This is a genomic window from Paenibacillus donghaensis (assembly GCF_002192415.1).
In the GTDB taxonomy this organism is placed as follows: Bacteria; Bacillota; Bacilli; order Paenibacillales; family Paenibacillaceae; genus Paenibacillus_AQ; species Paenibacillus_AQ donghaensis.
In genome coordinates this window covers 4,610,574-5,071,946 of the sequence record NZ_CP021780.1, presented here as the reverse complement: position 1 = coordinate 5,071,946, position 461,373 = coordinate 4,610,574, and the positions used below count along the sequence as shown (strand labels likewise).

Annotated in this window: 406 protein-coding genes, 2 tRNA genes and 8 pseudogenes (2 of these 416 running past the window's edge); 281 read left to right on the top strand and 135 right to left on the bottom strand. The window is 46.7% G+C overall.

Going from position 1 to position 461,373, the window contains the following annotated elements; genetic code table 11:
• The 5 genes from B9T62_RS23255 to B9T62_RS23235 form a co-directional block, all read left to right on the top strand.
• A protein-coding gene (locus tag B9T62_RS23255; protein ID WP_087917470.1) for a cache domain-containing sensor histidine kinase crosses the window boundary here: on the top strand, positions 1 to 367 show its 3' portion. It extends 1,379 nt beyond the left edge of the window; only the last 367 of its 1,746 coding nucleotides appear in the window; its start codon lies beyond the left edge, outside the window; it ends in the stop codon at positions 365 to 367.
• Positions 368 to 502: 135 nt separating this feature from the next.
• On the top strand, positions 503 to 1,501 hold the full coding sequence (locus tag B9T62_RS23250; protein ID WP_245864010.1) for an ABC transporter permease: 999 nt from the start codon (positions 503 to 505) through the stop codon (positions 1,499 to 1,501).
• Between the two features lie 26 nt (positions 1,502 to 1,527).
• Positions 1,528 to 2,436 (top strand): carbohydrate ABC transporter permease, encoded by a 909-nt coding sequence (locus B9T62_RS23245; protein ID WP_245864652.1) that lies wholly within the window; start codon positions 1,528 to 1,530, stop codon positions 2,434 to 2,436.
• A 78-nt stretch (positions 2,437 to 2,514) separates the two neighbouring features.
• Positions 2,515 to 4,092 (top strand): extracellular solute-binding protein, encoded by a 1,578-nt coding sequence (locus B9T62_RS23240; RefSeq protein ID WP_245864008.1) that lies wholly within the window; start codon positions 2,515 to 2,517, stop codon positions 4,090 to 4,092.
• 164 nt (positions 4,093 to 4,256) lie between these two features.
• Positions 4,257 to 6,695: a glycoside hydrolase family 2 protein gene (locus B9T62_RS23235; protein WP_087917469.1), complete on the top strand. Its 2,439-nt coding sequence runs from the start codon at positions 4,257 to 4,259 to the stop codon at positions 6,693 to 6,695.
• Between the two features lie 115 nt (positions 6,696 to 6,810).
• Here the strand turns inward: B9T62_RS23235 and B9T62_RS23230 are convergent, their stop codons facing one another.
• Positions 6,811 to 7,647: a helix-turn-helix transcriptional regulator gene (locus B9T62_RS23230; protein ID WP_087917468.1), complete on the bottom strand. Its 837-nt coding sequence runs from the start codon at positions 7,645 to 7,647 to the stop codon at positions 6,811 to 6,813.
• A 382-nt stretch (positions 7,648 to 8,029) separates the two neighbouring features.
• On the opposite strand from B9T62_RS23230, the gene B9T62_RS23225 reads away from it, so the two are divergent.
• The 8 genes and pseudogenes from B9T62_RS23225 to B9T62_RS41860 all read left to right on the top strand — a co-directional run.
• A complete protein-coding gene (locus B9T62_RS23225; protein ID WP_087917467.1) occupies positions 8,030 to 10,405 on the top strand; it encodes a glycoside hydrolase family 95 protein in 2,376 nt (791 codons plus the stop codon).
• Positions 10,406 to 10,738: 333 nt separating this feature from the next.
• Entirely contained in the window at positions 10,739 to 12,451 is a 1,713-nt protein-coding gene (locus B9T62_RS23220) for a fibronectin type III domain-containing protein (RefSeq protein WP_087917466.1), read from the top strand.
• A 488-nt stretch (positions 12,452 to 12,939) separates the two neighbouring features.
• Positions 12,940 to 13,290 (top strand): hypothetical protein, encoded by a 351-nt coding sequence (locus tag B9T62_RS23215; protein WP_087917465.1) that lies wholly within the window; start codon positions 12,940 to 12,942, stop codon positions 13,288 to 13,290.
• Positions 13,291 to 13,343: 53 nt separating this feature from the next.
• The gene (locus B9T62_RS23210; protein WP_087917464.1) at positions 13,344 to 13,787 is read left to right on the top strand and encodes a hypothetical protein; all 444 of its coding nucleotides are present in this window, start codon (positions 13,344 to 13,346) and stop codon (positions 13,785 to 13,787) included.
• Positions 13,788 to 14,171: 384 nt separating this feature from the next.
• Positions 14,172 to 14,867, top strand: coding sequence for a hypothetical protein (locus B9T62_RS23205; RefSeq protein ID WP_087917463.1), 696 nt, complete (start codon positions 14,172 to 14,174; stop codon positions 14,865 to 14,867).
• Positions 14,868 to 15,186: 319 nt separating this feature from the next.
• Positions 15,187 to 16,578, top strand: a complete 1,392-nt coding sequence (locus tag B9T62_RS23200) for a radical SAM/SPASM domain-containing protein (RefSeq protein ID WP_211296348.1) — start codon at positions 15,187 to 15,189, stop codon at positions 16,576 to 16,578.
• Between the two features lie 214 nt (positions 16,579 to 16,792).
• The gene (locus B9T62_RS23195) at positions 16,793 to 18,253 is read left to right on the top strand and encodes a methyl-accepting chemotaxis protein (RefSeq protein WP_087917462.1); all 1,461 of its coding nucleotides are present in this window, start codon (positions 16,793 to 16,795) and stop codon (positions 18,251 to 18,253) included.
• A gap of 442 nt (positions 18,254 to 18,695) precedes the next feature.
• Positions 18,696 to 18,926: pseudogene (locus B9T62_RS41860) on the top strand (IS1634 family transposase); the annotation flags it as partial.
• A 128-nt stretch (positions 18,927 to 19,054) separates the two neighbouring features.
• Here the strand turns inward: B9T62_RS41860 and B9T62_RS40845 are convergent.
• Positions 19,055 to 19,234, bottom strand: a pseudogene (locus B9T62_RS40845) (transcriptional regulator); the annotation flags it as partial.
• 357 nt (positions 19,235 to 19,591) lie between these two features.
• On the opposite strand from B9T62_RS40845, the gene B9T62_RS23180 reads away from it, so the two are divergent.
• Complete coding sequence (locus B9T62_RS23180; RefSeq protein WP_157793980.1) at positions 19,592 to 19,912, top strand: carbohydrate-binding protein; 321 nt, start codon at positions 19,592 to 19,594, stop codon at positions 19,910 to 19,912.
• 330 nt (positions 19,913 to 20,242) lie between these two features.
• Here the strand turns inward: B9T62_RS23180 and B9T62_RS23175 are convergent, their stop codons facing one another.
• Positions 20,243 to 21,436 (bottom strand): transposase, encoded by a 1,194-nt coding sequence (locus B9T62_RS23175; RefSeq protein WP_076114670.1) that lies wholly within the window; start codon positions 21,434 to 21,436, stop codon positions 20,243 to 20,245.
• Between the two features lie 333 nt (positions 21,437 to 21,769).
• Between B9T62_RS23175 and B9T62_RS23170 the strand changes: the two genes are divergently transcribed.
• The 3 genes from B9T62_RS23170 to B9T62_RS23160 all read left to right on the top strand — a co-directional run bounded on the left by B9T62_RS23170 (position 21,770) and on the right by B9T62_RS23160 (position 23,530).
• The gene (locus B9T62_RS23170; protein ID WP_087917460.1) at positions 21,770 to 22,306 is read left to right on the top strand and encodes a transcriptional regulator NfxB; all 537 of its coding nucleotides are present in this window, start codon (positions 21,770 to 21,772) and stop codon (positions 22,304 to 22,306) included.
• Between the two features lie 111 nt (positions 22,307 to 22,417).
• Positions 22,418 to 23,299 carry an NAD(P)-dependent oxidoreductase gene (locus tag B9T62_RS23165; protein WP_342746199.1) on the top strand — a complete coding sequence of 294 codons (882 nt, stop codon included), beginning with the start codon at positions 22,418 to 22,420 and terminating at the stop codon, positions 23,297 to 23,299.
• A 24-nt stretch (positions 23,300 to 23,323) separates the two neighbouring features.
• Positions 23,324 to 23,530 carry a hypothetical protein gene (locus tag B9T62_RS23160; RefSeq protein ID WP_087917458.1) on the top strand — a complete coding sequence of 69 codons (207 nt, stop codon included), beginning with the start codon at positions 23,324 to 23,326 and terminating at the stop codon, positions 23,528 to 23,530.
• Positions 23,531 to 24,033: 503 nt separating this feature from the next.
• Here the strand turns inward: B9T62_RS23160 and B9T62_RS40840 are convergent.
• The 7 genes and pseudogenes from B9T62_RS40840 to B9T62_RS39395 all read right to left on the bottom strand — a co-directional run.
• Positions 24,034 to 24,406: pseudogene (locus B9T62_RS40840) on the bottom strand (transposase); the annotation flags it as partial.
• A gap of 1,077 nt (positions 24,407 to 25,483) precedes the next feature.
• Positions 25,484 to 26,011, bottom strand: a complete 528-nt coding sequence (locus B9T62_RS23150) for a hypothetical protein (protein ID WP_245864006.1) — start codon at positions 26,009 to 26,011, stop codon at positions 25,484 to 25,486.
• Between the two features lie 52 nt (positions 26,012 to 26,063).
• Positions 26,064 to 26,696: a hypothetical protein gene (locus B9T62_RS23145; RefSeq protein ID WP_087917456.1), complete on the bottom strand. Its 633-nt coding sequence runs from the start codon at positions 26,694 to 26,696 to the stop codon at positions 26,064 to 26,066.
• A gap of 73 nt (positions 26,697 to 26,769) precedes the next feature.
• Positions 26,770 to 27,534 carry a hypothetical protein gene (locus tag B9T62_RS23140; RefSeq protein WP_087917455.1) on the bottom strand — a complete coding sequence of 255 codons (765 nt, stop codon included), beginning with the start codon at positions 27,532 to 27,534 and terminating at the stop codon, positions 26,770 to 26,772.
• Positions 27,527 to 28,438, bottom strand: coding sequence for an ATP-binding cassette domain-containing protein (locus B9T62_RS23135; protein WP_087917454.1), 912 nt, complete (start codon positions 28,436 to 28,438; stop codon positions 27,527 to 27,529). Before B9T62_RS23135 ends, B9T62_RS23140 begins: the two co-directional genes overlap by 8 nt.
• A 229-nt stretch (positions 28,439 to 28,667) precedes the next feature.
• The gene (locus B9T62_RS23130; RefSeq protein WP_087917453.1) at positions 28,668 to 28,919 is read right to left on the bottom strand and encodes a hypothetical protein; all 252 of its coding nucleotides are present in this window, start codon (positions 28,917 to 28,919) and stop codon (positions 28,668 to 28,670) included.
• A 197-nt stretch (positions 28,920 to 29,116) separates the two neighbouring features.
• The gene (locus tag B9T62_RS39395) at positions 29,117 to 29,269 is read right to left on the bottom strand and encodes a hypothetical protein (protein WP_157793979.1); all 153 of its coding nucleotides are present in this window, start codon (positions 29,267 to 29,269) and stop codon (positions 29,117 to 29,119) included.
• Positions 29,270 to 29,682: 413 nt separating this feature from the next.
• Between B9T62_RS39395 and B9T62_RS23125 the strand changes: the two genes are divergently transcribed.
• The 5 genes from B9T62_RS23125 to B9T62_RS23105 all read left to right on the top strand — a co-directional run bounded on the left by B9T62_RS23125 (position 29,683) and on the right by B9T62_RS23105 (position 37,108).
• Positions 29,683 to 30,666, top strand: a complete 984-nt coding sequence (locus B9T62_RS23125; protein WP_087917452.1) for an ABC transporter permease — start codon at positions 29,683 to 29,685, stop codon at positions 30,664 to 30,666.
• A gap of 9 nt (positions 30,667 to 30,675) precedes the next feature.
• A complete protein-coding gene (locus tag B9T62_RS23120) occupies positions 30,676 to 31,569 on the top strand; it encodes a carbohydrate ABC transporter permease (RefSeq protein ID WP_087917451.1) in 894 nt (297 codons plus the stop codon).
• A 77-nt stretch (positions 31,570 to 31,646) separates the two neighbouring features.
• Positions 31,647 to 33,155, top strand: a complete 1,509-nt coding sequence (locus B9T62_RS23115; protein ID WP_087917450.1) for a DUF3502 domain-containing protein — start codon at positions 31,647 to 31,649, stop codon at positions 33,153 to 33,155.
• Between the two features lie 124 nt (positions 33,156 to 33,279).
• Positions 33,280 to 35,598, top strand: a complete 2,319-nt coding sequence (locus B9T62_RS23110; RefSeq protein ID WP_087917449.1) for an AraC family transcriptional regulator — start codon at positions 33,280 to 33,282, stop codon at positions 35,596 to 35,598.
• A 16-nt stretch (positions 35,599 to 35,614) separates the two neighbouring features.
• Positions 35,615 to 37,108: a glycoside hydrolase family 43 protein gene (locus B9T62_RS23105; RefSeq protein ID WP_087917448.1), complete on the top strand. Its 1,494-nt coding sequence runs from the start codon at positions 35,615 to 35,617 to the stop codon at positions 37,106 to 37,108.
• A gap of 1,488 nt (positions 37,109 to 38,596) precedes the next feature.
• On the opposite strand, the gene B9T62_RS23095 is transcribed toward B9T62_RS23105, so the two are convergent.
• The 4 genes from B9T62_RS23095 to B9T62_RS23080 all read right to left on the bottom strand — a co-directional run bounded on the left by B9T62_RS23095 (position 38,597) and on the right by B9T62_RS23080 (position 44,087).
• Complete coding sequence (locus tag B9T62_RS23095) at positions 38,597 to 39,367, bottom strand: SDR family NAD(P)-dependent oxidoreductase (protein WP_087917447.1); 771 nt, start codon at positions 39,365 to 39,367, stop codon at positions 38,597 to 38,599.
• A 27-nt stretch (positions 39,368 to 39,394) separates the two neighbouring features.
• On the bottom strand, positions 39,395 to 40,843 hold the full coding sequence (locus tag B9T62_RS23090; RefSeq protein ID WP_087917446.1) for a DHA2 family efflux MFS transporter permease subunit: 1,449 nt from the start codon (positions 40,841 to 40,843) through the stop codon (positions 39,395 to 39,397).
• Between the two features lie 1,261 nt (positions 40,844 to 42,104).
• Positions 42,105 to 43,400 (bottom strand): IS110 family RNA-guided transposase, encoded by a 1,296-nt coding sequence (locus B9T62_RS23085; RefSeq protein WP_087917418.1) that lies wholly within the window; start codon positions 43,398 to 43,400, stop codon positions 42,105 to 42,107.
• 153 nt (positions 43,401 to 43,553) lie between these two features.
• Entirely contained in the window at positions 43,554 to 44,087 is a 534-nt protein-coding gene (locus B9T62_RS23080) for a hypothetical protein (RefSeq protein ID WP_087917445.1), read from the bottom strand.
• A gap of 574 nt (positions 44,088 to 44,661) precedes the next feature.
• Here B9T62_RS23080 and B9T62_RS23075 point away from each other — a divergent pair.
• From B9T62_RS23075 to B9T62_RS23030, 10 genes are all read left to right on the top strand, one after another.
• Positions 44,662 to 45,012 (top strand): hypothetical protein, encoded by a 351-nt coding sequence (locus B9T62_RS23075; protein ID WP_087917444.1) that lies wholly within the window; start codon positions 44,662 to 44,664, stop codon positions 45,010 to 45,012.
• Between the two features lie 853 nt (positions 45,013 to 45,865).
• Positions 45,866 to 46,537: a response regulator transcription factor gene (locus B9T62_RS23070; protein WP_087917443.1), complete on the top strand. Its 672-nt coding sequence runs from the start codon at positions 45,866 to 45,868 to the stop codon at positions 46,535 to 46,537.
• A complete protein-coding gene (locus B9T62_RS23065; RefSeq protein ID WP_245864004.1) occupies positions 46,534 to 47,610 on the top strand; it encodes a HAMP domain-containing sensor histidine kinase in 1,077 nt (358 codons plus the stop codon). Before B9T62_RS23070 ends, B9T62_RS23065 begins: the two co-directional genes overlap by 4 nt.
• A 74-nt stretch (positions 47,611 to 47,684) precedes the next feature.
• Positions 47,685 to 48,239, top strand: coding sequence for a hypothetical protein (locus B9T62_RS23060; RefSeq protein WP_087917442.1), 555 nt, complete (start codon positions 47,685 to 47,687; stop codon positions 48,237 to 48,239).
• A gap of 509 nt (positions 48,240 to 48,748) precedes the next feature.
• Positions 48,749 to 49,117 (top strand): reverse transcriptase family protein, encoded by a 369-nt coding sequence (locus B9T62_RS23055; RefSeq protein WP_087917441.1) that lies wholly within the window; start codon positions 48,749 to 48,751, stop codon positions 49,115 to 49,117.
• A gap of 600 nt (positions 49,118 to 49,717) precedes the next feature.
• Complete coding sequence (locus B9T62_RS23050; protein ID WP_169834428.1) at positions 49,718 to 51,481, top strand: sensor histidine kinase; 1,764 nt, start codon at positions 49,718 to 49,720, stop codon at positions 51,479 to 51,481.
• Entirely contained in the window at positions 51,474 to 52,892 is a 1,419-nt protein-coding gene (locus B9T62_RS23045; RefSeq protein WP_087917439.1) for a response regulator transcription factor, read from the top strand. The genes B9T62_RS23050 and B9T62_RS23045 overlap by 8 nt, the downstream gene beginning before the upstream one ends.
• Before the next feature lie 221 nt (positions 52,893 to 53,113).
• Positions 53,114 to 54,079 carry an ABC transporter permease gene (locus B9T62_RS23040; RefSeq protein ID WP_245864002.1) on the top strand — a complete coding sequence of 322 codons (966 nt, stop codon included), beginning with the start codon at positions 53,114 to 53,116 and terminating at the stop codon, positions 54,077 to 54,079.
• Positions 54,076 to 54,948 carry a carbohydrate ABC transporter permease gene (locus B9T62_RS23035; RefSeq protein WP_087917438.1) on the top strand — a complete coding sequence of 291 codons (873 nt, stop codon included), beginning with the start codon at positions 54,076 to 54,078 and terminating at the stop codon, positions 54,946 to 54,948. Before B9T62_RS23040 ends, B9T62_RS23035 begins: the two co-directional genes overlap by 4 nt.
• Before the next feature lie 53 nt (positions 54,949 to 55,001).
• A complete protein-coding gene (locus tag B9T62_RS23030; protein ID WP_157793978.1) occupies positions 55,002 to 56,606 on the top strand; it encodes a type 2 periplasmic-binding domain-containing protein in 1,605 nt (534 codons plus the stop codon).
• A gap of 707 nt (positions 56,607 to 57,313) precedes the next feature.
• Here B9T62_RS23030 and B9T62_RS23025 read toward each other — a convergent pair.
• Positions 57,314 to 58,180: an AraC family transcriptional regulator gene (locus B9T62_RS23025; RefSeq protein ID WP_087917436.1), complete on the bottom strand. Its 867-nt coding sequence runs from the start codon at positions 58,178 to 58,180 to the stop codon at positions 57,314 to 57,316.
• Between the two features lie 162 nt (positions 58,181 to 58,342).
• Here B9T62_RS23025 and B9T62_RS23020 point away from each other — a divergent pair, with 162 nt between their 5' ends.
• Both B9T62_RS23020 and B9T62_RS23015 read left to right on the top strand, forming a co-directional pair.
• Complete coding sequence (locus B9T62_RS23020; RefSeq protein WP_087917435.1) at positions 58,343 to 60,388, top strand: beta-galactosidase; 2,046 nt, start codon at positions 58,343 to 58,345, stop codon at positions 60,386 to 60,388.
• Positions 60,389 to 60,467: 79 nt separating this feature from the next.
• Complete coding sequence (locus tag B9T62_RS23015) at positions 60,468 to 61,403, top strand: glycoside hydrolase family 43 protein (RefSeq protein WP_245864001.1); 936 nt, start codon at positions 60,468 to 60,470, stop codon at positions 61,401 to 61,403.
• Between the two features lie 833 nt (positions 61,404 to 62,236).
• Here the strand turns inward: B9T62_RS23015 and B9T62_RS23010 are convergent.
• Complete coding sequence (locus B9T62_RS23010) at positions 62,237 to 63,085, bottom strand: SDR family oxidoreductase (RefSeq protein WP_087917434.1); 849 nt, start codon at positions 63,083 to 63,085, stop codon at positions 62,237 to 62,239.
• Between the two features lie 25 nt (positions 63,086 to 63,110).
• Entirely contained in the window at positions 63,111 to 63,794 is a 684-nt protein-coding gene (locus tag B9T62_RS23005) for an SDR family NAD(P)-dependent oxidoreductase (protein WP_087917433.1), read from the bottom strand.
• Positions 63,795 to 63,968: 174 nt separating this feature from the next.
• Between B9T62_RS23005 and B9T62_RS23000 the strand changes: the two genes are divergently transcribed.
• Positions 63,969 to 64,541 carry a TetR/AcrR family transcriptional regulator gene (locus B9T62_RS23000; protein ID WP_087917432.1) on the top strand — a complete coding sequence of 191 codons (573 nt, stop codon included), beginning with the start codon at positions 63,969 to 63,971 and terminating at the stop codon, positions 64,539 to 64,541.
• Between the two features lie 820 nt (positions 64,542 to 65,361).
• Here B9T62_RS23000 and B9T62_RS22995 read toward each other — a convergent pair.
• Entirely contained in the window at positions 65,362 to 66,378 is a 1,017-nt protein-coding gene (locus B9T62_RS22995; protein ID WP_087917431.1) for a zinc-dependent alcohol dehydrogenase, read from the bottom strand.
• A 536-nt stretch (positions 66,379 to 66,914) separates the two neighbouring features.
• Positions 66,915 to 67,451: a TetR/AcrR family transcriptional regulator gene (locus B9T62_RS22990; protein ID WP_087917430.1), complete on the bottom strand. Its 537-nt coding sequence runs from the start codon at positions 67,449 to 67,451 to the stop codon at positions 66,915 to 66,917.
• Positions 67,452 to 67,626: 175 nt separating this feature from the next.
• On the opposite strand from B9T62_RS22990, the gene B9T62_RS22985 reads away from it, so the two are divergent.
• Positions 67,627 to 68,547: an alpha/beta hydrolase gene (locus B9T62_RS22985; RefSeq protein WP_087917429.1), complete on the top strand. Its 921-nt coding sequence runs from the start codon at positions 67,627 to 67,629 to the stop codon at positions 68,545 to 68,547.
• Positions 68,548 to 68,833: 286 nt separating this feature from the next.
• The gene (locus B9T62_RS22980) at positions 68,834 to 69,121 is read left to right on the top strand and encodes an Asp23/Gls24 family envelope stress response protein (RefSeq protein WP_087917428.1); all 288 of its coding nucleotides are present in this window, start codon (positions 68,834 to 68,836) and stop codon (positions 69,119 to 69,121) included.
• Positions 69,122 to 69,561: 440 nt separating this feature from the next.
• Here B9T62_RS22980 and B9T62_RS22975 read toward each other — a convergent pair whose 3' ends face one another.
• Both B9T62_RS22975 and B9T62_RS22970 read right to left on the bottom strand, forming a co-directional pair.
• Positions 69,562 to 69,849 (bottom strand): hypothetical protein, encoded by a 288-nt coding sequence (locus B9T62_RS22975; protein ID WP_087917427.1) that lies wholly within the window; start codon positions 69,847 to 69,849, stop codon positions 69,562 to 69,564.
• 195 nt (positions 69,850 to 70,044) lie between these two features.
• The gene (locus B9T62_RS22970; RefSeq protein WP_087917426.1) at positions 70,045 to 70,566 is read right to left on the bottom strand and encodes a hypothetical protein; all 522 of its coding nucleotides are present in this window, start codon (positions 70,564 to 70,566) and stop codon (positions 70,045 to 70,047) included.
• 1,137 nt (positions 70,567 to 71,703) lie between these two features.
• Here B9T62_RS22970 and B9T62_RS22965 point away from each other — a divergent pair.
• Entirely contained in the window at positions 71,704 to 71,985 is a 282-nt protein-coding gene (locus B9T62_RS22965) for a YolD-like family protein (RefSeq protein WP_157793976.1), read from the top strand.
• 214 nt (positions 71,986 to 72,199) lie between these two features.
• On the opposite strand, the gene B9T62_RS22960 is transcribed toward B9T62_RS22965, so the two are convergent.
• The 7 genes from B9T62_RS22960 to B9T62_RS22930 form a co-directional block, all read right to left on the bottom strand.
• Entirely contained in the window at positions 72,200 to 73,033 is an 834-nt protein-coding gene (locus B9T62_RS22960) for a hypothetical protein (RefSeq protein ID WP_087917424.1), read from the bottom strand.
• A 79-nt stretch (positions 73,034 to 73,112) separates the two neighbouring features.
• Positions 73,113 to 73,622: an HAD family hydrolase gene (locus B9T62_RS22955; protein WP_169834427.1), complete on the bottom strand. Its 510-nt coding sequence runs from the start codon at positions 73,620 to 73,622 to the stop codon at positions 73,113 to 73,115.
• Positions 73,623 to 73,634: 12 nt separating this feature from the next.
• A complete protein-coding gene (locus tag B9T62_RS22950; RefSeq protein WP_087917422.1) occupies positions 73,635 to 74,624 on the bottom strand; it encodes a DNA-processing protein DprA in 990 nt (329 codons plus the stop codon).
• Between the two features lie 3 nt (positions 74,625 to 74,627).
• Entirely contained in the window at positions 74,628 to 75,179 is a 552-nt protein-coding gene (locus B9T62_RS22945) for a phosphoribosyltransferase (protein WP_157793974.1), read from the bottom strand.
• A gap of 537 nt (positions 75,180 to 75,716) precedes the next feature.
• On the bottom strand, positions 75,717 to 76,499 hold the full coding sequence (locus B9T62_RS22940) for a hypothetical protein (RefSeq protein WP_087917420.1): 783 nt from the start codon (positions 76,497 to 76,499) through the stop codon (positions 75,717 to 75,719).
• Between the two features lie 97 nt (positions 76,500 to 76,596).
• The gene (locus B9T62_RS22935) at positions 76,597 to 77,253 is read right to left on the bottom strand and encodes a sigma-70 family RNA polymerase sigma factor (protein WP_087917419.1); all 657 of its coding nucleotides are present in this window, start codon (positions 77,251 to 77,253) and stop codon (positions 76,597 to 76,599) included.
• Between the two features lie 439 nt (positions 77,254 to 77,692).
• Positions 77,693 to 78,988, bottom strand: coding sequence for an IS110 family RNA-guided transposase (locus tag B9T62_RS22930; protein WP_087917418.1), 1,296 nt, complete (start codon positions 78,986 to 78,988; stop codon positions 77,693 to 77,695).
• Positions 78,989 to 79,507: 519 nt separating this feature from the next.
• On the opposite strand from B9T62_RS22930, the gene B9T62_RS22925 reads away from it, so the two are divergent.
• The 7 genes from B9T62_RS22925 to B9T62_RS22895 all read left to right on the top strand — a co-directional run bounded on the left by B9T62_RS22925 (position 79,508) and on the right by B9T62_RS22895 (position 86,838).
• Positions 79,508 to 80,593 (top strand): ABC-three component system protein, encoded by a 1,086-nt coding sequence (locus B9T62_RS22925; protein WP_342746198.1) that lies wholly within the window; start codon positions 79,508 to 79,510, stop codon positions 80,591 to 80,593.
• Positions 80,590 to 81,093 (top strand): ABC-three component system middle component 2, encoded by a 504-nt coding sequence (locus tag B9T62_RS39390; protein WP_169834426.1) that lies wholly within the window; start codon positions 80,590 to 80,592, stop codon positions 81,091 to 81,093. The genes B9T62_RS22925 and B9T62_RS39390 overlap by 4 nt, the downstream gene beginning before the upstream one ends.
• Entirely contained in the window at positions 81,093 to 82,988 is a 1,896-nt protein-coding gene (locus B9T62_RS22915; RefSeq protein WP_087917415.1) for an SMC family protein, read from the top strand. The genes B9T62_RS39390 and B9T62_RS22915 overlap by 1 nt, the downstream gene beginning before the upstream one ends.
• Positions 82,989 to 83,078: 90 nt before the next feature.
• The gene (locus B9T62_RS22910) at positions 83,079 to 83,597 is read left to right on the top strand and encodes an exodeoxyribonuclease X C-terminal domain-containing protein (RefSeq protein ID WP_087917414.1); all 519 of its coding nucleotides are present in this window, start codon (positions 83,079 to 83,081) and stop codon (positions 83,595 to 83,597) included.
• Between the two features lie 413 nt (positions 83,598 to 84,010).
• The gene (locus tag B9T62_RS22905) at positions 84,011 to 84,226 is read left to right on the top strand and encodes a hypothetical protein (protein ID WP_087917413.1); all 216 of its coding nucleotides are present in this window, start codon (positions 84,011 to 84,013) and stop codon (positions 84,224 to 84,226) included.
• Positions 84,227 to 84,334: 108 nt separating this feature from the next.
• Entirely contained in the window at positions 84,335 to 85,225 is an 891-nt protein-coding gene (locus tag B9T62_RS22900; protein ID WP_087917412.1) for a UPF0489 family protein, read from the top strand.
• Between the two features lie 386 nt (positions 85,226 to 85,611).
• Positions 85,612 to 86,838, top strand: coding sequence for a putative phage abortive infection protein (locus tag B9T62_RS22895; RefSeq protein ID WP_087917411.1), 1,227 nt, complete (start codon positions 85,612 to 85,614; stop codon positions 86,836 to 86,838).
• A gap of 122 nt (positions 86,839 to 86,960) precedes the next feature.
• Here B9T62_RS22895 and B9T62_RS22890 read toward each other — a convergent pair whose 3' ends face one another.
• The 30 genes from B9T62_RS22890 to B9T62_RS22745 form a co-directional block, all read right to left on the bottom strand.
• Entirely contained in the window at positions 86,961 to 87,977 is a 1,017-nt protein-coding gene (locus B9T62_RS22890) for a hypothetical protein (RefSeq protein WP_087917410.1), read from the bottom strand.
• A gap of 96 nt (positions 87,978 to 88,073) precedes the next feature.
• Positions 88,074 to 89,888 (bottom strand): VirB4 family type IV secretion system protein, encoded by a 1,815-nt coding sequence (locus tag B9T62_RS22885; RefSeq protein WP_245863999.1) that lies wholly within the window; start codon positions 89,886 to 89,888, stop codon positions 88,074 to 88,076.
• A gap of 16 nt (positions 89,889 to 89,904) precedes the next feature.
• Positions 89,905 to 90,726 (bottom strand): C39 family peptidase, encoded by an 822-nt coding sequence (locus B9T62_RS22880; protein ID WP_245863996.1) that lies wholly within the window; start codon positions 90,724 to 90,726, stop codon positions 89,905 to 89,907.
• Positions 90,727 to 90,729: 3 nt separating this feature from the next.
• Positions 90,730 to 91,410: a hypothetical protein gene (locus B9T62_RS22875; RefSeq protein WP_087917408.1), complete on the bottom strand. Its 681-nt coding sequence runs from the start codon at positions 91,408 to 91,410 to the stop codon at positions 90,730 to 90,732.
• 18 nt (positions 91,411 to 91,428) lie between these two features.
• Entirely contained in the window at positions 91,429 to 93,171 is a 1,743-nt protein-coding gene (locus B9T62_RS22870; RefSeq protein WP_087917407.1) for a DUF8193 domain-containing protein, read from the bottom strand.
• A gap of 66 nt (positions 93,172 to 93,237) precedes the next feature.
• Positions 93,238 to 93,606 (bottom strand): DUF6550 family protein, encoded by a 369-nt coding sequence (locus B9T62_RS41520; protein WP_342746197.1) that lies wholly within the window; start codon positions 93,604 to 93,606, stop codon positions 93,238 to 93,240.
• Positions 93,607 to 93,623: 17 nt separating this feature from the next.
• Positions 93,624 to 93,812, bottom strand: a complete 189-nt coding sequence (locus tag B9T62_RS22860; RefSeq protein WP_087917405.1) for a hypothetical protein — start codon at positions 93,810 to 93,812, stop codon at positions 93,624 to 93,626.
• A gap of 117 nt (positions 93,813 to 93,929) precedes the next feature.
• Positions 93,930 to 94,469 carry a hypothetical protein gene (locus B9T62_RS22855; RefSeq protein WP_087917404.1) on the bottom strand — a complete coding sequence of 180 codons (540 nt, stop codon included), beginning with the start codon at positions 94,467 to 94,469 and terminating at the stop codon, positions 93,930 to 93,932.
• Positions 94,466 to 94,858 carry a DUF4320 family protein gene (locus B9T62_RS22850; protein WP_245863994.1) on the bottom strand — a complete coding sequence of 131 codons (393 nt, stop codon included), beginning with the start codon at positions 94,856 to 94,858 and terminating at the stop codon, positions 94,466 to 94,468. Before B9T62_RS22850 ends, B9T62_RS22855 begins: the two co-directional genes overlap by 4 nt.
• Before the next feature lie 34 nt (positions 94,859 to 94,892).
• On the bottom strand, positions 94,893 to 95,768 hold the full coding sequence (locus tag B9T62_RS22845) for a secretion protein F (protein ID WP_245863992.1): 876 nt from the start codon (positions 95,766 to 95,768) through the stop codon (positions 94,893 to 94,895).
• A gap of 15 nt (positions 95,769 to 95,783) precedes the next feature.
• Positions 95,784 to 96,533 (bottom strand): JAB domain-containing protein, encoded by a 750-nt coding sequence (locus B9T62_RS22840; protein WP_087917402.1) that lies wholly within the window; start codon positions 96,531 to 96,533, stop codon positions 95,784 to 95,786.
• Complete coding sequence (locus B9T62_RS22835; RefSeq protein WP_087917401.1) at positions 96,514 to 96,750, bottom strand: hypothetical protein; 237 nt, start codon at positions 96,748 to 96,750, stop codon at positions 96,514 to 96,516. The genes B9T62_RS22840 and B9T62_RS22835 overlap by 20 nt, the downstream gene beginning before the upstream one ends.
• A gap of 15 nt (positions 96,751 to 96,765) precedes the next feature.
• Positions 96,766 to 97,704 (bottom strand): type II secretion system F family protein, encoded by a 939-nt coding sequence (locus tag B9T62_RS22830; protein ID WP_087917400.1) that lies wholly within the window; start codon positions 97,702 to 97,704, stop codon positions 96,766 to 96,768.
• Positions 97,701 to 99,050, bottom strand: a complete 1,350-nt coding sequence (locus tag B9T62_RS22825; protein ID WP_087917399.1) for a CpaF/VirB11 family protein — start codon at positions 99,048 to 99,050, stop codon at positions 97,701 to 97,703. Before B9T62_RS22825 ends, B9T62_RS22830 begins: the two co-directional genes overlap by 4 nt.
• Positions 99,047 to 99,913, bottom strand: a complete 867-nt coding sequence (locus B9T62_RS22820; protein ID WP_087917398.1) for a hypothetical protein — start codon at positions 99,911 to 99,913, stop codon at positions 99,047 to 99,049. The genes B9T62_RS22825 and B9T62_RS22820 overlap by 4 nt, the downstream gene beginning before the upstream one ends.
• Positions 99,906 to 100,655 (bottom strand): Flp pilus assembly protein CpaB, encoded by a 750-nt coding sequence (cpaB, locus tag B9T62_RS22815; protein WP_087917397.1) that lies wholly within the window; start codon positions 100,653 to 100,655, stop codon positions 99,906 to 99,908. Before cpaB ends, B9T62_RS22820 begins: the two co-directional genes overlap by 8 nt.
• A gap of 27 nt (positions 100,656 to 100,682) precedes the next feature.
• Positions 100,683 to 101,123 carry a prepilin peptidase gene (locus B9T62_RS22810; RefSeq protein WP_211296346.1) on the bottom strand — a complete coding sequence of 147 codons (441 nt, stop codon included), beginning with the start codon at positions 101,121 to 101,123 and terminating at the stop codon, positions 100,683 to 100,685.
• Positions 101,120 to 101,458 carry a hypothetical protein gene (locus tag B9T62_RS22805; protein ID WP_039835702.1) on the bottom strand — a complete coding sequence of 113 codons (339 nt, stop codon included), beginning with the start codon at positions 101,456 to 101,458 and terminating at the stop codon, positions 101,120 to 101,122. The genes B9T62_RS22810 and B9T62_RS22805 overlap by 4 nt, the downstream gene beginning before the upstream one ends.
• A gap of 10 nt (positions 101,459 to 101,468) precedes the next feature.
• On the bottom strand, positions 101,469 to 101,678 hold the full coding sequence (locus B9T62_RS22800) for a hypothetical protein (protein WP_039835701.1): 210 nt from the start codon (positions 101,676 to 101,678) through the stop codon (positions 101,469 to 101,471).
• A gap of 4 nt (positions 101,679 to 101,682) precedes the next feature.
• The gene (locus tag B9T62_RS22795; RefSeq protein ID WP_087917395.1) at positions 101,683 to 102,519 is read right to left on the bottom strand and encodes a conjugal transfer protein TrbL family protein; all 837 of its coding nucleotides are present in this window, start codon (positions 102,517 to 102,519) and stop codon (positions 101,683 to 101,685) included.
• Positions 102,520 to 102,573: 54 nt separating this feature from the next.
• Positions 102,574 to 102,804 carry a DUF6133 family protein gene (locus tag B9T62_RS22790; RefSeq protein WP_211296345.1) on the bottom strand — a complete coding sequence of 77 codons (231 nt, stop codon included), beginning with the start codon at positions 102,802 to 102,804 and terminating at the stop codon, positions 102,574 to 102,576.
• A 65-nt stretch (positions 102,805 to 102,869) separates the two neighbouring features.
• On the bottom strand, positions 102,870 to 103,094 hold the full coding sequence (locus B9T62_RS22785; RefSeq protein ID WP_209439955.1) for an Mbov_0395 family pilin-like conjugal transfer protein: 225 nt from the start codon (positions 103,092 to 103,094) through the stop codon (positions 102,870 to 102,872).
• 119 nt (positions 103,095 to 103,213) lie between these two features.
• A complete protein-coding gene (locus B9T62_RS22780) occupies positions 103,214 to 104,812 on the bottom strand; it encodes a VirD4-like conjugal transfer protein, CD1115 family (protein WP_087917394.1) in 1,599 nt (532 codons plus the stop codon).
• Positions 104,769 to 105,284 carry a hypothetical protein gene (locus B9T62_RS22775; protein WP_211296343.1) on the bottom strand — a complete coding sequence of 172 codons (516 nt, stop codon included), beginning with the start codon at positions 105,282 to 105,284 and terminating at the stop codon, positions 104,769 to 104,771. Before B9T62_RS22775 ends, B9T62_RS22780 begins: the two co-directional genes overlap by 44 nt.
• Positions 105,281 to 106,120, bottom strand: a complete 840-nt coding sequence (locus B9T62_RS22770) for a hypothetical protein (RefSeq protein WP_087917393.1) — start codon at positions 106,118 to 106,120, stop codon at positions 105,281 to 105,283. Before B9T62_RS22770 ends, B9T62_RS22775 begins: the two co-directional genes overlap by 4 nt.
• Before the next feature lie 34 nt (positions 106,121 to 106,154).
• Entirely contained in the window at positions 106,155 to 106,871 is a 717-nt protein-coding gene (locus B9T62_RS22765; RefSeq protein WP_245864650.1) for a hypothetical protein, read from the bottom strand.
• A gap of 15 nt (positions 106,872 to 106,886) precedes the next feature.
• Entirely contained in the window at positions 106,887 to 107,537 is a 651-nt protein-coding gene (locus B9T62_RS22760; protein WP_087917392.1) for a hypothetical protein, read from the bottom strand.
• Between the two features lie 256 nt (positions 107,538 to 107,793).
• Positions 107,794 to 109,032 (bottom strand): MobP3 family relaxase, encoded by a 1,239-nt coding sequence (mobP3, locus tag B9T62_RS22755; protein WP_087917391.1) that lies wholly within the window; start codon positions 109,030 to 109,032, stop codon positions 107,794 to 107,796.
• A complete protein-coding gene (locus B9T62_RS22750) occupies positions 109,013 to 109,705 on the bottom strand; it encodes a hypothetical protein (protein WP_157793972.1) in 693 nt (230 codons plus the stop codon). Before B9T62_RS22750 ends, mobP3 begins: the two co-directional genes overlap by 20 nt.
• A complete protein-coding gene (locus B9T62_RS22745; RefSeq protein WP_087917389.1) occupies positions 109,695 to 110,684 on the bottom strand; it encodes a DUF3991 and TOPRIM domain-containing protein in 990 nt (329 codons plus the stop codon). The genes B9T62_RS22750 and B9T62_RS22745 overlap by 11 nt, the downstream gene beginning before the upstream one ends.
• Positions 110,685 to 110,875: 191 nt before the next feature.
• On the opposite strand from B9T62_RS22745, the gene B9T62_RS22740 reads away from it, so the two are divergent.
• The 3 genes from B9T62_RS22740 to B9T62_RS22730 are packed head-to-tail and all read left to right on the top strand — an operon-like array spanning position 110,876 to position 115,628.
• Positions 110,876 to 112,900, top strand: a complete 2,025-nt coding sequence (locus B9T62_RS22740) for an ATP-dependent nuclease (RefSeq protein WP_087917388.1) — start codon at positions 110,876 to 110,878, stop codon at positions 112,898 to 112,900.
• 4 nt (positions 112,901 to 112,904) lie between these two features.
• Positions 112,905 to 114,836, top strand: coding sequence for a UvrD-helicase domain-containing protein (locus B9T62_RS22735; RefSeq protein ID WP_087920376.1), 1,932 nt, complete (start codon positions 112,905 to 112,907; stop codon positions 114,834 to 114,836).
• Positions 114,837 to 114,872: 36 nt separating this feature from the next.
• Positions 114,873 to 115,628: a hypothetical protein gene (locus B9T62_RS22730; RefSeq protein ID WP_087917387.1), complete on the top strand. Its 756-nt coding sequence runs from the start codon at positions 114,873 to 114,875 to the stop codon at positions 115,626 to 115,628.
• A gap of 247 nt (positions 115,629 to 115,875) precedes the next feature.
• Here B9T62_RS22730 and B9T62_RS22725 read toward each other — a convergent pair whose 3' ends face one another.
• A complete protein-coding gene (locus B9T62_RS22725) occupies positions 115,876 to 117,372 on the bottom strand; it encodes a hypothetical protein (protein ID WP_087917386.1) in 1,497 nt (498 codons plus the stop codon).
• A gap of 5 nt (positions 117,373 to 117,377) precedes the next feature.
• Entirely contained in the window at positions 117,378 to 118,445 is a 1,068-nt protein-coding gene (locus B9T62_RS22720; RefSeq protein WP_087917385.1) for a nucleoid-associated protein, read from the bottom strand.
• A gap of 97 nt (positions 118,446 to 118,542) precedes the next feature.
• Between B9T62_RS22720 and B9T62_RS22715 the strand changes: the two genes are divergently transcribed.
• Positions 118,543 to 118,731 (top strand): hypothetical protein, encoded by a 189-nt coding sequence (locus B9T62_RS22715; protein ID WP_157793971.1) that lies wholly within the window; start codon positions 118,543 to 118,545, stop codon positions 118,729 to 118,731.
• A gap of 131 nt (positions 118,732 to 118,862) precedes the next feature.
• Here B9T62_RS22715 and B9T62_RS41515 read toward each other — a convergent pair whose 3' ends face one another.
• The 8 genes from B9T62_RS41515 to B9T62_RS22665 all read right to left on the bottom strand — a co-directional run bounded on the left by B9T62_RS41515 (position 118,863) and on the right by B9T62_RS22665 (position 129,879).
• Positions 118,863 to 121,337: an SNF2-related protein gene (locus tag B9T62_RS41515; RefSeq protein WP_342746196.1), complete on the bottom strand. Its 2,475-nt coding sequence runs from the start codon at positions 121,335 to 121,337 to the stop codon at positions 118,863 to 118,865.
• Positions 121,338 to 124,369: 3,032 nt separating this feature from the next.
• Positions 124,370 to 124,744, bottom strand: coding sequence for a TnpV protein (locus B9T62_RS22705; protein ID WP_087917382.1), 375 nt, complete (start codon positions 124,742 to 124,744; stop codon positions 124,370 to 124,372).
• Positions 124,745 to 125,507: 763 nt separating this feature from the next.
• Entirely contained in the window at positions 125,508 to 125,936 is a 429-nt protein-coding gene (locus B9T62_RS22690; RefSeq protein ID WP_087917379.1) for a DUF6075 family protein, read from the bottom strand.
• Complete coding sequence (locus B9T62_RS22685) at positions 125,936 to 126,976, bottom strand: ParB N-terminal domain-containing protein (RefSeq protein ID WP_087917378.1); 1,041 nt, start codon at positions 126,974 to 126,976, stop codon at positions 125,936 to 125,938. The genes B9T62_RS22690 and B9T62_RS22685 overlap by 1 nt, the downstream gene beginning before the upstream one ends.
• Positions 126,966 to 127,757: a ParA family protein gene (locus B9T62_RS22680; RefSeq protein WP_087917377.1), complete on the bottom strand. Its 792-nt coding sequence runs from the start codon at positions 127,755 to 127,757 to the stop codon at positions 126,966 to 126,968. Before B9T62_RS22680 ends, B9T62_RS22685 begins: the two co-directional genes overlap by 11 nt.
• Before the next feature lie 480 nt (positions 127,758 to 128,237).
• Entirely contained in the window at positions 128,238 to 128,432 is a 195-nt protein-coding gene (locus B9T62_RS22675) for a hypothetical protein (RefSeq protein ID WP_087917376.1), read from the bottom strand.
• Positions 128,429 to 129,598 carry a tyrosine-type recombinase/integrase gene (locus B9T62_RS22670; RefSeq protein WP_087917375.1) on the bottom strand — a complete coding sequence of 390 codons (1,170 nt, stop codon included), beginning with the start codon at positions 129,596 to 129,598 and terminating at the stop codon, positions 128,429 to 128,431. The genes B9T62_RS22675 and B9T62_RS22670 overlap by 4 nt, the downstream gene beginning before the upstream one ends.
• 80 nt (positions 129,599 to 129,678) lie before the next feature.
• Positions 129,679 to 129,879: a helix-turn-helix domain-containing protein gene (locus B9T62_RS22665; protein ID WP_087917374.1), complete on the bottom strand. Its 201-nt coding sequence runs from the start codon at positions 129,877 to 129,879 to the stop codon at positions 129,679 to 129,681.
• 351 nt (positions 129,880 to 130,230) lie between these two features.
• Here B9T62_RS22665 and B9T62_RS22660 point away from each other — a divergent pair, with 351 nt between their 5' ends.
• Positions 130,231 to 131,295 carry a hypothetical protein gene (locus tag B9T62_RS22660; protein WP_087917373.1) on the top strand — a complete coding sequence of 355 codons (1,065 nt, stop codon included), beginning with the start codon at positions 130,231 to 130,233 and terminating at the stop codon, positions 131,293 to 131,295.
• 146 nt (positions 131,296 to 131,441) lie between these two features.
• Complete coding sequence (locus B9T62_RS22655; RefSeq protein WP_087917372.1) at positions 131,442 to 132,470, top strand: hypothetical protein; 1,029 nt, start codon at positions 131,442 to 131,444, stop codon at positions 132,468 to 132,470.
• 51 nt (positions 132,471 to 132,521) lie between these two features.
• Here the strand turns inward: B9T62_RS22655 and B9T62_RS41320 are convergent, their stop codons facing one another.
• The 5 genes from B9T62_RS41320 to radC form a co-directional block, all read right to left on the bottom strand.
• Entirely contained in the window at positions 132,522 to 132,647 is a 126-nt protein-coding gene (locus tag B9T62_RS41320) for a hypothetical protein (RefSeq protein ID WP_281257643.1), read from the bottom strand.
• A gap of 29 nt (positions 132,648 to 132,676) precedes the next feature.
• A complete protein-coding gene (locus B9T62_RS22650; RefSeq protein ID WP_087917371.1) occupies positions 132,677 to 132,856 on the bottom strand; it encodes a hypothetical protein in 180 nt (59 codons plus the stop codon).
• Positions 132,857 to 133,184: 328 nt separating this feature from the next.
• Positions 133,185 to 133,754, bottom strand: a complete 570-nt coding sequence (locus B9T62_RS22640) for a hypothetical protein (protein ID WP_087917369.1) — start codon at positions 133,752 to 133,754, stop codon at positions 133,185 to 133,187.
• 59 nt (positions 133,755 to 133,813) lie between these two features.
• The gene (locus B9T62_RS22635) at positions 133,814 to 134,155 is read right to left on the bottom strand and encodes a helix-turn-helix domain-containing protein (protein ID WP_087917368.1); all 342 of its coding nucleotides are present in this window, start codon (positions 134,153 to 134,155) and stop codon (positions 133,814 to 133,816) included.
• Between the two features lie 184 nt (positions 134,156 to 134,339).
• On the bottom strand, positions 134,340 to 134,951 hold the full coding sequence (gene radC, locus B9T62_RS22630) for a RadC family protein (RefSeq protein WP_087917367.1): 612 nt from the start codon (positions 134,949 to 134,951) through the stop codon (positions 134,340 to 134,342).
• Positions 134,952 to 135,229: 278 nt separating this feature from the next.
• Here radC and B9T62_RS22625 point away from each other — a divergent pair, with 278 nt between their 5' ends.
• The 7 genes from B9T62_RS22625 (at position 135,230) to B9T62_RS22595 (ending at position 143,359) form a co-directional block, all read left to right on the top strand.
• Complete coding sequence (locus B9T62_RS22625) at positions 135,230 to 137,047, top strand: KAP family P-loop NTPase fold protein (RefSeq protein ID WP_087917366.1); 1,818 nt, start codon at positions 135,230 to 135,232, stop codon at positions 137,045 to 137,047.
• Between the two features lie 11 nt (positions 137,048 to 137,058).
• A complete protein-coding gene (locus B9T62_RS22620) occupies positions 137,059 to 137,877 on the top strand; it encodes a hypothetical protein (protein ID WP_087917365.1) in 819 nt (272 codons plus the stop codon).
• On the top strand, positions 137,874 to 139,175 hold the full coding sequence (gene qatC / locus B9T62_RS22615; RefSeq protein WP_087917364.1) for a Qat anti-phage system QueC-like protein QatC: 1,302 nt from the start codon (positions 137,874 to 137,876) through the stop codon (positions 139,173 to 139,175). Before B9T62_RS22620 ends, qatC begins: the two co-directional genes overlap by 4 nt.
• Positions 139,172 to 139,909, top strand: coding sequence for a Qat anti-phage system TatD family nuclease QatD (gene qatD, locus B9T62_RS22610; protein ID WP_245863990.1), 738 nt, complete (start codon positions 139,172 to 139,174; stop codon positions 139,907 to 139,909). The genes qatC and qatD overlap by 4 nt, the downstream gene beginning before the upstream one ends.
• A 139-nt stretch (positions 139,910 to 140,048) precedes the next feature.
• Entirely contained in the window at positions 140,049 to 140,999 is a 951-nt protein-coding gene (locus tag B9T62_RS22605; protein WP_087917363.1) for a hypothetical protein, read from the top strand.
• 506 nt (positions 141,000 to 141,505) lie between these two features.
• Positions 141,506 to 142,507, top strand: coding sequence for a DUF4365 domain-containing protein (locus tag B9T62_RS22600; RefSeq protein ID WP_087917362.1), 1,002 nt, complete (start codon positions 141,506 to 141,508; stop codon positions 142,505 to 142,507).
• Between the two features lie 282 nt (positions 142,508 to 142,789).
• The gene (locus B9T62_RS22595) at positions 142,790 to 143,359 is read left to right on the top strand and encodes a sce7726 family protein (protein ID WP_087917361.1); all 570 of its coding nucleotides are present in this window, start codon (positions 142,790 to 142,792) and stop codon (positions 143,357 to 143,359) included.
• Here the strand turns inward: B9T62_RS22595 and B9T62_RS22590 are convergent.
• Together B9T62_RS22590 and B9T62_RS40830 are read right to left on the bottom strand one after the other, a co-directional pair.
• The gene (locus B9T62_RS22590; RefSeq protein ID WP_157793970.1) at positions 143,354 to 144,385 is read right to left on the bottom strand and encodes a beta family protein; all 1,032 of its coding nucleotides are present in this window, start codon (positions 144,383 to 144,385) and stop codon (positions 143,354 to 143,356) included. The genes B9T62_RS22595 and B9T62_RS22590 overlap by 6 nt on opposite strands.
• 790 nt (positions 144,386 to 145,175) lie before the next feature.
• On the bottom strand, positions 145,176 to 145,346 hold the full coding sequence (locus tag B9T62_RS40830; protein ID WP_245864645.1) for a tyrosine-type recombinase/integrase: 171 nt from the start codon (positions 145,344 to 145,346) through the stop codon (positions 145,176 to 145,178).
• Positions 145,347 to 145,573: 227 nt separating this feature from the next.
• On the opposite strand from B9T62_RS40830, the gene B9T62_RS22575 reads away from it, so the two are divergent.
• The 13 genes and pseudogenes from B9T62_RS22575 to B9T62_RS39375 all read left to right on the top strand — a co-directional run bounded on the left by B9T62_RS22575 (position 145,574) and on the right by B9T62_RS39375 (position 158,972).
• Positions 145,574 to 145,646: transfer RNA gene (locus B9T62_RS22575), tRNA-Lys, on the top strand.
• Between the two features lie 123 nt (positions 145,647 to 145,769).
• Positions 145,770 to 145,931, top strand: coding sequence for a hypothetical protein (locus tag B9T62_RS39385; protein ID WP_157793969.1), 162 nt, complete (start codon positions 145,770 to 145,772; stop codon positions 145,929 to 145,931).
• A gap of 272 nt (positions 145,932 to 146,203) precedes the next feature.
• Positions 146,204 to 148,171 (top strand): AraC family transcriptional regulator, encoded by a 1,968-nt coding sequence (locus tag B9T62_RS22570; protein ID WP_169834424.1) that lies wholly within the window; start codon positions 146,204 to 146,206, stop codon positions 148,169 to 148,171.
• An 80-nt stretch (positions 148,172 to 148,251) separates the two neighbouring features.
• Positions 148,252 to 149,277 carry a FecCD family ABC transporter permease gene (locus B9T62_RS22565; RefSeq protein ID WP_087917356.1) on the top strand — a complete coding sequence of 342 codons (1,026 nt, stop codon included), beginning with the start codon at positions 148,252 to 148,254 and terminating at the stop codon, positions 149,275 to 149,277.
• Positions 149,274 to 150,287: a FecCD family ABC transporter permease gene (locus B9T62_RS22560; protein WP_087917355.1), complete on the top strand. Its 1,014-nt coding sequence runs from the start codon at positions 149,274 to 149,276 to the stop codon at positions 150,285 to 150,287. The genes B9T62_RS22565 and B9T62_RS22560 overlap by 4 nt, the downstream gene beginning before the upstream one ends.
• A 9-nt stretch (positions 150,288 to 150,296) precedes the next feature.
• Positions 150,297 to 151,154: an ABC transporter ATP-binding protein gene (locus B9T62_RS22555; protein WP_087917354.1), complete on the top strand. Its 858-nt coding sequence runs from the start codon at positions 150,297 to 150,299 to the stop codon at positions 151,152 to 151,154.
• A complete protein-coding gene (locus B9T62_RS22550; RefSeq protein WP_087917353.1) occupies positions 151,151 to 152,308 on the top strand; it encodes an ABC transporter transmembrane domain-containing protein in 1,158 nt (385 codons plus the stop codon). The genes B9T62_RS22555 and B9T62_RS22550 overlap by 4 nt, the downstream gene beginning before the upstream one ends.
• Before the next feature lie 105 nt (positions 152,309 to 152,413).
• Positions 152,414 to 152,617, top strand: a pseudogene (locus tag B9T62_RS22545) (NAD(P)-binding protein); the annotation flags it as partial.
• A 672-nt stretch (positions 152,618 to 153,289) separates the two neighbouring features.
• Positions 153,290 to 155,275 carry an AraC family transcriptional regulator gene (locus B9T62_RS22540; RefSeq protein WP_087917352.1) on the top strand — a complete coding sequence of 662 codons (1,986 nt, stop codon included), beginning with the start codon at positions 153,290 to 153,292 and terminating at the stop codon, positions 155,273 to 155,275.
• On the top strand, positions 155,262 to 156,311 hold the full coding sequence (locus B9T62_RS22535) for a FecCD family ABC transporter permease (protein WP_087917351.1): 1,050 nt from the start codon (positions 155,262 to 155,264) through the stop codon (positions 156,309 to 156,311). The genes B9T62_RS22540 and B9T62_RS22535 overlap by 14 nt, the downstream gene beginning before the upstream one ends.
• Positions 156,308 to 157,315, top strand: coding sequence for a FecCD family ABC transporter permease (locus B9T62_RS22530; RefSeq protein ID WP_087917350.1), 1,008 nt, complete (start codon positions 156,308 to 156,310; stop codon positions 157,313 to 157,315). The genes B9T62_RS22535 and B9T62_RS22530 overlap by 4 nt, the downstream gene beginning before the upstream one ends.
• 900 nt (positions 157,316 to 158,215) lie before the next feature.
• Entirely contained in the window at positions 158,216 to 158,524 is a 309-nt protein-coding gene (locus B9T62_RS22525) for a hypothetical protein (protein WP_157793967.1), read from the top strand.
• A gap of 362 nt (positions 158,525 to 158,886) precedes the next feature.
• Positions 158,887 to 158,972: transfer RNA gene (locus tag B9T62_RS39375), tRNA-Leu, on the top strand.
• Positions 158,973 to 159,326: 354 nt separating this feature from the next.
• Here B9T62_RS39375 and B9T62_RS22520 read toward each other — a convergent pair.
• Together B9T62_RS22520 and B9T62_RS22515 are read right to left on the bottom strand one after the other, a co-directional pair.
• Positions 159,327 to 160,205 (bottom strand): tyrosine-type recombinase/integrase, encoded by an 879-nt coding sequence (locus B9T62_RS22520; RefSeq protein WP_087917348.1) that lies wholly within the window; start codon positions 160,203 to 160,205, stop codon positions 159,327 to 159,329.
• Positions 160,206 to 161,144: 939 nt separating this feature from the next.
• Complete coding sequence (locus B9T62_RS22515) at positions 161,145 to 162,260, bottom strand: glycoside hydrolase family 88 protein (protein ID WP_087917347.1); 1,116 nt, start codon at positions 162,258 to 162,260, stop codon at positions 161,145 to 161,147.
• Between the two features lie 141 nt (positions 162,261 to 162,401).
• On the opposite strand from B9T62_RS22515, the gene B9T62_RS22510 reads away from it, so the two are divergent.
• Positions 162,402 to 163,265, top strand: a complete 864-nt coding sequence (locus B9T62_RS22510) for a helix-turn-helix domain-containing protein (protein WP_087917346.1) — start codon at positions 162,402 to 162,404, stop codon at positions 163,263 to 163,265.
• Between the two features lie 39 nt (positions 163,266 to 163,304).
• Here the strand turns inward: B9T62_RS22510 and B9T62_RS22505 are convergent, their stop codons facing one another.
• Complete coding sequence (locus B9T62_RS22505; RefSeq protein WP_087917345.1) at positions 163,305 to 164,147, bottom strand: AraC family transcriptional regulator; 843 nt, start codon at positions 164,145 to 164,147, stop codon at positions 163,305 to 163,307.
• A 140-nt stretch (positions 164,148 to 164,287) separates the two neighbouring features.
• Here B9T62_RS22505 and B9T62_RS22500 point away from each other — a divergent pair, with 140 nt between their 5' ends.
• Complete coding sequence (locus B9T62_RS22500) at positions 164,288 to 165,073, top strand: sugar phosphate isomerase/epimerase family protein (protein WP_046230495.1); 786 nt, start codon at positions 164,288 to 164,290, stop codon at positions 165,071 to 165,073.
• Between the two features lie 120 nt (positions 165,074 to 165,193).
• Here the strand turns inward: B9T62_RS22500 and B9T62_RS22495 are convergent, their stop codons facing one another.
• A complete protein-coding gene (locus tag B9T62_RS22495; protein ID WP_087917344.1) occupies positions 165,194 to 166,222 on the bottom strand; it encodes a LacI family DNA-binding transcriptional regulator in 1,029 nt (342 codons plus the stop codon).
• Between the two features lie 155 nt (positions 166,223 to 166,377).
• Here B9T62_RS22495 and B9T62_RS22490 point away from each other — a divergent pair, with 155 nt between their 5' ends.
• From B9T62_RS22490 to B9T62_RS22460, 7 genes are all read left to right on the top strand, one after another.
• On the top strand, positions 166,378 to 167,733 hold the full coding sequence (locus B9T62_RS22490; RefSeq protein WP_087917343.1) for an FAD-dependent oxidoreductase: 1,356 nt from the start codon (positions 166,378 to 166,380) through the stop codon (positions 167,731 to 167,733).
• Between the two features lie 188 nt (positions 167,734 to 167,921).
• Positions 167,922 to 169,700: a cache domain-containing sensor histidine kinase gene (locus tag B9T62_RS22485; RefSeq protein WP_169834423.1), complete on the top strand. Its 1,779-nt coding sequence runs from the start codon at positions 167,922 to 167,924 to the stop codon at positions 169,698 to 169,700.
• On the top strand, positions 169,688 to 170,425 hold the full coding sequence (locus B9T62_RS22480; protein WP_046230499.1) for a response regulator transcription factor: 738 nt from the start codon (positions 169,688 to 169,690) through the stop codon (positions 170,423 to 170,425). The genes B9T62_RS22485 and B9T62_RS22480 overlap by 13 nt, the downstream gene beginning before the upstream one ends.
• A 272-nt stretch (positions 170,426 to 170,697) precedes the next feature.
• Positions 170,698 to 175,014 (top strand): galactose-binding domain-containing protein, encoded by a 4,317-nt coding sequence (locus tag B9T62_RS22475; protein WP_087917341.1) that lies wholly within the window; start codon positions 170,698 to 170,700, stop codon positions 175,012 to 175,014.
• 180 nt (positions 175,015 to 175,194) lie between these two features.
• Entirely contained in the window at positions 175,195 to 176,529 is a 1,335-nt protein-coding gene (locus B9T62_RS22470) for an ABC transporter substrate-binding protein (RefSeq protein WP_087917340.1), read from the top strand.
• A 105-nt stretch (positions 176,530 to 176,634) separates the two neighbouring features.
• Entirely contained in the window at positions 176,635 to 177,543 is a 909-nt protein-coding gene (locus tag B9T62_RS22465) for a carbohydrate ABC transporter permease (protein WP_211296342.1), read from the top strand.
• Positions 177,533 to 178,366, top strand: coding sequence for a carbohydrate ABC transporter permease (locus B9T62_RS22460; protein ID WP_087917339.1), 834 nt, complete (start codon positions 177,533 to 177,535; stop codon positions 178,364 to 178,366). Before B9T62_RS22465 ends, B9T62_RS22460 begins: the two co-directional genes overlap by 11 nt.
• Before the next feature lie 297 nt (positions 178,367 to 178,663).
• Here the strand turns inward: B9T62_RS22460 and B9T62_RS22455 are convergent, their stop codons facing one another.
• On the bottom strand, positions 178,664 to 179,737 hold the full coding sequence (locus B9T62_RS22455) for a M4 family metallopeptidase (protein ID WP_087917338.1): 1,074 nt from the start codon (positions 179,735 to 179,737) through the stop codon (positions 178,664 to 178,666).
• Entirely contained in the window at positions 179,734 to 180,315 is a 582-nt protein-coding gene (locus B9T62_RS22450; protein WP_087917337.1) for a histidine phosphatase family protein, read from the bottom strand. Before B9T62_RS22450 ends, B9T62_RS22455 begins: the two co-directional genes overlap by 4 nt.
• Before the next feature lie 164 nt (positions 180,316 to 180,479).
• Here B9T62_RS22450 and B9T62_RS22445 point away from each other — a divergent pair, with 164 nt between their 5' ends.
• Both B9T62_RS22445 and B9T62_RS22440 read left to right on the top strand, forming a co-directional pair.
• On the top strand, positions 180,480 to 181,322 hold the full coding sequence (locus B9T62_RS22445; RefSeq protein WP_087917336.1) for a zinc metalloprotease: 843 nt from the start codon (positions 180,480 to 180,482) through the stop codon (positions 181,320 to 181,322).
• A complete protein-coding gene (locus B9T62_RS22440) occupies positions 181,306 to 182,184 on the top strand; it encodes a trypsin-like serine peptidase (RefSeq protein ID WP_087917335.1) in 879 nt (292 codons plus the stop codon). The genes B9T62_RS22445 and B9T62_RS22440 overlap by 17 nt, the downstream gene beginning before the upstream one ends.
• Positions 182,185 to 182,468: 284 nt before the next feature.
• Here B9T62_RS22440 and B9T62_RS41510 read toward each other — a convergent pair whose 3' ends face one another.
• Together B9T62_RS41510 and B9T62_RS22430 are read right to left on the bottom strand one after the other, a co-directional pair.
• Entirely contained in the window at positions 182,469 to 182,678 is a 210-nt protein-coding gene (locus B9T62_RS41510; protein WP_342746195.1) for a hypothetical protein, read from the bottom strand.
• A gap of 118 nt (positions 182,679 to 182,796) precedes the next feature.
• Positions 182,797 to 183,714, bottom strand: coding sequence for an ROK family protein (locus B9T62_RS22430; RefSeq protein ID WP_087917333.1), 918 nt, complete (start codon positions 183,712 to 183,714; stop codon positions 182,797 to 182,799).
• A gap of 106 nt (positions 183,715 to 183,820) precedes the next feature.
• Here B9T62_RS22430 and B9T62_RS22425 point away from each other — a divergent pair, with 106 nt between their 5' ends.
• The 9 genes from B9T62_RS22425 to B9T62_RS22385 all read left to right on the top strand — a co-directional run bounded on the left by B9T62_RS22425 (position 183,821) and on the right by B9T62_RS22385 (position 196,525).
• Positions 183,821 to 184,858 carry a LacI family DNA-binding transcriptional regulator gene (locus tag B9T62_RS22425; protein ID WP_087917332.1) on the top strand — a complete coding sequence of 346 codons (1,038 nt, stop codon included), beginning with the start codon at positions 183,821 to 183,823 and terminating at the stop codon, positions 184,856 to 184,858.
• A gap of 143 nt (positions 184,859 to 185,001) precedes the next feature.
• Positions 185,002 to 186,150, top strand: a complete 1,149-nt coding sequence (locus tag B9T62_RS22420) for a GntR family transcriptional regulator (protein ID WP_245863986.1) — start codon at positions 185,002 to 185,004, stop codon at positions 186,148 to 186,150.
• Between the two features lie 268 nt (positions 186,151 to 186,418).
• A complete protein-coding gene (locus B9T62_RS22415) occupies positions 186,419 to 187,672 on the top strand; it encodes a glycoside hydrolase family 125 protein (protein ID WP_087920372.1) in 1,254 nt (417 codons plus the stop codon).
• A 100-nt stretch (positions 187,673 to 187,772) separates the two neighbouring features.
• Positions 187,773 to 189,152 (top strand): extracellular solute-binding protein, encoded by a 1,380-nt coding sequence (locus B9T62_RS22410; RefSeq protein ID WP_087917331.1) that lies wholly within the window; start codon positions 187,773 to 187,775, stop codon positions 189,150 to 189,152.
• A gap of 64 nt (positions 189,153 to 189,216) precedes the next feature.
• A complete protein-coding gene (locus B9T62_RS22405) occupies positions 189,217 to 190,083 on the top strand; it encodes a carbohydrate ABC transporter permease (RefSeq protein ID WP_087917330.1) in 867 nt (288 codons plus the stop codon).
• Between the two features lie 21 nt (positions 190,084 to 190,104).
• Entirely contained in the window at positions 190,105 to 190,926 is an 822-nt protein-coding gene (locus tag B9T62_RS22400) for a carbohydrate ABC transporter permease (protein WP_087917329.1), read from the top strand.
• Positions 190,927 to 190,942: 16 nt separating this feature from the next.
• Positions 190,943 to 193,720, top strand: coding sequence for an alpha-mannosidase (locus B9T62_RS22395; protein ID WP_087917328.1), 2,778 nt, complete (start codon positions 190,943 to 190,945; stop codon positions 193,718 to 193,720).
• Positions 193,721 to 194,067: 347 nt separating this feature from the next.
• Positions 194,068 to 195,369, top strand: coding sequence for a GntP family permease (locus B9T62_RS22390; RefSeq protein WP_087917327.1), 1,302 nt, complete (start codon positions 194,068 to 194,070; stop codon positions 195,367 to 195,369).
• 19 nt (positions 195,370 to 195,388) lie between these two features.
• The gene (locus B9T62_RS22385; protein WP_087917326.1) at positions 195,389 to 196,525 is read left to right on the top strand and encodes a glycerate kinase family protein; all 1,137 of its coding nucleotides are present in this window, start codon (positions 195,389 to 195,391) and stop codon (positions 196,523 to 196,525) included.
• A gap of 39 nt (positions 196,526 to 196,564) precedes the next feature.
• Here B9T62_RS22385 and B9T62_RS22380 read toward each other — a convergent pair whose 3' ends face one another.
• Together B9T62_RS22380 and B9T62_RS22375 are read right to left on the bottom strand one after the other, a co-directional pair.
• Positions 196,565 to 197,593 carry a CdaR family transcriptional regulator gene (locus tag B9T62_RS22380; RefSeq protein ID WP_087917325.1) on the bottom strand — a complete coding sequence of 343 codons (1,029 nt, stop codon included), beginning with the start codon at positions 197,591 to 197,593 and terminating at the stop codon, positions 196,565 to 196,567.
• A gap of 84 nt (positions 197,594 to 197,677) precedes the next feature.
• Entirely contained in the window at positions 197,678 to 198,577 is a 900-nt protein-coding gene (locus B9T62_RS22375; protein WP_245863985.1) for a LysR family transcriptional regulator, read from the bottom strand.
• A gap of 112 nt (positions 198,578 to 198,689) precedes the next feature.
• On the opposite strand from B9T62_RS22375, the gene B9T62_RS22370 reads away from it, so the two are divergent.
• Positions 198,690 to 199,004 carry a MazG nucleotide pyrophosphohydrolase domain-containing protein gene (locus B9T62_RS22370; RefSeq protein WP_087917323.1) on the top strand — a complete coding sequence of 105 codons (315 nt, stop codon included), beginning with the start codon at positions 198,690 to 198,692 and terminating at the stop codon, positions 199,002 to 199,004.
• 172 nt (positions 199,005 to 199,176) lie between these two features.
• On the opposite strand, the gene B9T62_RS22365 is transcribed toward B9T62_RS22370, so the two are convergent.
• The 3 genes from B9T62_RS22365 to B9T62_RS22355 form a co-directional block, all read right to left on the bottom strand.
• On the bottom strand, positions 199,177 to 199,494 hold the full coding sequence (locus tag B9T62_RS22365) for a DUF6809 family protein (RefSeq protein ID WP_087917322.1): 318 nt from the start codon (positions 199,492 to 199,494) through the stop codon (positions 199,177 to 199,179).
• A gap of 233 nt (positions 199,495 to 199,727) precedes the next feature.
• Complete coding sequence (locus B9T62_RS22360) at positions 199,728 to 199,934, bottom strand: DUF5316 family protein (protein ID WP_087917321.1); 207 nt, start codon at positions 199,932 to 199,934, stop codon at positions 199,728 to 199,730.
• A gap of 428 nt (positions 199,935 to 200,362) precedes the next feature.
• Positions 200,363 to 201,250, bottom strand: a complete 888-nt coding sequence (locus tag B9T62_RS22355; RefSeq protein ID WP_087917320.1) for an AraC family transcriptional regulator — start codon at positions 201,248 to 201,250, stop codon at positions 200,363 to 200,365.
• Positions 201,251 to 201,403: 153 nt separating this feature from the next.
• On the opposite strand from B9T62_RS22355, the gene B9T62_RS22350 reads away from it, so the two are divergent.
• The 21 genes and pseudogenes from B9T62_RS22350 (at position 201,404) to B9T62_RS22260 (ending at position 224,054) form a co-directional block, all read left to right on the top strand.
• A complete protein-coding gene (locus tag B9T62_RS22350; RefSeq protein ID WP_087917319.1) occupies positions 201,404 to 204,055 on the top strand; it encodes an alpha-L-rhamnosidase in 2,652 nt (883 codons plus the stop codon).
• Between the two features lie 165 nt (positions 204,056 to 204,220).
• Positions 204,221 to 206,191: a serine hydrolase domain-containing protein gene (locus B9T62_RS22345; protein ID WP_087917318.1), complete on the top strand. Its 1,971-nt coding sequence runs from the start codon at positions 204,221 to 204,223 to the stop codon at positions 206,189 to 206,191.
• Between the two features lie 56 nt (positions 206,192 to 206,247).
• Positions 206,248 to 206,922, top strand: a complete 675-nt coding sequence (locus tag B9T62_RS22340; protein ID WP_087917317.1) for a response regulator transcription factor — start codon at positions 206,248 to 206,250, stop codon at positions 206,920 to 206,922.
• Positions 206,919 to 208,271 (top strand): HAMP domain-containing sensor histidine kinase, encoded by a 1,353-nt coding sequence (locus B9T62_RS22335; protein WP_087917316.1) that lies wholly within the window; start codon positions 206,919 to 206,921, stop codon positions 208,269 to 208,271. The genes B9T62_RS22340 and B9T62_RS22335 overlap by 4 nt, the downstream gene beginning before the upstream one ends.
• A gap of 186 nt (positions 208,272 to 208,457) precedes the next feature.
• Positions 208,458 to 208,631, top strand: coding sequence for a hypothetical protein (locus B9T62_RS39370; protein ID WP_157793966.1), 174 nt, complete (start codon positions 208,458 to 208,460; stop codon positions 208,629 to 208,631).
• A gap of 216 nt (positions 208,632 to 208,847) precedes the next feature.
• On the top strand, positions 208,848 to 209,708 hold the full coding sequence (locus B9T62_RS22330; RefSeq protein ID WP_087917315.1) for a MerR family transcriptional regulator: 861 nt from the start codon (positions 208,848 to 208,850) through the stop codon (positions 209,706 to 209,708).
• Positions 209,681 to 210,697 (top strand): serine hydrolase domain-containing protein, encoded by a 1,017-nt coding sequence (locus B9T62_RS22325; protein ID WP_087917314.1) that lies wholly within the window; start codon positions 209,681 to 209,683, stop codon positions 210,695 to 210,697. Before B9T62_RS22330 ends, B9T62_RS22325 begins: the two co-directional genes overlap by 28 nt.
• A gap of 102 nt (positions 210,698 to 210,799) precedes the next feature.
• The gene (locus B9T62_RS22320) at positions 210,800 to 211,216 is read left to right on the top strand and encodes an RrF2 family transcriptional regulator (protein WP_087917313.1); all 417 of its coding nucleotides are present in this window, start codon (positions 210,800 to 210,802) and stop codon (positions 211,214 to 211,216) included.
• An 89-nt stretch (positions 211,217 to 211,305) separates the two neighbouring features.
• A complete protein-coding gene (locus B9T62_RS22315) occupies positions 211,306 to 211,497 on the top strand; it encodes a hypothetical protein (RefSeq protein WP_087917312.1) in 192 nt (63 codons plus the stop codon).
• Positions 211,498 to 211,594: 97 nt separating this feature from the next.
• The gene (locus B9T62_RS22310) at positions 211,595 to 212,563 is read left to right on the top strand and encodes an SIS domain-containing protein (RefSeq protein ID WP_087917311.1); all 969 of its coding nucleotides are present in this window, start codon (positions 211,595 to 211,597) and stop codon (positions 212,561 to 212,563) included.
• A 15-nt stretch (positions 212,564 to 212,578) separates the two neighbouring features.
• On the top strand, positions 212,579 to 213,391 hold the full coding sequence (locus B9T62_RS22305) for a fructoselysine 6-kinase (protein ID WP_087917310.1): 813 nt from the start codon (positions 212,579 to 212,581) through the stop codon (positions 213,389 to 213,391).
• 92 nt (positions 213,392 to 213,483) lie between these two features.
• Complete coding sequence (locus tag B9T62_RS22300) at positions 213,484 to 214,197, top strand: GntR family transcriptional regulator (protein WP_087917309.1); 714 nt, start codon at positions 213,484 to 213,486, stop codon at positions 214,195 to 214,197.
• Positions 214,198 to 214,321: 124 nt separating this feature from the next.
• Positions 214,322 to 215,905 carry an amidohydrolase gene (locus B9T62_RS22295; protein WP_087917308.1) on the top strand — a complete coding sequence of 528 codons (1,584 nt, stop codon included), beginning with the start codon at positions 214,322 to 214,324 and terminating at the stop codon, positions 215,903 to 215,905.
• 1 nt (position 215,906) lies between these two features.
• Complete coding sequence (locus tag B9T62_RS22290) at positions 215,907 to 217,337, top strand: YfcC family protein (protein WP_087917307.1); 1,431 nt, start codon at positions 215,907 to 215,909, stop codon at positions 217,335 to 217,337.
• Positions 217,338 to 217,613: 276 nt separating this feature from the next.
• Positions 217,614 to 218,027: a hypothetical protein gene (locus B9T62_RS22285; protein ID WP_087917306.1), complete on the top strand. Its 414-nt coding sequence runs from the start codon at positions 217,614 to 217,616 to the stop codon at positions 218,025 to 218,027.
• 575 nt (positions 218,028 to 218,602) lie between these two features.
• Positions 218,603 to 218,788: pseudogene (locus tag B9T62_RS41855) on the top strand (helix-turn-helix domain-containing protein); the annotation flags it as partial.
• 15 nt (positions 218,789 to 218,803) lie between these two features.
• Positions 218,804 to 220,543 carry a BglG family transcription antiterminator gene (locus B9T62_RS22280; RefSeq protein WP_245863983.1) on the top strand — a complete coding sequence of 580 codons (1,740 nt, stop codon included), beginning with the start codon at positions 218,804 to 218,806 and terminating at the stop codon, positions 220,541 to 220,543.
• 54 nt (positions 220,544 to 220,597) lie between these two features.
• Complete coding sequence (locus B9T62_RS22275; RefSeq protein ID WP_245863980.1) at positions 220,598 to 220,936, top strand: PTS lactose/cellobiose transporter subunit IIA; 339 nt, start codon at positions 220,598 to 220,600, stop codon at positions 220,934 to 220,936.
• Between the two features lie 23 nt (positions 220,937 to 220,959).
• Complete coding sequence (locus B9T62_RS22270) at positions 220,960 to 221,256, top strand: PTS sugar transporter subunit IIB (protein WP_211296341.1); 297 nt, start codon at positions 220,960 to 220,962, stop codon at positions 221,254 to 221,256.
• A gap of 14 nt (positions 221,257 to 221,270) precedes the next feature.
• A complete protein-coding gene (locus B9T62_RS22265) occupies positions 221,271 to 222,620 on the top strand; it encodes a PTS sugar transporter subunit IIC (RefSeq protein ID WP_087917303.1) in 1,350 nt (449 codons plus the stop codon).
• Positions 222,621 to 222,644: 24 nt separating this feature from the next.
• On the top strand, positions 222,645 to 224,054 hold the full coding sequence (locus tag B9T62_RS22260) for a 6-phospho-beta-glucosidase (RefSeq protein WP_087917302.1): 1,410 nt from the start codon (positions 222,645 to 222,647) through the stop codon (positions 224,052 to 224,054).
• Positions 224,055 to 224,090: 36 nt separating this feature from the next.
• Here B9T62_RS22260 and B9T62_RS22255 read toward each other — a convergent pair whose 3' ends face one another.
• On the bottom strand, positions 224,091 to 224,960 hold the full coding sequence (locus B9T62_RS22255) for a helix-turn-helix transcriptional regulator (RefSeq protein WP_087917301.1): 870 nt from the start codon (positions 224,958 to 224,960) through the stop codon (positions 224,091 to 224,093).
• A gap of 263 nt (positions 224,961 to 225,223) precedes the next feature.
• Between B9T62_RS22255 and B9T62_RS22250 the strand changes: the two genes are divergently transcribed.
• The 6 genes from B9T62_RS22250 (at position 225,224) to B9T62_RS22220 (ending at position 230,459) form a co-directional block, all read left to right on the top strand.
• Positions 225,224 to 225,646, top strand: coding sequence for a GNAT family N-acetyltransferase (locus tag B9T62_RS22250; protein ID WP_087917300.1), 423 nt, complete (start codon positions 225,224 to 225,226; stop codon positions 225,644 to 225,646).
• A 19-nt stretch (positions 225,647 to 225,665) separates the two neighbouring features.
• Entirely contained in the window at positions 225,666 to 227,666 is a 2,001-nt protein-coding gene (locus B9T62_RS41505; RefSeq protein WP_342746088.1) for a glutathione S-transferase C-terminal domain-containing protein, read from the top strand.
• Positions 227,667 to 227,678: 12 nt separating this feature from the next.
• Positions 227,679 to 228,536 carry a transporter substrate-binding domain-containing protein gene (locus B9T62_RS22235; RefSeq protein ID WP_211296340.1) on the top strand — a complete coding sequence of 286 codons (858 nt, stop codon included), beginning with the start codon at positions 227,679 to 227,681 and terminating at the stop codon, positions 228,534 to 228,536.
• 12 nt (positions 228,537 to 228,548) lie between these two features.
• Positions 228,549 to 229,289 (top strand): amino acid ABC transporter permease, encoded by a 741-nt coding sequence (locus B9T62_RS22230; RefSeq protein ID WP_087917298.1) that lies wholly within the window; start codon positions 228,549 to 228,551, stop codon positions 229,287 to 229,289.
• Entirely contained in the window at positions 229,282 to 230,040 is a 759-nt protein-coding gene (locus tag B9T62_RS22225) for an amino acid ABC transporter ATP-binding protein (RefSeq protein WP_087917297.1), read from the top strand. Before B9T62_RS22230 ends, B9T62_RS22225 begins: the two co-directional genes overlap by 8 nt.
• A 104-nt stretch (positions 230,041 to 230,144) precedes the next feature.
• Positions 230,145 to 230,459: a hypothetical protein gene (locus tag B9T62_RS22220; protein ID WP_087917296.1), complete on the top strand. Its 315-nt coding sequence runs from the start codon at positions 230,145 to 230,147 to the stop codon at positions 230,457 to 230,459.
• A gap of 77 nt (positions 230,460 to 230,536) precedes the next feature.
• Here B9T62_RS22220 and B9T62_RS22215 read toward each other — a convergent pair whose 3' ends face one another.
• Positions 230,537 to 230,755, bottom strand: a complete 219-nt coding sequence (locus tag B9T62_RS22215; RefSeq protein WP_087917295.1) for a hypothetical protein — start codon at positions 230,753 to 230,755, stop codon at positions 230,537 to 230,539.
• Between the two features lie 207 nt (positions 230,756 to 230,962).
• Between B9T62_RS22215 and B9T62_RS22210 the strand changes: the two are divergent.
• Positions 230,963 to 231,196, top strand: a pseudogene (locus B9T62_RS22210) (family 1 glycosylhydrolase); the annotation flags it as partial.
• 377 nt (positions 231,197 to 231,573) lie between these two features.
• Positions 231,574 to 232,557 carry a glycoside hydrolase family 43 protein gene (locus tag B9T62_RS22205; protein ID WP_087917294.1) on the top strand — a complete coding sequence of 328 codons (984 nt, stop codon included), beginning with the start codon at positions 231,574 to 231,576 and terminating at the stop codon, positions 232,555 to 232,557.
• A 480-nt stretch (positions 232,558 to 233,037) separates the two neighbouring features.
• On the opposite strand, the gene B9T62_RS22200 is transcribed toward B9T62_RS22205, so the two are convergent.
• From B9T62_RS22200 to B9T62_RS22190, 3 genes are all read right to left on the bottom strand, one after another.
• On the bottom strand, positions 233,038 to 233,562 hold the full coding sequence (locus tag B9T62_RS22200) for a DUF4241 domain-containing protein (protein ID WP_087917293.1): 525 nt from the start codon (positions 233,560 to 233,562) through the stop codon (positions 233,038 to 233,040).
• A 278-nt stretch (positions 233,563 to 233,840) separates the two neighbouring features.
• A complete protein-coding gene (gene bglX / locus B9T62_RS22195) occupies positions 233,841 to 236,009 on the bottom strand; it encodes a beta-glucosidase BglX (RefSeq protein WP_087917292.1) in 2,169 nt (722 codons plus the stop codon).
• 32 nt (positions 236,010 to 236,041) lie between these two features.
• Positions 236,042 to 239,392, bottom strand: a complete 3,351-nt coding sequence (locus tag B9T62_RS22190) for a GH36-type glycosyl hydrolase domain-containing protein (protein WP_157793965.1) — start codon at positions 239,390 to 239,392, stop codon at positions 236,042 to 236,044.
• Positions 239,393 to 239,703: 311 nt separating this feature from the next.
• On the opposite strand from B9T62_RS22190, the gene B9T62_RS22185 reads away from it, so the two are divergent.
• The 6 genes from B9T62_RS22185 to B9T62_RS22160 all read left to right on the top strand — a co-directional run bounded on the left by B9T62_RS22185 (position 239,704) and on the right by B9T62_RS22160 (position 246,094).
• Positions 239,704 to 240,648 carry an ABC transporter permease gene (locus B9T62_RS22185; RefSeq protein WP_425436596.1) on the top strand — a complete coding sequence of 315 codons (945 nt, stop codon included), beginning with the start codon at positions 239,704 to 239,706 and terminating at the stop codon, positions 240,646 to 240,648.
• 74 nt (positions 240,649 to 240,722) lie between these two features.
• Positions 240,723 to 241,616 (top strand): carbohydrate ABC transporter permease, encoded by an 894-nt coding sequence (locus B9T62_RS22180; protein ID WP_087917290.1) that lies wholly within the window; start codon positions 240,723 to 240,725, stop codon positions 241,614 to 241,616.
• Positions 241,617 to 241,691: 75 nt separating this feature from the next.
• A complete protein-coding gene (locus tag B9T62_RS22175; RefSeq protein ID WP_087917289.1) occupies positions 241,692 to 243,266 on the top strand; it encodes a DUF3502 domain-containing protein in 1,575 nt (524 codons plus the stop codon).
• 74 nt (positions 243,267 to 243,340) lie between these two features.
• Positions 243,341 to 244,357 carry a LacI family DNA-binding transcriptional regulator gene (locus B9T62_RS22170; RefSeq protein ID WP_087920368.1) on the top strand — a complete coding sequence of 339 codons (1,017 nt, stop codon included), beginning with the start codon at positions 243,341 to 243,343 and terminating at the stop codon, positions 244,355 to 244,357.
• Positions 244,358 to 244,394: 37 nt separating this feature from the next.
• A complete protein-coding gene (locus B9T62_RS22165) occupies positions 244,395 to 245,297 on the top strand; it encodes a sugar phosphate isomerase/epimerase family protein (RefSeq protein ID WP_087917288.1) in 903 nt (300 codons plus the stop codon).
• 191 nt (positions 245,298 to 245,488) lie between these two features.
• Entirely contained in the window at positions 245,489 to 246,094 is a 606-nt protein-coding gene (locus tag B9T62_RS22160) for a DUF1349 domain-containing protein (RefSeq protein ID WP_087917287.1), read from the top strand.
• 432 nt (positions 246,095 to 246,526) lie between these two features.
• On the opposite strand, the gene B9T62_RS22155 is transcribed toward B9T62_RS22160, so the two are convergent.
• Genes B9T62_RS22155 through B9T62_RS22145 form a run of 3 tightly spaced genes read right to left on the bottom strand, consistent with a single transcriptional unit; the run spans position 246,527 to position 249,368 of the window.
• Complete coding sequence (locus tag B9T62_RS22155; RefSeq protein ID WP_087917286.1) at positions 246,527 to 247,198, bottom strand: LutC/YkgG family protein; 672 nt, start codon at positions 247,196 to 247,198, stop codon at positions 246,527 to 246,529.
• A complete protein-coding gene (locus B9T62_RS22150) occupies positions 247,195 to 248,622 on the bottom strand; it encodes a LutB/LldF family L-lactate oxidation iron-sulfur protein (protein WP_087917285.1) in 1,428 nt (475 codons plus the stop codon). The genes B9T62_RS22155 and B9T62_RS22150 overlap by 4 nt, the downstream gene beginning before the upstream one ends.
• 2 nt (positions 248,623 to 248,624) lie before the next feature.
• On the bottom strand, positions 248,625 to 249,368 hold the full coding sequence (locus B9T62_RS22145) for a (Fe-S)-binding protein (RefSeq protein WP_087917284.1): 744 nt from the start codon (positions 249,366 to 249,368) through the stop codon (positions 248,625 to 248,627).
• A gap of 167 nt (positions 249,369 to 249,535) precedes the next feature.
• On the opposite strand from B9T62_RS22145, the gene aldA reads away from it, so the two are divergent.
• Complete coding sequence (gene aldA / locus B9T62_RS22140) at positions 249,536 to 250,981, top strand: aldehyde dehydrogenase (protein ID WP_281257642.1); 1,446 nt, start codon at positions 249,536 to 249,538, stop codon at positions 250,979 to 250,981.
• 622 nt (positions 250,982 to 251,603) lie between these two features.
• Complete coding sequence (locus B9T62_RS22135) at positions 251,604 to 252,026, top strand: HIT family protein (protein WP_087920366.1); 423 nt, start codon at positions 251,604 to 251,606, stop codon at positions 252,024 to 252,026.
• Between the two features lie 277 nt (positions 252,027 to 252,303).
• Here the strand turns inward: B9T62_RS22135 and B9T62_RS40820 are convergent, their stop codons facing one another.
• A complete protein-coding gene (locus B9T62_RS40820; RefSeq protein ID WP_087917283.1) occupies positions 252,304 to 252,579 on the bottom strand; it encodes a DUF6809 family protein in 276 nt (91 codons plus the stop codon).
• Here B9T62_RS40820 and B9T62_RS22125 point away from each other — a divergent pair.
• From B9T62_RS22125 to B9T62_RS22105, 5 genes are all read left to right on the top strand, one after another.
• On the top strand, positions 252,579 to 252,791 hold the full coding sequence (locus tag B9T62_RS22125) for a helix-turn-helix domain-containing protein (RefSeq protein ID WP_087920365.1): 213 nt from the start codon (positions 252,579 to 252,581) through the stop codon (positions 252,789 to 252,791). The two genes, B9T62_RS40820 and B9T62_RS22125, sit on opposite strands and share 1 nt — an antisense overlap.
• 315 nt (positions 252,792 to 253,106) lie before the next feature.
• Positions 253,107 to 255,323 carry a helix-turn-helix domain-containing protein gene (locus B9T62_RS22120; protein WP_157793964.1) on the top strand — a complete coding sequence of 739 codons (2,217 nt, stop codon included), beginning with the start codon at positions 253,107 to 253,109 and terminating at the stop codon, positions 255,321 to 255,323.
• A gap of 232 nt (positions 255,324 to 255,555) precedes the next feature.
• Positions 255,556 to 256,530 (top strand): ABC transporter permease, encoded by a 975-nt coding sequence (locus B9T62_RS22115; protein ID WP_087917281.1) that lies wholly within the window; start codon positions 255,556 to 255,558, stop codon positions 256,528 to 256,530.
• Between the two features lie 29 nt (positions 256,531 to 256,559).
• On the top strand, positions 256,560 to 257,432 hold the full coding sequence (locus B9T62_RS22110; protein WP_087917280.1) for a carbohydrate ABC transporter permease: 873 nt from the start codon (positions 256,560 to 256,562) through the stop codon (positions 257,430 to 257,432).
• Between the two features lie 80 nt (positions 257,433 to 257,512).
• Entirely contained in the window at positions 257,513 to 259,090 is a 1,578-nt protein-coding gene (locus tag B9T62_RS22105; protein WP_087917279.1) for an extracellular solute-binding protein, read from the top strand.
• A 104-nt stretch (positions 259,091 to 259,194) separates the two neighbouring features.
• Here B9T62_RS22105 and B9T62_RS22100 read toward each other — a convergent pair whose 3' ends face one another.
• Positions 259,195 to 259,776, bottom strand: a complete 582-nt coding sequence (locus tag B9T62_RS22100) for a TetR/AcrR family transcriptional regulator (protein ID WP_087917278.1) — start codon at positions 259,774 to 259,776, stop codon at positions 259,195 to 259,197.
• 292 nt (positions 259,777 to 260,068) lie between these two features.
• Between B9T62_RS22100 and B9T62_RS22095 the strand changes: the two genes are divergently transcribed.
• Positions 260,069 to 261,496: a DHA2 family efflux MFS transporter permease subunit gene (locus B9T62_RS22095; RefSeq protein ID WP_087920364.1), complete on the top strand. Its 1,428-nt coding sequence runs from the start codon at positions 260,069 to 260,071 to the stop codon at positions 261,494 to 261,496.
• A 52-nt stretch (positions 261,497 to 261,548) separates the two neighbouring features.
• Here B9T62_RS22095 and B9T62_RS22090 read toward each other — a convergent pair whose 3' ends face one another.
• The 5 genes from B9T62_RS22090 to B9T62_RS22070 form a co-directional block, all read right to left on the bottom strand.
• Entirely contained in the window at positions 261,549 to 264,704 is a 3,156-nt protein-coding gene (locus B9T62_RS22090) for a hybrid sensor histidine kinase/response regulator (protein WP_087917277.1), read from the bottom strand.
• Positions 264,705 to 264,850: 146 nt separating this feature from the next.
• Positions 264,851 to 266,353, bottom strand: a complete 1,503-nt coding sequence (locus B9T62_RS22085) for a DUF3502 domain-containing protein (protein ID WP_087917276.1) — start codon at positions 266,351 to 266,353, stop codon at positions 264,851 to 264,853.
• A 138-nt stretch (positions 266,354 to 266,491) separates the two neighbouring features.
• Positions 266,492 to 267,376, bottom strand: coding sequence for a carbohydrate ABC transporter permease (locus B9T62_RS22080; RefSeq protein ID WP_087917275.1), 885 nt, complete (start codon positions 267,374 to 267,376; stop codon positions 266,492 to 266,494).
• Between the two features lie 12 nt (positions 267,377 to 267,388).
• Entirely contained in the window at positions 267,389 to 268,369 is a 981-nt protein-coding gene (locus tag B9T62_RS22075) for an ABC transporter permease (protein ID WP_087917274.1), read from the bottom strand.
• A gap of 257 nt (positions 268,370 to 268,626) precedes the next feature.
• The gene (locus B9T62_RS22070; RefSeq protein ID WP_157793963.1) at positions 268,627 to 270,852 is read right to left on the bottom strand and encodes a helix-turn-helix domain-containing protein; all 2,226 of its coding nucleotides are present in this window, start codon (positions 270,850 to 270,852) and stop codon (positions 268,627 to 268,629) included.
• 200 nt (positions 270,853 to 271,052) lie between these two features.
• On the opposite strand from B9T62_RS22070, the gene B9T62_RS22065 reads away from it, so the two are divergent.
• Positions 271,053 to 272,618 carry a glycoside hydrolase family 43 protein gene (locus B9T62_RS22065; RefSeq protein WP_087917272.1) on the top strand — a complete coding sequence of 522 codons (1,566 nt, stop codon included), beginning with the start codon at positions 271,053 to 271,055 and terminating at the stop codon, positions 272,616 to 272,618.
• 25 nt (positions 272,619 to 272,643) lie between these two features.
• Here the strand turns inward: B9T62_RS22065 and B9T62_RS22060 are convergent, their stop codons facing one another.
• Entirely contained in the window at positions 272,644 to 273,510 is an 867-nt protein-coding gene (locus B9T62_RS22060) for an AraC family transcriptional regulator (protein WP_087917271.1), read from the bottom strand.
• A 73-nt stretch (positions 273,511 to 273,583) separates the two neighbouring features.
• Here B9T62_RS22060 and B9T62_RS22055 point away from each other — a divergent pair, with 73 nt between their 5' ends.
• The 5 genes from B9T62_RS22055 to B9T62_RS22035 all read left to right on the top strand — a co-directional run bounded on the left by B9T62_RS22055 (position 273,584) and on the right by B9T62_RS22035 (position 280,144).
• Complete coding sequence (locus tag B9T62_RS22055) at positions 273,584 to 274,474, top strand: pectinesterase family protein (protein ID WP_087917270.1); 891 nt, start codon at positions 273,584 to 273,586, stop codon at positions 274,472 to 274,474.
• A 39-nt stretch (positions 274,475 to 274,513) separates the two neighbouring features.
• Positions 274,514 to 275,542 carry an alpha/beta hydrolase family protein gene (locus B9T62_RS22050; RefSeq protein WP_087917269.1) on the top strand — a complete coding sequence of 343 codons (1,029 nt, stop codon included), beginning with the start codon at positions 274,514 to 274,516 and terminating at the stop codon, positions 275,540 to 275,542.
• 47 nt (positions 275,543 to 275,589) lie between these two features.
• On the top strand, positions 275,590 to 276,738 hold the full coding sequence (locus tag B9T62_RS22045; RefSeq protein WP_087917268.1) for a glycoside hydrolase family 88/105 protein: 1,149 nt from the start codon (positions 275,590 to 275,592) through the stop codon (positions 276,736 to 276,738).
• 311 nt (positions 276,739 to 277,049) lie between these two features.
• On the top strand, positions 277,050 to 278,078 hold the full coding sequence (locus B9T62_RS22040; protein WP_087917267.1) for an ABC transporter substrate-binding protein: 1,029 nt from the start codon (positions 277,050 to 277,052) through the stop codon (positions 278,076 to 278,078).
• The gene (locus B9T62_RS22035; protein WP_245863978.1) at positions 278,075 to 280,144 is read left to right on the top strand and encodes an iron ABC transporter permease; all 2,070 of its coding nucleotides are present in this window, start codon (positions 278,075 to 278,077) and stop codon (positions 280,142 to 280,144) included. The genes B9T62_RS22040 and B9T62_RS22035 overlap by 4 nt, the downstream gene beginning before the upstream one ends.
• A 159-nt stretch (positions 280,145 to 280,303) precedes the next feature.
• Here B9T62_RS22035 and B9T62_RS22030 read toward each other — a convergent pair whose 3' ends face one another.
• Positions 280,304 to 280,846 (bottom strand): NADPH-dependent FMN reductase, encoded by a 543-nt coding sequence (locus B9T62_RS22030; protein ID WP_087917266.1) that lies wholly within the window; start codon positions 280,844 to 280,846, stop codon positions 280,304 to 280,306.
• Between the two features lie 230 nt (positions 280,847 to 281,076).
• Between B9T62_RS22030 and B9T62_RS22025 the strand changes: the two genes are divergently transcribed.
• The 7 genes from B9T62_RS22025 to B9T62_RS21995 all read left to right on the top strand — a co-directional run bounded on the left by B9T62_RS22025 (position 281,077) and on the right by B9T62_RS21995 (position 289,312).
• A complete protein-coding gene (locus B9T62_RS22025; RefSeq protein WP_087917265.1) occupies positions 281,077 to 282,168 on the top strand; it encodes an NAD(P)-dependent alcohol dehydrogenase in 1,092 nt (363 codons plus the stop codon).
• Between the two features lie 18 nt (positions 282,169 to 282,186).
• Positions 282,187 to 282,981 carry a Nif3-like dinuclear metal center hexameric protein gene (locus B9T62_RS22020; protein WP_087917264.1) on the top strand — a complete coding sequence of 265 codons (795 nt, stop codon included), beginning with the start codon at positions 282,187 to 282,189 and terminating at the stop codon, positions 282,979 to 282,981.
• A gap of 117 nt (positions 282,982 to 283,098) precedes the next feature.
• Entirely contained in the window at positions 283,099 to 285,387 is a 2,289-nt protein-coding gene (locus B9T62_RS22015; RefSeq protein WP_087917263.1) for an AraC family transcriptional regulator, read from the top strand.
• Positions 285,388 to 285,561: 174 nt separating this feature from the next.
• Complete coding sequence (locus tag B9T62_RS22010) at positions 285,562 to 287,157, top strand: extracellular solute-binding protein (protein WP_087917262.1); 1,596 nt, start codon at positions 285,562 to 285,564, stop codon at positions 287,155 to 287,157.
• Between the two features lie 78 nt (positions 287,158 to 287,235).
• Positions 287,236 to 288,144 (top strand): ABC transporter permease, encoded by a 909-nt coding sequence (locus tag B9T62_RS22005; protein ID WP_087917261.1) that lies wholly within the window; start codon positions 287,236 to 287,238, stop codon positions 288,142 to 288,144.
• Positions 288,145 to 288,158: 14 nt separating this feature from the next.
• Entirely contained in the window at positions 288,159 to 289,037 is an 879-nt protein-coding gene (locus B9T62_RS22000; RefSeq protein WP_087917260.1) for a carbohydrate ABC transporter permease, read from the top strand.
• Positions 289,038 to 289,087: 50 nt separating this feature from the next.
• Positions 289,088 to 289,312, top strand: coding sequence for a hypothetical protein (locus B9T62_RS21995; RefSeq protein ID WP_087917259.1), 225 nt, complete (start codon positions 289,088 to 289,090; stop codon positions 289,310 to 289,312).
• Positions 289,313 to 289,864: 552 nt separating this feature from the next.
• Here B9T62_RS21995 and B9T62_RS21990 read toward each other — a convergent pair.
• The 6 genes from B9T62_RS21990 to B9T62_RS21965 all read right to left on the bottom strand — a co-directional run bounded on the left by B9T62_RS21990 (position 289,865) and on the right by B9T62_RS21965 (position 294,823).
• A complete protein-coding gene (locus B9T62_RS21990) occupies positions 289,865 to 290,563 on the bottom strand; it encodes a pectate lyase (RefSeq protein WP_211296339.1) in 699 nt (232 codons plus the stop codon).
• A gap of 268 nt (positions 290,564 to 290,831) precedes the next feature.
• Positions 290,832 to 291,596 (bottom strand): ABC transporter permease, encoded by a 765-nt coding sequence (locus tag B9T62_RS21985; RefSeq protein ID WP_087917258.1) that lies wholly within the window; start codon positions 291,594 to 291,596, stop codon positions 290,832 to 290,834.
• Positions 291,589 to 292,518 (bottom strand): ABC transporter ATP-binding protein, encoded by a 930-nt coding sequence (locus B9T62_RS21980; protein ID WP_087917257.1) that lies wholly within the window; start codon positions 292,516 to 292,518, stop codon positions 291,589 to 291,591. The genes B9T62_RS21985 and B9T62_RS21980 overlap by 8 nt, the downstream gene beginning before the upstream one ends.
• 81 nt (positions 292,519 to 292,599) lie before the next feature.
• The gene (locus B9T62_RS21975) at positions 292,600 to 293,295 is read right to left on the bottom strand and encodes a response regulator transcription factor (RefSeq protein WP_087917256.1); all 696 of its coding nucleotides are present in this window, start codon (positions 293,293 to 293,295) and stop codon (positions 292,600 to 292,602) included.
• Complete coding sequence (locus B9T62_RS21970; RefSeq protein WP_087917255.1) at positions 293,288 to 294,205, bottom strand: sensor histidine kinase; 918 nt, start codon at positions 294,203 to 294,205, stop codon at positions 293,288 to 293,290. Before B9T62_RS21970 ends, B9T62_RS21975 begins: the two co-directional genes overlap by 8 nt.
• A 33-nt stretch (positions 294,206 to 294,238) precedes the next feature.
• Positions 294,239 to 294,823 (bottom strand): GNAT family N-acetyltransferase, encoded by a 585-nt coding sequence (locus B9T62_RS21965; protein WP_087917254.1) that lies wholly within the window; start codon positions 294,821 to 294,823, stop codon positions 294,239 to 294,241.
• A 331-nt stretch (positions 294,824 to 295,154) separates the two neighbouring features.
• On the opposite strand from B9T62_RS21965, the gene B9T62_RS21960 reads away from it, so the two are divergent.
• The 13 genes from B9T62_RS21960 (at position 295,155) to B9T62_RS21900 (ending at position 306,942) form a co-directional block, all read left to right on the top strand.
• On the top strand, positions 295,155 to 296,036 hold the full coding sequence (locus tag B9T62_RS21960; protein ID WP_087917253.1) for a LysR family transcriptional regulator: 882 nt from the start codon (positions 295,155 to 295,157) through the stop codon (positions 296,034 to 296,036).
• A 167-nt stretch (positions 296,037 to 296,203) separates the two neighbouring features.
• On the top strand, positions 296,204 to 297,061 hold the full coding sequence (locus tag B9T62_RS21955; protein ID WP_087917252.1) for a transporter substrate-binding domain-containing protein: 858 nt from the start codon (positions 296,204 to 296,206) through the stop codon (positions 297,059 to 297,061).
• Positions 297,062 to 297,094: 33 nt separating this feature from the next.
• Entirely contained in the window at positions 297,095 to 297,880 is a 786-nt protein-coding gene (locus B9T62_RS21950) for an amino acid ABC transporter permease (protein ID WP_087917251.1), read from the top strand.
• Positions 297,877 to 298,587 carry an amino acid ABC transporter permease gene (locus tag B9T62_RS21945; RefSeq protein ID WP_087917250.1) on the top strand — a complete coding sequence of 237 codons (711 nt, stop codon included), beginning with the start codon at positions 297,877 to 297,879 and terminating at the stop codon, positions 298,585 to 298,587. The genes B9T62_RS21950 and B9T62_RS21945 overlap by 4 nt, the downstream gene beginning before the upstream one ends.
• Positions 298,584 to 299,336, top strand: coding sequence for an amino acid ABC transporter ATP-binding protein (locus B9T62_RS21940; protein ID WP_087917249.1), 753 nt, complete (start codon positions 298,584 to 298,586; stop codon positions 299,334 to 299,336). The genes B9T62_RS21945 and B9T62_RS21940 overlap by 4 nt, the downstream gene beginning before the upstream one ends.
• Before the next feature lie 11 nt (positions 299,337 to 299,347).
• Complete coding sequence (locus tag B9T62_RS21935; RefSeq protein ID WP_087917248.1) at positions 299,348 to 300,430, top strand: LLM class flavin-dependent oxidoreductase; 1,083 nt, start codon at positions 299,348 to 299,350, stop codon at positions 300,428 to 300,430.
• Positions 300,431 to 300,450: 20 nt separating this feature from the next.
• Entirely contained in the window at positions 300,451 to 300,630 is a 180-nt protein-coding gene (locus B9T62_RS21930) for a hypothetical protein (RefSeq protein WP_087917247.1), read from the top strand.
• Entirely contained in the window at positions 300,608 to 301,078 is a 471-nt protein-coding gene (locus tag B9T62_RS21925) for a DinB family protein (protein ID WP_087917246.1), read from the top strand. The genes B9T62_RS21930 and B9T62_RS21925 overlap by 23 nt, the downstream gene beginning before the upstream one ends.
• Positions 301,079 to 301,113: 35 nt before the next feature.
• A complete protein-coding gene (locus B9T62_RS21920; RefSeq protein ID WP_087917245.1) occupies positions 301,114 to 302,451 on the top strand; it encodes an LLM class flavin-dependent oxidoreductase in 1,338 nt (445 codons plus the stop codon).
• 392 nt (positions 302,452 to 302,843) lie between these two features.
• Positions 302,844 to 303,683 carry a DegV family protein gene (locus B9T62_RS21915; RefSeq protein ID WP_157793962.1) on the top strand — a complete coding sequence of 280 codons (840 nt, stop codon included), beginning with the start codon at positions 302,844 to 302,846 and terminating at the stop codon, positions 303,681 to 303,683.
• Between the two features lie 18 nt (positions 303,684 to 303,701).
• Positions 303,702 to 304,403: a response regulator transcription factor gene (locus B9T62_RS21910; protein WP_087917243.1), complete on the top strand. Its 702-nt coding sequence runs from the start codon at positions 303,702 to 303,704 to the stop codon at positions 304,401 to 304,403.
• The gene (locus tag B9T62_RS21905) at positions 304,381 to 305,799 is read left to right on the top strand and encodes a sensor histidine kinase (RefSeq protein ID WP_087917242.1); all 1,419 of its coding nucleotides are present in this window, start codon (positions 304,381 to 304,383) and stop codon (positions 305,797 to 305,799) included. The genes B9T62_RS21910 and B9T62_RS21905 overlap by 23 nt, the downstream gene beginning before the upstream one ends.
• Positions 305,800 to 305,838: 39 nt before the next feature.
• A complete protein-coding gene (locus B9T62_RS21900) occupies positions 305,839 to 306,942 on the top strand; it encodes an AI-2E family transporter (protein ID WP_087917241.1) in 1,104 nt (367 codons plus the stop codon).
• 714 nt (positions 306,943 to 307,656) lie between these two features.
• On the opposite strand, the gene B9T62_RS21895 is transcribed toward B9T62_RS21900, so the two are convergent.
• Entirely contained in the window at positions 307,657 to 307,896 is a 240-nt protein-coding gene (locus B9T62_RS21895) for a hypothetical protein (protein ID WP_087917240.1), read from the bottom strand.
• A 105-nt stretch (positions 307,897 to 308,001) separates the two neighbouring features.
• Between B9T62_RS21895 and B9T62_RS21890 the strand changes: the two genes are divergently transcribed.
• The gene (locus B9T62_RS21890; protein WP_087917239.1) at positions 308,002 to 309,036 is read left to right on the top strand and encodes a LacI family DNA-binding transcriptional regulator; all 1,035 of its coding nucleotides are present in this window, start codon (positions 308,002 to 308,004) and stop codon (positions 309,034 to 309,036) included.
• Between the two features lie 734 nt (positions 309,037 to 309,770).
• A complete protein-coding gene (locus B9T62_RS21885; protein WP_087917238.1) occupies positions 309,771 to 313,124 on the top strand; it encodes an alpha-mannosidase in 3,354 nt (1,117 codons plus the stop codon).
• 65 nt (positions 313,125 to 313,189) lie between these two features.
• Here the strand turns inward: B9T62_RS21885 and B9T62_RS21880 are convergent, their stop codons facing one another.
• Positions 313,190 to 314,476 (bottom strand): S8 family peptidase, encoded by a 1,287-nt coding sequence (locus tag B9T62_RS21880; RefSeq protein ID WP_245863976.1) that lies wholly within the window; start codon positions 314,474 to 314,476, stop codon positions 313,190 to 313,192.
• Positions 314,477 to 314,650: 174 nt separating this feature from the next.
• On the opposite strand from B9T62_RS21880, the gene B9T62_RS21875 reads away from it, so the two are divergent.
• Entirely contained in the window at positions 314,651 to 315,016 is a 366-nt protein-coding gene (locus B9T62_RS21875; protein WP_087917236.1) for a hypothetical protein, read from the top strand.
• A gap of 180 nt (positions 315,017 to 315,196) precedes the next feature.
• Here the strand turns inward: B9T62_RS21875 and B9T62_RS21870 are convergent, their stop codons facing one another.
• Positions 315,197 to 319,084: an S-layer homology domain-containing protein gene (locus B9T62_RS21870; protein ID WP_087917235.1), complete on the bottom strand. Its 3,888-nt coding sequence runs from the start codon at positions 319,082 to 319,084 to the stop codon at positions 315,197 to 315,199.
• A 223-nt stretch (positions 319,085 to 319,307) separates the two neighbouring features.
• Between B9T62_RS21870 and B9T62_RS21865 the strand changes: the two genes are divergently transcribed.
• From B9T62_RS21865 to B9T62_RS39365, 7 genes are all read left to right on the top strand, one after another.
• Positions 319,308 to 320,324, top strand: a complete 1,017-nt coding sequence (locus B9T62_RS21865) for a LacI family DNA-binding transcriptional regulator (RefSeq protein ID WP_087917234.1) — start codon at positions 319,308 to 319,310, stop codon at positions 320,322 to 320,324.
• A gap of 191 nt (positions 320,325 to 320,515) precedes the next feature.
• Positions 320,516 to 321,463, top strand: coding sequence for an ABC transporter permease (locus B9T62_RS21860; protein ID WP_087920361.1), 948 nt, complete (start codon positions 320,516 to 320,518; stop codon positions 321,461 to 321,463).
• Positions 321,464 to 321,478: 15 nt separating this feature from the next.
• Positions 321,479 to 322,366, top strand: a complete 888-nt coding sequence (locus B9T62_RS21855) for a carbohydrate ABC transporter permease (RefSeq protein WP_087917233.1) — start codon at positions 321,479 to 321,481, stop codon at positions 322,364 to 322,366.
• Positions 322,367 to 322,448: 82 nt separating this feature from the next.
• Positions 322,449 to 324,098, top strand: coding sequence for a type 2 periplasmic-binding domain-containing protein (locus B9T62_RS21850; RefSeq protein WP_087917232.1), 1,650 nt, complete (start codon positions 322,449 to 322,451; stop codon positions 324,096 to 324,098).
• Positions 324,099 to 324,143: 45 nt separating this feature from the next.
• On the top strand, positions 324,144 to 325,496 hold the full coding sequence (locus B9T62_RS21845; protein ID WP_087917231.1) for a glycoside hydrolase family 30 protein: 1,353 nt from the start codon (positions 324,144 to 324,146) through the stop codon (positions 325,494 to 325,496).
• Positions 325,497 to 325,741: 245 nt separating this feature from the next.
• On the top strand, positions 325,742 to 326,983 hold the full coding sequence (locus tag B9T62_RS21840) for a glycoside hydrolase family 30 protein (protein WP_342746087.1): 1,242 nt from the start codon (positions 325,742 to 325,744) through the stop codon (positions 326,981 to 326,983).
• A 42-nt stretch (positions 326,984 to 327,025) separates the two neighbouring features.
• Positions 327,026 to 327,355, top strand: coding sequence for a hypothetical protein (locus B9T62_RS39365; RefSeq protein WP_157793961.1), 330 nt, complete (start codon positions 327,026 to 327,028; stop codon positions 327,353 to 327,355).
• A 434-nt stretch (positions 327,356 to 327,789) separates the two neighbouring features.
• On the opposite strand, the gene B9T62_RS21830 is transcribed toward B9T62_RS39365, so the two are convergent.
• Positions 327,790 to 328,005, bottom strand: a complete 216-nt coding sequence (locus B9T62_RS21830; RefSeq protein WP_157793960.1) for a hypothetical protein — start codon at positions 328,003 to 328,005, stop codon at positions 327,790 to 327,792.
• Between the two features lie 777 nt (positions 328,006 to 328,782).
• On the opposite strand from B9T62_RS21830, the gene B9T62_RS21820 reads away from it, so the two are divergent.
• The 7 genes from B9T62_RS21820 (at position 328,783) to B9T62_RS21790 (ending at position 337,281) form a co-directional block, all read left to right on the top strand.
• Positions 328,783 to 329,424 carry a YdhK family protein gene (locus B9T62_RS21820; protein WP_087917227.1) on the top strand — a complete coding sequence of 214 codons (642 nt, stop codon included), beginning with the start codon at positions 328,783 to 328,785 and terminating at the stop codon, positions 329,422 to 329,424.
• A gap of 515 nt (positions 329,425 to 329,939) precedes the next feature.
• Positions 329,940 to 331,331 carry an ABC transporter permease gene (locus B9T62_RS21815; RefSeq protein WP_087917226.1) on the top strand — a complete coding sequence of 464 codons (1,392 nt, stop codon included), beginning with the start codon at positions 329,940 to 329,942 and terminating at the stop codon, positions 331,329 to 331,331.
• Positions 331,332 to 331,363: 32 nt separating this feature from the next.
• Positions 331,364 to 332,767 carry an ABC transporter permease gene (locus tag B9T62_RS21810; protein WP_087917225.1) on the top strand — a complete coding sequence of 468 codons (1,404 nt, stop codon included), beginning with the start codon at positions 331,364 to 331,366 and terminating at the stop codon, positions 332,765 to 332,767.
• Positions 332,768 to 332,781: 14 nt separating this feature from the next.
• Positions 332,782 to 333,468 (top strand): ABC transporter ATP-binding protein, encoded by a 687-nt coding sequence (locus B9T62_RS21805; protein ID WP_087917224.1) that lies wholly within the window; start codon positions 332,782 to 332,784, stop codon positions 333,466 to 333,468.
• A gap of 181 nt (positions 333,469 to 333,649) precedes the next feature.
• Positions 333,650 to 335,779 (top strand): S-layer homology domain-containing protein, encoded by a 2,130-nt coding sequence (locus tag B9T62_RS21800; RefSeq protein WP_087917223.1) that lies wholly within the window; start codon positions 333,650 to 333,652, stop codon positions 335,777 to 335,779.
• A gap of 106 nt (positions 335,780 to 335,885) precedes the next feature.
• Positions 335,886 to 336,458 (top strand): hypothetical protein, encoded by a 573-nt coding sequence (locus B9T62_RS21795; RefSeq protein ID WP_087917222.1) that lies wholly within the window; start codon positions 335,886 to 335,888, stop codon positions 336,456 to 336,458.
• A 40-nt stretch (positions 336,459 to 336,498) separates the two neighbouring features.
• A complete protein-coding gene (locus tag B9T62_RS21790) occupies positions 336,499 to 337,281 on the top strand; it encodes an SDR family NAD(P)-dependent oxidoreductase (protein WP_087917221.1) in 783 nt (260 codons plus the stop codon).
• Positions 337,282 to 337,483: 202 nt separating this feature from the next.
• Here the strand turns inward: B9T62_RS21790 and B9T62_RS21785 are convergent, their stop codons facing one another.
• From B9T62_RS21785 to B9T62_RS21775, 3 genes are all read right to left on the bottom strand, one after another.
• Positions 337,484 to 339,346: a hypothetical protein gene (locus B9T62_RS21785; protein WP_087917220.1), complete on the bottom strand. Its 1,863-nt coding sequence runs from the start codon at positions 339,344 to 339,346 to the stop codon at positions 337,484 to 337,486.
• A gap of 206 nt (positions 339,347 to 339,552) precedes the next feature.
• Positions 339,553 to 339,795, bottom strand: coding sequence for an IS3 family transposase (locus B9T62_RS21780; protein WP_087917219.1), 243 nt, complete (start codon positions 339,793 to 339,795; stop codon positions 339,553 to 339,555).
• A gap of 47 nt (positions 339,796 to 339,842) precedes the next feature.
• Positions 339,843 to 340,139: a transposase gene (locus tag B9T62_RS21775; RefSeq protein ID WP_087917218.1), complete on the bottom strand. Its 297-nt coding sequence runs from the start codon at positions 340,137 to 340,139 to the stop codon at positions 339,843 to 339,845.
• 81 nt (positions 340,140 to 340,220) lie between these two features.
• Here B9T62_RS21775 and B9T62_RS21770 point away from each other — a divergent pair, with 81 nt between their 5' ends.
• Complete coding sequence (locus tag B9T62_RS21770; protein WP_087917217.1) at positions 340,221 to 340,496, top strand: hypothetical protein; 276 nt, start codon at positions 340,221 to 340,223, stop codon at positions 340,494 to 340,496.
• On the opposite strand, the gene B9T62_RS39360 is transcribed toward B9T62_RS21770, so the two are convergent.
• From B9T62_RS39360 to B9T62_RS21760, 3 genes are all read right to left on the bottom strand, one after another.
• Positions 340,462 to 340,674 carry a hypothetical protein gene (locus B9T62_RS39360; protein WP_169834422.1) on the bottom strand — a complete coding sequence of 71 codons (213 nt, stop codon included), beginning with the start codon at positions 340,672 to 340,674 and terminating at the stop codon, positions 340,462 to 340,464. The two genes, B9T62_RS21770 and B9T62_RS39360, sit on opposite strands and share 35 nt — an antisense overlap.
• Before the next feature lie 455 nt (positions 340,675 to 341,129).
• Positions 341,130 to 343,082: an NAD(+) synthase gene (locus tag B9T62_RS21765; RefSeq protein WP_245863974.1), complete on the bottom strand. Its 1,953-nt coding sequence runs from the start codon at positions 343,080 to 343,082 to the stop codon at positions 341,130 to 341,132.
• A 183-nt stretch (positions 343,083 to 343,265) separates the two neighbouring features.
• Positions 343,266 to 343,490: a hypothetical protein gene (locus tag B9T62_RS21760; RefSeq protein ID WP_087917216.1), complete on the bottom strand. Its 225-nt coding sequence runs from the start codon at positions 343,488 to 343,490 to the stop codon at positions 343,266 to 343,268.
• A gap of 239 nt (positions 343,491 to 343,729) precedes the next feature.
• On the opposite strand from B9T62_RS21760, the gene B9T62_RS21755 reads away from it, so the two are divergent.
• Together B9T62_RS21755 and B9T62_RS21750 are read left to right on the top strand one after the other, a co-directional pair.
• Positions 343,730 to 344,269 carry a hypothetical protein gene (locus B9T62_RS21755; RefSeq protein WP_087917215.1) on the top strand — a complete coding sequence of 180 codons (540 nt, stop codon included), beginning with the start codon at positions 343,730 to 343,732 and terminating at the stop codon, positions 344,267 to 344,269.
• An 84-nt stretch (positions 344,270 to 344,353) separates the two neighbouring features.
• Positions 344,354 to 345,484 carry a DNA alkylation repair protein gene (locus tag B9T62_RS21750; RefSeq protein ID WP_087917214.1) on the top strand — a complete coding sequence of 377 codons (1,131 nt, stop codon included), beginning with the start codon at positions 344,354 to 344,356 and terminating at the stop codon, positions 345,482 to 345,484.
• An 844-nt stretch (positions 345,485 to 346,328) separates the two neighbouring features.
• Here the strand turns inward: B9T62_RS21750 and B9T62_RS21745 are convergent.
• Both B9T62_RS21745 and B9T62_RS21740 read right to left on the bottom strand, forming a co-directional pair.
• Positions 346,329 to 347,696, bottom strand: a complete 1,368-nt coding sequence (locus B9T62_RS21745; RefSeq protein ID WP_157793956.1) for a metallophosphoesterase — start codon at positions 347,694 to 347,696, stop codon at positions 346,329 to 346,331.
• Positions 347,697 to 348,033: 337 nt separating this feature from the next.
• On the bottom strand, positions 348,034 to 348,579 hold the full coding sequence (locus tag B9T62_RS21740) for a hypothetical protein (RefSeq protein ID WP_087917212.1): 546 nt from the start codon (positions 348,577 to 348,579) through the stop codon (positions 348,034 to 348,036).
• 173 nt (positions 348,580 to 348,752) lie between these two features.
• On the opposite strand from B9T62_RS21740, the gene B9T62_RS21735 reads away from it, so the two are divergent.
• The 4 genes from B9T62_RS21735 (at position 348,753) to B9T62_RS21720 (ending at position 351,380) form a co-directional block, all read left to right on the top strand.
• Entirely contained in the window at positions 348,753 to 349,331 is a 579-nt protein-coding gene (locus tag B9T62_RS21735; RefSeq protein WP_087917211.1) for a TetR/AcrR family transcriptional regulator, read from the top strand.
• Positions 349,332 to 349,496: 165 nt separating this feature from the next.
• Positions 349,497 to 350,153: a ribonuclease H gene (gene rnhA, locus B9T62_RS21730; RefSeq protein ID WP_087917210.1), complete on the top strand. Its 657-nt coding sequence runs from the start codon at positions 349,497 to 349,499 to the stop codon at positions 350,151 to 350,153.
• 117 nt (positions 350,154 to 350,270) lie between these two features.
• Positions 350,271 to 350,939: a uracil-DNA glycosylase gene (gene ung, locus B9T62_RS21725; protein ID WP_087917209.1), complete on the top strand. Its 669-nt coding sequence runs from the start codon at positions 350,271 to 350,273 to the stop codon at positions 350,937 to 350,939.
• Positions 350,940 to 350,975: 36 nt separating this feature from the next.
• Complete coding sequence (locus B9T62_RS21720; RefSeq protein ID WP_087917208.1) at positions 350,976 to 351,380, top strand: hypothetical protein; 405 nt, start codon at positions 350,976 to 350,978, stop codon at positions 351,378 to 351,380.
• Positions 351,381 to 351,427: 47 nt separating this feature from the next.
• Here the strand turns inward: B9T62_RS21720 and B9T62_RS21715 are convergent, their stop codons facing one another.
• The gene (locus tag B9T62_RS21715; protein ID WP_245863972.1) at positions 351,428 to 352,600 is read right to left on the bottom strand and encodes an AI-2E family transporter; all 1,173 of its coding nucleotides are present in this window, start codon (positions 352,598 to 352,600) and stop codon (positions 351,428 to 351,430) included.
• A 207-nt stretch (positions 352,601 to 352,807) separates the two neighbouring features.
• Between B9T62_RS21715 and B9T62_RS21710 the strand changes: the two genes are divergently transcribed.
• Positions 352,808 to 353,287, top strand: a complete 480-nt coding sequence (locus B9T62_RS21710; protein WP_157793955.1) for a general stress protein — start codon at positions 352,808 to 352,810, stop codon at positions 353,285 to 353,287.
• 12 nt (positions 353,288 to 353,299) lie between these two features.
• On the opposite strand, the gene B9T62_RS21705 is transcribed toward B9T62_RS21710, so the two are convergent.
• The gene (locus tag B9T62_RS21705) at positions 353,300 to 353,527 is read right to left on the bottom strand and encodes a hypothetical protein (protein WP_087917206.1); all 228 of its coding nucleotides are present in this window, start codon (positions 353,525 to 353,527) and stop codon (positions 353,300 to 353,302) included.
• Between the two features lie 311 nt (positions 353,528 to 353,838).
• Between B9T62_RS21705 and B9T62_RS21700 the strand changes: the two genes are divergently transcribed.
• The 16 genes from B9T62_RS21700 to metE all read left to right on the top strand — a co-directional run bounded on the left by B9T62_RS21700 (position 353,839) and on the right by metE (position 370,546).
• Positions 353,839 to 354,609: a DeoR/GlpR family DNA-binding transcription regulator gene (locus B9T62_RS21700; RefSeq protein ID WP_087917205.1), complete on the top strand. Its 771-nt coding sequence runs from the start codon at positions 353,839 to 353,841 to the stop codon at positions 354,607 to 354,609.
• A 42-nt stretch (positions 354,610 to 354,651) separates the two neighbouring features.
• On the top strand, positions 354,652 to 355,563 hold the full coding sequence (gene pfkB / locus B9T62_RS21695) for a 1-phosphofructokinase (RefSeq protein WP_087917204.1): 912 nt from the start codon (positions 354,652 to 354,654) through the stop codon (positions 355,561 to 355,563).
• 32 nt (positions 355,564 to 355,595) lie between these two features.
• On the top strand, positions 355,596 to 357,527 hold the full coding sequence (locus tag B9T62_RS21690; RefSeq protein WP_087917203.1) for a PTS fructose transporter subunit IIABC: 1,932 nt from the start codon (positions 355,596 to 355,598) through the stop codon (positions 357,525 to 357,527).
• A gap of 108 nt (positions 357,528 to 357,635) precedes the next feature.
• Positions 357,636 to 358,136 (top strand): Crp/Fnr family transcriptional regulator, encoded by a 501-nt coding sequence (locus B9T62_RS21685; protein ID WP_087917202.1) that lies wholly within the window; start codon positions 357,636 to 357,638, stop codon positions 358,134 to 358,136.
• 320 nt (positions 358,137 to 358,456) lie between these two features.
• Entirely contained in the window at positions 358,457 to 359,122 is a 666-nt protein-coding gene (locus tag B9T62_RS21680) for a YitT family protein (protein ID WP_087917201.1), read from the top strand.
• Between the two features lie 196 nt (positions 359,123 to 359,318).
• On the top strand, positions 359,319 to 360,113 hold the full coding sequence (locus B9T62_RS21675; protein WP_087917200.1) for a TIGR00266 family protein: 795 nt from the start codon (positions 359,319 to 359,321) through the stop codon (positions 360,111 to 360,113).
• Positions 360,114 to 360,442: 329 nt separating this feature from the next.
• Positions 360,443 to 360,661 (top strand): hypothetical protein, encoded by a 219-nt coding sequence (locus tag B9T62_RS21670; RefSeq protein WP_087917199.1) that lies wholly within the window; start codon positions 360,443 to 360,445, stop codon positions 360,659 to 360,661.
• 469 nt (positions 360,662 to 361,130) lie between these two features.
• Positions 361,131 to 361,295, top strand: coding sequence for a hypothetical protein (locus B9T62_RS21665; protein ID WP_169834421.1), 165 nt, complete (start codon positions 361,131 to 361,133; stop codon positions 361,293 to 361,295).
• Complete coding sequence (locus B9T62_RS21660; RefSeq protein WP_087917197.1) at positions 361,283 to 361,546, top strand: hypothetical protein; 264 nt, start codon at positions 361,283 to 361,285, stop codon at positions 361,544 to 361,546. The genes B9T62_RS21665 and B9T62_RS21660 overlap by 13 nt, the downstream gene beginning before the upstream one ends.
• A 441-nt stretch (positions 361,547 to 361,987) precedes the next feature.
• Positions 361,988 to 362,689, top strand: a complete 702-nt coding sequence (locus B9T62_RS21655; protein WP_087917196.1) for a response regulator transcription factor — start codon at positions 361,988 to 361,990, stop codon at positions 362,687 to 362,689.
• The gene (locus tag B9T62_RS21650; RefSeq protein WP_087917195.1) at positions 362,686 to 363,687 is read left to right on the top strand and encodes a sensor histidine kinase; all 1,002 of its coding nucleotides are present in this window, start codon (positions 362,686 to 362,688) and stop codon (positions 363,685 to 363,687) included. Before B9T62_RS21655 ends, B9T62_RS21650 begins: the two co-directional genes overlap by 4 nt.
• A gap of 82 nt (positions 363,688 to 363,769) precedes the next feature.
• On the top strand, positions 363,770 to 364,540 hold the full coding sequence (locus B9T62_RS21645) for an ABC transporter ATP-binding protein (protein ID WP_087917194.1): 771 nt from the start codon (positions 363,770 to 363,772) through the stop codon (positions 364,538 to 364,540).
• Entirely contained in the window at positions 364,515 to 366,464 is a 1,950-nt protein-coding gene (locus B9T62_RS21640; protein WP_087917193.1) for an ABC transporter permease, read from the top strand. The genes B9T62_RS21645 and B9T62_RS21640 overlap by 26 nt, the downstream gene beginning before the upstream one ends.
• A gap of 17 nt (positions 366,465 to 366,481) precedes the next feature.
• Complete coding sequence (locus B9T62_RS21635; RefSeq protein ID WP_087917192.1) at positions 366,482 to 367,105, top strand: DedA family protein; 624 nt, start codon at positions 366,482 to 366,484, stop codon at positions 367,103 to 367,105.
• Positions 367,106 to 367,171: 66 nt separating this feature from the next.
• Positions 367,172 to 368,032 carry an undecaprenyl-diphosphate phosphatase gene (locus B9T62_RS21630; RefSeq protein ID WP_087917191.1) on the top strand — a complete coding sequence of 287 codons (861 nt, stop codon included), beginning with the start codon at positions 367,172 to 367,174 and terminating at the stop codon, positions 368,030 to 368,032.
• Between the two features lie 222 nt (positions 368,033 to 368,254).
• A complete protein-coding gene (gene metE / locus B9T62_RS21625) occupies positions 368,255 to 370,546 on the top strand; it encodes a 5-methyltetrahydropteroyltriglutamate--homocysteine S-methyltransferase (protein WP_087917190.1) in 2,292 nt (763 codons plus the stop codon).
• A 213-nt stretch (positions 370,547 to 370,759) separates the two neighbouring features.
• On the opposite strand, the gene B9T62_RS21620 is transcribed toward metE, so the two are convergent.
• Positions 370,760 to 370,912: a DUF1540 domain-containing protein gene (locus tag B9T62_RS21620; protein ID WP_087917189.1), complete on the bottom strand. Its 153-nt coding sequence runs from the start codon at positions 370,910 to 370,912 to the stop codon at positions 370,760 to 370,762.
• Positions 370,913 to 371,261: 349 nt separating this feature from the next.
• On the opposite strand from B9T62_RS21620, the gene B9T62_RS21615 reads away from it, so the two are divergent.
• The 4 genes from B9T62_RS21615 to B9T62_RS21600 all read left to right on the top strand — a co-directional run bounded on the left by B9T62_RS21615 (position 371,262) and on the right by B9T62_RS21600 (position 374,848).
• Positions 371,262 to 372,380 (top strand): DUF4349 domain-containing protein, encoded by a 1,119-nt coding sequence (locus B9T62_RS21615; protein ID WP_157793954.1) that lies wholly within the window; start codon positions 371,262 to 371,264, stop codon positions 372,378 to 372,380.
• 355 nt (positions 372,381 to 372,735) lie between these two features.
• Positions 372,736 to 372,975 (top strand): hypothetical protein, encoded by a 240-nt coding sequence (locus B9T62_RS21610; RefSeq protein WP_087917187.1) that lies wholly within the window; start codon positions 372,736 to 372,738, stop codon positions 372,973 to 372,975.
• A gap of 366 nt (positions 372,976 to 373,341) precedes the next feature.
• Positions 373,342 to 373,722, top strand: a complete 381-nt coding sequence (locus B9T62_RS21605; RefSeq protein ID WP_245863970.1) for a BlaI/MecI/CopY family transcriptional regulator — start codon at positions 373,342 to 373,344, stop codon at positions 373,720 to 373,722.
• Between the two features lies 1 nt (position 373,723).
• Positions 373,724 to 374,848, top strand: coding sequence for a M56 family metallopeptidase (locus tag B9T62_RS21600; protein WP_087917186.1), 1,125 nt, complete (start codon positions 373,724 to 373,726; stop codon positions 374,846 to 374,848).
• 269 nt (positions 374,849 to 375,117) lie between these two features.
• Here the strand turns inward: B9T62_RS21600 and msrB are convergent, their stop codons facing one another.
• Both msrB and B9T62_RS21590 read right to left on the bottom strand, forming a co-directional pair.
• Positions 375,118 to 376,104 (bottom strand): peptide-methionine (R)-S-oxide reductase MsrB, encoded by a 987-nt coding sequence (gene msrB, locus B9T62_RS21595; protein ID WP_087917185.1) that lies wholly within the window; start codon positions 376,102 to 376,104, stop codon positions 375,118 to 375,120.
• A 90-nt stretch (positions 376,105 to 376,194) separates the two neighbouring features.
• On the bottom strand, positions 376,195 to 376,812 hold the full coding sequence (locus B9T62_RS21590) for a TVP38/TMEM64 family protein (protein ID WP_087917184.1): 618 nt from the start codon (positions 376,810 to 376,812) through the stop codon (positions 376,195 to 376,197).
• Between the two features lie 153 nt (positions 376,813 to 376,965).
• Between B9T62_RS21590 and B9T62_RS21585 the strand changes: the two genes are divergently transcribed.
• The 11 genes from B9T62_RS21585 (at position 376,966) to B9T62_RS40810 (ending at position 385,849) form a co-directional block, all read left to right on the top strand.
• Positions 376,966 to 377,898 carry a Gfo/Idh/MocA family protein gene (locus B9T62_RS21585; RefSeq protein WP_087917183.1) on the top strand — a complete coding sequence of 311 codons (933 nt, stop codon included), beginning with the start codon at positions 376,966 to 376,968 and terminating at the stop codon, positions 377,896 to 377,898.
• Positions 377,899 to 377,918: 20 nt separating this feature from the next.
• The gene (locus B9T62_RS21580; RefSeq protein ID WP_087917182.1) at positions 377,919 to 378,245 is read left to right on the top strand and encodes a hypothetical protein; all 327 of its coding nucleotides are present in this window, start codon (positions 377,919 to 377,921) and stop codon (positions 378,243 to 378,245) included.
• 124 nt (positions 378,246 to 378,369) lie between these two features.
• Entirely contained in the window at positions 378,370 to 378,687 is a 318-nt protein-coding gene (locus tag B9T62_RS21575; RefSeq protein ID WP_087917181.1) for a winged helix-turn-helix transcriptional regulator, read from the top strand.
• Between the two features lie 254 nt (positions 378,688 to 378,941).
• On the top strand, positions 378,942 to 379,670 hold the full coding sequence (locus tag B9T62_RS21570; protein WP_087917180.1) for a hypothetical protein: 729 nt from the start codon (positions 378,942 to 378,944) through the stop codon (positions 379,668 to 379,670).
• 102 nt (positions 379,671 to 379,772) lie between these two features.
• Positions 379,773 to 380,513 carry an iron-sulfur cluster repair di-iron protein gene (gene ric, locus B9T62_RS21565; protein ID WP_245863968.1) on the top strand — a complete coding sequence of 247 codons (741 nt, stop codon included), beginning with the start codon at positions 379,773 to 379,775 and terminating at the stop codon, positions 380,511 to 380,513.
• Between the two features lie 126 nt (positions 380,514 to 380,639).
• Positions 380,640 to 381,353, top strand: a complete 714-nt coding sequence (locus B9T62_RS21560; protein ID WP_169834420.1) for a hypothetical protein — start codon at positions 380,640 to 380,642, stop codon at positions 381,351 to 381,353.
• A 201-nt stretch (positions 381,354 to 381,554) separates the two neighbouring features.
• Positions 381,555 to 383,981 carry a nitrite reductase large subunit NirB gene (gene nirB, locus B9T62_RS21555; RefSeq protein WP_087917178.1) on the top strand — a complete coding sequence of 809 codons (2,427 nt, stop codon included), beginning with the start codon at positions 381,555 to 381,557 and terminating at the stop codon, positions 383,979 to 383,981.
• Positions 383,982 to 384,006: 25 nt separating this feature from the next.
• The gene (gene nirD / locus B9T62_RS21550; protein ID WP_087917177.1) at positions 384,007 to 384,357 is read left to right on the top strand and encodes a nitrite reductase small subunit NirD; all 351 of its coding nucleotides are present in this window, start codon (positions 384,007 to 384,009) and stop codon (positions 384,355 to 384,357) included.
• A gap of 17 nt (positions 384,358 to 384,374) precedes the next feature.
• The gene (locus tag B9T62_RS21545; protein WP_087917176.1) at positions 384,375 to 385,166 is read left to right on the top strand and encodes a formate/nitrite transporter family protein; all 792 of its coding nucleotides are present in this window, start codon (positions 384,375 to 384,377) and stop codon (positions 385,164 to 385,166) included.
• Positions 385,167 to 385,403: 237 nt separating this feature from the next.
• The gene (locus tag B9T62_RS40815; protein WP_245863966.1) at positions 385,404 to 385,580 is read left to right on the top strand and encodes a hypothetical protein; all 177 of its coding nucleotides are present in this window, start codon (positions 385,404 to 385,406) and stop codon (positions 385,578 to 385,580) included.
• An 11-nt stretch (positions 385,581 to 385,591) separates the two neighbouring features.
• A complete protein-coding gene (locus B9T62_RS40810; protein ID WP_245863965.1) occupies positions 385,592 to 385,849 on the top strand; it encodes a GNAT family N-acetyltransferase in 258 nt (85 codons plus the stop codon).
• A 578-nt stretch (positions 385,850 to 386,427) separates the two neighbouring features.
• On the opposite strand, the gene B9T62_RS21535 is transcribed toward B9T62_RS40810, so the two are convergent.
• Positions 386,428 to 387,147 (bottom strand): Crp/Fnr family transcriptional regulator, encoded by a 720-nt coding sequence (locus tag B9T62_RS21535; protein WP_087917175.1) that lies wholly within the window; start codon positions 387,145 to 387,147, stop codon positions 386,428 to 386,430.
• Between the two features lie 499 nt (positions 387,148 to 387,646).
• On the opposite strand from B9T62_RS21535, the gene B9T62_RS21530 reads away from it, so the two are divergent.
• The 32 genes from B9T62_RS21530 (at position 387,647) to B9T62_RS21380 (ending at position 426,369) form a co-directional block, all read left to right on the top strand.
• Positions 387,647 to 388,462 carry an alpha/beta hydrolase gene (locus B9T62_RS21530; RefSeq protein WP_087917174.1) on the top strand — a complete coding sequence of 272 codons (816 nt, stop codon included), beginning with the start codon at positions 387,647 to 387,649 and terminating at the stop codon, positions 388,460 to 388,462.
• A 168-nt stretch (positions 388,463 to 388,630) separates the two neighbouring features.
• Positions 388,631 to 389,257: a hypothetical protein gene (locus tag B9T62_RS21525; protein WP_087917173.1), complete on the top strand. Its 627-nt coding sequence runs from the start codon at positions 388,631 to 388,633 to the stop codon at positions 389,255 to 389,257.
• Positions 389,250 to 389,774: an accessory gene regulator ArgB-like protein gene (locus tag B9T62_RS21520; protein ID WP_087917172.1), complete on the top strand. Its 525-nt coding sequence runs from the start codon at positions 389,250 to 389,252 to the stop codon at positions 389,772 to 389,774. Before B9T62_RS21525 ends, B9T62_RS21520 begins: the two co-directional genes overlap by 8 nt.
• Positions 389,771 to 389,881, top strand: coding sequence for a cyclic lactone autoinducer peptide (locus B9T62_RS41850; RefSeq protein ID WP_087917171.1), 111 nt, complete (start codon positions 389,771 to 389,773; stop codon positions 389,879 to 389,881). The genes B9T62_RS21520 and B9T62_RS41850 overlap by 4 nt, the downstream gene beginning before the upstream one ends.
• Before the next feature lie 18 nt (positions 389,882 to 389,899).
• Positions 389,900 to 390,283, top strand: coding sequence for a LytTR family transcriptional regulator DNA-binding domain-containing protein (locus B9T62_RS21510; protein WP_087917170.1), 384 nt, complete (start codon positions 389,900 to 389,902; stop codon positions 390,281 to 390,283).
• A 332-nt stretch (positions 390,284 to 390,615) separates the two neighbouring features.
• A complete protein-coding gene (locus B9T62_RS21500; RefSeq protein ID WP_087917168.1) occupies positions 390,616 to 392,922 on the top strand; it encodes a glycoside hydrolase family 65 protein in 2,307 nt (768 codons plus the stop codon).
• On the top strand, positions 392,919 to 394,961 hold the full coding sequence (locus B9T62_RS21495; RefSeq protein WP_245863962.1) for a glycoside hydrolase family 65 protein: 2,043 nt from the start codon (positions 392,919 to 392,921) through the stop codon (positions 394,959 to 394,961). The genes B9T62_RS21500 and B9T62_RS21495 overlap by 4 nt, the downstream gene beginning before the upstream one ends.
• Complete coding sequence (locus B9T62_RS40805; protein ID WP_245863961.1) at positions 394,931 to 395,200, top strand: glycosyl hydrolase family 65 domain-containing protein; 270 nt, start codon at positions 394,931 to 394,933, stop codon at positions 395,198 to 395,200. Before B9T62_RS21495 ends, B9T62_RS40805 begins: the two co-directional genes overlap by 31 nt.
• A 35-nt stretch (positions 395,201 to 395,235) precedes the next feature.
• Positions 395,236 to 395,865 carry a beta-phosphoglucomutase gene (pgmB, locus tag B9T62_RS21490; protein ID WP_087917167.1) on the top strand — a complete coding sequence of 210 codons (630 nt, stop codon included), beginning with the start codon at positions 395,236 to 395,238 and terminating at the stop codon, positions 395,863 to 395,865.
• A 160-nt stretch (positions 395,866 to 396,025) separates the two neighbouring features.
• Positions 396,026 to 397,819 carry a cache domain-containing sensor histidine kinase gene (locus B9T62_RS21485; RefSeq protein WP_087917166.1) on the top strand — a complete coding sequence of 598 codons (1,794 nt, stop codon included), beginning with the start codon at positions 396,026 to 396,028 and terminating at the stop codon, positions 397,817 to 397,819.
• 17 nt (positions 397,820 to 397,836) lie between these two features.
• Positions 397,837 to 398,145: a response regulator gene (locus B9T62_RS41500; RefSeq protein WP_342746086.1), complete on the top strand. Its 309-nt coding sequence runs from the start codon at positions 397,837 to 397,839 to the stop codon at positions 398,143 to 398,145.
• On the top strand, positions 398,061 to 399,164 hold the full coding sequence (locus tag B9T62_RS21480) for a helix-turn-helix domain-containing protein (protein WP_342746085.1): 1,104 nt from the start codon (positions 398,061 to 398,063) through the stop codon (positions 399,162 to 399,164). The genes B9T62_RS41500 and B9T62_RS21480 overlap by 85 nt, the downstream gene beginning before the upstream one ends.
• A 213-nt stretch (positions 399,165 to 399,377) precedes the next feature.
• A complete protein-coding gene (locus B9T62_RS21475) occupies positions 399,378 to 400,205 on the top strand; it encodes a carbohydrate ABC transporter permease (RefSeq protein WP_425436700.1) in 828 nt (275 codons plus the stop codon).
• Between the two features lies 1 nt (position 400,206).
• Positions 400,207 to 401,079 (top strand): carbohydrate ABC transporter permease, encoded by an 873-nt coding sequence (locus B9T62_RS21470; RefSeq protein WP_087917164.1) that lies wholly within the window; start codon positions 400,207 to 400,209, stop codon positions 401,077 to 401,079.
• A 131-nt stretch (positions 401,080 to 401,210) separates the two neighbouring features.
• Complete coding sequence (locus B9T62_RS21465; protein WP_087917163.1) at positions 401,211 to 402,674, top strand: ABC transporter substrate-binding protein; 1,464 nt, start codon at positions 401,211 to 401,213, stop codon at positions 402,672 to 402,674.
• A 292-nt stretch (positions 402,675 to 402,966) separates the two neighbouring features.
• Positions 402,967 to 405,588 carry a bifunctional acetaldehyde-CoA/alcohol dehydrogenase gene (gene adhE / locus B9T62_RS21460; RefSeq protein WP_087917162.1) on the top strand — a complete coding sequence of 874 codons (2,622 nt, stop codon included), beginning with the start codon at positions 402,967 to 402,969 and terminating at the stop codon, positions 405,586 to 405,588.
• A 258-nt stretch (positions 405,589 to 405,846) separates the two neighbouring features.
• Positions 405,847 to 408,108: a formate C-acetyltransferase gene (gene pflB, locus B9T62_RS21455; RefSeq protein WP_087917161.1), complete on the top strand. Its 2,262-nt coding sequence runs from the start codon at positions 405,847 to 405,849 to the stop codon at positions 408,106 to 408,108.
• 207 nt (positions 408,109 to 408,315) lie between these two features.
• Positions 408,316 to 409,053, top strand: a complete 738-nt coding sequence (gene pflA, locus B9T62_RS21450; RefSeq protein WP_087917160.1) for a pyruvate formate-lyase-activating protein — start codon at positions 408,316 to 408,318, stop codon at positions 409,051 to 409,053.
• Between the two features lie 329 nt (positions 409,054 to 409,382).
• On the top strand, positions 409,383 to 410,789 hold the full coding sequence (locus B9T62_RS21445) for an extracellular solute-binding protein (RefSeq protein ID WP_087917159.1): 1,407 nt from the start codon (positions 409,383 to 409,385) through the stop codon (positions 410,787 to 410,789).
• Positions 410,790 to 410,886: 97 nt separating this feature from the next.
• Positions 410,887 to 411,771, top strand: a complete 885-nt coding sequence (locus B9T62_RS21440) for a carbohydrate ABC transporter permease (RefSeq protein WP_087917158.1) — start codon at positions 410,887 to 410,889, stop codon at positions 411,769 to 411,771.
• Positions 411,771 to 412,601 (top strand): carbohydrate ABC transporter permease, encoded by an 831-nt coding sequence (locus tag B9T62_RS21435; RefSeq protein WP_087917157.1) that lies wholly within the window; start codon positions 411,771 to 411,773, stop codon positions 412,599 to 412,601. The genes B9T62_RS21440 and B9T62_RS21435 overlap by 1 nt, the downstream gene beginning before the upstream one ends.
• A gap of 28 nt (positions 412,602 to 412,629) precedes the next feature.
• Positions 412,630 to 414,489, top strand: a complete 1,860-nt coding sequence (locus B9T62_RS21430; protein WP_087917156.1) for a cache domain-containing sensor histidine kinase — start codon at positions 412,630 to 412,632, stop codon at positions 414,487 to 414,489.
• The gene (locus tag B9T62_RS21425; RefSeq protein ID WP_087917155.1) at positions 414,461 to 415,252 is read left to right on the top strand and encodes a response regulator transcription factor; all 792 of its coding nucleotides are present in this window, start codon (positions 414,461 to 414,463) and stop codon (positions 415,250 to 415,252) included. The genes B9T62_RS21430 and B9T62_RS21425 overlap by 29 nt, the downstream gene beginning before the upstream one ends.
• Before the next feature lie 428 nt (positions 415,253 to 415,680).
• Positions 415,681 to 417,900 carry a copper amine oxidase N-terminal domain-containing protein gene (locus B9T62_RS21420; protein WP_087917154.1) on the top strand — a complete coding sequence of 740 codons (2,220 nt, stop codon included), beginning with the start codon at positions 415,681 to 415,683 and terminating at the stop codon, positions 417,898 to 417,900.
• 156 nt (positions 417,901 to 418,056) lie between these two features.
• Complete coding sequence (locus tag B9T62_RS21415; protein ID WP_087917153.1) at positions 418,057 to 418,521, top strand: Fur family transcriptional regulator; 465 nt, start codon at positions 418,057 to 418,059, stop codon at positions 418,519 to 418,521.
• Between the two features lie 2 nt (positions 418,522 to 418,523).
• Complete coding sequence (yidD, locus tag B9T62_RS21410) at positions 418,524 to 418,787, top strand: membrane protein insertion efficiency factor YidD (protein ID WP_087917152.1); 264 nt, start codon at positions 418,524 to 418,526, stop codon at positions 418,785 to 418,787.
• 346 nt (positions 418,788 to 419,133) lie between these two features.
• On the top strand, positions 419,134 to 421,155 hold the full coding sequence (metG, locus tag B9T62_RS21405) for a methionine--tRNA ligase (RefSeq protein ID WP_087917151.1): 2,022 nt from the start codon (positions 419,134 to 419,136) through the stop codon (positions 421,153 to 421,155).
• A gap of 864 nt (positions 421,156 to 422,019) precedes the next feature.
• Positions 422,020 to 423,135 carry a metal ABC transporter solute-binding protein, Zn/Mn family gene (locus B9T62_RS21400; RefSeq protein ID WP_087917150.1) on the top strand — a complete coding sequence of 372 codons (1,116 nt, stop codon included), beginning with the start codon at positions 422,020 to 422,022 and terminating at the stop codon, positions 423,133 to 423,135.
• Positions 423,136 to 423,169: 34 nt separating this feature from the next.
• The gene (locus B9T62_RS21395; RefSeq protein ID WP_087917149.1) at positions 423,170 to 423,919 is read left to right on the top strand and encodes a metal ABC transporter ATP-binding protein; all 750 of its coding nucleotides are present in this window, start codon (positions 423,170 to 423,172) and stop codon (positions 423,917 to 423,919) included.
• A 579-nt stretch (positions 423,920 to 424,498) separates the two neighbouring features.
• Positions 424,499 to 424,834: a hypothetical protein gene (locus tag B9T62_RS21390; RefSeq protein WP_157793952.1), complete on the top strand. Its 336-nt coding sequence runs from the start codon at positions 424,499 to 424,501 to the stop codon at positions 424,832 to 424,834.
• Positions 424,780 to 425,583 carry a metal ABC transporter permease gene (locus tag B9T62_RS21385; protein WP_087917147.1) on the top strand — a complete coding sequence of 268 codons (804 nt, stop codon included), beginning with the start codon at positions 424,780 to 424,782 and terminating at the stop codon, positions 425,581 to 425,583. The genes B9T62_RS21390 and B9T62_RS21385 overlap by 55 nt, the downstream gene beginning before the upstream one ends.
• Positions 425,584 to 425,655: 72 nt before the next feature.
• The gene (locus tag B9T62_RS21380) at positions 425,656 to 426,369 is read left to right on the top strand and encodes a cytochrome c biogenesis CcdA family protein (protein ID WP_087917146.1); all 714 of its coding nucleotides are present in this window, start codon (positions 425,656 to 425,658) and stop codon (positions 426,367 to 426,369) included.
• Positions 426,370 to 426,457: 88 nt separating this feature from the next.
• Here B9T62_RS21380 and B9T62_RS41495 read toward each other — a convergent pair.
• Positions 426,458 to 426,550: pseudogene (locus tag B9T62_RS41495) on the bottom strand (spore photoproduct lyase family protein); the annotation flags it as partial.
• Positions 426,551 to 426,826: 276 nt separating this feature from the next.
• Here B9T62_RS41495 and mntR point away from each other — a divergent pair.
• The 3 genes from mntR to B9T62_RS21365 all read left to right on the top strand — a co-directional run bounded on the left by mntR (position 426,827) and on the right by B9T62_RS21365 (position 430,173).
• A complete protein-coding gene (mntR, locus tag B9T62_RS21375; RefSeq protein WP_087917145.1) occupies positions 426,827 to 427,252 on the top strand; it encodes a transcriptional regulator MntR in 426 nt (141 codons plus the stop codon).
• A gap of 269 nt (positions 427,253 to 427,521) precedes the next feature.
• Positions 427,522 to 429,180 carry a family 10 glycosylhydrolase gene (locus B9T62_RS21370; protein WP_087917144.1) on the top strand — a complete coding sequence of 553 codons (1,659 nt, stop codon included), beginning with the start codon at positions 427,522 to 427,524 and terminating at the stop codon, positions 429,178 to 429,180.
• 57 nt (positions 429,181 to 429,237) lie between these two features.
• The gene (locus B9T62_RS21365) at positions 429,238 to 430,173 is read left to right on the top strand and encodes a patatin-like phospholipase family protein (RefSeq protein WP_087917143.1); all 936 of its coding nucleotides are present in this window, start codon (positions 429,238 to 429,240) and stop codon (positions 430,171 to 430,173) included.
• A 177-nt stretch (positions 430,174 to 430,350) separates the two neighbouring features.
• On the opposite strand, the gene B9T62_RS21360 is transcribed toward B9T62_RS21365, so the two are convergent.
• On the bottom strand, positions 430,351 to 430,698 hold the full coding sequence (locus tag B9T62_RS21360; protein WP_087917142.1) for a hypothetical protein: 348 nt from the start codon (positions 430,696 to 430,698) through the stop codon (positions 430,351 to 430,353).
• 7 nt (positions 430,699 to 430,705) lie between these two features.
• Positions 430,706 to 431,653 carry a DUF1385 domain-containing protein gene (locus tag B9T62_RS21355; RefSeq protein WP_425436699.1) on the bottom strand — a complete coding sequence of 316 codons (948 nt, stop codon included), beginning with the start codon at positions 431,651 to 431,653 and terminating at the stop codon, positions 430,706 to 430,708.
• Between the two features lie 211 nt (positions 431,654 to 431,864).
• On the opposite strand from B9T62_RS21355, the gene B9T62_RS21350 reads away from it, so the two are divergent.
• The 4 genes from B9T62_RS21350 (at position 431,865) to B9T62_RS21335 (ending at position 435,651) form a co-directional block, all read left to right on the top strand.
• Positions 431,865 to 432,356: a YqhR family membrane protein gene (locus B9T62_RS21350; RefSeq protein WP_087917140.1), complete on the top strand. Its 492-nt coding sequence runs from the start codon at positions 431,865 to 431,867 to the stop codon at positions 432,354 to 432,356.
• Between the two features lie 75 nt (positions 432,357 to 432,431).
• The gene (locus B9T62_RS21345; RefSeq protein ID WP_087917139.1) at positions 432,432 to 433,502 is read left to right on the top strand and encodes a M24 family metallopeptidase; all 1,071 of its coding nucleotides are present in this window, start codon (positions 432,432 to 432,434) and stop codon (positions 433,500 to 433,502) included.
• A gap of 54 nt (positions 433,503 to 433,556) precedes the next feature.
• Complete coding sequence (gene efp, locus B9T62_RS21340; protein WP_087917138.1) at positions 433,557 to 434,114, top strand: elongation factor P; 558 nt, start codon at positions 433,557 to 433,559, stop codon at positions 434,112 to 434,114.
• A 283-nt stretch (positions 434,115 to 434,397) separates the two neighbouring features.
• On the top strand, positions 434,398 to 435,651 hold the full coding sequence (locus tag B9T62_RS21335) for an aspartate kinase (protein ID WP_087917137.1): 1,254 nt from the start codon (positions 434,398 to 434,400) through the stop codon (positions 435,649 to 435,651).
• 225 nt (positions 435,652 to 435,876) lie between these two features.
• Here the strand turns inward: B9T62_RS21335 and B9T62_RS21330 are convergent, their stop codons facing one another.
• Positions 435,877 to 436,221 (bottom strand): bacterial transcriptional activator domain-containing protein, encoded by a 345-nt coding sequence (locus B9T62_RS21330; protein WP_157793950.1) that lies wholly within the window; start codon positions 436,219 to 436,221, stop codon positions 435,877 to 435,879.
• Positions 436,222 to 436,637: 416 nt separating this feature from the next.
• On the opposite strand from B9T62_RS21330, the gene B9T62_RS21320 reads away from it, so the two are divergent.
• Positions 436,638 to 437,996 carry an IS4 family transposase gene (locus tag B9T62_RS21320; RefSeq protein WP_087917134.1) on the top strand — a complete coding sequence of 453 codons (1,359 nt, stop codon included), beginning with the start codon at positions 436,638 to 436,640 and terminating at the stop codon, positions 437,994 to 437,996.
• Positions 437,997 to 438,796: 800 nt separating this feature from the next.
• Here the strand turns inward: B9T62_RS21320 and B9T62_RS21315 are convergent.
• Positions 438,797 to 439,663, bottom strand: a complete 867-nt coding sequence (locus tag B9T62_RS21315; protein ID WP_087917133.1) for a YitT family protein — start codon at positions 439,661 to 439,663, stop codon at positions 438,797 to 438,799.
• 273 nt (positions 439,664 to 439,936) lie between these two features.
• Between B9T62_RS21315 and B9T62_RS21310 the strand changes: the two genes are divergently transcribed.
• The 21 genes and pseudogenes from B9T62_RS21310 to B9T62_RS21205 form a co-directional block, all read left to right on the top strand.
• A complete protein-coding gene (locus B9T62_RS21310; protein ID WP_087917132.1) occupies positions 439,937 to 440,200 on the top strand; it encodes a YqhV family protein in 264 nt (87 codons plus the stop codon).
• 83 nt (positions 440,201 to 440,283) lie between these two features.
• Positions 440,284 to 441,285 carry a stage III sporulation protein AA gene (spoIIIAA, locus tag B9T62_RS21305; protein ID WP_087917131.1) on the top strand — a complete coding sequence of 334 codons (1,002 nt, stop codon included), beginning with the start codon at positions 440,284 to 440,286 and terminating at the stop codon, positions 441,283 to 441,285.
• Positions 441,278 to 441,796: a stage III sporulation protein SpoIIIAB gene (spoIIIAB, locus tag B9T62_RS21300; RefSeq protein ID WP_087917130.1), complete on the top strand. Its 519-nt coding sequence runs from the start codon at positions 441,278 to 441,280 to the stop codon at positions 441,794 to 441,796. The genes spoIIIAA and spoIIIAB overlap by 8 nt, the downstream gene beginning before the upstream one ends.
• Positions 441,797 to 441,809: 13 nt before the next feature.
• Complete coding sequence (gene spoIIIAC, locus B9T62_RS21295; RefSeq protein ID WP_087917129.1) at positions 441,810 to 442,013, top strand: stage III sporulation protein AC; 204 nt, start codon at positions 441,810 to 441,812, stop codon at positions 442,011 to 442,013.
• A 7-nt stretch (positions 442,014 to 442,020) separates the two neighbouring features.
• Positions 442,021 to 442,410, top strand: coding sequence for a stage III sporulation protein AD (gene spoIIIAD / locus B9T62_RS21290; protein WP_087917128.1), 390 nt, complete (start codon positions 442,021 to 442,023; stop codon positions 442,408 to 442,410).
• Between the two features lie 48 nt (positions 442,411 to 442,458).
• Positions 442,459 to 443,694, top strand: a complete 1,236-nt coding sequence (gene spoIIIAE, locus B9T62_RS21285) for a stage III sporulation protein AE (protein WP_087917127.1) — start codon at positions 442,459 to 442,461, stop codon at positions 443,692 to 443,694.
• 38 nt (positions 443,695 to 443,732) lie between these two features.
• Positions 443,733 to 444,479, top strand: coding sequence for a stage III sporulation protein AF (gene spoIIIAF / locus B9T62_RS21280; protein ID WP_087917126.1), 747 nt, complete (start codon positions 443,733 to 443,735; stop codon positions 444,477 to 444,479).
• A 28-nt stretch (positions 444,480 to 444,507) separates the two neighbouring features.
• Positions 444,508 to 445,149 carry a stage III sporulation protein AG gene (spoIIIAG, locus tag B9T62_RS21275; RefSeq protein WP_087917125.1) on the top strand — a complete coding sequence of 214 codons (642 nt, stop codon included), beginning with the start codon at positions 444,508 to 444,510 and terminating at the stop codon, positions 445,147 to 445,149.
• Positions 445,150 to 445,197: 48 nt separating this feature from the next.
• Complete coding sequence (locus B9T62_RS21270; protein ID WP_087917124.1) at positions 445,198 to 446,094, top strand: SpoIIIAH-like family protein; 897 nt, start codon at positions 445,198 to 445,200, stop codon at positions 446,092 to 446,094.
• A gap of 151 nt (positions 446,095 to 446,245) precedes the next feature.
• A complete protein-coding gene (accB, locus tag B9T62_RS21265) occupies positions 446,246 to 446,755 on the top strand; it encodes an acetyl-CoA carboxylase biotin carboxyl carrier protein (RefSeq protein WP_087917123.1) in 510 nt (169 codons plus the stop codon).
• Between the two features lie 53 nt (positions 446,756 to 446,808).
• Positions 446,809 to 448,152: an acetyl-CoA carboxylase biotin carboxylase subunit gene (gene accC, locus B9T62_RS21260; RefSeq protein WP_087917122.1), complete on the top strand. Its 1,344-nt coding sequence runs from the start codon at positions 446,809 to 446,811 to the stop codon at positions 448,150 to 448,152.
• 116 nt (positions 448,153 to 448,268) lie between these two features.
• A complete protein-coding gene (locus B9T62_RS21255) occupies positions 448,269 to 448,685 on the top strand; it encodes an Asp23/Gls24 family envelope stress response protein (RefSeq protein WP_087917121.1) in 417 nt (138 codons plus the stop codon).
• A gap of 74 nt (positions 448,686 to 448,759) precedes the next feature.
• A complete protein-coding gene (gene amaP, locus B9T62_RS21250; RefSeq protein ID WP_087917120.1) occupies positions 448,760 to 449,299 on the top strand; it encodes an alkaline shock response membrane anchor protein AmaP in 540 nt (179 codons plus the stop codon).
• 15 nt (positions 449,300 to 449,314) lie between these two features.
• Positions 449,315 to 449,548, top strand: coding sequence for a DUF2273 domain-containing protein (locus tag B9T62_RS21245; RefSeq protein ID WP_087917119.1), 234 nt, complete (start codon positions 449,315 to 449,317; stop codon positions 449,546 to 449,548).
• Between the two features lie 1,316 nt (positions 449,549 to 450,864).
• On the top strand, positions 450,865 to 451,329 hold the full coding sequence (gene nusB / locus B9T62_RS21235; protein ID WP_087917117.1) for a transcription antitermination factor NusB: 465 nt from the start codon (positions 450,865 to 450,867) through the stop codon (positions 451,327 to 451,329).
• Between the two features lie 26 nt (positions 451,330 to 451,355).
• On the top strand, positions 451,356 to 452,213 hold the full coding sequence (gene folD / locus B9T62_RS21230) for a bifunctional methylenetetrahydrofolate dehydrogenase/methenyltetrahydrofolate cyclohydrolase FolD (RefSeq protein WP_087917116.1): 858 nt from the start codon (positions 451,356 to 451,358) through the stop codon (positions 452,211 to 452,213).
• A 7-nt stretch (positions 452,214 to 452,220) separates the two neighbouring features.
• Complete coding sequence (gene xseA / locus B9T62_RS21225; RefSeq protein ID WP_087917115.1) at positions 452,221 to 453,594, top strand: exodeoxyribonuclease VII large subunit; 1,374 nt, start codon at positions 452,221 to 452,223, stop codon at positions 453,592 to 453,594.
• The gene (gene xseB, locus B9T62_RS21220; protein WP_087917114.1) at positions 453,566 to 453,835 is read left to right on the top strand and encodes an exodeoxyribonuclease VII small subunit; all 270 of its coding nucleotides are present in this window, start codon (positions 453,566 to 453,568) and stop codon (positions 453,833 to 453,835) included. The genes xseA and xseB overlap by 29 nt, the downstream gene beginning before the upstream one ends.
• On the top strand, positions 453,822 to 454,772 hold the full coding sequence (locus tag B9T62_RS21215; protein WP_087917113.1) for a polyprenyl synthetase family protein: 951 nt from the start codon (positions 453,822 to 453,824) through the stop codon (positions 454,770 to 454,772). The genes xseB and B9T62_RS21215 overlap by 14 nt, the downstream gene beginning before the upstream one ends.
• Positions 454,773 to 454,868: 96 nt before the next feature.
• Entirely contained in the window at positions 454,869 to 456,773 is a 1,905-nt protein-coding gene (gene dxs / locus B9T62_RS21210; RefSeq protein WP_087917112.1) for a 1-deoxy-D-xylulose-5-phosphate synthase, read from the top strand.
• A 45-nt stretch (positions 456,774 to 456,818) separates the two neighbouring features.
• Positions 456,819 to 457,556 (top strand): annotated as a pseudogene (locus B9T62_RS21205) (TlyA family RNA methyltransferase); the annotation flags it as partial.
• A gap of 789 nt (positions 457,557 to 458,345) precedes the next feature.
• On the opposite strand, the gene B9T62_RS21195 reads toward B9T62_RS21205, so the two are convergent.
• Positions 458,346 to 458,870: a hypothetical protein gene (locus B9T62_RS21195; protein WP_087917110.1), complete on the bottom strand. Its 525-nt coding sequence runs from the start codon at positions 458,868 to 458,870 to the stop codon at positions 458,346 to 458,348.
• Between the two features lie 29 nt (positions 458,871 to 458,899).
• Here B9T62_RS21195 and B9T62_RS21190 point away from each other — a divergent pair, with 29 nt between their 5' ends.
• The 3 genes in view from B9T62_RS21190 to recN are tightly spaced (at most 52 nt apart) and all read left to right on the top strand, a layout consistent with a single transcriptional unit that may run on beyond the window.
• Entirely contained in the window at positions 458,900 to 459,373 is a 474-nt protein-coding gene (locus B9T62_RS21190; protein ID WP_087917109.1) for a hypothetical protein, read from the top strand.
• Between the two features lie 52 nt (positions 459,374 to 459,425).
• Positions 459,426 to 459,875 carry a transcriptional regulator AhrC/ArgR gene (gene ahrC / locus B9T62_RS21185; protein WP_087917108.1) on the top strand — a complete coding sequence of 150 codons (450 nt, stop codon included), beginning with the start codon at positions 459,426 to 459,428 and terminating at the stop codon, positions 459,873 to 459,875.
• A gap of 27 nt (positions 459,876 to 459,902) precedes the next feature.
• Positions 459,903 to 461,373, top strand: partial view of a DNA repair protein RecN gene (recN, locus tag B9T62_RS21180; protein WP_087920356.1) — the 5' portion only. It continues 257 nt past the right edge of the window; only the first 1,471 of its 1,728 coding nucleotides appear in the window; its start codon is at positions 459,903 to 459,905; its stop codon lies beyond the right edge, outside the window.

Below are 461,373 nucleotides of genomic sequence, written 5' to 3'. Positions count from 1 at the left end.
CCAGCTTGAAATCGATCTCGGTGCAGATACCGGCGGGTGTATCCTTCCTAAGATAACACTACAGCCACTTGTTGAAAATTCAATTATGCATGGAATTAATGAGAAAGCGATTGCAGAAGGTGTTATTCGAATCAAAACTGCGCTTTGTGAAAACCGCTTGCTAATTTGGATTGAGGACGATGGAGTAGGGTTTACAGAAAAATCAGAAAAGCACGCGAAATATAACGGAAGCGGCTATGGTCTTAAAAATATTGAAAATAGGTTGATGCTGTTCTTCAATGAATCCCTAAATCCTGTGCAGATCATTAGCGAAAAAGATCATGGAAGTTGTATCGTAATTAATGTGCCTGCTATATATGAGTCTTAACCCCAAATATAGACAACTGAGGTGCCGAAAGGCACCTTTTTCTTATGAAGTGGAACTAAAAATTTTTAAAGAAATAGTATAAGGAATCCTCATATATTACAATATTCCATTTTCCCGACTAGGATTACAATAACTTTGAAGGGAGAAGTGATTGCATTGAATCAAGTGTCCACACCTATGCCGGATACGCTAAAGAAGAAAGCGCTTAAAAAAAGAGGGGCGCCATTTACGGATTTCCGAGCACATAAAGTTTATTACTTTATGATTATTCCGATGATTATCTATTTTGTTCTGTTCAGCTATTTACCTTTGGCAGGATTGTATAATGCCTTTACAGATTACGATTTTAGCAAGGGACTGCTAAGTCCATTTGTCGGTCTCAAAAACTTTGAGTTTCTGTTCCATGGTGGAATGGATTCTATCATATGGAAGCTTACCCGAAATACGATTTTGTACAATGTAGCATTTATCGTCTTAAGCAACCTTTGCCAAATCACCATGGCTGTGTTGTTGAAAGAAGTTGCAATGAAAAAGTTCGTCAGAGTTAGTCAAACTCTCATGTTCATGCCTTATTTTGTATCTATGGTCATCATTGGTTCCATTGTGTACAATTTGTTCAATTATAATTATGGGGTATTCAATAACATCTTTACTTCTTTAGGTTTCGAAAAATTTGACTTCTATCGAACGACATGGGTATGGCCCATTATTATTGTAGTTATTGAGATATGGAAAGGTCTCGGTTACGGCACGGTAATCTATTTAGCTTCGATTATGGGGATTGACGAGAGCATCTATGAAGCCGCTTACGTTGACGGGGCTTCAAAATTACAGCGCATCCGTCATATTACAATACCACTCCTGAAGCCAACAATTATTGTTCTTCTCTTGTTCTCCATTGGCGGTATTTTGCGCGGTCAATTCGATTTATTCTGGAACATAATCGGAAACAATGGCTTGCTGCTTACAACAACAGACATCATTGATACCTATGTCTATCGTGCTCTGACTGTGAATTTCAGTATTAATCTTGGTACTGCAGCAGGTCTATATCAATCTTTGTTTGGATTAGCATTGGTACTGACCGTGAATGCTGTTATCCGTAAGTTTGACAATGAAAATTCGTTGTTTTAAGAAAGGAGAATGAAACTGTGAGTTCAATGACGCATAGTCGTCCCAAGACTAAAATTAAAAGAGATATGGGAGTGCGGGTTTTTGATTTCTTCTCAATTATTATCTTATCACTCGCGGCCTTGATCTGTGTAATACCCTTTATCTTTATGCTATCCGGCTCTCTGAGCAGTGAATCGGAAGTTGTCCGCAACGGCTATTCACTTCTACCGCAGGGCTTTACTTTTGAGGCTTACAGAGTGGTGTTTAACTCTTTGGGCAGTACCATTGGCAGAGCCTATCTGGTTACTATGTATGTCACTGCTGTAGGAACAGTTCTTGGCTTGTTGATTACATCCATGAGTGGATATGTGCTTTCCCGACCAGATTTCAAACACCGGAACAAGGTTGCATTTTTTGTTTATTTCACAACATTGTTCTCTGGGGGCATGATACCTACCTATATGGTAGTGGCCAATGTCCTTAACTTAAACCATTCCTTATGGGCTATTATTCTTCCGGGTCTTCTATCTCCGTTTAATGTTTTTCTCTTTAGAAATTTTATTAAAGGTATACCAGAAGCACTTATGGAATCTTCGCGGATAGATGGGGCTGGAGACTTTCGGATTTATTGGCAGATTACACTGCCGTTGACCAAGCCGGCTATAGCAACGATAGGTCTTTTCACCGCACTGGCTTATTGGAATAACTGGTTCAACTATAGTCTCTACCTGATAACAGATAAGGACAAATGGGGCCTGCAGTACTTGCTATACCGGATGCTCGCCAGAGTTTCTGATGCTGTAAGGGATTCACAGATTGTTATGGTTCAGCAAATGCCAAGTGAGACCATGAAATTGGCTACCGCATTGCTAGTTACGGGTCCTGTATTGTTATTCTACCCGTTTGCCCAGCGGTACTTCGTAAGTGGTCTTGTTGTGGGTAGCGTGAAAGGTTAGGATGTTCAAACATAGGGGCTTGAAGATATTCAAGCTTCCTATGATTAACATATAAATCAATTTTGGAGGGGATCAATTTTGAAAGTACAGAAATCGGGAAGAATGGTAGCCATAACGGCGTTGACAGCAATGCTGGTTACAACTGCTGCATGTTCGAACAATGGTAATGGAAATGCTAGTACAAATGCAAGTCCATCTCCCGGGGGGAATACCGCGGGAACAGAGAGTGTTGCAGATGCTCCAGTATTGAAAGCGATTACTATGGGGAATGAGCCCAAGAGCGGCTTGGATAACTTCTATAAAGAGCTCGATGAGTTGACGGTAAAGGATTTGGGGATTAAGGTCCGATTTGATTATGTACCTTGGGGCGATGAGAAGAATCAGATCAGCCGGGCCATAGCTGCGAAAGAGTATGATATATATGTTGGCGGTGCGTGGTCGGACTTCGCCAATTTTGCTTCTAAGAATGCATTCGTAGATCTTACGCCGATGATGGATCAAGTGCCCGAACTGGTTAAGCACTATGATGGTAAATTGGATCAAATGAAAATTGACGGAAAGATCTATGGTATCCCTCAACTTGGTAAACCGGGAGGCGGTTCCGAAGGAATGCTATATCGGGAGGATTTAAGAGAAAAATGGAATCTTCCTGAGATTAACAGTCTGGATACTGTTGAGCAGTATTTATACAAGGCCAAAGAGGAATATCCGTCCACACCGATGATTAATGATCCACGTTATGGCAATAATATCTGGACAATGATTGCTGGCAGCAAATATCTTAGAATTGTGCAAGGACTTGCTGTAGCATCTGTAGATGATCCATATACAGTGGTGAATATGTATGAGACTACCGAGTTCAAGCAGGCTGCTGAAAAAGCTAAAAAATGGTACGATGATGGTATTGCTGACCATGATATTCTAGCTTCTCAAGGCAATGCCACGGCCGAAACATTAGAGTTAATGAAGGTGGATCAAAAACCTCTTGAGTTCAGTAACCACTTCGGGGCAGCGAGCGGCGGTTATATCGGTGTTCTTAAAGAGGCGAACCCTGACTTTGTATATGGCTGGTATGATTATTATATGAATAATGTTCCCACCTTCCAAGGTGTGATTAATCCACAAACTACAACAGCTATTTCAATCGGAACCCAATCTCAGTATGCCGAAGAGATACTGAAACTGCTTGAGAAGGCTCATACTGACCAGAAATATTATAATCTACTTATGTATGGTGTAGAGGGGGAGAACTATAAGCTAGATTCAGAGGGTTACATCAATTACGAAGGCATTCCGACTGATAATGTTAAACCGGCATGGACTGGTTTGAATGATGGGTATATGAACCTTCAAGTAAACTATCCGGGAGAATGGAAGAAAATCAATGATGATCTCCAGGCAGAAGGAATCAAGCTGACTGAAACCGCCCCTGTGGATCCATATGCGGGGTTTAGCTTCGACACTTCTATGCTAGCAACAGAATTGTCAAATATTGAAACGGTGAAAACGCAATATATTCTGCCTCTAACCTGTGGTGTTTCAAATGATATCGACAAGGATATTGCTAATGTTCAGAAGCAGCTCAAGAATGCCGGCTATGATAAGTATTTGGCAGAATTGCAAAAACAATTAGATGCTTTAAAAGCATCAAAATAAGCAGATAGCTGAATAGTAACAATAATAATCCTCCTTCAATAATTGAAGGAGGATTATTTGTAATAGTAATATTGTTATATATATATGAAAATAATATTATGATAATGGTAATTGATATATATTATAATCATAATAAAGTTTAAGCTGTGAAAGGATGAAGTGGATTGAACTCATATACACATCGCGTTGAAAAATTGATTAATGACAACTGGAAATTCTCTTATGGAGACAATATTACTGGCAAGGAATCGGATTTTGATGATTCTGCTTGGTATGATATCGGCATTCCGCATTCGTTCGGAACACCATATTTTATGGAGAATGAATTTTATGTAGGCTATGGCTGTTACCGTAAGCAGTTGCACATAGAACCTGAGTGGAAGGGTAAGAAGATCTTGCTGGAATTTCAGGCTGCATTTCAGGATGCCGAGATATACCTGAATGGTCAACTAGTCGGAAGCCATAAAGGTGGATATACGGCATTTATCATTGATATATCTGCGATCGCTAAGGAAGGCAATAACCTGCTGTTTGTAAGATTAAATAATCTCTGGAATCCTAGACTAGCACCTCGGGCTGGAGAACATGTGTTTAACGGAGGACTGTATCGAGATGTTAGTCTAATAGTTACAGAACCTTTGCATATTGAGTGGAACGGGACTTATGTGACTACACCGGAGGTTACGACAGATCAAGCTTTGGTCAGCCTCGAAACCGAAATTGTCAATGCTAATTCGCAATCGGTAACTTTCCGGCTAGTATCAAGTGTGGAGTATTCTGGAGAACAGGTGTTTGAAACAGTACAATCAGAGGTGTTGGGCGCGGGGCAGTGTTTGACTGTCAAACAGACAGGCTTTGTGGATCAACCGAAGCTTTGGCATCCAGATTCCCCCTATCTATATACGCTTATCAGTCGCTTGTATGAAGAAGACGTACTTAAAGACGAAGTTGTTACATCATTTGGTATGCGGTGGTTCTATTTTGATGCCACCGAAGGTTTCTTTATTAATGGTAGCCACTATGATATCTTAGGCGCTAATGTACATCAGGATCATGCAGGTTGGGGGGATGCCGTCACTCGGGCGGGGATGCATCGAGATGTGAAGCTGATTAAAGATTGTGGTATGAACTTTATTCGAGGCTCACATTATCCGCATCATCCTTATTTTGCAACAGAATGCGACAGGCAGGGGGTTCTGTTCTGGTCGGAACTTTGCTTCTGGGGTGTAGGGGGGCCCAATATTGAAGGCTATTGGACCGCAAGCGCCTACCCGGTCCATGAGGAAGACAAGGAGGAATTTGAAGAGAGCTGTTTAGAGACGCTGCGTGAAATGATACGAACGAACCGGAATCATCCCAGTATTATTACATGGAGCATGAGCAATGAGCCCTTTTTCAGTGAAGACGCTGTTATGGAAGAGGCGCGGGAGCTTACCATTAGGCTAGTAGAGGAGAGTCGTCGACTTGATCCCACCCGCCCTGCTGCAGTCGGTGGAGCTCAGCGGCAAGGCTTCGACGCATTAGGCGATCTTGCCGGATATAACGGTGACGGTGCATCTCTGTATATTGATCCAGGCTTTCCAAGCTTTGTATCCGAATATGGCAGTACCATTGATCAACGACCAGGTGAATATACCCCGAGTTATACAGATGGGGTTGAAAGTAATCCTAAATGGAGGTCTGGTAAAGCCCTATGGTGTGGGTTTCATCATGGAAGTTTTATTTTTGATATGGGCTACATGGGCATGATTGATTATCATAGACTTCCACTTCAATCATGGTATTGGTACCGTAACGAACTGCTGGGAATAGCTCCACCGCCGAAAAAAAAGGAAGGGTTGCCTTACGCTCTAAAGCTTACTTCAGATAAGAAGGTCATTCGCACTGATGGAACTGATGATGCTTATATAATCGTTGAATTGCTGAATGAACAAGAGGAGAGAATCTGCAACACGCTTGAAATTACACTGGAAATCATTGAGGGAGGAGCGGTCTTTCCTACGGGAAGAACACTTAAGCTCAGTCCAGAAAACGGTAGCTTCTTAGATGGTGCAGGGGCAATTGAATTGCGCTCATACTATGCTGGGAATATTCAGATAGAAGCTAGAGCCGAGGGGGTCCAGTCTGCGATAATCGAGGTAATGGCTGATGGAGAAACGGAATGGTTAGGACAGAAAATTAATATCCAAGTGGGTCCGCCAGAAGTTGAAAGAATACCTGGGGGTGGCGAAGGTTCTAATATTGCTAAAAGTCGGCCAGTATTTTGCAGCAGCTTTGATCCCGAAAATCCAGCTATGAACGTTACGGACGGTTGTGAAGGAACCTACTGGAGATCTAAGCAATCAGCTCCTGGTGAATGGATTATGGTAGATTTGGAAGGACGGAAGAATACGGAGAAAGCCCTAGTCGTCTTTGAGGAACTCTCTCAAGAGGATATTGAGATTTCTTTTTCATATGATGGTAAGTATTTTAAGAAGTTATTCACTAGCAATCTAAGAAGCGATACATCTGTTGAACTTGAGCTATCAGGCGGATTACGGTATCTGAAAGTTCTATTTCCTCAAGGGCCAATTGCAGTGAAAAAAATCGAGATCTATGATTGATTATATTTTTAAATAAGTAGTCTGAAATTGTGCAGAGGACTCTATCGATAGAGTCCTCTGTTCTCCAACTGCTCTTATTGAATCATATCTTTTATCAATGGAGAAGTCAGCAATCTTACTTAAAGTGAACTGTGCGGAACTCGGTGGGGGTCATGCCTTCTAACTGCATAAAAATTTTGTTATAATAACTGACGCTTGGATAACCAGAGCTAATGGCGACCTCCTTAATCGCCATATCCGGATTTTCGAGAAGCAATTGCTTGCTATTCTGAATTCGGCATTTCGTGATGTAGGCAAGCGGGGTAACTCGAGTGACTTTTTTGAAGAGACTGCAAAAGTAGTTAGGCGTCAAATTTACTTTAGCAGCCCATTCCTCCAGTTCAAAAGGGGAATGGGCTGCTTTCTGCATTATTGGAAGAATCTCAATAATCTTGTCAACATTCTGCGTTCCTCTCTTGTTTGTAAAGGCAATAGCGTTGCTTACAAACTCAATAAGAACCGCGTAGGTCAGCGCGGAAATTTTCGGAGGCCTCAAAAAATTATGTAATTCCATTTCATCCAACAGTTCAATATAAGCCTGCTCAAGCATCTTTAAATCTTTCATATACCATAACGAGGACTCATGAAATCCTCTTTCTAGAAGGAAGTCTGATAGTCCACTTCCGTTGAACTGCATCCAATAGATCTCCCAAGGTTCATTCTCTGAAGTGTAATAACGCATATCCTCAAAAGGGCGATGAAAGAAAAGATCCCCTTGCTTCAAGGTATAAAGGTTGTCTCCCAGCTCAATATATCCTTTTCCCTCTACTACAAAGTGAATGCTGAAATCCCTTACTCCTCCTGTCCGTGTAACATTGTGATTATCAGGCCTTGTGTACTTTCCGACAGAGTGGGGGAAACAAAAAAAGTTAAACTCCTCGAATGAAGGCAAAAAGTATTGACGGTACATCATTTATCCGCTCCGATCAAAATGTAACATTAATATATGAATTATCCTATTCATATTCTGCACAAGTTTCAACATATTCTATTTCAACTGTATAATAATAAAATTGTTATAGAATAAGCAATAAGTACGCTATTATTTCTTATTTTGGTACTACAACATTTTAGACTATTATATTAGTTATCGTAATCATTCAACTTGTCCAGTTCGTCAGGGGTTTATTCTATTATAAATCGTTTTTATTTTTTATAAAGTAATTTAGTTATAGTGTTGTTAATAATCTATTATTTAAGTGAGCATTATTGAGGTTTATAATAAATTGTGATCGTAAATAGCTGTTATAAAAATAGAGAAGATAAAAAACTCATTACTGGAGGTTACTTAACAAATGAATATTCAGTTTAATTCCCCTGCGGTGTACTGGGTAGAAGCGCTACCTGTTGGCAACGGCAAACTTGGTGCCATGGTTTTCGGTGGAATTGAAAAAGAACGTTTAGCTTTAAATGAAGATACACTTTGGTCAGGACACCCTAAGGAATGGAATAATCCCGAAGCTAAAGAGGTTCTTCCGCAGGTTAGAACGCTTATTGAGGAACAGAAATACGAAGAAGCTGATCAACTAACCAAGCAAATGATGGGACCTTTTACAGAAGCGTATCTACCATTTGGTGATTTGCACATCTTGATGGATCATGGTCAGTTGAGCCGCCACGGCTATAGCCGAAAGCTGGATCTTTCCACCGGAATTGTAACGGTTGCTTATACTATCGGAGGTGTTAAGTATACCAGAGAAATCTTCGCTTCTTATCCTGATCAAGCGATTGTTCTGCGGTTCTCGGCAAGCAAGGAAGGTTTCCTTAGCTTCCGTGCCAGATTAGACAGCCCTTTGCGGTATAAGACCAAGGCTGAAGATAACGAGTTCACGATCTATGGCACTGCACCAGAATATGTGGCTCCCAACTATCATGATGTGGAAAATCCAGTCCGCTATAATGATTCTGAGCACGTCAAGACCTTGCAATTCCATGGACGGCTGTCTGCTGTACAGGATGGGGGGACCCTTCGGGCGGATGCTGACGGTCTGCATATTGTCGGTGCGAAGGAAGCAACGCTATACTTCAGTGCGGCTACGACATTTGATCCAAGTCTCGGTGTAATCAGTGCTATGCAAGAACCTGGAAAATTGACGGCTGGCATAATTCAGGCGATAAACGGCAAAGACTATTCCCAAATTCTACACCGTCACATTGATGATCACCGTCAGCTATTTGATAAAGTTGCCTTGCATTTAGGAAGTAGTCAGGCCCCCGCCGATATGCCAACAGACAAACGAATTGTTGAATACGGAAGTAGCGATCCAGGTTTGGTTGAACTACTGTTCAATTATGGACGGTACCTGCTTATTGCAAGCTCACGTCCGGGAAGCCAGCCAGCTAATCTTCAAGGAATCTGGAATGAGGATACACGAGCCCCGTGGAGCAGTAATTACACGTTGAATATTAATGCCGAGATGAACTATTGGCCTGCGGAAACTTGCAATCTTGCCGAAATGCACATACCATTAATCGATTTCGTTGGTAGACTTGCTATAAATGGTAAGCAGACTGCGGAAACGAATTATGGTGCAAGAGGTTGGGTTGCCCATCATAATGCGGATCTATGGGCTCAAACCGCTCCTGTTGGAGATTTTGGTATTGGTGATCCGGTCTGGGCATCATGGCCGATGGGAGGTGTATGGCTAACTCAGCATCTCTGGGAACATTATGCATTCAGCGGAGATGAAACTTATCTGAGAGATACAGCCTATCCTATTATGAAGGAAGCCGCATTATTCTGCCTGGACTGGCTGATAGAGAATGAGGATGGATATTTAATAACTTCTCCCGCTGTATCTCCGGAGCAGAAATTCAAAGTTGGGGACAAACGGCATGCCGTCAGCGAAGCGACAACAATGGATTTGTCATTAATTGCTGAATTATTTGATAACTGTATTCATTCAGCAAACTTGCTGAACATTGATAGTGTTTTTGTCGAAAAGCTCCAAACTGCCAGAAATCAACTGCTTCCTCTGCAAATTGGTGCGCAAGGCCAACTTCAAGAATGGTCTTCTGATTTCGAAGGTGAGGATATTCATCACCGTCATGTCTCGCATCTAGTAGGGGTATATCCAGGACGACTAATCTCTGAGAAGTCGGCCCCCGAATTATTCCATGCAGCAAGGAAATCGCTTGAAATTCGTGGTGACGGAGGAACGGGATGGAGTCTTGGTTGGAAAATTGGTCTGTGGGCCAGATTCAAGGATGGAGACCGTGCAAAGCAATTGATCACTAATCTTCTGACGCTGGTGAAACCGGATGAACCTATCAATCACGAGAGAGGCGGGGTTTACCCAAATCTGTTCGATGCCCACCCGCCGTTTCAGATTGATGGAAACTTTGCGGCTACAGCGGGAATTGCAGAGATGTTATTGCAATCGCACCAAGGGTATCTCGAATTTTTACCTGCTTTACCAAAGAGTTGGACAGAGGGCAGTGTCAGAGGGTTGAGAGCGCGGGGCGGTTTTGAGTTAAATCTGCAATGGAAGAATGGACAGATAATAGTTGTGGAGATTGTGTCTCATCAAGGCGGGAAATGCTCGGTTCTCTGCAGCCAGCCTATCCAGATTACCGGCGGAGCAAAAGTTATGCTGGCAGAAGCTTCTTCAGAGGGAATTATCGATTTTGATACAGACTACGGGAAAGTATATGTCCTGAATTTCAATTGAATCATTGGTGAAGAGAAATTAGCACGTGATCTTTGGACAGAGTTTTATTTTGAATACAGGTTAGGAAAAAGGCCCTCTAGAGATTTACAAGAGGGCCTTTTTCCTATGTTTTTTACCGAGGGTTTTGAGTTTTTGAAATATATATCGGTGCCGAAATCATCTTGTTAGGATAGATCCAACTCAGTTTAGCAAGACTACGGTGGCCATACTTAAAGAGTATGTTCTTCTACCTTAATATTGTTATAGATAACGTAGGATGCTATTATTCTTCTCAGCTAACTTGAGCTGTATGCTTATAATGTATTTTATTCCACGAAAAGAAAGGTTGATAAGATGAAACTAGGTATTCACGGAAAAAGATCCAACATTCTTTTTCTTAAGTTTCTCTGTATGCTGATGGCACTAACGGGAGTTGCTGGATTTGGCGGACAGAAAGTAGAAGCGCAGACATCTTCGTTAATTACATCGTATAAACCACAAGCAGTAAGTGGGAATGTAACCGCTTCCTATTTCGATTCTGCAGGGAACAAAATTACTGCAACTTTTCATCATCCAGGCATAGTGATGTCGCTGGCCGATTTGGATAATATGCGTGATCATGTGAGAGTGGGCGACGAACCTTGGAATACTGCATTCAATGCGTTTGCGAGTGACCGGCGTGCCAGCAAAGCACCGCCGATATATTATCAACAAGGGAATGATATTTTTGTCAATATTAGAGGGCCGTGGGTGACAACTGTGGGAGGTGTATATTACTCTAATCCAAGCGAGTATGTGGGGCAGCGCGCGAATACGGACTCTGAAACAGCTTTTATGCAGGCGATCATGTGGTATATTACTGGCGACGAGGCCTATCGCTCCAATGCCATGAAGATTATTAGGAACTATTCCGACATTCAGTCTTGTGCACAGCATGTGAACTTCCGTTTTGCAACAGTGTCTTATTTCTTATCTGCGGCAGCTGAAATTATGCGTTATTCAGATACGCCAACAGGGACTCTGAAATGGACGGAGACAGACACGGCTAATCTAATCCAGGCAATGAATTTCGTCTCCAATACGTATAATCCGCATTCCTTTTTTATGAATCAACATCAATTCAGTGTGATGGGAACGATTGGAAGAGCTATTTTCGCCAATGATCTAGAAATGTATGCGGAAGCTGTTGAGGCAACAACTGTCAACTCTTCGGGACAGCAAGGAGGAAGAAACGGATCCATTAAGTATCAAATGAGGTGGATGACTGCAAATGAAGTCACCGGTGTACCGTTGGCGCAGTCCCAATATCACGCGCAATTGATGGAGATGGGGCGCGATGTTGGTCATGCATACGCCAATGTTGCCGGGCTCTCTACGCTGGTTCAGACGATTTATACACAAGGGACCAAGGTTGATCCGGTAACAGGAAAGATGTCAACAACGACTAATGCCGTAAATCCTTTCAATTTTTTGAATGATAGGCTACTTGCTGGAACTACGTATATTTTACAATATCATCTAGGTTACGATGTAATGTATACTCCTGCCTTTTCGGACGGATCATCTTATTATAATGTGATTAATCCGGACCAAAGAGGCCGAATCGATTCGTTCTACAGTGTGCTCTACAATTACTACAAATATATTGAACATCAGGATATGACTCAAGAAAAATTCAAATATCTGGCCTACGTTTATGAGACAAGATTGCCAGAGGTGGCTGGTAAGGACTATCCACTCGCGATGCTGCTTTATACCCCTAATGCAGCCAAAAACGTTGGATTAAGCAACCAAATCACGTTGGAAAGCATAGTCGGGTTGGCAGCGAAGGCTTCTGGATCAAATACCATTAATTTAAACTGGACAAATGTTTCTAGAGCGCTCGGGTATAACATTTACAGATCCACTGAAGAAAATGGAACATATACCAAACTTAACAGTGTACCCGTAACGACCAATGCGTATAGTAGCGGGGGACTGCAGCCTAACACCCGTTACTACTATAAGGTAGGAGTTGCTGGCGGGGGAACTTCTAGTGTTATATCAACGATAACTGGTTCAAATTAGCTTGTTTGTCTGATTTAGTATTATTCAGAATCTTTTATCTATAGTAATGCGGTGATCCTACAATTCCATAAACTCTTGTGAGATAGTCTTCACTATAAAAAAATACTTTTTTTAAAAAGTAACTAGGCTGTTGAGAAACTCTAGACAGCTAATTTTAATATGACACTACGTTTAACCATAAAAATCTTTTTGAGCGCTTGTCTAATAAAGCTTGCGCCTTGGAAAGTCGCGTTGAATTCAATTGCGAATGTGTCATTATGCTATATAATACTAGCATTATATTATATCTGCTCTTTGTATGTATGGTCTAAAATGAAATAAACAACCTTTAAGAAGGAGGCATTGGGGAAAAGATAAATATTAACCCATTCATAAAGAAAGTAATTCACTCCATTGAGGCCCATCACACAAGCCAGACAGGTGGATACAGGAGGAATCTTGAAGACACGTTCGAGGCAGATCTGTATGGAACAGGTGATGCGGCTATTATGTTATACACTCTTGGGGAGTTGCCTGAAAAGGGGACGACCGAATACCAAGGACTGGTCCGGACGCTTCAGAGCTTCCAGCAGGAGGAAAATGGGCTGTTCCCTGGAGCTGGACATCACCCAATACATGGCACAGCGTTTGTCGTATCCGCGTTGGAACTTTTTGGAACAAAACCGTTGTATCCTCTGAAAACCCTTCAACACCTGAAGGAGCACTCCGTAATGACTGCGTTTCTGGACGGCTTGGATTGGAAGCGTGAACCATGGAGTGAGTCTACGAAGGGGGCGGGAATCTACGCTGCGCTTGTTGGCTCAAGAGGTGGACGAGGAATGGGAGAACGGCTATTTTGAATGGCTCTGGAATGAAATGGATTCCGTGACAGGTCTATGGAGAAAAGGAGCGGTTGGCGACAGTGTTGATGGTGCACCGTTATTTCATCATTGGGTCATTTCACTACTTGTTCAATCACGAATACCGGAAGAAAAACCTCCGTTATCCGGAGCAACTTGCAGATACTTGTTTGGCACTTTTTGATTCCGGGCGGATTTCGTTGTCAACGAATACCTTCTCCTTTTACGAGCTAGATGTGCTGTATATGGTTGTTAGTGTAATGGGGCAGACGAGTCACAGAGCAGAAGAACTTATGGTTATGATGCATACCATTGGCAAGCACATTCTTGAGTTCATTAAAGCAAGCTCGGAAGGGGCAGATGAGAATATTTATGAAGACCTTCATACCTTATGTGGCAGCGTGTGCGCTTTGGCAATCGTACAATCAGTGATGCCAGAGCAAGTATACTCAGATCGTCTACTTCAAAAAGTACTTGATAGGCGTCCGTTTATTTAGACGAATAACGGGGCGGTTCCTTGGTGAATTTATGAAGAGAACGACGCGAAATGTATCACTGGGGATTATATTTTATAGGTCGCGGAGAATGGGTCATGTTCAAAATATGAGAATTGCTACTTTTGGAATTCAATTAATATTTCGTAAACAATTTAGAAGCAATTTGTTAACAAATCATTGATAAGATATTTATATTGAGCAAAACACTCCATTGTATATTTAGGATGACAATTATATGATTATGAATGAGATTACCAAGAAAGAACATAAATCTAATGTTAAAGATTATGCGTGTATGCAATGTCTGCAGATTATTAAAGAGACTTCTTAATAATAAATGAGATAGTCGATTCGAAGAGTCAATCCAAGAAGGGAGTAACCGCCTTGCAAAATAGATATAAACGAAGTATTTATTTTGCAAAACTGTCTGTACAACTTAATGCAGTTGTGGCAATTGCGAAAATACTCTTGGGGATATTTTCCCTCTCCTTTTTTCTTTGCGTCAACGCTTTCTATAACATTGGCATCGCAATTGCAAAACATTCTGCAGTAAAAGTACATGAGACCTCTAAAGTTAGTCCTGATAATTCCAATCAGGAGGAAATTAGAAACCACCAACACTCTACCTATCGCTTTATTGGCATTATTGTGATGACGTCAAGCCTACTGTACATAGTTTATTGCAGTAAAATAGTGTTTTTCGGAGGTAGCAATACACAGTACCATCCATATATTGGCCTTGCGATTGCAACAATTACTTTTACAGAGATCATTGTATCTTTCGTAGGTGTAATAGCTGCAAGACGAAGCTACGAGACGGTAATAGAAGCAATAAGATTGACGAATTTTGCTTCCTCATTGACTTCACTAGTCTTAACACAAGCAGCCATTTTATCCTTTACTTATAAAGGAGATGCCTCCTTTTATAATGGACTGTCGGGCATTATTTTTGGTTCCTTGGCAGCATTGATCGGACTCTACATGATACTCAGAAATCCGGAACGGAAAAGTTTCATTGCCATTATCTCTCAATATGTAATTGAGAAACTGAAGTCAGTGTACTTAACTCGGAAAGAATAGCATTAAGACTACAAGCTTCTCGAGAAACCAAGGTCATTATAAGACTTTGGTTTTTTTGTGCTCAGAACTCAAGTTTTTTAACATTTCTACAACAAGAGCCTAACAACTTTTAAACATCCTTTAAGCATAATAAAGAAGCTTTATATGACAGAGCAAACTACAAAAGGAGGGGGGATATAGATGGGAAACACTGTAGCAATCGTTTTAGTGATTGCAGTCGTCATTGTTATTATCGGGACCATTGTCATCAGTAAGCGGCGTAAGAAATAATCACCTGGCAGCATAGTATATTTTAGTCGTAGAAGAGAAAGGAACAAATATGATGAAACTAAAAGAAAAAGCCCAGGCTTTTGCTCTGAACCAGGCGATGAACTATATTTCAGGCAACCCAGAGAAGAACCTGCCCAAGCTGCTTTCTTTAATGGAAGATATGGGTTGGGGCAGAAATTCCGCTGCGTTCACTTCTCAAAAGGAACTTTTTCATGATATTCTTGACCATCCTGATAACATCTGGCATCAGTATCTAATGGGACTATGGAGGGATATTGACAACGACATTCTAAAAACCCTTTTCCGCAATTTCGTGTTGAATGCAAGTCTCATTGGAGGGCCCAAGCAGAAGGCAGCGCGTGAGCAATACGATTGCAATATTCCATGGGCGATTCTAATGGATCCCACCTCCGCATGTAATCTGCAATGCACCGGGTGTTGGGCGGCTGAGTACGGGCACATGCTGAATATGTCATATGAAACACTTGATGACATCGTTAGTCAGGGCAAGGCATTAGGGACTCATTTCTATCTTTTTTCCGGTGGTGAGCCGTTGGTGCGAAAAGCAGACATCATCCGCTTGTGTGAAGCACATCCAGACTGTCAGTTCCTTTCTTTCACTAACGGTACTTTAATCAACGAAGACTTTGCAGACGAGATGCTGCGGGTTGGAAACTTTATTCCTGCTATCAGTGTAGAAGGCTTTGAAGACGACACCGATTTCCGCCGTGGAGATGGGACCTTTAAGCAGGTAGAACGAGCAATGGCAATTCTGAAGGCCAGACGCCTACCATTTGGTATCTCCTGTTGCTATACGGAAAAAAATACTGAAATTATTGGGTCTGAGGCATATTTCGACCAAATGATCGAATGGGGTGCCAAATTCTGCTGGTTCTTTACGTATATGCCTGTCGGCACCGGAGCTGTTCCCGAGTTGATGGCCACTGCGGACCAACGTGCATTCATGTATCACCAGATCCGTAAATTCCGCAAAACCAAACCTTTGTTTACCCTGGATTTCTGGAATGACGGAGAATATGCCGGTGGCTGCATCGCGGGGGGAAGAAGATATTTACATATCAATGCAAACGGGGATATGGAGCCTTGCGCATTCATACATTATTCTGATTCGAATATCCATACCAAAACGTTGCTGGAAGCATTGCAGGCGCCACTATTTATGGCTTATAAAGAACGCCAGCCGTTTAATGGAAATCTCCTGCGTCCTTGTCCATTGCTGGACAATCCAGATGCACTCGTTGATATCATTGAGACTTCCGGTGCGCATTCTACCGATCTGGAGAATCCGGAAAATGTGCTTGGGCTTTCAGATAAATGTAGAAGCGCTGCAGCTCATTGGGCCCCTGTGGCAGATAAACTGTGGGGATGTCAAGATGGCTGTGCTGGTTGTGGAACCCATGAACCATTGTCAGCGCTATGAATGGACTATTAGATAATCTTAAACATTCAATTAGTTAAGGAGGGGCTAAATTTATATCTGAGCAATTTGAAGCTTAGAGTGTAGTGCATGTTTTCCAACATGCACTTTTTTGCTGTTATTTAACAATTCTCAAACAATTGTTAAACAATTAAAGAGTAAAATCGCATGACTACTAGATGTGTAAACCAAAGACAGTTTAATTGGAGGAATTTGAATGAATGATAGTTTTTTGAAGACCAATGCAGCAAAAGTAAACAAGATTATTGCAAGTATTCTATGGCTCACTTTGATCGCATTCGCAAGCAGCTTCTTTCTTGGTAGCAATCAGGTTTATTTTGAAGGGGTTATCTCACTTTTGTTGGAACTGCTGCTTGCCACCTGGTTTATTTACAGAAAGAAACCCGCCTTACGGACAACAATCATTTTAGTAATTGCTATTTTAACCAGTACAATTCCTTATATTGAAACTCCTGCTGCAGGCATGCTGATAATGGTCGTGCTATGTGTGATTTCCCTATATGTAAATAGAATTTTGTTATATGGCTTCGGAGGGTTGTACAATATTGCTTATATCGTAATTTATTACTCTAGGCATCAGCAATTTGATGTTAACTTTTTTATGACTATAGGTTTTATTGAACTTACTATTGTAGCTTTATATTTTGTTTGTAAACGAAGTGCTGATTTAATTCATTTATCCACACGTAAAGAAGCCGAAGCGAAAGAACTTTTGGGAGCGGTGAATAACATGGTAGGCGTTATTCACGAAAACACTACCTCGTTAAATCTGGACATTGCTAATTGCAATAATGATATGGGAGTTTTAAAAGATATTAGTAATACGATAACGGCGAATATACAAGAAGTAGCGGGGGGGATTATTGACCAATCGGATAGCATTACACATATCAATGAAATGATGCATACAGCAGATGTGAAAATGTCCGAAATTAATCAACTGTCACAAAGTATGGCGGACACTTCTGAAAACACCGGCCAAGTGGTTCTCCAAAGCTCGGACAGGATTCAGCAAATGGGACAACAAATGAATATTATTAATTCGGCGGTAAAAGATTCATTAAATACGGTCGAAGAGTTAAACCAGAGCATGGATGATGTAAATACATTTTTGTCGGCGATCAAACAGATTTCGGATCAGACTAACCTGCTGGCCCTGAACGCTAATATTGAAGCTGCGCGGGCGGGCGAAGCCGGAGCAGGATTTGCTGTCGTCGCTAATGAAGTCCAAAAGCTGGCCCGACAATGCCTCAATACGGTCAGTCAAATCGACTTAATTATTCATAATATCAAGAGTAAAACACGGCTTGTGGTTGAAAAGGCGAATACTGGAAACACTGCGGTTAAAGAGGGCGAATTGATCACCCTGCAAGTACTGGAAAGCTTTGAGAATATCAGGATTGCTTTTCAACGTATTGATCAATACATTGCAAATGAGTTGGATATGACCGATCATGTGAGTTCGATTTTTTCTCTAGTACGAGAACAAGTTGAGAATATCTCCGGTATCGCACAAAAACATGCTGCGTCAACAGAAGAAATGCTGGCCACAACAGAAGAGCAAGAAAAAAACATTGATACCATTTATAAATTTATTGGCAGTATCAACAATTCCAGTATTAGGTTGCAAGAATTAATTGAAGAACGGAATAAGTAAGATTGCGTGATTTCATAGACTAAGGTTGTTTTAAAAGACACCTTAATAACTTTTGACAGCTTCGCGATTATTCATCGGGAAGCTGTCATTTTGTACGCTTAGCATGGGCATCATCTCTAGGGCGAAAGTTCCGAACGGGTGCTGGCAAGCGCCTACCGTTCCAAGAGCAAGGGTATCTACCACGAGGTGAAATCTGTAGGAAGCCGGTGGCAAAAGCACGGTCTGAGGTACAAAAATCTCAATTTAGGAGGTTGCAGTCGGTTGAGTCGCTCATACCACCTGCATTCCCGCGAAATTATAACGAGGATAGAGGAGAAACCTTGAAACGACGCGGTTTTTCCTCAATACTATTTTCCAATTTTACCCATTCCACGTTATAATTATAACGTGGAATGGGTAGATCATATGCCGCTTATCTATCTATAAAACAAGAAGAACGGGATATTGGGCTTACGATACGACCACTCTATCCAGCTAATCGGAAGGCTTGAAACAGGTGAAATACGGAAAGAACAAAGAACACGATCCGCTTCCGCAAATGAATCTGGCCCTTCTCTTTGGCGAACAGTCCAATCTGTCCGTTTACTACCGCAAGTTGCCGGGAAATATTTCGGATGTGCAGAAACAACTATTCCAGCGCTATACGATGCAGGGGCTGCTCGATGAACTCGATGTGATTGAGTGTTATGAACGCCCGGGGCATGAGCTGCAATTCGGTGAGATCACTAAACGCCAGATTGAACTTTACGATGCGCTGGGAGTTCCTTCGCCTACCTCGTTATAATTTGACCGGGAATTTAGGATATAAGCCAAATCCAGATAACGGTAGCCGTTATTGAAATCTCGTACCTCCCACTCCGGAAACAGATGATCCAAATTTCCGATTGCCGGGAACCATACCGTGCGAAGGAACTCAACTGTTCCATGGCCTAATCCTTTGCTGAGTAACTCCTTTCTCCTGTGGTTGCACTCATTCTCCAGATTACTAACTAACTATTCCTCGTACTGCTGCTTAAATCGCGGCATCCCATGCTCCTCCTTGAACGCTCAACTGAATATTAATTTTCTCCGCAAAAAAGCTGCCTTAATACACAACCCCTCCTTGAAAAAAACACGGATGGGTGGAGCATTAAAAGCGGCGTGTGCTTCACAACCTATTTTTCTTATTGTAACGCGAACTAAAAAGTGAATTCAATTTATTTTACAATCTATTATAGGTGGATAGTGTTAGGTAGTTATACTTATTCAAGCGTTAATTCACATACCAAATTGCTGGTGAAAGATCCGAGTGGCGAAACTTCTCCCGGTGTTTGGCGAGAAAGCATCGCTTCTGGCGGGATGAAGATCGTAAACATCAAGAACGCCAATGATTATGCCCAGTATACAGTAAACGTGCCGGAGGCGGGATTTTATGCGCTGTCCGTGCGCAATGCCAACGGCTCACCCAATGCGGCGGATGCCTCCCATTTCTTTTCGGTCAACGGCAGTTCCGGCGCAAATTTGAACATCGTCTATTCCGGCTCGAATCGTTGGGGAGCCTCCACGGCGAAAGTCAATCTTAAGAAAGGCGACAACATCATCCGCTTCTCGAAGGGAACAACCTTGCCGAAATCGACAGTATGGATATATTCAAGCTTGATATGTCGGGAATTTTATTGAATCTCCGGGGTACACGCTGGGGTTGGGTGAAACCCGCAGTTTGCCCCTGTATACGGTCAAAGAAAAAGGATTTATTCATTCTTGAATGTAAGTCACTATAATTTATACGACAAGCCAGAACCAGTTGGACAAGCTGTTGAAAAATTGGACGTTTTCTATAAAGAAATCTTTAAAACTCATAAAATAATTTACAGTTTTATTTAAAATCGAGCATTTTGCATAATTCATATTTCGATTGAGAGTCCATGGTTAGGCCACAGCGAAATCTCAGTGTTGTGAGAGCGGAGCGATAAATGGACAGACGGGCAGAATTTCAATGAATTTGAAATTTCAAGCGGCGTTTTGGACTCGTTGCTTGACGATGGCAAGTGCAGAGGCAAGTAACACAATCGCATTCAAATATTGGTGTGTTGTCACTTTTTGAATCCCCCAGACGTGAAGCTGGTCTGCAGTTAAATAGGTCTTCATTCGAGAGTTGCAGCGTTCTACACTGGTTCGTTTATTGTAAAGTTCCTTCCAGCCTCGGCTTTCCCGATGCGGCAACGCGTAACGCCGGAGATCCGTTTGACTGTTGATTTTAACCACCATTCCATAATTGGACGACGAACAAGTGACCATACCCAAAGGACAATCCACTTGACCTGTCGCATGTGGACAACGAAATTTCAAATGTACCTTTTCCTGTCCCCAATACGTCATAGGAAATCCCATCGAACAACAAGGCGTGCCTTTGCGGGTGATCCCCGCTGGCGGTTCCTTTTCATTTCGTGGATTCAGCGGAATAATGGCTTGCGCCTTGACGTTCCGGGCCGCCTCGTAGTTTTTCATTTGGTCGTAGCCCGCATCCAGCATGAAGAATTTCACTTTGGATTTTGCAGCGACAATCGTCATGAGTGCAGGCCCTTCGTCTCCGTCGTTCACATGGGCAGGAGTCACCTGGAGCACCATAGGAAGTTCACTCTTGGCATCGACGGCCAGATGCAGCTTATAGCCAAACCACTTGACTTTGTTGCCGAAGGTGTCGAACTTTGCACCCCAGTTGGCATGGCCAGTGAGCTCGCTTTTTCGCTTGGGTTCTTTTTTCTCGTAGGCGTGAATGGCTGCGCTGTCGATGGCGACATGAGTGCCGTCGATGATTCCAGCTTCTTGGCACTGAGCCACAAGATCCTCAAACAACTGCTTGGCAAGGCTTTTGCGAGTCAACTCGGCAAAAACCCGGCTTAACGTGGAAATTGAAGGGGCGGGGATGTCCAGCCGAAGTCCACATTGGTAACGGAAACGAAGGTCAAACTCCAGTCTGCGCGCTAGGCCGGTGAACGTATCGATGTTCTCTAAGGGAGCCGCGAGTAATGCGCGAAGAATGCCTTGACGGCAGTGCCCGTCCGCTCCTCGGGGTGAAGGATTTCTCAATTGTCTCGCGTAAGGTCGCAGGTCCAGTGCGCTGAAAAAGATGGGCAATCGCTCTTTTGATTCGATTTTTTGAAGCTCCTCAAAGGAAAATAGACTTTCTTGGAGAATATACAAAGGGGACTTCCTCCTCTTGAGTGTTTTGGTGTCGTTACCAAAAAACTTCTCCAAGTTGGGGTGAAGTCCTTTTTTATGCTCAAAATCTCTTTGTGTACCAAGGGCTTAGATTAATGCAAAATGCTCAATCACAAAAAATGTATTATATAAATACTTTATAAGGGGTGCGGCCAACTAAACCGACAAAACCCACTCTTATGAATAAAACAATCTTTGATACATTATTGACTCATGTGAGTTGATGCGGTATCCTATTATTAGATGAGACAAAATAGTATCATCTAAAGATATAATATCTTGAATTGAATACTATTAAAGAAAGGAGAATACAAAATGGGATTAAGTTACAATGAAGATGAATTGCTAAAGCTGCTTGCTATTGCTATTGTTAATAGCCCAAGAAGTACAATTAAAGAATTAGCAGAAGCTTCTGGCATAAGTAAGGCAACCTTACATCGCTTTTGTGGAACAAGAGGAAATCTTGAAGTAATGTTAAATAAGAAAGCTAATGATGTTATTGATAATATTCTCTTAGTATTAGATTCTGAAATCACAGATTATAGAGAAGGGTTAAAACAAATCATTCTGATTCATTATGAAAATAAGGAATTTTTACGTTTTATGTGTGGAGCAACCTGTGATGATGGAATAGAGAACTGGTCATTTTATTTTAAGGCGCTGGACAACTTTTTTTTAAAGGGACAAAAGCAAGGAACTTTTAAAATTGAAATCAGTGTTTCTACCCTAAGTGAAATTTTTGTTGCACTAATTTGTGGAATGATTGATGGCGAAAATAGAGGTAGAATTGCATCAGCAGGAGCTGCTGAGTTATTTGAAAACTTTTTCTTATACGGAGCTGTCAATAAATAATATTTTTATAAAAAGATTAGATATCAACAATCTTTTGTAAATAGAGGATAATACCTCTATGTATAAATTACATTTGAGCCTAAGGCTTATACTCAGTAGAATAAAAAATATATTTATAGTGGGAGAATTAATTATATGAAAATTGCGATTTTAGGAACAGGGCTTATGGGAAGTGCTATGGGTGAGGCTATTATAAATGCAGGACACCAACTTATTGTTTATAACAGAACACCTGAAAGAACAAAACCACTTGTGGAAAAAGGTGCTAAAGCAGTGTTTACAGCTGCACAGGCAATAAGCGAAGCTGATGCAACTATTATAGTATTGCTTGATGGTGTAGCTGTAAAAAACTTACTTTTGAACGAAGAAACTTTGGCAGTTGTAAACAACAAAAAAATTATCAGCGCTGCATCAAGTACAGTAGATGAGATTATAGAAATTGCAGTGGTTGTTGCACAGCATGGTGGACAATTTGCTGAAATGAGTATGCAAGCTTATGCAAATGCATTACGTACAGCAACTGGCACATTTGTTGTGGGATGTAATGCAGAGGACGAAAAATTTTGGGTGGAAACTTTGTCAAGCTTTAGTGGAGGAGCACAACGTGTAGGTGAAATTGGAGACGCAACAAAGATAGAGTCTGTTGCGCTAGTTGGATCTATGATTTCAATGATAAATGTTGGATATTCTACTGCTGTGGCTCAAAAGTTAGGACTTGCACCAGAAGTATATGAACCAATTATAAATATGATGGTACCTTCTGCAGCTTATGTATTGCCTAAGATGATTACTCATGATTACAATGAAATAGTTGGTTCTATTGAAAGCTATGTAAGTGGATTAACTACATTAATTGATATTGTAAAGTCAAAAGGAATGCCAACAGAAGTCTTAGAGGAAATGAAAAAGCTTTTTGAAAAAGCTACAACTGGTGGTTACGCACAAAAGGACCGTGCAGCTGTGCTTGAAGTAATTCTTAATCCAAGAAACTAATAATTTCTAGGAGGAGTAGAATAAATGAAACTAAATAAAAAAATAAAAGCACTACGGAGACCATGGTGTAGGAAATCGAAGACTAAAAGTATTGTTTCGGTTGTACTTGGACATTCCAACAACAATGAACTTGTTTTAAGAACTTTTGATATAGCACACAAGACATATCCAGAGGTCAAACCACTTTTTCATAGTGATCGTGGTTTCCAAGTTCGACAAGAAGTCGCATGATATAAAGCTCACAAGACAATGTGGAAATCCGAGTAGCCTAAAACTGGGGTAACTGCTAGGGTAAGAAAGCTATGGAGAACGTAAAGTGAATCACCGTAGGAATCGTTACGCTGGAGGAAGCGAAATAGGCTGAAACGCTTCGACCAAAAGGGTAAGTAGTCAAGCAAGGGCGGACTGGAAAACCATGCGAATGGATAGCGAACTCCCGGTTTAAAGGTGGCTCCTAAGGCTTTCGCAATTATGTATCATGCGGAACTTGGTAAACCCTATATGCTCCTCATGAAAATGAGGTATGGATAAAAAAGCGAATGCTACTTTTGTAATGAAATCAGATAAGGGTTCAAGCTTTGCCCCAACTTGAAAGAGTGCTGACTTATCCTGTGGTATTTCTTGGCAAGGAAGGATGGTAAACCTAAAAAATGACACCAACCATAAGCTTTGATTGGTGTCATAGATTTGGAATTGTCAAGAAAAGAAAAACTAGACACAAAGTTAAGTGAATTTTATGAATTCAACTCCTTAAATTGGGCAGGGGAAAGATACCCCAGAGAGGAATGCATTCTCTTGGTATTGTAATATAATTCAATATATTTAAAGATTTCTTGCTGAGCTTGCTCAGGTGTTTCGAAATGAGCATCCTGAACGAGCTCCTTTTTATTGTTCTATAAAATGATTCCATTAAGGCATTATCATATGGATTACCTTTCCTACTGACACTTGATATTGCTCCATGTAAACGTAGTAATGTCTGAAAGTTGCCACGATAAGACCTTCTTTCGGACGTTCCCTGCCGTAAGCCTGCATAAATGCATCCATTACAAGGGCGTCCTTCATGTTCCGGCCCATAGACCATCCAGATACTTTACGGGAATAAATGCAGTATTATTGAGGAAAAACCGCGTCGTTTCAAGGTTTCTCCTCTATCCTCGTTATAATTTCGCGGGAATGCAGGATACATAGCAAAATCCAAAATGCCAAGAGCTGTAGCTGTAAACTTGGGTGGCACGGAGGAAAGATGACTTACTTATCTGGGGCAGTATTCCAGATAAGTAAGAAAAAACCTGTAACCGTAGACGGGAGGCTATACTGAACTGGCAGGTGTCAGCTGAAACCATAGTAAGTAAACTGTTGCAATAGCCTACGGAAGGGCTGATCTGAAAGGGGAGTGGAAACCAGTGCTTTCGAAGGGTATGACCAGGTGAGGGTCGATTCGTAAGCTATGCGGATGAATGCAACCACTAGTGCTCGGCGTTCTCGAATGGGGCCTGTTTCCTGATGGGAAACTCACGAAGAGACGTGTGGGAAATGTCCCGGAACCTAAATAATACCCTTCCAACCTCCTGTTGGGGAGCGAAAGGGCTAAAAAAATTGTTCTTTGGAACCGCCGTATACGAACCCGTATATGCGGTGGTGTGAGCGGGTTTGTCGCCACCTCCTACTCAATTTCATTCAAAGCACATTAATATGTACTTAAGATAAATAAACAAATCGAGTAGACACAGCAGTAGGATTCCTTGATCATTTTAACATCATTTTCCGTGGGTTCCCTCCTCTGATAGCTCACTTCTCTAAGATAGATTTGAGAAGTAAACCTGATCTCTTACGACTCATAGGATTAAGTAATACAACTCGTTATAATGAACCTCCCAGAAAGGAGATAAACACCAAGGATTAACATGGCGATGCCGATTAAAGAATTGATTATATGTGATACGACGTTAGTTACGGTACTTCGATCTTGATAATCTATCAGGTAACGATCAAGTAACGATCAAGTAATTTCTTAATATATATCACCTCCTTTCTGTTTCGTTGATATTATTTACGCTTGTTTTTAATGACAGCACCTATAATTACAACAACAACCACAACAATAATTGCAACGATGATAATAGTTTTCATTTCCCTACCTTCTTTCATTATATTGTGATTTTTGGATTATTATGCAATAAATTATTCTGTCAGTAGAGCGTTGGCCTTATCGAATGTCCAAAAGATTTCGTCATATTTCTGATTAATAAGAGGCACCAACCTGTTCATTTTCCTCTTGCGGTTACCCCAATAGTGAAAAATAGGGATAATCCAGCAGGCCAAACCGGAAACACTGAGGATTAATGAAAGAGGTAGCACTTCAACTCGATAAGTAAACACAGATCCAGCTAGTGAAACTGTGCCAATAACACTCATAAGATAGGCGCCAACGACAGCGCCGGTAGCTTTGGAACTTTCCATTGTTTCGATTTCCGACATGCAGACCTCAAACTGGCGTTGAAGTTGGATCAGCTCGTCTTTATTACGAATATTGCAATCGCGCTTGAACTTCATTATTACCGAACCAAGGTTACTAATTGTATTCGAAGTTTCCTCCAACACCCAGCCAAAAATGGTATACCCATCCGTATAGACCGACTCCATACTGCATTTTACAATGACATTTTGGTAATCATATCCAATGAAGCTGGTTTCGTTTTTTGTAGCCATAGTAATGATGAATCCTCCTTATTTAACAAGACCATCTTACAGTTGAAGTATTTTAATGCTTTTCGGCATGAATAAGTGTATTTGCCTTTTTGCATGTTTCATAGATAATGTCGTACTGGTTCTCAATCAGCGGTGTAACTTTCTTTGTAGTCCTACCCTTTACAGCCTTGCGAATGAAATAGGAGAGAAACCATCCGGCAAACCCGGGAATTGCCATCAGAATGCTAAGCGGAATCATACTTTCCAGATAGCTGAACACCGAGGTAGCCATGAACACTGTACCGATTAGACCAACAAGGTAAGCTACAGCAGTAGAGTTGATACGCTTGGACTTCTCAAGTTTGTCGATCTCTAATGCAGAGAATTCAAATCGTGACTGCAATTGATTCAGCTCGCTTTTATTGAGAATAGCTCTATCACGCTTGAACTTCAGTTCGACCTTGTTTTCGGATTTGTGGTCAAGGACCATTTTTGCAAAAGGGCTGCCAGGGAAGATCGCGAGAGGTGCCATCATAAGACGTAGAGGCCCCCATATATGCTTTTCAATTGCGGGTTCACTTTTTTCCAGCTTCCAGCCGAAAGTCTCGTATCCATCACTCCATAAAGCTGCCATACTCCAACGGGCAATTATATTTTTGTACTCAAATCCCCAAAAACTCTTTTCTAGTTTCTGTACTTCACTCATACGGCAGGCTCCTTCTCGTATATTTTAGTTGAGTTTTTCTTCATTCAAGATGGCGATCTTACATATACTCCTCTTACACGTCCTTCGTCATCAGCACTTTCTTGCTTAGAACACAGCATGCTGCCATCCATACAATGCTAGTAAGCAACACTTGCAGAAATACTATCCCACTGAAGGTGAGTGTGGGGAGTTGGGATGAGCCGGAAATCGTGAACGAGAGAAGAGAGGAAAGGAAGTCTAAATTGAAATTGTCTGCAAAGAGAGTAATACCCATGGTCAGACCACCAGTTGCCACTAAAAATCCGGCAATAATGCCAACCGTGGTGCTGCGTGTAAGCAGGTTGATCAGCAGAATAAGGGCAATGAATGCGCAGGATACGATCCATTTTTGAACAATGAATAAAATCAAACCGGTAACGCCGCCTGCTAAAATAATTCCATTTCCTGATACTGTAAGAGCGAGAAGTGCTTCTATGGAATAAAGCACAAGCATCAGCGCACTTGTTACCATCATGGAAAGCATTTTTCCGCCGATATAGTCCCATGGGTTGGCATGAGCTGTGAAAATATTCTTTGCAAAACCGCTGGAATAGTCTCGACACACGAATAGCGTTAAGATAATACCTAACAGAATAAAAATCACACCGGTACCCATGGATGCATTGAGGAAGTCTTCTTCTCCAGAAGAACCAGAAGCGCCGAGAAGGAGTTCTATACTAACGTTATCGCCTCCGCTGATTACCTGTGAAACGGCCATAATTAATAGGAAGGCTAGGGAGACATACAACACCTTTGAATGTAAAAGCCTGTGCAGATCCATCCTCATAATATTACGCACTACAATCGCCCCCCATCAGGTTAAGAAAATATTCTTCCAGGTCTTGCTGATGAAGAAAGATTTCCTGTACCGAGAAGCCGTTTATGGAGAGTAGCTTGTTAACAGCAGCGGTATCCTTCAAACCAAATATGTGTATTTCATCATTCGGGCTAATCGTACATTCTTCCGGGTGTAGCTGTTCCATAATCAGTGCCGCTGCTTCTCTGTTATTTGGCACTTTAACATACAGGAAATCGCGGCGGTTATCAGCTAACTCCTGGGAGGAGATCTGTTGGATGAGCTTTCCTTCTTTGATAATGCCGTAATGTGTTGCGATTTTACTAAGCTCACCAAGAATATGCGAACTAATGAAGATCGTTATACCCAATTCTTGATTCAATCTGGCAATGACCTGTCTCAGATCCATGATCCCTTCCGGATCAAGACCATTTATCGGTTCATCAAGGACTAATAATTCCGGTTGGCCAAGCATAGCGATTGCGATACCGAGCCTCTGCTTCATGCCAAGAGACAAATTTTTCGCTTTTTTTCTCGCCGACTTGCCAAGTCCTACGAGTTCCAGACTTTCTACAGCTTTCTTTCTGGGATGATGGACTCCAATGCTGAGTCCCTGCAGGACAAGATTCTCATATGCCGACATGTTCGGATATACTCCGGGCTGCTCAATTAACGTTCCAATCTTGCTGCGTACCTGTGTATCAAGTACAGGCTTTCCGAATAGTTGGATTTCACCCGCAGAGGGTTGAATTAAACCACAAACCATCTTCTGTGTGGTAGACTTTCCGGATCCGTTCCGGCCAATGAAGCCATAGATGGCTCCCTTGGGAACAACAATGTCTAGATTATCTACTACATTTTTTGTACCATACCGCTTGCATAAACCGGTTGCTCGTATAGCTTCCATATGTTCCTCCTTGAAATTATGACTAATACGTCAAAATTTATAATCAGCTTTGCTTCATTTGATGATTCTATCTTATCGATGAATTATTAAAGAGTTGCTTATGAAGTGTTTGAGAAATATTAATAACTCCATTCACTCAGGAATAAAAAACTGAAGCAAACTCTGTGACCAGAAGCAATAAAAAAGAGGAGTCCCCAATGGACTCCTCTTTTAAACGTATCTATCATTGTTAAACGTGTGATTTTTCTTTCTCCAGTTCTTTAATCCTTCTTTCTAAACTGATGTATTCAGCCTTAGACGGAACGTTAAACATATGAAGTCCCTTTTGGATTTTTCCGTCCACCACTCCTTTAAACGCAGCTTTTTCTTGTTCACCTTTGGTCATGAACTGATGTTCATCAATCCAGTCCTTTGTTTTTTCACGGGATACGGATACTACACCAAATCCAAAAGTGACAGCCTTCTTTAGTGTTGAGATCATTGTAATCTCCTCCTGTTAAATGATTTAAGATTTCAAATGTCCACTGTCATCAGGTGGAACGAAATTTAAATTGCGGCCTCAATGTGTTGTCTCATATTAAGTTAATGACAGTGAACTATTTGTTGCCTTAATAATGCCGTGAAGTTGTATCTTTATTGTTTGGAAAGTGTTTGTGAAATATTAAATGTCTTCAAAGCTTATCCTAATTTATCAACGACTTGTTCCAATTTTAGTATAAAGCAAATAATCCAGAAGTAAGAAATGATAGTCATAATTGACACAGTCATGATCAAAACAGATAGAGCGAGAGTACCGAACAGCCGTTTTGCTAAAAAAGCGATAGTTTCCATCTATCGACTCCTCCTTTTATTACCATGTTCATGTATAAAGTTCTATTTCTAATAGATAGATTTAGCTCCGTTAGTCGTGGGAACTCATGATTCATTCTCTTTTACGATGCTCATTCTACATAACATATGTTTATAAATTGTTTGTACTTTCAGGAACACTCGGGAATTGATCTCCGTATACTTGGGAATTTAGATATCATTGTCGAGAATTTTCTTATATAAAGAACAAATCAATCAAATCTTTCGGGATCTTTATACTTTATTTAATGCCGATCCTATGTTTTTTAAGCCATCATAAATACTTATTGTTTATTTCAGTATCTCTCATCTGTATATTGAACATGTCAGAAGTCGTGGTAGCGCTTACTTAACATGATTGCTACAACTACCATATAGTTCAAAGGGGGGAAGTCATGGTGGAAGAAACCAACGTGGAAAAATCTGTGAGTAGAGGCCTGATGTCTATGAAACCAACGATTTGGAAAAAAATGAAAGGGGATATTACTAAATACGGACCACTATATATTTTAGCATTGCCAGGTGTACTTTTTTTGCTTTTGTTTTCGTACTTCCCAATGTCTGGACTCATTCTGGTTTTTAAAAATTACAATTTTAAAGATGGAATTTTTGGGAGTCCATGGGCTGGATTCGATAACTTCAAGTTTTTTTATTCTAGTCTGGATTTGGCGATAAGAGCGACTCGCAACACTGTTATGCTTAATATTCTGTTTTTTGTGTTTACGACCGTTGCAGCAATTGCCGTTGCTATCATGCTAAACGAGATCCGTAGTAAATTAACTATTAAGGTGACACAGAGTGCCTTGTTCATACCATTTTTTATTTCTTGGGTGGTTATAGGTTCAGTACTTTTCGCGATGCTGGATTATAAAAATGGCTTGTTTAACCAAATATTCGAGCAAATTGGCCTCAACCCGATTGATTGGTATTCGAATCCATATCTTTGGATTCCTATATTGGTGATCGCTAGTATATGGAAAGGGATGGGGTATAACTCTATTATTTATTATGCAATATTAACAGGATTTGATAATTCTATATATGAAGCCGCTAAAATCGATGGAGCAAGCAGGATGCAGCAAATATTCAAAATAACGATACCGCTGTTAAAACCAACGATAATTATGTTGTTTCTGCTTGCGGTCGGGAACATGTTGAAAGGTGACCTCAGCATGATTATGGGGTTAACTTATCTCAATCCCCTTCTGCTTCCGGTCACGGATATTATCGATGTATTTGTCTATAGAACTGCTGTTAAAACAGGTGAATTCGCTTTTTCATCCGCCATTTCACTTTACCAGTCTGTAGTTGGACTTCTTTTAATACTAGGAGCTAACAAAATTGCCGGGTGGTACGACAAGGATAGCAAACTTTTTTAGGAGGGCTGCATGATGAGCGAAACGTTCAGGGATAGAGTTGTACTATCATTAATGAAATTTTTGTTATTTGCACTTGCAATTGTATGCTTACTGCCGATTGTACTTGCTATATCTGCATCGTTTTCAAGCGAGACAGCTATCGCCATGAATGGTTTTTCTTTATGGCCAAGGGATCCAACCCTGGAAACCTATCGTTTTATATTGTCGGATAAGCTAGGAGTTATTGCAAAGGCATACGGTGTCACCATTTTCGTTACTCTTGTAGGAACTATAATTTCAGTAGCCGTCACCACCTGCTATGCCTATGCAATATCGGTTAATCATTTTAAAAACGGCAACAGACTGGCTTTCTTCGCATACTTTACTATCTTGTTTAACGGGGGCATGTTGCCCTGGTATATCTTGACCACCAAGTACTATCATCTGAACGATACACTGACCGGATTATTTGTTCCTTATTTAATGAATGTGTTCTTCATGTACTTACAGCGGAACTATTTCAAGTCGATTCCAGCAGAAATCACTGAATCTGCGCAAATCGATGGTGCAGGATATTTTAGGATCTTTTTAACAATCATGGTACCTCTATCGAAGGTAAGTCTTGTGACCATTAGTTTATTCTATGCGGTCCAATACTGGAATGATTTTTACCTTCCGCTCATGCTTACAAGTGATAAAGATTTATATACGCTCCAATACATGATTTACAACATGTTATCAAACATTGCGTATTTAGCCACCAGCTCGGATAAGAGTATGCTGACAAACGCTAATCTCGTACCACCTTTAGAAACGGCGAAAATGGCGATGACCTGTTTGACTATAGGTCCAATTGTGCTGCTTTTCCCATTTTTGCAGAAGTATTTTGTGAAAGGCATATTGATTGGATCTGTGAAAGGGTAATGGAGTAACTTTGCAGCATGTAAGAAAAGAGGAAGAGCATTAAAAATATTAATTATATGAGGGGAGATTAGCTACTTATGTTAAAAAAAATATGTGCATTTGTTTTACTCGTTGCGATGATCGTTGCGCTAACAGCCTGTACCGGTAAGAATAACAGTAACGTTTCTATAGAGGAAGTATCGGATCTTGCTCCAGGTGTGCCGAAGGATCCCGCTAAATTGAAAATTGTGTACTACGGTGAGGAATCGGGTAGAATGAGTGATTTTCTCGCAAACGAAGTTAAGGAACTCGTCAAAAAAGAGCTTAATGCTGAATTGGAACTGGAGTATCTGCCTTGGAGTGAATATGGAACAGGCAAAACGGACATGATGCTTGCCTCCGGTGAAGATTTTGCCTCTTACACAGATATAGCTATGATAAGCAAAAAAGTGGCTAAGGGATTCTATACGGATTTGACTCCGTATGTTGATCAATATGCTCCCGACCTAAAGAACAACGTGGAATCTTTGTCTTTTGACGCCTTTAAATTAGAGGGCAAACAGTATGCAATTCCGGTGGGCAACAAGCCCAATGCCGGTGAATTTTATTCCATACTTGTCAGACAGGATTTGCTTGAAGAAGTTGGTATGAAAGATATTACTTCATTAGATGATTTGGAAAAGTTCTATGAGTTAGTTATTGTGAAGCATCCGGAGATGATCGGCTTTGCTGAAACAGGTCTGCAGTATGCCCTCAGCTATACGTATTCTGACAAAAATTTGATGTGGCTGGATACGCGGGTTGTCTCTGATGCTTCCGCAAATGACGATAAGCTGTGGAGCTGGTACGAGTCTCCTGAGTACAAAGCTTACAGTGATATTATGCATCGATGGTATCAGAAGGGGATCATCCCCAAATATGCGCCGACAAATCCTAATCAGTTGATGGCGGATTGGCAAGCGGGTAAAGCCATGTGGAAAGCCGGAAATGCTCTGATGCCGATTGAAAACTACCAAAGTATAGTTAAAGCGGTGCCAACCGCAAAGCTTGCAAATTATTTTATGGGAAGAGGAGACCGTCCGCTAATTAGCCGGGGAACTTATAGTACGGCCTACTTCGTATCGGCAAACGCTAAAAATCCTGAACGATACGTCATGTTCTTTAACCTGCTTCAAAAAAATCAGGAATTATATGATCTGTTTACCTATGGGGTTAAGGATAAGGATTACTCCACAGACGAGAATGGAAGAGTAGAGCGTATTAGTACTGATCCTTTATTTGATGATTGGATGCTAATGAATGTTAACTTTATGCGGTTTAGCAAAGACGTTCCTGATGAATTTATAGAGTCCTATAAACATTGGAACGATGGATCGATCCTGAAGAAAGATATCGGGTTTGTATTTAACGTAGAGCCGGTTAAAACAGAAGCTGCTAAGATCAGTGCGGTTGAAACAGAATTGATTAACCCGATCGGGTCAGGTTTCGTAAGTTATGAGGAGCATTTCCCGAATGCTTTAAAGAAGTTGAAAGAGGCGGGTATCGACAAATACATGGAGGAGTATCAAAAACAGTTTACGGCCTGGTATGCCGCGAAGAGCAAGTAACATGAAGAAAATGGCAAGGGTAGCTATTTTCATAGTTGCCCTTGTTATTGCATGATTTCATTATTATCTCTAATATTAGAGAAGGATTGTTTACTCCTGGTATGCGCAGAAGAGGGTGGGGTTAATGGGTAAAGGGGTTGCATTAATCCATAAGTTTAAAAAACGAGATATAATAAAAAAGCGTTCGTTATATTACCAATTTTTTCTCAGCTTGCTGTTAGTTTCTCTCTGCTCTGTAATGATATTGACCATCTTTTACTTCTACTGGTTCCAGGCAAAAGCTATATCTAGTAGAGAGAAAATTAATAAATCCACACTGCTTAATACCGAGAGTGTATTCGAGAGCTATGTGGAATTTGCACAGAACTATGCTATGGAACTATACAATAACCCTGATATTGAGGCCACAATTCTCTCAGGTAATATCGATTGGAGTGAAAGGTTACAGACTTCTGTAGAGCAAATTAATCGCAATCTTCGAATCAATAAATATATCAACGCAGTTTATATTTTTAATCACGACGGTCTTGTTTTTAATGTGGAAAATAAACCGGTGACAGATGAAGCAAAAGCAAGCATGTTTCAGTACATTCAAAGGACAGGCGTGAAGAATTCCCCTGTTTTTTGGGAGCTAAAAGCTCGTTCAAATGGTGAAGATTTGAATACAATGACTGTCTTTTTCAGGGATTATATAAAGGGCGATATTTTTGATGGGGTTGCCGTAAATGTTCATCTAAACGAGTTGCAGCACAGAATATTTTCCCGGCAAACTGTTGGCTGGCAAAGCCTCTTTATTCTTGATAGTAAGGGGAATGTCATCATGCAAGGAGGGTCCTCCCAGGTTGTGCAAGCGAGAGCCGTACATGCAGCGTTGGAAGGAAAGCTTTCACCGGATATAACATATGATTCCTTTACGTCAATAATTGATGGGGAAGATTATATATTTTCCTATGCCGCGATAAGGAATGGAAAATATTATATTGTTTTGAAAGAAGCCTCCAACCTTTCTATGAGTGAGTTTATAAAGACAAGAAATATTATGCTTTCATTATGCGCAGCACTGGTTCTGGTTATAACAGCTGTGTCCATGCAGCTCTCGTACCGACTCTATCGGCCGATTGGGCATATGTTTCTAAGCATTCGGAAACTGGCCGATCACCTTGTGGATAAGAATGTGAACCGGAATGAATTAGAATCCATAGATGATACGATAGCTAATGTTGAGTTACGCATTAGCGCTCTTGGGCAGGAGATCGACAGCAATACGGTTATAAAATTTTTGATTTCGCCTACTGAAGGTAGTGAAAAGCTGCCGGGAGACCTCCTGGAAAGGAGTGGGATAATCCGTGCCGCAGGGGTACCCTATTGTGTAATTCTGTTGCGAATTCATCAGTATAAAGCTTGGATAGACGGAGTAGATGCGGATACAGTTATTTATAGAATGAATTCTATATGTACTGTACTCAGCGATGGTCTTGAGGGAACAGTATATTGCTCTTCCTTACAGACAACAGAAGGTCATATTGCACTCATTGTAAGTGAACTGTGTGGAGGAGTTCCACTGTATGATATAGACCTGGTGGCTATCATAGCGGACAAACAGAATAATATAAATGAAGCATTCCGGTTAAATTTTGTGGGCGGAATCAGTTCGATATCTGACAACGAAAGTGAATTGAAGATCAAATACAACGAGGCGCTTGATCTTTTGAAATTTCGAATCGTGTACGATATAAATACAATCATTCAGGCGGATATTTTAAGGTATACCATACAGAGTAACATTCCGGATGATGTTATTGATGCGGTAGTGGATGCTGTGAAAAAAGGGGATTTGGTGCAATATCAAGCTTCTCTCAATCAGATGTTCCAGATAAGCCATGAGTATACTATTTCTGTAATTGTTAAAGCATTTTCCAGGTTAATCGCAGCCATAGAACAGATCATGAATGATGTAATAGTCGGAAAAACGCCTACGCAGCATATAAATTTGCTTGATATTTACAATCGAGTTTGCAATCTGGATTGCTATGACGATTTACGTAGCTGGATAGATGAATTGTTCAGCAGTACATCCGAAGTCATTCTAAATGCAACTACAAAGAAGACGCTTAACATTATTACCGATGCCATTGATTATGTGAACTCACATTATCATGATCCACAACTTTCAGTCCAAAATATGGCAGTCAAACTGACGATAAGCATACCTTATTTCAGTAAACTGTTCAATGACTATACTGGCAGTAGCTTCCCTGATTATGTCAATAACATAAGACTAGAGCGGGCCATGGAACTTCTTATTAAAGAAAGAAGCTTAGAAATAGGAGAGGTTGCTGGTCGGGTTGGGTATAATAGCAGCACATATTTCACAACATTATTTAAGAAGAAATTCGGAGTTACACCTTCAAAATATCGATTAATGAATATGTTAGAAAAGTAGAAAGAGGGAGATTACATTGAAATACAACAATCCAGTTATTTCGGGTTTTTATCCAGATCCAAGTGTTTGCAGAGTAGGGGGAGATTATTATCTAGTGAATAGCTCCTTTGCATATTTCCCAGGAATACCAATCTGGCACAGCAAGGATCTTATGCATTGGCGCCAAATCGGCTATTGTCTGACACGTGAAAACCAGCTTCCATTAGAGAAGTCAGTGGTATCTGGTGGAGTATGGGCTCCGACTCTCCGTTATCACAACGGGATGTTCTACATGGTAACGACGAATGAAGACTACGGTGGCCACTTTTATGTCTGGACAAATGATCCAGCAGGCGAATGGTCGGATCCAATTTTTGTTGATCAAGAGGGAATTGACCCTTCGTTGTTTTTTGATGAGGATGGCAAAGTGTACTTTACAAGCACGGGTAACGAATCAGGAATGGGGATCTATCAGTGTGAGATTGACATTATAAACGGAACAAAACGAAGTGAATCGCGGTTAATATGGACTGGGACAGGAGGCAAGTTCCCGGAAGGACCACATCTTTACAAACGAGACGGTTATTATTATTTGATGTGTGCGGAAGGAGGAACAGAATATGGCCACATGGAAACCATTGCAAGAGGGACAACACCTTATGGTCCGTTTGAGACTGGGCCTCGCAATCCGATTTTGTCGCACCGAAGTCTAGGCCATCCGATACAAGCTACAGGCCATGCAGATTTAGTCGAAGCACACGATGGCAGCTGGTGGGCAGTATTCCTTGGAATCCGCCCGGTAGGTTATCCTAACCGTCATCATCTGGGCAGAGAAACGTTCCTGGCTCCGGTTCGTTGGAGTGAAGATGGATGGCCGATGATTGGGAATAACGGAACTGTGGAATTAGAGATAGAGGCAGACACACTACCGACGATGTTATGGGATAATGCTCCAGAAACAGATCATTTTGATGAGCCGGACTTAAAGATGCACTGGAACTTCCTTCGCAGCGGCCAAAAGGTAGTTTGGTCTCTAATTGAACGGACAGGTTGGTTGGCATTACATGGATGCAGCGTTCGACTCTGTGAAAGAGGAACACCTGCAATGATTGCCCGGAGACAGCAGCAATGGGCTTGTGATGTTTCCGTTAGAATGGAATATAATCCCGAAGAAGGCGACGAAGCGGGACTTACTGTTTTTATGGATGATAGGCATCATTTTGAGATCGGATTGACTCGGATTGAGGGCAACCAAGTGGTTACACTGAAAAGACAGGTTGGAAGTATACAGGATGAGAAGTGTTCGCTACCTTTTGAAGGGACAGTCATTAACCTAAGAATTAAGGCATTTCCTGAAAAGTATATGTTCTATTATGAAGGGGCGGACCGAGAATGGAACCTGCTTGGTGAAGCTGAAACCTATTTGGTATCGACTGAAGTGGCTGGCGGATTTACAGGGGTATTTTTTGGAATGTATAATTATTCTGCAAACGGAACAACGGCTTATTTCGATTGGTTCCATTATAAGTGAAAAATAAACAAAAAATTTACGTAATGGTTAATTTGACCAGTTTTTTGATATTGTATTCGATTTGTGGTAAGGCGTTATATCTGTGTAACGGATAGGTAACCACGAATGGAAATGTATGGGCAGCATTTGGATTGTTCTAACTGATGTAGAGATCCATTGTTGGATGCAGAAATTCATGATTTGTTCCAGTTATTGTTCTGTAGTGAAGCTGAGAACATATTTTAAATTTTCAAGGAGTTTTTACCTGTTTCATATCCTCTGGTGATAAAGTCTTTTTCTTTTTAAGAAGCATGTATATACCTAAAAGAAAAACCAAATACTGCATCCCATCCCGAACAATACGCTAGAGCTGATAGCATTGGAGGAATTCTCCATCATCAGCAGAGTGTATTGAGTTACCACAATGGAAACTATTGCATCTGTAAAGCTAATGATTTTTAGTGATGAAATAATAGGGCCTTTCAGTTTTCGGTTAGCAAAGGTTCCGTTAATGGCAAACCCAAGCTTGGTGAAAGCAATAGTCGCTAGTAGATATACAATGTAACCTTTGTAAATGATGGCATCACCGACAACATACATCCTCAGACAAACTTATAAATAGGAGAAGCCTAGAAGGCAAAGAAAAATTCCACTTCGCTGATATATCAAAAACTCCATATCATATCTTTGTTTAGGATCTTCAATGCGCTTGGCCAATGCATATTTATGGAGTGCCTAACCCCTTGCCGCACAAAGGATTAAGTAATACAGTGCGTTTATTATGAACCATCCGGAGAGGAAATACACACCGAGGATTAGCTTGCCGGTGCCGATCAAGCCGTTGATGATAAGTGATGTAACATTTGTAATGGCTGTTCGGTCTTGATAATCTACCAAGTAGCGGTCAAGTAATTCCTTAATGAATATCTCCTCCTTTCCCCTCAAGTTATATTATTTTTTGCGCATGCCCTTAATTGCAGCACCGATAATTACAGCAACAACTACAACGATAATAATAACAATAATTGCGGTTTTCATTTTTTCACCTCCTTTCGTATTTAGACAAGAGCTTAATAAATCTGATTCAGCGAGTTCTCCAATCTCATTTGATAAACCTATTTTATCGATGGATTATTAAAGAGTTGCTTATGAAGTGTTTGAGAAATATTAATAACTCCATTAATTCAGTAATACAAGGCTAACCAAAACGCTATGAACAGAACAAAAAGAGGAGTCCCAAAGCGGTCTCCTCTTCTAAAATATCTATAGTTGGTACAAAGATTTAATGTTCACTTTCATCAGGTGTAAATAAAACTTAATATTATGCTGTCTCATATCAAGTTAATGAGAGTGAACTATTTGTTGCAAGATCTGTATTAGGAATATAACCCATAAGTAAGAAAGGATAGTCATAATTAAAATAGATATAATCAGAATAGACAGTGCGAGGCTGCCGAACAGTCTTTTTGCTAAAAAAGCGATAATCGCCATCTATCGGCTCCTCCTATATCATGAATACTGTCGTTTTGTGTTGTCCTCGTCTATCGTTAATTCTGTGCCGTTAATTTGCTTGGAGTAATCACAGCATAAGAACAAACATTTTCTGGCAATGTCCTCAGCTTGACCAGGTCCATTTAGGGAGAGAGAATCGATAATCTTAGACGATGTCTGACCTACCGGATGATAATAGCCGTTTAAAATCTCGTTGGGGTTCGTGTAGGTTCTCCTTGGATGAATAATATTACAGCGAATTCCTTGCTTGCCGTATCCATAAGCAATGCTTTTGGTTAAACCTACAAGTCCGGCTTTTGCTGTAGTATAACTGGAACTATAGTTTCCTCGTAGCGGCGTATAGGAACCGATGTTCACTACAGATCCGCCGCCACCTCTGATCATCGTTGGTATCGCTCTATGGCAGATTTGGAAAAGAGTCTCCAGATCAATACCTAAGATATGCTCTCCTCGGCTGTTATCAGTTGCATCAAGCGGATAGCCCGTATCTTTGGTTCCCGCAATATTACATAAAGAATCCAGTCGACCGAAATGGCACTCAGCCTCACAGATCATGCGCTCAATATCTTCCATTTTGGTGATATCAGCAAGCATAGGAATTACATTGTCCATATCTCCCCACTGCGATAGCGCCTCTCTAGAATTATCTACAGCGATGACTTTGGCACCTTCCCCTATAAACATCTGTGCAAGCACATAGCCTAGATCATTACCTGCACTTGTGATTAGCGCAACTTTGCCCTCAAGTATGCCAGTTACAATAGCCATTTAATTTCCTTTCTTTTTATCCGGTATTCAACCCTCTTTTACTTTTAAGTTGTTTAGCTTGGTAGTAGGCTGCATTTCAGAATCTTTGTCAGCCGCTCTTCCAACTTTTTTGATGAACAAGGAGAGTAGTAGGGCGATTATGCCAATTCCTACAATTACGAGGTAGGTATCATTAATGCCCTGGATTGAGGCTTCCATCATCATGTGCTGCTGATTTGAGCTCTTCTCTCCGGTTGTAATCATCAGGTCCTTAAAATGTGTTGTAGTACGATTCGTCATGATTGTTACAAGCAATGAAGTACCTATGGCGCCGGCGACTTGTTTAACGGTATTGGAGATGGCAGTACCGTGCGCATTAAGCTTCGCGGGCAATTGATTTAACCCTGCGGTTTGTATAGGCATAAGGAACATCGCCATTCCGATTTGCCGGCCTGTAGACATGAATACCAGGTAGCTGTAGCTGGTGGAATCAGTTAAGTTAATAAAGCTTAAGGTCGTAGAGATCGTTATCAGCAGTCCAATAATGGCCAGCCATTTCGCACCGAACCGGTCAAACAGCTTGCCGGTGACCGGCATCAGCAGTCCCATTACAAGCGAGCCGGGAAGCAGGAACAAGCCGGATTCCATGGCTGAATAGCCGCGGGCATTCTGCAGGTACAGAGGAAGGAGAATCATATCCGCATACATCACAATTGTAACTGCGATATTTATGACGATGGTTAAGGAGAACATATTGTATTTGAAGGCCCGGAGATCAAGAAGCGGGTTCTGGGAAGCCAGTTGCCGCCAAACAAACAGGCCAAGGGAAAGGATACCTGAACCAAGTGACAGTAAGACCACTGTGCTCGACCACCCCACACTTCCGGCTCTGCTGAAACCATATAGCAAAGCACCAAACCCGATTGTGGATAAGGCGACGCTGATTACATCAAGCTTGGGATAGGAGCGTTCCGATACATTCTTCAAATATATAAAACCGCAGACAATAACAAGGATAGTGGGGGGAATGATACCATAAAACATAGTTTCCCAGCTGTAATGCTCCAGAATATATCCGGCCAGAGTAGGCCCAATTGCAGGAGCGAAAATAATGGCCAGACCGACCATACCCATGGCAGCGCCTCTCTTTTGGGGAGGAAACAGCGTTAAAATGACATTGATCAACAGCGGCATAATTATGCCTGCACCGGTTGCCTGAATCAAACGTCCACTCAGCAGTACGGGGAAGCTTCCCGCGATGGCCGCGACAATAGTTCCAGCAAGAAAGATGAACATGGATGTCTGGAAAAGCTGGCGGGTAGTAAAACGCTGCATCAAATAGGCCGTAATCGGAATAAGCACACCGTTAACGAGCAAATAGCCTGTTGTCAGCCATTGAGCTGTTGCAGCGGTGATGTTAAAATTATTCATTAGTTCCGGCATGGCAACGCCCATGACCGTCTGATTTAGCGTCGCAAGGAATGCTCCGAAAATCATTACGAATAAAATAGGCCCCCTTCTTATGGAACTGGTGTTTACTTCTCTCTTTTTAATCACTACACTCCATCCTTTCAAATTGTTTAATTTGCAATTTCACAACCACTTGCTTCATGTCCTCAGTTTGCGCACTAAGTGTTGAAGAATTGTTAGGCTCTTGTTAAAAAAATATTAAAAATTCAGCTAAATGTTTTTGAATACCGGTAGTATGAGGATAAAGAAGGGGGAGAGGTTGAGCAACTACTCCATTGTGATGAGTTGATCCTCAAGTACATCACTAAAGACAAATAAACAACTCATTAATAAACGAGTTGTTTTTCTTATATTATTAATATGATAACAATCATCAAGGCTGCAAGCCCTAGGTATGATTGAAGAATTCTTTGAGGATTAGGTAGCCAACAAACAGGATAATGAGCTCGCTAACCATATCTTTCACTCCTTAAATAAGGCTCAGCCCCAAATTTTGATTCTTCTCTATATTGCTACTACTGTTGAATATCCTCTAGTAAGCATTGGAGGCATTCTCCGTCATAAACATAACGTACTGAGCTACCACAATAAAAACCATTTAATCTGTAATGAAATGATAAAGTAACACAGCGCGCTTATTATAAACCATCCAGAAAGGAGATACACACCGAGATTCGGCTTGCCGTAGCCGATCAAAGTATTGATGATTAGTGATGCGACAGTTCGGTCTTGACAACCTAGCAAGTAGCGGTCTAGTAATATCTTAATGTATATCTCCTCCTTTCCAGTTAAAGTATTTTATTTGCGCTTGCCCTTAATGGCAACACCGATAACTACAGCAATCACTACAACGATAATAACAACGATAATTGCGGTTTTCATTCTCTTACACCTCCCACTATAAATTAATATTTTCTCTTGTTTGCTCACTCGTTCTCAGGTTTTCATTCATTGACAGATTGAGAGTTGGAATAGTCATGTAAGGATGACATTATTTTCTGGAAGAGCCGGTGGCGGGAATAGAGAGTGGGGGAGTTATCCCCAACCCAAAGATACATTCTGTAATCGCACTTTGGATATCCACACCTGTCTCTTGACGGCTTACCCTCCCATGTCACGCGGGGTCTTTGCCCTTACATTCCTTCGTTCTGCCTCTCAAGAGGTGGACGCCGTTTCTTGCTCCTTTACAGGGTCGTTGCCCTTATGGAATTGATTCCTGCGGCTGCTCCGTGCTTCTTTTGTCTTTGGTGATTCCTACTTCAATGAGCAAAAAGAGTCTGGTCTTTTCTTAAGCTGCCATCTGTAGCTGGGCCAGACGTACCGGCCCTAACACGTCGTTAGCGTCGTACGGAATTCGCTTCGTACCGAGTGTATGCAGGACGCGTATAAGTTTTCCGCATAACGCCACAAGGGATTGCTTTTTCTTCAATGGATTCTGACTTCGTGTCGTAAAGTACTGGTGCAGCGCCTTGAACTCCGCGTTCTTCGCTACCATGGGCATGACCGCCCGGAACAGCAGGGCTCTTAGCCTTGCACGTCCACGTTTGGTAATGCTGGACTTGCCTTTTTTCTTTCCTGAACTGTTTTCTTTGAGATTCAGTCCGGCCAGCCGTATGATCTGCTGTCCGTGCTCGTAACTGCTTAGGTCCCCTACTTCTGCAAGGAACCCCGCCAAGGTGACTACGGCCACACCCGGCACAGTGAGCATCTCCTTCGTTCCCGGAATTTGTGCAAGTAGACGTTCCACCTCGACCAGAATCTCTTCGAGTTGTCTGGCGAACATTTCGTACTGCTCCAGAAGCGTTTTAATCTCTATTTTGGCTGCGGGAAGTCCTTCGGTAAGCCCGATGGATCTTCTTGCAGTTTCGACCAGTTGCTCCGCTCGTTTCGTCCCTACGGCGCGCTTCACGTCTTTCTTCCATCGCTTCACAATGGCCTCTGTACCGAGCGCTACGATCTCTTCTGGCGTCGGAAACTCGCTTAACGTAATAAGGGAGGCTTTCCCCTCCCAGTCTTTAAAAACCTTTGTATACTCCGGGAAAAATCGATCCTGCCAGTTCTGCATTCGTCTTTGTACCTGCCCGAGGTTCACCATGATTTTCTCGCGAAGATTCATGAGAATCCGCAGATCTGCATAGAGGTTCGTCGGCAGTTTCGGTTCGCTGTACTTCCCGTTACGCACTAAATCGGCAATGACTTTTGCATCCTTATAGTCGTTTTTCGTCGGTGAGTTGTCTTCCAGTTCTTTGCTTTTGTGTACATGATGCGGATTGACGATGACCAAAGGAATCCCTTGCTGTCCCAAGTATTCGGCCAGATTAAACCAGTAGTGTCCGGTAGGCTCAATGCCAAAGAGGACGTCAGTCTTGGCATGCTCCTGCTGAAGCTCCTTCATCCACTGAACCAGTTGTTCCAGCCCGGTACGGGTATTGGAGAACACACAGTCCTTTCCCAGTTCAATGCCCCGAAAGTCGATGGCACGGGCCACGTGGGTTTCTTTAGCAATGTCTGCGCCTACGACAAGGGTCTTGTCAGAAATTCGTGTAATCCGTTGATTCTGTTTCTTCGATTGTTTATACTTCATGTTGAGTGCCTCCTGCGCTGGAATTTGTTCTTTGGACGGAACGTTTCCCAGTATACAGTTGGCGCTTTTTTCTTTCAAACCTCAATTTAATTCATTACAGGAATGGCTCCTTTCAAGTTTTAGATAGTGTTATATTAATTCTGATTCAGCGAGTTACTTCGCCAGCAGAGCATTGGCCTTTTCACATATCTCGTAGACCTCATCGTTTTTCTGATCGATTAAAGGTGCTACCTTGTTCGTTTTTTTCTTACTGATATTACAGAAGAGAAGGTAAGGAATGATCCAGCCAATGAAACCGGGGATTGCCAAAAGGATACAAAGAGCCAGTCTGTCATCTGTAATAGCAAATACAGATCCAGCCATAAATGCCGTTCCAAGAACACCGACAATATAGGCGACGGTAGAAGCACCTATGACTTTAGAGTTTTCCAGTGTTTCAATTTCTGCAACGGTAGCATCAAACTGGCGTTGCAGTCTGGTCAATTCAACTTTATTACGGATCTTACGATCCCGCTTGAACTTCATGGTTATGGGGCCAACATTCTGTATTGGGGCCGAAGTACCTTCTAACGACCAGCCAAAATTATTATATCCGTCAATATACACCGACTCCATTTTGCGCTTTACTGTAACATCTTTGTACTCATACCCCACAAAATTATCTTCGTTATTCGTGAGTTCACTCATGATTCTTTCTCCTTTGTCTTAAAAAGCGAATTTGGTAAGGCGTTTCTGCTTTACCTGATATGATCATAGTACTGTCATGATATTTATGAATTGCTTACAAAGTGTTTGCGAAATATTAATTAAAGAATCCATCTGAATGACCTTGAAGATTTTTTGATTAATGATAATAAAAGTGAATATGGAATTTTCTGAGCTGACGCAGAACAATAAGCATCATTGAAAAGAGCTATATTTTATCTGTAGAGCAAAGTGCAAGTGAAAAAAACAAGAATAAAATAGAAGAGAGAAAGCAGCATCAGCAGAATACAATCAAAGAAAATAATAATTCACTGAGATGGCCATCTGGCACGTATCGGCAGGATACTTTCCATTTTTGTTTACAAGGCAAGGTAAGAAAAAGACTATTAAAGTTACGCCGTCATCCCACGTAAGATGGCGGCGTTTGTTTTGAAATCTCTATTTTGAACTGAATTAATAACAGAATTCATACATTTTTCAAGCAAAACAGAAACACAAGACTTATATCATGATGTCATCAACTTTATAAATTAACTGTTAAAAAGGAGCTGTTAGTATGAGCGATTACAATACTACAAATAACCAGAGGGCAAAGGTCAATGACATTCGTAAGCAGTATCTCAGTCGTGAAGAGGATAAAATGAAGCAACTCAAACTGCTGGACAGCAAGGTGAAGGCCCCAGGGAAAATTGCAGCAGGTGTTCTAGGTACGTCCGGCGCACTGCTACTTGGTGCCGGGATGTCCAACATAATGGTATGGGATGCCATGAACAATGGTCTTGCCATGGGGATTCCCGGATTGGTCATTGCGCTATTGTCTTATCCAGCGTATGGCTTAATAACCGGTAGTCGGAAGAAAAAGTACGCGGACCGAATTATAAAACTGAGCGATGAACTAATGAAGTAGCTAGTCCTCTGTATGAAAGATTGCACACGAAACAGGACGGCGTAAGCAGAGTGCTTTTGCTTATACCATCCTGTTTTCTGTATATGATACGCTTGAAAACTGATTTACTGTATATGTAATAGTGTATAAGCTGCCAAAATTGAATAGAATAGCTTGATTCAGGTACAGAGAAATTATACATATGTATTGATGCAATAATAATACCTGTAAACTGTTCAACAATATAGTTAACCATGCAAGTTAGAATCGCCATAAAAAGGATTGCCATGGTCAACGTATGCTTTTTTGTTTTCAGGATCAATATAGTAGAAATACTTAGCTCTATAAAGAGTGAACCAACAATTACACCCGACACTTGACTCATAAAAAATATGATGACTGAGCTTGTAATGCCCCCACAGCAAAGTGGTTAAGATTAATTTGCCCTGATCCTCTTTGTTTTTATATAGTTACTTTCCATGCTCAGTTTCTCCTGATGGTTATGATTTTTGCATCTTGCAAAGTTCAATAGTAATGCTTAGGATGAGAGTGGTTGTATGACTGCGATGTTTATATTTTGCTTAAAAATTTGTTTCTATTGTGTTAATCCAGAATTTCGTAATTAATAATTTTCAAACAAAACTCAAACAAACTATAAATGTACAATCCTTAAAATGTAATAGAATAATTGGTATTGATACGTATACATTTACGGAACTAACTTTGAACATTGCGGGGATTAATCATTAAGGGTTATTCACATTGAGTTAGAGATTTAGTGATAAGCTATAAAAAGAGGTTGAACTCCTTCAGGAGAAACAAAGCAGCAATTGCAAATTCGTTAGATTTACCTAACTAAGAGGGGGATACAAGCATGATTCATATTTTGGTGGTTGAGGACGATGTAAAGCTCAATCAAATTGTCTGCACCTATTTAAACGATAGCGGTTACAAGGCCAAAGGTTGCCTCAATCCACGTGAAGCTTACGACTTAATGTATAACAATTTGTATGATTTAATTATTTCCGATATTATGATGCCGGAAATAGACGGGTTTGAGTTTGCCGAAACCGTGCGTCAACTAAACAAGAACATTCCCATTCTCTTCATGACAGCCAAAGATGACATCATTTCTAAGCAAAAGGGCTTTCAAATCGGTATTGATGATTACATGGTTAAACCCATCAACATGGATGAGTTGATTATGCGGGTTAGCGCTTTACTGCGCCGTGCTAACATCATGGAGGAACGCAAGATGACGGTTGGCAACCTTACGATGGATGCAGATGCGATGACTATGTCCATCGACGATGAGGAGATTCCCCTCACCTTGAGAGAATTCAATATCCTGTATAAGTTGCTCTCTTACCCAAAAAAAACCTTTACGCGTGCACAACTCATGGACGAATTTTGGGGTGTGGACACTGAGACCAGCCTGCGTGCTGTAGATGTTTATGTAACAAAGCTACGGGATAAGCTTTCGTCATGTACTGGCTTTCAAATTGTGACGGTGCGCGGTTTGGGGTATAAGGCGGTGTTACTGTGAGTCCAAAGGACCCCAGAGTTAAAGCCCCTATATTTCCCTTGTACAGCTTTGTACTTGCTTTTTTGGGGTTGGGAGCGCTCACTACAGGGCAGATGCTAATTTTAGGAAAGTATGTGGATGCTACAAGCATCCCCCACGCGTATGTAATTTCGGTTCTGATTTACTGGGTATTTGTCGCTGCTGTATTTACCCTTTTTAATGGCTATCAGTTCATTCGGCGCTATCATAAACCGATGGAGGAATTTGCAATGGCCACCCGAAAAGTAGCAGGAGGTGATTTCTCCGTCTATATTCCTCCTAGACATCTTAAGGATAAAATGGATTATCTGGATACGATTTGCATGGATTTCAATGTGATGGTGGAGGAACTCGGCAGTATTGAAACCCTTAAAACTGATTTTTTTTCCAATGTGTCCCACGAAATCAAAACTCCACTGGCAATTATTCAAAATTATGCAGAAGCACTAAAGAATGAAAAGCTCACTCCCGAGCAAAGAGAAGGCTATATTGATACCATTCTGGACTCTTCCTCAAGGCTAAGCCAGCTGATCACTAACATTCTTAAGCTTAATAAGCTGGAGAAGCAAAACTTACAGCCGATTTCGGAACCATACGATCTGTGCGCACAGCTATGTGAATGCGCTCTGTGGTTTGAGGAGTTATGGATGAAAAAGGATATTGAATTTGTCGCTGACGTTGAGGATCGTGCTACTATTGAGACGGATGCCAGCCTTCTGGAGATTATATGGACTAATCTTCTCTCCAATGCTATCAAGTTTACTGAGCCTGGTGGCACAGTTATAATGAAACAAAGTTCTACGGATGAGGAAGTGATAGTCTCCATTTCCGATACGGGCTGCGGGATGAGCGAAGACACCATGAAGCATATTTTCGATAAGTTTTACCAGGGCGACACCTCCCATTCCACAGAAGGCAACGGATTGGGACTCGCTCTTGTTTTGCGTATTCTACAGCTCATAGGCGGCAGCATCACGGTGACAAGCGTTCCTTCAGAAAAAACAACCTTTACGGTGCGTATTCCTGTCCGAGATAAAACTGCAATTGAGGATTAATGCCTTATAAACATTTTTCAAGCAATCCCGCAACATTTGCATGTTACTCTTAAGTGCGTAAAGGAGTTGATCTTATGAATGAAGTTACACGGAGCGGAAATAGTTTTGTCGGTTATGATTATAAAGAAGTGACGACAGACCAGGAAAAAACATCCATGTATATTGACGGTTACATGAATTTCGGATGGGTCCTGGATGAAAAGGTAAAGCCCTCCAACTATATGAGCAAAAGCCAAATGGGCAAAGTTACGATAAAGCTCAAGCGAGACCGGAAAATTCTGAATAAGACAGAGTTGACTCGCCTGCAACGCCATTTTGAAGCCTGCATGAGTGAAATCGCTACAATGGAGAAATCCAAAACCTCTTTCGCTACCATGTACGCATTGATCATTGCGATTATTGGTACGGCCTTTATGGCGGGTTCGGTATTTGCTGTTTCAAACGATTCGCCTATGATCTTGCTGTGTATCATTTTAGCGATTCCTGCATTTATAGGTTGGCTACTTCCACCCTTTGTCTATAAAGAAATGGTACGCAAAAAAACGAAAAAAATCGAGCCGCTGATTGAGCAAAAATACGATGAAATTCATGAAATTTGTGGAAAAGGGAATAAACTGCTGACAAAATGAATTGTACTCTGTTGATGAGCAAATGGTAACTGCAATGTTTAAAGATTCAGGCAATTATTTTTGATTGGACAGAAAAATTATGAATGAAGCAGTGGCCGAACCCAAAATTATTGAAATATTTCATAACAAGGGAGGCTGTCAATTAGGCAGCCTCCTTTGTTAATACCTTAGACTAAATATCCTATTAGTAAGGAAGGGGAGTATCCCAGAATTATAAGCTACTTCCCATTTATCTTACACTGTTGGTAGTGGGGCTGTACAGAATTTGGAATGACAGTGAAGAATCCTTCACGTAGATGGAACGTCATGGGTCAAAAGATAATGCAGTGAACTGGAGAGCCCCCACACGGGCCTTTTTATAGAAATCCGTAAATAGCTCTATAAGTCCAGAAGATGAAATGAACCGTCTGTAGGAAGGAGTCCCAGGGGCATATAGAAGCGAAGAACCTAACGACAACATAATCTTAGGGAAGAAGCCTGCTTTTTTTATGCTTTTGGAGGAGGTACGAGTGAGTGAATGGCCAACCGACTTTCGACACCCAAGGAAAAAAGTTCAACAACTCCAAGAAAAGCCAGGTCATGCGGCCAAGGAGAACAACAAGCGTAAATGCCATGCCCTGGTCGACAAAGTCTACCGCTGTGATGTGCTGTGCGAAGCCTCGAAACGGGTGAAAGTAAACAAGGGAGCTGCAGGAGTAGGTGCCATGACGCTCGCAGAAATCGAGGAACAAGGAGAAACAAGATTCCTCAAGGACTGCAAACGAGAATTGAAAGAAGGCAACTACCATCCGCAGCCCGTACGGTCGCACTATGTCCCAAAGAAAGATGGGAAGCAAAGACTGCTGGGCATATCAAGCGTGCGCGGCCGAGTCATATAAATGGTAACCAAACTCGTAATTGAACCCATCTTTGAAGCAGTATCCTTAGGATTTCGTCCGAAACGAGGTGCGAAATATGAACTGTGCGAATCCGAAAAGCCTGTAACCACAATGGGTATTGGGTAGTCGACCTTGAAAAAAGAATGGTATCAAGCAACGAAAGATTGTTGAACCGTACACGATTAACTCTAGGGGCGGGATTGACCGAAAGTGGGTATATATCAGATGTTTCGCTCTCATTTCGACCAGAATCCGCTCTAGTTGCTCCATTTCAAGCATGATAATATAGTACAAGTTGTTGCTATTACATTAATATTAGCAGATGATAATATTAATGTTATCCCGATTTTATTTGAGCGAAATTATCAGTTTCGGGGAATGATGTATTATAAGCTGACAGTAAGTAAATAATCCTATATCCATCATATGTGGCAAGGAGTGTTGTTGGCAGAGTCATACCCAAGATTACCCTGCTTTTTTGTATATCAAAAAGATGCTTAAAACATTCTTTTGCATTTTATTCTCATAAGACTGTAGTAAAATAGAAATAATGTGATAATGACAATAAAAAGACTTTGTAAAAACAAGGGAGATAGTGGCATGTCTTTTTTAAAGAAACTTCCAATCATTTTTCAGTTGTCTTTTTTAGCATCAATTATCGTTTTTCTTATGATCGTAATTATTGTAAGTAATTATTTTCGCGCTTCGGAAGTCATAAAACGAGACAATGAAAATTATTTTAAAGAAATTATATCTCAATTGAATCAAACGATCTCTTCTAACAGTGATGTTATCAAAAGAATTATTGAAAAGATTTCTTATAACGAGCAGGTTGTTCAGACCTATCTTAATACAATGGACCCAGTGGAGAAATATGCAGCCTATAAACAGCTGAAAAGTTACATTACGGATATGGCTGGTATGAAGGATGGTATATTGGATATAGCTTTGTTGGGGAATGATGGGATTAACTTCAATATACAAGGGGATATAGATCAGTTGTCTCCGATGGTTCAGGATATTCCTGGTAAAAGGCTTTATTATTATTTAGGATTAAAATCCCTTATATATAAATATAAGTCTATAAATGTCATTGTTGTAGGAGCTCCTATTTATTCAATCAGTAATTTTGAGAATATAGAGAAAAAATTGGGAACTCTTGTCATGGTTCTTGACACAAAAGCATTGGTAGGGTTCAAGAATCCGGTCAATATCTCTAATGGTTCTATGGTTTATATGTCGGATCGGCAAGGCCGCATTTTTTATAGTAATGACGATACAGCCCAGCTAGGTGATGTGTTACAAAGTGACAGATTAACCGGTCACAATGCTCAATTTATTATACAGAAAGCTTCGATACCTGACTTGGACGGCGAAATTTTAATGAAAATGCCCAACAAGGTATTACTTCAAGGATTAGATAAAATTCGCAGCCAGCAATTCTCTTTAATGGGTATTGCTCTGCTCCTGTTAGTTATTCCATTTCTGTTTGTCATTAATAACATTCTTCAGCCTCTAAAGAAATTAATGCGGCTGATGAATGAAATCAAGCTGGGACAAAAAGACCATCTAAAAAAAAGGATTGAAATTGATGGATACGCTGAAATGATTATTATGTCGTCACGCTTTAATCAAATGATGGAAAAAATTGAAGATTTGACTGTGCTTTTACTTGAAAGTGAGCGGATGTTATATGAGTCTGAGTTGGTGAAAAAACAGGCTGAACTTGCTTATTTACAAAGTCAGATTAATCCTCATTTTCTCTATAATACCTTAGAGTCGATTAAGGGTATCGCTGTGGAAGAAGAGTCTAAGAGAATATTTGATTTGGCAAAAGCTTTAGGTATATTTTTTAGATTCAGCATTAAAGGGCCAGATATCGTTCCCCTTGCTCAAGAATTGACTATTGTTCAAAATTATGTTTACATTCAAAAAATCCGGTTTGGTGAACGCTTAGAAGTAGAATATGATTTCAATGTGGAAGTGCTGAACTTAATGATTCCAAAGATGATCCTGCAGCCTATTGTTGAGAACGCAATATTTCACGGCATTGAGCCCAATATAGACAAAAGTCATTTGCTGCTTAAAGGTTATTTATCAGAGCAGGAATTGTGTATAGTCGTGAAAGATAATGGTGTAGGAATTGAAACAGATCACTTGAAGAGTATTGAGGATACTCTCTGTAATAGGACTGAAGACATCGGGCATGGCAGGACTGCCCCGAAAAGTATAGGTCTAATCAATGTAAACGACAGAATACGGCTGACATACGGTAATGAATACGGAATTAGCATAAGCACACCTTCAGGTGGAGGCACTCAAGTGCTTTTTAAAATGCCTATTAGGAGAGAGCAGCATGTATAAAGTTTTTATAGTTGATGACGAAGAACTGGTGATCAAAAGCCTCAAAGCAACCGTCGATTGGAAATATTACGGGTTTGAAGTTATAGGATACGCTTTGAGTGGTGAAGAAGCATTCGAAATCATTATGGATTGTAAGCCCGATGTTATTTTTACGGATATCCGCATGCCTGGAATAAGTGGTTTGGAATTAATTAAGAAAGTGAAAGATACTGGACTGTCAACAAAATTTCTTGTAGTAAGTGGAATTGCTGAGTTTGCTTTGGCACAGAAGGCAATTCACTATGGAGTTTTTGGTTATTGTTTGAAGCCTTTTGATGATCTTGAAATTGTAAATTATCTTAAAAAAATCAAGAAAGAACTGGATAGTCAAAGCCAATTTGTTGATGAGGAGATTCTCGATTTAATTGAGAGCAGTAATTCTGAGGATATTGTAAAGTTGAAGCAGGAATTCACAAAAGCTGCTGTACTGAGGGATAAAACAAGTCGAGCGGTAGTATTCTTAACCGTGGGAAGAGAAAAACTGAAAATTGAAAGTACAATACCAGTGATTTCGTTGCATATAGGATATCGGAAATACATTTACATTATCAATGAAGGTGATAAACATCTCCTCTTAAGGGACATTCCAATGATACATGAAGGTTTAAAGGGAATCGGACAGAGCGAACCCTTTACTGAGATACAAGAATTAAGAAATGCTATTGCTGAAGCTGAGATTAATGCTTACCAATACTTTATCACAGGCAATCCAAAGGATGCTGTAGTGAAGCTTAACAATTTGATGGATAAAAAAGCTCCTAAATTGATGTTAACAACACCAATCGATGTTCCGCAGCTCAATACAGAAATCAATTCTTTAATACTGCTATTTAAAAGGGGCCAATGGAATATACGGCACGCCTTGATTCTTTACAATGACGTTATATCATTCCTGTCCCAAATAAATCAGGAGATGAATGATATGTATTTATACTCCTTTGATCAGCTGGTAGATCTATTTGAATATGCTGAAGACATGTTGGAACATATTAAGGGATTATTAATGGAGGAGCAGATATCAGTTATTTCAGAGGTTTATGCCACTCGTAACCGGACGTTCTTGTCGATCTTGAGTTATATCAATGACAATTTCAGTGAGGATATATCACTCCAGCATATTGCGAGGGAATTTAGCTTGAATGCTAATTATATATCTCAGCTGTTTAAGAAAGAATTAGGAAAGACCTTTACAGAACACCTCTCCGGGCTTAGGATGGAGCGTGCAGGCATACTGTTACGGACTACTCTGATTCCGATTAATGAAGTTGCCGAACATGTTGGTTATAAAGACTACTTTTACTTCAGCCGACTATTTAAAAAAACTATTGGAATTTCACCAAGCCGCTACAGAAGTGAGCAGTTCAATCAATAACCCGGTTATACTCCTGGAAAAATGGGGGGGCCGGGTTTTTCTATGTTCAATTTATCGTAGTCAATGGACAATGATTAGTTTTATTAAATTTAATGGGCCAAAAATGAAAACGTTTACGATACAGTGCATATTTCACTAATATCTGTTCATACTCAAAAGAAAACGGTTTCTTTATAATGGGATTATAGATAACAGATTACTATTTAAAGGGGTGGAGGTTCTTGGGGAATGCAATACAAGAAGATTACAGGGCAGGGGAAATTAAGCTTCGCAGATTAAAAAAGCCATTAGGTAAAGAAATCGTCAAGCATAAATATCTTTACCTTCTAGTTCTGCCAACAATCATATTTTTTGTGGTTTTTGCATATGTGCCCATGTACGGTGTTATTCTGGCGTTTAAAGATTTTGATTACTCCTTAGGAATATTTGGTAGTCCCTGGAATGATTTTCAGAACTTCCGCGATGTTTTGGGTAACCCTGATTTTGTCAACGCTTTCAAAAATACGTTGTTTATAAGCTTTGGACGCTTGATTATTGAATTTCCTGTACCAATTGTTTTAGCACTTCTTCTTAACGAAATGTTCAACGGGAAGCTAAGGAAAGTGTACCAGACGGTATTTACATTTCCACATTTCATTAGTTGGGTTGTATTAAGCGGAATAGTTACAACCATATTGAGCGATCAAGGTTTGCTTAATGAACTTTTGCAAGTTTTTGGATTCGGAAAAAATAATGTGTTGACAGAAGGAAACAGCTTCACTGCACTTTTGTTTATCAGTAACATTTGGAAAGAAGCTGGTTGGTCCTCTATTATTTATCTCGCAGCCATTGCAGGCATAAATCCTGAATTATATGAGGCAGCTTCCATTGATGGAGCGGGAAGATTCCAGCAAATTAAATCCATTACTTGGCCAGCCCTTAAGGGCACTGCGGCCATTCTTCTCATCTTGGCAGTTGGGGGCATAATGAACGGCGGATTTGACCAGATATTTAACTTGTATAACTCAGCGGTATATAATCGAGCAGACATTTTGGATACTTTCGTGTATCGAAGCGCATTTACAGATGCCACTGGTTTTGGATTTTCAACGACAGTCGGCTTACTCAAATCAGTAATAAATTGTTTGCTCCTGTTTAGTGCGAATTTTGTGGTAACCCATGTATTTAAAGAGGAGGGGCTGTATTGAAGCGTTTATCACTATCCAACATAATTATTGCTTTGATACTTGGCATCGGTGCTATTATAACTGTATTTCCGTTTTATCAAACCTTGATGTTGTCATTCTCGACCATCCTTGATAAAAAAGCCGGCGGGATATTCCTTTTTCCAAAATCTTTTGATTTCTCATCATATATCTATATCTTTAACGAAGGAAAAGTAACGCAGGGTATTTATATCTCTGTAATTGTGACTATTGTGGGTACTTTAGTAAGCATGTTGATAACGACTGCGGGTGCTTATGCATTGTCCAAGAAAGGAATGCCGGGAAGAAATATTATATTTACAGGTATAGTTTTTACAATGTTTTTCTCTGGCGGGTTGATTCCATTTTATCTCACTATTCAAAAGCTTCATCTGCAAAATAATCTTCTGGTTATGATTCTTCCTGTAGCTGTGAATGCATTTAACTTAATTCTTATGAAAAACTTTTTTAGTACAATTGATCCAGCTATTGAGGAATCGGCTAAAATTGACGGAGCTAACGATATCCGTATTTTATTCCGCATCATCGTCCCCATTTCATTACCAATAATAGCGACTATGACTCTCTTTTACGCCGTAGATCGTTGGAATGAATGGTGGCTGCCTATGTTGTTTATTAACGACACCAGTCTGCAACCCTTGCAATTGATACTGCGTGACGCAATCACTAATCTTAGTCAATCGCTTACTAATACAACAGGTGCACAACTTGCAGCAGGTGTACAAAGTGTGTATGCTGATTCCGTAAAATCTGCCATGATCATCGTTTCGGCTGTTCCTATTCTGATGATTTATCCATTTGTGCAGAAATACTTCAACGCTGGAATCATGATGGGGTCTGTCAAAGGCTAATTATTATGGTTAAATACCATGATGATAAACAACTACAAGGGGGATTGGATTTTATGAATAAAAAGAAAAAGACAATATTAGCACTCGCCGGTTTATTGGTTGCATTTTCTATTTTGTCTGGCTGCAGTAAGGAAAGCGGGAATAAAACTCAAGTTAATGAAGGGGCGATTAGTGAAGACACTCAGAGCAAGCAGATAGAATTAAGCGTAGCAGTATGGGATATCCAAACAGGGTTCGAGGCTCCAAATGCAGCCAATGACACGATTAATAACAATTTGGAATCCCAATTGAATATCTCCATTAAACCCATTCAAATTACATGGAACGATTGGATGGATAAAATTAAGGTGTGGGCAGCGTCTAATCAGTTGCCGGATATTTTTGCGAACGCGATAGCTACCGATAATCCTGGACTATACCAGACCTGGGCAAAACAAGGGGTGATTAAAGCATTGCCAGAAGACTTGAGTGCATATCCAAATCTGCAAAAAATCTTTTCCTTGCCATCGGTACAACCTTTGAAGATAGATGGTAAATTTTACATGATTCCAAGAATGACCTATGCAGATTCTAGCGATTGGGCTTTGGACAGATCCATTCGTTATCGGAAAGATTGGGCGGCTGAAGCCGGGTATACCAATGACCCTTCTAGCTTTGAAGAATTTGTGGAAATGACTCAAGCTGTTATGGTGAAACATCCTGAGATTAATGGGCTTACGACTAATAACAAGTCCTATCTTATGACGCAGTTCCTTGGAAGCTTTCCAGAACTTTCAAATACTAGATCTTGGGTGAAAGAAGATGGCAAATGGATCCCTTCCTATACTTCTACCAAAGCATACACAGGAATAGAGCAACTGAGAACTTTATATACCAATGGTATTCTGGATAAAGATTTTGCCATTCAAAAAGATGCTGATGGAGTTTCTAAATTTCTTGCCGGGCAAAGTTTTGCGGTTTACGGCTTACCATTGTTAACTATTGATCAGTTGAGCCAGTTTGAGAAAGCAAACCCAACTGTAAGTGCATCTAAAGCTATCGGCTACATGAACATTTGGCCGGCTGCAGATGGGAAGCGATATACTTTTGTTGAAACACCTTACTGGTCAGAAACCTATTTCTCGAACAAGTTGGACGATGTGAAGTTTGAAAGAGCTTTGAAACTTATGGATTACCTAGTATCTGATGAATATCTTGTGTTACCTCAAAATGGTATCGAGGGGACGGATTACAAGGTTGAAGATGGAAAATCTATTTCTTTGCTGAGCGATGATCAGAACTTAGGAGACAAGTATCCTATTACCAAGAACTTCTCTTTCCTTGGACAATGGAATAACGGCTTTATTTACACAGGTAAGAAAGTTGTAAATTCGAACGCTGAAATGGCTAAGATTGAACAGGGTGTTATTGATACGTTTAACAAGTTTAAGAAGGAAGATATACCAGCACCTATAAATTTTGATGTAATGCTGCTTTCTACTCCAGCGAAAAACAAACTTGGTTCGCTGAATGTGGTGGATGATATTGTTAATGTTGTCATTGGTAAAGATGATCCTATAGCTCAATGGAAGAAAATTGTTGAAGGTTATAATTCTAAAGGTCTGCAGGCTGCTATTAATGAAGTAAATGAAGAAGTGACCAAGCAAGGTATCCAATAGGATTCAAAGAGCGGTTCTGTTAAAGAACCGCTCTTTTTAAAATTCCCAGTCTTCGACTGAATCAAGAAGGAGAAATTAGATGAACTCATTAAGTGGATATTAAAAAACTATACTCCTTCTTTCGTACCACACTCCAAAAAAATTAAATGGTGCCTTTGTTGGGAATTTGGAATTATTATTCATTGAGATTGTACTCAATGCTGGGAAGTGGAGAATAGGTGAAGTTCAACGAGAGATTGAACATTGACGAGTGTGCATGGTTAGCTGATAAATTTGATGCCAACATAGGCTATAAATCCGGTTTATCGGATGACTGCTTCCCTATACGATATTAGAGTCGAAGATTATTCAAACATCACTAGAGCATTGGCTGCTCCAGTGATGCGCTGGATTGCAGGTCAGATTATAGTGATTAAATCAGCCATACGGCTAATAGGTTTAATGACGTTCTTTACGTGGAAAACGATAATGCCTGAATGATAGTTGAATATCATTAGGGTAACTATCGTGTCAAACCTAGTTTGATTCGTAATGCGCGGGCAAGGTCTGATCTATGCATTTTTTGTTACTCCATGTACATCATCGGGCTGCCACCTTAAGCTGCGACCCACTAAAATTATCCGAAGTATATACGGGAGGCTAACTAGCATTGAGTTAATGCTTAATAAGCAGTTTGTCAATCGGCGGACAAAGTGCTTTTCGGGAGATCAAGAGGTAGAAGATTTACGGTATTCTGAAGGTGTCAGCCCGACGTTTCTTTTAAAGACCGAGTTGAACGAGTCAATGCTGCGATAACCAACTAATTCCGAAATCAAGCCGATCTTTAGACTGCTGTTGCGCAGCATTTCACAGCTTTTCTGAATCCGTAGATGCTGAAGTAAGGAGTGGAAGGATTGCCCAGTGTGCTTTAGGAACAAGCGCTGAAGATGTCTAGTGGTCCATCCTGAATAACGAGACAATTCCGTTAGTGTGATCGCTTGATTAAAGTTCTGCTCCAGGAAATGAATTACATGATTGAAATCAGCAGTTTTGGTGGCAGGAGCATCAGCATCCGTATGTATCCGTCTGTACACAATAACTATAAGTTGGTTTAGGAGGGAATGAAGCATCGTTATCGATCCGGGATCATTTATGGATACTTCCCGTTGCAGTTGCACCATAAGGTTCTCGATAGCCCCATCACGGTCAATGACAGAGAAATAGGATGTATTTTTATTTCCCAGAGATGATAAATGCTCTTGAATCCTCTGTTCTTGAAACCTTGACAATTGTGCAACCAGGTGGAGATCGATCATACAATTATAGACGACGGGTGGCTTACTGGACCTTGCAGGAGTAACGGGTCTGAACACATGGGCCACACCAATTGGTACTACAAACAACTGGCCTTTGTGAATGGGGAATATCTCCTGCTCAATATGATGGAAACCATTACCCTCGGCAACATAACAATATTCAATAAAATCATGCTCATGATAGGGGACCGTAAAATCCTCCGTAAACCGGTTTACCCACATATGTAGATTAGGATCTAGTAGAAATTGACTTTCAAATAACTTATTGATACGTTTCATTGGATTCTTCCTCACATGATGGGATTAAGCATAGTATAGCCCAAATCAAAGAAAAAGTCCCTTTACCGGGGATAAAATGTCTCTAATACATGTATAATACCTTATTATAATCGATATAATTGAAGCTGCTGCATCTTAATTTAGACCAAGGAGAAGATGATCATGTCAAGATTGATTCCAGGAGAGAGTTTTAATTTAGGTGTGTGCTACTACCCTGAACAGTGGCCGGAAGACATGTGGGCTGATGATTACAAACGTATGCGGGAAATGGGTTTTAACGTTGTGCGCATGGGAGAGTTTGCATGGAATTTCTTTGAACCAGAGGAAGGAGTATATAGCTTTGACTTATTTGACCGTGCTATCGATCTTGCCAGCATGCAAGGACTGAAGGTAATTCTCGGCACTCCGACGGCGACTCCGCCTGCCTGGATGACTCATAGATACCCAGGCATTCTGAATATCTCAAAAGACGGCGTTCCGTATCATCATGGGAATAGACGGCACTATAACTATAGCAGCCCCGTTTATCACAAATATTGTGCCAAAATTACAGAGGCTATGGCTCGTCATTATGCAAATCATCTCGGTGTTATAGGTTGGCAGATTGACAATGAGCTTAACGCCGAAGGCGGCGCATTCTATGCGGAAGCTGACCATGCAGCGTTTCGTATTTGGCTGAAGGAGAAGTACGGTTCCCTGTATGCTCTGAATGAGGCATGGGGAACGATCTTTTGGAACCAGAGCTACTCGGAGTGGGAGCAGGTTCATTTGCCCTTAAGCTCCCTTAACCCTCATCAGGGGCTTGATGAAAAACGTTTTTTCTCAGATAACGCCATTTCCTTTGTACGAATTCAAGTTGAAATTTTGCGGAAGTTGGCACCTAAGCAATGGATCACAACAAACGGTATGTTTCCTCATCTGAACAACCATGCCATGACAGATGAACTTCTGGATTTCTATTCATATGATTCATACCCGAACTTCACTTCTCTTTGGAATGATGGCGATCGGGAAAAGCCGCTTATGGACCGTATCTATTCCAATTATCTGACGATAACACGTTCGATTTCACCAAATTTCGGCATCATGGAGCAACAAGCGGGTCCTGGTGGATGGGTAAACTTCAAGCAATCTACGCCAAAACCTGGACAAATTAGATTGTGGACCTATCAATCTATTGCTCATGGTGCGGATATGCTCTTATATTTCAGATGGCGGACGGCAACCTTCGGTACCGAAATTTACTGGCATGGGATTAACGATTATCATAACCGTCCAAACAGAAGGGTAGCTGAGGTTGCAAACGTTGGGCGGGAATTGAAAACAATCGGGCAAGCCATTGCCGGCTCTCGTTACGTTGCAGATGTCGCAATCTTACACGATTACGATAACGAGTGGGACGGAGAGCTTGACGTATGGCTGGGTCCATTAACCAAAGAAAGTGAATATAGCTGGAGCAAGTCACTCCAGTTCAATCATATCCCGTTTAATTATTTGTATATCGAGAACAAGACCAGTATCAATGAACTCACATGTTATAAGGTCTTAATTTACCCTCATCCAGCTATGATGTCCGAGGAAACAGCGGAACTCTTAAAACAGTATGTTGCAGGTGGAGGTAAATTGGTATTCGGTGCTCGCACAGGGTACAAAGATAAGAAGGGACATTGCCGAATGTCGCCATTCCCGGGTCCAGTCGCGGAACTGTGTGGTATAACGGTAGAGGAATTTACCGTTATTGCGGACAAGGCAGCTACTCCCAACATCCGGTGGATTGATGACGGTGATGCTTGCATGCAAGCCTGCTTGTTTAATGATATTCTCTACCCGGAAAATGACACTACCGAGACGCTTGCTGTATACGAAGATGACTATTATGCTGGGAAAGCGGCTCTTACCCGCAATACATATGGACGCGGCGAAGCTTACTATTACGGGGCTGTGTTCAGTCATGAAGTTGCGGATGCATTAACCCGCCGCCTGGGACTGCAGCCTGCTGCAGCTGATTGGCTGGAACTCCCGCTTGAAGTGGAGATTGCGGTGCGAGAGAAGGAAGGATGCCAGATAGTCTTTCTATTGAATTACTCCGGTAAAGAAGTCAAAGCTCGCTTGCTGCGTGACAGCGTAGACATGCTGGAAGGAGAACGGTTGGCCGAAGGGGCGCTTAACATTTCTCCATATGGTGTGAAGATCCTGTTAATTGAATAATGATTAAGGTACAAGGAGCTGTAGCAAGTACAGGGCCACTCCTTTGAATTTTATCCAGAAAAGGGAGATGATTTTGTCAGTGTATAATAGCTATTATTCAGGTTATCTTATGGTACATTTTATCGGGGAAGAACCAGACGGAGAACAGGTTTATTTCTCTTACAGTAAAGATGGCCTGTACTGGAAAGATCTAAATACGGGCATGCCGGTCTTGAAATCTGACTTGGGAGAAAAGGGCGTAAGAGATCCTTTTATCGTACGCTCACCGAAGGAAGGAAAGTTCTATCTGATTGCTACAGATCTCCGCCTTGCTAGCGGCAAAGGTTGGACCGTTGCTGTAGAGGAGGGAAGCAGAGACATCATCGTCTGGGAAACTGCTGACCTAGTGAATTGGTCTTCACCGTGGGCAGTTACGTTAGGCGTTTCATATGCTGGTTGTGTATGGGCTCCAGAGACCATTTATGATAAAGTTAATGACGAGTTTCTAGTATATTGGGCATCGGCAACGAAGGAGCCGCATGAACAAGTGCGGAAACAAAAAATCTATTGTGCCCGTACCCGAGACTTTCGCAGTTTTTCAGCATCTGAGAAATATATTGAACGGGAAAATAATATCATTGACACTACGATCATTGAGAATAACGGCACATATTACCGTTATTCGAAGGATGAGACGACTAAAAATATCATGGTAGAACAAGGAGCTTCGCTCGACAGAGATGCTTTCACTAATCTGAGCGCTCCAGCTCTGGAAGCCTTACTGGGCGTGGAGGGTCCTCAAATTTACAAATTTAATGACCGTGAAGAATGGTGCCTTATAGTGGATCACTTTGCAGAAGAGAAGGGCTATCTTCCCTTGATTACCTCAGATCTTGAAAGTGGTGAATTCCAGATTCTACCGGAAAGTTCGTTTGATCTGGGAATAACCAGAAAACGTCATGGCGGAATCCTCCCAATTACTGCTGAAGAAAGCAGCCGCCTTTTGAAGGCATTTGGCAACACTGTTAATGTATAGAATTCTCTTTTTACTTACCAACATTCAATTAATACGCTATTTTACGCCGTAACACCAAAAGAGAATGAACTCTTCATGAATCGCATCCATGAAGAGTTCAATATATAGGATTTCACTTAAATAGATAGATCGATGGTGAGGCTGACGATTCAGAATGGTTCGATGTCTCAACTATTAAGATGACAGAAATTATTGAATACGGATCAGACTCTCGCGATTAGCAGATATCACGTTCAGAGAAACGTTTCACTTAAGTTTACTATCCGATGCAGACCTAAAAATCCATTTTCTGAATAAAAATGATACCGCGAGGTAAACATATAGACCCAGCACTTTCATGAACAACTATAAGTGGTTGAAATCTCTTTATTCTTCCCGATAATGCAAGTTAAGTCTATTTTCCATGGAAACGAACCGTGTCCAACGATTGTGCTGCAGGATACGCTAAGCTTTCGCGAACTTCAGGTCAACATGGAGATCGTTGCGAATAATGGTAGATACGGAACTATTATCACCAGTAATCTTCGATTGGATGCTTAAGCGGAATGAAAATGGTAGAAGAAATAGCAGTGGGAATTTGCATAAAAGTAGTTCCAGTTAATGGTTAATTAACGTTTCTAAGTTGCTTCATACGGATACCACAATACTAGAGACTCCATGATGCCTCCAGAAAATTCCTTCAAACCATAACATGTTGTCGGGTTTTTTTACATAAAGTCGGAGTTTCGCTATGTGATGACGTAAAAGAAGAAGCCTAGCGTCTAGTGTGCGATTAGCCAAAGGAATGATTCCCGACTATTCAAGGGCTCCCATAATTAGTGAAGTTATTTAAATCAACTTGTTAGATCCAACGAGACAACTCTCAGGCTTGTCTCCCAAAGTCTTTTTGCCGTTTGTATGTCATAACTCAATGCTGAAGAAGAGGCCTCTTTACATTTGTCAAAATATTTACCGGTTACACCTTCTAGAACCGGTGAAGAAGCCAAGTAGATGGATGTAAGTGCTCCCTCCTCAACGGAGATCATATTTGGTCTCAGGAGATCATATCTCTCTTTTTCTTCGATACTTTCAGGGTGATCATAAAAAGAGCTTTGAACCATGCCAGGATGAAGGCAGTTGGCTGTTACACCAGTACTTTGCAACTTCCGGGCAAGTTCATAAGTAAACAAAATATTAGCTAATTTGGAATTTGCGTATGCGCGACCTTCAAAATTCTTCGTACTTTGTAAATCATCAAAGTCAATAGTTCCATATTCATGGGCATTGGAACTAACTGTAATGATGCGAGAAGGAGCAGATTCTTTTAATCGATCTAATAGAAGCATCGTTAGTAAAAACGTTCCAAAGTGATTCACACCCATAGTCAGTTCTAAACCATCTTCTGTTTCAAATCTGCTCCCTTTCATAAGACCCGCATTGTTAATCAAAACATCTAAACTTTCATACCTCTTGTTAAACTCTGTTGCAAAAGTACGAATTGACGTAAAGGAAGCCAAATCCAATGACATTGTTTCGATTCGAGTATTCCCCGTATTTGCTATGATTTCTTCTCGTGCTTCATTCGCTTTTTGAATATCCCTACATGCCAATACCAATGAAGCTCCTTTTGTCGCCAATTTCGTAGCCGTTTCCTTCCCTATCCCAGAATTTGCTCCAGTGATCAAAACGATCTTGTCTTTCATTTTTACATCCCCTAGCTTAATGGATTTAATTTGCCTTTAAAATTTGCCCGCTGGGACCATTTATCGGCAAGGTCGCTAAATTAATGATGTCATCGACTACCGTTGCTGGATCTTCTGCTCCATGAGGATTCTGTTCGCTCTTCAAGTTTCCTGGATCGAACATGTTCACGAGGATGCCATTCTTCGCTTCTTCTAGAGCAACCATTCTCATTAACGCATCCATGCCTGCTTTTGCCGCCGAATACGCGCCGAATCCCTCATACGTAAAGGTAGACAATGCCGAAGTGATGGAAACAATGCGGCCATAATGTTGTTCTCTCATAACAGGAAGGATGGCATTCGTGACCAAGAAGGGACTATATAGGTTGAGACGGATGATTGAATCCCATATCGTATAGGTCATGTCATGAATTGAAGTGGGTGTTCCTGTACCTCCCGCATTGTTTATTAACACGTCGACACGTCCCAATTGGGTTAGAACTTGTTCTCGCAAACGTTGAACCTCTTCTGGATTCGTTACATCAGTAGGAATAACTACGTAACGGCCATTCGACTGCTCAATGATCTGGGCTACTTCCTCAAGTTTCCCTCTGCGTCGTCCTACTAATACGACTTCAGCTCCTTCAGCTGCCAAATGAATTGCCGTAGCTCTACCCAGCCCAGTACCAGCTCCTGTAATAAGAGCGACTTGATTCAAAAGTGAACTCATATTCAACACTCCATTTCTATTAGTTTAGAAATATAAACACCTGTTGATTAAATGGCACACGGATAGTATAGTCTCATAATAGATACAATCACAATAATCAATTGAAAAGTTAATGTTATCTATTCAACATAAGGTGCAACAATTGTTGGATTAATGTTGAAAGGAGAGGGTTTTATGGTCGGAGTAAAGAGCAACAGAAGAACCCGATATACAATAGAACTCATTAAGAAGTGTTTTCTTAATTTGCTGGAAACAAGAAAAATGCCTCAAATAACAGTCACGGAAATATGCAAACAAGCTGATATTAACCGTGGCACCTTTTATTTGCATTACAAAGATCCGTACGAATTGTTAGAGGTGATGCAGAAGGAATTTAATCGTGAAGTTTTGGAAACGTTGCAAAGGGATCAAAGTCCGTGCACGGTAGATGGATCGTTACTTAAGCTTTTAGACATAATTCAAGAAAAGAAAACGTTATATCGGATTATGGTATTGGAGAGTGGTGAGAATAATTTTTTATCTGAAGTCTTGCTTAAAATTCAAAATAATTATCTGCAAAGATTGAGAGAGAATCAAAACATGGGGAATCTGTCTGCAATGGACTATTCTTTTACTTATATGGTCAATGGTTCGATGGGAGTCATTAATCAATGGCTCGAATCGAACGGTGAGGAAAGCCCGCTAGTTATTGCACAGCTCATCTCTTCTCTGACTCTAACCACTATGAATGGGGGGAGGACACCCTAAAAACAATCGCTATCAACGTATAATTTAAAGCCAGCAATTAGGGGGGGATCTTATTGGGATTCCTTAAGGAGAACTCATTCTCCCTCAGACTAATGTAGTTTCTTTTAGTGAAACATCAATTGATTAATTCCCTTTCTGCGCTCTATTTGGAGCAAACAAGCTTGTCGACTTTCTTTTTCATTCTAAAACTACAAAATAGAGCCTCTATTCGGTCATCGGTGCTTCAGTGTCCGGTGGTTACAGTAGAAGATAAATTTTGATTGAGCGGTATCGTTCTGAGGAATTCTTATAAATCAATAAGACATTGTTAGCATTTAATTTGCCATGATATGTGGAGTTCTGATTGAGCAAATGTTTTATGAAGTAATGATGAGGGAGGGCCAGAGGGAATATAATCTGGCCGTTTATTTTTGTGATTTGAGCTACAGAAACGGCAAGGCTATTATGTTGAAACAATAAAAAAATTGTCATCTATAAAATTCGTGATTAAGTTCAAGAGGGCATGTTCAAGAAACACATTAATATATTTTTTGATTAGGAAAGAGATAATTATTTTGTAGGCGAGGGAAAGTGTGATTTTAGCGCTGTATTGTACTATTATTAAATAAATAAAAAGTGCGTTAAGCTATGTTTCGTGTGATATTTTTCAAAAAATTAACGAAACTGAGAATTTGTTTTATTAATATATAGCAGACCAAGATACAATTCTGTGGGGGCGGGTCACCAGTTTGGTGGCCTTCTACCCGGAGGGGCTGATTGGCCCCCTTTACTCTAATAATAAAGATGATATCGCAAGTGCTTTACTCTGTTATACATTTTTTTAATTTAAATCTATAACGATCTTAACGGTCTCTTTAGCGGCAATGGCTGTGTTAAAGGCCTCCTGAATATCCTCAAGCTTAAATACTTGCGTTATAAGGGGGGATAGTTCATCTGTAAAGCTTGCAAGATATCCTACAACTTTAGTGAAATCTTCGTGAGTATAGCCGCTGGAACCCTTAAGTTGTACTTCTTTTGACATGACTTGCTGCAAGCTGATCGGAACTTCGGTTTTATACACAGCGATAATTGAAATTCTGGCCTTAGGCTTAACGATTCTCATTATATTTTCAAATAATACCGGAGCACCTGCCGCATCGATAAATACATCTACATCGGGTACTTCTAGACCGTATACATTCACCGTGCCAAAATGTCTAGCCAATCCTTCCTCAAGAGTTGTTGCAGCAGTATTCACGGTTAGAGCTCCTAATCCGGCAGCCTTTGTTAATCTCCATTCGTCAATATCGACCACGCAGACGTTATTCATGCCTTCTGCAATTAAACTGGCAGCAGCCAGAAGCCCGATCGGTCCCCCGCCCACAACAACAATATGATCTTCAGGCTGCGGATTTGTGCTGAATGCGCCATGCCGCCCGACGCTCATGGGTTCGAGCAATGAAGCTACCTCTACAGGGACATTTTTATCTATTCTATACAAATTATAGTTAAGTTCTGCCTCTTCCACTAAGACGTACTGGGAAAATCCGGAGCATTCCAGGGATTTGCGTCTCCCGACTTTTTTAGCGGTAATAGGATTAATGCCTACACGCATACCAATCTCGATCTCTGGTGAAACTTCAGCCCCTACTTCTACAACATCTCCGACCATTTCATGTCCGAATTCAGAACCAAGACTGATTCCGATATCCCCTTTACCTGCTTTGACTATATTAATATCAGTACCACAGATTCCTCCGCGCAAATTTCTAACAAGGACGTCTCTTGGACCAACTTTTGGAATAGCTTTTTCTTCAATACGAACGCCATCTTTTCCGTAATAAACTGCTGCTTTCATAAATTCACTTCACTCCTTATGAATGGTTATCGATCACTCCATGATGCTTTCCCTTACAATAATTGAAAGGAGTGATTGGGTTGGCCTAATCATGACAGGAGAATGTTTAAATTTTGTTGAATTAATGTTTGTGTGATACTAATTAATACGGTATCAATTCTAATAAAAATATAACTGTGCGAAATATATTAATCTAAGATTGGTGATATTTACTTCACAAGTAACAGCCAATACTTGCATTTGTTCTGTTCTTTGCTCCCGTTCGTTGAAGTGAAGACAGATGGCCGGTGATTGGGAAAAACGGAACTGTTGAATTAGTGACAGATGAAGACAAACTACCGGTGGTATTAGGGGGGCAGAAAAGGACTGTTGTGGTGAGCCTGACAAGAGATATATTGAAACTTTCTTCGTAGCGCCCAAAAGATGGCGCGTTGAAGTTGTTTTGCAACCCATACCCGGATCAACTGAAAGTTATGCCAGCTTGACCGTTTTAAAAAAGTTCTACTCTGTAATAGAAGCGATTTTCTGGATATTTGTCAAATAGTCCGCATCATCAATTCCCCAACTTGTGTTGCTATTTGTTCGGTAGAGCCATTTAAATGATTCAGTACAAAAGACTCCATAATACCTAATACAGCCATCCCTAAAAATTTTAGTAGGATTTCGTTATCATTTTTAGAGTCTCTTTTGTCGATTTTATTACTTAATTGATTCATCATAAAATTAAGCAATCTTTCTCTGAATGTTACAGTGCTTCTACTTATAAACAAAGCGGAGAAAAATGCTTTATGCTTTTCAAAATAATGGAACCAGATCACTGTTCCCTCTACAAAGCCTTTTTCTTTTTTTTGATCACAAATTTCTTCTAATTCTTCTAACTGTTTAGCAACAATTCTATCCAGCAGATCGTATTTATCTACATAGTGTAAATAAAATGTCTTTCTGCTTATGTCAGCTCTATCAGTAATTGCTTTAACTGAAATTGCATCAAATCCTACTTCAATCAACATTGTTAAAAATGCTGATTGAATAGCCGTATGCGACTTTAGTATTCTTCTATCTATTTTGTTCACATTAGAAAACTCCTTTTATGTTAATACTCAAATTATATAAAATGTGTATTAATACACGAAATCTGAGATTTGGTAATTGAGACAATCTAATTTGTATTATAACATAATATAACACACGAGAGTAATATGACTCTATAGTGTATATGAATAAAAATAAGTAAAGGTGGAATTAGATGTGAGAGTTACCAAAAGGAATGTGAAGTTTAATGCACGTGGGTTACAAGTAGCAGGTATTATAAATATTCCTGAAAATGCTACTGAAAAGCAAGCATATCCTGCTATTGTATGCGTTCATCCCGGCAGTAGCTGTAAAGACCAAACTGCAGGTATCTATGCCAAGAAACTTGCTGAGCTTGGGTATGTAACCATAGCTTTTGATGCATCTTATCAGGGAGAAAGTGAAGGGGTACCTCGATTTATTGAAGAACCATCTGTACGCGTTGAAGATATTCGCTGTGCCGTTGATTACTTGACATCACTTAATTATGTAGATGAAAATCGTATTGGCGTACTGGGTGTTTGCGCAGGAGGCGGTTATGCAGTAAATGCCGCAATGACTGAGCATCGAATCAAAGCAGTAGGTACAGTCGTCGGTGCTAATATCGGTCGTGTAAATCGAGAAAGTGGTGATCCGATCAAATTATTAGAAGCCATCGGTCAACAACGCACTGCAGAAGCCCGTGGTGCTGACTCCATGATTACGAACTGGATACCTAGAAATCAAGAGGAGAGAGAACAAGCTGGTATTACAGATATAGATATTATAGAAGCAGTTGACTATTATACAACTCCAAGAGGGCAAAATCCTAATTCTCCGAATAAGCTAAACTTCATTAGTGTTGGTTCAGTCCTTGGTTTTGATGCCTTCCATCTGGCAGAGGAACTACTCACTCAACCTCTGCAAATCATTATTGGTAGTGTACAAGGTGCATTCGGTTCGTACAAAGATGGTCATGAACTCTACAATAAAGCAGCCTCTAAAGATAAAAATTTGTATATTGTTGAAGGTGCAAGTCATTATGATTTATATGACAGACCTGAACCGGTTAAAGAAGCTGTTGAAAAGTTAGGTGATTTTTACAAAGCTTTTCTTTAGAAATAGTATGGTTTAAAACTTACAACACATTGTCGAGGTCACAGACAATGTGTTTTTTTTATTGACAGGAAATTATACAATGAAAAAATGTGGATAACTCCGATGAAAAAACTAGGAGGGATGGACGTGAAGAATTAGGAAACATGGAAGAGACGAGAGAACATCAGGCAGATTATAAAAGATCACTTTCATGTTTCATGGAAATACACGGACAATCATCTACCCGAGACTTCACAGTAGTATCACAGAAACCGTGAATAAAGCAGTTCGTTGAGATACGAGGGATATGGGCTATGAAACAGCAACCACACCAAATGGGGCAGCGCATGAAAACAAACTGATGTTTAATAATCAAGTCATTAAAAAAATTATCGGTCTTGCGCCGAACGAAATTGAGGGTATTTTGTCAATGAGTGGATGGTTTATGAGCGGACTCACTAAACTTCTTCGAAGTACAGAAGATAATACAAAAGGAATTAGTACAGCGGCGGTAGCGCTTCAAGTTGCCTTCGATTTGAAGGTTATTGTTACCAGGATGCAGTCAGCAAAATTAATGAAGCAATGTAAGATATGACAGTCCCACTGTCCCCAATGACTATGTTTGAACTGGTAGTGCAACAGACCCCGCATCACAAGCGAAGTATGGAGTTTGGAACCGATGTAGGATTACCAGCTAATACGATTAGGAGTTTGTTATGGAACCTGTAGTGGGAGTATTTATAGCCAAGGGACTCAGTGTGGTACAAGCTTTCTTAAAGCGAAGATACCCTTAGAAAAAGACAGTAAGCCTCTCGCATGTGGAAAGTGCAGATCATCATCGGCGATTAAAAGCTACATCCTTTAAAGCACATTCTCTAAAGAACGCAAAGTAGTGATCCCCCAATAATGAGAATCGCTGTTATGCTGGGAATTCGCATTTCCTAATTTAAAGCAAAGCTGTCTCTGCCATGAGAAGTCCACTTAAGAGACAACCCTTCAATATACGATCCCGAATGAGGTGAGTCTGAGCATATTCTATTTGTAGTAGGAAGTTGTCAGTGGAATAAAGAAACCTCCATCTGAAGGCTGGTTGACATTTATGGCTATGTTGCTCACTCCAGAGATTCCCACCTCGATCGTCTGAATACCAGTCGAAGGAGAAATTTTTTCAACCTTTTTGAGTAATGTATTCTTGTCATTATCCGTGATTTCAAGAGATTCTACCTCTTCTCCGGTTGCCGCAAATTGAAGAATTAGCTTCGTATATTTGCCTTCTGGACTGAGCGCAGTGTACTTAATATTCGAACCTGAAGCGCTGTACAATACCTCTCCATAATCCTTGCCGCCAAGTGTAGTTTGCGCTGAATCCTTGGAATACAGTGAGTTATTGAATTCCTCCTTGCCAATCGGGACGCCGGTTTGCTGCTCACCAATAACGACCTCTTTGGCCTCGGGTCATAATTTACCACCACCCCCAGCAGCGAGGATACCGATCTTACCGGTAAATAAGTGGTGCCATTATAAGAAATAGGCAGAATCGTTTTTCCGTTGCCATCCTTCAAGGGGACAACTTGCCCATTCGCTCTTACCTTCAGTTCTCCGTTCAAGTATGCTTTTATCTCCTGAAGTTGTGAAGTGGCAAAGGCCCCTGCCGCTATTCCTACCAATAAAATCATCGATCCGCTTAGTGTCATCAGAAGCTTTATCTTCATGTGATTCTCCAATATATGTAGCAAGCGGAAAGGTTAATATAGTATCAATAAGGGCTTCAGTGGTCATGTGCTGAGCAACATCCCTTGGAACCGTTAAGAACTCCAGTACCTTTGTAGTCGAATTTATTTTTTTCCAAAGTTCCAGCCAGTCCCGGGCATCATCGGGTGTCAAAGGGTACGTGTAAGGTGTAGTGATTGAATAGGTTGGCTTGTTGACTGCAGAGAGATCTGTACTAGCGGCGAAAATCGAATCCGTAGTACTAAAAATGACTAAAAAGCTAAGAATCAAAATTATTGTAACTTGTGAACCGTTTTTCCAATAACGCAAAATACTCACCTTCTATCCATAATTTTGGATGCGCTCAACACATCTCTGATTGTAATATCAGGAATTATATGGGTAAATAAAAAATATTCCTTGTAATATTGGATGATTCTCTACTACTCTAGCAAAAAAGCTAGGCGGGCAAAAGTACCATTGGCGTCGTTGCAGTTGTTGAAACTCCTGTGGGTAATTCAGCGCGCAGCAGGAGCCACTGATTACATTGGATCAGTAAACGTCGAGGCCTTACCATGAGCCAGGTCATTGGCCCTTCCGTCTATATGGAGAGTGACAGCGAAGCCTAACTGCTGTTTGGAAACGGTCTTCTTGCTAATGTAGAACTTTGAAGGGATATAGTACTGTGAAGCGGCGGCTGCGAAATACCGTTATTCTGTTCTAAGCTATAAGAACAAAGACATGTTCGACACAACGCCCCCTTTTAACGATTACAAAGGGATACACCGTGAATTCTGCATTAATCCGCTTGAGTTTAGTGAGGACGAACTGATGCAGTAGGCGAAGCTCTGAATCCGACGAAATCTAAATTCCGGCGTGAGGAGAAGCCTGGTTGCAGGTTTTGTCGACAACGGATGACCTTTAAGTGATTTACAGGTTCAGTGTGTTTGAGTAGGTATTGAAAAAACACAGGTAAAACAGCAGATAGGTTAATCCATGGTGAATTAAATTTACGGTTATTATAATTGGTGGAAAAATTAAACAAACAGCGCATAAGAAAGGTTACGTGCTGTTCATATGGTGTTGGCTTTCGTCAAATATTTATAGAATGACTAAGATATCCCTCTGAGATCTATTGAATTATGTATATTTTGAAAAAAAGTTGAATATACTATAATATAAAACCATCCAATAGGAGAAGCTGCTGCTAAAACAAAGACTGTATACTCTTTATTGAGTTACAGTCTTTGTTTAGTATACTTAATAACCCGACTACTTAATTAATTATCTCTTTACTATCATTTAGGAAGTGATTTTACTGAGTTACGTATTGATAAAAGAAGTTCTTCCTAATATAATACAAACAAGTGTTCTTTTATAAGGTGGGAATTACTATCTATAGTCTTCTACATAATCTTACTGATTGATATGATGGACTTACTGATCAAATTTTCAGGAGGACAAGGAATGTTGAAAAAACCAGCTGGGAATATATTAGATAAAGATAGTACTGTGTTACGTACAAAACCTCAACTTACTACGATTCAATTTCAATCGATAAAAGGTTCGATAATTAAGTCAATTGAGGATCATAGCCCAGTATGGTTAAAAGTATTTTATCCAAAATATGATAGAGTGTTGCATGGTATCATAATGACAGCTGATTATCAGCAACAACGAATTGAGATTAGAACAATCAGAAATCAATCAGAATGGATAGAAATAAAGAATATTCTGAATATTATTTAATTTTGACAATATGCTTTAATGAATTACAACTAAGCTAGAATCAGTATCTCACAACCAGACCATCAATGTAATAAAAAAGACTAATTATCAAATAAGGGAATTAAAAACATTTTTTTGGAATTTAGGAAATCTAAAAGAGACTGAACTCGTTAAGAGATGCAGTCTTCCTTTTTTAGTTTCTATTTAGCTAATAATTTAATAAGATGAAAACGACCTATGTTTTAAAAATGAATTCGGATTTTTTATACTTTATTTTATTTATTGTTACATCGTTTGCCTCATGAACTTCAATAAATCCTTTATTAAATATTTGATTGTTAAAAATAACTTCAATAGGAATGCAGAGTAGGAAAGCATCATTGAAGTCCTTTTCTGTTGTCAAATGCTGCCCTTGTGCATATAAAGAATTACTTTCAACCTTACGATGTTTTATTATTTCTTCAATAATGCTAATTCTTTTTTGAGCTTCAGAAGTACGTTTTTCATTAGAGAAAATATCCCCTAGAGTCATTACATAAACTATTATAAATAATAATAATAACACACCTAACAAATTAACATTAGACATAGAAAATTGTTTTACAGCTTCAGCGATACTATTATAATTTGTTACTTTCTGCGTTGTATCTTCAATCTGACTTGCGAATTTCTCTGATAAATTATATATATTCCAAACGCTTGTTGTTACTGTTGTAACGAGCAATACAAATACAGGCACCAACTTGAAGACTAGTTCAGATACACCAAGACCTACACCTTTTTTTTCTTTCTGATATTTTAAATGTGCCAGCACAATAGTTAAATAGTCAATATTTAGTCTATTATATGCAAAATGGTACCCCTTTGAAAAATACATCTCGTTATTTTTCATAGACGGCTCAAAGGCATGAGAAGCTTCGTTTGAAGCATTCCATATAGAAATGTATTCTTTGATAGGTTCATCGAAAGTACCAATGATAATATTGGTTTTATGAATTTTGAAAATAAAGTATATAATAGATAAAGATAAAAGGAAATATTCAGTGTAAAGAATAATTTTTACATCCATTTTATAATCCCCCAATGGCGTTTTTATAAAGTTTATAGATAGCAAAAGCAGTCAGTGATGACTGCTTTTGTTTATATTATTAAGAGATATATCTATAAATATCCTCAACATTATAAAATGTGAAGTCGGGAGATGAACTCAATAATTCTCTTTTATTTAGGGCCCCCCATAAAGCAGCCCCTGAATACATTTCCGCAGCTTTTGCAGCAATAACATCCTTCGGATCATCACCTATAGCAAGTATATCCACAGGATTAACGTTTAATAGTTTAGCGGCTTTTAATAGCGGATCCGGGTGAGGTTTATGTTTACTTGAGTCATGGTAACCAATAATTGCATCAACATTGATTCCGAAATTCACCAAAACATGTTCTGCATAGGATTTTCGAGGGCTTGAAGTTACAATAGCTACTTTTCGGCCTTTTTGCCTAAGTGATGTTATGAGCTCAATTATCCCATCATAACATTGAATTTCGGGAATTCTTTTTTGCACTATGTTCCAATTTCTGTTTTTACCCATTCTTAATGGAGCGAGTAATCGCGAATCAACAACGGTTTGATCTAGATCAAATATCACGGCTTGGATCACCTTAATCACGTCCTAAAAGAAACTTATTTGTTCGTCATCAGGATATGGCTTTTTATTTTTTGAGGATTGTTGTCCTGATCTATTTAGTTCGTCGTTATATCGGTTGCGAACTTTATCCAAAAATTCATTCAACTGAAGGGTACTTCCCAGAGGAAGAGCTTTTCCATCCTGAATAAGCTTTTTGTTTCCTCTCGCCTTATCATTATAGAATTCATTAGGATGATCAAAGCATCCTAAAATTCTGCTCTGTTGAATACAAAAATCAACTGTATGCATAGTTCCACCCGTTATATCGGTTTCAACAACTGCGACACCATGACTTAAGCCACTTTGAATACGATCGCGTTCTACAAACATATTTCGCCCAGCCTTTGTTTCCGGTGGATACTCACTAACCAAAGCCCCGTGATGTTCTAAAATTTTCGCAGCAAGCTCACGATTTTCAGCTGGATAAATGGGAGTATTTAGTCCTTGTGCAAGAACAGCCAGAGTATTACCTCTGGCGCTAATAGTCCCCCAATGACCTGCTGCGTCTATTCCTTTAGCTAAACCACTTACAACCACAAAGCCAGCCTCGGAAAATAAAGTGCCCAAGCGTCTGGCACACAGAACTCCATATTCAGACGGGTCTCTTGTTCCGATTACAGCTATAGAAGGTTGGTTCAGTAGATTAAGCTCACCTTTAACAAATAAAATTACGGGTGCTTTGGAAATTGATTTTAGATGGATTGGAAAAGCTTTGTCATTATATCCGATAACGGAAATATCATTCTTCAGGCAAGATTCCAATTGACGATTCGCAATGTTAAAAGCAACATTAATATCTTCAACATTTGAGAAAGCAACTCGTCTATTTAAATTATGAGCAAAATTGACGGCATTCTGAATAGCGCTTAAAGAATTTAGTTCGTTGGGGAACTCATCTAAAATGAACTGAACAGCTGAACGTCCCCAACCTTTTAATTGTAGCAGTGTTAAAATTCCGATATTTGGATCAAACATAGGTCACCTCGTTGTTTTTCCTAGAGCAAAACAAGTAATACTTTTTGGCTGAGCTCTTTGTAAAATAATCTTACAAGCTTCGAAAGAGCTACCTGAAGTGGTGATATCATCTAATAAGACAACATCTTTACCGTTAATCAGATTGGCATTTTGAAGCCTAATTGACGAAAGATGGACTTCGATTGAGCGTGGGCCACCATACGCTGCCTTTGGAATGCTTACAACACGTTTTAAACATGAAGTAGCGTCAATTCTATTATGCAATTTAGAGAGGGCTTGAGCAACTCGCGAAATTCCAGAATTGGTTTTGGTAGAGTCGCTAGACGGCACATAAGATAAGCAAACTTCGTGAGGAATCAATTTATCCAGTTTTTGAATAAAATGATCAAGAGCATCCTGGTCACCACATTTAAGCTTAAATATCATTTTTGATGCCTTATCGTAATTAGGATTCCGCTCTTTTGTGAAGGAGTCAGAGTAGTAAGGATGATATTCATGAAGATAATAAAGCATATCGTCAGTTGTTACAAGATGTTTTGGGTTTATAATAGACATGTTCCACCTGCTTTCAGAATAACTTATATAGAATAGTATAGTTGTTATTGGAGGTTTCCAATTTGGAAAGCTAAGCATTTTGAAATGTCCTCCAACATATCAATAAGTTGATTCATCTTCACAGGCTGCTATGTTATAATACGTATAACAGCCTGAGCATTGAGAGCGTCAGGGTGAAGATCGGTTAGCATCTGCAAATGCTAAACCGATCTTTTTTATTACGAAGAATCCAACACAAAAATCCTCCTTCATTTGAAATTGAAGAACATAATTTAATTATCCCTTCACTATAATAGGAACCATTTAGCTGAAAAAAAGACAAGCATCCAATTATTTTTTATCTTTAGATAAATAAAAGTTTCAATAATATTGTCTAAAAATGGAAATTGAAAGCCGCACCATTCCTTTGAGAGTGAATGGTGCGGCTTTTTGATGTTGTACGAATGAGAAGTAAGGAACAAGAAATTAAATCATAAGAGAGTAGGATCAAGTAACAAAACTATTTCAATCCATGTACTTAACACTAAAATAATCAAGTCAACTTATTAATGTGGAAATTATTATTTTAGCATCTGAGGCAAGTAAATAATCAAGTTCTTCATAGAAAAAATCTTTACATTCACTTTGTATGCTACTTAATACTAAGGTAAGGATAGTATTTTTTATCCCTATATCTGAGTTTGATAAATGAATGGTTTCTGTTTTTATTTGATCATTTAAAGGATTGATGTATATTTTTATTTTATCCTGATCCCAATTTAGGTCTACACTTTTATGAGTATTTTGAACTAACAGATTTGTTGATAATGATTTATAAGTGTCTTGATTATTTATATCGAATAAAGCATGAGTATCTAATATTTTGCTTAACATATTACTATATTTATCTTTTAATGAATGGTTTAAGTGAATATCCTCTGTTATATCTCTACTTATAAAGCGATAAAGTTTAAGTTGACTATTATCTTTATTCTTACTGTACTTAAATGATGGATGGCTTCTTAATGCTTGAACTAGATAATACTCAAAAGCGATCTTTGGTATACTCTTTTTCTCAACAGATTTTAATATTCTGTTTAATTCAAAATCCATTGATATTTCCTCAAAAGACATTTCACATAATTTTAGAAACTCTAGATAAGATAAAAGTTCTTTAAAAAGTTGTTCTAAATATATTTTTAGTTTCAAATGAGATTCCCTAATGAAGAGAAGTTTTTTTAAATTACTATCGAAGTTTACTTCAGATTTATTAAAAAATAATTCCAATAATTCTTCTGAAGAGAGAGCTATCGATATATCATAACTCGCATTCTTTAACATAATATATATCTCCTTTAGATAATTCCTCTTATCCCTCCGTAAGGAGGGATAAGGAATTATTTATTTTCAAAATTTATAGTTGCAAAAGTTCATTAAGCTAGTTGTCAAAATAGTTGGATAGTTGTTTCTTTATAAGTTTCAATCCTCGTCTTTTGAGTGTTGAAACATGAGTTGTCTTAATACCTAGAAGTGATCCGATTTCTTTAACACTTAAATATCCAAAGTAGAAATGGAATATTATTTTACTGGTTCTTTCATCGCATATGCGATGAATTTCTTGTTTTAACATCTCCTCCTTTTCTTGCTTCAACATTTCAATTTCCGGAAGATAATGATCACTAGCGCCTAAAGCTTGTTGGATATCAAAGTTGAATCCGCCATCCTCTTGGAATATTCTCCCACTTCTGAAAATATAAGTGTTGCGATCCCCCTTAATCTGTCTACGGTATTTGCCGAAGAAACAGTTTTTATGTTGACTTAATGCTGTATCTGCATTTGATAAAGCAGCACCAATGAAACTTTCTACAATTGAATCTTCTTTGACTTGTTTGATAGTTAATTCAATTGCTCTAGAAACAATATCATTTAGATCTTCATCATTCATTTCCTTAGTTTTACGATTCTTCACATAGAATCGTAAACGTTCTTTGAAATGTTCTTGGATGTCCATTACTTCAGATGTCATTTCATTAGTAAGGTAAGCATGATGCAGTTTCTCGAATTTGCCAATAGATGCACGGTTTAGAGACGACATGAGCTATACCTCCATTATAAAAATGTTCATTCAAAATAAACTCCTCCCACTATAAATTAATATTTTCTCTTGTTTGCTCACTCGTTCTCAGGTTTTCATTCATTGACAGATTGAGAGTTGGAATAGTCATGTAAGGATGACATTATTTTCTGGAAGAGCCGGTGGCGGGAATAGAGAGTGGGGGAGTTATCCCCAACCCAAAGATACATTCTGTAATCGCACTTTGGATATCCACACCTGTCTCTTGACGGCTTACCCTCCCATGTCACGCGGGGTCTTTGCCCTTACATTCCTTCGTTCTGCCTCTCAAGAGGTGGACGCCGTTTCTTGCTCCTTTACAGGGTCGTTGCCCTTATGGAATTGATTCCTGCGGCTGCTCCGTGCTTCTTTTGTCTTTGGTGATTCCTACTTCAATGAGCAAAAAGAGTCTGGTCTTTTCTTAAGCTGCCATCTGTAGCTGGGCCAGACGTACCGGCCCTAACACGTCGTTAGCGTCGTACGGAATTCGCTTCGTACCGAGTGTATGCAGGACGCGTATAAGTTTTCCGCATAACGCCACAAGGGATTGCTTTTTCTTCAATGGATTCTGACTTCGTGTCGTAAAGTACTGGTGCAGCGCCTTGAACTCCGCGTTCTTCGCTACCATGGGCATGACCGCCCGGAACAGCAGGGCTCTTAGCCTTGCACGTCCACGTTTGGTAATGCTGGACTTGCCTTTTTTCTTTCCTGAACTGTTTTCTTTGAGATTCAGTCCGGCCAGCCGTATGATCTGCTGTCCGTGCTCGTAACTGCTTAGGTCCCCTACTTCTGCAAGGAACCCCGCCAAGGTGACTACGGCCACACCCGGCACAGTGAGCATCTCCTTCGTTCCCGGAATTTGTGCAAGTAGACGTTCCACCTCGACCAGAATCTCTTCGAGTTGTCTGGCGAACATTTCGTACTGCTCCAGAAGCGTTTTAATCTCTATTTTGGCTGCGGGAAGTCCTTCGGTAAGCCCGATGGATCTTCTTGCAGTTTCGACCAGTTGCTCCGCTCGTTTCGTCCCTACGGCGCGCTTCACGTCTTTCTTCCATCGCTTCACAATGGCCTCTGTACCGAGCGCTACGATCTCTTCTGGCGTCGGAAACTCGCTTAACGTAATAAGGGAGGCTTTCCCCTCCCAGTCTTTAAAAACCTTTGTATACTCCGGGAAAAATCGATCCTGCCAGTTCTGCATTCGTCTTTGTACCTGCCCGAGGTTCACCATGATTTTCTCGCGAAGATTCATGAGAATCCGCAGATCTGCATAGAGGTTCGTCGGCAGTTTCGGTTCGCTGTACTTCCCGTTACGCACTAAATCGGCAATGACTTTTGCATCCTTATAGTCGTTTTTCGTCGGTGAGTTGTCTTCCAGTTCTTTGCTTTTGTGTACATGATGCGGATTGACGATGACCAAAGGAATCCCTTGCTGTCCCAAGTATTCGGCCAGATTAAACCAGTAGTGTCCGGTAGGCTCAATGCCAAAGAGGACGTCAGTCTTGGCATGCTCCTGCTGAAGCTCCTTCATCCACTGAACCAGTTGTTCCAGCCCGGTACGGGTATTGGAGAACACACAGTCCTTTCCCAGTTCAATGCCCCGAAAGTCGATGGCACGGGCCACGTGGGTTTCTTTAGCAATGTCTGCGCCTACGACAAGGGTCTTGTCAGAAATTCGTGTAATCCGTTGATTCTGTTTCTTCGATTGTTTATACTTCATGTTGAGTGCCTCCTGCGCTGGAATTTGTTCTTTGGACGGAACGTTTCCCAGTATACAGTTGGCGCTTTTTTCTTTCAAACCTCAAATTAATTCATTACAGGAATGGCTCCTTTGCTAGATTTAAATATAAGGCAGTATTCGATAACGGGTACAAGCCCTACATTATTAATGGAACCATTTCTAAAAGAAAAAGACAAATAGAATAAAATATTTTTGAGTTTTTTTTAATGCGACATAACAAACTCCTTTTATAAGTTTGATAACTCCATTTATCTTGACAATAATTAATCGACATAAGTATTAATAATTTTGGTGGAATTTATGGATCTATTAACTCTCAACCCAAAGTCATAATTGATGATTATTTGTCCATAGTAATTAAAGATACTAAATTCACCGAATATTTGAAAAGTAGGATTAACGAACTATAATTTGTTGAAATTTGGAAGGGTAAATAAGAAAAATGTAGAATTACTTATCATATTGTATTTTCTATAAGAAGGTGAACATGTGGATAGTATGGTCAGTGAATTATTGCCAATTAGAGCACCCAAAATACCGGATAATTATGATATTCTTTTTGGTATTCCGATCCCTCCAATTGAAAGATTGAGAACATTTTCGGCAGATCAGTTTGAAGACATGATCTGTGAGTGGGTAGACGGATTTCTTAAAATAGATTATTCATCTGTTTATCGCTCTGGCTCTGCAGGAGATAAGGGCAGAGACATCGTAGCAATCGTTAACAGCAATTCAGCACACTACGTATGGGATAACTATCAATGTAAGCATTATGACCATCCTCTTTACCCTGGTGATTTTTGGTTGGAGTTAGGAAAGCTTTGCTACTACACTTTCAAAGGTTCATATACAGTTCCTCGTAAGTATTACCTGATTTCATCTTGTGGGCTTGGGACTTCCTTGGCGGAATTAATTGAATATCCAGATCGATTGAAATCCGGCCTGATCTCCGTTTGGAATGAGAAATGCAAAAATAAAATAACTGGCATAACAGAAATTGAATTAACTGAGGAGTTATTAGCATATATTCAAAACTTTGATTTCTCAATAATTACTCATTGTCCTCCTCAAACACTAATTGAACAGTATAGTAGGACTCCTTTTTATATGTACCGGTTTGGCGGGGGATTAAATAAGAAGAGACCTCAACCGGAATTGCCACAAGTATCTGTTCAGCCTGAAGAGATAAGGTATGTGTCGCAGTTATATGATGCGTATTCTGATCACCTAGGCCAAGACGTCTTTGAGATAGAGGGCCTAAAACAACATGACAAATTATACAATCATTTCAATCGACAACGTGAAGATTACTACAAAGCAGAATCTTTGAGGCGTTTTGCTAGAGATGAACTACCTTATGATGAACCTTTTGAAAAACTTCAGGATGAAATATTTAGAGGAGTGGTAGATGTCGCAGAGGATGATCATCCAAATGGATATGAATGTCTTAAAGAGACAATTAAAGAAGCAAGGAAATTACAAATAACAAGTAACATTTTGATTAAATATATCGATGGAAGCGATAGAAGTGGGATCTGTCATCAATTAGCGAATAAAGACATTCTGAATTGGGTGAAGAAATGAAAAATTTAACAATTAGTAGAGAAACATATTTGTTTAATACTCCATTGGAAATTGGGCTACGCTGTTTAGTTATTTTAAATAGTTTAAAGGATCAGGCAGTGAATGCTCAACGACTTATTTATTTAGATTATCTTCTAATTCATTATGGAGACATTGATCCGAGCTGTGAAAGCTTACACCCATTAACACCATATAGATCAGGAGAGATTTTAATCAAACGGGATTTAATGAACCAAGGTCTTCATTTAATGATTAGCAAGAAGTTAGTAGATGTTGAATTTGGACAAAACGGGATACTGTATAAAGCCAGTCCTTATTCGGGAGCGTTCCTAAAACATTTTGAAACTCATTATATGATTCAATTAATAGAAGTTAGCAAATTGTTATCGGAAAGATTTAATGAATATCCTGATAATAAACTTAAGGAGTTTATGATGAGTAACATCGACCGTTGGGGTGGGGAATTTACAAAAGAGGCTTTTGTGAGGGAGGGATTCTAATGACTGTAGAAGGATTCTTTATTACAGAACTGCGATTGGTAGGAAGAAATAAGAGAAATGCTAGTATCCTCTTTAAAAAAGGTTTAAATGTGATTTCAGGTGCCTCTGATACCGGGAAAACTTATATATTTCAAGTGATTAATTATATGTTCGGGAGTAAAAATGAACCAAAGGAAATTGACGAAAGTATTGGCTATTCAACGATTTATCTTGAACTACAGACATATGATGGTGAACCATATACTCTAAAAAGAGATATTGGCGAATCAACAATTCAAGTGTATGAGTCAGAAATTGATAAAATTACTGTATTACATAATTTTCTAAAGCTAAAAGCAAGGCATGACAAAAAAGATGATGAGAATTTATCAAGTTTTCTTTTATCATTAATAAATATCAAAGAGATGTTATTAAGAAAAAATCAAAGAGGAACTAAAGTTGCTTTTTCTTTCAGGCATTTTGTTGGATTATTCATGATTAATGAAGAGAAAATTATTTCAGAAGAATCTCCTGTTTTCTCAGGAGTAAATACTAATAGAACTGCTGAGCAGTCAGCCTTAAAAGCAATTCTTACAGGAGCAGATGATAGCCATGGAACAGAATTAGAAGACCCTAAAATATACAAAACTCGTTTGGAAGGAAAATTAGAAATTGTAACTAATTCTTTGCAGAAAATGAGACGGGAAATTCAGAGTAATATTGCAAAGGTAGAGAATTATAATGTTGAGGAATTAAATAATGAAATAGAGCGTGTGGCAGGAACACTTTCTGATAATAGCAAAGAAATGAATAAGCATATGGAAGAGAAGAAAACGCTTTGGACACAAGAACAAGAAGTGAAGTCCAGAATTATGATGTTGGAGGAACTTTTAGAAAGATTCTATTTGCTGGAAAAGAGTTATCTTTCTGATTTGGATCGATTGCAGTTTCTAATTGAAGGTGATCATTACGTATCTCAGTTATATGATTCGAATTGCCCTATCTGCAACCAGTCTATAAGTTATGAAGCGGTACAACATAACCACAATTTTCAATTGGATGATCTTCAAGCTGCATGTGTTGAAGAGGGAAACAAATTAAGAGCCCAACTTTTTGATTTAAAAGGAACTCTTAATAATTTAGAGGAAGAGAGTAGCACAAGAAGCCAGGAAGTTAAAGAACTGCGACAGCAAATCGGGTTAATTGACGAGTATATTCAAAAACAATTACAACCAGTTGTATTTATTGCAAAAGAATACCTGACAAATCTGATTGAAATGAAAAAGATATTTCAAGAAATTGAAATAAATGAACGGCGTGTTGAAGAGTATCAAGCTACTCAATTTGAAATCATGAGGGATTTGAATAAAAAAAGTCAAAAAATAAATTATGTTAATGAGATAACTCAAGATATTTATGAGGATGTAGCTAATGAAGTAGAAAATTTGCTAAAAGATTGGAACTATCCAGATCTAACGAGTGTGTCAATCGACCATGAAGAACAAGATTTAATCGTATCGGGGAAAAAAAGAGCGAACCATGGAAAGGGGTATCGCGCAATTTTGAACGCAGCTTTTATTATTGCCCTTTTGAAATACACAAAAAAAGCAGGGTTAAAGCATCCTGGCTTGGTAATTCTGGATTCGCCCTTAACTACTTATAAAGAAAGGGAAAATCAATTAACTGAAATTAATTTAAACGAAGAAGTTCCTTTAGATATGAAACAAGCCTTTTTTAAAAATTTATCGGAGCTAAATCATATCTTTCCTAACGTCCAAATTATCATTCTGGAAAATATTGATCCAAATGAAGAAGTTCAATCCAAAATGAACTATATTCATTTCACAAAAATTATTGGTGTTGGAAGATATGGTTTCATCCCAGTAGATGGAGATGCAGGATTGATATTAAAATAGGTCTATTAATTGGTACTTAAAGCGGAATTATTATAAAGCCGGCCATATAAACAAATATGTTCAAGAAATTGAATTTGTGAGGTTTTAAATATGGAAATAATGACATTTGGAAAATATAAGGATAAGACTGTTGAAGAGGTTTTTTTAATAAACCCTGCGTATTTCTTGTGGATGAAAGAGAAGAAAATGACAAACAAGCCTGAGTACCAGGAATTTGTGCAAACAATCCCCTTTCAATACCCAGAACAATTTGAGTGGGAGGTTGATATTCGAAGTGGATATCAATGCTGGGAATGTAAAAAAACAATGTCAATATTTCTGATGTTTAATCCTGAAATAGAGCATGACTTTAGAAATAGATGTCCGATTATTAGTGATCTCTCATATTCAAAACCAAAGTCATTAATTCCATTTGCTAAAGGATTTGGAATTATCCTTGAGGATCGCTACAGCAAAACCATAAGTTCAAAATATATTATGCACATTTGCCCTCATTGTAAGATGCATCAAGGAGATTATCAGATAGTAGAAGACAATGAACAGAAGACACAGCTGGAGCAAAGAATTATTATAAAATGTACTAAAGGAACATGGGGAATTTTGCAATAAATATGTAATGAATTTCTTTACTCGAGGTGCTGTATGAAGGATAGATTGCTATCGTATTATGACCAAAAAGTTAGAGCATACATTTAATATATAAGCATATGGAATTAACGTATTGGGTATTCTTATTGTCCTTTCCAATAATTATCCCCCTTTTAGTATTAACTTGGGTGTGGTTTATAGCTGAGCGAAAATGGTTTTTTCAATTAATAATACTTTCAGCTGTCGTGATTTATTATTTGTTTTTTATCCATAAGCGTTTTAACAACTTGACTTGTAGAATTCTTAACAGAGAGTATTCAATAAAAGCTTCTCGTGCGGTATGGACAGGATATTTTCATGACATACAAGTTTTTGTGATAACCGAATTTTTAGTTGAAAATGACCTTTATGCGAAGTAGAAGATAGAAAGCCTTATGGAAGCTTATAAGGAAGATAATAAAAGTGAAAGAATGCCTGCCTTAATTGCACCGAGTATTTTAATCGCTGCTCTTGCTCCCAATTTGAACTATTTTTTAAAACACTTCTATGAAATCGAAGACTATAAGAGTAGTGAGGGACAATTAGTTATTTTTATTGTAGTTCTTGGAATTTCTATTTTTATCATTGGAGTTATTAGTTATTGGAATTAGTTATTTCGTGAAATGAGTGATGTATTTATTTATAAAAAGATTGGGCGAAGAAAAAATTTAAATTCTATACTTTATGATATTTTGCTAACAATAAAGGAGTGATGATAAATGTTAAAACAAGCAAATATAGATAGACTGATAATTGGTGACAAGCATATATTTGTTTTTGAACACCACCATTTTGCATTACTGCCTTGGGCTGAAATTAAATGTAAAATCAATGAAGAACTAGTGGTGATATCGCTCGATCATCATACTGATACACATAGTCCTTTTCTGTCTTTCGTTTATAATAACTCTAAGAATAAAGGGGAGCAAAAAGAAAAGGAACTTGTGAAATCATTGATAAAAGCCATAGATTACAGAGATCAAAATACTGTTTATAATGCAATAATGAAATTAAAACATGACGAGCATATTTACACGGCTATTGAAACAAAAATAATTAATAAAGCGTTTATTATTAGTCATGATAACTATTCTGATGAACCTCAATCTTTAGAAGAAGCCAAGCGATTATCTTTGCACAAAACTGATCCGATAAAGTTTTTCTTTAGAGAAGGAATAGCTTCTAGACCTCGCACATATCCATTTGCGACAGTATACATGCCACCTTATGAACCAGAGACAGAATTGTCGATTATGAATGGTTTTTCAACATTTTCAAATTTGGATATTGATAATATTGTTTTAGAAGATGATTTTTTATTTGATAAGTTTAAAATCTTAAATGAAATGTGCCCTGCTGTTGTCTCTGACAAGGGTACTTTCTCAGTAAAATACATTCTAGATATTGACTTGGATTATTTTCACTCTAATCTATCTATTGAACCCAAAAGCTGTAGTGTTTTTTATAATCTTATTAGAAATGCAGAAATTATTACCATTGCTAAAGAGTCGGTGTGTGTTGATCTTTTAAAACATAATAACGAAGATATCAACAGCGGAGCTTTACTTGAAAAATTATTTTCACATATTAGAAAGGCATTGGAAAATTGATTCTCATTTTACGGTTTTCCTCAATTTTGATTAGGGTACCATTGAATATGAGTTCCATTATTGTGAAAATCTCGCAACTTCACGTGAACTGCTTTTAAATCTAATCTATTTTTTAAAAGGGAATCGTAAAGATTGAGAACGATAAGTTCAATGTAATATGCGATTAAGTGTGATAATTCAAAATATTCATATGTTAATTTAGTCCGATAGATGTTTATGAGACACAATACTCTTGCCTTAACATTATATGAGAAAACTAAAGTCTTTATTTACGTAAGTACTAAGTCTGAAGTGTACAGACATTACGATTGCTTGGATTTTTTACTCAGTTTGATATTCAATCAAAAAAAGTTGATAAAATATGTATTTCGAAAAGAGGCTCATTTTTGGATCCGGATTCTAAAAACAATGATAATGAAGAGAAATCATGGTTCTCAAAGAAAGAAAATTGGTGGATTATATGTGGCTTTGTTGTAGCACTTGGTGCTGTGGCGGTTCCTTTCATCATTATGTTAGTTGCAAATAAGAGATTTGATGTTAACGATTTTAAAGATTTAGGAACTGTAGGTGATTACTTCGGAGGTACTACAGTAGGCCTTTTATCATTAGCAAGTATTATATTTGTAACTGCGGCAATAATTATGCAAAAAGAAGAATTAGCATTACAACGAGATGAAGTGAAAAAAACAAGAGAAGAATATGAGATAACTAATTCGACAATGAAAAAGCAGCAATTTGATAGTACTTTTTTTAACATGATTAATTTGCATCATAATATTCTTAGCGAGATTAACTACAAGGATAAAAAAGGAAGAGAGGCCATTAAAGTATTCTACGAGGAACTGAGAGACTACTACGACACTGAAATATATGAAAATTATTCAAAAGGATTAAAAGAGCGAGCACTAGTAGATAATAAAAAGGCTCTAGATGAATTAGTAAGAAAGGTATATATTGACCATCATCTGAACAATTTCATAAGAGAATTTGAAGAAAATAATCCTATATTTCCATCATTTGATGAATCCAACAGCCCCGAGACTTCTAGACACGACTCATTTTATGTATCCATGGAACAAGGAACAAATAAATTATGGAATAAAGAGGAACAAGAGCATATTTTAAGGTTTAATGAAAATATTTTATTCAACAAAGTAGAGTATTTAAAATGGCTAGAGGCACTAAACCTTAAAGAGTCATATGAAGCTAGTGTTTCCAATATGTATGTTGAAAAATACCTAAATGAATTCGTTGAAAATCCTTTGAAAGAATTAAAGGTCTACGCATTTCAAAAAGTATATGAAAAAAATGAGAGCTTATTAGGGCACTATTTCAGGAATTTGTATAGAATTGTAAAATTAATTCAGGATGAAGAATTCAATAAAGCCCCTTTTAAAGACAATAATGAGAAGAGGAAGTACAGAGGGATTTTAAGAGCGCAACTATCATCTTATGAATTAATAATGCTATTTTATAATATTGTATATTCATATAAAGGAGAGAAGTTCCAATTGCTAATAAAAAATACTAATTTTTTTGATGATCATTTAGTAACATCTGATTTTATTTGGAGAAACGATGTTCATGAATTAGAGAATTTGGATCCATTTTAATAAATATAATAAATATAATAAATAGAAGAGATATGATTCCAATAACTAGTCATGTCTCTTCTTTACGAATGTTGGAAATTGATTTCTAAAATTTAAATATTGGAAATACGGATATAGTAGATTCAGATGAAATGTTCTTTTAAAAACATTTCAAAAATTCCACTATTTGATTTTGAATCAAAGAGGTCGTGAGAACTGTTACAGTAAACAATGTTTTTACTAATACTCTGTGACAAATATGGCTTAATATTATCAGGGACAAATAATCCAAGTGCGTGTACAGAGAAGTTTTGGCACCGTTCTAGAGCTCGGTAAAATCCAACCAGTTCATAAGGCATAGCCGAACCACATAGTATTCTAATATCCGCGTTTAAGAAAGCTTCTTGTAAGTTCCTTTCTTTTAGCACTCCAATATCAAATATAATAAAGTTGTAATCTTGATTCAGTTCTTTATTAAAATAGAAATCGGAATCTTCCATTATAAAGGCACTTCCAGATTGTTTCGGCTTGAATAGTTGGATGATATGAGCCAAATGGTTGTTACTATTTGCCTCAACGTAACATGCAGTTCCTCCGTGGGCATTTATCCAACAAACTAGGTTAAATGCAGTAGTAGTCACACCAACGCGCCGGTCGCATCCAGCAATAGCAATTATGACATTTGTGCAGTTAAACCGAAATTGTGTTACTTCTTCCACTGGTGCAAGTTGAAGCATCGCCTCTAATGAGATGAACTCTCTCTCAGCTTTACGTCGCAACATTCCCACATCAGAAAAACACTCTCGAAGCTCATCTTGAATCTTGTCTATTTTTTCAGCAATAACAACGTTTTGAATATCTGCCTGTATCAGTTCTTGTAAAATAGGACTGCTCTCTAGCAGCCCTTCCGAGATCACAATGATTCGCATTTTATACATCATCTGAAATGATAAAAGTGCTTGTACCATTTCTTTGTCAGTCTCCTTTATTGCTCCACGTTCAATTGCTACATAGCGAACATGGTTATAAAATCGCATATCTTTGACCACAAAGGAATTGAGCGAAAATGACCCAATCAATTTTTTTATCGGCATTTCTAATTCGATCTCGATAAAATCAAGTAGGTTAACCTTGCTACTACTAGTCAGATATAGAATCATTAGTTTACCCTTCCTTCATGAATAACAATATAATCCCAATGACCACTAGACCCATATAGAAGAAAAGCTCAACAAGCTGTTTCTTTTTGTCCATGATCATCGACCTCCTGCTGTTCCCATATATGCAAATTTATATTCAGGGATATCAAAATGGACATGCAACCTCTTGGAGCCAATCATTAACAAAGCATGTTCACGCTTCTTGCTGGCCAGAAGTTCTTCCTCTGCATCTGTTAAGTTATAAAGCTCTCGTGTTTCTTGAAGATTCTTCCCGTCTGTCCCCATCAGTATTTTGATACAAGGTATATCCAGTAGTGCTTGCCCGTACATCTTGACCTCAGGGGCTAGAAAGTCCACGACACTATGAGAGATAATCGCAAGGCCGGCTTCATATTTTCGAGCGCGTTTCTCTACATTTCGTAAGAATACTAGGCTCTGCGGGACGTTAGGGTCAATCATCAAATAACATTCATCACAGATCAGCAGCACGCGCTCTGTCCGGTCCTGTGACATTTGCTCCCAGCACCAGGATAAGAGGTTAAAGTATTGGGTTCGCTTGATATTCTCAGAAGTATTTTGAAGAGTATGAGTGTCCAAGCAAATGCAGCGGCTATGGGTTTGAATGGTGCTGTGACCATTCCATAAAAAAGAGTCCCCACCATGTGCAATATCATGCAACAGTAGGGACAACTCTTTATACACTTCATCTCCAAGCTTCTTTTCCTTGCCATGAATCAGAGCGTAGAGGTCAGAAAAAGTAGGGAAGTCGGTGCTGGCTAGTTTCGTAATATCTGTGGTCCACGTAATTAGAAACTGATTATACAACTCAATCAAACATTGCTTAAGGACAGCTTTTTGCATCATGGTCAGGTCAGGGATGTAGAGATTAAAGAAGATTTCCAGATTCTTCAGATGAAGCGCCATATCGGACATACCGTGACCTTCATCTTTATAAAGCGGAAATATCTCATCTTCTTCATCGCGAGGAGCTGGACGGATTTGAAGCGGATTGATTCTACCATTTGATCCACCGCCGGCGTTAATCCAGTCACCATTTAGCCTCTGGCAGAGTTCCTTATATTCCGATTCTGGATCAATAAAAATAATCTTGGTACCCTTCATGTATTCGCTAAGTGCCACATGTTTTACAGCTGTAGATTTACCTACGCCAGCCACGCCCATAATGACGATGTTTGAATTGGTTCGGTCGCCGCCGCGTTTCCATGTATCGACGATAACCAATGCGCCGCTAGCGTCTTTGGCGAAGTAATAGCCCGTGCCGTCGTTGAAGCCAGAACTTGCAAAGGGAAAGCCTCCCACGAAGGTGCTCATCGGCATGATTTTATTTAGGATATCCCCAATTTGATCTTGTGCAGGGTACATGGGGGATAGGTGACGAAAGCCTTCTTTTTGAAGATGGGCCAGGTTGCGAATTTTGCAGCGCATCATACTGAAGGTATTTTCAACACGTCTACATGCGCGGGTGAACTGCTTGTCATCTTCTGCAAATGGCATGACCATTACATTCATAAGGCCAACCGTTTCACTGTTTTGGTCAATCTGCATCATAATGTTCTCACCATCGGTAGCCGCCTTGTCTGCTCGTTGACGGGTAAGAGGATCTTTAGCACTGTCGGCCATGCTGCGATTTTGTGTAATGGATTTGGATATTGCGGAGATTAAGGCGCTATTATCTATAGGTTGAAAACCGATGGATACCATGGTAGATGGCATATTGGTTAGAGTGGAGAGCCAACCGACATCGGTTTTGGGAGGATACTGAATGACGCCATACATTTTAGCTGTTTGTTCACCAATCACAAGGCCGTTCCGAGAAAACTCCAGGCCCATAGGAGTGATTGCGTTTAGAAGCGAAGGATTCACAAATAAAGATGGAGATGTGGGTTTCAAAATATCAGTTCTCCTTTCAACTTATGATCCAGAAGGGGCCACCTGCTGCTGCATTCTTTCTGGCTTCGTTCAAAATAATGGAGAAATCCCATTCCTGCTCACTTCGCTTTCGACTGGCTGGATCGGCGACAAGGATCTTGCCTTCAGTGGTGACACCTCGAAGAACCATGAAATGGCCGGAGGAAGTGAAGTGACCTTTACCCATAATGGCAACAACCAGTTTTCCACTAGATAAGGCATTAATGATGGTTTGCTGGTCTTTTTGAGCAGCACCTTGAACATTTAAACCAAAATGCTGAGCACCATCAGGAATTAAGCTATGGTAGCTACCAGTTCCTTCTGCCAAATAACCATTGTTATATGCCCAATTAGACATAGTGAATGGATCGATCCTTTTACTGGTGAGGGTCGAAACGACAATTGATAAGGAAGTTGGACCGCAACCGGATACGCCAATGGTGTCCCTGGGACCATAAGGTTTATCTGCCCAACGGGAGTCCATTTGGTTGTAATAGACAACTTCGCGACTTCCATCCTTAAACGTTACTCCCTCATATTGCTGTCCCTGGCTTTCCGCATATCCTTCGTCGGTATTTTGTAGAATTTGGGTGAAACCATAGTCGATACGCATTTCATTTACAATGGGAGTTTCATCAGCTGAGAGCCAAATTTTGAGTGACTCTAAGGGGGAGGTAAGCAGTTGTAGAACCATAGCGATGAGAACTAATAAGGTGGCTGCCGGAAGTAAAATCAGCATCAATATTCGTTTACGAGCTTGTTCGTCCGAGGCGATTTTAAAGGCTATTTTGGAGAGTAACTTCGCGGTGAAGGGATCCAAGTTCTACACCTCCAACTTCGAAAGAAAAGGAATCACATTTTCAGGTTCTGTCGTTTCGAGGTGAGTGTAGGAGGGATTGTTAACTAAGTTGCATAACTGAACGATGTCTTGCTGTTTTAAAAGTTGGGTCTGCACTTGGCCATCTTCAAAATGCTGGGCAAGCCTTTTAGCTTTGTCCAAGAGGTCCTGTTCAGTTCCGTCATTTTGTCGCTGCCAGAGGATTAAATAAAATTGTCGCTCAACTACTTCACCTGAGAGAGTGAGCGTGTTCATCTGCAGCATTTCTTGCCGGAGCAGTTCTTTCTGCTTAGGGTCTGCGGTAGAGAGTAAGGCACTGAGTTCTGAAATTAGAGGAGAAATATCTACAGGGCGGCTTACCGCAAGAAACTTAAATGGATAGTTGAAAGAGGATAATTCGGCTGTCAGCTTGCTAATAAGCATCCGTTTTTCTGAAGTGCTCAATAAATCCAGACTAATCGGGAAGATCCGTAAATAGCTCATCAGCCAACCGCCTTGTGTATGAAGGAAGTTCCCATGAATGTCTTGTACTTGGACGAATTCTTGTGCTGTTTGCATGGCAAGATCAGTGGTAATATTGGATTTCGATTTACTTTTCATGAGGTGAAATAAAACAGCTCCTCCGCCAAGAAGGCAGAGGAGCAGCACAATGATGGGCAGCAGCATAAATGCAGCACCAACTTTCTATTTTGTTTTTTTCGGTGCAATATGCCAATCAGAGAATAGGTTCCCGGAGATCGTAATCGTTTCTTGCAGTTGAAGAGTCAGCATGCCTTCTGGTGTCCAAGCATCTAGGATGCGAGTAATTGGAATATAGGGTCCATCAGGGAACCAAACAGGCGTAAAGTGAACTCGACTTTGGTATGTTGAGTATTCATTAGTCTTCAACCAAAAATTGGCGTTCACTCCACCTGATTTTAGGTCGTGAAGTCGCCAGTAGGTTTGATAAGAAAACTCCGGGAAATAGGTGACAGCGTGCTGGGTACCGGTGATGTGACTACTAGGAGCATTAGAAGAGGTAGTGCTGTTGCTGGTTATCTCAATGCCATATCCTGATTTCATCCTATTGGAGGAAAGAACGGGTGATTTAGTATCAGGTACGACTGATTGGGTGGCAGATAGGGAAGCGAAATAGCTGGTCCAGATATAATCCCACCGCCCTTTATCTTTCCAATATCCATAATCTATCCAGTAGCCGGTGTCCTTTCCGGTACTGTGCCATTGCCAGTTAGAAATCCAGACCCAGTATTCATGCCAACTAGCCGACCATATACCCCAGGAGGCAGTAGTTTTTGATGGATAGTTAGGAACTGCAGGGAGGTGAAATGAATCGTTACGATCTGTGGCAGTAGGGTTGGGCGGGGGATTTTGGTTTAGATCGACAATAGAAGCTGTTATAGAAGAAACGCTAAGTGAGCCATTTGTTGAACTCACCTGAATAGAGGCTGATTGTGGACTGCTAGGTGTGTGCCATTTTATCCAAACCAACTGACTATCGCCTTCCGGGATGACAATGTTCGTTACCGTGTAAGTGCTGCCCATAATCGTAAATGTAACTCGTGCAGGATTATCGGGGGTGATTTCAACAGAGGTGGAAAGATGTACGGAGGTAATCACATCGGTATCTGTCCGGTATTGGTAGCTCGTCTGACTGGGGGACGGGATAGTAGGGACGTTATTAAAGCGGACAATGCCCAAACCAAGGGAAGTAATAATTTGATCGTTACTGACACGATTGCTGGTAGAACCATTCCAAGCGGGGAAGCCAAGATCGGAGGTCTCTAGAAATATGGATAAGGGTAGATTTTGATGAGTGAGGCTAACCATTTTTGAACGTAATCCGCCATTAAGAATTTGATCGTACAAAGCGGTCTCATGAGCGGTCATCGCCATTTTCACACCTTGGAATGTAATATAAGCGATGGGTTCTATAAGAAGTTTGTAGTTACCATTTATTAAAGTTTCGTAATCTATATTTGTTGCATTAGCGATGCGCATTGCCATGTACTCTGAACAAAAATATCTTTTGATGAGCTCTAAACTTGGTTCAGCTTGACTCGACTTAATAATGTAAGGTAGACGTTCTCCAGGCTGTACATATGTGTAAGGGGCAGTTGACGGTTTTAAAGTTGTCCCTTTGCTGTACTGTAGTTTACTGACTTTTCCGAAATGAATAAGTGAGCTTGGAGGAGTGCGATTTGTAAAATCAATAGGGGTAGATACCGCAACCTGATCAGTTGCTCTTATTACAGTCACCCTAACTCCTTCATCATTTGTATTCCAAAAGTTTTCCCCACTACCGCTACCTAAACCACCACCGCCAATGTCAATATTCCCATCACCAGTACCATCAGCATTTGAAATATACGGTATGAAGAAGGTCATTGTAAGTAATAGGATAAACATACATTTAAAAAATCGACTCATAACCAATGCCTCCCAAAAGAAAAAGACGCAGCAACACGCCGCGTCTTTTCTCATGTTTTAGTGATTTTAATCCATGTCTCCAACTTGCTTATTCAAATCACCATTATTTCCAGTTTCAACAACTTGGGTTCCGCCGCCTTGATCCTCAACCCATCCAAAGCCAGGAACGTAAACCTTCCCATCATTATTTTTTGCTCCAGCCTTTGGTTCATCTTTTTGTTTATTTGGTTGAGTTGTCTTTTCCTCGTAAGCTGGAGTAGAAGCAGGAGACTGTGGTTTTGTAGAAGCCTTAACCTTTGGCTTAGGTGGCTGGGTAGGTTTAGGTGTTTTTGCAGGTTGTGTAATCGGTACTTCAACGTTCTTCTTTTCCTTTTCCGGCTGAAGTATAGGAGTTTCAGATATAGTAGGCTGAGGGGTAATTTCGGCAACAGAGATGGGGGAGGGACTTGGGCTTAGATTGTGGGGGAGTTAGTAGGGCTTGGCTCTATTTCAGAAACATTAATTTCAGAAGGAATTGCTGTGGTTATAGTATTGGTTGGATCAGGTATCTGACTACTGTCTTGCTGTGGCCATGCTGCCCAAGTGACTATAAGACCAACAAGCACAATTCCTCCGGCAAAAGCCCATATCTTTCGCTTCATGATTCTCAACTCCTTATAGCATATTTGTGTTCTTACAAGAGGATCCCGTTCTTCTATTTTACTGTATAAATCTGTAAAATCCAATGAAATCAGCAAACTCAAAAATATTTAACGAGTTTATGGGTTGAATCGAGGCATATATATTGCTTTAACATGTAACTCCGCCTTCATGGGAGGTAGATGACCCCAGCCAAAGGAAAGGGGCACTTCCAGCTGAATTAATGCTTCTGCCGTGAATTGTTCCGTGGTGCTCGGAGATAAAGGAGCAAAAGGTGCATTGATGAGAGTTACGTTTAATCCCGAGACGCTATATTCCGCTTGATCTCCAATTAGCTTGGCATATCGTGTCCCTTGTTGGGTCAGTCCCAAATTCTCTTGTAGCTGAGGATAGATATGTCCTATGGAGACCTGCTCCTGCCATTCGTTTCCGGACCGTAGATAACCACCGGAGTAACTTTGCCGCAGGCTGCTGTATACATTACTGTAGTTTTCAGCAACCACGGCAATAATGGAGCTTTGCACGGCATCCCGTACACCACTGGCGATAATCGTTAGACGCATATATTCAAAAATTGCACAGGAAAACATCAGTATTGCCAACACAATGGCAACAACTAACGGAAAGCCATTTCCGGATTTGTTAGTCAGCCACTTCATTTCCAATACACCTCAGACTTTCCTTGAGCTCTGGCGGTGAGTTCAATGGGGAAGGAGCCAAAATCCCCAAATAGTCCGATATTAACAGAGGTTTTCAAAGTTACCGTTACTTCTTCGTTAATTTGAATTTGTCCGGTTCTACTCCACGTAATTGTAGGGTATAGACCGGTTTGTGTTTGTAATTCACTAGCACGCTCAGTAGTCTCACTGCCAACTCTACCGGATATCTCAGCTTCTCGTGCCAGTTCCGCGGCGAAAGTGTCCAGTTGATTCTTTACAACAAAAGCCGGAAACACCTTGATCGCCAGAGCTACGCATAACATGGCAGCCAATACTAGCACCACCACATCGACGTAACCTTCTCCGCGCTTACTTCGGAGGATGGACACCAAGCATTCCTCCTTTCCTTCTAGATGGTATGCATCAGAATAACTTGCCCATCGCCTGCATGATCTCCATGCCCAAAATGACAATGTACATCAACATAAAGCATCCGAGCATATAGAATGAATACTTGCGTACTTTGCCTGGGCGTTTCATTGCAATAAGCTTGAGTCGCTGGATCTCTACCAATTTGAAGTCATGCGCGAGCATTTCAAAATAGACGACTCCCTGATCCCCGCGTAATACGGCTAGCAACCCACGCACAATATCCGATAACATCGTGCTGCTAATACGGGTCTCTAGCCTCAGCAGTGCCGTCTCCTGATTACCGCTCTTCATGTCCGCTATAGTAATAAATAATTCACTCTGTAAGCTGTTCTTGGCATTTTTGGCGTAGACCTCAAGCATCCGCAGCACGTCTCTGGTTGCTTTAAGTTCTTGCGCGATAGTGGCCACAAACCGTGGGAGTTCGGCTTCAATTTCTTCTCTTTTTTTGCGAACAGATTCACTTGCCGCACCGATATTCTTGAAAAATACGGCGATAGCCAAAAAGATAAAGAGTGGTGAAATCAGCGGTAAAATTGGCAGGCTGACTAATCCTAAACCGAAAATCAGACCTGCTTTTACAATGGAATGGGCTACAAAGGCTTGCGGGGTTAGTGGAATGCCAGCTGACTGAAGGGTCGCAGCAGTTTTGCGTTTATAGTATTCACTTAGTGGAAGTTTTGGAGCTAGCCAGGAAGAGATACGAAAGACAAGAGCATCTAAGCTAGAACTGCTTTTCTTCCCAGTTCGTGCGACTCGAATGACAGCCTTCGAGGCAGCAAGTGTAGGAAGTTTAATCAGGTCTGCTAGTACGAGATAAGTTCCAGCAGCAAAAAGCAAACCCATGAACAATAGTAATCCGGACATCATAGACAGTCACCTCCTTTAGCGCTCCCATTCTTCCTCACGTACTACACCATCCCATATGGGTTCCGGATAAGGAGCGGGAATATACCGTTCGACTTCCTCCAGACTTTTGAGGGTGATGGCCTCGTAACTAATCGCCTCTTCAACTGCTTTTGGTAATTGTCCCATCTGTGCAAGTGAAGTAAAGCCAGCATTACCAATAATGATGTGATCCAAAATACCAATGTGGAGCGGTTCAAAGATCGCAACCATTCGTTTAGTCATCTCCATATCCTCCCAAGATGGCTTCAGACTTCCGCCCGGATGGTTATGCGCCATAATGATGGATGTGCAGTCACAATTCAGCGCAGCCTTTAAAATATTGCGGGGATAAACGGGAGCTTCGGTTAGACCACCTTCAGAAATAATTCGTGTTTCAATCACATGGTTACCATTATCTAAGAAGGCAACCATGAAGCGTTCTCGATCCCTTAGCCCGAGTAAAAATGCGGAGAAGTAGCTTCCTGCCAGATCAGGAGATGTAATTTTTCGCTGTGTATTTTCCTCTTCCCACTGCAGAACACGATGGGAGATAAGAAATTCATTTAGCTGTTCTACTTTCTGTAGTTGCATTGAAGTAAGTTCCAGGGAATGGGGATGCTCCAGAGCATTCATCAGGCTATTGGTAGTTCCATAGTCTTCTAATTTATGGCGTGGAATTCCCGTTAACTGATGAAGGGATTGTATATATTCTTTGACCATTCTCTTATCAAGGGAGTCTTGGGCCATCGGATTCGCTCCTTTCTGGAGATGGGCCTAGCTCCAATGCATTTAAGATCTTTTTTACTGCCTGCAGCTTGTTTTTCAAATCGTCAGAGAATTCCTCTTCCTCTAACTGGTCCCAAAAATTATGGAATCCATATTCTTCAATCAGGGATTGTAAGATGATCTGCTCTTGCGGGGGAGCCTCAATCAAATCACATAGTAATCGAATAGATTCGTGCATTTTAATTCTCCTTTCTTAACGTTTGTATTCCAGAGGACGAGTAAGCCGGATCACTGCTGCCAGTGAGACAAACAGCGCAAATGCGCAGATTGAAAGCACAATATGCCCAGGAGTGCTGGTAGTCAATGTGTGGAACCAGTCATGGTTCAGAAAATAAAGCAAGGGGATATTGCCGACGAGCAGAATAGCCATTGTTAGAAATTCTTTTAACGGCTCATAGAGCAAATAGTCGAGTTCCGCTGAGACAACGCGCATATCGGACAATTTGGCGACAATGGGCATGAGTGTGGATTTCAACGTGCGGTCATCTTGGCAGGCAATTATGGCATCACACCACTCCTGAAAGACAGCGTTATTAATCCGGCCTCTAAGCTGTTGAATCGCCAGTCTAAGGTTGGCATGAATCAGTTTAGTTTCAGCTAGGAATGCTTGAAACACATCTGCTACGGGAGGATTCAAGTAAGGGAGATTTTCTTCAATGGCTGCCAGAATATTCTCGTTACGCAGGTAGGAGGTGGTAATGACGGAAAGAGCCGTTTCTAATTCACTACCAAGCCGCTTCTTGTAGAATGTGGAGCTGAACAAGACACCCCAAAAAGGAAGCAGGGCAAATCCTCCAGCCATTATGGGTAACAGCCATAAATTGTTCATGAAGATTGCCAGCATAGATCCTATAAGTGCTAAGGATAATGAACCGACGATAAGCAAACCAAACCGTTGACTATGCCCCGTCTGGTCTAGAATGGCTTGAGCTTCATGGACTGTAGCTCTCCAGCCCTTAAGCTTTTTGGGGTGCTGAACAGCACGGATTCGTTTTGCTAATGATTGACTTCGAATAGACAAATGGGAGAGTAGTTCGGAGAGTTCTTGAGCTAATGCATAAGTAGTGAGTTGAAGGATCAGCATGCAGCCTGCAGTTAAACCGATAAAAGCTAACAGCAGCATAAACATCATGAGGCTTCACCTCCTGATAGCAGACGTTGCAATGAGGATAAGGGTAAACCGTTCTCGAGCAAACGTTTTTGTAGGCCGATAGAGATGTCACGAACTTTCTCATAAGCGCCGTCGATGCAAATGCGTCCAGCTTCTTCACGAGTAGCATGGACGGCAAACCGGAATAACGTATGAATGACGCGCTGACCATCTGGGAGTATGCAGCATTCTGTGATTTCCATCATCCTGCGGGTATTGTCCTCTAGTTTCTTCACAAACAAAATGAGTGGAAAAGCTTCTGTTACCAGGTTGTACAGGGTCTGGTCATTCATTTCATATTTCTGGGTACAGAGCGTCACCATGCGGTAGTAGGTAGCAAAACATGAATTTGCATGGGTTGTGGTAATCACAGTATGACCGGTTCGAGCTGCTTCCTGAGAGGCAAAAGCTTCGGCAGATTTCATTTCCCCGACGCAAATTACATCTGGGTTGGCAGTCAGGGCAAATTCCAGTAGCTTTTCCTGATCGATATGCTGGCGGGGATCTTCGCTAGAGCGTGTTACAGTATGCACCACGTTGTTCAGAACACGGCCGTTTTCATCGGTAATGACCAGATCAAACTCACGGCAATCATTTTCAATAGTGAAGATACGTTTGTCATAGGGAATGGTGGAAAGCAGCCAGCTCATCAAGGTTGTTTTACCGCTGCCAGTGGCTCCAGTGACGCACATAGATACCCCATACTTTAGACAGAGGCTGAGGAAGTCCAGCATTTCTGCGGTCGCTGTTTCATTCTGAATAAATTCTTCTCGGGCTAACTTTTGCGGGTTAATGATCCGTATGGAGGCAGCGATACCCTTATCTTTATCTGTGATCGGAGCACCGAACACGGTAATGCGAATATTGTTGGCCAAATGGCCTCGCACAATGGGCTGGGAATAGTCCAGGATCATACCGGACTGGTGAAGTAGTCGCCGTATGACATCTACCGCATGCTCTGGAGAAGAAAACTGTTCTTCAGCGGGGAGTATGCGTCCATCCGTGTAGCTGATTTTTACGTCATTGTAGCTGTTGATATTGATTTCCTCGACATCTCTTGAAAAAAGATAACGAGTCAAAAAGGAATACTCCACCATCTCGGCATACAGTCGGTCAATCAGTTCATCGAAGGTAAGTCCTGGCACATGTAACCGTTGGTCGGTCAGATATTGACTCATGTAGGAGACGATCTGTTGTTTTTGCTCTTCGGGGTGGCGACTCATCAGTGTGGCATATTTCCCGGAAAGATAGGTCTGGACTTCCTTTAGCACATCCGCAAAGGGCTTGGACTGAGTAGCAGAAAAAAATATAGAAGAAGCTTGATTCATTGACCATCACCTCGGCGCTTTGGAAGGAATGATTTTAGCCAATTGAGGAGATTTAAGGTTGTCGTATTACTGGTAGAAGTCTTAGAAGATTTATCTTTTGACTTCGCTACTTGCTGGTGTTCTTCCGGTAAAGCTAGTTGAATTAAATGTTCCACTCCACTCAGATAAGTCTTTGCGTCTTTGCCACTTAAATCATCGAGCAGCCGGGCATCTGCCGTTTGTTGCTCCAGCTCAGTCACATAGGGAAGGGTTACTTCAATGCCCCCGAAAACTTGACTGTATTCCTTTTCGTTTTGCCCTACTTTAACATTGGATAGTACAGAGACATTCAAAGAACGGCGAAATCGTAAATCTGTCAACAATGGTAAATAGGAAGCATAGAACATCAGGCTTTTCAGCTCACAACTATGCAGCCGAAAGACGGTATCCGCCAGTTCTAGTGCTATCGTGGAAAGGGGATCGGCGGACAGATAGCTGGAGCAGTCAACCAATATCACATCTGCCAGATGTCTTGCCAACGTTAGAAGATCGACAGCCCGCTCCCTGTTGTAAGAAGCATACATATAAGCGGTGTCCCCTTTTTTGTAACCAATCAGAGCAATATGAGGAGAATCATCCAGTGGGAGAGCATACCGTAGTAATTCTTCTTGGGTTAGAGAAGGTAGACTGAGTAGTTCGCCTAGGGAGCGTTGTTGCTTGGCAGCTTGCGGCAAGATTGTGGAAGTGGAGGGGCAAAGCGCATCACAGCAAAGAATGAGAACATTTTGTTTTTTTGCGGCAAGGGCTTTAGCTAGCTTGATCGTCGTTAAGGTCTTACCGCTACCGGGATTGCCCCAAACAGCGATCAACGGTTTATTACTCATTGGCATCCCCTTTCTTAAGCTGGGCTGTGAAGTAAGCATCTTGTTTGTCGGTAAAGGCTTTGGCAGATATAGGGTCGCCGCGGTACACGAGGGACGTATGCAGCTTAGCTTTATTCTCAAGATCGGCTAAAAGCTGAGCCTGCTCTGGTTGAACGAGTAGCGTTAAAGTCGAAGGGAGTTCATTGTCCTCATCGTCATCGGAGGTGGTGTCAGTACCTGTTTGGGCGTCCAGTCCGCTGCTTGCAGTGACAGCTAATACTTCAACATACTGCAGCTCTGGAGGCATGGTAGTCGTACGCATTTCTCCGTAATCTGATGCTATCAAGGTCACGATATCTCCAGGTTGAAGTTTCCCGGATAGCCCCGCCGCAAGGCTCTTAATTGTGACGGACATAGCTTGTTTATGCCCATCCAGTCGATTGAGGTAAGCATCTAGTGGAACAGCAGACAACTTAGAGGGAAGCAAATAGTCGCCAGATTTGAGGTCCACCGCCGCATATTGTCCAACGACGGCCTCCGATACTTTAAGAACAGATGCAGGCAAGTGGAGTTTTCCTACCTCTACGGTTTCTACCTGCGCAGACTGGATTACCGCTCCTTTGGGGATATCCTTGGTAATACGAATGATTTGAGTGGTATCGCCGGTTGCACGATTTAAGAGTGGTGCAATGCCAAAACAAATGATGAGGGAGAGTAGAATACAAGTTACTCCTAATACTGAACGATTTTTAAATCTGTACATAAGAGACAAAACCTCCTGAGGAAGGGTTTAGAGTTGGAGCATGATAACCGCAAAAAGGCCGCCGGCAGATAAAAACGGGGCCAGCGGCAGCGACGTTTGTTTAGCAGATTGGTAACCGGATTTGATACCAATTCCTGCAGCAGTGAATAGAACAAGTGTTAAACCAATGAGGCTTTGAAGCGTGCCACCTACAGGACCTAGCACAAAGCCACAAGCAGCCATGAGCTTGATATCACCGCCGCCAAGCTTACCTTTGGAGATTACAGCAGCAACAAAGTAAGGTAAGCCAGTCAGGATCATCCCAGATAAGGAGAAGAGAGGGGAGAAGTGGATGAATCCTACAGAGGTAATAGCTACTGAAAGAGAATCAGGAATCTGACGAGTTTTGATATCCTGAATGCTGGCACAAGTCAGGAGCAAGGTGAGAAGTAAATCTTTCAGAAGGATGACATTTATGGAAAGACTCAAAGTTGATCCTCCTGCGACGGCCATTCCGGCAGACTTCTGTAGGGATATACCTTTTGGCTTTTGGCAAAGCGAACCATGAAGCGTACTTGATCGAGAACAGCCAGATTATTTCGGTCTTTCGTGGTCATCATTACTGAGGCGGAAACACCAGTTAAGAAGGTAACTAATGCCATCGGCACGCTGCCATTTATAAGCCAAAGAAGTAACGCCAGAAATACAGTGAGCAATGAACCGATAAAAGACTGACCTAATTGCTGCTTGCCAAAACCGGGAAACCATTCGGCTTCCGGCTTCACACCCATCGGAATATACAACGTTTGCGAATCTTGAGTCATCTCATGCCTCCTACTGGTAATAGAACAGAATGATATCTTTCACTTGCCAGATGCTTTCAGCAAGAATGTAAAAGAGTACAACGTTCCGGCTGCGTTTCTTGTATTTGGACGCTTCCTCATCAGCTCCAGCCAGACGTACCATGCAATACACAAAGCGACAAGCGCAGCCAAGACGGATTAAGGCGATAAGAGCTTGTGCCAACTCATCCAGGGTATCCATGCTGTCACCCAGCCTTGGTCATTTTGCGGGCCATCCCTACGAGTTTGACGGAGTGATAGACATTGTTAACAACGCCACCACCACCACCTGATGTAATCAAGAAATCGGAGAGAAAACGTGGTGTCTTAATCGCGAGCATCATACAGGCTAAGCCCCAGAAGACATGGGATTGCAGCATCAGCCCTACACCTAATTTGGCTAAGGCGATTTGAATGACTACCGTCAGCATGGATTGCATAAATTTCTGAGTATAGGCACGGAATACACCGCGGTCATTATCCAGTAATCCAGCGCAGGCTAGCGGAATACCAACACGAAGGATGAACATCTCGAGTCCGCGCATGAGAAACTGGAAATACAGGATGAAGAAACAAACCACGAAAACCAATCCGAATAATGCTGTCACTAGTCCGAGCGAGCTGATGCTGTTAACCCATGCCTGCCAGTTGTAGTCGGTCGATTGTCCGATGACGACCAGTAACTGATTGGTTAGCTCTTCGACCATTTGACCGATCCAGGTATAGATGGTTGGGAAACAAATGGCGACAGCCATTGCCCTGAAAAAATTGGTCAGTAGAAACAGCGGTTCTTCATCCGGGTCGCCATCGGTCCACAGAACATAAATCTCAAAGCCCTTTTTCAGAAATTTGAGAATCATCACTGCAACCCCAAAGCCAAACAAAATATCGTACAAGCTTTCCAGTAGATTCGTGCCGGTTGTGAGGGTCATGTATTTCTCTGCATATAAGGAGATGGGGAGAATGTCTTTTAACAAGGTGTCCATATAGATTAGCGCCCCGTTAAGCAGAGCAACGACGAGTAGCAGCAGGATCTTCTCCATCTGTTCCTCCTTTCTAAGGGAAGCGGCGTTACCGCCGCTTCCACTGAAGGCTGCTTAACCTTTGTAGTTGAACATTTCTTTGATCCGCTGAGTAAGTGTGGGTAAGATGGTTCCTTCAAAAAGCAGATACAGACCGCCTAGCACCAGTGCGCCGATCACAACGGCCATCAGGATCTTTACAGCCGTATCCACGAAACCTTCTCCGCTTTGGTTGTTAAGCACTCTCATTACATTGCTTCTCGTGTGATCAAATTTCTTCGGTACAGCCTTCATCCATTTTCTCATTATTCATAACCTCCAGAATTCAATGTGAGCATAGAAAAGAGCCTGCTGTGGTCAGCAAGCCTCTTTTACTTGTAGTAGCCAATAATGATATTAAGGGTGGCTGCGCCGAGTACCGCACCAATGCAGGATACGACGGCTACAATGATGCGGTTGTTCCACTTTTTGGTGTCCATCTCATCTGCGGCAGAGCGCCGGATACTAAAATAAACGATGAGCAAGCCGGAAACAACCGGAGCCAGAATCATCAGCCAAGTTGTAACATCACCGATTAATTTCTCGGTCCCGCTCACCAGCTTGCTACCCTTAATATCGCCGGAAGCATAAGCATTTGCGGATTCAAACCAATTGTAGTAAAGCGTAAAGAGTATGACTGCTGCAGTTCGTATAACCGAGGAGAAGCGGCCGGATCTTAATCGTCGTCTGAACCCGGAGGGAAGAATGTGCTTTGAGCGGCTGCTTGTTGCCGCTGTTCCGCCATCTGCCGGGTAATGTCTTTCTGATAATAGATCCAAATATTCCAAAGTTTCACCTCCTCTGCGGTATTCGTGCGTACGATTCGCCGTATTTCTCGTTCTTCCCTTACTTGGCGATTGTGCTCCTTGTCTCCAAGGCCCATCATCGCGTTAAATGCCCAGGAGGATAGATCGGGAGAATACATCATTGCAGGATGAGAACGAGAAAGCACAATCTGATAAGGGCGTGAGACGCGGTGCACCTCGTCTATGGTTAGCAGCTTGCGCTCAAGCAGATTCAAGCTGTGTGAAGTGCTGGGCGTCGAATATTTGCCATGTGATGCAGAAAGCTGGTAACTGGACGTTGTATATGTTCCGAGCTTCTCGCTGACTTCCCGCAGCGTCTCTAGATCGTCAGCCTGCAGGTATATCCAGGTCTGACAATTGGATTTGATCGTACTGGCTACGTGGTCGTCGTATTTTTCTTTCAATTGTTCAAAACTCTGTAGAAATAGGTTAAAGCGCATTCCACGCCCTCCACCGACCGTCAACTTATTTGTGAAATCGGCAATGGGCGTAAAGTTACCAAACTCATCAAGGATAAAATTAACCCGCTGTTTTAAGCGTCCCCCACGTTTGTCTGCTTCGGCAGTTAACAGTTCGTACAACTGGGATACCATAAGCGAAGCCACAGGATAAAAGGTTGTCTTCTCATCGGGGAGGATAATAAAAAGCGCCTGTTTCTTATTGCCGATATCGGCTAAAGAAAAGTCGCTTTTGTGTGTGATGGCATAAATGGATTTGGAGGTGAAAAGGCGCAATGTGGTCAACGCTGAGGTATAGAAACTACCTTTGGTGCGGGAGGGGGCAATGTCGGAGATGCTGAGCAGAGCCCGAGCAGGATGGTTCTGAGGCAACCGCTTAATGTACTCCTGCATGGGTGTTTTGTTGCCGATTTGTTTGTTCATCTCCGCTAGAAACCAGTAGACATTGGTCATATTCTGAAACTCCGGACGCTTGACGTTATCCCACACGACACTGAGGATCGAGGCGGCGATGACCGACATTTCTCCGTTGGTCCAGATTTTTTCACCTTGAGCTTTGCCTACCAACACGTTCGTCATATCCCAAGCGAGCATTTCTGCTTGCTCTTGGTCTCCAGCCAGCGTCGCATCAATGATAGGCTGAAGCAGATTGTAATGGTGGCTCTTTTCAGGATGACGGAAATCGAGAGCAAACACTTCGTAACCCAGTTTCTCCAGCAGGACGTTACTATAATGAAACAGCTCTGCTTTCGGATCAGAGATAACCAATGACTCTCCGGCTAATGCCAAGAGTCCGATGGATTGAAGGACCACTGTTCGAGATTTCCCGCTACGCGTCGCGCCGATACAGAGAGAATGAACGTCGTCCCCTATAAAGAAAAGACGCTCCTGGTTTCGTGCTTGTTGTAATCCTAAGACAATACCACCCGATTCGATCAGAGGTGGTGCTGCAGTTGGACGAGGATGGTTAACCGCGGTGTTCACTTTCGGAATAGACTTCGGATGAAGCATTCTCACGGTGAAAGACCTCCTTCAGATCGGTTCGTCGGAAATGCAGGTCGTCGTAACCAGATTGAATCAATTGGCGAATATAGGGATGATGCAGATCGAGCAATTCGCTGTCGAAGGCATGAGCCCATTCCTCTTCTTGGAGCCATCGTGCGGAGCCATGCTGATTTTGTCCCACCACTACAGGTGTTTCAATCCCGGGTGCAATTGGCTTAAGTTTACTTTGATAAGGCCGGTTATTGGAGGCGAAAAAGAGAGCGGACAGCAGTAGAGTGAATCCTTGAAGACAAAGAAAAAGCAGAAAGTGAACTCTGCTAGAAATAAGACTACCTAGGCTTGTATTTAGGGAGGGGACAGTGAAGGTAGAAGTTGAACCGGATAAGGCACCATGTAAGGCTGTGGAGAAAAAAAGATTGAAGATGGAGCCGATAGTTATAAAAAGCGTGCAAAGCAGCAGCTTTTGTTTCGTTTTCACCACTCCGGCTCCTCTGTAGGTTCAAAAAAATTATCAGGCCGTTCTCTCAGGGAGATAGAATCTTGATGGGATTGTGGGAATTCTTCGTATTGTTCCGTAACAGGGAAGCGCGCTTCCTGATCCAGCTGTATTTGTAGAAAGAGTGATCTTGGTGCTGGCTGATCATAAATACGGCCCCATTCTTCAACATGAAGATTATGCATCGTTACATAGACGGGATGGTCCTCACATAAGGTGTGCACCAAACTATCCTCGTTGATAATTTGTTCCAGCATAGCAGGGTGAGAAGCGGATAATTCATAAACCGGAATGGAGCAAGCATCGAGTGGATAAAAGAGATAGTTTTCTTGACCAGCTGCTACTTCATGTGCCATCTCCGACAGACAATGCTTTGCGATCGTTTGATGTACCGCGAGTGCCCACTCTCCGTCATGATTCACCATGGAAATACCATTGTAGAACTCTTGGCTCTCCGTAATGTTTCCCCAAGGTGTAGTTGCTGGTGGAGTCATTCCACCAAAATACTCCGGAGCAAAAAACTTTCCATCCTGGGCCAGTTTTTCTGGCGAGCCGCACCATTCGTTAAATTCCGGATCCGTAATTGCATCATTCTTGAGCAGTTCATAAGCAGGAATGATACTTTTGGCGTCGTCGAAATAGATATGATCACCTTGTGACTCTCCAGCTTGCAGAGCTTCTTCACTGAGTACCTCTTTGGCATAATCAGCATCCACAACAATGCCGCTATTGCGTTCGGCCATTATGCCGTACACATGCAAGCCAATTTCCGCGCAGGTTAAAATATTCCCCCATATTGAGCTTTCGGGCTGAGGCATGGACTCACTTCCTTCTATAATAAAAGATGAGTTGTTACCGAGCTTCTTCGGTAATTTCGAGCGTCTCCGAGTTACCGTCAAAGTCATGACTAAATTCTTGTTCGTAGTTCAGCTGGATTTCCCGATCCTTAAGCTCGGGCAGTAGTTCCTCCAATCGGTCAATCAGGATCTGGACCTGTTCGAATTGGTCCATAGTCTTGTCGTTTGGACTGATGAGGAACTTGACCATTTCATCATGAATGAGAATAAGCTCATTTTCGCTGAATAGTTTCTTACCATCTACCAGGCCGCTGCGGATGGCAAAGTTCTCCATCGCTTCATTTCTGTCATAAAAATATTGGCGTTGTACCGGTATTCCATTCTCTGGAGCAAGACGATAGGTCGAAAATACATATTCGAATAGAGGATGATGTTTGCAAGCAAGAATGACATCCCCGTATTCACTAAGCTTGTAGACACCATTTGTGATCTTCTCATCCTTATCGGTGTATGGCTTTTCGGTACAAACGCCCAGCTGCAAGGCTGTTTTCCGTGCTAGGTCTGAAATGCTGCTCATAAGCCGATCTGGGACAGTAACAAAAGGATTGCGTTCAATGCTGTCCATCCGCGTATAGAAGGCAATGATCTGGTCCTTCAGATACAAATCTGCTAAATAGTCCGCAGATGTGGAACGCCGAACCTCAATCCCTTGCTGGGATAGGGCAGCAAAGAAGCTTTTATAAAATTCACTTTTACTTTTCGTTCGAATCACACCTTTCAAGAAAGGCTACTGTTCGAGATCCAGTTCAGCTTGAAGCGGCGAATGAAGGGGATTTGGAGGGTGAGGAGTCAGTGACTCGATTTTCTGTAGAAGGAGGTCGATGGATTGTTTTTCGTTATCCCCTAGTGTGGCATCATTGATACTGTGATAGAGAAGGGCGGTGTAAAGCGAACTGATCTGATCGCTATCAAACACTCTACCCTTGTCGAGTAATCCACTTCGCATTAGAAAATCGTCTTTTGCCTTCTCATATTCGTTTCGATAAAAATAATGGCCCATGGCAAATCCAGTCCGCTCGCTATTCATCTCCCATGTAACAAAGCGAAACTCACCGTCCCCGTCGTAGCGGCCGGCTAACACATGATGGTTATATTCCAGCATACTTCGGTAACTGTTCAAACTGGAGATTCCAAGCTGGGCAGCATTACGATAGGTACTCTCTATCTCCCAGATCTTTCCGACAATGATTGGAATCTGGTGAGCAAGTGCAGCTTCGGCATTAGCTGGATAATGAATTTCACCATTATCATGAATAAATGCGATAGGGTCATTCTTTTGAAGAACGGAGAGAACGGAGGACGATTCACGCTGTATATTCAAACCCAAACGGGAGAGTTCTGCTTCTAGCACCTCTTTCATTCGATTATTGATCTCCATTGGCCGATTGCTCCTTGAGCTGAGATGGACTCTCCTGAGAAGGAATTACTTGAGGTTGTTGTTTCGGTTTGTCTTCTGAAGGTGGTCGATGTTTCCGTGGGGTTTGACGCATCAGTTTCTCAAATGATTGTAGCTTTCCATCGGTAAAAAACATTTGATCATTCCTTTCGGTGTGGTTGGGCACTCACATGAACATTGAATATTGAAAATGCCCACAAAAAAACACGCTGCCAAAGCGTGCTGTGGAAATAGCTCATTACCTATCGAATCCTTTATCCTTATTCCGTAGAAGCCATTCTTTCTTAGCCTGCTTCGATAAGTCACCTCCCATTAGCTTGCTTTTGTCGTCGTAATCCATTTGGGCATTCATCACCAAGCCTTCCATCAGGTTAAGCAGCTCAAGCACTAATTGCTCTGTCATGGCAAACTGCCAATTAGCTTGTTTGATATTATAGCTGGCATCCTTCTCTAGCTGGATGATGGTGCGAACCGTGGAGAGTATGCGGTTGGCTATACGTTTCTCTGCTTCAGCCTGATACTTTGCACGCTGGCGGTTCAAATGATCTGGATTAGAATCATAAAGCATTGCCAAGTTCATTTTGGCCTCAACGTAATCTTCTACCATCTGTGCCAGATAGCGATTCTCTTGTAACAAGTTTTGTACAAATTTATCCAGCAGTGTTTTTGATTCAGGAGGCAACAGCTTGTACGCTAGTCGTCCGGATTTCGGCATTTGTTGACGCAATTGAAAAAGCTGTTCAGCCAACTTCTTCTTGACAGAAGAGGGCTCCACCAAATGATGTTTAGGAAAGAGGAGAAGAGAGTCTTCATCATCAATTTCGAACCGCTGCTGGAATGCTCGAAATGCTTTTGGGTTCAACTGCTTTAGATAGTTCTCAAATTCTGCTACCAATTGATCGGTAATCTCGGATACTCCAGATTTGGCCTGATCCCGCATGGCAATAAACTGTTTGATTTTATAAGCGAACGTGTCTTTAATCAGCTGTTTGCGAATACGATTGGGGACTTGGGGGGAAGTGTAGTTCTTCATGATATCTTGTTTCTTATCCCAGAACACTACATGAAGATGAGGATGATCTATTTCGTTATGAAAGGCGGCAGCCCAACAAAGGTTCTCTGTTTTAATCTGGTTTTGGGCTGCAAGTGTGGCAATGTGCTGCTCGATATACTGCTGCCATGCTGTGAAGTTTGATAGTCCCAGCTCCATTGCAGTTTCTTTGCGGAATGAGATAATGCCACGGTACATGTTTTTGCCCTGCTGCGAAATATCTCGGGCAGTTCGCGCCACTTCCTGCCAGGAATCAAATATCTGCATCTCGCCCGGCTTTAGTTTTCCGAACAGACCGTGGTTCTTCGCATCATGCCGAACTGCACCAGGGCGGGTGGCGATATAACCAATATGACAGTAATTGCTGACTGCGGTTTTAGGCTTATTGGGGTGGAAGAAACGCTGCTTATAGATCAGAGCCGACATCGGCATCGCCTCCGCGCAGTCGTTCCGCATCCTGCTCAAAACCATCACCGGAGAGGAATAGCTTCTCCACATCAGTGAGCTTCATCTTCATGTATTCTACCGCAAGCTGCCGAGCCTTCTTCTCAATCTCTCGGAAAGTAGTGTAACGATTGACATCGATTAAATCCGCAATGATAGCAATGGTGGAATAATAAGAAGCGGCTGACATGATGAGGTCTTTGCTAGCCAATCCGGCTAACCGGTTGCTCAAACCATTGATGGCAATAGTGATCTCCTGACGGATAATGGTGGTGATGAAATCAATCTCTTCGGTATAGGCATCAACAGACATCCCCTTTTGAATAAAGGCCCGTACGATATCTGCCATACTGAGATGCTTAGTAGCCGCGTATTTTTTCAACGCTTCATATTTTTTCTTTGGGAGCTTGACGGTGATCTGTACGGTTTTCTCAGCTTGTGCCATGGCATCTCCTTCCCTTTGGGATACTCTTATGCGACATTCGTTTACCGGGTAAAAATCACTAGAAATGTCGGTGGAAGCTCTGCTTCCACGCTGTTTTCTAGCAAAATGACATTTTGCTATTCCTGCCTTTACACCACCACCAGAGGGCGGTGCCCTCTGGTGGTGGGACGGCAGTTCTCTTATCCAATGAGAAAAAAGCCTATAGCTCATTGTCACAATCCTCCTCATTAATAGATGGTTTCACTTCGGTTATGGCCTGGCGCATAGTAACCAAATCTACATTGAAATCCTTATTATGCGACGTCTGGATACTGGTCTGATATCCTAACTGCTCATACTTATGAGCAAATTTAAAGGCAGCCTCTTGTCCCCAATTGGGAGCTGGGCTGCCGTCTCGAAAGGTGGCGTTATGGTCGTTGTCCAAACAGAAGATGATTTCTTGGATGCTGTATTGAGAGAGAAAGCGTTCGAGTGCGCTATCTGATAAGCAGCCGAGAGATATGCGGTGATCTGCTCTCCAATCTATTCCATTTAACTTCGTGAGCGTGGCGTGGCTCATTGCGTCAATGGGGCTTTCACATACATAGACTCGCTGACTGTTGGCGTTGCCTGGTATACGAAAGGGGTAGCTTTTATCTGAGTACTCTCTGTCTTGCTTAAATGGGCGCTCAGGTGTACTGCCACGCATAGAACAATACTTAGCGATGCCTTCTTGATCGTAGGCAACAAAAACACAGTTTCCTGTTTTGTCTTGTTGGTAAAGCTTTCTCTCGTGCATGAGGCTGGAGATGATCTCAGCATCAATACCTCGAACATGGACAAGATACCAGATTACTCGCCTGTAATTTGGGGCCTTATCTGGAAGCGAAAGTTGGCTGTTATCTTTATGAGTAGGGGAAGGAGAGGGAATATGTTGCGGTGTTTCGCTATCCAAGAGTAAGACAACGGCCTCCTTAAAATTCAAATTCCAGAATTGCATCACAAAGTCGATGGGACCGCCGCGGGTGTCTGTGGAGAAATGATAATATTTATTGCTGTCCTTGAAAAAGTAAAGACCGCCACTTTGCTTCGCATGAAGCGCGCGGCGGCCACCATTTTCAAGGATGTAGCCATTGGACTTGGCGAATTCGATTAGGTTGGTGTTGTTGGCTTGGGTGATTTTTGATTTAAAAAGAGAATATTGTTTCATGCCTATCCTCCTCTATAGATAGAATCCATAAAGAAACGCTACAAATATCATTGAATTGATTATAGAAAAAGGAATAACTAGGAAATTGTCGAAAATAGTATTTAAGTCCTGCGGATTTGAAAGTCACGAATTTGTAAATTTTCTAATTCTTAAAAGACTAATATAGAACAATACTGAGGGGGAGAAATACATTGCAAATATCTAAGTTGTATTTAAAAAATTTTAGGAGTTTTGGCTATGAAGGAACAACAATAACCTTTAATAAAATATCTGGCTTTGTAGGAGAAAATTCTTCAGGTAAAACTGCATTAATAAATGGCTTAGTAAAGCTTTTTGGAGTTTCCTCACATGATCGGACGATAGAAAAATCGGATTTCCATATTTCAGTTCATACTACAATCGAATCAATAAAGGAACACTGGTTATCAATTGAGGCTAGAATAGATTTTCCTGAATTAGTAGATAGCTCATTAGATAGTCAAAGTGAAAATAGTTTACCACCATTTTTTAATCAACTCGTTGTACGTTCAACGGGAGAGGCACCTTATCTACGTGTGAGATTAACAGCTAAATGGACCGTCGGCAATACACCAGAAGGAGAAATTGAACAAAAGCTGCACTTCGTTACTGTAGCGGAAGGAATAGATGAATCTGATGAAGATCTTATACCTGTTACTCCACATCAACGTTCAGCAATACAGGTTATCTACGTACCAGCAGTAAGGGAACCATCTATGCAACTTAAAAATGCTTCGGGTACAATTCTTTGGAGAATCTTAAACAACATTTCTTGGCCAGACGATATTGACAATACCATAAAGACAAAAATGGAACCTGTTAATGAATTATTCGATGGGATAGATGGGGTTGCTCAAATCAGAAGTGTTATCGGAGATGAATGGAAGAAATACCACAAGGACGTTCGATATCAAGATGCAAAATTACACTTCAATAGCTCAACATTAGCTTCTATATTAAAAAAGATTGAGGTGTCATTTTCTCCAACTCACGATTTGGGTGAATACAGTGTCGATAAATTAGGGGATGGACTTAGGTCTCTGTTCTATTTATCTTTGGTTTCATCATTGTTGGAAGCCGAGGTGAAAATCACTGGAAAGTCGAATGCCTCTCTGACTCTTCTTGCTGTTGAAGAACCAGAGAATCATATCTCTCCACACTTACTCGGTAGAGTTATGGAAAATTTAAAGGATATTTCAAAAAAGGAAAATGCACAAGTTGTATTAACCTCACATAGTGCTTCAATAATCAAGCGAGTTGATCCAGAAGATTTAGCTCACCTGAGAATTGATAAAACTAGCTTCACGACTATTGTGAAGAAGATTGTCCTACCTAGTAAAACATCAGAAGCATACACTTATATTAAAGAAGCCGTGAGAGCCTTTCCTGAATTATATTTTTCGAGATTAGTTATTTTAGGCGAAGGTGATTCGGAAGAAATTGTTATACCGAGAATATTGGAGATAAACGAAATATATCCTGATGATTATGGAATATCGATAGTACCACTGGGAGGAAGACATGTTAATCACATGTGGAAACTGCTCAATGAATTAGATATTCCCCATATAACATTATTGGACTTGGATCGTGAGCGGGGGGGCGGTGGTTGGAGCAGAATTAAATATGCCATCAATCAGCTATTGTTAAATGGGCGAGATCGTGAAGATTTATTAAAAGTATTTTATCCAGAAGATAATAACGAATGGAGAGAACAGATTCTTACTGATGCTGAAATTGAAGGCTTTGACGGATATTCTATGGAACCTGATTGGTTAAAATCAATGAATGATTTATGGATATCAAGATTAATGGAAGATAAGTACAATGTGTTCTATTCAGCACCGCTTGATTTGGACTTTCTTATGCTGGAAACATTCCCGGAGCCCTATAAAAAAACAGTGCCTAGAGGCCCGAGTATCCCCAGTCGGACTGATAATCCCGAGGATTACAGCAAGAAAATAAAAGGTGGCATTATTGCAGCATTAAAAAATGAAAAAGCAACGGGCTACACTTATACAGAAAAACAGCATGAACTTATGGTTTGGTATAACACGTTATTTCTTGGGAGAAGTAAGCCAAGCACTCATATTGAAGCCTTATTGAAAATAGATAATGATGATTTGCAGATATTTATGCCTGGAGTTTTTACCAAGCTTGTTGAGAGAGTAAAGGAATTGCTTGAAAGGAATGTATAAACTTATGTCATATATTAGTCCGGAAAACTGGAGTCCAGCAGATGGATTTACATTAGAACCGGCTGCAGAAATAGCAGTTAAAGCTGAGATGAATAATCTTATTTTAGCTGGTCCAGGTGCGGGGAAAACGGAGTTGCTTGCTCAACGCGCATGTTATCTGCTGCAAACAAATTTATGTCCATCACCTCAAAAAATATTGGCGATTAGTTTTAAAACAGACGCAGCAGAAAACTTAAAAAAAAGGGTAGAGTTAAGGTGTGGTAAGGAACTGGCGTCGAGATTCGAATCAAGAACATTTGATTCATTTGCTAAACAACTACTAGACCGCTTTAGATTAGGAATCCCAGAAGCCTATCGACCAGGGAAAGATTACAACATAGCATTTTCCCAAAGAGAAATACAAGATATAGTCACTGGCTACATAAAAGAGCGACATCCCAATCGTCCTAATTGGCAATACGAGATTAATTTTAATATTTTATTTAGACGCTTGTCTGAGGATAGATTGCCTGTTTTTGAAAATGGGGAAGACATCTATAGTTGGATTTTAGTGAGAATCTGGGATATTCTAGTTCATGGAAGAGAAGGACTTTCCAGCACATTAACCTTTCCCATGATTTCAAAACTTGCCGATTATTTATTACAACATAATCTTTTAATTAAAAAGGCGCTTCAGATGACTTATAGTCATGTTTTTCTAGATGAATTCCAAGATACGACTTATCTCCAATATGAGTTAGTTAAGACGGCTTTTTTAGGAACTTCTTCAATACTGACAAGTGTAGGGGATGATAAACAGCGAATTATGGGATGGGCTGGGGCACTTTCGGATTCATTTGAACAGTTCAAATGTGACTTTAATGCAGGTCAAATTGAATTGACCCAAAACCACAGGTCTGCACCAAGACTTATCGAAATTCAGAATGTTTTGGCGAAAATAATAAATGAAAATTCGACTGATGCTAGAGTTTCAAGCTCACACAGTGAGCAAGAAGGGAAATGTGAAGTTTGGAATTTTCAGACTCATATAGATGAAGCAATTTTTGTAGCTTCAAATATCGTGAAAAGAATCCAGCATGGGGATATAACTCCTCGAGACATTTGTATACTTGTAAAGCAACAAGAACAAATATATGCAAGAGCAGTAATTGAAGAACTTGGACGACAAGGCATTCACGCTAGAATTGAAAAGGAATACCAAGATTTGCTTGCGGAAGAATGTGTGCAACTAATCATTGATTTTTTTAAACTGGCTACAATGGAAAAAACTCATGAGTCGTGGTTAAGGGTATCAGAATTGTTAACTTATGTGCATGGGTATGATCTAGAATTAGACCATAAAAAAATACTAGGTATAGAATTAGAACTTAATAAACATATTTCACAAGTAAAAAGTGATTTAAATGAATTATCTACCGATCTGGAACTTTGTGAGCAAAGAATTGGTGAAATTGTTGAGGGGATTTTTTCTTTTATAGGAATTGAAAAGCTATTTCGATTATATCCCAAATACTCAAAAGGATCATATTTTAATAAATTAATTAAAGATACTGTCAAGAAATTAGCTAATGCATATGAAAAATATTTAGATTGGAGCAATTCCATAGCTGATATTCTAGGACTTTTTAGTGTACCTATTATGACAATTCATAAGAGTAAAGGTTTGGAATATGACACAGTTATATTCTTAGGGTTAGAAGATGATGCTTTTTGGACTTTTAGAACACAGAGACTTGCTGATATGTGTACCTTTTTTGTTGCATTATCGAGAGCGAAGACACAATGCTTCTTTACATTTAGTAACTCAAGAGAAACATTACGTTATGGGGATATTCAAGTGAGGACTCAATCCAGTGTGAACATTTCATCGTTATACCAATTATTGAAAGATGCAAATGTTGATGTTAGAGAAATTACAGATATTAATGATATTTAATTACATTGAAAAATTGTGGGAGGAGGAAAGAGCAATATGAAAATCTTTGGAATAGACTTATCTATTATTATCATTGCTGTGATAACAGCTTATATAGGCTACCAATTTAACCATCGCGCCAAAAAACGAGAAGTTTTCCTGAAGGAACTGAGCAATAGTTATAATGAAGTCTATTTTCCGATGTTTGAGCTGCTATCAGTCATTAATAAAACGGAAGATAAAAATCGGAAACTAGAGTTAACTGATTCTTTTATGCAGGAGTATTCTGGAACTAATTCAAAAATTCGTTTTATAGGTTCTACATTCATACTGGAATACTTCTATAAACTAAGAGAAGCCTTTTTTACCTACAAAAACGAAATTAACAGAACAAACGAGCGTGAGTTGTTGGAAAAGGTAAAAGGGCTTTATTTAAGTATTGAAGATGAATATTGGAATGCTCATGATATTATCTATGAAGATTATAAGCAATTTGTTAGCGATACATTTAATAATCCATTTTTTGTTATTTTGGGAAACATATTTAGGATCTTTTATCATCTATCAGTGTTTTTACTCTGGATTAGTGCATTGGTTTTCTATTTTACTATTTCTCATTTGATTATCCCTATTGAATGGGTTCCTGAATGGTGGAGCATTGGCTTTGCATTATTATCATTACTTTTAGCAACCATACTGTTTGGTTTCATGTTAATGTTTAAAGAGATGGTAATGAAAAGAAATAGAAGAGAAAGTAAAGTTGTGAAAAACCTAAAGCAAAAGATAAAAAGGTTGTTCCGAACAAGTCGATAGATTCTTCGTTGTCGGTAAAGGAGTAGTAGGATTTATTGTTGTTCTTGAAAAGTTAAGAGACTCTTTTAAAAGTTGCCCGTTTTTACAGTTAAAGAGTCTGTAAATTCGTTTGGTCTTCTTGGTTGCAGAAAAATGTATGGAGCTTAGTCTTAATAATTTTCATCTACCTCCGCATCAGTAAAATCAGATGTGTAAAAAAGTAAAATGTAAATAATAAGAGAAGCATTCATTAATGAATTTGCTTCTCTTATGTAATACCATTGATTATCAAGTTAATCATTTGCTGGATGAGAGAAAATAGCTTACTAATTACACCATGTAAGATTAGTCCAAAGGTAATCGCAGTTAAGCTAATTGCTATGCTCGGCCAAACGGTCCAATGGAGGTATCTCCTGAATATTTTTGTTTGCATAACAATACTATTTCCTGTAATTTTATCTATGCGGTCTTCAAAGAAGATTTTTTTGTAATCTGCAACTCGTTTATTATAGATTTCAATAATGGCTTTTTTATTGGCATTAGCAAGTGTACTGTAATAAATAGTAAGTGCAATTGAGAAAAAACTGTAAATATAAAGAACCCAAGGAATGTATGGTTGATTCTCTGGTTTATTGAATCCAATGGCTGCGGTAATAGCGGTAGCAAGTAAGCCGAACAAATTCTTTGTTACAATATCAGTCAAACCCGAAATTTGTTTGCTGATTTCATTAGAAGTTGTTCTAATAAAATCCTCAACTTGCTTTCTTTCGTCTAAATAAGCTTTTACGCTTTTTTGAATATAAACCCGATAATTCTCTTTAACCATTTCAAATATTTCAGATGCATTTTTTAGGAGTGGCTCTAAATTCAGGTTGATTTCTTCCTTGATATGCAAATTTATTATATTTTGGATCAAACCTAGTTTGTCAGCTGTTTTCTCACTGTATGCCCAGTCGTAGAGGGAGAAGATTTTATCAATTTGTTCTTTTTGGCTTGAATCAGGAACGATCAGTTGAAATTTAGTTTGTTTAAGTCCAGAATACGTCGATTCGTACAACTTATCTTCATCTAAATAATCTGTATTCAATGCTGTAAATGCAACACACATCGAAGCAGCCTTTTTGTTCAAAAATCCACTTAGTTTATTTGATTCATTATCATAAAAATAAAATACATCAGGCGGAAGAAAGCTTGTTTCCCGGTACCAGCGGACATTTTCATTCCGTTCCTTGATTCTGTCTTTAATTATCTTATATTGTTTCTCAGGCTCATTGAAAGAATTGTTTAAAGCATTTATATCACCAATTGTGATAAAATTGTTTGAAATAGCGTTCGAATAATTTGGATCGTCATAAACAATAATATAAGTCAATTGATTAGGATTAATAAAAACAAATCGTTCAAGGGCAGAGAGACTAAGGTCTTGCAAATTATTTAATAGTATATCTGCTTGAGAATAGACGATAACATTATGTTCATCAAGAATAGTTGAAGTGATGATTTTAGATTTCTTTAATTCAATTTTTATTTCGACTTCATCATTACAAAGATCAATCGTACTCGTTAATAAATGGTTTTCTGATGGTAAAGAAAGTATAGGCTCATCATCCATATATAAAGAAAAGTCCTTTGACCACACAACTGCAAATTCTGATGTTAGTTCTTCAATAAGCACCTTTTGAACACGGCTTGAATAAATAACATTATTAAGGGTTTCATCTCGATGAAAAAAACCTTTTATTTTTAAGAATTCTAACCATTCCATATAGATCAGTCCATTTTATTTATTTTCAGTCCTTTAATCGTAATGTCTGCTACTTCTTCACCAGATGCGTTGAAGCGGGGTGTGAATATAAATTTGTCTGGATCTGCATAGATTGCAGGATCAATTTCAAGCTTTATTCCATCAAGTGTTATTCTTCTTTTTTTTGCGTATACTTGAGCTACATCTTGCGATTTGACAAACTCTAAACGTCTGACACCATTTCGTTCGAACTCCGTAATAAGTGAGTCCATAAATAATTTCCGCTCTTCTTCTGGCAGGTCTTCACTAAATTGTGATTCGGCAAATTGTCTAAGGTTTATATTTTCAGTGTTTACTACCAGATTGATTGCATTATCAACAATAGAGCGTTTTTTTTCGGGAGTTATCGAAGATGTTTTAACAAATTCTTTTACACCTTTGATAAAACCATTTGTGTTTAGTTTAGAATCATCAATAAGTTCAACATTAAGAAAGCTTTTTTGGAAGAATAAAGATATATCACTTTTGTCTGTCTTGTTTTTCTGTCTATCTAAAATAATCAATTCATACTCATCATTTGTTCGCTTAATAAAGGCCGCCTTTTGGAGCTTTGTCCCCAATTGTGGCCAGCCACTTCCTAGTTTTTTTATACCAATATACCTTCCTTCTGGAGTATCTGTTGATTCAGAGATGTAGTTATCCTTGTAGTCCAATTTCAGTAAACAGAGATACTCAACGTCGTTGCAATTAGCCAAACAAATAGCAATATCAGCAGCGGATATGGACTTATTAGTCATAGCTGAAAATAGTAGCCTAGCTAATATTTTTGAACCATCGACAAACAAATATTCAGGGTCATCAAGTACTTTGTAGCATTCAGATAATACTTGGTTAATATCTTTGTCCAAGAAGTTTGCGTAACGTATTCTCCCGTCTTCAAATCCACTTTTAGTATGGGTTTCTAACAGTGTTTTTAATTCATCATCCATCTGCAAAGAAAGGTCAGATAAATCGAGTCCAGTGCTATTCTCCTTTTGGTTATCAAGACGATGGATTATGGCGGAATGTACCTGTAGCTTTTCAACCTTTAGCATTACTCATGCTCTCCCCTTAGATTGCAACTTACGCCGCGAATAATTTCAGTTTATTGAAGTACAATAAAGAATATGAATGGACGGTGATTTAATACTTATGAAACAATTCAAAGTATTTATTGAACATGAAGATACATGGCATTCCTTTGGAACATTTCAGGCAGACAACAGTGAAATGGCATTAGAACTTGCACGATCATCTAAACGAGAACTTATTGATCAGTATTCGTTTACGGAAGAGGAACTTCCATTTATTAATATGGAGGTTGAGGAGCTTCCTTCTTAGATAATATACCAGAATTTTCTACATGGTACTATCATTATTTAGTTCTATAGACATGTATTAAGTACCCTCGATCAGTACCATAGCAAAAGGGTTGATTGGAAGTCAGGTCAATATATTAGTTGTTAGATGAATTATATCTCAGGTTCCAACTCCCTCTCTGGCTCCCAATCCTTGGCTCCTATTTGCTCCTCCATGACAATCTCCTGTCCTTGCAATTCCTTAAACTCCAGCGCCGAATTTATCTCGGATTGTCGCATGACCAGTTGTTGCAGTTTTTGTTCCTCCTCGAATGGTTTTCCTATTTCATTTTTCGCTGCGGCAAGCTGCTCCATCGTCTCTTCCTGATTCTGTTTTGTAGCTTGAAGCAATGAAGGCAATTTCTCGATCAGATTTTCGAGACGAGAAATATTCCCCAGTACTGATCCCCCAAGCTCTGCGGAGTGTGTTTCTGTTCCTTGGGCCCGTATGTGGACGTTATCATAAATTGAACGGAACAAGGAGAGCGGAAAACCGCGAAACTGGCCAATAACTTTAGATGGTTGATCCCTCTCGGTTAGTTTGGCTAACAGAAGAAGCACTTCCCCGGCTTGCGTTCTTTCTTCATAGTTGATTCCATCTAGTTGAATCAAGAAATCCAGTTGGCGATTTTGCTCAGCTATTTGAATATCCGCCTCGAGCTTCTCCACTTTCTCCTCACACACTCTGAGCATTAAAGGATACTGCTTATGGATACGCTGCTCCAACATCACCTGTTCATTTTGCCAATTGGCCTTCAGAAGCTTGAGGCGGGAGACATCGTTATCCACCTGCATCTTTTCGGCAAGCATGGGATTACCGGTAGCTACGGCCTTGACTTCGGCAGCAGATAGTACCGTTTCATCCGTATCTTCACAGGAGCGGGAGATACTTTTGCCGGTCATCACTTGGGAGATGTAGCGTAACTTCTGCTCCTGAATTTGCCACAAGTATGAGTCGAAGGTTCCCTTTGTAACATAACGGAAAATCTGCACTATTGGATTGCGATTACCCTGCCGCAGAATTCGGCCATCACGCTGGATAATGTCAGAGGGGCGCCAGGGACAATCAGTATGATGTGCAGCAATGAGACGATCCTGAATGTTGGTTCCGGTCCCAAGCTTAGAGGTGGAGCCGAGCAGAACACGAACTTCGCCGCGGCGGACTCGTTCAAACAATTCTTCCCGCTGAGCATCCGTTTTGGCATCATGGATAAAGGCGATTTCGTCCTCAGGTACGCCGCGAAGTGTCAGTTGACTCTTCACCTCATCGTACACGTTAAAGATTCCCGGCTTGGGTGTGCCGCTATCGCAAAATACCACTTGGGTCAGTTTTTCAGCCTCTGTTTGCTGCCAAATTTCGTAGAGGTTATGGATGCAGCGATTTAATTTAGAGTCGGGATCAACGGGAGCGTCTTCATGAACTAACCTGGGATCAATGGACATCAGTTTGGCTTCATGTGTCAGCTTGAGCATGTTATCCTCAGAAGCGTCCACATCATTGTTACGGATCTGCTCGGCACGCACCACAAACTCGTCCATTAGCTGCTGCTGAAACGGAGAACACTCACTGATAATTACGGTGGCTTTATCACCTTCGAGTTTTGGCGTGGGCAATTGTAGCATATCTGCGGTTTGAATATCCGCCACTAAGCGAAATAGATTCATTAGTTCCGGCAGGTTATGAAACTTGGCAAAGCGGGATTTCATCCGATAGCCGCTGCCTTCTGGTGTGATTTCCAGGGAGGATACCACTTCACCAAAGGTCGCCGCCCAGTTGTCAAAAAAGTTGAGTCCCAGTTTTTGCAGCAAATGCGGTTGGAGAAAACGCTGCATCACATACATTTCCGACATGCTGTTGCTGATCGGTGTACCTGTTGCAAAGACCACGCCACGACCACTGTTCATTTCCTGTAGATACTGGCATTTAAGTAGCATATCGGTGGCCCGCTGGCTACTGGTTTTGCCGATTCCAGCGACATTTCTCATCTTCGTGAATGTAAAGCAGTTCTTGTAGGCATGAGCCTCATCCACAAATAGCATATCTACTCCTAATTGTTCAAAGGTGAGCAGATCATCCTTTTTGCCTTCATTCGCCAGACGCTCTAAACGGGATTTCAGATTGTTTTCAAACACCACCATCTGCTTGATGCTCCAGTTGTCTCCCTTTTCCTTTTTCACCTGGTCAATGGTTTGAGACACATTGCGAATTTCATCTTGTAGGAGCTGCTCCTGACGTTCACTAGAAATAGGGATCTTCTCAAACTGGCTATGTCCGATAATAACTGCATCGTAGTTGCCCATGGCAATACGGGAGACGAAGCGTTGACGGTTGGCCAGGGCAAAATCCTTTTTCGTAGTCACGAGAATGTTCGCTGCAGGGAAGAAACGCAAAAACTCATTCTCCCACTGCTCTGTGAGGTGATTAGGTACACAGTACATTGGTTTTTGAATTGCTCCGATGCGCTTCAACATCATGCCGGCAGTAATCATTGCGGCGGTTTTGCCTGCGCCGACTTCATGGGCCATAAGCGCCGTACCGGAGTAAAGAATTCGGGCCACCACATCTTTTTGATGCTTTCGGAGCTGCATTTCCTCATTCATCCCTGCGAATACGAGATGATCACCGTTGTAATGGCGGGGACGAATATTGTTGAACTTATCGTTATAGATCGCTAGCAGATTGTCAGCGCGGTCCTTATCCCGGAATAACCAGGAAGCAAAGGCTTCCTTCATCTGCTGCTGCTTAGCACGGGCAATCATCGTTTCCTTAGCATTCACGACATACTTGATTTGTTCGTTGCCACTAGAGTCCACGAAGGTAAAAGGATCGCGGATAGTGATGCTTTGCAGGTTCAAGCTGGATTCGTAAATCTCATAGGCGCTGGTGCGGCGTGTTCCATAGGTTTGGTTCACTTTGATGGAATCGCGCTCCAGTGATTTGCCTGATACACGCCATAGGTTAGTGAATTCTAGATAATCTACGTCGACAGTTTGCGTGGTCTGCAGCACCTTAGCGGTGCCGAAGGTTTCATACATAAATTCCCGGTAATGCCGTACCGGAATCCATGGACTGCCAATGCGAAAATCAATTTCGCCGGGAAGCAGAGGGGCGGGTTGAACAGCGGTTAGTGCAGATACGTTGCGCTGAAACAGATCTGGGAGCTCTTTCGCTTTAAGGATGGCGTAGGCTAACTTGTCCTTAACGTTACCTGATAGGTAATCCTCATCCAGCTCCCAACCTTCTTCTTCATCACCTGTATAGTTCTGTGGGTTTAAAAAGATACGCCCTCCCAATTCCTCACGGATTTCGGCTGTCGTTGTACGGCACAAATGAGCCATGTAGGGCAAGTCAATGCGCAGCCGCTGATTCAGACAGATTTGCAATGCTTCAATCGCAGACTCTGCGTGATCGGGGAGATGGTTGGAACGGATGGTAGGGCGAAAAAAGATAGCTGCTTTACTCCATGTTTTCTCTGGATTCAGGTCTTCGATGGAACGAAGTAGCGGCAGTTGATCATCGTCGGCAAAAGCGGCTGTATTGGCTCGATCATTAATATAACCGCAGGAATGGACAAAGCGGTCATATGCATTATTTAATGTATGCTGGGCTGCTGTCAGTTCAGTTTCTTCATAGCCATATTCACGGGACTGCAGTGAAATCACTTCCAGCAGCGAAGTTCGGATCTCGCATAATCCTTTGATGCGTTCTGCCTTTTTTCCCTTAATGTCTTGGGGTAACAACTCGCCCTTTTCGCAATAATAGATCTGTCCCTGCTCGATGATATAAGTAAAGTTTTTGGTGCCGGCTGGTGCTTCTAAGCGCTTCGGTTCATCCGTGTCTATCAGCACCGATGGTTTTGACTCACTCACCGAAGGTGGAAGAGAAGGGATGACAGCCTGCATTCTTTCCAGCGCCTGCTCCAGTACGTCGTATAATTGTTGGTTCTCATCCGGCACGCAAGCGGTTTGCTCGACCCCGTGCATCCCACGATCCCAAATCATCCGACCCAACAATTGGTCGGGGTTACTGAGGTAATAGCGATTTATAGGAATTCCGTCTGACGTTGTCCCGATGAACACCCATTCTGGCATGTCTTCTTTATTCAGTGAAAGCGGCTGCTCCCGTTTTTGCAAAAAGACAATATCCGTGGTTACGGTAGCTCCAGCCAGAACTTGAAAGGTTGTATTAGGTAGCCGAACAGCACCGATAAGGTCAGCTTTTTGGGCCAGAATTTCTCGAACTGAAGAATCCTGTTTGTCCATCGTTCCCTTGCTGACAATGAAGGCGAGAACACCACCGGGTTTCAACAGATCTAGAGCTTTAATGAAAAAGTAATCGTGAATTAAATGATTGCTTTGGTAGTGCTGGTCAAAGATGCGAATATTGTTGAACGGAATATTGGAAAACACCGCATCAAAACGAGTATTTCTCCAATCTACTGTTTCGAAGCCCTGGAGGTGAACTGTGGCTTGAGGGTACAACTGTCGAGAAATTCTGCCGGTCAGTTGGTCCAATTCCACCCCGTGAAGCTCGGCTTGCTCCCATTCCGGCGGCAGTACAGAGAAGAAATTGCCTGTACCCATGGATGGCTCTAACAGCTTGCGTCCAATTCCATTTGTTAGCCCAAACCGCTGTAAGGTAGTATAAATCGGTTGAATAACCGATTGTTCGGTGTAAAAGGCAGTAATTGTAGAATTACGTGCTGCGTCGTACTCTTCATTATCAAGTAATTGTTTCAACTCGGTATATTCACCCTCCCACCCAGATGCCGTAGGGTGGAAAGCATTCGCTAATCCGCCCCAGCCCACATAACCGGCCAGGATCTGTTGTTCTTCCGCTGTAGCCTGACGCTGGTCGGCTTCAAGATGTTTAAGCAAGCGGATTGCTTCTACATTTCGCTTATACTTGCTTTTGGGGCCGGACACATAGGGAGAGGCTTCAGGATTAAAGTGATAGTTGACGGCATGGATAGGATCGGCGGTAGAAGGGGGAACTATGTTGAACGTATCTTCCTCAAAAGCGGTCCCCTTAGCCTTGGTAGGAGGTGTTGGAACAGTAGATGTATCTTCTTCAGACAGTTTAGGCAAGATTTCAACTGACTCCATAGAGTGGATGTCTAGTTCCTGTTTTTCTTCGTGGGATTGTTGTTCGGCAAAGTCGAATAAAGTCCACTCCATTTCTTGCAGCGGGAAGGGGGAGAATTGTTCATCATAACGTCCTTCCCCAATCAGCCTTAAAATCATAGCTGCTATCCTATTCCAGGTAAGCCCTTCTCGATGGGGTCCATCAGCTTCCTTCCATTCCAATTCCATTCCTTTGCTAGTCGTCATATATCCTTTCAGGTCATTGTCAAAGCTGGCCCATGCGCCCCCAATTCCATAGACTACTTTGAGCAGTGGGACAAGAGCGGCAGGTTTAACGGGATGCTGCTCGGTCACAAATTGGTAAATGCGTGGTTTAATCACTGATTTTCCCTGATCACTACGCAACAAGTACTCCAGCATTTCCTCGGCAGTATGTTTTTCTGCACCGTCGTCAATTTCAGGCGTAAAAAAAGAACCGCTTGCAGGCGGCTCCGGGGAAGGGGGTTGCTTAAGAATAGCGGGAGGTGAAGGTGCGGTTATCTCGGTCTCAGCACGATTTCGTTCAGCACCAGTTCTTCTGCTGTCGATTTGATCTGATTCAGATGGCGCGTCCGCACTAGGGTATCCTCGGTCTGCGGCATCGGCTGGAGCCGAAGCAGTTGCTCGCTCAACTGCTCTAACCGTTCCAGCGCTTCCTTTTCGACTTGGTGTATTTTCTCCATCAGATCGCCTTGCATTTGAAGAATTAGGAAGCGCTGTGGGTGATGGTTGCGTAGATGGTTCAGTGCCATCCGCCCATACTTGCCTAGCGGCTGCTGGTTCGCTTCCGGATTGCCCGAGATTTGCAGGTCGGGATATAGCAGACCGTCGATCTCGTGATAGGTTAGGCTCGGATGTTCCTTCTTGTTCATAAAAGGTACTCCTTTCGTTTTCCATGATTTTAATATATCGGGCAATATCGTTAAGCAAGCTGCGGGCGATGTCATTTACCTGATAGCCCAAACGAGCGACAAGAGGAAGAGTATCCAAATGCGTAATGGTGGCGAAATCAATTCCATTAGGCTCCGGCAGCCGGCAGCGGAGGTGGATAAGATAGCGAACGCTGTCCATTATTAGATCAGCCATATGTTGCTCTAAGCCATGCAGGGGGAGTGTACCAAGAAAGTGATTCTCGACATCATGCTCGAAGTCTTGCAGCAGCTCATCCCAAGCAGAACCAACAGATGCTTTGGTCAGATCGAAGATGGCATTGGTAAGGTCCATGGTGTCATATGAAGTCAAGCGTCCTGCTAATTCAACTTGGTCAATTTGTTCCAGATTCCAGAGTGCAGGAGCCGATTTCCCTGTAGTTTGAGTGATATCAAACAGGTGATTCAGCACAGGACTCCCCAGCTGAAAATCGCAAACGGCAATGCTCTTTTCACCCTTGTTCACATAACGACCTATCTGATTCCAAAGGGGGAGAGGAGCCAGCATGGTGGCAGTTGGTTTCTGAGAATAGATCAGCAGACTATTATCAAAGGAGTATTTATAGATTCCAGCAGCGAATTCCAAATAATCCATCCAATTTTTCGATGAGTGTGAAATTTGTGATACAGCAGATGTATAGATTGCCTGGAGCATATCAACACGAGCCACGATGGTTATCCTCCCTTCCTATGGATCGTGTGACTCTTATTGTTCCAGCTCATCATAGATATCTTTGTCTGGTACAAAGGGAAGCCAATCTCGTTTGATATCCACGGCATAGGCTGGATAGCGAAGCTTGATTCCTTCAAAGAAATATGGCATGAGTCCATTATCGAACAGATAATAGGGGCTGAAAGAGTGGGTCTCATCTTCATGTTCTCCCGTATAGCCCGAATAGAGGTTAAATGCGAGACGGGTAAGACGGACCGTTGTTCCTGTCTGCCAGCCGTTGTTTAAGCCCTCTAGCCTAATGTTGTCTTCTCTGAAATCATAGAGATTATTAATGTGACTGCGAGTATCTTCTGTAAGGCCTAACAGATAAAACAGAGCGGATCGGTAAGGATCATGTTGACGCTCAGCTCGAATGACATTACCTTCATAAAACTGTTCATGGGCCAGATCTTTGAATACCATTAAATTTCCTCCTCTTCAATTAAGGGATGTTGTTCAGGCTCTGACTGGAGCGAAAAATATAGGGTTAAAGCTTTATCGATGATTTCCTCAACTTCTGCGGATTTACTCTCAGGAGAGAAATATTTGGCATATACTTTATGCTTTAGCTTGAATGGAGCAGGAATCTTACTTTTTGGCTTCCGGCTAGACCCACCGGAAAGGATCGCTGATGCGGCTTGCTCAGTGAAATTGCGATTTTCTGATTTTGCTCGAAGCAGCTCGGATTTTTTCATATCTACTTTAAAGCCTTGTTCATGAATTAAAGATTCCACGGTTTGTTGTTCTTGCGGTTTCAGGTAAGAGAGATCGACGGCCGGGCGAAGTTTGATTTCACCTTGATCGACTCTTTCCATGAGTTCTGGTAGAAGATGATTCAAGCGCAAATATCGTTTGATATTGGTTGGGCTCATATCGTTTTTCTCGGAAACTTGATCCACACTCCAAGTTCGCTGTCCCACTGGGACAGTGGACTCAGAATCCTCGGTGTTATAAGGGATCTCGCCGTTTTCAAGCTGAGTTATTTTACTTTGTTTTTGCTTAGCTTCTTTGCAAGCTTCAAGCTGCATCTTCAGAGCACGAGCAAGTTCACTGGGCAACATATCCTGAATGGAACGTTGATGAAAATTGGTGTCCACCACGATAATTACAGCTTCTGCTTCCGTCAATTGTTCTTTAACAATGGAAGGGATATAAAGTAACCCAGCGGCTTTAGCGGCATTGACGCGATTATGCCCAGAAAGAATTTCATAGGAATCTTGTTCCATTGGACGGACTATAACAGGAATTAGGACACCGTTCTCCAAGACGCTTTCGATTAGGTCATCCAGTTTTTTGCCCTCATAGAGCTTGAATGGATGTTTATGAAAGGGAATAAGGCTGGAGAGTAGAAGAGAAGTGACTCCTGAATTTTCAGGGGATGATGTTGTAAGGTTGGGCCCTTCAGACAAAAGTAAAAGCTCATCAATGCTTGAAAGCTTAGGCGTAGGTCGCTTATTGCTCACCTTGCATCAGCTCCTTCGCTAAACTGCAATAAGCTGTGGCTACCTTCGACTTAGGATTGAATTCAATAATGCTTTGACTATAAAAATTCGCCTCTCCGACTTTGACTGAGAGGGGGATTTGAACATCAAAGATGCGGACGGTTTCCTGGTAATAAGCTTTTACCAACCGAAAGGCCTCTTTATATAAATTGGTTCGGGTATCACACATGGTCATTAAAATACCCGCTATGCTAATCCCCGGATTAATTCGTTTCTTTACCTTAATGATAATTTTTAGAAGCTGAGTTAGGCCTGTTGCTGACCACAGTTGAGGGTTTACCGGAATTAACACACTGTTACTGGCCGCAAGGGCGTTTATAGTTAGTAGACCAAGAGAGGGGTTTGTGTCTATAATGATATAGTCATACCTTTGCTTCATGGATTCCAGCAATGTGGTGAGAGTTTTTTCTCCACCCATTTCATCTCTTAAATTAATCTCAGCAACGGATAGTTCAATGTTGCTGGGGATAATGTCTATATTGCCATGATTATGAATGTATTCTTTAGGATCCGGCAGTGGTTCGTCGCTCATGAGGGCATTCATAATATTGAACATTGAAAACTTAAGCTGATCTGGATTTTCAATTCCAAAGCACATGCTCAGATTGCCTTGTGGGTCGAAATCAACCAGCAGCACTTTTTTATCTTCATGGGATAAGGCGCACGCCAGATTATAGGCGGTGGTAGTCTTGCCTGTGCCACCTTTCTGATTGGCAATGGTGATAACGGTTGTTTGTGTCATTGTAAAAACCTCCCCGGAGGTTTGCTCCGAACATATTGTCAATGGTAGGGAGCGGGCTGGTTCTCTCATTTTTCTCTCCGAGTTCTCTCGTAGTTCTCTCCTATGCCTAAATTTGCTCTTCTTTTTACTTGTTGCCGGAAACCCTTGTGGCTCTAAGGAAAACACGAAAAACCGTAAAAACCCTTGATTCTACAAGGTTTTTTGCGGATTGTAGGTTCCCTTATATTCCACTGCAGGGGGTTAAAGTCCGAATGACTTCTAAGACTTAAAATCCTGCGGTACGTGAGTACCGTACGGGTTCGACCCCCGTCCTCGGCACTAGAACAACAAGGGTTTCAGCTCATTAGAGCTGGAACCCTTGTTTCTTTTTAAACGGATTTGCTAACATTTTGCTAACGGCGCCTCTTTTTCGTGTAGATTCGAGGTTTCCGATATGCTCGGAATGATGTTTGTACTGACTTTACGACGAACGGTTCAAGCTCATGCTTTGCGTTCGAGAATTCTGTCACGCTCCATTCTCAGTCGCTGGATTTCTGCTCTAATGACTTCTTTACGACTAGGTAATGTATTCTTGTCGCTATGCTCCAAAGCAAACTTTACATGGAGTCTGGCTATGTCCAGCAGCAAGGAATGGATTGCCACATCATCTAATGCTAACCAGGCTGTGTGTTTCATTGAGTGGCTTCCTTTGCTTTTTTGGAGAAAAGTTCGTTGATCTTTTGCGCGGTATCTTTTTTTGTCTCCATATCAATGTGGGTATAAGTATTGGCTGTAATACTAATTGTAGAATGACCAAGCCATACCTGAATTTCTTTCAGGCTTACTCCATGTTTAATCAAATAGCTGGCTGTTGAGTGTCTAAGATCATGAAATCTGATGTGCGGCAATTCGTTCTTTGCGAGTATGTCCTTGAATTTGTGGTTCAGGTATTCTGTCTTCATGGGACTGCCATCAGGCCAGCAGCATACAAGACCGCTATCGACGTAATCTTTGCAATATAGCTGCTTGTTTTTCTTCCTTTGTTTCTTGAGATGTAATAAGTAATCTTCGAGTTTTTCCATCAAGGGCAAAATACGCTGGCTGCTTTCGCTTTTAGGTTTCTTTACGACGACCTCTTTGCCGTACTTTACGCGAACCTCTTTAATTGAGATTGTCTTTTCTTCGAAATCGATGCAATCCCACTTCAATCCAAGCACCTCAGAACGTCGAAGTCCATAATGAGCTGCGAGATATACTGCCGATTCTATCGGTGTACCCAAACAAACCTCGAATAGCTTTTCGAGCTGTTCGACAGTGTAGTAGCTGGCATTGAACTTCTCCTGCTTCGGAAGTACGATTCGATCAGCGGGATTAAAGAGGATCAAGTTCATTCGTAATGCGAATTTTAATGCACTTCTGATATTAGCGTGGTGTCTTCTTAATGTTTTAGCGGATAATCCTTTTTTGCCAGTCGATGGATCATCTTGATACTTTGTCTCATAATATTTTTGCAGATGCATGGGTTGTAATTCTTGTAGGAGTATATCATTCTTACTTATGAAGTATGGGATGATATGCTTTGTTACAATCATCTCATAACCTTCCCAAGTCGTTTCCTCCACCTCACTTTTAATAACGTTATTAAGCCAATTCAGCATAAATTCAGTGAATTTGAGTTTTCGCTGTGGCTGAACGAAACTGTTGTTGTCTATCTTCGTAAGCGTTTCTCTCAGGAATTTCTCTGCATCTGTTTTCTTCTCGCATTTGGTATTAATCCACTTTTGCTTCCGGTTCCCGGACTCGTCCTTTGTTTCAACAATGATGTACCAGTATTGATTGCGTTTACGTAAGCTGCCTTTCATGTGCTTCGACCTCCAATGGTTTTATTGAATATGAAAAAGACAGGAGCGTAATTGCCCCTGCCTGCGAAACTGCTATTTGATTACATGTATTTAGATAAATCCATTCGCGCTTTGCTTAGAATATATTCTTTTACACTTAGTATAGGAATTCTGTACGTATGTCCAATTTTTATGGACTTAATTTCGCCGGATTTCAGTAGTCTATAGGCAGAGTTTCTGCCAATTAACAATATGTCTAAAAGCTCTTCGACGGTAATAACTTCTGGATAATCTTGCAGCATAAATGCTAATCACCTCCTGTTCGTGGTAATAATATATATTTGTCTGCTACGACAGTACACTTCTGAAATTGTTATCCCGTACCTTATGTTATCTGTTCATGCCTAACGTTGTTATTTTTCACCTTTCTCGGTTATTGTCTATACGTCATGGACTTCAAAAACATATCAAGTTATAGTAAAATTACAGATTCCCAAAAATCCCAAGTATCCCGGAATTCCCAAAAAGATTTGTGCATCTGCTATTGCTGTAAAATGTATACGATAATATGCTTACAGACGTAAATCTGATTCGATTATCTTAATGTAATAGGATATATTCTTTTTTACTCACGACGACAAAAGGGTGACATTATGGTTAATGACGTAGGTATCCATTGCTCTGAAAAGTATGTGTATTATATCAATCGGAAAAAGAACCCAGAAGAATTCAGAAGAGTTGAAGAGACCATGGGTGTGATGAATGCTATTTTCTCGGAAATGAGCGAGGATTTTCTGATTGAAGATCACAAGATGATGAAAGTAGTACGTAAAAGAATTAATCAAGCGAGGGACGAAATAGAGAATATAGATGAACCGAATTCGGAGGTGAAGAAAGGTAAAGGATTAACACAAGGTGCATTTATTTGCAACTTCTTTGTTGTTCCAATAAACCGCCTTCGCGTTTACGATTTGCAGAAACAGAAGACTACAGAAGTAGGGCTTAATGTTAAAGTCTATACCCGAATCAACAAAAAAGAATATAAGTGTATCCAACTTGACTTACTTAACGAAACGTTGGCTAACTCGAAATGGATTGACCCCAATTATCTTGATTATGATTTCTTTCTCTATAGAGAGAATATATATCCTTATTTATTACGGGCTATTAGACTTGCCACTCGGTTGTTAGATGACGATGATGCAAAAGTTATATTTAATGATGAAATTGGTTGGGTAGACAACTTTTATGGAAGAGACAATTCGGGCTATTTGCGATATATAAAAGATTCCAGAGGTTATAAATGGATGGAATCAGAAGATATGTCAATTGAGATTGATCCCATGAAATTCAATGCGGTTATCTTTTTAAACGCTGTTCAGGGGCTTATTCATAAATCTGAATTCCTTGAAATGGATAATAGCTCAAAGCTTCAAGAAGACTTTATTGGATGGGAAAATGAAAACATTTGGGCAATAAAATACAGTTTGATTAAGCCTCATGTTACGAACGAACTGAAAAGGACGGGACGGAATTTCAAAATCGACAACAAGCTTTACGCTTTCCTTTTTAAACAAGGCATACTATCTATTGAAGGGGATGTTGAAGGCGTTTTTCGACCTGATGCCAAAATTGGGAGTGCTAACAAAAGAGCTTTAGTTTTAGATAAAATGCGGTTCCATGAGTTTATAGAGGAAAACCAACATATTATAGAATAAATAAATGAAGTACATGACAGCAATAGCCTGCTGAAATGTACTTTTTTATTTTTCTTGTAACAGTACTTTGACTTAGATAATAATACCCCTCCGCCAACTAGATGTTGTCATGTAGGCTTTGGGGGTGTTGGAGGTGCTGTTCATTCATGGTGGATATGATGTATCTGGTATATGCAATGACTAAGAGAGAACATGATAGAGCCTTTACATTAATGCAGACATACTTAAAAAAATACTTCAATACGGGCCAACTCCGTAAAGATAAGTATGATAAAAATGCCCGTATCACAAATGCATTCTCTGAGTTTGGTTTTCAAGAAATTCGACTGCGAGCTGCGTCTTGGGGCCACTATTCTATAGAGGTGCGTTTACGTCCCAAACTTACTATTGATAAAGATGGATACTATTGCGTAACAAAAGTATCTGAATTTGAAGGGGTTCGTAATGTCTTTAATTATGTATTACAGGATATTCTCTCCTTGAAAGTCCCCGATTTTTTTGATTGGACAGCTAAAAGAATAGAAGCTGCTGTGGATATAAAGCTACCAGAACAGTTAATTCCCAAATATTTATCCTTATTTAAAAAGGGATTCATTCCAGATTACTTCTGGAATAATCATAAAACCAAGGCATACTTCTCTTCCATTACTAACTGTTACTTGATGTCAGAGAATAAAACGGTCAATTGGTATAATCGTTATGAGACACTTTTAATCAAAGAGAAGGAATCAAGCAAGAAATTCAGAGATTTTACAATGACAAAGGGAATACTCCGATTTGAAACTCAAGTTCGAGATGGAAAAGAAACTGTGAAGGAATTATTAAGCCAAGAAAGATTGAAAAATGAAGTCATAAAGTTTTACAAACTAATCGTTGGGAAAGGTGATTATCATACCTTAAAGAAGGCAGAGCAAATAATAAATCTAAGGGTGCCCAATTTTCTGAAGCGTCGAACACTCATTTCTTTGCTTAAATTCATCGAACATTGCGGTGGAATCACTAAAGCAAAAGAAGTTTATATTAATGGTGAAAATGCTAAGAAATCTGCTGATAAATTTGGTAAGCTTCTTAAGAAGCTTAGGGATTTGAATATTAATCCTGTTCTAATTCCTGAAGATTGGGATATTGATTTTATTGAAAATCTTTATGCGGAAATTGAGGAGGGATTTGAATAAAATGAAGCCCGCGATAAATTAATTCACGGGCTTCAAGTGAGCTAATTCTAGTTATTCTTCTTCACTGTACATATCGTACAAATCTTGTGCAGTTTCGACCACATCAAATTTGTTTTCAATCGTTTGGCTCACTGCATCTACAGCAGACTCTACTACACGTTCCCAAAAATCACTCATCGTTTAATTCCTCCAATAATTTATTTTGATTAATGTTTCCAAGCTTTAAGGCCGCTGAGTGTTCCATATCCAACACCAAATAAGTAACCAACGGCTGTTCCAGCGCCGGGGAATATTGTAGTGCCAAGTGCTGCTCCTGCTCCTCCTCCGATTAGTGCGCCAGCTGCGGTCAGCGCTGTCTTCCCGGCAGTTTCAATTACTTTATCCATGATTCTCACCTCCTCTCAGGGATTAACGCAAAATAAACGGGAAGAGCTAATGCTCCCCCGTCTACTGATGATTTTATTTTGTTTGCTGCTTTTTGCTTAAAGGTGGTTTGAACACTCGAACTAACTTTAATAGATACCCGATCAAGTAAAACGGCGTTACTGCCCAGCCAACAAATACAGATAAGATGATTTTGTAAACGATATAATTAGAGATTGTTGTAAATACTGTGATGTTACGTTGTAGTTTGCTTATGAACTTCCAACCAAATGGTATAGAAAGAAGAATATATATTTCAATCATGGCTTTATATCCTCCAATAAATCTGAATTATGCTTTTTGAAGAATAGTACCTTCTTGTTTTTTGAAGGATAGAGTTGCTGAATTAATGGCATTTTGAACAAAAGGGTTGGCATTATAGGCATGTATGTATTCTTTGATACCTGAATTATGCCGATTAGTGATCATACTCTTTTTCTTGAATTTTGAAATGACAGAATACGTCTGTTTTTTCTCGTCAATCCAGATTGTATGCACAGTCTTATTTTTAAAAACAAAGCGAACACGTCCCTGCCCTTTTTCAACTGTGAAATCAGGATGGGCGAAAGTACTCAACCGCCCGTATAACTGTTCATTTGTAATCAGTGCTGACATAGGATGATTTGCGAAGTTTAACTTCAATAATCTCACTCCGGCTATTCCGTTTACAATCATATAGGCTAAAGCCCATCCAATAATAAAACCAATAAACAAACCAAAGCCCAGACCCCCGATTATCATAAAAGCAATGCATGATACAGGAATTAAGCCGTAGTACCATTTTCTATAGCCATTCATAGGGTTCTTTAAGACTATAGGTTCTTGGGCAAATATATGCTTGCCTGAAGCACTGTTCATCATTATTTTTCCTCCAATTTTATAGATTAAGCTAATTCAATAACTAAAAGACTAACGGCTCTTTAAGTTACTTTATTGTTTTTAATAATCATATTTGTATTGTCCATCAGTACTTCCAGTAGACACTGCTTAATGGTTTCAGGGGTTATAGTTAAAGTTGAAGGATAGCAACTGCTTTTCACACCTCCCTTCGGATCATAGAACGTCAATAAATCAACTAAGGTGATCTCCAGAGCAACCGAGATTTGTTCTATTATTTTGATTGTAGGGTTCTTCTCTCCACGCTCAATCTGCCCAATGTAAGATGTGTTTACCCCTGCACTTAGTGCAAGCTGCTCCTGACTGAAACCATTTTTTAACCGTAAAATCCTGATATTTTCCCCAATAGATTCGATGCTGTTCATTTCCCTTCACCCCTAATCAAACGATAGAATTTTTTGGTAGGAGGCTCAACAGGATATAGTGCGGATTTCAACGCCTATAGTAGAGAATTGATACGGAGTGTGGTTAAACCGTGGATAAAAGCATTTAAAAATGGTTTTTCACACCTACTTATGTGAGGGACGTTCAAATTGGAGTTAATGAAATTTAGAAATGACCGTGTTCTTTCAAACTGTAGAAGCGGTTGCCACCAATAATTACATGATCAAGGACTTCTATTCCTATGATTTCCCCAGCGGCTATGAGTCGTTTTGTTAGATTAACGTCCTCAATGGATGGCTCCGGGTCTCTGCTCGGGTGGTTATGAGCGCATATGATCGAGGCGCTACAGCGTCTTATCGCTGCATAAAATACTTCTCTAGGATGGACGATAGCGGCGTTCAGAGAGCCTATGGAGATGATCTCCTTAGAAATTACATAGTTTTTTGTATTGAGGAATAGACAGATGAAATATTCTTTTGTAGAAAATTTGAAATCAGGCTCAAGCAGTTCAAATGCATCTTTAGGACTACGTATTTTAACTTGCTCTTGGGATGATGGAATCGTGAGCAGTTTGGCCAGCTTCAACATTGAGGTGATTTGTCGAGCTTTTCCCATACCAATACCTTTTATTCTTACTAATTGTTGTTCAGATACATCCATTAATTCTGAGGTTGTAGGGAACTCCTCAAAGAGTTGCTGTATAGGATAGCTATCAGGTCGTTCTCTTAAGGATTCAGATATCAGTTTCTTTAGTTCTTCATTGTTATGGTGATTCATATAACGCCTCCTGATAGTATTTGGGAGAAACAAAGAGTCGGACACAATTTAATGTTTCCTGATTCTGCATTCAGTTTGACCACTCTCGAGGACTACCTATCATGTATAGGTATCAGAGATATAATATAGAATTAAAATTTAGGGATAAACGATTAGTATTGGGATTCTACTCGACAATAAATAGTCTTTTTTGACTGCGTTTTTATCCAAAAGCAGGAAAATTGTCGCATGAAATAGAATTAAAGTAGAATTGCATTTGAATTGGGGGATAGAGGATCATGTGGAAAGATAGTGAAACAGAACTTGACTTTTTAGATTTTGATTATTTAATCAATATTCTTAAAGATATTATTGCTGATGAAACATTATTGCCTTCCAGCGTGGGGGTGTATGGTGATTGGGGAAGTGGAAAATCCAGTTTAATAAGTATGAGCATGAAAAGCTTTGAAGATGATAAAGATACAATATGTATGGTGTTTAATGGATGGCTCTTTGAAGGATACGAAGATGCTAAGACTGCATTGATGGGGAGTATTTTAGATACTATTCAGCAAAAAACAAAGTTGAGCGAGAAGGCTTTAAAATGTATAAAAGGGCTATACAAGAGTGTTGATAAATTAAAACTGTTAAAAAACGGTCTGAAATATGGTGCGGATTTTTTTTTAACTGGAGGAATCGGAACAGTAGCAGATATAACTTTGAATAATGTAATTTCGAAAGTTAAAGAAAAATCAGAAGACTTAGAAACAGAGAGTATTATTGAAGGAATGAAAGATGAATTAAGCAATAAAGAAATAAGAGAAGATATAAAGGAATTCCAAAAGAACTTTTCAGTGTTGTTAAAAGAAACAAGCATTAAAAGATTGGTAATATTTATTGACGAATTAGACCGTTGTAGTCCAGAAACAATTCTTGAGACGCTAGAAGCGATTAGGCTATTTTTGTTTACAGGTAATTCAATATTTATTGTTGGGGCTGATGAAAGACATATTTCTTATGCCGTCAAGAGAAAATTTGATAAAATAGAAGGTCATCAAATTGACATAGGCAAAGAATACCTTGAAAAAATTATTCAGTATCCAATTAGGATTCCAAGGCTTAATTCAAAAGAAGTTGAACTGTATATTACCTGCCTATTATTTGAAAAGGACTTAACTAATGATGAATTTAAAGAAATGATGAATTTTATAAATGCCGAAAAAAGAAGCAATTTTCTTAATTTCTCTATAGATTATTCAGTACTCAGTGCTTCACTGCCCGAATTAGCTGAGAAAGTAAAGGATAGCTTATCAGTTGCTAAACAACTCTCTTCTGTTCTAGCCAATGGACTAAATGGTAACCCAAGGCATTGCAAAAGGTTTCTAAATTCTTTGGTTATGAGAGAAAAAATGGCTTGGTACAAGGATGTCCAATTAGATAGAAAGATACTTGCGAAAATAATGATGCTTGAGTATTTTAAGTCTCCATTATTTCGCCAAATAGCCCAATTAGCATCTAGTGAACAAGGTAAACCTCAAGAGCTGAAACTACTGGAATCTAAACAATTAACTGAGTCTAATGAATTAAAGTTGTGGAAGGACGACGCATGGGTACAGGATTGGTGTAATATCGATCCTTATTTATCTGATATAGATCTGATGCCTTACTTTTATTTTTCAAGATCCTCTTTAGACGAAAGATTTGATACAAGTGTTGTAAAATTAAGTCCGAAGGCTCAAAAAGTCCTTGGAAAATTGTTAAGTAAAACAAGGACGGGCACAACTGAAGCTCTTCAAATGTCGACAGAAATCAATGATTCTGAATCGGGTGAAATACTCCAAGCTGTTTTTACAAAGATTGTTTCAGACACTAGCATAGATACAGATAATTTTAAAGCTTTTTTAGATTGGGGAAAGACCAAGGAGATTTTATATTCAAATGTTTTAAGTAATCTAACCGGACTGTCTGGAGAGCGGTTAACTCCTGCACTAATAAAGTTAGTAAAGGATTTCATGGATAAATCTAATAAACAGCTCGAGGTTTTAGAAATAACTGAGCGTTGGTCAGTAGAAAATACGTCTTTATCAGCTATGATACAAAGAGAGTTTAGAAGATAAGGAGGGAGAACATGGGGACATCAAGTATATATGGAGGTCCAAACGATAGAAATCCATTACTACCAGAAGGATTCAATGATGATTTGGATAATGACCAAGAAAGCAAAGCTGATGATGAAAATAGTAATAATCCTGAAAAGGAGGATACTCCAGTAAAAGGTTCTTGGCAAGAAACAAAAAAAGCAATGTCTCAGTATATAACCGGAAGTTCTAATAGTAGAGGAAGAGTTGTAAGTAATTATGTTAAAGCATCAGGAGGTTCAAGAGCTGCTTCAAATCAAGCTATCTCAGGAAAAAGCTCAACTGTACAACTTGGAAGACTACTTTTAAGTATTAGTCAAATAGGTATACTAAGAACTTTTGAGAAGCTGCACATCGATTATATCGGTAAAAGTATTGAAACGTTGTTGTCCGAAATAGTAAATCTGATATCGCCGAATTCTGACACAAAAGAAGATATTATAGCTAGAAATGCTACTATTGAGGTTCAGTGTATGATCTATGAGTTTATCGAGGAAAATCAAATGGATATTACGTCGTTAGATAGAATGAATGAAGTCATATTTGATGAAATTATGAGAAGTTACGTTAGTACTTACATATTCGAAAGAATGTTAAACGATTTGCAAAGTAGATTTGAAAGATATGCGGATAATGCTCAAATAGCGTTGCAAAAAGAAAAAGAAATAAGAGAATACGTTAAGGTTTCCGTTGAAATAAAGTTCGATGATATTAAAATGAGTAAATTGGATTATAACGATAAAAGTATTGATAGTATCATTGGCAATTTGTATAGAGAATGCTATGAAGTGCTGGAGGTGAGTTTGTGAATATTGTTTGCAAATTAAGTGAAGCGGATGATTTTGTTATAGACTCTCATTTTATTGAATATAATGTTAATAACAGCGGACAATACACTTATACATTTTGGAGTAAAGAGTCTATAAAAAAATTAATAAACTTACCGAATTTTATTTCTAACATTGGGTTGGATTTTTTATATATTTCCTTATTTGTATTTGGTGCAGATAGAATTAGCGACAGAAATTCTACTTATGACTCATGGACACGAGTGTATAATTTATATATACCCGTACTAGAATTGGATAAATGGAATAATAATAAAGAATTGCTCGAACAAATGCTGAATTATTTAAGTGGAGATAAGTGGAATATTATTTTTAGAAGTAGAGAGTATACTCAAATGGAAATTAGAGCTAGAGAGAAATATAAAAAAAGAAGTGTTGAAAAAGAGCTTGATGTAAAAAAAATTTGTATGTTTTCTGGAGGCTTGGACTCCTTTATCGGAGCTATTGACGCATTGGAAGAATGTTGTGATAACGTTTTATTTGTCAGTCACTATGGTGGAGGAAAAGGTGTAAAGGAATACCAGGATCTATTAAAGGCTAAATTGTATAAAAAATATACGGTTAATGAGGATCAGTTTTTCAGTTTCCATGCAGCAGCTAGGGATGGTAAAGAAGATACAACTAGAACACGATCATTTATGTTTTTTTGCCATGCGATAGCTCTAGCTACAAGTATTAATACAAGCATTGAATTATTAATACCTGAGAATGGCTTAATTTCATTAAATATACCACTAACAAATTCACGACTAGGAAGTAGTAGTACACGTACAACCCATCCTTATTACTTAGATATGTTACAAACACTTATTCAAAAGTTGGGATTATCCATTAGTATTCGTAATCCGTACCAATTTAAAACAAAGGGTGAAATGATTTTAGAGTGTAAAAATATGAATTTTTTAAAGAGAAATATATCTAATACAATGTCTTGTTCACATCCAGATCATGGTAGGATGTTAGGTGAAAAGGAAGCATGTCACTGTGGAAATTGTTTGCCCTGTGTTATTAGAAGGGCGGCAATTCTTAAATCAGGATTTAAGGATTATACTGTTTACAGAGATATTGACTTTAAAAGTGGTGAGACTGCCAAGGTGAATTTTAATTCCTATATGTTGGGATTAAACAAGTATCAAGAAAAAACTGCGTTTTTATCTGTGCAAAAGTCAGGTCCAATAAAAGCAGATATTGATAAATATGCACAAATTTACATAAGAGGTATGGAGGAATTGGGAGAGGTGCTGAATAGGATTAAATGAATAACTTTAAATTTGATACACATATGCATTTAGATTTATACAAAAATATTAATGAAGTTATTGATTACATTGAGTTAAATAAATCATATACAATAGCAGTGACAAACCTACCTTCCTTATATGAAAAATATTGTAGAGAATATCTAAATTTAAAGTACATTCGTTTCGCTTTAGGTTTACATCCGCAATTAGCTTTTCAATATAAAAACCAGTTACCACTCCTGATTAAAAATATAAAGAATTCTAAATATATTGGGGAAGTGGGATTAGATTATGTTAAAGAAGATCTTAATAACAGAGAAGTGCAACGTAATGCCTTCGCAGAGTTGATTGCCCAGTGTAATAAATATGGAGAAAAAATATTAACTGTTCATAGTAGAAAAGCAGTCAATGATGTACTATCAATAATAGGTGATTCGTTTAATGGTAAGGTAATAATGCACTGGTTCAGTGGAAATATTACTGAGTTAAAGTTAGCCATAAATAATGGACATTATTTTTCTGTTAACTTAGACATGGTTAATAGTAAGAAAGGAATGGAATTAATAAAAAACATGCCTTTAGATAGAATTTTAATTGAGAGTGATGCGCCATTTACTAAAGCTACTAAAAAGCTATATAATTTAGATTTTATAATAAGAATTGAAGAAGGCTTATCAAAAATCAAAGGGATCGAATTAGATTCAGTAAATGATATTTTGAAAAATAATTTTAAGCAACTATTAGATGCATAGATAAAGAAAGAGTAACTGATATCCCATTATTCATAAAAATCTTAAGCAACAAAACTCCTACCAAACGGTGGAGTTTTGTTGCTTATCCAGCTCATTATTGATGTTAGGACATTCTAAATTAAGTTGGGAGATATTCTATATGCAGACTAACATTGAAATGAAAAAACTAGCAATTGAAATAATTGCAACTCTTGTAAATATAAAAAATCAAATGTACGAGTATATACTTAAACCTGCCGGTATAAATAAACAATATTTTGCAGACTTATTAAAGAGGCGAAATCCAGATGGAAAACAATTAACTAAAAGAGAAATGGGGGCTATCATTCTAGATGCTTTGGAAGAAAAACCAGAGAATCAAAAAAGTATACGAAAGATAATAAGTATTGGTGCGCATTGGTCACAATTTCATTTGGCGGGTAATGAGATGCAGGCAAGGGCCACAGTACAGAAAGCTAGAGAAGTTCTCAATTTAATTGAAATCATGGAAGAAAAAGAAGTACGTATTTTAAATGAGGAACGTGAAAAAGAAAAGAGATTATTGAATGAAAAAAAACAGAAAGCAAAAATAGAAAAGGAACTTGAAATAAAGAAAGGTTCTGAACTTTTATTATTGATGTACGACGATCTTGTTGTCATGAAAGAAAATCCACAAAAGAGAGGATTTATGTTAGAAGAACTCATGAACATGCTTTTTAATGTTTATGATATTGCTCTTATGGAAAGTTTTCGTAGAAATGATGGTGGAGAACAAATTGATGGAGCCTTTAAAATAGATGGCTGGCATTACATAGTTGAAATTAAATGGACTACCCAATTAACAGATATTAGACAATTGGATTCGTTATATGGAAAAGTAGCTCGTTCTGGAAAACAAACCATGGGCTTGTTTGTTTCAATAAGTGGTTGGTCAAATCATGTTATACCGTTAATGAAACAACATCCTGACAAATCGGTTTTTCTAATGGATGGTTACGATTTGAGAAAGGTATTGTCACAAGAAATATCTCTAATCGATTTATTACAAAATAAAATTGCTAAGTTTAACATTGAGTCGGAGCCTTTTGTAAGTGTAAGCTTATTGATATAGTAAGAGTCAAGTAGTCTTGAAGTCTCTAAAAGAAAAATGCCTTTTTTTAAATCTTCTAGGAGAGCGTTATGAAACTAAAAGTCCAATTTAAAAATAAGTTTCAGTATATGGTTCAGATCCAAATGCAGAATATTATGTTAGTAATAATTGGAATTTGTTAAATTCATTCAGGAAAACCTTAAGATTCTCTTTCTTGTATCTTTAGTTATTGTTTTCTTCCAGAGTTTCATAAGACCTATGTATACAAGAATGAATATTGTATTTTTAAATAATAAAATTGTAGAATGTTTTTCTACGATTTTAAAGATTATTCAAGGGATTTTCATGCTTCATCTAACATAGTGTTTACGCATCAGATATACGCCCTCGGTTTGGTTTGAGGGACTTCGAGGAAGAGGGAGCAGTCGGACACACTTGGCATTCACCAAGCGTCGTGAATACGAGAACGTTAGAGGAAATTAGATGAAATCAATGCTAAATGCTACTTATGATAGGGGAAATTCAAGATGTCTTTTCCAAAAAGAAATAAAAATCAATTAAAGGGAACTGTTGGCCAGACATTTTTCCAGCACTATGTGAATGCTGAACTTAATTGTATTTATCACCCAATCAACCAAGAAAATGATTTTGGAATTGATGGGTATATTGAACTTGTGGAAAATGATAATGTCTCTGGAAAGCTTATTGGCATTCAATTGAAGCATGGAGATTCCTTTTTTAGATCAAAAACTAGTGGGGGATATAAGTTTGTTGGTGAGACTAAGCATTTGAACTACTATTTAAATAGTCAATCTCCAGTTTATATTGTAATAATGGATGGGGATTTTCAACGAATGAATTGGGTAATGTTTGAAATTGATAAAACCTCACCGAATAGTGGCGATGGCTGGTGGATAGAAGTCCCAGAAGATAATTTACTTATAAGTAATTTTCAAGATGAACTTTTTCAAACTGTAGGTCCAATTATTAATTACGAAGATCAAATAAAATATAATTGGGCTATTGACGCCACCCTTCAAGGTGCCAGTTTCAGAGTTGTAGCAATTCCAAAAAAAGAAATACTTACTGGCAGCTTTGACTATATTATAAATTTTATAGAACGACTATCGAAGAATAAAGACATTCTGATAAAATCAAGATCAACTCTAGATATTTTTTTCCCAGCCTATGATGAAGATGATAGAGAAATATTCCAAATACCAGAGATAATGGACTGGCTAAAAAAATCAGTTGAGGTAGGGATTCCATGGTTTTACTTTTTGGATACTCGTGAAATGAATACTGGATTAACATTACTTATGCACTCTTACTGCAGGAAAATTAAGACAGTAAAAAGTGATGAAGGATATTTGGCAGAGTTTGATAGGCATGATTTGAAAAAAATTATAGAAAAGAATTACATTAACCTCAATATCTATACAGAAGAAAATAAACTAAGCCTAGAAATTAATAAAGAAATTTCATTGGGGATATTTGAGTACTTAAAAACATATTTACAGGAAAGTTGATATTATTAATTTTTTTCACAAGGGCATAGATATCAGATGAACATAATATTCAAGCAACCCTAAAAAAAGGGATTTACTATCTTGGTAGTTGTAAAATTATTTAACGTAGTCATGAAGTGAGCTGATCGATAATTAAAAGGTGAACTCAAGACTGAGTAATTAATGCTTTTATTTAGATTGCGTTTCCATTTGACGTTATGAGTCTTAATAAAGTATTCTTACAATGTCTGATGGGTATGTATTAAACTTAAGATTTAAGAATCTATAATTCAGGTGATACTAATGCTTGTTAATGACCAATATGTTAGAGCAATGCTTATAAATGAACTAAAGATAAATCATGGTAATGACTTAAACACAAGAATTATTAATGAGTTAGGGATCGACTTTGGAGCTTCCAGAGTAGATGTCGCAGTTGTGAATGGAATAATTCATGGATATGAAATTAAAAGTGATAAAGACAATCTAAATCGGTTACCAAGACAAATTAGTTTTTATAATAGATTATTTCAACGAATGACCATAGTATCGTCTAGAAAATATTATGAACCAATTTGTGAAATGGTTCCGGAGTGGTGGGGAATAAAAATTATAAGTGCTGATAGCACTCGTTTGATTGAAAAGAGAAAAGGTAGGTTACAAAATAATCAGGATAAAGAGTTATTATTAAGATTATTATGGAAAAAAGATTTAGAGGGATTAGTGGATTTTCTTAGCCTTCCTAAAAAAATTAAAAATCTAAAAAAAAATCAACTTCTTGAGATTTTTTCGCAAGAAGCTGACTTGAATTTACTTAGGGAATACACATACCAAGCTCTTAAAAATCGTCCAAATTGGCGAAAGGAATTATAACAACCTTGCAGTAAGTTCAATATGATGATTTATCCCAAACTCAATTGGTTTGGGATGGTTACTGATAATGAGTTTTTTCTCAGCACATTCTTTAATTGCCCAATCGCCGTATGAAAAGTCTGCCCCTGAATAAACATCACTTTCTATTATTTCCTGACATATGGCTATAAAACTCTCTACTCCATTTTTTTCTAATATACTAGATTTGGCAATATAGTAATCATCTTCTGTGGTATAGAATAATTTCAAATAAGTATTATAGTAATTTATATCATTTCCTTCAAATTCTGGCTTTAATCTTACGGTATAATCTCCATACTCAATATATGGATAGCCTTCTTGTAACTTTCTAAACGTTTTCAAGTCTTCTCTTTGACAGATTAGAGTAAATGAATTTGGGGCTGCTTTGTTTGCATCTTCTGGACAAGAAGTCAATGCAAATACAATTCTTTGAAAGGGGAGACTGGAAAAAACTTTGATTGAAGTTTCCATACGAGTGAGGCTTATTGGAGAATTATAAAAATCAAGTATGAGAATATACTTTTTTTCATTGTTTAGTCCAATAATTTCTTCAAGAATCCGCTTTTGAACAATCTCCTCCATAGGAGAATTAAAAGCATGACATCGAATTCTAACTGCTATTACTTCAGAATTTGATGTCAACACAGAATTTATAAACCATTCAGGGGAATCGAAATGTACACAAGGAATAAAATTTAACTGTGCTTCCTCCATTGCCATAATACAATGCTGAACTAAATCAAAACCATTTTGATCTTTTAATTGACGAATCTCTCCTATCTTTTCAAAGGCTGAAGAGAAATCATAAATAAAAGTCATTTCTCCTATTTTTCCCCTTAAGTACTTTCCTAATGTTCGAAAAGTAGTCCACCATTGTTCAATTTTATCTTTAGCAATTATTTTAGATTCTAGAATTGGAGTTATCCAATCGATAGTCTCTTCTTTTAAATGCTCCAAAGCTCCCATTTCTGCATTTGAGATTTTAAGTATTGGGTAATAAGTCATATAATTCTCTCCTTCACTGAGTATATTCTCCTGCATATTCTTGAAATTCTATTCCTGATAGAATTTACCTTCCTATTTATGTGAACTTTCTGAGATTTTGTTACAAAAAACGATTATTTTCTCATGCCTAATGGTCTAAATATTCTTTATGTCCCTATTGTTTAATACGTAATTCATTTCTCAATACCTTGCTCTGCTAAGTTTTCTTTTTCAATTTCTTTACGGCTTAAAAGCGTACTTATACCTTGAAGAGAGGAGATGGCTTTGGACCTTATCGCTCTTTGAGAATTTAGACCTGGATACTTTTACATCTGCTTATGTGAGGGACATGCAAATTGGATTTGGTCAAATTCAGAAAAATTTTACTCTTTCAATGTAAAAATAAGTAGAGTTGTAAGGCCTCTGCTCAAATCTGTTTGCTAACATTTTTGCTAACATGGCTGCATATCCAAATCTCTGAACGCAGAGAGTATGGAACACAAAAAAGAGCCGTTTACCCGCATGGTTAAAGGCTTTATGCTCGACCTTCCCGTAGTGTAGAAAAGGTACTAAGAAGGCTGTTTCAAGACTTAAAATCCTGCGGTACGTGAGTACCGTACGGGTTCGACCCCCGTCCTCGGCATCCTTGATTTATAAGGGTTTTTTCCGAAAAACCTTGGTTTTTGAAACAGATTAGGAGAGAACTTTTTATCGAGTTCTCTCCTTCAGTTCTCTCCTTTTTCCGAAGGAGAGAACGAGGAGAAGATCGCATGACTCTCATGGAGTATTGAGGGCAATGCGATCTTTTTTATTAAAAGACCAGAACATTGCTCATCGTTGAAGCTGATGATACTTTAGAGCTGTATTTCAAATGAGAATATATGTTAGCTGTTGTGGAATAGTTGCTGTGTCCCAACCATTCTTGAATTTCTTTCATGCTGACTCCATTGGCGAGTAAGAGGCTTGCACAACTATGACGCAGGTCGTGATAGCGAATATGACGTAAACCATTTTTTTAAGAGTTCTAGTAAAGTTTTGTGTGATATAGCCGGGTTTAACTCGTTGTCCCAACTTATCCAAATAGATATACTCCTCATAATCAGTGCAGTAGGATTTACCACATATGGCCTTGTTAAGTGCTTGAAGCTCACGAATTCGTAACAGTAATTCCTCAAAGGCCTGAGCCACCATTTATAACACCTGTAATACGCTGGTGTAGCTCAGTTGGTTGAGCACCTGACTTTTAATCAGGGTGTCGAAGGTTCGAGTCCTCTCGCCGGTATCACATTAAAGATAATGGTTCATCAGATAATTTATCTGGTGGGCCTTTTTTTATTTTATTTTAAGACTCCATACATAGCATTGCTAAGAAAGCTTGGATCTGTAATCTAAGTGAGAGTGAATTTTGGAAGACGCCAAAACCAAACTTTCCCAAGCTGGCTTTGAAGAGCACACCGTATCAGTGTTTGAAGGCGGGGCTGATGCAACGATGACCGTTCATGGTGGCAAATATGGCGCGGGAGGCATTGTATATGAAACCGTGACATCGATATGGAATTCGGATTAAATTATTACACTGACATTTATTCGACTACTGCTCAGATTAATATGTAACCGAAGCATTATTGCGAGCAAGTGAATAGCATTGCTAATTGTATAAGGACTTGGTTGAGTCAGTAAAATGCTAAAAAGATGATGAAAAGCATAACGTCCGTTGCCTGCTCCCCCAATGTCACTTAATGATGATATACTTACCTTATGAATTATGATAATGATAATCAAAATCAATTTATGGTCGGTATATAAATTGGGAAAAGTGAGATGAGGGAGCGCGGATTGATGCAAGAAGAAGCAGAAGCAAGCCAGGTATTTACACCGGAGATGATCGATACGATGGCCCGCATTTGGACACGTTCGATCATTACATTAATAGATGTACGCTTTCAGAATATAGCGTCCCAATACCCTTTGGAGCAGTATAAAATGCCTAGTAGCATGTTTATCTATGCCTGTGGAGGTGAAGCGCAAATTCAACTGAATGAAACCACATTTGGAATGGAACGCTTCGGTTTAGTTCATGGCGGGAAGGGGAGCCTGCTCAGTATTTCGCCTAAAAGGGAGATTGTGAAGACCTTTATGGTCTTTTATAAAGCAGAATCACCTCTTTTTTTCAAGAAGCACCTGCAGCAATTACTGGAGCAAGTAAATCCATTTGTTCAACAGTTTGGTTATACACCAAGTAATCCCATCTTGCTGCTCGATTGGTTTCAACAAATGTTGAATGACTGGAACCGCGGCAAGGCGATGGATCAGCTTCAGGCCAAAAGTTTTCTATATCAATTGATTCATGGGGTGTACAGAGATTTTGAGGGTGGTGAGATTCGCTATCTCCAGCCCATTCCAGCCAGTTCTGCCAAAATATATCTTGATAAACATTACAGGGAACCGATTATGTTTCAGGATATTGCCGCCATGTTTGGGATCAGTGGTGGGCAATTGACGCGGTTGTTCAAAAAGAAGGAAGGGATGAGCTTACAGGAGTACCTCATTCAGAGAAGGATTGAAGCTGCCTGTCATGACTTGAAGTATACAGAAGCAACCATTAAAGAGATAGCAACAGGATCTGGTTTTGCTGATGAGAAGAACCTGTTTCGGATGTTTAAGAAGTATTACAAGATGACGCCGAGTGATTATCGGAAAATAAACGCACTATCCATGCAGGTTGATGGTATTGATAATGATTCTCATCTTCATTACAATGAGAGGGAACTGGCGAATCTAGTCAAGTCTTATAGAGATGGGGAATCAAGCATGTTTGGACAAGTAAGAAGTAAAGAAATGATCTTTGTGGCGGCGATGAGCTTGATGCTGTTGTTGACGGCATGTACGTCGGGGACGCCAGCGAATAACAGGGGAACGGTGAATCCGCCTGCGGAGACACAACAGACGACACAACCGGAAGTACCGGAGACGAAAGCTTCAGAAGCAGTCTCGCAGACCAGAACGATATCCACAGTAAAGGGTGATGTTGAGGTACCTAACAACCCTCAGCGTGTTGTAGTCGATTATCTGGTTGGTGATGTGGTAGCTTTAGGTGTAACTCCTCTAGGTGTGGCGAGAGCGACAAGGGGCGAGACAGAGGCTGTTTATTCTAACCAGATTAAAGATTCAATTAACATAAAAATGGAGCCGGAAGATGTCATGACTCTTGAGCCTGATCTGATCATATTAGCATGGGGCGAAGAGAATTATGAAGATTTATCCAAAATTTCCCCGACAATTTATGTCCCTTATGGTGATATGACTACAGAAGAGCGGATCCATTTTATTGGCGATGTTTTGAATAAGCCGGAAGAGGCTGAGGCTGTTTTGAATACTTATGCCAACAAAATCGAAGAAGCGAAGCTAGCCCTTCAGAATGCAGGCCTTTCAGACGTGACGATTACTATGGGAGAATTCAGTGATAAAATTAACGCCATCGCTGGAGCCAAGCATGCGGTTGGCGAGCTTATTTATAATGAACTTCAAATGCAGGCACCGTCAAAAGTTCAAACTGATATTATTGACGCAGATAAATATTGGGGAGAGATCTCTATGGAGGTCTTGGCCGCTTACATGGGGGATTATTTGATCTCCTTAGGAGATACGGAAGTTCCTGCTGATAATGCGGTTTGGAAATCGCTACCTGCTGTGCAACATAATCGGATCGTAACGGTGGGTTCATCGCTATCTTGGTCCACGGATATAATGACTTCCAGTGCATTGATTGATCATATTGTCAATCAATTGCTGGCATTAGCTAAATAAGGGATTGATCCTGATGTGTTTAACGATTTATAGGCCTTGGTTCAAACTAGGCTGTCAATAGGTGAGGGAAGGAAAATACGATGAAAAACAAGCCTGAACAAAATCGCCGTGGGGCGGTGAACTTCACCATGTACATGGTGGTAGGGCTTGGATTAACGGTTCTCATGTCGGCGTCGTCGATTAGCTTGGGCGCCGCCGATATGAGGTTAGCGACTGCATGGGAGGCTATTTTCCGATTTGATCCAACGCTCACTGAACATCAAATTATTCAAACCCTACGTCTTCCGCGTACCGTAGCCGATCTGATCGTCGGGTGCAGCCTTGCGGTTTGTGGTGCGATCATGCAGGGGACGACGCGCAATCCGCTGGCCGACTCCGGGCTGATGGGGATCAGCTCTGGGGCAGCATTCGCGATTGCGCTTTGCCTGGCCTTTCTACCGGGTTATTCGTATGGGCAGATGATGCTGTTTGCTTGTCTGGGAGCAGCGCTCGCGACCGGGATCACTTACTTCATCGCGTCACTGGGCAAGCGCGGGATGACACCTCAGCGGCTGGTACTGGCAGGACTGTCCATCTCCATGCTGTTTGGCGCACTCAGTCAGTATTTGGCGATCAATTACAACCTGGGTCGAGCATTGGCATTCTGGACGGCAGGCAGTACAGCGGGGGCCAAGTGGGGGGAATTACTGATTATCTCACCCCTATTTGTTGGTGGTGTACTGCTGGCGCTGGCGCTATCTCCTTCCGTTACACTGCTCAGTTTGGGGGATGATGTGGCAAGTGGACTCGGTATTCGCAGCGGACTGGTCAAGGGTTTATCGACGATTATCGTGCTCGTGCTGACTGGATTGGCTGTTGTCGTGGTTGGCCCGATCGGTTTTGTTGGTCTGATTACCCCGCATATTGTGCGATACATAATCGGTGTCGACTATCGGTACATCATTCCGGCGGCTGCGCTATATGGTGCGTTGCTGACCGTATCGGCCGATCTGGCTGGCCGCTTGATCAATAAGCCGTTCGAAACACCGATTGGCATTATATTTTCTATCATTGGTGTGCCGTACTTTCTCTTCCTGGCTCGCAGGCAAAGGAGGGGATTTGAATGATCAAGCAGCGTTATACGGTGCAACGGGGTATCATCGTCAATGTAGTGCTTATGGTGCTCATCCTTATGTTTGCTGTCATTAGCATGAATTCTGGCAAGATGAATCTTTCACCGCTAGAAGTGCTGAACGTTCTCCTGGGAAACGGCACCGACAAGCAAAATCTGATCCTGTTCGATTTTCGAATGCCACGAATCGTACTGTCGATCTTGGTAGGTCTGGGAATGGGAGCGGCTGGGGTCGTGATGCAGAGTTTGCTGCGCAATGACATGGCTAGTCCGGGGACACTGGGGATTAGTTCGGGATCGGGTTTGTTTGTCCTGTTCTTCGTCGTATTCATCGCATCGACAGGAAAGAGTTCCTTTATTGCCCTGCCACTGCTGGCCTTTGTTGGCGGCCTGCTGGCGGCGGGATTGATCTTCTTATTATCGTATCGCCGTGGGCGAAACATCTCGCCAATCGGTTTGATCTTAACCGGGGTCGCGCTCGGAAGCGGGTATGGGGCGCTGACCACCTTCCTGACACTCAAGCTGGATGATTCGCAGATGAACTTCATGCTGCACTGGCTGGCGGGGAGCTTGTGGGGCGATGATTGGCGCTATATTTCCGTACTGGCACCATGGGTCTTGATTTTACTCGGCTATATTTTCTACAAGGCTCGCATGCTGAACACCCTCCATCTGGGCAATCAGACGGCAGAAGGGCTGGGTCTTTCCGTGAAGCGGCAGTTTTTGGGGTTGTCGATCGCTGCTGTTGCTTTATCCTCTGGCAGTGTAGCTGTTGGCGGAAGCTTCTTCTTCGTTGGCTTGATCGCTCCGCATATGGCAAGAAAACTGGTCGGGCCCGATCACAAATTGCTCGTTCCGGCTGCCAGCCTGACCGGGGGATTAGTCGTGGTGCTGGCTGACACGATTACGCGCACGGTTAGCCTGGGGGGAGATGTGCCGACGGGAATCGTCATTACGGTCATCAGTGTTCCGTACTTTCTTTATTTACTAGCGAAGGCTAATTAGGAGGACGTCATGGAAAGTATTACAGCGCAACAAATCGATATTGCCTATAATGACACGCTTATCGTAAAAGAACTGGATTTGCAGATTCCGCGTGGACAGATTACCTCGATTATTGGTCCCAATGGATGCGGCAAATCAACCGTACTAAAGGCAGTCGGTCGGCTGCTCAAGACGAAAAATGGCACGGTTTATCTGAATGGTGCCGATATCCGCACACTGTCCACCAAGGAAGTGGCCAAGCAGATGGCGATTCTGCCGCAGACGCCAACCGCACCTAGCGGTTTGACGGTCGGTCAATTAGTCGCCTATGGGCGTTTTCCTCATCAACGAGGTTTCGGCAAGCTCTCCAAAGAGGATAAGCAAGTAGTCACCTGGGCCCTATCGGTTACACAGCTTACAGCGTTTGAGCATCGTGAGGTCGATACGCTCTCTGGCGGTCAGCGTCAGCGCGTATGGATTGCGATGGCGCTCACCCAGCAGACCGATCTGATCCTGCTGGATGAACCCACCACCTATCTGGACCTGGCGCATCAGCTTGAAGTGCTGGAACTGCTCTATGAACTGAATCGCAGTCAGCAGGTGACGATTGTGATGGTGCTGCATGACCTGAATCTGGCAGCGCGCTTCTCCGACTATATGGTGGCGATTCGTGAGGGCCAGGTGGTGGAGCATGGCTCGCCAGAGCGTGTAATGACGGTACGGACGCTGCGTGAGGTGTTTGCCATTGATGCCGAGATTATGCTGGAACCACGAACAGGGCGACCGGTGTATGTGACGTACGAGCTATTGCGTGATAAGCGTAGAGACCAAGAAGTGGATCAAGGATTCCTAAAAGCTAAGGAACAGATGGAGTCGATTGCCACATGAAAACCGCATGGCGTGTCCTGCTGGGCGCACGGAAATACTGGTTGCAGTTAGGCATTGGATTTGCCGGTGTCGTGATGGCCACGATTGCCGGGTTTTATTTGCCCTGGGCGCTCCGCTCGTTGACACAATTGGCGACCGAAGGTAGCAGCCAGTTTGCCGCAGAAGCGCTGACGATTGGTTTGTTGCTACTTGGAGCCACCTGTCTGCAAGCCATCGGAACATCACTGGCCGGCTATATGAACCATTATGCGGCACTTCATTATGTGGCAGATTTAAGAACAAGATTGTATAGCAAATATCAGCAGATGAGCTTGCGCTATTTCCATCGAAGCCGGACGGGTGACTTGACCGGACGCGTTGTGAATGATGCGATGGAAGCGGAAATTTTCATTGCCCATGCCATTCCTGACTTTATCATCAACGGACTGACCTTTATCGGAGTAGGCATCCTGCTCTTGACGATCAATGTGAAGCTGGCACTGATCAGTCTGATCACGATTCCGTTGCTGCTTGCGATCACGGTATGGCAAAGCAAGCGCTTGTCACCGCTGTGGGGAGAGAATTCCAAGGCGCGGGGAGAAATCGCTGGCAAGGTGCAGGAAAACTTGTCGGGCATGAAGGAAATCCAAATTTTCAATCGGCAGGAGGAGGAGCGGGGCAACGTTTCTCGTCTGGCTATGAAACATACGAAGACCTATTTGCGCGCCAGTCTGTTCTATGAAACCTCTGTGCCGTTGTTGGCATTTGTGACCGCGCTGGGTACCGTGTTTGTCGTGATACTAGGCGGCAGATTGATGGCAACAGGCGAGGTAAGTATTGCTGATATCATTGGATTCATCGCCTACCTAGGTATGTTTTATCAACCGGTAAAGTCCTTTTCCAGCTTGGTGGAAATGGCCGGGCGAGCCGCCGCTGGCCTTAAACGGGTATATGATGTGCTGGAAGAAGAGGAAGACATACAGGAGAAGCGAAACGCAGTCAGTTTGCCGCGTATACAAGGACAGATCTCCTTTCAAAATGTCACATTCGTTTATCAAGATGGTGCTCCTGTACTAGAAAGGCTGAACCTGACTATTGATCCCGGAAAGACGGTGGCGCTTGTAGGTACAACCGGTGCTGGAGGGCACAGAGATTGCCGAGATGGGTACGCATGAGGAACTGCTGCGTAGCGGCGGCATTTATGCACGATTGTATGCGACGCAAGCCTCTTGAACGTAATCAATACAAACAAGACTAAACAGGAGAAGGACAGGACGAAGATGACTGAATTATATGATCTAACGATTGTGGGCGGCGGTCCGGCAGGACTGTACGCTGCGTATTATAGCGGAATGCGCGATTTGAAGGTCAAACTGATTGAAGCCAAGTAAGAATTGGGCGGCAGGTTGCTGCTCTATCCGGAGAAGATGATCTGGGACGTGGGAGGCGTTACGCCGATCCGCTGCAAGCAGTTGATTCGTCAATGGTAGGGAGCGGGGCTGTTCTATCAAAAGTTCTTTCCGTCGTCTAAAAACGGCTTCTTTTTGAGTTATTGCCACGAACCCTTACGGGGCTTGATAAAAACATATAAACCCACAAAAAACCTTGATTTTGCAAGGCTTTTCGCGGGTTTTATATTCCTCTTCTTGGACTGATCTTCTGCTATCTTCCGAATAGCATGTGCGACTCAAAATCGAGAGGGAAACCGTGGAGGTTCGAGTCCTCTCACCAGTATTAACTAAATCAACTCAAAGTTCATCAGATACTATTTCTGATGAACTTTTTTGTATGTTTTTTTAAAATTCCGTTCATGGTCTGTGCCGAGAAAACTTTTGAAACATACTTCAAGCGTGAATAAGAAATTGGATTTAGTTGCACCGAGACAGATTACAGTAAAGGATATGTGGATGAGATAGAGGCATTCCTGAGGAAGCGCCACTTCTAAACGAAACATCGCTATTAGGGTCATAGATCCATGGCGATGTTTTTAATGACTCTCAAAGTTCATGCGAAGTAATAAGCAAGCACGATACTAAACAGCGATTGACAAAATTGAGGAACTGCCTAATACTAATTGATAATCATTATCAATATCATTGTTTTAAGATATAATTAACTCAAATAGATTGTGGAGCAGATCGGAGTGTAATGCAAAGATGAAGCTGGAAGATCATATTTTCGCATGGAATTATGCTGCTGTTAAAGTACTTGATATTCGACATGCTCTGATGGAGCCTGGGGACAAGCTGCAAGGCTATATATTACCAGCATGTGGATTTATCTACTGTGTGCGGGGTACGGCCAGTTTGAGTCTCAACGGCATAGATTACGACGCCGACCGTCATTTTATTGTGCATGGTGGCAAGGGCATGAGACTAAGCATAGAGGCAGGGAAGATTTTTGAATACTATTTATTATTCTATAGAGCCTCCTTACCAGGAAGAAAGGATTTAGCAAGACTTTTGGAACGCAGCAATCCATTTCGGATGCAGTATAGCTTCGAGTCTTTGGAGCCATTGCCACTGCACTATCAACTAATGGCAATGGAACAACTCTGGGCACAAGGAAACCTATTGGAAAGAATTCAAGTTAAAGGCTTGTTCTATCAGTTTATACATGAATTATTGAAGCAGTTCACAAAGGATGGAATTAACCTCAGGCAACCGGATGTCATTGGGCAGGTTGTCCGTTATATTGAGGAGCATTATCGTCACAATTTATCACTAGAATCTATAGCGGAGCAATTTAATTATAGCCCTCGTCATTTATCAACCCGCTTTAAAGGGGAGACGGGGTTCAGCTTGATTGAATATTTGATACGATTCCGGCTTAAACATGCAGAAGAGCTATTACGATGTACCGATGCTCCACTTCGCGATATTGCAGAAGAAGTTGGATATAGCGATGTATATTACTTCAGTCGTATATTCAGTAAATATAATGGTCAATCTCCCATCCGATTCCGCAAGGAAAGCAGTCAGGTGAGCTCATCGGACAATCGTCCATTAACCACCGCCAAATTCTCCATTGGCGAGCACATATCCTCCCGATATAATATTATTGAATATGATAATCATTATCAATACTATTACCATAATGAAATAACCGGAGGGTCTTCACCTATGAGAATAACAAAGACATCAAGTTTTATTGTAGCGATGCTGCTTAGCTTTACCTTGCTTTTGAGTGCATGTGGATCTGCAAACGTGGGTTCTAATGCCACGAATTCTAATGGATCCAAAGCTTCTGAAGTTACATCATCACCAGCCAATAATTCAACTGCAACTGACAATACCAATAAGGAGGCTCAGACAAGAACCATCTCTACGATAAAGGGAGATATTGTCGTTCCAGCTAATCCAGAGAGGGTTGTCGTGTTATACCTTCAAGGGGATCTTGTTGCCCTCGGCATTAAGCCAGTAGGTACTTCGAGTGTCTTTGAAGGAGCGGCCTTTGCAGAAGAGCTGGGGGGGATTGAAGATCTAGGTTCATGGTATGAGCCTAATCCAGAGGCTATTATGGCAGTAAAGCCGGACTTGATCATAGCTGCTTCTGAAGAAACTTACGAAATCCTTAAGGATATTGCACCGACCGTTCCAATTCCTTATGAAAAAATGGCGACGGATGAACGTGTAATGAAGATTGCCGAGGTATTTGGCAAGGAGCAGGAGGCACAGGCTCTATTAAATAATTTCCACGAGAAGTTGGAGAGGAGTAAGCAGAAGCTTGATGAACTTGGAATTTTGGATAAGACAGTAACCATTATCGAGGGCGGCAAAAAAGAGATGGCGGTGATCGATAGCAAGCTTTACGGAAGGGGTTCTCAGATCATTTATGAATATTTAGGGCTAAAAGCACCAGAGATTCTTCAGAAAAAGATTGATGGCAGAGAGAAGGCTACTGGAGGGTTTGTTTCCTTAGAGGTGTTACCTGAGTATATAGGAGACTTCGTGTTCCGCTCTGTATGGGATGGGGCTGATGATTTGTCGGACAATCCAATTTGGAACAGCATTCCAGCAATCAAAGAAGGTAGATTGATCGAAATTGGGTTTGATTTTTCATATTATTCCGATATCTACTCTCTTGATAAGCAGCTAGATTTTGTAGTTGAGAAGCTAGTGTCAGCATATGAAAAAAAATAAAAAGCTAGATGATAGAACAACCGTTATCCCTGATTTAAGAGGGAAATCGTATTTCGGTCTGTTTTTACTCCTAGGGATATTGCTGCTGCTGCTTTCAGTAGCAGCTTCTATCTCTTTTGGCTCAGCTTCCATGAGCCTGAAGATGGCATGGACAGCGATTTTTAATTTTGATCCTGAACTGACCGAGCATCAGATTATTCATGCCCTTCGTATTCCGCGTATAGCGGCTGATATTATTGCGGGCATGTGTCTCGCGGTAGCAGGAGCGGTTATGCAGGGATATACGCGAAATCCCTTAGCCGATTCGGGATTAATGGGAGTAAATGCAGGAGCAGCTCTTGCAATGGCCGTTACACTAGTTTTCCTTCCAGGGCAACTGCAGACGACAACCTTGCTAGTTAGCTTTATTGGCGCAGGACTTGGTGCAGGACTAACGTATCTTGCCGCTTCATTGAATCGTTCAGGAATGACACCTCAAAGACTGGTGCTAGCTGGAATATCAATTACAATGCTATTTGGAGCTGTGGGATCATTTATCTCATTAAACTATGGAATTGGTCGTGCCCTTGCTTATTGGACTTCGGGTAGTGTGGCTGGAGCAACATGGGTGGAAATTAGGCTAGTTATACCTTGGTTCTTAGGTGGGCTGGCTTTGTCACTATTTATTGCACGCTCTATCACTGTTTTAAACTTGGGGGAAGAGATCGCGAAAGGCTTCGGGCAACGGATCGTTCTCGTTAAGATGATAGCTACGCTTGCGGTCCTTTTACTAGCGGGTGTAGCTGTTGCACTTGTAGGGCCAATCGGCTTTGTAGGGCTGATTATACCGCATATCATGCGTTTTTTTGTAGGTGTAGATTATCGTTATATTATTCCGGCATCAGCCATTTACGGCGGCGCACTTATGGTTGTGGCGGATATCGCAGGAAGGCTGATTAATCGTCCGGCAGAGACTGCACTGGGCATTATTTTTGCAATGATTGGTGTTCCTTTCTTCTTGCTAATTGCGAGCAAAGAGAGGAGAGCCTTCAAATGAATGTTGTTAAATCGCATAAGGCTACAATATGGATTCTATCTCTCTTAATACTGCTTATTGCAGGAGCTATTCTTAGTCTTAATATGGGAAAGGTGTCTCTCAATCCACTTGAAGTATTTCAAGTATTGCTTGGACAAGGTCCAGATGAGCATAATCTCGTTGTTTATAAGTTTCGTCTTCCTCGGATTGTATTAGCGATACTTGTTGGATTTGGGATGGCACTGGCAGGTGCTGTTATGCAGGCGTTGCTGCGCAATGATCTGGCTGATCCCGGCATGCTTGGTATTAGCTCAGGTTCAGGTCTTATGGTGTTGCTGATTATCTCAACTGTAAGCATTCAAGGCACCGCTATAACATTATTACTACCATCTATGGCATTCTTGGGTGGTTTGCTGGCAGCAGCTCTGATTTATGTTCTAGCCTATAGAAAACGTCGTATGATTTCTTCTACACGACTTGTCTTGACTGGTGTTGCGATCAATATGGGGTTAAGTGCGCTGTCGTTATTCCTGACCTTAAAGCTTGATGACCAGAAGTATGAGTTTGCGCAGCGTTGGCAAGCCGGATATTTATGGGGGGACAAGTGGTCTTATATCAGCTTGTTGGCACCTTGGGTATTGCTGCTATTCGCATATATTCTTTCCAATTTTAGGACATTGAACGTCTTGGTGCTAGGCAACGAAATTTCGATAGGATTAGGAGTCGCTGTAAAGAAGAAATTTTTGCGTTTGGCGATTGCGGCTGTAGGCATTGCTTCTGGCTGTGTAGCGCTCGGGGGCTCGATCTTCTTTATTGGATTGATTAGTCCGCATGTGGCTCGCAAGCTGGTAGGTCACGACTACAAAGTACTTCTACCAACTTCAGCGCTTATTGGTGCGCTATTGCTGCTTGTAGCGGATACGATTGCTCGGACGGTCAGCTTTAAGTCAGATATTCCCGCAGGGATTATTGTAACAATGCTGAGTGTGCCTTACTTCCTATATCTATTGATGCGTTCAAAATAAATATCGATTATTGTAGGCAGTAGTGGTTTTTCCTGTTATACCTTTTTGATTTGCAATAGTGATGACAGTCGTCTTGGGCTTATCTTCTGCCATCTTCCGAATAGCATGTGCGACTCAAAATCCTGCGGTACGTGAGTACCGTACGGGTTCGACCCCCGTCCTCGGCATATATAGGTTTTAGGAAGAAGAGAGGGCATTCTAACGAATGTGCTCTTTCTTTTTTATATGCAAAAGATGGCAGGTCCCTATTGTTGGCGATCTGTCTTTTGGCTAATTACATAAAGAGGAAATTGGGATTGCGGAGACGAATGTACAGAGTGGAGTACCACAAGTAGAGTACTAATTGATAGAATATGATTATGGTTGTGAGCGCATTTGTAGATCATTTACAAGACGAAGGGCATCCTTGAATCCATGCATGTATATGTTGCTCTCCAGAATGGCTTGCAGATCTATTTGTGCATCTTCATTTTCTGTAACAGAACAAATTCGGCAAACCACGCCGATACAATACAATACCTTAATGTACCAAGATACCACTGTGTTCAGTGGAACCGGAGCAGCTGGTACATTTATATACCTATCCCTCGGTCAGTACGGGGTAATTAAGTCATCAGCAACTGGGTTCCACTTTAAAGTAGATCAGGCATCCAGACAAATTCACCCGGATCAGAAACATGTAGGGATAGAATTAATTGGACATCCTGAAGATGAAAATGGTTTTGCTCTTGCTCTCCAGCTTATAGCTCAACATGTATTCACCACTGGATGATATATACTTAGAATAGCCAAACGACAGCCAGCTCCTCATGCTGGCTGTTGCTTATTTTAAATAGTATCCTCACTCACTTTAATGTAGAATATAGTTAAGCTTCAATCTAATCGTTTATGGAGGTGGGAATGATGAAATTACGTATCAAGTATATAGGCTTGAGTGCCATACTATTTTCTGCTGTTTTCGTCTTTGGAAAGTTGGATACGCACAATGAACAATTTGTAGAATCACCAAAAATAAACAATATTAGCTCGGAATTAGTTTCTGATTACCACATTCCAACTGAAAACAAGCTCACCCAACAGGACAAGGAAGTTTCATATCGGAATCCGATTGAAGTTCCGGTTGTTGACGAAGACAAGGGTCCTGTTCAACTCCTTCCGATTTATATGAAAGAGGATACTCCCCGAATAAAACTTTTGCCATCAAAATAAGCTTAAAACAGTCCATATAAGGGCTGTATTTTTTTATTCCTCGTCTTCTCCCTCTATGCTCTCAAATAGTCCTTGCGATTCAGAACCGTCTTTTCATCCTGAAAGGGTAGGAGTCATGGTTTCGAACCCCATCTGTCCTATAGATTTAAAATCCTTGATATTTGACGCGTTAATCCCTAATCAAACAGTGATTTGATTGGACGTAAAAAAGAGCAGGGGCGTAAAGCTTCTGCTCAAATCTTTGTGCTAACATTTTTGCTAACATGGCTGCATATACAAATTTCTGAACGCAGAGAGTATAGAACACAAAAGGTGCCTTTAACCCGCGTGGTTAAAGGATTTATGTTCGAGCTTTCCGTGGTGCAGAAGAGGGGCTAAGTGGACTACTTCAGGACTTAAAATCCTGCGGTACGTGAGTACCGTACGGGTTTGACCCCCGTCCTCGGCACTAGTGAAATCAAGGGTTTCAGCTCACTTGGGCTGAAACCCTTGTTTGTTTTTAAGCGGGTTTGCTAACATTTTGCTAACGCCGCTTCTTTTTCGTGTAGATTCGAGGTTTTCGGGTACGCTCGGAATGATGTTTGTACTGACTTCACGATGAGCGGTTCTTGTTCAGACTCTGCGTTCGAGGATTCTGTCACGTTCCATTCTCAGCCGCTGAATTTCTGCTTTGATGGCTTCTTTACGACAAGGTAAAGTATTCTTGTCGCTGTGCTCCAAAGTAAGTCTTACAGGAGACTGGCTATGTCCAGTAGCGCGGAAGTGATTGCTGCATCATCTAATGATCGCCAAGCGGTGTACTTCATTGAGCCGCTTCCTTTGCTTTTTTGGAAAATAGATCGTTGATCTTTTGTGCTGTATCTTTTTTAGTCTCCATATCAATGTGAGTATAAGTATTGGCTGTAATGCCGATGGTTGAATGTCCCAGCCATACCTGAATTTCTTTCAGGCTTACGCCATGTTTAATCAAGTAGCTGGCTGTCGAGTGCCTGAGATCATGAAATCTGATGTGCGGCAATCCGTTCTTTGCGAGTATGTCCTTGAATTTGTGGTTCAGGTATTCCGTCTTCATGGGACTGCCGTCAGGCCAGCAACATACAAGACCGCTATCGACGTAATCTTTGCCGTATAACTGTTTGTTTTTCTTCCGCTGTTTCTTTAGATGTAGTAAGTAATCCTCGAGTTTTTCCATCAAAGGCAAAATGCGCTGGCTGCTTTCACTTTTAGGTTTCTTTACGACAACCGTTTTGCCGTACTTCACGCGAACCTCTTTAATCGAGATTGTCTTTTCTTCGAAATTGATACAATCCCACTTCAACCCAAGCACCTCGGAACGCCGAAGTCCATAATGAGCCACGAGATATACTGCCGATTCTATCGGTGGTTTTTCGAGCTGTTCGACAGTGTAATAGCTTGCATTGTACTTTTCCTGCTTTGGAAGCACGTTTCGATCAGCGGGATTAAACGGAATCAGATTCATTCGCACTGCAAAATTCAATGCGCTCCTGATATTGGCGTGGTGTCTTCGTAATGTTTTAGCGGATAATCCTTTTTTGCCTGTCGTTTGATCGTCTTGACATTTTGTCTCGTAATATTTTTGCAGATGCATGGGCTGTAATTCTTGTAGCAGTATATTATTCTTACTCTTGAAGTAGGGGATGATATGCTTTGTTACGACCATCTCATAGCCTTCTCAAGTAGTTTCCTCGACCTCGCTTTTAAACGTTATGAAGCCAATCTAGCATAAAATCGGTGAACTTAAGCTTACGCTGCGGTAAAACGAAGTTGTTATTATCTATCTTCGTAAGTGTTTCTCGTAGAACTTTCTCGGCATCGATTTTTTCTCGCACTTGGTATTAATCCATTTTTGCTTCCGCTTCCCGGACTCGTCCTTTGTTTCGACAATGTTCAAAGAACGTGTTATTGAAAAACGGCTTCATCAAAGGAGGAACGCTAAGACAAGCAGCACGTCAGGCAAAGGAATCGTCGATTTAGAAATGTACAGTATTTTAAAAGAAGACTATGTAAAATGATAGGGAAAGTACAGCGGAAGGAATAGCATCCTTCCGTATTTTAATGCTGTCTCAACTGATACACTATAATTATTAGATAACACTCCTAAAAAGTTTTTCACCGGATGCATCCTGTCTATGCTTTCCGATTTTTTTGCAACAAATGTTGTTCAGAACAGATCCGGACAAATGGATGCGAGTACATATTCATGCGGCGAATTGGATGGAAAATAGTGGATTTCACGAAGAGGCGGTGGAGCATTATTTAGAGGGATAACAGACCCAGGATGCCGTTCGGTTGATTGAGAAAAATCTTCATAAGTTAGTGCATTCGAAAACTGTATTATACTCCAACAAACAAGAAAAGCACATGTTTTTTGTGCAATCGGCATGAAGGTTGCGTTATTCTCGGCGATTACGAAATCGAAGCCAGCTAATGCTTTGCCTGACTACTACAGAGCGAATTGCACAACCATTATTATTTCTGTAATGAGAAAGCCTCCAAAACCTCAGTGAGAGTTGTGATGGAGGCTATATTTTCTTATGATTCGTATACCATAGTGGGCAAAGATCAAAAAATGACTCTAAAATAAACGGCATGAGGCAGACTAAAAGATTCGATGGCTCCAGCCGTTAAGCTTGGCGAATGCCTCCACGAAGTAGTAGTCTCCGTATATAAGCGATACGTTGATGTTGGCGTTCTCAGGCTTATGTCCGGTGCCTTGGAGAAGAATCGCTTCATGGTCCGGATTGTCCCAGGTCGCATAATTCTCGCTTAGTGAATACAGGATTCTCTCGGCAGCCGCGTTATAGATCCGGCGTTCCGTGGATGGAACCAGCTCAGCAAGTTCGAGCAGACCGGATGCTGCGATGGCGGCAGCGGAAGTATCGCGCGGCTCGTTTTCTATGTTTTCTACGCGGAAATCCCAATACGGCACATAGTCTTCCGGCAGGGCGGCGACAAAGTAATGCGCTACCCGCTTCGCAGCGTCCAAATAACGCTCAAGTCCGGTGCATCGGTAAGCAATCGCGAGGCCATGAAGCGCCCAGGCATTGCCTCGGCTCCACGCCGAGGAGCCGGAAAAGCCTTGACCGCCCAGCGGTTCTATAAACGCGCCCGTCTCCGGATCAAAAGATAAAATATGACATACCGAGCTGTCCTCGCGAATGGCGTAACGGAGGAAGGTGTCCGCGTGACGTATCGCGATATGCTTGTAACGCGGGTCGCCGGTCGTGCGGCTTGCCCAGAACAACAGGGGGATATTCATCATGCAATCAACAATGGCCCAGCCGAGCGCCTCTTGCCCGTTCCACGCACGAATAAACTCGCCATTCACGTTGAAGCGGCCCGCGAGGAAGTTTGCCGCCTTCAAGCCAATTCGCAGACCTTCCTGATCGCCCGTTAATTCGTATTTGATGACAGCAGTCGGCAGAAACTGAAAGCCGACATCGTGATGCAATTGTACGGGATGCTCGCAGAAGCAGCGCTCCAGCTTGGCGTCCCATTCCCAAGTGGCTGCCTTGAATGACTCTTTCCCTGTTACATCATGCATAACCCAGAGCAGGCCGGGCCAGAAGCCGGACGTCCACCAGTTATCGTCTGTACTGTCATAGATGCCGTTGGCTTTTGCCACATGTGGCGTTTTATCTCCAATTTGGTTTATCATACGCTCTACCTTTTCGGTTAATTGCGCCAATATTTTTTCTTTGTATGCCTGATTCATTTTGTAGTAAGCCTCCTCGTTGACCCATGATTGTGGTTAAGCTGCTTGCTAACATTATAGTCTCTGACAAATGGGCAAAGTTACGCTACAATGGTTAAAAATGTTGTTCTGTTGACTTGTTAAAATGAAGGGGTGCAATCAGTGAAGGGGACGCTGTTTCAGGAAATGGATTACGGGGGACTGACTTTTCTTTGGTCATACCGCAACTGGTCGCAGCAAGATTTCGAGGGGTATTACCATTGGCATCGGGGCTTCGAGGTGCTGGCTGTGCATCAGGGACACGGCTCGGTTACCGTCAATCAGAAGACGTACGAGCTTAAGCCCGGCATGCTGTTTTATTTCCAACCCTACCAGCTGCATAATGTTTATGCGGAAGTGGATGAAAGCCGGCCGTATGAACGCAGCGTCTTTCATTTCGACCCTGTATTTATGAAGGGCTACTTAAGGACGTTTCCGGCTCTTTATGACGTCTATAAACGAATGCTTCAAGGGCTTATCGCTTTGCAGGGCATAGATATGATCGATTGCAATGAAGAGTTGAATGCCGCTTGCTCCGCATTCCAGAATAGCCTGCTCGCTTCCTCCGCCAGCAGCAAGGACGAGCAGAGCGCGCTTTATTTGTTGAAGGTGCTGTCGTTAATTATACGAAAGGTTATTCCGGGACCCAAGCAGGAGGAGCATATGAAGCCGATTCGCCAATCGGAACGTGTTATGGCATGGATTGAAAATCATTACGGGGAGCCCTTTCAGCTGGAGCTGCTTGCGGACGAGCTCCATATGTCAAAATCTTATTTGTCCCGGCTGTTTCGGCAAGAGACGGGTAGCAATATTACGGGCTATTTGACAGCCCGCAGAATGCAGCAGGCTTGCAGTCTGCTTCAAACGACGAACAAATCCGTAGAAGTGATCGGCGGGCAGGTAGGGTTTACGAGCACCTCTTATTTTATTAGCCTGTTCAAACGGATTATGGGCGTGTCTCCGCATCAATACCGCCTGAGACTGTAGCGGGGAAGCAGCGGTAATATAATAGCTGCTTCGTTCCAATTAAGGATTCTCTACCTTGCGAAGCTGGTTCTGAACGCGGTATTTGCTGGGACTGGCGTGAAAATGAGCCCGGAAGGCGCGGCAGAAATAAGGATAGCTGCGAAACCCGGAGGCTTCGGCGATATCTTCCAGTTTCATGTCGCTGTATAGAATTCTCTCCGAGGCAATAGACAGCCTGATCTCGATGACATAACGCATTGGAGATTGCCCGAACGCTTGCTTGAACAAGTGGGAGGCAGTCGATACGCTGATGCCATAACGTTCGGCGATATGGGTCAGCGTCAGCGGTTCGGTAGCATGCTTCTCCAAATACTGCTTCATTTTGTAAGGAATGTTGAGCTCCGGCCTGGAGGCCGCCGCCGTCTGCTTCCGTACATACCTCTCGATAGTTAGACATAAAACTTTGATCAAAGCGTCCATCATCTCCGCATTATCCCCATGAATATTCCGCTTCTCATAGATCAGTTTTCTCCACAATGCCAAGAAGTCTTCCGCCGGATCCAGATGAACCTTGCTTGGAAAATCGTTCCGGCTGCACCACTGCTGAACCCATGCTCCGCTGCAGGATAAGTAGTAATCGGCGCTCTCAATTGGCTGAGAGACGTCAGCGTCTTTATCGGCCTCAACCACTAACCGGTAGTATTCCCCTGGCTTGCGGATGATCAGATCGCCGGGCTGCACAACATGTGTCTGATCGTTAATCTCGACACGGCATGTCCCTTTTACCTGGAAGCGCAGGAGCAAGCGATTGTCGGCTGTGCCCTTTTGCAAGGAGCCGGTGAATGGGGAAGTATGATGAGAATAACCGATCAACAGGCAATCGATCCACGATGTGTCCATCATTTGCTGTCACCTCCAAGTGAGTAAACTATTTCTACTATCCTAAATGTTGCAAAATAAGTCAACAAGCAGAGAATCGGATATTCACTTCTAAATCAGTTGTCACTATACTGGGGATTAATGAAGTGAAGGGAGATGGTAGTTTGTTAAAAGATAAGATTGCGGTTCAATTGTATACGCTTCGCGAGGAATGCCATGCAGATTTCCCGGGAGTTCTTCGTAAAATAAGTCAAATTGGCTATGGCGGCGTACAGTTTGCGGGCTTTCAAGGCTATGACCCGCAGGAACTCAAAGCGGTTTTGGACGAAGTTGGGTTGAAGACCGCGGGCATGCATGTTGGTTTCCATGACATTGTTGCGAACACAGGCAAAGTGGTCTCGGACGCCAGGCTGTTCGACACACGGGATATTATTTGCCCGAGTATTCCCGCTGAGCTGCGAAATGAAGGCGGATACAAACAACTGAAGAAAGATTTGAACGGTATTGCGAAGCATTTGAAGGGCGAAGGCTTCCGAATCAGCTATCACAATCATGCTTTTGAATTTGAAACGGTGATAGAGGGGCAGAACGCGCTTTCGTACTTGCTTGAGGCTGCTGTAGACAATGAAATCCTTGCAGAGCTGGATGTATACTGGCTTCAGAAGTGCGGTTTAGAGCCAGTAACATTCTTCAAGCCATATGCGGACAGGATGCCGATTGTACATATGAAGGATATGACCGCAGACGGTGAGCAGGCATTTGCGGAAATCGGTACAGGATCGATTGAATTCGAACCGATTATTCGCTGGGGAGAGGAGAACGGAGTCGAGTGGTACGTAGTAGAACAGGATGTTTGCAGAACAGCACCGATGGACTGCGTGCAAACTAGCTTTACCAATCTATATAATTTAATGTCAAATCTGCAACCGAATCTGTTCGGTGAAGCCTGAGAACGCAACTGCCGAATGGGCGGACCTCAGTGAGCCGCGAATCGAACAACCGGAACAGCTTTGCTGGCTTTTTTTGTAGAGAGAGGACAGCTCGTCCGAACATCAAACCATCCGCGCTTCTCAGCTGAAGCGCCGGATGGTTTGCCCGTTATAGAAAGGGCCGGCAATACGGATATGCTCGCATGGCTCGCCCTGGTTGGCGAGGCGCCACAGCATTTTCTCAGCCGCTTTATATCCGGTCTCCCTGATCAGAAGCTGGGGGCGGCTTAAATGCGGCAGCGCCGCCACCGGTCCGTTGGCCAATCCGACTAGGGAGATGTCCTCCGGGATGCGATAGCCCAGGGTGGTAAGGCTGTCGTGCAGCCTTACGATATCTTCATCGATGCCGGCAATGATTGCTGTTGGTTGGCTGCTGCGCAGCTTGTCGATCAGCATGCACTCGTCCCAAACGTCCGTTATATGCAGTTCTGCGTCATGATCCAACTGAAGCTCACCCATCATTTCCTCAAACGCCTGCCATCTTCTTGTATACCCCCGCTGACTGTGAATATCTCCTACGTACATAATACGGGTATGGCCAAGCTGCGCGAGCCGGTCCACGGCCATGCAGACGGCTTCGAACACATCCCAGATTACGCTGTCGATCCGGGAAAGCGGTCTCGGATAATTAATCAGCACCTTAGGTAAAGGCAGCTCGAACAGCTTACGCTCCGTGGAGTCCGAGAGCAGCCGGGGCGCGATGAACAGACCGTCCGCCGTCGGCAAATTTCGCTTCTCCATCCAGTCTGAGAATGCGTGATCCGGCACATCCTCATCCAGCACATAGCTTTCCAGTCGATGATCCAATTGATCGAGCCTCTCTCTTAACCCCTCTGTCAACAATACGTTGTAATTCATAGATTGCCGGGATTGTATCAATACAAATCGAAATTGGAAGGTAGGATAGGGCGCGATGCCGCGGCTGACCATCTCACGTGCCTGAGATACAGTCAAATAGCCGCGTACGGAGGCTGTTCGGATAATGCGGCTCCGCGTTTCCTCGGACATGCCGGCTCGTCCGCTCAGCGCTTTGGATATGGTCTGAATCGAAAGACCAAGTTCTTTGGAAAGATCGTGCAGAGTAATTGATTTACGAGTCCCCAACTTCAAAACCGCCTTCCTCTTTTCTCCGTGTGGTTAGGGGATACGAACGTAAAGCTATCGTCCACGCTAACGCTTGACAGTTCTATTTTAAACTAAAGTTCAACTACTTTAGAAGTCCCCCGGCTCCTATAATGAAAATACTTTCAGAGGAGGGGTTAAGCATGAGAAAAATAGAGACGGATATTGTGGTATGCGGCGGAGGGCCGGCGGGGATCAATGCGGCGCTGGCAGCTGGAAGAAGCGGGGCTCGAACGCTGCTGATTGAACGATACGGTTTTCTTGGCGGCATGTCGACTGCAGCTCTGGTCTATCCATGGATGACCTTTCACACGATGGATGGCAAGCAGGTCATTGCCGGAACAGCGCAGGAAATTGTAGACCGCTTGATGGCCGAGGGAGCTTCACCCGGTCACGTTCGCGATACGGTAGGCTTTGTAAAGACGATCACCCCTTATGATCCTGAAGTGTATAAGGTGTTAATCATCGATATGCTGCGCGAGGCGGGCGTGAAGGTGCTGCTGCACAGCTTCATGGACGAAGTGCAGACCAGGGACGGCCTCATTGAAACGGTACGATTGGCTACCAAGTCCGGGAAGTACGAAATTTCGGCGAAGCAGTTCATCGATGCGACAGGGGACGCCGATCTGGCCTATCTGTCAGGCGCGCCGTGCTTGCAGGGACGCGACAGCGACAATTTGACGCAGCCGATGACGATGAAGTTCCGAATGAGAGGCGTTGATCTGGCGAAGGTGAAACGGTATATGATCGAGCATCCGGACGAGTTTTACAAGAAGACACCTTTCGATGAACTGGAGGAACTGCCATTGTCCGGCGTATTGGGTTACTTCAAGCATTGGAAGGAGGCTGACCTGCCTATTAACAGAGACCAGGTCCTGTTCTTCACAGGTCCGGGACCGGACGAGGTGCTTGTCAATACGACTCGTGTTCAAGGGCTGGACGGAACTGAACTGGAGGATTTGACGGAAGGAGAGGTGCAGGGCAGGAAGCAGGTGCGCATGGTCGCGGATTTCATGGCCCGCTGCTTGCCAGGCTTCGAGAACGCTTCCATCTCTTCGGTCGGAGCGCAAATCGGCATACGCGAGAGCCGCAGAATAGACGGCTGCTATTCACTCCAGGTACAGGATGTTGTGGATGGACGCGCGTTCGACGATTGCATTGCACGAAGCGGCTATCCCATCGACATTCACGATCCGTCCGGCAAGGGCGTACAGGCCGCATGGGTCCAGGGAGATGGGGCATACGATATTCCTTACCGCTGTTTGCTGCCGAAGCGGATTGACAATCTGCTCGTGGCAGGCCGCTGCATCTCGACGACGCATGAGGCGCTGGCAACGACGCGTCTGACACCTAGCTGCATGGCGACAGGACAGGCTGCGGGTACGGCGGCAGCAATTGCATGGGAGCAGGGTATATCGCCGGGAAAAATCGACATTGGACTGCTGCAGGAGCGGCTAATTCATAACGGCGCGCTGCTTCGCAGCGGGCAGACTGTATAGCGCGTATCCGCCAGCAAGATAACGGCCAAATTCAATTGAAGATATAATTGGAACATGGTAGACTTTCTCATAAGGTCGCCTCGTATCGGAAGTTTGTTGGAAAACGAACATTCTACCGGATGAGCGGCCTTTTTTACCATGTGATAGTATATGTATTCGCTTACAATCTGTCAGGAGGAATCGGTGAAATGAAGCGGTATATTTCGATACGAGCCAAATTTATAACCCTGTTCGTTCTGCTTATCACCATTCCATTCCTGATAAGCGGAATCAGCACTTACAATAAATTTGCGGAGGAAACCGAAAAAAACTCCAGGGCGTACTCCATGCAAATTATGAATCAAGTGAAAATTAATTTGGAAAATACGATAAAAGACGCGGACAGAATAACTGTGGCTCCCTTGTATAACGAAGACGTGCTGCGTATTTTGGAGAAGCACAGTTATGAAGAACCAGGCGAAGAGAAGCTTATTCCGTCGGCGGAAATTACCAAAATGGCAAGAGTAGCAGCTTCGCTTACATTGGATCAGCCCGGAATTGAACGAATGATCTTTTTCACTGGCGACGGCATTATGTACAGCGTCGAAGAAAAACTGACGCAGCGTTATTGGAACGAGAAAGGGAATAGCTGGATGCAGGAGGTGCTGAATGCGGAAGGAAGGCTTGTCATTATCGAACCTCACGAGACGACTTATTACAAACGAACGGAGCGGGTTATTTCCGCTGCCAGAGCATTGAATCACCCTGCAACAGGCCAAAGCATCGGGGTTGTCAAAATTGATTTTAACATGAAAGAGCTCGAAGCGTTATTGTCAGAAGTGTGGTTGAGCGACAACAGCCAGTTTTACTTGACAAAGGATAACGGCGAGCTGTTATTTCCGGATGAACTGGTTAATTTCCCGGATACCGGTCCGGGGGACGGAACGATAGATTGGAACGGCCAGACTTATCTGTACACAACCATGCACTCCAAATCAACGAAAGTGAATATTCACGGACTTATCCCGATGGCCGATTTGCAACGGGGCGGCAAGGAAATCGTCGGATTTACGATCCTCATTTCAGTCATATCGCTTATCATTGCCTATTTGCTTGCGATCTTTACGTCAGAGCGGCTGGTCAGGCCGATTCGTTATCTTCAGTCGCGCATGCGGCGGGTAAAGGACGGGGCTTTCAGCGAACGGGCAGATTTGAGCTTGATGAATCGCGATGAAATCGGGCAATTGGCCCAGGGTTTCAATCTGATGGTGACGGAAGTGGAGCGACTGGTCAAGGAGGTATATGAAACGAAACTGCGCGAACGCGAAGCCGAGCTGTCGGCTCTGCAAAGCCAGATTAATCCGCATTTTCTGTACAACACGTTGGAATTGGTAAGCATGCAGGCGCTGAAGGAGAGAAATCTCGAAATCAGCGACATTGTTGCCAGCTTGGGAAAAATGCTGAGATACACGGTTGACAAGCAGGAACGGCCGGTGCAATTGAAGGAGGAGATACGGTTCGTTCACGCTTATTTGCAAATTCAGTTATCCAGGCATGGCGAGAAGCTGAGTTCGGAAATGTATGTGGATCCGTCCTTCGAATCTTGTCTTGTACCAAAGCTGCTGCTTCAGCCACTGGTTGAGAATGCATTGGAGCACGGAATGGGGAATAGCGGATTAACGATAACGATCAGGGCATCCGTGCTGGATCAGGATTTGCTCCTGACTGTACAGGATAATGGGGTGGGGATGCCGCCGCAACGTTTATTGGAGGTTCGCGAGCAGATGTTGTGTAAGCCGGAGCGGGACGGCAGCCGTCCAAAGTTTGGAGATACACTTAAAGGCTATGCCATCAAAAATATTCACCATCGCATTCAACTGCTTTATGGCGTGGAATACGGCTTAAGCGTGGAGAGCGATGAGGCTTCCGGAACACTATGGAGAATCCGGCTGCCATTACGATGGGGGGAATTGGAATGTACAATGTGATGCTGGTAGAAGACGAGAAGAAAATTCAGGAAGGGTTAAAGATAATGATCGAGGAAGTGATCGGCAGTTATAGGGTAACCGCGGAAGCGGAGCACGGTTTCGCTGCGCTGGAGCTTCTCAGAATGCAATCGGTAGATTTGCTGATTTCGGATATCCGTATGCCCCAGATGAACGGAATCGAGTTATTGCGGCATGTCCGGGGGCTGTATCCCGACCTTCCCGTATTAATCATCAGCGGGCATGAAGATTTCACTTATGCCAAGGCGGCGATGCGTCACAATGCGTCGGATTACATCCTGAAGCCGGTGGACCGGATTGAGCTTTCCCATTTTCTATTGAATTTGAAAGCGCGGCTGGACCGCGAGCGGGCGGTAGAGACGCCTAACGCCGAAGCAGCCCATGAAGATCTGACGATTCGAAGAGTAAAGGAACTGGTCGTCTCTTGTCTGGATCAGGATGTTTCACTTCCATTCATCGCGGAGCAGGTGCATTTGAATCATCAATATTTATCCACGTTGTTTAAAGTGAAGACCGGACAAAATTATTCTGATTATGTGACGGCCTGCCGGATGAGTAAAGCCAGGGAGCTGTTGACCCATACACATCTGAAAATATACGAGATCGCCAACCTTTGCGGCTATGCCAGCGCCAATCACTTTATGGCCGTGTTCCGGCAGCATTGCGGAGTGAAGCCTACCGAATATAGAAAAAGGCCGCTGAGTTAAGGCCGTTCAGATCATTGAGCACAAAACAAAACAGATGCTATGAATATCGTAGTTTTTCTCGAAAATGCGTTGTTTTTCACTGACAGGCTGACTTGTATACTTATTATTAAGCGCTTCCAATTGGTGCTGAGACTTCATGTATTGCGACAGAATGATTACATTCGGATGTTCGGGAGGTATTAGTGAAAGCTTGGGTTAGGTTGTATTGGCTGCGCTTACAAATAACCTGCAAGAGAAGAGCAAATGAAATGAAAGAAAGGATGTGATGGATAATGTCTAGTCCTACAAAAAGATCTACAGCGTTATTATTAATCCTGAGTATGCTGTTCACGGGTTTGATGGGCTCGAGCCGCGTGCAGGCCGAAGCCGATGCGGAGTCTGCCAACCGAATCGTATTCGAGGATTTCGAGAACGGCGCTCCGGATGAGTTTGTTCTCGATTCCGTATCAGCCCCATACTCGGTTGTTCAGACGGATGATGGGAATCACGTTTACAGAAATTTTAATTCCAGTGACAAGCAGTATGCTTACTACAAAAAGGATGACTTGCCGGACGATTACAGTGTTGAGGCGGATATAAGTCTTGACTCTTGGGGCGGTTTGACTCCTGCCGTTCCTGGGCTGTTACTGAAGTATGCGGATGCCGACAACTATTATGAAATCGGTTACAAGAAAAGCGGCGGCTCAGCTTCCGCCAAGTTCCATATTCGCAAGCGCTATAACAATACGACATCGTACTTGGCGATGAGTGCGCCGACAAATTTCAATACGAATAAAGTCTACAAGGTGAGGGGCGAAATAATCGGCAGCCGGATTCGGCTTTATGTGGACGAAGTACTGCTGCTTGACGTTGTCGACAGCAATAATCCGCTGACATCGGGATACCCGGGGTTGTTCGCGCTGCGGACGAATGTGGATTATGATAATTTCGCGGTGTACGACGCTACGCCAGTGGAAGTGCCGGAAGCTCCGTCCGGCCTGAGCATGTCCGAGAAAACGAGTTCAACCGTGACCTTGCGATGGAATCCTTCGCCGAGTGAAGAGGTACAATCGTACCAGCTGTTTAACAACGGGGCTCAGGTTGAAGATGCTACGAGTCCGGTTTTGGATTCCGATACGGACACCTGGAGCGCCACAGCGCGCAATTTGACTCCGGAGACGGCGTACTCCTTTACGGTCAGGTCGGTGGGAAGCAATGGTCTGATATCCGAAGACAGTGCAGCAGTTCAAGTGACAACTGAGGAGGCGGCGGTTGGGCCGGAACCGCCATTCGCTGTTCACGTTATGGAGACGACGAGCACAACTGTCAAGCTGCAGTGGAATCCGTTGCCAAGCTCGGATGTAAGCCAATATGTGATCTACAACGGCGACAGCCCTGCGGTTTCCGTAAGTTCTTCCACTTATGATGCGAATGGCGGTTTATATAGCGCGCTTGTGTTCAATCTGGAGCCTAGCACCGAATATGCCTTTACCATAAGAGCGCATACGACGACTGAGCTGACCTCTGTGCCGAGCAATGAGGTGATCGTATCCACACCGGCTCTTAGCGGAGCTTCAGCAACCCCGCTGACGGTCGCGGGTTATCGGGCCAGCGGCAGCGATTCCAATATTCCGGAATATGCCATTGACGACGATATTCAGACAAGGTGGTCGGCGTATGATGACGGGCAATGGATCGAACTGGATCTGGGCTCGGAACAACTGGTTTCTTATCTGGGAGTCGCTTTCTACCGGGGAGACAATCGCCGCAAGACCATTGATATCGAGGTTTCGAACGACCAGACCAACTGGACCCGCGTATACAGCGGCGACAGCAGCGGCACGACGATCCAGGTTGAAGCCTTTGGTTTTGAAGCCGTCACCGCCCGTTATGTACGGGTTGTCGGGCGCGGAGCAAGCGAATGGACAAGCATAACGGAAATTCAGGTTTACCCTCCCCATGTGGACGGGTTTATATTAAGTGATGTGGAGATTCCGCCAACGGGACCGGATCCGGATTCCCCAATTCCGACAAAGGCAGGTCTCTATTATGCGGATGGCACACCGCATGTGCCGCATGAGGCTCAGACAGTGACCGGCTCTACGTATAATGTCCTGGACTTCGGCGCCGATCCTGCCGACAACGGAATAGATGACGCTCAAGCTATCCGGGCTGCACTGGCTGCAGCGGCGCTTGGGGACGAAGTGTATATTCCGAACGGACACTATCAATTAACGAGCACAGATAAGGACGGAGTTACCCATTTCATTATGAAATCCGGCGTGCAGGTGCGCGGCGAGAACCAGGATGGCGTTCTGCTGGTCTCCGACCATGCTAACGAACAGGAAGAATATGCTACGGTTGAAGGCATCGTATTCCGCATGGCCGGACAAAACAATATTAAGATCAGCAACATGACGATTACGTCCAGCTGGGACTTAAATTATTCAACAAGTACGTCGGTTGCGAATCCGGATCGGGGCGGACCTAAGCAGGTGATCATGATTACCTCCGCTTCCGGCAAACCGTCCTATAACATTATGCTGGACGGACTGACGATCGAGAAGTTTCAACGGATCGGCGTTGTAATTACGAACAGTCATGATGTTATCGTGGAAAATTCGCTTTTTCGCAACGCGACGGACTTAGCCGAGGGCGGAAACGGATACGGCGTTTCCATCGAAGGCAAGTCCAAGGAAAGCCGACTCGGCAGAGAGGACGACTCTCGTTTCAATGTCGTTCGCAACAACGAGTTTATCGGTCCCTATCTGCGTCACGGAACGCTGGCGCATTCTTACACGCATAACAATCTCATTGAAAACAACTACTACTTGAACTCGGCATTAGACGCTATCGATTTCCACGGAGAAGACGAGTATATGAATGAAGTAAGCGGCAACCATATCGTTGGCGGCGGCGAAGCGGCTGTCGGCGTCGGCAATCCGGGCGCTACGCATGATGCCGCGGGACCAGGCAATTACATTCATAACAATTTAATCGAGAATGTGAAACGGTATGGGGTGCAGGTGTATTTGGGATCTCCCGATACGATTATCGAGAATAATACCATTACCGGATTTACGAACGCGGGGAGCCAGGGAATACGTCTGAAAAATGCGCCCGGAACGATTGTGAAGGGCAATCAGATCGTGAACAATACGGCTTCCGACTTCTGGGGCATAATTGCCATGAAAGACGACGGCGATCCGACCAACGCCGGGAACGGCGCGGGCATTCCCGAGAATATTGTCATTCAGGACAATCATGTTACGGGGAATACGAATGGCGTTATGATCTCGGACGGCACGAATATTCGTCTCTCCGGCAATGAGATCAGCGGAAATACCGGGACGGATTATGAGAATCAAGTGGCGGTTTCCGAACTGCTGCCGGCAACCAAGGCGGCAAGCGTACAGAAAAATGCTCAGAACGCCCCGGTTGCGGATCTCTTACAGATTAAAGGCGGAGAAGATAGCGAATCGGCGAGAAGCTATCTGCAATTCGATCTGAATTCCATTGAAGGCAAGCTGGCTACCGCATGGCTCTACGTGTATGGACAGGCGCTGGAGAGCCCTGCTGGAGAGACGGGAGCTGCAACTTCTCTCTATGCAGTGGATAGCAATGACTGGGACAGCGATACAATGCAATGGAATACGTACCAGTCTCCGCCAGAGCTTGGCCAGAAGCTCACGACTGTGCAGCTGAATAATAACGGCGAGAACGTCTGGTATGTATTCGATGCGACTGTGCTCGTGCAAGAACGTCTGGATGGAGATCGGACGATATCGCTTGCTTTTGCCCAGGATGCCGATCAAACCGGTTACTTGACGCAGCTATACAATGGACCCGACTCCAGCTATAGGCCTTACCTGCGGGTTGAAACTTACCCTCCCGTCGAACTTGCGGCCGTAGCGGTAACGGCGGATCGTTCGCAGCTGGTGCCGGGCATGACTACCCAACTGCATGTGACCGGCACATACAATACAGGATCGAACGTTTCGTTGGAAAATGCGGACATATCTTTCATAAGTCTGACGCCGGATCTAGTGACTGTTGATAATACGGGCGTGGTTACCGCGCTTCAAGCTGGAGAAGCAACATTGCAGGCAGCTGTCGTCTTGGATGGCGTTGCTCGCACTGGAACGTTCGTTCTTAATGTAATCAATAATCTGGCGATTACTGCGCAGTTGTCGGTCGACTCCACGCTGGGTACAAATACAAAAGATAGAGTACTTGACGGAAGCTTGGAAACCCGGTGGATATCAAACGGCTCCCAAACGCCTTATCTGATGCTGGACTGGACAACGGAGCAAACGATCAACCAAGTGAAGCTGTGGAGCGGACATGTGCCGGTTATAGGCTCGGCCAACTGGCATGTCAGAGATTTTGATCTGCAGTTCTTGGAAGACGGAGAATGGAAGACGATAGCCGAAGTCCGAGATAATGATCAGGACGCTTTTTTGGGTCAGTATACGATGTTGAATTTGGAAAACCCCGTCGTGACGACTGCCTTGCGCTTCCATTTTGTCCGTCCGTCATGGGGCAATGGCAATTCGAATGATATGATGGCCAGAATCAATGAGGTGTTTGTCGGCTTCGTCAACGATTAGGAACCATCTCGGCCTAAGTCCTTGTCACGCGGGCTTAGGCCGAAGTTCTGTTATACAGCTGGTTCTATTAAAGTACTCGAATTTACATAGTTTTTCTCGATTTCGTGTTATTTTTTCTGGAAGCCATCAAATTTATACTAGTAGTAGAAAGCGATTACAAACATTGAGAGGGGCATAAAGATGAAGAAATACGGGTTAGTCTTGCTGTCTGTTGTATTGCTGCTTGGCTTGCTGAGCGCATGCGGAGGAAATGGAAAGAACAATAATGACGCCGCAAAGGCAAACAAGGAAAATGCGAACAATACGCCGAGTGCGGAAGTGGCTGCTGAGTCAAAAGATCCTGTGGAGCTTGAGATGTCCGTTTGGGGCAGCGATGCTCAGGTGGCGTTGTATGACGAGCTTGCTGAGGAATACAATAAGCTCCATCCGAATGTGACAGTCAAAACTACCGTGATTCCGTGGGCGGACTACCAGCAGAAACTGGCGATCATGGCAGCAACCAAAACCTCGCCTGATATCGTATGGATCTCAGAGCGCATGATTCCGCAATTTATGAATGGGGGCCAACTGCTGGATATTTCGTCCGTGAAAGAGGATGCGGCTTATGCGTTCGATGATATAATACCATCCACGCTCACTGCATTTGAAAAGGACGGCAAACTCTACGGCATTCCATTCTCTACGCCGCCTCAGGTCGTTTTCTACAATAAAAATCTGTTTGAAGCGAATGGATTGAAGTCGCCAATGCAGCTTTATGAAGAGGGCAACTGGACTTACGATGAGATGGTCAAAGCGTCCGAAGCGATCTCCAAACCGCAGGAAGGGGTATACGGCGTGAAGTTCATACAAAATTCCTCCAACTGGTCCGACAATCTGATTCCATTGATTTGGGCGATGGGCGGCGAAATCTTCAACGAAGACACAACGCAATTCGCTATGAACACGCCGGAGACGGCCAAAGCGATCAATCTTTTTAAAGGGCTGCTCGATAAGAAAGCGCATCCAAGCATCGGCGAGCAGTTAACTTTCGATACAGGTAAGCTTGGTATGGCGTTTGAGAACGTTACCCGTACAAGCGCTTACCGTGACAAAGTCGATTTCGAATGGGATATTGCTCCGCTTCCGGAAGGCGACCATGGCGTCAAGATGCCTATTGGCTTTGGAGGCTATTCGATCTTCAAGGACGCAGAGTATCCGGAAGAAGCATTGGAATATTTAAAATTTATAAGTAATAAGGAAAATGCAGCTAAAGTAGCCGAGTTTTTTGTGCCGCAGAGAGAGTCTGTCCTGTACTCCGATGAGTATCTGAACAAGTTCCCGTTCCCGACTGTTGAAACGATGAAAGTGGCTGCGTACGATCGGTTGGCCGAAGGTATAATCCGGCCTTCCCATCCGAACTGGGTCAAGATTGACGAGCAGGTGACATTAAACCTGGACGCGATTTTGCTCGGTTCCACGACAACCGAGCAAGCGTTGAAAATTATGGAAGACAGCATTAATCCTCTATTGAAGTAACCCTCCAGAACGATGGAGCATTGCGAGATCGCCATATGAACAATAGGCTGATCTCGTATATTAAAGGGAGGATTTCGTCATATTCACAACAGGAGGTAGGCGCAAATGGCCGGAGGTAAGCCAGCAGGTTTAGCAACTTTGAAATCAAAAGAAATGTGGATGGGATATTTGTTTATACTGCCTATTGTGGCGGGATATTTAATCTTTCTGTTTGGCCCGATCGTTTACGCTTTCGTGATGAGCTTTACGAATTGGTCGTTATTTGGAAATACGGCGTATATTGGTTTGGATAACTATATTTACGCCATGCGCGATGATCCCGTCTTCTGGGATACGGCCGTGAATACCGTATATTTCTCTGCGGGCTTGGTCCCGCTGAACATTGTATTATCGCTTTTGCTGGCCATGCTGTTGAAACGGAAAATATGGGGTATCGGCTTGTTTCGGACCGCGATCTTTACGCCGGTAGTCGTTTCCCTCGTGGTTTGGGGGATCGTATGGAAGTTTATTTTCTCTACGGACGGTGGATTAGTCAATCTGCTGATCCGAACGTTTGGCGGAACGGAGATTCCCTGGCTTTTCTCGGAAACTTGGACGATGCCTACCGTTATAGTGGTCAGTGCGCTTAAAGGTGTGGGCATGAACATGGTCATCTTCCTGGCCGCTCTGCACGATGTGCCGAAGGATTATTACGAGGCTTCCAAAATTGACGGCGCTTCGCGCTGGGAAACCTTTAAATCCATTACACTGCCAATGATTACGCCAGCCGTATTCATGGTAACGATAATAACCGTTATCGGTTCTCTTAAAGTGTTCGGACAAATCTATGTGATGACAGGCGGAGGGCCGGGAACAAGCACGTACGTGATGGTCTTCTACATTTTCAAACAAGCGTTCCGCTCCTACGAATTCGGTTATGCATCGGCACTGGCATTTATTTTGTTCAGCATTATCCTGGTTCTGACTTTGATACAGTGGAAACTAAGAAAGAGATGGGTACATTATGAACAATAAAAAGATAACATCCAACCTTGCATCCTATCTGGTTCTAACAATCGTTTCCTCCATCGTGTTGTTCCCTTTTTTTTGGATGGTCAGCACATCCTTGAAGACGGAATCCGAGGTGTTTCTATTTCCGCCCCAGTGGATACCCGCAGCTTGGGAATGGATCAATTATATTCGCGTGTTTACGGAAATGCCGTTTCATCTCTACTTTTTTAATAGTATGTATATCGCGGTGCTCGTCACGGCAGGCACTTGTTTCTTGTCCGCATTGGCAGGCTATGCGTTTGCCAGATTGTACTTTCCATTCAAAAACGCGATCTTTCTGTTCCTGCTCAGCGGGATGATGATTCCTACCGAAGTTACGGCCATTCCTTTATTCAACTGGATGTCAAACCTCGGATTCATCGATACGCATATTCCTCTGATTCTTCCGCCAATGCTTGGATCGGGAGGGATGTTCGGCGTATTTCTTGTACGTCAGTTTCTAATTACAGTTCCTATTGAACTGGATGAAGCAGCCAAAATGGACGGGTGTTCGCCGTGGCGCACGTTCAGGTCGATTATGCTCCCGATCGCCACGCCCGCATTGGCAACCGTAAGCATCTTTACATTCATGAATAGCTGGAACGAGTTTTTTGAACCGCTTATTTATTTAAATACGAAGGAATTGTTCACGTTGCCGATCGGCTTATCCATGCTGACTACGGATGCCGGCGTGGACTGGCCGCTGCTGCTTGCCGCTTCGACCATAGCAACTGTCCCGATTCTGGTCGTTTTCTTCCTGGCTCAAAACAAGTTTATTGAAGGCATTGCCAATACGGGCTTGAAATAATGCGTTTTCTCCAAAAAGGACTGCCAAAGATCAGGACAAGATAGATTGAATAAGTCCGCTGGCCATTGCTTCAACCCTGCTTATTTGAGCGTAATACTGCAGTTCTGCAATGTCTCTTTACTCTTATATAAAATGAGGAAGTGTTAGTATGACGATAGCTCCGAATAAAAATAAGCTTTGCTGGCTGTGCCCGCGGTGCGCCGTACACTGGAGAAATTTATCGGATAATCAACAAGAAAGAGCCGTTTCATTATGAACGGCTCTTTCTTGTTTCAGTATATACGAAGATGCTAATTGTTATACAGGCTGAAGCACTTTGATTCCGACGGCTTGTATTGCTTTTTTGACGGCTTCGAATGTATTGGCCGGAAGCTGACGGTTGTTCGTCAATTGCTGCGCAGTGCTCAAAATAATGTCAAAGGCTTGGCTGAAAGTAGAATTTTCATCAAGCTTAGGCCAGGCTGAATGCCAGAGAAATGCTGCATTGTCCGTACCGATCTCTTGAGATGTCAGGTAGAAAGCTTTGTTAGGAATCCCGCTGTTAATATGCACCCCACCTCTGTCCATGCTTAATGAAAGCTCGCGGAAGTTATCCCAATGGTCCGGTTGGTTGTCTCTTGGATGAGCCGTTCCGGGTGCCTTCATGGAGCGGAGCGCTACGCCACCCCATTCCGGGCCAACGGTCTCATCGCCAATCAGCCAATCTGCAGTCTGTGCAGTTTGACCTTTAATATGCTGCTTGATTGCGCTGCCGATGACATCTGAGAAATGCTCATTTAGCGCACCTGATTGGAATTCATATTCCAGGTGATTGCTGAACTCTGTAATGGCATGCGCCATTTCATGTGCAACAACGTCAAGGGTGACAAAACTTAGGAAATTTCTGCCATCTCCATCTCCGAAAACCATTTGATTGTAGACAACACCCTGCTCTTCATCTTTACCCAACCAGAAGGCATTGACAAAATCTGTGCCGTAATGAATATTAAAATTGATGTCAAGCCCACGGTTGTCCAATGAATTAAGCTTTAGCTTTTCTTTGATATAGGTTAAAGTAGCACCTGCATATTCATAGGCCTTATTTGCTGTATCATCGGGAGCTGGCGGGGCTCCTTCACCGCGCACTAGTTTTCTTTTGAACTCATCAGTATGCTCGGAATCATATATATATCGGGCTGCCTGGCCCGTTACTTCGTTGGCATGATTAATCCTGCCGGGCTGACTGGCTCTCACTCCTGTTTTTTTTTCATCCTGTTGTTTTTCTTTTATATTCTTCATTTGTTTTAATGTTTTCTTTGCTTCTTCTTGGCCTTCTTTAGCTAATTGTTCAAGCAGGTATTCAGGGATGAATCCATCTCTATGCTGTGTCATTTGATTGCCTCCAATAGTCGATTTGAGATAGTGCTTGCTTCATTGCGCCATTGTGCCAGTTCCACTAAGCCTTTAAAAGTGAATCCCCGGTGTTGTCCTCCGGGTTGTAGAACGACTGTGCCTGCGAATGGAATTTCTCGATACGAAGGATCGAACGAGTGACTGTGCCCGATAATCACCAGATTCTGTCCGGCATGAGGCACGGTCTCGAACAACTGAAGCAATCTGTCTTTACTGCGCTTCATGGGTTCGGGGATCTGTGACTCCGCCAACAAATGAATATGGATGAGATCATGGAATACTTCCGTCCGGTCACCAAAGGCGAGCTTGGCTGTATCCCTGGTGCGACAGTAGGGGCTTGTCAGTACTGGATTGCTCACTGTAATCCCTAGCCTGCGGTAGATCTCTCCTAGTTCCTTGGCTTCTGCTTGTCCTTCGGTGCCAAGGTTTCTTTGTGTACTGCAATCATTCAAATCAGGATTTGGAGACTCGGTGTTTGTGGAAGTTGTGGCATGCCTGGTGTATAGAATATAGCCGCCCTCCAAGATATCTGTAAGAATGTGATGATCCCCGCTCAAGCGTTGTCCACTCCTTTGCTTCGGAATGCGCTGCAATGAATCGTAAATCATTATTTCCGAGTTCTCTGCGCACTTATACTCCCAATTTAAGGGGGCGGGATTACGAATAAACTACGGGACTGGGAGGAATCACTAATGCTAGTCAAATGAAGGGAGCACTAAATATGGATCATGCCGAATTCAAGTTATGTATGCTGAGAGTATTGCCTCCTGAAAAACAGGCCGAGGCCAATAGGGTAGCACTGGAGGAGAATCCCGAGAATCTGCTAAGGTCTTCAGAAGAAGGAATGTCTCCAGAGCTTGGAGCGCTAGTGGCCAAGAAATGGTCACTAGGCAGGGTAATTAGAGTTTATTTTATGGGTGGAGATGCTTTTGTCAGATCAAAGGTAGAGCAGTATGCGCATGAATGGGAGCGTTATGCCAATATCCGCTTTCATTTTGTCAATGATCCGACTGCGGAAATTCGAATTGCTTTTGATCCGGAAGCCGGATCTTGGTCCTATTTAGGTACTGATTGTCTCAGTATTGCTCCGCATGAGCCAACCATGAACTATGGCTGGTTCGATCAGGGCACATCTGATGATGAATTTGCACGAACGGTGCTTCATGAATTTGGGCATGCACTTGCCAATCCTCACGAGCATCAGACACCGGCGGCAGATATACCTTGGGATGTAGAAGCAGTTAAACGATATTATCGGGGTGCTCCGAACTTCTGGAGTGATAAAGAAATTTATGATAATCTGTTTTATCAGTATCTGCCTAAAGATACCGTCTACACTGCCTTTGATCCTAAGTCAATTATGGTTTATGAGATACCAAACAATTTAACGATTGGCGACTTTGAGGTGAAAGGGAATAAGGAGCTGTCGGAGACGGACAAGAAATTCATTGCTGCCCAATATCCGCAGAATTCCCAGTCCGTTCAGATGGAGAATCGTGACAATCCGTTTGCTTGGGCTTCCCAGCCTCGGGTTGAGGAGTTTACACATGATCAGTCCCGCTGAGTCCATATCACTCGTTGGTAATGAGTATGCGCTGCCCAAAGTAAATCCGTTGTCTCCAGCTGATTTTAGGGAGTTGGTCAGGGACAGAGCAATAACGATTTTGGGAGCTGCACCTGTTGAAGCAGCTATGCGCAATGACGAAGAGTTGCGAAGAGAAACAGAAGTGCTTATTCAAGAAAAGCAGAATGGACAGAATAATCTGGTCCCGGTGAGCTTTTTAAGTGACGGCGTAGCAAGGGCGAAGGCTGTGTGCAGAATCATGTGCCGCAATGGTGCCGGAACGGGATTTCTTATGGGTAACGGACTGTTGATGACCAATCATCATGTACTGCCGAGTATAGATGAAGCAGAGCTTAGTTTTGCTGAATTTTCTTATGAAGCTGGCAGTAGTTCTATAAGGATCAACCTGAAACCGATGGAGTTGTTCATTACGTCCCCTTTTGAGGAGCTGGATTATACCATTGTTTCCTGTGAGATGAAGGGAATCGAATCCATTACCCCTATAAAGCTGCTGAAAAATACAAGTACGATTACCCGCGGGGAATTCGTCAATATAATACAGCATCCCCGTGGCCGTGAGAAGGAAGTTGCTTTGCAGGATAACACGGTCAGCTATGTTTACGATATTGCGGTCCACTATACAACGGATACGGAGAAAGGATCATCGGGGGCGGCGGTGTTCAATAATCAGTGGCAATTGGTGGCATTGCACCATGCGGCGCTTCCGTTGAATGGAGAGGCTGTTAATGAGGGGATACGCATATCCGCAATAGTCAAGAATCTTACAGATCTTGCAGCTGAGGGAGATGCGGGTGCAGAACGAGTATTGGCTGCTGCCCGGGAGACTGCCCCGACAGCCTGAGCAGGTTGCCAACCATAGCGCTTAAGGTACGTTTTATTGTATCTTGAGCGCTTGTTTGCTGCGGGACGGACGGAGCCTGAGGCAGGTTCAAAAATGAAGGCCCGCGAAAAATCGCGGGCCTTCTTCTGGCGAGCAGGATTAAGCCTTAACGGTTTCAGGTCTTTTAACTTGAAGAGGTGGAGGAATTAAGAATTCTAACGCCAATGGCTGCTTTGGTAAGGTTAAGGATGCAGAAGGTCTTTACGGCCATTATAGTTTTTGCGGCCTGTACGATTCTCTTTCCGCTACTCGCGCGAAATGATGAGCACAAGCTCTCCAGCCAGCTCGTAAGGTCCGAAGTCAACAGGAAGAATGAGATGATCACCTTTAACCAGCGGGTATTCACTGGTCTGGATACGGAGATAACCCTTGCCTTCAATGACGCTGACGAGTGTATATTTCTCATGCTCCGGCAGTTGGGCTCTTCCGGAAACCTCCCATTCCCCGTTTCGAATCCGATGTTCTAAATCTTCGGATAACCGAACAACTCCTTGAGCTGGGTTCCCCCCAGATACGTTCCTGAAAAATAGGATGCAAATAGATAGGTTGGTTCATTACAATGACACTCCTCTTCTAATAATGGGTATGAATAAGTGCTGCTGCTCCGATCAGGCCGGCATTCTGCTGAAGTGCGGCGGGAACGACGGGCGTGTTCCGGCCGGAAGGATTCAATGCATGAAGCTTGATGTAATCACGAATAGCCTCAAACAAAGGTGCTCCAACCTGGGAAACCCCGCCTCCGATCACAAGCAACTCGGGGTCGAAGGTGTTGATGAGCGTAACACAGCCAGTGCCAATGTAGCCAAAGACGCGGTTGACAAGCCTCTCCATTACGGGATCTTGGCCGGATAAGGCAAGCTCGAAGACTTCCTTGGATGTCACGCGGCGGCCAAGCAGCGAGCTTGCTTCTCTTGCAATCGCCGTTCCGGAGGCAATGAATTCAAAGCACCCGCGCTGCCCGCAATTGCAGAGGCCGCGGCTTGGATCGATGACCATATGCCCGATATCGCCGGCATTTCCGGTTGCGCCAGTAATTAGTCTTCCATGACTATAGATTCCCGCCCCAATGCCGGTACTAATCGTGATGTAGATGAAATGGTCAGCGGCCTTGGCGGCTCCCGTCCACTTCTCCGCTAATGCTGCGGCAGTTGCGTCGTTCTCCAGAACAATCGGCACTTGGAAGTGGCGCTTGAACGAATGAATAATGGGGAAGTTCCACCAGTTTCGCAGGTTAGGAGGCTCGGCGATCTGTCCGAGCTTCGTATTCAGAGGGCCAGGTGCTCCGATACCCATTCCTTTAAGATCTGCTTGCTGTAAACCTTCATCGGACAGTAGTCGAAAGGCTGCTTCGGCAATCTTGTCTACCATGTCAGACGGCTGAAGTGATAGATCCGTGGTAAGCGAAGTTTTGGTTAGTACCTGTCCGTCGGAAGAGATAAGACCCAGGGCTGTTTTTGTACCGCCGATGTCGATTCCAACTGCATAATTCACTATTATTCCCTCCTGCTGTTAAACTTTACTTTACAAACTTGACAAAAGTGGTATCTGTAAAGTAAATTTGGCTTAAGCTTATCATGTTTCGAAGGGATTGAAAAGAATGGGCCGTAAAAAGAGAGTATCCATGCAAGATATTGCCGACCAACTACATATTTCGAAGAATGCTGTCTCGCTAGCCTTACTGGATAAGAAAGGTGTCGGCGAAGAAATGCGCTACCGTGTTCTTCAGACGGCTAAGGAGCTGGGATATGGCCAATACGCAGAGAAGTCATCAGCGGACAGGAATGTGTTGATACTGGTGCCCGAGCGAATCATGAGCTATCGGGACAACGATCATTTTCGGTTCTTTCATGATATGATCTGGGGGCTGGAGAAGAGTATTCGCAAGAGAGGGCTTAGTGCAGTGATTGCACCCATTGATCACGAGATGGAATCAGGTCTGCAGTTGCCGCGGCAATGTAAAGAGATCTCCTATATAGGCATCATTCTATTCGGAATTGTGGATAAGGCCTATGCGAGGCTGGTCTGGGAGTTGGATACACCGCTAGTTATGTTTGATTCGTATCACCGGGAGCTGCCTTGTCCGGTTGTTGCTTCTGCTAATACTGAAGGGGCATATGAAGCTGTAACGATGCTTATCCGGTCTGGGCATCAAAGAATCGGATTTATTGGTCCGGCCAATTTAACGACCAGCCATGAAGAACGTTGGCTCGGCTATTGGAGCGCTATACAGGAGTTTGGTCTCCCGCTAGACATGAGTAAGGTCATGACGTACTCTGCTGGTTTTCATGATACGGAGCAGGAAATTGAGGCTTACCTGAATGATTTAGATGAATTCCCCACTGCGTTCTTTTGCGGCAACGATCGGATTGCTTATTTACTGGTCAGGCAGCTTCGAAAGCGTAGTCTGAATGTTCCAGAGGATATATCCATTGTCGGCTTCGACGATCTTCAATACGAAGAAGACAACGGACTTGGGATGACGACCATGCGGGTGGAGAAAGAGAAAATGTGCGAGGCAGCAGCTGATATGTTGCTCACATTGAAAAGCGCATGCAGGGATATGCTGCGACTGTATATCCGCCCTACACTCGTTGCTCGTCATTCCGTATTAACAAAAGACAGCTGTGACCAATAAACACCCCAGAAGGCGCAGCTGTATTCGCAGCCGCTCCATTCTAATGACTCCTATTGTGATAAACCATTCTTCACATTCCTAATATAACATGGTATATTAGGTTATGTCTTTCAGAGAGAAAGCTGCAATGGAGGTACTTGATTATGGCCAATGACTCAGCTTCAAAGCCGATGTACGAAATGATTTTTCAAACGCTGCGAGAGCGGATAACAAGGAATGAATATAAAATTGGAGAACGGGTTCCGTCTGAAAAAGAGCTCTGCAGTGAGTTTGGTGTCAGCCGGATCACCTCAAAAAAAGCGCTGAGAATGCTGGCTGAGGAGCATTTAATCATTCGTCAGCCAGGCAGGGGCTCCTTTGTAGCGGATTCAAACTCTGCATCGCTGAAGCTGAGTGATAACCAGCAGGCCATTCGGACATCCGGCAAGAAACGGATTATAGGATTGGTAATTACGAATTTCAGTGATATGTACGGTACAGAGCTTATATACGGGATGGAAGAAGCCTCGAGGGAGAATGACTGCTTCCTTGTTGTACGGCGGACCTTCGGTATCCCGGAACTGGAGACACAGGCTATCCAGCAGCTGTTAGGACTTGGGGTCGACGGTCTTATCATCTTTCCTGCGCAAGGAGAATATTTCAGTGCTGAAATATTAAAGCTGGTGATTCAAAAGTTTCCGTTTGTTACGATTGACCGGTATTTGAAGGGGATACCCGCATCCTCTGTCAGTACTGACAATGTTCAAGCCGCCAAAGAGGCTGCGAATTATCTCTTCGAGCTGGGACATCAGCATATTGGGTTTCTGGCACCGCCGCCGGCGAATACAACAGCCATAGAGGAACGAATCGATGGTATTATTGAGGCCCATGCGGAGCATAACATTCTGGTGAACCGAGAATTATGGATGGAAACGATTACTTCTACCATGCCTAATGTCTTTGATCCGCAAGCCCGCATAGAGGACGTAAACAAGCTAGTGGAGCATCTCAGGAAATATCCCCACATTACTGCGCTATTTGCTGCGGAATATAACATCGCTTTGCTTGTGGAAGAGGCAGCAGGCAAGCTGGGACTGCGTATTCCTGAAGAGTTGTCCGTCATATGTTTTGACGGTCCGGAGTCCCATGAAGGTTGTCGAATCACTCATATGCGGCAGAATCAGTTTGAAATTGGCAAGCAGGCGTTCGAGAATGTCCTTCATATGCAAGGAGATGAGCAGCCAATCACTAGAATCTTATTGCAGGCGAAATTAATAAAAGGTAAATCAGCATCGGCTGTTAATAAGGACTGACCAGGATAATCTAAACTTTAGGATAGAGAACGAAATCAAAGCCTTCTTGAAGAAGGCTTTTTTTGTTATATGATTTAAAAAATTACAATGTATCCATTCTAATATATCATTAGGTCATATTTTATTTATAATATACCAATAAGTATATTGACATATTAGTATTAATTGTTTACTATGATGAAAGCGCTTGATATTAATATAATACTATTTGGAGGTGCAACTTTCACCCTTGAAACTTCAGAATGAAATTCCACAATCGGTACTTAATATGATTGAGAAGGTAAAGAGAGAGTTACCTGATTCACCAAAGCTTGCCAAGATGTTTGAGGACTGCATTACCAATACTATTGGAACCACAATATCTCAAAAACCGGATGGAACCACTTTTGTTATAACAGGTGATATACCAGCTATGTGGCTGCGCGATTCAGCCGCACAAGTTCGTCCCTATCTGCTGCTTGCAGCAGAGGATCCGGGCATTGAAGAGATGATTGCAGGTCTGGTTAGACGCCAGATGAATTACATTCTGCTTGATCCGTATGCCAATGCTTTTAATGAACAGGCTAATGGCAATGGACATCAATCTGATCTTACGGTGATGAGTCCCTGGATATGGGAACGTAAATATGAAATTGATTCTCTGGCTTATCCGATCCAGCTGAGTTATCTGCTATGGAAGAATAGCGGCTGTGTTACCCAATTTGATGAGACTTTTCATCGGGCGGCTCTTGAAATCATTAAATTATGGAGAGTTGAACAGCATCATGAGACAGAGTCGGCATATCTGTTCCAGCGTTTAAATGCACCGCTTACGGACACCCTGGCAAGAGAAGGAAAGGGCAGTGAAACGGCATACACCGGTATGACCTGGTCCGGCTTCCGCCCCAGCGATGATAATTGTGAGTATGGCTATCTGGTACCTTCCAATATGTTCGCTGTGGTCGTGCTTCGATATTTGGAAGAAATCGCGAATGAGATTTATAAGGATCATGAATTGGCCGCCGCAGCCCTGAAGCTGGGGAATGAAATTAACCAAGGCATTCAGGAGCATGGTATTTACACTCATCCTGTTTATGGAAGAATCTATGCATATGAAACAGACGGTAGAGGCAATTATAACCTTATGGATGATGCCAACGTTCCAAGCCTGCTGGCCTTGCCTTATCTGGGCTACACCGACGAGAATGATGAGGTTTACAGGAATACCCGGAGATTTATCTTGAGCGAAGATAATCCTTATTACTATAAAGGAAAAGTTGCTGAAGGAATCGGCAGCCCGCATACACCTGAAGGCTATATCTGGCATATTGCGTTGTCCATGCAAGGACTTACTTCTGTGGAACGCAGCGAGAAGGCTCGTCTGCTGCAATTAATACAGGATACTGATGCAGATACAGGTTTCACTCATGAAGGATTCTCCGCTGATGATTCCAGAGAGTTCACCCGTCCATGGTTTTCTTGGTCAAATATGCTGTTCAGTGAACTGATTATGGATTATTGCGGTTTTCGGGTATTGAAGTAGCTCTATTACAGTTCTATCAGCGAAAAAGACGGCTACGCCGTTCTTTTTGGAAGTGGTTATGAAAGCGTTATGAAACTAAATGAAAAAGGGGCAAAGACAAATGATGACAAACAAATTGAAAGTAACAATGACTGCGGTTATGGCTTCTCTTCTTCTCTTGACAACAGCATGTTCCAGCGGGAATTCCAGTTCGGGAGCTGAAGCCGAAGGTAAGAAAGAGGTCACGATTACATTCCGTTCGTCGGGCTCAGAAGACACGCTTACCAAATATTTCGAATCCGGACTTATTGATAAATTCGAGTCGGAGAATCCGGACATTAAGATCAAAATAGCTCCAGTATTGGCCAGTGAAGGTGACTATACATCTAAGATAGTGCTGCAAATGAAGTCTCCTGATACAGCGCCGGATATCGTGGCAGAAGATACATCGATTATCAAATCTGATGCGGCAGCAGGATATCTTGAGCCGCTGGACACCCAGGTTGCAGGCTGGAGTGACTGGCAGGATAAGTTCATTGAGAATCTCAAATCCGGTGTAACCGGTGAAGACGGCAAAATTTACGGTGTCCCTGCAACTTCAGATACGCGGGGGATTTGGTACAATAAAGAACTGCTCGCAGAGGCAGGAATAGAGGTGCCATTCAAACCTACGAGCTGGGAAGAGGTGCTTGAAGCTGCACGTGTCATTAAGGATAAGCTTCCGGGTGTAACCCCGCTCAATATGATTGTGGGCAAATCGAACGGTGAAGGCGTGACGATGCAGACCTTGGAAATGCTGCTGTATGGAACCAATGATACGCTCTACAATAATGACAGCAAGAAATGGATTGTAAGCAGCGCAGGTCTGCTGGACTCCTTCAAATTTATCGATCAAGTATTTAACGTAGACAAAACAGGACCAACCATGCAGGTTGCTCTTAACGGACAAGCTGGCAGCATTGCCTTCCAGCAACTCTTCCCTCAAGGCAAGCTGGCTATGGCAGTGGACGGAAGCTGGGCAGGATCGACCTGGTTCGAGAATGGAGCGGCTCCTATTGAGAATGTAGAAGACAAAATGGGCTTCGCCCCATTCCCGACTCAGAATGGTCAAGAACCAGGGGCAATCACCATGTCCGGCGGATGGGCTTGGTCGATTCCGGCACAATCGCAGAATAAAGAAGAGGCATGGAAATTTGTCGAGTTCCTTATGAATCAGGAGAACGCTACCGCACGTGTAGTAGCAGAGGGTAACCTGAGTCCGCGCAATGATTCAGTGGATGTAGCAGGATATACGGACCGTACGTTTACTGCTGAGGCTCAAGCCTTGCTGGATGTGGCTAAATTCCGCCCGACTAATGATCAGTATGCTACCGTATCTGCACAGCTGCAGAGCATTGTAGAGAGCGTTGCTTCAGGCAAGCTTACACCGGAGGCTGCTGTGAAACAGCTGCAGGATAATGTAACCCGTTCACTTGGCGAAGATAAAGTAGAAGTAAAATAGAGGATTTGAAATTCGATTAGGGGAGAAGAAACTCTCCTTTTCGGATTTGGAGGGGGAGTGACCTATGAAAAGAAAGTCGCGAGGCGCATTTTTATTTCTGACGCCTTCTGTCTTGCTGCTGCTGATATTCTTTATCGTTCCGATCATTCTGACCATTTGCTTTGCTTTTACCAACATGGCCTTGACGGGGAGCGCAGCCCAGAATCTGCAGTTTATTGGTTTTCAGAATTTCACAAACATGTTTCAGGATCCGGATTTCCGAATCAGTGTCTTGAGAACAATGGTATTCCTGATTTTCTCAGCAGTAATCGGCCAGGTTGTACTAGGATTCATTCTGGCGCTATTGATGAAGGAGAAGAATGTAACCTTTCGCCGGATCATCGGCATCATTGTTATTGCCGGTTGGGTAACACCGGAGATCGTGGTGGCGTTCTGTATGGTTGCTTTCTTCAGTGATAACGGATCTTTGAATCAGATCATTGGCTGGTTTGGCATTAGCCCGATCTCCTGGTTGTTCAGCTTCCCGATGGTCAGTGTAATTATCGCAAACATTTGGCATGGTACAGCCTTTTCAATGATGGTCTATCAATCTGCACTAGATGAAATTCCCAAAGATATAGAAGAAGCGGCTACTATCGATGGGGCAAGTAACTTCAAGATTCTGCGTTATATTACCATTCCCATGGTAAAAGGTTCGATTGTCACCAACATGATGCTGGTTACACTGCAGACGTTGGGTGTATTCACACTAATCTATACGATGACCGGAGGGGGTCCGGGAACGGCCACTCAAACCTTGCCGGTATTTATGTACAATCAGGCGTTCGTCAACTATCAATTCGGATATGGCACAGCCATCTCGCTGGTGCTGCTGCTGATTGGAATTGTTGCAAGTTTGTTCTACATGAAATCAATGAAAGTCAAGGTCTAACCCTGAAGGAGGTGCATCACTGTGGTCAAGCATAGGCTTCAACGTAATATACAATATGGAATTCTTGTTGTGCTGGGACTTTGTTTCCTGCTCCCGTTGTTCTGGATTCTGCTTGCTTCGTTTGATACAAATGCCCAGCAGGGTATACGACTGCCCAATTTCACGCTGGATAACTTCTCGGCGGTGTTGGGAGATAGCGGTAATCTGCGTTCGTTCGGTGTGGGTATCATCCTCTCCGGAGGGCAAGCTACGCTGGTCGTAATCGCATCCGTTCTGGCTGCGTATCCTTTATCCCGTTATGAGATGAGATTTAAAAAGAGCTTTCTGCTAAGCATCCTGTTCATGACAGCTCTGCCGATTACGGCGGTAATGGTTCCTGTATTTCAAATGTTTCTTTTCTTCAAATTACAGAATTCAATCTTTGCTACCATGCTCTTTCTCACTTCTTCCTCCCTGCCTTACGGCATCTGGATGATGAAGAGCTTTATGGACTCCGTGCCTATTGATCTGGAGGAAGCCGCCTGGATTGACGGAGCATCCGTATGGGGCGGACTAAGAAGAATTGTAGCTCCTCTGATGCTCCCCGGTATCGCAACTATTGCTATCTTTACATTCTCGGGCAGCTGGGGCAATTTCTTCGTTCCGTACATTCTGCTGCAGACACCGGAGAAGCTGCCGGCATCCGTGACGATTTATCAATTCTTCGGCAGCCATGGTATGGTCGAATACGGAAGACTTGCTGCCTTCTCATTGCTCTATACTATGCCTTCCGTAGTGCTGTATATTTTCTCCCAGCGGTATATGTCCAAAGGGTTCAGCATGGGCGGAGCGACTAAAGGATAATTGGAGGGTTACGTAAATGACCAATAAAAAAACGGCGCATATCATCTCGCATACACACTGGGATCGTGAGTGGTACATGCCTTATGAATATCATCATCTGTTGTTAATCGAACTGATGGACAAGCTACTGGATACACTCGATCAAGACCCCGAATACCGTTATTTTCACTTGGATGGACAGACGATTATTCGGGAGGATTATCTGCAGGTCCGGCCGGAGCAGAGAGAGCGGCTGGACCATTATATCCGTGAAGGCCGCATCCATTTCGGTCCGTGGTATGTGCTGCAGGATGAGTTCCTTACCAGCGGTGAAGCCAATCTCCGCAACCTGTTAATCGGACAAATGGATGCCAAGCCTTTCGGGATCATCTCCAAAACAGGTTATTTCCCGGATTCCTTCGGCAATATGGGCCAGGCGCCGCAAATTCTGCAGCAGGCGGGAATTACGAATGCTATCTTCGGGCGTGGGGTGAAGCCGACGGGGTTCAATAATACAGTCAGTGAAATGGATACCTATGAGTCGCCGTATTCCGAGATGATCTGGCGTTCCCCAGATGGATCGGAAGTGCTTGGGGTGCTCTTTGCCAACTGGTATTGCAACGGGATGGAGGTTCCTGCAGACCCGGAAGCTGCAAAGGCTTATTGGGATAAGAATCTCGCTGACGCTGAGAAATTTGCTTCAACATCGCACCTGCTATTTATGAACGGGTGTGACCATCAGCCTATCCAAACCGACTTGTCCCAGGCGATTCAGACGGCTTCCGGTCTCTATCCCGACGTTGAGTTCGTACATTCGAATTTCGACCAATACCTGAAGGCGCTGGAAGACAATCTTCCCGCGAATCTGGTGACTATTGAAGGCGAATTGCGCAGCCAGCACACAGATGGTTGGGGGACGCTGGTCAATACGGCATCTTCCCGGGTGTACTTGAAGCAGATGAATCAGGCCGGCCAGACATTGCTGGAGAAGGTTGCGGAGCCGCTGGCTGCGTTTGCTGAGCTGGCAGGATTGCAGGCCTATCCGCATCATCTTCTGACTTATGCGTGGAAGACGCTGATGCAGAATCATCCGCATGACAGCATCTGCGGCTGCAGCGTGGATGAAGTGCACCGTGAAATGGTGACCCGTTTCGCCAAGAGCAGCCAGATGGCGGAAGCGATAGCAGCGCAGAGTGTGGCAGCATTGGCGGAAGCCATTGATGTTGTTGGGGTAGAGGCATGGGGCCCAGAATCTGTACCGTTTACAGTGTTCAATACAAGCGGCTGGTCGAGAAGTGGAACCGTTACAGTGGAACTGATCACGGCGAAGAAATATTTCCCCGAGGGTCCTACTCCGCAGTCACTGGCAAGAGAATTGGGACAGGCGCCGCTAGGCGCCCTGCAGGTTATGGACGAAGAGGGCAAGGTATACTCGGCCAAGCTGGAGGATCTCGGTGTCCATTTCGGATATGAGCTTCCCAAGGACCGCTTCCGGCAGCCTTATATGGCCCGGAAAGTTCGGGTTACGTTCCCTGCAACGGATGTTGCCGCCCTTGGCTACCGCACGTATGCCTTGGTTGCCAACGCGCCGGATGCGGCAGAGGCCGGGCTTGATACTGTCCAAGTGCAGGGCAACACCATGGAGAATGCCAAGCTGAGCGTTACTGTTGCTGACAACGGCACGGTTACGGTCACAGACAAGGTGTCAGGTGCAGTATATGTGGGACTTAACGCTTACGAGAATACCGGGGATATTGGCAATGAGTATGTATACCGTCAGCCGGAAGGCAGCGATGCGCTGACTACCGAAGGCTTGCAGGCTGAGATTTCATTGATTGAGCAATCCCCATCCCGCGTGGTGATCGAGACGGTTCTGCAATGGGAGGTTCCGGCCAGTGCAGATGAAACCTTCCTCGAAGAGAAACGTGAAATGGTTCCCTTCACAGAACGCAGAGCCAAACGTTCGGCGCAGATGGTTCCGCTTGTATTAACAACACGTTATACACTGGAAGCCGGCAGTGGAATGCTGCAGGTTAGAACCAGCTTCAATAATCATGCCAAAGACCAAAGGCTAAGAGCGTTGTTCCCTACCGGCCTTGCTGCCGATCATCATTATGCCGATTCCATCTTCGAGGTGGCCAGACGCAGCAACAAACCTGCGGCAGAGTGGGTGAACCCAAGCAATGCTCAGCATCAGCAGGTATTCGTCAGTGTTGCTGACGGAGTGAATGGACTTGCCATTGCCAATAAAGGTTTGAACGAATATGAGGTACTGCTGGATGGAAAGAACACTATAGCGGTTACGCTGCTGCGCTCCTCCTCTGAATTGGGAGACTGGGGTGTGTTCGAAACGCCGGAGGCACAATGCTTAGGCGCACAGACGGTGGAATATGCGATCATTCCTTATACAGGTGATGGTGCTGTATCCGGTGCATATGCGCAGGCATACCAGTATCAGATTCCATGGACAGTCGTCCAGACCCAAGGCCCGGCAGCGCGGATCGCAGCGGTAAACGGCAGGCAGCATGCGGGTGGAGTGACATTGCCGGTATCCGGACAGTGGTTAAGCTGGAATTCTGACGCTTCACCGCTAGCCTTTTCGACATTGAAGTTCGCAGAGGAGACGGGAGATCTTGTTGCACGCTGGTACAATCTGGGTGCAGAGCCGGCAGAGCTTAAGGTTCAACCCTCTTTTGAAGTTGAAGCTGTATATGAAAGTGATGTTCTGGAACGCCGTGTCTCCAAACTTGGCACAGATGAACAGCAGGCAGAAGGGCACAAAATAATTACACAGGTCTACCAGTTGGAGAAGTAAGAGTTGGGGACTAGTGATATAAAATGAAGTGTTATATAAGATGAACTTAAGAATGGAGTAGTGGAGTTGCCAGAAATCCTGAACCATAGGGCTTCCTGGCAACTCCGTATGTAACATTCTTAAGTTCACGTTCTATAACGATAAAAACTGCAAGCTCATTCATTATGGGCTGCAGTTTTTGTTGTTTTTTAATATAAAAATTTATATGTTGGACATCATGAATCCTTAGTGCATATGCACAATAATATTCATTGGAATATCAATTGTTAAATATCAGCGATACAAATATAATGAAAACGTATTCAATACGGAGTGTATTAAAAAAGTTTTCCTCAGGAGGATTTGAGATGACAGCAGCAATGGATATTAGCTGGTTTGGCGCTTTAGCCGGCCTAGCGCTGGCAATTGTGTTGATTTTGTTTAAGCTGGCACCAACTTATGCATTGATTCTAGGGGCAATTGTAGGAGGCTTTATGGGTGGGGCGGATTTCTCGGAGGTAATCAAAATCCTGATTTCCGGAACACAAAGTGTTCAAGGGACCGTTATTCGCATTATCGCTGCAGGTGTTTTTGCCGGGGTGATGATGGAATCCGGATCAGCCGGAACCATTGCGAAGGTTATTGTTGATAAACTCGGTGGAACGAAAGCCATGCTGTCGCTTGCATTGGCAACCATGATTATCACAGCGGTAGGTGTGTTCATTCCTGTAGCGGTATTGATTGTTGCACCGATCGCGTTGTCTGTCGGCCACAAGATGGGTTATTCTAAGATTGCCTTGCTTGTAGCGCTATCCGGCGGTGGGAAGGCGGGTAACATTATTTCGCCTAACCCGAATACGATCGCAGCAGCAGGTGGCTTCAACCTTGATGTTAACCAGGTAATGCTTGGCGGATTAGTTCCCGCTCTTTTCGGATTAGCTGTTGCGGTTATCATTGCTTCATTAATGAAGTATAAAGGCACTAAAGTAACGGATGCTGAAGCCGCTGAATTGGAGCAAGCCAGCGCCCAGAACCTCCCGCCTATATCCAAAGCTCTAGTAGCCCCAGTCATCGCTATAGTTCTTCTGATGATTAGCCCGATTGGTTCGATGCTAGGTATTGATTTCCTTGCAGCCCTGCAAATTGACTCCTTGTTTATCCTGCCATTTGCAGGTATAGTAGGCTCCTTGGTGCTGGGTAAGGCCAATAAAATATTGGACTATTGCACAGCCGGGTTAAACCGAATGACACCAACGATTCTGATTATTATTGGCGCAGGTGCCATCGGTGGATTGATTACAGCCTCAACCCTTCCTACAGAAGTTGTTGCTCTTGTACAATCCTCGGGAATTTCCGGAATGTTCCTTGCACCAATAGCAGGGATATTAATGGCAGCAGCAACAGCCTCCACTTCAACGGGTGTCATTTTGGCTACGGGTTCATTCTCCAATGCGATATTAAATACAGGTGTGGTCCCTCTATCGGCTGCAGTTATGACTCATACGGGTGCTACGGTAATAGACCACTTGCCACATGGAACCTACTTCCACGTTACACGTAATGCGATGGCTATGAGTATGAAGGATCGAATGAAGGTTGTCCTGTTTGAGAGTATGGTCGGTATTACGATGACTGTAGCCGCAGTAGTCCTATACGGATTTATCTTATAGAAGGTAAGGAGAATAATTTATGGGAAAAATATTCATGTTGGCGCCTGACTCGTTTAAAGAGAGCATGACGGCAAAAGAAGTATGCGAAGCCATGGAAATCGGCATCAAAAGAGCCATTCCAGACGCGGTGTGCATTCATGTGCCTATGGCTGACGGCGGTGAAGGCACGGTCCAGTCCTTGGTAGATGCAACCGGAGGTACTTTGATCCAAAAGGAAGTGACCGGACCTCTGGGTACACCGGTTCAAGCCCTTTATGGCATTTTGGGAGACGGCAAAACAGCTGTGATTGAAATGGCATCAGCCAGTGGAATTCATCACGTTACGAAGGAAACAAAAAATCCTTTAATTACGACTACCCTTGGAACTGGGGAATTGATTAAGGATTGTATCCAGCGGGGGATTACGGACATCATTCTAGGTATCGGTGGAAGCGCTACGAATGATGGAGGTACTGGAATGGCTACAGCACTGGGGTATAAATTCCTGGATAAACACGGGAAAGAGCTGCAGCTTGGCGGCGGATACCTGAGTGAATTGGATCAGATCAATACTACGGATGTGCTTCCGCAATTAAAAAATATTCATATCCTGGTAGCATCGGATGTAACCAATCCACTCTGCGGAGAACGGGGCGCATCTGTTGTGTTTGGTCCGCAAAAGGGTGCTACCCCTGAAATGGTTAAATTATTGGATAACAATTTAAGGCACTATAGTAACATTGTAAAACAACAGCTGGGAATCGAAATTGTGGACGTGCCCGGTGCAGGTGGTGCAGGTGGCCTTGGGGGTGGACTAATCGCTTTCACCAACTCTACAATGAAAAAGGGAATTGAAATTGTTATCGAATATACAGGGTTAAAAGAGAAACTTCAACATGTGGATTATTGCTTTACAGGAGAAGGGGGCATTGATTTTCAGACGAAATTCGGTAAAGCGCCATTCGGGGTTGCCCAGGCAGCTAAAAGTGTTAACAGCAACATAAAAGTGATTGCCTTGGCAGGATCTATAGGTAAAGAGGTGGAGACCTTGTACGATGAAGGATTTGATGCCATCTTTGGCATTGTTCCCGGAGCAGCTGAGATTGACAGCTTATTGGCGCGGGGCAAGGAGAATGTTGCCCGTACCTCTGAAAGTATTGCTCGACTGTTGAAATAAACCTCAAAGAGGATGTCCCCATCATAGGGAGCATCCTCTTTATTTAATCCGATTGATCAGCATGAAAATCAGCTCCACGAGCTCTAAAATGTTTTTGGGATCTTTGCCTGTAACCTTGGTAATCTTGTTTAATCTGTAGTTCAGAGTATTCCTGTGAATCATAAGTCTGCCCGCGGTCTCGTTGGCGTTTAAGTTGCAGTTGAGATAAACCTGAAGCGTTTGGATCAATTCATCATTCTTTTCAAGTAGATGGGCCAGCCGGTCTGCCTTGGTATCATTTCTGTGCAGCTTCGACAAATCAGCGATAAACTCACATTTGGAATAGAAGATGGTTTTCTCATTGAAATAAACACCTCTCAATACACGCAAAGCTGATTTTGCTTGTACAAGCCCGTCTGAAATTGTATCGTTCATATTGCTTATGGAAATGAAAGCATCCGGATGCTGATTTCTAATTTGCTGCTCGAAGATCTCCATCTTATCCGTTTCCTGAACGACGATGCACAGCGAATTTTTGGACATTTTGAAGGATGCCAAGCTTGTAGTGATATCTTCAGCAATCTCATCAGGAGATTCAACATATATGATTTGCGAGGGTTTAGTTAAGTGTATGTTATAGGTCAATGCCTGATTTATTAAATCTTTTGTATAGAGGGTGTCCGAATTTATAATTAAGCTCCAAAACTCCTGTTTTAAGTTGTTTTTCAGATTCTCCTTTTCCAATATCATGCTCTGGTCGATTAGCAAAATAACTGCTGACTTTACAAGGTTCCCGAAGGGTCTTGTTTCCTGTACTTCACCGCTGATGCCTACCACTCCGACAATCTTTCCATTCAATTCGATCGGTAAGTTAATACCCTTCTTTACCATCGCCTCATCGTTGTTAATTTCTACGATTTTCTTCTGTTTGATGGCTTTCACCGCACCATGATGCAGTGTGCCAATCCTCTCTTGATTTCCGCTCCCGATGATAATCCCTGTCTGATCCATAATATTAATATTATATGGAATATCCTTCATCATTCTGTTCACAATGCTCTGTGCCTGGTGATGTGTCAACTCATACATAGCGGTATCTCCTTCATAATCACTTACCCATTGAAGCCGTTACTACTAGTTTATCATCATTTGTTACGAACATAACAACTACTACTATGCACCCAAAATATCAATAAATTTTTGGGCAGCTGTGGATAGGGGCATTCCTTTTTTAGTTGTGATCCCCAAACTTCTTGGTGGGATATTCTCCGTGACCTTTAACTCATATAACAGCTTGCTTTGTAATTCTTCTTGAACATAGTCTTTCATAGTGCAAGCAATTCCTAATCCTTGGATAGCGAATTCAACCATCAAATCCATATTGCTAAGCTCGATTTGCGGTTCAACACCGATTCCGTGAGATCGGAAATATTCATCCATGTATTCTCTGGTGCTCCCGCCTTGTTGCAGCAGGATCAGCGGATAATTTTCTGTGAGTTTTTTAAGGGAAATAGGTTCCTCACAAAGATGTTTATATGTTGCACCTGCAACAAAACAGTCCTTCATTTGTAGGGTTTTGATGATATTAAAATGACTTTCATCCTGATTGTGGAGATTGAAGATACCGATATCAATTTCACCTACGTTTAATTGTCTCGCAATTTCATGACTTGACTCATCTTTGATATACAATTTGATGTTTGGATAATCCTGATGATACTTACTAATATATTGTAATAAATCGTATTTACATACCGCGCTGCACACAGATATCCGTAATTGTCCTGCATGCATCTGTTTCAGTTCGGAAAACTTCCGTTCGGCTGTCTGCATTAGACTGTAACCCTGCTCGATATATTGAAACATCAATTCTCCCTCAACGGTGAGAGAGACCCCTTTTGGATTCCTGTAGAATAACTGACCACCCAGTTTTTCCTCTAATTGCTTTAACGCCTGACTTATTGCGGGTTGAGAGGTACATAATTCCTTCGCAGCCTTAGAAATACTTCCCGATGTAGCGATCGTAACAAAAATTTTATAAAGCTCCAGGTTAATAGACATATAAGAATTCAATATACCCTCCATCCAAAATCAGTATTTTACTGATATCTATCTGCTCAATATAATGAAGTGAAAGAGTAGAGTCAATGAAATCGAATTTACATACTGGAGTGGAGGGTCATCATTGGACATCACTGATTTTCAAGAATGGGTAAAACAGTACTATCAAGACAGAGGTTGGTCGGATTTGGATATTTTCATTCGCATTGGCTTTTTAGCCGAAGAAACGGGAGAGGTGGCGAGAGCCATACGGGCACTGGAGATCGGTAGAGACCGGCCTGATGAGAGCAGGGGAACCTTTGAAGACAATAAAAAGCAATTAACGGAAGAGCTTGGGGATGTGCTTGGCAATCTGATTGTGATCGCAAACAAATATGACATTTCCTTGGAAGAGATATTCCATTCCCATAAGACCAAGCTGGCTCAAAGGTATTTATAAATAAATCTTTGGTATTCATAAGGCAGAGGAGAGTACATTTAACAGATGTACTTTTCTTTTTTGTCCATATATAACACCTCCTCTTGCACCCTAACATACAAAAGATAAGAACCCAAGGATTATTTGGATAACGAAATCCAACGTATATTTTGATTGAAGAGCAAGTCAGACTCTATAACGTAGTTTTATCTGGAAAGGCGCTTATCTTATTGGCAAGCTCATCTTTGCCAGTTAATACCTCGACCAGAATGCCTGCCCCCAGACGAAAACCGTTGGTGAAGGATGATGTTAATTCCATCCCATGTGTCTGTCCATACAAGTCCAGCAGCGCTTCAAGCTCGTCAAATTCCTCTTCGGAATGCTTTTTTCTCCATGCCTCTATAGCTTCTGATGTTTTCCGGCTTAACAGACGGTATTGCGGGTCACCGGATGTAACATTTTGGTCAGGGCACAGATTGCCATGATATAACTGTTCTAAAAGCGTCCCCATTATCTCCATCCTCTCTCTTCTGGATTTCAGGTATTATTTCTAGTTAGATTCATTATCCAGCTATCTGTAGTATGAAATCCACGGAGTATACTCTACAAGAAGGTATTTATCTTTCAAGGGAGAAGACAATGCCCCCAACTAATTCATGAGTACGCCCCATCATCCGGAATCGATTGGATGAAGGGGCGGAGTTTTGACGTTTCAACCGCTAATTTTTAGGTTGAGCCTTAATATTAGTTTAATAAATGAATAATACCAGCTATAGCAAATGAAATAATGCCAGCTAACGCAGACCAATTAGCCACTTTTCTCTTCATTTTACGGTCTTCTTTTTGTTCCGAGTAGAAATTTCCTCTCTGCTGGTAACCAGTTGTAAACCCACCGATGAAAATGCCAGAAATCAAAATAAAAGCTAGACCAAAGTAAATAAAAAATTGCATTTTCTATTTCTCCTTTCTATACATTTAGATAATTTCAAGACAAATCGCCTACATACTTAATTACAGTCATTAACATTTATCTAGCTGAATTAACCACAATATTGGTTACTACTTAGGACCCCATAGTAAAGAAGCATCAAATGTTGATCGCCACATCAGTCCAATCATGAAATTAGTTGCGAATCTGCATCTAATTCACGGATTTTTCCTGTTTTGAAGCAAATAAGTGCCATAATGCACTTAATTTCCGATTCTGAGCGCTGAACAAGCCATTTTCTCGAAAATAGTTGCAGATTCGCACTTATTTACCTACTAACAGCCGTTTGCGTTGAAATTAAGTGCGTTTTCGCATCTAATTACTCGGAAGACCCCAGGGCAGACTCTAAATCCTGGCTGGAACCTAAGTAGTAACAATTAATTGAACTATTTCAGATTGAGCTAGGAGTTACCCCCCATCTCCCCCGATACCGCCCCGGTGTTTTACCAACAATTCGTTTAAAAACTGAACTGAAAGTCTTGGTGTCTTGATAGCCAACCTGCTCAGCGATGAGCTGAATCGAAAACTGCGGATGCTGAATAAGCAGCTCGCAGCTTTTTTGGATTCGGGTGTTCTGCAGGAAGTGGTGGAAGGTCTGGCCGGTATGCTTGTGGAACAGGCGTTGCAGGTGGCGTTCGCTCCAGTCAAAGGTGAGGGAAAGCAGGGCCAGTGTGATGTCGTCGGCATAATGCTGATGGATGTAGTGCAGAATCTGGAGGAACTGGGCTGGCTTGTTCAGCGGAAGCTGGACTTCATCATTTCTTAAGCGGTAAATGGTGACTAGCAGCTGAAGCAGCAGGGTCAGCAAATAGGTATTGGAGCCGCTCTGCGGGAGGCTGTATTCTCTGTGGAGCGCCAGAAATATATTTTCGATAGAGCTGTTAAGATCGTTGATGCAATAGAAGGGGATACGTTGTTCCCGCAATTGGTTGAGATGACTGGATAACGGCGGGTCCAAAATCACAGGGGAGAGGCCATCCAGCAGCTGTGGTGTAAATACACAGTTGTAGACCACCAAGGGTTCCTTCAGCGGATCGGACGAGGACGGACGAAAGACATGCGAGACTCCTACGGGAATGAAATACAGCTGCCCTTTATAAGCCGCCTGGACTTCGTCCTCCATGTAGTGGAAGCCTTTGCCTTCAACCACAAATGCAAATTCAATAAAATCATGAGAATGGAGACCCAGCTGATAACTTTCCGTTACCCGGTTGATATAGAGGAACAGATTATCTGTGAAAAAGTATTCGCCGCTCAGGGTGTCGGTGGAAGGTTTCATAAGCACTCCTTTTCTATCTCACAAAAGGTCCTTTTTACGGATGTGAAATGTCCTGATTACAGGTCATCGGCTGATTCTAATTTCATATAATTATAGAAGAAAGCGCTCGATAATTATAGGGTTAAATCTACCGGAGACAGGATGGGATATGGAATGTTAACTGTACAACAACTGTGCACAGAATATAAGGAAAATCCGCTGGGATTGGGTGTTCTCCATCCAAGAATCAGCTGGCAGCTTCATTCGGATCAAAGAGATGTGATGCAGCAGGCGTATGAGATTCAGGTGTCTACGGAACCCGGATTCCTAAGTCTGCTATGGACGTCGGGTAAAGTAGACTCGGATCAATCCAATCATGTGGAATTGAAGAAGCTTAGGGTGCAATCGAGGCAACGTTATTATGTTCGCGTTAAGGTATGGGACACACAGAACCGTGTCTCGGAATGGTCGGACGCTGCTTTTTGGGAAATGGGGCTATTGGAGGTCAAGGATTGGAGTGCCGAATGGATTAGCGCCCCGCTCTCGGAGCTGGACATCGATGCCGAACAGTGTCCGCTGCTACGCCGGAACTTTAAGGTAGACAGACCGCTCGCGAGAGCCAGAATCTATGTGACCAGTCTGGGACTATATGAGCTTGAATTGAATGGCTCCAGGGTGGGCGACAGCGTCCTGACTCCGGGCTGGACCAGTTACGACCATCGTTTGCAGGTGCAGACCTATGATGTCACGGAGCTGGTGGCGGTTGGGGATAATGCCGTGGGCTCCTGGTTAGGGAATGGCTGGTTCAAAGGGAATTTGGGCTGGGATCAGCGGAAGCATATTTATGGCAATCGCACAGCCTTGCTCTTGCAGCTTCATCTTACCTATGAAGATGGGAAAGAGGAGATCATGGTTACGGATCAGCACTGGAAGGCAGCCAAAGGGCCTATTCTCATGTCTGAACTGTATCATGGCGAGACCTATGATGCCCGTTTGGAATTGTCCGGCTATAGTAAGGCCGAATATGACGACCACACCTGGGTCAGTGCCGAGAGGATCTCTCACAGCAAAGATATCCTGATCGCGCAGGAGAATGTTCCTGTCCGACGTATAGAGCAAATTAAAGCACAACGTTTATTTGCAACACCGGCGGGGGAGACAGTGATCGACTTTGGGCAGAACATGGTCGGATGGGTTCATTCTAGGGTGGAAGGGGAGCAAGGGCGTGAAGTGAAGCTGCTCCATGCCGAAGTGCTGGATGCCGAGGGGAATTTCTATACGGACAATCTGAGAAACGCCAAGCAGACGGTGACTTATATTCTAAAAGGCGGGGGGCGGGAAAGCTTTGAGCCGAGATTTACTTTCCAAGGCTTTCGTTATGTGCAGCTGATTGGGTTCCCCGGGAACGTGTCGCTGGAAGACTTCACAGGTGTTGTGCTTCACTCGGATATGGAGCAGACTGGCTCCTTTACCTGTTCAGATCCGCTGATTAACCAATTGCAGCACAATATTTTATGGGGGCAAAAAGGTAACTTTGTCGATGTTCCTACGGACTGTCCGCAGCGGGATGAGCGGCTTGGTTGGACAGGGGATGCCCAGATGTTCATCCGCACCTCTGCGTATCTGATGAATGTGGCGCCTTTTTTTACCAAATGGCTAAAGGATCTGTCTGCCGATCAACTCGATCATGGCGGTGTGCCGTTTGTGATTCCAAATGTGCTGGAGGAGAACCAGCATTCTTCCGCAGCCTGGGGAGACGCGGCCGTGATTTGCCCTTGGGTGATTTATCAATGTTATGGAGACACACGTATTCTGGAGCAGCAGTATCCAAGCATGCAGAACTGGGTGGAGTATATCCGCAAGCAGGGGGATAATGAATTACTGTGGAATACGGGCTTTCATTTCGGGGACTGGCTTGGCCTCGATTCGAAACCTGACAGCTATATTGGAGCTACGGATCGGGATTTGATCGCGACTGCTTTTTACGCCTATTCGGTGATGCTGCTGCGGAAGACGGCAGAGGTGCTTGGACACACCGGGGATGCGGCGCGGTACTCGGAGCTGCACAGGCAGATCAAACAAGCTTTTAACGAAGAGTTTGTAACCCCTTTAGGACGCTTATCCGTTCCCACGCAAACCGCTTGCGTGCTGGCCTTAATGTTCGATTTGGTGGAGGAACCGGCCCGTACACGCACCGTTGCCAAACTTCTGGAACTGCTGGAGGAGAGTGAATACCATCTGACGACAGGGTTCGTAGGTACGCCTTACCTGAATCTGGTCTTAAGCCAAGCCGGGCATCATGACGCGGCATACAAGCTGCTGCTGCAAACCGATTACCCATCCTGGCTCTACCAGGTGACCAAGGGAGCCACGACGATTTGGGAGCATTGGGACGGCATCAAGGAGGACGGAAGCTTCTGGAGCAAGAATATGAACTCTTTTAACCATTATGCTTATGGCGCAGTTGGCGATTGGTTGTACCGTTATGTGGCCGGGATTGAGCTGGATGAAGAGTTCCCAGGGTATAAGAAGTTTCGGATTGAACCCCATCCGGGTGGAGGGCTGACCTCAGCCAAGGGGGAACTGGAATCCAGGTATGGAAGGATTATTTCGGAGTGGAAGCTGAATTCTGAGCAGATGGAAGTGCTGGTTTCTATTCCTCCCAACTCGTCTGCTACTGTCTATCTGCCGCAAGCCACGCTCACGGATGTTCTTGAAAGTGGCTTGCCACTGGAGCAGAGTATTGGTGTTCATTCCTTGGAACAATTGGAGAATGCAGTGAAGGTAGGGTTAGGCTCTGGGGATTATGTATTTAGATATTCATAGAAGAGCGGGGAAGCATACTGGCCCATTTACTCCGGTTTGTTTTGACGACTCTCTGCTTTTGGGAATGCCAGCAAGGTTCACTCTCCGTTCATATGTTTGTGATAAGCTCTCCATTGAAAGCCGAGAGTTCGTTATCAAAAATATACTGAATGCTGGAGGGTTATCATGTCATCGTTTATTAGGAAAATAGCTTGCGCAATAACTTTACTGGCGTTACTGGTCGCTACGGTGGGGTCGAGTTTGTTAGGAACTCTGACGCCCGCATCGGCAGCGTCTCCCTCTTCTATATCGCCAGCCGCTAAACCGGAGGGAACAGCGGCGGGTTTGAACGATACCGTTCAGCTAACAGCATTCATTGATGGTATTATGAAAGGGCATATGGATACTTTTAAAATTCCAGGTGCGGTTATCTCGATCGTCAAGGATGGGGAGGTCCAGCTCGCCAAGGGTTATGGACACTCCAATGTTGAAGAAGGCACGCCAGTCGACCCCGAGACCAGCCTATTTCGGATCGCTTCGACCACGAAGTTGTTTACTTGGACGGCAGTAATGCAATTGGTTGAGCAGGGTAAGCTCGATCTCGATGCTGACATCAACACTTATTTAAAAACGGTGAAAATACCAAAAACCTATCCACAGCCGATTACTATGCGTCATCTCATGACCCATACCGCCGGGTTCGAAGAGGGCGGTGTCGGCTATCAAATTACCACGGATCCTAAGAAGCTGCCGGGTTCGATTTCTGAAACTCTTGCCAAGCATATGCCGGCGCGGGTTAGGCCTCCAGGCGAGATGATGGCTTATTCCAACTACGGCGCTTCGTTGGCAGGACTAATCGTCGAGGAAGTTAGCGGAATTGCGTATAATGACTTTATACAGCAAAACATCTTCGATCCGCTCGAAATGAAATATGCCACGGTTCAGGAGCCTGTTCCGGCGTCGTTAGAGCCCTACGCAGTGCTCGGATACGCCAGGGAGAACGGCCAATTCGCAACCAGGCCGCCTACCTTCGAAGGAGGATTCCGCCCCGCAGGATCAGGATCCGTCTCAGCGAAGGATATGGCTCATTTCATGATTGCCCATCTTCAGGATGGACGTTATGGAGATAGACAAATTCTTGAACCGAAAACTGCCCAATTAATGCATTCGCCAGCTTTCGTATTTAACAAGCTTTTACCGGCAATGGACCTTGGCTTTTACGAGCTGAACATGAACGGACTGCGCGTTATTACCCATGGAGGCTCCGACGAGCTATTCAATACGGGGCTTTATCTTGTACCCGACAAACAAATCGGCATTTTCGTTTCCTATAGCGGCGGTGATGGCGGAACAGCAGCAGCAGGGCTGACGCAGGCCTTTTTCGATCGTTACTTTCCTCTGCAGGAGGTCAAACTATCTCCTCCGCCCGCCGTTATTGGGGATTCCTTGCAAAAATACGCGGGTTCTTATCAATTCACGCGCCGTAACCACAGCGATATAGATAAGTTTTTCAACTTTCTGGTCAAGATTAACATTACTATTTCCGATAATCAACTATCTGTTGGAAGCGGAGCGGATCAGCAAGTATACGCTCCAATCGGCCCTGATGTATTCCGCGAAGTCGGAGGCACGAATCAGATGGCCTTCCGCACCGATGCATCGGGAAAGGTCACTTATCTGTTTCTTGATGAGCTTAGTCCGATGCCGCTTGAACCCACGCCTCTGATAGATCAAACCGGGTTCTGGTTTCCCTTGCTTGGCATCTCGGCATTTCTATTTGTCACCGTATTGACTGGATTCGCTTATCGTAGACGTGATATCAAAGCCATGCCCCAAGCGCAGAAGTGGGCAGCTCGGCTGTCGGCGGCTACCGCCGCTTGGGCGCTAATAACGGCGGTCGCGACGTTCGTCGTGGTGTTGAACATGGGTCTGATTGATCGGCTTAGCCGCGTTACGCAATCGTTAAATCTCTATCTGTTCATGCCCATCATACTTGTGGGATTGACCGTGGCGATAATGGCGGTATCCGTAATGGTATGGAAAAACAAATATTGGAGCGTGCTGAAACGCGTGTATTATACCCTCGTGGCGCTATCGGCAGTGGTGATGAGTTTATTCTTTTATCACTGGAATCTATTGGGATGGCAATTTGGTTGAAGCAACAATCCGCCCATTCGGGAGGAACGCGATAGAGATTGGAGGAGTGTATTCTCATGGCCAAAATCCTTATTGCGGATGACGATGCGCTCATTCGCGAGCTGATTACCTTATTTTTGCGGAAAGAAGGATTCGAGATATTGGAGGCAAGAGATGGTGCGGAAGCGCTGGCGATTGTGGAGAATTCTCGCGTGGATTTGGTTATCCTCGACATCATGATGCCCCAATTAGACGGCTGGGAGTTGTGCAGGGAGATCAGGCGTTTAGATTCGAATATCCCGCTCTTGATGGTCACAGCCAAGGGAGAATCGGGGCATAAGGTGAAGGGATTTCAGCTTGGAACGGACGATTATGTAACGAAGCCATTCGATCCGCTGGAGCTTGTGATGAGAGTGAAAGCGTTGCTGAAACGTTATATGATTGTCTCTTCACAGACCATACAACTGGGCGGTATCGTATTGAATCGACGTGGCTTTCAAGTGATTCGCGGAGAGGAGACGCTTAATCTTCCGTTGAAGGAGTTCGAGCTGCTGTTCAGGCTAGCCAGCCAGCCGGGGCAGATCCATACCCGGGAACAGCTGATCTCGCATATTTGGGGGGAAAGCTACGAAGGCGATGACCGAACCGTCGATGTTCACATTAAGCGGCTAAGAGAAAAGTTCGCCGGCGATGCACGGCATTTCCAAATTGAAACGGCCCGTAGTCTGGGGTACCGGTTAGTAATTACATGATCAAAACCTTATACGTCCGTATCATCTGCACATTTCTGGCCATCATTATCTTTAGCCTGCTGTCCTCATTCTTCATTGGGTACTTTCTGTTCAAGAAGGAAATAAACCATACAGGACAGAACGACATGCTTGCGGCAGGAGAGGATATGATACGTCTCTATGAACAAACCAGACCCGTTGATCGGGATGCATTCATAACACGTATGGTAAATATATCCTCCTATCCGGTTCATATGTATGACGCTTCCGGCCATGTGATAATCTATGGCTTACAAAATATGAATAACGTCAGCATACCACCGGAAGCGGTTCGGCAAGTACTGCGGGGACAATATTATCGTTCTCCCGGTGGGGCAGAACAAATGTTCATCGGTCTTCCCTTTCCATTCGAAGGGGAGCCGCATGCCATGTTTTTGCAATTTTCCCCGGAGAACGAAAATGTCCTTAATCGGATGATGCTGCTCATATTGCTGCTTGGCCTGTTGATTGGAAGCCTATGTATACTCATCGCGACCCGGTATTTGGTGAAACCCATCCAAGCCTTGACACAAGCGACCAAACGACTTGCAAAGGGCGATTTCAACGTAGAGATACACACGAAACGCGCGGATGAAATGGGGGCCTTGACTCAGAGCTTTAACGAAATGTCGAGTGAACTTAAACAATTGGAGCAGATGAGACAGGATTTCGTATCCAACATCTCTCACGAAATTCAAACCCCGCTAACGTCTATTTCCGGTTTTGCTCTGGCCATGAAAAACAGCAGCCTGGTAGCGGAGAACGACCGGGATTATTATCTGGATATCATTATCGCGGAGAGTGGACGACTATCCAGGCTTAGTGATAATTTGCTGAAGCTCGCTTCTCTGGATTCGGAGCATCATCCATTTGAAGCGATTACGTATAACCTCAACGAGCAAATCAGGCAAATCGTCGTTACTTGCGAACCCCAATGGTCGGCCAAGGGCATTCGCATCGATTTAGAATGGGCTGATTCAGTCAAAATCACGGCAGATCGAGACCAGCTTAATCAAGTATGGATGAATTTACTCGGCAACGGCATCAAGTTTACCCCCGTGGGCGGGCATATCGAAATACGAATTACCCATTCGGTGAATGAAATTGTCGTCGCGATAACCGATTCGGGGATCGGAATAGCGCCGGAGCAGCTCGATTATGTTTTCGAGCGGTTTTACAAAACAGACCTGTCGCGCAACCGCAATATTGGCGGTAATGGCCTAGGACTTGCCATCGCTAAGAAAATTGTGACTCTTCATCAGGGAAGCATCGAAATGAAAAGTCAGGTAGGCCAAGGTACGACTGTGGTTGTTCATTTGCCTGTTCGCTAAGGGCAATTAAATATCCCGCTTATCTTAACGTGCCCACCGTGATCTTACAACGATATGACGCGTTTATTTATCTGGATCAAACGAAGGTATTGCTGCCGCTAAGTGTGGAGACCGTTCAGGTGTAGTTCACGGGATAAAATACAAAGCTCCTCCTCATACTAGGGTGAGACGATGGAGGTGAATATCATGCCTAAAAACAGCGCCGACCCCAAAATGGACCGTGCAGATAATCGTGCGGACAAAAAAAATAATCAACAGAACAAAGCCCATTTCACTGAGGAACCCCAGACTTTAACGAACAGTAAATTGGCCGATTATGTCCCGAGTTTGAATGGAGTTACCAAAAATGAAACAACCTGAATAGAAGATAGGCTGCTCTTGGCGTCACTTCTGACGACAAGCAGCCTTTCTTAAAAAGACCAATGATGGATGAATGTGAATGGCATTATCGATGCCCACATCTTCTGCTCATTGGTTTTTTTATGCCATGCCTGGCAGGGGGCAGTTTTTTGTTTTACAGTTGACTTTACCCTTAGGGGAAGGTGCATAGTGGAATTGAACAGAGGAGGTGACCCCTTGCTATCGATTGGAGAGTTCTCAAAGATATGCGGAGTATCTACCAAAACGCTTCGGTATTATGCTGAAATCGGATTAATTCATCCGGATCAGATCAATCCTGAGAACGGTTATAGGTATTATTCGATCAGGCAACTTCAGAAGATGCTAATGATCAACCGGTTGAAAGCTTATTACTTCTCACTGGAAGAAATTAAAGACATGCTGGAATGGGAAGAGGATCAATCCGAAGAGAAGCTGTGCGCTGCGCTGAATCGTAAACGAAAGGAGATACAGGATAAGCTAAATGCTCTGGAGTACACTCTGAACCAACTGAGTATAGATATTGTGAATGTGAAGAAAGGGATCCCGATGATGTCATACCTTGACAAGATAGAGGTGCAGCTTGTTGAAACCCGGTCCATGAATATCCTCTATACCCGTCAGATGCTCTGCAGTGATGATTATACGCTGGGCTATGGAAGGTATATAAGCGGGTTATACGAAAAGATTGCTGCCGATAAGCTGACCTTGCGGGGTAAGCCAATCACGATTTATCACAGCCCCGAATACAATCCTGCCGGTAATGATACAGAGTTTGCTCTCCCGGTAGAAGAGATTGTACGAGGAACAAGAGATTTGCCTGGCGGCCTGTGTGCGAAATCTGTGGCAAAAGGTCCTTATTCCGAATTGAGCTCGGTATATGCCAAGCTGAGGGAATGGGTAGAGCAGGAAGGTTATGAGTTGGTGGACTCCCCCTATGAAATATATATCACCGACCCCAATCAAGCCGCCGCTGCTGAGGATATGGTTACCGAGGTGTATTTTCCTGTAAAGAAAAGGAGAGATTTATCATGCGAAGAAACTACTGGCCAACTGTAGAATGGCAAGCGGCAGCTCCGGCAACCATGAGAATGGACGCGGAGAAGCTTGCAGAGCTTGACCCTCTGATCCAATCCGAGTACAGCAATATAAACGGAATTGTGGTGGTGAAAGCAGGATATATTGCTTATGAACAATATTATAATGGCTACGGCCCGGATGATACGCACCATGTGGCTTCTGTAACGAAAAGTATCATATCTGCCCTGATCGGTATCGCCATTGATGCGGGATATATTACAAATGTTGAGCAGAAGGTGCTGGACTTCTTCCCTGAATATGTTCCCGATGCTGCGGACAGGCAGAAACGGGACATTACCATACGCCATCTCCTCACAATGACCGCACCCTATCCCTTTGAGGACTGGCATGAACCGCTGGACAAGCTGTGTACCCAACCGGACTGGGTGCAATATACGCTGGATATGCTGGGCCAACAAGGAACGATTGGAGCATTCAAGTATTCTACTGCAGGAGCACATCTGTTGTCAGCCATCCTCACGCGCAGCACCGGCAGAAGTGCCCGTGAGTTTGCCAACGAACATTTATTTCAACCGATAGGCATGAAAGAAATCCCGGATGATGAGATGCAATCCTTTGGATTCGAGGATTTATTCGGGGTCCATGTGAAAGGGTGGGTACATGACCCCGGCGGCAACTCCACAGGGGGATGGGGGCTTACGCTAAGTCCCCGGGATATGGCCCGTTTTGGTTTTCTGTATCTGAACCATGGCCTGTGGGATAATAAACAGATGATTTCGGGGAGCTGGATTGACGCTTCAACAACAATGAACCCCAATACATACGGTTATCTATGGTGGTTACGTGAGGAGGACGGAGTTTCCGCATACCAAGCCCTGGGCGATGGCGGCAATGTTATTTGCTGCATTCCGGAGCAAGACCTCGTCATTGCTATTGCATCAGAGTTCGTCCCCAATCCTCGGGATAGGTGGACATTGATTAAGGAACTGATTAGCGCATACCCATGAATATTCTGAAGGAAGTTTACCCAAGCCCAAGAGATTAGTTGATAACTAAATCTAAAAGATATATAGTATATTTAGAAAAGATTAAAGTTAGGGTGTTTAAACATGGCGTATTCAACAGCGTTATCGCATGGAATCTCAATATTACTGTATGTCCATGGAATCACTGAGGAGAACTGCTGTAACTACTTATCGACCAAAGTGATCTCTGAACAATTAAATATTCCTGTGCCGACCACGGTTAAAGTGATCCGTAATCTTAACAATGCCGGGCTTACCGTCGCCAAAGAAGGCGCCAAGGGAGGCATACTTCTGGCCAAGCCATTAGCTGAGATTAGCTTGCTGGATGTTTTTTTAGCAGTGGAGCCTGGAAGAACATTGTTCAAGCTTCATACAGAGGTAGCTGTACAGGGAATGAAAGTGGACGCAGTGATACACAAGGTAAGTGACAGGCTGCAGGCAGCGGAAACAGCGATGCAGGATTATTTGAGGCAGGTACAGCTAACGGATTTGTTGGAGTAGAGAAAGGCAAATCCGCTTTTTTTTGTAATAAACTAGATATATTATATATTTAGAATATTAAGTATTTGCGTGAAGGGGAGAGAAATATTATGGATAGGATTATTCAAAGCTTAGAAGCGAGTAACGGAATCAAAATCCCGCAATTAGGCTTCGGTGTCTATAAGCTAAAGAAAGCAGAAGAATTTGAAGTGGCGATCCATGAGGCACCCTACGGGTTATATAGTGAATCCATTGTACAATCGGTTAATGAAGATATTTATGTGAGTCAATTCTCTGAATAGTAAATTCATAAAAGGACTTGACTCCTTTTTTGAAAGCGGTTATATTTATCTCGTAAAGACAATACGTTATATAACGTTATGTGAAGGAGAGAATCAAATGAATGTACATCAGGTTATTGAAGCTATTCATGGAAAAGTGACTAAGGGGATTTCAGAAGTGTATTTTGTAGCTTGCGGTGGTTCGCTGGTCGATATGTATCCCTCCAAGTATTTTCTTGAAAGCGAAGCGAAGAAGCTGGTAGCGGGTCTATATACGGCGAATGAGTTTGTTCATGCCTTGCCTAAACGTCTGGGTAAGCAATCGGTAGTAATCGTTTGTTCTCACGGCGGAAATACTCCGGAATCGGTGGCTGCTGCTAAATCGGCCAAAGAAAAGGGAGCCCACACCATTGGCTTAACTCATAATCAGGAAGCCGCGTTGCTGAATGATTCCGATTATTCCTTCCTGTATGAATGGGGTGATGACAGTGACGTCAAAAATAATCCGATGGCGATCATTCTGGAGCTCGCTGTTGAATTATTGCATGTGGTCGAAGGTTATGCGCATGTTGACGCTTTTCAAAAAGGATTGCAAACCATTAACGGTATTATTAACCAAGGCAAAAAGCAGGTTGCTCCACGTGCCCGTGTATTTGCCGAGAAGTACCGCAACGAAGAATTATACTATATCCTGACGAGCGGAGCTTCCTATGGTCATGCTTATGGATTTGCGATCTGCTCTCTGATGGAAATGCAGTGGCTTCATGCTGCGTCTATCCACTCCGGCGAATTCTTCCATGGTCCCTTCGAAGTGACAGATAAAGAAACTCCTTTTATCTTAATGATTAATGAAGGCCGCACCCGTGAGCTGGATGAACGAGCACAGACCTTCCTGAACCAATATGCTGAAAAAGTCGAAGTCATTGATGCTAAAGAGCTTGGTATTGGTGTTATTGCCGACGAAGTCGTGGAATTCTTTAATCCGGTACTGTTCTACAGCATTATCTGCGTCTACCGCGAGGCTCTGGCAGAAGTAAGAAATCATCCGCTGGAAACCCGCCGTTATATGGGGAAAGTAGCCTACTGAACGGGAGTGTAAACCATGAGAGTATTAGGGATTGGCGATAATGTGGTCGACAAGTATGTTCATCTGCGTATGATGTATCCCGGTGGCAATGCACTCAATTTCAGTGTCTTCGCCAAAGAAGAGGGTGCGGACGCGGCCTTTCTCGGAGTTTTCGGTGATGATGATGAGGCACGGCTTGTGGAGAACACCTTGCAGAAGCTTGAGATAGATATCTCACGCTGCAGACATCACAGCGGTGAGAATGGATGTGCACGTGTAACTCTGGAGAATGGGGAAAGGGTATTTCTGGGCAGCAACGAAGGTGGGGTTACCCGACTTCATCCCATAGAGCTGAGTGAGGCGGATAAGGAATACATCCGTGGGTTCGATATCATCCACACAGGTCTTTACAGTCATACCGGGCATCTGCTTTCTGAGCTGAATGCGCTTCAGATTCCTCTTTCTTTTGATTTCTCCGATGACTTTGAGGAAGAGCAAGTAGAACGTTATATCGGTAATGCCGATTTTGCCTTCTTTTCCTGCAGCCATATGACGGACGAGGAGACTCAGAATTATATTCAATCCAAACACAGAAGGACTGGTCAGGTATTAATTGCAACACGCGGCGGAGAGCGATCTATAGTCTACGATGGAACAGCTTTTTATTATCAAACGCCTGAGTTCATCCATGCTGTGGATACGATGGGGGCAGGGGACTCCTATATTACGGCCTTTTTACTGAGCATGATTCAGGACGGAGATATTCAAGCCGCTATGAAGGAAGGTTCCAGATTAGCTGCCAAGAGCTGTTTAATGGAGGGTTCATTTGGATTCGGAGCCCGTTATTAGTAGCACACTTATCTTTGCTTGTGAAAAAGAGGTACGTTTGTTACTCTAAATAAAAGAGTAATATAACGTTACATAACAAGTGAGGGTAAATCATGTTAAATGCAGAACACGCGGTGCCTCTATACGTTCAACTGAAAAAAGCGGTTCAATCCGCAATTGCTAACGGAACCTTTAATCAAGGGGATAAAATACCTACTGAGATTGAGCTTAGCGAGACCTATAATGTCAGCCGGATTACTGTACGGAAAGCTATAGAGGAATTGGTGAGTGAGGGATATCTGACAAAACGGCAGGGGAAGGGTACTTATGTGAATAGGCCCAAGATAGGCCGGAAGATTGATCATATCATCAGTTTTACGGCTGCCTGCAAAGCTAACGGGGTTTCATCGCATAGCATAGTCACGGAAAGAAAAAAGTTGAAAGCCGATCCAGATACCGCTGAGCGGCTGCAAATACAGTCGAATGAGCCTATGCTGTATATTCAACGAAAAAGATATGCTGGCGAACAACCGCTAATGCTGGAAAATAACTATTATCCGTTTGATAAATTCGCTTTTTTAATGGAAGCAAATCTTGAAGGATCGATCTATGAACTGCTGCGGAACCATTATAATATTGATCCCAACCAGCCGGGAGAGACGATATTGCAAATTGCCTTGGCTGACGAGCATCAGGCCAAATTGCTGGAGATTCCGATTGGACAACCCCTATTCTTCATGAATACAATTATTTATGACCAGTATAGCAAGCCGGTTCATGTCGGTAAGCAGTACATTATCGGTGACCGTTATCAATTTACTTTGTGATCCATTAGATTTCGGATAGGAATCTAAGGAGAAGCTACTGTTTCTTCCGGTAAAGGAGAAGCAGTAGCTGTTAAACATAACGTTATAAGTCGTATTGTGAATCAAAAAGTGAGGTGGTGGAATCATGAGAGCAGTTGAACATGGTTTTGCAGAAAGGTTATTAATGTCTAGCGCCGTGTTTACGGGATTAGAGGACGATGCTTCACCTGGGTTCATAGCTCTGCAAGGTGAACGTATCGCCGCAATCGGCAATCCAGCAGAAGCAGCAGCCTGGATCGGACCGGAGACGCTTGTCCATAATCTGGGGGATGCGTTCATTATGTCTGGTGTGCATGATAATCATGTATTTTTTACCGGTTATATGTCCTTGCACCGTGGAGTGGATCTGACGAATGCCGTTTCGATCGAGGATGCCTTGCAATTGCTTATACAAGAAGCGGAACGGCTGCCTTCGGATCAAAATGTATACGCTTACGGTTGGAGCCGAAGTCTATGGGGGAAGAATCCGGATCAAAGTTTATTGGATAAAGCTTTTCCTGAGCGGGCTGTTATTGCCATGAATCTGACGAAGAATTATTGTTGGATGAACCAAATGGCCCAGGATAAATATCATTTCACACCTGATCATTGCAGTGCTGAGGAACGTGCCGAATTGCTTCATGAGATGATGCAGGATCGGGAATTAGTTGAAAAAGAGTTTCGAAACTTCGCCCGGATGCTTGCCAAACAAGGCGTAACCTCCATAAAAGATATAGGCTTTGACCAACACAATGGTTTATTGCCGATTCTTGAAGAACTGGAAGCCGCAGGGGAAATGCAGATGCGGGTTCATTTCGCTCTGGAACCCGTGCTGCAACCGATTGATATTCCCACCGGTATCCAATACAAAGAACGCTATCAAGGCGAGCATCTGCGCTTTCAAGGATTCAAGCTGATGGTAGACGGCGTTGTGGCTGATCATACAGGGGATATGTTAGAGCCTTACGCTGATATGGCAGGAGTAACAACTGTGCGGCCCGTTGACTATGACGCGATTGAAGCTGCAGTGTTTGAAGCGGGCAGCCACGGAATCAAGTGCTGTCTTACGGCTGAAGGAGATGCAGCGATTCGCAGGGCGGTTGATATCATCGAGAATTGCCAGCAAAAAAACGGGAATCATTCGATAAGACATTCCATTAGTGATTTGGAATATCCTCATCCCGATGATTTAATACGCATGGGGAAAAACGGGATTTTCGCCGAGGTATATGCTCAGATCCTGCTGCTAAATCCCTCCTATGAGGAGGCTTATATGGCGGATGTGGCCGGAAAAGCTAATGAAGGCAGGTTCTATGACTACAAGTCCATGCTGAATGCGAATATCCCCATTACCATAGGTACTGATTTACCTTTATTTATAACTAGTGTTCCTGATTCGTTATACGCGGCCTCCATTCGATTGTTTCCTGATGGGTCACCGCCGGGAGGCTGGTATCCTGAACAGGGTATGCCAGCCTTTGAAGTATTAAAGGCGTGGACGCTTAATGGTGCCAGACATTGCGGTATGGAAGAGAGCACCGGAACTTTAGAAGCGGGGAAATATGCCGATATTGCTGTATTTGACCGTAATCTTCTGCAAACAGCAGCAACTGATATTAGAGATGCACAGGTGATATTGACGATTGCTGCCGGGCAAATTACCTACAGCGTTTCCAGGAAGGAGGGATAGAATGCAAACCGGTAAACTAAAAATGAAATGGTCCCTGCCTCATAGCTACACATTAATTTTCTTGATTATAATAGCTATTGCCGGTTTGACTTGGGTTGTGCCGAGCGGTGAATTTGACCGGCAGGAGGTGATTGTAGATGGTTCTGTGAAGACAGCCATTATCCCGGGAACCTATCATTCTGTACCGAAAGTCAGTGAACAAGGAGATTTGAGGCAAGGATTATCTCAAATCGCCAGTGCACCTATGGAAGGTATTATAAATGCTGCTGATGTGGTTGCCTTCGTACTTATTGTAGGCGGAGCCTTTGGCATTATTCTACAGACTGGAGCAATTGACCGGGCGCTGATGGCATTGGCCGGACGGCTCAAGCACAAAGGGATCTTGCTGATCCCCATTGCCATGGTCATTTTCAGCCTTGGAGGCTCTACGTTTGGAATGAGTGAAGAGATCATTCCTCTTTACGCCATTTTTATTCCTTTGATGTTTGCATTGGGTTTTGACTCCATTACGGCGATACTCATCCTTTTCCTGGGAACCCAGATCGGTTATGTCGGATCAACCGTTAATCCGTTTTCTGTATTAATTGCGCAAGGTGTGGCGGGAGTGCAAGGAAATCCGCAGTTATGGCTGAGATTCATTGAATGGATTGTTTTTACGGCGATATCCATTGGTTTTACTATGTGGTACGCGCAGCGAGTGAAGAAGAATCCTGAGAAATCAGCTGTATTTCAGAATGACATTTTAAACCGTCAGCGCTTCATTAAAGAGAGTTCTGGTGTAGAGGTAAACTTCACCAATCGGGATAAACTCATCATTGGCGGCTTTATCGTTACATTGGGGATTATTGTGTGGGGAATATTGGCCAAGGGCTGGTATATGACCGAGATTGGCGCACTTTTCTTCGCACTTGGTATTTTTTCGGGCATTGTCACCAAGATGAACCAGAAGGAAATAGCAGAGAACTTTGTAAAAGGTTGTGGAGAATTCATCTACGCTGCTGTAATTATCGGTTTGGCCCGGGGAATTCTTGTCGTTGCTGAGAACGGGATGATCATCGATACGATCTTAAATGCGCTGGCAACCCTGCTTGAAGGTCTGCCGAATTATTTATTCACTACCATCATGCTGATTGTTCATAATATTATTACGTTCCTGGTTCCTTCATCCTCAGGCGAAGCAGCCTTAACGATGCCCGTGCTTGCCCCATTAGGTGATCTTGTAGGTGTCAATCGCGAAGCGGTAGTAACCGCTTATCAATTTGGCAATGGATTGACTAATCTGATTTCTCCAACAGGTGGAGTTCTATTGGCAGGTCTGGCAATTGCCCGTATCAATTTTGGACAATGGTTGAAGGTTATCCTTAAGCTGTTTCCAATTTTGTGGGTGGTGGCTGCAATCTTTGCTGCCATCTCCGCAGCTGTGGGAATGTAATACACAGCAATACTGAATCTGTTAAGCTCACCAAATAAGGGTATTCCCGCTGCCGCAGGCATTGGGGATACCCTTATTTTTCAAGCGTATTCGGAAGGGCAAATTCGAGTAATACCTATTTAGTATGTCCCTTTATTAAAGGGAGGATTTTCTATAAGGTTAACTTCTGATATGATATGAAAGGAATATAAATCCAGTGTATTTACAATTTTATTATGGAGAGCAAAATGGAATTTCCGTAAAGGGTTTAGATTATAGAATTGAGAGGCGAGCATATTGACTGAGAAAAAATGGTTATCTATATTCATATTGTTTATATTCATATTGTCGGGCTGTGAAAGAAATAGCACAGATATAGTAAATGATACAAAAGTAGCAGATGATGAAGAGTATAACTTAATGATTACTAATAACAGTCCGTTATATTTAAGAAGTGTAGTTGTTACTATTGAAGAAGAAGATGACGTTCAGATTAATTCTTTGATCGATAGTAATATTAGTTTTGGGAAGGTTGCGAAGTTCCCGATAAAAAATGGAAAGCGTTTGTTTAAGATTACACTCAATCCGAAAGATAATTACTCGGTAAGTAAAGAATTTAGCGAAGTATTTAATGAAGGAGAAATTGTTGAGTATCAAATACTAATAGAACAAAACGAAGTATCTATTCAAAGGATAAAAGACAATGAGTAGTACCTGTCCACTTGCGTACGACATCGCCCATCTTGTAGATCTTTACACTAATATCACAACAAGCTAAGTACCAATCACTATCTCCCTGCGAATCCAGCTCCTGAGGTTCAGCATCAGGGATTCCATACTTGTTGATGTCAAAGATCCCTGCTTGCCCACTATCCACTCCCACAACAAAATGACACTTCACCCATTCTAAATATTCCGCTTGTTCAGCGCAACACTCTAAATCCTGGCTGAATCCTAAGCAGTAACGAAATATGAGAATAAGCCTCTCTTCCGCTATAGGAAGAGAGGCTTATTTGATGAGGTATATGTTACTACGTAAGCTGCGTCAACATCTCGATGACGATCTGTCCGCCAAGCGAAACGCCGCAAACAGCTTTCCTTGGCAGCAATCATCTATATAAGCAAGCAGCTGGTTGGCGGAGTATAGAACTTCTGTGCACAATATGCTGTGCCTGAAGAGATGTCAGCTCAGAATGACTATCATTTCCGCTCGACTTAGGAAATTAATTGAATGGCATTGTCCGTGAAACCACGGTTAGAATAAGTAAGAAAGTTGTGGTGATCCAATGATACACAAGAGGCACAAGGAAATTATTTATCATCTATTAAGTGCGGATCAATCACTGACAGGTGAGCAATTAGCCAGAAAGTTGAGCGTAAGTACCCGAACTATTCGTTCAGATATAAAAACGCTTAACGAGATCCTTGCTCCCTATGAGGTGGAGATCAGATCATCGAGGCAACATGGATATGACATAGGAAAAGAGGTGAGAAATTCCGATTTTCTGGAGCGGATCATACAACAGGAGGATTTGTTCAGCGCGGTTCCCAATACCCCTGAAGAACGAATGTCATTTATTCTTTTCAAGCTGACCTCTTCATTGGATTATATCAGCATGGAGAGTCTGGCGGATGAAGTTTATGTTTCCAAGACTACGATTAGTTATGATATCAAAAAAATCATTGAATTCCTGAAACCGTTCCCCAACTTAGAGCTTGGGATTTCGCCTGTCAGCGGACTGTATCTCTACGGAACTGAAAGCGCTAAAAGAATTGTTCTGGGGCATATGCTGAGCCGGGAGAAATTGTCGGAAGTAGGCTCTGTGCTCCTGAAGTTAAGCAACTTGCTCGTGACCGATAATATCAAACGGGATTTATTTCGCATTTACGATATGATCGTAGTTGCTTTAAACGAAGCCGGTTATTCGATGACTGACAATGATCTCAATCTTCTAACTGTGGATTTCTTGCTTAGCTGTAAGCGAATCCAATTAGGATTCAATGCTGAGTTCAATGGTAAATCCCCGGATATTTCCAGCATCGTAAGCAAGTTTGTAACTGAACTCGAGAGAATCTTCAACATTCGCATTGGAGTCGAAGACAGGATCTACCTGCAGCAAAGCTTCAAAGCCAAGCGGGTAATGAAGATGAATAATGAGGATTTCGTTCTTGATGAAGAAACCAGGCAGGTGACAACCTGTCTGCTGGATGAAATCCGCCAGAAGTATGGCTATGATTTCTCGGCAAACCAGACGTTTATTTCTAATCTTAGCCTTCACTTGAATTCCATGATCCATCGCTTTCGCAGGGGACAATATGATGATAATCCATTAAAGGAAGAAGTGAAGAAGAACTACTCCCTTGCCTTTGAGATTGCTACATTGATCATACCGATTCTTAAGGAGAAGCTTGACGTTCTGATTAACGAGTCCGAACTGACTTTTATTGCCTTGCATATTGCGGTAGCCCTGGAAGAAAAGCTGGAGAAGCAGCGGGTTGCCATCCTGTGCGGGTCGGGTCTCAGTACAGCGCAGCTAGTTAAGCGGAGACTCTTGTCTCACTTCGGTGACCAGATGAATATAGTCGGTCATTTTCCGTTGTATCAGCTGCCCCAAGTTATGAATAAGGAATTCGGAGCCGTTCATTTGATCATAACAACGTTGCCGATCCAGGGGAATTATGATATTCCAATTATTCAAGTGAATCCGCTGGTTACGCGTGAGGATTTGGATAAAATCGCCCAGTATATAGATATGAGTTATTATCCGCTGGTTATGGAAGAGAAGGGACAGGAAGGTTTGCGGTTTCTGGATGATCAACTGTTTGAACGCTTCAACGGAGAAGATTATTTTGAAAGTATAGCAAATCTGTGCAGAAGATTGCAGGTTGGCGGATACATTGAGAATGAGAAGAAATTCTATGATTCGGTGTTAGAGCGGGAAGGGCTGTTTTCTACCATAATGGATAGTGGTGTAGCTATACCTCATCCCATGGAAGCGGCCTCAAGGACCTCGATTGTAGCCGTAGGAACCTTTAAAAACCCAATCAGACACCAAGGCAGAAAAATAAAGCTGGTTTTGTTGTTTGCAGTAAACACGAAAGAAAGAGAAATGCTGGCTGCGATGTATGGAAAAATTGAAGCCTTGCTTGATTCGCCTGCCGGCATTGCTGCAGCAGCTAGTGCTGAGAAATTTTCCGATTTCTTGAAAGTGCTGAAGAACGTATAAATTGGCTGTCCGCGGGTATCCCCGAATATACAAAGAGATGTGGAGGAGCAGAAAGTGGAGAATAATACTGCGAAAATAGATATGGAACAAGTGGCTATGGAATTGATCAGCAAATCGGGTGAAGCCAGAAGCTTGGCTTTTCAGGCGCTGCAAGAGGCAAAAGCAGGCAGAACGGATGAAGCTGCCTTACTCATGAAAGAATCCCTAATTTGTTCCAAACAGGCTCATAAAGCTCAGTCAAAGTTGTTGTTCAGTGAGTCGGAAGGGAATAAAACCGAAATTACTGTATTGCTTATCCATGCCCAGGATCATCTGATGAACAGTCTGCTAGCACAAGAGCTGATCAAGGAAATCATTGAATTGCATGAGAGTAAGGCAGATAAGAGCAACTAAATAAGCGATTGCAGGAGGAATAAATGATGAATATTTTATTGGTATGTGCAGGCGGAGTTTCCACGGGGATATTGATGAAAAAAATGATGAAATATGCGGATTCCAAGGACATTCAAATCAAGGTTGAGGCGCATGCCGTTCAGGACTTTGATGACAATATTGACCGCTTTGATCTGGTGCTGTTAGGACCACAAATTTCTTATAAATTGAATGAGCTGAAAGACAGAACCGCTAAACCTGTAGCTGTTATTGAGAGTATGGATTACGCTATGGGGAATGCAGAAAACGTGATTAAATTAGCAGCTAAAATTCAGGGATAGGCGGGATTTACACGATGTTGAAGCGATTTGTAGAAATCATGCAAAACAAGCTTGCCCCTTTTGGGGCAAGAGTGGCCAACCAACGCCACTTACAGGCGATATCAGGCGGACTTGCGGCTATGGTGCCGCTCACTCTGATTGGAGCCATTTTCAATATTATTTCAACGCCTCCGGTAACAGCTGAAATCGCATCGAACGCCTGGATTTTCTCAGGGTTACTTAATGGATGGATCGATCTCGCTACAAACTATGGGGCTATATTAAAAGTTCCTTATAATATGACTATGAATTTATTTGGTTTACTAGTCTCGTTTACAATCGCTTACAAATTGGCGGCTTCCTATAAAATGAGCGCCTTGTCCAATGGTATTATCTCACTTTGTATATTCTTTATGGTTGCTGCCCCTATCACTTCAGGAGTACTGTCATCTACTTTGGCAGCCGGGGGAGATGCGGCAATTAGCGTAATTGCTGCAGCTAATTTGGGGACCGTAGGCATTTTTGGGGCTATGATTATCGCTATTATAACCGTTGAAGTCACCCGTTTCTGTGACCGGAAGGGGCTGAAGCTGACACTGCCAGATTCTGTTCCGCCGAGTGTCGCACAAGCCTTTTCATCGATTATTCCATTATTCTTGAACATTATTCTAGTCTTCGGATTTAATGTGTTCCTTATGGAAGTTACTGGATTCAATCTGATTGACGGAATTACAAAGGTGCTGTCACCAGGACTGGAAGGCGTGAATTCTCCTTGGGGAATGGCTCTTCTGATTAGTTTCGGGATGTTCTTATGGTTCTTCGGCATCCATGGAATGGCTCTCGTATATCCGCTGATTATGCCGCTCAGTATTCAGTTGATTACACAAAATGCAGAGCTTGTTGCTGCCGGACAAGAACCGATATTCCATGCTGTCCACACGTTCAGCTATGCCTTAATCGGGGGTTCAGGAAGTTTGATCGGCTTGGTTATTCTAATGATCAGAAGCAAATCCCAACAACTTAAGGTGGTAGGCAAAGCCGGAGTTGTTCCCGCTCTATTCGGAATTAATGAACCTATTATTTTTGGAGCACCCGTTATGCTTAACCCGGTCATGTTGATTCCATTGATTTTTTCACCTGTATTTTGTGCCACACTGGGCTATATTGCCGGGAGTTTGGGTTGGATTGAAGGTTCTTATATCTATCTCAAAGCCTATCTTCCTATTGGTGTAGGTGCTGCTATTCAATCCATGAGCATCAAGAACCTTATCTTCTCCTGGGTGCTTGTTCCGGTATCCATCATAATCTGGTACCCATTCTTTAAAACATATGAGAAACAACTCGTCGAATCGGAACAAAAAAATACGGCGTCTGTAAATGCCTGATAGACAGATTAGGAGGGAACAATCGTGGGATTTCCAGAACATTTTCTATGGGGCGGAGCTACAGCTGCCAATCAGATTGAAGGAGCCTATCTTACGGACGGGAAGGGCTTGAGTACAGCGGATGTTGTTACTTCCGGCAGCCGAAGTGTGCCGCGTGAGTTGACATACACTGTTCAAGAAGGTAAACAATATCCGAGTCATGAAGCAATAGATTTCTATCATCGATATAAGGAGGATATCGCTTTATTTGCCGAAATGGGATTTAAATGCTTCCGTCTATCTATTAACTGGGCCAGAATTTATCCTCGCGGTGATGAAGAAATTCCTAATGAAGCAGGGCTGGCATTCTATGAACATGTGTTTGATGAATGTCTGAAATATGGAATTGAGCCTGTGGTTACGATCTCGCATTATGAGACACCGCTGCATTTAGCATTGGAATACGGTGGATGGAGCAACCGCAAGCTCATTGAATTCTATGAACGGTATTGCGCAACGTTGTTTAAACGTTATCATAACAAAGTAAAGTATTGGATGACGTTTAACGAAATTAATGTAATCTGCTTTCATCCTTGGTATGCGGGCGGGATTGGAGACTTGCGGGCAAAGGACGGGCAGGAGGAGTATCAGGCGGCCCATCATCAGTTCATTGCTTCGGCAAAAGTAGTTCAATTGGCGCGATCCATAAATCCGCAAATGCAGATCGGCATGATGATTGCCTATAGTCCGGTCTATGCAGAGACTTGTAATCCCGTAGAGGTTCAAATGGCAGCGGAAGCGATGCAGCGGAGGCACTTCTATCTGGATGTCCAGTGCCGTGGCCAATACCCGTCATTCAAGCTGAAAGAATTTGAGCGCAAGGGCATATCTATTCGGATGGAACCGGGCGATGAACAGATTCTAAAAGACGGGACTGTTGATTTCATCGGGTTCAGTTATTATGCTTCCACCGTTGTAACTACCCGTCAAAATGCAGAGGCAAGCGGTGGAAACATGATACGGGGTGGAGTCAAAAATCCATACCTTAAAGCCAGTGAATGGGGATGGCAAATGGACCCTGTGGGTCTGCGCCTCATTCTGAACAGCTTGTACGACCGCTATCAGCTGCCTTTGTTTGTAGTGGAGAACGGACTTGGGGCAACGGATACTATTGAAGCTGATGGAAGCATTCAGGATGATTACAGGATCGAATATATCAAGGAACATATTGGGGAAATGAAGAAGGCAATCGAAATTGATGGGGTAGAGGTTATAGGCTATACCTCCTGGGGCTGTATAGATCTTGTTTCGGTAGGAACCGGGGAGATGGAGAAGCGCTACGGCTTCATTCATGTGGACAAGGACAACAATGGAAACGGCACCCTCACAAGAACACGCAAAAAAAGCTTTGAATGGTATAAACAAGTAATATCGAGTAATGGAGAAGTATTGTGATACCCAAATAAAATTCAAAAAAAGCATTAGACTGATTCATAGTCTAATGCTTTTTTTATATCTTTCCGAAGGTTCATTATTAAGATTGCCTGTAGTTCCTTTCATTGCATACTTTTTCGGAGTCGTCAGACTAAACTCCTTGAACTCCTTAATGAAGTGATTCTGATCAAAATAACCAAGCTCAGAGATTTGCTCCAGGGTTTCTTTGTAATGCTTACTCTCCAAAGATTTCAGCACATACTGGAAGCGGATAATGCGGCTAAACAGCTTCGGGGAAGCCCCAATATACCTTTCAAAGACTTTGATTAAATAACGGCTGGAATAGCCTGTATCCTGTGATAAATCGTTAACATGCAGCTTGCCGTGGGTGCAGATAATTTGATCAGTCAAATATTCAATGAGCCGGGGAATCTCCAGCTTGTTCCTTATATATCTTCCATAAAATTCTTCAAATGCTTGAACGCGTTCATGAAAAGTATTCTTCTCCACCACCCGTTCCAGCAATTCAGCCGCATGGGGGAGAACATCCTGCACCGGAATTTCCAGCTCGCTAAATTCACCTGTGGGATATTGAAAGAAATGCTCCGCATATCCCGGCAGAAAACGAATAACCATGTATTCGCACTCCGAACGGACAAAAAAGCCTTGTCTGCCCTTGTACAAAGTACCGCATATATTGGCGGACGGGTGATCCCGGTGGCAGCAAATTACCAGACTCATGCAGCCTTCCGGGATGACGAACATTTGATTGACATGCGAGTCATCCATGTAAAATCTGTAAATCTGAATGCCTCCGCCGTATGGAACAGTCAGGGAAGACTTGTATTCGGTATAGGAATGCAGCATCTTTTCGAAAGCGGGCTGGAAGGGCTTGTAGAGTATGGATGGTCTTGTATGCACATTCACGATGAATCCCCCTTTTTATAAAACGCATTTAACCAATATGAATTATGAGTATTGGAAGAGATAATCACATTAAAACGAGTCCTGACGTTGAAGTCAAGCGTAGAAAGTGTGAACGAAGGTTCCGTTTTTTACTATAAGTATAGTTATAATCAACCTATAATCATATAAACCGATGAGATTAGTGCGATATCGGGAGATGAGAAGCATCTGACGTATTTACTTAATGAAAGCACATCTTATTAGGAAAGGCATGGAGAATTCGGATGAATATCTATATCGGGAATGATTGCCACGGCAGGAATTGGGAGGAAGTAGCGGAGCTGCTTAAACATTTCGGCTTGTCCAACGCCTCTGCAGATGACCATCGGCAAGCGTTTGAGAACAGCTATGCCGTAAGCTTCGTTTATGACGGCAATGAAATGATCGGAATCGGGCGTGCGATTTCTGACGGCATATTTCAGGCAGCTATATATAATATCGCGGTGACGCCACGGTATCATGGCTTGGGTATTGGACGGATAATCATTGAGGATTTACTGGGATTTGTCAGGCACTGCAACGTAATTCTATTCACGCACCCGGATAAGCTGGAATTCTATAAGCATTTGGGTTTCCGCAAGATGAGAACGGGTTTGGCTCTCTATGCGAATGAGGCCAAGGTAGAGGAAATGGGTTTTATCGAGTAGTACAAGGAGGTTATTCCAGATGAACAATAAAGTCCAGGCATCACCGGCAGAAATTGCAACGAATGGATCATTTGTAAGGCAGACCAACCGTTTCTCCGCTTCATTTGGGGGTGGTCCGGACGGGTTTCCGGTGGAACAGGGGCGTTATCGGCTGATTTGGTCTGCTGCCTGCCCCTGGGCACACCGCGCGGTCATAGTGCGGCGCTTGCTGGGACTCGAAGAAACCATCAGTCTCGGCACAGTGAACCCGATCCGGCCCGATCTTCCGCATCCGGACTGGGCCTTTACGCTGGATGAAGGCGAAAAGGACCCGGTTCTGGGTATCCGTTATTTGAGTGAAGCCTATCTGGCAGCCGAGCCTGATTATCTTGGGCGCCCTACGGTACCGGCAATCGTAGAAATCGCGACAGGTAAGGTAGTACATAACGATTATTTTAAGCTGACCAATCATTTGGAGACTGCATGGGCTCCGCTGCATAAGCAGGACGCACCGGATCTGTATCCCCTGCATTTGCGAGCCGAGATCGATGAGCTGAACGAGCGAATCTTTCTTGATGTGAATAATGGTGTATACAAGGCTGGTTTTGCCCGCTCGCAGGAAGCCTATGAGCAAGCCTATACAGCTTTGTTCGAACGATTGGATGAATTGGAAGAACGTCTTTCTGCGCGCCGTTATTTGTTCGGAGATCAGCTGACCGATTCGGATGTCCGGCTGTATACCACGCTGGTTCGCTTCGATATCGCTTATTTCACCGTGTTCCGCACGAACCGGCAGCGGATTGCCGATTATCGCCATCTATGGGCCTATGCCAGAGATCTATACCAGACTCCGGGCTTTGGAGATACGACTGATTTTGAAGCCATCAAGAAGCATTACCATCTATCCGTGCTGTTAAGTACTGAAGGCTCCAACCCTTATCGGATATTGCCCAAAGGACCGGATTTGAGCCAGTGGAACAATCCTCACGACAGAAACAGATTCAGCCATTTAAAAGAGGAGGCGGTAGCCATGACTTCTAAAGCTAATATACGTGTAAGACCTAAGGAAACCGAGCAAGAGATTGATGAGAAGGGCTACTTCGTGCGTCAAAAAAATCACTTTACAGTTCCCTTCGGTGACGGAGAAGGCAAGCTGCCGGTTGAAGCAGGCCGGTATCGTCTGATCTGGGCGAAGGGTTGCCATTGGTCCAACCGCGCCTCTATCGTACGGGAATTGCTGGGGCTGGAGGATGCGATCAGTATTAATCTGGTGGGGCGCGGCAAGCATGAGCAGAACCTTGGCTGGGAATTTGTCTACAATGAGAATCAGACAGATCCGGTGCTGGGCGTGCAATTTCTCAGTGAATTATACGCCAATGGCGATCCGGATTATAAGGGAAGACCCACGGTGCCTGCTGTAGTTGACGTCACAACCGGGAAAGTTGTAAATAACGATTACGTCTGGTTGACTAATTATCTGGAGCATGAATTCGCTCCGTTTCATCAAGCAGGCGCCCCTGATTTGTATCCGTCAGAGCTTAGAACGGAGATAGACAGATACAATGACTTCTTGTTTGACAACGTCAACAACGGCGTATATAAGGCCATGTTCGCCCAGTCGATCGAAGCCTACAACGATGCTTTTGACCATTTGTATAGGGCGCTGGATTCCATAGAGGAGCGGCTTGCGGACAGCCGGTTTTTGTTCGGCGATTATGTTACAGACTCCGATGTCCGTTTATTTGTCACACTGGCCCGTTTTGATACGTATTATTTCAAAAATATGGGTCCTCTGCGTAACCGCATTGTTGATTTCAATAACATCTGGGGGTATGCGCGAGACTTATACGAAATCCCTGCCTTCAAGAATAATACCTATCTGCGGGATCTGGCCAAATCGAACGGCGACACATCGACCATTTTCATTGACTATAATACCCGTTTCTGGGCGCAGATTGATTACGAGGGTCTTTGGTCGGCGCCGCATAACAGACAAGAGAAAAGCGCTGATCCAGAGCATAAATTTCAGACTAGACAATAGGGGGACATGAGGATGAAGACATGGAGAACACTTGGATTAGGGCTTACGGCAGCGGTGCTGCTGGTCGGGATTGTGGCTTGCGGCAATGAGAAGGATTCTGAGAAAACAGGAAATAATAGTTCTGCAAACAACGAGCAAATAACGGTTAATGTTGCTACAGGCGGTGCGCCGAAACCCTTCTCTTATGTAAACGACAGCAATGAGATCGACGGATATGATATCCAGGTAGTGAAAGCGATCTTCGAAGGACTGCCCCAATACAAACTTAATATTGAGAAAACCGAGTTCCCTTCTATCTTCGCCGGCTTGGACTCCGACCGTTATCAAATCGGTGCCAACAATTTTGCCAGTAACGCAGAGAGAAAAGAAAAATACAACTATTCCGACCCAATCTTCAAAAACCAGTTTGTAATTGCGGTGAAGGAAGACCGCACTGATATTAAGTCCTTTGCTGATTTGGAAGGGAAAACGACAGAAGTCAGTCCAAGCGTAAACTATACAGTTGCCCTGGAGAAGTATAACAAGGAAATGGCCAAAACTCCGGTTGTTCTGAAATACAGCGATGCTGAACTGGTAACCATTCTGCAAAATGTGGAAAGCGGGGCCGATGACTTCAATTTGATTGATGCAGCCATGCTTCAACTTTATATTAAGGAGTACGGATTGAAGCTGAAAGCTATTCCGCTGTCACAGGAGGATACCGATCGGATCGGCGTACCTTATAGCTATCTGATTCTCAGCAAGGGCGGGAACAGCGACCAGCTGCTGAAGGATGTTAATGGGCGGATTCAGGGATTAATCCAAGATGGCACGGTTTCCAAGCTCAGTGAGCAGTATTTGAATGGCGATTTTGCTCCAGAAGTTCAGTAGAGGACATCCCATATGCCTAATATATTCGATATTGAATTGGTTTTTACACTGATTCCCAAACTGTTGAAGTATTTGCCGGTTACGCTGGAACTGACGGCAATTTCCATGGTGGTGGGGCTCCTTCTGGGGCTCCTGCTCGCCATCATCAAGATGAAAAAAATACCTGTGCTGTATCAGATCAGTGTGGTATTCATTTCTTTTATCAGAGGAACGCCTGTCCTGGTTCAGCTGTATTTGTCTTATGCCGGTATACCGCTGGTATTGAAATATTATAATTACTATCATGAAACAAGCTATAACGTGAATTCTATTCCCTCCATTTTCTACGTGCTGCTTGCTTTGTCTTTGAATGAAGCAGCTTACAGCTCCGAAATCATCCGGGCAGCCCTGCAGTCTGTTGACAAAGGCCAGATCGAAGCGGCGCATTCACTGGGAATGACCTATGGCCAGGTCTTAAGACGGATCATTCTTCCCGAAGCCTTTATCGTAGCCCTTCCTACGCTTGGGAACGCCTTGATTGGGCTGATGAAGGGAACCTCGCTTGCTTTTGTCTGTTCGGTAGTGGAGATTACAGCACAGTCGAGAATTCTGGCCGGGAATAATCTGCGTTTTTTTGAGTCCTATTGCTCACTGGCCTTGATTTATTGGGCGATGACGATAGTCATTGAACAGGCGATTGCCTTGCTGGAGAAGCGGCTGGATATTGACTTCAAGAGCTTGAGGAAACGAAAAGGAGATGTGATCCTTGATTGAGATTCGCGGGTTAACGAAATCATTCCATAAACACAAGGTCCTGGATCATATTGACTTGACGATTCAAAAAGGGGATATCGTGGCGGTAATCGGTTCATCAGGCGCCGGCAAGTCCACCCTGCTGCGATCCATCAATCTGCTTGAGGTGCCGGATGAAGGGATCATCAGGATTGACGAGCTTCAAGTGGATATCTCCAGGAAAAACAAAACGGATGTGCTGGAGCTTCGGAGGAGCACGGCCATGGTGTTTCAGCAATTCAATCTGTTCCGGCAGAAGACGGCTCTGGAGAACGTGATGGAGGGCTTGATTGTCGTCAAAAAAATAGCGAAGGAAGAAGCGCGGAAAACGGCTGCTCTGCATCTTGGAAGGGTTGGTTTATCCGACAGAATGAATCATTATCCCAAACAGCTGTCAGGCGGGCAGCAGCAGCGTGTGGCCATTGCCAGAGCATTGGCTATGCAGCCCAAAATCCTTCTGTTTGATGAACCCACCTCAGCACTTGATCCGGAGCTGGTAGGCGAGGTGCTGGATACCATCAGGAAGGCGGCGGAGGAAGGAAATACGATGCTGCTGGTTTCCCACGAAATGAATTTTGTCCGCAAAGTGGCTACGAGAGTGCTGTTTCTTGATCAAGGCGTGATCCTGGAGGATGGATCGCCCGAGGAAGTATTTTCACATCCGAAATCCGATCGCACCAAACAATTCCTGACTAATTATTATCGCGATCAGGAACCGGAATTTACAATTTAAAAGAGGAACCACAACTAAATAACAACTTTTTTAATGAACCCTATTGCAATGTGTACAATACCGAGTATAATACTTGGTATATAGAGATTAAGGAGTCGGTACACATGTCAGTCGATGATTATCTGGATCTTCTTAACTACGCTAAAGCAATTAACGATGGACAGTGGCAGGAAGAGATTATAGAAAGTTTGAAGAACCTGAAGGCTTCCACTCCATTGGAGAAAGATGAACAAAGTGTAAGAGAACTGTGGAGTCGCTTTGATGATGTTAACGCTAGTTTATTGGATTTGTTCAATAAGTTGCGTGAAAATGAGGGCTCAGGTGAGCAATCCCGCTGGAAAGAAGAGATCTGGGAGCTTAAACTGGAGAGGGTTAAACTGTCTAATAAGATTCAAAAAAAATATATACGGACTATTTAGAAAATAAAAAAGGCATGCAGTTAGTCTGCTCTGCCAAGGCTTGCGAAGGTTTCAAAATAATGAATTTAACAATTGAATTACTTAGACATTTGCATGTTTTCACGCATCATTGTCATACACATTGTCATCATTTCATCGCAGCTTTGCATTTTCTTCATCATCATGTCCATATCCATGCCTGTTTCCATCATACCCATTTCAGACATTTTTTCCATGCACATTTTCATAGAATTCATCTTGGCCATCATGTCTTCCATACACATATTCATCATCATTTCCATACACATTTTTTCCATTTGTATACACCACCTTTCAAATATTATCAATTCATTTACTCTTATATCAGTTACTCTTATAAAATACTATACTTCTCTGTAATTATCAATTCTAAACTTATTTAAGGAGGCCCGTGTCTATGACATGGGCCTCCTTTTTTCGGCTGAAACTTGCCCAGGTCGGCCATGAATATGTGGTGATAGGCAATGGGCTGGGCTTTCGATATTTTCCGCAAGCATATTGAGCAGATTCAGCTGGCGCTTACGGATGGAGTGGAAGTCTTCGGCTTTTGTCCGTGGTCGGCCATTGATCTGGTCAGCACACATCAAGGATCAAGCAAACGCTACGGCTTTATTTATGTGGACCGCGAAGAGTTTGAACTGAAGGAGCTGCGCCGCGTGCGCAAGCAGAGCTTCTACTGGTATCAGCAGCTGATAGCCTCGCACGGAGAAATCCGCTGACCCCATGCCGGAACTTGCCGATGACGGAATAGAGACATCCCCAATCCCCGGGATCGGTGGGTACTGATTAAGGAAATAATGATCAGCCAAGCCTAAGCAGCGCCGGCTGCACCTTGTAGGCAATGTGCAGCCGGCGCTGCTATTTCAGCGAATGATAGTCCACATTACTTCTCATTGTCTTTTATCCGTTGAATTCTAAAGCGGTGTACTCTATCTAATTCTGGATAGAATCTATGATTAGTATGGTAAGTTCTTTATTTTTGCTATAGGAGGGGACCGGAGGTTAGTGTAAAATAGCATTGTCTATGTAAACGGTTGCATTGAAAAGTGCAGTCAACTACCGGAAAAATGCAAATACGCTAAAGGAGTGTCCAATCATGAATGATCCCAAACCTAATCAACCCCTTGTGACCCACATGTATACCGCCGATCCATCCGCTCATGTTTTTGAAGGTGAAATCTATGTCTACCCTTCACACGATCTCGATCATAATGGACCAGATAACGACAATGGTGACCAATATGCCATGGAGGATTACCACGTATTGTCCATGAGAAACTTCGATTCTCCTGTTGTAGATCATGGAGAAGCTCTGCATTTACGTGATATCCCTTGGGCCTCAGCCCAGCTGTGGGCACCGGATGCTGCGTACAAGAACAATCTGTACTATCTGTTCTTTCCGGCACGTGATCATGATGGAATCTTCCGGATTGGGGTGGCAACGTCCCCTTCGCCTGCAGGACCCTTTAAGCCGGAGATCGATTATATCAAAGGCAGCTATAGCATAGACCCTGCGGTGTTCGTCGATGAGGACGAACAAGCCTATATGTATTTCGGCGGCCTCTGGGGAGGGCAACTGGAGAAGTGGCAGACCGGCACCTTCGAAGCGTCGCAAACCGAAGGCCCTCCGGCGGACAAGCCGGCGTTGGGGCCGCGTGTGGCCCTGCTAAGCGACGATATGCTGTTGTTTAAGGAGGAGCCGCAAGAGATTTCGATTATTGACGAAGAGGGGAACCCTATTCTTGCGGGTGATGAGAATCGAAGATATTTTGAAGGCCCATGGGTTCATAAATATAATGATTATTACTACCTGTCGTATTCGACTGGAACAACACATAAGCTGGTATATGGCATCAGCCGGAGCCCGCAGGGTCCTTATACCTTCCAAGGAACCATTCTTACTCCTGTCATCGGCTGGACCACCCATCATTCCATTGTCCAGTTTGAAGATAAATGGTACCTCTTCTATCATGACTGCTCCCTGTCGGATGGCGTCAACCACAAACGTTGTGTGAAATATACGGAACTGAAGTACAATGCGGATGGAACCATTCAAACGATTCAACCTTATCAAGAATAGGACAAAGTGAAGTTCCGGTTAACAGAAAAGCGCCAGCCGCACATTGCACCGTAATGGCAATGGGGCTTGGCGCTTTCAGTCGCTTGAACTTAAGGTAACCCGCTTCCTAGCGGACCGCATAGCCGCTAAGTCGCCAAAACAAGCCCTAAACAGAGGTTTTTTTGTGGGAGGGCTCCTGAGTCCCTTAGTAGTCTGAAAGTGAAGCGCAGGTTACGGGCGACGGCCTTCCTTTGTTATTCTTAGCCTCCTTGTCGCGCAGTGTTGTATGACAGGCTCGGACGAGTAACACATGGAAAAAAGGGGGCCCTAAGTAGTAAACTTCTTTTTGATAAAAAAGAACGAGGTTTAGTACCATTTGCACCAATAAGTTTTTTTTCAATGTTTTGACAGCACAATAGGTTATAAGAATTGAGAGGCGAGCATATTGACTGAGAAAAAATGGTTATCTATATTCATATTGTTTATAGTCTTATTGTCGGGTTAGAACTCTGAAGTCTTAATAAATACAATCTTTACACCGATAATGTAATTCTGATGGTTTGTGGCAATATATGCCCCATAAGCACCGTCTCCGATACCTGTATGTGATACTACACCTCCATCTATAACTCCAGCTTCAAGACTACTTTCAGTAATATCACAACAAGCAAAGTACCAATCACTATCTCCCTGCGAATCCAGCTCCTGAGGTACAGCATCAGGGATTCTATACTTGTTGATGTCAAAAATCCCTGCTTGCCCACTATCCACTCCAACAATAAAATGACACTTCACCCATTCCAAATATTCCGCTTGTTCAGCAACCGAACTATGGCAAGCCATTAATTTGGAACACGCTTCGCCCCAATCTCTAACTTCTGTCTTCTCTACTTGACTGACCCATGTTCCATTTAACGCTTTATCAAGCACACCCATAATAATAGTTTCTGTATTTAGCTCATAACACGGATCAGATACAACCAATTTGCCAGAAGTAATTTCAAAATTTCCCAATTGAATAATCATAAGAGCTCCTCCGATAACTGTATAAGTATTTATAAAAATAGATCTTTCAATCATTTTACTAGATGTTCAATAATGAAACGAGCAGATTATAATGAATAACCCTAAACGGATAAAAAAACCTTTATTCGAAGGATTACGAATAAAGGTTTAATTTTTAAACCACTCTTCCTTGGGCTTGTACACTGGGTTTGCCTTGGATCTGGAAAGATAAATTGCCCTTCATTATGGGAATCCCCTCTCTGCCAAAAACGTCAGTATACTTGTATGGATTCCTCAGGTCAGCCGATCCAGATCCGCTCTGAGCAATAATCCGAGGAGTTTCTGCCGATCATAAGTTCAAATTCTCCAGGCTCGAAGACAAGCTGATCGTCCTTGCCATAGAACATCAGCATGTCCTTGGTGATCTCGAAGGAGACCACCTGTTTCTCATGCGCTGCCAAGGACAGCTGGCGGAAGCCCTTCAGCTCTTTGACCGGACGTACGACACTTGCACTGACATCATGGATATAGAGTTGAACGGTTTCTTTGCCGGCGATGTCTGAAGTATTCTCCACCTCAATGGAGGCGATAATCTGATCGGACGCCTCAGCCGCTTCAACCGCAAAGCTGTTGTAAGCAAAATGGGAATAGCTCAAACCATAGCCGAAGCAGAATAGCGGGTCATTGGGACAGTCCAGATATCGGGTTACATAACGGACTTGCGGGTAGTTGGGATCATAAGGGCGTCCTGTTTGATAAGCGTTGTAATACACAGGAATTTGCCCCACCGTATAGGGAAAGCTCATGGACAAACGTCCGGACGGATTATAGTCTCCGAATAGAACATCGGCTAGCGAATTCCCTGACTCTGAACCCAGAAACCAGGCTTGCAGCAGCGCGTCACTGGCCGCAAGGATAGGCTTCAGCTCCAGCGGCCGGCCGCTGAATACAATGGTGACGATTTTTTTGCCGGTATCTTTCAGGCGCCAGATCAGCTTCTCCTGATTGGCCGACAGGCGCAGGCTGGTCTTGCTGCCGCCTTCCCCGGTATCCTGCTGATTCTCGCCGACAGCAGCGAGAATGACATCGCAGTCCTTCAAGCGGTGATACGCTTCTTCTACTTCATCCTCCACATCAAAGATACCCTCCAGCATGCTCCCCAGCTCATTCGTCATGGCCGTGAGAATATCGCCCTCAGAGGTTTTGTTAGAAATACCTGTGTGGAGCGATACCGCCGGATCCTTCTCCGTCCCGGCCCAGCCGCCCAGCACATGAACGGAGGTGGCGAAGGGACCAGCCAGGCCAATCTTCATGCCCCGTTTAAGCGGCAGAGTCTCATGGTCATTCTTCAGCAGCACAACCGAGCCGGCGCCCAGCTCCCGCGCAGCCTGCAGATGCACCGTGTTGGGTTCAGCAGCCTCATCCACCAGTGGATCAGCATCCTTAAACGGATTGTCGAACAGACCCAGCGCATCCTTCAGCTCCAGCACCCGGACCACAGCTTCGTCGATCAAAGCGACATCGAGCTTGCCTTGCTCCACCAGATCTGCACCATGATTGAGATAGTGAGTAGACATCATCTCGATATCAAGCCCGGCAGCCAGACTTTTCTCCGCTGCTTCACGTCCATCTTGAGCATTGCCATGGGGGATCAGCTCATTGACAGAATTGAAGTCGGCGATGGTAACGCCGCTAAAGCCCCATTCCTCCCGCAGAATACCGCGGAGAAGCTGTTCATTACCGCTTGCCGGTATACGGTCTATCGTATTGAAGGCGACCATCACCATGGATACCCCGGCATCTACGGCTGCTTTATAGGCAGGCAGATAAAAGTCACGCAAGACACCGGAGGACATATCGACCGTATTATATTCGCGGCCGCCTTCAGGCGCGCCATAAGCGGCGAAATGCTTCACACAGGCGGCGATGCGTCCTTTTTCCTTCAGGTCTTTGCCCTGATAGCCGCAGACCATGCTCTCGGTAACCCGGGCATTCAGATAAGGGTCCTCGCCGGAGGTTTCCATGACGCGCCCCCAGCGCGGATCGCGTACGAGATCGGTCATGGGTGAGAAAGTGACATGAATACCGGCAGCCGCACTCTCCTTGGCTGCAATCTCGGCAAATCTTTCACAGGCCTCCAGGTCGAAGCTGCAGCCCATCGCCAGCGGAATCGGCAAGATGGTCCGGTAGCCGTGAATGACATCGGCCATGAAGAGCAGGGGGATCTTCTGGCGGCTCGTCTGCAAATGCCGGGTCTGCAGCCCGATCACATTCCGTGCTCCAATGCCATTCAGGACGCTTCCAATATTCTTCATTACTTGTGGTTTAAGGTTAAGCTCCTTGAACGGACCCGTTAAATCCACGGTATCGTCCAGACCCCAGTAGTAAGGACCAAGCTGGGTCAATTGGGCCAGTTTCTCGTCCAGTGTCATATCCTTCACAAGATCTTGGATAAACGGTTTAGTCATGGTTAACTCCTTCTTCCTGAGCACACTGAAAGTTATTGGGATAAATAAATGTGCAGTTCCGTGTCCGTGAGCGCAAGCAAGGTGCTTTTGGCAATACTTAAGGCTCCCGGGCGATACGGATTGGAGAGGACATGGCCGGTAACGGCAACGCCTCCGGCACGCAGCTCCGGTGTGCGGGATGGGCCTGAGCTGATGTGATATACAAAGGTTAGCGTACGGTCGAAACATTGATACGTGAAGCGCAGCCCATCGAGGCTGGCCGGAAGCACCGGATCAATGACAAGCGCATCGGCAGCGAAACGGATTCCCAGGATGCTTGAGATCAGCTGATTGAGGTAAATGCCGGGGCCGCTGGAATACAAGCGCCAGCCGCCTTTCACTTGGACGCTGCCGGTTCGCAGCTGGTCGAAATTCTCCTGATAGCTGTAGCGGTCAGGGAAATCCCCGTCCGAACTGCTGAAATACATATTGCTCTGACGCAGCTGCGCATTAGGGACGCTGTCGCGGATGTTGATCGGATTGATCTGGAACAGACCTTCCCAGGCACGGTCCGCTTCGCCCAGCTTGGCGGCGGCTTCAAGATAGCGGATATGGGCATGAACATATTGTAAGCTGATTTCACGGCCGACGCTGGCAGCCTGCTCGGCGCGGCGGAAGATGGTGCTTACGCCGCCTTCATAGCGGGCCGGACGGTCCATCAGCCGCACGCCATCCGGGCAACTCAGGTGCTCATCGATCAGACGCAGATTGGCTGCCGCCTGCCCAGGGTCCACCAGTTCGGCAATAATGCTGCGTGTCATCGGCAGCAGGCGATAGTGGATGCCGGTATGATTGTCCTGCGGATGAAGCATATATTCGATAGTCTCCGCGTCTTGGAAGTAAGCGAACCCGGCAATGACATCATCCTTGATCAGCAAGGTCTCGAAGGAAGCCTTCATCTCCTCAGCCATCCCGGCAAGTCTGGCGGAGAATTCAGGATCGACTGCTGTAACCTGCGACAGGTTGCGGATGACCTGGAAGGCCAGAGCAACAGTCCAGGCGCTCACCAGCTTGGTCTTCATTGCTTCATCGGCAGGCTGCAGGGTATCATCCCAGTCGCCTCCGGCATAATTGATCAGGGCTGTGCCTGGAAGGAAGCGCTTGCAGATTGTTTCTACAGCTGCTCTGACATGCTCCAGAACGGATTCGGCCTGCCGGCTCGGCAGGGCATCTGCCTGATGGCGGTAGGCAACCTCTTCATGGAGAATCGAGTGGTCTCCTGTAGCCATAATATAATCGCCGATGCATTTAAGCGGCCATAGTACAACATCGCCATGCCATTCATGCGACTGGACCGGATGCTGATCGAACATAAACCATTGCGGCCACTCCCGGCTCTCCCACAGCTGGTGGGCGTAAATCTCCAGCAGTACGTTTCGGGCCAATTCATAATGCTGGGTCATCAGGAAATACTCCATCGGTCCCTGGCACACATCCCGTGTGCCCCATGCTGCCCCGCCCGGCTGCTCAAGGCCATGCGGCACAATAAAATGGGTCATCGCATTATGCGTATACCACCATACGGTTTCATTCATAGTATCAATCCGTACCTGTTCCGCTCCTTCAATCTGGAGCTGGAAGCGGGAGGTGAAGGCCTCAAAGAATGCTCTGTACTGTGCTGCTTCGGTTTCCAAGGTGTAGGGAGACAGCAGCGGGAGGCTCTCCGTGTGCCCTAATCTTCCCTGCATCACAAGCTGGAAGCCAGAGGACTGCGCTATCGAAATTGTAAGCAGAGTCCCGTTGCGCGGCAGGCCATCTGTATAGAACATCCGGTCATCGCCGAAAGTGTACGCGGTGTCCGGCAATTGAATGTCATAATGCAGGCCGGGATAAGGATTATTCCGCCACGCATCTTCATCTGGCGAAATCTGCAGAATTCCGTTGTCGGCGCTGACTCTCACCGGACGCTGGAATTCATGTTCTCCCACTACAAGCTGGCTGGTAACCAGGCAATCGTAGGATCTGCCTAGCTTGGACTGGACCTGCAGAACAATATCCGGTTGATTGGCTGCGGCAAAGCTGGTGACCGTCAAGGTATCGTCATTCAGCTTGTAATGCCATTTGGCACAGTTAACACCCATCTCGTAAGCCGCCGGCAGGGTGAGGATCTGATAGACACCCTCCTGGCGGATATAGATGCGCTGTCCGGTATTTTTGAGAATATTCAGCAGACCGCGCGGGGTGGAGAGCAGCTTATGAAAAGAGGTATTGCCCACCACCGTCTGCCCGTTGAAGATACCGTACATATAATTGGTGGATGTAATCAGGTTGGTATTCACTTGCTTGTTGTCCAATAGGGTTGTGATGATATGCCCGTGCGGACGTTCAACCAAGAGTTCCTTCGGCTGCAGAACGACATGGACGTGGTCCAAGGTGAAGAAGGACAACAGCTCACCATCCTGGTATTCTTCAAGCTTGCGTTCAGGATAAGCCGCATCAATCTCAGCCTGCGACCACTGGGGAGAAACATAGGGCTGGCCAATTTCACCACTGAGCTTAGGCGCCTCACCGTCCTGCACAGTATCACTCCGGTTCCAATCTATCGCGGCATAAGCTGCCTGCAGCTCGGACTGAAATTCAAGTGAGGTTACTGCAGCAGGATGAGTCGGGCGGAAAAGGCCATAGAAGGCAAACTGGACGGGCCCCGTCAGCTGTATTTGCTCTGTTTGCAAACCCGTATAGGATAGCTCATATTGATAATTCTGGCAGGGCAGGCCGCTGTGCAGGACTTGGGGAATATGCGTGGCCTTATAGGATAAGCCGAAGAACTGCATGCCGTCCGTTGAATAGCCAACTGCCCGGGTCCCCAGCACACCTTGCTGCAGATAAGGAAAAGCAGTGCCCTGCGGCTGGTTCTGGCGTGAGCATACGGCATAGCCGTGGGCACCTTCCCAAATGCTGTGATCGAGATATTGACTCATATACAGCTCATTGGACAACACGCCGCCTTGTTCAGCGACTCCGATATCCTGTCCATAGATCACATCAACCGTTTCCCCGTTTCCCGAGAGCTGGATATGCCAGAACCAAATTCCATCCGCAGCAGGAGCAAAAGTTACACGATAATTAATCGTTTCTATAGAGCCATCGAAGATCAGCCGTTCGTGGTTATAAGACAGCTTGGAGCCGGAACGGATTCCGAGCAGAGGATAGCTGTCAATGCCTTGCGCCGTATGCACACGCAGATAAATATTGTTGGCCGAGCCATCCATTGGATTTCCTTGGAACTGATTGATGAGGAATGGCGCATGGGTGAATTCGAAGATGTCTCCTGTTGGCAGGAAATGGTACCTGAAATCATCGCGAATCAAAGTAATTATGTTGGTTTGTTGTGTGAAGATCATAACAACCCTCTCTTTCCAGTGCATGGATATGACATGTAAAGGGAATAGGGAATGAATAAACAATAGAAACGTTTCCATTATTGATACACCTCGATATTAGTACCAAGCCTGAAAATTGTCAATAATCATTGGAATAATGGCTTTTTTTGAACATTTCACGGATAAAGTGTAATAATAGTCCTTGAAAATTATAAATAATAATAATTGACAGCGCATACATTTCGGGAGTATGCTCTTCGCAAGGGGATTCACAAATAAATGATGGAAACGTTTCTATACCGTCCGGTACGCTCTTTATCGTTAAATTGGAGGTGGGATCATTGACAAGATTAAAGCATACAGGTGGGAATATTGTCAGGGAGTTGATAAAGAACAAAATTCTTTTTCTCATGCTGCTGCCTGTGATACTGTATTTCGTGATCTTTAACTATGCGGTAATGCCTGGGGCATATGTTGCATTTGTGGATTACAATCTCAATAAGGGTATTTTTGGAAGTAATTTCATCGGGATGAAGAACTTCGAGTTCTTGATTCAGAATGGTGATCTCTGGAATATTACGAAAAATACACTGCTCTATAATCTTGTCTTCCTCGTCTTGGGCAATGTCATTCAAATTGTGTTTGCCATTATGCTGTCCGAAATATCGGGCAAATGGTTCAAGAAGGTCTCCCAGTCGGTCATTCTACTTCCCAACTTCATTTCCATGGTTATCGTCGGTGTATTTGCCTACAATATCTTCAATTTCAACTCCGGGTTTATTAATACAATGTTTGCGAGCGCCGGGCTGGACCGTTACGAGTTCTACTCTGATCCGGGCATCTGGAAATATATCATTGTAGCCTTCAAAATCTGGGCCGGAACCGGCTACGGCATGATCGTCTATCTGGCAACTATTACAGGAATTAATCATGATTTGTATGAGGCAGCCTATATGGATGGGGCCACCACCTGGCAGCGGATTCGGTACATGACCTTGCCCATTCTGAAGCCAACCTTTATTCTGCTGCTGCTGTTCGGGATGGGCGGGATTCTCAAAGGCTCCTTCGACCTGTTCTATAACCTGATCGGTACCAACTCCGTGCTGTATCCGCAGACGGATATCATTGATACGTATGTCTTCCGTTCCTTGGTAGGGCAGTTCAACTTCTCCATGGGTGCGGCAGTGGGCTTCTACCAATCCTTATTCGGTCTGATTCTGGTGCTGGTGGTTAACTTTATCGTACGCAAGGTTGAACCGGACAGCGCATTATTCTAAAAATATAAGAATTCATAGGCTTTGCGCTATAAGCCGTTTCTACTTGGTCCAGATAAGAAACAGGGGTGAGAATAATGGAAAATACAACCAAACAGGACTCCGGCAGTATCTTAATTAAAGGGATCAGCTATGTTTGCATCACCGTCTTTGCGCTGATTTGTGTATTTCCTTTTGCTCTAATGATCTCCTCCTCGTTCATGAATGAGCAGGAAATCGTCCGCGAGGGCTACAAGCTGCTGCCGAAGGAATTTTCCTTCAAAGCTTATGAGATGCTGCTTAGCAATTCTACCCAACTGGTGAATGCTTACCAGGTAACTATTTTTATCACCGTAATCGGGACCGTGCTTGGACTGTTTATGATGTCGATGGCCGGGTTTGTGCTCAACCGCAAGGATTTCAAATACCGCAACTTCTTTTCCTTCTTGATTTACTTCACGACGCTCTTTAGCGGCGGCTTGATCCCAACGTACATTCTGATGGTCAAGCACCTCCATCTGAAGGACAGCTTGTTCGCCATGATTCTGCCGGCAGTGGTAGGCGCCTGGTCCATCTTCCTGATGCGCAATTTCATGAAGGCGATTCCCGATTCCTTATATGAATCCGCTACCATTGACGGTGCAGGCGACTTCCATATCTACTGGCGGATCTTTGTTCCCTTGGCGGTTCCTTCCCTGGCTACCATTGGCCTGTTCTCGGCTCTGGGCTTCTGGAATGAGTGGTATAACGGGATGTTGTATATGGATACTCCCGCCAAATATCCGCTCCAATACTTTTTGCAGCGAATGGTCAACCAGACCAACCTTGGGAATCTGATCAACTCGGGGGCTGTTATTAATACGGCTGATCTTCCGACGCAATCCATCAAGATGGCAACTGCTGTTCTGGCCACGGGGCCAATCATTCTTCTGTATCCATTCGTGCAGCGTTATTTCGTAACTGGCCTTACCATCGGGGCTGTAAAGGGTTAATGGACGTCTTCCCTTAGGGGGCGTTTATTATAAATGAAAGATTCATAAATAGAAAAGAAAAGGGAGGCTTACCTAATGAAAGGTAAAAAAATTATGTCTTCTTTAATCGCTGTCCTCATGCTTAGCGGGGTATTGACAGCCTGTTCATCCAAGAATAATGAGACCAGCACTTCTCCAGCAACTACTGGAACTCCAGAAACTACTACGAACACTGGTGGTGTGGACACATCGAAAGAAGCGAATTTGGTCTACTACCTGTGGGGCAGTGAAGGGGTTCGGAACAAGGAAATTCTGGCTGAGATTAATAAAAAGCTGAAGGCTGATCTGAACGCTACCCTTGAAGTGAAGTATATTGATTGGCCCGATATTGCTACCAAATACCCGCTGTTGTTCGCTTCAGGTGAAAAGTTTGATATGTCGCATGCTTCTCCTGGAGCTCCGGTTTCCTACTTTACATTGGCAAGTGAAGACGCTCTGGTGGACATCACCGAGATGCTTGACACAGTTGCTCCTAAGTTGAAGGCGGAAATTCCTGCAAGTGTCTGGGAAAATACCAAATATAAAGGCAAGATTTATGGTGTTCCGAGTCTTTACAGCGAGTATACTCCTGCCGGTTATGCTTACCGTTCTGACTTGCTGAAGAAATACGGAATGGAAAAAATCACCTCTATTGATGATCTCGTTAAATATATGGATAATGTGGTTGCCAATGAATCCTTCCCGCCGATGAACGGCAAAGCTGAAGATGCGGCGAATATGTTCAGAATGCTGGTAGACACCACGGATATGTGGCTGAATGCACCTGGCATTTCCTTGAATGAACTGAATCTGGTGACCAAAAGTCCAGAAGACTACAAAACGGTCTTCCATCCGGCCTACACCCAGGAATTTGAGGATTGGGCTGTGAAGATGCGCGAGTGGGCGGATAAAGGCTATTGGAGTAAAGATGTTCTGTCCGCAACCCTTGGTAGCAAGGATAACTTCCGGGCAGCAAACTCCGCAGGTTATTTGACTCATGCCCAGGACTGGATCGGCCAATATGGAGCAGATTTACTGGCGCAGCCGGATTCAGATCCTTACTTCTTCACATTCGCTGAGGCCAACAAGAAAATCAAACGCAAGATGGGCGTAGACAACTCGACCGTGATCAGCACCAATTCATCCAATCCGGAACGTGCTCTGATGGTCATTGAGAAGTTTATGACCGATGAGAGCTATTACAACCTCATTCAATACGGCATGGAAGGCGTACAATACGTCATGGAAGACGGAGTCAAGAAGAACCCTCCAGGCTTTGATGAAAAGAAGGACGGCGGAGGTTTCGCTGCCTGGTCTTTGAGAAATGACAAATTCGTGGTTCCAAGTGATACGGAAAATCCTGTCCGCAACACCTTGTTCGCTGAATGGGATAAAGTGGCGATTGATGATCCATACAATGGTTTTAGCTTTGATCCGGCGAATGTGACTACGGAAATTGCCGCCATCTCCAACGTGAATTCACAGCTTGGTATCCAGCTGATGCTTGGCAAAACAAGCAAAGCCCCTAAAGAAGCAGTTGCGGATTACCGCAATCAACTGAAAAAAGCAGGAATTGACAAGGTCATTGCCGAAGTACAGAAGCAATTGGCAGAATTTGTACCTGTCAACTAAAGCAAGTTAAAAGATGTGAGGGAGCTATAGTTATATATAGCTCCTTTACCCGTAAATGGGGGAGTATAGTGAACGTGAATATCAAGGATATCGCGCGGATTTCCGGTGTTGGCATCTCGACGGTCTCCAGGGTGATCAACAATAAGGGACTGGTGAGCAAGGAAACACGGGAGAGGGTTCTGAATGTGGTCAAGGAATACAATTATATTCCCAATTCCAACGCGCAGAATTTGAAAACTACGCAATCCAAGAACATTGCACTCATGGTCAAGGGGATTACCAATCCCTTCTTCGCCAATATGATCAGAGAAATCGAACGGCAGGTCAATCTGCGGGGTTACCCGTTTCTTATCCAGCAGGTAGAGGATGGAACGGATGAGATCAATGCAGCGATTCAATTGGCGAAGGAGAAGAATCTGTGCGGGATTATCTTTATGGGCGGAACCTATAACCATTCCGAAGAGAAGTTCAAGCAACTGACGATTCCTTTTGTGCTGACGACGATCACCTCCACGCAGCAGGTGGACCCTGCCATCTTCTCCAGTGTCATCATTAATGAATTGAGGGAGGCGTATAAGGCTACCAATTATTTGATCTCACTCGGGCACAGGAATATCGGTTTCCTGGCTAAGTCTCCTTTATTGGATGAAACCACGGGTAACCGCCGGTATTTGGGCTACAAAAAAGCATTGGAAGAGCAGGGGCTGCCCTATGATGCCGGGCTGGTTGAGGATTGTGAATACAGCCCCAGCTCGGGATTTAACGCCGCACGAAAACTGCTCAACAAGAACAAGGGACTTACGGCTATTTTTGCCGCTTCCGACACGATTGCGATCGGTGCGGCCAAAGCTGTGCTTACCGCGGGTCTGTCTATCCCGGATGACATCTCCATCATTGGATTTGACGGGATCGAGATGGCTGAATATTATCATCCTTCCCTGGATACGATCAGCCAGCCGGGTACGGAAATGGCATTATCCAGCGTGGGCGTTCTGTTTGACCTGATTTCCGAGCAGTCAGGCAATCAGCATATTGTCTACGATGCGGTATTGCTCAAACGTGGCTCCTGCAAGATGATCACAGCTCGTTAAGAGCTGACTATAAACCGTTATTGGAGTGGTATTCATTATGCAAGATACGTTGAGAATAGGTACGATCGTACGTGGCGGAGAAGCCGTCACTGTTATTCCGCAAATTGTTCAGCATGGATTCGAATCGTTTAACCTGAATTTCTGGCAGACCACTGGCGAAACCAATCTTGTAGAAACCGCTGCAAGACTGAGGGAACTGGCGGCTGAGCATGATTTCGTCATCTCTTCCGTTGGCATCTATGGCAATCCGCTCGCAGCTGCGGGCGACAATGCCGACACACTCGCCAGCTGGGAGCGTTTGATTGATCATGCCCATTTATTCGGCACAGATATTATAAGCGGCTTCACCGGCCGTCTGCCCGGCCTATTCATTGATGAGTCCATACCGAGGTTTACAGAGGTGTTCGGAGAACTGGCGAAGAGAGCAGCTGACCGGGGTCTTCGGATTGCTTTTGAGAATTGCGCCATGGGCGGGAACTGGCAGAGCGGCGAGTGGAACATTGCCCACAATCCTTCAGCCTGGGAGAAGATGTTCAATGCCGTTCCGGCAGACAACCTGGGGCTGGAATGGGAGCCCTGCCACCAGATGATTGCACTGATTGATCCGATTCCACAGCTGCGCAAATGGGTGGACAAGGTATTCCATGTGCATGGCAAGGATGCCACCATCGCCTGGGATATCATTAAGGAATACGGCATCCATGGTCCGAAGCCTTATGTGTGGGACCGGACCCCTGGCTTCGGGGATACCAACTGGGTCGATGTGATCACCATCCTGCGCCAGGCCGGCTACAAGGGCACAATCGATATCGAGGGCTGGCATGACCCTGTTTACCGTGACGAGCTTGAAATGACTGGCCAAGTCCATGCGCTGAATTATTTGAAGTATTGCCGTGGCGGCAGCTTCGTGCCTAATCCGGTAGTAGTACCGACGCCATAAGAACGGGGCTGCCCCCAAGTCGATTTTCTAGGACTGGGGACAGCCTTCTTGCTTTTTAATGATTGTAGATTCGCTTCCCGCTTACACAGTGGAGAGGCTAGTAATTTAGGATTAACGCCAACAAGCTGAAGAAGTATAATAGAAAGAGAGTGCTTACAAGGGTATAAAAAACAATCAAAGGAGAATTTCAAATGAAACAATCAATCTTTGATGATTTTGAGTGGATTAACAAAAGCAATGCAAACTTTGTAGCTGACAAACTGATTATTGAAGCGCCAGCTGAAACGGATTTCTTCTGTAATAATGGTGCCATTTCCGAAACAGGAATTACCCCGGAAAGCCTATGCAATGCACCATTTTATTACAAAGAGGTAACCGGAGATTTTGTTATGCGTGTTCAGGTTTCGCATGATTTCAAGGATATTTATGATTCGGCGACGATTATGGTGATGCAGGATTTTCAAGTATGGGCCAAAGCATGCTTTGAAAAGACAGACTTTGATACACATGCTGTAGTTAGCGTTGTAACCAATCATACTTCAGATGACGCCAATGGCTGCAATATTAACGGGAATACAGTATGGCTACAGGTTGCAAGAGTAGATAATGCATTCTCTTTCCATTATTCGCTTGATGGGATCAAGTTTGATATGATGCGATTCTTCAGTTTGCCGGTGGATAAGACCCTTAAGGTTGGTCTTGTAGCGCAGGCACCAACGGGCCAAGGCGGAGAGCGGATTTTTCAAAACTTGTCATTGATAAATAAGACGGTAAAGAATATCCGATCTGGCGAATAAGCCTCAAACAGCTACATACAGAATTATATGGATGTTATTCGTTGGGGCTGTCTCAGAAGTAGATTTCTACAAGAGAGACAGCTCCTTGTACGTTCCGGGGGAAACCTGTAAATGTACAGGCTTTTGGCAGAAAACCTGCGAATTAAGAAGAATGCCTGCAAAAGTGCAGGTCTTTCAGACTAAAGTTACTCCAAAGGCGGTTTGGCTCGAAAAAGGATGCACTTTCGCAGGTATTTGAGTATTGCTGGTGCTGGCGGCTAGAAAAGATGTATTATTGCAGGTATTTTACACACCGCGCACGTCCCGAGCATATGCACTTACGCCCATCCACTCACCCGCACGTACATCCATCTACTCACTCCACGTTAGCACTACTTCGCGATCCGTCCGTTAGGACGGTATCCCAATTCCGGGACACCACCCTTATATAAGCTAAATAAGCACATAAGTGGCTCTCAAGGGACCATGAACCCCTACAACAAGCTGCATTTCAATATCGGCAGAGTTAGAAGGACCGGAGATGAAATTAATGGATGAACCTATCGGCTCTCCGGCTTCAATTCGCCGGTTTAGAGCTGCTGCTGCCTGAGTGGAGCGAAGCACAAGCCTTTTTTTCTCAATAATCGCAATATAATGGGCAGGCAGAAAATGGAGGGAGCGTCCTTGATCGGGGCGACTCTCCACGACAATCGTTGCTGACTCAGCCAGTGCATAGTCGGCGAAGATAATCGCGGTATTGGCCGATTCGGAGCGGATAATATTCTGCTCCCTTCCAGCCGCTTCTTCCCAGACGAACGAATCCGGGAATGTTAACTTATATTCGCCAAACCGTGCATCTCCGGAAGTGATTACCATGCCTCCGCCATTCGCCTGTATCAGATCATCCAAGGTTCTCTGCAAGATCTCTGGATTCGATTCTATCACCTGAGTGTGGATGAACAAGCACTGCTCCTTAAGAATCTCTATCAGATCGTCAGTTGTTAAACTGCCATAGCTGTGTGGGATCAAGTCCTGCATGTCGGGTCGCTGAACGTCATATCTACGTTCTCGCCCCAGCTTAGAGGCGATGGTGTTTAGAAAAGAATCCTTGTTGGATGCCGTCATTTGTCAGCTCCTCCTTTACGTTTGTCAAGCCAGGCACGGAAGCTGTCCTGCTGCTTGACCGGTTGGCTAAGATCACGAGCGTTGATCCAGCCGCGGACCAGGCCCGGTCCTCTTATAATTCGTCCATGCTTGCTTATCAGCTGGCTTGCCGGGTTCGCAAACCGCAGTGCTTTGCCGAACAAAGCTGGAGAAGACAGCAGACGGCTTGCCGTCTTCATTTGGAGTCTTTCCATGGCACCGGTTCTTTTTTCCTCCACGATTTTCTGACGGTGCATGATAAGCTGCTCGTGAAGCGGGATCTTAACCGGGCAGACATCTGTACATGCTCCACACAGGCTGGAGGCGAAAGGAAGCTCTTTGTAGTCATCGTATCCACCCAGCAGTGGGGTGAGTACAGCTCCAATCGGACCTGGATAAATGGAGCCGTAGGCATGCCCGCCAATATGACGGTAGACAGGGCAGACATTAAGACAGGCACCGCAGCGGATGCACTGCAGGGCTTCGTTGAATTCGCTTCCCAGAATATCGGAGCGGCCGTTGTCCACTACAACTAAATGGAACTCTTCGGGACCATCCGTCTCCCCGGTTGCCGAGGGTCCCATCACGGTAATATAGCTGGTCAATTTCTGCCCTACGGCACTTCGGCAGAGCAGATTATCCAGCACCTCCATCTCCTCCAGCGTGGGCACGATTCGTTCCATGCCCATCACAGCAATATGCGTCTTCGGTATGGCGGCTGTGAGATCCCCGTTGCCTTCATTGGTAACCAGATTAATGGCTCCCAGATTAGCGACGGCAAAGTTGCAGCCTGTGATCCCGACATCCGCATCCAGAAACTTCTGCCGCAGTACCGTCCTTGCGAAACGGGCGAGGTTCTCGGGACTTTCGTCGCCGGTATATCCAAGCTTCTCTGTGAATACTCTATGGATTTGCCTCCGGTCTTTATGCAGCGCAGGGGCCACAATATGCGAAGGCGGGTCCCAATCATCGATTTGGAGGATATATTCACCCAGATCGGTTTCGATCAGCTCGCAGCCGGCTTCAATCAGGACACGGTTCATTTCAATTTCCTCGGTTACCATCGATTTGGATTTGACGATTTTTTTAGCCTTTTTTTGTACAATGATGTCCCGGATATAGCTGCTCGCTTGTTCTTTGGTTTTGGCAAAATAGATATGTCCGCCCTTGTTCTCAATGTTAGTTGCCAGTTGCTCCAGGTAATAATCCAGATTCTGCAAAGTGTGCTGGCGGATTTGCTGACCTAGGGTACGCCACTGCTCCCAATCCCCAAGAGAGGTGGCGGCTGACAGGCGTCTGGTCTTAAGGCTGTCCTGAGCTGAACTTACTGCGCTTCTCATGAAAGTATCACCGAGGCCTTCTGTACTCCGTTCGCTGAAATTCCGTTTATCTGTTTGCAGGCTCAAGTTTAGCTTCCTCCTTTAGCAGCAGCAGCCTGTTGATGGTTCAGCACTTCTGCAATGTGCATTATTTTTACGGGTTGACCCTTGCGGGACAGGCGGCCACCAATATTCAACAGGCATCCCATATCTGCGCTGATTAGAATGTCCGCTCCGGTTTCGACGACACAACCGCATTTTTCATCGACCATTTGCTCGGAGATTTCCGGCATTTTCACCGAAAAGGTTCCACCAAAGCCGCAGCAATTATCGCTGTTTTTGAGCGGCTCCAGCTGCAGTCCCTTTACCTGTTCAAGCAATTGGAAGGGGGTTTCCTTTTCTCCCAGCAGTCTTGTCATATGGCAGGAACGGTGGTAGGTGGCGGTTCCTTCAAGCCTTGCACCAACATCGGTAATGCCAAGCACCCGTACAATGAACTGGGTGAACTCATAAGATTTCTCTTTTAAAGCAACCGCTTTCAATTCCCACTCTGGATCTCCTCTGAATATTTTCGGGTATTCATGAAACATAGCGATACAGGAGCCGGACGGACCCACGACATAATCGGAGTTCTCAAAGGCAAGCATCATGTTCTTCATAGCAAGCTTAGAATCTTCCAGATAGCCGCTGTTATATGTGGGTTGACCGCAGCACACCTGCGAAGCCGGATAATCGATTTCACAGCCCAGCCTCTCGAGAACTTCAACCATAGCTATTCCGACATTCGGGGTCATAAGGTCAACTAAACAAGTCGAAAAAATACTGACTTTCATTCCTCTACCTCCCATCGCAACCTTAATAAGAATAGCTTAACTCAATAAGTCAATGAAAAACAACACAAAAACAAATAAAAAATGTGAATGTTGTTGACAAAAAATGTTGACAGCGTTTACAATGTGTAAAGAGCGAGTGGAATTATCTACCTTGAGGGGGAGAGACAGTGGAAAAGCATTTGATGTATATCAATGGCCAGTTTACAGAATCAGAAGGCAAAGAGTGGATGAATGTAACCAATCCATCCACAGATGAAGTCATTTCACAGGTTCCCAAAGCTACAAGGAATGATGTGGTTCGTGCTATTGATGCAGCGGAAGCAGCACAGTCTGCCTGGGAAGAAACACCTGCGGTAGAGAGAGGCAAGTACCTTCATGCAATTGCCGATGGGATTCGGGCCGAGGTTGATGCCCTTGCCAGACTGATTTCAGAAGAAGTAGGCAAGACTTTGGAATTGTCCACGGTAGAGGTTAACTTTACAGCGGACTACATGGATTATATGGCAGAATGGGCACGCCGCTATGAAGGAGAAATTGTTCAGAGTGATCGTGATAATGAGAATATTTTTGTTTTTAAACGGGCGATTGGGGTAACAACAGGCATTCTGCCGTGGAATTTCCCTTTCTTTCTTATCGCCAGAAAAATGGCACCGGCTCTAATCACCGGAAATACGATTGTAGTCAAGCCTAGTGCTGAATCTCCAAACAATGCTGTGGCCTTTAGCCAAATTGTTGACAAAGCCGGCCTTCCCAAAGGGGTGTTCAACCTGATTACGGGCAGAGGCGGAGAGGTCGGCAATGAATTGGCCAGCAACCCAAAGGTCGGGATGGTCAGTCTTACGGGCAGCGTTCCGGCCGGGCAGAAGGTGATGCAGGCGGCTGCCGAGAATATCATCAAGGTCAGTCTGGAACTTGGCGGCAAGGCGCCTGCCATTGTCATGGAGGATGCCGATCTGGATCTGGCAATCAAGGCGATTGTGGATTCCCGGGTGATCAATACAGGTCAGGTCTGCAACTGTGCGGAGCGGGTCTATGTGCATGAGAAGATCAAGGATGAATTCACCACCCGTCTGGTTGAGGCCATGAAGGCGGTGAAGTATGGCGATCCGCTGAAGGATAAGGATATCCATATGGGTCCGCTGATTAACAAAGCGGCACAGGATTCCGTGCAGCAGAAGGTGGACCGCGCAGTAGAAGAAGGGGCCACAATTGCCTTGGGCGGTAAAAAGGTAGAAGGAGCAGGCAGCTTCTTTGAGCCGACGGTGATTACCGATGCCACCAATGATATGGAAATCGTGCAGGAGGAAATTTTCGGACCGGTGATCCCCATCATTTCTTTCTCTAACCTGGATGAAGCGATTGCACTCGCCAATGACAGTGAGTTTGGATTGACCTCTTCGCTATATACCCAGAATCTGAACGTTGCTATGAAAGTTATCAAACGTCTCAAATACGGGGAAACCTATATTAACCGCGAGAACTTTGAAGCGATGCAAGGCTTCCATGCCGGCTGGCGGAAATCCGGCATCGGCGGCGCTGACGGCAAACATGGGTTAAACGAATATCTGCAGACTCACGTTGTCTATCTGCAGTATGACAAATCGATCAATTAGATCAGCTGCAGATGAATAGGCAAGTATCCGATACGGCCCGAAAGGGCCGTATTTTTAATGGCTCAATCTTAAAATCAGCGGTTGCTATCTGTGAATGAAGCCGCTACGGGTTCGGAGGGTTCTTGCGATCGCTGTTAAAGCCCGATTTCTTGATTGGAATAGGATTATAGGTTGAAATCGGTCTTTAAAGGCGAACACTATCGTTTCTCCAGAATACCTCCGACCCTACGCTCTGTTCACTCTTATAGTCAACCGCTGATTTTGGTTTTGAGCCTTATGAAATTAGATGCAAAAGTGCATTTAATTTAAGCTGGAAGTGCTGTTATTAGACAAATAAGTGCGAATCCGCAACTATTTTAGGTTAAAATTCCTATTTAGCGTTAAAAATCCTAAATTAGATGTGTTTTTGCACTTATTTGCTCCAAAACGGAAAAAATCGGCGAATTAGATGCGTATCTGCACTTAAATCGGTAGCTGGACTTAGGTGGTGATCAGACTTTGCTGCTCCTATCCTACTGGGACCTAAATAGTAACTATTAGTGTAACTCTTTTAATAGTAGACAGCAGATTTTAGGAGCAGGATAGAGCTGTACATAATCCACAGGGAGAAAGGATGCAGGACATGAAGAAAAATAACGACTGTATGTATTGTATGGAGGATGAAAGACGGGACAACCTTATGATTGAGGTGGGTCAGCTGGAGGTTTCGACCGTATTTCTGTTCAAAGAGCAAACGTATAAAGGCAGATGCAATGTTGTATATAAGGATCACGTAAAGGAGCTATTTCTGCTCACAACAGAAGAATTATCGGCATTCATGAATGATGTCCAAAAAGTGGCTGCAGCTATGGACAAGGCTTTTGGGCCAGATAAACTGAATTATGGAGCTTACGGAGATAAGCTGCATCACCTTCACATGCACATCGTCCCTAAATATGAAGACCAGAAGGACTGGGGTTCCACCTTCCAAATGAACCCTGGCGATACCTATTTAAACGACGAAGAATATGCTGAAATGATAGCGCAGATTAAAAAGCATTTATAATGTACTGATTCGATCGGACATGACCTAAGTGGTTCGTTCCATACACAGCCGCAGGTGTTTTTCGGTTCTGTGTGGGGCGATTAGGTCTTTTTTTATGAATTCTTTCGATTTAACGTTCTCAGAGAGAATAATTAGATTCTAAGGAATTACTTGGGCTTTAGCTTTGTGCTTGGAAATAAGGTTCCCTTAATCATTAAGAAGGAAATGTAAAGATGAGGCCGAATTTATAAGGGTAGTGAGTACATCATGTAGAGTACTGGTTCAGTATTTGGAGGAGTCAATTTCCAGAGGTGCCTTGAAGCTCACTGAAGAGATGAAGTGCATCTTTAAAGCCCTGCAAATAAATGCTGCTCTCAAGGATAGATTGAAGAGAAATCTGGGCGTCTTCGTACAGGAATAGAGTGTGCTGCATTTCATCAGGGACAGCTTGCTTGATTTGTTGGATACAGGAGTTACATTCTGCGGACAACTCAGTATAATCAGGGTTTGAACGGGAAAGGGTACTGTATAACGTTTCTAAGCGATGCGAATCATAAGCTGGAGGGAACGGAATTGTTGAAAAGCAACCTGAGAGTGCTAATGGCTGAACACCGAATAGACGACATAACCGAGTTAATGGACCGGTCCGGGCTGAGCCGAAACTCGATTAACAAACTATATAGAGAAACAAATCTTGAATCCATTAAGTTGGAGACCTTGTTTAAGCTGTGTGATACGTTCAAGTGTAAGCTTTCGGATTTGATTGAGTATGAGCCTGAAGAATGATGATTCTTGGATTGTATTAATGAGAAATGAATAATTGGGTCTGTCTTAAAACGAGCTGTCCAATAGCCATGGAAGTGGGTGTTGGGCAGTTTTTCGTATTCTGAGGTAGTTGAAAGATATCTATCTACACCACTTCGTGTCAATCCGCCTCAGTGAAAGAAATTAGAATGAATTTAATGATATTACACTGGATTTCGGAGGATGATTTTGATAGGTTAAGCCTTAAGGACATTTCATTACCTGCAGATTAATGATAGCGCTATCATTTTGTCCGGGAAGTGCCTGACACTGTATCAAAGAGGGGGGATGATGTATATGCCCGAATATAAAAAAACCATCTTTATAAGGTTTATCATGTCTTACACCATCCTGTGCGTTGTGCTGATTGGCATTATGGGAGGTTATTGGTATACACAAACCAACGGAATCATGGAGGATGAGATTGTTAAAGATAATCAGAACCGGCTGAATTCGGCTAAGAATTATATCGAACAGACGGTATTAGAGAAATATGAAGACAATCTGCAGAACAAAGCTCTTTCCATCCGGTTTATCCAGGAAAATTTCAATTTGAATCTGCTGTTAAACAAGAGCTGGGAGGGGAATTTGAGCCGTATCGCTTCCTTCCGGCAGGATCTTGACTTTTACAGGATCGAAAATGAAGGGCTCAGTAATGTCACGGTTTATTTTCCGGGCAAAAATTATGTGGTGGATGCCAGTAATTTTTATATGAAGACTGAAAATTCGGAAGAAGCGGCGTTTATCTTACAGCTGAACGGGGTGAAGCCCAAAGAATGGATGTTCCGGACATTGGCGGATGGAAGCCAGGTGATGACCTATGTGATTAAACTGCCTTATGAGACACCCGGTGTGCCGACCATGGGGTACTTTTTCATCGATGTAGGAATGGATTATCTTCAGACGGCGGCCGCCCAAATGCTCAGTTCTACGGCTGACCGGCTGTATATCTTCAATCCTTCCGGCCAGGCGGTTCTTCACACCGGTGAGTATGATGAAGTTTTAGGCGGATTGCTGAAGGAAACGATTCACAACCGGCGAAACGGAGAACAGATTATAGAGGAGTCAGAAGGCAAAGCCGTCCTCTCCTATCTGGAGCCGGTCCATTCGGCGCATAATTGGACTTACGCCATGTACCGCCCGATGAATTCTTTTGTACTCTCCTCCGAACAGTTGAAAGAAAGTCTATTTATCAGTTGCGGGGCGGTAGTTCTGTTTGGCTTTTTAATGTCGTTTTTTTTCTCCAAACAATTGTATATTCCGGTAAAGAAGCTGATTATGCAGGTGAAGGGGCTACAATCAACAGGTCCCGCCACATTCCGGGGGAATGAATATGCGTTTATTGGCAGTACCTTTCATCTGATGGAGGAAAAGATAGTGAATCTGGAAACACAAGCGAGAAAAAATGATATGAAAAACCTCTTGATTGGCGTAAGTCTGGAGATAGATTGCGAGCAATTCATTCAACCGGGGTACCGCTATGGCGCAGTCTATCTCCAAGTTCCGGAGGAGGGCAGTGAATGTCTGAAGATGCGTTATGAGCGGGTGGACCGGTCTTTGCACAGCACAGTGGTTCCCTTGAATGAGAAGGAAGCAGCTATTGTTTATTATATTCCTCCACATGAGCAGGACCCGGAAAGGAGTATTATGGCCGATTTGCAGCAAGTCCAGTATGCTGCGGGGAAAGGGTCGAGGTTTGGCGCGGCTATTGGGAGTATAGTAGAAATCCCCGAAGAGCTAGCCGATTCTTATCAGATGGCCAAGCAGGCGGGCAGATATCACTTTTTATATGGAAAGGATGCAATTATTGCCTACTCCAGAGTGATGAAGATGAATTCAGTACCTTACCTGTTTCAATATGATCATTTCAAGAACGCATTGCAAGCAGGGAACCAGGAGGCTGTTAATGATTTTATCAACCATTTCATGGGAGTTATTCAGGATGGCAATATGCAGATTGAGACGGCGGAGTTGGCCCTGCTCCAGCTAATTATGCAGTTGTATCAATCTGTACTCGAGCTTAAGCTGCAGCACTTTCTGCCGCACTCGAATATCTTCGATGAATTGAAAAAAGATACGCTCGCCGATACGGTCGAAGCGATACGGAGACTTTCCATGCAGATTGCGGAACATTTGAAATATTCAGGCAACCATGCGCATACAGATATTATTCGCACTCTGAAGACTTACATTGCAGATCATTTGCATGAAGAGTTATCCCTGCAGATCCTTTCCAAGGAAGTATCCCTCGCTCCCGCTTATATTTCCACACTCTTCAGTGAAGGGACAAAAGAAGCTTTTACTGAATATGTAACCCGGCTACGGCTGGAGAAGGCCGCAGAGCTGTTGCGTACCGAGACGCGTCTCTCCGTGGCGGCCATTGCATTGCAAGTTGGATATCGTAATCCTCAGTATTTTCACAGCAAGTTCAAGTCGCGTTATGGGGTAACGCCCGTTCAATACCGGAACTCGCGGTTGGCAGCACTGGATTCCCTGTCCTTGGATAAAGACTAGTAAATCATAAACAAGGAAAAAGACGAGGTTCATAGGCTGTTGTTTGGAGTATCCTTGAGATACTTTCCAAGCAGCGGCCGTTTTTGTGTAATGATTTCTATATTTTTATACGAAAGAGTGAAAGATTCTATAAAGATTCGAATGAACTTGCAATAGAAAAAGCGTTTTCAAAACTCTAGAATTTGGAGTGTGGTTTGAGGAACTTTGGATTGTTAAGAAAGGAGCAGTTATCATGAACCCGGTGCATAACCCGGAAATTGGCGGCAAGACAACATTGTACAATGACCAGCCGTCAAAAATTGCAGCAACCTGGAGGGAATACAAGAAGTGCAGATATCTTTTTCTGCTGCTTGCTCCGGTATTGATTTGGTACGCCGTTTTTGCTTACGCCCCGATGTACGGTATTCAGCTGGCCTTCAAGGATTTCAGGATCATGGATGGAATCTGGGGCAGCCCATGGGCAGGCTTGAAGCATTTCGAGTTTCTGTTTTTTCAATCGCCCGATTTTTTGAGGATTCTGAAGAATACGGTGATCATCAGCTTTCTTCATATTCTATTCGGATTCCCGGCACCTATTATACTCGCGCTGCTGATCAATGAGATCCGTTCTGGAGCCTTCAAAAGGATTGCGCAGTCGTTGACCTATCTGCCGCACTTTTTCTCCTGGGTTATTCTGTCGGGGATTCTGATCACGCTGCTGTCTCCGTCGACGGGTGTGGTAAATTACCTGCTGCAGCTTGTCGGAGCAGAACCGGTTTATTTCCTGGGCAATCCCAATTCGTTCAGGTTTACACTGGTAACGTCGGCGATCTGGAAAGAGGTGGGCTGGGGGACGATTATTTATTTGGCCGCACTCGCCGGAATCCAGCCTGAAATGTATGAAGCTGCAGTTATGGACGGAGCCAGCCGCTGGAAGCAGACGCTCAGCATTACCCTTCCGACGATTATGCCGGTAATTGTTCTGATGTTTATTCTGCGGATTGGCAGCGTGCTGGACGCCGGCTTTGACCAGATCCTTAATCTTTATTCACCTGCGACCTATAGTGTAGCTGATATTCTGGACACCTATGTGTATAGGGTGGGCTTGCAGAATTTTCAGTTCAGCCTGACGACGGCGGTCGGCTTGTTCAAGAATGTAATCGCCTTTGCTCTGGTTTTGACAACAAACTTTATTTCTAAAAAGCTTGGACAACAAGGGCTCTTTTAACAGAAAATTTCGGATTGGAGGACAAGGCAGTGAAGCAAAGTTTGGGTAGTACCATCTTTCAGGCTTGTTTGATTACTTTTATGATTATTTTATGCATTATTATGTTGTATCCGTTTGTCCATATGCTCTCCATCTCTTTCAGCACACCGGCAGAAGCTTTGAGATTGGGCATACATCTATATCCCCAGAAAGCATCATTGTTTGCCTGGGAGAAGGTGCTGAGCAACCATGACGTCTGGATGGGGTTTGGAAATACGGTGTTTCGTACAGTAATTGGAACGCTTTGCTCGATCCTGTTCATGTCTTTAGGGGCTTATCCGCTTTCCCGTAGATATTTGCCGCACCGCAATGTGTATACGATGCTTATTGTGTTTACGATGTTTTTTAGCGGCAGAATGATTCCTTCCTATTTCCTGATCAAATCGCTGGGGCTGCTGGATTCGCGTCTGGTCTACATTATTCCCGGACTGATCAGTACCTTCTCTATGCTGATTCTGCGCAATTTCTTTCAGAACATTCCCGACGAACTGGAGGATTCAGCCAAAATCGACGGAGCCAATGATCTGCGCATTCTCTTCCAGCTTGTGCTTCCCTTGTCACTGCCTGTCATCGCCACATTGTCGCTATGGTCAGCGGTGGGGCATTGGAACGCCTGGTTTGATGCCGTGCTGTACATTCAGGACCCTGCCAAGCAGGTGCTGCAGACCTTTCTGAGACGGGTGGTTATTACGGGAGAGAATCTGTCCATGTTTGCCGCAGATGTTAAAGGCTCGGAACTGGGTTATGCAGAGCCTATTAAAGCGGCTACGCTGATGTTTACGGCCCTGCCGATTATTGTTGTCTATCCATTCCTGCAGAAGTATTTCGTCAAGGGAACGATGGTAGGGTCGCTTAAAGGCTGACAGCTGTTTGCTCAAGCTGTCTTTAAAGGCAGCTTGTTTAAATAAAATAAAGGTAAAGATTAAAGGGGAGGAAATTTGAAATGAGAAGAAAGAAACTTATCACCGGCATGCTGGGCTTTGCCGTATCGGCGTCGCTTGTTGTGAGCGGTTGCAGCGGCAATAATGCAGCTACAGGAAACAATGAGGGAGAAGCAGCAAAGGTGGGCCAAGAAAAGCCAATCGAAATTAAGATTGCCAACAACTGGAACATCCCCAAAGCCGATAACAATTACGTCCAGAAGTTTCTGGAACAGAAGTTTAATGTGAAATTCAAGAATATTACCTTCGAAACGGCAACCTGGAAGGAACAATTTAACGTCATGCTCGCTTCTGGTGATATTCCCGATATTATCTCTGTGGACGGTACCGTTGGTGATATGGTGCAGTGGGCCGATCAGGGGATTCTTGCGAGTATTACCAAAGAGGAAATTAAGCAATATATGCCTAAATATACGGCTGATGTAGAAAGCGTCGATCCGAAGGCCTGGGACCCGGGCACTTATAACGAGAAGAACTGGGGTGTCCCGAAAGTATGGGGTGAAGGTGCGACAGGCTTTATTCCGGCTTACAACGGACAATGGCTGAAGGCGATTGGCTACACTGAACCGCCGAAGGATCTGAAGGAGCTTGAAGACGTTCTGACCAAATTTACGAATAATGATCCCGATGGCAACGGCAAAAAGGATACCTATGGAATGACAGGACGGGGCAAGGATGCGCAGGCACAGCTGTTCAACACTGTATTTGCAGCCTATGGCGTGGCTCCTTACCAGTTTAAACTGGACAAAGACAACAAAGTGACTTATGGAGCCATTACGGAGGAAGCCCGCCATGCGCTGAAGCTGTTGAATGAATGGTATAAGGCAGGCATTATCGATCCCGAGTTTATCACAGACGGCAACGGCGAAATTCAAACCAAGTTTGTCAGCCTGCGCACAGGTATTATTGAAACCGGAATGTGGCATCACCTGTATGAAGACGGTTTCTTTGGCCTAATCTCCAAGGATAAGGGGATTGAGCTTGTTCCAGGGGTAGCGTTCACCGGTCCGGAAGGCAAGAAATATGCGATGGCTAATGGAGCCTTGCAGCCCCCGCTGTTATTCGGTGCACAGCTGGAGAAGGATGAGGCTAAACGGATCAAAATTCTGCAAATTCTGGAATATGTCACTACCGATGAAGAAGGCTATTTGACCACGGTATTTGGTGAACAAGGCAACTCTTATAATCTGGAGGGTGATTTGGCGGTAGTTACGGAAGCGGCAACGGGAACGGAATTAATGAATGAGTTAGGTACGGGCTACTATAATCCTTTTGGGGCCAAGGTTAATTCGATGATGAAGCACCACTATTCTCCGGAAAAGCTTGCTTTTAAGGAGAAAGTGACGAATGTGGAGGGGTTAACGGTACTAACCGATCTGATGCAGTCGACGGTGATGACGACAAAAGCGCAATATGAGGCCATCCTGAATACACTGCAGGCCCAGTATTATATCAAAGCGATCTCCGGTGAAGCCAACACAGAGAAAGACTTTGATGATTTCCGCTTGCAGTGGCTCAATTCAGGCGGACAGGCTGAAATTGATGAGGCCCAAAAGATTCACGAGGAACGCAGTAAATAAAAGCTAAATGAAGCAATGAATTAAGCGTGCTCTCCAATTAAAGCGTAAACAAGCTGAGACCTTTTTATAAAGGCTCGGCTTGTTTTTGTGCTGCGTGTTTACTGTCATTGAGACTGAAGCAAAGAGATCTGTCTCGCCAGATAAAGCGGTGAATAGGGCATGTCATTGCGGATCCAGGAAATGATCGTGCCAATCATGGCGGAAGAAATGTACCAGACAGCGATTTCTCTTGGGATGGTTGTGTAGGGGACCGTGTGGCTGTTCTCCTTGTTGTCCAGACGGGCGGAGATGAATTCCCCGATTAGCCTGAATAAGGGATCTCTAAAGATCGTACTCTGTCTGGAAGTGAGAATAACCTTGTAGAATCTGGCGTGATCGGCAATATGTTGCAGAAGATTCTCAAATGCAGGCCAGTTCTCCTGTTCATCCGTCTCTGTTGTCTCTGCACTGCTGGTCATCACCTGACGGATGTCCCTGACCATATCATCTGCCATTTTATCCAGCATGTCCGGGAGATCCCGATAATGCAGATAAAAGGTAACGCGATTGATTTTGGCCCGCTGTGCAATAGAGTTTACCGAAATTTTCTCGATATCCATTTCCTCGAGCAATTCAATTACAGCATCTCTAAGTAATTGGCGTGTGCGGAGTACGCGTGGGTCTGTGCGAGGTGTTGGCTGGTTCATTTATATCTCTCCAATCTGTTTTTTAATTTATAAAACTACATTTTAGGCAGATATGTAGTTTTTTTGAGGAAGAAACTACATATGTTCAGACAATGTAAACTAAAATACGTTTTTTCTGAAATCGTAGCTTGCTTACATGAGAATTTCATTTATAATTTAATAAATATAATGTAAACTATACAACACATTGTATATTAAGTACATGATTTAAGATTTGAAAGGATGGAGTGGAGTGAAGAAAGAGAGTGATCTAAAAGGCGTTTCCATCAAAAAGGGTCCCATTTTGTTTATTATGATTTTGGGGGCTTTTCTTGCGACGCTGAATCAAACGATAATGAGTGTAGCCGTACCTGAATTAATGAATGATTTTAACATTTCGGCTGCAACCGCCCAGTGGCTGACCACAGGTTACTTGCTGGTTAACGGTGTGCTGATCCCCATTACGGCCTATTTAATGCAGCGCTTCACTACGCGTGAGCTTTTCCAAGCTTCCATGTTTATTTTTCTGGCTGGAACGATTGTATCAGCGCTTGCGACCAACTTTCCTGTTCTGCTGACCGGACGGATGATTCAGGCCGCAGGTGCAGGGATTATCATGCCGCTGCTGATCAATGTTATTTTGACCCTTTTCCCTCCTGATAAGAGGGGAGCAGCCATGGGCATGGTAGGGTTGGCTATTATATTCGCTCCTGCCATTGGACCTACACTGGCTGGTTATATTCTGGAACATTACAGCTGGGAGACGATGTTCTATGGAATGATACCACTGACTGTTATTGTTATCGTCTGTGGATTTATTTATCTGACCAATGTATCGAAACGCTCTTATCCCAAGATTGACATGGTCAGCGTCCTGCTTTCAACCATCGGTTTCGGGACGCTCCTGTATGGCTTCAGCAGAGCTGGCAGCCTAGGATGGTCGAGTGCGGAGGTACTCTTGTCAATCGGTGCAGGCCTTGTTTCCCTAGGCTTGTTTACTTGGCGTCAACTGGCCTCCGACAACCCGCTGCTGGATCTCCGGGCCTTCAAGTACAACATGTTCTCGTTAACGACCATCATCAGTATCGCGGTTACGATTGTGATGTACGCGGACATGATGCTGCTTCCTCTATACCTTCAGAATGCCCGGGGTTATACTGCCATGGAGTCCGGGTTGCTGCTGCTTCCGGGTTCATTGGTGATGGGACTATTGATGCCGGTAACCGGGAAGCTGTTTGACCGGTTCGGGGCGAAATGGCTGTCTATAATCGGTATGCTGATTATGGTAGCTACGACCTTAAGCTTTGTTAATTTAACGGACTCAACCGATTACACCTATCTGGTTCTCATGTCAACGGGGCGGCGGATCGGAATGGCTATGCTGCTGATGCCGATACAAACCGCAGGTTTAAATCAATTGCCTTCGAGACTTAATGCGCATGGTACAGCCATCTCCAATACCGTTAGACAAGTGGCTGGTGCTGTAGGGACTTCTCTGCTTGTTACTGTAATGACCAGTCGGACTACAGCTCATTTGCAGGATATGCTGGCTGCAGGCGGTGCAATGGATTCCAAAATGAAAGTGGATGCTTCTATCCAGGGAATCAATGACGCTTATCTCGTTATCGTTGGAATCGGCATCATTGGTTTGCTGCTCACCTTCTTTATCAAACGTGTGGGGCAAGCCTCTGAACCAGAGACAGAAATAAAGTTCAAAAAGATGATTGTTGAAAAAGGATAAGGTTCACCTTATCCCTATATGCTTCGATTTCTCACAGAAACGGTTGCCGTCCCTAAAGGGGCGGCAAAGCTGTTTCTCTTTTTTTGCGCTGATCAGGGATCATAAAGGATACGGTTGTGCCGGCACCTGGTTCACTATCTATATCCAATCCTTGTCCATACAGCTGTGTCAGCCGCCGGTTCGTGTTGAGAATTCCAATCCCTTCCGACGGATAACGGTTGAGATCCAGCAACTGACGGATCTGCTCCTTGGTCATTCCTTTGCCGTTATCTTGTACTTCAAAAGCGGTGAGCCCTTCCCGGCGGCTGATACGGACCTGAATCGTCCCTCCTTGTGCCTGGCTCAGCAGACCGTGTCTGACAGCATTTTCTACCAGTGGCTGAAGCGTGAGTGGAGGAATCAGCAGATCTACCCCTTCCTGAATATCCCATTCGACGTTCAGCCGTTCTTCAAATCGGGCTTTCTCTATAAATAAGTAGGCTTGAACCAATTCCAGCTCATGGGATAAACCGACCAGATGATGCGAGTTCATGAAATCAAAGCTGATCCGTAAATAGGAGGAGAAGGCTTCGCCCAGGTCACGCATCTTCGGCAGATCCAGTTCACTTAAAGCCATCAGCGAATTCAATGTGTTGAACAGAAAATGAGGCTGGATTTGGGCCTGCAAATAGGCAGCCTCCATCCGCTGATGTTCATCAACGGATTGTTTAAGCCCTGTCAACGAACGGACCCGGTATTTCAGCTCCAATGCATCCACCGGCTTGGCGACATAATCATTGGCGCCGGACAAGAATCCGGTATAAATATCCTCCGGTTGATTGCGGGCGGTCAACAGCAGAATGGGAAGCTCGGATGCGGAGAAATACTGGCGCACATTCCGTGTCAGTTCATAGCCGGACATATGCGGCATCATCACATCGGCGATCAGCAAATCCCAAGGCTGCGTGCCCAGCAGCTCCAGCGCTTCGTGCGCACTTACAACTGCTGTGAGTTCAACATGCTCGCCGGAGAGCATGTTGGCGAGCACCTTAAGATTAATAGGGTCATCATCCACGGCAAGAATAAGACTTCTCCTTGCGGCAGCCTGAAGCTGCGGGGATGCCTGAGGGTCCAGCATAACAGGTGAACTGTTCCGCTGGAGAGGGTTAATCCATGTGGCATGACCCGCTGTAAGCGGCTCAATGTCAGCTGTGGAGCTCTGCAGGTGAACAGTTGTCTGTTGTCCGGAAGAATCTGCCAAAGGAAGCGTGAAAGTGAAAACAGAACCCTTTCCAGGCTGCGATTCAACGACAAGGTCTCCGTGATGAAGTTCAGCCAACTGCTTGCTGATGCTCAGTCCAAGTCCGATTCCGCCGCCGTCATTAATGCCCATACTCCCTTGTTCATAGGGGGAGAATATACGTTTTTGCGTTTCCTGGTCGATACCTTCACCTGTATCGGAAACAGAGATGGCTGCGTATTTCCCTGAAATCTCTGCCCTAACAGTAATAGTTCCTTCCTGTGTGTATTTAATGGCGTTGTGCAGCAGATTAAAGAGAATCTGCACCATTCGCTTCTCGTCCCCCAGAACGGGCGGCATGAAAGGGGAGATCTTATTTATCAGCTGCAGATTCTTGCCCTCTGTCATAAATCCGAACATATCCATGACCCCGCTGACTAGCGATTGGATAGCCAGCGGCTCGCGCTGCAGCACAATCCGTTTGTCCTTCAGCCGGGTCACATCCAGCAGGTCGTTCAGCAGATGCGACATCCGGCGGCCGATGGTAATCAGCAATTCCATATCCTTATTGCTGTGCGGGTCCAGCATTGTTTTCTCCCTGGATGCCACAGTTTGGGCAATGCTGATGATTCCGTGCAACGGTGTTCTCAGTTCATGTGAGGTATTCGCCAGGAACTGGTCCTTCAGCCGGTCACCCTCCTGCAGTTGCCTGGTTAACTGGAGATTGTCCTCGGAGTTGCGGAAATAACGCTTGAACCAATAAGCCGAGAATCCGATAATTGACGCTATAATATCAATCGGATAATACAGGATAGTCCATTGTCCCTTGGACTGTACAACCCCCCATAATATACTGGACACGATAGCGGCTGCCGCAAGCAGCAGAAAGACAGCATCTTCCTTCTTTTTCACAACCATTTGGGTAATGTAATAAACTACTCCCGCTATGGGAAGCAGGTAGAGCCAGGTGAAGATTGGTAGGGTATAAAAGATGTATTCTGCAGGCGCAGCTAGCAGAAACAGGCTGTACAGAAGCAGAACCCCGACATATCCTTTAAGCAAGCGGCCGGCTTGTTCCTTGCCGGAGAAGCTGCGGCTCAGAAGCAGCATGAAGCAGGATAATCCGATGTAAGACAGGAGTTTGAGCTTCAGCGTCCATGTATAATTAATCGGCAGCCAGCGCAGCAGGAGGATATCATTGTCAGTGACTATGGACAGACTTACGGCAGTAAGCAACATGAAAAACAGCAGGAAAGCTTTTTGCCTAGGATTGAAAAAGAAGAGTATACCGGCATAAAAAGCATGCAGCATCAGAATCACGAAGGTAACCAACTGGAACCCGATTGAATACCAGTGTTCAGTGTCAATGGCAGCCTGAGACCCGAAACGAATGGAACGCACAATGCCGCCTTGATGCGGATGATCGTAATTGGAGGATCGGACCAGCAGCTCAATTTCCTGCTTGCCCTCTGCGTTATAGGTGGCAAGATAGGATGAAGCGTTGGGACTGTAATCGTTCTTGTGCTTCCCCAGTCTGCCAAAGGCCTGTTCTGCCTGTCCGTTGATTTCGATAACGGAAGCTGCCTGGATGCGTTGAATCCAGAATCCGTAAGGCTGATTGAGCGGCTGGTCGATCAGGATACGGAGCCTGTAAGTTCCGTAGCCAAATGAAGGATGCTCCCCTTCAGGAAAGGCAGCGGACCAGTCGCCGGGAACCTGTGTATATTTCTGCAGATTCCGGGATTGAGCTGTATTATCACCATACGTAATGAACTGTCCGGGGTAAAATTCCCATTCCCCATCCAGCTTGATGGATCGGGAATCCTCGAAATTCCATCCGCGCAGATCCATAACTCCTTGCTTGGCCAGGGGATGCTCCGGTGTAACATAGGTTGTGAACCACAGGAAACGCAGCGTAATCAGAATAGCCAAATAGAACAGCAGCAGCAAAATGTATTTTAGATTGATCTTGTTAAGTCTCTTCATCATAAAGTCTTCAATTCGACATGTATTGAGGGTTTCCTTCTACGTACCCGGTGATAAAGTGCTTTTTCGGTCCTAACCGTAAATAGCCAACCTCAGATATCCTAAGGTTGGCTATTTACGGTTTCAGTCTATCAAATCAGAAGGTGGACTTACTGCTGCTTCGCATACCATTCCGAGAATTGTTTCTGGTATTCAGCGATGTACTTGTCAATGCCCGCCCCTTTCAGTCTTTCCAGTGCTTTAGGGAAAGCCGTGTCATAATTGCTGAAGCCGCTACCGATCGGCGCCAAATATTCGGTGAATACGCCGTTAAGCTTCGTTTCTTCATTCTTGACCGGAGTATTGTCGAAATTGAAGCCGGCGCCCTTCGAGATTATAGCTCCATCGTCCCAGGCTTTGTATTCGGCAATGAACGCGTCCGGTACGGTGTTGTCAAATCGCATGAAATTTTTATTCATCAGCAGCCAGTCCGGAATGAGTGAATCGGTAGTGAGCTTGGTCAGGCGCCCGTTCTCATCCAGCTTGTAATCGGTGTCCTTGATCCCGTAAGCAAACAGGTCATAGAGCTCCTGGTTCTTCTGCAATAGATTGAAGAACATAACATAACGTTCGGGGTCCTTGGCTGCGGCAGAAACAAAGAAAGCTGAGCTGTAGGTACCGCGGCTAATTTTCGGGCGTCCTGTGCCAAGGAAATAGTTGGTCAGCTTCGCCCCCGGCACTGCCTGTGAAATCGTAGCAGCCCCTTCAAATGGACGGGCTGCTGTTCCGGCCCAGAACATGGCCTTGCCGGAATTCCAGTCGGACTGCAGCTGCGGAATATTGGTGGCTGCATATTTCGGGATGATGTCGTTATCGAACCAGCTCTGCATCAGTTTGGCATAGTCCTTGAACTCCTCAGTTTCAAACCAGCTGATGATCTTATCATCCTGGACTGATTCATCCAGAGCAATGAAGTCATTCTGCCAGTACAGGTTCTTGTCCGTATATTCGTACTGCAGCATCCGGCGGGCATCTGTGTTGGCATAACCGATCAACTCGGGATGCAGCGCATGAGCCTTGTCGTAGAATTCCTCCAGCTGCTTAAGCGAAGAAATTTCAGTCATTCCGGTTTCTTCAAGCAAGTCCTGTCTGACAAGAGCACTGTAGAATTCTGCCGAATTCGGCTTATTGCCTACGGGAATGGCATACTGCTTGCCTTCAAGCTGGAAGGCTTTGAAGGAAGCTTCATCGACAGTGCCGCTTAAATCTGCGGCAGCCTTCACATAGGGTGTGAGATCAGTGTACAGCCCTTTGGCAACCGATTTGACCATATAATTGGCATCGGTATAGGTCGCGAAGTCTTCCCCTGTGGACAGCATCAGATCGGTTTTGCCGCCGCCATATTCAGTCCAGGGGAGGAACTGGAATTCGACTTCTGCATTGATCTCTTTCTTGATTGCATCGTAGAATTCGGTCTTGGCCAGTTCCTTCATCCGGTTGGACTCTTCGCCGTAGAGCACGATTTTGAGCTTGGCGGGAGCAAGGGAGCTGCCTCCTCCAGTGTTGTTTTCCGGCGTAACGTTAGCGCTTTCACCATTTCCTTGGGAGCAAGCGCTTAACAGCAGCAGTGACGTCAGCAGCAAGCTTGCCCAACCTTTTTTCTTTTTCATCATGAACCCTCCTGATTAGGAATCTGTATTCTTATGCTGCATCTATTGAAGTGGCCTTGGCTCCCTTTACCCATTGTACAACAACCTGGGAAAAGGGGGCATAAGCCTGGTGCAACCAAATGCTGGACAGCCAAGGGGCATTTATCCCTTGACCGATCCGACGATAATACCTTTGACGAAGAAGCGCTGGAGAAAAGGATATAGAATGGCTATCGGCAGGACCGTCAGGCAGGTCATTGCCATTTTGGCGGTCTCCAGTGGAGGGGATATCACTACCCCGCCAACCTGGGCGGCATTGCCGGAAGCCAGAAATTGAATATTGGCCATCATGTTGTACATCAAATATTGAATGGTGTAGAGATCCTGATCGGTCACCAGCATCAGCGGCAGATAGAAATCATTCCAGAACTGCAGTGCATAGAAGAGCGAAATGGTGACCAGTCCAACCCGGCCCAGCGGGATCATAATGCTGAAGAAGATCCGCAGGTGGCCAGCGCCGTCGATTTGTGCGGACTCCACAATCTCATGGGGAATGCTGCGGAAATAGTTCGCCATCAGGAACATCAGAAATACGCTCAACAGGTAAGGAACGATCAGCCCGGCAAGTGTATCGCCCAGGTGATAATATTTGGTGCTCAGCAAATACCATGGCAGGGTTCCGCCGCTGAACAGCATGGTGAAATAAGCGAAGAAGGAGAAGAAATTTTTGAGCCGGAAGCTTTTGACGGAAATGACGTAAGCATAGGCCGTGGTAACCAGGACAGCCGAAACCGTGCCCAGTGCTGTAACCATAACGGATATGGAGTAACCCCGCAGAATCTGCTCCGCTTTGGAGCCGAACAGGAATTGATAGGTTTCAAGCGTGAAACCTCTGGGCCAGAAGGAATATCCTTCTGCCGCAATCCGGGATTCCGTAGACAATGAGCCAGATACCGCAAGAACAAAAGGAACCAGGCATACCACTGAGAATAGCGCGATAAAAAAATAAAAGAAAATGAGAAGTCCTTTACTATCGTTAGTGTGCATCGTATCAGTCTCCTAGAATAATTTGCTGTCTTTGTCATACCAGCCTGCCAGCTTGTTGGCGGCAAGCACCAGGATGAAGCCAAAGACGGATTGATAGAGCGTGATGGCTGAAGCGAAACCGAACTCGCCGGAGCGGATTGCTGTGCGGTATACATAGACGTCGATGATGTCAGTCGTAGGCAGCAGCAGCGGATTCAAGAACGTTACGCCCATAATCATGCTCAGATCGCCCTTCAGCATGCCTCCGATACTAAGCAGGGATAACAGGATAATGGATGGAATCAGCATGGGTAGCGTGATTTTGGTGATGATCTGCCATCTGGAGGCTCCGTCAATCCGTGCGGCTTCATAATAGGAGGGATCTATGCCCTGCAGCACCGCGTAGTAGATAATGGCTCCGTATCCGGCGCTTTTCCAAATATTGGCCAGAACGAGAATGACGACGAACAGCCAAGGGCTGGAGTACCAATCTACCTGTGCGATTCCAAGTGAACTGAAGAGCTGGTTCAGAATGCCTTTGTCATAATCAAGCAGGGAGAAGAGAACCGCCCCGATAATAATCCAAGAGATGAAATAAGGGAAAAACATCACACTCTGCGTCACTTTAATAAATCCCTTGCTGCGAAGTTCGTTCAATATAATGGCAATGGAAACGGAGAAAAAGGTGCCGGTTACCATATAAAGCGCATTCAACATTACCGTATTGCGTGTTGCCCTCAGAGCGTCCTCCATACTGGAGAAGAAGAATTCGAAATTGGCAAAGCCCGACCAGGGGCTGCCGAAAATCCCGTCGTTGAAGTTGTAATTTTTGAATACGAGAATCAGTCCGCTCATGGGCAGGTAGGCAAAAAGAATCAGTACGACAATGCCTGGAAGAGCAAGAAGATACAGTGACCCGTCTTTCCTGAGCGATTTGATCCACTTTCTCTTTTTGGATGCGGGCGTCCTTATCGAATGAAGCCTACTTGTATCCGGTGAAACCTCTTGCATCATTACTATTTCACTCCTTTATGCTGGCTTGATCATGGGTTCCCCGTTGAAGCAGGAGAACGATTTACAAGACAAATCATAATCCAGATCAAAATGTAAACGCTATCATAATAAACGAAAAAGAGTTAAAAAAAGCGTACTTCAAGGGCTTAAAAAAAGTGAAATGTTATCAATATTTTGTTTATTTGCTTGTTAACAGCACCAAAAAAGGGATATCTCAGCCGCTGGCGGCTAAAAGATATCCCTTGATGATGTTCACATTAATCCTCTTTATGCAGGATGTGGTTCATCCTCCATTTGGAAGGGGTGGCTCCATAACGCTTTTTGAACTGGGTGGTAAAATAGGTGCTGCTGTTGTAACCGACTTCCTCGGCTATCTCCCGGATATCCATATCCAGACCGCTGACTAGCAGAAGTTGAGCCTGCTCCAGGCGCAGCAGGTTGACAAAATCGGGAAAACTGCTGCCTACAGCGTCCGTAATCAGTCTGCTGAGATAAGCGGGACTGATGGCAAGCTTATCGGCAAGACTGTTCAGGGAGAGCTTGGGATCACTATAATGCTCTCTGATATAGCCGATGGCTTCAGCGGCAAGACTGCGTGTCTCTACAGCGAGCATGCTGCGCATTCGCTCATGTGCGGAACCACAGCATTCCTCCAGCCAGGCGCGCAGCTGTCCATAGCTTTGGAGCTGCCATATCTGCTGATAATTGTCCAAAAAACCGGAATGCTGGATAGCGGCTTTGAACTCGGCAGTCCGGCTCAGCTCAACTGCAAGTCTGGATAAGGCAAGGGTGGCCATCTCGGCCTGGTAGCTGCAGCAAACTGCCAGCAGCCGTTCGGCAGACTGCGGAATATTGGCAGTCTGATCAGGCTGTTTCACAGCCTGTAGCAACGGTTCAAGTGCGCTGTCGGGAATCGGACTGCTGTTCAGGTGGATGGTATCATCGGAAAATACAATGTTAAGCTGCTCATGAAATTTAACATGCTGCAGACTGTCCGCAGCCTGATCATATTGATCCTTCAGCAGATTCAGATCATGGGAAAATCCGCTGATCCCAAAGCTGCAGCATGCACCCGACACAGGCCGGAATGCCGCAATGGCCTCCCATTTGCTGCGGTATGAGGCATAATCGGTGAAATTGCCCTCCTGCTGCTCACTGAGAATCAGCACGCCAGATCCCTTATGGGGGCTATAAGCCTGAACCGTCGCGATTTCGGCGAACACAGCCCGGATGAAGGCGGTAAGCTCTTCAACCGTGTCGGAGCAGCCCATGAGCGGAGCTTGCGGATGTACGGCCAGAACACAGACGCAATACACGCCTCCGGTGGCGCCTATGCTTGCCATGGGGGCCTCGCTGCTGCCTGCAGAGCGGGGAGTGAGCAGCCAGCGGATCAATGCACTGTCGTTGCTCTCTCTCTTCAGCTGCTGAAGTGTGGAGGCAATAGCCTCCAGTTCGAGATTGGCTGTATCCACATCCGTACCGTTCCTTAAGGCCTCTTCATTGCCCGAGAGATGGACAATATTCCCGAACAGACGCCCAATGGGCTTGTAGATGCTGCGGGAGATCATCCTGGCGCTGAGGCTGGCGGCCAGGATCAGCGCCAGGCACAGGCCAATCATCAGATTACGGGCATTGGAAATATTGCGTATGCTGTCTTTATAGGAGGTTTCGGAGAGAAACCAGAGCTTGTCCGCCGTTGAGTAGACATAAGTGATCAGTCGAGGCTCCCCGGATTCTTTCCAGACGAAGGAGCCCGTATGGGCAGAGGCAGAGACGATTCTGTCCAGCATCTGCGGATCAAAATGGCTGTCCGAGAGTGTATTATGCATAAGCACACGGGCATTCTGGTCCAGTACCGCGTAGCGTGTCACTTCAGCTCCGCTCTGCGAGAACAGGTTGTTCTGCAGCTTGCTGAGATTGACTGTAATAGCAACCGCTCCGTTATATTCGCTGTCTGCAAAGGCCCGGTCATTATAAAAAATGGTCAGCAGTGTCTTGGACAATCCATTGTTTAAGGTAGCCTCCCACAGAAACGGCGATTCTACAATGCGGCTGTCACGCACGCGGTTGAACAACTCCTGTTTCGATTCGGGGCTCAGCGGCATATTCTCGAACATAGCCACAGGCTCGTTCAGCCCGAAAATGTAGGCGTTCTCCAAATACTGGTTCACTACAAGCGCCCCGCGGATCTGACTGAGGGCGCTGTACAGCTGATCGCTCCAACTGGTATCACCGCTCATCATCAGAGCATTGATATTGGGATTGGCATAGAAGTCCATGGTGTAATTCTGGACGATCTCTTTATAATTCATAAATACGGTTTCCGTATTCAGTAACACATTCTGGTTAGCCTTATCGATATTATCTATGGATATATGCCTGAACCAGTAAAAGATGACAACAGCGAGCACAAGAATGGAACATACTGAAATCAAGGTAAGGCTCATAAAAAAACGGGTGTACATGCTCTTTCGCTTTCCCAAGATGATCGCCCCTTTACGTAATCCTACTATACCTATTCTAGAAGGACAAGCTTACTGTTGACAATCTGTAAATGGTGAGTCATATAGCATGTAAGTATAAAAAACTATAAAAAGAACATAAAAAGCGAAAGAAAATTGAATACACATGAACTATAATTGGTGGTGCTTACATTTCAATCATTTTGAGGAGGATCTTAGTTTTGAGAACATTCCGCAATCCTGTACTGCCCGGATTTTATCCTGATCCCTCAGCCATACGTGTCGGAGAGGATTACTATCTTGTGACCTCAAGCTTCGAATTTTTCCCGGGTGTTCCCATTTTCCACAGCCGCGATATGGTCAACTGGCGCCAGCTTGGCCATGTGCTTGACCGTCCTTCACAATTGAACCTGGATGATACGCTTCCGTCGATGGGCATCTGGGCGCCGACTATCCGTTACCATGACGGTCTCTTCTACATGATCACTACTTATGTTGACAATGATAAGAACCAGCATAATTTCTATGTAACAGCGGCCGATCCTGCAGGAGACTGGTCCGATCCGGTCTGGCTGGAAGATGCGCCGGGTATTGATTCCTCGCTGTTCTTCGACGAAGATGGGAAGGTCTATTATACCGGAAACCGTGTCCCGCCGGAGGGGCAGGATTATCCTAAGCATATGGATATCTGGCTGCAGGAAATTGACCTTGCGCTAGGGAAGCTTGTCGGACCCAAGCACAGCATATGGCAAGGCGCGCTCAAGGTTGCCCATGCCCAGGAAGGGCCGCATATCTACAAGATCGGTGCTTGGTATTACGTGCTTATTGCCGAAGGCGGAACAGGCCATACCCACGCGATTACGATTGCCAGAAGCCGGTCCGTGACCGGACCCTATGAAGGTCATAAGGCTAATCCGATCCTGACCCACCGTCATCTGGGCCGGGCGTATCCCATCGTCAATGTAGGCCATGGAGAGCTGATCGAGACACAGCACGGAGACTGGTGGATGTTCTGCCTCGCTTCACGGACCTGCGGCGGATATTACCGCAACCTCGGCCGTGAAACGTTTCTGACACCTGTCCAATGGGAGAATGAGTGGCCTGTGGTCAATCCGGGCAAAGGAGTGCTGGAACTGAATTCTCCGGCTCCCGATCTTCCGGAGACACGCTGGCCGCAGCTTCCGGCGCGGGATGATTTCGATGATAAGATATTGTCCCTTGTCTGGAACTTTCTGCGCACGCCGCGCGGAGAATTCTGGAGCTTGGAGGAGCGGCCTGGAGCGCTGCGGCTGCACTTGAAGCCTGAGCAGCTCTCCCGGGTCAGCAACCCTTCCTTCGTCGGAAGACGCCAGCAGCATCTGAGCTTCAGGGCGGCTGCGGATATGGCGTTCAAGCCCGCCGCAGAAGGGGAAGCTGCCGGTATTGTGCTGATGCAGAATGCCGATAACCACTTCCGGTTCGAGCTTGTGCTGCAGGAAGGAGAAGCGGTACTCCAGTTGACAGAGCGCCGTGGCGGCAGCGAGCAGGTGCTTGCTTCTGTGGCATATTTACTGGGCAAGGTACAATTTAAGGTAGAGGCCAGAGGGCAGGATTACAGCTTCTATTACAGATCCGGTGAGGCCGAGAAATGGATCGCGCTCTACGAACAGGCCGATGGAAGAGTGCTCAGCACGGATCTGGCCGGTGGCTTCACAGGTGCATATATCGGGATGTACGGCAGCTCCCAAGGCGCAGAGAGTGCCAATTATGCCGATTTCGACTGGTTCAGCTATGAAGAAATAGATTAAAGGAGCGAAGGATGAACTTATCCCCCTATCGCGATGAAGGACGCGATTTGGCATCCTTGCGGTATTGAAGAGGGGTTAGGCCGGTTGCCTTCTTGAAGGTTTTGTTGAAATGGGAGAGATGTTCAAAGCCGACGGAAGAGGCGATTTGCTGAATCTTGTCTGCTGTCTCACTGAGCTGGCGTTCGGCTTCCTTGACCCGCATGTGTACAATGTATTCGCGGAAATGAAAACCTGTCAATCGGTGGAATACCCGGCTCAGATAGGAAGGACTAATGAAAAAGTGCTCGGCGGTTGCCTCAAGTGAAAGCGGCTGGCGGTAATGTGCACGTATATAGGTGGCTACATCTGTCACCAGGCCATGAAGGGGATGTTTGGTTGTGGCGGAGCCGGAGGCGGATACGCTCTCCGACCGCTGCAGCAAGATCATCAATTCCGCCAACAGGGTGGCTACACACGTCTCGTAATACGGCCGGCGCATCCGGCATTCGTCCAGCATCCGTGCCATCAGATCTTCCGCTTCCTTCTGCTCACGCAAGGTTAGACGAAACAGGCGGAATCTGAGGCCCTGCAACCAAAGGGCTTCCTTCTGCAGTGAACGAGGGAGCAGTTCCGGGTTATAATTGATCAAAATCCGTTCAAACTCAGCGATCTCGGAGCTTGCTGTCGCATGGAGTTCCCCGGAGGGGATGAGGATTAATTCTCCTTTGTGCACGGTAACCACCCGGTTGTCTACAAAATATACCCGTTCTCCTTCAATCAAATAATAAAGTTCAATCAAATCATGGTTATGAGGACGCGGCATGGCTGTAATGCCTTTGCGCTTCATCTGCTGAATGCTGAATTTGCCTTCTTCAATTATGTATTTGGGATTGGGACCAGTAACAGGGTTCATACATTCCCTCTTTTCTCCAGAGCGTTACCGTTTATTATAGAGTAAACAATGAGGATTGTGAAAGGAGCAGCCTATGCTTATTACAGTTTCTGCAAGTGGCGGCGAAGGATTCAGCAGCTTACAAGAAGCGTTGGATTCTATTCCCCGGGGGTATCAGTCAGCAGTGACCATTCGCATTAAACCCGGCATCTATGAGGAGAAAGTTACGGTGGCCTCCGAAGCTCCGCCCATTCTGCTGCTTGGCGAGGACCCGCATTCCACGATCATTACCTGGAATGACAACGCCCATACGCCTGGGCCCGGCGGAGAAGCGATGGGAACGTTCCGAACAGGGACACTAAGTATATTTGCGGAGAACTTTACTGCGGAGAATCTCACTATCTCGAATGCTTCAGGTCCCGGAACAGGACAGGCAGTGGCGGCATTCGTGGATGCCGGACACGCGGTATTCCGGCGCGTCAGACTGCTCGGCGATCAGGATACGCTGTATGCCGGACAAGGCAAGCAGTATTACGATGAATGTTATATTGAAGGGGATGTGGACTACATCTTTGGCGGAGCGACAGCGTTATTCGAACGCTGTCATCTGCACAATAAGCGGTCCAGAGGTTATATCACGGCCGCGTCCACCCCGGAGGATGCGGCCTACGGTTATGTGTTCCTCGATTGCCGAATTACCGGAGGTGAAGGAGTCGGCGAGGTGTATCTTGGACGCCCTTGGCGTCCCTTTGCCCATGTAGCCTTCATCCGCACGGTTATGGATGCATCGGTTATTGGAGAAGGCTGGCATAACTGGGGGCAGCCCGACAGGGAGCAGAGCAGCCGGTATGAAGAATATGAGAGCAGCGGTCCCGGTGCCGATCCGCAAGCGAGGGTGAAATGGTCCAGGCAGCTGACTTCAGAGGAGGCGGCGGCATTCCGGGTGTTGTCCATACTGGATGGCTGGCATCCTGAAGGCTACTAAGCCATGTGTGCTGATAGTGAATTCAAGGGGGAATGCAGAATGGAATCCTTGGAGCAATATATGAAGCAGCTGACCGGATCGGCGCCTCAGGCCTTGTCTTATTCCGGCAACCCTCCATTTCCTGCTTGGCGGACGAGGTTGGCGGCAAGCTTCGTAGAGCGTCTCGGCGGCTTCCCGGAGCATAAGGAGGAGCTTGACCCGGTACTGCTGGAGCATGTGGATTGTGCCGGTTATATCCGGCAACGGATAGAAATTACCACCTATGAAGGAATGCGGATGCCGCTGTACGTGCTGATTCCTGAAACTCCGCTCTCCCGGCCTGCACCTGCCGTGCTGGCTATTCATGGACATGGCTACGGCAGCCGGGAGATTGTCGGCCTGAACCCGGATGGCTCTGCGCGTCAGGATGATCCTGGTCTGCATAAGGATTTTGCCGTTTCGCTGGTCAAGCAGGGCTTTGTCGTCGTGGCCCCGGAGCTGTTCGGCTTTGGGGACAGGCGGCTTGAAGACGACAGGAGGAGCGCCGATCCAGCTAAGAATTCCTGCTTCGTCCTGTCATCTGCGCTGCTGATGAGAGGGCAGACCATGGCAGGCTACCGCATCTATGAGACTATCCGTGCGCTGGATTATACGATCACACGCACAGAGGTGCTGAGCAGCGCGATAGGGATGATGGGAATCTCGGGGGGCGGGCTGGTAGCGGGGTTCACCGCCGCACTTGATGAACGGATTGGCTGTGCGGTTGTCAGCGGGTACGCGAACACCTTTACAGCAAGTATTCTCGCGCGCAGTCATTGTCTCGACAATTACATTCCTGGTATTCTGCTGGATGCTGAAATGCCTGACCTATTGGGGATGATTGCCCCGCGCGGCTTGTTTCTGGAATCCGGAGTCAAGGACCATCTGTTTGGTCCCGCCGCTGCAAGGCAAGCCTTCGAGCGATTGAAGCTTATCTATGAAGCGGCGGGCTGCGGAGGGCAAGTGGAGGCAGATGTGTTTGAAGGCGGGCATGAAATCCACGGAGAGCCGGCATTTACCTGGCTGCGCAGGCAGCTTGCTGACCGTTGAGCAGCCGAATGGATGTAGCTGGAATACAAGCGACAGGAGGAACAGAGATGTCAACAACAGAAACCCGAAGCGTGAGCTGGTCCCGCAAAATCGCGGACACGATTCTGAAAGAATGCAATCAACAAGGTGAACATGAATTCGTATTGGAACGGTGGGCATACGTGCCAGGGATGCTGCAAATGGCGATGGCCAGGGCGGGTGTAAAGCTTGCGGAACCCCGGTTCTTATCCTATATGCAGCGGCACATGGACAGCTTCATTGGAGAGGACGGTTCTATCCGTACGTACTCGCTGGAGGAATATAATCTAGACCAGATCAATCAGGGCAAAAACCTGTTTCTATTATATGAAGAATCCCGTGAAGCCCGTTACGCGGAGGCGGCACATTTACTAGCGGCACAATTAATCGGGCAGCCCCGAACCTCCGAGGGAGGCTTCTGGCACAAGAAGGTGTACCCTTTCCAGATGTGGCTGGACGGCTTGTATATGGCATCGCCATTCCTTGCGGAATATGGCAGAGTATTCGAGCGTCCTGAACTGCTCGACGAAGCGGCACATCAGCTGCTGCTGATTGAACGCAGAACACGTGATCCGCGCACCGGCCTGCTGTATCATGGGTGGGACGAATCGAAGGAGCAGGAATGGGCGGATGCAACGACTGGGTTGTCTGCTCATTTCTGGAGCCGGGCTGTGGGTTGGTATGTTATGGCCGTTGTCGACTGTCTGGAGCATTTCCCGGTAACGCATCCGAAACGGGGAACGATCATCGGCATCTTCCAGCGCTTGTGCGGCGCGCTTCTGAAGGTCCAGGATCAGGAAACGGGGCTATGGTATCAAGTGCTGGACCAGGCGGGACGCAAGGGCAACTATCTGGAGGCTTCCGGCTCTTGTATGTTTGTCTACGCCATGGCCAAAGCGCTCAGACTGCGGTATCTTGAGCCTTCTTTCAGAGAAGGCATGTTCAAAGGCTATGAGGGAATACTCGCTCACCTGGCGGAAGAGGATGAGCAAGGGGTGCATCTGCATCGAATCTGCCATGGCGCCGGACTAAGCATAGACCGCAACGGTTCCTACGACTATTATATTTCAGAGGCTGTACTTTCCGATGTACCGATGGGCATGGCGCCATTTTTGCTGGCTGCCCTTGAGGTGGAACGCTATCAGGAAATGCTGAAAGACCCTCATCCATCCTTTTAATTGCTTCCCCAACAAGCAGTGTTTCCCGAGTGATCGGAGAAGCACTGCTTTTTTTGAAATATAAGAATTTATAGGTTCCACGCTTCGGAAGCATAAGCTTTGCAGAGGACGGCAAAGCCGTTTCTACTTGCGTGGACAGAATACTCTCGACGGAGACTTCTAAATTAAATATTATATTTTAGCTTTGACTTTCAGTGCAATCGCATATAAGATAACTAATAGGTCTATGAATGATAATCATTATCAGTTAATCGATAATGATTATCACGGGATGACAACTTTGATTGTTGGATAACAGGGGGATATATGAAATGAACAAAAGATTAATGAGTTTACTGATGGTTATGGTTGTTGTACTGATTGCAGCGGGCTGTGGATCTAACACAAACAAAACGAATAGTCCAGCAACTGACGGAGCAGCAACCGGCAATACAGCCGCTACTAATGCGGGCAGTGAAGCTGCGGGCGGTCCTATTGTACTGAAGGATGCTAAAGGCGAGGTTAAGCTGGATAAGCCTGCGCAAAAGGTTGTCGTACTGGAGTGGACATTTACGGAAGACGTGATTGCGCTTGGCGTACAGCCGGTGGGAAATGCCGATAACGAGAACTATAAGCTGTATGTAACTTCTCAAGCGTCACTTGATGCAGGCGTGACGGATGTCGGTTCCCGTGACGAGCCGAATCTGGAAACTATTGCTTCCTTAAAGCCCGATCTGATTATTGCCAATACCGACGGGCACGATGCGATCTATGAGCAGTTGAAAGGGATCGCGCCAACGCTGATCTTCGGTCTGTATCCGACGGAAGGCGAAGGAGATCAATACACTTCGATGGAAGAGACCTTCAAGACGATTGCTGCTGCTGTCGGCAAATCAGCGGAAGGGGATAAGGTCCTTGCTGATTTGGACGCGCACTATACGGAGGCCAAAGAGAAATTGGCCGCAGCAGGCAAAGAAGGCTTGAATTATGTGCTGACCCAAGCATACAGCTATCAGAATGCAGCGACGATGCGTCTTTTTACCAATAACTCACTTGCTGTACAGACATTGGACCGGATTGGCCTGAAAAATGACTGGACTCCTGAAACATTCGAAGTGTACGGATTTAGCACCTCGACGGTTGAAGCCTTGCCTGCGGTTCAGGATACTAATCTGATCTATATCGTGCAAAAGGATGATGATATCTTCTCGAAAGAACTGAAGGATAATTCCGTATGGAATGGCCTTACCTTCGTGAAGGAGAAACGTACCTTCGGACTCGACAGTGCGACCTGGGTGTTCGGCGGTCCGGTCTCCTCCAAAGTTATCGTTGATGAAGTTGTAGCTACATTAACGAAATGAATACCTTGACGAACGACAACAGCAACACAGCAGCTCCAATCGGAATGACCTGGCGGGTAATTGGAATATTTGGGGGCGGCCTTGCCGTCCTCTTCGTTCTATTCGTTCTAAGTCTCTGCTTCGGAGAAGCCAATATCCCGGCAGCCACAGTATTCGAGGGTTTGCTGAACCGCAAAGATGTGATGGAGCATAATCTGCTCTGGGATATCCGTATGCCGCGTACGGTGATTGGCATCCTGGCCGGAGCCGGCCTGGCTGTGGCTGGAACTCTACTGCAGACGATAACGAAGAATCCGCTGGCGTCCTCAGATACACTGGGGATCAATGCCGGAGCTTACTTTATGGTTGTCCTTGGCTTGGTTGCTTTCCCGGCAATGCAGCAGCAGTTTCCGTTTTTGCTGGCGGTAGCAGGGGGGCTGTTGGCGGCGCTGGCTGCCTATTTGCTGAGCGGGGGCAAGACAGCCACGCCTGTGAGGCTGGCTTTATCGGGTATGATCGTGTCCATGGTACTTGGTGCGTTTACGTCGGCCATACATATATTCAATAAAACGGAAACGCAAAATTTATTCTTATGGGGCTCCGGTTCCTTGATTCAGCTCGACTGGGACGGTGTTCAGTATGCCTGGCCTTTCGTCCTGGTTCTGCTTGCGGCAGCGGTGTTTGCAGGCAGGCAATTCGATGCGCTTGAGTTGGATGAGTCTACTGCCCGCTCACTCGGCCAGCGTGTAGGATTAACTCGGGCTGTGGGTCTCGGCCTATCGGTATTGATGGCTGCTATTGTGGTCAGCGTGGTTGGCCCCATCGGCTTCGTGGGTCTGGTCGCGCCCCATCTTGTCCGGCTCAGCGGTATCCGCAAGCATCACCTGCTGATCCCGGCGAGCGCGTTGTGGGGAGCGCTGCTCATTACGGCAGCGGATATGCTTGCGCGTATGGTACGGAGCAATGTGGGGGAAATACCGGTTGGTGCGGTTATGGCGATTATTGGAGCGCCTTGGCTCATCTGGCTGGTGCTTACCAAGATGAAGAATATATCCGGGGCAGGCACGGGACAGTCCTCGATGAATATTGGAGGCGCTGCGCTGCGTATGCGATTTGCTCCGACTGCGATATTTATGGCAGTGCTGCTCATCGTGATTATTCTGGTGAGTTTGTCACTTGGGGGAACCCGAGTGCCCATTACCGAATTGCTGGGCAGTCTGGTCGGTAAGGGAGATCAAGCCTATTCCGTCCTGCTGAATTTACGGCTTCCACGTACACTCGTTGCGGCTTGCGGCGGTATAGCACTTGCCATTAGCGGTGTCTTGATTCAGAGTGCTGTCCGTAATCCGCTGGCAGATGCCTCGATTATTGGCGTAACCTCGGGTGCCGGGTTTGGCGCGATGGTGGTGATGTTTGCCTGGCCGGCGTTGACGGTATTTGCGGTGCCGATTGCCGCCATTGTGGGTGGGGTTACTGCAGCAGCCTTTGTGTTTTCTCTGGCTTGGCGCAGATCGCTTAATCCGTCTGTTCTCATCCTGCTCGGAATCGCAGTATCGGCAATGGGTGCTGCAGGCATACAGGTCATGATCGTCAAGGCCAGTCTGTGGAGCAGCAGCTCCTTTATTTGGCTAACAGGTTCAACCTATGGACGGGGCTGGGCACAATTTAACAGCCTGTTTATATTTCTGCTTGTGCTTGTACCAGCGGCTTACTATTTGGGGCGCAGATTCGACCTGCTGGCCTTCGGCGATGAGAGTTCAACCGGGCTTGGCCTGCCTGTTCGGGGAGCGCGGCTAGCTGCCATGATTATCGGCGTTCTGCTTGCAGCGGGAGCCGTTGCCAGCGTAGGAACGATCGGTTTCCTCGGACTTATGGCTCCGCATGTGGTGCGGATGATGATCGGACATCACACGAGACACTCCATTATCCTGTCAGGCCTGCTGGGCGGCTTGCTGCTCGTTATTGCCGACACCGTGGGAAGAACGATAATGGCACCGAAAGAGATTCCGTCAGGCCTTATTATTATGCTGATCGGAGCTCCGTATTTCCTGTTTCTAATGTACCGCTCGCTCGTTAAGACCAAGTGAAGAGGTTGTGAAGGCAAAACAAAGCCAGCGGTCTAAGACCACTGGCTTTGTTTTGAAAGATAAGAATTTATATGCTTCGCACAATGAATGATCCTTATCTTTCTCGCAGAAACGCCCCGTCCTATAAAAGGACGGGGCGTTTCCACTTGCCTGATTACATTATTGACGCAAGGTTCTTAAGGCGCCGCTCCAAGCAAGGACTTGATCCAGCATGGCAGAGACATTGGCGGTATGCAGCTCAGCCGGTTTGAAGACAGTCCCATTCTCGAAGTCTGTAAAAAGAGAGAGCAGCGGATGTACACGTACGTCTGCGACTTGCAGTTCCCCAAGAATTCCACGTAAATGCTCAGCCGCACGGACACCCCCTGCTGATCCATAACTTACGATACCAGCCGCTTTGTTGTTCCATTCATCACGGGCTGAATCCAGCGCATTCTTCAATGCTCCGCTTAGACTATGGTTATACTCTTGTACGATGAATACGAATCCATCCAGAGTGGCAAGCTTCGCTCCCCATTTCTGTGCTTGTGCTGCTCCATCTGATTCACCGAGCAGAGGCAGCTTATAATCTGCAATGTCTACAATTTCATAATTCGCATCTCCGCGCGCATCCGCAATACTCTTAACCCAGTTCCCTACTTGTGGACTCACGCGTCCTTGCCGGGTGCTTCCGAGAATAATACCAATGTTTAACTTTGTCATTTTAAATCCTCCTTGTGGTTTGGGTGTTGTATTTGCTGAAACTTTATAACTTTATTATATAACATTACTTTTATAAAGTAAATTATTATTTGAAACTTTGTTGATGAATGATTCCCGGCTTGATTTGGGTAAAATTTCGCTTGATTTGACAATGTCCCCGTTTCGCAAACCCGTGTTAGGATGAACCATAACCCTTACGTATGGGCTTAAATGATGAGAGGAGAACAGATATGAATAAATACACACAAGCCGCTCTGAGCGTAAGCGGCAAGCTTCCTTTGACTATGAGAGCCGCAGTTATGCCTAAACCGGGGAGTATCGAAATCAGGGAATTGCCGGTGCCACAGGTTGGCGATCACGAGGTGCTCGTGAAGATCATGGCTGTTGGCGTGTGCGGCTCCGATCTGCATTATTATGAGCATGGACGGGTTGGACGATTCATCGTGGAGCAGCCGATTATTCTTGGACACGAATGTGCCGGCCTCATCGTTGCCATAGGTGACAAGGTAACACAAGCCTCCATAGGTGACCGTGTTGCGGTAGAACCGGGAGTCACCTGCGGACATTGCCGGGCCTGCAAGGCCGGGAGATACAATCTGTGTCCTGACGTGCAGTTCCTCGCAACCCCGCCGGTAGACGGGGCTTTCGTTCAATACCTGGCCATTCGTGAGGATATGGTGTTCCGGATTCCCGACCATTTGTCTTATGAGGAAGCGGCTCTGAATGAACCGTTCTCAGTAGGTATCCATGCGGCCAAGCGCACCCGGCTGCAGGCAGGTGAGACAGTGGCGATTATGGGGATGGGGCCTGTCGGGCTCATGGCCGTTGCAGCTGCCAAGTCCTATGGAGCAGCCCGGATTATGGTTACCGATCTTGAAGAAGTCAGACTGCAGGCAGCTATGCGTCTCGGGGCGACCCATGCGGTTAATATCAGGAATGAAGACGCACTGGAGGCCATCAGACAATGGACTGATGGTGCTGGGGTTGACGTCGCCTGGGAGACTGCTGGCAGCCCGCAGGCGCTTCAATCCGCACTTTACTCCTTGCGCCGCGGAGGAAGACTGGCGATTATAGGCCTGCCGGCACAAGACCAGATTCCACTCGATGTGCCTTTTATTGCAGATAGTGAAATCGATATCTATGGTATATTCCGTTATGCCAATACTTATTCGAAGGGGGTTGAATTTCTGGCTTCGGAGAATGTGGATTCCAGCGTGTTGATTACAGACCGTTATCCGCTGGCAGAGACACGTGAAGCATTGGAGCGTGCGATCCATAACAAGAGCGGCAGCCTGAAGGTTATTGTATATCCCAATGAATAGAGCGGACAGGAGAGAACTATGATCATTACCCCTAAACTTATCATAGATCAATTAACAGCTGGAATCCCTATGCCCGCCCAAACCGTGGATAGGCTGAAGCCAGGAAGCCCGCAGATGGAGGTGCGGGGCATTGTCACGGCCTTCTCCGCTTCACAGCATGTGATAGAGCAGGCGCTTGCCCTGGGTGCCAATTTTATCATTACGCATGAAGGGGTATATTTCAGCCACCAGGACCATCAGGAATGGCTGGAACATGATTCTGTATACAGGCAAAAAGCCAATTTGATTGCAAATGCGGGGCTGGGGATCTACCGTTTCCATGATGGCCTGCACCGGTCCAAGCCGGACGGGATTATGGAAGGTCTCCTGCACGAGCTGGAATGGCAATCCTATGTTACCGAGCATCGGACGGAGGTATCCATTCTGACAATTCCTGTCATGGAAGCCGAAGCGGTTGCGGCCTATGTGAAACGGAAGCTTCACATTCCTTATGTACGAATAGCGGGAAAGCTGTCTGTTTCATGCGCAAGAGTGGGAATACTGGTGGGGTATAGGGGGAGCGGAGCGGCTGCGATTCCCTTGTATGAACAAGATAACCTGGATTTAATTATAGCGGGTGAAGGCCCCGAATGGGAAACTCCGGAATATGTCAGGGATGCCGCCCGCCAAGGGAACAATAAAGCGCTGATTATGTTAGGCCATGCAGAGAGTGAAACGCCCGGCATGAAGCTTCTGGCAGAGCGGCTGTCGGCAGCTTATCCTGGGCTGCCTGTGCATTTTATTAAAGACCAGCCGGTATTTCAGGTCGTATAGCACTAGTTTGCATAGGATCAATCTGGTTCATATTGTAGATTGCCCTCCAGGCCACTTCTGTCATATAGTTGAATTCTAGAAATTATAGGGGCAAGCCACTGGAGGGGAACGCACAAGATGAAGCAAACCAGATTGATGTTCAGCAGAAGCGTAGCCTATAAATGGATGGTCTCCTATGCAGTAATTATGCTTATTCCGCTAATTGTTAGCGCTATCATCTATCTGCAGACCAAACAGATTGTGGAATATGAGATTGAGCGGGCAGGGCATGCCATGCTTAAGCAGATGCAGAATATGGTAGACAGTGAAATCAATCAGGCAGAGAAGATGGCGATGCAGTTGTCCATTCATAATGATGTAAGCAAATTCCTGAATCTGACTCCCGCACAGGAGGAGGCGCAAGCTTTTCAGATCTACACAACCCGGCAGGAGTTAAGCAAATATAAATCAACCAATGATTTCGTAAGTGGAGTGTACCTGTATTCCAGCAGACTGGACAAGGTTCTCACGGATGAGACCTATACCGACAGTCGTACTTTCCATGATATCAACCGCCAGCTGATCGGAATGCCTTATGAGGATTGGATCAAGCAGTTAAAAGGTGAGGCTGCCTATGGCAAGGAGCCGCTGTCTTTTATTCAATTTAAGCGCTGGGAATCCAATGTTGTCTTAATGAAGCCGTTCTCAAGCGCAGGAGCGGAACAGGGGTGGAAAGGGTCGTTGATTCTGCCGCTGAATGGCAGCAAAATTAAAAATATGCTCCAAACTGTGGATTGGGTCAATCATGGTGATGTGTATATTGTTGACAAAAACGATCAAATCCTGTTTCAGAACAAAGCTCCGGGCAGCGTGCAAACCTTGCCTTACACGAAGGAAGACGGTCAAAGCGCAGGAACTTCTTTCCCGGATCTATCCGGGACCGAGAATATGGTTTCTTTTATCGATTCGGACACGACAGACTGGAAATATATCAGTGTGTTTCCTTCAAGCGTTTTTTGGGAAAAAGCGCGCGAATTGCGCAATCTAAATCTGCTCGGGCTGTTGATCTGCTTTTTGATCGGAGGCGGGGTCATCTGGTATTTTGCCCGCAAAAACTATAATCCGGTCCGTGAATTGGTGAATATGTTCTCCTTCGCCAAGGACGAGCAGACACAGCGGGTGCTGGATGAATTCTCCTTCATTAGAGAAAGCGCACTGGCTACCATCCGCGAAAGAGACGATAGCAACAGCCGGCAATTCAGACAGCTTCGCGTGCTGCAGACCTATTATTTATCCCGTCTGCTCAAAGGACAGGTTGAAGATGGGTTAACCGCCGGGGAAGCGGCAAGGCTGCATCATTTCGAATGGGAATCGGAAGATTTCGTGGTGCTGCTGTTCTTCATCGATTCCGGGACAGAAGGCGGACCTTCGGCGAGTCTTTCCAATTTCATCGTATCCAATATTATTATGGATTTCACCGGACCGAATCATGGGTTAAGCTTCACAGAGATTGAGGGAATGCTGGCAGCCGTGATGAATATCAGTGCCGAACGCACAGACAGCTGGAAAGAGGATATTGAAGAGGCGCTTGCCAGAACACTGGAGTTCATTGACCGGAAATACGGTCTGCAGATTGTGATGGCCGGAAGTGAACGCCATACAGGCTTGAACGGCCTTCACCAGGGATATCTCCAGGCACTGGAGGCTCAGGAATACCGGCTGGTACTCGAAGAAAATGTGTCGATCTGGTATGGAGACATTGAACCGCAGGAAAGCGATTATTATCTGTCCATCCATGATGAGGTTGTATTCATCAACCTGATTAAAAGTGGGGAGTATGAGAAAGCCTCAGTGATGGGTGATGATATTCTGGCCCAGTTATTCGGTTCCCAGGTATCCATTGAATTAGTGAGATATGCGATGATTGATCTGGCCAGCTCCATTATTAAGGCGGTGCCACAAGACACCAAATCATCTATGCTGAGGGATGAGTGGCGTCCAATGAAACGATTATTAGTCTGCTCCACACGCGGAGAATTCCGCCAGGAGCTGACCGAGCTGATCCGAATGGCCTGCAGCAAGGCCAGCGAGAAGCTGACGTTAATATCGAATACAGGGATCGGGGAGGAGGTATCAGCGTATGTGGAGCAGCAGTATGCAGATACTAATCTGAGTGTTTCGATGATTGGAGCCCACTTCGGCATCACTCCCCAATATGTATCCCGGTTATTCAAGGAACAGACCGGACAGGGTCTGCATGATTATATCAGCCGGATTCGTACTGCGGAGGCCAAGCTTCTGCTGCAGGACGGCGTTACCATTGAAGAAATCTCGTCCCGTGTGGGTTTCTCCAGCAGCAGCGCCTTTATCCGCGTGTTCAAAAAATATGAAGGCATCACTCCGGGACGTTATAAGAATCTGCAATAAATAAAGCCGGTATTTTTTTGTAAAAGAAGATTAAGCACAAATTGCTTATCTTCTTTTTGCGTTTTGATCAATGTATTTTGCATAATGAACATTGTTATGTCGGAGTGAATCCGTTTACATTGTAGAAGCACAAGTCACCACCACATTAAATATTAAACGGAGGTCGTAATTTTGATGAAATCATTCAGCAAGAGCAAGATTCACCAATCAGTTGTCGTTCTGCTCAGTCTCACACTGCTGTCAGCCGGCTGCAGCAATTCTGCCAACAGCAATAATGAGAGCGCTTCCACTGCTCCTTCCGGGGAAACCCCTGCCGCGGAATTCTCTTATCCGATAACTGGCGGACCAGAGCTGACCTTTATGAATGAACAGTTGGGAGGAACTCCGGAACATATGCCCATAGATGACGAATATGAAAAACGCACCGGAATTACAATCAAGCATTTGGGCGGAACACCGATGACTGACCAGAAATTCAGTCTACTGCTGGCTTCCGGGGAACTGCCGGATATTTTTCTGAATACCTGGCTGCAGTATCCCGGAGGTCCGGATAAAGCAGTGGAGCAAGGCTATATTTTGAAGCTGAACGACCTGATCGACCAGTACGCCCCTAATCTGAAGAAATCCCTTCAGGAGCACCCGGAAATTGATAAAATGATCAAAACGGATGACGGGACTTATTATGCATTCCCTTTCATCCGCTCCGAAGCGGGACGAGTCTACGGGGGACCCATCATCCGTAAGGACTGGCTTGACGAGCTGAAGCTGGATATTCCCGAAACGATTGACGAATGGCACACGGTGCTGACCGCTTTTAAAGAGAAGAACAATGCAGATGCTCCGGCAACGTTCCGCACGATGTTTCTTGGAGAACGCACCGGAGGCTTCGCCGGGGCCTTTGGCGTAATGGGGAACTTCTACATCAACGATGGAAAAGTAGTGTACGGCTATCTGGAGCCTGGCTATAAAGAGTACCTGAAAACAATGAACCAGTGGTATAAGGAAGGGCTGATCGACAAGGATTTCGCCTCCATTGATGCGGCAACAGTAGATAAGAAAATGACCTCGAAGGTAAGCGGGGCAACCATCGGCTGGCAGTTCTATATTGAAAAGTACAATTCAGCTGCACAGGAAACTGATCCCGACGCTAATTTCGTAGCTGCTCCGTATCCTGGGGCTGCCAAAGGCCAGCTTCCCGAGTTCGGCCAGCTGGATAATGCTTATGCAGGCACCAGTTCCGCAGCGATCTCTTCCACCACCAAAAATGTGGAAGCGGCCATGCGCTGGCTGGACTACGCCTATTCAAAAGAAGGAAGCATGCTGAATACGTTCGGCGTCGGAGGCACCACCTACACGCTGGAGAACGATAAACCCGTATATACAGACCTTGTCGTTAAAAATCCGGAGGGACTTGGCAGTGACCAGGTTATGATGAAATACTCACACGGAACCAACTTCCCGATGATTCAGCAAGATAATAATCTGCCTGCCAAATACCCGCAAACGACAAAGGCAATTGATATCTGGAAGAAGACCAACCATGAGAGCCATCTGCTTCCGCCAGTCACGCCTACAGCTGATGAAGCGGATGAAATGAGCAGTATTATGAACGATATCAACTCATTGGTTAAGGAAGCTGAGCTCAAAATTATTCTGGGTACCGAATCTGTTGATAATTATGATGAATATGTGCAGCAAATGAAAGATATGGGGATTGAACGCGTCCTGGAAATCCAGCAGGCAGCTTATGAGCGTTACATGAAGCGTTAGAACAAAGATAGCAGGGCCGCTAAATAAGCTTACAGAGAGCGGCCCTGTTATAAGTATTGCAGCAAAGGAGAGAACTACATGCTGAAAACCAGATTGGGGAAAGACTTACTGCGCAACAAATGGCTGTATGTGATGATTCTGCCCGTGGTGATTTATTATGTTTTGTTCCACTACGTTCCTTTGTATGGAACGATCATTGCTTTTAAGCAATTTGTTCCAGCCAAAGGCATCTTGGGCAGCGATTGGGTCGGATTGAAGCATTTTGAGGATTTTTTCTCCAGTATCTATTTTTTCAGGGTAATCAAAAATACGGTGCTGCTGAGTTTTTTTAACCTGCTGCTCGGTTTTCCCGCACCGATCATTCTGGCCTTATTGCTGAATGAATTGAAGAGTCCGATCTTCCGGCGGATTACGCAGACAATAACCTATATGCCTCATTTTATTACACTGGTGGTTGTAGCAGGGATCATTCGCTATTTCACTTTATCCGATGGATTGCTTAATGATGTTATAGCCTTTTTTGGCGGTGAACGGATCTCCTTCCTGCAGCAGCCCGAGTCCTTCCGTCCCATCTATATCATCAGTGAAATCTGGCAGCAGATCGGCTGGGGGACCATTATTTATCTGGCAGCCATTACCGGAATTGACCAGCAGCAATATGAGGCTGCCAAAATGGACGGGGCAAACAAGCTGCAGCAGATCCGCCACGTAACCCTTCCAGGTATTCTACCGACTATTATGATCATGCTGATCTTGTCGCTGGGCAACATTATGAATGTCGGCTTCGAGAAGATCATTCTCTTATACAGTGCCAGCATCTATGAGACGGCGGATGTCATCTCTACCTATGTTTACCGCAAGGGGATTCTGGAATTCAGCTACAGCTACAGTGCGGCTGTGGGGCTGTTGAACTCCGTCATCAACTTCACCATCCTGCTGCTGGCCAATTCCTTCAGTAAACGTGCAAGTAAAAACAGTCTGTGGTAAGGGAGAGGACATCTATGATTAAACCATCGCTCGGCGAACGGATTTTTGATTTTTTTAATGTTGTTGTTATGGTGCTTATGATTATATTAACCCTGTACCCGATGCTGTATATTCTGTTCTCTTCCTTAAGCGAGGGGAACAAGCTGATATCGTTCAACGGCATCCTGCTGTGGCCGCAGGGATTCTCCCTGGAGGGCTATAAAGCGGTGCTTAGCAATCCTACTATCCTGTCAGGCTTCAAAAATACGCTGTTTATTCTAGTAGTGGGACTTGGCTTCAATATGACGCTTACCTCTCTGGGAGCCTACTTCCTTTCCCGGGAAGGGGTCATGCTGCAGAAGCCGATTATGTTCTTTATCGTATTCACGATGTTCTTTCAGGGCGGACTGGTTCCATTCTTCCTGATCGTCAAATCCTACGGGCTGCTGGACTCCCTATGGTCGCTTATTCTGCCTACGGCGGTCAGCACCTTTAACCTGATTATCATGCGCACCTATTTCATGGCCATTCCCAAGGAGCTGGAGGAATCCGCCTTCCTGGACGGCGCAGGCCATTTCACGATTCTGTTCCGTATCTTCATCCCACTATCCATGCCCGTTGTCGCTGTGCTGATTCTCTATTATGGCGTAGGCCACTGGAACAGCTGGTTTAACGCCATGATCTTCCTGCGGGATCAGCAGCTCTTTCCGATACAGCTTGTGGTTAGAAATATTATTCTGGAGAATGACAATGCCAGCATGCTGGGAACCACAACCCTGATTCAGAGCCGGGATGTTGCCGAGACCCTGAAATATGCGGCTATCATCGTGACGACAGCGCCGATTCTGCTGCTGTATCCCTTCCTGCAGAAATACTTCGTGAAGGGTGTTATGGTAGGAGCATTGAAAGGTTAATTCATTAATTGATCGAATGCAGCAATCTATGAACAGGAGGAAGCTTATTCATGAGTACACAAAGAAAACTGGGCTCAGGCTGGCAGTTCAGCAAGCAGCCGCTTCATTCCGAACTGGCGAAGGTGGAAGCGAATACGGACTGGATGCCGGTTACCCTGCCTCACGATTGGCTGATCTATAACGCTGAAGCGCTCTATGAAACCGGTGAAGGCTGGTATCGTACAACTCTCCATTTGCAAGAGGTGCCCGCAGACAGAATACTGTTCGTCCAATAAAAGCGACATTACCCCATGGACTTCAGCTATGCTGTTATGTATCTTGCGCCGAGGTCCAGGTATAATCAGCATGAATTAACTCATTATGCACAGACGGAGATGTGGGGAAGCCGCTGAAGCAGCGGTGACCAGTTGGAGAGCACACAACACTATTGATTTAGTTGCAAAAGTGCATCTAATTGGCCTGATTTTTGCGTTTTGGAGGAAATAAGTGCAAAAAGGCATCTATTTCGGGTTTCTGAGCGATATAGGCGGGATTTACTCGGAATTAGTTGCAGTTTCGCACTTATTCGCCTCAGGTTGACGTTCCGGCTGAAATTAGTTGCACTTTCGCATCTATTTGCTCTGCAGGATGAATGTCGGGATGAACGGGAAGAGAGGCGAGTGTCACAGTGTTCTTTATGCTCAGCGGTGGACTCTATGCTCAGCTTGATTTCCAAGCTGAGCGGTAATTTCCAAGCTCAGCAGTATAACACCGAAACCACCCCCACCCCGGCTTAAGCCGAAATGGAGGCGGTTTCTATAATTTCTACCTGCTTAGCCTACCCCGTCTCAATACTGTGTATTGCCTGATTGGCTGGTTTTGCCGGAGGCAAAACCTTTGAAGAGGGTTGGTACATTATGGTAACGTGTGTTGGTGATTTTGGCGGAGCTGCTGCTGCTGTTGGTACGGAAGATGGAGTCTTTGACATTGGAGATGTCCGAGTTGTCCAGAGTGAAGTTCACGGCGTAGGAGGTTCCGCCGTTCTGGCGGGCCAGCTTGCCGATATCGTCAGCCTTGAAGTTCTTAATGTTGATTGTGCCCGCTGCATTGGCCTGGAACACTTTATCGTAAGCTTTGTACGCACCGCCGCCTGTGATATTGACCGTGCCGGAGGCTTTGAGGGTCAGTGCGTCTTCGCCGACATCCTGCCAGGTTACATTGGAAATTGTAGCGTTTCCATAACAATGCACCCCGTCTGCGCCGGGAGCGCCGATAATTACATTCTTGAGCGTGGCATTCTTCTCCAGCTGGAAGATCGGTTTCTGGTTCTCTGCCTGGCTGCCATCTCCAAGCGTACTGGCATTGGCGACATAAGTCTGGCCTTTGCCGTCGAAGGGTTTCCCAGCCTCAACAATAATCGTCTTATTGACAACAATCGGTGAAGCGGCTGATACCTCAGCAGGAGTGGCAACATAGAATATGGACAGCATAGCAACCGACAGGAGTAATCCCCAAACCTTTTTCAAAAATATTCCGCCCTTCAGCATTAGGATACGGTCCGGCGAACCGGTACCTTGAGGGTTTCTGGACAGATGTGCACCTCTGCCTTACACCCGATACTTAGGATATTCGGAACACGTGTGCATAGAACAATATTCTTTAATTGAGATAAATATCCATATCCCTGTCACATTTTAGAGTGGAACCGCTGGCTGTCCATCAACAGCAGTTTCATAAATTCAACCCATATGTGAAACTCTCACAGAAACGGATGCCGCCTTATGTAGAGGACGGCTAATCCGTTTCTTCTTGCATTCAGCCCAAATCCTCTCTCTGTTTGAACCTAACGGCTACCCAGGAGAAGAGCAGAATCGAGAACACCGCGACGCCCCCAACATGAATCAGATCACCGCTGTGATTGAGATCCTTGCTGCTCATTATCGTATTCACCAGCAGATATTGGGATAGCTGAACCTTACTCATCAGCGATTCAAGGCCAGCCAGCAGCATACCCACGACATTCAAGGCGAGGATCAATCCGGCGGTTATACTTACAATCACATGTCTGGTAATCATGGAGATGCAGAGCATTAGAATAGCGAAGGCCCAATGCAGCAGGAACTGGCCTATCAGCATTTTGAGTAAATAACCCCAATCGCCGATGCTGGCCTGATCGAAGAACATAGCTCTGCCCGCGAGGTCGGCTACAAACAGCGTGACAAACATCAGCCCGGTGAACAGCGCCAGGATGAGGATTTTGGAAACGGTGGAATGGGTCCGCGCGTTGTTCATCGAGATATAATTCTTATAGAATCCGCTCTGGTGTTCACTCAGATAGAAATAAACACTGAAGACCATAATGTACATCAGCATCCAGGAAGGCGACTGGGATAAGACGTGCTGCATAAACTGGCTTTCGTTCATGGCACGGACCGGTATCCCGATGTCTTGCAGGGTGGATTCATATTGCCGCATCATAAAGATGCCGAAGATTTGAAAGGCGCAGAAGATGAGCAGCAGCAGGGCCATAATCCGGTTCTTTTTAAAACGGTATAAATCCATTCGGAGCAGATTAATCATTGAGCTCACCTCCCGCTGCCTGTGTGCGCTCCAGGAAATATTGCTCCAGACTTTGTTTGTGTGTAGTGATCGAATGGAAGGTCAATCCGTGCTCTACCAGAAGCTTGCTGAGCTGATAATTCTCGATGGTAGAATCATAGATATACAGGGTGTGGAGATCAACCACTTTATAATCGGTAATCTGCAGGTGCTGTTCCACAAGCGGAAGGACTGTTGTCACATCATCCATTTCAAGCTCAATCCGTTCCTCGCAGCTGTGCAGCAGATCCTCTCTTGAGATCACCTCAACAATGTGACCCTTGTGAATGATCGCATATTTGGTCGCTATCTTCGACAGCTCCTCCAGAATATGACTGGAGATGATCACGGTTAATCCGGTCTGGCTCAGCTCCAGAATCAGCTTGCGGATTTCCACAATCCCCTGCGGGTCCAGGCCATTAATCGGCTCATCCAGGATCAGCACATCCGGGCTGCCGAGTAGGGCGAGGGCAATCCCGAGCCGCTGCTTCATTCCCATGGAGTAATGCCTCACCTTCGTCTTCCGCACGTGCGCAAGACCCACCCGCTGGAGCAGAGCCTCCATCTGCTGCCTGCTGTCTTTAAGCCCACGCGACAGAGCCAGTGCATATAAATGTTCATACGCGGTGTCATTCGGGTACAGTCCGGGGCGTTCAATAAGCTGTCCCATCCGTTCAAACAGCGCAGGCCGGTCACCTGCAGCCTCATTAAACAGCTGGATTTCACCCGATGTCGGATAGATCAGCCCGCATATCATCTTCAGCAGGGTTGATTTCCCCGCTCCATTCTGACCGATCAGCCCGACAATTTCACCCTTGCCTATGCTCAGATTGGCATTGCGGACCGCCGCTTTGGCTTTGTAAGTCTTGGTAAGCTGGGTAATCTCAATGATACATTCCGGCATGTTAAGCACCTCCATACGTATCATTCTGCACGATCGGGGCTAAGATATCGCCAAGCAAAGGTTAAGAAATGTCAAAGCCGCTTATTTGCTGAGCCGAAAACCAATTCCCCAGACCGTATCAATATAAGAGTCGCGGGTGTAGGCTTTGATTTTGTTGCGGATATTGCTGATGTGGACCGTTATGGTCTTGTCTTCCCCCAAATAAACCTCATCCCAGGCCAGCTCATACAGGTCTTGCTTCGTAAACACCCTCTCGGGATACTTCAGTAGCAGCTCCAGAATTCGAAACTCCTGCCGGGTGAGGGACAGCTCATTATCCTTCAGCCTGACACTGTAGGTACTGCAGTCCAGCAGCAGCTCCTTATGCTTGTATTGCTCGATAGGCATCGCCTTGGCATTCCGCTTGATATGCACATTCACCCGGGCCAGCAGCTCTTGCAGCTCGAATGGTTTCGTCACATAGTCGTCGGCACCCAGACTAAACAGGTTCAATTTATGATCCAACTGATCCTTGGCCGACAGGATGATTACCGGCACTGCCGACTTCAATTCCGTACGCAAATAGGACATGAATTCTTCTCCCGAGCCTCCGGGCAGCATCAGATCGAGCAGAATCAGCTGATATTCGCTGCGGGCTGTATTCATCTTCCCCTCACTGCCAGAATAGGCCTGGGTGCAGACGAAACCTTCGCGCACAAGCCCGTCATAGAGAATCTGATTGATATGCTCATCGTCTTCAATGATCAGGATTCTGGGATTCCTCACAGCATCACTCATATGTAATCTCCTTCAGGATTTTGTTGAACACCGCACTTATGCAGAACAGTTCGCCCGTCAGCTCTGCCTGGGTATGGCCATCCATTTTGTCCACCAGTGATTTCACAATCGACAGACCCAGGCCGGAGGAATGGACGGTACGCGAAGAATCGGCCTTATAGAAGCGGGTAAAGATCTGATCCGGGTTGACCGTGCTGCCGGGAGGAAGCAGATTGGCAAAATGAATGCACGCGCGGTTCTGCTGATCTTCATAACGGATCGACAAAGAGCCTGCCCCATGGACGAAATAGTTCCTGAGAATGTTCTCAAACACCCGTTCCAGGGCGTTGCCTTGGGCCATAACAACCACTGTTGACTCCGGTAGACTGATCTGCGGCTCCTCGCCGGCAGCGGCAAATTCATCCATGAAGGAGAACAGGCTGCGCTTCAGCAGAGCGATCACGTCGATGGGCTTCAGGTCAATTCTATATTCCGGATTCTGCAGCTTCGTATACAGAAACAGCTCATCGACCAGCTTAAGAATCAGCTGAATCCTGGAACGGGCCAATGTGACGTAACGAGTGTGCTCCTGCGGGTCCTGCGAACGTTCTGCCAATTGCAAATAGCCGTCCAGAGAAGTCAGCGGGGTTCTTATATCATGGGACAGGCTGATCACCGTGTCATTGACCTCTTCATTCCTCAACGCAGCCTGCTGATCCACCGCTCTAATGCGGGTTAACAGGCCATTGCATTCCCGGATCAGGCTGTCGATTTCTTTGGGTTTAATCTGTGTTTCGATGAATTTGAAGGAATGGTGTTTGGAAATAAAAGCAAGCTGATTGGCTATATCCTTTATTTGGTTTTTGTAATAGAACAGGTACAGACTTTGGCCGATCAACAGAACCATAAGCAGAATCGAAACCGCCAGCATGAGGACACATCCTTTGAGGGTAGGGTATGCCAATTATCGCCGATTATGGGGGGGAGCGCCATACTCGGCATCCATTTCAGCAGAAATGGTAGACTGCGGAGCAGGCACAAGACCTAGGCGATATCCTTTGACAAGAATATCGCCGTTCATAATATCAGTCTCGTAGGCACGCTGAAAGCCTAATCTCTCATAGAGTCTGACGGCGGCGGACATCATGTCCGAGGTGTGAAGATTCAAAGTGGCCGCACCAAGCTTGGCGGATCTTACGGCTGCTTCGGCGATCAGCCGTTCTGCCACTCCCTGGCCCCTGGCGCCCGGAGAAACGGCAAGCAAACGGATGATGGGGGACTGTATCCCCAGCTCCGGCTTTCCATAAGCCGCTTCCGAGGAGAGAAACAGCAGGACACTGCCCACGATTTGGTTGCCGATCTCGGCAATAATTCGTCCGGCTGGAGCTTCTCCGTTAACTGACTCAAGAATCGAATTCCGGTACTCCACCCAGGCCGCTTCAGGCATGAAGGCTGAATATTGGCCATAGGCTTCCAGTAGGACAGCGGCTATGGCCTCACGGTCGGAGTCGGCTGCTTCACGAATTATAACTTGGCTTGAATCACTCATCATATGTCCCCCTGTAGGCTAAGAAATGGATCTATATAAGATGAACTTAAGAATGGAGTAGTGGAGTTGCCAGAAAGCCTGATGCATAGGGCTTCCTGGCAACTCCGTATGTAACATTCTTAAGTTCACGTTCTATATAATTCTTAAGTTCACGTTCTATATGAGCGTTATTATAACTTATAATTCCGCCCTGCATAATATATATTTAACAAATCCGATTAATGAATAGAAAAGTTCTATTGGGTTTTGTGATTCAATGGGCAGCTTCGGCTTTAATTCATTGTTAAACAATGGGAATAGTTTAAATTAAGTGTGAAGGGGGGGATTTCCATTGAACATTGATAATATTGAGGCTTTTGTGTATATCAATCACTATGGCAGCTTCAACAAAGCCGCGGATGTTCTCTACATCTCGCAGCCGACGGTCACAGCACGCATTCAGTCACTGGAGCGGGAGCTGGATTGCAAGGTGTTTGACCGGCTGGGCAAACAGATTAGCCTTACAGATAAAGGCAGGCAGTTTCTCCCTTTTGCCCAGCAGATTCTGCAGGTCTACCAAACAGGCAAACACCAGATTCAGTCCAAGGGGCTTGTTCCGAATGAACTGAGAATCGGCAGTACAGTATCCGTATCCAATTACGTGATGCCGCAGCTTCTGCCCCAGCTGCTTAAGGAGTATCCGCATATTAACATCAAATTGATCACGGCCCCTACGGATTATTTGATTGAGAAGCTGCAGAGCAAGGAGATTGACCTGGCTTTTATCCGCAAGGTTGTGAACCCGGCGATTCAGGCCTTCCCGTTCTGCGAGGACCCGATCTCGCTATATGTGTATAAGGGCCATCCCCTGGTGCAAAAGGGCAGTGCTTTGATTCAGGACATCGTGGAGGAGACGCTTGTTTTTTTCGAATGTGGTTCGTTGGACTGGATGAGGCTGCACCGGGTCTTCGAGAGCATGGAACGCCCGCCGAATATTGTATATCAGGTGGATAACCTGGAGACAGCCAAGAAGCTGGTGCTTCAGAAAGCAGGTATTTGTTTCCTTCCGGCCTTAAGTGTGCAGGAGGAGGTAGAAGCCGGAGCATTGATTCGGGTAGATATTGCCGAGACGGCGGGGATCTCGCTGCGGACGAGTCTGATCTCCTTGAATGGTGAGAATGGCGGATTTGTGCAAACGCTGCTGGAGCTGGGGGCAGGTTATCTTAAAATATAGCAGAAACGGAGGCCGCCACTTACAGAGGACGACGAGGCCGTTTCTGCTTGAAGATCGACTTCTTGTATAAATGGATTAAAAAACTCTATTAGCGCAGCTAAGGATAGCGTGATAAAGTGAATGGCATATAATCTTGACTAAATCGATAGGAATAAGGGGATGTAAGCATGAAGAAGATGAGCTCGCTGGTATTTGTTGGATTATTAACACTGGGTATTGCCGGCTGTGGCTCTAACAATAACAGCTCAGTCAGCAGCAACAACAGCACTTCTGCTGCAGGAGCGGACCAAACTGCCGGGGCAGTTAAGGCAACCAAAATCATCGTGGGCACGGGTACTGCTTTTCCGAAGGTCTGCTTCATTGATGAGAATGGCAAGCTGACCGGATTCGATGTGGAGTTGATCAAAGAAATTGACAGCCGTCTTCCAGAATATGAGTTCGAACTGCAGACCATGGATTTCAGCAATTTGCTGCTCAGCCTGGAGACTTCAAAAATTGACCTGGTCGCTCATGTCATGGAGAAGAATCCGGAGCGGGAGCTGAAGTATTCCTTCAATAAAGAGCCTTACGCCCAATGGAGAAACCGTATTGTTGTGGCCAAAGACAATGACTCGATTCAGTCGCTTGAGGACCTGGAGGGGAAAAAGGTGCTGACAGGCGCAACCAGTGCGCAAGCGCAAATTCTGGAGAACTACAACAAGGAGCATGACAACGCGATTGAGATTGTCTACCAGAACGGTGCGGCTAATGACACGGTGAGCCAGATCATCACGGGGCGTGTCGACGCTACGCTCGCTGCCGATTTTGTATTGCCGGTCATTGATCCGCAGACCCAGCTGAAGGCTACAGGCGATGAGCTGTCCTCCGCAGATATTCTCTATGTATTCCGCAAGGATGATGCCGAGTCGCAGAAGCTGTCAGATGCCATTGACGGGGCGGTCAAGGAACTGAAGGCAGATGGCACCCTCGGCAAGTTAAGTACGGAATGGCTGGGTGCGGATGTTACCGCAGCCACGGTTCAATGACCGGCATTTCAGATAAGGTGAAGGGGGGAGCTTATGGGTGCGCCGTTTGACTTCAGCTTCATCATCACCTATTTGCCCAAACTGCTGACTACGTTGAATACAACTCTGCTGATCGTGATCTGCTCCCTTCTGGCCGGTATCGTTGTGGGCTTTGTTGTAGCCCTTCCTCGTCTGTATCAAATTCCAGTTCTGAAGACCTTCGCTGAGATCTATATCTCGTTCTTCCGGGGGACTCCGATTCTGATCCAGCTGTTCCTGTTCTATTACGGTCTGCCTGAACTGATGAAGCTGGTTCATGTGGATATGACACGCACGCCAGTGCTGGTCTTTGTCATTCTGACCTACGGGCTGCATACAGGTGCGTTTATGTCCGAAATGATCCGCGCCTCGGTAAAGGCGGTGGATAGGGGGCAGGTGGAAGCAGCTTATGCTACTGGAATGACCGCCTACCAGGCTTTTTCACGGATTGTACTTCCTCAGGCGCTTGCTGTGGCTGTTCCTGTGTTCTCCAATCTGGTAATCGCGCTGCTGAAGGATACTTCACTGGCCTTCACTCTAGGGGTTATGGAGATGACGGGCAAAGCACAGACCCTCGCCAGCCTAAGTCAGCACTTCATAGAAACCTACATTGCCCTGGCCCTAATCTATCTGGTGATCAGCTATACGATAGAACGGCTGCTGCTGGTGGCGGAGCATCGTCTCCTGCGTCATGAAGCACAGCCTAGTCCCGGAACCCAAACGTTCACATTGCTCAAAAACGGCTCCTATCGGCAAATTATTGCACACATGGGCTCTAGCAAGGGAGGTGGCGGTTTATGAAGCTGGACCCTTCATTTATCTGGACGGCATTTCTGCAAATTCTAAGCGCCATCCCGACAACACTATATATTACGATCGTTTCTGTTCTGGCCGGATTTATTATAGGGCTTGCTGTAGCCTTGATCCGGATTTACAGAATTCCTGTCTTGTATCCGTTAGCGGTGGGATATGTCACCTTTATACGCGGCACTCCGATGCTTACTCATCTGCTGCTGATCTATTTCGGACTGCCTATGCTTATCGATGGTCTTGCGGTCCAGTTCGGCTGGAGTTTCCGCTCGGTATCTATTCCGATGATCGGGTTTGCTTATATTTCGTTCTCGATTACCGCAGGAGCCTATATGTCGGAGGTGGTCCGCTCCGGTCTGCTGGCGGTGGACCGCGGTCAGATGGAGGCTGCGCACGCTGTTGGCATGACCACTCCCCAGGCCCTGCGGCGGATTGTATTCCCCCAGGCCTTGGCGGCAAGTCTGCCGAATCTGTCCAATTCGGTTATCGGCATGCTGCATGGATCAACGCTCGCTTTTACGGTGTCCGTCGTTGATATTAACGCCAAAGCGCAGATTGTGGCTTCGACGAACTGGAAGTTTTTTGAGGCTTATCTGGCGGCGGCTCTGATCTTCTGGGCACTTACGTTCCTAATCGAGCGAGCGACCTCGTTGCTTGAGAAACGGATCAATCTGTACAATCGGGGGGGAGTTCTATGATTAAGCTGGAGCGTATTTCGAAATCCTTTGGCCGCAATCAGGTGTTGAATCAGATTGATTTAACTGTTGCCAAGGGCGAGGTTGTGGTCATTCTTGGCCCCAGCGGATCAGGTAAAACCACTCTGCTCCGTTGTGTGAATTACCTGGAGAAGCCGAGCGGCGGGGCAATTTCCATCGGTGATTTCAAGCTGGACTGCAGTCATGCCCGCAAGAAGGACATTCATCAGCTGCGGCAAAAAACGGCAATGGTCTTTCAGCAGTACAATCTGTTCCGGCATAAAACAGCGCTGGAGAATGTGATGGAAGGACTGCTGATCGTTAAAAAGCTGCCGAAGGAGCAGGCAAGAGAAAAAAGCAAGGCACTCCTGGAGAAGGTCGGCCTCGGCGGAAAGCTGGATGCCTATCCAAGCCAGCTGTCTGGTGGCCAGCAGCAGCGGGTCGGCATTGCCCGCGCACTGGCGCTGGAGCCGGAGGTCATTCTGTTCGACGAGCCCACTTCTGCGCTGGACCCGGAGCTGGTGGGTGAAGTGCTGGCGGTCATCCGCAAAATTGCCAAGGAAGGTATTACTATGATTGTGGTAACCCATGAAATGGGCTTTGCCCGCGATGTGGCCAACCATGTGGTATTTATGGATGGCGGGGTGATTGTGGAAGAAGGAACACCGGCGGAGGTATTCAATCATCCACGGGAGGAAAGAACGAAGCAGTTTCTGAAGCGGATTACGCCGGAACTGAACTATTCCATCTAGGAGGCAATTTCATGGCTATAACAATCAGTGTACTGGATCAGAGTCCGATCTATCCGGGAGAAACGCCGGAGGAAGCATTCCGGCATACGGTTCAGCTGGCGCAATTATCCGAGCGCCTCGGTTTCCACCGCTTCTGGGTATCGGAGCATCACGATTCCGAGCAGGTAGCCGGCTCTTCCCCGGAGGTGTTGATCTCCCATCTGCTCGCCAAGACCGAGCGCATCCGGGTCGGCTCCGGCGGCATCATGCTGCAGCATTACAGTCCTTACAAGGTAGCAGAGAATTTCAACGTGCTGGCTTCGCTGGCTCCGGGCCGGGTGGATCTGGGAGTCGGGCGTGCTCCCGGAGGGCTGCCCCGCAGCACACAGGCGCTGCAGCAAGGAAGCCATGACTCCCCTTCCTTGACGGATAAAATTGTGGAGCTTGAGCAATATGTCCATAACCGGTTGGGGGAGGACCATCCTCTGCTGGGCCTGAAGGCCGGGCCGATCCCCGGAGAACCTCCCCGGCTGTATGTGCTGGGGGCAAGCACAGCCAGTGCCGAAATCGCAGCCGGACTGGGTCTGCCGTATGTGTTCTCTTTGTTCATTAACGGTGACCCTTCAGTGGCGCTGGAGGCGATCCGTGTCTATCGCAGCAGCTTCGACACTTCACAAGGGAAAGAGCCGCAGGCCATTATTGCCCTTGCCGTACTGGTGGCCGAAACCGAGGAGGAGGCCAGAGAACTGGCCGGAGCGCATAAGCTGATCCGGATACACCTGGCCAGCGGGAAGATACTGACGGTTGCCTCCCGCGAGCAGGCGGAAGCGTTCACCCGGCAGAGCCAGGAAGCTTATACCTTGGAAGAGCGGGAACCCGAAATTACAAAAGGAACCCAGGCGTCTGTTCGTGAGCAGCTGCTGGCCCTGGCGGCCGCATCGGGCGTGGAGGAGTTTATCGTCACGACCAATGTGCAGCCGTTTGACAAACGGGTCCGCTCCTTTGAACTGCTGAGCGAAGCGCTCACGGATGTGGTTGGGAATGACCACGAAACAACACCATTGTCCTACTCCTCTGTCGGAGCCAATACATCCGGTGGAGGTGCGGAATCATAGCGAATTCCCAGAGGTATGACGTGATTGTTGTGGGTGCCGGACATGGCTTCAAATTCTCCAGTGTTGTGGGAGAGATATTGGCTGATCTGGTGACAGACAATCGTTCCAAGCAGAATATTCAGCCGTTTGCACTATCCCGTTTCGGATCAGGCGACACTTACTTAGGAGGGAAACTGAATGAGCAATCTTCAAATTCATGATTACCTGCATACTCATCAGCAGCTATCACAAGCACTGGAGGAATTGACCCCAGAACAGCTGCACTGGAAAGCAGAGCCGGCCAACTGGAGCATCACCGAGGTGCTTGCACATTTAGCCGATCACAGCATCGTCGTGTCCTTCCGCATCCGCGACATTCTGGCCGACACGCTGGTACGGCTGCCGGTATTTAATCAGGATGCCTGGGTAAGCGGACAACATGCCAATCAAGGAGAGGCATCAGACAGCCTGGAGCTTGTGCGCAGTCTGCTTCATTATAACAGCCTGCTGTTTAGCAGACTTGATGCAGAGGAATGGAACAAAAGCGGGATTAATGCCAAGGGCCAGGCCGTCAGCATTGCAGATATTGTCCAGAGTTTTACGGGCCATGTCCAGACACATCTGGCTCAGATCGAACGGATCAAGCAAGCCGGAGCTGCTGTTTCTTGAAAGTACCGGACAGAACATTTATAGGAGGAATGAACATGACGAAGCCTAAACAACTGAAGCTGGGGGCCTTGCTGCATGGAGTCGGGGGAAGCACTTCGATGTGGCGTCATCCTGACGCTAAGCCGGATGCCAGTGTCAATTTTGAACTATACAAGCAGTGGGTGAAGAAGGCGGAGGAAGGCAAGCTGGATCTGATCTTCATCGCAGACGGCTTGTATATCAATGAGAAATCGATTCCCCATTTCCTGAACCGCTTTGAGCCGCTAACTCTGCTTAGTGCGCTTGCAGGAGTCAGCAGCAGAATCGGTCTGGTAGGCACATTGTCGACCTCCTACAGTGAGCCCTTCACCGTGGCGCGCCAATTCGGATCACTCGATGTGATCAGCGGCGGACGTGCAGGCTGGAATGTGGTGACCTCTCCGCTGGAAGGCTCCGCGCTCAATTACAGCAAGAAGGAGCATCCGGACCATGGCAAGCGCTACCGGATTGCTGCAGAATATCTGGAAGTGACGCGCGGACTGTGGGATTCGTGGGAAGACGGCGCGTTTGTGCGGGACAAGGAGACAGGCGTGTTTTTTGATCCGCAGAAGATGCATACACTGGATCATCAAGGTGAATTCTTCTCGGTCAAAGGGCCGCTGAATATCGCACGTTCGAAGCAGGGGGGACCGGTTATTTTTCAAGCAGGTTCTTCTGAGGTTGGCAAAAACTACGCTTCAAAGGAAGCGGATGCCATCTTCACCGGACACGATACACTGGAGGAAGGGCGGGAGTTCTACAGGGATGTGAAATCACGTGTGGCTTCCTCCGGCCGAAATCCCGATGAGGTATTGATCTTTCCCGGAATCGCGCCGATCCTGGGCGATACACCGGAGGAAGCGGAGCGCAAATACCAGGAGGTTGCCGGACTTGTGACGATTGAGAATGCGCTGAATTATCTGGGCAGATTCTTTGAGCATCATGATTTCTCGCAATATCCGCTGGATGAGCCTTTCCCGGAGCTGGGGGATTTGGGCAGAAACAGCTTCCAGAGCGGCACGGACAAGATTAAGAGAAATGCCAGGGAACAGGGGCTGACCCTGCGCGAGGTCGCACTTCAATCCGCCACACCGCGCAGCGGCTTCATTGGAACACCGGTACAGGTTGCGGATCAGATTCAGGAATGGTTCGAGAGCGGAGCTGCGGATGGATTTATGCTGGCGGCAGCCGTGCCGAACGGGCTGGAAGAATTCGTCGACCGTGTGGTGCCCATTCTGCAGGAGCGGGGATTGTTCCGGACTGAATACGAAAGCGATACGCTGCGTGGCAATCTCGGTCTGGCCATTCCGGCGAACCGTTATGCAGAGGTTTCGGAGACGGTGGGGAAAGCTTGAGATATATCCGGTTGTGAATTTATCTTTCTATATAGAAGGCATTTTCTTCACCCGTTAGAGGGAAGGAAATGCCTTTTTATAATGGTATGCTGTGAACATCGAAGATTCAGCTTTGTGGGGGTTGAGCGCTATTGTATAAGCTGCTGCAGCAATTCAGTCGCAATGTGGAATTCAATAGGCTATTAAGGGCGGAGGGCTGAACCTGTTCGTTAAATATTTAGTTATTCTTTAGGTTAGCTTTAAATTAGATTAAGAAAGGCAGGCTATTGTTTAAAGTAACCATTCTTGAGAAGAACGATAGAGAATCATTCACAATGAATTCCCTTCGGATTGTCGATGATGAATTGTAAATGTCGAATACGATATTAAGGAAGAGTAAGGAGGGCACTCTAATGCCCATCAAAATTATTACGGATAGCGGTTCTGATTTGCCTCTTGAGGTTGCTGAACAGTTCAATATTGACATCATTCATTTACCGGTTCATTTCGGGCATGAGCGGATGCCGGAAGATACGGATATCCAAACGTTTTATGCCAAAATGCGTAAATCGGAAGTGCTGCCGAAGACAGCCAGTCCCAGTCCGCAGGTATTCCTAGATACATTTAAAAAAGTGGAAGCGGGCACCGATATCATGGTCATATGTATGTCATCCAACATTAGCAGCACTTTTCAGACCGCGATGATAGCCAAGGAAATGTATGAAGAAGAAGGCCATCCGAATGCGATTGAAATTATGGATTCAAAGAATTTTTCCGGGGGGCAGGCCCTCATTGTGGCTACGGCGGCGAAAGGGTCGCTGACCTGCTCCAGTCTGGAAGAGCTCAAGCTGATGATCCTGGACAAAATCGAAGCTGTGAACGCGTACTTTACACTCCATACATTGGAGAATGTAATTAAGGGCGGACGGATGAACCGGTTGTCAGGCGCGGTGGCTTCCGTGCTGAACATCAAGCTGCTCCTGAAGATCAGCGAAGAGGGAACGGTTGAGGTCATGGAGAAGACAAGGGGGATTTCCAAGGCGCTCACCCATCTGCTGGACAAACTTGATGGCAAGCAGCATGATTATGATAAAGCTATGATTGCCATTGTGCACAGCAATTGTGAGCAACTGGCGCTGCAGATTAAGGAGCTTATTCTGGATAAGCATCCTTTCAAAGAGATATTGCTATCCTGTATGGGGCCGGTAATGGGTACTTATGCGGGTGAAGGCGGGATCGGCGTAGCCTTTTAGTGTAGAGGGGGATTCACAATGTATACTATTCTGATTGCTGATGATGAATCGGAGATTGTAGAGCTGCTGCAGCTATATCTGGAGAAGGAATATAACATTCTGCAGGCGCAGAACGGGAACGAGGCCTTGAAGCTGATAAAGAGCCACACCATTGATCTGGCAATTCTTGATATTATGATGCCGGGCATGGACGGGCTGCAGCTGCTCAAGCGAATCCGTGAGAATGATCATTTTCCAGTGTTGTTTCTTTCGGCCAAAAGCCAGGATCATGATAAAATCCTCGGACTGGGACTGGGCGCGGACGATTATATCTCCAAGCCGTTTAATCCGCTGGAAATCGTCGCCCGTGTAGGGTCCATGCTGCGGCGGGTGCATCAGTTCGATGCTCCGGCGGTACAAGAGAAGAAGGAGCAAATCGTGCTTGGACAGTTGACACTGGACCGGAGCAGCTGCCAGGTTCATGTGTCTGGAGAACCGGTAGCGCTAACCTCTACCGAGTACAAAATTCTCGAGCTGCTGATGGAACAGCCGGGCCGGGTTCTAACTCGCAAGAAAATTTATGAGGCGGTCTGGGAAGACTTCTATGTCTATGAGGATAACAGTATTATGGTGCATATCAGCAATATCCGCGACAAGATCGAGCGTGATTCCAAGAAACCGGAATACCTGAAGACGATCAGGGGATTGGGGTACAAAATTGAAGCACCCGTGGAAAAGTAGGGATAACCGACCGCTGCAGACGTCGCTCACACTCGATTTCCTGCTATTCAACTGTATGCTGATGCTGCTCGTGCTGGGGGTTTACCTGTTCATCCAAAAGGATATCACTCATCTGATTCTTGACCGGCTGATCCCCGATCCGAATCTGTCTGTCGAAGCTGGTGACTACCTCGAAGAGCAGGGGGAGGGCCCGCAGAGCACCCGGCTGCTGCAGAGCGGAGGCTGGCTGGAGATCCTTGATTCCGGCAAAGGGGTCATCCGTGTCATTGGAGAGAAGCAGGACCAGGTCCTTGCCTATGAGGAAAAGAGCCTCTATCTGGGACTGGAGAACCGCAGTGATCAGCCCTTCTACTACTCGATTGCCAAAGTGGAGGGAGACGCCCAGGCTGCCTGGCTACTGCTGAAGATTCCCCGTGACGTGATCAAAATATCAATTAATAATGAAATGCTGGTTTCCTATCTGAACCATTCCGTATTTTTCTATGTATTTCTAGTCAGCGGGTTGGTCCTCATACTGATCTTTGTATACAGCTATTGGGTCACGAGGCGGATCAAGAAGCCGCTGCGGGTTCTGAATCTTGGCATGAAGCAGATGATGGAAGGGCATTACAACACACGGATTACGCTCTACGCGGAGACGGAATTTCTGCGGATCGGCCAGAGCTTCAATTACATGGCAGATGTAATTGAGAAGACCACGGAAGAGAAGCGGCAGGCCGAGAAAAGCAAGCAGCGTCTGATAGTGGATCTGTCCCATGACCTGAGAACACCGATAACAAGTATTCAGGGTTATGCGCAGGCCCTTATCGAAGGCCGCGTCACCGACCCTGAACGGAAGACAAAATACTTGAATTATATACACAGCAAATCCGTTCAGGTGACGAAGCTGATTCAGCATATGCTGGAGCTGCTCAAGCTGGACTCGCCAGATTTCATCCTTCGCACAGAACGCCTGGAGCTGGGAGATCACCTGCGGGAGATTATTGCAGATACCTACGGCGAAATTGAGCAAAAAGAGTTCCAGCTTCAGCTGCAGGTTCCTGAAGAAGAGGTGTATGCCCATTATGATCCGGAGCTGTTCGCCAGCGTCATCAACAATCTGATCTCTAATGCACTGGCCTACAATCCTGAAGGGACCCGCCTGCGGGTAACGGTTATTCAGGAAGATACCAAGGTTCGTATTGAAATTGCCGATAACGGAGTGGGCATTCCCAGAGAACTCTGGTCTACGATCTTTGATCCGTTTGTGCGGGGAGATGAAGCCCGGACGGCAAGCGGTGGAACGGGGCTCGGTCTATCCATCGCGAAGAAAAACACGGAGAAGATGGGCGGCTCACTGGAGCTGGAGAGCAGGGAGGATGAGCCGACGGTGTTCACAATCCGGGTTCCGAGGTAGATAGCGGCAGCCGGATAAATTCTGAAATGGGAGAGAACCATGGCCAAATTAAATTTGTTTATCCGCATTTGTATCGCTGTACTGCTAGTGCTGGGAATTGTCTACGTCGGCGCACAGGTGAAGTTTATTTTTACACCGGTTCTATCCTTGTTTCGTGTGGCCATTGTGCCCCTTATGCTGGCGGTATTCTTCTATTATCTGCTGCGGCCGCTGATTGATCTGCTGGAATCACGCAAGTTGAACCGGACGTTGGCGATCCTGCTGCTCTATGTATTCATAGCCATTCTGCTGCTCGCATTCAGTGTAGGGGTATGGCCTTCTCTGCAAGATCAGCTGATGAATCTGGGCAATAATATGCCCAGTGTGTTCGCGGCAGTGGGTGAGCAACTGACGAAGCTGGAGGACAGCAAGCTGCTGTCTTCGTTTATTCCGCCGGACATGAATCCGACAGGCCAACTGATGGAATATTTGAACAAAGGTTTCTCGCTGATGACGAATTATGTATCGGAGCTTTTCTCTTTTGTATCGAATTTCGCGATTGTGCTGTTCACCTTTCCGATTCTGTTGTTCTATATGCTTAAGGAAGGTGGGAAGTTTGGCAAGAAAGTGGTGAGCATCTTCCCCAGACGCTACCATGAGGAGGGAACGGAAGTGGTTGCCGAAATCGACGGGGCGCTGAGCGGATTTATTGTAGGCAGGGTGCTTGTGAATCTGGCGCTTGGCGTGTTGATGTATATCGGCTTTCTCATCATCGGTCTGCCTTATGCACTGCTCTTGACACTGGTTGCCGTGCTGATGAATTTTATTCCTTTTATCGGAGCCATTCTGTCCGCCGTGCCGATCCTTATCATCGGCTTGATCGAGTCGCCTTCGACGGCGCTTTGGTCCATCGTGGTTGTGCTTGTCGCACAGCAGATTCAGGATAACCTGGTGGCACCCTATATTTTTGGAAAAAGCCTGGATATCCATCCGCTGACTACGATCATTCTGGTATTGGCCGGAGGTGACTTTGGCGGTATTATTGGCATACTCCTGATTATTCCGGTGTATATGATGCTCAAAATTATATCAGTTAAGCTATATCAGCGGTTTATCCGGCAGCGCGAGCAGCACCAGCAGCAGTCTGTGGAGCCGGGGGAATAACCTTAAGCAATCCTATCCCTTCTTAAGGAGGAATGGTGATGGATGTCCGCAGCGCGGTGGGGAACAGGATGGAAGGAGAGCTCTTGACTACTAAATGATCTGAAAAAGGGTTGATTCGCAGCCAGTTCAGGAGTGGGGAGTGGGAGTAGGGAGTGAGGAGTGAGGAGTAAGGAGTGGGGAGTAAGGAGTGAGGAGTATGGAGTGGGGAGTGGGAGTAGGGAGTAGGGAGTGGGGAGTGGGGAGTGGGGAGTAGGGAGTGGGGAGTGGGGAGTGGGGAGTGGGGAGTGGGGAGTGGGGAGTGGGAGTAGGGAGTGAGGAGTGAGGAGTGAGGAGTGAGGAGTGAGGAGTGAGGAGTGGGGAGTATGAAGTATATAGAGGGTGAGTGTGGAGCGTGGTGAGAAATACCTGCGTTTATACATCTTTTTGGAGACTATACGGGCGCTGTAGCTAAATTCCTGCAAAAATACATCTTTTTAGAGTAAATATGCCCTTGTGGCGGGAATCATCAGCAAATACCTGCACTATTGCAGGAATTACCCCCTGAATGCTCCGATTGGCTGAAAAAGCCTGCACATATGCAGGCTTTTCTTCTGAACATAACTCCAGAGAGCATACATAACTCCTCAACACTCACCCGAACATAACTCCAGAATACAACGCCAGAACACAACGCCAGAACATCCTTCTCACCATAAAGCCTAACGCGACCCCCGCTTATCTCCGTCTCGCCGTAAACAATGAGGCCTGGTAATGGGGAATCGCCTCAATGCGGTGAAACACGGCAATCTCCACACCCTCAAAACGCTCCAAATAAGCCGGGTTGACATGGCTGTGAACTGTACCTTTGCGCAGCGTCGTGATGGAGAGGTTCAGCTCATGCTCCGTAAGCGCCTCCTTAACCTGGTACAAGCGGATCTGCCAAGTATGCCCATAATGGATATAGTCGGTAAGCATCCGCCGGTCTCCGGCGGGGCGCGGCTGGCAGTGACATAGCAGAAGGCTGAAAAAGCGCTGTACAGCTTTTTATAACACGTGTTATACTCGCGGTGAGGTGTTGGAATGGGCAAAAAAAGAGTCACCAGTTTCGATGTAGCCAAACTGGCGGGGGTCTCCCGCAGCGTGGTTTCAGCTGTGATCAACGGCACGCCGGGGATTGGCGTGGGCGCAGAAACACGTGAAATTGTGCTGGCGGCGATCCGCGAGCTGAACTATCACGTGGATGCCCAGGCCCGCAGCATGAAGACAGGCCGGAGCATGAGTCTGGCCGCGTACGGGGATACGCGCCATCCGCTGTTTACCCGGCTGCTGGAGGGAATGCAGCGGGAGTGTGAGGCGAACGGGTATCATATTCTGCTCTGCTCGCCGGGCCACCGGGCCGGTGGGGAAGGAAGAGCAGAGCTGCTGAACCTGTATCACCAGAAGAAGATCGACGGCATCGTCACGCTGGATAACACCAGCTATGCTGATGGCGACTGGGCTGCGCAGGTCAGCGCAGCTGGAGTTCCATATGTCTCCGTGGAAGGCTACGCGGAGACGGAGGGCGTATACTCCGTGCTGGCCGATTATTACGGCAGCGTGGAGACGGCCTTGAATTACCTGCTGCGCGGGGGAGCGGATGGGCAGCAGGCACCGCGCTACGCCGAGGTCTACCACGGCGCCAGCCGGGACAACTGGGCGGAGCGTAACCGCCGCGGGGCCTACCGCGGCTGGTGCGAGGCGCGGGGCATGCAGCCGGTCATTCTCGCTGTCGAAGAACAGCGGGGAGAATGGCCGGAGGTGCTGGAGCGGCTCGCGGCGGCAGGCGGTGCGCTGCCGCCGCTGCTGGTCAATTGGTCCAGCGATGTGCCCGCGCTGTACCGGGCAGCCCATAAGCTGGGCCTGCGCATCGGGGAAGACCTGCGGGTCATGGCCGCGGACAACACCATCCAGGGACACCGGCTGAGCCTGCCGTCCCTGAGCTGTGTGGAAATCCCCTATGTGCGCATGGGGGAAGAAGCCGTGCGCTGCATCCGGCAGCAGTTGGAGCGCCGGGAGGGTCAGCAGCCGCACAAGATTTGGCTGCCCGCGGTACTGAGGGCGGGAGAAAGCGCGTAAGCGCAGAGGCGGAGGCCGTCCAATAGGGGACGGCGAAGCCGTTTTTTTAAAGGATAACACGTGTTATCTACGCGAGAGATCGAGTTGAGGTCGAGGTTAATAAGATGGCGTATTTCAGTGCACCCATAGTTACTGTTTAAGTTCCCAGCGAGTTAGGTTCAGCGATAATCTAGTATGTTATTTGGAGCTTTCAGGGAATTGAGATGCGAAAGTGGTTACTGCTTAGGTCCCAGTGAGAATTTAGAAGGTTGCTTGGAGCGTTCGGGGCAATTAGATGCATATTCGGTTACTACTTAGGTCCCCTAGCCCTCTTCGCTCGTAACCCTCGCTTCGATTTCAGACGGTTGCGGACTCAGGAGCCTCTATTTGCTGTACATAGGCCGTTTTGCAGGATTAACGGACCCAGGAGCCTCTATATCACAGAAAACACTCGCTTTAGAGCCTGTTTTGACGACTTAGGGGCTATACGGTCCGTAAGACTTCAAAAGATCGTAGATAGGAGGAAATAGGGGCTATACGGTCCGCTAAAATGCAGGTTACCTAGTTCAAGGGCTTGGAGTGTCGCAGGGTCCTAAGTAGTAACCATATTCGCAACTAAATCGATGTTTCGGGGTTTCAAGCAGTACGAAGATGTACGAAGTAATGTAGCAGTCGGCAACCAAAGGATAGTCTGCAACAACAGGATAGTCGGCAATAGCAAGGATAGTCTACTAAAACTCTGGGAGGCTTATAACATGTTCTGGACTGAGGAGAAGCTGGCGTTACGGTTGAAGGAGCTGGAAGGGTACCGCTACCGTGAGGCGGTAAAGCTGGATGAATGGCTGGTTGCAGCAGATAAGGAAGGGGCGAACGGTACTTATCCCGGGGCCATCACAGGGGAGCAGAAGCTGCGGATCGGGGATTACTGGACGGGGAATGACGTATACCTGTGGCTGCATCAAAAAGTAAGCGTGCCCATAGAGTGGAAAGGAAGCCGAGTGGTTGGACTGTTCGATTTCGGAAAGACGGGCGGCGGGAACAACAAGGGGTTCGAGTCACTGCTGTTCTTGAACGGCGTGCCCTATCAGGGGGTCGATTCGAACCACCAGGAGGTGTTTCTGGAGGAGGACACAGCCGGTAAGGAGCTGGATTTCACCTTCCGGCTGTGGTCGGGACTGAACGGGGACGGGCGGCCCGTCCCGCAGGAGCACCGGATCATCCGGGCTGAGCTGGCGGTGTTAGATGAAGCTGCGGATAATCTGTATTATACCGGCCGGGCGGCGCTTGATACCGTAAAGCTGCTGGCGGAGAATCAGATCGAGAAGCAGGAGCTGCTGATGGCGCTGAACCGTTCGTTCAACCAGCTGGATTGGTCCCGGCCGGGCAGTGCGTCTTTCTACAGCTCTGTACGTGAAGCGGAACAGACGCTGCTGGCCGCGCTTGCCGGACTGGAACAGAAACATCCGGTGACGGTTACTGCCATTGGGCATACCCATATCGATGTAGCTTGGCTGTGGCGGCTTGCGCATACCCGCGAGAAGGCGGCGCGCTCTTTCTCCACCGTGCTGAGGCTGATGAAACAGTTCCCGGAATATGTATTTCTGCAGACGCAGCCACAGTTGTACGCCTATATCAAGCAGGATTACCCGGAAATTTATGACCAGATCAAACAGCGGGTGGAGGAGGGCCGCTGGGAGGCCGGAGGGGCAATGTGGCTGGAGGCGGACTGCAATCTGACCAGCGGGGAATCGCTGGTTCGGCAGATCCTATACGGCACGAAGTTCTTCCGTGAGGAATTCGGGGTGGAATGCAAATATCTGTGGCTGCCTGACGTGTTCGGCTACAGCTGGGCGCTGCCGCAGATTCTGCGCAAGTCAGGCATCGACACCTTCATGACGACCAAGATCAGCTGGAGCCAATACAACCGGATGCCGCATGATACCTTCCGCTGGCGGGGCATCGACGGCAGTGAGGTGCTGACCCATTTCATTACTACCCCGGATGCCCCGGATGCCAAATCCTGGTATTACACTTACAATGGACTCATCGAGCCTTTTACGGTGCAGGGGATTTGGAATCAGTACCAGGATAAGAATCTGAACCGCGAGCTGCTGCTCTCCTACGGCTACGGTGACGGAGGCGGCGGAGTCAACCGGGAGATGCTGGAGATGCGACGGCGGCTGGATGCCATGCCGGGAATTCCCCAAGTGAAGCCGGGGCGGGCGGATGAGTATTTCGAGCGGCTGCATGAAACGGTAGGCAGCAGCGATCAATACGTCCACACCTGGGATGGCGAGCTGTATCTGGAGTTCCACCGGGGGACGTATACGAGTCAGGCCTACAATAAGCGGATGAACCGCAAGCTGGAGCTGCTCTACCGTGAAGCGGAATGGCTGCAGGTGCTGTTGGCCGCCGAGACAGGCAGCTTCGGTCGCTATCCGGCAGAGCAGCTGGCGGCGGGCTGGCAGATCATCCTGCGCAATCAGTTCCATGATATTATTCCCGGTTCCTCCATCCATGAGGTATACGAGGATTCCAGGGTGGAATATGCCGAGGCAGAGGCGATTGGTCTGGAGGCGGCAGCGGCAGCGACGACAGCATTGGTCTCCGGCGGGGAAGCAGCGGATCTTGCGGCCCCCGCCACCAATGCGGACAATGTGGCAACTCCTGTGGACTTCGCCACTAGTCAGGACAACGTGGTAACTCTTGCGGACCTCGTCACCAGTCTGGACAGTGCGGCAGTTCCTGCGGACCCCGCGACCGATGCTGACAAAGCGGCCCCCGCCACAACCCCCGCCTCCGGCACAGACACGGCGGGCCGCAAGGAATATACGCTGTTCAACAGCGCGCTATTCACTAGCGGCAGGTTGGCCGTTATCCCGCATCCCCGGCAGCATGCGCTGTGGGTGGATGCCGCCGGGGAACCGCTGGCCGCCCAGCGCTGCGGGGATTCCTGGCTGGTGGCCGTACCTGAACTGCCGCAGTTGGGCAGTGTAGTCATTTCGGCCCGGTCCGGCGAAGGTGAAGGTGGCAGGGGTGAATCGACTCTGCCGCCGGAAACTCCATTTACCTGGCAGGATTCCCGGCTGACGACTCCCTTCTACATTCTGGAGTGGAATGAAGCCGGACAATTAAGCCGGATCTATGACCGCAAGGAGGCGCGTGAAGTGCTTGCTGCCGGAGAGTACGGCAATGTGCTGCAGGTGTTCGAGGATAAGCCGAGAATGTACGACGCTTGGGACATTGACCTGTTCTACCAAGAGAAGATGCGGGTCGTTACGGATCTTCTTGCCGTGGAGCTAGTTGAGAACGGGCCATTGTCCGCGGAGCTGCAGTTCACCTGGAAGTATATAGACTCGTCCATTATCCAGCAGGTGAAGGTGTATGCAGCCAGCCGCCGGATTGATTTCGAGACGCAGATTGACTGGCAGGAGCAGCAGCAGCTGCTGAAGACGGCTTTCCCGGTAGCAGTGCGGGCTACGGAGGCCACCTATGATATCCAGTTCGGCAATGTGAAGCGCCCGACCCACTGGAATACGAGCTGGGATTACGCACGCTTCGAAAGCGTAGGCCACCAGTGGGCCGATCTCTCGGAACGCGGCTACGGGGTCAGTCTGCTGAATGACTGCAAATACGGCTATGACATCAAGGATCATGTCCTGCGGCTGTCCCTGATCAAATCAGCTACCAGCCCTGACCCGTTCGCCGATCAGGGCGAGCACCGCTTCACCTATGCGCTGCTGCCGCATGCCGGAGACTGGGCTGCTGCGGACACGGTGCAGGAGGCCTGGGCACTGAACAATCCGCTGCATGCAGCGGCAGGCGCATATGCCGCAGGAAGCGGCAAATCGCTGCTGACTTGCGGTGCAGCAGGCATTGCCGTCGATGCAGTGAAGCTGGCCGAGGATGGCAGCGGCTGGATTGTACGGCTGCATGAGTATACGGGAGCACGCTGCTCAGCCGTGCTCGGCAGCGACTACTCCATCGTCTCCTGGCAGGAATGTGATCTGCTGGAACGTCCCCTGGCACGGGAGGCGGTGAGCGGCCCGGCAATCACACTGGAATTCGGGCCTTATGAGATCCATACTTTATTGGTCAAGTTCGTGTAAGAAGAACCGGCTGCACCTTCCATAGAGGTGCAGCCGGTTTTTTGCCGTTTTAGCGGTGCATAAGATCATGAATGACGGGATTTGGTTTTTGAAAAAGCACTCTTAACCCCCAGAAATCTCATATTGAGCTCTCCACTCCCGGCAGTGTTGGCCGGTAGTCCAAGGCGGAAGGCATTCCGCTTTAGAATTGCTTTTACCTGCCGGGGGCGAAGCGACGGATTCTGCTGCAGCAATTGTGCAATGGCACCGGAGACCAGTGGTGTTGACATGCTGGTGCCGGAGAGCACGAAATAGGCTTTGCCGTAACGCAGGTAAGGAAGCTGGCGGTCAAGGGCAGAGCCTGGTGCGCGCAGCGAGATGATAGACTCCCCGGGAGCGACCAGGTCCGGCTTCCTGGAGCCTCCCGGCGCAGGCCCCCGGCTGGAGAATCCGGTGATGCGGTCATCCGCCTGCACAACTGTGCGGCGGTCGTCGACTGCACCGACAGTAATAGCCGCCGGACTGATGCCGGGAGATTCGACCGTGCCGCTCCCGGGACCGTTGTTGCCGGCGGCAGCAACGACGTTCAGTCCAGCCTTCACGGCGAGTTCCACCGCTTGGCAGAGGGGATCGTCCTTACAGGAGGTGCCTGACGGGCCGCCAAAGGACAGGGAAAGGATGCGCAGCTTTAACTTTTTCCGATTAGCGACACACCATTCAATCCCTTGGATGATCGTGGAATCATAACCGCTGCCTTCCTTATCCAATACCTTCACGGCAACGATTCCTGCTGCCGGAGCCGCACCTTGGTAGACACCTTTGCTCACCCAGCCGTTTCCAGCGGCATCTCCGGCAATATGTGTACCATGGCCGTTGTCGTCGTAGGGACGTTCTCTATGGTTGACGAAGTCCTTGAACGCCACAATCCGGTTAATTGGCCGTGTCAGGTCCGGATGCGCGAAGACGCCCGTGTCCAGAATGGCAATGTTGATTCCCTTTCCGGTAAGTCCTTTTTTCTTCTGAAGCGTTGCCGAGCCAATGGAGGGTGTCGCTATATTAAGCGATGTCTTTCTGATTCTGTCCAGATAAATGCTCCGAATCCCGCTGCAGCGGCACAGCTGCCGTAGACATTTCGGCGATACCCTCGAGGCTATTGAATTGAGCAGGCGAAGACGTCTGGTAACCGGCATTCTGTGAGCACCCAGCTGTTTACGCAGCGCATGAATCCTGCTGCGCTTAATTATGTGGTCGAATTGAATAATTACAGGAATAGCAGTCGTATTGCGGGTTGAGAGGGGCGTTTGTAGAAGCTTCTTCCGCAAAGGCTGATGAAGCTTAATCATAGGATTTTGCAGCCGGCGCTGTCCGTTCATTATTATGAGTTCACCTCGATTGTGTACCCTATGCATGAGCAATGGAGTGGGTGCATGGCTACAAATCTAGGATGATGTTCACACATTTTAGAGAGAAGAAAGGCTAATAGGATTTCCAAGAGATTTACTTCTGCATTTACTAAGGTATCCTCCAAGAAAGTGGTGAAGTTAACGATGAAAGTTCCGAATAAGAAACCCGTGTTGAAGAATAGAACGCTGCTGTCCAGTAAATTGAGATCCGCTGCAGCACCAAGAAAAAGACGCAGAATCAGACAAACTCTGGACCGCTTTATTGTTGTGGCAGTCAATGCAAATTCTACGAATTCACCTAAAGATACCTCCGGCTGGACCGCAACCTTAACCCCTGAAACCGGAGCACCCATTACCGCTGATTTTGATGATTTCGGTGTAGCCAGATTCACTACGATCAGCACCCTGACCGATGTGTCCTATACGTTAAGAATTAGAAACGCCAACAATATGGTGTTAGTTACCCGCGCCGTGCCGGCGAACCGTGAATTTTACGTAGCCCGATTCTAGTAGGTTGAAGACGAAACGGCTCTCATTCCGTAAAGGAGTGCAGGGCCGGTTTTCGGTTTTTGGCGTACAACAGGAGAGATACCTTAGAAGCCGTGTTCCATTTGGGAACACGGCTTCTAAGGATATAGCTCTGGCGGCTAACACATGGATGGGTCTAGCTTTATTGGTGCTGCCTACTTGTTAATTAGAGAATTGATCCAATAAAGCTTTCAGTTCCGGGTCTAGACAAAGGGCATTCAGAATAATGGTTAATGCTTCGGCTCTGGTTGCAGATTGATCCGGGGCGAATATGCCATTGCCTCTTCCTTTGATCAATCCAATTTGTGCGGCTTGGCTAATCTGCGACTGATTCCAGGAATTTGCGGTGTCCCTGAAGACGATGTCACCTTCAACAGATGTGGCAAGGCTGAAATTGACGATTCTAGATAGAATCATTACGATTTCGGCGCGGCTTATTTCCCGATCAGGATTAAACGTGCCATCTGGATACCCGGAGATGATTCCGTTCGAAGACAGAACGGATATCGCATCTTTAGCCCAATGTTCATCAACATCACTTAACGGATTAAGGGAGGAGTCCGATTTCATCAGTCCAAATACTTTGGTAACGACGGTGGCGAATTCAGCTCTTGAGATGCTTTTATTCGGTTTGAATGTACCGTCCTTATAACCGTTGATCAGGTTTAGTTTAAGATAAATCGAGATGGTCCTGGTGCTCCATAGATTGGAGATGTCTGTAAAATTTGCTGAAGTTGTTAGCCCCTCGGATGTCTTAGCAAGGAGTGTTTCTTTTAATCGGTTCGCATTCACTCCGTCAGCAAAAATTGTGGACTGCGGATTCTCAACGGGTACAGGAATTTGTGTTGGCGCAGCTGAAGGTGCTGCTGTCGGCACCTGACTTGGAAGCAGGTTTGGGTTCGAGCCTGGTGCAGCGCCAGGATTCTGACCCGGGCTTGTGCTCGGCACCGGGCTTGTGCTCGGCCCCGGACTTGCACTCGGCACTGGACTTGCGCTCGGCACTGGACTTGCGCTCGGCACTGGACTTGCGCTCGGCACTGGACTTGCGCTTGGCACTGGACTTGCGCTTGGCACCGGACTTGGGTCTGGTTTGGGGGTTTCAGGTTTTTTAATAATCAAAGATTGCAGCTGTTCTCCATCGGCCTTTCTGGTTTCAATCTGGATATGATCCTTGTCAATGGTTATAGCGGAATACACCGGGAAATTGTCATCATACAAATACTCCAAGTAATCGTGCTTGACCGCGTCGTAGAATTTCCAGCCGGAGGAACCTCCAGCCAGATAGACCGTGCCCTGACTGCCATCCTTCATCGGCTGACCGTTCTTCATGGGATACGTCCAAGCGAGTGCATGATCATGGCCCACCAGCACCAGATCTACTCCAAATTCCTCAAGAACGGGCGCCAGATAATGGGTAACCAGCTCCGGGCCGCGCCCATCTTCTGTATGATAGGCAGGACGGTGGAACATGGCTACATTCCATTTCTTAGAACTTGTATTTAAGTTCTCCCGCAGCCATACGGCTTGTTTCTGCATGTCCACTTCATCAGCTTCCGAGTTCAAGACCACAAAATGGGTATCCTCATAGTCGTACGAATAGGTCAGATGCTCCTGTCCTATCATTCCGTTGTTCGGCAAGCCCAAGGCGGTTGTAAATACTTGCTTCCCGCCATTCTTGACATCATGATTTCCGATGGTGTAGGCAGAGGGAACCTCGCCGCTATACAGCTGCGTCGCTTTCATGTCCTGCTCCCATTCATTCATCACACCGCCATCATCGACAATATCCCCACCATGCATAACAAACCGGATATCCGGGTATTGGGATAAAGCGCTGCTCAGTAAATTCTGATGAATATGGAAGGCCTCTTCACTATTGGTATGGGAATCTGTAACGAACAAGAAAGAAAAGGAACCGGGAGTTGCCGCTTCTGTCTTGAACGTATGCGGGTCGCTCCAATGACCGGGGGAACCTACACGGTATTGGTATTCCGTATCCGGTGACAGATTCTGCAGCAAACCTTTGTGGAACAATGTTTCTCCCACGCCGTCGGGAGCCAATAGAAGCTCTGGTTCAGCAGCTTGCTCCATGATATTCGGTTGATCAAAAGCTGTAAATTCACTGGCTTTCACATATTGAATGATCCCGTGCTCTATGCGGGGCGCGGTTCTCCAAACGATGCTTTGGGTTGTTTTTAAATCCTCTGTGACAAAGGTTCTTACATACTCCGGCTCATCTGTACCCAACTGCGGGACTACAGGAAGCGTGAACATCTTACTGACCTTATCCCCGTTCACTGCCTGCAGATCGAGGCTTGTTAAGGCCAACGTCGCCAGATTTGTCCGGATTTCCCCCTTTGCATCGGTTTGTCCCCAGCTATCCGATAAGCGCGCGATTTCAATAGCAGAACTTGAGATCCAACCCGTCACCTTGCCGTCAGGCAAAAGTACAGCAGTGAATTCTCCGCTGGTGGCCCCGCTTGAAAAAAACTGATGGCCATTGGAAACCGAAGAGAGCTCAGGCGAAGCTGAATCAGCATTGGTATAGACAACTGTCTGTGCGGCCTTCACCTCTGCATAGTACTGAGGATGTAGCGCATTAGGAAGAGTAACAGAAACACCTTCTACTGGTACCCCAGCATCATCTGTCACCCGAAGCGTACTTTGGGAATGAAGAGAGCTGCCTTTTACACTGAGCACGTAAGGGAAACCAATCTTGTATTGGTGGGGGGCCGCCAGCGCATAGACTGCTTCTCCAACCGTCATTCGGAAGCTGCCGTCGCTCATCGCAATGGATTTGAACAACTCGCCGCGTTCCATTTTGGCACTGGGTTTTACGGCTATATCCAGCAGCATAACAGTACCATCGGCTGGCAATGTATTACCGCTTATTCCTGCAAGCTTGAGTTGGTATTGTCCCTTTACAGAGTCGATTTCATTTTGGGTGACCCATGAAGCATTTACCGTGGGCTGCGCTGAGGTGATCTCCAAGGTTTGCGGATCATAATCAAGCTTTGCGTAGGCATCCTTCAATTCACCGGCATTTTTAATCTGAAGCTTTAACTGGAACGTTTTGTTGCTGATCACTTCCGAAGGTGCATCCAGATGATATTGAATCCCCTCGCGAATGTAAAAGCTGCTGCTGCTCTGGGCGGGATTGCCGTACATGTCATATACAGCCGCTTGAACAGTGTGGTAGCCTCCAGCCATGGCTGAGGAGGGCTCAAAAGAAATCATGCCGGTAGGGGCTTCATATACAGACTGTACGGAATGACCATCGATATCCAGGGTAATGGACGCCGGATCAATGCCGGATTGGGAATCTGTCGCCAGAAGTTGAATATGTGGAGAAGAGGTATCAATAATGGCTTCATGGCCTGGAGATATCATATCCAACTGAGGGACGCCCATTTCTTCATTAGGGTCCTGTTCATAAACCAGACGGACATCATCGACCCATACGGTCCCTTTATTTTTCTTGTCCAAAACCGATTGTTCGATCCGCATATAGATTTCCAGCTGGATCGGTCCAACTTTGTCCTGAGGAATATCCCCCTCGATGTATTTCCACCCGTTCCAGTTCACACCAATATTCTCATCCAGATATTCCACCTCAAAAGACTTCCCCTTGCCGTCTCTAAACTTGCTGAAGATGAGATGTCCGTCGTTATTGCCGTATATCCACATTCCGATCTTCTTGGGCATTCCGGTGATCGGAAGCGCCGTTGCCGGACCTACATAGATATAAGAAGGATTTTCTTTAATCCCAATGTAATCATAGTCCATGCGAACGGAACTCATCCCTGAACGGATATGCTTTGGGTTAGACTCCAGACTCATGGATCCTGAGAAGTTTCTTTTTTGCACCAATACATTATCGTTTAGGTTATTCTCGAAATCTTCAATGACTACGGAAGGGGGGGCAGCTGCTTCAGCGGTAATAAGACCTGCGGGGAATAGAGTGTTTACTAGAGTGGCAATAAAAAATAAGCACATGGTTGACCTGTTGATTATCTTTTTAAATCTGCGGCGGGTACTGCTGTTCAGCATGTTGTTCTCTCCTCTGTCTCTCGGTTATTCTTCGAAATTAACACTAGTAAGGATTACATAATACTGATTCTAAAGTGGAAGTGTTCCTATTGTGTTAAACGAAAGATTTGTTATGTAAATGTTTAAAATAAAACCTGAATCCTGAAAAAAGCTATTGTGCTGAAAACGTTTTTATGATAATTTAGATTTATAAAAACGTTTTTATAGCGAAGGAACAATGACTATGGCGAAGATAACCATTAAAGACGTGGCCCGCGAAGCGGGAGTCTCAATCTCAACGGTCTCCAATGCATTGAACAATGTGGATGTGCTGAATCCGGAGACCAAAGCACATGTGCTGCAGGTGGCGAAGCGGCTGAATTATGTTCCGAACCTTAACGGCAAGCAGTTGAAGTCGGGGAAGACGAAGATGCTTGGGTTTTTCACCACCAGTGTATCGGGTCCATACTTCTACAAGCTGGTTGAAGCCATGGCCAATGAATGCGACAGGCTCGGCTACGGGCTGAATGTGTTCGTCACGAAGGATAAGCAGGTGGTGATGAGCAATATTCTCGGCCGCCGTGTCGATGGGGTTATTATCTATGAAGAGTTCCGCATTGACGAGAAGGACATTATGGCGATGAAGAAAGAGAAGATCAAAGCGGTTTTCCTCGACCGGATACTGGAGAATGAAACGATGGGCAGTGTGATTTTTGATTCCCATGAATCCGCGTATGAGGCGACCAAATATCTGATCGGCCTCGGCCATAAGAAGATTGCCTATATTTCGGGCGTGGACACCATGTTTGACAGCGTGGAGCGCCAAGCGGGTTATCAGGCCGCGCTGCGGCAATACGAGCTTCCGGTGAGCGAGGATTACATCCTGCAGGGCTATTTTGAGGAAGGCAGCACCTATAATGCGGTCAAGTCCTTTCTGCATCATCAGCCGGGCAGGCTGCCCGATGCCTTTCTGGCAGGGAATGACCTCAGCGCGATGGGCTGTATCCAGGCGCTGCGCAGCCGCGGGTTCGAGGTTCCCGGGGATGTCAGCGTCATGGGCTTCGATGATATCGACATTGCCCAGTATTACACGCCTTCGCTCACAACCGTGCGCAACCAGATCGCCAGACAGGGCATTCTGGCCATCGGCCAGCTGGTGCGGATGATTCAGAAGAAGGACCAGGGGCAGGTACAGAAGCTGGCGGGCGAGCTGATCGTGCGCGGCTCCACTCATGTGAAGATCGGACGGAATGATATCTGAGTTTTCAGAGGTAATCATTCCAGGGTCCGTATAGTCTCACCTTATCCTTCTATTTTTCGCAGAACCGGTTGCCGCCTCTTGCAGAGGAGGTGAAAGCCGTTTCTATTTGAGGAAAATAAAAACGTTTTTAGTTAACGCTTACATTCGCAATATCAGCTGGAGGGGGGAAGAACGTGGCTAAAACAACCACAATGCGAACCATGAAAGAGAAACCCATGGGGCAGAGAATCAAAGAATTTGTGGCGGACTTCCGGCGGCAATGGGAGATTCAGTCGATGGTCATACCCGGCATTATTTTTATGATCGTATTCTGTTTCATCCCGATTTACGGACTAACCATTGCGTTCAAAAGCTACACCGTGATTGACACGCTGGACTCCGCACCCTGGGTGGGGCTGGACAACTTCAGAATCATCCTCTCGGACCGTTACTTCTGGGATGCAGTAGTCAATACGCTGGGGATCAGCTTCCTGAAGCTGGGGATCGGGTTCATCATTCCGATTATCCTGGCGATTATGATCTACGAATTAAATATTGGCCGCTACAAAAAATTCGTCCAGACTATCTCGTATCTGCCTCACTTTCTGTCCTGGATCGTGCTGGGCGGGATGCTGATTACCTGGTTCTCGACGTCAGGCTTGTTTAACCAGCTGCTGCTGAACCTGGGTCTGATCTCGCAGCCGCAGAACATTCTGCTTGATCCGGGCAAATACTGGTGGATTGCCACCTTGTCCGACATCTGGAAGGAAGCCGGCTGGGGAACGATCCTGTATCTGGCGATCATGTCCAAGATTGATCCCACCTATTACGAAGCGGCCAAGATTGATGGTGCCGGACGGCTCAGACAGATCTGGAATATTACGCTTCCCAATATGAAGACGATTATCAGCTTAAATCTGATCCTTACTGTAAGCGGTTTATTGGGCTCGAATCTGGATCAGACGCTGGTACTGATGAACTCGCAGAACCGGGAAAGAGCGGAAGTCATCAACTCCTATGTGTACCGGATGGGGATGACGCAAGGCGACTTCTCCTACGCAACCGCTGTAGGGCTGGGTGTCTCGATCGTTTCCGTGATCCTGCTGGTTACCGCCAACAAAGTCACCAGTAAATTAAATGATAATCAATCGGTCTTATAGAAGGGAGGCCTCCGTATGAACCGGAAGGTGGTCAAACAAGATCTCGACAGCCGGATCTTTGATGCGCTAAATGTAAGTTTGCTGTTCATCTTCACCGTCATTATTGTCGTTCCGCTCTGGAACGTTATCATCTCTTCCTTCAGCTCCGGCAGGGCGCTGGCGGAAGGCGGATTCATCTTCTGGTCGAAGGAATTCTCGCTGGAGAATTACCGCGCCGTCTTTCAGGACCAGAGTATCTGGCAGTCCTTTTTCATCTCGGTGTCCAAGACGTTTATCGGGGTAGTCACCCACGTGTTCTTTTGTGCCATGGTCGGTTACGGTCTGAGCAAAAGATACATACGGGGACGCAAGCTCTATGTCGCGCTGGGTGTGATTACGATGTTCTTCTCCGGCGGGATGATTCCGACGTACCTGCTGATCAAGTCGCTGGGGCTGCTCAACAGCTTCTGGGTGTATATTATTCCCGCTCTGTTCAGCTATTACGATGTGGTCATTCTGATGAATTTCTTCCGCAATGTGCCGGATTCGCTGGAGGAATCAGCCAAAATCGACGGAGCCGGCGACTGGCGTGTCTTCCTGAAGATTTTCATTCCGCTGTCCATGCCGGCGATGGCTACGATTGCCATGTTCAATGGGGTAGGGCAATGGAATGACTTCATGACAACCAAGCTTTATATTACCGACCAGGCCTTGTATCCTCTGCAGATGAAGCTGTATGAGATTATTGTGCAGTCCCAGACCCAGTCGATGCAGAATGTTGGTGGCTCCGCCGTGATCGAAACGACCACCAAGGGGGTCCAGCTGGCGACCATTGTGATTACCACGCTGCCGATTGTAGCGATGTATCCGGTGCTGCAGCGGTATTTTATCTCAGGCATGATGATGGGTGCAGTGAAGGAGTAGGCAGCTAGGTGGTCCGCAGGCTTCATAGGTAAGCTAGTCCATGCAATTTAATCAGATGTATACCAATTCTAGGGGTAATTAAATGTCTATCCTTAATAACGCAGTGGGCAAAAAAGGGCTTAAACTCTGTGCCGGGCTGCTTGCTTCAGCACTTTTGGTAACAGGCTGTGGCGGAGGCGGAGGGTCCAAGGGGGCCGACAAGGAGAACTGGATTTCCATTGAGGACCGCTATACGGTTGACGCCGAAACACCGGCTTGGCAGTTGGATAAGAAGGAGGAGGTCACCGATCTGACCTGGTACGTGAACGCAGACTGGTGGAACACCGATTTCGGCAAGGATATCGTCACCAAAAAAATCAAGGAAGACCTGAACATCAACATCAAGTTCATCACAGGAGACGACACGAAGCTGAACACCTTCTTCGCGGGCGGCGATATGCCGGATCTGCTGACGATTTTTGACTCCAACTCTCCAGTGGTGCAAAAGGCTTCCACATGGGCGCTGCCACTGAATGACTTGGCTGAGAAATATGATCCGTATTTCAATAAGGTGGCGGCCCAGGATACGCTGAACTGGTTCCAGCTGGCTGATGGCAAAACCTACGGTTACCCGAACTATTCCAATACACAGGCTGATTATGACAGCGGTAACATTCCAGCCAAAACGGCCTTTATTATCCGCAAGGATGTATATGAGGCGCTGGGCAAACCCAGCATGGGCACACAGGAAGAGTTCCGCAAGGTGCTGAGCCAGATCCGAACCGAGTTCCCGGCCATGATTCCGTTCGGCTTCAACTCGATCGGCGAAGGCTCAGGCTCGCTGGGCGATGTGTTCCAGGATTTCCTGGGCGTGCCGCTGGAGAATGAGGACGGCAGCTTCTACAACCGCAATCTGGATGAGGATTATCTGAGCTGGGTGAAGACGCTGAACGGCGCTTACCGTGATGGAAATATCAGCGATGACAGCTTCGCCGATGACGGTACGGCTTTTGAAGAAAAGGTGAAATCGGGCAAATATGCGACCATGCTCCTGGACGGCACACCGCAGCAGGGCGGCAATCTGCAGATCTTCCTGAGCGCCAATCCGGGTAAGGAATATATCGCCATCGACGGTCCACAGAGCACAGCCGGCCACGAGCCGCTGCTGAACCAGTCGGGCATCACGGGCTGGATGATCAGCTACATTACCCAGGATTGCAAGGACCCGGCCAAAGCGATGCAGGTCTTCACCTACCTGCTGAGTGAAGAGGGACAGAAGCTGATGAACTACGGAATCGAAGGCGAAACGTACAAGACCAATGCCGACGGTACGGTCGAATTGTTGCCGGAAGTCAAGGATCTGCAGCTGAACAATGCCGAGAAGTTCAAGAAGGAATACCGGATGGGCGAGTTTATGTTCTTCGGCCATGACCGCCATAAGGCGCTAAGCCAGGATGCCTTCCCGGAAGCGATCAAACAGATGCAGGAATGGGGCAAAGGCAAGCTGAAGCCGCATTTTATTCTGGAGAACATCAACCCGAACCAGGGGACACCGGAAGCACGCGGGCTGACTGCAATCAATACGAAATGGAACACCACCTTGGTAAGTATGGTCCGGGCCAAAGATGATACTGCGTTTGACAGCACGCTTGCTGACTACAAATCCTTCCTGGAAGACAACAGCTGGGATAAAATCACCCTGATCCGTACCGACAAAATGAAGCAGAACAAAGAAAAGCTGGGCATTGAGTAACAGTCCGGGCATTCCATAAAAATAGAGAGCTGGAGGGAAACGATCATGCCGGAATTTAAGATTTACCAGTCTACAGGTGAACAGGAGTTGTTCGTCGAACAATCCTTGCAGCAAGTAACCGCTGCTGCTTCAGAAACGGTAAGTGCGGTTGTGACCGTGGATGATCAGCAGACGTTCCAGGAGATGGACGGTTTCGGGGCTTCTTTTACCGATTCGGCAGCCTTTCTGATCCATCAGGTTCTGGACGATGAGCAACGGCAGGAGGTTATGATCAAGCTGTTTGACCCGCAGGAGGGGATCGGCTTGTCCGTGCTGCGCAATCCGATGGGTGCGTCAGACTACGCCAGAAGTGTCTACAGCTACAACGATCTGCCGGCAGGTGAAACCGACCTGGAGCTGAAGCAATTCTCGGTGGCCCATGATGAAGCGGATATCATCCCGCTGCTGCAGCAGGCGCTGAAGCTGAATCCGCAGGTGAAGCTGATGGCTTCCCCGTGGAGTGCGCCCGGCTGGATGAAGACGAGCGGCTCGATGATTGGCGGAGAGCTGAAGCCGGAGTTCTATCAGGCCCATGCCGATTATTTCGTGCGCTATATTCAGGCCTATGCGCAGCATGGCTTGCCGATCTACGCGGTCACCCCGCAGAATGAGCCGCTGTTCGAGCCACAGCATTATCCAAGCATGCTGATGCTTGCCGATGCGCAGAGCCGGTTTATCCGGGACTATCTGAAGCCGGCTTTGGTTAACCATGACATCGATGCCAAAATTCTCTGCTACGACCACAACTGGGATCGTCCCGATTATCCGCTGACGGTGCTGGAGCAGGCGGAAGCTGTGGTGGATGGCGTGGCTTGGCATTGGTATGGCGGGGAAACGTCGGCGCAGAGCGCGGTGCTGCAGGCTTTTGCCGGCACAGAAGTGCATTTCACCGAAGGCTCGGGCGGGGAGTGGATTCCCCCCTTCGAGCAGGCCTTCTCCAATGTGATGCGGACCGGAATTGAAATTCTGCGGAATCACAGCAAGTCGCTTGTGCTGTGGAACATGGCTCTGGATGAGAACAACGGCCCTACCGTTCCGGGCTTTGGCCGCAGCACCTGCCGCGGAATTGTGCAGATTAACCAGCAGACACGGGAGCTTGTGTATACGCTGGACTATTACGCGCTGGCGCATTTCAGCCAAATTATCCGTCCTAAGGCGCTGCGGCTTGCAGCCGAGGCGAGCAAGGAAACGATTCGCTGTGTGGCGTTCAGGAATACGGATCAATCGCTAGCGCTGGTACTGTTCAATGACAGTGAAGAGAATGAGCATGTAAGTGTACAACTGCCGGGCGCAGCTCCGATAACCATCACGATGGCCGCCAAAAGTGCGGTATCGGTGTTAAGTAACCCATCTGTCTAGGAGGTGTCTTCAAACCCGATGATACGGAGGGCAAGACAGGTTGAAGCGGGCATTGAGGGGGAAATCACTCTAATGCTGCCCGCTTCACCTTCCAGCTCTCCGGCCACTTGGGTGTGAAGATACGCTCTACAAAAAGGAGCGCTGAAGATGACAACAGCCAAACGAATCATGACCAGCCGGGACACCAGTGACCGTCTGACCGAACGCGGGGGATTGATTTCCGTCCCAAGGCGGGGGAAGTAGACGTGGATCTGGAGCTGTTCCCGGATCAAGCCTATCAGAGCATTATGGGCTTCGGCGGAGCGTTCACCGAAGCGGCAGCCTACACGCTGTCGCGGATGAGCGAAGACAAGCGGCAGGAGGTCATCCGGCGCTATTTCGATCCGGCGGAAGGACTCGGATATACGCTGGGCCGTGTGCATATTCACAGCTGTGATTTCGCGCTGGGCAACTACACTTATGTCGAGGACAACGATACGGAGCTGACGAGCTTCGATATCGCCCATGACCATAAGTGGGTGCTGCCACTGATTCACGATGCGGCCAAGGTGAAAGGCAGCCCGTTCACCATGCTGGCCTCGCCATGGAGTCCGCCGGCCTGGATGAAGACTAATGGCGAGATGAACAACGGCGGCAAGCTGAGGCCGGAATACCGCGAAGCCTGGGCCATGTACTACACCAAGTTCATCCGTGCCTATGAAGCGGAGGGTGTGCCGATCTGGGGCATCAGCGTGCAGAATGAGCCGGCGGCCAAGCAGACCTGGGATTCCTGCGAATACACGGCCGAGGAAGAGCGGGACTTCGTCAAAGCGTATCTGGGTCCAATCATGGAGCGGGAAGGCCTGGACAACGTGAATATCGTGATCTGGGACCATAACCGCGACATTATTGTCGAGCGCGCTTCGACGGTGCTAAATGACCCGGAGGCGGCCAAATATGTATGGGGCACCGGTGTGCACTGGTATGTCTCTGAGGATTTCGCCCAGGTGGGCCAGGTGCATGAGCTGTTCCCGGACAAACATCTGCTGTTCACCGAAGGCTGCCAGGAGGGTGGCGTGCACCTCGGCGCCTGGGAGACAGGCGAGCGTTATGCCCGCAATATGATCGGCGACTTCAGCAACTGGATGGAGGGATACCTGGACTGGAACCTTGTGCTCGATGAGACGGGCGGGCCGAACCATGTCAACAATCTGTGTGATGCGCCGGTGATTGCCGATACGCAGACTGGAGAGGTTCACTATAACAGCTCCTTCTACTACATTGGCCATTTCAGCAAATATGTGCGCCCCGGAGCCGTGCGGATCGGCCAGACTCTGCTGCGCAGCGACATCTCCTCCGTCGCCTTCCGCAACACGGACGGTAGCATTGCTGTTGTCGTGCTGAATGAAACTGATGCGAGCTGCCGCTTCAGCCTCGGCTGCGGCGATCAGATTGCCGATGCCGGGCTTCCGGCACATTCGATTGTCACTTATGTCATCGCTGTTTGATCTTATGCGTTATGTTCCCCGGGGGTGTCCCGGCGGCCTATTATGGCCTGCCGGGGCGCCTCTTTGTGGCGTGTGCACGGCAAGCGCGGCGCGGGCGAAATGAGAGGCCTTTATGCCTTTGAATTCGGCGAATGTGGCTGCGCGGTGGAAATGAGAGGCCTTTATGCCTTTGAATTCAGCGAATGTGGCTGCGCGGTGGAAATGAGAGGCCTTTATGCCTTTGAATTCGGCGAATGCGGCTGTGTGGGCGAAATGAGAGGCCTTCATGCCTTTGAAATCGCCAAATGCGGCTGTACAGGTGAGATGAGAGGCCTTCATGCCTCTAAATTAGTAGCACATAAACGCTATAGGGAAACTTTACCTCTCATCTAGCTCGTATCATCAACAGTAGCTGGATATAGGGGTAATTTACCACTAATTAGTTAGTTAAAGGCTCTGGAAAGGGGTTAGCTACAATGAACGGTACAATTTCCCTATACTCGCTCAAAACAGTATTCCGTCGCAAATAACGGTAGAAATTCCCTATAGCAGCCTGGTGGAGTCACGTATATGCTTCGATGAGTCGTCAGTCGCACGCTCCCTAGTAGGCCACGGCTGATCCGCCCAGTGGGTCTCCCGATATGTCTCCAGTCGATCCCCGACCAACCCCCGTTTATCCCCAAACTGCACCTACCTGACGCCGGATAGTTATGAAACATGATGTGGACGGTTTTATATTTTTAGTTTTCGGCTAATATAATTTATTGCCTACGCCAAACAAGCAGGAACTCCGGAGAGCACCCGCTTGCTGGCCGCGCTTCATGCGGCTATTGATCTTCTTCTTCCTCCGGCAGCGGCTCCGCCTTGCGGCCGAGTTCCTTGTCTGCTTCGGTCGGCTCATTGGCATCGCCGAGCAGGCCGTCCACCAGCTCCTCCAGCTTGGGGCTGAAGCCGCCGTTATCGTCGTTTGGGAGCGGAATGGGCTGCGCTCCGGCCCCGGCATTGTCGAGTGTCTTCTTCTCCTTGTCGGCCAAAAGACTCATTCCTTTCAGGTTGTAGTTTAGGGCTGCAGTGGATTCGCTTCTTATTAAACGAGTAAACCGATCTGGCAGAATTGAACCGTTGCAGTTTGCGGGTGGGGATGAAACCAAACAGCTGCTCCATCCTATCTTACGGACACTCCATAAGGTTAGGTTGCCCATACAGGCGGTGCTTCAAAACACACTTGGTTTACAAGTCGAAAGTGAGCTGGGAGAAGCGGGAGCACAAGGTGAGCGACAGCAGGGCGAAATAGGCGAATAGGGCGATGTAATGAGCATAGTTAGTTAAGGACTAGACGAGTGTGGATTAGAAGCTAGGAGTAGTTAGGGAGAAGCTAAGCTAGACTAGGAGGCAAAGAGTTTAGGAGAAGCTAGGTGAGTGTTGAGGGGAGGCTAGGCAAGTGTTTAGGAGAAGCTAGGCAAATTTAACCGAAGAGCTAGGCAATAGTTATTGAGATAATGAGGGCACCTGGGTGGGCGTGAATTCCTGCAAATGTGCAGGCTTTTATGTGAAAATGGACAACTATAGAGCAATGCCTGCAAAAGTGCAGGAATATTCGCTTTTTGTAGCATAGACAGTAATATTTGCTCCCAAAAGATGTACTTCTGCAGGAATTATCGCGATGAGGAGTCTAACGTTCGAAATACCTGTATTTTCGCAGGAATTTAGTCGGGAGGCGTAGAAAAGCTGCTTGATTTAAGGCGCAATTGTTTACTAACATACCCTCCACGGGTATATTAGAAGCATAGATAAAAATGATGGACAAGGAGTAGATGAACATGAAGAAACAACTGGCGGTACTCGGTATCGCTGCAATAGTAGCCCTCAGCGGCTGCGGGAATAGTGGAAATGACGGCAATAACGGCAATGGGACGACCAATATGAATACCCCAGGTGGAACGAATAATACGAATGGCACGAACACCAATAATACGCAGAACAACAATGCCCAGAGCGGCAATGCTGGAGACCATGCGGGCATGAATCATTCCGGCTCGGGCGAAATGGCCAAAGTGCTGAAGCAAGCCGCCAACCCGACCTATAAAGTGGGCAGCAAGGTAATCATCAATGCCGACCATATGCCGGGGATGAAGGATGCGGAGGCGACGGTTGCGGGCGCTTTTGACACTACGGCTTATACGGTATCCTATACCCCGACTACGGGCGGCGATCCGGTCAGCGATCATAAATGGGTGATTCACGAAGAACTGAAGGATGCTGCAAGTACACCCTACGAGCCAGGTGCGGAGGTAGTGATTGACGCCGACCATATGGAAGGCATGATGGGGGCCAAGGCCACCATTGATTCCGCCGAGCAGACTACGGTTTATATGCTGAATTATACCCCGGTTGGCGGCGGAGAGCTGGTCAAGAATCATATGTGGGTGACCGAAGACGAAATTTCCACCAAAAGCAATTAACAACTGGATCTGGAAACTATAGGAAATTCGAGTTAAGCAAGTTCGCAATATATGAACAACGGCTGTTGTCAGAAGACAAGAACATAGTCCTAGTCCTTTAAGAAACCGCGCCCAGCGCGGTTTTTGTATTTTAAGGGACTAAGTTCTTGTCCTTTGCCCGGGACAAGAACTTGGTCCTATTGCCAATTGGCTGACTGGGCGATCGGACCGCTCTCTTGAGAAATACCCGGATCGGGAGGGGATTTTTTACGTAGCGTGTACTTTATGCCAGCAATCCTGAGTGTACTGGTTGTTGGGTATACGTTTACTTTCGTATTACACCCTGATGGCATATTTAATCAGTTCTTACACACAAAGAATTAATGAAAGTGTGTTGTATTATTATTGAATGTATTCTAATATTTACTATATGGAAACGATATCAATTTATCCATATTAAGTATTTTAGTGAGAGAAGAAATGCATTATATTGGTTGCAATGAAGAAGCAAAGTCTGTAGTACAAGGAGGTGTCAAATGAGTTATTTGCGGAGAGCCCTTTGGAGTGTCTGGAACAACCAACGCAGAACACTGCTGCTGTTGTTGACCCTAACCATCATCGCTACCTTAGTTTTTACCAGCCTATCCCTATACTATGCGTCGGATCAAGCTAAGACTCACGCTCGTAACACATTGGGCAGTGAGGTAAGGCTTGAATATGATTATGAGAAATCAATGAAGAATACTCAGAGCGAGGGCAGTCGTATTTCCACGTGGCCAACGATAGCGATGGCACAGTCTTTGAGCGGATTGGATGATGTTACGGACTACAATTTTCTAAGACCGATTCCATTTGTTGCCGGAAATTTTAGTGCTGTGAATAATGAAACGATGACAGAAGATGTGGAGATTACTTTTGATGGACCTGCTTTTGAATTAGCTAATGTTTCTGTTCATCAAGTGTTAGGAACGGTAATGATGAAGGAATTTATGGATGGAACCCATACATTAATAAGCGGTAGACACATTACTAGAGATGATATTGGGAAACGGTTGGTCTTGATGGAGAGCAGACTGGCAGACAAAAATAATTTGAGCGTAGGGGATATCATTGAAGTAAAGGCTGAAGTCACAAATCGTGAAGCGCAATTTGAAATCGTTGGAATTTACAAAACGGAATGGACATTTGGGGATATCACCTCTTATATTAGCACGGACAACATTCAGTATAACATAATGTATGGTTCTTTTTTCGAGTTAAGTGCAGGTGAGATTACAGCAGATGAGCAAAAGTTGACCATTGCAAAAGCTATGTACTACATGGATGCTCCTGAGCATATTACTCCATTTGTGGAAGCAGCACATCAATTAGACACTGTAGATTATGAGACGTTTTATCTCAATACGAATGAGAGAGCCCTTCAAACGATGACCTTTGCTATCGATAAGGTAAGCTCTTTTTCACGAATTATGCTGGTATTGGTGTTTGCTGCTGGAGCGATTATCTTGAGTCTATTGCTATTCCTATTTATACGCTCTCGGAAAACGGAAATGGGGATTTTATTATCTTTAGGTGAAAGTCGCGGGAAAATTATTGCTCAGTTGCTTACAGAAACACTCATTGTGCTGTTCATTTCACTTGTTTTTTCTCTAATTGGCGGAGGGATAATTAGTGAGAAGACGAGCGAACAGTTACTCACTAGACAAGTGGAGAATTTTGAACTCAAGCAAGAGACCTATACTCAGGGAGCTAAAGTTTTTGTTGTTCCAAACAATGAGGCCGAGCCTATTAAGAAGTTGGATGTTCAACTGACGTCACCCGTGCTATTGGGATTAGGTGCAGTAGGTGTCATTTTGACCATCATTGCTACTATATTTCCTGCTCTCTTAATATTGCGTCTTCACCCCAAAAAAATATTGGCCGATTAAATTTCTGCAATCTTATTGTTGAGGAGGACCTCATGAATTTCTCTAAGAGAGCGTTGTGGAGCATTTATAGAAGGCCTGGAAGGTCTCTCGTTATTTTTCTCGTACTCATTACCATCTTTGCTTTTGTACTCTCTGCATTGGCTATTCAATCCGCCAGCCAGCGAGCAAATCAGTCGGCAAGAGAAAAGCTCGGCAGTGAGGTTGTGCTGGAATTTGACTATGACAAAACACTTCGCAATAATCAGACGGAGGCAGGAGTAAAACAGATAAATTCCTCTGAAGTAACACCTGTAACTATGGACATGGCCCACGGTCTAACCAAACTCGAACATGTCATCGGCTATAATTATATCAATTATTATCTTTTTGCTGCAGAAGATTTCGAAGCAATTCCCAGTCCCACGCAACAGAACAAGGGGGATGCCAACCCAATAGGCCACTCTTTTAAGAATAATATCTCTTTCGAAGAAATCTGGAATACGTCATTGTTAAAGGAATTCAAAGATAGCGTTCATATTTTGATAGATGGCAGGCATATTAGTCCCGATGATAAGGATCGGCAAGTTGTATTAATTGAGAGTAACTTGGCCGAACAGAATGATCTAAACGTTGGAGACCCCATAAAATTAAGGTCTAAAGAGGGAGCAGTATCTACATACAGTATTGTAGGTATATACCGTACAACAAAAACGCCTGCTGATCTGAATTCTTTTTATATCTCTGCTGTCGATATGCCTTACAACAAAATTTACGGTTCTTTATTTTCTCTGTCCGGAAAGAATGAGGATGATCCAAATGTGCTGGTAGGGCGTGCATTTTATTATCTCGATGATCCCGCTAACATTTCACAGTTTGTGAAGTCGGCTCAGGCAGGGAATACAGTGGATTTTAATATTTTTAAACTGAATGCTAATGAGGCAGCTTATAAGAAAATGACTGCAGCCATAGATAGTGTTTCCTACTCATCTCAGATGATGCTGGTTCTTATTAGCGGTTCGGGAGCACTAATTCTAACTTTAATCATTTTGCTCTCTGTCCGTGGCAGAATTTCGGAAATCGGCATTCTATTGTCACTAGGGGAGGGAAGAGCCAAGATTATAGGGCAATTCATGTTAGAAATGATATTACTGGCCTTGCTCGCTTTCTCTTTATCCCCGTTAGTCGGTGAGATGGTGTCGACAAAACTAGGTGACGAGCTATTAGCCAGTGAAGTGGCTGTTAGTCAGAGAGAGCAGGAAGCTTTTATTCAGGATGCGGTATTTATGGCATCACATGATGAAGTAGACATCGTTGATACAATTGATGTAGAGATTACTCTGGAGGCCTTGAAGGAACTGGGTCTGATAGGTTTACTAATCGTCATAGTCGCAACTACACTACCCATTGTGACTATATTAAGATTAAAGCCAAAAGCTATTCTTACCAAGACAGATTAAAGGGAGGGTTAGTTATGGGTATTCTATTAGCCTTTGATCAAATTGAATATTATTATAAGGTTAATCAACAGACGGTAAATATATTAAATGATGCAAGCTATAATTTTTACAGTGGGAAAATGTATGCCATTCTGGGACCGTCAGGTTCAGGTAAAACGACGGCTCTTGCGCTGGCCGGTGGACTGGATGTCCCTAGCGGGGGCAGAATTCTCTATGAAGGTCAAGATATTTCTCGTATTGGTTTATCTAATTACCGCAAGATGCATCGAGCTGTTGTATTCCAATCTTATAATTTAATTCCATACTTGTCGGCTCTTCAAAATGTACGGGTAGGCATGGAGATTCGAGGTAACACGGGAAAGGAAAAAAAAAGAAAAGCGCTTGAGATTCTACAAAATGTTGGACTTACACAAGTAGAGGCACAACGTAATGTGTTGAAGCTTTCGGGCGGGCAGCAGCAGCGTGTGGCGATTGCCAGGGCCTTAGCATGTGATGTTAATCTCATTCTGGCCGATGAGCCTACAGGTAATCTGGATCAAGAGACAGCCGGCAGTATTGTGAATATGTTCCGTGATCTTGCCCATCAACAAAATAAATGCGTTATTGTAGTGACACACAGCCAGCAGGTTGCGGATGCTTCAGATGAGGTAGTTACTCTACAGGAGGGGCGACTAATTCGTGACCATTCTAAAGAGTTATAATCAATGAGTATTACTAAGAAAATTAAAAATACTTTCTTAAAAGCTAAACAACCCAACGGCTGTCAGCCTTAGTGCTGGCGGCTGTTTGTGTTGTGTGCGGCTGTGTCAATATTGTTAATCAAAGGAACAAAATTCCACCTTTGAACGTCTATAGTATTGAAAACGAAAGGAGTGAACTCTTATGCGCGACTACAAAACAAGCTATTCGCTGAGAACTGCTGTGATTATACTGCTCAGTATGCTGCTCGCCCTGCCGGGCACAGCGCTGGCTGCGAACGTACAACCGGCTGCTGCGGCAGCGTCGTTTACCAGTGAAATGCAGGCCGCCCTGCAGAAAGCGGAGGCTGTGCTGCTTGCCGCCAAACCGTTTCCTGACGAAGCAGCGGCGGGTTTCGCCAGAAATGGCAGCAAGCTGACCGCAGGTTACCAGACCATACTTGCCGATCGGATTCTGGACAAGCGCGGCAAGTTCGATACAGTCACGGAATTGTCCCGGACAGGGCTGAATTACGGAGCGGCTGGGGGAAATGCCAACAACATAGCCGGGATTGATCTGTTCCCGCTGTTGATGAATCATCCCGGCATGGAGAAGGAGGGAGCGGAAGGGATAGCCTCGGCCTATATCTTGAGCAATAATATGCTCTATCAATCGGCAAATAGACCGAATTATTATCCGGATATGTTGTTCTATATGCTGCTTCAGTTGCAGAGCGCGGACGGCAGCTGGCCGGACGCCGATTCCGGGCAGGCCAGTGTAGCTGTGACCGCACAGGTGCTGACTGCAGTTGCACCCAGCCGGACTCATGAAGAAGCCGCTGTTCAAATTCCAAGAGCGCTGCAATGGCTGCGCGAGCAGCAGCAAGATGGCAGATTCGGAGGAAGCACAGCAGATACCGCCAGGGTGGTGATCGCTTTGTCTGCGCTGGAGATCGATGCTGCCAGCTTCAAGCAGCCTGACGGCTTAAGCCCGCTGGAATATTTGCTCTCACGCAGTCTGCCTGCTGGTGGATTTGCCCAAACGGCAGGTGGAGCTGCCGACACGGAAGCCACGGTACAGGCTTACCTGGCGTTGACGGCCTACAAGCTCCTGTCCCAGAAGGCCGCTCCATTGTATAGTGACTTGGGGCATTCGACATTGGGAACGGGCACAATCCAGATTGAAGGTCCTGAAGGCACGCTTGCTTTGGGCCGGATGGCCGGAGGGCCGGCAATGAAGGCGGCAACCCGCTTTATGAACGAGCAGGGCATTCCTTACAAGCTGTCCACCTCCGCAGTCCCGCAGATCAGTGCGATCAACGGTATCCGCAATGGGCAGTATAATGGACGCGGCGAATGGAGGCTTGCGCTGATGCCGGCCGGCCGCAGCAACTGGCTGTTTCCCGAGGTGATTTCAGCTGAGCTGCAACTGAACCAAGGCGACCGGCTGCTGCTCTATTACTCGGACAATACCGTTCTGTTTGACCAGTTGGACATTCAATGGAAAGACAAGGCGGGTTCGATCACTCACGGGAATCCTCCAGCGAAGACATCTTTTGACCTCTACGTCAAAAAAGCCCAGCCCCAACTGAGCTATCTGCCAGCCGCCGGGGTTACCGTGTCCGTTCAAGGCCAAACGGCAGTTACGGATGCGAAGGGCAAAGCATCCTTCTCTGGACTGCCGCCGGGAATCCATCCGGTCCAGCTCACCCGCTACGTTAAAGGGGCTGCGCCTGCCATCGCCAAACGTGTGGTACCGCTGCAGATCTCATCCCCAGAGATGAACGCGTATCCCGACGCTGCCAAGGTGGCCGGATGGGCAAGCAGTGATGTAAGCATGGCTTTGTCGCTGGGTTACCTGCAAGGCGTGAGCGACAAGGGCAAGCTCCTGCTTGCTCCGAAGAAGAGCCTCACTCGCGCGGAATTTGTTACCCTGCTGCTGCGTCAGCTTGGCGAATTTCCCGATTCCAAGACTGTATCAGGCTTCAAGGATGTACGGGCAACAGCCTGGTACAGCGGTGCGGTTGCCACAGCGGCGGAGCTGGGCATTGTCCAGCGTTCATCCGGCGTGTTTGAGCCGGGCCGTGCCATCACCCGACTGGAAGCGGCAACCATGGTCGTGAATGCAGCCGGTCTGCAGACCTTCGGCAGCGCGGGCCGCACAAGCTTCACCGATACGACGGGTCTGTCAGCAGCCAGCCTCAAAGCGATCCAGATAGTGAATGAGCATGGAATTATGACAGGCAGCGGCGGCAAATTCCAGCCGGGGCAGACGCTGGTCCGCGAACAAGCAGCGGCCATTCTGCTGAGGATGGATGTGTTAGCTCAGAAGTAAACTTCGATCTATTTGGAAAATGCTTCATGGATTGTCCCGCTGGGAGCAACCTTTTTCGAATTAGAGGGTATAATTAGCATGACAATCACTGCGGAGGGGAATTCACTTGAGAATCCTGAAGAAACTTACAATACTGACCTTTTGCTTTTTGATGATTCCAGGAGGCACATTGCTCCATGCCGCAGCACCCAAACCGGATATTAACGTGTATTTGAACAATGTGCTTCAGAAACAGTCCGGATTCATCTCCGAAGGGGAGATTTATCTGTCTGCCGGGCAGATGACCGAGCAGTTGAACGCACTGATGGCCGTAGAGGACTCAGGTGCGACGGTCCGCATCAACAAACCCAATGTCAACACGGTGCTGCTGGATGATAAGGGCAATATTTTTGGCAAGGCCAAAAGCACGGTGAGTCAGAAGTTCTCGGTGCTGGCCCAGGTGGACAACCTGAAGACCGAGATTTCGGATCTCCGAATTACGATTACAAGTCCGTCGGACGTGACTGAAACGATAGACAATCAGCCGATCAAGGACCAAAAAGACAACTTCTGGTTCAAATCGGCCGAGTATAGCTATACTTTTGAAGCCAAAGGAGCCTATCCTGTGCGAGTGTATCTGAAGGATACCCGCTCCAAGAAATGGTCTGCGGTTTCTGAAATCCAAATTTTTGCGTTTTAGCAAGGGCGGACCCTGAAGGGGACAAGAGGAGGAAGAAGCGATGGAACTGGGATTGCAGGGTAAAATAGCGCTGGTGACCGGTGGCAGCAAAGGGATCGGACTGGCTACAGCGATCGCGCTGGCAGCAGAAGGGGCCAAGGTGGCCATCGTAGCCCGGAGTGAGGATACGCTGCAGGCGGCAGCGGAGCAGATCAGGAAGCAGACTGGTGGGGACGTGCTTGTGATCGCGGCGGACGTTTCCGTGGAAGCGCAGGCGAAGCAGGCCGTAGAGCAGACAGCCGAGCATTTCGGCGGGCTTGATATTCTGGTCAACAATGCCGGTACGTCAGCGGCGGCGTCATTTGAGGAAGTCAGCGCGGAGAGCTGGGATTCCGATCTGGATCTGAAGCTGCTGGGCGCGGTGCATTTTGCCCGCGCGGCGGTGCCTCATATGCGCAAGGCCGGCGGCGGGGCGATTGTCAATGTGACCGCGGTCAAGGGCAAAGCGCCGTCCGCATCGTCGCTGCCGACCTCGGTCAGCCGGGCGGCCGGGCTGGCGCTGACCAAAGCGATGAGCAAGGATCTGGCCAGCGGCAACATCCGTGTTAACGCGGTCTGCATCGGCCTGATCCGCAGCGATCAGATTGAGCGCAAATGGAAGGCGTCCGCCCCTGAGGCGACCTGGGAACAGTTCGCCGCCGATCCGCGCCACGATATTCCGCTCGGGCGGATTGGAGAGGCCGAGGAAGCTGCGAACGTGATTACCTTCCTGGTGTCCGGCGCAGCCTCCTATGTAACCGGAACCTCGGTGAATATAGACGGGGGTTCGGCGGCGGTACTATAAGGTGCAGATTGGTTTAGTAAAGCGTTCTTTCAGGCATAATTGAACCAGCGGGAGGCATGGACCAGAAATATAGTCCATGCCTCCCGCTGCTTTATTGAACTATCGTTTCCCGTTAGAATCCCCAATACAATTGACCCCTAGATATCCCGTACATATAGAATGAAGGAATCATTTGGATTTGTTGCAAGGTGTTTAATTTGATCTAGTCCATTACATTTACGGTGAGCAGCTTTCCGTCTACCTTAGATTTCTTATAAGTGATAGGCAGCATTCCGTCCGGGAAGGGTACCTCGACCTGATAAACACTGATCTTTTCATCACTTTGGTCCAATAGTTCTTTGGCTTCATACCCATCTTGAACACCTGCCTTCGTCAGTAGCTCCAGGGTCTTCTGCATGCTGGCACCTTTATATCGGCCCTGCAAGTTGTCTGTCCATGTCAGGCTATCCCAGTCGGGAGCTTTCACGCTTATGCCGGCCTGCCGCATCATCTCCAGCAAATTCACGACCATGCGCCCATCTCCTTCCTGCATGGCGCAAGCAAGCGCAAGGTAAGCTGAGTCAATTGTCGCAATGGAATTCGTTTTGTTTTTGGCGGCCAGCAATTCGAACAGATTCTCCGTACTCTGTTCTGCGGTGAACCAATAAGCGTGGAAATCCATTGGATTGATTTGGCTTGTTCCTGGGATCAAATACCGCCCGTCATCCGAAACACGGAATACCTGTGATATATCAAAGCGCGTTGGGTATTGCATTACAAATGTATGGTTGCCATCTCCACTAACCATGATTTGAATGGACAATGGCTCACGCGGCAGCTCCCCTCCCGGCAGGATCGAAGCAGAGCCACTCATACTTGAATAATAGAAACTGCCATTGTTAGCTGTCTCCTGGACAAGTCGATACACCAACCGGCTCTTGTGCATGATCGGCTTCACGTCAATGTGGGTTGAATTCCCGTGTACAGTGCGAATTTCCTCATTCACCTGCCACGTAATGTCGGCTATACCCCGCAGTTCGTCAGGCTTCCGCTCGTTGGACAAGTCCGGAAGTCTAAGGACAATGCTGTAATCTCTAGTCTGCCACTCGTAAGCTGTATACTTCTGCTCTGACGCATAGAATACGTCTGAGAAATTCGAATTGTAGGAGATACCTTCGAGCTGCTTCTTACTACCGAATTCAAACACACTTAAGTGCCTTCCAGAAGCTGCAAAACTACCCGCCGAGACTAATACCGGCACGAGCAGCACAATAATAGCGTTAACCATTCTACGAGCGCGGACCTCCCCAAAGGGCAGGTTCAGAACCTGATCGCCGTCCAGCGTTAGCTTTATTGTTAGCTGTCTCATAAGTTCGCCGATCAGCAAGGTTCCAATGCATGCGTAAGCGAGCAACGGTACCGCGTATCCCCAAGGGGGTGTCAGTGACCGGGATAGGCTGATAACTAGTGTGCAGAGCATAGCAAGCAGCGCAAGCGGCAGCAATGTGCCAAAATAGCGCCGAAACATGCGTGGCGCCTTCGCTAATGCTTCACTAAAAGTGATCTCTTGAAGGACCATCAGATATGGCGTAAGCGAGTAGAACAGTAAAGCAATCATCAATATGAGCCCAATCGGGAAAAAGGCTGCAGCGAGGAAAAAGATCAACGAGCCTATCACGCTTTGAAAAATAGACCATGCTATCATACCGCCGAAATACCTGCGTCCACACGCGATTAGAGAGACTGTCTTACGGTTCAGAGCCCATCCTTTCAGACCGCCGAGGTACATGCCCCGGACAAAACTTTGCAATCCGATTACAGCTGCAGATGCAAGGAATGCCGGGATTCCCCATGCCTGTGCCCCGACCTGTAGATACGTGTATGGGATTCTTAGATCCGTAAGTGACGGCATATATAACGGAATGGTTGCATTAAACCCGACTGTCTGCACCGCAGCACCAGTTGTTGTTGCCGGTGACTGAGCATAAGGAAATATGGAAAATCCAAAATAAATACCAAGTCCGACTACTGCTGTGAGAAGTACTTCAAACACCATTACCAACACAATCAAACGTGTATAGGCCATCTTTACCTCCTTGCACGATCAGCTCCCATGTCTCCTAAATCCACTTATCCTAATATTTTATTCAATTGGGGAGTGGTTGTTGCTGCAAGTAACCGATCGGCTTTATAGAGGTCGAGAAGCTGGTGAAGGATACCGCAGTGATACCGACGCCATCCACGCCAAATAACAACACGCCCAAAGACCGGGATAGAGAAATTCGTCTACAGTCATCCGCGACCGTAACGCAACCCCAGTTCCCTCATGTATTTGCCGACGGTGCGTTCACTCCCCTTATGGCCTTCCTGGCGAAGCAATATTGTCACAGTAGGGCTGCCGATGCGGCCTTGGTTATCATTAAAATGATAGGTGATGCGTTGAAGCAGCAACGCCTTGCGTACAGACTGCGGGCTGGCTGTTGAATTCCTCCAGTTGTAATATCCGCTCCGGGATACTTTGAAAATGCTGCACATCTTCTCCACTCGAAACTCGGAGCGATGAGCTTCGATGAACTGAAATCTCAGTTCTTTGGTTTGCTGAAGATGTGCGCAGCCTTTTTTACGATAGCGAGTTCCTCGGTCATGTCGGCGATGATTTCCTCTTGTTCTTGTAACTGCCGTTCCAGTTCCCGAATGCGCTCTGCGCTGGCTACAGGTTCGTCGGGGAACTGCCGGTACTTCCCTAACCATTGATACAGGGTTTTCGCTGGGATCTCCAGTTCCAGGGCCAGTTCCGCCACCGTCTTCGTCTGTTCTTGGATATACTTAACCGTCTGTCTTTTGAATTCGTCATTGTAGCTTTTCCGTGTTCCACTCATGTGGACACCTCCTTGTTAAGTTTATTATTCATACTTTTTTCATTGGTGTTCACTTTCTGCTCGCTGTGAAGTCGATAGATTGTGCAGGCGAAGCAGCTGGAGAGGGAATCAGAGGCCTTTATGCCTCTGATTGAGCTCGCGGAGGCGTTAGGGAAGAAATCAGAGGCCTTTATGCCTCTGATTGGGCTAGCGGAGGCGTTAGGGAAGAAATCAGAGGCCTTTATGCCTCTGATTGGGATCGCGGAGGCGTTGGTGGAGAAATCAGAGGCCTTTATGCTTCTGATTGGGCTCGCGGAGGAGTTGGGGAAGAAATCAGAGGCCTTTATGCCTCTAATTGTGCTTGGAGAGTGTAGGTGAGCGCAAAATAGGGGATAAATCCCATAAATGCCACGCGCCCAGCCATCTGCGGCGAAAAATAAGGGATATATCCCATAAAATCAGCGCATCCAGCCAACTGCGGCGAAAAATAAGGGATAAATCCCATAAAATCGGTGCGCCCGGCCATCTGCGGCAAAAAATAAGGGATATATCCCATAAATTGAGCATGCACAGTAGGTGGAAGTAGCTGAGCAGTCTCTTGGAGCTATAAGCGTCAACTCCCGGTTACTCAAACAGCTCTTAACCACGTCTCATCCATCGCCGCAGCACCAAACCACCTATCGACGCACTAAATTCAAACCTCTGTTACTCCGTCAGCTTCCAGCCACCAGTGGCAGCACCCGCCAGCCGCTGCACAAGCGGCAACCCCTGATTACTCAAACAGCTTTTAACCACGTCTCATCCATCGCCGCAGCACCAAACCACCTATCGACGCACTAAATTCAAACCTCTGTTACTCCGTCAGCTTCCAACCACCAGTGGCAGTCACCCAGCCGCCGCCGCAATACCGCCAACCCCAGGTTACTCCAACAGCCTTCAACTACCTATCATCGCGTAGCCCTCAACCATCTGCCGCCGCAACATCAAACACCTATCGCGTCCCTTAACCAATTACAGATCCTCAACCTCCTGCAGCCAGAGCGCTGCGGATGCATCGCTAGGCATCCGCCAGTCCCCGCGCGGGGAGAGGCTGACGGTTCCGACCTTGGGACCGTCCGGCAGACAAGAGCGCTTGAACTGCTGGGTGAAGAACCGGGAGATGAACACTCGCAGCCATCCCTTCAGTTGGTCCCGGGTGTAGCCGTCACCGAAGGCGTGGAGCGCCAGGTGGAACATTTTGGCTGGAGTGGCGCCTGTCCGCAGCATGTAATACAGGAAGAAGTCATGGACGATATACGGTCCTAGGATATTCTCCGTCAACTGGACGATCTCACCCGTGGGTGATGGTGGCAGCAGCTCGGGGCTGATGCCGGTTTCGATGATGCTGTATAGCAGCTTGTTCACCGTCTCGTCCGCCTCATGGTCAGCATACCAGGCAACCACATACTGGATTAGTGTCTTCGGGATGCCCGAGTTCACACTGTACATGGACATATGGTCGCCATTGTAGGTACACCAGCCAAGCGCCAGCTCGGACAGGTCGCCGGTTCCGATCACGATGCCGCCGTTCTTGTTGGCGAGGTCCATCAGGATCTGAGTGCGTTCGCGGGCCTGCACGTTCTCATACGTCAGATCGTGGACGTCAGGGTCATGGCCGATGTCGGCGAAGTGCTGCAGGCAGGCCGCTTTGATGTCTACAACCTTCATCGTTGCGCCCAAGGCCTTAATCAACCCGACCGCGTTGTCATAGGTCCGGCTTGTGGTGCCGAAGCCCGGCATCGTGACGGCCAGCACATCGCTGGCCGGACGGCCGAGCTGCTCCATCGCCCGCACGGTGACCAGCAGCGCAAGCGTGGAATCCAGCCCGCCGGAGATGCCGATGACGGCGTGTTTGGTGCGGATATGGCGGACCCGCTTCATCAGGCCGGAGGTCTGGATGGAGAGAATCTCCCGGCAGCGTTCATCGCGCTGCAGCGGATTGCCCGGCACAAAAGGATTGACGCCCACGCTGCGGATCAACTCGCGCTCGGCCGCTTCTCCCTGTAAGGCAGGTGCCCCATACAGCACCTCGCGGTAATTCCGCCCGCCCTTGCCGGCACGGAAGGTGCCCATTACGGTGCGCGAATAATGCAGCCGCGGGATATCGATATCGGCGATGATCATCCGGCTCTCATGGGTGAAGCGTTCCGATTCGGCCAGCAGCTGCCCGTTCTCGGCGATCAGCGAATGGCCGCCGAACACGACATCGGTGGTCGATTCGCCGGTATTGGCACCGGCGTAGACATAGCCCGCCAGACAGGAGGCGGACTGGCTGCTCACCAGCTGGCGGCGGTAGTCGGCTTTGCCGACCAGCTCATTGCTGGCGGAGGGGTTGAACAGCAGCGCCGCTCCGGCCTGCGCCAGCAGACTGCTCGGCGGAACCGGCACCCAGAGGTCTTCACAGATTTCAACGCCGAAGCTCAGGTTGCTGTTCTCCCGGCTGATGAAGATCAGATCATTGCCGATTGGCACGAGAGATTCACCCAGCCGCAGCTCGAATATCTCCAGTTCTTCCGCTCCCGCGAACCAACGCGGCTCATAGAATTCGCTGTAGCCGGGAATGCAGGTCTTGGGCACCAGGCCCAGAATGCTGCCCTGCTGTAGCACGGCGGCGCAGTTGAACAGCCGGCTTTTGATCGAGAGGGGCAAGCTGACAATGACCACCAGTTGGAGTTCTGCGGTGGCGGCGGTAATCTGCAGCAGCGCTTCCCGCGCAGACTCCAGCAGCTGCTGCTGCAGGAACAAGTCTGCACAGGTATAGCCGGTGATGCACAGCTCCGGCAGCACCAGGTACTCCACCTGCTGCTTGTCCGCCTGCTGAATCACCTCGATAATCTGCTGCGCATTGAAGTCGCAGTCAGCCACCCGCAGTTCCGGGGAAGCAGCGGCTACTCTGGCAAATCCGAAATTCGGCACATGTAACATGGGTTCACCTATCCTTATTGAGATGATTTCTTTCTACTATTGTACCCAAAATTCGTCATCACCGGACGTTCAATCACATGGACCCGGCAAAAGACGCATAACGCCCCAGCCGGTGTGCGGCTTACAGAGTCATGCGCCTTAATGGTGTTCGGCAGGGCATAAACGCCCCTGGGAGGAGCCGGTTCAAGCTCTGCCTTTATTATGCTGAAACTTCGTAATTTCCCGGTCATAATGCGAGACCGTACCGTCGAATCTTTTGAGTCGCACATACTCATCGGAGTATTTCTCCACCAGTCCGACTCCAACCTGGGCATACATGCCGTCCGGGTCAAGCTGAAGGGCGGATACGAAGGTGCGGGACATAGCGGCTACGAGAAAATCTACATTCTTGACAAGGGTCTGTGGCATTGTATGGCTCCCTCCAATGGATAAGTTTCGCTTCTTTCCTGAAGCTTTCTGAATCCCAATAACTTTCTGAAAATGTTAAAAACTATTCTACCACGAACCCCCGCCGCCGAGAATAGGTAAATGTCGTCCCGCGAACAGGTATCGCCTCTTTTTCAGCTGATGGGAAAGCCGTTCCTTTTTGAAATGAAGCAAGATTGTGATTTAATTAGAGGACGGGAGTTCAGAGGAGGAAGGTTGAGATGGTTGAGATGGAACCACAGGAACTAAGGGCGAAGGAGTTGTACTGCCGTTATCTAGGCCATTTGCCGGCGATGCACCGGGGAGGGGTGCTGGCAGAATATCAGAGTTATGGGGTATCTGAAGAGCAGGAGCAGGAGTGGCTGCAAAATATAATGAACACCTGTTTCGGACAGCTGTCGATCCGTGACTGGGAGGCGGTATCGTCATTGGCTGATCTGTCCGTGAGCTGTACTAACAATCTCATCGTGGAGAAGACGGCTGCTTTTGCCGCCCGGAATATTGCCAGCGGGGACAGTGTGGTGAGGCTGATGTATGCGGAGAGGCTGGTTGAGATCATCCGTCTGCATAAGCAGCTGCTGCCCAGAGAACAACTGTTCGACGCGTGCCGCACGGCGGTGCAGGTTCTGGAAGGTGTGATCTCACAGCCGCTGATCCTTGATCCGGGGCATGAGCTGAAGCAGCTGGTGCTGCGTGACAAACGTGCGCTCAACCTGCGCGCCGCCGCAAGTCTGGAGACCATCAAGCTGCTGATCAACTGAAGGCGCTGTTTATAACATGACATGCAGTAGTCTAGTTAAGTGTGTTACGCTGGGCGTATCTGGATACAGGAGGAATAGAAGGTTATGGCTGAGCCGCTGAAGGATATGTACAACGAGGTTTTTTTGCGAGGGTTCGGTGCCAAAGTAAAAGCTGTGTCCGGTTCATTCGATCTGGAGGGTTTCATCGACTCGGCCATGGACGAGACCTGGGACGCTCTTGAGCTGAAGGGCCGGATGCGGCGGATTACAGAGTCGCTGGGCAGACATTTGCAGCTTCCCTATGAAGAGGCGGTAACGGTGCTGACGGCGATTGCCGATCAATGTGTCGGCTTTCCTTATTTGTTCTTCCCTGATTTTATTGAGGTGTATGGACAGGAGGAGGAGCACTGGGAGCTGTCGATGCGGGCGTTGGAGCTGTTTACGGGCAAATCGTCGGCAGAGTTTGCGGTAAGGCCGTTTCTGTTGCGGGAGCCTGAGCGGATGATGGCCCAGATGACTATATGGGCGCAGCATGAGAGTGAGCATGTGCGCCGGCTGGCGAGTGAGGGCTGCCGTTCGCGTCTGCCGTGGGGGCAGGCGCTTCCCATGTTCAAGCGTGATCCGTCGCCAGTGCTGCCGCTGCTGGAGCTGCTGAAGGCGGACCCGTCCCTCTATGTGCGCAAAAGTGTAGCGAATAACCTGAACGATATCGCCAAGGATCATCCGGATGTGGTGCTGCAGCTGGCCCGCCGCTGGAAAGGACATGACCCTCATACGGACTGGATTGTCCGGCATGGCTGCCGTACCCTGATCCGCAAAGCGGACCCGGGGGTTATGGCGTTGTTCGGGTATGCCGAAGAGGAGGAGGCAGCCCCGCTGATCACGGACGCATCGCTAATGTTGGACCTGGCTGTCCTGCCGATTGGCGCACAGGGCGAGCTGCATTACCGGCTGCGTGTGCGGGAGGGGGAGCCAGCCAGGCTCCGGATCGAATACGGAATTGATTTCGTCAAAGCCTCCGGGCGGGCATCGCGCAAGCTCTTCCTGCTCTCCGACAAAACCGTGCCGGGAGGCAGTCAGCTGGGCGGGAGAAGAACGCACCGCTGGGCGGACCTGACGACCCGCCGCCATTATCCGGGAACCCACCGGATTTCGCTGCTGGTGAACGGGCGTGAGGCTGCTTTTGCCGTGCTGGAGCTGGAAGCTCCGGCAGAAACAGGCGAGCCGCAACAATAAGCAAAGAAATGGCCGCAGCGGAAGAACGCTGCGGCCATCTTTTTGTCCGTGTCCGGTTTCTATAGGAGGCCGACGATTTGTTCGTAAATTTCCAACACACCGCCAATCAACGCTATCTGCTGCATATCGAGGACTCCACTTCATTAGGGGGCTGAAGAGAGAGCGCCGCCTATCGCGCTATCCGTTTCCCCAGTTCCTGAGAATTTCAAGTAAATAGTAAGGTAACGCCGCCTACCACACTATCGCCCACCCAACTCCCGAGGATTTCAAGTAATTAGTTGCGAATCAGCACTTAATTCCGCCCAATTAAGGGAATAAGAAGAAATAAGTGTCGAAAGTGCAACTAAATTCCTACGTAGGAGGGGTTTGCGATCAAATGGGCTGGATTAGATGCATTATCGCACTTAATTGGTTGAAAGTCTGGAAATCAGCCGAAATTAAGTGCAGTTTTGCACTTAAACAGGTCGGCTAGTTGAGTTTGATATTGTTTAATAGGTTGCTGGTTGAGCTCGATATTGTTTAAGAGGTCGGCTGGATGTGCTCGTTGTTATTCGATGTTCGGCTTGCTGCATATCAAGGACTCCACTTCATTAGGGGGCTGAAGAGAGAGCCACCGCCTATCGCGCTATCTATTTCCCCAACTCCTAATGGTTTCAAGTAAAAAGTAAAGTAACGCCGCCTACCACGCTATCGCCCACCCAACTCCCAAGGGTTTCAAGTAAATAGTAAGGTAACGCCGCCTACCACGCTATCGCCCGCCCAACTCCCAAGGATTTCAAGTAAAAAGTAAAGTAACGCCGCCGCTACCGTACTATCGCCCACCCAGCATCACCCCGCGCACCTCTCAAGGCAGCTGCACATGCAGCTGCTGGTTGTTCTTCTTCTCCCGCTGCGCCATGGTCAGCACATAATGCTTCAGGCCGTCCGCCGGGGCGTCCAGCCATAGCTTGTATCCGGCCGAGGAGAGTACCGCCGGCAGCTCTGTGGCTCCTGTTCCGGCGAAATAAATCTCATTCAGCCGACCTACGGTTTCCGCCATTCGCCAGCGCTCTTCTGGCGTATAGCCAGAATAGATGCTATTGGCGGAGAGGCGGGCGTAACTGCGCTTGGCGGAGCGGTTGCTGAAGGCCTCCTTGCTGTAAGTACCGAACTGCAGCAGGTTTGGGTCTTTGCTCCCGTTTGCGGCAGCCCACAGCTCCATATTCAGCCTTGTGGTGCTGTAGTCCAGAGTGCGCGCAGCGGCGCTGTATTTCAGCACTCCATATTGATGAGGATATACTGACAACGCGCTATTGGCGATATCATAAATAGGGTGCGAGCCTTGCTGATAAGTGCTGATGTCCTGAATATGAATATGCCCGCTAAGCGTTGCCGCCACCCCGTTATTTATCAAAGTATCCGTCACCTGTTGTCGGTCGTTTATAGTGAAACCCTCCTGAATCAGCTCGCTATGGTCCAGCAGGTTATGGTGCATCACTGCTACCAGCTGCGCTCCTTCCTTGGCGGCCAGTTTGCCGCAGGCATCGATCCACTGCAGGGTAGCTGCGCCCAGTCTGCCGTCAAGCTGCGGAGACCCAAGCTTGGCGTTGTTGCGCGATTGGGTGGTATCCAGCATCAGCAGCCAGAGGTCATCCGCAGGAGCCGCCAGATAGCTGAGCGACTCCTTATCCCGAGACAGCGCCTCATCATAACCGAAGTGGCTGTAGATCGAACGGAAGTTGGCTGTATCGATAGATTCCGTATCATACCGGCGGCGGCCTTTGAAGGATTGCGCCCACGGATTAAGCAGATCATGATTGCCAGGCACCACATAGACCCTGGTACCGCTGCTCTGTTCGATCTGCTGCAGATGTCTGGCAAGTTCCAGATGGCTCTCCCGCTCCCCGTTGTTCGTCAGATCCCCACTAAGAATAAGCACATCCGGGCGCTGAGTCTGTACATCATAGGCCAGCGCCTGTATCATCTCATTGCTGTACTCCAGCTGTTTGCCGTCCCCCGCAGCCAGAAAGCTGCGGAACGCCGCGCCTCCGTCGGTCAGCCCCGGAGCTAGGTAATGGGTATCCGTAGCCGTGAACAAGGTCAGGTCGCTGCCGGATTGAATCCGGTAGACAGGCGGCTCCTGGATGACTGCGTTGCCGTCGCTACACCCGGCAAGGGCGAAGAGAAGCAGCCCTATGCAAGCCCGCCGCATGCCCTGTTTTAGTGCTCGCACCAGCATTCCCCCTCCCACCAGTAGCCCTGCTCGGCTCGCATTTGCAATCTCTCTCTCATGCACCCTCGCACGGCTATTATCTCTCGCTAGCATTCCCTCTAGCCCTCGCACGGCCATTATCTCTCGCATGGCCATCATCTCTCGCACTAGCAGTCCGACTCCCCTACATTTCCTATACTCCACATTAACATCGACTCTCTCCTTTGACCATGTACTCTCTATTTGTCCCCGCAGTCTTTCATCTCTGCAACCGGCCGCCGTCACACCCAGGAAGGTGCCCCGCCATATCGGCAGCAGAACACCTTGCTGTTCGTAGCTCTATTATGAACCACCCAGACTATTTCTTCACTTCCGTTACGCCCGTTACCTTGCCCTGGTCGGAGGCATCGAAGGTGGACTGATATTGGTCATTGGCGAAATACACGTTGCCTTCCACCGTGGCATTAACCAAGCTGAAGCCGTTGGCCTCGACATAGACATCTCCGACAAAAGTTCCCCCCTGAATGCGCGCATTCTTGCTGCGGATGGTGATTTTGGGTGCGGTCAGGGTGAAGGAGGCCGTGATGTTATGCTCCGCATCCTGGGTGTAGAGGGCCATTTTACGGGCGGGTTCCTCCTTGTTGGTGAATTCACCTTCAACGACAAGCTCCTCGGTGAAGCTGAGATCATTCAGGGTAGCTGCGATCCAGGTCCCATCCTTGCTGATCGCTTTTTTGAAAGCTTCCCCGTTATCCACTACAGAAGCGGAAGTAACCGCGTCAGCGGCTCCAGTTGTCGTTCCCGGCGAAGGCGCGGGTGAATTGGCAGCATTGTCGGCGGAGCTTCCACAGCCCACAAGCAGGGTCAGGACGGTTACAGCGGCCCATACGGTGATTTTGTTCATGTGATCAACCTCCTCATAGATATGCTGCAGATGTGCTACTATCCTTTAAATTTAATATAGAACGATGAGTGCAGAATTAATGTGATCTCGTTCACACTTGGACAATGATATTTACCGGTCGTTCTACAAATGGTAATATAGGCCTTGGAAGGAGCAGGAAAGGAGCAGAAAGGATGGCCCGGAGCAAAGAATTTGAGATTGATACAGTCCTCGGCAGAGCGATGGCGGTATTCTGGCGGCAGGGGTATGAGAAGACCTCCATGCAGGATCTTGTGATTGCCATGGGTATTCATAAACGCAGCATGTACGATACTTTTGGAGATAAACACTCTTTATTTATACAAGCATTGGAACGTTACGCCGCAATGGCTGCCGGACGGATGCAAGAGCGGCTGGAGCCGCTATCTTCTTCCAGAGAGGGCATTCGGCTGCTGTTTGAACTGATGATTCATCCGGCCGAGGAGGAGCCAAGGGGCTGCCTGCTGGTGAATACAGCAACTGAGCTGGCCCTTGATGATCCACTGGCTGCCTCTCGGGTGGAGCAGAGCTTCGCCCGGACCGAGCAACTGCTGGAGCTGCTGGTGCGCCAGGGCCAGGAGAGCGGAGAGATCGCCTCCAGCCTGCCGCCCGCTGTGCTGGCAGCCTGCCTGCACAATGCACTGGTAGGGCTGAGAGTCATGGCCAGGCTCACAGCGGACCGGGACAGGCTGGAGCAAATAGCAGAAGCTACGCTTGTTCTTTTGGATAAGTGAAATCTGTGAGTATATATGATGAACTTAAGAATGAAACAATAGAGTTGCCAGAGCGCCTGATATACAGGGCTTCTTGGCAACTCCGTTTATAACATTCTTAAGTTCACGTTCAGTAGTATCACCTGAAATTGAAATATGATCCGCTTGTCAGGAGGAAGCAGCAGTATGGCGAAACAGAAATATTATGTAGTATGGGAAGGCAAGCAGCCGGGAGTATATGCTACCTGGGCGGAATGCAAGGCGCAGACCGATCATTACACCGGAGCCAAATATAAATCGTATGAGTCACGTTCCGCCGCAGACACAGCCTACAAGGCAGGGTGGAAGGGCAATTGGGGCACAGGGGCAGCAAGCGCGGCCAAGAGCACATCAGCAGGGGGCTGGAGCCGCAGCGCTTCCGTAGAAACGTCAGCAGAGATAGATTATAACAGCATATCGGTAGACGTAGGCACCCGGGGCAATCCCGGACCGGTTGAATATAAGGGCGTGGACACTCAGACGGGAGAAGTGATTTTCTCCTGCGGCCCGATCTCCAAAGGAACCAATAATCTCGGTGAATTTCTGGCGATTGTGCATGCGCTCGCTCTGCTGCAGAAGCAGGGAAGCGACAAGACGGTCTACAGCGATTCCGTTAACGCGATGAAATGGGTTAAGCAGAAGCAGGTCGCTACGACTTTGCCGCGCGATGCCTCTACAGAGGAAATCTGGCTATTGATTGATAAGGCGGTAAGCTGGCTGCAGACTCATACCTACAAGAATAAGGTGCTGAAATGGCAGACCAAGGTCTGGGGCGAAATCAAGGCCGATTATGGCCGCAAATAACATGCAGCACGCGGAGGTACACGGGCCTCCTGCTCCGCATAAACGGACAGGCCTGTTGAAAATGGTTAATAACAAATAAAGAACATACACTATGCATAGAGCCAGGAGGAGAATGGGATGTTCGGCAATGATTGGGATGAGGTTCTACAGGACGAAATAGAGCAGCCGTATTTTCAGGAGCTGCGTTATGCACTCGCGAGGGAATATAAGGAACATACAGTTTATCCGCCAAAAGAATTGCTGTTCTCGGCCTTGAAACTGACGCCATACAATAGCACCCGGGTAGTCATTCTGGGCCAGGACCCGTATCATGGGCCGGGCCAAGCCCACGGGCTAAGCTTCTCGGTGAAGCCGGGGGTACGGATTCCGCCATCCCTGCGCAATATTTATGCCGAGCTGAAGGAGGATACCGGCACACCAATTCCTAACCATGGCTCCCTCGTGCATTGGGCTGAGCAAGGGGTTATGTTGCTGAATGCGGTGCTGACGGTGCGTGATGGCCAGGCTAATTCGCATAAAGGCCTCGGCTGGGAACGGTTCACGGATGCGGTGATGAAGAAGCTGGGTCAGCGAACGGCGCCGATGGTCTTTATGCTCTGGGGCAGCCATGCCCAGCAGAAGGGCGCTTTTATCGATACAACCCGGCATCTTGTGCTCCAGTCTCCGCATCCGAGTCCGCTGTCAGCGCACCGGGGATTCCTGGGCAGCCGTCCCTTTTCGAAGGCTAATCAGTATCTGGAGTCGCATGGACTGGAAGGCATGGATTGGAGAATATCCAATTTGTAAACAGTCTAGGTCAGTACATATCAAGGGGGTGGAGCAATGAAGCATTGGGTCGGTAAGCCGGTTATGATGTTCTGCGGTGACAGACCCTACAGAATTATGAAAGGCGTACTGCGCAAGTGGGACACTGCCGCTCTGGTAGCGGTTATCGGCCATCAGGAGATCGCGGTGCCTTTTCGTGACATTGTGTTCATCAAGGCACTGGCTCCGAAGGAAAGAGCACTGCCCCCTGTTCAGCATTCGGTAGGTTATGTAATGAGAGAACGCCAGCAGTTTGATAATGCAGTCTATTTCAAATCCGCCGTAACCGTATGGAAGGAAGACAAGCTGATCGCGTTCAATACGACCATCCTGTCCCATTCCAAAGGTGCGGTTACGCTCCGGGACGGACAGAACCTGCTTAAGAGCAGCCATGTATTTGTAGTGCGCTCCTTGCGCGGTTAAATCAGAACGCCCCTATCCTGCAATGCAGGATAGGGGCGTTCTGAGGTTTATAGTCCTTCTTCCTTGACCAGGGGCAGAGGCGTTCCCAGCGGTGGAGGTGTTCCCGGCGCTGGGGGCGTTCCCTGAGGCGGAGACGGAGGCGGTGTATCCTCCTCTTCGTGTTCCGCGACGATAATCTCGTAGATGCGCAGAAATATGATTTTGGCAATCATATAAACCGGGAGTGCAATCAGCACGCCGATAATGCCGAAGAAGTCTCCGCCGACAAGCACCAGCAGCACCGTAGTGAGCGGATGCACATCCAGCGACTTGCCATATATAATCGGGGACAGCACATTGTCCTGAATCTGCTGCGCCACGAAGATAATGATCAGCGCCCACAGCGCCATGATCGGCGACTCGATGAATCCAACAATAATCACCGGTACAGCGGCAAGCAGGGAGCCGACATAAGGGATGAAGTTCAGCGGCACGGAAATCACGGCAAGCAGCATTGCATAAGGCAAGCCGATAATCAGGAAGCCGATATAGAGCATGATGCCCAGCACAACATTAAGCAGCACTCGGGTGACGATGAAGCTGCTCAGCGCGCTGTCAATATCCTTCAGCATCTCCTGGCCTTCCTTGCGGTATTTGCGCGGGACCAGTCCGAGCAGAATCGGTGAGAGCTTCCGGCTGTCTTTCAACATGTAATAGAGAATAATCGGCAGGGTGGCGATAACAATCACGATGCTTGAGATCACACCGATGAAGTTCGACATGGAGGTGGTAACCCAAGTAATTGCCGTATTCAGATATTCGGTCAGCCGGGTCGTCAGATCGGATTCCCCTTGGAAGAAGCGGGATAACGCCGGATTATCGCGCAACTTGTTGAACTGCTCCTGCAAGCCCTGAACCAGATAAGGCATATTATTGATGAAATTCTCAATCTCCGTCTGGAGCGTTGGCCAGGCCGATACCCAGAACAGGATGAACAATCCGGCAAACACCAGGTAGATCAGCAGTATGGCTAAAGCCCGGTTGAGCTTCTTGCTCTCCAGGAAATTGACCAGCGGCCTGAGGAGATAAAACATGAACCCCGACAGCATCATGGGCACCAGCAGCAGATTGATAATCGCCACCAGCGGCACGAAGAGGAACATGACCTTTGAGCCTAGATACAGAATGAGCAGAAAGCAGATGATGGCAAGACTTGTCCTGAAATATTTATGCTCTAACAATGATGCATTCCCCCTTTTTTTTGGCGCATTACACAATAATATGTATAATAACGTCCCAAGCAATGGTGCTCTACTATTATCTAGTATACTAAGCCCCGTCCTATCTTTATAACCTTTATATATTAGATTGATTCAAGGCGGAAGCCTGGGGTTTAAAAAAAATGACAGCATCCCGTTAAATACTGCTCTCGCATAGGAGGAATGGGCATGGCAAAATTGGAAATAGGCATATTCGGGCACCGCAGCGACGCAGCTCTAGCGATACAAGACCTGCAGACTCATGGCATTCGTGCCAAGCAGATTTCAATATTCACCAAACAAAAGACAATAGTTGAGCAGATCAGCAAGGATACCGGCATCGGAAAGGCGCAAACCGGCCTTGGTAATGAGGGCTTGTTCGGAACAGCCAAAGGATTGGCGGCAGGGTTGAATCTATTGCCGGATTCCGCAGTTGCTGCCGGTCCGGCGGCCCGCAAACTGGCGGGAGGAGAACTCGGCGAGGAGCCCGATGCGGATGGGCTGCAGATCAGTCTGATGGGAATTGGCATCCCTGGAGCAGATGCAGAAGCCTATGCCAGACATGCTGATCAGGAGCATATTATCGTGGTGGTTGTGCTTGAGGAGGAGGACAGCCGGCAGGTCGGGGAGATTCTGGCCCGGCATTATGTGATTGGGCTGGATACCTGACCACTCGGCTGGTCAGCGCAGCTTGCGCTTGGTTTGTGGTTTCCTGGAGCGGGACTGCACGAAGATAGCGGGAATTACGTCAACCTGGCCTCCGGTTTCCTTCGTAACCTGTCTGGATTTCAGGAGCGCCAAGAAAGCAAATACCTCACCTAAGGCAGCCAGGCCAGCTGCAATGATGGCATAATCGTCAGCAGTCAGCTCGTCAGCTTCCACTTGGCTGTTATTGTTTGTGTTCACCATCGCTTGTTCACCCGCTTTTCCCTGTATGTAATATAAATATGTCAGGAACCGTGCCGGGGAAATAGGCGATTGGGACCTAATTTATCTACAGCTCGTTAATGACCTGTTTGCCTAAGGCAAACAGGTGATTGCAATGCCGTAAAAAGCACTTTACAGCTAATGAAAACGCTGTTACAATCATAAATGAGCACAAATGGTCAATAATAGTCATTTTCGATCATTGGATGATGAATAGGTAATCATAAATACAAGTGAAGCCGGATTCGACGTAAAGCTGCGCCGCGGCCCACTGTCGAAGGGAGTGAAGCAGGATGCTCTTTGAGGAAGAACGCAAACGCAATATCGTGCTGTTCGTGGAGAAGCATGCACGCGGTTCCGTACAGGAGCTGAGTCAGGCAATGGGCGTTTCCGAATCCACGGTACGCCGCGATCTTAAGGAGCTTGAGGAGGCGAAGCTGCTGAAGCGTACGCATGGCGGGGCCGTGTCGCTGCAGAGTGTCAGCTTTGAGGCCGTATATTCAGATAAGGCGGACCGTCTGCAGGAGGAGAAGCAGCGGATCGCACAAGCTGCCGTGGACATGATCAGTGAAGGAGATGCCATTCTTCTCGATGGCGGAACGACCACGCTGCAGATAGCCCGGATGCTCCAATCCAAGACCTTCAACCACCTGAAGGTAATCACCAATTCAATCATGGCGCTGAATGAGCTGAAGGATAGTCGCAATATCGAGGTTTCGGTTACCGGAGGGCTTCTCCGGCCGGATACGATGGCTTTTGTAGGGCCCATGACAGAACGCTCTCTGGAAATGGTGCGTGTCGACATAGCATTCCTGGGCACCAATGGCTTGGATCTGCACGATGGCATCACCACACCCAACATGCTGGAGGCAGCCACCAAGCGCAAGATGATTGCCATAGCGAAGCAGAGCATTCTACTGGCGGACCATAGCAAGATCGGCCAGGTTTCATTCTGCAAGGTGGCCGATCTTGCCGAGATGGATCACTGTATTCTGGATTCCGGGGCAACGCAGGATTTCCTGCTGGGACTGGCGCAGCGAGGCATTGAATACACCTTGGCATAAGGCCGGTATTAACTATAAACCACACACAATTGAGGGATACTAATGATCTATACTGTAACGCTTAACCCTTCCATTGATTACATCGTGGAGGTTGAAGATATTGAACTGGGCGGACTGAACCGGATGCAGCGCGACTTGAAGCTGCCCGGCGGCAAAGGCATTAACGTGTCGCGTGTGCTGAACCAGCTGCAGGTTGGCAATACCGCGACCGGCTTCCTGGGCGGATTCACCGGCAGATTCATCGCCGATTGGCTGGCGGAGGAGCAGATTTCCAGCGATTTCGTCATGATTGCGAAGGATACCCGGATTAACATCAAGTTGAAGTCCGGGGAGGAGACGGAGATTAACGGAGCCGGACCTGAGATCAGCGCCGCTGAAGCGGAAGCACTGCTGCAGAAGGTGGCTGGTGTGAAACCTGGCGACATTGTCATTCTCTCCGGCAGCGTGCCGCCGTCACTCAGGGGCGATTTCTATAGCAGGCTGATTTCTGTGTGCAGACAGCGCGGAGCCGAATTTGTGATTGATACTACCGGTCACGCCTTGAACGAAGCACTTGTTCAGCGGCCGCTGCTGGTCAAACCAAATCATCATGAGCTCGCAGAGCTGTTCGGAGTAAATATCAGCACCCGCGAGGAGATTATCACCTACGGGCGCAAGCTGCTGGAGGCAGGAGCACAGCATGTGCTGGTCTCGATGGCTGGTGAAGGAGCGCTGTTCATCTCCGAACAAGGGGTATGGCATGCTAGCGCTCCTTCCGGTACAGTGAAGAACTCCGTAGGCGCAGGGGATTCTATGATCGCCGGTTTCATCGGGACATTTACACTGACCGGCGATCCATTGGAAGCCTTCCAGATGGGAGTGGCTTCGGGCAGCGCAACCGCTTTCTCTGATGATCTGGCAACCCGGGAGTATATTGAGCGGCTGCGGCCGATGATTGTGATTACACAGCTGTAAGCCATATTTTGTTAACCTAAGGAGTGACAACCATGAAAATTACCGACTTGATGATACAGAATACAATGATCATGAATCTGCAGGCAACCACTAAGGAAGCGGCGATTGATGAATTGATCGCAGGTCTTGCGGCCAGCGGCCGGATTAATGATCCTGTGCTGTTTAAAGAGATGATTCTGAAGCGGGAGGAGCAGTCCAGCACAGGCATCGGCGGCGGGATCGCCATGCCGCATGCCAAGACTAAAGCGGTCAACGAAGCTACGGTCGTATTCGCCAAGAGTAAGAGCGGCGTCGACTTTGAATCGCTGGATGATGAACCGGCCACCCTGTTCTTTATGATTGCTGCGCCTGAAGGGGCCGGCAATGTGCATCTGCGCACCCTGGCTTCCTTGTCCAGACTGCTGATCGATGCCGATTTCATCCAGGAGCTGATGAATACCCGCACGCCAGCGGAAGTAACAGCCTTGTTTGACAACAAGCAGGCTGAAGAAGAGGCGAAAGCCGAGGCCGAAGAATTGAAGAAGCAGGCGCAGGCGGTAAAGTCTGAGCCGGAACGGGTGATTGTCGGCAATCCTGCCTCCGAAGCGTTCGTGGTTGCCGTTACGGCCTGTCCTACGGGCATCGCCCATACCTACATGGCTGAGGATGCGCTGAAGAAGAAAGCGCTTGAGATGGGCGTCAACATCCGCGTGGAAACCAACGGCTCCGAAGGCGCTCAGAATGTGCTGACTGCCGATGAGATCCGCCGCGCCAGCGGTGTTATCGTCGCTGCCGACAAGAACGTGGAGATGGCCCGCTTCGACGGCAAGCCGGTCCTGCAGCGGCCCGTCAGCGACGGCATCCGCAAGCCGGAGGAGCTGATCCGCAAAGCCATGAACGGAGAAGCACCGCTGTACCGCAGCGAAGGTCGCGGTGCAGGCGAAGCTGCGCCGGAGAAATCGGGCAGCATTGGCAGCAAGATCTACAAGGACCTGATGAACGGCATCTCGCATATGCTGCCGTTCGTTGTCGGCGGCGGGATTCTGCTGGCGATCTCCTTCCTGATCGAGCAGGTGGCGGGCGAAGACAATCCGCTCTTCCAACTGCTGCAGACTATCGGCGGCGGCAACGGGGCGTTCCACTTCCTGATTCCCGTGCTGGCTGGTTTCATCGCGCTTAGCATCGGTGACCGTCCGGCGCTGATGCCGGGCATGGTCGGCGGCTTGATGGCGCTGAACTCCAATGCCGGCTTCCTGGGCGGCCTGGCCGCCGGTTTCCTCGCCGGTTATGTCGTGGTTCTGCTGCGTAAGGTCTTTGCTGGCCTGCCCAAGACCCTCGACGGCCTGAAGCCGATTCTGCTCTATCCCGTCTTCAGCCTGCTGATTACCGGTGGCATTATGTTCTACCTGTTCGATCCGTTCTTCAGCTGGATCAACCTGGGACTGATTGACGGACTTAACAGCCTGGGAACGGGGAATAAGGTTCTGCTTGGTCTGGTGCTTGGCGGCATGATGGCCATTGATATGGGTGGACCGTTTAACAAAGCGGCCTATACCTTCGCCATTGGCGTATTCACTACCAGCGGCAACACGAACGGGCTGATGATGGCTGCCGTTATGGCAGGCGGGATGGTTCCTCCGCTGGCGATCGCGCTGGCAACCACCTTCTTCAAGCAGAAATTCACCGAACCGGAACGCAAATCCGGCTTGACGAACTATGTACTGGGTCTATCATTTATTACGGAAGGTGCGATTCCGTTCGCAGCCGCCGATCCGCTGCGCGTGCTGACCTCGTGCATTCTGGGTTCAGCCGTGGCCGGAGGGCTAACCCAACTGTGGAACATCAATGTTCCCGCACCGCATGGCGGGATCTTTGTCGCCGCCCTGTCCAGCAATGCCTTGCTGTTCCTGCTGGCTGTGCTGATTGGCTCGGTTATCTCGGGGCTCGTGCTTGGCCTGTGGAAGAAGCCGCTGGCGGCCAGATAACGACTAGATTACGTTGCGATAACCCGTTAACCGGAAATACTTTCGGCTAACGGGTTATTTTTTTGTATAATTATCATAAATAAGTAATGGTCAAAAGGAGTGGAAATGATGATATTGCATAAGGGGGAGGTCTTATTCCGTCAAGGGGATGACTGCCAATACTTGTACAAGGTAACAAGCGGACTGTTTAAGGTAACCCGGCTGCATGAGAACGGGAATATGGTGTTGTTCAACATCCTATACCCCGGCGAGGTAGTTCCTCACCATTCTCTGATTTCACCCAAAGAGGCGCATGGTACAGCCGTGGCTATGATGAGAAGTGTCGTAGAGGCTATTCCGGCTGCGGAATGGTACCACCAGCTGCAGGAGAATCCGGAGAAGGCGTTGGACATCGCAGTGCTGCTGCAGGAGAAGGTGCGTTTCATGCAGATGCGTATCGACCACCTTACCGTAGGCAACCCGGGAGAGCGGCTGGAGCTGTTAACCCGCTGGATGAATGAGTACGCACATGGCACAGCTCTGACCGACCTGCTCACCCAGGAAGAGATTGGTCAATTGATCGGTGTAAGGCGTGAAACCATCAACCGTCTGGTACGTGGAATGAACTAGTTATTTCTTTTTACTGGTAAAATGTTTAGAGAAGGTGCCTCGCGTGGTATAATGTTATCAGAACTTATCAAATTAAAGAAAGGATCAGGATACCATGTGTCCCCGAAGGACGATTCCCCAAAGGACGATTTGGAAACGTTATGATCTGTCTTATACTTAGCTTCCCTGTAGAATGTGCGCCAACCGTTGTTAATTGACGAACGCCACCTCTGCGAGGGAAGGGAGCTATTGTATGCGAAGGAGCAACATCTCCTCCGGTTATACCCATCGTAGAGGCGCGCAAGACGTCTAGCCGCCATATACGATAAGGGGAGACCTGTATGAGGAAACACAAGAACGGGGTACACGCTTTACTCCGCTTGACAGTCATTTTGTTTGGAACTTTTTTGCTTGCTTTTACCTATTACCACATCAATTATCAGAATCATCTGACCGAGGGCGGATTCGTAGGCCTGTCGCTGCTCGGCAAGTATGTACTGGGGATTTCGCCTTCCATCACCATTCTTGTGCTGGATATACCCGTACTCTTAATTGCAATGTTCTACAAAGGAAAAACGTTCGTCTGTCATACCTTCATTTCAGTAGGAGCCTTTACATTGTTCTACGGTCTGATGGAGCGTTATTCCGGATTCGTCATAAATCTGCAGGATAATCTGCCGCTGGCGGCATTGTTGTCCGGTATACTTACAGGTTTAGGAGCGGGTATGGTCCTGCGTGGCGGCGGGGCGAGCGGCGGTGACGATATTCTATCGCTGCTGATCAGTGAATGGAAGGGAATCAAGGTAGGTACAGTGTTTATTATTATGGATGTTGTCGTACTGGCGTTGTCTCTGTTCTATATGCCGCTGAAGGAAACCATGTACACGGTGATGGCCGTAGTCGTAGCAGGCTATGTGATTACCTTTACAACTTCCCTCGGCAGACCCAAGCTGGTCAAGGTACCGAAGCTTCAGAAGAAGCTGGGCCAGGCACAGGATGTACATTGAAGCCTTGTCAGCTAGGGAACCCTGCTCCTTTTACGCAGTTATACTTAGATTAAAGTCAGCTCTTATTATAAGAGTTGGCTTTTTTCTTATGTCATATGAACGGTTGCCGGTTCGCTGAGATGGCCGGAATCATGCGCAACCACAGGCAGGTTAAGGGCGTATAAAGTTTGAAGTGCCAACAAGGAGGAATAGCGGGATGAGTGCTCATGAGATCGATTATGTCATTATGGGTGAGGAAATTCAGTGTGTGGAGGTACAGCTCGATCCAGGCGAAAGTGTAATTGCCGAAGCGGGCAGCTTCATGATGATGGACCCGGAGATCACGATGGAGACGATTTTTGGCGACGGCAGCGGAAGCGCCAGAGGCGGCGGGCTGGTGGGCAAGCTGATGGGGGCAGGCAAACGGCTGCTGACCGGAGAAAGCTTGTTCATGACCGTATTTACCCACAGTGGAGGTTATGGACGTAAGAGTGTGACCTTTGCAGCCCCTTATCCGGGCAAAATCATCCCCCTCGACCTCCAGCAGTACGGCGGCAAAATCATCTGCCAGAAGGATTCCTTCCTCTGCGCGGCCAAAGGCGTGTCAATCGGCATTGAGTTCCAGCGAAAGCTGGGGGCTGGTTTTTTTGGCGGGGAAGGTTTTATTATGCAAAAAATGGAGGGTGACGGCCTGGCCTTTGCCCACTCCGGCGGCTATGTGTTGGAGCGTACGCTGCAGCCCGGGGAGACGATCAAACTCGATACCGGCTGTCTGGTGGCGATGACCTCATCAGTGGATTACAATATTGAAATGGTCAAAGGGGTCAAAACCGCCTTGTTCGGCGGCGAGGGCCTGTTCTTCGCCACCCTGCGCGGACCGGGCAAGGTCTGGGTGCAGTCGCTGCCGTTCAGCCGGATGGCGGACCGCATCCTGTCCGCGGCCGGCAATGCCGGGCGCAAGGAAGAAGGCAGCATCCTCGGCGGACTGGGCAATCTGCTGGATGGCCGGTAGAACGGATGGTTGCGGGGAGAGCCGTGGGTGAACGATGTTCATCCACGGCTTTTTTGCTGCTATAAATAAATGGAGAACAGAGTGGAATAGTTGGCTAAACAACCGATAGTGCTTATTACAGGGGCCTCCGGGTCCGGTTAGACAACAGTAATTCCAGAGCTGCTGCGACTCTGTCCCGAGCATATTATTCTCGATCTGGACCAGCTGCCTGGTCTTATGGACGACTGGGATCTGATCAAAAATGTATGGTTTCACGTCGCCGATCAAATGACCGTAAGCGGCAGGCTGACCATTCTGTGCGGAACCTTCATGCTGAGGAGTTCGAGCGGATGGTACTGAAGGCGCACTTTCAGCCGATATTTGTGGGCTTGTACTGTGAAGACGAGATCAGAGCGCACAGACTGCTGGCCCGGGGCTGGAGCGCGCAAGCGGTGGAGGATCACCGGAACTTCAACCGCTGGCTGCTGCAGAACGCCGATACCGCCTTCACCCCGCCCATGCCCCTGATTGATACGAGCGTGGCTGCACCTGATGAAGTAGCAATGTAAGATTAAGGCGTATATTGATGTAGAAGTGTTGTTAAAGTAACAAGGGTTTACTGGTGTAGGGTGAGAACTGCTGAGCGGAAGCGGCGAAGTGGGTGGAATGAGAGGCAAAAAGGCCTTTGAATGGCGCGGAAGTGACTATATGAGGGGATGAGGGACGGATTTGTTATAGAAATGTGCACTGCGGCAACTGTTGTGTGTGTAATATCAGCCATCCCCATAAGTTACGTCCATCCTAGTTACCTGTTACATAAATAAGAGATAAATCCCTTAATTCAAACTCAAACAGTCATTATAAGCTTCTTCGCCACCCAGCCGCCACTCTCGCCGTTATGCTTTTTGAGCTCCCCCACCGCCTAGAGCTCACCCCGGCCACGCTTTAACTGGTGTGCGGCGAGAACTGCTGCTCGAATGCAGCGATGCGGAAGAGATAAGAGGCAAAAATGCCTCTGAAGTATGCGGAAGTGGCGATGTGGGCGGAATGAGAGGCAAAAATGCCTTTGAATGGTGCGGAAGTGGCGATGTCGGCGGAATGAGAGGCAAAAATGCCTTTGAAGTGTGCGGAAGTGGCGATGTAGGCGGAATGAAGGCAAATATGCCTTTGAATGGTGCGGAAGTGGCAGTTTGGATGAAATGAGAGGCAAAAATGCCTTTGAATGGTGCGGAGGTGGCGATGTGGGCGGAATGAGAGGCAAATATGCCTTTGAATGGTGCGATTGTGGCGATGTGGGCGGAATGAAAGGCAAATATGCCTTTGAATGGTGCGGAAGTGGCGATGTAGGCGGAATGAGAGGCAAATATGCCTTTGAAGTGTGCGGAGGTGGCAGTTTGGATGAAATGAGAGGCAAAAATGCCTTTGAATGGTGCGTACGTGGCGAAGAGGTGTGATGAGAAGCGGATTTGTTATAGTAATGTGCGTCTACGGTACTGTTGTGTGTGGAATATCAGCCAAGTCTCGTAATTAACATCCATCCTGGTTACCTGAGACATAAATAAGGGATAAATCCCATATTTTATGTCTGAATCAGCCAAATGCAAGAAAAGTAAGGGATAAATCCCTTATTTTAAGCCGGAATCGGCTAAAAGTGAAAAAAATAAAGGATAAATCCCTTAATTTACTCTCGAACGGGCATAGGCTTCATCGCCGAGCCGCCGAGCCGCCACCCTCGCCATTCCGTCTCAAGCGCCCTCCGCGCCTCGTCTCACGCCCCCACCACCTCATCCTCATCTCCCAACACCCCGCCCCCCAATTTGACTATTCTCCCAGCCTGTATATATGATGGGCTATACCCCTCAGTCCGAGTTAGGACTGTGACCGGAGGCATGCCAATGTTCAAAATATTCATTATCGAAGACGACCGTGGCCTGGTAGCGCTGCTGCAGGACTATCTACATAAATTTGGTTACGAAACCCAGGCGGTGGAGCAGTTTGAACAGGTGCGCCAGCAGTTTGAGGCATTTGCGCCACATCTGGTGCTGCTGGATGTCAATCTGCCGAAATACGACGGCTACTACTGGTGCCGCCAGATTCGCGGTATCTCCACCTGTCCGATTCTGTTCCTGTCTGCCCGCGACGGCAAGATGGATCAGGTAATGGCACTGGAGAACGGGGCGGATGATTACATCACCAAGCCGTTCGACTACGAGATTGCCATGGCCAAGATCAAAAGCCAGCTGCGCCGCGCCTACGGCACCTATGCGGGTAGCAACAATGAACGGAGCCTGAGTGTAGGCGGAATGACGCTCGACGTGGAGCGGCTCAGCCTGACGCGGGGAGAGACAAAGATCGATCTCAGCCATACCGAAGCCAAAATTCTCGATGAGCTGATGAAAAAATCCGGCATCCTGGTCACCCGAGACCGGCTGCTGGAGAAAATATGGGATGACCAGGCTTTTGTGGATGAGAATACGCTGAATGTTTACGTTACCCGTGTGCGCAAGAAGCTGGCTGCGCTTGGCATCACGGACGGCCTGCAGACCGTACGCGGACAGGGCTACCGGCTGTATCCCAATTGGGAGGATGAGGAATGAGATTATTTCTGAGAGAGCAGCTTCCGCTGCTCGCCGTGTATATTGCCCAACTGCTGATCGTCACCCTGGTATACCGGCTTGATGGCGGCAGCAGTGTGAACGTCAGTCTCTATGCGGCGGTGCTCAGCACCTGTCTGCTGATCGCCTATCTGGCGGCGCGTTACCTCAGCAACCGTTCTTTTTATGAGCGGATGGAGAGCACGCCTTCTTCCCTTGAGGATTCAGGGGGGCCGAGCCAGAGCTCGCCGCTGGCGGACAGCCTGCGCAGACTGCTTGCCCACCAGTTCCGGCTCTACAAAAACGATCTGCACAGCTACCGCCACAAGCTGGAGGAGCATGTGCATTTCATCAACCAGTGGGTGCATGGGATGAAGACCCCGCTGTCGGTCATCCACCTGATCATTCAGGACAAGGACGGACCGCCGTTTACTGCGATTGGAGACGAGCTGGACCGACTCAAAAAAGGGCTGGACACCGTGCTCTACTCCGCCCGTCTGGATACATTCGAGCATGACTTCTATGTCGAGCGGCTGGAGCTTACGAAGCTGGTGCGCAGTGTGACCTCCGAGCAGAAGCGGCTGTTTATCCGCAACCGTGTATTCCCTGTCATTGAGATGGAGAGCGCCATATCCGTGGCCTCCGATGAGAAATGGCTCTCCTTTGTGCTGACTCAGCTCATTACGAATGCCGTGCGTTACACCGTGGAGACGGGCAAAAATATAGTGTTTCGCGGCTACCTGCAGGAGGGGAACCTGCCTGTACTGGAAATTCGCGACGAGGGAGTGGGCATTCCGCAGGGGGATCTGCCGCGGGTGTTTGATCCTTATTTTACAGGAGTCAATGGGCGGAGCTTTCAAGAATCTACCGGCATGGGCCTCTATCTGGTCAAACAGATCTGCGGCAAGCTGGGCCATGAGGTCACGATCTCATCAGAGGTTGGCGTAGGCACGACGGTGCGTATCTGCTTCCGGGACACAGGGCAACTTACAATTGTGTAAGGTAACTGTAAGTTTCAGAAATAGATGCAGAGGTTTACAGTTAGTATAATAAAGGCAATCCAGCGACAGAAGGAGCATTCCCTTGCCCATATTAGAGGTTCATCATCTATCCAGAATATATGAAGGCAAGGTGTCGACGCACGCGCTGACCCATATTGATTTCGCAGTGGACAAGGGAGAATTCGTGGGCATCATGGGTCCTTCAGGCAGCGGCAAAACCACACTCCTGAACGTCATAGCCACCATCGACCAGCCCACCTCCGGCCAGATTCTGATCAGCGGCAGCGATCCGAACCGCTTGCGCCGCAAGGACAAGGCGTTGTTCCGCCGCCATGAGCTGGGATTCGTGTTCCAGCATTTCAATCTGCTCGATACGCTGAGCGTGGAGGAGAACATCGTGCTGCCGCTGACGCTGGCCGGAGCAAGGGTGCCGGAGATTGAGCAGCGGCTGCAGGAGGTGGCTGTACGGCTGGAGCTGGCGGAGCTGCTGGAGCGGCGCACTTCCGAACTGTCGGGCGGACAGATGCAGCGGGTCGCCATTGCCCGGGCAATGATCCACCGGCCTTCGCTGATTCTGGCGGATGAGCCGACGGGCAGCCTGGATTCCCGGGCCGCATCCGAGGTCATGCAGAGGCTGACGGACGTCAATGAGGCGGAAGGAACTACGGTGCTGATGGTGACCCATGATGCCGTGGCGGCAAGCTTTTGCCGCCGGGTGATTTTTATCAAAGACGGGCGGTTCTACAGTGAACTGTACCGGGGAAGCAGCCGCGCTGCTTTTTTCCAGAGCATTATTGATATGCTGTCCTTGCTGGGAGGAGCCGGTTATGAACTTTCGGCAGTTCGCCTATAGAAATGTGACCCGCAGCAAGCGCAAATATGCCGCTTATTTCGTCAGCAGCGCCTTCTCGGTGATGGTGTTCTTCCTGTGCGCTTTGTTTATCTATCACCCGGACTTGTCCGGCGATCTGGTACTGGACATGGCAGCCCGCTCCATGATGGTGGCAATATTCATTATTTATCTGTTCTGTTCCTTGTTTGTGCTGGTGTCTGTGGGTTCCTTTTTGCATTCGCGCAAGGCCGAGTTCGGACTGCTGCTGCTGCACGGGATGACGAGACATCAGCTGTATAAGATGGTTTTTCTGGAAAATATGCTGATCGGCTCCGCCGCGATCTTCACTGGTACGGTGCTTGGAATGCTGCTCGGCAAGCTGTTCCTGATGATCGGTGCCCGTTTCCTGGGGCTGGCTTCGCTGCCCTTCTATCTGCCCTGGCAGGCCCCGGTGCTCACCGTCAGCAGCTTCGCCTTGCTGTTCATGCTGATCTCGCTGTGCACCTTCGTGCTGATCGGCAACAAGCCGCTTACCCGCATGTTCCGGCCGCACCCGCAAGGGGAGGAGAAGCCGGCAACATCGCCTCTGGGACCCTTGCTGGCGGCAATCATGCTGCTGGGCGGGTATGTGATGGCCTCAACGGCGACGGCGGCTTCGGTGCAGCGGGTGATGTTTCCGGTGGTGGCTATAACCGTGCTGGGCACGTACCTTTTTTATACCCGGCTCAGCCTGTATATCGTGCAGCGGGTCATGAATGTGCGCCGCTTTCTGTGGCACCGTACGAATATGATTATGCTGACCGGCCTGGCCTACCGCTGGAGAACCAATGGACGGATGCTGTTTATGGTGACGATCGTTTCGGCGATTTCCTTCACCTCAGTGGGTGTGTTTGCTTCCATTCATACATTGTCCAGGGAGCTGAAGCTGGATTATCCGGCAGCGGTGGGCTTTGTGGCTAAAGGCGCTCACGCAGGTCCCGACTCACAGCAGCAGCTGGCCGGCATCCGGGAGGAGCTGGCGCAGCTGGGGCTTCCGTTCGAGCAGCTGACGCTGGAGGTCAAGTACGCGGCCGTAGCTTCGCAGACCGGGCCGGACCGCACCGAGCGGCTGCCGCTTATATCCGATAGTGACTACAGGCTGGCGCTGCAGAAGGCGGGGTTCACTTCGGATGAGCCTCCGCTTGCCGGAGATACAGGCCTGGTCATGATTGGCTCCCAGCGCGACCGCAGCCTGACACCCGGGCGGCAGAAGGTGGTGTACACTCTGCAGCAGGGTCTTAGCATCCGTGAGGGCGGGTACACCCGGCATGTGCCAATCGCCGAATACCTGCTGCCTGAGCTGGACGGCCGGGATGGCGGCGATTTCAGCGGGCTGGTGGTCAGCGATGAGCTGTACCGGCAGATTGAGCCGGTGCAGACAGACAGCTACAGCGGCTTCTATCTGGAGGACTTCCCACAGACGGTTGGCATTGCCGCCGAGCTGGCGAAGCGGGGCAAACTTGCTTACGAAAGTGATGCTCCCTATGCCATAGTGGTCAGCGGAACCCTGTTTGAGATTCAGCGGACGCTCTACAGTACCATGCTGTTTGCCTCTTTGCTGGTAGGTACGGTGTTTTTTATCGCTGCAGGCAGCTTCCTGTATTTCCGGCTGTACAGCGATCTGGATCATGACCGGCTGCAATATGCTACCTTGTCCAAGATGGGCTTTACGGACCAGGAGCTGGACCGGATGGCTACGCTGCAGCTGGCACTGCTCTTTTTTGTTCCGGTCCTGCTGGCAGGGCTGCACAGTTTGTTTGCTTTTATCGCCCTGCAGCGTTTGTTCTATCTGTCCATTGCCGCGGAAACAGGGGCTGTGCTTGCCGGCTACCTGGCTGCCCAAGGATTGTATTTCTTGTTTATCCGCAGCCGTTATTTGCGCAATCTGAAGAAGAATCTCATCTGAATGCGGAGGGGTAAGAAATGAAAGTTTGGATTACCGATTTTATGGAGCATTTTGGTTACCTCGGAATTTTTCTGATGCTGGCCCTGGAGAATGTTTTCCCGCCGATTCCTTCGGAGGTCATTTTGCCGTTCGGGGGGTTCATGACGACTACGTCCAGCATGACTATAACTGGCGTAGTTCTGGCAGCTACCGGCGGTTCGCTGCTGGGCGCGGTCATCCTCTACTATATCGGGCGGCTGCTTGATGTAAGCCGGATGGAGCGGCTGGTGGACCGCTGGGGCGGCATCATCCGCATCAGCAAGAAGGATATTCATAAAGCCGACGCCTGGTTTGACAAATACGGCTATTGGACGGTGTTATTCTGCCGGATGATTCCGCTGGTCCGCAGTCTGATCTCGATCCCTGCAGGCATGTCGGGAATGAAGTTCGGCGTATTCATGCTGTTCACCACCATCGGCACCTTGGGCTGGAACGTGCTGCTTGTGTTCATCGGCGCAGCATTGGGCGAATCCTGGGAGGATATCGGAGCCTACATGAATGTGTACTCCAATGTGGTCTATGTGCTGCTGGCTGTCGGCTTCGTTGTGCTCGGAGCGCTGTATCTGCGCAAACGCAGCCGGAGAATCAAGGCGCGCGAATAGCAGGAGCGGCTCAAGAACACGCATGGTCATAACTAAAATGAATAACCAATTAAAGGGGGGCATCACATGGAGCTGTTCACGATCATTAAAGCTATTATTCTAGGGATTGTAGAGGGGTTAACCGAGTTTGCTCCCGTGTCCTCCACGGGCCATATGATTATCGTCGATGATATGTGGCTCATGTCGCAGGAATTTCTCGGAAAATACACAGCAAATACGTTCAAGGTAGTCATTCAGCTTGGCTCGATCCTGGCGGTAGTCATTATTTTCCGCAACCGGTTCATTGATCTGCTGGGCCTGAAGCGGTTCAGCCGTAAGCAGCTGGAGCCGGTCTCCACGGGAGAACCCCAGCCAGAAACAGAAGGCCGGCTTAAGCTGGCTCAGGTAATTGTAGGATTAATTCCTGCCGGTGTGCTGGGCCTGCTATTCGAGGACTATATTGATGAGCATCTCTTCTCCACGTCTACCGTGCTGATCGGGCTGGTGATTGGTGCATTGTTTATGATTGCTGCGGATCTGTTCGCTCCCAAGAAGACCAAGGTAGAGAGCGTGGATCAGATTACATACAGACAGGCGCTGACGGTTGGATTCATCCAGTGCTTCTCGCTGTGGCCGGGGTTCTCCCGCTCGGGGTCGACGATTTCCGGCGGGGTGCTGCTGGGCATGAGCCACCGTGCCGCGGCTGACTTCACCTTCATTATGGCTGTGCCGATCATGGCCGGGGCAAGTCTGATCTCGCTGGTCAAGAACTGGCAGTATTTCACGCTCGACGCGCTGCCGTTCTTCATTGCCGGGTTCATCAGCGCCTTCCTGTTCGCGCTGCTGTCGATGCGTTTCTTCCTGAAGCTGATCAACCGGATCAAGCTGCTGCCGTTTGCTATATACCGGATTATCCTTGCCGGAGTAGTCTATCTCGTGTTTTTCTAAACTTGCTATAAGGAATCTGTATAGCTGAAGCCCCTGGAATCCGTTGCGGATTCCAGGGGCTTCAGCTATGATGGCATCTAATAGCAGGCACAGCCGGCGGGAAACAGCAGGGCAGGGAATCGTTGCATCCCTTAGGTGAGTATTTAAGTAGGTATAGTTAGATATATAAGAAATAGGAGCAACAATCCAGATAATGATTATTGAAGAGGGAGATGTGTACAAATGACACAGAAGTTTACACTTAGCAATCTCGGGTATCCAAGGATCGGCAAGAATAGAGAATGGAAAAAAACACTGGAAGCCTTCTGGGCTGGCAAGCTGGATGAAGCGGCGTTCCGCAGTGAGATGGAGACGATCCAGCTTCAGCATTGGAGCGCCCAGAAGGAAGCGGGGATTGAGCTAATTCCGGTGAACGACTTCACCTTCTATGATCACGTGCTGGATACAGCCGTGATGTTCGGAATTGTCCCTCCGCGTTACGGATATGGCGGTGGTGAGGTTGATCTGGACTTGTACTTCGCCATGGCGCGCGGCAATGCCGAAGCTACAGCCAGCACCATGACCAAATGGTTCAATACCAACTACCATTACATTGTCCCGGAGATTGGGGATCAGACTCCAAGACTGACCACGAACAAACCGCTGGAGGCCTACCGTTTAGCCAAGGCCAAGGCGGGGATTGAAGGCAAACCGGTGATTCTTGGCCTGTACACCTTCCTGAAGTTGTCCAAAGGCTTCCCGGCTTCCGAGCTGCCGAAGGTTGCAGCCCGTTTCCTGCCGGTATATATCCAGCTGCTGCAGGAGCTGAAGCAGGAAGGGGCAGCCTGGGTACAGGTTGACGAGCCTGCCATTGTTACGGGACTGGAGGCGGCTGAAATCAAGCTGCTGGAATCCATCTATGGTGAAATTGCCGCCGCGGTGCCTGGTTTGAAGCTGCTCCTGCAGACCTATTTCGAAGCGGCTGAACCGCTGGAGCAACTGCTTACGCTTCCGGTGCAGGGGCTGGGTCTTGATTTCGTACACGATGGTGGAGCGAATCTCGCCGCGATTGAGCGTCTGGGCTGGCCAGCCGACAAATGGCTGGGCGCAGGCGTTATTGACGGGCGTAACATCTGGCGTGCCGATCTGGATGACAAGCTTGCGCTGGTCGGCAAGCTGGCCGCGCTTGTCCCGGCGGAGCAGCTGATTCTGCAGCCTTCCTGCAGCCTGCTGCATGTGCCGGTCACGGTACAGGGAGAGGACAAGCTGAAGGACGCAGTACGCCAGGCGCTGGCGTTCGCCGATGAGAAGCTGGCCGAGCTGAGCCTGCTCGGCGCCGTGCTGAATGGCGGAAGCCGCGAAGCGCTGGCCGAGAGCCGCGCGGCGCTGGCTGCGTTCCGCGCGCTGCCGGAGCGCAGACGGCAGGATGTGGCACAGCAGGCGGAGACGCTGCAAGGCCAGCGGGACTGGCGCGGGCTGCCCTATGCGGAGCGTCTGCCGCTGCAGCGCCAGAAATGGCAGCTGCCGCTGCTGCCGACCACGACCATCGGCAGCTTCCCGCAGACGGTGGAGGTACGCCAGGCCCGGCTGAAATGGCGCAAAGGTGTCTGGAGCCAGGAGCGGTATGACGGCTTCATCCGCCAGCAGATCGAAGAAGCGATTACCATTCAGGAGGAGTTGGGCCTGGATGTGTTGGTGCACGGGGAATTCGAGCGGACAGACATGGTGGAGTTCTTCGGCGAGCAGCTGGACGGCTACCTGTTCACGCGCGGCGGCTGGGTGCAGTCCTACGGCTCGCGCTGTGTCAAACCTCCGGTCATCTATGCCGATGTGGCCTATGTGAAGCCGATGACTGTCAAGGAAAGCCTGTATGCCCAGTCGCTGACTAAGCTCCCGGTCAAAGGCATGCTGACCGGTCCGGTCACCATTCTCAACTGGTCCTTTGTACGCGACGACCTGAGCCGCGAGGAGGTTGCCCGTCAGATCGCGCTGGCGCTGCGGCATGAGATTCAGGCACTGGAAGAGGCCGGCATTGAGATGATCCAGGTAGACGAACCGGCGATCCGCGAAGGACTGCCGCTCAAAGCCAAAGACCACGAGCACTACCTGAACTGGGCGGTCAGATCCTTCCGCATTTCCACCAATCAGGTCAAGCCCACCACTCAGGTGCATACGCATATGTGCTACAGTGATTTCAATAACATGATTGATTCCATCTCTGCTATGGATGCCGATGTGATCTCCATCGAGACCTCGCGCAGCCACGGCGAGCTGATCGCCAGCTTCGAGGAGCGGGCATATGACAAAGGCATCGGCCTTGGTGTTTACGATATTCACAGTCCGCGTGTGCCAGCGGTAGCGGAGATGGCGGCTAATATCAGCCGCGCCTTGCGGGTGCTGGACCCGCAGCAATTCTGGATCAATCCCGATTGCGGGCTGAAGACAAGAGGCTGGCCGGAGACGATTGCCGCGTTGCGCAACATGGTGGCGGCTGCGGAGGAAGCCAGGGAGCAGGTCTCAGCCGGAGTTCGTTAACGGGCGGGGTGAAGTACTGATCCAACAACTCTCATAGAAAAAAGGATGCCGTTCCTTGAAGGACGGCATCCTTGTGCTCATAATAGCTAATCAGCGGTATCCCACCAGTTTGATGGGTTTATTTTTGGAGAAACACTTGATAATAATTCTCATCCTTGATAGAATAAGAAACAAGAAAAGAAGGAACCATGCCCGGTCCCTTCTCGTTACAGCTTATTTGCTTTCAAAGGTTTTGCAGTCTGTTTCTTCAGAGCGTGTAGGTTCTTTAGCACTATGGAATGCTACATAGATGGATTCAGCGTCGCATTTGTTCTCTTCTGCCCAGTGAGTGCAGGAGTTCACTTCGCAAACAACGTCTTTTGCCATTAGGGTTCACCTCCCTTGGTAGGTAATGAATACATTAGCTGTTCAGCAAGGTGGAGCTTGTCCGAGCAGCACCATGCCCTTATTCTGTTAAGAATGGAGGGTATTTGGTGTATATTAGTTCGTTAATCATTGCAATTGTACCAAATAACGTAAGCTTTCGCAATCCGAACGGTATATCCGGCGGTTTTTTTTGCGTTCTGCGTCCGGAACTGCAACCTTCCAACATTTGGAACGTCAAAGAACTATAACCGAAAGAGATTCTTGCCTAGATGAGGACATTTCGGAGGATTCATCAGCGGTAATCCGCAGGCGAGCGGAGTATCGACTATTTTACTCTGGAGGAATGTGCATGCGTAAGTGGGGTCTGCATTTCTTGTGTGTTTTGATTCTTGCTCTGGTTGTGGCGGGGTGTGGTTCAGGTTCGGACAATAATAGCTCGGCAGACAGTGGCGCTATGCAGAATGGTTTGGTAGAGAGTAGCACCGCAAGCGACCAAGCAATGGAAGCGCCTGCCGCAGAGGCAGCGGCCCAGGTCGCAGGTGGAGATGGCGGTAACAGCGGTGATCCTGTGGTAATGGGAACTACAGCCGAGAATACCGCCGACACAGCCGGAGCCGCCGGATTTACCGGCAGCGATGTAGTTGCAGGACTGAACAAGAAGCTGATCTACCGCGGCAATCTGACGATGGAAGTGGAAGACTATGGCAAGGCGCAGACAGAAGTGCGCAACATGGTAACGATGGCGAACGGCTATATTATTGAATTTAACGAGAATGTCTCCGAGTATGAGCAGGGCGGTACTTTTATCATGAAAGTGCCTGCGTCCGGGTTCTCTTCGTTCCTGAACAATCTGGAGAAGGTAGCACATCAATCGCTCCAGCGCAGCATACAGGGGCAGGATGTCTCTGAAGAGTATGTCGATCTGGAGTCCAGATTGAAGGCTAAGGTGCTGATGGAACGCCAATATACCGAGTTTATGAGCAAAGCGACCAAATCCGCCGACCTCGTCTCCTTCGCCAATGAGCTGGGCAGAATTCAGGAGGAGATTGAGCAGATTAAAGGCAGAATGCGTTATATTGATCAGAATGTCTCCTTCTCCACGGTGGAGCTGCGGTTGTATGAAACAGAAGCGAAAGACGATGTTCTCACCAAAGCGAAAGGCCCCCTGATGCAGCGGGCTGGGGATGCGCTGAACGGCAGTCTGCATGCACTCTCCGTAATGTTCCAATGGCTGGTGGTGTTCCTGGCCGGAGCCTTCCCGGTATTAATCGTGGCCGCTCTTGTCGGTGCTGTGGTCTGGGTGATCTATAGACGGCGGAGAAGCTCGGAGTCGGAGCAGGTGGAGCGGATTCGGCAGTCGAACCGCGAGCGGTTGCAGGAACAGCAACAACCGGAGCAGCCTTCAGTGGAAGCGGAAGCGGCAGGACCAGAAGCAGTAACCGAGGATGATCCGAAGAGGGATAATTAAGTCTTGGGCTGATGCTTGGGTCTCGGTTGATGAGTCAAGCGGGACCTAAGCTTCACGGTAGCTTCCTAAATCCAATCTGGTGATTTAGCTGCGTAAGTGGGTGCTGCTCAGGCCCGTTATAGGGAATTTATACCACTATTTGATCTCAGTGAGGCTATTGGATAAAGTTATAGGGAGTTTCTCCCGTTAATCACGTCCGATCCGCTTAGAAAAGCCCTCAATAGGCGTAATTAGTGGTAACTTCCCTATACACTCTGGAAATTGAACTTTATCCGAGAATTAACGGTGGTTTTTCCCCATAGCCACCTACACGCAGGGATCGAGACATTGGTTATAATGGGTACTTATGTAATAAATGTGTTTATTTCGATTTTACTACATATCGATTATTGTATCCAAGCTGTTTCGTCAAATTCCCTATAGCGGCATCGGCATGCTGATGGGCAAGGCGGGGGCCGTCCTGCTGACGGGAACGCTGTTCTTCGGCATTGCGACAATCGTTGAGGGATTCTCCTTGTGGCCGGTGCTGACCGGTAGTATGCGGTGGTTCCCGAAACATCAAAAAAACCTCCAACCACAAAATGGAGGCCGCTGAAACTCCAAATCTTACAACAGGATACCAGACCTCATTTCTGAGGGGATGGTATCCTGTTTTCCTGTAGAATAGAGTAATTAAATTCAGGTGGTGTCTCGGATGATTTCAAACCAACAATCCCTCAATTTCAGTTCGTTTGAAAGATGTGAACCTGCTCGACATGCTTATTCAAAAAACAGTGGAAGTCTAAGCTGCTACGAAAAGCAGTTTATCAAATCGATGAGAGGTTTATAAGGCTATACCATTCCTGGAAGGAAGGGCATGTGACGGCACGATCCAGATTTTATCTTTTCGATTTTTTAGGTTTGACATATGTTTAAGGCAAATGTAGAATATCGTTGTAGGCAATTGCCTTAAAGGAGTTGAATGATAGAGGTCATGAAAAAAATGCCAGATGCGGAGTTTGACATTATGAAAGTGGTGTGGGCCAATGATCCCCCTATAACGACCCATATCATTATGCAACAGCTTGGAAATGAAAGGGGATGGAAAGCGCAGACGGTCATTTCTCTTATGTTACGGCTGGTGGAACGTGGCTTTATTCGAACTGAAAAAAAGGGAAAAGAGCGCACTTATTTTCCCCTTATTAGCAAGGAGGACTACCTGAAATTTGAAACGGGCGACTTTATGGAGCGTTTTCATGCGAATTCCTTCGTCAGCTTGGTTGCTACGCTATATGCCGGTAACAAGGTAAAGGACAGTGACCTCGACCAACTGGAAAATTGGCTGAAAGAAAAGAGGGAGTGATATGCAGGGATTTTTAGCTACCCTGCTCCAATGCTCTGTTTCTATGTCGTTGCTGACGCTTGTGTACGCGGCAATACGGCCCCTTTTATCCAAACGATATGCCGCAAAGTGGAATTATAGGGTTTGGCTGCTGCTTGCGGCAGGCTGGATATTCCCCTTTCGTCCACGGATTGACCTGTTAGTTCTCCCTGTGCCCATGCCGGATCTTCCTGTAACGCTTGCGCAATCCATAATAAATACTGTCCCCTTAATGGGTGTTGGGGATAGTGGGAACACTTGGGCAATAACCCCTTTATGGCGGGTGCTTGCAGCGATTTGGGGGTGTGGTATTGTAAGCATCGTACTGTATCATGCTCTGCGGCATGGTCGCTTTATGAAGACGGTACGCCGATGGAGTGAGCCTGTAACCGATGTGAAGGTTCTGGGGATTTTGGACAGTGTAAGCTCGGAACTGGGGATTAACAAACCTATAGGGTTAAGCGTGTGTGAAAGCGTTACAAGCCCAATGCTCGTTGGCTTTTTCCGGCCTGTCATTTTACTGCCGCCTATTAAACTATCAGATGATGCATTGTCTCTGATTCTAAAGCATGAGTTGATTCATTTCAAACGGCACGACCTTTGGTACAAGGCCATGATTTTGACGGCAACTGCGTTTCATTGGTTCAATCCGGTGGTCTATCTCATGGCAAAAGCGGCAGCGGAACAATGTGAAATCTCCTGTGACGCATTGGTCTTACAAAACGCAGATCATCAACGGCGAATGCAATATGGGGAAACCATTATTGCTGTTGCCAGGAACGGGACGAAGCTCCAAATAGCATTGTCTACTAAATTTTATGGAGGGACAAAAGGTTTGAAAAATCGCATTTCTGCAATCATGGACCTCAAAGGGAAGAAGGCTGGTATTTTAATCCTCTGTGTGGCGCTGATGGGAATGATATGGATCGGGTCCGCGTTGACCGCTGCAACTAACGCAGATGACCCTCAAGCATCTATTGCTACTGAAATTGTTACTTCGACTTATGTTAGCGATAGCCATATTGACAGCGATAGCGATATGGATAATGAAGTAACCCGTCTCAAGGAGCTGTTGCGTCGCTACGCAAATAACAATGCATTCAAGTGACAATAAGGAGAAGGCAACCTTTTTAGCGCTATATTCACTGTCAACCACAAAAGAACAATGACACTATTAAGGTAGAAAACATGAAGTAATCCATAAAATAAAGGCGGATTCTCATTCAGAGTTGAATGGAAATTCGCCTTTATCTGTTTTTGGAATTTCACAAAGTCAAAAGCTAACCTTTTTCAGCGGCCTCACAAAATGGTCTGGAGGGTTGTGTAGCGGAAATGTCCCGAATTGGAGCGGAGGCCACCGCGTCCTTCGGTAAAAGGTTATGCGTGCTGGAACAGCACGTGGTATTCGCCGTAGCCTTCCTGCTCCAGCTCTTCCTTCGGCACGAACCGCAGCGCCGCGGAGTTGATGCAGTAGCGCAGACCGTTCTCGTCCGGTCCATCATTGAAGACATGACCGAGATGGGAATCTGCGGTATGGCTGCGTACCTCGGTGCGGACCATCAGATGGCTGAGATCGGTTTTCTCCTTCACGGAGTAATCCCGGATCGGACGGGTGAAGCTGGGCCAGCCGCAGTCGGAATCGAACTTGTCCTTGGAGCTGAACAGTGGTTCGCCGGACACGATGTCCACATAGATGCCGTCCCCATGGTGATCCCAGAACTCGTTGCGGAATGGGGACTCTGTGGCGCTATTCTGTGTTACCTCGTATTGCAGTGGCGTCAGGCGTTCTTTCAGGCTGGCTTTATCTTCCTTGTGGGTCCAGTTGTTCTCGATAAAAGCTTCCCGTCCCGAGCCCTTGCGATACCGCTTGTAATGGCCGGGGTTCTTGCGGTGGTAGCCCTGATGATATTCTTCCGCCGGATAGAACACGGCTGCCGGAAGAATGGGCGTTACAATCGGCTTGGAGAACCGGCCGCTGGCTTCAAGAGCGATCTTGGAAGCCTCGGCCTGCTGTTTCTGCTCCTCGGAATAGGTGAAGATTGCTGTTCCGTAAGAGGTGCCGCGGTCATGGAATTGCCCCCCGGTATCAGTAGGGTCAATCTGCTGCCAGAATAGCTCCAGCAGCTTAGTGTAAGGGAATATAGCGGAATCAAAGGTAATCTGTACCGCTTCCACATGGCCTGTGGTTTCGGAGCAGACTTCCTCATAGGTAGGATTAACTGTATGTCCGCCGGTGTATCCGGAGATAACCTCCAGAATGCCGGGCAATTCCTCGAACGGGGATACCATGCACCAGAAGCATCCGCCTGCGAAGGTGGCTTTTTGCACGGTGGAACCTTGATGTCCAGATTGAATGTCACTCATTAATATCCCTCCATTTGGATAATGCAATTAAATAGATCACAACTTAATTATATAGCATTTATCCCTCAGGTTCCAGCCGAGGCCTGTCAGCTACTCTATTGGCGGAAGTGCAGGCCGCTTGCGCAGAGCCAGCAGGGCTAGTACGATTACAGCTGCGTACAGCAGAACGGCGGCGGCTGCACTTCCCGGATGCTGCAGGAGATTGCCGCCCAGGAAGGCGAATAGGGCAATGCCGGGGATTTTGCCCAGTCCCGAGGCTGCCAGATAACTCCAGAAAGGCAGGCCTGCTGCACCCGCATAGGCATTGACTGCTGTCTGCGGAATAACGGGTGCCAGCCGGGCCAACACTATGGAAGCGAATGGCCGGCTGGCGACAGCGGAGGTGAACCTGCTGAGCGCCGGCGTGCTGGCCAGATACCGCCGGGCAGGCGCCTGGAACAAATACCTAACCCCGGCATACATGATTGCAGCGGCAATATTGGTTGCAGTCCAGCAGATCAGCGCACCCGCGACACTCCCGTAGGCATAGCCGTACAGCCCGATGACAGCCTTGTAGGGAACTACCGGAAACAAGGCCAGCACAGTGGCGGTTGCGATAGATGCCGGCAGACTGTGGTCCTGCTTCATCCAGGCCAGAATGTCCTGCCTATAGATAAAGGCGAGGATAATGCCTGTTATATAGAGAATAATTGTTAGCCATTTGTTCATGTTATTATGTCCTTCCTCCTGCTCATTCATTTCATCATACTGAAAAAAAGTGCATAATTAAAGCAAAGGTCATTGGTGTGCACGTTGGCTCCATGTATAATAGCTTGAAGAGATTCGCGGATAGGCTGTCCCCTGTCCGGAAAGGAAGCATCTATGAATCCAAAACAAACAAGAATCGCGTTGGTTGGGATCGGCGATATTGCCCGCAAGGTCTATCTGCCGTTGCTCTCCCGTCATAGCGGAGTGGAGGTGGCCGGTGTGCTCAGCCACTCATCCTCAACGGTCGAGGAGACGGTGGCTGCTTACCGCCTGCCACGTGGCACCACCAGGCTGGAGGAGCTGCTGTCTTGGAAGCCGGATGCCGTATTCGTGCACAGTCCGACTTCAACCCATTATGAGATTGTGATGCAATGCCTCCGTAGCGGGGTTGCTGTATATGTGGATAAACCGCTGTCCGGAGAATGGGAGCAGTCACAGCGGATGGCAGAGCTGGCCGAAGACAGGGGACTGCTGCTTGGTGTAGGCTTCAACCGGCGGTTCGCCCCGATGGTTACCGCCGCCAGAGACTGGCTGGCGGAGGCGGGGGACTTCAGCCAGGTCTCGGCCATCAAGCACCGGACCCGAGTGCAGCAGGGAAGCAGCAGTGAGACGGTCCATGATGATCTGATCCATATCCTTGACCTGCTTTTGTGGCTGGGCGGAGCAGACGCGGAGCTACTGCAGGATCATCTGGTGTCTGATTCTCAGGGCCGGCTGCTGCAGGCAACAGGCATGCTGGGCTGGAGCAATGGAGCTGCAGGTCTCTACAGCATGGTTCGCGATGCGGGGGCTGACCTGGAGAAGCTGGAGCTGCACGGCGGAGGCCGGTCCGCCGAAGTGACCGATCTGGAGAAGCTGGTATTGTATGAAGCAGGTTCACCCGCGTGCCTTCACTCCTTCGGAAGCTGGGATACGATCCTGGAGCGGAGGGGCTTCAGCGGAGTGGTGGATGAATTCCTAAACCATCTGGACACGCCTCAGCAATGCGGAATTTCTGCTTCACAGGTGCTTCCGGTGCATAAACTGGCCGCGAGGCTTACACATTAACATAAGGGAGCGCAGCAACGATGGAGGAAGACTACCGCAAATCGATGGAAGAACAGATTATTGAGAGCTATAAACGTGATGAGGAAATGATGATCCTGGTATTTGCCCAGTGGTGTGTGAATAACGCACTGGACCCGCATGAGCTGTATCTCGCGGCCTATCCGCACCAGGAGGGCAATGAGGCTCTGCGTAATGCGCTGGCGCTGACGGTTTCCAAGGAAGAGGCAGGGGACATATCCGATGATACAGTGCTGGGTGTACTTTCGTTGTATGGAAACGACGACCTCGCCTATGTGGTGACCGGTGCGATCTCGCAGCGGAAGTCAGGGCAGGACGCCGGAGAGTGACAGCTGCGCTATAATCAGATGGAAGATCAACTTTTTTTTGACAAATGATGTTCATCGTGCTTGAAATGTGGTAAAATTATATATACTAACTAATGGTAAGTTAAGCTGGTGAGAGGTGAGAACAATGGAACAACATCAATTGGCCATGTGCCCCCGTTTCGAGACAGCCTTCTCTTTCTTAGGCAAACGATGGAATGGACTTATTATTCAGACATTGATGAGCGGCCCGAAACGGTTCAAGGATATTTCCGGTCTGATTCCGTCCATGAGCGATAAAATGCTGTCCGAGCGGATGAAGGATCTGGAGCATGAAGGAATTCTGGTGCGGCATGTCTACCCGGAAACTCCGGTGCGGATCGAATATGAACTGACAGATAAAGGCCGTGCACTGGAGCCTGTTATGCAGCAGATTCAATCGTGGGCTGAGAGTTGGGTAGAATAGGACGCAGCAGTCAGGCGTGCGAGCCTCTTTTCCGTTAGCGGAAAAGAGGCTTTTTATAAATAGAAGAAAGTAATATTCTTATGAATATCTAAATAAAAATACACTTCACCAAGCCGTATGTAATATAATAGAAAAAACTAATGTCATCAACCATGGTTGCGATTTCATGGTGTCGGATGAGTATAGGTCACGCCGTTCAAAGTCTGAAGTGTGGTGGGAGCCAGCATTCACTAAACTTGCAGGAGGCGAGAAAGATGAAGACAACCCTGTTTGCCCGGGAGATTACGTATGCCAAAGAGGATGTCGCCGAACTGGAGACAGCTTCTCTCAAGGTCCAGCTGATCTACGATAAAGTGCTGCATATGCTCCACATCTATTTGCCCCCATCCTTGTGGGATGCCTGGATCGGTGTTCCCTACAGTGTGATTTCTTCGCTGTATAAAGGAGATCATTCGGACGGGACCGTGTTTCAGAAGTGGATTCATGGACCTTACGGCTGGAAGAATATCGGCTGTGAACGGCATTGTCTGGAGTCTGAGGAGCAAGGGGAACTTATGGCAGGCGGGCTCATCGGAGAGCGCAGGTTCAAATTCCACAATGGCATCCGCCAGAGTATGGTGCTGCAGGCTGTGATCTGGTCGTTGTATGAGAACTCCCTGCGGCTCGGGCCTCTACTGGGCGGGGAGCTGTTCTTTGAGCCAGATGAGCTGGAGGACATCTCCAACTATTTTGTACCCACCTTTCTCAATCCGTCTGCACTGCTTGAACGGTCCAGGCCCTATAAGGAATACCGGGAGCATAATCTGGTTATCTGTCAGGAATGGATTTCAGCCCCGGATGTGGTGCTGCAATGGGAAGGCGGTCTTACCGAAGGCAGGTGGATGACCGGAGTGTATATGGATGAATTCAGGTTCGGCGGTCTCAGCCCGTATCTGAAGGATTCACAGGGGAAGCGAACCTATATGCAGGCTTGCGTTCAATAAAGCGATTTAATTTCAGTGATCTTAATCACTAGGGGAGGTTCCTTTCGGCGGTAAGGTTAACAGGAAGAATAGACCTGAACAACCACCAAGGAGGAACTCCCAATGTCAACTCAACAACCCTTCAATAGAATGACCGATGAATCCCAGCCTGCTGCTGCTTTTACCGCCCAGGCCCTGGTGAAGGACATCGTGCTCCAGTTTCCCAAGGCTGCCGATTATTTCAAAGCCAAACGTATAGACTTCTGCTGCGGTGGAGCAAAGCCGCTCAGCGAAGCTGCCGAGGAGAAAGGGCTTGATACAGATTCAGTGCTTGGCGATCTGCACAAGCTGCTTGAAGAATATCCCGTGCCAGAGGAGGATCTGTTCTGGAACCAAGCTCCGTCGGCGGAGCTGGTTGAACATATCATTGGCAAACATCACCGTTATCTGCGTGAAGAACTGCCGCAGATTGCCCAGAACGTAACCAAGGTCTACCGCGTTCACGGCGAGGATTCACCTCATCTGGCGGAGATGCACAGCTTGTTCAACAGTCTGAAGGAAGAACTGCTTACCCATACGGCCAAGGAAGAAGAGAGTATCTTCCCGCAATTGCTGGCGGTTGCTGCGGAGCCGAATGAGCAGAATCTGTCTGAGCTGCGTGCTTCGCTTACTATTCTCGAAGAGGAGCACGATGCTGCTGGCGATCTGCTGAAGAAGCTGCGCGAGGTGACCAGTGACTTTACACCGCCTGGGCATGCATGCACGACCTACCGCCTGACCTACGCCCGTCTGGAGGAACTGGAGAGCATGACCTTTGAGCATGTGCATCTGGAGAATAATGTACTGTTCCCAAGGTTCAGCTAATTGCTGAAATTGAATTGAAGAAGCTTCCGGATTACGTTATTCTGAGAGAGAAAGCATCTTAGATGCCAGTACAAGCCTGTAGCGTTGTTGATCACAGGGCACAGGCTACAGAAGGCGGTGCCGGGAATGCCTGCAAGACTAAGACTACTAAGACGCCTGATGCCAGGTTTGGTCATCATCATGATGATTAGCGGATGTTCATCCAGACTTACTGCGAATGTGCCTGATAACAGCGGAGCTATGTCTGTTGAAGGGCCGAGCTTCTCCCTGCTGGTAGGGGGAAACGAGCTGGCAGCCAGCTCGGACAGGCAGCTGGCTGCCTATTACCGGGAAGGAATTACACTGAAGGAGCTGCTGAGGAGCAGCGCAATTGCCTCATTCTCCAATGACTCACGGCGGATTCTGTCCGTGAACAGTGTCTCTTTGAAATCTGAGCTGGAATGGCAGCTTGAAGTCAATGGCCATGCAGCAAATGCGGAAGACCTGGACAGCCAGGTGGACAGGCAGACGCTTATCGTCATTTCCGCCCAGCCTGCAGCGGAGGCTGATCCGCTGCAGACCTTGATTCTGGCAGTGGACGGGGGGGCCGGCCAGCCCGATCTGAGTCACAGCTATGTCATGCCTTTTCGGCAGGAATCATCGGTCAGAGCTCTGCTGAAGAGCAGCGGTATGGTTCAGCTGTCTGAAGACAAGCGTTCGGTGGTGACTGTCAAAGAATACACACCACTCACCAGCGAGACCTGGCAGCTGCAGGTGAATGGCAAGCCGCTGCTTGCCGCGGGAATGGATATGAAGCTGAGACCTCAGGATGTGCTGAAGATTTCGCTTGTGCAACGTTAACTGCAATTACAAGGAGTCAGATTATTCAAGGTAGGTATATCCGTCCCTCGAATAATCTGGCTTTTTCCTGTTTAATATTGTGAAATTATTCACATCTAATGTGATTTCAATCACAAGGGCTATTGGATTTTGAAATGTATAATTTCAGTAATTTAAGAGATCTAAGCAGAAGTAAATCAGAGTTTCAGGAGGCACCTATCAATGACAACAACTAAAGAAAAGCTGGTTCTAATCGGCAATGGCATGGCAGGCGTTGGCACAATCGAGCAGATTCTGAAGCTTGGCGGAAACTATGAGATTACGATCTTCGGAAGTGAACCTCATCCCAACTATAATCGGATTATGTTGTCTTATGTACTTGATGGCAGCAAAACAATGGAAGATATTATTCTGAATGATCTGAACTGGTATGAGGACCATAACATCACTTTGCATACCGGTACAACGGTGGTGCGTATTGACGAAGCTGCAGGGCAGGTAATTACGGATACCGGCATGGCCGTGCCTTATGACCGGATCATTATCGCAACCGGCTCCAATTCCTTTATTCTTCCGATTCCGGGCTGCGACAAGCAAGGTGTTGTCGGATTCCGCGATATTGCAGATTGTGATGCGATGCTGGCTGCAGCCAAGCAATACCGGCGTGCGGCAGTCATTGGCGGCGGGCTGCTCGGACTTGAGGCTGCCAAAGGTCTTGTCAACCTGGGCATGGATGTAACAGTTGTCCATCTAATGGAAGATTTGATGGAACGTCAGCTGGACCGCAGTGCTTCCTCGATGCTGCAGGCAGAGCTGACCCGACAGGGCGTAAAATTTGCGATGGGCAAGCAGACGGTGGAGTTGACCGGCGGAGAACGGGTAAACGGGCTGCGCTTCAGCGATGGCACTGATTTGCAGGCGGATTTTGTGGTGATGGCTGTAGGGATTAAGCCTAATACCGAGCTTGCCAGAGCCAGCGGAATAACCGTTAACCGCGGAATTGTAGTAGACGATTATCTGCAGACTTCGATCAAGAATGTGTATTCCGTCGGAGAGTGTACCGAACACCGTGGTTTATGCTATGGGCTGGTGGCTCCTTTGTTTGAGCAGGGTTTGGTGCTGGCGAAACATCTCTGCGGAGTCGCAGGCAACGCTTATGAAGGTTCGATTGTTTCCACTAAGCTGAAGATTTCCGGAGTCGATGTGTTCTCGGCAGGGGACTTCCAGGAGACTGCAGAACATACAGTAATCTCGACTAAGGATGACTGGAAGCAGACCTATAAGAAGATTCTGCTGAAGAACAATATCATTGTTGGCGCCGTGCTTTTTGGCGACGTGACCGAATCGGCCAGTCTGCAGAAGCTGGTGAAGCAAGGTGCGGAAATGACCGATGAGATCTATGCAGAGGTGATGGGGAGCGGCTGCTGCGGCAATGGCGAAGCGAAGAAGGGCATCTCTGTAGAGACCATGAAGGATGAGGAAATCGTCTGCGGCTGTAATGGTGTCACCAAAAAAGCAATCGTTGATGCCGTCACTGAAAATGGTTTCACCACACTGGACGAGATCAAAGCCTGCACCGGGGCTACCCGTTCCTGCGGCGGCTGCAAGCCGGTCGTGGAACAGATTCTGCAGTTTGTGCTTGGTGACAGCTTCCAGCAAAGTGCGAAGCAGGGGATCTGCGGCTGTACGTCGCTCAGCCGGGATGAGATTGTGGCCGAGATTCAGGCCAAGGGATTAAGAACGACCAAAGAAGTGATGAACGTGCTTGACTGGAAGCAGGAAGAGGGCTGCTCCAAATGCCGTCCGGCGGTGAATTACTATCTGGGAATGATCTACCCGGATACCCATGTAGATGAGAAGGAATCGCGTTTTGTTAATGAACGGATGAAAGCAAATATCCAGAAAGACGGAACCTTCACTGTTGTTCCCCGGATGTACGGCGGGGTAACTACACCGGAAGAGCTGAAGCGGATTGCGGATGTGTCCATCAAATATGATGTGAAGGTAGTCAAGGTAACCGGAGGCCAGCGTCTGGATCTGATTGGTGTGAAGAAGGAAGATGTACCCAAGGTCTGGGAAGAGCTGGCGATGCCATCCGGTTATGCCTATGCCAAAGCGCTGCGAACCGTGAAGACTTGCGTAGGCTCGCAGTTCTGCCGCTTCGGCACACAGGACTCCCTGGGAATGGGTGCCCTGCTGGAACGTAAATACGAGCGGCTTGATTTCCCGGCCAAGTTCAAGATCGCAGTGAATGGCTGCCCGCGCAACTGTGCGGAGTCGTGTACCAAGGATATCGGCATCGTCGGCAATGACGGCGGCTGGGAGATCTTCATTGGCGGCAACGGCGGTATTAAGCCCCGGATTGCAGACATGTTCTGCAAGGTGAAGACCGATGAGGAACTGGTAGAGATGTGTTCTGCGGTGATGCAATACTACCGTGAGACCGGCAATTATCTGGAAAGAACATCGGAATGGGTAGAGCGGATGGGGCTGGAGCAGATTCAGACGGTTATTCTGAACAATGAAACGAACCGCCGGGAATTGGCAGCACGGATTGATTTCGCCCTGTCACAGGTTAGTGACCCATGGGAGAAAATGCTGGACGATACAGAAACACGCACAGCGCTGTTCGAGAAAACAACAGTATAACAGTATACCGAAAGGAGAAATCATCATGAACGTAACACAGACAGAAGTTTATGTAGGACAGGTGCAGGACTTTCTGATGCAAATCGGACGTGTGGTGGTAGTCGGAGACACAGAATTGGCTATCTTCCGCACCTCTGACGATACCCTTTATGCTGTAGAGAATTCCAGTCCACATCCCAAAGGCGGACCTTTGGCCGAAGGAATAGTCTCCGGTTATTATCTCTACGATCCGCTGCATGATTGGAAGATTGATCTGCGCAGCGGTGAAGTGCAGGCTCCAGACCGTGGCACGGCAGTGACGTATCCGGTGATTGTGGAAGGCGACCGGGTCAAGGTTTGTCTGCGGCACCAAGCAATACCAGTTGAATTGAAATAGAAACGGCGGGGTGCTAGATGTTTACTGAGAGTGTGGAGAATATTACGGCAATAGCTGTCGGCAAACGTGACCAGATGAACAAAAGCTTGCCCAGATATGCTCTGGCAGCGCTGCTGGCAGGAGCATATGTGGGGATAGGCATTATCCTTATCTTTTCCTTGGGGGCGCCGCTGGCAGCGGTCAAATCGCCCCTGCAGCCCCTTATCATGGGGGCATCCTTCGGAATTGCGCTGACCCTGGTCGTATTTGCCGGCTCGGAGCTGTTTACGGGCAATAATATGTTTTTTACGGTTAGTACGCTGGCTGGCAGAACCAGTATGTGGGATACCATCAAGAATTGGGTGGTTGTTTTTATCGGGAATGTGGCCGGTGCAGTAGTTCTTGCGCTGTTGATCAGGGGAACGGGCTTGTTCAGCGCTGCATCCCCGGAGCATCTGATCTTTGCGGCATCCGCCAAAAAAATGTCATTGCCCTTCTCCGAGCTGTTCTTCCGCGGCATCCTCTGTAACTGGCTGGTATGTCTGGCCCTATGGATGTCTGCACGTGCCAAGAGCGAGTCCGGTAAGCTGATTCTGATCTGGTGGTGCCTGTTTGCCTTCATTGCAAGCGGTTATGAACACAGTGTTGCCAATATGACCCTGCTGAGCGTGGCTGTGCTGCTTCCCAATCACCCTGAAACCGTAAGTGTGGCCGGATGGCTGCATAATATGATCCCGGTGACACTGGGTAATATTATCGGCGGCGGTGTATTTGTGGGAATGGCCTATTGGCTGATCTCGCCCGTACGTGCCGGCCGGAGCAATCGCTAGAAGAAGCTGGATGTTATAATAAGCTGTACTGAGGTCTTTATGACCCGGTACAGCTTTTTTAAAATTTAAGAATTTATAGGGTCCACGCTATAATTTATCCTTCTATTTCTTGCAGAAACGATTGCCGCCTCTTGCATAGGACGGCGAAGCCGTTTCTTCTTGCATAGGAACGTTAGTAGATTAGTCAACCGTAGAAAAATTGGTATATTTTAAAATGATTTAAGGGGTGATAGACTAATGGAACTTGTTGAAGTAACAAAAGAAAATTGGGTGAAAGTGATATTGTTGACTACAAATGCGGATAATCAGCATACGCTAGGGGAAGAATTTGTTGCTTCCAATGCCTATTCGATTGTAGAGTCATTCTATGAAGGTAACTGGATAATCAAAGCAATTGAGCATAATGTGAATTAATTGGCTTTACCATGTATGGATTACCTGAAGATAGTGAATCTTATGAACTTTGCAGATTTATGATTGACAGAAAATTTCAGGGGAAGGGCTATGGAAAACAGGCGTTATCGTTAATTATTGAAGAAATGAAAAATCGATTTGGTTGTAAGGAGATTCATCTATCTACAGGGCCTGAGAATACAAGAGGGAAACATATTTATGAGAATCTTGGATTTGTGAGTACAGGGGAAATCGAGGATGACGAGGAAATATACGTGTTGAAATTATGAATATTCTTGATTTGGTCCCATACATCATGCATTGTCCTAAAGCTTTCTTTGTATTTTTATGACGAAGTCAAACGGGTGTATGGGAAATTCCGCACATTCCCGGGAATCAAATGATTGACCCTAGGTGAGGCTAAGCATAACCAATGAAGGTCGTCGCCAGTAACTGTTACTTAGCTTCAGACTATTGCGGACTCAGGAGCCGCTATTTGCTGTGAAAAGGCTGTTTTGCAAGTCTAACGGACTCAGGAGCCCCTATTCAGGCGAAAACCAACTATTTATAGTCTGTTTTGATGATATAGCGGCTATGCGGTCCGTTAGACTCAAAAGTATCGCAGAAATGAGGAAATAGCGGCTATACGGTCCGCTAGGACGTTGTTTACCTGAAGTTTGGGAGGAGCTTGAGTTAAGACAGCGCATCCCATAACGTTCTCAAGTCACCTTCTAAATCCTCGCTGGAACCTAAGCAGTAACGAAAAAAAGACGCCCAAAGGCGCCTTCGACCGCTCTATTATAAGGTGTGTGAAAAAATAATAATTATGTGTTTCATTGAGGTGAATAGAGGGTATTAGATTATGGCTTTAAATTCGGCAAATTTCGTTAGGACACATCTCACAGTGGCAAATATCCTGAAGCATGCCAAGATTCTTGATGACAATCATTCCGTTCTCATACTCTACAGCGTCTTTCTTGCGCAGATCGCTGAGCATCCGGTTCACGCTCTCACGGGTAGCGCCGATCATGTTGGAGAGGTCTGTGTGCGTGATCTTCTTGTTGATCAGAACGTTGTCGCCACTCTTCTCACCGTAGGTGTTGCCCAGACGGATCAAGGTGGAGCAGAGTGCTCCCGGCTTGCCATACATCATCAGATCGCGGAATTTGGTCTGGGTGAGACGGTGATGAATGCCCATCCACTTCATGAAGTCGATAGCGAAATCACAATGCTGGCAGATGAGGATTTCCAGATCCTTCTGCTCAATTACGCCAACTTCACTTTCCTCAATAACTTCCGCGGTGAAGCTATGCTTGGTGCTGAAGAAGGGATCAGCCTGGCCGACCATGTCGCCTGCCTGATACATATACAGAATTAATTCCTTGCCTTCATCAGTAGATTTGGTTAATTTCACACGTCCACGTTTGAGATAATACAATTTATCCGAGTAGTCGCCTTCCCAAAATAGATGAGAACCTTCAGGAACCATCCGTTCCTTCATGGTTACGAGAAGTCGGTTAAAGTTCTGTTCGGAGAAACAGTTTGTATTTCCGCGGGCTTCGATGACATTGTAATGTTCCTTAATCATAATCGACATCCCCTTTAATCCCTCAGTTTTTCAGTAAATTTTAAATTAATTATACCTTGAAATTCCTCTTTAATGGGTAATGAATTTCGTGAAAAAGTGTCGAATTTATAACATTGTGATAAATTTCACTTCAAAAGTGTGAGATTTAATATGATTGTTAGACTTATAAGCGTATTATAGGCCTTAATTTAAAGATTAACAGGTGCGGACCATGATTAACAGATAATGGTCCGTATTTTTTATGCGGATCCTGTGAAGAAACCATGCAGACTTGTCTACTACAGACACAGCTTGCCCTATAGGCATATTTGCGAAAACGGGCGAGCTATAGCATAAATTAGCGAAAATAAAAGAAATTGACGAAGAATGGCAGTTCTTCGCCAATCGGGGAAGGTCTTAGACATTGCATGTCTCCCGGCGTATTGATAGACTAATTAGCGGAAGAGGAAAGCGTTTCCTCCATAATCAATCTATCAATAGAAAGGCTTGAGGGATCATTATGAACATGAGACTATTGTGGCCGGATGGAGCTCCTGGGGCAAAAGGAACAACAGATGAGGATATTCCGGCAATTACCGCATATCTGGCAGATGGAGAGCGCAATGCCGCTGTCATTATTTGTCCGGGCGGCGGGTATGGCATGCGCGCATTTCATGAAGGAGAACCGATTGCGCTGTGGCTGAACAGCTTGGGCATTTCGGCTTTTGTGCTGCGCTACCGTGTCGCACCTTATCAATATCCAAGTGCACTGCTGGATGCGCAGCGAGCGCTGCGGACGGTAAGATTCCATGCAGCTGAATACAGGATAGATCCTGAGCGGCTGGGTATTCTCGGCTTCTCTGCCGGAGGGCATTTGGCATCTGCTGCAGGGGTTCTGTTCGACGAGGGGAATGCCGCTGCAGAGGAGCCGCTGGAACGTGAATCCAGCCGTCCGGATCTGCTGATCCTCTGTTATCCGGTGATATCGATGAAGGAGCCGTATGTGCATCAAGGGTCCAAGGAGAATCTGCTCGGCCAGACGCCGGATGAGCAGCTGGTGAACAGACTGAGCAGCGAGCTGCAGGTGACTGCGGCAACGCCTCCAACCTTCCTGTGGCATACGTCAGAGGATGCTTCCGTGCCGGTGGAGAACAGCCTGCAGTTTGCGGCCGCACTGCGCCGTCATGAGATTCCGTTCGACCTTCACGTCTATGCCCATGGCCGCCACGGTCTGGGGCTGGCAGAAGATCAGCTGCATACGAGCGGCTGGAGTGGCGCTTGCGCCTCCTGGCTTCAGCTTCAGGGGTATGCGAGGGCAGCAATAGCAACGTCATAATTCGTCATAATTCGGGTCCGATTCGGAGTGTTTTCGACTTCAATCGGGCCTGTTTGTCATGCCGTTAAATTGTCAATAATTATCCTCCAGAATTTACTATACAGTATATGGGACATGCACTATAATGAAGTTGTAAAAAATGAAAAAAATGTCAGGCGGTGTTGCGAGATGTCGTGGGAACCCGCAGGGTTTATGTTGTTCTCAACGATTGAGGGGGTGGGAATCTTCGCCATGATGATGTCCTTCTTCAGATTGAAGGCAACGGACTATTTGTGGCAGGCCTTGTTCATTATCTTGCTGATGAATCTACAGAGTTATGTGCTTCGCAATGAGCTGGACCTAGCATACCTGGTGCCTATCGTTAACCTGTTTTTATTTATCTTGCTGCTGACAACTGTCATTAGAATTCCAATTATTTGGTCGGCTATTATATCGATTACGGGATATATGGCGTTTACTATTATTCAAGTATCATTAGTATTGCTTGTATTTGGCTCAATTCCCCAAGCCCAGTCTTCTTTAATCTACGAATATTCAGGTCAAACAATGTCAGGGTTGATGTGCATTCTTTTGGCGTGGTTCTCGTACAAGTTTGCTATCGGGTTTACTTTCGATTTTGAGAGGTTAAGGCTGCGCTGGGAGGGCATGTTCGTCATTGGATTGATAACGTTGTTTATGCTGTTATTTTCTTTTTTACTGTATAAAGATGATATGCGCCTTTACATTGTGTTCTTCCCAATAGCGCTACTATTCCTACTTTACTATGCGGTCAGAAAGGAAAAGATGAATGATTGAGCAGCTTGCTTTTAAAATGGCAGTCTCACTGAAGCGTTCAGTGCCGGACCATCCTACATCTGTAGAGGTTTTTAAATTTGCCATCTCCATGATGCTGAATCTAATGTTTGTTGTCATTGCGACCTTTGCTTTATCCTTCATTACGGGACATACGAGTGAAGCTGCCATTGTTCTTCTTTCCTTTGCGTTGCTTCGGCAGTTGACCGGAGGTATGCATCTTAAGACCAATCTGCAATGTGTACTAGTTTCCACCGGTGTTTTTACTGTCATTACCTTACTTGATCTCAGTCAAAGAGTAACGATTACAGCGACATTAATTGCTTTTGTAATCGTCTTTTTTCTCGCTCCAGTGGGGATTGCACAGCAATCGCGAATACCGGCAAAATATTATCCTTATATGAAGTTAGCTGCGCTTGTGCTCGTGGCAAGCAATTTTTTCATTCTTTCAATAGCACTTTCAATTAGTTTTCTTGTCCAGAGCTTCACACTTGTTCTCGGAAGGGTGATGAAATCATGAATCTGGTTGCTAATTTTTTGACTGCTGTAGCCAAAACTACAGTAAGCGTTAATTGTTTCTTTATCTGGTACAAAGGCGATATTCCAGCCGAGCTTCTCAAAAAATAATGAAAGCAGGGTGATTCCATGAGTTATTTATCCGTTACGGGAAATGCCGACGGGTCTGCGGGAATCATCACTGTTGACTTCCAGGACATCTTGTTTCTTAAGAGCAATACGAACGAATCTCAGTCGATCTTAGTACACACAAGGGGCGGTATCTATTATATTATGGGTCTTCTCCGTTATTGGGTGAAGGCACTTAACAGCTCGGGATGTCATTTCAGCATCGTAGATCGGGGAACGGCGGTCAACATTGATAACGTAGCACGTCTGGACAGGGGCTTCAAGGTTGCTTATTTTAACAACCCTTCAGACCCTTCATCTCAGAACTGCACCATTGCTTACCACCGCTACCGGCTGGTGGAGAAGGAGCTAACCATGATTAACCCGGATATCGTTATAGGGTAATTACTTATTCTCAGGGAGCTGTCGGCAGACAGCTCTTTTTTTGTCTATATAGGATTTTCTTTTGTTGTGGATAAGGTCTTGCGCATTCCGAGGGAACAGCCCGTCTTTGCCCTTAAGCTCTTGCGTATTCCGAAGGAACAGCCCTCCCTTGGCTAAGGGAGGGTTTAGGAGGGATCGATCATTTCCATCTCCGTATAAATGCACATAACTCCATTACAGCCGGACATTGGCCTTGCCGGGCAGGAACGATATCCTTGGAAGGAGCGTCCGCTCTTCTCTTTTGGATGAATAAAGGGGGAGCAGGCCCAACTCAGGAGAAGGAGATAACATACATGGCTAAAGTGGCGGACAAATATCTAAAGGTAGATCCGTGGGCAATTATTGAAGAGGGCTTTGATGCGGAACGGAACCGGACCTCGGAATCGATTTTTTCATTGGGGAACGAGTATATGGGTGTGCGCGGGTACGCGGAAGAGGGCTATTCCGGTGATTCCCTGCTCGGCAGCTATTTCAACGGTTTAAACGAACAGCTAGATATCGGCAATCCTTATAAAGGCATTATCCGCTCCCTGCGTTACATGGTGAATGCGGTGGACTGGCTGTATACCCGCATTACTCTGGATGGGGAACAGCTTGACCTTGCCAAGAGTCATATATCGGATTATGTGCGCAGGCTGGACCTCCGCAGTGGAACTTACCGGCGAGAGCTGGTATGGACGTTAGGGAACGGCAAGAAACTCAAGGTAATCTTCACGCGTCTGGTCAGTATGACGATGTCCCATTTGGGCCTGCAGCAGGTCGCATTCCAGCCGCTTAATTTCTCGGGGAGCGTGGATATCTGCACCGGGCTTGATTTCGGAATCATTCATGAGGAACGTGGCGAATGTATGTGGAATAACCTCCGTAGTGAAGGGGAAGGGGCTGTCACCGCCATTATGGCAAGTACGGTGAACACCGGGAACAAGCTGTTCTCCGGCTTCACCTTGCAATCCTCGCAGCCACTTCAGACTACAAGAGTAGACCGTGAGAAATTTATCGGGCAGAACTTCACCTTGGAGCTGACCCAAGGAGAAACGGCCCACTATACAAAGCTGGCTGTAAACTGTGCAGACAGTGAGTCTTCCCGAACGCCTGACGGGCTGTGGAATGAAGGCATGGAGTTAGCGGCAACTGCCGGCAAGCTTAATGAAGCTGATGTATTCGCCGAACAGACGGCCTATTGGAACGGAATCTGGGAGACGAGCGATATTTGTATTGAGGGCGATCCGGAGAATCAGCAGGGCATCCGTTTCTGCATCTTCCAGCTCTTTCAGACCTATCATGGCGATCATCCCGGATTTAATATTGGCGCCAAAGGGCTGACGGGTGAAGTCTACCGTGGGCTGGCGTTCTGGGATACGGAGTCTTACTGCCTTCCTTTTTATTTGTTCAATAATCCCAAGGCTGCCCGCAGCCTGTTGGAGTTCCGATACAAGACACTGGGCGAGGCTATGCAGCGTGCCAAGGATGTCGATTGTGAAGGCGCCTGTTATCCGATTGCTACCATTGACGGAACAGAGAGCTGCGACCTATGGCAGCATTCCAACCTGCAGCTGCATGTAGGAACTGCCGTGTCCTATGGAATCTGGCATTATGTCAAGAACACAGGCGATCAATCTTTCCTCTATACCAAAGGTGCGGAAATGCTGATCCAGATCAGCCGCTTCTATGCCACACGCGGTCAATGGGGCCAGCGGACCGGGGAATTTGGCTATTTCGGAGTTATGGGCCCTGATGAATTCCAATTGATGGTGAACAATAACTGTTACATTAACCTCATGGCCAAGCAATCCTTCGAATATACCCTGGAGACGCTCCGCCTGATGAAAGAGCAGGCACCGGCAGAATATGCCGAGGTTGCAGCGAAGACTGCGCTACGTGACGAGGAACTCACCGACTGGTGCTCCAAGGCAGAGCATATGCGGATTCCGGTGGATGAAGAAACCGGAGTGTACGAGGAGCATGACGGATTCTTTGATATGCCGCATATTGATATTCATTCCATTCCTGTGACTGAATTTCCGCTCTACTCGAACTGGTCTTATGACCGGCTGTACCGGTATGACATGATTAAGCAGCCGGATGTGCTGATGTTCATGTTCCTGTACAGCGGGCAGTTCTCCAAAGAAGCCAAGCTTGCCAATTACGAGTATTACGAGCCGAGATGCATTCATGAGTCTTCACTCTCACCTTCGATTCACTCCATACTCGCAAGTGAAATCGGCAAGCCTGAAGAAGCCTACCAGTTCTTTGAATTTGCCACACGCCTGGATCTGGACAACTACAACCGCAATACGCGCGAAGGGCTTCACACCACTTCGATTGCCGCAGCCTGGATGAACATCGTATACGGTTTCGGTGGCATGCGTTCAGACGGCCCGCGTTTGTCCTTCCAGCCTACGCTGCCGGAGCGCTGGACCTCATACAGCTTCCAGGTGATGGTTGAAGGTGTACTGCTGCGCATTGTCGTTGACAAGAACAAGGTAACGCTAACGTCACTGAATGGCGGAAGTGCCGAAGTTATCGTGAATGGGCAGAATATTAAGGTGGATGCCTCCGGTCAGGTGCTTCCGCTGGGTGAAGGGATGATTGCAGGTTGAACTGGACAGTCCAAGAAGGGCATTTCGATTCCTCACTAGTAACGGCTAACGGGAATAAATACATGATTGGCAACGGTTATTTGGGATACCGCGGTACGCTGGAGGAGTTCGGCAAGGAACAGCTTGTCGCAGTCACACTAGCCGGGCTATACGACAAAGCGGGAGATCAATGGAGAGAGCCGGTAAATGCCCCGAACGGGCTGTTTACCCGGCTGACCTGCAACGGCCAGCCGCTTGATGTTCTGGATGCGGAGCTTTTGGCCCACATCCAGGAGCTTGATATCCGCAGCGCGATCCATAAGCGTGAGACTGTGTACAGCATCTCTGAAGGGGAGACATTAACCTTCACGGCAGAGCGTTTTGCAAGTGCGGATAACCTGCACCTTCTGGCCGGCCGCTTTACGGTCCGTTGCACACAGGACTGCCGGGTGGTTATTGATACCGGAATTGATGGAGAGGTGTGGGATATCAACGGTCCGCATCTTTTCAGCCGGCTGGAACAACTGAAGCAGAATGTGCTGGTTTCATCCGCTATTACCGGTGAATTGGGAATCACGGTAGCTGTAGCGGAGACAGCAGTATTCAGCTTTGGTGAGCAGCAAATGGATACGCCGGGCACCATGCGCCGGATTTCTTTTGACGCCCTTGCGGGTAAGACATATGAGTGGTTTAAATATGCTGCCGTATATACGGGGCATGACGTCAGCGAACCGGAGGCAGAGGCGGAAATGGCAGCCAGAGCTGCAGAACAGCTCGGCTACGCCGGACTGCTGGAGACTCACCGTCAGCTGTGGGAGGAGAGATGGTCACGCAGCGACGTGGTGATTGAAGGTGACGATGCCGCCCAATTTGCCTTGAGATACAGCATCTATCAGTTGCTGATCATCGCGCCATCCGAGTCGGAGAAGGTGTCCATCCCTGCCAGGGGATTATCAGGTCAAGTATATAAGGGTGCCGTGTTCTGGGATACAGAGATGTTCATGCTTCCTTTTTTCCTCCACAGTGATCCAAGGGTTGCCCGCAATCTGATGATGTACCGGATTCATACCCTGAACGGAGCGCGCCGCAAGGCAGCAGAATATGGCTTCCTTGGGGCATTCTATGCCTGGGAGAGCCAGGATACCGGCGATGACGCCTGTACCTTGTTCAATGTTAATGATGTGTTTACCGGACGTCCGATGCGGACGTATTTCCGCGACAAGCAGGTGCATATCAGCGCAGACGTTGTGCACGGAATCTGGCAATATGTGCAGTTTACCGGTGATGACAGTCTGCTTGCGGACGGAGGGGCCGAAGTCATCTGGGAGTGCGCCCGTTTCTTCTACTCTTACGCCTACTACAATCCGGTCAAACAACGTTATGAAATCCTGGATGTTACGGGTCCGGATGAATATCATGAGCGCGTAAATAATAATGCGTTCACCAATGCGCTAATCAAGGAGACCTTGGATATTGCCCTTCGTACAGCCGAACTGCTGCGACAGAAACACCCTTCGCTATATCAAGAACTGTCTGAACAATTCAGCGGCGGACCTTTCCTCACAGAAGTTAAGGTCATGCTGGAGCATTTATATGTTCCGCAGCCTGATCCGGATAGTCTCATTATCGAGCAGTTTGACCGTTATTTCAGCCTGGAAGAGGTTGCGCTGGCCGATTTGAAATCCCGCGTGTTAAATAAGCAAGAATATTGGGGCGGCGGCAACGGACTGGCTACAACGACAACCATTCTGAAGCAGGCGGACGTAGTGCTTATGCTGAACCTGTTCAAGCATTCCTTCACGAAGGAAGTGAAGCAGGCGAACTGGGAATTTTACGAGCCGCGCACCGAGCACGGTTCCAGTCTCAGCCCGTGCATTTACGCACTGGTTGCTGCAGATATAGGCTCGCCGGATTGGGGATATCCCTATTTCATGCGCACGGCCACTGTGGATCTGACCGGGGAGTCGAAGCAGTATGTAGGCGACTTTATATCGGCGGCACACATCCTGCGGCGAACGGCGGGGCATGGATGGCCGCGGTGCTTGGCTTCGCGGGCGTGAATGTCGACGGGGCCACCGTTCGGATCAATCCGTCGCTGCCGCAGCACTGGCAGGCGGTTGAACTTCCGATTGTCCTGCGGGGTGAAACCTTCAGGCTGCGGATTAGCCGGGATGAGGTTACTGTCAGTGCGGCTGCCGCCAACAGCAGCCCTGTGCTCTTCACTGTGCAAGACAGAGAGGAAGAAGCATGTCCTCCGGGCGGTGTGCTCCGGCTGGCCTTGACGACAGCCTTGATATGAAGCCATAAATATATAATCAGAGAGGAAATCAATCCATGCTGCAAAATATGAAAGGCGCCATCTTTGATCTGGACGGCGTCATCGTCGATACTGCCAAATACCATTATCTGGCCTGGGCGAAGCTGGCGGATGAGCTTGGCTTCAAATTTACAGAGGAGCACAACGAACGTCTCAAAGGCGTGAGCCGGATGAGATCGCTCGATATCCTGCTGGAGATTGGCGGGCTGGAATTCCCGGAAGCGGAGAAGGTGGTTATGGCAGACAACAAGAACCGTCTGTATGTGGAGTACATTTCCCGGCTTGATGAGTCGGAGCTGCTCCCGGGCGTCAAGGCCTACCTAACTGGACTCCGAGCACGTGGAGTAGGTATTGCGCTCGGTTCAGCCAGTAAGAACGCGGAATTTATTCTGAACAAACTGAACATTACCGAGCTGTTTGATGCGGTTGTTGACGGCAACAAGGTAGCGCTTGCCAAGCCCGACCCCGAGGTATTCCTGATTGCATGCCGCGAGCTGCAGCTGCTGCCGGAGGAATGCATCGTATTCGAGGATGCGGAAGCGGGAGTGCAGGCAGGCCAAGCTGCTGGAATGAAGGTAGTCGGCATAGGCAGCCGCGAGGTTCTGAAGGAAGCGGATCTCGTGATTCCGGGTTTGCATGTGCTGTAATAAATAAATGGACCTCCAGTGCGTACTTCGACTCCGTTGTACGCACTTTTTGGTGTGCAGCAACCACAAAATACATACAAATAACCATAATAAACTTTAAAATAAACATAGGTTAGCCGTTTTCCTTCTGATATATTATTGAAGCTGGAGGTGTGTATAGATGTGGTCTGCGCTTATCAAGCCGATTGTTAGGCTGAATGTCAAGCAGCAGCTTATCCTGCTGTTCCTGATAATGATTTCCCCCATTCTGATTCTGAACAGCTACGGCAATATGAAGGCCGAGGCCATCCTCAAACGCCATGTTACCAATGCCTATGTAGAACTGAATAAGCAGAATTTCACGATTATTAATCGAGATATGGATACCGTCAGCAAAATCACTACAACGATTATCCAGAACGCGCTTATTCAGCAAATTAATATGACTGGCACTGATCCTATCATGGATCGGGTGCAGAGGTACGAACAGATTGAGAAGCTGCTGGTCAGCTATTCCCAGGGTGCCGAGCATGGGGAGGGAATCTATTACTCCCTTTATATTTATGATCCGGAGGATAATTATTTTTTTGCACCTAATTTCCCGCAGGTGAAGAAGGCGAGCGTCTATTTTTTCACCACAGGGGAGGAACCGTATTGGTTCCAGGAAGCGGTAAGGCAGAAAGGCCGCGGTTACCTCATGTTTACGGACAAACTGAGTCCACAGGCCGAGGATTCGAAGACACTTACCTATGTAAGGGCGGTCAATAATATATACAGGGGAGCTAATTCCATCGGTGTGCTGGTCGTTACTAAGATGGAATCCAAAATCGGGGAGTCGCTCAAATCCATTTCGCTGCCGGACGGGGAGATTTATTTGACGGATCGCAATAACCGTGTGCTTGCCTCCACAACGGATACAATGGGTGAAGTGATTGATCTGCCTAACGATTCCGTGGCCGGAGATCCGGAGGGGATCGAGGATTTTATTACTGCAGATTTCATTTATGTGGTGAACAACAACCATTCGCTCGGTCAGAAGCTGGTCTATAAAGTCCCGGTAAGAGCGCTGCTCCAGCAGCAGAACGAAATGAAGCGGGTTATCCAATACATAACGATTGCCTATGCCCTTTTCGGGCTTATTATTATAACGTATTTCTGGCGGTCATTAATGACACCGCTACAGAAGCTGGCCTTCTTCGTCCGCAAATATGAGCCGGGCAACCGGGTGCCGGAGACGCCGCGCAGGGGCAGCAACGATGAGGTCAGTGTACTCATAGATTCCACGTATGATATGGCCCGCCGGTTGAACGGACTGATTATATATAAGTACCAGATGGAGCTGAAACAGAAGGAATCACAGCTGCAGCTGCTGTACCAGCAGATTAACCCCCATTTACTATACAACACGCTGGAGAGCATCTATTGGAAAAGCTCGCTGGAAGGCAACCTGGAATCCGCTGAAATGATCAAGGAGCTGTCCAAGCTGATGAAGATCAGCCTTAGCCGGGGGCGTGAGCTGATTACGCTGGAGGAGGAGCTGGAGCATGCAACCGCCTATATCAAGCTGCAGCAGCACCGTTATGATTATGTCTTCAGCATTGTGTGGAACATTGCGTCAGAGACCAAAAGCAATTTAATTCCCAAGATTACCCTGCAGCCTTTAATAGAGAATGCTATTATTCACGGTGTCAAAAATATGGGCGAGGACGGCGAAATCATCATCAGCGCCATAGCACTGGGGGAGTCAGTTCTCATTTCCATCGAGGATAACGGTTATAAGTCGGTGGATTATGAAGCGATAGCACATGTCCTGAACGATGATAGCCCGAATCCCGCCAGCGGCTATGGGATCCGTAATATTAACCAGCGGATTCATCTGCATTTCGGACCGGAATTCGGCATTGCTTATGCCCCCCGCAAGGAAGGCGGTACTAGGGTGACGGTTAAACTCCCGAGATCGGGAAATTCAGAGTAAAAAAGGAGAGCGCGGATATGTTCAACATTATTATTGTGGACGACGAACCTTTGATTTGCAAAGGACTCAGCAGCCTGCTATCTTCCTCCGGGCTGGACATTGATCATATCTATACAGCCCACAGCGGTTATGAAGCTCTGGACTGCATCCGGATGGAGGAAATCGATTTGCTGGTTACCGATATCCAGATGGGTGCGATGAGCGGCATCGAGCTGATGCAGCATGCCAAGCTAACCAAGCCATGGGTGCAGACCATTGTAATTCCGCCCATGAGACCTTTCAATATGCCCAAATGGCTGTCAGGCTGGGTGCCAAGGATTATTTAATCAAGCCGCTGCACAGTGAGCAGTTTCTGGATTCGGTGCGCAATGTGCTGCTCAAGATGGATAAACCCTCCCCGGAGCTGGCCACCTTTATGGCCGGCATAGGGGATAGCTTCCGCCTGGAGGAACCGCTCCCGGAATACAGCGAACTGCTCAATGAGCTGATGGTGAAACCGGGCGGGGTGCTCGCTGATGGCAGCCGTATGCAGAAACTGGATGACCTGAAGCTGCAGGGGCCTTATTTCTCCGTGATTAAGATCAAGATTACCCATTCGGATGAGGGGCAAGGCGACAAATATACAGAACAGGACCTTAGCCTGCTGCGGTATGGGGCCCTGAACATTGCCAAGGAGCTGCTGGATCAGGAGTGGAGCTCGATTGCTTTTTATTCCCCTGACGAAGAAATCACACTGATTCTTCAGTGGAATGAGAAGAACTATGAGGAAACCTCCGCAGGCCAGATCAACCGGCTGGATGTAATGGGACGTAGCCTTCACTTTAACATTCATAAATTTCTGCATTTGCATGCTGTCATCGGGATCAGCCAGATTCTCAAAGGAATTTCCTTCATGGATGTATTGAACCGTCAGGCCTCCAAGGCCATTCACTGGAACAAGGAGCATAATGACCATTATGTGTTCTACTACGGGGATTTCAATTGGAACAACTATGCCGCAGACCCGTCGCCGGAGGAACTGCATACGAGAAGCAATCTGATTGTGCAGAAAGCGAAGGATTATATAGAAGCGAATTACGCGCAGAAAGGGCTGACCATTCACGAAGTAGCCCGGAAAAATCATGTCAGCCCCAATTATTTAAGCTATCTGTTCAAGAAAAATACAGGTTACAACCTGTGGGAATACGTCATTAAGCTGCGGATGGAGGATAGCAGGGAGATGATTCTGAATACGGACCTCCGGCGTTACGAAATTGCGGAACGGGTGGGCTATGAATCCCCGGAGCATTTCAGCAAGATTTTCAAAAAGTATTATGGGATCAGCCCGAGCGAATTGAAGAAGTAAGAACACTCACTACTCTCGGTAGATTTAGACATGTTCAATGCCACCCTCATTTTCTACAATTTAAGGTAGGAAGTATATTGCCATAAATGCTGAAGACCAAAGGAATGAGGGAGCCTGATGAACCAAACTGCTAGTCTAAATGAAACCCTGCCGGTGCAGAAGGAGACTAAACCGTACAAACAAAACCGCTGGAAAAAAAACTTCTGGGGATATATGTTCCTGGTGCCTGCCATCATTATTTTTGTCATGTTTATGTGGGTTCCTATTTTTAAAGGAATGATGTACAGCTTCTATCACGTTGACTTTGTCAAAGGAAATACCTTTGTCGGTCTGGATAACTATGCCAGAGCACTCACGGATCCGGATGTATGGACAGCGGTGAAGAACACCCTGTATTACATGGTGCTGTGTCTGGTCATCGGATTCTGGGTGCCGATTGCTTTTGCCATTATGATCTCAGAGCTGCGCAGATTCGGAGGGTTTGTGCGCGTAGCGGCTTATCTGCCGTTTGTTGTGCCCGGTGTGGTTCTATATGGCTTGTGGAGATGGCTGTATGATCCGGTAGGCCCGATCAATGCAGTGATAGGTTCGCTGGGGTTGACTCAGGTGTCCTTCCTGACGGATATCAAGTGGTCGATGATCTCGCTCGTATTCATGGAGACCTGGCAGCAGTTCGGCTCGGGGATGCTGATATATCTGGCGGCTGTGCTCAGTATTCCGCGCGACTGGTATGAAGCGGCTGAAATCGACGGAGCGGGTGTTTGGGCGCGTATCCGCCACATTACACTGCCTTCGCTGCGTAATCTGATCATCCTGATGCTGATTCTCCAGGTGATAGGCACCTCACAAGGCTATCAATCACAAATGGCGCTTCTAGACGGCGGTCCTAACAATACTACGCTGACCTATGCGCTGCTTATGGTGAAATATGCATTTACAAGACTCGATTATGGAACAGCTACTGCGCTTGGCATGCTGATGTTTATCGTCCTGGGCGGTTTGGGCATTTTACAGTTCAAGCTTAACAAGGAGGACAACTAACATGAAGAGTGCAGATAGAGGAATTCTCTCCGAACATGATTTGAAGAAAACAAGCAACCGGATCGTTTACGGGCTGATGGTGCTAGTCATCCTAATCATGGTGTACACCATGCTCTATCCCATATTGATGATGATGTTCAACGGGCTGAAATCCAATCAGGAGGTCAACACGTTTCCGCCGCATTTTTTCCCGCAGGAATGGCACTTCGACAACCTTAAGGCTGCGATGAATTATATCGATCTGCCCATGTATCTCAGAAATACGCTTTATATTTTTGTGGGGAATATGCTGATAACGCTGGTCGTACTGGGAATGTCGGCCTTCAGTATTTCCCGGATGAATGTGCCTTATAGAAAAGCGTTCTATTTCTTCTTCCTGATGACGTTGTTTATTCCGGCTACCAGTTATATGGTTCCGAATTTCGTCAATCTGAAGCAGCTCGGCCTGCTTAATCAGTACGCGGCCTTCTGGCTGCCTGCGGGTGCCAACACCTTTTACTTCCTGCTGCTGAAGAATTTCTTTGACGGGCTGCACCCTGAGATTTTTGAAGCTGCACGAATTGACGGAGCCTCGGAGCCGCGTAGCTTTTTCTCGATTGCCGTCCCCTTGTCCATTCCAATCTTTGCTACACTGGCGATCTTTATCTTCTCCACGGCATGGAATGACTGGTATTGGCCATCACTGGTTATGCATAGCGACGAGAAGTATACGCTGGCGACAGCCATCTATAAGTACGTTATTAATGTGAAGGCACTCAATGCCAACGTTAAATTTGCCATTCTCTTTATTGTGTCGCTGCCGCCGATTGTAGTCTTCTTGATTTTTCAGAAATTTATCATGCGCGGTGTAGCTTTGTCGGCGGTCAAGGGATAACGGCAGCTGAGAGATTTAATCACGGATCGTAAACCTGCACATGAAAGTAATATAAATGCACCTCGTTTGTAAAGGATTACTCTTCTATGATGAAGTTGTAAGATCATTATGAATTGAAAAGGGGAGTTTCAATGCGTAAATTTTCCAGCGTATTAGCATGTCTCCTTGTGGCCGGTTCGTTGTTATCCGCTTGTGGCGGCAACAATAACAACAACGCACAAGGGAACAAGGGAGGGAATGCTTCACCGGAAGCGACGGCTGCCACTACAGATAACACAGGCAGTGCCACGAATGCGCCGGCTGATGATATCACACAGAGAAAAGTAACCATCAAAATCCACTATCCTACGCCGGACTTGACCGAAATGAGAGCGCAGGAAGATATCAAGATCAAACGATTCCAAGCAGAATATCCGAATGTGGAAATCGTAAAAGACGACTGGCAGTACAACTTGAGCGAGATAGGAGTGAAGATGGCTGCGAACGAAGCACCAACCTTCTTCAACACCTATGCTACGGAAGCCAAGTTCCTGGTGGAGAGAGGCTGGGTTGCCGACATAACCGATCTGTGGAACAAATATGAATTCAAGGATCAAATCAATCCAGTGCTGCAGAATCAGTTCATTATTGACGGCAAAGTATTTGGTGTTACACAAAAAGGTTATGTTACCGCAACCATGATCAATAAGAAAATGCTTGATGAAAAAGGGGTTGCCATTCCTCCAATGGATTGGACCTGGGAAGACATGCTGAATACCGCCAAAGGGGTAACGGATACCAAAAAAGGGATTTCCGGTATTGCTCCCATGGGTAAAGGCACAGAAGCAGGCTGGAACTGGACCAACTTCCTGTTCGAAGCAGGCGGAGATATTCAGAAGGTGGAAGGCGGCAAAGTAGTCGCAACCTTCAACTCCGATGCTGGCGTGAAGGCGCTGGACTTCTACAAGAAACTTAGATGGGAAGCCAATGCGGTTCCTCAGGACTGGGCACTAGGCTGGGGAGATGCTGTAGGGGCGTTCCAGCAAGGTCGTACAGCTATGGTTATGGCTGGCTCCGATGGTGTAATTGAACAAGCGCTGAACCAAGGCGCATTGAAACCGGAGGATGTGCTTACCTATCCAATGCCAGCTATGGAAAAAGGCGGCAAGCATACCGGCGTTCTCGGCGGCGATTACCTTGTCATCAATCCGAATGCTACAAAAGACGAGCAGGAAATGGCATTCCGCTATATTACATTCGATTATTTCTCCGATAAATACCTGGAGTCCCTGGACGCCGTGCTGAAGCAACGCAAAGCGGACGGCAAATACTTCATACCGCCGCTTCTGGACTATTACTCCGCTGATTCAGAGTATGGCAAGAAGACTACAGCTGTTTATGACAAGTACGACAACGTCTACCAATACAGCCCGGGCATTATGGCTCTGCTGGATGCCAAACCGGAAGCGCAATTCAGCACACAGGACTACTATGGAACAATGTCCAATGTCATTCAGGAACTGTTCTCCAAGAAAGGAACAGATTCCAAGACTCAATTGGATGCTGCAGCAAAAGCCGTGCAAGAGAAATTCTTTGATGCAATTAAAGTAGAATAGTTCCTTGTGAAACTTTGGGAAATTGAATTGCTTCAACCCTAAGGGGGTGTCCCGCAAGCCATAAAAGGCTGCCTGGGACACCTCCTTATTGTTTGTGAGGAAAATCAACGCCGCTTAAATTTAAATAATAAATGTAAAATAAACCGAAATTTGATCGAATGAAAGCGCTTTGAAAACAAATCAAAAAAATATTTAAAGTATGTGAAAGATTTCACTATGCATATTAGAAAAGATGTGTTAAGATAAATGTGTAGAGAAAAACAACCTAAAAATTGACAGGAGGACGAGGGAGATGGCAGTTAAGAACGAAGTCGCCGCCCAAGTTAAACAACCTACCGCTGAAGAATATATTCAAACGGTAGTTGATAAAGCCAAGAAAGCTTTGGATGAGTTTATGTTGCTGGACCAAGAACAGGTGGATAAAATCGTTCATGCTATGGCATTAGCAGGACTCGATAAACACATGTATTTGGCGAAACTGGCTGTCGAAGAAACGGGCCGCGGGGTATACGAGGATAAGATCACCAAGAACATCTTCTCCACTGAATATATCTGGCACGGAATCAAATATGACAAGACCGTAGGCGTGATTGAAGACAACGTTTATGAAAGCTTCCAGAAGATTGCCGAGCCTGTCGGTATCGTAATGGGTATCACTCCGGTAACCAACCCAACATCCACCACGATGTTTAAAGCGTTGATCTCTGCGAAGACACGTAATCCAATTATATTCGGTTTCCACCCTTCGGCGCAACACTGTAGTTCGGAAGCAGCAAGAATTCTTCGTGACGCTGCTGTGGCAGCAGGCGCTCCCGAGAACTGCATCCAATGGATCGAAATGCCGACCATGGACAAAACAAACGCATTGATGAACAACCCGGATGTGGCCTTGATCCTGGCAACCGGCGGATCGGCAATGGTTAAAGCGGCTTACAGCTGCGGCAAACCGGCACTGGGCGTAGGTCCTGGTAACGTTCCTGCCTTCATCGAGAAGAGCGCTGATATTGACCAGGCGGTTACTGACCTTATTCTTTCGAAATCGTTCGACCACGGCATGATCTGCGCATCTGAGCAGGCCGTTATTATAGAAGAAGCAATTTTTGACCAAGTGAAGAAGAAGATGATTGCCAACGGCTGTTACTTCGTTAATAAAGAAGAAGCCGCCAAATTGACTTCCGGTGCAATGAACGTTGAGAAATGTGCGGTCAACCCGGCAATTGTTGGACAATCCGCTACTAAGATCGCTGAAATGTGCGGTATTCAGGTTCCTGCAGGCACCAAGATTCTCGTGGCCGAGCTGGAAGGCGTAGGCACCAAATATCCGCTGTCGGCTGAGAAGCTGAGCCCGGTTCTGGCTTGCTACAAGGTGAAGAATGCTGACCAAGGCATCGAACGCGCTGCTCAGGTTGTTGAATTCGGAGGCATGGGCCACAGCTCGGCGATCCATTCCAACAATGAAGAAGTCATCATGAAATTCTCGAACCGTCTGCAGACTGGACGTATTCTTGTGAACTCGCCTTCTACGCACGGCGCAATCGGCGATATTTACAACACTAATATCCCTTCACTGACACTGGGCTGTGGATCTTATGGACGCAACTCGGTATCGCAGAACGTTACCGCCATTAACTTGATCAATGTGAAAAGGGTGAACCGTCGTACCGTGAATATGCAATGGTTTAAAGTGCCGGATAAGATTTACTTCGAGAAGGATTCTACCCAATACCTGACCAAAATGCCTGATATTACACGCGTTGCTATTATCACAGACCCAGTGATGGTTAAGCTCGGATATGTGGAAAGAGTAGAACATTACCTGCGTCAACGTCAAACTCCGGTAGCCATTGAGGTCTTCTCGGAAGTTGAACCGGATCCATCGACTACTACAGTCGAAAAAGGTACAGCTATGATGAACAGATTCCAGCCGGACTGCATCATCGCACTGGGTGGCGGTTCCCCTATGGACGCAGCCAAAGGAATGTGGTTGTTCTATGAACACCCGGATGCTGACTTTAACGGTCTGAAACAGAAATTTATGGATATCCGCAAACGGGTATACAAATTCCCTAAACTGGGCAACAAAGCGAAATTCGTAGCGATTCCAACAACTTCGGGTACAGGTTCGGAAGTGACCTCATTCGCGGTTATCACAGACAAAACCGGTGAGAACCACGTGAAATATCCGCTGGCTGACTATGAGCTGACACCGGATGTTGCCATTATTGACCCAGTATTTGTATACAGCCTGCCTAAGACTGCTGTAGCTGATACAGGCATGGACGTATTGACTCATGCTATCGAAGCTTATGTATCTGTAATGGCAAGTGATTACACTGATGGTCTGGCCATCAAAGCGATTCAACTGGTGTTCCAATATCTTGAGAAATCCGCATTGCAAGCCGACAAGCTTGCCCGTGAGAAAATGCATAATGCATCGACACTGGCCGGTATGGCATTTGCCAACGCCTTCTTGGGAATTAACCACAGCTTGGCGCACAAATGGGGCGGACAGTATCACACCGCACATGGCCGTACCAATGCGATCCTGTTGCCGCACGTTATCCGTTACAATGCGAAGAAACCAACGAAATTCGCTTCGTTCCCGAAATACTCGCATTTCGTAGCTGACGAGCGTTATGCCGAAATCGCCCGCATTCTGGGGTTGCCTGCCCGCACAACGGAAGAAGGCGTAACAAGCCTGATCAATGCTATCCGTGAGATGAACAAGAAGCTTGGCATCGAAGAGTCGTTCCAGGAGCTTGGCTTCGACGCTAAGGACTTCGAATCACGCGTAGACTACTTGGCTGACCGTGCGTTTGAAGACCAATGCACCACTGCCAATCCTAAGCTTCCGCTGGTTACTGAGCTGGCTGATGTATACCGCAACGCGTTCTATGGCAACTTTGAAAACTAAATATCCGTTAAGCAGAGTACAATGAGGCTTACAAGCACATCAAGAGTGACAAATATCACCGAAAAGGTGATATTTGTCACAGTCTTTTTTCAGAAAACAAACTAAAATGTATATATAGACAACGGTCCCGGTTATGGAATAGTGATTGTGAATTTTATTACAACCATTTCATTTTCAGAGGGATCACGCGAGACACGGGATTAACCTTCAAGCCCGCGATCTCTACAAAAATATAAATATAAATGGAGGGATTTAGCAATGTCGGTGATTGAAAAAGATGTACAAGAGGTTAAGTCGGGATGGCGCGGATTCAATAAAGGTAAATGGGCAAGAAAAGTAAACGTAAATGATTTTATCGAAAAGAACATTTTGCCTTACCTGGGCAAAGAGGATTTCCTGGCCGGAGCTACTGAGAATACCAAGGAACTCTGGAAAATCGTATCTGAAATGACCAAGCAAGAAATTGCCAACGGCGGTGTGCTTGATGTGGATGTTAATACTGTATCCACTATTACTTCCCACCAACCAGGTTATATTGATAAAGACAAGGAACAAATTGTAGGTGTTCAAACTGATGCGCCTTTCAAACGTTCCATTCAGCCTTTCGGCGGCATCAAAATGATGATCGATGCTTGTAAAGCTTATGGCTTCGAGCTTCCGCAGGAAATTGTTGATCTGTTCACGAACATTCGCAAAACGCATAACCAAGGCGTATTTGATGCATATACCGATGATATGAGAGCAGCCCGCAGAGCGGGTATCATCACAGGTCTTCCTGATGCTTACGGCCGTGGCCGTATTATCGGCGACTACCGTCGTGTGGCTCTGTACGGAATTGATTTCCTGATCAAAGAAAAGAAACAGGATCTGAAGAATCTTGAAGTGGATTCGATGAATGAACCGGTTATCCGTCTTCGTGAAGAAGTTTCCGAGCAGATTCGCGCACTGAGCGAACTGAAGAAAATGGCTGAAATGCATGGTTTTGATATTTCCAAACCAGCCAACACAGCTAAAGAAGCTTTCCAATGGGTATACTTCGGTTACCTTGCAGCGATCAAAGAACAGAATGGTGCGGCCATGTCCCTTGGACGCGTATCTTCCTTCCTTGATATCTATGTAGAACGTGACGTTGCAGAAGGCACATTGACTGAAGAGCAAGCTCAGGAAATGGTTGACCATTTCGTTATGAAGCTGCGTATTGTTAAATTCCTGCGCACACCTGATTACAATGATCTGTTCAGTGGAGACCCAACTTGGGTTACAGAATCCATCGGTGGGATGTCCGTTAATGGCGAAACACGTGTAACCAAGAACAGCTTCCGCTTCCTGCACACTCTGTACAACCTGGGACCTGCACCAGAACCGAACCTGACAGTTCTGTGGTCCGAGAAATTGCCAGAAGGCTTCAAGAAATTCTGTGCCAAGGTTTCGATCGAAACCAGTGCCATTCAATATGAGAACGATGATCTGATGCGTCCAATCTACGGCGACGATTACGGTATTGCTTGCTGCGTATCCGCTATGCGTATCGGTAAACAAATGCAGTTCTTCGGAGCTCGCGCCAACCTGGCCAAAGCATTGCTGTATGCAATCAATGGTGGTGTGGATGAGAAGTCCGGCGTACAGGTAGGACCTGAACTGCCACGCATTACTTCCGAATACCTGGATTACGATGAAGTTATGCAACGTTTCAATCCAATGATGGATTGGCTTGCTAAGCTGTACATGAACACCTTGAACGTGATCCACTATATGCATGACAAATATTCTTACGAACGTATCGAAATGGCTCTGCATGACCGTGATATCCTGCGCACCATGGCTTGTGGTATCGCTGGTCTGTCGGTAGCAACCGACTCCCTGAGTGCCATTAAATACGCTAAGGTTAAACCGATCCGCAACGAACAAGGTATCGCAATTGATTTCGAAATCGAAGGTGAATTCCCTTGCTACGGTAACAATGACGACGCTGTTGATGATATTGCAGTAGATCTGGTTGAATCCTTCATGACCAAGATCCGCAAGAACCATGCTTACCGTGATGCTCTGCCAACACAGTCTGTATTGACAATCACTTCTAACGTAGTATACGGTAAGAAAACAGGTACTACACCTGATGGACGCAAGAAGGGCGAACCATTCGCACCTGGTGCGAACCCAATGCATGGTCGTGACAAGAAAGGTGCTTTGGCTTCCCTGAGCTCTGTAGCCAAATTGCCGTACGAAGACAGCTTGGATGGAATCTCCAACACCTTCTCCATCGTGCCTAAAGCACTGGGCAAAGAAGAAGAAGGACGTAAATCCAACCTGGTATCGATGCTGGATGGATATTTCAACAGCAAAGGTCATCACCTGAATGTTAACGTATTTGCCCGCGAACAATTGATGGATGCTATGGAGCACCCAGAGAACTACCCACAATTGACTATCCGCGTATCCGGCTATGCTGTTAACTTCATCAAGCTGACCCGTGAACAACAAATGGACGTCATTACCCGTACCTTCCATGGTGCAATGTAATTTCATTACTTGTCACCTTGAGTTAGATATACAGTGAAATACTGCAAGGAGATACCGCCCTTGTCTCAAGGGCGGTACTATCTTGTTAAAGAATACTTTAAATTTTAAGTTTAAAGCCCCGCGATTCTGCAGAACGACTGTTCCTGATACAGGCAGCTTTTAATGAAGCGAGGGCTTTAGTCAGTCGTGGAGAGAGGATGATATCAGATGGCTAATGGACGCATACACTCCTTGGAGACCTTTGGAACCGTTGACGGGCCTGGTATTCGCTTTGTATTGTTCATGCAGGGTTGCCTGCTCAAATGTCAATATTGCCACAATCCGGATACCTGGGAGCTTAATGAAGGCAAAGAAATGAGCCTGGAGGAAGTTCTCGCAGAGATCAAACCTTATTTGCACTATTACCGCAGCTCCGGAGGCGGACTAACGGTATCAGGTGGAGAGCCGACGCTGCAGGCACATTTCGTGAAGCAGCTGTTCACAGAAGTGAAGAAACGTTGGAATCTGCATACGACCCTGGACACCAACGGTTATAATGAAGGCGATAAGATCAATGATCTGTTGGATGTAACGGACCTGGTTATGCTGGACCTGAAGCATATTGATAATGAGGCACATATCAAGCTTACTGGCAAATCCAATGACCGCACTTTGAAGCTGGCGCGCTGGTTGTCAGATCACAACCGCAAGATGTGGATCCGCCACGTGTATGTTCCCGGCATTCATAACGGTGAAGAGGATCTGCTCAATCTCGGTCGTTTCATCGGCACCTTGAACGGTGTTGAGAAATTTGAAATCCTGCCTTATCACCAGATGGGGATTTACAAATGGGAAGTAATGGGCAAACCTTATGAACTGGAAGGTGTTCCATCGCCATCCGAAGAAGAGGTTCAGCGTGCTTACCGGCTGATTGAAGAAGGCCGTCAACAGACTGCACTCGTATAATTTATCATTTATTGAAGTACAGGCCATCCGCATGCGGGTGGCTTTTTTGTTGTATTGGTGGATGGTGAATGAATGTTATAAATACTGACCTATCGAACGGATGATTAAAGTAAATGAAGAATATTTTTAGCGTATTATTAGTAATTAGAGGATGTCTATGAATAAATATGTTAGTTAATATATCTTGCTGAGGTAGATAATGCTACTGAATTCGCTTACATAAGACGATTTTATCCCTATTGTGGATGAATCTTAACCTTACGATAACAAATGTGGTTTCCTATAATAAGAAGTGTAAAGGAAATCAGAAATAGGGAGGGTCATTACCAATGAAAAAAAGTTTAACCCTGTTATTGTCCCTGATGGTTGTTAGTTCATCGCTGTTGGCGGGTTGCGGAGGAAACAACAATGCAGCAAACAATCAGGAAGCCAGTCCGCCGGCAACAGACACAGCGGCAGCCACCAATGCAGTGAGTACCGAGGACCCCGTTAGCAGCGAACCTTTCGAGATGACCATCCGTCACACGCAGGTAGGTGCTGATAAGCAGAAACGTCTGGCAATCCTCGAAGATGTGGTGGGCAAAGTGCAGACGGAAGTGCCTGGGTTAACCTTTAAGCTGGATGGGGTCGATTCTGATGTCAACCGCAAAGAGAAGCTGCGCGGGGAGATGGCTGCCGGCAACCCTCCGGAAATCTTCGACCTGTTCGGCAGTCCGGATTCCAAAATCTATGCCAAGGAGAGCAAACTGCTGGATCTGACTCCGATTCTGGAAGAACTGGGCATCAAGGATAAATTCTCGAACCTCGATCCGTTTACTTATGAAGGTAAAATCTACGGCCTGCCGATCGGCGGCTCCGGTGAAGGGTTCTTCTATAACAAGGAATATTACACCGGCAAAGGCTGGGTGGCTCCGACTACCTTCGCAGAGCTGGAACAGCAGCTGGCGGATATTAAAGCAGACGGCAAGGTGCCGCTGGCAGGTGCTTCCAAGGCCGGCTGGGTGCCGCTGATGCTGGCGAATCACCTCTGGTCCCGTTACGCTGGTCCTGAAGTCACAGCCAAGTTCGCTACCGGGGAAGCGAAATGGAATGATCCGGAGATGATTAAGGGATTCGCCAAATACAAGGAATGGATTGATAAGGGCTATTTCAAAAAAGGCGAGCTTGGTTTCGAATACGCCGAATATACTACCCAGTTTACGAGCGGCGAAGCCATCCTGATGTATGACGGCACCTGGAAGTCCTCTGTATTCAAGGCGGGGCAATCCGGTGAAGGTTTGATCGGCAAGGTAGGGTTCTTCAATATTCCGGCTGTCGAAGGCGGAGTGGGTGATCAAACGGCCTTGATGCGTGATGTGAACAATGGTTATGGCTTCTCTGCTTCGGCAGGTGAAGATCCACGTCAGCTGGCAGCCGTGACCTCTTTTATCAAAAATATGTACAACGAGGAGATGCAACTGCGCGGACTGGTTGAGGACGGTGTGCTGCCTGCGATGAAGATCGATCAGAATGTGCTGAATGAGAATATTACGGATGATCTGATGAGCGAGATTGTAGCGGTGCTGAATAGCTCCCAATCCTCTTTCCCGGCCTTCGACTCGCTGGTGCAGGCGGATGTTACGACCGAAATCAGTAATATTCAGATTCAGAAGCTGATCGGCGGCCAGACGACTCCCGAGAAGATGAGCGAAGCTCTGCAACAGGTACAAGAAGAAGCAAACGCAGCTGTGGAATAAGGATCGGTCAACGGAAATGTACCTTGGGTAGCGGTTCCAGGGTACATTTTTACCATTATCCTTCGTCTCCCTGAAGCCAAAGCCACCGGAGGTAGCTATGAATAAAGCCTTAAAAAATCCCTTTGTGTTCACCCTGTTTGTATTTCCCGGACTGGTGCTGTTCCTCATGTTCTTCATTTATCCGATCTTCAGCTCCATCTATTACAGCTTCACCAGCTGGAATGGAGTATCTGACACAGTAAAATACGCCGGAGTCCGCAATTTCAGCAAAGCGCTAACAGATGAGCGTTTCTGGGTTTCAGTGAAGAACAACGGCTGGTTTATTCTTTTTAGCGTATTTGTACAGGTGCCGTTGATTGTGCTGTTCTCCCTGCTGATCTCTAATGTCAAAAAGCTGAAGGGGCTCTACAAGACTGCGGTGTTTATGCCCTCCATTATGTCTACTGCAGTCATCGGCATCCTGTGGGGGTTCATCTATGAGCCGAATATCGGGCTGTTTAACAAGTTGATCGGACTGCTGGGCATCGAGCCGGTCTACTGGCTGTCGGATGAACGATTTGCGATGCTGTCGATTCTGATTACCAATGCCTGGCAATGGACCGGATTCTACATTGTCATGGTGCTGGCGGCGATTCTGTCGATCCCGGGAGAACTGGATGAGGCTGCAGCCATCGACGGCGCTACGGGCATCCAGCGGGCCACACGCATTACACTGCCGCTCATTGTGCCGATTATCTCTGTGGTAATCATGCTGTCGATAGCAGGGGCGATGAAGGCCGCGGATATTGTCATTGTTATGACCAAAGGCGGTCCGGCCGGTTCAACCGAGGTTATGGCTACCTATATGATTAAATATGCGATTACCAACTTCAAATACGGCTATGGCAATACGATCGCCGTGCTGATCTTTGTGTTCACCCTGGTGGTTACAGCGCTGTATCAGCTGCTGGTTGCCCGGCGTACGGAAAGGATTGAATACTGATGCCACGCACCCTGAGAAAAAGCCTGCCGCATGTCGCGCTGCTGTCCTATCTGCTGGTGATTCTGTTCCCGTTCCTGTTTGTGCTGTTCTCCTCAGTCAAAAAAGACAATAATGCCATCGCGCTGAACCCTTTTGGCATTCCGCGGGAATTCGCCTTCAACAACTATGTGGAAGCTTGGGTTAATGCGAAGATCAGCAACTACTTTTTCAACAGCTTGTATATTTCTGTGCTGGCTTCCGTAGTCTCTATTCTGCTGGCCTCCATGTTTGCTTTTGCAGTCACCCGGATGCGCCAGGGGAAGTGGAATACGATCTTGTATGGCCTGATTCTGATTGGGATGCTGATCCCCAACAATGCGCTGATGCTGCCGATATATACGATTGTCCGTAAGCTGGGCATCCTCAATACCCATCTGGCACTGATTATCCCTTACATTGCCAATGCGATTCCGTTTACGATCATTATATTGGCCGCTTTCATGCGTACGCTGCCCAGCGAGATTGAAGAGGCAGCCGTAATGGATGGCTTGAAGGCACCAGGTATCTTTGCTAAGATTATTGTACCTTTGACTGTTCCGGCGATGGTTACAGTATTCATCATAAATTTCCTGGGAAATTGGAATGAATTCCTGCTGGCCAATTATTTTCTGTCCAATGATGAGCTGCGAACCCTTCCGGTGGGGATGGTCCAATTCCGTGATCAATACCAGATGAACTATGCACAAATGTCGGCAGGGATCGTCTTCAGTGTGGTTCCCGTTATTGTCATCTATGCGATTCTGCAGGAGAAGATCATTGAAGGGGTAACCGCAGGCGGCGTGAAGGGATAATTCTATTCGTAGTCAGGAGCATGGGCCGATGAATTTGCGCTATAAATTATTTACGGCATTTCTGGGCCTGATCATCATTCCCCTGTTTATTCTTGGCATGATTATGTTCTTCGTCACGTATCATTCCATTGAGAAGAAATACAGCCAGCAGTCTGAATATTCGCTGAAAGCAATCAGCTACAGCATCTCCAATGTACTCAAGGATATGGACAATGTGACAGACAACGGGATTGCAACCTCGGTGTTTCATATGGCGCTTAGTGCGGATGATCCCTCCAAGCAGGATTTGACCGATGCCGAGCAGCTCAGCCTGAATGCCAGCCAGCGCAACTTCCGCAGTCTGCTCTATAACCACCCCTCGATCAGCTATGCGTTTCTGTATAATTTTAATGGCAAAGGCAGCTCGGAGATTGTGTCGGTGTTCAATAAAGAGAATTTCCGTACGCTGCCCTACGATAAATTTAAGCAAAGTGACCTGTACAAGCAAGTGATGGAGCTGAACGGCGTACCCAAATGGGTGGCTCCACATGAATATCCCGAGCTGACGGGAACCGAACCGGTATTTACGCAAATCCGGCTGGTGAAGGAGCTGAGCTTCTTTCAGAACATCGGCATTCTGGTCGTCCAGATCAAGAATTGGGAGTTCGAATCCATCTTCCGCAATCTGAAGATCGGTGACAGCAACCAGGATGTATCCTTCATGCTCGTCAACGATGACGGCATGATTATGTTTGACCCGGACAGCAAGCTGGATGGGCAGCACTTCAGTTCTTTTACCTCACGAGAGGTCAACTTTAAGCCGGGGTTCCAGAGCTTCCGCACAGAATTTAACGGTGACAAAAGCATTCTGTCAGTTTATCACCTGAAGAATTACCCCTGGAGCCTGATTTCTGTGACCTCATGGGGCACGTTGTCCCGGGAAGTGACTGTGTTTGCCCGCTGGTTTGTGGTGGTAATCCTGCTGTGTCTGGCTGCGGCTGTAGTCTTCAATCTGTTTTTTATGAACCGGATTGCCGGAGGGATTGCTGTCATTGTGCGGTTCATGCGCCGGGTGGAGGATGGTGATCTCACCACACGCGTGGAAGAGAAGGGCACGGACGAGCTGACGCTGCTGGCCAAGGGGTTCAATGATCTGATGGACAAAATCAACGTGCTGTTTCACCGCGTCCAGCTGGAACAACGTCGCAAGAACCAGGCGGAAATGCGGGTGCTGCAGGCCCAGATCAAACCGCATTTTCTGTTCAATACGCTCGAATCGATCAACGTGCTCGCTGTGCAGAACGAAGGCCGCAAGGTCAGCAAGATGGTCTACCGGCTGGCGGGCATTCTGCGGATCAGCATTCAGGACCGGGATGAGATCACGCTGGAAGAGGAGATTACCCACCTGAGGAATTATCTCGATATCCAGAAGTTCCGGTTCGAGGACCTGTTCGATTATGAGATTGATATCCCTGAGCAGCTGATGAGCTGCGGAGTAATGAAGCTTACGCTCCAGCCGCTGGTGGAGAACAGCATTCAGCATGGCTTCGAAGGCATAGGCTACAAGGGCCGGATTCTTATCCGTGGCTGGGAGGAGCGGGGCAACCTGATCCTGCGGATTGAGGATAACGGAATTGGAATGACGGGCGAGCAATTGGTTGTGTTCCAATACATGGTCAATGATCCGGTGGATGAGCAGAGCGGCAATGAGCGGGACAGCCGGGAGCACCCGGAACGCCGCGGACTCGGCATCCGCAGTGTGGCGGACCGGATCCGCATCGAATACGGCGAACGGTACGGCATCTTTATCTGTGCAAGCCCAGGCGAGGGAACCACGATTCAATGCGTCATGCCTAAATACGAGCAGGGGGAAGATCATTATGCTAAAGGTATTATTAGTGGACGATGAAGCCCCGATTCTGAACAATCTAAACCGGGTGCTGCCTTGGGAGGAGATGGGGATGACCGTGGCAGGCATGGCGCGCAGCGGCATGGAGGCCTTGCGTATCGCGGAGGAGCAGCGGCCTGATCTGGTGTTGTGTGATATCCGCATGCCGGTGATGGACGGATTGACTTTCATCAGCAAGCTGCGGGAGATGGGGCTAGAGAGCGAGGTGCTGCTTCTCAGCGGCTACCAGGAGTTCGACTACGCGCAGGAAGCGATCCGGCTGGGCGTGAAGGAATATATCTGCAAGCCGATCCACTACGAGGACCTGGGACGGAAAGTGCGGGAGATCGGCGTCAAGATTCTCAGCAGACAATTCAAAGACAAGTTATACAACAGCATTCCGTTGTTCCAGGAGACGCCTGCTGCCGAGACCGGTTCTGCCAAAAAAACACCGGACCAGCTGATGAGCCTGGCTGTGCAGTATATAACGGAGCGGCTGAATACGGATATTGGCATTGAAGAGGTAGCCAGCCGGATCGGTATCAGCAGCAGCTATTTCTGCCTGCTGTTCAAGAACCGCTTCGCGATGACCTTCGTGGAATATGTGACTCTGCAGCGGATCGAAGCGGCCAAGTTCATGCTGGAGAGCACAGGCAAGAGCATTGCTGTGATCGGTGCCGGGATCGGCTATCAGGAACGGCGCTATTTCACCAAGGTGTTCCAGAAGCAGACGGGAATGTCGCCGAAGGAATACCGCGACCGCCACCGGAAGGCTGAAGTGTAAAAAGTGCCTAAAAAACGGTTATCCTCATCATCTGAGGATAGCCGTTTTTATGAAGTAGCAGAGATAAGCGAGAGGGGGAAAGCGACAGTCCGTTCTCTACCGAACCTGCGAGCGGATATATAGGTGGACGCTGTAAAAGCAAATAATAAATAAAAAAGTCATTTTTATTATGAAAAAAAGGGAGAATAGATCTTTAGTGCCACCGGTTTTGTAAAATCAAGGGTTTCAAATCCTAATCTTTATTTGCTGAAAATGAAACTTTTTGTTTAACCTCGCGTCTAATACTATGTTTTGTAAAGAGAACGTGGCAAAAACCATGCTGCCGCCCTTTCAAGGGCGGCAGCATGGTTTTTGCGGGAATAGAGGAAGGATAACCTACCTAAGTATATCTTCCTGTATTTACAAATAGGAGTAGAAGGAGTCATATCATGGATTTTAAAAAGTTAACGCTAGTTGCAGTATTGGCCATTTCCCAGGCCGCATCCGCAGTACCCGCATTTGCAGAAACGGTTACCAGCACCCAGGTGCCTGCCGTGCAAAATGTGGTGCAGCCCACCCCGACCCCGGTGGCTGATCAACCGATCACAACAACGGAAGTGCTTCCTAGCGCAGTGCCTGGAGAGGTTGTGCCAACGGAAACAGCGTTGCCGGAAGCCACACCTCTTCCGACTGAACCTCCGGCCAACCTGCTTCCTGAGCAGTTGATGCCGCTTCCATCCACAACACCGGCTCCCTCTGCCCTTCCACCGATTTCGGCGGCCGGAGCAAACCAGCTGGTGCTGATGATGAACAGCAACAAGATGTTTTTCAATGGAGTACCCTATCTGGCGAACCAGCCTATGGCAGTCAAGAATGGCGTATCCTACGTCTCCATCCGTGCAATGGTCGAGCGGGTAGGTGTCAAATATACGTATGAAGCCAAAACCAAAGAGGTTGTTGTTACCAGCGGCAGCAATGTGATGCGCTTCAAGACCAACAGCAAGGTATATACGGTCAACGGCACTAAGGTAACCATGAAAGGTCCAGCTTACCAATATAAAGGCACCTTCATGATTCCTCTGACTTCCATTACTTATGCACTCAAAATTAATTATACCGTGGACAACATTCAGAAACGGGTCATCCTTGACCTGGGCATCAAAAATAAACCAACCGCTTCCTTCACGGTGCAGCCCACCGAAATCTATGCTGGTGAGCTTGTGTCCTTCATAACCTCCAGCACGACTCCTAGCGGCAGCCCAATTGTCAGGGAAAATTGGGGAGGCGACAAGCGGGAGGTGTATGACCAGCCTGGAACCTACGTTGTCACCTATTCGGTAGTGGATGCGAATGCGCAAACGAGTGATCCTTACTCCCTGACCATCAATGTGCTGAAGCCCAACACTCCTCCGGTAGCGGAATTCACTACCGATAAGGAAGAGTACAAGATGGGGGAACTGGTCACTTACACGGAGTATAGCAGTGACCCGGATGGGGATGCCATAACTTCGGCATGGACCAGCAAGGCGGATGCTTTCTTCCTGCCCGGACCGGTTACCATCCGCCTGCAGGTAACCGACTCGCATGGTGCGATAAGCAGTGTCGAGAAGACGATTAATATTACGGACGAAACCTTGTATACCGAGGGTGAATTCAACAAGCTGTTTGCAGCGCCGGGCAGTGCGTTTGCGATTGATGTAAATGAGACCGTTACAAGCTGGCCGGATGTTGCCTACAATCTCTCTTCCGAGCCGTACACACTGATTCGCGCCAACAGCCCGGAAACGGTCTATACCCAAGGGATTACCTACCGCGAAACAGCGGAAGGGCCGACCCGCTTCTTGATTCACCATCAGAATAATCTGAATATCAGAGCCAAGCTCTATCTGATTGCAACCAATAACAATCAGACGCCTGCAACCATCACAACCGAAGCCATTGGCATGGCAGGTCCATCACCTTATGCGGCTGGAACAGGCAAAGCCTCTGTACAGCGCTATTGGGAGGCATTGGCTGGTATGGGCGATCCTGACCGGACGGTCGTTGTCCAGCCTGGCGAGAGTGTCTCCATTCTTACGGAGCTGAATAAGATCCCAATGAAGCTGGGCGAGATCATCTCCCTGCAAGGCGATCTGAACAGCGATCTGCCGATTACGTATACCGTACTGATGATCGATGAGACGAAGGACCCGCTGGCTACTATGCCAACCTTACCGATCCTGGACAGTGATGGTGTGCACAACCGCGGTACCTATCCGAACTCCACGCGGATCATGGAGGTTAATGATGTTGTTGGACTCACGCCGGCAAGATTGTTGCTTGGCGACAACACTAAGGACATCAATCTGCCTGGGATGGACCCGATGTACTTAACGGAAGCTTCCAACGCAGGAAACTTCGGTGTGATTTACAAGATTATTGTGCACCGCGTTGCGCCAAATACTGTGATTACGTTCAATCCGCGCGGCGGGCAATATATGGGCTCGGTTCTGGTCAACGGTTCGGTTGTGCAGGTGCCTAACGTAGGAAGCCTGAAAACCGCCCAGGAGAACAGTGTGATCTTCCGCAACGGCGATTATGAAAGCTCTGTAGAGATTTATTTCACAGCGGCTTCAGGCAGTAATCTGCCGGTTAATTTCCTGTTCACCCCACTGCCTGCGAAGAAATAAGCAGGACAGCAGCATTGACGGCGGCTTCCATTCATGGAAGCCGCCATTTCTGTTTGCGGAAGGCGAAGAGAGCAGCTTCATTGACGGGGCATTTGTTTTGGGGCATTATAAAGAGAGTGCAACACAAATGAACTTATGTTAATGGGAGATGAGCGTATGCTGTCGACAGAACAAATACTGGAAGCCATGTCGGAGCAGGGACTGCGAATCACCGACCAGCGCAAAACGCTTGCCAGGTTGTTCGGCGAGAACACAGGATATTTGTCTGCGAAGGATGTTTACGAGCATATGGGCCAGAAGTACAGCGGGCTAAGCTTCGATACCGTATACCGCAATTTGCGGGTGATGGAGGAGCTGGGTGTGCTGGAGCAGGTTGTTTTTGAAGAAGGTGTGAAGTTCAAAGGAAGCTGCAGCCGTAACCAGCACCATCATCATATGATTTGCCTTCAATGCGAGAAGACCTATCCGATTCATTTCTGTCCGATGAACCTAACCGATACCCCGGACCAGTTCCGGGTGGTCAAGCATAAATTTGAGGTGTTCGGTTATTGCAGAGAATGCGAAGAAAGCCGTGAAGAAGAAGCTGTTGCCGTCGCCGCTGATTCCAAAGAAGGTAGATGAGCATGCCTATCGTACGCAGAACGGTACAAGCTCCAATCCGCATCTACCGCAAGTTCATTTCCCCGCTGAAGCCGCCGACCTGCCGCTTCTATCCAACCTGCTCGGCCTATGCCCTGGAGGCGATTGAGCTGCATGGCCCGCTGAAAGGCTCCTGGCTGGCGGTGAAGCGGATCGGCAAATGCCATCCCTTCCATCCTGGAGGTCTTGATCCGGTTCCGCCGCCCAAAGGCGGAGCGCCGGGAGAGGGACAGACCGGGGCGACTTGACAGGAAGGCATCTCTTTGGGTATATTTTCAATAATAGGTTGATTTCCAAGGAACGGATGAGTAGATCGGGACACCTTCACAGAGAGCCGGAAGCGCTGAGAGCCGGCAGGGAATGCCAGATTGAATATGGTCCGGGAGGAACTGTGTTCGAGCGGGAGGGGCTAATCGGCCCCACGTAAGGGCACGGCGTGATCCAGCGTTAATGGACAGTTCCCAAGTTGGGAACTGGCGAAGCCTGCGCTCTGTGAAGAGCCGGGAAATTTGGGTGGTATCGCGGGAATATTCTCCCGCCCCAGAAATGGGGCGGGAGTTTTTTGTTTTTTCACAGAAGAAAGGATGAAGGGCAATGAGCGAGAACAAAACATTTTATCTGACAACCCCTATCTATTATCCGAGTGACAAGCTGCATATCGGGCATGCCTACTCCACGGTAGCAGGTGATGCTATGGCGAGATACAAGCGCCTGCGCGGCTATGCGGTGCGCTACCTGACCGGAACGGATGAGCATGGACAGAAGATCGAGGAGAAGGCGGCCAAGGCGGGCAAGACTCCCCAGCAGTTTGTAGACGATATTGTAGTTGGCATCAAGGAGCTGTGGCGCAAGCTGGATATCTCGAACGATGATTTCATCCGCACAACCGAAGAGCGTCATAAACAGGTGGTGCAGGATATTTTTGACCGCCTGTTGAAGCAGGGCGATATTTACAAAGGGGAATACGTGGGCTGGTATTGTATCTCGGACGAAACCTTCTACACCGAGACACAGCTGGTGGACATCGAACGTGATGAGAACGGTGTGATTACCGGCGGCAAAAGCCCTGACAGCGGTCATCCCGTACAGCTGGTTAAGGAGGAGAGCTATTTCTTCCGGATGAGCAAATATGTGGACCGTCTGCTGCAGTTCTATGAAGAGAACCCGGAGTTTATCCTGCCGGAATCACGCAAGAATGAAATGATCAACAACTTCATCAAGCCGGGCCTGGAGGATCTCGCTGTGTCCCGGACAACGTTCGACTGGGGCGTTAAGGTCAAAGGCGACGAGAAGCATGTGGTGTATGTATGGATCGATGCCTTGACCAACTACATCACTGCGCTGGGTTACGGCTCGGAGGACCGCAGCCTGTATGATAAGTTCTGGCCTGCGGACGTACATATTGTCGGCAAGGAAATCGTCCGCTTCCACACGATTTATTGGCCGATCATCCTGATGGCGCTGGGTGAACCGCTGCCGAAGAAGGTATTCGCGCACGGCTGGCTGCTGATGAAGGAAGGCAAAATGTCCAAGTCCAAAGGCAATGTGGTCGACCCGGTCACGTTGATTGATCGTTATGGACTGGATGCGCTGCGTTATTATCTGCTGCGTGAAGTGCCTTTTGGTTCGGACGGTACCTTTACCCCGGAGAGCTTCGTGGATCGAATCAACTTCGATCTGGCGAATGACCTCGGGAACCTGCTCAACCGGACCGGTGCGATGGTGCAGAAATATTGCGGCGGTGAACTTCCGGCTTATGAAGGCAATGTAACAGCCTTTGACGGCGAGCTTGCAGCCATGGCTGAGAGCACTTATGCCAAGGTGGAAGAAGCGATGGAGAAGATGGAATTCTCCGTGGCGCTGGCTGCGATCGGGGCATTTATCAGCCGCACGAACAAATATATCGATGAGACCCAGCCATGGGTTCTCGCCAAGGACGAGAGCCGCGTCAGCGAGCTGAACTCGGTGATGAGACATCTGGTCGAGGGTCTGCGGACCGCTTCGATTCTGCTCCAGCCGTTCCTGACCGGCGCTCCGGCGCTGATCTGGCAGCAGCTGGGCATCCCGGCCGGCGAGCTGACTGATTGGGACAGCGGCCGCACGTTTGGCCTCATCCCGGCCGGCACGAAGCTGGTGAAGGGCGATCCGATCTTCCCGCGCCTGGACGTGGAGCAGGAGGTAGCCTTCATCGCCGCTGCAATGGGCGGCGGCAAGCCTGCTGCCGAAGAACCGGCGGCAGCAGCGGTAACGGCCCCGGCCGAAGCTGCCGCCGAGCCGGAGGAAGAGCATAAGGAAGAAATCGGCATTGACGATTTCGCCAAAGCAGAGCTGCGCGTCGCTCAGGTGATCTCGGCCGAGCCGGTCAAGAAAGCCGACAAGCTGCTGAAGCTGCAGCTGGATCTCGGGTATGAGCAGCGCCAGGTGGTGTCGGGGATTGCGAAGTTCTACACCCCGGAAGAGCTGGTTGGCCGCAAGGTGATCTGTATTGTGAACCTGAAGCCGGTGAAGCTGCGCGGCGAGCTGTCGCAAGGAATGATCCTGGCCGCCTCCAAGGGCGACCAGCTGACCATTGCCACCGTGCCGGACAGCATGCCTAACGGTGCTGTGGTGAAGTAGATCGAATGCAATTTTTGCCCCTGAAGCCGCCTGACGGCTTCGGGGGTTTTTTTGAAGTAGAACATCCCGTGCCGCTGCTTGTGAAGGAACTACCCATTCGGTAATAGCTTAGATCCCGGCTGGGGTTTAGAATGTCGTGCGGGTATGTTCCGGGGTAATAGATGCGAATCTGGCTGCTGCTTAGGTACCGTCGGCCAGATTTAGCAATATTTAGAAGCATGCCGTGGGACCTGGGGAGCAAATAGATGCGAAAGTGGTTGCTACTTAGGACCCGGGTTTTTCCCAAAAGATAAGAATTTATATGCTTCGCGCAATGAATGCCCCTTATCTTTCTCGCTGAAACGCCCCGTCCTATAAAAGGACGGCGTAGCCGTTTCCACTTGTATAGATTTGAGCGTTCTAAGTTCAAACACGTAGGTGGCTATGGGGAAAATCTACCGTTAACTCCCAGCTAGTGTTTGGTTTTCATGACATATATGGAAAAGTTACCACTAAATTGTCTTTCGAGGGCAATATGACGCTCGAATCTCCAAATTAGATGCCTTTTTGCACTTATTTCCTCCAAAACGGAAAAAATCGGAAAATTAGATGTATATTTGCAACTAAATTAATGGTTCGGGCTTAAGTAACCCCTACCGAGCTGAGACTTCGATACTCTCATCATACCGTGGCACAGGTAGTAGCCATTTTTGCAACTATTGCCTCCAAAACGGAAAAAAACCGCCAATCTGATGCATTTTTACAGTGAGTAGACGTTTTGGATTGGATCAGATGTATCATAATAGGAATGGGAGTTGACTTATCGTAACCATTACTATTATACTACTAATAGTAAAAATTACGATTTAAGGGGTCGATAGATTAATGTTGTCCAACTGGTTACATAGAGCGCTGTTCCCTGTTTCCCTGTTGCTGGTTCTGGTCATTGCAGGCTGCGGTGCGAAGAGCAGCGGAAGTATTGTAGAAGGTAAAGTGAACGCAGTCACTACCTTTTATCCTATATATGAGTTCACTAAGGAGATTGGCGGCGAGGATGCCAATGTAATTAATCTGCTGCCTGTCGGCGTGGAGCCGCATGACTGGACGCCACGCAGCCAGGACATCGTAAATACCTCCAAAGCACAGCTGTTTCTCTACAATGGTGCAGGCCTGGAGGGCTGGGTACCGGGATTCCTCAAAGGCCTGGACAGCGACAGCAAGGTGCAGTCGGTTGAGGTCAGCAAAGGCGTCAATCTAATTATGACGGATGAAGACGACGGTCATAACCACGGCTCAGCCGCTGAGGATCATGAAGGCGAAGAAGCTGGTCATGATCATGAAGGTGAAGCTGAGCATGCGCATGAAGGTGAAGAAGTCGGTCACGAGCATGAAGGCGAAGAAGCAGGTCATGATCATGAAGGTGAAGCTGAGCATGCGCATGAGGGTGAAGAGGCCGAAGCCGCTTCCGGAGACAGTCTGCATACGGACCCGCATACCTGGGTCAGTCCGAAATCGGCGCTGGTCATGGCCGGCAACATCCGGGACAGCCTGCAGGCCGCTGATCCTGAGCACAAGGATGGCTATGAAGAACGTTATAATAAGCTGGCAGAACGCCTGAAGGCGCTGGATGTTAAGTTCGAGCAGGAGCTTGCGAAGCTTCCCGGCAAAGAAATTGTAGTGTCGCATCAGGCATTCGCCTATCTGGCCCGCGATTATGGCCTGACGCAGCATGCGATTATGGGCTTGTCGCCGGATGCGGAGCCGCGCGGACAGGATATGGTGAAGCTGGCCAGCATGGTCAAAGAAGAAGGCATTAAATATATCTTTTTCGAAGAGCTGGTCTCTGACCGATTGGCCAAAACACTGGCAGCGGAAGCCGGAGTATCAACGATGGTGCTGAATCCGGTGGAGGGCCTTACCGAGGAGCAGGACAAGAACGCTGACAATTACTTCACCTTAATGGAGAAAAATTTGCAAAATCTCATTCTGGCATTACAATAATAAGAAAGTAATAGGAAAAGGCGGTGTGCAAGTAATGTCATCCGTATCCGCAAACTGCCATCAACAAATCATTGAAATCGATCATCTGTCTTTCTCCTATGGAGAACAGAAGGTCATTTCTGATCTAAACTATACCGTCATGGAACGCGACTTCCTCGGCATTATGGGTTCGAACGGCGCGGGCAAAACGACACTGCTGAAGATGATTGTCGGCCTGCTGCCTTCCGGCAGCGGCGAGATCCGCCTGTTCGGCCAGCCGGTGAAGAAATTCAAGGACTGGGAACGGATCGGTTATGTGCCGCAGAAGAATGTCTTTAACCCATTGTTCCCGGCGACGGTCCGTGAGGTTGTGCTGTCCGGACTATACAATAACAAGAATCTGATCCGCAGGGTAACCAAGCAGCAGCATGGCAAATGTCAGGATGCGCTGGAGGTGATGCGGATTCAGGATATCGCCGAGAAAAGAGTCGGCCAGCTGTCCGGCGGCCAGCAGCAGCGGGTCTTCCTGGCCCGTGCGCTGATCAATCAGCCCGATCTGCTGATTCTGGATGAACCTACCGTCGGGATCGATGCCGAGACGCAGGCCGGATTCTTCGAGCTGATCATGCATATGCATGCCCATCATCATATGACCTTCCTGATGGTGTCGCATGATATTGACATGATCAAGAACTATCTGGGTCACCAGCCCGTTCAGACGAATGGCAAAATCAATTTCTTCTCCCGTCATTCGCATGAATTGCAGAACTGCGCCGAGGAGAATCTGCAGCATACACTTTCTTAGGCAGTCGCAGAAGTGGTATCAGTTTCTCATTTGGTTATTATTAGGTGCCAATGAAGATGTAGAGGGTAGCTCTGGAGCCTTCAGAGAAATTAGATGCTAAACTGCATCTAATTTCAGGTTAAACTGCCGTTATCGGGTAAATAAGTGCGAATCTGCAACTATTTTCGAGTAAATGGCTTGTTGAACGCTCTAAATGCCGAATTAGATGCGTTTTCGCACTTATTTGTTCTAAAACAGAAAAGATATTCTAATTAGATGCAGATTCGCAACTAATTTGTGGACTGGACATGGGAGCTATCCTGGAACTGAATCTGATATGCTCTTATCCTTAGGGGTCCTAGGTAGTAACCATTTTTGCACTTAAATTGGTTGGACTAATGTGGTGATCAGACTATAAATGTTTTGTTTTTGTCTTACCCGTGCTCTAAATCACTCCAACGTAAAGCGTGTCCCGAAGGGAAGAAAAGCGAGCCTTCCGCATAGTGGCTAAACGCAGTAAATCAACACTCCTACGCTAATTGCACTTAGCGGGAGTCCAGAGGGCAGAGCCCTTTGGAGCCCTCCCTTGGAAGGGAGGGTTTGGGAGGGATCGAAGTTGGTTTGGGAGGGATCGAAGTTGGTTTGGGAGGGATCGAAGTTGGTTTGGGAGGGATCGAAGTTGGTTTGGGAGGGATCGAAGTTGGTTTGGGAGGGATCGAAGTTGGTTTGGGAGGGATCGAAGTTGGTTTGGGAGGGATCGAAGTTGGTTTGGGAGGGATCGAAGTTGGTTTGGGAGGGATCGAAGTTGGTTTGGGAGGGATCGAAGTTGGTTTGGGAAGGATCGAACTAGGGTTCGAATATGTTATAAAGGAGCAACAAAGTTGGAAATCCTATTCAGTGATTTTTTTCAGCGGGCACTCGCAGGTGGCCTGTTGATTGGTATTACCGCGCCGCTTATAGGCGTTTTTCTTGTGTTAAGACGTTTGTCCATGATTGGGGACACGCTGGCCCATGTGACGATTGCGGGGGTGGCGCTCGGGTTTCTGACGGGTTTTTATCCGCTGGGGGCTGGGCTTATTTTTGCCGTGGCTGCTTCCTTCGGCATCGAGAAGCTGCGCAAGGCTTACAAGAGTTATGCCGAGCTGTCCATTGCGATCATTATGTCGGGCGGGGTAGCGCTGGCTTCACTTTTTTTCACGCTGGGCAAAGGGTATAATGCGGATGTGATGAGTTACCTGTTCGGCAGCATCTATACGCTCGACAATATGGATTTGCTGGTGGTAGGCATCGTGACGGTGACGGTGGTGGTAGTGGTAACGCTGTTCTTCAAGGAGTTCTTCCTGCTTAGCTTTGAAGAGGATGCGGCGAGTGTCAGTGGACTTCCGGTGAAGCTGCTGAACATGCTGATTACAGTTCTCACGGCCCTCGTGATCAGTACCGCGATCAAAATCGTCGGCTCCCTGCTCGTATCAGCGCTCCTGACCATTCCGGTAGCGATCAGTCTGCTGCTCTCGCGCAGCTTCAAGTCCTCGGTTATTCTCTCGGTCATTATCGCCGAAATTGCCGTCGTAGGCGGGCTGGTGGTGGCCGGGATCTGGAACCTGGCTCCGGGGGCGACGATTGTGCTGCTGTTGATCAGCCTGTTGGCTTTAACTTTAATCGGTAAAAAAGGACTACCTGCCTAAGCTATTCAATATACTGCTGTATGAAGTCCACATTCCATATACAGCCGTGATTTGAGGAAGGAGTGCTGCCTTATGTCCAGCATCAATGCCGGGATTGCCTTTGCCGCCGGAGTAGCTTCGTTTATCTCACCTTGCTGCCTGCCGCTCTATCCTTCCTATCTGTCCTATATCACGGGGTTGTCTGTGCAGCAATTAAGAACGGGCGGCAGCACAAAAGAGGTCCGTTACCGGACCCTCTCACATACCTTTGCTTTTATATTGGGCTTCTCCGCCGTATTCTATACGCTTGGTTTCGGAGCCGGGCTGTTCGGTGAACTGTTTCACGATCAAAGGGACCTGATCCGCCGGCTGTCAGCGATCCTGATTATCGTGATGGGGCTGTTTCTGCTCGGTGTCTTCCAGCCGCAGTTTCTGCTGCGTGAACGCAAGCTGGACCTGAAATGGAAGCCTGCCGGGTACGTCGGCTCGTTTATCTTCGGCATCGGCTTCTCGGCAGGCTGGTCGCCTTGCATCGGCCCCATTCTGACGGCGATCATCGCCTTGTCAGCCAGTGATCCGGGTACATGGTTTACCTTGATTACCGCTTATAGCATCGGCTTTGCGCTGCCTTTTTTCCTGCTGGCTTTTTTCCTGGGCGGGGCCAGACGTCTGCTGAAATACTCGGGAGTCCTGATGAAGGTTGGCGGAGTATTGATGGTGCTGATGGGCCTCTTGCTCTTTAGTGACCAAATGTTCCGAATTACGATTTGGCTGCAGGGAATTACGCCGGAATGGTTGAAATTCTAAGCCGCACAGGAAACCAATTAGGTGAAATAATCAATGTCCGACTCGGGAAAATGCTCAAAGATCCGCACTGTGATGAATTCGAGCAGGGACGAATATAAGGTTTCGCTCCAAGTGTAGTCTGTAAATAACAATAATGGCAATGGCCCATGCAGCCTGTAGCAATCGGAATCGCATAATCGGCTCGAAGAACACCAGCTCCAGGATAAACAGCCCGGTGGCTTTTTTCGCTTTCCTTGCAGGCGGGCGTTCAGGTGTTGCTAGAGCCATACGATCACGCTCCTTCTGAATGGAATGCCCAGTATCCCGCTTCCCGCCAGGGTTAAGCCATGGCAAACATGGGCAGAGTCCTGTTGCTTGACGGTGCGGGACTTGCCAAGGTGCGGCAGAAACATGTATCATTGTTTAAGCAAAGAGTTGGCCCCGCGCCATGCTCATTATAGAAAAGAGGTAAACTTTGATGCCAACACCCAGCATGGAGGATTATTTGGAGCGCATATACAAGCTTATCGACGAGAAGGGATATGCGCGGGTCTCGGATATTGCCGAGGGACTGGAAGTACATCCCTCCTCTGTGACCAAGATGATCCAAAAACTGGATAAGGACGAATATCTCATCTATGAGAAATATCGTGGGCTTGTCCTGACCACCAAAGGGAAAAAAGTGGGAAAACGTCTGGTAGACCGTCATGAGCTGCTGGAGGAGTTTCTGGGTCTGATCGGAGTTCAGCAGGAGCATATCTACAAGGATGTCGAGGGTATCGAACATCATCTCAGCTGGGATTCAATCACACGCATCGAAACGCTGGTGGAATATTTCCGCCGGGATGAGAAGCGGCTGCAGACGTTATACGATATTCATCATGAAATCGTCAGCGACTCCTGATAGCTGGATGGATTACGCCGGACGGCAAGCTTCCCGGAGATTTTTTTTGCGAAACGGATACTGTCCTCAAAGCTGCGGTGGGCAAGGCCTGGCCTAAGCTGCGACCGGGACGGTATGGCCGTTTCTATTTGGTTTAGCGCAACCTTTTCCAGTTTTTAACGTCAAAACGGTTATCGTCCTTTACGAACTGAACCAGCAATGGTTCGGATCGCTAAGGGGTCGAGTGCCGTTTTTTGGTGTGTCATCATAAAAGTTACTTGGGAGGAATTATGAATTACCGTAAATGGATGCTTGGAATGCTGGTCGTGCTGCTGTGCCTGCCGCTGGGATTCTCCGGAGCAAAGGCAGCTGCAGTTCAGATCACGCTTGAACTGGATGGGACGACATTAACCGGTGATGTGCCGCCTTATATTACGTCCTCGAATGTAACCATGGTTCCGATCAGTCTGATCAGCCAAGGTCTGAAGGCCGGGGTCAGCTGGAATCAGAGCAGCAAGACCGTTACCATTACCCGGGGAGAACAGATCCTGAAGCTGACCAGCGGCACCAAAACAGCGCTGGTGAACGAGGCTTCCGTTGCACTCGACACTTCGGTGCAGATTAAGCAGGGGAGAGTAATGGTGCCGATCCGTTTTGTCAGCGAGCAGCTAGGGCTTCAGGTACTATGGAATCAAGCCACTCGCCATATTACTTTGATCTCAGGTAGCTCAGAGCCGCAGCCGCAACAGCCAAGCGGTCCGGATACGCCGACGCTGCCAGAAGAGCCGAGTGTACCCGAGCCGTCTTCGCAGCCAGTCCCGACCTTGCCCGGAAACGGAACGGCCAAAGCGATGAAGGGGGCCTGGATCTCGACGGTCTTCAACCTGGATTGGCCATCCACCTCCTCCGCAGGCAAAGCGGATAAGCAGAAGCAGGAATTCGCAGTTCTGCTGGACAAGCTGAAGGCCGTTGGCTTCAATGCGGTTTATGTGCAGGTCAGACCGTCGGCGGACAGTCTGTATCCATCGGAACTCATGCCATGGTCGAAGTTCCTGACTGGAACCCAGGGCAAGAATCCCGGATATGATCCACTCGCTTATATGGTGGCCGCGGCTCATGAGCGGGGGATGGAATTCCATGCCTGGTTCAATCCGTTCCGCGCAGCTACGGATGCTTCCACTTCCGGCCTGGCCAGCAACAGTGTGGCCAAAGCACATCCAAGCTGGATCGTAAATGCCGGAAGCAAGCTGTATATCAATCCGGGGATTCCGGAGGCAAGGCAGGAAATCATGGATACGGTGATGGAAGTGGTCAAAGGCTACGATGTGGACGGCGTGCATCTGGATGATTATTTCTACCCCTCCAATGTAGCTTTTGCCGATGACGCTGCTTATAAAGCCTACAATCCCAAAGGAATTGTGTCCAAAGGCGATTGGCGGCGTGACAACATCAATGAATTCGTCCGCCAGCTGGGCGAGCAGATTCATAATGTGAAACCGTCGGTCTCCTACGGCATCAGCCCATTCGGAGTCTGGCGCAACAGCAAGGTGGACAGCACTGGTTCAGATACCAAAGCTGGCGTCTCTGCTTATGATGATATGTATGCCGATGTGCGCACCTGGATCAAGCAGGACTGGATCGACTATGTTGCGCCGCAGATATACTGGAGCCTGTCCTTCGAGACGGCCCGCTATGACAAGCTGGTGGATTGGTGGGTCAAAGAGGTGGAAGGCACCGACGTGAAATTGTACATCGGGCAAGCAGCCTACAAGGTGGGTGCCAGCGATCAGAAGGCCGAATGGCAGAGCGGTCAACAGATTATCAATCAGCTGAAATATAATGAGAAATATAAGGAAGTGGCTGGCAGCATTATGTTCCGGGCCAATGATATCGTTGTCCGTGATCCGTTTGGGTTGTCCAGTCTGCTGACCTTTTACTTTCAGTCATGAATTCTCCCCCGTGCTCATAGATAAGCAATAGAATCTATGGAACGGGGGAGTCTGTGCATGGAGATCAATGCTGTATTTGAGGGCGGGGGAGTCAGGGGAATCGGACTTGCGGGAGCGGTAGAGGCTACGGAGAAAGCAGGCCGGACCTTCAAAAGGGTCGCAGGCGCCTCCTCCGGCTCGATAGTGGCCGCTCTATTGGCTGCGGGGTATAACGGGAAGGAAATGAGCAGAATCATCCAGGACACTGCTTTCTCTTCGTTTCTGACTAGGTCGCCTATTTATAATACAGCCTATATCGGACCGGCGCTGCGGGTGATGATCAAGAAAGGCTTATATTCCGGTGAAGCGTTGGAAGCCTGGATTAGAGACATTCTGCTGCAAAAAGGGATTGTGACCTTCCGCGATCTCCCGCAAGGCAAGTTGTCCATTGTCGCTTCCGATATTACGAATGGGCGGATTGTTGTGCTGCCGCAAGGACTGGAGCAATACGGCATCTCTCCCGAGCGTTTCGAAGTGGCCAAAGCCGTGCGAATGAGCTGCAGCATCCCCTATTTCTTCGACCCGGTAAGGCTGCGGCTGCGCGGGGAATCAGCCCGGGGTAAATCCTTCACGGAGCAGTTTGTTTATATGGTGGACGGGGGCTTGTTGAGCAATTTCCCGTTATGGTTGTTCGAGGAGAAGCCGGGTGGCTTGAAGAGCCATGGCAGCCTCTATGCGGTACCTACGGTAGGCTACCGGCTGGTTGGCGCAACAGAGCCGCAGCCACACCGGATCCAAGGACCGTTCAGCATGCTGCAGGCGATGTTCAGCACCATGCTCTCCGCCCACGATGAGCGTTATATCGAGCAGGAGAAAATCGTCCGCACCGTCAAAGTTCCGGCGCTGGGCATCTCCACCACCCAGTTCGAGATCACACCTGCACAGAGCGACGATCTGTTCGCCTCCGGCATGAAGGCGGGCACTGATTTCTTCCGCGACTGGCGTCCGCGTTAATCTACAGCGGGCCGGTATAGACAAAAAAACAAGCATCCCGCAGAAGCTGCGAAGATGCTTGTTTTTTGTGCAAATATAAGAAATTATATGTTCTACACTATTATTTATCCTTCTATTTTTCGCAGAAACGGATGCCGCCTCTTTCAGAGGACGGCGAAGCCGTTTCTTCTTACGGGATTAATGAAATTTGGGCTGCTGGTCGTCATTTTTGCCTTTGCTGCCTTCGATCACCTGGAAGGGATAGCTCTTGCGCTTGCCTGATACTGACGGGGTCTTGCGGGTCCCGGCTACCTTGGCCAGCGTCTTCTGGGAAGGCTTCACTTTCACCTTGGAGCGGGAGACCCCGCCGCGGCCGGAAGCCGTACGTCCCGGGGCAATTTTATAAACATAAAAGAGTACTAAGATCAATAACAGCGGAAACAGCAAACCAGCGAACACGCTATAATCTCCGGATGTGAACGCATTGATTATTCCCACTAAAGCAAGCAATAACGAAATCCCGAATATTGAGGTATGTTTGATCATAGACCACTCATCCTTTCGCAGGATCTAATATGCTGCCAGACACAGTTGCCTCCGTATAATTTCCGGCTTCAATTGCAGCATCCAGCTCGCGCATCCGGTTAAATGAGGCGATGGATACTTCGACCTGTGCATCATTGGGTTCCTTGGTGGTCAGCAGCTGCAGCCACAGGCCGGGATAGCCAAGATACTTCAGACCGGGAATATCCTTAACGGCATTGGTTCCCTTCAGCACCTCGAATGAAATCCCGATCACGAACGGAATCAATACGATCCGCTGCAATACCCGCTCATACAGGTTATCCCAAGGGACCAAGGAGTAAATAATGACACCCAGCACGATGGTCAGCATCATGAAGCTGCTGCCGCAGCGGTAATGCAGACGGCTGTACTTCTGCACATTGGCTGGAGTCAACTCTTCACCGGCTTCGAAGGCACTGATGACCTTATGTTCTGCGCCATGATACTGGAACAGACGTTTGATCACCGGTGTCTGGGAAATTCCCCACAGATAGACCAAGAGCAGCAGCAGCTTGATGCCGCCCTCAACCAGGTTGTGCAGGATATAGTTATCGAATGCTCGGCCGAATAAGAAATCTTCTACAAATACGGGCACCAGCGTAAAAATGACCTTGCCAGCCAGAAACGAAAGAATCCCCATGACAGCCACGCCAAAAATCATGCCAAGGCTCCAGCCCTCGTCTTTCTTCTGTTCTTTCTCCAACTGTTTCGCGCGTTCCTCTGGCTCAGTCTCATCCTCGGTAAAGGATTCTAGAGAATAGTTCAGATGCTTGGAGCCTTTGGCGCTTGAATCTATAATACTGACAATACCGCGAAGCAGCGGAATCTTGCGCAGCTTCTTGACCAAGCTCTTGTCGCTTCTCGGCACCTCCAAAAATGTGATTTCCTGATTCTTCCGCCGTACGGCTGTTACGTTGATGTGCTTGCCGCCGAACATAACGCCTTCAATGACGGCTTGGCCGCCGTAACTTGGAGTTTCTTGGGACAACCAATTCACCTTCCTATATTTTAAAGTTATTTTCTTCTTGTATAACACATTGTAACGAATTTTTAAGCACATTACTAGTTGGATCGCCGTTTCTTGCACATACTAGTCACAAAGTGAGAGCAAGCACTTCAAGAGAGTCTGACGAAAGCGAGGGAGTTCAATGAGCAAGTCGCATAAGCAGAAACAAGATTCAACCAATCCCTGGTTATTTGCTTTGGAGCTGGGTTATTTTGCAGGTCTGATCTGGGGAGGGGCACGCTGGCTGATGTATGCCCTGCACTTTACCAAGGTGGTTCCCGGCATGCTGCTCGAGCCCTTTTTCAAACATGATTTCCTGTTGGGCGCTGCGGGACAGATCGCCGGCTATTTAAGCTTTATTGTTTTTTCGGTGGTGCTTTCCCTGCTCTATGTGCTCACTATGCGCAAGCTGAGGGGACCTTGGCCCGGCATGATCTACGGCATCCTCTGGTGGTTGGTGATTTTCCTGGCCTTTCCGCAGTGGTTCCTGCTGCAGCGCATGTTCAAGCTGTCCTGGGACTCGCTGATCAGCGAATTCTGTGTCTTTCTGCTCTGGGGGTTGTTCATCGGCTATACGGCTGCGATTGAGTACACGGATGAGCGCAAACGCGAGCAGAGCACGAAACTGGTCTGACAGGCCGAAAAAACTTCTCAGGTGGCACATCACTATGTTAAAATACAATGTGGCTATTTCGAGAGGAGAATGAAGATGGGCAACAAGCGTATCTCCAAGCTGCGCAAGGTTCTGCAGGAACAACAACTGGAAGCCATGCTGGTCACCAGCGAGATCAACCGCCGCTATTTGAGCGGCTTCACCGGCTCGTCCGGTGTTGTGCTGGTTACGGCTGCGGAGTGTTATTTACTGACTGATTTCCGCTATATGACACAAGCTGCGGAGCAGGCAACAGGAATTAAGGTTGTAGAGCATGGCGCGAAATTTATTGATACGGTGCGTGAACTGCTGCCGTCAAGCGGCGAAGTGCGTATTGGTTTTGAACAGGATCATGTCAGCTTCAGTGCATATACTGCCTATGCTGACGCTCTGAAGCCGGCTGTGCTGGTTCCGGTCTCCAAGGCTGTGGAGAACCTGCGCACTTACAAGGATGAAGAGGAATTGGCCGTAATGGGACGGGCCGCCGATCTGGCGGACGCCACCTTCAGCCATATCCTGAATGTAATCAAGCCGGGCATGACCGAACGTGATATGGATCTGGAAATGGAATTCTATATGCGCAGTCATGGAGCAACCTCCTCTTCATTTGACACCATTGTGGCGTCGGGTGAACGGTCTTCTATGCCGCATGGACGGGCAAGCGGCAAGGTAATCGGGAACAATGAGTTCATTACGTTTGACTTCGGCGCGCTTGTGGACGGGTACTGCTCGGACCTCACCCGCACCATCGCCATCGGCAGCCCTGATCCCAAGCTGAAGGAGATCTATGATATCGTGCTGGAGGCGCAGCTGCATGCGCTGGCGCATATCAAGCCGGGCATGACCGGTCGGGAATGCGATGCTCTGACCCGTGACATTATCACGCGTTATGGCTATGGCGAGCAGTTCGGGCACAGCACAGGCCACGGGCTTGGCATGGAAGTGCATGAATGGCCGCGCCTGTCCAAGCTGAGCGACGAGATTATGGAGCCTGGCATGGTGGTAACCGTAGAGCCGGGCATCTATCTGCCGGGCATCGGTGGCGTGCGGATTGAAGATGACATCGTTATTACGAACAGCGGAATTGCGCTGCTGACCCATTCGTCCAAAGAGTACACCGCATTGTAATGCATGTTTATAAGGGAATAATGATTTATTATTGATTTTCAGGAGGGATTCTTAGTGATTTCAGTTAACGATTTCAAAACAGGATTAACGGTAGAGGTAGACGGCGATATTTACACCGTAATTGATTTCCAGCACGTAAAGCCGGGTAAAGGCGCAGCATTTGTTCGCTCCAAGCTGAAGAATCTGCGCAACGGCAATACGGTGGAAAAAACCTTCCGTGCCGGCGAAACCATCGGCCGCGCGATCATCGAGAACCGCGCAGTTCAGTACCTGTATGCCAGCGGACAGGACCATGTATTCATGGACAACGAAACCTATGACCAGTTCACCCTGGATGCCAAGCAACTGGAATGGGAGCTGAACTTCATCAGAGAGAACATGACCGTGAACATCGTCAGCTATAAAGGCGAGATTCTTGGTATTAACCTGCCTACCAGCGTAGAGCTGAAGGTAGTAGAAACCGAGCCGGGCATCAAAGGCAACACCGCACAGGGCGCAACGAAGTTCGCCAAGGTCGAAACCGGCCTGAATGTGCAGGTTCCATTGTTCATCAATGAGGATGATGTGCTGCTGATCGATACGCGTGAAGGCAAATATATCTCCCGCGCTTAAGGTGCGTGGCAATCTTTGAATGCAATACAACAGCCGACCTCCTCTGCGCTTGCCGCCGAGGGGGTTTCTTCAATATATAAGAAAGTTTAAGTTTCACCTGATCCTTTATCCTTCTATTTCTCGCAGAAACGGTGCCGTCCCTAAAAAGGACGGCGAAGCCGTTTTTTCTTGTAAAAAAATAAGAATTTATGCACATGAGTGTTTTTTCGTATTATACTGATTTAAAGCGTGAAACTTTAGCCGCATAAATACTATACAGATTGAAATGGGAGTGAATAGAACTTTGTCACTTTATGTCATGAAATTCGGAGGCAGCTCCGTAGGCGATATTGAGCGTATGAAGCGTGTCGCCGGACGTATTGCCGCGAAGCAGGATGAAGGCCACCGCTGCGTGGTTGTTGTATCCGCAATGGGAGACACCACCGATGAACTGATTGACCAGGCCAAGCAGCTCAATGAACAGCTGCCTGCGCGCGAGATGGATATGCTGCTCAGCACCGGAGAGCAGATCTCTGTGTCGCTGTTATCGATTGCCCTGCAGGGGATAGGCCGCAATGCGGTATCCTATACCGGCTGGCAGGCGGGCTTCCGCACCGATGATACGCACGGCAGAGCGCGTATCAATGAAATCGTGCCCCGCCGAGTACTGGAAGCACTGGAACGCGAGCAGATCGTCATTGTCGCGGGATTCCAGGGGATGACCCTGGATGGCGAGATCACGACGCTGGGACGCGGAGGCTCCGATACCACGGCCGTAGCGCTGGCAGCTGCCATCAAAGCGGACGCCTGTGAGATCTATACGGATGTGGACGGCATCTATTCCACTGATCCGCGCATCGTCAAGACCGCCCGCAAGCTAAGCAGCATTTCATATGATGAGATGCTGGAGCTGGCCCATCTGGGCGCAGCGGTGCTGCATCCGCGCGCGGTTGAATATGCGAAGCGCCATCAAGTCAAGCTGGTCGTCAGATCCAGCTTCAACCATAATGAAGGTACTGTTGTGAAGGAGGAAGCAAGCATGGAGCAGGGAGTTGTAGTAAGCGGAATCGCGTATGACAAGAATGTGGCGCGGATCAGTATTCTGGGTGTGCCGGATGTTCCCGGCGTTCTTGCCCAGGTCTTCGGCAGACTGGCCGCAGAGAGCATTGACGTGGACATCATCGTCCAGAGTGGAGTACAGGACCAGCAGGCTGATTTCTCCTTTACGGTAGCGCTGGATGAGCTGCAGCGGGCCAAGGATGTAATTGAGCAGCTGCATGCGGAGCTGCCTTACCGCGAGGTGACCTCCGAGGATAATCTAGTCAAGATTTCAATCGTAGGCGCAGGCATGATCAGCCATCCAGGGGTAGCTGCACAGATGTTCGAGGTGATCTCCGGCCAGGGTGTCAGCATCAAGATGGTCAGCACCTCCGAGATCAAGGTTTCCTGTGTGGTCGATTCGGGCAATCTGCAGAACCTGATCCAGGTGCTGCATACCGCCTACAATCTGGACACGGCAGAGCAGGTTTTTGTCGGTGGGCCGCAGGACCGCCGGTAATTGCCGAAGAGGATACTCTATACGGTCAGATCCACCCGTATCAACATGCATCAAGAAGAAACGGCTGCACCATCCTCTGAAAAGCGTATGCTTCCGAAGCAGCGATACTACGTATCGCTTTCAGGTATCCGTTTCTGCGAGAAATAGAAGGATAAGTTATAGCGTCAACATATAATTTCTTATTTTTAAACAAAGGCAGCTCGGACATTTGTCCGGGCTGCTTTTTTACAAATTTTGAAGAGCACGGAGCTCCTTCTTCCTGCACCATGAGGCATACCAAGTGGAAATAAATTCGCTGACAGGCACTTCAAGATCACGGCAAAGAGATGACATCAGCAATTCATACTGCTCCTGAACCCCGGAATCGTCGCCCAACTCGCTGTACAATTTCATGAGGCTAAAATATGTGTCCTCTTCGTAGGGCTGAAGTTTCTGAATACGCAGAAGAAGCTTGATGACTTCAGAGGCCAATCCCCGCTCCTGATATAATTGTCCCAGCCGATAAGCTTGCTTCAGACAGCTTCTCTCCGGCAGTGCTTCCGCCCTCAATGCTGAATTCAATATGGCCATCGGCGTAGGGCGCACCTCCGGTTACCTGGGTTCCGGGGGCAGGAACAATAACACCATCACCCTGGTGATATTCAATCGCAGCCGCAGGCAATCTGCTTATGAGCAGAGCCGAGGCGTGCAGTTGTTTCAGATATTTCCAAGCTGCTCAGTTATGAGAATGCGCCGTTCCCTCGCCAGCTGTCAAAGCCTGAGCGCAAGGTTCAGGTTAGCGTGCAGAATACGGCCAAAGAAAAAATTTCAGGCGATTTTATTATTAAATTCTCAACTTTCGCAGAGCCATAATTGACTTGGTCTCAAGCCAGGCTTGAGTTGAGGCAGGATGAAGTACATGTCTTGTCAAAATAGAAAAACACCGCTTCGTTTGGTAAAGTGAGAGTATCGAGCAATCACAAAACCATAGAAGAGGTGTCCTTTCCATGATAAAGCAAAAGCTATCTCTAGATCAACTCCCACCTGAAATGAGACCTGCCTTTCAGGAACTTGGTGTACTAAAACACTTAAGGAATTCTGGTTTTAAAAAGACGTTCGGCTATACCTGCTCCCATCTCTTCATGCTTGTCTTTGTTCTGCTCTTCCATCAGAAAAATTGGTTTCGCCTTCTGGAAAGTGCCAAAAGTGAAGCTTTTCCGGGCAAAGATGCGGTGTATCGGTTTCTTAATCATAGCGGATTTGCTTGGCGTCGCTTTTTGTCTTCCCTCAGTAGCGACACCGTGCAGCGGGTGGAAACCCTGACTTCCACCACGCGAACCTCCGTGTTCATCGTGGACGATTCCATGTTTGAACGAAATCGGAGCAAAGCCGTGGAACTGTTGGCTCGCTTCAAGGATCACGCGAGCGGTGCGTATTATAAAGGCTTCCGCATGCTGACCTTGGGATGGTCAGACGGTCATACGTTTCTCCCCTTGGACTTCGCGCTCCTCAGTTCCGTGAAGGCAGGTCTAACCGGGATGAATCCAGAAATCGATAAGCGTTCTTACGGCTACAAACGTCGGAAAGAAGCCTTGCTGACCGCCCCGCATCTGGTTTCTGAACTGCTAGACCGGGCCATCGCTTCAGGCGTTTCTGCGGCTTACGTACTCATGGACAGCTGGTTTACGCATGCGCCCCTGATTGGGCGGATTGTAGACCGAGGGCTTCATGTCATTGGCAGGGTGAAAAACGACAATAAGCGGTATCTTGTCCACGGTCAGCGGGTGGATCTCAAAGGTCTTTACCGAGCCGCCTTGCGCGTCGAAGGGAAACACCGGAATATTTTGCGTCAGATTCATACGGAACTCGTTCCCGGTATTCCCGTCCGGGTTGTATTCGTTCGCCATCGGTCCAAGAAAAACGAGTGGCTCGCCATTCTATCGACAGATCTTACACTGACGGCACCGGAAATCATTCAAACGTACGGACTTCGCTGGGACATCGAAGTCTTTTTCAAATGTGCCAAGTCCTTATTGCGTCTGCAAAAAGAGTTTCAAGGCCGCTCCTACGATCTGCTCATTAGCCATACCACGATTGTCTTTTCCCGTTATATTCTGCTAGCTTGGCAGCATCGGCAAAGTACAGATCAGCGAACGCTCGGTGGACTCTTTTATTTGCTTTGTGATGAAGTTGGCACCTTAGATTGGGCGGGGGCCTTACAACAACTGGTAGAATTGATGAACGAAATTGCTTCACAAGTGGGTAAAAAGTTGTCGGCTATGATTAAAAGTCAACTCCAGCACTGGATTGCAGCTTTGCCCAGTTACATCAAGGCTTACCTACCGATTTCTTGCTGCGAAAGTTGAGTTAAATTGAATGCCGACACGGCTATAGTCAATCCCGGCGGAGTTGCCGGAGCCTCGCTCTGGCTGAGAGGGGATGAGGGAGCTTCGGCTTCGCCTGAGGGCTTATTGAGATTGGGCAGCACCTACCTGCCGAGTTCTTGCTGCGAAAGTTGTTACTGCTTAGGCACCCGGCCGAAGCCATTGAATTAGTTGCAAAAGCGCATCTATTATCCGGTTTTTTCCGTTGTGGAGGAAATAGTTTCAATATCGGTTATTACTTAGGACCCCCTTTTTTTTCATGTGTTACTCGTCCGAGCCTGTCATACAACACGACAAGGAGACTAAGAATAACAAATGAAGGCCGTCGCCAGTAACCAGCGCTTAACTTTCAGACTACTAACGGACTCAGGAGCCTCTATTTGCTGAAAAAAGGCTGTTTTGCAGGTCTAACGGACTCAGGAGCCTCTATTCAGGCAAAAACCCACTAGTTAGGGCCTGTTTTTCCAATATAGAGGCTATGCGGTCCGCTAGACTCCAAACCATCGCAGGAATGAGGAAATAGGAGCTATACGGTCCGCTAGGACGTGGGTTACCAGAAGGGGGAGTGTTTGGGTTAAGGTAGCGCGATCCCAAACCTTCTCGAGTAACCTTCTATACCCTCGCAGGGTCCTAAGTAGTAACCAATATCGCACTTAATCGCTTCCAGACAGAGGTTTCAGCTGAAATTAGTTGCACTTTCGCATCTATTTGCGTTGAACGTTCTGAAGTAACACATTCTAAATCCTCGCTGAGGCCTAAGTAGTAACCGAAAGTTGAGTTATCTAGCTTAACCGTCTGAACCTGCCGAGGATCTCCACCGTCTCCAGCACATTGACGAAGGAATGCGGGTCAGTCTCTAGAATTGTCTTGCGCAGCTGTGCCAGCTCATAGCGGGTGGTGACCGTCATCAGCATCGTGTTGCCCTCATGGCTGTAGCCGCCTTCCGCATTCACGACAGTGATGCCGTGGGGCAGCTCCTTCAGGCGCTCCAGCATCTGCTCGCGTTCCTTGGTGACAATGAAGCAGGTCAGCTTCACATGGCGAATGTGGATCATGTCAACGACCCGGCTTTTGACAAATATACATAACATGGCGTAGAGCGCCGAATCCCAGCTTTTGAAGAACCCGAGGCTCAGAATTACGATCCCGTCCATTACAAACATTACGCTCCCCATCGGAATATCACGCTTGCGCGTAATGATGGAGCCCAGAATATCGAAGCCGCCCGAGGAGCCTCCGGCGCGCAGCGAGAACCCTACCCCCGCCGCAATAATAACCCCGCCGAAGATACTGGCAAGGATCGGATCATGTGTCAGCTGCACCGCAGGAATCAAGCTCAGAAACCAGGTGGTGGACAGGACGGAGAGCATGCTAAGACAGATGTATTTTTTGCCGACTGCTATGTACCCCCAGATCAGAATCGGCAGATTAATGGAGAAATAGATCAGCGAAATATACTTCGGATTGCTCAGATAACCAATGATCGAGGCTACCCCGGCCACTCCGCCGCTTAACAGCTGATGCGGAATCAGAAACAGCTTCAGCCCGCAGGCGAGCAGAAAAGCAGAAAAGATAATGATGGTAATCTCTCTAACGCGTTTGCCCACAGTCCCCGTAGTAAGCGGAACCGCGTAATTACGAACGTGCATGACCCAAAACCCCTCTTTGTCTAATGTCTTAGTAGTTCCCGAAGAAGCGGAAAACAGCCTGTGTAAACACCATAAAATATATTTTATCATACTGATGATATTTTTTTATATAGGCAATCACTATGACTTCTTTCACAACGCGGAAGTCTGCCCATTTCTTGTTGTCTAAAGCTGGCTTCTTCTGCATATCCATGGATAACAGCGGGACAGGCCGATTTCTTATATCCAAATGTGCTGGCTGATGAACGGAGTTCCGTAAAGGAGTGGATTGAAATGGACAAGTATGTTAGCTGGATGGCGGTGCTTCGGCTGTTCTCGGGAAGTGCCGAAATTACGGCGGCGTTAATTATGCTGAAGCTGAATCAGGTGGACAAGGCGCTCGCGGTGAATTCCGGGCTGGCGCTGGTAGGACCCACTGTGCTGGTTGTAACTACGGCCATTGGCCTCACCGGGATGGCGCAGCAGCTGTCCTGGGGCAAGCTGGGCTGGATCGGCTGCGGGGTGGCCTTTCTCCTAATTGGGATTCTGAAAAAATGATAGATGATAGGCATAAACGACGCGTACAAGCATAAATATGGAATAAAGCAAGTTCAATAGAGGACAACTTGGGGGTACCCATTATGGCAAATGAATGGCTTCAGCTGTTTCCCGAGAAGGTCAGGTCACTGCTGGTGGCGCTGCCGCTGTCACTGCTGAGTAAGGTAGAAGAGATCCGTGTCCGTGAAGGACGTCCGCTGGAGATTAATTATTCCGGCAAATATCATTTTCTCGGCGCAAACGGCGCTCTGACTCACACACCCGAAGAAGCGTACAAGCCGGACCGTGAAGACAGCCACCGCCTACTAGACCTGATCAGCAACCACTCGCTGTATACGATGGAAGAAGAGCTCCGCAAGGGTTTCATTACCATCCCCGGCGGACACCGGATCGGACTGGCCGGCCGCACCGTATTAAGCGGCGGCGGGGTGGAGCATCTGCGTGACATTACCGGCTTCAATGTACGGATTGCCCGCGAGGTGCCGGGCGTGGCCGATGGGGTGCTGCCCTATCTGCTGGACCGGGGACGGCAGCGGATCATGCATACGCTGATTCTCTCGCCGCCCCAGCACGGCAAAACCACACTGCTGCGCGACCTGGCCCGGCAAATCTCCAGCGGTGATCCCTCGCCAAGAGAGCAGGGCAGGCCGGGCCTGAAGGTGGGCATAGTCGATGAGCGCTCGGAGATCGCCGGCAGCCGGCGCGGGATTCCTGCCTTTGACGTCGGGCCGCGCACCGATGTGCTGGATGGCTGCCCGAAGGCGGAAGGCATGATGATGATGATCCGCTCCCTGTCGCCGGACGTAATTATTGCCGATGAGCTGGGCCGGCGCGAGGATGCCGATGCGGTGACCGAAGCGCTGAATGCCGGCATCTCGGTGGTGGCTTCCGCCCACGGCAAGGAAGTGACCGAGCTTCTCCGCAGGCCGGGCCTGGGAGGCCTGCTGGAGCAGAAGATGTTCGAGCGGTATGTGATCCTTCACCGCTCGGAGGCCGGGCTGTCCTTCCGGATTCTGGACAGCCAGAAGCGCGGGCTGCTGCTGATCTCCCCGCAGCAGCAGCCCGGAGGAGGTCTTCGTGCTTAAGCTGTTCGGGGCGGTGCTGATTGTGCTGGCAGGCACGCTGGCCGGATTCCAGCGCGCCCGCCAGTACGCCGACAGACCCCGTCACATCCGGGCGCTGATCGCCTCGCTGCAGCGGCTGGAGACGGAGATTATGTACGGTTTCACCCCGCTGCCCGAAGCGCTGAGGCGGATCGGGCAGCAGTCCAAGGAGCCGCTGAAGGGCTTCTGGGCCTGCACTGCGGCGGAGATGAGTCCGCCGCATGACCACAGTGCCCAGGAGGCGATAGCGCTGTCTATGGAGGAACACTGGAGGGGTACCGCCCTGAAGGGGGCGGAGAAAGAGATTCTCCGCCAGCTGAGCCTTACCCTCGGCACCAGCGACCGCACGAACCAGAGCAATCATATCGCACTGGCATTGCAGCAATTGAAGCAGGAGGAGACAGCGGCCAGAGAGGATCAGGGCAAATATGAGAAGCTCAGCAAAAGCCTGGGTCTGCTGCTTGGAGCATTGATCGTCATTTTGATCTTTTAGCGAGGTGCCAGGAATGAATATTGAAGTCAACGCGATTTTTCAGATTGCCGGCATCGGCATTATCATTGCCATGATCCATACGGTGCTGAAGCAAATGGGCAAAGAGGATTTCGCCCACTGGGTAACCATTGTCGGCTTTATCGTTGTCCTGTTCATGGTCATCCGCATGCTGGATGGGCTGCTGCAGGAAATCAAAACCATTTTCCTGTTCCAGTAGGCCCGCTATGGAAATGATCCAGATTGTGGGCATAGGACTCTTGGCATCCATTCTGATTCTGGTTCTGAAGGAACAAAAGCCGGTTTTCGCCTTTCTTCTTGCCACTGCAACGGGCATTCTGATCTTTCTGTTCCTGATCGGCAAGATTGGTGTGATCCTGTCCACGCTGGAGAAGGTGGCGGCGTCCTCGGGAATGGAATCTATCTATCTCAAAACGGTGTTCAAAATTATCGGAATCTCCTATATCGCCGAGTTCGGGGCGCAGATCGTGCGCGACGCAGGCCAGGAATCGATAGCCTCCAAGATTGAGCTGGCCGGCAAGGTGCTGATTATGGTGCTGGCCGTTCCGATTATCAGCATCATTATTGAAACGGTTATGAAGCTGCTGCCAGCTTAAGCTGAGCTAACGCCAAGTAGCCACGAAGCCAGGGCAGGAGGGGAAGTTATGCAAAAGCGCAGCGTATTCCGGCCGCCCAAGCTGCAGGCGTGGTTGCTGCTGATTCCCTGCCTGCTGCTGCTGCTGCTGCTGTCCGGCGGAACCGTGAATGCGGCCCCGTCAGCGACGCCCGCCCCGAGTTCACCTTCGGCGGTCGACCAGTGGGTTAAGGGGCAGATGGAGCATCTGCCCACGGATGGCGTGGAGACGTACTGGGATCAATTGATGAAGGACTACGGCGGATTCTTCCCGGACGGGCAGACGCCTTCCCTGATGGACATGCTGCTGCCGGGAGAGAAAGGTCTAAGCCTCTCCAGCATTCTTGCCGGGCTGCTGCGGTTCATGTGGCATGAGGTGCTGTTTAACGGCAAGCTGCTAGTCACGATTGTGATGATCAGTGTGCTGAGTATGATTCTGGAGACGCTGCAGACGGCGTTTGAACGTAAAACCGTCAGCAAGGTTGCCTACACGCTCTGCTATATGGTGGTGCTGGTGATTGCGGTGAACAGCTTCAATGTGGCCATTGGTTATGCCAAGGACGCGATTGACCGGATGATCGACTTCATGATGGCGATGATTCCACTGCTGTTCGCGCTGCTGGCTTCGATGGGGAATATCGTGACAGTCTCTGTAACGCATCCGTTGATTGTCTTTATGATCCACACCGTCGGCACCCTGATCCACACGATTGTGTTTCCGCTCTTCTTCTTCTCGGCGGTGCTGCATCTGGTCAGCGCCCTGTCAGATAAATACAAGCTGACCCAGCTGGCCAACCTGCTGCGCAATATCGGGGCAGGGCTGCTGGGAGTGCTGCTGACCGTGTTTCTCGGGGTCATTTCCGTACGGGGCATAACCAGCTCTGTAACGGACGGAGTCACGATCCGGGCGGCGAAATACATCACAGGCAATTTCGTTCCGGTCATCGGCAAAATGTTCGCGGATGCCACTGACACGGTCATCTCGGCTTCACTGCTGGTGAAGAATGCGATCGGGCTGTCCGGGGTCATCATCATCCTGTTCCTCTGTGCTTTCCCGGCGATCAAGATTCTGGTGCTGGCGCTGATCTATAATATTGCGGCAGCGGTGATGCAGCCGCTTGGAGAGACGCCGATTGTAACCTGTCTGCAGACGATCGGCAAAAGCATGATTTACGTCTTCGCCGCTCTGGCCGCCGTTTCGCTGATGTTCTTCTTGGCCGTGACCATCATGCTGATGGCAGGCAATGTAACCGTGATGATGAGGTGAGAGCAGAGAATTAAGCAGCTTCAGGAGGGAGAGAGATCATGGACTGGCTGGGAGGATGGCTGCGGGAAATTATTCTGGTTGTGCTGCTGGCCGCATTCGTGGAGCTGCTGCTGCCGAGCAAATCGATGGAGCGTTATGCCAGACTGGTGCTCAGTCTGCTGGTTCTGCTCACCATACTAAGCCCGATCATCTCGCTTCTGAAGGGAGATGCGGTGCAGGAGCTGGGCCTGGAACTCAGCCGCCAAGAGCGCAGCGGCGGTTTGTTCTCGGGAGGTAAAGGGCAAGCCGAGTCCTTGGAGCAAATCCTTGCTGATGGAATGAAGCTGGCGGCAGGCCAGCAGAGCCGGAGCCTGGAGCTGGCTGCGGCGGAGGTCGCGGGGCAGATGAAGGATCAGATCACCAGCGAGACGGGAGAACGCGGAGCCAAGGTTACCGTTACGCTGGGAATGAGCAGGAGTGCAAGCGGCGGAGAGGAGGTCCCGGTGATCTCGGAAGTGCAGGTGTACCTCCCCCCGGCTGCGGCCTCCGGTTCCGCTGTTCCGTCAGAAGCGCCTGATGCAGAGGATAGTGAGGCGATTGCCATTGTGCCTGTAGAGCCGGTTGAGGTTCATATCGGTACCGAGCCAACGAGCGGTGGGGACGCTGGTGCAGTAAGCGGACCGGCGGACGAAGCGGCCGCTGCTGAAGCGGAGGCTGTCATCCATCTGCTGGAGAACAGGTGGGGACTTGAACCTGGAGTAATCAGAGTAACAGGAAACGCGGATTCGACGTCAGACAAGCTGTGATATGGATAATAAAAAGGGGGTCAGGGGCATGGCGAATTGGTTCAAGAAGCTGGAGCAATGGGCCGGCGGCGGGACGGGAAGTCCCAAACGGAGCCATACCTTCCGCTGGCTGATCATTCTGGGCCTACTGGGAGCGGCGATTATGCTGTTCAATTCTTTTGTCAATGTGAAGAAGCTGGACAACGAGAACACAGGACGTGAGCCGCCTCAGACCGAGGCCGCGCAGACCGCACTGGTCGAAGGCGATGCAGGGGCGGCGACTCCATTCGAGAGTATCGAGCTTGCGATGGAGAACCGCACCAAGGAGATTCTGGAGAAAATCGTCGGAGTTGGCACGGTGGACATCATGGTTACTGTAGAGTCGACTGAGGAGATTGTAATGGTGCGGGATGTGAATGACTCCCAGCAGCAGAGCGAAGAGACCGACGCCAGCGGCGGCAAGCGCAATACCACCCAGTACACGCGGGATGGCCAGATTGTAACCTACACGCAGTCCGGCGATGAGAAGCCGATTATCACCAAACGGATTAAACCCCAGGTGCGCGGTGTGCTTGTGGTAGCCAAAGGGGCAGAGAACAAGGTGGTGCGCGGCCTGATCGAGCAGGCGCTGGAGAAAGGGCTGAACGTGCCCAGTTACCGGATTTCCGTCGTTCCGCGCAAACAGGAATAGAAGGTTCGGCTAGTAACCATTAACTTTAACTTTTGGGAGGAATAATCAATGAATGGCAAAAGACAAACAATTTGGTTGGTTTCCATGCTCAGTTTGATGGTGGTGCTCTCGGCTTATTATCTGTTCACCGAGGATTCGGGGGCGACGCTCCCTAAGGACACAGCAGGAACGATGCAGGTGGACCAGCTTAAGAATACAGCCGGAGCCGACCTTGTTTCCGCCGGAGACAAAGGTGTTGTGGTAAACGAAGTAGTAACTGAAGGCAAAGTTGCAGCAGATACGGCAGCCGTAGCCGATGAGAACAACACAGCGGCCGTAATTGAGGATGAGAGCAAGGTTGCCGACACCGCAACGGACCCGGCGGCAGAGGATCAAACGGCTGCAGGCAGCGACAATTCGGCTAAGGATAGCAAGGACACAGTCGCTACAGACAACACTGCTACAGACAAGGTCAGCAAGGACACCGCTGTGAAAGATACTGCCGTTCAGGAAACCAAGGATAAAGAGACCGCCCCGGTAACTGCAGACAAAACACCGGCCAAGGATGACAAGGCCATCCTGGATGAAGTAGCTTCCCAGAGTGTATCGGCCAGCAGCATGTTTAACAACTATCTGTATGAACGCCAGCAGAAGAATCTCGAAGAATACAATGATCTGATGGCCCTGATGAATGACATGGATAAATCGCCTGCAGAAAATGCAGTTGCCCAGGAAAAGCTGATGAACCTGGAAGAAAAAGAGTCCAAGATTGACGGAGTCGAAGTGCAGCTACAGAAAACCTACGGCGAAGCGATTGTCAAGGAGGAGGCTGGAGATTCCTACAAGGTAGTAGTGCTCAGCGATAAGCTGGATGTGAAACAGGCTGTAGGCATCGTCGATCTGGTGATGAAAGAACTGAGCGTCTCGCAGAACAAAGTCAGCGTGCAATATGTTTCCGAGCAATAAATCTGCTGAAAACCGAAGATCATGTCGAAAGAGCCCCGGGTTTGCCGGGGCTCTTTCCATTTCTATGGTTTGTGATATAATACATAACGTTATCTTGAAACCGTATGAATGAGAGTGGCTTTGAAAGAAAGCTGAAGGAGTGAACTGATAAATGTTCAAGTTAAGCGAGATTAAGGAATTAATACAATTGCTGGACCAGACCTCCTCCGTGCATGAACTGGAGATCGAAAGCGAAGGCATGAAGCTTGCCATCCGCAAACCCGACCGCACCGAGGCCGAGAGCGCAGCGATTCAAGCGGCTCCTTACAACGCCTATCCCTTTGCGCCTGTAGCGCATCCGCAGAACCCGCAGCAGATTACTTATCAGGCCGCCCCTGAGCAGCCCCCTGTTCCGCAGCCGCAAGCCCCTGCAGAAGGCACGTTACATAAAATTGTGTCTCCGATGGTGGGGACCTTCTATAGTGCAGCATCTCCGGAAACACCAAGCTTCGTCAATGTCGGCGACCGGGTAAGCGAGAAATCCACGGTCTGCATCATTGAAGCCATGAAGCTGATGAACGAGCTGGAAGCGGAAATCAGAGGCGAGATCGTAGCCGTACTGGCCGAGAACGGACAGCTTGTTGAATATGGACAGCCGCTCTTCCTAGTGAAGCCGGAATAGTCCGATTTGCAGTTAAGGAGCGTAAGCTCAGCATAAATTTTGGGAGGAAACGGATGAACATTCAAAAAGTGTTGATTGCTAACCGCGGCGAAATTGCTGTGCGCATTATCAGGGCCTGCCGCGAGCTGGGCATATCCACCGTCGCAGTCTATTCAGAGCCGGACCGGGATTCACTGCATGTCCGGCTGGCGGACGAGGCTTATTGCATCGGACCTACGGCGTCCAAGGACAGCTATCTGAACTTTACCAATATTATGAGCGTAGCCACCTTAACCGAATGCGATGCGATTCACCCCGGTTATGGATTCCTGGCCGAGAACGCCGATTTTGCCGAAATCTGTGAGTCATGCAACATTATCTTCATTGGGCCTTCGCCGGATGCGATCACCAGAATGGGCGACAAGGCGGTAGCCAAGGAAACGATGAAGCTGGCTGGTGTGCCGATTATTCCAGGTTCGGACGGACTGGTTGACGATATCGGGGAAGCCGTGCTGATGGCCAGAAGTATCGGCTATCCGATTATCGTCAAGGCTACTGCAGGCGGCGGCGGGAAGGGAATCCGTATTGCCGAGGATGAGGAGTCCCTGGTGAAGCAGATTACAGCGGCTCAGCAGGAAGCCCAGAAGGCTTTTGGCAATGCAGGCGTCTATTTGGAGAAGCTGCTGACCGGAATGAAGCATGTGGAAATTCAGATTATCGCCGACAACCATGGCAATGCCGTGCATCTCGGCGAGCGGGACTGCTCCGTGCAGCGGCGTCGTCAGAAGCTGGTCGAGGAGGCTCCTTGCTCCGTGCTGACCCCGGAAGTGCGGACAGCAATGGGCGATGCGGCCGTTCGTGCAGCGCTGGCCGTGAATTATTCGGGTGCGGGTACGCTGGAGTTCCTGCTTGGACCGGATGGCCAGTTCTACTTCATGGAGATGAACACGCGTATTCAGGTGGAGCATCCGGTTACCGAGATGGTAACCGGCGTCGATCTGATCAAGGAAATGATTTCGGTGGCCGAGGGCAATCCGCTGTCTTTTGCCCAGAAGGATATTGTCATTAACGGCTGGTCCATGGAATGCCGGATCAATGCAGAGGACCCGGAGCGCAATTTCATGCCTTCACCCGGCAAAATCGGCTTCTACCTTCCGCCTGGCGGTCCTGGTGTCCGTGTGGACAGCGCAGCTTATCCTGGCTATACGATTTCGCCCTTCTATGATTCGATGATTGCGAAACTGATTGTCTGGGCGCCCTCGCGCCGGGAAGCGGTGGCCAAGATGAAACGGGCCCTGGCTGAATTTGCTGTGGAAGGCATACATACAACCATTCCTTTCCACCAAAAGCTGCTGGAGCATCCTGTATTCCTGGACGGGAATTTCGATATCAAGTTTCTGGAGGAGTATGAAATTTAGGACGACTTCGGATTGTTTGTCATAAAGTTCGTCAAATGATATAGTATGTTAAATAAGAGACGTGCTTTGCGCTTGAAATATTGAACAACTTTTGGTCGAAAGGTGTGAGGTCCATAATGAGTACGTTGCCGACAGAATATGAACGGACGGAAATCGGTGAAATTCAGATTGCTCCCGAGGTGATCGAGGTAATTGCCGGTCTGGCGACTGTTGAGGTCAAGGGCGTGGCAGGTATGAGCGGCGGGTTTGCCGGCGGCATTGTTGAGCTGCTGGGCCGCAAGAACTTGTCTAAGGGCGTTAAGGTAGAGGTTGGACAACGCGAGGCTGCGGTGGATGTATCCGTAATTATTGAATACGGCAACCGTCTTCCCGAGGTAGCCGGGGAGATCCAGCGCAATGTCAAACGTTCCATCGAGACTATGACCGGTCTGACCGTTGTGGAAGTGAATGTGCATATTCATGATGTGCAGTTCAAAAACAATGGCAATGTTGATAAGAACGAGGAAACTGATCTGGTTGTCCGCGTTAAATAACAGTCATCGTTCTCCCATAAACCCCCGACAGCAAAGTCGAGGGTTTACTCTAATTTAAGGAGGTTATGAGACTCGTGGCCAAAATTTTGGACAGGCTTCTGCTGTTTGTGTACAGCTTAAGCATTGGAATATTATCTGTAATCGCCATCCTCCTCCTTAGCGGAGCACTTCCAGACGTGCCGGAGATTGATGATGGGCCTGCAGTCTACATTACCGCGATTGCGGTGGCAGTGGTTCTGTTCCTGTTGAGTATCCGTTTCTTCTACATTTCCATGCGCCGTGACCGTGCCTCGCTGCCTTCCGTGGACCAGCGGACGGAATATGGCGACATCCAGATTTCCATGGAAACGATTGAGAATCTGAGCCTCAAGGCTGCCGGCAAGGTCAAGGGCATCCGCGATCTGAAATCGCGGATTCGTGTCTCTCAGGCCGGACTTGAGATCATGATCCGGGCCGTGGTGGACGGTGAGCATTCCCTGCCGCTGCTGACGACGGATGTGCAGCGTCAGGTGCATGATTTTGTACAGGAGACTACAGGTATACCGGTCGCTGATGTGTCTGTATACATTGCCAACCTTACACAATCTCCAAGCTTCAAAAGTCGAGTGGAATAGAGGTGAATTTCCCTTATGTCCTGGAGAGAAGTATGGGAAAGTCACGGGGGTAGAATTGCCGGAGTAGCCTTCGGTTTTATTCTCGGGTTGATTTATTTAATTGTCGGGTTTTGGGATATGCTGTTCTTTGCATTGGTAGTGTTCATCGGATATAAGCTCGGCAAGCGGAAGGATTACCCGCAGCCTCCCGCTTTTCAGTGGAAGGATCTGGTAAGTAATCTTTCTGAGCGCTGGCGTCCCTTCAAATGAACCGCTATAGTTTTCTCCCGGAGCAGGAACCTGTATAAGCTTTTTATCGCCCGTTGCCCCGGGATGAAGACGCTGGCGGTTTTTTTCAATGTATAGGAAATAATGATTTACTTTTGTTGTGGACAAGGTATGTATAAAGATAAGGTGTTGCGCATTCCGCAGGAACAGCCTGCCTTTGTCATTAAGGTATTGCGAATTCCGCAGGAACAGCTTGCTTTTGTGTTACTACTTAGGACTCCTTATAAAAAGATTTACGCAGATTCTGTTCCATCTTTAGGGAGCCGAACAATTAGTTGCGAAACTGGTTACTGCTTAGGACCCTGCGAGGATATAGAAGGTTTACTTGCGAAGGTTAGGGGATCGCACTACCGTAATCCAAACGCTCCCCCACCCGAACTTCAGGTAACCTACGTCCTAACGGACCGTATAGCTCCTATTTCCTCATTTCTGCGCTGGTTTGGAATGTAACGGACCGCATAGCCTCTATATCAGATAAACAGGCCTTACCTAGTGGGTTTCGGCTTGAATAGGGGCTCCTGAGTCCGTTAGAGCTGCAAAACAGCCTTTTTACAGCAAATAGGGGCTCCTGAGTCCGTTAATAGTCTGAAAGTTAATCGCTGATTACCGGCGACAGCCTTCCTTTGTTATGCTTAGCCTCCTTGTCGCGCGGTGTGGTATGACAGGCTCGGACGAGTAACACAAGGAACACAAGGGGGCTCTAAGTAGTAACCAAAACTGCATCTATTTAACCGATTTTTTCCGTTTTGGAGGAAATAAGTGCGAATACGCATCTATTTTAGACTTTTGAGCGTTCCAGGAGTGATTTACTCGAAATTAGTTGCAGATTTGCACTTATTTGCCTGCTAATGGACGTTTCGGCTGAATTTAGTTGCAGTTTCGCATCTAATTACTCGGAAGGCTCCAGGGCAGACTCTAAATCCTGGCTGGAACCTGAGTAGTAACGTTTTTGCCTTTAAGGTCTTGCGCATTCCGAAGGAACAGCCTGCTTTTGGCCTTGAGGTGTTGCGCATTCCGAAGGAACAGCCCGCATTCGCCTTTCAGGTGTTGCGCATTCCGCAGGAACAGCCTGCCTTTGACCTTAGTCCCCGGCTCGCATCCCGTCAGGGATAGCGGGCCAAACCCTGCGGCGTCCAAGCGGTCCCGCAGGGATAAGCGTTCCCCCCTCCCAGCTGCCTAATCACAGTACCGCCAGGCTTATTCGCCAAACTTGCGGGTGTCCAGAGGGTACAACCCTTTGGGGCCCTCCCTTGGAAGGGAGGGTTTGGGAGGGATCGAATTTTTATTAGGAGGAACACATGAAAAGACGTATAGCAAGGGAAATTATTGTACAGAGCCTGTACCAGATGGAAATGAATGAGGTAGAGAGCGCGGATGCCGTGGATATGCTGCTGGAGGAAGCATCGGACGAGAATGAGACGGAGCGTGTCATCACCGATGAGATTCAACTGAAGGCGTATGTGGTGGAGCATGTGAATGGAGTCTGGGAGCATAAGGTTGCGATTGACGAGATGCTGGAGCATTATCTGAAGGGCTGGCAGATGAGTCGTCTGTCCCGGGTAGATCGCCAGATTCTGCGGTTAGCCACGTTCGAGATGGTGTTCGCCAGTGATGTGCCAGCCAAGGTTGCTGTCAACGAGGCGATTGATCTGGCCAAGCACTTTGGCACCGAAGATTCCGGCAAGTTCGTTAACGGCGTGCTGGGCAAGATGATCCAGGAACTGGATACGCTCAAAGCAGACCATTCCCCTACAGCAGAATAACAGTACACAATAGAGGAGAGACATTCATGACAGCAGCAATCATCAGCGGTAAACAGGTATCCGACGAAATTCGTATCGATATTGCCCGGGAGGTTGCCGGGCTGGCTGAACGCGGGGTGAAACCCGGTCTTGCCGTAATTCTGGTGGGCGAGGATGCAGGTTCCCAGGTTTATGTACGCAACAAGGAGAAATCCTGCATCAGTCTGGGCTTTCATTCCGAAGTCTACCGGCTGGATGCCTCTACCTCGCAGCAGGAGCTGCTGGCTCTGGTCGAGCAGTTAAATACAAACAACGATATTGACGGGATTCTCGTCCAGCTGCCGCTTCCGGCTCATATTGAAGAGAAGGCTGTCATTGATGCCATCGCAGTGGAGAAGGATGTGGACGGCTTCCATCCGGTGAACGTGGGCAACCTGGTTATTGGCGCTGACAGCCTGCTGCCTTGTACTCCGGCAGGGGTCATTGAACTGATCAAACGCACAGGTACCGGCCTGGCCGGCAAACATGCGGTAGTGATCGGACGCAGCAATATTGTGGGCAAGCCGGTATCGCTGTTGCTGCAGCGCGAGCATGCCACGGTAACGATGTGTCATTCCCGCACGGCGAACATGGCTGAGCTTAGCCGCCAGGCAGATATTCTGGTGGTAGCAATCGGCCGCGCCAATTTCATTGATGCCTCGTACGTGAAACCGGGCGCAGTGGTGATCGACGTCGGCATGAACCGGCTAGACAACGGCAAGCTGGCAGGCGACGTAGATTTCGAAAGTGCCAAGGAAGTCGCTGGCTATATCACGCCGGTCCCGGGCGGTGTAGGCCCGATGACCATCACGATGCTGATGAGCAACACGCTGGTTGCGGCCAAACGCCGCCGCGGTCTGGAGTAAGCGGGACATGGCGGCAGAGCGGCAGGTCTATTCCATTAAGGAGCTTAACCGGTATATCCGCATGAAGCTGGATTCAGACAGCCTGCTGACCGATGTCTGGGTCCGCGGGGAAATTTCGAATTTCACGCACCATGGCAGCGGACATATGTATTTCACGCTGAAGGATGAGAGTAGCCGGATCAAGACGATTATGTTCGCTTCGCATAACCAGCGGCTGCCTTTTGTGCCGAAGGAAGGTACCCGGGTGATTGCCCGGGGCAATGTGACCGTCTATGAACGCGATGGACAATACCAGTTCTATGCCACGCAGATGCAGCCGGACGGGATTGGCAGCCTGTATCTGGCTTACGAGCAATTGAAGGACAAGCTGACCCGCGAAGGCTTGTTCGCGGAATCCCGCAAGCGCCCGTTGCCGCGCTTCCCGCGCTGCATCGGAGTCATCACCTCGCCTACCGGCGCGGCGGTGCGGGATATCGTGATCACCCTGCGTCGGAGGTACCCGCAAGTGCATGTAGTGATCTATCCCGTGCTGGTGCAGGGCAAAGGGGCAGGGGCATCGATTGTGAAGGCCATCGAGCGGATGGGCGCCATGGGCGAGGCCGACGTGCTGATCGTCGGACGCGGCGGCGGCTCCCTGGAGGAGCTGTGGGCGTTCAACGAGGAAGCCGTCGCGCGGGCCATTGCCGCGTCCCCGGTGCCGGTGATCTCGGCCGTCGGTCATGAGACCGACTTCACGATCGCCGATTTCGCGGCTGACCTGCGCGCGGCCACGCCGACCGCGGCCGCCGAGCTGGCCGTGCCGCATGCCGGCGAGCTGGCGGCGCAGCTGCGCGCTCACGAGGAGCGGCTGCGCAAGGCGCTGCAGCGGCGCTCCCAGCGCGGCCGCGAGCAGCTGGCCTCGCTGCAGCGCTCGCTGGCGCTGGCAGGCCCGCGCCGAGCGCTGGCGCAGCACGCGCAGCGGCTGGACATGCTGCACGCGCGGCTGGGCCGCGCGGCGGAGAACCGGCTCGCCCGGGCGCGTGAGCGCCGGGCGGTGCAGCACGCGCGCCTGCAGCGGTTCCACCCGCAGGCAGCGGTAGAGGCGGCTCGGCAGCGCACAGAGAGCCGCCGCCGCGAGCTGGCAGCCGCGATGCAGGCACGGCTGCGGGAGAAGCGCTCGCGCTTCGCCGCAGAGCTGCGCCAGCTGGATGCGCTCAGCCCGCTGAAGGTGATGGGGCGCGGCTACAGCCTCGTCTATGACGAGGGGGCGCAGCACTTAATCAAGTCGCGGGCGGAAGTATCGCCCGGCGATACGGTGATCATCAAGTTGAACGACGGACAACTGGACTGCGAAGTAAAAGGAGTGAGAGAAGATGGCCAAACCGGCAGAATCGGCAGCTGAACTGGATTTCGAACAGGCAATGGAACAGCTCGAGGAGATTGTACGCGAACTGGAGCATGGAGATGTGCCGCTGGAGAAGGCGATCGATCTGTTCCAGCAGGGTATGAAGCTGTCCCAGCTGTGCGGAGGAAGGCTTGCGCAGGTGGAGCAGAAGATTGAGATGATTACGCTGGAGGATGGGGAACTGCGCAAGAAGCCGTTTGGTGCCCGCCTGGAAGGGGAAACTGATGACTCCTTATGAGCAGCAGGACTCTGAAGCCGGCAGCGAAGCAGAGGAGCTGCGCCAGCCGCTGAACGAATACATCACGGCGGTGAACGACTTACTCTCCGCTGAGCTGGAGACTACGCTCCCCGCAGGCTGGCAGGTGCCAGAGCGACTGCGGGAAGCGATGAAATATTCGCTGGATGCAGGCGGCAAGCGGCTGCGCCCGCTGCTGGTGCTCGCTGCCTGCGAAGCGGCAGGCGGAGAACGCGAGGCGGCGGTGCCTGTGGCTGCAGCCATTGAGATGGTCCACACCTATTCGCTGATTCATGATGACCTGCCTGCGATGGACAATGATGACTATCGGCGGGGCAAGCTGACGAATCATAAGGTATTCGGCGATGCGGCCGCCATCCTGGCCGGAGACGCCCTGCTGACCCACGCGTTCTACAGTGTGGTGCAGGCTTCCCGCAGATATGGTGTTTCTGCGGACAGCGCGCTTTCCATCGTGGAGGATCTGGCCGAGATGGCGGGTCCGCGCGGTATGGTTGGTGGCCAGATCGCCGATATGGATGGTGAGCAGGGACTGACCGATCTGGCCCAGCTGCAGTATATCCATCTGCACAAGACCGGAGATCTGATCATCTTCTCCCTGCTGGCAGGCGGAAGAATCGCCGGGGCCGGGCAGCAGCAGCTGGAAGCGCTGCGAGAATTCGGAACGGCGATTGGGCTCGCTTTTCAGATTCAGGACGATATCCTTGATCTCGTCGGAGACGAAGGCAAGCTTGGCAAAAAAACGGGCAGCGATATCAAGCAGCAGAAGGTGACCTACCCGTATTTCATCGGTCTTGAGGCTTCGCGCGAAGAAGTGCGCCGACTGACGGACAATGCCCGCACTGCCGTGCTGAAAGGCGGTTTCGCCGACAGCCGCAGACTGCTGGAAATTGCCGATTATTTAATGAAAAGAGATCATTAAGCATTATGCGTAAACGGCTGTGCTAGGGCAGCCGTTTCGTTTGTGTTATAATGGGTTTTATATATTTTACAACATCCAGGAAAGCGGGGAATACTCGTGCTGCTTCCACAAATAAATGATCCACAGCAACTGAAAACCTTGTCAGTCACAGAACTGGCTACCCTTGCGGAGGAGATCCGCCGGTTTCTGATCGATAAGCTTACCGTTACCGGCGGACATCTCGGTTCCAATCTGGGGGTAGTGGAGCTCACGCTGGCCTTGCATTATTGCTATAACAGTCCAAAGGACAAGATGATCTACGACGTAGGCCACCAGGCTTATGTGCACAAAATATTGACCGGACGCCAGAACCGCTTCGACACGCTGCGCAAGCATCAGGGGTTGTGCGGTTTCGTCAAACGCTCCGAGAGTGAGCATGATGTCTGGGAAGCCGGACACAGCAGCACCTCCTTGTCGGCAGCGATGGGCATGGCAGTTGCCCGTGATCTGAAAGGCGAGGACAATAAGGTTATTGCCGTGATCGGGGACGGTGCTTTGACGGGCGGCATGGCTTTTGAAGCGCTTAACCATATCGGCCACGAGAAGCGCAAGCTGATGGTTATTCTCAATGATAATGAAATGTCGATTGCCCCGAACGTGGGCGCGATGCACAACTATTTAAGCAAAATCCGCTCCGACCGCCATTATCTGCGGGCCAAGGATGAAGTGGAAGGACTGCTACTGAAGATTCCCGCGATCGGCGGAAGACTGGCGAAGACCGCAGAACGGCTGAAGGACAGCTTGAAATACATGATGGTTCCAGGCGTGTTGTTCGAAGAGCTTGGCTTTACCTACCTAGGACCTGTCGATGGACATGACCTGGAGAAGATGATTGACACCTTCCACCAGGCGGACAACGTGGCTGGACCGGTGCTAGTGCATGTGCTGACCACGAAGGGCAAAGGTTATAAACCGGCGGAGACCGATTTCTATAAATCGCATGCCATTTCCCCTTACAAAATCGAATCCGGCGCTGCTCTTAAGGCCGTAGGCACTCCGATGTATACCGAGGTGTTCGGCCAGACGCTGATTGAGCTGGGCCGTGAGGACAAACGGCTGATCGCCGTTACACCGGCGATGCCGGGCGGATCGGGACTGTTCCCGTTCGCCAAGGAGTTCCCCGACCGGATGATCGATGTGGGGATTGCCGAGCAGCATGCGGCTACGCTGTGCGCAGCGCTTGCCATGGAAGGTATGAAGCCGGTATACGCAGTCTATTCGACGTTCATGCAGCGCGCGTATGACCAGATTGTGCATGACATCTGCCGTCACAATGCCAATGTGATGTTCGCCATCGACCGTGCCGGCTTTGTCGGGGCGGACGGGGAGACGCATCAGGGCGTTTACGATATAGCTTTTATGCGGCATATCCCGAATATGGTGTTGATGATGCCAAAGGATGAGAACGAACTGCGCCATATGATGAAGACGGCGCTTGACTATAATGATGGACCGATTGCCTACCGCTACCCGCGGATTAACGGCACGGGTGTGACTATGGATGCCGAGCTGCACGCCTTGCCGATTGGTTCCTGGGAGCGGCTGCGCGGCGGAGACGAATACGCCATTGTGGCCTGTGGCCCGATGGTCCAGGTGGCAGAGGAAGCGGCTGAGCTGCTGAAGCGTGAAGGCAAGCAGGTCGGTGTAGTCAACGCCCGCTTCCTGAAGCCTATGGACAACGACATGCTGCTGGAGCTTAGCCGTGCTGGTACAGGCATGGTTGTGCTGGAAGAAGCCAGCCAGGCGGGAAGCCTGGGCAGTGCTGTGCTGGAATTCTATGCCGAGCATGAAATTTACGATGCGCGCGTCCATCTGATGGGTGTGCCGGATCTGTTCATAGAACACGGCTCGATCAAGGAGCAGCGCCAAGAGACAGGGCTGACCGCAGAAGCCGTCTGTGCCCGTATCAGAACGATGATGGCGGCAAGAGCTTTTCCATACAAGACGACTTCGTCTTCCTAAGCGGATACACGGAATCGGCAATTCATGAATGACCGGGAGATGACCATGGAACACCGCAAAGAACGGATTGATGTCCTGCTCGTGGAGCAGGGATTCTATGAGAGCCGCGAGAAAGCCAAGGCTGCGATTATGGCAGGCCTGGTGCTTGCGGATGAGGAACGGATAGAGAAGCCTGGGATGAAGGTATCACGCGGGTCAACGCTGAAGGTCAAAGGAGCGATCCATCCCTACGTCAGCCGGGGCGGCCTGAAGCTGGAGAAGGCGCTGCGCCAGTTCGGAATCTCCCTTGATGGGCGGATTATGCTGGATATCGGCGCTTCCACCGGCGGTTTCACCGATTGTGCGCTGCAGAATGGTGCGAGCCATGTGTATGCCGTGGACGTCGGCTACAACCAGCTGGATTGGTCGCTGCGCAACGATGAGCGGGTCAGTGTGATGGAGCGGACCAACTTCCGTTACATGACCCCGCCCGATCTGCCGGGACCAGCGCCTGATTTTGCCAGTATTGATGTCTCCTTTATCTCACTCAAAATCATCCTGCCGCCGCTGATGGCGCTGGTGCAGCGTCCGGCGGATATCGCCGCGCTGATCAAGCCCCAGTTCGAGGCAGGGCGCGAGAAGGTCGGCAAAACCGGCGTCATCCGCGATTCGGCCGTCCACAAGGAAGTGCTGCTGAATGTGCTCTCGATGGCCGAGGGCCTGGGCTATGCACTTCAGGGCTTAACCTTCTCGCCGATAACCGGCGGGGAAGGCAATATTGAGTTCCTGGCCCACTGGCGGCTGCTGCCGGAGACTGTGGATACTGAGGGTGCTGCTACAGAGGGTGCTGGTGCAGAGGGTGCTGGTGCAGAGGGTGCTGGTGCAGAGGGTGCTGGTGCAGAGAGTGCTGGTGCAGAGGGTGCTGCTACAGAGGGTGCTGCTCCTGAGGCGGATGTCTTATCCGCTGAACAAATTGCTGGCGACCTGAAGCCTGCCATCCAGGCTGCTTCCTTCGAGCAGCTGGCCGACGCGGTGATTAAGGAAGCGGCTGCTGCGTTTACGGTGAACACCGGGCACGGCAGTGCGCGGAAATAGACATCGTAGACCATGGACATTGTACTTCAGTAACTGCGCCAACTGTGAATTAATGCTCTTGAAGCTGCTGTTCCACCTGCTGGACTTAACTAATTATATTCGGAGGCTGTGCGACTACCCGGCAGCCTCTCTTTTTGTGTAAAGACACCGGCAATTGCAGAGAATAACAGGATGATAAAACTATAAGTAGGCCGGCAGCAAGTAACTTATTGGTTTAGAATGTTAGCTGGCCTACAAGGGGCATAAATGCCTCTGAACCACCCGACGTGGCCGCGTCTACCGCAATAAGAGGCATAAATGCCTCTGAATGGCCCGAAGTGGCTGCGTCCACCGGAATAAGAGGCATAAATGCCTCTGAAATGCCCGAAGTGGCTGCGTCCGGCGCAATAAGAGGCATAAATGCCTCTGAAATGTCCGAAGTAGCCGCGTCCGCCGAAATAAGAGGCATAATGCTTCTGAAATACCCGAAGTGGCCGCGTCCACGGGAATAAGAGGCATTTATGCCTCTGAATCGCGCGAAGTGGCTGCATCCGCCGCAATAAGAGGCATAAATGCCTCTGAAATACCCGAAGTAGCCGCTTCCGCCGGAATAAGAGGCATAAATGCCTCTGAATGGCCCGAAGTAGCCGCGTCCGCCGGAATAAGAGGCATAAATGCCTCTGAAATGCGCAAAGTGGCCGCGTCTACCGCAATAAGAGGCATAAATGCCTCTGAAATGTCCGAAGTAGCCGCGTCCGCCGCTTTAGCACTCCTTTTAAAATCACGCAGAAACGGATGCCTGAAAGCGATACGTAGTATCGCTGCTTCGGAAGCATACGCTTCGCTGAGGACGGCGAAGCAGTTTCTACTTGTCAAAAAAAGAACATGCGAATGAGCGAGGTTTGGCGTTGCTTTGAAATCGGAAATGCTGCTATAATACAAACGAATGTTCTGATTATTGTTGTCTAACTCAGCTGCACGCTTTCGCAGTATCGCTGTGTGAAGTAGCCATTTCTGCCAAGGCAGCAGGATTTCAGGGGTCAACGCGCGAATAAATCACCGAGGTGATTGGGATGGCCGGAAGCTCTGATACAGCTGTCATGGCGTTGATTGGCGTAGCGCTGATTGTTTTTGTCATATACCGGATATATATATGGCTGCAGAATTCCCCGCGCTCCTTCCTGAAGGACCGCATCCCGATTAACAAGGTCATCCTGCCCTCTCCCTCTCTGGTGGTGCTGGAGGAGGCCGGTTATGAGGTGATTGGCGGGAAGCTGAAGATTCCGCTGTCCTTCAATGTGGACGGGACGCAGCTGTACAGCCGGCTGTTCATCGATTATATTGCCACCAAAGAAGAAGGCTCATTATATTTGGTCCTGCTGGCCCGGCCGCGTAAGCCGCTCGACTTCACCGGGAGCGGACTCCGGGACAGCCTGCTTCCCTTTTTGCTGATTTATCCGGAATGCAGCGGGGTGCTGTATGTTCATCCTTCAACCGGCGTAATTCAGGTCATCAGGCTGGGCAGGGACGACGGAGAATCCAATTGAAATCCAGTTGGAATTCCATTAAGTAATTCATTATTCAATACAGGAGGCAACAATGAAGGGACAAAGGCATATTAAGATCCGTGAGATTATCACGCATAAAGATATTGAAACACAGGACGAGCTGGTGGAATCGCTGCGGGAATCAGGGTTCCAGGTCACACAGGCTACGGTATCACGGGATATCAAAGAGCTGCTGCTGATCAAGGTTCCAATGGACGATGGCAGATATAAATATTCGCTCCCGACCGACCAGCGCTATAACCCGACGCAGAAGCTGAAGCGTGTGCTGGTGGACAACTTTGTGCAGATCGACTTCTCCGCCAACCTGGTGGTTATGAAATGCCTGCCGGGTACGGCGAATTCCGTCGCCGCGCTGATTGACAATATTGACTGGCCGCAGATTATGGGCACGATCTCAGGGGACGACACGATCCTGGTCATTTGCCGCCAGCCGGAAGACAGCAAGCAGGTTATTGCGCAGATTATGGGTTATATTTCATAAGCAATTCTAATGGAGGTGCTTTTGTCCGTGTTAGAAACCTTATCTATCCGCAATCTGGCCGTTGTCGAAGCGGTGGATGTGCATTTTTATCCGGGATTCCATGTGCTTACAGGGGAGACCGGGGCAGGTAAATCAATTATTATAGATGCGCTTGCGCTGATTGCCGGAGGGCGCGGCTCTGCGGATTCCATCCGTTATGGCTGCGACAAAGCAGAGATGGAAGCGCTCTTCAGCTTGTCTGGCGGTCATCCAGTCTGGGAAACGCTGGAGCGTCTGGGTATTCCGGCGCGGCAGGAGGATCATCTGATTATCCGCCGTGAGATCACCAGCTTGGGCAAAAGCATCTCACGTGTAAACGGCCAAATGGTCAATCTGAGCATGCTACGCGAAATGGGCGAACAGCTGGTCAACATCCATGGCCAGCATGAGCATCAGAACCTGCTGAAGGCAGAACGTCATCTGGGTCTGCTGGACACCTACGGAGAAGCCTTGATCGGACCGCTCAAAGCAGTCTATCAGGAGAGGTATACAGCCTTCGCCAAGGCGGAGAAAGAGCTGCGCGAGCTGCAGGAATCCAGCCAGAAGGCTTATCAGATGCTGGACCTGTACCGTTTTCAGCTGGAGGAAATCTCCTCAGCTGGATTAATAAGCGGAGAGGATGAATTACTTTCCGAAGAACGGGTCAAACTATCTCACAGTGAGAAAATGATGGAATCAGTCTCCGGGGCCTATGAGATCCTGTACGATAGACAAGGTCTGGAGACGATTGGCAGCGTGATTTCCAGCCTGGAGGATGCAGTCCGTTATGATGAAAAAGGGTTAAAGGCTGTTCTGGAGCAGCTGCAGTCGTCGTATTACCAGCTGGAGGATGCCGCTTTTCAGCTGCGTGACTACCGTGAGGAGATTGAATTCAATCCCCAGCGGCTGGAGGATATTGAGAACCGGCTCGATCTGATCTCTGGCCTGCGGCGCAAATACGGCGATAGTGTGGAGCAGATTCTGGCTTATTATGAACAGATCCGTCATGAAAGTGATTTGCTGGAGAATAAGGACGAATACCTTGAGAAATTAACCGTCAAACGAAACAGTCTGCTGGCGGTGCTGATGGAAGCTGCCGAAGAGCTGAGCGCAGTGCGCCGTCAATGTGCGGACGATCTGGCTGGTCAGGTGGAAGGCGAGCTGAAGGATCTGCAGATGGACAAAACCTCGCTGCGCGTCAAGCTGGAGGAGCTGCAGGACCCGCGTGGCATCGAATATAAAGGCCGGCGCATCCGTCTGACCCGTCAAGGCATCGACAGTGCCGAATTTATGATCTCCCCGAACCCGGGTGAACCGCTGCGTCCACTGGGCAAAATCGCCTCTGGCGGTGAGCTGTCGCGGATTATGCTGGCTATGAAGAGTATTTTTGCCCGTACGGATGCCATTCCCGTTCTGATCTTCGATGAGGTGGATACCGGGGTCAGTGGCCGTGCGGCCCAGTCCATCGCCAACAAGCTGT

What these genes read in the sequence shown, in the direction of transcription:
- B9T62_RS23245 (WP_245864652.1), top strand. Translation starts at nt 1,528, where the DNA reads ATGACGCATAGTCGTCCCAAGACTAAAATTAAAAGAGATATGGGAGTG.
- B9T62_RS23230 (WP_087917468.1), bottom strand. Translation starts at nt 7,647, where the DNA reads ATGATGTACCGTCAATACTTTTTGCCTTCATTCGAGGAGTTTAACTTT.
- B9T62_RS23225 (WP_087917467.1), top strand. Translation starts at nt 8,030, where the DNA reads ATGAATATTCAGTTTAATTCCCCTGCGGTGTACTGGGTAGAAGCGCTA.
- B9T62_RS23220 (WP_087917466.1), top strand. Translation starts at nt 10,739, where the DNA reads ATGAAACTAGGTATTCACGGAAAAAGATCCAACATTCTTTTTCTTAAG.
- B9T62_RS23215 (WP_087917465.1), top strand. Translation starts at nt 12,940, where the DNA reads ATGTTATACACTCTTGGGGAGTTGCCTGAAAAGGGGACGACCGAATAC.
- B9T62_RS23200 (WP_211296348.1), top strand. Translation starts at nt 15,187, where the DNA reads ATGATGAAACTAAAAGAAAAAGCCCAGGCTTTTGCTCTGAACCAGGCG.
- B9T62_RS23195 (WP_087917462.1), top strand. Translation starts at nt 16,793, where the DNA reads ATGAATGATAGTTTTTTGAAGACCAATGCAGCAAAAGTAAACAAGATT.
- B9T62_RS23180 (WP_157793980.1), top strand. Translation starts at nt 19,592, where the DNA reads ATGAAGATCGTAAACATCAAGAACGCCAATGATTATGCCCAGTATACA.
- B9T62_RS23170 (WP_087917460.1), top strand. Translation starts at nt 21,770, where the DNA reads ATGGGATTAAGTTACAATGAAGATGAATTGCTAAAGCTGCTTGCTATT.
- B9T62_RS23160 (WP_087917458.1), top strand. Translation starts at nt 23,324, where the DNA reads ATGAAACTAAATAAAAAAATAAAAGCACTACGGAGACCATGGTGTAGG.
- B9T62_RS23150 (WP_245864006.1), bottom strand. Translation starts at nt 26,011, where the DNA reads ATGGCTACAAAAAACGAAACCAGCTTCATTGGATATGATTACCAAAAT.
- B9T62_RS23145 (WP_087917456.1), bottom strand. Translation starts at nt 26,696, where the DNA reads ATGAGTGAAGTACAGAAACTAGAAAAGAGTTTTTGGGGATTTGAGTAC.
- B9T62_RS23135 (WP_087917454.1), bottom strand. Translation starts at nt 28,438, where the DNA reads ATGGAAGCTATACGAGCAACCGGTTTATGCAAGCGGTATGGTACAAAA.
- B9T62_RS23130 (WP_087917453.1), bottom strand. Translation starts at nt 28,919, where the DNA reads ATGATCTCAACACTAAAGAAGGCTGTCACTTTTGGATTTGGTGTAGTA.
- B9T62_RS39395 (WP_157793979.1), bottom strand. Translation starts at nt 29,269, where the DNA reads ATGGAAACTATCGCTTTTTTAGCAAAACGGCTGTTCGGTACTCTCGCT.
- B9T62_RS23125 (WP_087917452.1), top strand. Translation starts at nt 29,683, where the DNA reads ATGGTGGAAGAAACCAACGTGGAAAAATCTGTGAGTAGAGGCCTGATG.
- B9T62_RS23120 (WP_087917451.1), top strand. Translation starts at nt 30,676, where the DNA reads ATGATGAGCGAAACGTTCAGGGATAGAGTTGTACTATCATTAATGAAA.
- B9T62_RS23115 (WP_087917450.1), top strand. Translation starts at nt 31,647, where the DNA reads ATGTTAAAAAAAATATGTGCATTTGTTTTACTCGTTGCGATGATCGTT.
- B9T62_RS23110 (WP_087917449.1), top strand. Translation starts at nt 33,280, where the DNA reads ATGGGTAAAGGGGTTGCATTAATCCATAAGTTTAAAAAACGAGATATA.
- B9T62_RS23095 (WP_087917447.1), bottom strand. Translation starts at nt 39,367, where the DNA reads ATGGCTATTGTAACTGGCATACTTGAGGGCAAAGTTGCGCTAATCACA.
- B9T62_RS23090 (WP_087917446.1), bottom strand. Translation starts at nt 40,843, where the DNA reads ATGATTTTCGGAGCATTCCTTGCGACGCTAAATCAGACGGTCATGGGC.
- B9T62_RS23085 (WP_087917418.1), bottom strand. Translation starts at nt 43,400, where the DNA reads ATGAAGTATAAACAATCGAAGAAACAGAATCAACGGATTACACGAATT.
- B9T62_RS23080 (WP_087917445.1), bottom strand. Translation starts at nt 44,087, where the DNA reads ATGAGTGAACTCACGAATAACGAAGATAATTTTGTGGGGTATGAGTAC.
- B9T62_RS23075 (WP_087917444.1), top strand. Translation starts at nt 44,662, where the DNA reads ATGAGCGATTACAATACTACAAATAACCAGAGGGCAAAGGTCAATGAC.
- B9T62_RS23070 (WP_087917443.1), top strand. Translation starts at nt 45,866, where the DNA reads ATGATTCATATTTTGGTGGTTGAGGACGATGTAAAGCTCAATCAAATT.
- B9T62_RS23060 (WP_087917442.1), top strand. Translation starts at nt 47,685, where the DNA reads ATGAATGAAGTTACACGGAGCGGAAATAGTTTTGTCGGTTATGATTAT.
- B9T62_RS23050 (WP_169834428.1), top strand. Translation starts at nt 49,718, where the DNA reads ATGTCTTTTTTAAAGAAACTTCCAATCATTTTTCAGTTGTCTTTTTTA.
- B9T62_RS23045 (WP_087917439.1), top strand. Translation starts at nt 51,474, where the DNA reads ATGTATAAAGTTTTTATAGTTGATGACGAAGAACTGGTGATCAAAAGC.
- B9T62_RS23030 (WP_157793978.1), top strand. Translation starts at nt 55,002, where the DNA reads ATGAATAAAAAGAAAAAGACAATATTAGCACTCGCCGGTTTATTGGTT.
- B9T62_RS23025 (WP_087917436.1), bottom strand. Translation starts at nt 58,180, where the DNA reads ATGAAACGTATCAATAAGTTATTTGAAAGTCAATTTCTACTAGATCCT.
- B9T62_RS23020 (WP_087917435.1), top strand. Translation starts at nt 58,343, where the DNA reads ATGTCAAGATTGATTCCAGGAGAGAGTTTTAATTTAGGTGTGTGCTAC.
- B9T62_RS23010 (WP_087917434.1), bottom strand. Translation starts at nt 63,085, where the DNA reads ATGAAAGACAAGATCGTTTTGATCACTGGAGCAAATTCTGGGATAGGG.
- B9T62_RS23005 (WP_087917433.1), bottom strand. Translation starts at nt 63,794, where the DNA reads ATGAGTTCACTTTTGAATCAAGTCGCTCTTATTACAGGAGCTGGTACT.
- B9T62_RS23000 (WP_087917432.1), top strand. Translation starts at nt 63,969, where the DNA reads ATGGTCGGAGTAAAGAGCAACAGAAGAACCCGATATACAATAGAACTC.
- B9T62_RS22995 (WP_087917431.1), bottom strand. Translation starts at nt 66,378, where the DNA reads ATGAAAGCAGCAGTTTATTACGGAAAAGATGGCGTTCGTATTGAAGAA.
- B9T62_RS22980 (WP_087917428.1), top strand. Translation starts at nt 68,834, where the DNA reads ATGGGCTATGAAACAGCAACCACACCAAATGGGGCAGCGCATGAAAAC.
- B9T62_RS22965 (WP_157793976.1), top strand. Translation starts at nt 71,704, where the DNA reads ATGTTGAAAAAACCAGCTGGGAATATATTAGATAAAGATAGTACTGTG.
- B9T62_RS22960 (WP_087917424.1), bottom strand. Translation starts at nt 73,033, where the DNA reads ATGGATGTAAAAATTATTCTTTACACTGAATATTTCCTTTTATCTTTA.
- B9T62_RS22950 (WP_087917422.1), bottom strand. Translation starts at nt 74,624, where the DNA reads ATGTTTGATCCAAATATCGGAATTTTAACACTGCTACAATTAAAAGGT.
- B9T62_RS22945 (WP_157793974.1), bottom strand. Translation starts at nt 75,179, where the DNA reads ATGTCTATTATAAACCCAAAACATCTTGTAACAACTGACGATATGCTT.
- B9T62_RS22940 (WP_087917420.1), bottom strand. Translation starts at nt 76,499, where the DNA reads ATGTTAAAGAATGCGAGTTATGATATATCGATAGCTCTCTCTTCAGAA.
- B9T62_RS22935 (WP_087917419.1), bottom strand. Translation starts at nt 77,253, where the DNA reads ATGTCGTCTCTAAACCGTGCATCTATTGGCAAATTCGAGAAACTGCAT.
- B9T62_RS22930 (WP_087917418.1), bottom strand. Translation starts at nt 78,988, where the DNA reads ATGAAGTATAAACAATCGAAGAAACAGAATCAACGGATTACACGAATT.
- B9T62_RS22925 (WP_342746198.1), top strand. Translation starts at nt 79,508, where the DNA reads ATGGTCAGTGAATTATTGCCAATTAGAGCACCCAAAATACCGGATAAT.
- B9T62_RS39390 (WP_169834426.1), top strand. Translation starts at nt 80,590, where the DNA reads ATGAAAAATTTAACAATTAGTAGAGAAACATATTTGTTTAATACTCCA.
- B9T62_RS22915 (WP_087917415.1), top strand. Translation starts at nt 81,093, where the DNA reads ATGACTGTAGAAGGATTCTTTATTACAGAACTGCGATTGGTAGGAAGA.
- B9T62_RS22910 (WP_087917414.1), top strand. Translation starts at nt 83,079, where the DNA reads ATGGAAATAATGACATTTGGAAAATATAAGGATAAGACTGTTGAAGAG.
- B9T62_RS22905 (WP_087917413.1), top strand. Translation starts at nt 84,011, where the DNA reads ATGGAAGCTTATAAGGAAGATAATAAAAGTGAAAGAATGCCTGCCTTA.
- B9T62_RS22900 (WP_087917412.1), top strand. Translation starts at nt 84,335, where the DNA reads ATGTTAAAACAAGCAAATATAGATAGACTGATAATTGGTGACAAGCAT.
- B9T62_RS22890 (WP_087917410.1), bottom strand. Translation starts at nt 87,977, where the DNA reads ATGATTCTATATCTGACTAGTAGTAGCAAGGTTAACCTACTTGATTTT.
- B9T62_RS22875 (WP_087917408.1), bottom strand. Translation starts at nt 91,410, where the DNA reads ATGCTGCTGCCCATCATTGTGCTGCTCCTCTGCCTTCTTGGCGGAGGA.
- B9T62_RS22870 (WP_087917407.1), bottom strand. Translation starts at nt 93,171, where the DNA reads ATGAGTCGATTTTTTAAATGTATGTTTATCCTATTACTTACAATGACC.
- B9T62_RS22860 (WP_087917405.1), bottom strand. Translation starts at nt 93,812, where the DNA reads ATGAAGCGAAAGATATGGGCTTTTGCCGGAGGAATTGTGCTTGTTGGT.
- B9T62_RS22855 (WP_087917404.1), bottom strand. Translation starts at nt 94,469, where the DNA reads ATGAAGTGGCTGACTAACAAATCCGGAAATGGCTTTCCGTTAGTTGTT.
- B9T62_RS22845 (WP_245863992.1), bottom strand. Translation starts at nt 95,768, where the DNA reads ATGATGTCCGGATTACTATTGTTCATGGGTTTGCTTTTTGCTGCTGGA.
- B9T62_RS22840 (WP_087917402.1), bottom strand. Translation starts at nt 96,533, where the DNA reads ATGGCCCAAGACTCCCTTGATAAGAGAATGGTCAAAGAATATATACAA.
- B9T62_RS22835 (WP_087917401.1), bottom strand. Translation starts at nt 96,750, where the DNA reads ATGCACGAATCTATTCGATTACTATGTGATTTGATTGAGGCTCCCCCG.
- B9T62_RS22830 (WP_087917400.1), bottom strand. Translation starts at nt 97,704, where the DNA reads ATGATGTTTATGCTGCTGTTAGCTTTTATCGGTTTAACTGCAGGCTGC.
- B9T62_RS22825 (WP_087917399.1), bottom strand. Translation starts at nt 99,050, where the DNA reads ATGAATCAAGCTTCTTCTATATTTTTTTCTGCTACTCAGTCCAAGCCC.
- B9T62_RS22820 (WP_087917398.1), bottom strand. Translation starts at nt 99,913, where the DNA reads ATGAGTAATAAACCGTTGATCGCTGTTTGGGGCAATCCCGGTAGCGGT.
- cpaB (WP_087917397.1), bottom strand. Translation starts at nt 100,655, where the DNA reads ATGTACAGATTTAAAAATCGTTCAGTATTAGGAGTAACTTGTATTCTA.
- B9T62_RS22805 (WP_039835702.1), bottom strand. Translation starts at nt 101,458, where the DNA reads ATGACTCAAGATTCGCAAACGTTGTATATTCCGATGGGTGTGAAGCCG.
- B9T62_RS22800 (WP_039835701.1), bottom strand. Translation starts at nt 101,678, where the DNA reads ATGGATACCCTGGATGAGTTGGCACAAGCTCTTATCGCCTTAATCCGT.
- B9T62_RS22795 (WP_087917395.1), bottom strand. Translation starts at nt 102,519, where the DNA reads ATGGAGAAGATCCTGCTGCTACTCGTCGTTGCTCTGCTTAACGGGGCG.
- B9T62_RS22790 (WP_211296345.1), bottom strand. Translation starts at nt 102,804, where the DNA reads ATGAGAAAATGGATGAAGGCTGTACCGAAGAAATTTGATCACACGAGA.
- B9T62_RS22780 (WP_087917394.1), bottom strand. Translation starts at nt 104,812, where the DNA reads ATGCTTCATCCGAAGTCTATTCCGAAAGTGAACACCGCGGTTAACCAT.
- B9T62_RS22770 (WP_087917393.1), bottom strand. Translation starts at nt 106,120, where the DNA reads ATGCCTCAGCCCGAAAGCTCAATATGGGGGAATATTTTAACCTGCGCG.
- B9T62_RS22760 (WP_087917392.1), bottom strand. Translation starts at nt 107,537, where the DNA reads ATGGAGATCAATAATCGAATGAAAGAGGTGCTAGAAGCAGAACTCTCC.
- mobP3 (WP_087917391.1), bottom strand. Translation starts at nt 109,032, where the DNA reads ATGTCGGCTCTGATCTATAAGCAGCGTTTCTTCCACCCCAATAAGCCT.
- B9T62_RS22750 (WP_157793972.1), bottom strand. Translation starts at nt 109,705, where the DNA reads ATGAGCTATAGGCTTTTTTCTCATTGGATAAGAGAACTGCCGTCCCAC.
- B9T62_RS22745 (WP_087917389.1), bottom strand. Translation starts at nt 110,684, where the DNA reads ATGAAACAATATTCTCTTTTTAAATCAAAAATCACCCAAGCCAACAAC.
- B9T62_RS22735 (WP_087920376.1), top strand. Translation starts at nt 112,905, where the DNA reads ATGTCATATATTAGTCCGGAAAACTGGAGTCCAGCAGATGGATTTACA.
- B9T62_RS22730 (WP_087917387.1), top strand. Translation starts at nt 114,873, where the DNA reads ATGAAAATCTTTGGAATAGACTTATCTATTATTATCATTGCTGTGATA.
- B9T62_RS22725 (WP_087917386.1), bottom strand. Translation starts at nt 117,372, where the DNA reads ATGGAATGGTTAGAATTCTTAAAAATAAAAGGTTTTTTTCATCGAGAT.
- B9T62_RS22720 (WP_087917385.1), bottom strand. Translation starts at nt 118,445, where the DNA reads ATGCTAAAGGTTGAAAAGCTACAGGTACATTCCGCCATAATCCATCGT.
- B9T62_RS22715 (WP_157793971.1), top strand. Translation starts at nt 118,543, where the DNA reads ATGAAACAATTCAAAGTATTTATTGAACATGAAGATACATGGCATTCC.
- B9T62_RS41515 (WP_342746196.1), bottom strand. Translation starts at nt 121,337, where the DNA reads ATGCAGCTCCGAAAGCATCAAAAAGATGTGGTGGCCCGAATTCTTTAC.
- B9T62_RS22705 (WP_087917382.1), bottom strand. Translation starts at nt 124,744, where the DNA reads ATGAACAAGAAGGAACATCCGAGCCTAACCTATCACGAGATCGACGGT.
- B9T62_RS22690 (WP_087917379.1), bottom strand. Translation starts at nt 125,936, where the DNA reads ATGGTATTCAAAGATCTGGCCCATGAACAGTTTTATGAAGGTAATGTC.
- B9T62_RS22680 (WP_087917377.1), bottom strand. Translation starts at nt 127,757, where the DNA reads ATGACACAAACAACCGTTATCACCATTGCCAATCAGAAAGGTGGCACA.
- B9T62_RS22675 (WP_087917376.1), bottom strand. Translation starts at nt 128,432, where the DNA reads ATGAAACACACAGCCTGGTTAGCATTAGATGATGTGGCAATCCATTCC.
- B9T62_RS22670 (WP_087917375.1), bottom strand. Translation starts at nt 129,598, where the DNA reads ATGAAAGGCAGCTTACGTAAACGCAATCAATACTGGTACATCATTGTT.
- B9T62_RS22665 (WP_087917374.1), bottom strand. Translation starts at nt 129,879, where the DNA reads ATGCTGCAAGATTATCCAGAAGTTATTACCGTCGAAGAGCTTTTAGAC.
- B9T62_RS22660 (WP_087917373.1), top strand. Translation starts at nt 130,231, where the DNA reads ATGGTTAATGACGTAGGTATCCATTGCTCTGAAAAGTATGTGTATTAT.
- B9T62_RS22655 (WP_087917372.1), top strand. Translation starts at nt 131,442, where the DNA reads ATGGTGGATATGATGTATCTGGTATATGCAATGACTAAGAGAGAACAT.
- B9T62_RS41320 (WP_281257643.1), bottom strand. Translation starts at nt 132,647, where the DNA reads ATGAGTGATTTTTGGGAACGTGTAGTAGAGTCTGCTGTAGATGCAGTG.
- B9T62_RS22650 (WP_087917371.1), bottom strand. Translation starts at nt 132,856, where the DNA reads ATGGATAAAGTAATTGAAACTGCCGGGAAGACAGCGCTGACCGCAGCT.
- B9T62_RS22640 (WP_087917369.1), bottom strand. Translation starts at nt 133,754, where the DNA reads ATGATGAACAGTGCTTCAGGCAAGCATATATTTGCCCAAGAACCTATA.
- B9T62_RS22635 (WP_087917368.1), bottom strand. Translation starts at nt 134,155, where the DNA reads ATGAACAGCATCGAATCTATTGGGGAAAATATCAGGATTTTACGGTTA.
- radC (WP_087917367.1), bottom strand. Translation starts at nt 134,951, where the DNA reads ATGAATCACCATAACAATGAAGAACTAAAGAAACTGATATCTGAATCC.
- B9T62_RS22625 (WP_087917366.1), top strand. Translation starts at nt 135,230, where the DNA reads ATGTGGAAAGATAGTGAAACAGAACTTGACTTTTTAGATTTTGATTAT.
- B9T62_RS22620 (WP_087917365.1), top strand. Translation starts at nt 137,059, where the DNA reads ATGGGGACATCAAGTATATATGGAGGTCCAAACGATAGAAATCCATTA.
- qatD (WP_245863990.1), top strand. Translation starts at nt 139,172, where the DNA reads ATGAATAACTTTAAATTTGATACACATATGCATTTAGATTTATACAAA.
- B9T62_RS22605 (WP_087917363.1), top strand. Translation starts at nt 140,049, where the DNA reads ATGCAGACTAACATTGAAATGAAAAAACTAGCAATTGAAATAATTGCA.
- B9T62_RS22600 (WP_087917362.1), top strand. Translation starts at nt 141,506, where the DNA reads ATGTCTTTTCCAAAAAGAAATAAAAATCAATTAAAGGGAACTGTTGGC.
- B9T62_RS22595 (WP_087917361.1), top strand. Translation starts at nt 142,790, where the DNA reads ATGCTTGTTAATGACCAATATGTTAGAGCAATGCTTATAAATGAACTA.
- B9T62_RS22590 (WP_157793970.1), bottom strand. Translation starts at nt 144,385, where the DNA reads ATGACTTATTACCCAATACTTAAAATCTCAAATGCAGAAATGGGAGCT.
- B9T62_RS22570 (WP_169834424.1), top strand. Translation starts at nt 146,204, where the DNA reads ATGCAAGAAGAAGCAGAAGCAAGCCAGGTATTTACACCGGAGATGATC.
- B9T62_RS22565 (WP_087917356.1), top strand. Translation starts at nt 148,252, where the DNA reads ATGAAAAACAAGCCTGAACAAAATCGCCGTGGGGCGGTGAACTTCACC.
- B9T62_RS22560 (WP_087917355.1), top strand. Translation starts at nt 149,274, where the DNA reads ATGATCAAGCAGCGTTATACGGTGCAACGGGGTATCATCGTCAATGTA.
- B9T62_RS22555 (WP_087917354.1), top strand. Translation starts at nt 150,297, where the DNA reads ATGGAAAGTATTACAGCGCAACAAATCGATATTGCCTATAATGACACG.
- B9T62_RS22550 (WP_087917353.1), top strand. Translation starts at nt 151,151, where the DNA reads ATGAAAACCGCATGGCGTGTCCTGCTGGGCGCACGGAAATACTGGTTG.
- B9T62_RS22540 (WP_087917352.1), top strand. Translation starts at nt 153,290, where the DNA reads ATGAAGCTGGAAGATCATATTTTCGCATGGAATTATGCTGCTGTTAAA.
- B9T62_RS22535 (WP_087917351.1), top strand. Translation starts at nt 155,262, where the DNA reads ATGAAAAAAAATAAAAAGCTAGATGATAGAACAACCGTTATCCCTGAT.
- B9T62_RS22530 (WP_087917350.1), top strand. Translation starts at nt 156,308, where the DNA reads ATGAATGTTGTTAAATCGCATAAGGCTACAATATGGATTCTATCTCTC.
- B9T62_RS22525 (WP_157793967.1), top strand. Translation starts at nt 158,216, where the DNA reads ATGATGAAATTACGTATCAAGTATATAGGCTTGAGTGCCATACTATTT.
- B9T62_RS22520 (WP_087917348.1), bottom strand. Translation starts at nt 160,205, where the DNA reads ATGGTCGTAACAAAGCATATCATCCCCTACTTCAAGAGTAAGAATAAT.
- B9T62_RS22515 (WP_087917347.1), bottom strand. Translation starts at nt 162,260, where the DNA reads ATGAATCAGGCATACAAAGAAAAAATATTGGCGCAATTAACCGAAAAG.
- B9T62_RS22505 (WP_087917345.1), bottom strand. Translation starts at nt 164,147, where the DNA reads ATGATGGACACATCGTGGATCGATTGCCTGTTGATCGGTTATTCTCAT.
- B9T62_RS22490 (WP_087917343.1), top strand. Translation starts at nt 166,378, where the DNA reads ATGAGAAAAATAGAGACGGATATTGTGGTATGCGGCGGAGGGCCGGCG.
- B9T62_RS22485 (WP_169834423.1), top strand. Translation starts at nt 167,922, where the DNA reads ATGAAGCGGTATATTTCGATACGAGCCAAATTTATAACCCTGTTCGTT.
- B9T62_RS22480 (WP_046230499.1), top strand. Translation starts at nt 169,688, where the DNA reads ATGTACAATGTGATGCTGGTAGAAGACGAGAAGAAAATTCAGGAAGGG.
- B9T62_RS22475 (WP_087917341.1), top strand. Translation starts at nt 170,698, where the DNA reads ATGTCTAGTCCTACAAAAAGATCTACAGCGTTATTATTAATCCTGAGT.
- B9T62_RS22470 (WP_087917340.1), top strand. Translation starts at nt 175,195, where the DNA reads ATGAAGAAATACGGGTTAGTCTTGCTGTCTGTTGTATTGCTGCTTGGC.
- B9T62_RS22465 (WP_211296342.1), top strand. Translation starts at nt 176,635, where the DNA reads ATGGCCGGAGGTAAGCCAGCAGGTTTAGCAACTTTGAAATCAAAAGAA.
- B9T62_RS22460 (WP_087917339.1), top strand. Translation starts at nt 177,533, where the DNA reads ATGAACAATAAAAAGATAACATCCAACCTTGCATCCTATCTGGTTCTA.
- B9T62_RS22455 (WP_087917338.1), bottom strand. Translation starts at nt 179,737, where the DNA reads ATGACACAGCATAGAGATGGATTCATCCCTGAATACCTGCTTGAACAA.
- B9T62_RS22445 (WP_087917336.1), top strand. Translation starts at nt 180,480, where the DNA reads ATGGATCATGCCGAATTCAAGTTATGTATGCTGAGAGTATTGCCTCCT.
- B9T62_RS22440 (WP_087917335.1), top strand. Translation starts at nt 181,306, where the DNA reads ATGATCAGTCCCGCTGAGTCCATATCACTCGTTGGTAATGAGTATGCG.
- B9T62_RS22425 (WP_087917332.1), top strand. Translation starts at nt 183,821, where the DNA reads ATGGGCCGTAAAAAGAGAGTATCCATGCAAGATATTGCCGACCAACTA.
- B9T62_RS22420 (WP_245863986.1), top strand. Translation starts at nt 185,002, where the DNA reads ATGGCCAATGACTCAGCTTCAAAGCCGATGTACGAAATGATTTTTCAA.
- B9T62_RS22415 (WP_087920372.1), top strand. Translation starts at nt 186,419, where the DNA reads ATGATTGAGAAGGTAAAGAGAGAGTTACCTGATTCACCAAAGCTTGCC.
- B9T62_RS22410 (WP_087917331.1), top strand. Translation starts at nt 187,773, where the DNA reads ATGATGACAAACAAATTGAAAGTAACAATGACTGCGGTTATGGCTTCT.
- B9T62_RS22405 (WP_087917330.1), top strand. Translation starts at nt 189,217, where the DNA reads ATGAAAAGAAAGTCGCGAGGCGCATTTTTATTTCTGACGCCTTCTGTC.
- B9T62_RS22395 (WP_087917328.1), top strand. Translation starts at nt 190,943, where the DNA reads ATGACCAATAAAAAAACGGCGCATATCATCTCGCATACACACTGGGAT.
- B9T62_RS22390 (WP_087917327.1), top strand. Translation starts at nt 194,068, where the DNA reads ATGACAGCAGCAATGGATATTAGCTGGTTTGGCGCTTTAGCCGGCCTA.
- B9T62_RS22385 (WP_087917326.1), top strand. Translation starts at nt 195,389, where the DNA reads ATGGGAAAAATATTCATGTTGGCGCCTGACTCGTTTAAAGAGAGCATG.
- B9T62_RS22380 (WP_087917325.1), bottom strand. Translation starts at nt 197,593, where the DNA reads ATGTATGAGTTGACACATCACCAGGCACAGAGCATTGTGAACAGAATG.
- B9T62_RS22365 (WP_087917322.1), bottom strand. Translation starts at nt 199,494, where the DNA reads ATGGGGACGCTTTTAGAACAGTTATATCATGGCAATCTGTGCCCTGAC.
- B9T62_RS22360 (WP_087917321.1), bottom strand. Translation starts at nt 199,934, where the DNA reads ATGCAATTTTTTATTTACTTTGGTCTAGCTTTTATTTTGATTTCTGGC.
- B9T62_RS22355 (WP_087917320.1), bottom strand. Translation starts at nt 201,250, where the DNA reads ATGAAACCTTCCACCGACACCCTGAGCGGCGAATACTTTTTCACAGAT.
- B9T62_RS22350 (WP_087917319.1), top strand. Translation starts at nt 201,404, where the DNA reads ATGTTAACTGTACAACAACTGTGCACAGAATATAAGGAAAATCCGCTG.
- B9T62_RS22345 (WP_087917318.1), top strand. Translation starts at nt 204,221, where the DNA reads ATGTCATCGTTTATTAGGAAAATAGCTTGCGCAATAACTTTACTGGCG.
- B9T62_RS22340 (WP_087917317.1), top strand. Translation starts at nt 206,248, where the DNA reads ATGGCCAAAATCCTTATTGCGGATGACGATGCGCTCATTCGCGAGCTG.
- B9T62_RS22335 (WP_087917316.1), top strand. Translation starts at nt 206,919, where the DNA reads ATGATCAAAACCTTATACGTCCGTATCATCTGCACATTTCTGGCCATC.
- B9T62_RS39370 (WP_157793966.1), top strand. Translation starts at nt 208,458, where the DNA reads ATGCCTAAAAACAGCGCCGACCCCAAAATGGACCGTGCAGATAATCGT.
- B9T62_RS22325 (WP_087917314.1), top strand. Translation starts at nt 209,681, where the DNA reads ATGCGAAGAAACTACTGGCCAACTGTAGAATGGCAAGCGGCAGCTCCG.
- B9T62_RS22320 (WP_087917313.1), top strand. Translation starts at nt 210,800, where the DNA reads ATGGCGTATTCAACAGCGTTATCGCATGGAATCTCAATATTACTGTAT.
- B9T62_RS22315 (WP_087917312.1), top strand. Translation starts at nt 211,306, where the DNA reads ATGGATAGGATTATTCAAAGCTTAGAAGCGAGTAACGGAATCAAAATC.
- B9T62_RS22310 (WP_087917311.1), top strand. Translation starts at nt 211,595, where the DNA reads ATGAATGTACATCAGGTTATTGAAGCTATTCATGGAAAAGTGACTAAG.
- B9T62_RS22305 (WP_087917310.1), top strand. Translation starts at nt 212,579, where the DNA reads ATGAGAGTATTAGGGATTGGCGATAATGTGGTCGACAAGTATGTTCAT.
- B9T62_RS22300 (WP_087917309.1), top strand. Translation starts at nt 213,484, where the DNA reads ATGTTAAATGCAGAACACGCGGTGCCTCTATACGTTCAACTGAAAAAA.
- B9T62_RS22295 (WP_087917308.1), top strand. Translation starts at nt 214,322, where the DNA reads ATGAGAGCAGTTGAACATGGTTTTGCAGAAAGGTTATTAATGTCTAGC.
- B9T62_RS22290 (WP_087917307.1), top strand. Translation starts at nt 215,907, where the DNA reads ATGCAAACCGGTAAACTAAAAATGAAATGGTCCCTGCCTCATAGCTAC.
- B9T62_RS22270 (WP_211296341.1), top strand. Translation starts at nt 220,960, where the DNA reads ATGATGAATATTTTATTGGTATGTGCAGGCGGAGTTTCCACGGGGATA.
- B9T62_RS22265 (WP_087917303.1), top strand. Translation starts at nt 221,271, where the DNA reads ATGTTGAAGCGATTTGTAGAAATCATGCAAAACAAGCTTGCCCCTTTT.
- B9T62_RS22250 (WP_087917300.1), top strand. Translation starts at nt 225,224, where the DNA reads ATGAATATCTATATCGGGAATGATTGCCACGGCAGGAATTGGGAGGAA.
- B9T62_RS41505 (WP_342746088.1), top strand. Translation starts at nt 225,666, where the DNA reads ATGAACAATAAAGTCCAGGCATCACCGGCAGAAATTGCAACGAATGGA.
- B9T62_RS22235 (WP_211296340.1), top strand. Translation starts at nt 227,679, where the DNA reads ATGAAGACATGGAGAACACTTGGATTAGGGCTTACGGCAGCGGTGCTG.
- B9T62_RS22230 (WP_087917298.1), top strand. Translation starts at nt 228,549, where the DNA reads ATGCCTAATATATTCGATATTGAATTGGTTTTTACACTGATTCCCAAA.
- B9T62_RS22220 (WP_087917296.1), top strand. Translation starts at nt 230,145, where the DNA reads ATGTCAGTCGATGATTATCTGGATCTTCTTAACTACGCTAAAGCAATT.
- B9T62_RS22215 (WP_087917295.1), bottom strand. Translation starts at nt 230,755, where the DNA reads ATGGAAAAAATGTGTATGGAAATGATGATGAATATGTGTATGGAAGAC.
- B9T62_RS22205 (WP_087917294.1), top strand. Translation starts at nt 231,574, where the DNA reads ATGAATGATCCCAAACCTAATCAACCCCTTGTGACCCACATGTATACC.
- B9T62_RS22200 (WP_087917293.1), bottom strand. Translation starts at nt 233,562, where the DNA reads ATGATTATTCAATTGGGAAATTTTGAAATTACTTCTGGCAAATTGGTT.
- bglX (WP_087917292.1), bottom strand. Translation starts at nt 236,009, where the DNA reads ATGACTAAACCGTTTATCCAAGATCTTGTGAAGGATATGACACTGGAC.
- B9T62_RS22190 (WP_157793965.1), bottom strand. Translation starts at nt 239,392, where the DNA reads ATGATCTTCACACAACAAACCAACATAATTACTTTGATTCGCGATGAT.
- B9T62_RS22180 (WP_087917290.1), top strand. Translation starts at nt 240,723, where the DNA reads ATGGAAAATACAACCAAACAGGACTCCGGCAGTATCTTAATTAAAGGG.
- B9T62_RS22175 (WP_087917289.1), top strand. Translation starts at nt 241,692, where the DNA reads ATGAAAGGTAAAAAAATTATGTCTTCTTTAATCGCTGTCCTCATGCTT.
- B9T62_RS22165 (WP_087917288.1), top strand. Translation starts at nt 244,395, where the DNA reads ATGCAAGATACGTTGAGAATAGGTACGATCGTACGTGGCGGAGAAGCC.
- B9T62_RS22160 (WP_087917287.1), top strand. Translation starts at nt 245,489, where the DNA reads ATGAAACAATCAATCTTTGATGATTTTGAGTGGATTAACAAAAGCAAT.
- B9T62_RS22155 (WP_087917286.1), bottom strand. Translation starts at nt 247,198, where the DNA reads ATGACGGCATCCAACAAGGATTCTTTTCTAAACACCATCGCCTCTAAG.
- B9T62_RS22145 (WP_087917284.1), bottom strand. Translation starts at nt 249,368, where the DNA reads ATGAAAGTCAGTATTTTTTCGACTTGTTTAGTTGACCTTATGACCCCG.
- B9T62_RS22135 (WP_087920366.1), top strand. Translation starts at nt 251,604, where the DNA reads ATGAAGAAAAATAACGACTGTATGTATTGTATGGAGGATGAAAGACGG.
- B9T62_RS22120 (WP_157793964.1), top strand. Translation starts at nt 253,107, where the DNA reads ATGCCCGAATATAAAAAAACCATCTTTATAAGGTTTATCATGTCTTAC.
- B9T62_RS22115 (WP_087917281.1), top strand. Translation starts at nt 255,556, where the DNA reads ATGAACCCGGTGCATAACCCGGAAATTGGCGGCAAGACAACATTGTAC.
- B9T62_RS22105 (WP_087917279.1), top strand. Translation starts at nt 257,513, where the DNA reads ATGAGAAGAAAGAAACTTATCACCGGCATGCTGGGCTTTGCCGTATCG.
- B9T62_RS22100 (WP_087917278.1), bottom strand. Translation starts at nt 259,776, where the DNA reads ATGAACCAGCCAACACCTCGCACAGACCCACGCGTACTCCGCACACGC.
- B9T62_RS22095 (WP_087920364.1), top strand. Translation starts at nt 260,069, where the DNA reads ATGATTTTGGGGGCTTTTCTTGCGACGCTGAATCAAACGATAATGAGT.
- B9T62_RS22090 (WP_087917277.1), bottom strand. Translation starts at nt 264,704, where the DNA reads ATGATGAAGAGACTTAACAAGATCAATCTAAAATACATTTTGCTGCTG.
- B9T62_RS22085 (WP_087917276.1), bottom strand. Translation starts at nt 266,353, where the DNA reads ATGATGAAAAAGAAAAAAGGTTGGGCAAGCTTGCTGCTGACGTCACTG.
- B9T62_RS22080 (WP_087917275.1), bottom strand. Translation starts at nt 267,376, where the DNA reads ATGCACACTAACGATAGTAAAGGACTTCTCATTTTCTTTTATTTTTTT.
- B9T62_RS22075 (WP_087917274.1), bottom strand. Translation starts at nt 268,369, where the DNA reads ATGATGCAAGAGGTTTCACCGGATACAAGTAGGCTTCATTCGATAAGG.
- B9T62_RS22060 (WP_087917271.1), bottom strand. Translation starts at nt 273,510, where the DNA reads ATGAACCCTGTTACTGGTCCCAATCCCAAATACATAATTGAAGAAGGC.
- B9T62_RS22055 (WP_087917270.1), top strand. Translation starts at nt 273,584, where the DNA reads ATGCTTATTACAGTTTCTGCAAGTGGCGGCGAAGGATTCAGCAGCTTA.
- B9T62_RS22050 (WP_087917269.1), top strand. Translation starts at nt 274,514, where the DNA reads ATGGAATCCTTGGAGCAATATATGAAGCAGCTGACCGGATCGGCGCCT.
- B9T62_RS22045 (WP_087917268.1), top strand. Translation starts at nt 275,590, where the DNA reads ATGTCAACAACAGAAACCCGAAGCGTGAGCTGGTCCCGCAAAATCGCG.
- B9T62_RS22040 (WP_087917267.1), top strand. Translation starts at nt 277,050, where the DNA reads ATGAACAAAAGATTAATGAGTTTACTGATGGTTATGGTTGTTGTACTG.
- B9T62_RS22035 (WP_245863978.1), top strand. Translation starts at nt 278,075, where the DNA reads ATGAATACCTTGACGAACGACAACAGCAACACAGCAGCTCCAATCGGA.
- B9T62_RS22030 (WP_087917266.1), bottom strand. Translation starts at nt 280,846, where the DNA reads ATGACAAAGTTAAACATTGGTATTATTCTCGGAAGCACCCGGCAAGGA.
- B9T62_RS22025 (WP_087917265.1), top strand. Translation starts at nt 281,077, where the DNA reads ATGAATAAATACACACAAGCCGCTCTGAGCGTAAGCGGCAAGCTTCCT.
- B9T62_RS22020 (WP_087917264.1), top strand. Translation starts at nt 282,187, where the DNA reads ATGATCATTACCCCTAAACTTATCATAGATCAATTAACAGCTGGAATC.
- B9T62_RS22015 (WP_087917263.1), top strand. Translation starts at nt 283,099, where the DNA reads ATGAAGCAAACCAGATTGATGTTCAGCAGAAGCGTAGCCTATAAATGG.
- B9T62_RS22010 (WP_087917262.1), top strand. Translation starts at nt 285,562, where the DNA reads ATGAAATCATTCAGCAAGAGCAAGATTCACCAATCAGTTGTCGTTCTG.
- B9T62_RS22005 (WP_087917261.1), top strand. Translation starts at nt 287,236, where the DNA reads ATGCTGAAAACCAGATTGGGGAAAGACTTACTGCGCAACAAATGGCTG.
- B9T62_RS22000 (WP_087917260.1), top strand. Translation starts at nt 288,159, where the DNA reads ATGATTAAACCATCGCTCGGCGAACGGATTTTTGATTTTTTTAATGTT.
- B9T62_RS21995 (WP_087917259.1), top strand. Translation starts at nt 289,088, where the DNA reads ATGAGTACACAAAGAAAACTGGGCTCAGGCTGGCAGTTCAGCAAGCAG.
- B9T62_RS21990 (WP_211296339.1), bottom strand. Translation starts at nt 290,563, where the DNA reads ATGCTGAAGGGCGGAATATTTTTGAAAAAGGTTTGGGGATTACTCCTG.
- B9T62_RS21985 (WP_087917258.1), bottom strand. Translation starts at nt 291,596, where the DNA reads ATGATTAATCTGCTCCGAATGGATTTATACCGTTTTAAAAAGAACCGG.
- B9T62_RS21980 (WP_087917257.1), bottom strand. Translation starts at nt 292,518, where the DNA reads ATGCCGGAATGTATCATTGAGATTACCCAGCTTACCAAGACTTACAAA.
- B9T62_RS21975 (WP_087917256.1), bottom strand. Translation starts at nt 293,295, where the DNA reads ATGAGTGATGCTGTGAGGAATCCCAGAATCCTGATCATTGAAGACGAT.
- B9T62_RS21970 (WP_087917255.1), bottom strand. Translation starts at nt 294,205, where the DNA reads ATGCTGGCGGTTTCGATTCTGCTTATGGTTCTGTTGATCGGCCAAAGT.
- B9T62_RS21965 (WP_087917254.1), bottom strand. Translation starts at nt 294,823, where the DNA reads ATGAGTGATTCAAGCCAAGTTATAATTCGTGAAGCAGCCGACTCCGAC.
- B9T62_RS21955 (WP_087917252.1), top strand. Translation starts at nt 296,204, where the DNA reads ATGAAGAAGATGAGCTCGCTGGTATTTGTTGGATTATTAACACTGGGT.
- B9T62_RS21950 (WP_087917251.1), top strand. Translation starts at nt 297,095, where the DNA reads ATGGGTGCGCCGTTTGACTTCAGCTTCATCATCACCTATTTGCCCAAA.
- B9T62_RS21945 (WP_087917250.1), top strand. Translation starts at nt 297,877, where the DNA reads ATGAAGCTGGACCCTTCATTTATCTGGACGGCATTTCTGCAAATTCTA.
- B9T62_RS21940 (WP_087917249.1), top strand. Translation starts at nt 298,584, where the DNA reads ATGATTAAGCTGGAGCGTATTTCGAAATCCTTTGGCCGCAATCAGGTG.
- B9T62_RS21935 (WP_087917248.1), top strand. Translation starts at nt 299,348, where the DNA reads ATGGCTATAACAATCAGTGTACTGGATCAGAGTCCGATCTATCCGGGA.
- B9T62_RS21925 (WP_087917246.1), top strand. Translation starts at nt 300,608, where the DNA reads ATGAGCAATCTTCAAATTCATGATTACCTGCATACTCATCAGCAGCTA.
- B9T62_RS21920 (WP_087917245.1), top strand. Translation starts at nt 301,114, where the DNA reads ATGACGAAGCCTAAACAACTGAAGCTGGGGGCCTTGCTGCATGGAGTC.
- B9T62_RS21915 (WP_157793962.1), top strand. Translation starts at nt 302,844, where the DNA reads ATGCCCATCAAAATTATTACGGATAGCGGTTCTGATTTGCCTCTTGAG.
- B9T62_RS21910 (WP_087917243.1), top strand. Translation starts at nt 303,702, where the DNA reads ATGTATACTATTCTGATTGCTGATGATGAATCGGAGATTGTAGAGCTG.
- B9T62_RS21900 (WP_087917241.1), top strand. Translation starts at nt 305,839, where the DNA reads ATGGCCAAATTAAATTTGTTTATCCGCATTTGTATCGCTGTACTGCTA.
- B9T62_RS21895 (WP_087917240.1), bottom strand. Translation starts at nt 307,896, where the DNA reads ATGCTTACCGACTATATCCATTATGGGCATACTTGGCAGATCCGCTTG.
- B9T62_RS21890 (WP_087917239.1), top strand. Translation starts at nt 308,002, where the DNA reads ATGGGCAAAAAAAGAGTCACCAGTTTCGATGTAGCCAAACTGGCGGGG.
- B9T62_RS21885 (WP_087917238.1), top strand. Translation starts at nt 309,771, where the DNA reads ATGTTCTGGACTGAGGAGAAGCTGGCGTTACGGTTGAAGGAGCTGGAA.
- B9T62_RS21880 (WP_245863976.1), bottom strand. Translation starts at nt 314,476, where the DNA reads ATGAACGGACAGCGCCGGCTGCAAAATCCTATGATTAAGCTTCATCAG.
- B9T62_RS21875 (WP_087917236.1), top strand. Translation starts at nt 314,651, where the DNA reads ATGAAAGTTCCGAATAAGAAACCCGTGTTGAAGAATAGAACGCTGCTG.
- B9T62_RS21870 (WP_087917235.1), bottom strand. Translation starts at nt 319,084, where the DNA reads ATGCTGAACAGCAGTACCCGCCGCAGATTTAAAAAGATAATCAACAGG.
- B9T62_RS21865 (WP_087917234.1), top strand. Translation starts at nt 319,308, where the DNA reads ATGGCGAAGATAACCATTAAAGACGTGGCCCGCGAAGCGGGAGTCTCA.
- B9T62_RS21860 (WP_087920361.1), top strand. Translation starts at nt 320,516, where the DNA reads ATGCGAACCATGAAAGAGAAACCCATGGGGCAGAGAATCAAAGAATTT.
- B9T62_RS21855 (WP_087917233.1), top strand. Translation starts at nt 321,479, where the DNA reads ATGAACCGGAAGGTGGTCAAACAAGATCTCGACAGCCGGATCTTTGAT.
- B9T62_RS21850 (WP_087917232.1), top strand. Translation starts at nt 322,449, where the DNA reads ATGTCTATCCTTAATAACGCAGTGGGCAAAAAAGGGCTTAAACTCTGT.
- B9T62_RS21845 (WP_087917231.1), top strand. Translation starts at nt 324,144, where the DNA reads ATGCCGGAATTTAAGATTTACCAGTCTACAGGTGAACAGGAGTTGTTC.
- B9T62_RS39365 (WP_157793961.1), top strand. Translation starts at nt 327,026, where the DNA reads ATGGCCTGCCGGGGCGCCTCTTTGTGGCGTGTGCACGGCAAGCGCGGC.
- B9T62_RS21830 (WP_157793960.1), bottom strand. Translation starts at nt 328,005, where the DNA reads ATGAGTCTTTTGGCCGACAAGGAGAAGAAGACACTCGACAATGCCGGG.
- B9T62_RS21820 (WP_087917227.1), top strand. Translation starts at nt 328,783, where the DNA reads ATGAAGAAACAACTGGCGGTACTCGGTATCGCTGCAATAGTAGCCCTC.
- B9T62_RS21815 (WP_087917226.1), top strand. Translation starts at nt 329,940, where the DNA reads ATGAGTTATTTGCGGAGAGCCCTTTGGAGTGTCTGGAACAACCAACGC.
- B9T62_RS21810 (WP_087917225.1), top strand. Translation starts at nt 331,364, where the DNA reads ATGAATTTCTCTAAGAGAGCGTTGTGGAGCATTTATAGAAGGCCTGGA.
- B9T62_RS21805 (WP_087917224.1), top strand. Translation starts at nt 332,782, where the DNA reads ATGGGTATTCTATTAGCCTTTGATCAAATTGAATATTATTATAAGGTT.
- B9T62_RS21800 (WP_087917223.1), top strand. Translation starts at nt 333,650, where the DNA reads ATGCGCGACTACAAAACAAGCTATTCGCTGAGAACTGCTGTGATTATA.
- B9T62_RS21790 (WP_087917221.1), top strand. Translation starts at nt 336,499, where the DNA reads ATGGAACTGGGATTGCAGGGTAAAATAGCGCTGGTGACCGGTGGCAGC.
- B9T62_RS21785 (WP_087917220.1), bottom strand. Translation starts at nt 339,346, where the DNA reads ATGGCCTATACACGTTTGATTGTGTTGGTAATGGTGTTTGAAGTACTT.
- B9T62_RS21780 (WP_087917219.1), bottom strand. Translation starts at nt 339,795, where the DNA reads ATGTGCAGCATTTTCAAAGTATCCCGGAGCGGATATTACAACTGGAGG.
- B9T62_RS21775 (WP_087917218.1), bottom strand. Translation starts at nt 340,139, where the DNA reads ATGAGTGGAACACGGAAAAGCTACAATGACGAATTCAAAAGACAGACG.
- B9T62_RS39360 (WP_169834422.1), bottom strand. Translation starts at nt 340,674, where the DNA reads ATGGGATATATCCCTTATTTTTTGCCGCAGATGGCCGGGCGCACCGAT.
- B9T62_RS21765 (WP_245863974.1), bottom strand. Translation starts at nt 343,082, where the DNA reads ATGTTACATGTGCCGAATTTCGGATTTGCCAGAGTAGCCGCTGCTTCC.
- B9T62_RS21760 (WP_087917216.1), bottom strand. Translation starts at nt 343,490, where the DNA reads ATGCCACAGACCCTTGTCAAGAATGTAGATTTTCTCGTAGCCGCTATG.
- B9T62_RS21755 (WP_087917215.1), top strand. Translation starts at nt 343,730, where the DNA reads ATGGTTGAGATGGAACCACAGGAACTAAGGGCGAAGGAGTTGTACTGC.
- B9T62_RS21750 (WP_087917214.1), top strand. Translation starts at nt 344,354, where the DNA reads ATGGCTGAGCCGCTGAAGGATATGTACAACGAGGTTTTTTTGCGAGGG.
- B9T62_RS21740 (WP_087917212.1), bottom strand. Translation starts at nt 348,579, where the DNA reads ATGAACAAAATCACCGTATGGGCCGCTGTAACCGTCCTGACCCTGCTT.
- B9T62_RS21735 (WP_087917211.1), top strand. Translation starts at nt 348,753, where the DNA reads ATGGCCCGGAGCAAAGAATTTGAGATTGATACAGTCCTCGGCAGAGCG.
- rnhA (WP_087917210.1), top strand. Translation starts at nt 349,497, where the DNA reads ATGGCGAAACAGAAATATTATGTAGTATGGGAAGGCAAGCAGCCGGGA.
- ung (WP_087917209.1), top strand. Translation starts at nt 350,271, where the DNA reads ATGTTCGGCAATGATTGGGATGAGGTTCTACAGGACGAAATAGAGCAG.
- B9T62_RS21720 (WP_087917208.1), top strand. Translation starts at nt 350,976, where the DNA reads ATGAAGCATTGGGTCGGTAAGCCGGTTATGATGTTCTGCGGTGACAGA.
- B9T62_RS21710 (WP_157793955.1), top strand. Translation starts at nt 352,808, where the DNA reads ATGGCAAAATTGGAAATAGGCATATTCGGGCACCGCAGCGACGCAGCT.
- B9T62_RS21705 (WP_087917206.1), bottom strand. Translation starts at nt 353,527, where the DNA reads ATGGTGAACACAAACAATAACAGCCAAGTGGAAGCTGACGAGCTGACT.
- B9T62_RS21700 (WP_087917205.1), top strand. Translation starts at nt 353,839, where the DNA reads ATGCTCTTTGAGGAAGAACGCAAACGCAATATCGTGCTGTTCGTGGAG.
- pfkB (WP_087917204.1), top strand. Translation starts at nt 354,652, where the DNA reads ATGATCTATACTGTAACGCTTAACCCTTCCATTGATTACATCGTGGAG.
- B9T62_RS21690 (WP_087917203.1), top strand. Translation starts at nt 355,596, where the DNA reads ATGAAAATTACCGACTTGATGATACAGAATACAATGATCATGAATCTG.
- B9T62_RS21685 (WP_087917202.1), top strand. Translation starts at nt 357,636, where the DNA reads ATGATATTGCATAAGGGGGAGGTCTTATTCCGTCAAGGGGATGACTGC.
- B9T62_RS21680 (WP_087917201.1), top strand. Translation starts at nt 358,457, where the DNA reads ATGAGGAAACACAAGAACGGGGTACACGCTTTACTCCGCTTGACAGTC.
- B9T62_RS21675 (WP_087917200.1), top strand. Translation starts at nt 359,319, where the DNA reads ATGAGTGCTCATGAGATCGATTATGTCATTATGGGTGAGGAAATTCAG.
- B9T62_RS21670 (WP_087917199.1), top strand. Translation starts at nt 360,443, where the DNA reads ATGGTACTGAAGGCGCACTTTCAGCCGATATTTGTGGGCTTGTACTGT.
- B9T62_RS21655 (WP_087917196.1), top strand. Translation starts at nt 361,988, where the DNA reads ATGTTCAAAATATTCATTATCGAAGACGACCGTGGCCTGGTAGCGCTG.
- B9T62_RS21650 (WP_087917195.1), top strand. Translation starts at nt 362,686, where the DNA reads ATGAGATTATTTCTGAGAGAGCAGCTTCCGCTGCTCGCCGTGTATATT.
- B9T62_RS21640 (WP_087917193.1), top strand. Translation starts at nt 364,515, where the DNA reads ATGAACTTTCGGCAGTTCGCCTATAGAAATGTGACCCGCAGCAAGCGC.
- B9T62_RS21635 (WP_087917192.1), top strand. Translation starts at nt 366,482, where the DNA reads ATGAAAGTTTGGATTACCGATTTTATGGAGCATTTTGGTTACCTCGGA.
- B9T62_RS21630 (WP_087917191.1), top strand. Translation starts at nt 367,172, where the DNA reads ATGGAGCTGTTCACGATCATTAAAGCTATTATTCTAGGGATTGTAGAG.
- metE (WP_087917190.1), top strand. Translation starts at nt 368,255, where the DNA reads ATGACACAGAAGTTTACACTTAGCAATCTCGGGTATCCAAGGATCGGC.
- B9T62_RS21620 (WP_087917189.1), bottom strand. Translation starts at nt 370,912, where the DNA reads ATGGCAAAAGACGTTGTTTGCGAAGTGAACTCCTGCACTCACTGGGCA.
- B9T62_RS21615 (WP_157793954.1), top strand. Translation starts at nt 371,262, where the DNA reads ATGCGTAAGTGGGGTCTGCATTTCTTGTGTGTTTTGATTCTTGCTCTG.
- B9T62_RS21610 (WP_087917187.1), top strand. Translation starts at nt 372,736, where the DNA reads ATGTGTTTATTTCGATTTTACTACATATCGATTATTGTATCCAAGCTG.
- B9T62_RS21605 (WP_245863970.1), top strand. Translation starts at nt 373,342, where the DNA reads ATGATAGAGGTCATGAAAAAAATGCCAGATGCGGAGTTTGACATTATG.
- B9T62_RS21600 (WP_087917186.1), top strand. Translation starts at nt 373,724, where the DNA reads ATGCAGGGATTTTTAGCTACCCTGCTCCAATGCTCTGTTTCTATGTCG.
- msrB (WP_087917185.1), bottom strand. Translation starts at nt 376,104, where the DNA reads ATGAGTGACATTCAATCTGGACATCAAGGTTCCACCGTGCAAAAAGCC.
- B9T62_RS21590 (WP_087917184.1), bottom strand. Translation starts at nt 376,812, where the DNA reads ATGAACAAATGGCTAACAATTATTCTCTATATAACAGGCATTATCCTC.
- B9T62_RS21585 (WP_087917183.1), top strand. Translation starts at nt 376,966, where the DNA reads ATGAATCCAAAACAAACAAGAATCGCGTTGGTTGGGATCGGCGATATT.
- B9T62_RS21580 (WP_087917182.1), top strand. Translation starts at nt 377,919, where the DNA reads ATGGAGGAAGACTACCGCAAATCGATGGAAGAACAGATTATTGAGAGC.
- B9T62_RS21575 (WP_087917181.1), top strand. Translation starts at nt 378,370, where the DNA reads ATGGAACAACATCAATTGGCCATGTGCCCCCGTTTCGAGACAGCCTTC.
- B9T62_RS21570 (WP_087917180.1), top strand. Translation starts at nt 378,942, where the DNA reads ATGAAGACAACCCTGTTTGCCCGGGAGATTACGTATGCCAAAGAGGAT.
- ric (WP_245863968.1), top strand. Translation starts at nt 379,773, where the DNA reads ATGTCAACTCAACAACCCTTCAATAGAATGACCGATGAATCCCAGCCT.
- B9T62_RS21560 (WP_169834420.1), top strand. Translation starts at nt 380,640, where the DNA reads ATGCCTGCAAGACTAAGACTACTAAGACGCCTGATGCCAGGTTTGGTC.
- nirB (WP_087917178.1), top strand. Translation starts at nt 381,555, where the DNA reads ATGACAACAACTAAAGAAAAGCTGGTTCTAATCGGCAATGGCATGGCA.
- nirD (WP_087917177.1), top strand. Translation starts at nt 384,007, where the DNA reads ATGAACGTAACACAGACAGAAGTTTATGTAGGACAGGTGCAGGACTTT.
- B9T62_RS21545 (WP_087917176.1), top strand. Translation starts at nt 384,375, where the DNA reads ATGTTTACTGAGAGTGTGGAGAATATTACGGCAATAGCTGTCGGCAAA.
- B9T62_RS40815 (WP_245863966.1), top strand. Translation starts at nt 385,404, where the DNA reads ATGGAACTTGTTGAAGTAACAAAAGAAAATTGGGTGAAAGTGATATTG.
- B9T62_RS40810 (WP_245863965.1), top strand. Translation starts at nt 385,592, where the DNA reads ATGTATGGATTACCTGAAGATAGTGAATCTTATGAACTTTGCAGATTT.
- B9T62_RS21535 (WP_087917175.1), bottom strand. Translation starts at nt 387,147, where the DNA reads ATGATTAAGGAACATTACAATGTCATCGAAGCCCGCGGAAATACAAAC.
- B9T62_RS21530 (WP_087917174.1), top strand. Translation starts at nt 387,647, where the DNA reads ATGAACATGAGACTATTGTGGCCGGATGGAGCTCCTGGGGCAAAAGGA.
- B9T62_RS21525 (WP_087917173.1), top strand. Translation starts at nt 388,631, where the DNA reads ATGTCGTGGGAACCCGCAGGGTTTATGTTGTTCTCAACGATTGAGGGG.
- B9T62_RS21520 (WP_087917172.1), top strand. Translation starts at nt 389,250, where the DNA reads ATGATTGAGCAGCTTGCTTTTAAAATGGCAGTCTCACTGAAGCGTTCA.
- B9T62_RS41850 (WP_087917171.1), top strand. Translation starts at nt 389,771, where the DNA reads ATGAATCTGGTTGCTAATTTTTTGACTGCTGTAGCCAAAACTACAGTA.
- B9T62_RS21510 (WP_087917170.1), top strand. Translation starts at nt 389,900, where the DNA reads ATGAGTTATTTATCCGTTACGGGAAATGCCGACGGGTCTGCGGGAATC.
- B9T62_RS21500 (WP_087917168.1), top strand. Translation starts at nt 390,616, where the DNA reads ATGGCTAAAGTGGCGGACAAATATCTAAAGGTAGATCCGTGGGCAATT.
- B9T62_RS40805 (WP_245863961.1), top strand. Translation starts at nt 394,931, where the DNA reads ATGGCCGCGGTGCTTGGCTTCGCGGGCGTGAATGTCGACGGGGCCACC.
- pgmB (WP_087917167.1), top strand. Translation starts at nt 395,236, where the DNA reads ATGCTGCAAAATATGAAAGGCGCCATCTTTGATCTGGACGGCGTCATC.
- B9T62_RS21485 (WP_087917166.1), top strand. Translation starts at nt 396,026, where the DNA reads ATGTGGTCTGCGCTTATCAAGCCGATTGTTAGGCTGAATGTCAAGCAG.
- B9T62_RS41500 (WP_342746086.1), top strand. Translation starts at nt 397,837, where the DNA reads ATGTTCAACATTATTATTGTGGACGACGAACCTTTGATTTGCAAAGGA.
- B9T62_RS21480 (WP_342746085.1), top strand. Translation starts at nt 398,061, where the DNA reads ATGGGTGCAGACCATTGTAATTCCGCCCATGAGACCTTTCAATATGCC.
- B9T62_RS21475 (WP_425436700.1), top strand. Translation starts at nt 399,378, where the DNA reads ATGTTCCTGGTGCCTGCCATCATTATTTTTGTCATGTTTATGTGGGTT.
- B9T62_RS21470 (WP_087917164.1), top strand. Translation starts at nt 400,207, where the DNA reads ATGAAGAGTGCAGATAGAGGAATTCTCTCCGAACATGATTTGAAGAAA.
- B9T62_RS21465 (WP_087917163.1), top strand. Translation starts at nt 401,211, where the DNA reads ATGCGTAAATTTTCCAGCGTATTAGCATGTCTCCTTGTGGCCGGTTCG.
- adhE (WP_087917162.1), top strand. Translation starts at nt 402,967, where the DNA reads ATGGCAGTTAAGAACGAAGTCGCCGCCCAAGTTAAACAACCTACCGCT.
- pflB (WP_087917161.1), top strand. Translation starts at nt 405,847, where the DNA reads ATGTCGGTGATTGAAAAAGATGTACAAGAGGTTAAGTCGGGATGGCGC.
- pflA (WP_087917160.1), top strand. Translation starts at nt 408,316, where the DNA reads ATGGCTAATGGACGCATACACTCCTTGGAGACCTTTGGAACCGTTGAC.
- B9T62_RS21445 (WP_087917159.1), top strand. Translation starts at nt 409,383, where the DNA reads ATGAAAAAAAGTTTAACCCTGTTATTGTCCCTGATGGTTGTTAGTTCA.
- B9T62_RS21440 (WP_087917158.1), top strand. Translation starts at nt 410,887, where the DNA reads ATGAATAAAGCCTTAAAAAATCCCTTTGTGTTCACCCTGTTTGTATTT.
- B9T62_RS21435 (WP_087917157.1), top strand. Translation starts at nt 411,771, where the DNA reads ATGCCACGCACCCTGAGAAAAAGCCTGCCGCATGTCGCGCTGCTGTCC.
- B9T62_RS21430 (WP_087917156.1), top strand. Translation starts at nt 412,630, where the DNA reads ATGAATTTGCGCTATAAATTATTTACGGCATTTCTGGGCCTGATCATC.
- B9T62_RS21425 (WP_087917155.1), top strand. Translation starts at nt 414,461, where the DNA reads ATGCTAAAGGTATTATTAGTGGACGATGAAGCCCCGATTCTGAACAAT.
- B9T62_RS21420 (WP_087917154.1), top strand. Translation starts at nt 415,681, where the DNA reads ATGGATTTTAAAAAGTTAACGCTAGTTGCAGTATTGGCCATTTCCCAG.
- B9T62_RS21415 (WP_087917153.1), top strand. Translation starts at nt 418,057, where the DNA reads ATGCTGTCGACAGAACAAATACTGGAAGCCATGTCGGAGCAGGGACTG.
- yidD (WP_087917152.1), top strand. Translation starts at nt 418,524, where the DNA reads ATGCCTATCGTACGCAGAACGGTACAAGCTCCAATCCGCATCTACCGC.
- metG (WP_087917151.1), top strand. Translation starts at nt 419,134, where the DNA reads ATGAGCGAGAACAAAACATTTTATCTGACAACCCCTATCTATTATCCG.
- B9T62_RS21400 (WP_087917150.1), top strand. Translation starts at nt 422,020, where the DNA reads ATGTTGTCCAACTGGTTACATAGAGCGCTGTTCCCTGTTTCCCTGTTG.
- B9T62_RS21395 (WP_087917149.1), top strand. Translation starts at nt 423,170, where the DNA reads ATGTCATCCGTATCCGCAAACTGCCATCAACAAATCATTGAAATCGAT.
- B9T62_RS21380 (WP_087917146.1), top strand. Translation starts at nt 425,656, where the DNA reads ATGTCCAGCATCAATGCCGGGATTGCCTTTGCCGCCGGAGTAGCTTCG.
- mntR (WP_087917145.1), top strand. Translation starts at nt 426,827, where the DNA reads ATGCCAACACCCAGCATGGAGGATTATTTGGAGCGCATATACAAGCTT.
- B9T62_RS21370 (WP_087917144.1), top strand. Translation starts at nt 427,522, where the DNA reads ATGAATTACCGTAAATGGATGCTTGGAATGCTGGTCGTGCTGCTGTGC.
- B9T62_RS21365 (WP_087917143.1), top strand. Translation starts at nt 429,238, where the DNA reads ATGGAGATCAATGCTGTATTTGAGGGCGGGGGAGTCAGGGGAATCGGA.
- B9T62_RS21360 (WP_087917142.1), bottom strand. Translation starts at nt 430,698, where the DNA reads ATGATCAAACATACCTCAATATTCGGGATTTCGTTATTGCTTGCTTTA.
- B9T62_RS21355 (WP_425436699.1), bottom strand. Translation starts at nt 431,653, where the DNA reads ATGTTCGGCGGCAAGCACATCAACGTAACAGCCGTACGGCGGAAGAAT.
- B9T62_RS21350 (WP_087917140.1), top strand. Translation starts at nt 431,865, where the DNA reads ATGAGCAAGTCGCATAAGCAGAAACAAGATTCAACCAATCCCTGGTTA.
- B9T62_RS21345 (WP_087917139.1), top strand. Translation starts at nt 432,432, where the DNA reads ATGGGCAACAAGCGTATCTCCAAGCTGCGCAAGGTTCTGCAGGAACAA.
- B9T62_RS21330 (WP_157793950.1), bottom strand. Translation starts at nt 436,221, where the DNA reads ATGGCCATATTGAATTCAGCATTGAGGGCGGAAGCACTGCCGGAGAGA.
- B9T62_RS21320 (WP_087917134.1), top strand. Translation starts at nt 436,638, where the DNA reads ATGATAAAGCAAAAGCTATCTCTAGATCAACTCCCACCTGAAATGAGA.
- B9T62_RS21315 (WP_087917133.1), bottom strand. Translation starts at nt 439,663, where the DNA reads ATGCACGTTCGTAATTACGCGGTTCCGCTTACTACGGGGACTGTGGGC.
- B9T62_RS21310 (WP_087917132.1), top strand. Translation starts at nt 439,937, where the DNA reads ATGGACAAGTATGTTAGCTGGATGGCGGTGCTTCGGCTGTTCTCGGGA.
- spoIIIAA (WP_087917131.1), top strand. Translation starts at nt 440,284, where the DNA reads ATGGCAAATGAATGGCTTCAGCTGTTTCCCGAGAAGGTCAGGTCACTG.
- spoIIIAC (WP_087917129.1), top strand. Translation starts at nt 441,810, where the DNA reads ATGAATATTGAAGTCAACGCGATTTTTCAGATTGCCGGCATCGGCATT.
- spoIIIAD (WP_087917128.1), top strand. Translation starts at nt 442,021, where the DNA reads ATGGAAATGATCCAGATTGTGGGCATAGGACTCTTGGCATCCATTCTG.
- spoIIIAE (WP_087917127.1), top strand. Translation starts at nt 442,459, where the DNA reads ATGCAAAAGCGCAGCGTATTCCGGCCGCCCAAGCTGCAGGCGTGGTTG.
- spoIIIAF (WP_087917126.1), top strand. Translation starts at nt 443,733, where the DNA reads ATGGACTGGCTGGGAGGATGGCTGCGGGAAATTATTCTGGTTGTGCTG.
- spoIIIAG (WP_087917125.1), top strand. Translation starts at nt 444,508, where the DNA reads ATGGCGAATTGGTTCAAGAAGCTGGAGCAATGGGCCGGCGGCGGGACG.
- B9T62_RS21270 (WP_087917124.1), top strand. Translation starts at nt 445,198, where the DNA reads ATGAATGGCAAAAGACAAACAATTTGGTTGGTTTCCATGCTCAGTTTG.
- accB (WP_087917123.1), top strand. Translation starts at nt 446,246, where the DNA reads ATGTTCAAGTTAAGCGAGATTAAGGAATTAATACAATTGCTGGACCAG.
- accC (WP_087917122.1), top strand. Translation starts at nt 446,809, where the DNA reads ATGAACATTCAAAAAGTGTTGATTGCTAACCGCGGCGAAATTGCTGTG.
- B9T62_RS21255 (WP_087917121.1), top strand. Translation starts at nt 448,269, where the DNA reads ATGAGTACGTTGCCGACAGAATATGAACGGACGGAAATCGGTGAAATT.
- B9T62_RS21245 (WP_087917119.1), top strand. Translation starts at nt 449,315, where the DNA reads ATGTCCTGGAGAGAAGTATGGGAAAGTCACGGGGGTAGAATTGCCGGA.
- nusB (WP_087917117.1), top strand. Translation starts at nt 450,865, where the DNA reads ATGAAAAGACGTATAGCAAGGGAAATTATTGTACAGAGCCTGTACCAG.
- folD (WP_087917116.1), top strand. Translation starts at nt 451,356, where the DNA reads ATGACAGCAGCAATCATCAGCGGTAAACAGGTATCCGACGAAATTCGT.
- xseA (WP_087917115.1), top strand. Translation starts at nt 452,221, where the DNA reads ATGGCGGCAGAGCGGCAGGTCTATTCCATTAAGGAGCTTAACCGGTAT.
- xseB (WP_087917114.1), top strand. Translation starts at nt 453,566, where the DNA reads ATGGCCAAACCGGCAGAATCGGCAGCTGAACTGGATTTCGAACAGGCA.
- B9T62_RS21215 (WP_087917113.1), top strand. Translation starts at nt 453,822, where the DNA reads ATGACTCCTTATGAGCAGCAGGACTCTGAAGCCGGCAGCGAAGCAGAG.
- B9T62_RS21190 (WP_087917109.1), top strand. Translation starts at nt 458,900, where the DNA reads ATGGCCGGAAGCTCTGATACAGCTGTCATGGCGTTGATTGGCGTAGCG.
- ahrC (WP_087917108.1), top strand. Translation starts at nt 459,426, where the DNA reads ATGAAGGGACAAAGGCATATTAAGATCCGTGAGATTATCACGCATAAA.